This window comes from Hoeflea sp. 108 (genome assembly GCF_000372965.1).
Classification (GTDB): Bacteria; Pseudomonadota; Alphaproteobacteria; order Rhizobiales; family Rhizobiaceae; genus Aminobacter.
In genome coordinates this window covers 622923-1075070 of the sequence record NZ_KB890024.1, presented here as the reverse complement: position 1 = coordinate 1075070, position 452148 = coordinate 622923, and the positions used below count along the sequence as shown (strand labels likewise).

The window sequence follows — 452148 nt, the reverse complement described above, 5'->3', positions numbered from 1 at the left end:
ATGGGCTTGCCGGCGCCGAGCAGCGTCAGCAGACGGTCGTAGCGACCGCCGCCGGCCAGTGGACGGTCAGCCTCGGGTCCCGAAATCTCGAAGACGAGGCCGGTGTAATAGTCGAGTGGACGGCCAAAGGCGGCATCGTAACGCACGGTGCCAGCGGCAAGGCCGTGGCCTGCAACGGCCGTTGCGCGTGCGGTGAAATTGTCGAGCGCGGTTCCGAGCGACAGCCCTGCTGCGGCGGCGAATTCCTTGAGGGCCGCGGGCGCTTCGTCCAACGCCACCTGGATCGCCAGGAAGCGCTTCAACGCCTCGAAGGCGTCGCTCGACAGCCGCACGCTGCGCAGCTCGGCCTTTTCGATCAGGCGGCGGGCGATGTCGTTGGGCGTGCGGCCGGCAGACGGCGAAAGCCCTGCCTTTTCCATGCCTTCCGAAATATGCGCCGCCAGCACATCGAGGTCGCCGTCGGCGACCAGTGACGCCACGGGCTCGGCGAGTGCCGAACTGCGGGTCGGCGCTGCGAGATCGTCGAGGGCCGCTGCCAGCTGTTCGGTAGAGCCAAAGGCACGGGCAAGACGCATGCGCCAGCCGCGCGGCAGGCCAAGGGCTGCCAGCACCGCCTCGAAGATCGCCTGGTCGCCGAGGGTGACAGCAAGATCGCGCCCTGGCAGGCAAAGGCTGAGCAACGCATGAGCATCGGCCACCGAGCGCGCGTCGGCAGCGGCAATGTCCTTGTCACCGAGATCCTCGACGCCAGCCTGGAAGAACTCGTTGCCACCCTCGCGGCGCTGGCGGAAGACCTCGCCGAGATAGGAATAGCGGCGCGGCGTGCCCGAGCGGGTGCGGATATGGTCGAGGCAGACCGGAATGGTGAATTCGGGCCGCAGGCAAAGTGCTGCACCCGTTTCGCTTTCGGTAAGGAAGATGCGGCGACGCAGGTCCTCGCCGGCCATATCGAGGAACGGGTCGGCCGGCTGCAGCACCGGCACATCGACCGCATCGGCCCCGCGCGCAGCGAAGAGCTTCAGAATGTCAGGCGCAATCGCGGGGAAGCGCGCGTTCATGGCTTACAGACCTCCACGTCAGCGAGGGACTGCACCTCGCCGTTACCCTCTCCCCGTGAGCGGGGCGAGGGAGACGCCAGCGTTGCGGCCAATCCCCTTTTCCACGCTCTGCGGAAAGAAGGTCCCGTCAGGGGGATGAGGGGCGACGCAGACGACAGCATGCGTTCGCTAGCCACGGCTGCGCTCTGCCGCCTGCGCGGCCAGGATCTTCTTCACCTCGACGACAAGATCGGCCTCGGGCACGGTGATCTGCGCGGGCCGCGCAGCGCGCCATTCGGCGTTGTCGGTGATTTCAGCCGACATGCGGGCACCTTCGATCAGGTCCTTGATCTGGACCTCGCCATTGGCACGCTCGTCGCCGCCCTGGATGACCACGACGGGCGATCCCCTGCGGTCGGCATATTTGATCTGCGCCTTCATGCCAGCACCGCCGAGATACATTTCGGCGCGCACACCGGCGCGGCGGAGGTCGGAGACCATCTTCTGGTAACGGCCGAGGCTCTCGGTGTCCTTGTCCATGACGAGCACGACGACGGGGCCGACGACATCCGACGTGTCGAGCTTGCCGAGATTCTTCAGCGCCGTCATCAGGCGCGACACGCCGATGGAAAAACCGGTTGCCGGCACCGGCTCGCCACGGAAACGCGAGACGAGGCCGTCGTAACGGCCGCCGCCGCCGACCGAACCGAAGCGTACGACCTGGCCCTCGTCATTGGGAATCTCGGCCAGAAGCTCGGCCTCGAAGACCGGGCCGGTGTAATATTCGAGACCGCGCACGACCGACGGGTCGACTTTGACGCGACCGTCGTCATAGCCCGCCGCCGCAGCCAGCGCGCCGATCTGGGTCAGTTCGTCTACGCCTTCCATGCCGCGCTCATTGCCGGCAACCACGGCGCGGAGGTTCTCGGCGGTCGTCACCGCGTCAGCCGAACCCGCCTCGGTGAAGGCAATGACGGTGTCGATCGCCGCTTCATCCAGCCCGGCGCCCTTGGTGAAGTCACCCTCGCCTTCCGCACCACCGTCCCAGCGGCCCTTGCCGAGCAGCAGCCTGACACCCTCGGGGCCGAACTTGTCGAGCTTGTCGATGGCGCGCAACACCGTCAGCCGGCGGTTGACGTTCTCGTCGCCGCCGAGACCGATCGCCTCGAGCACGCCGTCGAGCACCTTGCGGTTGTTGACGCGGATGACGTAGTCGCCACGCTTGATGCCCAACGCTTCCATCACGTCGGCCATCATCATGGTCATCTCGGCATCAGCGGCGACACCGGGCGTGCCGATGGTGTCGGCGTCGAACTGCATGAACTGGCGGAAGCGGCCGGGGCCGGGCTTTTCGTTGCGGAACACCCAGCCGGAGCGATAGCTGCGATAGGGCTTGGGCAGTTTCTCGTAGTTTTCGGCGACGAAGCGCGCCGTCGGCGCGGTCAGGTCGTAGCGCAGCGACAACCACTGTTCATCGTCATCCTGAAAGGAAAAAACACCTTCGTTGGGACGGTCCTGGTCAGGCAGGAACTTGCCGAGCGCATCGGTATATTCGATCAGCGGCTGCTCGACAGGCTCGAAGCCATAAAGTTCGTAGACGGCGCGGATCGCGACCATCATCTTCTCGACGGCGCGGATGTCGTCCGCGCTGCGGTCGACGAAGCCGCGCGGCAGTCGCGCTTTCATCTTTTCCGATTTGTCGGCCATGATCGAGAATTCCGCAATTTTTCCAGATGTTTTGGCCGCAGATGCAGCGCGCCGTGTCGTAACCGAATTGGGGGGGAGCGGCAAGAGTTTGACGCCACGCCGACGCGCAGGGTGCAGACAAGTGGAAACATTTGCGCTTCTGGCCGGCATCGTACCGATACCTGCAAGGCAGAAAAGGCGCGCCGACACTGAAAGGAAACGGCCGCCATGGCTGATACAGACGGCAAGACAGAAGCTCGACAGCCGCAATCCGCACCGGTCGGCGCTACACTCATGACCGTAGCGCTGGTGCTCTACCCGGCGATGGGTGTGCTTGGAGCCATCGTCGCCGGGCTGATGCTCGCCGGACAGGGCGCCTGAGCCCCCAGAAAGGCACCGCCATGCCGAAACTGCGTATCCTGTTCGCCACGTTGGCGCTTTGGATCTGCGGCGTGAACGCTGCACTCGCCTGCGCACCGGGCGACAAGCGACTTGCCGGTCACTACTATCTCAACGGCGTCATGGAGGTCGGATCCGAACTCTTGCTCCGACCAGACGGCAGCTTCGAGTTCATGCTCGCCTATGGCGCCAACGACCAGTACGGCAGGGGGTGCTGGGTCAGGCGCGGCTCGACCGTCGAGGTGATCCCGTCGGGCCGGAGTGCTGCTTCCCCCACACACACGCCCGACGACCGCAGCTTCGGCGGCTTGGTGCTGACAGTATCGGGGCGGAGCCTGGTCTGGGATATCGCCGGAAGTGGTCACAAGGGCAGGTATGAGCGGTGAGTGGGCAGAGCGGTTCCGGGGCCGCACCGCTTCTCATTCTTACCCTCTCCCGCAAGAACGGGGGGAGTTGGACGCCGGCATCGCCGCGGCGTCCCTTCTCCCAGCGAGCGGGAGAAGGTGCTGGCAGGTGGATGAGGAGCGGCTACCCCGGCCGCTTGAACGCCTTGCGCTCGGCTTCGATCTTGCCCCGGCACATGCACCCTTCGATGTGGTCATTGACCATGCCCATGGCCTGCATGAAGGCGTAGATCGTTGTCGGGCCGACGAAGGTCCAGCCACGCTTCTTCAGTTCCTTTGAGATGCGCGTCGACGTTGGTGTCGTCGGGTTGGCGATCAGGGTCGGGTAGTCGACGATCTTGGGCCGTTCATCTTCGCCGGGCTCGAACTTCCAGAACCACGCCGCCAGCGAGCCGGCCTCGTCGGCGAGCGCACGCGCACGGCGGGCGTTGTTGATGGTCGAGACGATCTTGCCGCGGTGGCGAACGATGCCGGCATTGCCCAGCAGCCGCACGATGTCGCTGTCACCATATTCGGCGACCTTGTCGAAATCGAAGCCGGAAAAGGCCTCGCGAAAGCTGTCGCGCTTGCGCAGGATGGTGAGCCACGACAGCCCCGACTGGAAGCCTTCCAGGCAGATCTTCTCGAACAGCCTGGTGTCGTCGGCAACCGGACGCCCCCATTCGTTGTCATGATAATGCAAATAGTCGGGCAAAGTGCCCGGCCAGAAGCAGCGTGTCGCGCCATCAGCACCCTGCATGAGGCCTGTCTTTTTCTCTTCCATCACCAGATCCGCTTCTTGTGACGCAATTTCCGGAAAGCCTCCGGTGCTTTCCTCGGAATTGCTTGTTAACCGCCTGAACGCGTTGATTTACCTGTGCTTTACCAGATTCCTGAACCGACCGGTAACCACACCAAAAGCTTTCCTGACAATCTCGCATTTTAAGCAACCCGATTCATGTTTCGGTGGGACGACGGCTTCAATGTCGACCCGAATCCCGGTGGGCGCCGTCCTTTCCGGCAGAGACGAACGTGTTGAGAGTGCGTCCATGAAGAAACCTCTTGTCTTGCTGGCCTCGGCCGCTTTTCTGGTCGAGTTGGCCGCGCCGGCGCTGGCCTATGATCGCTATGCCGAGCGGCCGCCCGTGGTGGTGAGCCCCGATCTCTCGGCGCCGTGGGTGCTGCAACTCGGGCGCAACCCGGCCGAGGTGATGCCGCGCCGCCAGGCGCGCGAGCCCAGGCAGCAGCAGGTGCAGCAGGCGGCACCACGCCAGCAACGGCAGGCACAGCGCCAAAAGGCTAGGCCGGACCAGGTGCAGACCGCCGCATTGCGTGCACCCGAGAAGCGTTCGGTGAAGCCGCAGATCAACCCGATCTACCTGCCGCAGCAGGTCGCCTATGATGGCGCCGAGCAGCCGGGCACAATCATCATCGATACGACCGAAAACTTCCTCTATCTCGTCGAAGCCGGCGGCCAGGCGCGACGCTACGGCGTGGGCACCGGCAAGCCCGGCTTCGAATGGTCGGGGACGCACAAGGTGTCTTCCAAGCGCGAATGGCCGGACTGGCGCCCGCCGGCGGAGATGATCGCCCGCGAGCGCGCCAAGGGCCGCGTGCTGCCGGCGATGATGCAGGGCGGACCTGAAAATCCGCTTGGCGCGCGTGCACTGTATCTCGGCTCGACGCTCTACCGCATCCACGGCACCAACCAGCCGTGGACGATTGGCGGGGCGGTGTCTTCGGGCTGCATCCGGATGCGCAACGAGGACGTGATGGATCTCTACGAACGCGTGCCGGTCGGCACCAAGGTCGTCGTCAAATAGAGCAGCTTGACGCAATTTCGGACAGAAGCCGCTTGGCTTTTCCGGAATTGCACTAACCGGTTACGGGGGCGGAGCCCGGCCATAGAAGCCGGGCCTCTGAGCAGAAGGGCAGCGCCAGGCGCTGCCCTTTTCGCTTTGTGGATGACACGAAACCGTCACAATCAGGAAAATTTGTTCAGTATGGGTGAAATTCACCTCAAGCCGCCCTTTTCTTTGGCGGCAAGCCGAAGTATCCGGAACGGACCCCGTTGACGCCGGAAGGACAAAAATGCCGCCGCTCGATGACACCCGCTATCTCAAGGGCGGCCCAGTCGCCGCCCGCATCATCGCCGAAGTTCGCGCTGCCGCCCAGCAGGCGACCGAAGAAGGTTTCCGCCCCAAGCTCGTTTCGATCACCGTCGGCGACGTCGAAGCCGTCGATGTCTATGTGCGCAACCAGCGCGCCAAGGCACAGCTTGCTGGCATCGACTTCGAGGAACGGCGGTTCCCGGCCGAACTGACCGCCGGCGAGCTCGAAGCCGCGATCCACGGCATGAACGCCGATCCGCGCGTGACCGGCATCATCATCCAGCGGCCGGTGCCGCAACACATCCCGATCAAGGCGATCCAGGCGGCAGTGCATCCGCTCAAGGACGTCGAAGGCATGCACCCGGCCTCGATCGGCAACATCGTCTACAACCAGCTCGACTTGGCACCCTGCACGGCGGCGGCATCTGTTGAACTGCTGAAAGCGACCGGTCTCGACCTCAAGGGGCTCGAAGTGGTGGTGGTCGGCCATTCCGAGATCGTCGGCAAGCCGATCGCCTTCCTTTTGATGAGCGAGGGGGCAACGGTCACCGTGTGCCACCACATGACGCGATCCCTGGCAGCGCATGCACGCCGTGCCGACGCGCTGTTCGTCGCCGTCGGCAAGCCGCGGCTGATCAAGGCCGACATGGTGAAGCCGGGAGCGGCCGTCATCGACATCGGCATAAATGCCGAGACGCTGCCAGATGGCTCGACCCGCATCGTCGGCGATGTCGACACCGATTCGGTCAAGGAAGTGGCGTCGTGGATCACGCCCGTGCCCGGCGGCGTCGGTCCTGTCACGGTGGCGATCCTGCTGCGCAACACCATGGTGGCGCTCAACCGCCAGCGGGCGCTCTACAAGCAGACATTTGCCAGCGGCGAGGCCAGGCTCGCCGCCGAGTAGGCACGATTGCTTTCGAGCATGGTCTATTCCGAAAACCGGCGCCCACTTTTGGGGATCATACTCTCATCTAAAGCCTGTAGGCGTCGCTGCTGATCTGCGAAACCGCCTCCGGCTGCGCGGCCGGAGCGAGACCATTTGTGACGACGATGGGCGTGCCGTCTGCCACACGATTGTAAAGATCAATGATGTCCTGGTTGATCAGCCGGACACAGCCTGACGACACCGACTTGCCGATGGACGCCCATTCGGGCGAGCCGTGCAGGCGATACAGCGTGTCTTTGCCGTCCTGGAAAATGTAGAGCGCGCGCGCTCCGAGCGGGTTCTGGACGCCCGGCTGCATGCCGCCTTCCCACTCGTTCTTGCCGGGGATCTGGCGGGCCCGAAATTTCTCCAGCTCGGGCTGGCGGTCGATCATCTCGTTCGGCGGGAACCAGCGCGGCCATTCCTGCTTCCACTCGATGACGCCGCGGCCCGCCCATTCGAAACCTGCGCGACCGAGGCCGACGCCGTAGCGGATGGCCTCGCCATTGTCGGCAACCACATAGAGGAAGTGCTGGGAGGTATCGATGACAACCGTGCCCGGCGCCTCGCCGGTGGGATTGCTCACCACCTGGCGATAGTAGCGCGGGTCGATCTTCTTGAACGGCACGCCCGGAATGTCGAAGCCGTTGTCGTTGACCGGCGCATACATCATCTGCGGCTCGCCAAAACCTGGGTCGTTGCGCAGGGACGGCGGAGGCGGCGCAACGGGGTAAGCCGGCGCGGCGTAAGCGGAGCGCTCAGCCTGCGTTGTCGAACATGCGGACAGTGCCGCCGAGGCTGCCCCGGTTGCGGCAAGCGCCAGCAACCTGCGGCGGGTGAGTGTCGACATAGAGGCTTCCAATGCGCTTTTTCGATGTTGCTGCAACGCGCGAAGCCATCGCATGTTCCACCCGTCCTGTTCAATCCCGGGCGGCGCGCACTGTGGTCAACTCTGCTTGTAGTCGTTGCGCATCGGTTACAGCATGCATCAGCTCAGCCGATCTCAGGCACGCCGGCAGGTTTTTCGCCGCCATAGGCCCAGTCGAGCAGCTTGACCGTATGCACCACCGGTAATTTCGCAGCCGAGGCTATCTGGGTGATGCAGCCGATGTTGCCGGTGGCGACGAGTGCCGCGCCCGTGGCCTCGATGTTCTTGACCTTGCGGTCGCGCAGCTTTGCCGAAATCTCAGGCTGCATGATGTTGTAGGTGCCGGCCGAGCCACAGCAAAGATGGCCTTCGCGCGGCTCCTTGACCACGAAACCGGCACGGGCGAGCAGGTCCTTGGGCTGGCGAATGATCTTCTGGCCGTGCTGCATCGAGCAGGCAGAATGATAGGCGACCGTCAAACCCGGCTTGCGGGCCGGTTCGGGCAGGTCCAGCGTCGCCAGATATTCGGTGACGTCCTTGGCCAGTGCCGAGACGCGCTCGGCCTTCTGCGCATAGGCCGGGTCCAGCCGCAGCATGAAGCCATAGTCCTTGATCGTGGTGCCGCAGCCCGAGGCGGTGATGACGATGGCGTCGAGCCCACCATCGTCGATCTCGCGGGTCCAGGCGTCGACATTCTGGCGCGCCGACGCGAGTGCTGCATCTTCTCGGCCCATGTGATGAACGAGCGCGCCGCAGCAGCCCTCGCCCTTGGGCACAACGACCTCGATGCCGAGACGGTTAAGCAGCGACACGGTCGCCTCGTTGATGCCGGGTTCGAGCACCGGCTGGGCGCAGCCGGTGAGGATGGCGACACGGCCGCGCCTGGCCCCGGATGCGGCATGCGTGCCGGGCGATGCCACGAGCGACGCGGCCGGCACCGATCTTGGCGCCAGCCTCAACATCGCCGCAAACGGCTTCAGTGCCGCAACCCTGTCGAATACATCGGCAAAAGGCCGGCCAAGCCTGGCCAGCTTGAGCGCAGCGCGGAAGCGTGCGGGATAAGGCAGCACCATCGCCAGCACGCCGCGCGTCAGCCTGTTGGCCAGCGGGCGCTTGTAAGTCTTTTCGATATGGGCGCGGGCGTGGTCGACCAGATGCATATAGTTCACGCCCGAAGGGCATGTGGTCATGCAGGCGAGGCAGGACAAGCAGCGGTCGATATGGGTGACGATCTCCTTGTCCGCCGGTCGCCCGTTCTCCAGCATGTCCTTGATCAGGTAAATGCGGCCACGCGGCGAATCGAGCTCGTTGCCAAGGGTCACATAGGTCGGGCATGTCGCCGTGCAGAACCCGCAATGCACGCATTTGCGCAGGATCTTTTCCGATTCCGCAACGTGCGGATCGGCAAGCTGGGCTGTGGTGAAATTGGTCTGCACGGCGTTATGGCACTCTTGTCAGGCGGCTAGATCAGCCAGCTTTCGGGGTTCTTGATGGCCTCGCCGCGCCCCACGGCCTGCAGACCCATGATACAGCGGACGATGAACCAGACGGCGACCGCAAACATCAGGATGAAGCCGATAAAGACGAAGATCAGCATGAACGAGATCAGCGCATAGAGCAGGCCGATCCAGAAGGTTCGGATCAGCCAGGTGTAGTGGGTCTCGACGAAGCCGCCGGCCTTGCCACGGTTCATGTAGGCCAGGATGATACCGACGATGCCGCTGACGCCGATGACCAGTCCGGCGAGGTAGAGGATGTAGATGACCTGGGCATTGGTCGGGCCCGGATCGAGCCAGCGGTCGGTCTGGCGCGGGGTGAAATTCGGCTGCGTGTCGCTCATGATGTGACTTCCTCCGATACACGCGCCAAGGTAGCAGAGTCGAGCGAATGCACCATCCGGCCGGGATTGAGGATGGACTTGGGGTCGAATTCCGCCTTGAGACGGGCCGAAAGTGCCGCCAGTGCCGCGGGCTGCGGTTCGAACACCGGGATCGCGGCGCGCCATGCCGGGGCGGCGCGGACCAGCGTCGCATGGCCGCCGCCGAACTGCCTGATCAGACCGCGCAACAGATCTGCTTCCGGCTCGCCTTCCATGCGCAGCCAGACGAGGCCACCCTGCCAGTCGTAGAAGGCGTCGCATGCCACCTGCATGCGCAGCGCCAGCACCATGTGGTTGGCATTGGCCGGCGGCATCGAGATACGCCAGACCGGCTTGTCGCTGCCGTCGGCAAAGGGGCAGACATCGCGCACATCGCGCCAGAGCGCGCGGGACGCACCCTCCGTTAGCTCCTCCAGTGGGCCGGCATTGCCGAGCATTTGCCTGAGCTGTCCCAGGCGATAAGCGACCGATGGGCCGAACCCTTCGACACGCAGCAACGTTGCAGGGTCGCTGCCGAGCTTGCCGTCGAACACGCGTGAGGCCATCCGCTCGGGCAGGTGTGCCGCCGAAGACACCTCGGCGCTGGAACCCATGGCGATCGACATGGCGGCGGTGGCGTTGTCGTCGAGAAGGCCGCGGATGATGAGCGTGGTCTCGGTCTCGGCCGCCGGCAGCACCTTGAAGGTGACGTCGGTCGCGACCGCCAGCGTGCCCCAGGAGCCGGCTATGACCTTGGACAGATCATAGCCGGTGACGTTTTTGACCACGCGGCCGCCCGACTTGAAGGCCTCGCCGCGCCCGGAGACGGCGTGGATGCCGAGGATGTGGTCGCGTGCGGCCCCGGCCTTGAGCCGGCGCGGTCCCGCGAGGTTGGCGGCGAGCACACCGCCGATGGTTCCCTGCCCCGGCATCTCGCCAAGCAGCGGACCGTAGTCGATGGGCTCGAAGGCAAGCTGCTGACCGTTTTCGGCAAGCAGCCTCTCGATCTCGGCCAGCGGCGTGCCCGCCTTCGCCGACAACACCAGTTCCGCGGGTTCGTAAAGCGTGACGCCTGACAGCTTCGACAGGTCAAGCGTGTGCTCGGCCTGCTGCGGCCTGCCAATGGCGCGCTTGGAGCCATGACCAATGATTTCGAGCGGCGAATCTTCGGCGACGGCCCATTGGACAGCAGCGAGGACATCTTCCGACATGGTGGGGGTGAAAGTGGTCACAGCCGGTGCTCCCGGAGTTTTTCGAGGGCAGCAGAGCCGCGGCGCGACAGGCGGTAGCCTATGTCGAGGCTCTCGGTCAGGCCGAGTTCCTTGAGCTTGCGCACGTCCTGCTTGAATTTCGGCTTCTCCACGCCGAGGCGATCGGCAAGTGTTGCCGCTGCCACCTCGGGGTTCTGGCCGATGAGGCGCAGGATCGACGGGAAATAGCCCGGCGCGGTGCTGTCCCATTTGGCGAAGCGGGCGGCGAGCGCGTGCCAGTCGGCATCGCTGAGGTCTGCCGCCTCGCGCAGCGCCAGCCTGTTGTCAGCCTCGATGCCCTCGAAGGTAATGCGGTAGAGGGTCCGGCCGCTGCCTTCGCGCAGGTCGGCGGTCAGCGCGCCAAGGCTGTCGTAGCCAGCGGCGTGGGCGTCGGCCTCGGTTAGTGTCCCTTCGTCGGCCACTTCGACCACACCGATACGGATTACACCGATCGCCGTGCGCAAGCCGGTGCCGGCCTTGACCGTCGGCCGCTGCCAGCGGCGAAAGGCGAGCGTGATGTCGCCGCGCTTGATGCCTTCGAGGATCGCCTGCTTCAAAAGCATCAGAACCTCGGAATGTCGGGGAAGGCCACCTGCCCCCGGTGGACGTGCATGCGCCCGAGTTCGGCGCAACGGCGCAGCTGCGGGAACACTTTTCCGGGGTTGAGCAGGTGATTGGGATCGAAGGCGCATTTGACGCGCATCTGCTGCTCGAGGTCGATGTCATTGAACATCTCCGGCATCAGGTCGCGCTTCTCGACACCGACGCCGTGCTCGCCGGTCAGCACCCCGCCGACCTTGACGCACAGGCGCAGGATATCGGCGCCGAAGGCCTCGGCCTTTTCGAGTTCGCCCGGCTTGTTGGCATCGTAGAGGATCAGCGGGTGCAGATTGCCGTCGCCGGCATGGAAGACATTGGCGACGCCAAGGCCGTATTGCTCCGACAACTCGCGCATGCCGGCGAGTACACGCGGCAGCTCCTTGCGCGGGATGGTGCCGTCCATGCAATAATAGTCGGGCGAAATGCGGCCAACGGCGGGGAACGCCGCCTTGCGCCCGGCCCAGAATGTGAGCCGCTCCTGTTCCGACTGCGAGATACGGCAGGTGGTGGCGCCGTTGCGGTTGGCAATCGCCTCGACCAGGCCGATCAGGTGATCGACTTCGACGGCGGGTCCATCCAGCTCGACGATCAAAAGCGCCTCGCATTCGAGGGGGTAACCGGCATGGACGAAGTCTTCTGCGGCGTGGATCGCCGGGCGGTCCATCATCTCCATGCCGCCGGGAATGATGCCGGCGCCGATGATGTCGGCGACACACTGGCCGCCCTCTTCGCTGGTCGGAAAACCGATCAGCAGCGCACGCGCCGTCTCCGGCTTCTTGAGGATGCGGACGGTAACCTCGGTGACGACGCCGAGCAAACCTTCCGAGCCGGTCATGACGCCGAGCAGGTCGTAGCCCTCGGCATCGAGATGCTTGCCGCCCAAGCGTACGACCTCGCCGTTCATCAGCACCATTTCGATGCCGAGCACGTTGTTGGCGGTGAGCCCGTATTTCAGGCAGTGCACGCCGCCGGAATTTTCGGCGACATTCCCGCCAATGGAGCAGGCAATCTGCGACGAGGGATCGGGCGCGTAGTAAAAACCGTCGAGTTCCACAGCTGTGGTGATGCCGAGATTGGTAACGCCCGGCTGGGCGGTGACGGCACGGTTGGGATAGTCGATCTCGAGAATGCGGTTGAAGCGGCTCATCACCAGGAGCACGGCGTCTTCCAGCGGCAACGCGCCACCCGACAGCGATGTGCCGGAACCGCGCGGCACAACGCGGATGTTGCGCTCGTTGCAATATTTGAGCAGGCGCGACACCTGGGCGACGGTCTCGGGCAGGACCACGACAAGCGGCAGCTGGCGATAGGCGGTCAGGCCGTCGCTTTCAAAGGCGCGCATCTCGTTGACCGTGTCGACCACCCCCTCACCCGGCACGATGATGCGCATATCGGCGACGATCTCGGCGCGACGGGCAAGCGTCGCCGCATCGGGCTTGGGCATGAGAATGCCGGACATCGGTCACCTAACGTCGAGAACTGGTAAAAAGCTTTTACCAGTTGGCGCCGGCGCATGCAAACTGGAAGAAGGTCGTTAGCCGGGACGCAAAGGCGCGCAGCGTTCGCAGCGTCAATCTGCCGCTGGCGGACGCTGGTCCTTCTCCTCTTGCGGGAGAAGGTGGATCGGCGCGCAGCGCCGAGCCGGATGAGGGGTGTTGGACGGAGCACTGCTGTGAAGAGGAGATGCCTACTGGGTTGGACGTAAGATGTCGCGCTTTGGCCAACACCCCTCACCGCCCCTTCGGCGCACCTTCTCCCGCAAGGGGAGAAGGGATCGCAGCCGGGCACCTCACTCCCCAGCGTGCGCCTTTGGCTCACTGTGGGCGCGGCGCACACGGCGGACGCCCCACCAGACCAGCAGCACGGCAAGCGGCACGGCGGCGGCGGTGACGATCTCGGGTGCGAATGCGTGATCGACCGCCGAGGCACCCTTGGCGATGTAGCCGACCAGGCCGACGACGTAATAAGAGACGGCGGCGACGGACAGGCCTTCGACCGTCTGCTGCAGGCGCAACTGCAGGCGGGCGCGATTGTTCATCGACGCCAGCAGGTCGCGGTTCTGCTTCTCGACCTCGACATCGACCCAGGTGCGCAACAGCGTGGTGGCGCGGGTCAGCTTGCGCGACAAATTGGCCTGGCGCTCTTCGACCGAACGGCAGGTGCGCATTGCCGGTGCCGAGCGGCGCTTGAGGAAACCGGCCCAGGTGTCGTAGCCGGGCACGACCTCCTCGTCGAGCGCTTCGAGGCGCTCGCGGACGATGCCGTCATAGGCCTTGCTGGCGCCGAATCGGTAGAGGCTGGAGGCTGCATCCGCTTCGAGTTCGGCGGCAAGTTCGGTGAGATCGGCAAGCAGCGCCTGGCTGTCGCGTGTCTCGACCGCCTTCATCTCACGCGTCGCTTGGGCCAGCCGGTCCTCGATGCGACGGACGCGGCTGGAAAGCGACAGCGCAACCGGAAGGCCAAGCATGGCCAGCGTGCGATAGGTCTCGATGTCGATCAGACGCTGCGACAGCGCACCGGTTCGCGCCGGCGTCAGGCCGCGGTCGAGGACAAGAATGCGGGTCAGGCCGTCGCCATCCTGACGGAAGTCGGTGACGATGCCGGCGGCACCACCCTCCACGAGCGAGTAGCACAGACTGGTGGGGTCGAAGGTCGCGATCAGCTTCTCGTTGGCCGGCGTCCATTTGCGGATTTCGAGCCGGATGCCCGAAATGACCGTGCCGGGTGGGCTGAAACCGTTGCCGAAGGGCGAATCCTCCTGCGAGCGGTCGGTGGCGCCGAGCGGGCCTTCCCAGAGATAGGTCGAAAACTCGGTGTGGCGTTCCCAGCGTAGCGAGCCCTGCCCCCATTTCATGGCGTGGTGGCGGGCCTGGCGATCGGGTGCGGCGATGCCGAGGCGGCGGGACAATTCAGAAAGCACGGCCTGGTCGACGGCCGATCCGCCCTCGGTCATGAAGGACAGCTGGACCATGACGCGCGGACTTTCGACCAGCGGATGCGGTCGCGAATGAACCTCCCCGAGCGCGCTGGGACGACCTTCATGGGCCGGAAAACCCATGACACTGCCGGTCGAACGCGGCAGGAACTCCAATGAGGACGGCTCGGCTGTCACCTGTGGATCCCTCGACGCCATGACCTTCCTGCCTCTAGGTAAGTTTGCCGCAACAGGCAAACGTCAACTTTAGCGGCGCCTGATACTGTGCGCCGCCAGCCACCGGGCTGGGTACTGCCGGACTGGATAAATAATTTGACCAGTCGGGGCCGGGCCACCTATCCTTGTGGCCAAGGACAAAGGTTCCGGACAGCACCCTTGAGCGACATATTTTCCAGGATCGAGCATTCACGCACGGCCGACGAGGTGGTGCAACAGATGGAGAGCCTGATTCTGGAAGGCGTGCTGCGCGCCGGCGACAGGCTGCCCGGCGAGCGCGAACTGGCGAGGCAGTTCGACGTGTCGCGGCCGATCCTGCGCGATGCGCTGAAGACGCTGGAAGCGCGCGGGCTGATGGTGACGCGCCATGGCGGCGGCACGCATGTCGCCGACGTTATCGGCCAGGTGTTTTCCAAGCCGGTGATGGATTTGATCGTCAACCACCGTAAGGCGGCAGCCGATTATCTCGAATATCGCCGCGAGATCGAGGGTCTGGCGGCCGAGTATGCGGCACGGCGGGCGACCAAGGAGGATCTGGCGCTGCTCGACCGCATCATGGTTCGCATGGAGGCGGCGCACCAGCGCGCCGACTTCCGTGAAGAAGCCGAGATCGACGTCGAATTTCACCATGCGGTGGGTGAGTGCGCGCACAACATCATTTTGCTGCACACTCTGCGTTCCTGCTACAAGCTTCTGACGGATGGCGTGTTCCAGAACAGGCTCGTGGTGTTTGCCCTGCCTGCAGCACGAGAAGCGCTGCTCGAACAACACCGGGCGATCCACAGGGCGGTCGTTGCAGGCGATCCCACTGCTGCGCGTCAGGCGGCGATGGACCACATCACCTATCTGGAGCGCGCGATGGCCGAGGCCGAGCGCAGCGGCGACTGGCAGCGCGTATCGCGGCTTCGCCTCAGGCAGCGGCTCGACGGCGAGGAAGCGAAAAGACCATGACCGGCGTGCATTTTCTTGACGCCCGGGGTCCCGAGGGCATGCGCATCTATGCGATCGGCGACACACACGGGCATCTGGAGTTGCTGGCGGAGATGCATGCCCGGATCGCCCAGGAGATCATCCGCGACAGACCGGCCGACTGGCGCATCATCCACCTCGGCGACCTCGTAGACAGGGGGCCGGACAGCCGCGGCGTGATAGAGCTCCTGATCGCGGCGACCGCCCGCGACAGCCGCAACATCGTGCTGACCGGCAATCACGACGTTGGCTTCCTCGACTTTCTCGCCAATCCCGACCCGGAGGGGCTGTTTGCCCGCTTCGGCGGCGTCGAGACCGCGTCGTCTTATGGCGTCAGCCTCGGGTTGGACAATGTGACCAGCCTGCAGGCGAGCCATGCCCAGTTGGTGCGCGCGGTGCCGGAAAGCCATGTGCGCTTCCTGCGCGGGCTCCCCTATTCGGCAAGCTTCGGGGATTTTTTCTTCTGCCACGCCGGGGTCAGGCCGGAAGTGCCATTGGAACGGCAGGATCCGCAGGACCTCATCTGGATCCGCAAGGAATTCCTCAACTATCCGGGGTTGCACCCGAAAGTCGTGATCCATGGACATACGCCGCAGGCAGAACCCGAAGTGATGGCCAACCGCGTCAACGTCGACACAGGAGTCTATTATTCGGGAGCGCTGAGCGCACTCGTCATAGACGGTGCGGACAAACGGCTGATTTCGGTGGCTGGGCCCGTCAGCGGGCGGCAGTGACGCCGTAGCCATCGACAACGCGATGGTCGGCTGCGGCATCGGCCGCATAAATCCCGAAGCCGCCAAGCACGATTGCCGACAGCATGGCGAAGGACAGGAGTGCTGCTTTCACGGGGGTCATCTCAAGTTGAGCTTCCTGCATTCTGCACGAACGGAGTTACGAATAAGTTTCCGAAAACTTTAACCGACACCACAAATGCGCGGCATCGCGGCCGTGCTTCTAGGGACGTTCTGTATCGGGCTTGTGTCGCACGAGCCTTGGAGATGGTTCATTCGCGATACCACCGTCGGCTGGCGCGAGGCTGTCTTTAGAAAGGCTTTTGGGCACAATCCAGCCACTGCGGAACCGTCCACAGCGGATTTTTTTCGCAGTGCCAAAAATGTCACGGAATGGCTATCGGGCGGCCTCTGGCGAGGTTCCGGCCGCCATCGATGTTTCAGATAGCTGCAACCCAGGCGCGAGCCAACGCCTTGCCGACCGCATCGGCTTCGGGGCCATGGCGTTCTGCCTCGGCATCGTGGCGCTCGGGCCAGTCAGGCTGGTTCCTGGCGATCACGTCGGCGAAGGCGCTGTTCCACTCGCGCACCAGCTTGCGGTCGGCCTCGAAATGGAACTGCGTGCCATAGGCGGCGCGGCCGATGCGGAACGCCTGGTTTCCAGTGACGGCGCTGCCGGCCAGCCTGATCGCGCCTTCCGGCATGGTGAAGGTGTCGTCGTGCCACTGGAAGATGGAGAAACGGTCCGGCAGTTCGGCGAAAACAGGGTCATCGAGCGCATCCTCGGTCAGCGACACGCCGTGCCAGCCGAATTCGGTGGCGCCGCCGATGCGGTTGTGGCCGCCAAAGGCACGCGCCAGCAGTTGGCAGCCGAGGCAGATGCCAAGGACGGCCTTGTCACGATCGACGAAATCGCGGGTCAGCGCGAGCAGCTCGGGAAAATAGGGCGAATGGGCATCGTCGAGCGCATTCTGACCACCTCCGAGCATGACGATGGCGTCGTGCTCGCCGGCGTCCAAGGGCAGCGCATCGCCGAGATGGGCGTTGCACAGGTCGAGCTCGGCGCCGACCTCAGCAAGCGCCTCCCCAACCTGGCCGAGGCCGGTGCTTTCAAAGTTCTGAACGACGAGGACGCGCATCTCGGCCTTTCCGGCAGGCGGTGACAAAGTTGCGGCGAGCCCTATCATGCGGCCTACCACGCAGCCAAGAAGGATCGGCTATGCCACTGCAAAACCGGGTCGACCCCTTCGGCGAAATAGACGCCACGCCCGAGCGCGGCATGTTCACCGGCAATCGCGGCATCATCCACGACCCCGATACGAAAACGCTGCTGCACAAGCGCTGGGCGACCAAGGCATGGATCACCTGCGCGCTCGAGTTCAAGGGCGTGCGTCGTGTGCCGATGGGGCGAAACCGGCCCGGCGGCAAGACCGGCTGGACCGAGCTGTTCTTTCTCGACGAGGTGACGGCATTGGCCGCCGGCCACCGGCCCTGTTTCTACTGCCGGCGGGCGCGCGCCCAGGCTTTTTCCAAGGCCTATGCCAGCGCCTTCAATGCAGACGAGCCAAAGGTCGGCGAGATCGACGGGCGGCTGCACGAGGAAAGGCTGGCCTCCGGTGGCCAGCCGGTGGAACTCGACCGCCACGGCCTGCGCCTTTTGCCCGACGGCGCGATGTTTTCGGACGGCGCCTCCGACTATGCGGTGCGCGGCGGCAAGGCGTTGCGCTGGAGCTTCGGCGGATACGACGCGGCCTTCGGCTTCGACGAACTCTCCGACCAGGAGATGTGCATCATCACGCCGGTGACGACGCTTGCCGTGCTTGAGGCGGGTTACCGGCCGGAGTGGCATGCTAGCGCGGAGCGGCTTGCGGAGAGATAGCAGTGCCGCGGGCCTGGACGTGGAGCACAGCGGCGAAATAGGCTTTGGTCATGCCTGTGTGCCGGCGCGACCATGGACAGGCCATAAAGTGCCGCCAGCTCGTCCTTGCACTCGAACGACAGGAGACGCGCAAATTCGACCCGGAGGCTGCCCCTTGACCGCCACCGCGGCCTGCCGCATTGCTCGGCCATGCGCGCAAACTACAAGATGCAACGGCTGTTCGTGCCCGACGACCTCTCGGCCGGGACGGGCTTCGACGCCGATCCACAGCAGAGCCATTATCTGACCCACGTGCTTCGCCTCGCCGAAGGCGCGGAAGTGCTGGTCTTCAACGGCCGCCACGGCGAATGGACGGCAAGGATTGGCGGCCGCACCAAGAAGGCCGTGCGGCTCGAAGTGCTGGAATTGCAGCGCGCACAACCGGAACATCCCGATCTCGTTTATTGCTTCGCCCCGCTGAAGGTCGGCCGGCTCGACTATCTCGTGCAGAAGGCGGTGGAGATGGGCGCCGGCACGCTGGTGCCTGTCATGACCCAGCACACGCAGATGAAGCCAAACATCGACCGGCTGCGGGCCAATTCGGTGGAAGCCGCCGAGCAATGCGGCATCCTGGCCATCCCCGAGGTGACCGAGGCGGTCAAGCTGGAGCAATTGCTTTCCAACTGGGACAAGGAACGGCGACTGGTCTTCTGCGACGAGGACGCGTCGACCAACAACCCGATGGCCGCATTGCAGGGAATCAAGGAGCGCAAGCTTGCCCTGCTGGTGGGGCCCGAAGGCGGATTCTCCGACGAGGAACGCCGCATGCTGCGCGCCCTGCCCTATGTGACGGCCATTCCGCTCGGACCGCGCATCCTGCGCGCCGACACGGCGGCGGTGGCGGCCCTCGCGGTCATCCAGGCCGCCATCGGCGATTGGTAATCAGGCAAGCATCTTGCTCGGCCACGGGTTGATGCCGTCACGCAGCCACAGCAGCGTATCGAGCCAGAAGTCGGCGGCATGGCGGCTGTGGAACAGGCCAAAATGGCCGATCTGCTGTCGGTCGAAATCATCAGGTGAAAGCAGCAGCTGGGTCGTGCTGGAGCCGGCGTAGTAGTCCAGCGCCCGGCTGATTGCCTTTGGCGTGCCGAATTCGTCGTCGCTGAGACCTATGGCGAGGATGGATGCCGTGACGGCGGCGAAACGACGGAGCACGTCGGCCCGCTCGGCTTCTGGGTGATTAAGCTCTATGCGGGCGCGGCGAAAACTCCACTCGTTGGCGACGCCCGCCGGCAAGTCCTCGAGCCAGCCGAGCCGCCTGCCGGGAAAATAGCCGCACAGGGCGGTCAGCGCGGGCATGGCCACATGCCATTTGAGAAAAAGTCGCAAACGCCTCTCGGCAGCATAGTCACGCCAGTATGCATATTGCGCACCGACGGTGAGCATTCGGGCCACTGCTGGGGCCGATTCGGCCAATCCAGACAGCACGCCGCCGATGCTGTGACCGACCACCAATAGCGGCGCAACGGGATCGAGGCGAATTGCGAGATGAAGCACGGCTTCAAAGTCGCGTTCGCCCCAATCGCGCCAGCGATAGCCGCAGCGGCGCAGGCTCGCCGGCCGAGACGCGCCAATGCCGCGATAATCGTAGGTGATGACATCGAAACCGTGGCCGGCGAGGAAGGTTGCATAACGATGGTAGTAGCGCGCGAGCACACCCGTGGCCGGGTTGACAATGACGGTGCCTGCCTTTTCGCCGCGCGCATGCGGCCAGATATGGCCGCGCAACGCCACGCCGTCGCAGCAGGCGATTTCGACCGACCGTGGCTCGACCACTGAAACCGCAATCGACATGGGACCTCGCTTTCTCCAGCAAGGGCTAGCGAAATCCGCCTTTGGATTACACTCACTAGTCGGTATACTTCTGGCATGAGAACGTCCGAGAAACCGACGCGCGAGCGCATCGTCGATGCCGCCTCGAAGCTTTTCTACAGCGAGGGCATCCGCGCCGTCAGCGTCGACGCCGTGGCCGAGAAGGCGGGGCTGACCAAGCGCACGCTCTATTACCACTTCACCAGCAAGGACGAACTGATCGCAGCCTATCTCGACGGCCGCGACCAACCCAATCTCGCCCTGTTCCAGCGCTGGTTTGCAGAGGCCGAGGGCGGAATGGAGCAGAAGGTGCGGGCGATCTTCCAGAACCTCGCCACATCGGCGCGGCACCCCAAGTGGAAAGGCTGCGGCTATCTGCGCACGGCGGCCGAACTGGCCGACATGCCCGGACACCCCGCGATCAGGACCGGCATCGCCCACAAGCAACGCGTCGAGGCCTGGCTGCGGCAGGAACTCACCGAAGTCGGGGCTACAGGCGCCGAGGCCCTTGCCCGCCAGGTCGTCCTGTTGCTTGACGGCGCTTTTGCGGTGGTGCTGCTCAACCGCGATGCGAGCTACATGGAAACGGCCGGGGACGCGGCCGCAACGCTGGTTCGGACTGCCCTTCCCGTGCGATAGTCAAGACAAGGACTTGCCAGCCGTCCCGGGCGTAGCGAAATCATTCAATATCTGTTGACGAAGGCTCAGGATTTTTCGCTTGATCGGCGAGCGCTGGATCGTCCATCAAGCGCCACCGTTCTTCCGCCCCAGGAGAAACTTTATGGCGCGCGACACCACCGATTTCCAGCCCATCGAGGGCATGGATGAACTCGTCGGCTACCTGGCTGCCGGCAACAAGCCGCGCGACAAATGGCGGATCGGCACCGAACACGAGAAATTCCCCTTCTATGTCGACGGCAATGCGCCTGTGCCCTATGGCACCGACCGCGGCATCCGCACGCTGCTCGAAGGCATGCAGAAGACACTTGGCTGGGATCCGATCATCGATGCCGGCCGCATTATCGGCCTGGTAGAGCCGACCGGCCAGGGCGCCATTTCGCTGGAACCCGGCGGCCAGTTCGAGCTGTCCGGCGCGCCGGTCGAGACGATCCACCAGACCTGTCGCGAGGGCAACGCCCATCTGGCGCAGCTGCGCGAGATCGCCGAGCCGCTCGGTATTCGTTTCCTTGGCCTCGGCGGCAGCCCGAAATGGACGCTGGTCGAGACCCCGCGCATGCCCAAATCGCGCTACGACATCATGACCGCCTACATGCCCAAGGTCGGCACCAAGGGCCTCGACATGATGTATCGCACCTGCACAATCCAGGTGAATCTCGACTTCGAGAGCGAAGCCGACATGCGCCGCAAGATGCAGGTTTCGCTCAAGCTGCAGCCGCTTTCGACGGCGCTGTTTGCCAACTCGCCCTTCACCGATGGCAAGCCGAACGGCATGCAGAGCTGGCGCGGCGACATCTGGCGCGACACCGATAATCAGCGTTCGGGCCTGCTCGATTTCTGTTTCTCGCCGGAGTTCGGCTTTGCCGACTACGCCGAGTGGGCGCTCGACGTGCCGATGTATTTCGTCATCCGCGACGGCCGCTATCACGACATGACGCACATGACCTTCCGCCAGTTCATGGCGGGCGCCGCGCGCAATGAAGTGCCCGACGGCATGCCGACCATGGGCGACTGGGCCAACCATCTGTCGACGCTGTTCCCGGATGTGCGGCTCAAGCGTTTCCTCGAAATGCGCGGCGCCGACGGCGGCCCATGGCGCCGCATCTGCGCCCTGCCCGCCTTCTGGGTCGGCCTGCTCTACGATCCCGCGACGCTCGATGCTGCCGAGGCACTCACTCGCGACTGGACCTACGAAGAAGTGCTGGCCATGCGCAACGCGGTGCCCGAACAGGGCATTTCGGCGCCGTTCCGCAACACCACCTTGCGCGAGGTCGGCCGCGAAGTGCTGGCGCTGTCGCGGCAGGGCCTGGTGAACCGTGGCAACAAGAACCGCGACGGCTTCGACGAATCGGGGTTCCTCAACACGCTGGACGAGGTCGTTGCACGCGGCACCACCAGCGCGGAAGAAATGCTGAACGCCTATCACACGCGCTGGGGCGGTTCGATCGAGCCGGTTTTCCTGGAATACGCCTACTGAGGCGGAAGCGGCGAAAGCCCCTTCATTCCACCCCGGAAACGCACTAGCTTCCTCCTGGAGATAGTCCCAGGAGGAAAAAATGCTGCCCTTGTTCGAGATGCTGGCCAATGCCCAGAACGGCAACGGCATGGACGCGCTGTCGCGCCAATTCGGGCTGAGCCAACAGCAGACGCAGGCCGCGCTCGAGGCGCTGATGCCGGCCTTCAGCCAGGGGCTGAAGCGCAATGCCTCCGACCCCTATGGCGTCGGCTCGTTCCTCCAGGCGATGGCGAGCGGCCAGCACGCCAAATATTTCGATGACGCCTCCCGCGCCTTCTCGCCTCAAGGCGTCGACGAAGGCAACGGCATCCTCGGTCATCTGTTCGGCTCGAAGGACCTGTCGCGGGCGGTGGCGGCGCAAGCCGCTCAGGCCACGGGTGTCGGCCAGAATATCCTCCAGCAGATGCTGCCGGTCGTCGCCTCGATGATCATGGGCGGGCTGTTCAAGCAGTCGACCGGCCAGATGCAGGCGGCCAGCGGCATGGGCGGTAACAATCCGCTCGGCGATATCATCGAGCAGATGATGAGGCAGGGCGGCGGCATGATGGGCGGCGGACAGCAGCCGCAGCCGGCACCGCAACAGAGCCAGGCGCCCAATCCGTTCGACAATCCCTTCGGCCAAATCCTCAAGGACATGTTCGGCGGCGGCCAGGCGCAGCAGCCGACACCGCGCCAGTCGCAACCCCAGGCGCAGAGCCCCTATGGCGACAACCCGCTGGGCAAGATCTTCGAGGAGATGCTGGGCGGCGGCAGTGCCCAGCCCGACCCGCAGCCACAGGCGCGCCAGCCGCAGCCACAGGCCAATCCGAGCGGCCGGCCGCGCAATCCCTATGACGACCTGTTCGGCAAGATGTTCGAAACCGGCAGCCAGCAGCGCGACGACTACCAGAAGGGCGTCGAGTCGATCTTCGACCAGTTCAGCAAGGGGATGGATAAATACAGGTGAGCGAGTAGGGAATAGTGAGTAGTGGAGGCCTGCTCCCTATTTGCTACTCACTACTTACTCATAAAAAAAAGCCCGGTCCCTTGGGAGGACCGGGCAACGTGCAGGCAAGGCCGGCGGGGACCGGCTGGGAGTGGGGAGCCTGCTAAACTCAACAGCGCCGCGCATCCGGCTGAACGCGCAAAAAGCGCTGTAAAACCTCGGGTTGGTGCATGATCCTGTCCGAAATCTTATGCGATTTTCGGGGCATGCACCGCATCAGGCGACGCGGCGGGCCATCGCCTCGACGTTCTCGGATCGCGATTGGCGGATCGAGCGAAGCCGGACGGTCGGGTCGCTGGCAAAGGGCAGATCAACTGCCACATACAGATCACCGCGGGTGAGGCCGATGTCGGCCAGCTCGGTGTCGGTCATGTCGCCGAGGCGATAGAATGCGCGCCGATTTTTCCAGGCGCGCAGGAGATCGGCTGCATAGTTGACGATACGCATCGCATTCACCGGGCGAGCCGCGGAATGCGTCGTCTCAGCGCAATGGTCGAGCGTGGTCATTGTCTCTCTCCAGATCACAGGACAAACGGGTCCCCTCCCGGTCGACGCTCCTTCCGCCGCCCCGATTCCGATTCACATGCCTTATGTGGACAATCACACTGTGCCTGCGGTCTATTGATTAATCCAACGAATGTTTTTAATCTTTAGCATCAAAGTTCATGATGGAAACGACAATGGCCGCTCCTCTCGACCTTGACCAGCTCCAGACATTCGTCTCCATCGTCGACACGGGCAGCTTCACGCGCGCCGCAGACGAGGTCCATCGCACCCAGTCGGCCGTGTCGATGCAGATGCGCCGGCTTGAGGAACGCGTCGGCAAGGCGCTGTTTGCGAAGGATGGACGCATGAACAAGCTGACCGAAGAAGGCGAACGGCTGCTCTCCTATGCGCGACGGCTGCTCCAGCTCAACCGCGAGACCCTTGCCGCCTTCGACGACCGGGCGCTGGAAGGCACCATCCGCATCGGCGTACCGGACGATTATGCCGACCGTTTCCTGCCCGAGATCATGGCCAGGTTCTCGCGCTCCAACCCGCGTGTCGAGCTGTCGGTGGTATGCGAGCCGACGGTAAATCTCGCCGACCAGATCCGGCGCGGCAATCTCGACATCGCGCTGGTAACGGAATGCGAGGACACGCGGCCAACCGAGATCGTGCGCAACGAACCGCTGCTCTGGGTCTCCTCGGCCAGCCACATGGTGCACGAGGAAGAAATCCTGCCGATGGCCTTCGGCCGTCCGACCTGCCAGTGGCGGCGGATGGCAACCGACATACTGGACGCCAGCGGCCGCCAGTATCGCGTCTTGTTCACCAGCTGGTCGGCAACCGTCATCACCGCCGCCGTGCTTTCGGGGTTGGCGGTTTCGGTGCTGCCCGAATGCGCGCTGAGGCCGGGCATGCGGGTGCTGGGCGACGCCGACGGCTTCGGCGCCCTGCCCGACTGCAAGATCGGCATCTTGCGCGGCCATTCGAGCCGGCCGGAGATTATCGACGCCCTTGCCCGTCATATTAGCGAGAGCCTGGACAACATCTCGGTTCCGATCCCGGAGGAAGCCGGTACATTCGATTTCCAGGCGTTGATGGCCAATCGCGGACGCCGGCTCAAGCCCAGCCATATTATGCCGGGATGGTAGACCAGTCCTGACGCTCCAAGCTTGACGAGCAGGGGCCGGCGGACCTCAATCGCGCCATGACCGAACTTGCCACCGAATCACGTACGAACGCGACCGAATATACCGTCAGCGAAATCTCCGGCGCGCTGAAGCGCACCGTCGAGGACACGTTCGGCAATGTGCGCGTGCGCGGCGAAATTTCGGGCTACCGCGGCCCGCACTCGTCGGGCCACGCCTATTTTGCGCTGAAGGACGACCGCTCGCGCATCGAAGCCGTGGTGTGGAAGGGCACCATGAGCCGGCTGAAGTTCCGCCCCGAAGAAGGCATGGAGGTCATCGCCTCGGGCAAGCTGACCACCTATCCCGGCTCGTCCAAGTACCAGATCGTCATCGACAATCTCGAGCCCGCCGGCGCCGGAGCGCTGATGGCGCTGCTCGAGGAACGCAAGCGCCGACTAGCGGCCGAAGGCCTGTTCGACGACAGGCGCAAGCAGTTGTTGCCGTTCATGCCGATGATGATCGGCGTGGTCACCTCGCCGACTGGCGCCGTCATCCGCGACATCATCCACCGCATCAAGGACCGCTTTCCGCTTCACGTGCTGGTTTGGCCTGTGCGGGTGCAGGGCGAGACGTCGGGCGCCGAAGTCGCAAACGCCATCAACGGCTTCAACGAACTGCCCGAGGAAGGTAACCTCCGGCGGCCTGACCTTCTGATCGTGGCGCGCGGCGGCGGCAGCCTCGAAGACCTCTGGGGCTTCAACGACGAGGCGCTGATCCGCGCGGTGGCCGCTTCGCATATCCCCGTCATCTCGGCCGTGGGCCATGAGACCGACTGGACGCTGATCGACCTTGCCGCCGACATGCGCGCGCCGACGCCGACAGGCGCGGCCGAGCTTGCGGTGCCTGTCAAAGCCGAGCTCGAGGCTACGCTCGCCAATCTCAGTGCGCGGCTGCGTGGGGCAGTGTCGCGCATGATCGACAGGCGGAGCCAAGCGGTGCGGGCCGCGGCCCGCGCCCTGCCGACGCCGGACCAGTTGCTGGCCTTGCCGCGCCGACGCTTCGATGAGGCGACCAGCCGGCTCGGGCGCGCGCTGATCGTGGCAACCGAGCGCAAGCGTGCCCGGCTTTCGGCCGTGCGGCTGTCGCCAGCGACGCTGTCGCGGCGCATCACCGAGACCCGTCGGCATCTCGACCGCGACATGCTGCGGGCCGACGCGGCGTTGCGGGCGATGGTGCGCGAAAAACGCATCCGTTTCGACCGCACGAAGGGCAGGCTTTCGCCCGAACCGCTGGCACGCCGCCAGGAAGCGTTCCGCCTGCAGCTGACCGGCCTTGAGCGGCGCGGCGCACAGGCTGTCGGCCTTAGGCTCGAACGCGCCCGCACCAAGCTGTCGCAGGCCGAGCGGCTGATGGCGACGCTGTCGCACAAGGCAGTGCTGGCGCGCGGTTTCGCGCTGGTGCGCGATGCCGAAGGTGCTGTGCTCAAGCGCGTGGCCGACGTGGCGACGGGCGCAGCCCTGTCGATCGAGTTCGCCGATGGTGTCGCCAATGCGGTGGCGACCAGCGGCGATGCCAAGGCGAAGCCGGCAGCCAAGCCAGCTCCGCGGGCCAAGGAGCCCGGTAGCCAGGGCAGCCTATTCTAGACTCTAAAATCGGATTCGATTTCGGAAAACGCCAAGCCCAAGCTCGACAAACTGGAGCGTCCATCAAGACGCAGGGCGCTCTTAGTCAGCCTTGGGTGCCGACGACGCCGGGACGGAGGCCGCCGGCGGCTCCAGCGGCGAAATGAACGGCGCGCTCCAGGAACCACCGACGAAGAAGGCCGTGCGCGGCTGCGCGTCGGCGGGTGCTGCAGGCGTGGTCGTCGAGCCCGCCGTAACAGCCGTTTCCCTGGGCTCAACAGCCCCCGAAAGCGCCAGCCCGCGCCCGACATAGGGCACGATGCCGGTGAGCCAGATGCGATTGGCGGGCGTGCGCGCCTCGGCCTTGTCGATCTTGGCGACGCCATTGGAGATGGTGGCCTTGAGCTCGACGCCATCGACCGGCAATGTTGCGCCGGAGACCTCGTCCAACGAGAAGAAGCCGCGCTCGCCGGTACGCTTGAGGAACGCCTTGAGATCGAGGCCCGGTATGGCGCCGACGCCGAAGGTCGCCGAGATCGAGCCGTTGGCATTCTGCAACAGCGTGTTCCAGCTGAGCCCCGGCCCCTTGAGGATGACCGAAACCGTGCCGCGGCCGATGGGCACGATGCGCCCCAAGCCGGCCGCAGCGCCGAAGGCACCGCCGTCGATGTCGGAGGCGAGCAGCCGGATTTCGGCCTGAGTGCCTCCAGGCTGGCGGTCGAAGCGCATGCCGGCCTGGACATTGCCGCCGAAGGCCTCGGCGTCGGAAATGTCGAAGGCCGCGAGGCCGCCCTTGACCTGGGCGGTCGCGGCAACCTCCGCCAGCGAGATCGCGCCGAATGTGGCCTTGGTGGTCGACAGCCTGAGGTCGAGATTGACGTGATCTGCAAAGCTGGTGTCGATCTCGCTGTTGCCAGAGCTCGTCGGTGCCATCGGCGCGAAGGCCGAGGCGAACGTCATCAGGTCGAGCGTGTCGAAGGCAAGCGTGCCGGAGATCGATGGTACCGGGCCGTTGAGCGACAGGTCGAGGATGCCCATGCCCGGATTGCTGTCGAGCGTGACCTTGGCATTGTCGAGCTTGAGCCGCGACAGATCGCCGGTGACCTTCGAGGCAATCGAGATGGAGCCCACCGGGCTGCCGGGCAGCACGCCGGGCTGCGACCACTCCAGCACACGCCGGAACGAGGGCGCCGAAATCTTGGTATGGCCCTCGACATGTGCGTCACCAGTGAGGCGGGCGGTGCCTTCGAAGCTGGCCTCGACCGGCGCCGATTTGATCGACGCCGTGATCGGTGCGCTACCGCCGGCAAAGATCAAGAGCGGGCGCTCGGAGGTCAATTCCAGCGCCACCGGCTCACCGCGCCAGACACCGGTCGCGGCCATGCTGCCGGCCTTGTTCAGCGCCGGCCAGCTGGCCTTGCCCGTCAGGTCGCTCAATATCTCGTCGCTGCCCTCGTCGGAAACGGCAACGACCCGGCCGTCGATGAACTCGACGGCGCCAAACTTGTCGGAAGGCAGGCCCTTGATGTCAGGTTCGGAGGGGTTTGCAGCGACCATTTCCTGGGTGCGCTCGATCGAGCGCTCGAGCCTGCCGCCGCGCGATTGCGGCAGTTCGTAACCACCGTCGGCCCGGCGCTTTATGCGCAAGGTGGGGCGGACGAAATGCGCATCGGAAAAATCGACATTGCCCGACAGGGCCGAAAGGGCCGAGAGCTCGATTTCGACACGCTCGGCATCGATGATCGGCGACCCTTGCTCGTCGTCCCAGTCGGTGAGGGTGACGTTCTTCAGCGTTGCGCGGAAGACGGGCCATATTTCGATGCTCGGCGTGCCGTCGAAAGAGACGCGGAAGCCACTCCACGCGCTCATCTCAAAGGCAATGCGATCCTTGACGATCTGGGTGGAAGCGACGAAAGGCACCGCCGCGACGGTAAAGACGATCAGGACGGCGAGGCCGACGATCGCCCAGATACCGCGCTTGAACAGTGGTGATGGCATGTTGCCCTTGTGCTGCCCGTGCTGCGCTCCGATGGCATCCGGGTGTAACCGAGAACAGCGGCATTTCAAGTCTTTGTGGCCTCTCCATGACGTTTGCGCACAGCCCATTGGCGCAAATCGACATTTCCTTGATCTGCTGCAATGCGACATGCATAACCGGATGCGGTTTTGGGAGAGACATCGATGACTGTTGAAGTGCCCCTCTGGACACCCTCTGCAGAGCGGATTGCAGCCGCACCCTTGACGGCGTTTGCAGCCGAGGCGGGCAAGCGTGCGGGGCGCGAGTTCTCCCGATATGCCGCTCTGCACGCTTGGTCGGTCGACGACCGCGACGCCTTCTGGGATCTGGTCTGGGACTTCTGCGGTGTCATCGGCGAAAAAGGCGGCCGCGTGCTGGCCGACGGCGACAGGATGCCGGGCGCGAAATTCTTTCCCGATGCAAGGCTCAACTTCGCCCAGAACCTGCTGCGCGGCACGGGCCACGGCGAGGCCATCGTCTTCCGCGGCGAGGACAAGATCGAACGGCGCCTGAGCTGGGACGAGCTTTCGGCGCTGGTGTCGCGGCTGCAGCAGCTGTTCGTGTCGCTAGGCATCAAGAAGGGCGACCGTATCGCTGCGATGATGCCGAACATGCCGGAGACTGTGGCCGCCATGCTGGCGACCGCCTCGATCGGCGCGGTGTGGTCGTCATGCTCGCCCGATTTCGGCGAACAGGGCGTGCTCGACCGCTTCGGCCAGATCGAGCCGAAGGTGTTCATTGCCCCCGACGGCTACTGGTATGCCGGCAAACACATAGAGGTCGGTGCAAAGATAGCCGCCGTGGCCGAGAAGCTGGCCAGTGCGACGAAGGTTCTGGTCGTCGACTATCTCGGAACGGCAGAGGACGTCGCCTCCGGCATCGCCAAGGCCGAGGCGCTGGAGGATGCGCTCGCGCCATTTTCGGCAAAGGCGGTGACGTTCGAGCCCCTGCCCTTCGACCATCCGCTCTACATCCTGTTTTCGTCCGGTACGACCGGCATCCCCAAATGCATCGTGCATTCGGCCGGCGGCACATTGCTGCAGCATCTCAAGGAGCTGCGCCTGCATGCCGGCCTCGTGCCCGGCGACCGCTTCTTCTATTTCACCACCTGTGGCTGGATGATGTGGAACTGGCTTGTCTCGGGGCTCGCCGCCGAGGCAACGCTGCTGCTCTATGACGGCTCGCCGTTCCATCCCAACGGCAATGTGCTGTTCGATTTCGCCGACGCCGAGAAGATGACCTATTTCGGCACCTCGGCGAAATTCATCGACTCCGTCCGCAAAGCGGGCCTGAGACCCATCGACAGCCACGACCTGTCCACCGTGCGCACCCTGTCGTCGACAGGCTCGCCGCTGTCGCCCGAGGATTTCCAGTTCGTCTATGACAGCATCAAGAAGGATGTCCACCTCGCCTCGATCTCCGGCGGCACCGACATCGTCTCGTGCTTCGTTCTGGGCGTACCGACGGAACCGGTCTGGATCGGCGAGATCCAGGGTGCCGGCCTCGGCATGGCCGTCGACGTCTGGGACGACCAGGGCAAACCGGTGCGCCAGGAAAAAGGCGAGCTCGTCTGCACCAGGGCCTTTACCGCAATGCCCATCGGTTTCTGGAACGACGCCAACGGTGCCAAGTATCACGCGGCCTATTTCGATCGGTTCGACAATGTCTGGTGCCATGGCGACTTCGCCGAATGGACCGGCCATGGCGGCCTGATCATCCATGGCCGCTCGGACGCCACGCTGAACCCCGGCGGGGTGCGCATCGGTACGGCCGAGATCTACAACCAGGTCGAGCAACTGCCGGAAATACTGGAGGCCCTGTGCATCGGCCAGGATTGGGATGGCGACGTGCGCGTTGTGCTGTTCGTCCGCCTCGCGGCTGGCCTTTCCCTCGACGAGGATCTCGAAAAGCGTATCCGGACAAAGATCCGCACCGGCGCCAGCCCACGCCACGTGCCGGCTAAGATCGTCGTGGTCACGGACATCCCGCGCACCAAGTCGGGCAAGATCACCGAGCTTGCGGTGCGCGACATCGTCCATGGCCGTCCGGTCAAGAACAAGGAGGCGCTGGCCAACCCCGAAGCCCTCGACCTCTACAGGGATATCGAACAGCTCAGGAACTGAGCGGGGTGCGCATGCTTAACAAAGGGTGACCGACAAATTTACCTAGACTTCAGGAGTGGTACACTTTCGTAAACTTCGAGGCAGCCAGGTAAGGAGCTGTTAAGTTTCAGGCCTGATAGTCGTGCCTAACTTGAGGGAGAAATCCCTTTCCTCGAATTCGAGGTTGGCTCCATTTGCTCAAGTCCCCGTCGAAACAGCATCTCCTTTAAAGGCGCCTCCAGGCGCCTTTTCTTTGCGGATATGACTGGATTCAGAGGGATGCTTCAGCGTCGCGCACCAGCGCACCGGACAGCAGGATCACGGGCACCATGGCCGTGATGATGATGACGATGGCTGCGACCGCCCCCTCCTCCGGAACGCCACGCGAGGCGTTTTCATAGACATAGGTGGCAAGCGTGCTGAAGCCGAACGGGCGCAGCAGGATAGTGGCCGAAAGCTCCTTCACCGTGTCGACGAAGACAAGCACCGATGCGGTGAGGATCGCCGGCTTGAGCAGCGGCAGCAGCACGCTGGCAGCACTCTGGGCCGGCGTCTTGCCAAGGCTTCGGGCGGCCTCGTCGAGACTGCCGGGAAGCTTCTCCATGCCCGAGCGGATCGCCCCTTCGGCGAGCGCAACGAAACGTATGGTGCAGGCGAGGATGACGGCTGCGGCGGAGCCCGTGAGCAGCAGACCGGTGGAGACGCCGAGATAGGCACGGGCAAAGGCGTCGACCGAATTGTCGAAGCGAGCGAGCACAAACAGCAGGCCGAGGCCCAGAATGCCGCCCGGCAGAGCGTAGCCGACCGAGGCCAGCCGCACCATCGCCGCCATGCTGCGTGTCTTGGACAACCGCTGGGCGTTGAGCAGGAACAGCGCGATACCGACGGTGATGATGGCCGTGATCGAGGCCGTCATCAGGCTGTTGAAGAATGCACGCGCGACGTCAGGCGAGGCAAACTGCTCAAGCCTGCGCGACGCGTACTGGCCGAAGATGGTGATCGGCACGCCGAAGCCGCTGAGAATAGGCAGCGCCACGGCCACCGGCATGGCAAAACGCGTCCAGCCCTTCAGCGCCACGCGCGGCGGATGGACCTTGAGATGCGTGCCCCGGCCGGCATGGAAGCGCTGGCGACGCCGCGCCCACTGCTCGGCGACCAGCAGCAGGACGACCAGGACCAGCATCAGGATGGCGATCTGGGCGCCGCCCTCCAGGCTGCCGCGGTTGAGCCAAGTGGTGTAGACGGCGACGGTGAGCGTACGGACACCGAAATACTCCGCCGCGCCGATGTCGTTGATGCTCTCCATCAGCACCAGGGCCACGCCGGCGACGATGGCCGGCCGGGCGACAGGCAACAGCACCCGCCAGAACACCCGCGCCGGCGAAGCGCCGAGGGTGCGCGCGACATCGGCGATGTTGCGCCCCTGCATGAGGAAGACGATGCGGGTGGTGAGATAGACATATGGATAGAGCACTGAGGCGAGCACGAAGGCCGTGCCCCAAGTGGAACGTATGTCTGGGAACCAGTAGTCGCGTATGGTCTGGAAGCCGAAAACGGCCCGGACCAGGCTCTGCACCGGCCCCTGGTAATGGAAGAACTCGCCGAAAGCATAGGCCGCCAGATAGGGCGGCACGGCCAGCGGCAGCACCAGCGCCCAGGACAGGATGCGCCGGAACGGGAAATCATAGGCGACAACAGCCCAGGCGCAGGCAACGCCGGCAATCGAGGTAAGGGCTGCGACCATGGCCAGCAGCGCCAGCGTGGTCCTGGTGGCACCGGGCAGGACATTTTGGAACAGATGCGGCCAGTCCTCGCCGGTGCCCGAAAGCGCAACGAAAACAAGCGACAGAACCGGCAGGACGACCACGATGCCGATGGCCAGCGCCAGCGTGCCGATCAGAGGATGCCGATGGCGCCTGACAGGCAAAGGCCGGGCGCTCACGGCCATGGCCGCGCCCTCGAACCCTGCACCTGCTCCGCCGTTGGTCGGCAAGCCATTTCCTTTCCGGGACATCGGCACAGCGCAGATCGCGCAGGATTTCGGGCCGATGCGTCAATGCGGAAAAGCCGGACCGATTGCCCGGTCCGGCTCTTCCTCAGAATTTCAACCGCTGACTATCAGCTGGCCGGGCCGTCGTCGAGACCGACGCGGTCGACCATCTCGGAGGCAGCCTTACGGCCCTTGGCGATGTCCACCAGCGGCAGCGTGTCGGCCTTGAGCTCGCCAAATGCCTTGACCGTCTCAGACGGCTCCAGGCCCGGCTCGACCGGATATTCGTAGTTCTTCTCGGCGTAGACCTGCTGGGCCTTGTGGCTGGCCAGGAAGCGGATCAGCTTGACGGCGTTGTCGCGGTTCGGCGCGTTCTTGGCGAGGGCGGCACCCGAGATGTTGACGTGGGTCAGGCCGTTCTCGAAGGTCGGGAAGAGCACGTTGATGGCGTTGCCCCATTCCTTTTCCTTCGGGTCCTTCTCGTTGTTGCGCATCAGGCCGACATAGTAGGTGTTGCCGATGGCGATATCGCACTCGCCGGCAGCAATCGCGCCAGCCTGCGGACGGTCGCCGCCATCAGGCTTCTTGGCGAGGTTGGCCTTGAGACCCTTCATCCACTCTTCGGTCTTTTCCGGGCCCCAATGGGCAATCGCGGCCGAGAACAGGGCGAGGTTGTAGTCGTGCTGGCCCGAGCGCATGCAGATCTTGCCCTTCCACTTGGGATCGGCGAGGTCGGCATAGGTGATGGCCGTGTCCTTGACGCGCTCCTTGGAGGCGTAGATCACGCGGGCGCGCTTGGTGACGCCGAACCAGTTGCCTTCGGGATCGCGATATTCGGCCGGCAGCAGCTTGTTGACTTCCTCGTCGACCAGCGGCTGGGTGACGCCCTTCTCCTTGGCGGAGGTCAGGCGGGCGATGTCGACGGTCATGATGACGTCGGCGGGCGAGTTGGCGCCCTCGGCGAGAATGCGCTCCTCAAGACCCTTGTCGAGGAACAGCACTTCGGTCTTGATGCCGGTCTCGGCCGTGAAGGCATCGAGCACGGGCTTGATCAGATCGGGCTGACGATAGGTGTAGATGTTGACGACGCCATCGGCGAGAGCCGAGCCGGCGGACAGGGTGGCGATCGCGAGACCCACGATCAACGACCGGGCGCTTCCAAACTTCATCTTGTTCTCCTTGCCTAAGGGGTCAAAAACCCTGAGGAATTTTCGTCAAAGCCTCGATCTCGAAGCTCGTTCCCCTATCGGCAATCTGACCGTTCCGGTCAAGAATAAAGACCAACAATTTCAATAGTTTGGAATCATTCTAAACTGGATTCTTTGGCACTAGATTCAAGAGGTTGTTAGATATTCCACAACATTTGCCGTTGAGTTCACGGCAAAGTGTACAATATGTCGCACCCTGCCTACTCGGCGAGCACTCGCGTCGAGGGGAAAGTCACCTCCACCAGGGTGCCCTCGCCCGGCGTCGAGGCAATGGAGAATCGGGCGCGATTGGCCTCGACCATCGCCTTGGTCAGGGGTAGGCCCAAGCCGGTGCCGTCACCGCGTCCACGCTTCAGCGAGTTGATCTGCTTGAACGGTTTCAGCGCCTGCTCGATCTCGGCCTGTGACATGCCGATGCCGGTGTCGCGCACCCGCATGACGATGTCGCCCGACGTCTCGTAGGCGGTGGAGACGATGACCTGGCCGCCGGCCTGGGTATAGCGCACCGCATTGGACAGGATGTTGAGCGCGATCTGGCGGATGCTGCGGCGGTCGGCGACGATTTCGGGCAGACGCGAGGCAAAGCTCGAGCGGATGATGACGCGTTCGCGGTTGGCCTGCGGCTGCATCATGGCGACGGTTTCGGCCAGTGCGTCGTTGAGCGACACCGCCTCGTAATCCATCTCCTGCTGGCCCGCTTCGATCTTGGAGATGTCGAGCAGGTCGTTGACCAGGTCGAGCACATGGTTGCCCGAGCGGTTGATGTCGCGGAGATAGTCGCGATAGCGGTCGTTGGCGACAGGCCCGAACTTCTCGTCGACCATCAGTTCGGAAAAGCCGATGATGGCGTTGAGCGGGGTGCGGATCTCGTGGCTGATGCGCGCCAGGAAATCGGTCTTCTGCGACGACGAGCGTTCGGCCAGGGCGCGCGCCTGGGTCAACTCCTCCTCGGCACGCTTCCACTGAGTGATGTCGCGGACGACAGCGCAGAAACCGCTGTCGTTGGGCAGGCGACCTATGGTCATGAACAGCGGAATGAAGCGGCCCTGCGACTCGCGGCCGATGACCTCGCGGCCGTCATTGAGCACGCTTGCCACGCCATGCTCGGATAGCCCGGCGAGATAATCGCGCGCGGCGCGCTGGCTCTCGATGGCAAACAGCGAATGAAACTGCTTGCCGGTGACCTCATCGCTGTCGAAACCGAAGAGCGCCTCTGCCGGCCGGCTGATCGAGCGGATGGCGCCGTCGCGATCGATGAGAACGACACCGTCGGTGGCAGTGTCGATGATCGTGCGCATTTCGGCGAGCCGGTCTTCGAGTTCGGCCACCTGCTCCGCAGTATCGGCATCGGCACTCTCGTCGCCGATGCGCCTGACAACGAGCATAAGCGCCTTGCCGTCATGCCACGGCACCGAGCGCAACACCGCCTCGATCGGGAACGCGTCGCCGTCGCGGGTGCGAAGTCTCATGTCGTGGTCGGCGCCTGCCTGGTCGCCATAGCTTTCGGCAAACAGCGCATCGAGCCCGCCCGCTTCCGCCAGTTCCTCCACGGAGGTGTAACCGGTCAGCTGCAGGAACTCAGCATTGGCATAATGGAGCACGTCACCGGCATGGATCAGCACCGGAACCGGCAGCTGCTCGAGGATCGGCGCATCGACCGGTGCGTCACGGCCGCCGGCGAGGGACGGAATAACGTCTTCGGCACGCAGCGGCGGCCTTTCCGGCTCCGAGCGCTGCACCTCCGCCACATCTTCGAGAGGCTCCGCTTCGCTCGGCCGGCGGGCGGACAGATCCACCACTTGGGCGCCTTCACTCGTGGCGGAACGCTCCTGCCCTGGCTGCTCTGAAGACAGCACGGCAGCCGCATGCTCGGCCTCTTCGGCGGCGGCGGCCTCCGAATAGGCCGCGATCTCGGCCGAAGCGGCCTCGCCATTCTTCTGCATTACAGGCTTGTCAGCCTCGGCGGCCGCCTGCCTTGCGGCGACGATCTCACTCGCTTTCTTCAGCTTCTCGCCGATTTCGCGGAAGGCGCTGCGCTCGACCGAAGAAAGCCCCTTGCCATTGGTGGGTTCTGCGGCACCCGGCCGATGCTCGGCCAGGCGGATCACCTTGTCGGAGAGGCGGCGATCGCCGTTCGGTTCTACCTCGAGCGCCGGCACCTCGCCGGAGAAAGGATCGGCGGCGCCAGCCGTCGCGGCCTTCTCCGCAGCGGGTGCTTCGGCCTCGCCAAACGTATCGGGCAGGACCGGCCCGCTTTCGGCCGGCTTCGAGGCGGCAGCGAGCTGCTCGCTCGCTATCGGCTCGTCACCGACTGCCGGCGATTCGACCGGCTCGGAAGACTTGGTCGACTGATCGTCCGAGTGCTTGCCATTGGGAACCAGCGCCAGGCCGATGCGCTCGTGGTCGACCACGGCCTCGCCCGGACGGGCAACGCCAAAACCGCGGAACCCTTCGAAATTGCGGTCGCGGCCGTAGACAGGCAGTGCCGCGAGATCGACCGGGATACGCCGGTCGGTGCCGGCCACGGGCCACAGCACCGAGCGGCCCGACCAGGTGTCACGACGCTGCAGCAGACCAGCGATCTCGCCCGAGGGGTCGAGCTCGAAGGTGGTCGAGACGTCCTGGAAACGGCGGCCGACGATGTCGGCGGCATGCTCGCCAACGACGGCGGCGAATTCGGGCGAGATGGCGCTGAAGCGGCCTTCGGCATCGGTACGCCAGACAAAGCGTACCGGTGCTGCGGACCGCTCGATCTGCGGTTCGGCACGCGGAGCTGCGGCAGGTTGGGCCACCGCAGGCGCCTCGGGCTCCGGCAGGGGGTCTACAGCCGTCTCAACGATGTTCTCTTCAAAAGTCTCGATCGCATGATCGACCAGCTCGGCAATCGAGCCCGGCTCGATGACCTCAGGCGTCCGGGCCGAAGTGGTCAATTCGCCGATGGCGACGCCCGCGCGGCTCTCACGCTCCTCGGGACTGAAATACCAATGGTCGTGTGTGGCCTGGTCCTGGCGCTTATCTGCTGCCACTGACGCGTCTTCGACCGGTCGCCTCGGCGCAGCGACAGGCTCGACCGATACCTCTTCGACTTTGGCCGGCTCGGCGGTGACCGGCTCGACTGCGGCTTGCTCGGCGGGTGCAATCTCCTCCAGCTCGATGCGCTCGTCCACCACGACCAGCAGATGCCTGTCGTCGGTGAGGCGCGCGAGGCCGGCGGGCAGATAGCCGCCGGCAGCCGGGATGGCCCGCTTGATCATGCGGTCGCGCTCGTGGCGCACCGCCGCGACCATTGCGGCCAATGTCGATGTCGCAATGCCCAGATTGCCGAGGCCCGGCGTCGCCGCCTCTATCTCGCCGCGGGCATCGACGAAGGCCAGGAAATGCCCCGGCTCGGCAAAGCCGCCGATGGCATTTGCCGCGGTCGCGCGCCGGTCGCGCGAGGCGGCCGGGCTCGCCGGCACGGCAAGCATGATCGCCCGCTCGCCGTCGGGCAGCCGAATCGAACTCGCCATGAACGCAACGGCGTTGCTGGTCATGCCGGCGGCGACACGCACCATGATGGCGCGGTCACGACCGATTTCAGGAAAGCCCGACGTCGCTGCGATCTGGCGACGGGCCGGCAGGCCGAGCCGCGACGGCGCCCCGGTCACGGCATCGACGTCGTCATAGCCGAGCACGGCAGCGCCCGGGCCATTTGCCCAAAGCACCTCTTCCAGGTCTGTCGACAGCACGGCAATGGCGTCGCCCGCAGCGAAACGCTGCCTGACACCGTCGACCACCGCGACGTCGATGAAGGAATAGGCTGCTGACGGCATTCACATAACCCGCAAGGCACGCATTCTCGCAATTAACGCTTTGTTAATAAAAGCCGTCATCGCCAAGGTCTAGCAAACAGGTGCAGCCTAGCGGCATTATTCTCGCCACGTGGTTAACCCCGGCACCCTGAATTTGCTGCACTGCAACATGGATATTGCAATGCACAATAAGCCGTACTATATGGAGGAGGCGAATAAACGAGGCGGGCAGCAGGTCCGCCCAGCCCATAGGGTGAGACAATGTCCAAGACCAAGACCGCAGAGTTCGCAGATACCGTTGAAATGCCGAGCTTCGACGTTTCCAAAGCCACCGACCAGTTCCGCGCCTTCGCCGAGAAGGGTGTCGAGCAGTCTAAGGAAGCTTATGCCAAGCTCAAGACCGGCGCCGAGGAGGCCCAGAAGTCGATCGAGACCAGCTACGAGACCGCTCGCAATGTGAGCGCCGAACTGTCGCTCAAGGCCATTGCGGCCCTGCGCACCAACGCCGAGACCGGCTTTGCCCATCTCGAAGCGCTCGCCGGCGCCAAGTCGCTGTCGGAAATCGTCGAACTGCAGACCGCTTACCTGCGCAAGCGCGTAGAGCTGACCGTCGAGCAGGCCAAGGACTTCCAGACCGTTGCCTCCAAGGCGGCCGAAGACGTTTCCAAGCCGGTCAAGACCGCCTTCGAAAAGGCGCTCAAGGACCTCAAGGCCGCCTAAGGCAGCCAGACCGAATACCCGGCGGGTGGAACCTCCTCCCTCTTCCTGCCGGGCGACGCGGCCAGCACCTCCTCCCGCTGGTCACATAAGGAAAAGGCCGGCACCTCCTCCCGCCGGCCTTTTTCTTTTCCCCAGGGCTGAAATGCCCTGAGATCAAGGACTTCGCGGCTGCGGCATAAATCGCCGCAGTGGAATATGCGCAAAGCTCTTGAAATGGGACGGAATTGTCCGTATGGACGCGACATCAACGCAAGGTACGCGGTTGTAGCTCAGTTGGTTAGAGCGCCGGATTGTGGATCCGGAGGTCGGTGGTTCGAGCCCACCCAACCGTACCACCCCCCTTTCCCAAGATGATCATTGTTCGATAGCGTGGCTGCAACAGCAGGCGTCGCGAAGGCTGTCGTTGTCGCGCCTCATTTGCATTGGCTAGTCGTGTCCTCGACGAATCGAAAGGACCCGCCCATGATCGATCTGCGCCTTGCAACCGGCCTCGCCGTGGCGATGCTTGCCCTCGCCGGCTGCCAGAAGGAATCGACTGCCAGCGCACCGAAGCCCGGCGTCTGCGACAAGATGGCAGCAGAAGCGCTTGCTGGTAAGGATCGGATCACCGACGATCAGGCCATGCAGTTGACGGGCGCGACCATCGTTCGCCAGCACAAGCCCGGCGATCCGGCCACCATGGATTTCCGCCAGGAGCGCGTGACGATCGAGACCGATCCGGCGACCGGTAAGATCGTGCGCGCATTCTGCGGCTGATACTGGCCGGCCAGATCCATGAGCAAGCCGCCCTTGCAGTTGTCCAGGCTCCGCGCCATCGGCTGGTCGAACTGGGATCCCATCGGCTTGCTCGGGCCCGGCGCAAGCTGGGCCAATGAACCGTTCGCCGACGAATATGACAGCTATCTGCTCGAAGCTGCGTCAGGCCTCCGAAACGGCTGGTCGGCAGAACAGGCCACCGACTTTCTTGTGTCCCTTGCCGAGGAGCATATGGGCCTGACGACTGCCTCCCGTGCAGCCGCCGATGCGACGATCAGGGCGATAGAATCTCATCTGCAACAGCTGGACGGCGGCTGATCCCGCCGAGAGCTGGAGCTTTCCACTCCCCTCATACGACAAGCGGCGCGCTTCGGCCGAAGCGCGCCGCTTGTCGTCCCCTGGGGACGAATCGTCAGCCTATAGGCGTGGACCGTTACCGGCAGGGCGCCAAGTAGGTCACCGGCCTGCCGTTGCGGTCGTACATCGGGCGACCGCGACTGTCATACTGATGGTAGCGGCATTCGCCAGGAGCGGTGCCCGCGCCGATCATCGCACCGGCGAGACCGCCGATCACGGCGCCCGCAACCGTGGAGCCGGTGTTGCCGCCGATGGCCTGGCCGACAAGCGCACCGCCCGCCGCACCAATGGCGCCGCCGCCGACCGCGCGCTGCTCAGGGGTGTTACAGGCCGTCGCGGCCAATGCGACAAAAGACAAAACTGCGGCCGTAGCCAGAAAACGCGTCATGGACCCTACTCCTGAAGATTAATACCCAACGCTAGCATGACGAGAATTAGCGATCCAGCGGACTCTTATTGACATTTCGGCCGTCACGGTGCGCGCCGTGCGTCCGAAATCTGGGCGCGCGACGCCCAACTGAGGCCGTTACTCTGCCGTCACCAGCTCACGTCCGTTGCGCCGCCCGCTCGTCGCGCAGACGCTGGACCTCGCGGCGCTTGTTGACCAGCGAGGCAACGATCACACCCACGGCGACGATGGCGATCAGGATGGTGCATGCGGCGTTGATCTCGGGTGTAACGCCGAGGCGCACCTGGCTGTAGATCTTCATCGGCAGCGTCGTCGCGCCTGGACCCGAGGTGAAGCTCGAGATCACCAGATCGTCGATGGACAGCGTGAAGGCCAGCATCCAGCCCGAGATGATGGCCGGCAGGATGACCGGCAGCGTAATCTGGAAGAAGGTCTTCACCGGCGGCGCGCCGAGGTCCATCGCGGCCTCCTCGAGCGAGCGGTCGAAGGTGACCAGCCGCGACTGCACCACAACGGCGACGAAGCACATGGAGAAGGTGATGTGGGCGAGCGTCAGCGTGAAAAAGCCGCGATCGAGACCAACGGCGACAAACAGGAGCAGCAGCGACAGGCCGGTAATGACCTCGGGCATGACCAGTGGTGCGAATACCATTCCGGAAAACAGCACACGGCCGCGGAAGCGCGTGTAGCGGGTCAGCGCGAGAGCCGCGAGCGTGCCGAGTACGGTGGCGACGGTCGCCGAGATCAGGCCGACGCGGATCGTCACCCAGGCAGCGTCCATCAGACCCTGGTTCTGGAACAGCGAATAATACCATTTGGTCGAGAAGCCGCCCCAGACGGTGACGAGCTTGGATTCGTTGAAGGAGAAGATGACCAAAAGCACGATCGGCAGATAGAGGAAGGCAAAGCCGAGCACGATGGCGCTGATGTTGAAGCGGCTCCAGGTGGTGTTCATGTCAGCGCCCCTGTTCCTGGGCGCGCGCCTGCGCCTGTTGGAAGAACATGATCGGCACGACCAGCAGCAAGAGCAGGATGACGGCCACGGCCGAGGAAACCGGCCAGTCACGGTTGGAGAAGAATTCGTTCCACAGGGTCCGGCCGATCATCAGCGTCTGCGAACCGCCGAGCAAATCGGGGATGACGAACTCGCCGACGGCGGGAATGAAGACCAGAAGGCAGCCGGCGATGACGCCGGGAAGCGACAACGGGAAGGTGATCTTCCAGAAAGCGGTCATTGGCGGGCAGCCGAGGTCCTGGGCGGCCTCGATCAGCGAATAGTCCATCTTCTCCAGCGCCGAATAGAGCGGCAGGATCATGAACGGCAGGTAGGAATAAACGATGCCGATGAAGATGGCGGTGTGGGTGTTGAGGATGATCAGCGGTTCGTCGATGACGCCGATTGACTGCAGGAACTGATTGAGCAGCCCCTCGGGCTTGAGGATACCGATCCAGGCGTAGACGCGGATCAGGAAGCTCGTCCAGAACGGCAGGATGACCAGCATCAACAGCGTCGGGCGAATTGATTCCGGCGCGCGCGCCATGCCGTAGGCGATGGGATAGCCGACCAGCAGGGCCAGCAGCGTCGAGACGCCGGCGATGATCACGCTGGAAATGTAGGCGGTGTAGTAGAGCGGGTCCTCGGTAAGCCAGACATAGTTGTCGAAGCTGAACTCCCGGAACTGATCCATCAGCCCTGAAATGCCGTCTCCCAGGCCGAGGACCGGCGTGTAGGGCGGCATGGCGATCGCCGTGGTCGACAGCGAAATCTTGAAGACGATGAAGAACGGAATGAGGAAGAAAAACAGCAGCCAGACGTAGGGAACGAGGATGACCAGGCGGTTGGTGATGGCCGAGACGACGTTTTTCATCGCCCCACCTATCGCGTCAGCACGACGCCGGCATCCTGCCGGAACGAGATCCAGGCCTTGTCATCCCAGCTCAGCGGGTCCTCGGTGGCGCGGGTGGCGTTGAGCGAGCTCGCCTTGACCACCAGCCCGTCGCCGAGCTTGACGTGGAAGATGGTCATGTCGCCGAGATAGGCGATATCGTAGACTTCGCCCTCCAGCACGTTGTCGCCGCTTTCGGGCTTCCTGGACGAGACCTTGATCTTCTCCGGGCGGATGGCGAAGGCGACTTCGGTGCCTTCAGGCACTTCGCCGGCATTCGATGTGTGAATGGTCAATCCGCTGTTGCCGGCGATTGCCGTGCCGCTGCCGTTGCGGCTGGCGATCTTGCCTTCGAACATGTTGATGTTGCCGACGAAATCAGCAACGAAGCGCGAGCCGGGGGCTTCGTAGACCTCGGCCGGGGTCGCCACCTGCATCACCTCACCCTTGTCGAGGATGGCGATGCGGTCGGCCATGGTCATGGCCTCTTCCTGATCGTGGGTGACGATGACGAAGGTCAGGCCCAGCGTCTGCTGCAGGTCCATCAGTTCAAACTGGGTTTCCTCGCGCAGCTTCTTGTCGAGCGCGCCGAGCGGCTCGTCGAGCAGCAGCACCTTGGGACGCTTCGCGACGGCGCGGGCAAGGGCGACACGCTGGCGCTGGCCGCCGGAAAGCTGATGCGGCTTGCGCTTGGCGAACTGGCCAAGCTTGACCAGCTTCAGCATGTCGGCGACGCGCTTTTCGATATCGGCCTTCGGCATGCCGTCCTGCTTGAGGCCGAAGCCGATGTTCTGCTCGACCGTCATGTGCGGGAACAGCGCGTAGGACTGGAACATCATGTTGACCGGCCGCTTGTAGGGCGGGATGCCACGCAAGTCCTGCCCGTCGAGCAGGATCTGGCCCTCCGTCGGCTCCTCGAAGCCGGCGAGCATGCGCAGAAGGGTCGACTTGCCGCAGCCCGACGCGCCGAGCAGCGCGAAGAACTCGCGCTCGAAGATGGACAGCGACAGGTTGTTGACGGCGGTGAAGTCACCGAAGCGCTTGGTGACGTTCTTGAACTGAATGTAAGGCTTGGCGTCGGGCTTGTTCCAGGGAGCAAATTCCCTGCGGATATTGCCGAGCGATTTCATGTGTCTCTCCGTCCCCTTGCCCAGACGCCAAATCCCGGCGCCGATGGCGCCGGGATAGCTCTCGCCCGTTACTGTCCTGTGACGACCTTGGTCCAGCTGCGCGTGATCAAGCGCTGGGTCTTGGGGTCGTAAGGCGACACAGTGAACAGCTTCTGCAGCGTGGCATCGTCAGGAAAGATCGCCGGATCGCCGATGATGTCCTTGTCGATGAACTGCTGAGACGCCTTGTTGCCGTTGGCGTAATAGATGAAGTTGGAGGCCTTGGCCGCCACTTCCGGCCTCAGCATGTAGTTGATGAACTCCAGGGCTTCCGGCACGTGCTTGGCATCGGCCGGGATAGCCATCTGGTCAAACCACATCTCGGCACCTTCCTTCGGCACGGAATAGCCGACGACGACCCCCTGGTCGGCCTCGGCAGCACGGTCACGCGCCTGGAAGACGTCGCCCGACCAGCCGACGGCAACGCAGATATCGCCATTGGCGAGCGCGTTGATGTATTCCGACGAGTGGAACTTGCGGACGAAGGGCCGGATCTTGAGCATCGTCTCTTCGACCTTGGCAATATCCTCGGGCGAATGGCTCTCGGGGTCGATGCCGAGATAGCGCAGAACGGTCGGGATCATGTCGGTCGGCGAATCGAGCATGTAGACGCCGCAATCCTTGAGCTTGGCCATCTGCTCGGGATTGAAGACAGTGTCCCAGCTGTCGATCTTGTCGACGCCGAGCGCCTCTTTCACCTTCTTCTCGTTGTAGCCGATGCCGACCGTGCCCCACATGTAGTTCACGGAGTACTCGTTGCCGGGATCGTATTTGGCCGTACGCTCGTTGACGATGTCCCAGGTGTTGGCGAGGTTCGGCAGCTTCGACTTGTCGAGCTTCTGGAACACGCCGGCCGTGATCTGGCGGGCCAGGAAGTTTGCGGTCGGCACCACGACATCGTAGCCGCTGCCGCCGGCGAGCAGCTTGGTCTCAAGAATCTCGTTGGAATCGAAGACGTCGTAGACGACCTTGATGCCGGTTTCCTTGGTGAAGTCGTCGATGATGGAGGCGTCGATGTAGTCCGACCAGTTGTAGACGTTGACGACACGCTCCTGGGCGTTGGCAGCGGTCGCAAAAGCAGCGATGACGGCTGACGCAGCGGTCAGCCAAAGCGCTCTGCGGTTCATGACAATCTCCTTTCCTGGGCGTGCCCGTCCCGGCCGCGCCCTACTCCCTGTTCGATGTCTGATGGTGAAGGTGACGCTCGAGCGCATGACTGCGCTACGCAAAAGATCCAGCGATATTGTTCTGCGGACACCGATGGCCCGACAGTGAGACCTGGCAAGATACGCCTGACTTGTTGTTACCCTCTACTTCAGCCTGCCCGGCCGACGGTGGCGTTGTCAATGGTAAACAACAGATTGCTTAATCAGGCATCGGCATGCCGGTAACACCGGGTCTTTGAGGCTGCCGCGCCTGACGCCGAAACTCCAGCGCCAGGTGGACGAGCAAGGCGCAGAAGATGACCGCGCCGCCAATGATGGTGCGCAACGACGGCACCTCGGAATGCACCAGCCATACCCAGATCGGGCCCAGCATCGGCTCGAACGTACCGATCAGCGCGGCGACGGCAGCGGGAACGAGCCTTGCGCCGGTGGCAAAACAAGCCAGGCCCAGGCCGAGATTGACCACGCCGAAGGCAAACAGGAATCCCATGTCGTGCGGCGAGACGGAAAACACCGAAGCCTGCGAGGCGGCAAAGGTGGCGGCAATGATCGTGCCGAGGCAGGTGGCAGGGGTCATCCGCACATGGGCATAGCGGCGTGTGATGACGGTGGCGATCGAAAAGGCGACCGCAATCAGCAAGGCGAGCCCGTCGCCGACAGGCGAAACCTGGCCGCTGAACGATTCGGAGACCATGATGGCGACACCCGAAATCACGGCGGCAATCGCCAGCCAGGTTGCCAGTCCCACACGTTCGCGGAACAGCAGCCAGGCAAACAAGGCAGCCAGAAGCGGCACGCCCGCCTGCATGAGAAGGATATTGGCAACGGTGGTGTAGCTGAGGGCAACGACAAATGACGTCGAGGCGGTGGCAAAGCAGATCGCGACCAGCAGGCCGGGCAGTCCCATGTCGCGGAACAGCTTGAGTGTGGCGCGCGGACCGTCGCGCCAGGACATGAAGGCCAACAGGAAAGCCGCCGCCCAAACAGAGCGCCAGAACACCACCGTCCAGCTGTCCGGCGTCTCGATGAACCGGCCGATGGCGCCGCCGAGGCTCCACATCAACGCCGACAGGAACACCAGCAGCACGCCGAGGCGATAGTCGCGATGCGAAGCCGCTGCGCCGACGGCCGGTCCCAATTGTTGTGCTGACGCCTGTCCGCTCATCCGTGATATCGCCATGTTTCGAGGCGGTTGCGGATCGGCCGCACACCTAGCCGCCAATAGTCGCGCCGTTGGGTTTTTGCGAGGTCCAGCGTGCTCATCTCATTAGGTCACTCGAATAAGCCTCAGCCGTATCACCAGGCGCTGCTATTTCCTATTGACCTCAATATTAGTTGAGGTTTTACAGACCGGGCTCCCACTCGAATCCGATTTGGAGAGCCCACCGGAATGTCTCAGAAAATCAAGCTCGGCGTGATCTATGGCAGCGCCCGCGAAGGTCGCTTTTGCGACACCGTCGTCAATTGGGTGGCAACGGAGATCCGAGGCAATGGCCGCTTTGCCGTCGATTTCTTCGATCCCCGCGACCTCGCGCAGGACCACACAGGCATCGGACGACGGCTTGACGACGCCGATGCCTTTGTCATCGTCACGCCGGAGTACAATCACGGCTACACTGCCGATCTCAAGGCGCTGATCGATACCTATTCCACGCCCTGGCAGGTAAAGCCGCTCGCCTTCGTTTCGTATGGCGGCATTTCCGGGGGCTTACGCGCTGTGGAGCAGCTCAGGCTTGTCTTCGCCGAACTCCACGCTGTGGCCATCCGCGACACGGTGAGCTTCGTTACTCCCTGGCGCAGGTTCGGCGCCGATGGCGCGCTGGCCGACCCCAAGGACACGCAAAAGGCCATGGCGACGCTGCTTGGGCGCCTTCACTGGTGGGCGACAATCCTTCGGGATGCGCGCACGGCCAAGCCTTTTCAGGAGGTCGCGGCATGACCATGGTCCAGCACATCAAGCCAGCCGCGATCGAGGTCGAGGCGCGCAGACATACCGGCCGCAATACCACACTGCTGCTGGCAAGCACGCTCACCATCATGTCGGGCGCGACGATCTCGCCGTCGCTGCCGGCCATCGAGAGCCACTTCGCCGACAGTGACAATGTCGAGATATTGACCCGGCTGGTCCTGACGCTGCCGGCGCTGTTCATCGTTATCTGCGCGCCATTTGCCGGAGGTGCCGCCGACCGCTTCGGCCGGCGCCCGCTGCTCATCGCCGCGGCTGCGCTCTATGGGCTGGGCGGCATGTCGGGCCTGATCGCAGATTCGCTCGCGGGCTTGCTGGTTGGCAGGGCATTGCTTGGTATCGCCGTTGCCGGCGTCATGACCACGGCCACCGCCCTTGTCGGCGACTATTTCAGCGGCCCCGCGCGCGACCGCTTTATGGGCCTGCAGTCGTCCTTCGTCGGCATCGGCGGGCTGGTGTTCCTCACGGCGGGCGGACTGCTGGCCGAACTGCACTGGCGCGCGCCGTTTGTTGTCTACGGGCTGTCGCTGGCGCTGATCCCCGCGGTGCTCGCCTTCATCGACGAACCGTCCCGGAACAGGTCTCATGTCTCCACGGCATCCGGCGGTGCTGGCCACACGGCATGGTTTGCCATCGCAACTGTCTACCTGCTTGCGATACTCAACAGCGTCGCTTTCTACCTGATCCCGACGCAGTTGCCCTTCTATCTCAATCATCTCGGCGTCGGCTCACCGACCATGACCGGACTGGCGATCGGGCTGGGCAATGTCATCGGCGCCATTGTCTCGCTGTCTTATGCGCGGCTGCGCGCCAGGCTCGGTGTGGTCGGGGTGTTTGCTGTCGCCTTCGGCCTGACTGGCACCGGATATGCATTGATCGGCCTGGCGTCGTCGTTGCCGGCGGTGCTCGCGGCCGCGGCGGTTGTCGGCCTGGGCCTCGGCATGATGATGCCCAACATAGCCGGTGCTGCCATGGCGGCGGCGGCGCCCGAGATGCGCGGGCGCATTGCCGGCGGCATGACGGCCAGCATTTTCGCCGGCCATTTCATCTCGCCCTTCGTCAGCCAGCCGATGATCGCCAATTTCGGCTTCTCATCGACCTACTTCTCCGCCGGTCTTGTCGTCGGCGGCATCGCAGTGCTTGGCGGAGCAGTGGCAATCCTCCGCGCAAGCACCGGCAGGGGCAAGTGAGATCAACTGAAGCTGGTCGGGGCAGTCCCTACTCGGCCTGCTTCGCCAGCCTCAGCACCTCCGACATGACCGTATCTTCGCCAGCGGCATAGCTGGCAAAGGTTTGGGTAACCTGAACCGTGGGCAGCAGAGAGCCGGCCGCAGTGCCGTAGAAGTAGTTCAGGAAGAAACACGTGCCTACCTGTGACAGCCGGCAGCCATTCTCCCAATCATGGTAGGCGGTCGTGTAGCGGAAGGAGATCCCGGAATTGGGCATGATCGTCGTGCCGCCCTCTCCCCACATCTGGCCAGTGTCCCCCATCTCCTCGCCGATCAGCACTGCGCGCTCGCCGGCATAATATTTGAGCCGCGACGCGATGCTGATTGCCGCCGAGAACGTATTGCCGCTGGTCAGGATGAATATCCGGCCATTCGACACGACCTCCGGCAGCAAACGCGAAAAATCATTGGCGAGCATATAGTTGCCCCCAGGACTGAACCGCAGGTCCACGACGGCATGCCTGACCTCTCGCTTGCCAGCCTCTTCAAGCACGTCCGCCAGATAGTCGGACATCAGGACCGGCTCCTGGTCGCGGAACCGGTTGAGCTGCACGTAGAGGATATTGTCGGCTTCGAGATAGGCGTGCCAGAAATTCTGGTCGGGACGCGAGAGATAGTTCGGCGTTTCCTTGCCGTCCAGAACGTGAACCCATCCGGCATCGCTCTCGTTCCGTGCAACCGGGCTTAGGTCTCGCTTGGGCCAGACGGTCCTGGCCGCAAGCTTGCCTTCGCCTGGCGCTGCGGCGAACGTGCGCCCGATCTCGGAGCCGTCGGCCTTGCGAAAGCGAAATGCGCTTTCTGTCGGCTTGTCCGCCAGCTTGGCGGCGTGCAGCAGTTCCGGCGAGATCATGAGGTTCGGCGAGAGCTCCCGCGCATACTGGCCTGTACCGCCAATGTATGGGCGCAACGCTTGGGCCAACTCATCGGGCGATCGGCCATTCGCCGTCAGCACCTGCGCGCCGAGAAGATCGCGATGCTCCGATGTGGCGCGGACAACGAAAAGACCATCGGAGAACCAGCCGAGACGCAGCGGGACGGCATTGAAGCCTTGTCCACCGGCAAGACCGAGCACGTTGGTATGGCCATTCCGGGCAAGGGCAACCGCCTTCGCCGCCCCCATCGCCAGTGCTGGCCGGTCGAGTTGGGCAGCGCGGGCCGAAAGTTCGTCGACTGACTGGGCAAACGCTGCACTGGTTTCAGCCGTAAAGCTGCGCTCCACCTGCGGCATGTTGCGAAGATGGGCCAAGTCCTGCGTATTCTTGTCAGCCTGCGTATCGCCGGCGGATGGAGGCGCTGCCCGATATGACCTGAATGTCGGGTACAGGATCAAGCTGAGTGGCAGCACAACGACGACCAACACAGCCAAGACAGCAAGCACCCCGCGTTTCAGCCATCGCCTCCACTTGCTTTCTGAACTTGAGTTACTCATTCATCCGCCTCTGAATACTTGTTGATCCCCATTCTGGGCCAGCACATGGGTGCACTGCGAACAGCATTCAATTACCTGGGGCATCAACCCTTTGCCCGATGCGCCTGGGAGGGTGGAAAGGCTTGGCGCACAAGGGCCAGCCACATTGCCGCAGGGGGCGTTGCACCACGAGTTCGATGACCGAGGCATTGCATTAACCAACGAAGCCGCAGCGCTAATGTGGAAACGGATCGTCAAGGTTTGCATACATATGAACGGACAGCTTTTGGGGATTGCATATGCTGACCGTGCTCAACTGCCTTGTCATCGCACATGACTACCGCTTCGTCGCCGCAGCGCTGACCATCTGTGCCATCGGCTGCACCGTTTCGATGCGGCTGTTTGCGCGTGCGCGCAGCGTCGAGCGGGCAAGGCATGCCGCACTGCTGTTCATGGCCGGCCTGGCCGGCGGCATGACGATCTGGACGACACATTTCCTGGCGATGCTGGGCTTCACGCCTGAAGTGGAGCACGGCTTCGAGCCGATCTACACGCTGGTGTCGCTGGCAGTCGCCATCGCTACCTCGACCTCCGGTCTGTTCTTTGCGGCAAGCCGCAAGACCGGGCCGATGGTGGAATTTGGCGGCTTCATCCTGGGCAGCGGCATCGCGTTGATGCATTTCCTCGGCATGGCCGGTTTCGTCGTCGCCGGCAAGGTCGACTACGACCCGACGCTTGCCGTCGTCTCCATCGTCGGCGGCGCAGTTTTCGGCATGCTCGCCACCAACCGCATCGCCGATGGCAAGGGCCGCAACGGCCTCATCGCCGGTATCGTCGCATTGATCCTCGGCATCGGTTTCATGCATTTCACCGCCATGGGCGCCGTGCAGATCGCGCCTGACCCACGGGTGATCGTGCCGACACAGATCCTGTCGGATGCAGTCATGGCAATCATGGTTGCGTCCGTGACCATACTGGTGGTGCTGCTGGGCGCTGCGACGCATCTGGCCGAAGAGCAGGGCGAGAAGGAAGCCGTGGCGCACTATCGCCACCTGGCGCTGCACGATCCCTTGACCGGCCTGCCCAACCGCGCCGCAGTGCAGGACGCGTTGCCGCGCCTGCTCAAGGAAGCGGCGGGAACGTCGCTCGCCATCATCGCCATCGACCTCAACCGCTTCAAGGAAATCAACGACGTCTACGGCCATGCGGCGGGCGACGCCGTGTTGAACCAGACGTCGGAGCGCATGCGCGCAGCCCTTGCACCGGGCGAATTCTTCGCCCGTATCGGCGGCGACGAGTTTATGGCCGTCAAGCCGTTCACGCGGGAAAACGAGGTCGAGGAATTCGCCGCCCGCATCGCCGACGCGTTCGCGCGCCCCAACGAACTCGGCAAGGCCAGCTTCCAGACCAGCGCCAGCATCGGCATCGCGGTTTACCCCAGAGATGGCGACAACATCGACGAGCTGACCATGCGCGCCGACCTCGCCATGTATCGCTCGAAGAAGAGCCAGAGCGGCGCCTGGTGCTGGTACGACGCGGATGCCGACGAGGACGGCCGCCGCCGCGGCCTGATCGCCATAGGCCTGCGCAGTGCTGTGATGGAAGACACCCTGCGCCTGGTGTTCCAGCCGCAGATCTCGATGAAGCAGCGCGAACTGCTCGGTTTCGAGGCGCTGCTGCGCTGGACGAGCCCGCAGCTGGGCGAAGTCTCGCCGTCGGAATTCATCCCGGTTGCGGAGCAGACCGGCATCATCGTCGGCATCGGCGATTGGGTGCTGCAGGCAGCCTGCCGCGAGGCAACGTTGTGGCCGGAGCATCTGGGCGTGGCCGTCAACGTCTCGCCGGTGCAGCTGACGCGGCCGAATTTTGGCGACCGGCTGAAGCAAATCCTCGACGAGACGGGTCTCGCGCCCTCGCGCCTGGAGGTCGAGATCACTGAGACCGCGCTGATCGAAAACCCCGGCCAGGCACTGCTGATCCTGCGCCAGATCAAGGCAATGGGCGTACGCGTCGCCATGGACGACTTCGGCACCGGCTACTCGTCGCTGTCGACGCTGTTCTCGTTCCCCTTCGACAAGATCAAGGTGGATCGCACCTTCCTCAAGGCGCTCGGCAGGCAAGCACAGGCAACCAGCGTCATCGAGACGGTGATCGAGCTTGGCCACAAGCTGTCGATCCCGGTGCTGGCGGAAGGCGTGGAGACGGACTTCCAGGCGGCGTTCCTGAAGGATCGCCGCTGCGACGAAGCGCAGGGCTTCCTCTATGGCAAACCGCTTGATTCCAATGCCGCCCGCTCCATTGCCAAGACCGGCATCGACAAGGAAGCACAGGCGGCGGTCGCCCGGCTGATCGCCTGACCACTACTGGAAGTCGAAGGCGGAAAGTCCAGTCACCATCTCGTCGAGGCCGAGCGGCCGAGTGACCGGAGGCTCGGCGCGTGAGAGGCAGCCGGAACGCTCGCACAGCCGGCAGGCAGGCCCGACGGGGGTTGCCGCAACCATGCCCGGCTTGCCGCCGACGGCCGCAGCCGGCAACGCCGCGCCATAAACGATCTCGTCACGGAAGGCGATATCGCAGCCAAGCAGTATGGCGGTTCGGCGCGGACGCTCGCTGAACGCGCCCTGCGGGCCTTCGAGCGTGCGGGCAACGGTGAGGAACTCGGCACCGTCAGGCATTTCCACCGCCTCGACGAAGATCTGGCCGGGTTGGGTGAAAGCCGCATGCACGGGCAGCTTGGGACAGCCGCCGCCGAAGCGGCTCTGCGGAAAGCCCTGGGCGCCCGCCTTGCGGAAGCGGTTGCCGGCGTTGTCGACCTCGAGCATGAAGAATGGCACGGCCGACGCACCGGATCGCTGGAGCATGGTCAGCCGGTTGGCCGCCTGCTCGAACGATACGCCAAAACGTGAGCGCAGCACGTCGACATCGTAGCGGGCGCGCTGGGCGGCCGAGTGGAACGCCTGGTAAGGCATCATCAGAGCATGCGCGGCATAGCGACCGAGTTCGAAGCGGGCCAGGCGCTTGGCTTCGTCAGACGACAGTTTCAGCCCCTGGATTTCTGCCGCCACCGCCACCTGCATGCGGATCAGGCTCGCCTCCATTGCGACCTCGCGCAACTGGTCGAAGGGCGACAGGCGCTCCGACAGGAACAGGCGCTGCGAATGGCGGTCGTAGCGGCGGCGCCAGTTGGGCATGGTGGCGACAGGCAGCACCTTGACGACGATACCGTGCTCGCGTCGCAGCCAGCCCTTCAGCGCGCCGAACAGATCGTCGCCCGGGTCGAGCAGCGTCGTGAAGGCCTCGGCTTCCTCCTCCAACGAGTTGAAATGATTGGGCCGGCGCTCGAAGACCTCGTGGACCTCGTCGATTGGCAGCCGGGCGCCCGACAGCGCCGTCGTATGCCCCTCGCGCGCCAACAACTCCGTCAGGTCGGACAGCCGCTCGGCCTGCTCGCGATAGGCGCGGAACAGCTTGATCACCGCGGCCGCAGCATTGGGCGCGGCCTCGGCGATCTCGACCAGTTCCTGGTCGCCGGGCAACTCACCCGACAAAAGCGGGTCGGCGAAAACCTCGCGAAGTGCTGCTATCGACCCCCTCGCCTCGCCTTGCAGCTCGTCGGGGTCGACCTTGTACACCGAGGCCAGCTTGAGAATAAGCTGCACGGTCAGCGGTCTCTGGTTGCGCTCGATGAGGTTGAGATAGGACGGCGAAATGCCCAACCCCTCGGCCATGGCCGTCTGGGTCAGCCCCTTCTGGTTGCGGATGCGCCGGATGCGCGGTCCGGCGAAGATTTTCTGCTCTGCCATTGGCTTTTACACCATCTTTACAACGAAAGGAGGGGGATTTCCCCACCCGTCCTTTTACATTATTTACAAATTTACAGCGCCCTCCTGTCAAACGCAACACAGGTTTTCCCTATTGTCAGGCGTATTTTGTTGAATTTTCTAGCTGCTTCGGCACCGCAATGTAAAACAAGTCACATGGAAATCGCCGACAAGCTCCCAAGAGGCAGCGGCTTCCACCAAACGGTTTTTACAGAGCGGAGTCGACAATGACCGATTTTTACAACCTCGTCCCCTCGGCCCCCGAAGGTCGCTTCGACGGCATCGAGCGCCCCTATTCGCCGGAGGACGTGAAGCGGCTGCGCGGCTCCGTCCAGATCAAGCAGACGCTCGCCGAGATGGGCGCCAACCGCCTGTGGAAGCTGATCCACGAGGAAGATTTCGTCAACGCGCTGGGCGCCATGTCGGGCAACCAGGCGATGCAGCAGGTCCGCGCCGGCCTGAAGGCCATCTACCTCTCGGGCTGGCAGGTCGCAGCCGACGCCAACACCGCATCGGCCATGTACCCCGACCAGTCGCTCTACCCGGCCAACGCTGCACCCGAACTGGTCAAGCGCATCAACCGCACGCTGCAGCGCGCCGACCAGATCGAGACCTCCGAAGGCAAGGGTCTGTCGGTTGATACCTGGTTCGCTCCGATCGTGGCCGACGCTGAAGCCGGCTTCGGCGGTCCGCTCAACGCCTTCGAGATCATGAAGGCCTTCATCGAGGCGGGTGCCGCAGGCGTCCACTTCGAGGATCAGCTGGCTTCGGAAAAGAAGTGCGGCCATCTCGGCGGCAAGGTGTTGATCCCGACCGCGGCCCACATCCGCAACCTGAACGCCGCGCGTCTCGCAGCCGACGTGATGGGCACATCGACGCTGATCGTCGCCCGCACCGACGCCGAGGCCGCCAAGCTTCTGACCTCCGACATCGACGAGCGCGACCAGCCCTTCGTCGACAAGGATGCCGGCCGCACGGTGGAAGGCTTCTATCAGGTCAAGAACGGCATCGAGCCGTGCATTGCCCGCGCCATCGCCTACGCTCCGTTCTGCGACCTGATCTGGATGGAGACCGGCAAGCCGGACCTCGCCCAGGCCAAGAAGTTCGCCGAGGCCGTGCACAAGGCACATCCGGGCAAGAAGCTGGCCTACAACTGCTCGCCATCATTCAACTGGAAGAAGAACCTCGACGACGCGACGATCGCCAAGTTCCAGCGCGAGCTGGGTGCGATGGGCTACAAGTTCCAGTTCATCACGCTGGCTGGCTTCCACCAGCTCAACTTCGGCATGTTCGAGCTGGCCCGCGGCTACAAGGATCGCCAGATGGCCGCCTATTCGGAGCTGCAGGAGGCGGAATTCGCAGCCGAGGTGAACGGCTACACCGCGACCAAGCACCAGCGCGAAGTCGGCACCGGCTACTTCGACGCCGTGTCGATGGCGATCACCGGCGGCAAGTCTTCGACGACCGCGATGCATGAATCGACCGAACACGAACAGTTCCGCCCGGCGGCCGAATAGGCCTGGGGCACAAGCGACAGCTCCGGAGGCACAACAGCCTCCGGACACCAGCCAGAGGAACGCCCCGCAGGGGCACAGGCAACACTCCGAGGAGAACCACAATGGCACCGCGCACCCGTGTCAAGGAACGAGCCGAAGAACAGGCGACCACGATGAGCGCCGACCAGCAGGCCGTGATCCGCATCGTCGCCAACGACCTGCACCGGCTGAACCAGTCGGTCATGAAGGCGGTCGAGGCAGGCGTGTCGGTGGAACTGGTCCGCTCGGCCCGTCACCATGGGGGCAACGGCAACTGGGGTGATCTGCTGATCCCCGTCATAGTCACCCAGCAGCCGCACGGCTAACCCTTCCGGCATGCCCCCACGGAACCCGTCCGCAGCCCTGCTGCGGGCGGGTTCTGTGTTTTCGGGGGACAAGCTCGTGCGATCCGCCCCCTCTACGACTAAAGTCGAATGCCGTTTCCCGACCTGCGCTTGACACTTCGCATACATGACGCGAACGTAAGAGACCGAACGCAACCACGCATTGAACAACGCCCCCCCCAGAGCAGTCGGTAGCGCCAATGAAACGGAATGAACCAAATCCGGGCCGCGGCCCGGACGAGATTTCGCGCATGCGGGACCCGCAGGCTCCGCGCTCTGCCGACCTCCATCAGGTGCTCGTGGTCGGACGCTCGCCAATCAACCGTGTCGTCGTCGCCAAGATCGTCGAACGCTCGGGGCTGAAACCCGTGGCAGAAGGCCCTGATACGGCGGCGGCCGCGCTGCACAAATTCGCCCCGGGCACCGTCATCCTCGACGGCGGCAGCGACAACAGGGACTGCGACGGGCTGATGGCGTCGATCATGTCGCTCAGGCTCGAGACCGGCACCAGGCTGCCGTCGGTGATCCTGTTGTCGACCAAGCCGGGCACACCCGAAAGCCTGTCGCTGTCGAGCGCCGTCGACATCGTGATCGCCAAGCCGATCACGCCCGAGCGGCTGCAGCCCGTCGTGGAAAGACTCGTCGGCCGAGCCTGAGCTACAGGTTGCGGATCAATTCCGACAGTTCGCCGAGATGCCGGAGCTTGCGGAAGCGTTCGGCTGCAGTCGGTTCATCGACATGCTCGTAGGCCCAGGTCAGGTCGTGGGGAATGTAGACGCCCCAACTGCCCGCCTCGATCGCCGGCACGACGTCGGACTTCAGTGAATTGCCGATCATCATGCTTCGGGCCGCCCCATCGCCATGGCGGGCGAAGATGCGCTCATAGGTCGGCTTCGACTTGTCGCTGACGATCTCGACGGCGTTGAAGAAATCGCCGAGCCCCGACTGCGCCAGCTTGCGCTCCTGGTCGAACAGGTCGCCCTTGGTGATCAGCACCAGGCGATAGCGTCCGGCGAGCGCTTCCAACGTGTCGTGGACATGGGGCAGTGTTTCGATCGGGTGGCTCAGCATGTCGCGGCCGGCGGCGAGGATCTGCCTGATGACATTGGCAGGGACACGACCGTCGGTGACTTCGATGGCGGTCTCGATCATCGACAGGGTGAAGCCCTTGATGCCGAAACCATAAGCGCCAAGGTTGCGCTTCTCGGCCTCCAGCAGCCGCGCCTTCAGCTGTTCTTCCTCGCCATGTTCTGCCAGCAGTTCGGCGAAGTGCTTTTCCGTCATGCGGAAGAACTGCTCGTTCTGCCAAAGCGTGTCGTCGGCGTCGAATCCGATAGTGGTGAGGTCGCGGGGGGCTGATGTCATGGCCGTGCTCTAGGCCGAAAATCGGGCAAAAACCAGCTTATCGGCGTCAGAATCCAAGCAGAATCGGCCACTTGCCCCCCTTTTCTTATTTCATGGGGCACGGCTATACTCGGCAATCTGCAACGACAATCTGGTGAATGATGCCGCCTGCAAAGAAGGAAGTCCGTCCGACCACTCGGGGGGCTCGCGCCCGCACGCCCGCTTTTGTGAAGAACAAGCGTGGCGTCAAGAACTGGAAGGAAGCCTCCGAATGGCTCGAATGGCGCGGTATCGAAGACATAGAGTGCATCACGCCTGACCAGGCCGGCGTTGCCCGCGGCAAGATGATGCCGTCGAGCAAATTCACCTCCAACACGTCGCTGGCGCTGCCATCGGCGCCGTTCATGATGACGATCTCGGGCGACTACCCGGAGAACGGCAACGGCTTCGAATATCCTGAAGACGATGGCGACCTGAAGCTGGTGCCCGATCTCTCGACGCTGTCCGTGGTGCCGTGGGAGGACGATCCGACCGCGCAGGTGATCTGCGACCTCGTCCACCAGGACGGACGCAACGTCGAGTTCACGCCACGCAACGTGCTGAAGCGCGTGGTGGCGGCTTATGACAAGCTCGGGCTCAAGCCCGTGGTCGCGCCGGAAATCGAGTTCTACCTCGTTCGCAAGAACCCGGATCCGGATTATCCGCTGACCCCGCCGGTCGGACGCTCTGGCCGCCCCATCGGTGGCGGTGCCGGCTATTCGATTGCCGGCGTCAACGAATTCGACGAACTCATCGATGACATCTACCATTTCTCCGAGGCGCAGGGCCTGGAGATCGATACGCTGATCCACGAAGAAGGTGCCGGCCAACTCGAGATCAACCTGCGTCACGGCGACCCGATCGAACTCGCCGACCAGGTGTTCATGTTCAAGCGCACGATCCGCGAGGCGGCGCTGAAACACGACACCTATGCCACCTTCATGGCCAAGCCCATCCAGGGCCAACCAGGCTCGGCGATGCACATCCACCAGTCGATCGTCGACAAGAAGACCGGCAAGAACATCTTCACCGCCGAGGACGGCGCGGAGACGGAAGCCTTCACCCACTTCATCGGCGGCATGCAGAAGCATGTGCCGAACGCGCTGGTGATGCTTGCTCCCTACGTCAATTCCTACCGCCGGCTGACCCAGGCTGCGTCAGCCCCCGTCAACAACAAATGGGGCTACGACAATCGCACCACGGCCTTCCGCGTGCCCCGATCGGACCCGGCCGGGCGGCGTGTCGAAAACCGCATCCCGTCCTCGGACGCCAACCCCTATCTCGCACTCGCGGCATCACTGGCCTGCGGCCTGATCGGCATGAACAACAAGCTGCCGGCCGAGCCGCCCGTCCTGACCACGGCCAACGAGGACGAGATCGACCTGCCGCGCGGCCTGCTGGAGGCCGTCGACCTGTTCGAGGCAGACGACGAACTGGCGACCATGCTCGGCAAATCCTTCGCCTCGACCTACGCGGCCATCAAGCGTGCCGAGTTCGAGACCTTCATGGAAGTGATCAGCCCGTGGGAGCGTGAGTACTTGTTGCTCAACGTGTGAAGGAAGAAGCGAATAGCGAGTAGGGAATAGAAGCGCTGATATCCCTATTCGCTACTCACTGTTCCCTGTTCGCTACCTGCAATCCCGGAACCCTCTCCGCATCATGCCCTATCAGTCTCCCATTTCCCCCGGTGTGTCCTGGTACGAAGACACCTCTGGTCCGCGCCCCGAATATCCCGTTCTCGACGGTGACAGGCAGGCCGACGTCGTCATCATAGGCGGCGGCTTCACCGGCCTGTCGGCTGCCGTGCATCTCGCCAAATCCGGCACCAATGTCGTGCTGATCGAGGCCTGTCGCTTCGGCGACGGCGCTTCGGGCCGCAATGGCGGCCAGATGGGCACGGGCCAGCGGGCCTGGGCCGAAGAACTCGAAAGCGACTACGGTCTCACCCGCGCCAAGGCGTTGTTCGACTTCGCCGAAGAGGCCAAGGCGCACCTGCTCGAATTTTCGGCCGCCAACGATATCGACATCGACTACGTGCCTGGCCAGATGTCGGTGGCGCACAAGCCGCGTTATGTCGACGACTACAAGGCCCATGCCGAGATCATGGCGAGCCGCTTCGATTATCCGCATATCGCGTTCATGGATGCGCAGGAAACGGCTGAGCGCTTGGGCTCGACGCATTATTATGGCGGCACGCGCGACAGCGGAACCGGCCATATCCACCCGCTCAAGCTAGTCATCGGAACGGCCCGCGTCGCGGCCGCTGCTGGCGCACATATCTTCGAGAAGACACCGGCGACCGGTATCACCTCGCAGGGCGGCAAGGTTGTGGTGACGACCGCGCGCGGAACCATTACCGCCCAAAAATGCCTGATCGCGACCAACGCTTATGGCGGCAAGCTCGAGCCGATCAGCGCCTCCCACATCATGCCGATCGGCTCCTTCATCGGCGCAACGGTGCCGTTGGGTTCGAATTCATCGGTCATTCCCGGTGGCGAGTCGGTCGACGATTCCCGCTTCGTGGTGCGCTATTTCCGCAAGTCGACGGATGGCCGGCTGCTGTTTGGCGGACGCGAGATCTACGCGGTCAACGATCCCAAGGACATCCATATCCACATCCGCAAGCAGATCACCGAGATCTACCCGCAACTGAAGGACGTGGAGATCACCCATGGCTGGGGTGGCTATGTCGGCATCACCGTGCCGCGCAAACCCTTTGTCCGCGAGGTGATGCCGAATGTCATTTCTGTCGGCGGCTATTCCGGCCACGGCGTGATGCTGTCCAACTTCTTCGGCAAACTCTACGCCGAAACCGTGACCGGCAACCGCAACCGGCTGAAACTGATCGAGGAGCTGAAGATTCCACCTTTCCCCGGCGGCCGTCGCTTCCGCGCGCCGCTGCTGTTTCTCGCGCTCAACTGGTTTGCCCTTAGGGACCGGATCTAAGGCTGGTAAAGCAGGAGCCGCCTAAGAAGCGGCGCCTGCCTCGACTTTTGCCAGCGCAAGCTGGATGCGGACGCGTGCGCCGTGCCATGGGCCTGACAGGATGTCGATGCGGCCGCCGTGCAGACGGGCGATTTCGCGGGCCAGATTGAGCCCAAGCCCGGCGCCGCTGGAGCGCGGCCTCAGGCGATAGAACGGCTCGAAGACACGCTCGTGCTCGCTGTCGGGAATGCCGGGCCCGTCGTCGCGGATTTCGATGCCGGCAGTGGCGTCGACCAGCACCGATATCGTGCCTGAGGCGCCACCGTGGTCAATGGCGTTGCGCAGCAGGTTGGCGATCGCCTGATGTATCTGCGAGGGCCTGATTTCGACCCAAACCGGCGCGGCCGCGGGTTCGAAGGACAGGTCGTAGCCGGCGCCAATCGCAAGTGCCGCAAAATCGGCCGTGATGTTGCGGACGAAATCGACCAGATCTACGCGCTCGAGCGGCCCGGAGGCGTAGTCCAGCACCTGCCTGTCCAGCAGTTGCTGGGCCAAGTTCGACAACCGTTCGATGTCCTTGAGCAGCCGCCTGCTCTCGGGATCGTCGCGCAGGAGTTCGGCCCTGGTGCGCAGGATGGCGATGGGCGTACGCAGTTCGTGGGCGGCGTCGGTGAGGAAGCGGTTGCGCCGGTCGTAACCTTCGCCGAGGCGAGCGAGCGCATTATTGAAGGCGTCGACCAGCGGTGCGATTTCGGTCGGTACCTGCTCGGTCGGCAGTTGCACAGCACGGTTGTCGATATCGATGTGCTTGGCCTGACTGGCGGTGGCAACGAGGCCAGCCAGCGAGCGGCGCACCACCGCAGGTGTTGTGACCAGCGTCGTCACGCCCATGACGATGATGATCGGTGACAGCATGATCAGCACGACGATTGCCAATATGGGAACGACCCGGATCCAGATCGGGCTTCCATCAGGATAACGTGCAACGTCGAAATCGGCATCGATGTTGATCTCGAGGCCGTCGGTCTGGCCACGCGACGAGACAGTGGAGGCAACGATCTGCGCGCGGCCAGCGCGGGTGTCGACATTGCGCAGCATCGCCTCGGGCAGATTCAGGCCCTTCTTGAAGGCGAGCACTGCCTTGTCGATGCCCTTCAACAGATCGCCCGTATCCTTGGCATAGGCGTCGGGGACTTCACCCTGGCGCAGCACCTCGCCCTTGTCGTTACGGGCAATGAACCAGAGATGCGGAAAATCCTGGCGGAACGTCCGCAGCTCCGGGGTGTCGTCGACCACGAGCTTTCCATCCGGATCGCGCTTCAATGCCTCGGCAATCAGGCCGATCGCCGCCTCGTTGTCGACGATCAGACGAGGCTGGGCAATGAAGAGCACCGCGCAAAGCAGCGCGATGAAGGCGATCAGCATCGCCGCCTGCAGCAGGATGAGGCGGCGGACAAGGACCCACTGCAGCGATCGCCGGCGAGGCTTGCTCATGCGGTGGCGCGCAGCAGGTAGCCGAGGTTTCGGATGGCGCGGATCTCGACCCCGGCCGAGACCTCCTCCAGCTTGCGGCGCAAGCGCGAGACATGGGCGTCGAGCGCGTTGGAGCCGATCTCGTCGTCCATGGCATAGACCGACTCTTCCAGCGTGGCACGCAGCACCGCCCGACCGGGCCGGCGGATCAGCGCCTCCAGCGCCAGCTGCTCGCGCCGCAACAGTTCCAGCGGCCTGTCGCCGACAGTCGCCTCGTGGTGGCCGAAATCGTAGGTCAACCGGCCAACCACCACCTGTTCGGCCCTCGACACCACTGGACGGCGGTAGAGCGCGCGCAGCCGCGCCATCAGCTCTTCCATGGCAAAGGGCTTGGACAGATAGTCGTCGGCCCCTGCGTTGAGGCCGACGACGCGGTCGTTGATGCTGCCGAGCGCCGTCAGCATCAGGATCGGCGCTTCGACCCGCAAGGCGCGCAGCTTGGGGATCAGGTCCAACCCTTCGCCGTCGGGCAGGCGGCGATCGAGCACGACGGCATCATATTGGCCGAACTCGGCTGCGGCCTCGGCGTCGGCAATGGTCGCCACATGGTCGACGATGACGTTGCGGCGCTCCAGTGCGGTCTTCAGCACCGAGGCCATTTCCGGTTCGTCCTCAAGCAGCATGATGCGCATGTGCACGTTCCTTCACGAGATGGCCTTCATGGGCAGATGGCGTGCCGTGCCCGCCGTGTCATACGCCTGGACGGATCAAGGTTCTTGGCCCAGTTACTCGCATTCGAGTTTCGGCTGGCGGAAATTGGTGACGTACCAGCGGCCACCCGAATTGCGCGCATAGAAGGTGTAGAAGCACTCCTGCTCCTCGACATAGCCGGGCGTGGTGGTCTCTTCATAACGGGTGCCGCGCCTTGTGTCCCTGATCTCGCCACTGGTCGAGCCGGAGACGACATTGGTCGACACCTTGCGCCATTGATAGGCGCGCTCGCCGCGACCGAGCTCGAGAACGGCGATCGGCGGACCGTAGTCGATGATGACAGATTCGACCGGCTGGCCGATGTAGCTCTTCATCATGTCGGACGCGCAACCGGCAAGGATGGCTGCGGCGGCGACCAAAGCGGCGCCTGCCAGGCGACGGGCATTGCAGAAAGGCATGTTTCACCCCGGTGCTGTTTGTCAGTCCGGCAGCTAGCCGCGCAAGATTGCACAGACATTGCAAGCAGCGAAGCAAACGCTCCGCCACAGCTTTTGCGGGAACCTTTTTCGAAAACCGGCATCCAATGGCTGAAACCGCCGCGTCGTGCGGTGGCACTCAGCAGGGAGATATCGATATGAAAATGGTCCCCTTCGCACTCGCCGTTTTGCTGGCCGGGTCGTTTCCGGTGCTTGCCGCCGATGTCGGCAAGGCCCCGCCTCCCGGAGCCTTCAAGGCGGTGAGCAGCCTGGTCAAGCTGCCCGACTTCCTGCCCGGCATGGGCCAGCTGTTCGTCGACCCGGCGACGCTGCCGGCGGGTCCCTTCCTTGCTTATGACCATGGCGGCAAGCTGGTCAGCACCATCTACATGCTGCCGATCAAGGACCTCAATCCGAACAAGCGCTTCGACGACCTGTCGTCGCCGGGCGGCAATGTCGACCACGTCAGCGTCTATTACAATGCCGGCCACCCAGGAGTGGAGGAGCCGCATGTCCATGTCGTGCTATGGCATGTGAGCAAGACCGACGAGGCACGGGTGGCCAAATGAGCCTCACGCGCAGAGCGATGATCGAAGCCGGCGGGGGCCTTTTCTTCGCCGTGCTTCTGGCGCGGCCGGCATTCGCTGTCGGCCCCTCCGTCGAAATCGAAATGCGCGGCAAGGACGATGGCGCGCATGTGTGGTTCGATCCTTGGGGCGTTCGCATAGAGCCGGGCCAGACGGTGCGCTGGACGAACCACGATCCGGCGAATTCACACACCACGACATCCTATCACCCTGATGTCTTCGACCGGCCGCTGCGCATTCCCGCCGGCGCCAAGCCGTGGAACTCGGACTATCTGCTGCCGGGCCAATCCTTCGCCGTGACCCTGACTGTACCAGGGGTGTATGATTACTACTGCGTGCCGCACGAACATGCGGGCATGGTCGGCCGCATCGTCGTTGGAACGCCGCCGCAGTCTGCGCCCGCAGCGGTCGACCCGACGCTGACACCGCTGCCTGATATCGCATTGAACGGGTTTCCCGATGTCCAGGACATCATCGCAAAGGGCGTGATCCGCCGCAGTTGAGCACCGGCTCGCGGCAAGGGAGATGGCCATGCAGATCGCAACACTGCACAAGCCGATCGACGTGGAAGGCCTCGACGACAAAGAGCTCGTGACGCTCGCCCGCAGCGGCGGCGAGAGCGCCATCCGCGTATTGATCAAGCGCAACAACCAGCGCCTGTTCCGTGCCGCCCGCGCGGTCGTGCGTAACGACGCGGAAGCGGAGGACGTGGTGCAGGAGGCCTATGTTAAAGCCTTCACAAGGCTGGACAGCTTCAAGGGTGACGCAGCGTTCTCGACCTGGCTGACGCGGATCGCGCTCAACGAAGCGCTGGGCCGCATCCGCCGTCGGCGACCGGCCGACAACATCGAAGACCTCGAAACCAAAGCGGCGGCGGATGGAGGCCGCGTGGTCATGTTTCCAACGTCTCTGACGCCGCCCGATGCCGATGCAGAGACCGGGCGCAGCCAGGCACGGGAACTGCTCGAGGATGCCATCGACGAACTGCCGCAGATTTTCCGCGTCGTCTTCATCCTGCGCGACGTCGAGGAACTCAGCGTCGAGGAAACGGCCTCGCAGCTGTCGCTGAGGCCGGAGACGGTGAAGACGCGCCTGTTCAGGGCGCGCCGGCTGATGCGCTCGGCAATCGAAAGGCGACTGTCGGCCGGCTTTGCCGAACTGTTCCCGTTCAATGGCTGGCGTTGTGAAAACATGGCCGAGCGGGTGGTGGACCGGCTGCGCGGCGCCTGAGCCGGCTCCCACGGCTACCGACCGACGATGACGGACCGGCTCAGCGTATTTCCCGCAATGCCTATGCCGAAACCAGCGGCAGCTGGATGCGGATGCGCGCGCCACGCCACGGCCCCGACAGGATGTCGATGCGTCCGCCATGCAGGCGGGCGATCTCGCGCGCCAGATTGAGGCCGAGGCCGGCACCGTGGGAACGCGGCTTGAGCCGGTAGAACGGTTCGAAGACCCGTTCGTGTTCGTCCTTGGGGATGCCGGGGCCCTCGTCGCGGATCTCGATGCCGCCTGTTGCATCGACCACCACGGAAATCGTGCCGCTGCCGCCGCCATGGTCGATGGCGTTGCGCAGGAGATTGGTGATCGCCTGGCGGATCTGCGAGGGCCTGACCTCGACCATGACCGGGCCTGCCGCCGGCTCGAACGACAGATCATAGCCGGCGCGGAAAGCCAGCGGAGCGAAGTCGGCAGTAATGTCGCCGACGAAGCCGACCAGATTGATCGCCTCGCGCGAGCCGGTCTGATAGTCCAGCACCTGCCGGTCGAGCAGTTGCTGGGCGAGCTGGGAGAGACGTTCGATATCCTGGACCAGATGGCGGCTCTCTGGATCGTCGCGTAGAAGTTCTGCCCTGGTGCGCAGGATGGCAATCGGCGTGCGCAGCTCGTGGGCGGCGTCGGTGAGGAAGCGGTTGCGCCGATCGTAGCCTTCGCCAAGACGGGCAAGCGCCAGGTTGAAGGCGTCGACCAGCGGCGCGATCTCGTTGGGCACCTGGGCGGTGGGCAGTTGCACCGCACGGTTGTCGATGTCGATATCCTTGGCCTGACTTGCGGTGGCGACAAGGCCAGCGAGGGAGCGCCGCACCACTGCAGGGGTGGTGACCAGCGTGGTCACGCCCATGACGATGAAGAAGGGCGCCAGCATCAGCACCAGGATCATCGCCAGCACCGGCCCCATGTCGTACCAGGCGAAGGTGCCGTCGGGATTGCGGGCACCATCGAGGCCAAGATTGAAGTTGAGCTCGGGCCCCTGCTCCACGCGCGAATGGATCGTCGAGACAAGAATCTGGACGCGGCCGGCAGGACCGTTCCGGTTGGCCACGAAGGCGTCCGGCCGTACATCCACCGCCGGAAAATACAGCCAACTGTGGTCCAGCGTCATCGGAACGCGGACGGCCGCGTCGGTGAACGCATCCGGCACCTGGCCAAGGACGAATGCCTCATCCTTGGCGTCGCGCACGATGGCCCAGACATTCGGGAAGCTGGCGCGTAATGCGGTAACGTCAGAAGTTTCCTTGACGACAAGCTTCCGGGAGGCGTCGCGGTCTACGGCCTCCGCAATCACGTTGGCGGCATTCTCATTGTCGCTGATGACGCGCGGCTCGAGCATGAAGGCCACGATCCACAGCAGCACGACGAAGAGCGACAAAGTCGCCGCCTGAAGCAGGATCAGGCGACGGACAAGATGCCACTGGAGCGACCGCCCCTTCATTCCACCGCCCTCAGCAGGTAGCCCAGGTTGCGGATCGCCCGGATCTCGACGCCGGCATCGGCCTCATCGAGCTTGCGGCGCAGGCGCGACATGTGGGCATCCAGAGCATTGGAGCCGATCTCGTCGCCGAGCGCGTAGACATGTTCCTCAAGGGTGGCGCGGAGAACCGTCCGTTCAGGGCGGCGCATCAAGGCCTCAAGTACCAGTAGCTCGCGCCGCGGGAGATCGAGGACCTTTTCTGAGACAAGGGCTTCGCAATGCTCGAAGTCGAAAGCCAGCTGGCCGACAATCGCGTGATTTGCCTGCAATACGACTGCCCGTCGGCGCAAGGCCCGCAGCCGCGCCATCAACTCCTCGACGGCAAAAGGCTTGGTCAGATAATCGTCGGCGCCCGCGTCGAGCCCGGCGACCCTGTCGTCAAGCGCACCAAGAGCCGTCAGCATCAGCACGGGTGCGGTGATGCGCATCGCCCGCAGCCTTGGGATCAAGTCGAGGCCTTCACCGTCCGGCAAGCGACGGTCGAGCACGATCGCGTCATAGGTACCAAGCTCGGCAATCGCCAGCGCGTCGGCCAGGTTGGGGGCATGGTCGACAACGACCTGCCGGCGCTTGAGGGCGGCCAGCAAGGTCGAGGCCATCTCTGGTTCGTCCTCGACGAGAAGGATACGCATTTCCAGGCTCTGCCTCTATTCGCAATGGGGCTCGGGCTTCTGGAAGCCGGTCACGTACCAGCGGCCGGACCAGCGCGCATGGAAGGTGTAGAAGCAGCCGTCAATGCCCCTACCCGGCCGCGCCGAACCGTCATAGCCGCCGCGACTGCCATAATCGTCGAAGTCGTCGCCATACGGCCGGCGCGGCACGCCAGGGCGCGACAGGTTGCGCCACTGATAGGCACGCTCGCCTTGCCCGAGATCGAGCACGCCGCTCGGCGGGCCATACTCATAGACCAATTCGTCGACGGGCCGGCCGATATGATCCCTCATGGTGTCTGAGACGCAGCCCGATACGACAAATGCGGCAAGGACGGCGGACGCGCCGAAGCGCAGCAGAGATGCGGACATCAAGAACCTGTTCCCGTGATCGATGAGCGCAGCTAGGCGGCGAAGATTGCCCGCACATTACAGCGACCGATCGACAGTCAGGCGATGCCAGTATTCGCCGAGGGACGGCTCACATTTTCCTGACGATGACGGAGCCGGCCGAGTAACCGGCGCCGAAGGAACAGATGACGCCGAGGCTGCCAGCGGGCAGGTCGTCGGAGAACTTCGAAAACGCGATGATCGAACCGGCCGACGAGGTGTTGGCGTAATCCTGCAGCACGTTGGGCTGTTCCTCACGGCTCGGCTCGCGCCCCAACACCTTCGAACCGATCAAGTCGTTCATGCCCTTGTTGGCCTGGTGCAGCCACAGCCGCGACAGGCTTTGCGGCTCGATGCCCTGCTCAGTGAGATGGCCTAGCATCAGTTCGGCCACCATCGGCACCACCTGTTTGAAGACCTTGCGACCCTCCTGGTGGAACTGCATGTCGCGGCGGTCGACCATATGGCCTTCGCGCGTGCGACGCAGGAAGCCATTGTTGTTGCGGATGTTGTTGGAGAACTCGGTGAGGCAGCGGGTGGCCAGCACCTCATAGGCGTTTTCCGACTTCACCTCGTCGGCGCGCTGCAGCACGACCGCAGTACAGACATCGCCGAAAATGAAATGGCAGTCGCGGTCGCGCCATTCCTGATGGCCCGAGGTGATCTCCGGATTGACCATCAGGATCGCACGCGCCGAACCGGTGCGGATCATGTCTGATGCAAGCTGGATGCCGAAGGTCGCCGAAGAACAGGCGACGTTCATGTCAAAGGCGAAGCCCTTGATGCCGAGCGCCTGCTGCACCTCGATGGCGATGGCCGGATAGGCGCGCTCGTGATTGGAGGCGGCACAGATGACGGCGTCGATGTCCTGGGCGGCGAGCCCGGCCTTCTTCATCGCTTTGTCGGCCGCCTTGACCGAAATCTCGGCCATCAACGACAGCTCGTCCTCGGCGCGCTCGGCCAGAACCGGGTGCATGATGCCAGGATCGAGGATGCCGAACTTGGAGACGACATGGCGGCGCTCGATGCCTGATGCCTTGACGATGAATTCTTCCGAAGACATCGCCATCGGCTCGCGCTCGCCGGCCTCGATGGCGTCGGCGTGCAGCCTGTTCTGGCGGTGGGCATATTCATTGTAGGAGGCCACCAACTCGGCGTTGGTGATGACTTCCTCCGGCGTGAAGATGCCGGTACCGCTGATCGCAACCTTGTGCATGGCGTCCCCTATCGGTCTTGCATCATTGGAATAGGGTTTGAGGCCAGCCGGTCAAGCTCCACAGCCTCGATTCAACGCCGAATGCGCGGTTACCTCGCGGCAGAAACGCTCAAATGCAGCGCCCGCCGTCCACTTCCATGGCCACGCCCGTGATCAGCGCGGCTTCGTCGGAGACGAGGAACAGGGCAGCATTGGCGATGTCGAGCGGCGTCGAGAAGCGGCCGAGCGGGATCGACGAGCGGAATTTTTCGCGGATCTCCGGCGTGTCGGCACCCATGAATTTCTCCAGCATGCCGGTCTCGCCGGCGACCGGGCAGAGGCAGTTGACGCGGATGTTTTTCGGCGCGAGCTCGATAGCCATCGACTTGGTGGCGGTGATCGCCCAGCCCTTCGAGGCGTTGTACCAGGTGAGACCCGGTCGCGGCCTCAGCCCCGCGGTCGACGCCGTGGTCAAAATCACGCCGCCACCCTGCCGCTCCATGATCGGCACGACTGCTCGGGCAGCGTGGTAGATCGCCTTCATGTTGACGGCGGTGATCAGGTCGAAGACCTCCTCCTCGACATCGATCATGTCGCCGTTGCGGTGGGTGTAGCCGGCATTGTTGACCATGATGTCGATGCGGCCGAAGGCGCTCTTGGCGGCGTAGACGAGTTCGTCGAATTCGGGCTTGAGTGAGACGTCTGTCGTGACCGCGATCGCATTGTCGCCGATCTCGGCGGCAACGCGTTCGGCTTCCCTCGTGTTGAGGTCGGCGACAACGACCTTGGCGCCTTCCTCGGCAAAACGCTTGGCCATGCCCTCGCCGAAACCGGCGGCTGAACCGGTGATGATCGCAACCTTGTCTTTCAGACGCATCGTCTTCCGCCCCATCTCGTTCTTCGCTTCCGGTCTAGCCGCCACAGCTACAAGCGGCAATGCTTGCCCCCGGTCAGCCCATGACAAAGGATCGGACCAGTGGCTTCTCCTTTGGATTTTGGCGCGCCGAAGCCCTATGTTCGGCAAGCCATTCGCGGAGCCGAAAACGAAACTGTGAACAGCGTGGTGCCGGCTTTTGCACTAGCGCTTTTAAATCGATTAGAATATATCAGGCGGCGACGCGAAAATCGTCTTGAAATTGGAACGATCATGACCAGCCAGATCATCCCCGTCGATCCTTTCGACTTCATCATTTTCGGGGGCACCGGCGACCTGTCGGAACGCAAGCTCTTGCCGGCGCTCTATCACCGCCAGCGCGACCACCAGTTCTCCGAGCCGACACGCATCATCGGCGCGTCGCGCACCAAGATGGACGACAAGGAGTTCCGCGCCTTCGCCAAGAAAGCGATCTCCGACCACGTGAAGCCAGAATACATCGAGGAAAAGGAACTCGCGACTTTCCTCGACCGGTTGAGCTACGTCACAGTCGACGCCAAGTCGGGCGACGGCTTCGAGGACCTCAAGAAATCGGTGGCCGACAGCAAGCGCATCCGCGTCTTCTACCTTGCCGTCTCGCCCAGCCTGTTTGGCGATATCTCCGACAATCTCAAGCAGCACAAGCTGATCACGCCGGATTCGCGCATTGTCGTCGAGAAGCCGATCGGCCGCGACCTCGAATCGGCGAAGGCGCTGAACGACACCATCGGCGACGACTTCGGCGAACACCAGATTTTCCGCATCGACCATTATCTAGGCAAGGAGACGGTGCAGAACCTCATGGCGCTGCGTTTCGCCAACGCGCTCTACGAACCGCTGTGGAACTCTGCCCATATCGACCATGTGCAGATCACGGTTGCCGAAACCGTCGGCCTCGAAGACCGCGTCACCTATTACGACAAGGCCGGCGCGCTGCGCGATATGGTGCAAAACCATATGCTGCAGTTGCTCTGCCTCGTCGCCATGGAGGCGCCTGCCTCGATGGAGGCCAATGCGGTGCGCGACGAAAAACTCAAGGTGCTGAACGCGCTGAAGCGGGTCAACGGCAACGAGGCCCCCAAGCAGACGGTGCGCGGCCAATACCGCGCCGGCGCCTCTGCCGGCGGCCCGGTCAAGGGCTACATCGAGGAGCTGGGCGCCGAGAGCACCACCGAGACTTTCGTTGCCATCAAGGCCGAGATCGCCAACTGGCGCTGGGCCGGCGTGCCGTTCTACCTGCGCACCGGCAAGCGGCTGGCCTCCCGCGTCTCCGAGATCGTCATCGAGTTCAAGCCGATCCCGCACTCGATCTTCGGCGAGAGTGCCGGGCCGATCTTCAACAACCAGTTGGTCATCCGCCTGCAGCCCGACGAGGGCGTGAAGCAGTACATCATGATCAAGGATCCGGGCCCGGGCGGCATGCGCCTGCGCCAGATCCCGCTCGACATGAGCTTTGCCCAGTCCTTCGACGGCCGCGCACCTGACGCCTATGAGCGCCTGATCATGGACGTGGTACGCGGCAACCAGACGCTGTTCATGCGCCGCGACGAGGTCGAGGCCGCGTGGAAGTGGATCGACCCGATCCAGCACGCCTGGGAAGGCAGCCGCCAGGAAGCCCAGGGCTACACCGCCGGCACCTGGGGCCCGTCGGCGTCGATCGCGCTGATCGAGCGCGATGGCCGCACCTGGCACGAGAGCAATTGAGCGCCATGGCAGCCCCTCGCTGGAACGAATTCGAGACAAGGGACGAACTGGCGGCAGGCCTTGCCGCCAAGGTGGCCGACACCTTGAAGGCTGCAATCATCAGTCGTGGCACGGCATTCCTCGCCGTGTCGGGCGGCACCACGCCCGGCCGCTTCTTCGCGGCCCTGTCGAAACAGGTGCTCGACTGGAGCAAGGTCACGGTGACGCTGGTCGACGAACGGTTCGTGCCGGAAAGCTCGCCGCGCTCCAATGCAGCACTTGCCAAGGCCAGCCTGTTGCAGAACGAAGCGGCGGGCGCGCGCTTCGCGCCGCTGTTTCATGAAGCGGCGTCAGTAGAAGAGGGCGCGGACCTCGCCGATATCAAGCTGAGGTCCCTGCCCTGGCCGCTCGACGCCGCGATCCTGGGCATGGGTGCAGATGGCCACACCGCCTCGTTCTTTCCCGATGCCCAGGGGCTTGAAGCCCTGCTCGACCCGGCATCATCGCGGCTTGTCATGCCGGTGCATTCCGAAAGTGCCGGCGAGACGCGGCTGACGCTGACGCTGCCTGCGCTCATCGGCGCCGGACTTGTCATCGTGCACATCGAAGGCGCTGAAAAGCGCAACGTCATCGAGGCAGCACTTGCCGCCGAAAGGCCGTTGCCGATCCGCACCGTGCTCGACCAGGCGCCACGCGCCGCCGAGATCTACTGGGCGCCCTGACCGGGCGCCTCCAAGCGTCGCGCATCCTCCGGGACCGCTGCGCCTTGAATGCCGAAATCGAGCATGGCCTGGCGCAATCGGCTGCGCCGTATTCCGGTCCGTGCGCCAGCCCGAAGCTCCCCCCAATTCGGGCTCCGAGTTGAAAGGACAGGCCATGACCGCCAGGAAAGACATCCAAGCCATCACCGAGCGCATCCGCGAACGCTCGAGGGTCAGCCGCGAGATTTATCTCGACCGCATCACCAGTGCCGCAGGCAAGACCGCCAACCGAGGCGTTCTGTCCTGCGGCAACCTCGCCCACGGTTTTGCCGTCTGCAGCCCTTCGGAAAAAGTCGCTCTCGGCGGCGACAAGGTGGCCAATCTCGGCATCATCACCTCCTACAACGACATGTTGTCGGCGCATCAGCCGTTCGAGACCTATCCGCAACTGATCAAGGACGCAGCGCGCGAAGCCGGCGGTATCGCCCAGGTGGCGGGCGGTGTGCCGGCGATGTGCGACGGCGTTACCCAGGGCCAGCCGGGCATGGAGCTGTCGCTGTTTTCGCGCGACGTGATCGCCATGGCAGCCGCCATCGGCCTCAGCCACAACATGTTCGACGCTGCGGTCTATCTCGGTGTCTGCGACAAGATTGTGCCGGGCCTGGTGATCGCGGCCCTGACCTTTGGCCACCTGCCCGCCGTGTTCGTGCCGGCCGGACCGATGACCTCGGGCCTGCCCAATGACGAGAAGGCCAAGATCCGCCAGCTTTACGCCGAGGGCAAGGTCGGCCGCGCCGAGCTGCTCGAAGCCGAGTCCAAGTCCTATCACGGCCCGGGTACCTGCACCTTCTACGGCACCGCAAACTCCAACCAGATGCTGATGGAGATCATGGGCCTGCACACGCCGGGCGCTTCCTTCGTCAATCCGGGCACGCCGCTGCGCGACGCGCTGACCCGCGAGGCGACCCGGAGGGCGCTGGCGATCACTGCGCTCGGCAACGCCTACACGCCGGTAGGCCGCATGATCGACGAGCGTTCGGTGGTCAACGGCGTCGTCGGCCTGCATGCGACAGGCGGCTCGACCAACCACACCATCCACCTGATCGCCATGGCCGCCGCAGCCGGTATCCGCCTGACCTGGCAGGACATTTCCGACCTGTCGGATGCGGTGCCACTGCTCGCTCGTGTCTATCCGAACGGTCTATCAGACGTGAACCATTTCCAGGCGGCCGGTGGCATGGGCTTCCTGATCCGCGAGCTGCTCGACGCCGGCCTTGTACATGAGGATGTGCAGACCGTGTGGGGCGAAGGCCTGCGGCCCTATGCCGTCGAAGCCAAGCTCGGCGCCGACGGGTCCGTCGTGCGCGAAGCGGCTCCCAAGGAGAGTGGCGACGACAAGGTGCTGGCACCCGCCACAAAGGCCTTCCAACCCACGGGTGGGCTCAAGGTGCTCGGCGGCAATCTCGGCCATGCCATCATCAAGACCTCAGCCGTGAAGCCCGAACGTCGCATCATCGAGGCGCCGGCGCTGGTGTTCGACAGCCAGCAGGGACTCAACGACGCCTTCAAGGCTGGCCTGCTCGACCGCGACTTCGTCGCCGTCATCCGCTTCCAGGGCCCCAAGGCCAACGGCATGCCGGAACTGCACAAGCTGACGACCGTTCTCGGCATTCTGCAGGACCGCGGCCACAAGGTGGCGCTGGTCACCGATGGCCGCATGTCGGGCGCCTCAGGCAAGGTGCCCGCAGCTATCCACGTTACGCCGGAAGCGCTCGAAGGCGGGCCGATCGGCCGCGTCCATGACGGCGACATCGTCCGGCTCGACGCAGAGACCGGCACGCTGGAAGTGCTGGTGCCGGCGGCCGAACTCGCCGCGCGGCCAAAGCCCGTCTGCGACCTCTCGGACAACGAACACGGCATGGGCCGCGAGCTGTTCGCCGGCTTCCGCCAGATGGTCGGCCGTGCCGACCACGGCGCGAGCGCGTTCGGGACGGCGTAATTCTGTCTAATGCAGAAGCTCGACCGAGAGGCCGAGCTTCCTTCTACTTCACCGCCTCGCACGACAGCACCGCCGGAGCGTCCTCGCCCTTCATCAGGTCGTAGAGGTCGGCGTTGTCGCCCTTAGTCCACCAGACATATTGCTGACCGGCATATTTCGCACCGCTGCCGCTCAGCACGGTGACGGCCACGACGGTCTGGTCGCCGAGTGTCAGCACCACGAGCGAATTGTCGCCGGCATTGACGTATTCGGCCTTCACGGCCTGGTCGCCGCATTTGTAGCTGACGGAGTTGCGCTCGACCGGTGCACTGCCCGGCAGTTCCAGCGTCACGGTCGAGGCCATTGCCGCGCTGGTCACGGCAGCGAGGATGATCGCAGTGAAGCTCAAGCGCATGACGGTCTCCCGAATTGCTCGTCATGCCGACGATAGCACGGCGAAACAGACTACCGAAGCCGAAGCTCCGGCAGTTTTTTTCACGCCAAAGGCTAGGCGCCGTTTCTTGCCACGTCGGTGAAGAAGCCTTCCGGGCTCTCCACCTCGACCAACCTGCGTTTCTCGATCTGCCAGAAACGGTTGCCTGTGGCGCGGACGAAGCTGCGGTCGTGCGATACAAGCAGGCAGCTCGCCTCGTGTTTCAGAAGCTCAGCCTCCAGCGTTTCCTGCCCATCGATATCCAGATGGTTGGTCGGCTCATCGAGCAGGTAGAAGTTGGGGTTGGTCAGTCTGAGCACAAGCATGCCGAGGCGCGCCTTCTGGCCGCCCGACAAACGACCGATCGGGTTCGACTGCATCTCGACGGTCATGCCCGCTCCGGCGAGCAAGCTGCGGGCGCGCTGCTCGCCGAGCTCGAAACGGCGCGTCAGCACGTCCATCGGCTTGTCCTTGTCGGCAAGGTCGGACAGCCCCTGATCGCCGTAGCCCAGCACCAGCGAGGGCGTCGCCTTGATGCCATTAACAGCGACGTCCGGCTGGGCGATGGCGCGCCTGAGCATATTGACCAGCCGCGTCTTGCCGGCACCGTTGCGGCCCAGCAGGACAACGCGGTCGCCCTGGCGTATCCACAGCTTGCCGGTCCTGAACAGCAACGTACCGTCGGGTGTGGTAACAGGCGCATCGTCGAGCGCCACCAGCACCTTGGCATGCGTACCGCGGTTTGCCAGCCTGATGGTTCCGGCGGATCGTTCGAGATGGGCCGGACGCGCGCTGTCTTCGATCCGCTCGGCCCGCTCCTTCAGCTGCTTGGTCTTCACGACAAGCAGGTCGCTACCGGAGTTGATGCCGATATTGTTCAGCTTTGCGGCCTGCCGGCGCAGTTGCTGGGCCGTCTTCATGTCCTTTTCGAAACGGCGGGCGTCCGAGGCGTCGATCTCATCGAGCGCTTCGCGCGCCCGCGAATAGGGCAGCGAGAAGCTTTGTGAATTCTCCGGCCGGAGGAACAGCGTCTTGTTGGTCACCGCGTCGAGGAAGGCGCGGTCGTGGCTGCAGATGACAACCGGCACATCGCGCGGCAGGGCATTCAGCCACCCTTCCAATTGCCCGATGCGGGTTAGGTCGAGATGGTTGGTCGGTTCGTCGAGAAGCAGCATATCGGGCTCGGTTACCCAGACGCGCGCCAAAAGCGCAAGGCGCTGCCATCCGCCGCTCAGCTTCGACAGCGGCCTGTGAACCAGTTCCTCCGGAACGTCGAGTTCACCAAGCACGACGTCGACCCGCCAGCTCTCGCTTTCGGCCTGATCGGCCGGCAGAGCCTGCAGCACGGCATCGTAGAAGGTCGCGTCCAGCAGGGTCGCCGGCACGTCCTGCTCGACATAGCCGACCCGCAGCCCGCGCGAACGGGTGATGTCACCCGAGGTCGGTTCGAAGCTGCCCGAGATGGCGCGCAGCAAGGTGGACTTGCCACGGCCGTTGGCAGCGACGATGCCCAGGCGATCGCCCGGCTCGACCGACAGGTTGAGGTTGGAGAAGAGCGGCGCACCGATGGTGACGCCAAGCGACCGCAGATTGATCAAAGCCATTTTCGTTCTCTGGTCTGTCCGGACCGTCGCCCGCACCATCAAGGGTGCACAAATGGGGAAACCGGGTCCGGCGGAAAGCTCACGATGCAGGCGGACGAGCAACATGCTCAGCACTGCATCATCACGAAGGGCAGACCGGAAAAGAGAACAGCTTCATAAGTCTCGCATCGTGCCACTGAGGCAGATGCGGCTGGCATCTCGTCTGTGGTCAGCCCTGCAAACGCATTTGCAGGGCATGGACGGGGCCGCGCTGACGGTGGTGACGAAAAAACGTATGCACGCAGCCCTCCTTTGTTGTTCGAGTTGCGCCGCCTTCATAACCGCATGCGCGGCGGCTGGCAATCCTAGTCGATCTTCAGCTCAGTGCGCTCGCCGGCATTGACCCTTGCCGTGCCGTCCTTCTTGCCGGCGTCGCCGCGGTCGACTTCGACAGCATATTCGCCTGTCGGCAGCGTCGTCTGGTGCTTCTGGTCGTAGGCGTAACCAAACTCCTTGCGGTTGCCCTGGATGTCCTTCTTTGCCGAATAGACGCGGATCTCCTTGGCACCGGGAGCGTCGATCGCCAGCACGCCGGCATCGAGCACAGCCGTCACGTCGCCGGCTTCGCCGACGCGGATGTTGAAGGGCTGCTCGACCTCGGCCTGGTCCATGCGCACGACGGCCACATAGTCGCCGGCGGGCAGGTCGAACTTGCCATCCGGGCCAAAGCCGAAGGTCACCTGCTCGCGCGTTCCGTCGATCTTCTTCCTGGCCTTGAAGATCTTCACGTCGAGACCCGAAGCATCGACCTTCTCGCCGCCTTGCGCATAAAGCGCATTGACCACGACACGGCCGACGCCGGCGACGATGTCCTTCTCGACGGTCTGACCCGCGGCGAGCTGGATGGTCTCGCTGGCTTCGCCCTGGCCGATGGTGACCTTCACCTTCTGCTCGCCCGCCGGCAGGACCACCTTGGTCTGGCCGTAGTAGGTCGCCGGATGGTCGGCGCCGGGGAAGTCGAAGACGACAGTCGCACCCGTGTCGATGTCGCCGCCCTCGCTCGGGCGCGGGCGGATGACCAGCGTGCCGGCATTGAGCACGAAGGTCGGCTTGTACACCTGGCCGGCCTCGACCTTGAGCGGCTGTTCGACGCCGGCTTCGCCGAGCGTGGCACGGATGACGTAGTCGCCCGCTTCAAGCGAGCCCTTGTAGTTGTTGTATTCGGTGGTCAGGCGTTCGCCCTTGGAACCGTCGGCGGCGGCCTTGTAGATTTCCCAGGCATTGCCCGCATCCTTCAACGGGTCGCCGCCCTGCGCCATCACGAGTTCGGGCACGAAGTTGAATTCGGGCTTGGCTGGCTCGGCCACAGGCGCGGGAGCCGGTGCCGGCGCAGGGGCGGCAACCGTCTGGGCCAAGGCTTCTTCCAGCCCCTTGGCGTCGGAGGCCTGGATGTATTTGCCGCCGGTGTTTTCAGCGAGGCAGGCGACTTGCTTGCCTTCGTCCGCAGTCAGGCCGAAACCAACGACATGGGCGGTGAAGTCGACGCCGCTCTGCTTCAGCTCCTTGCCAAGCGCGCAGGGGTCGGCGTTGCAGGTCTCCAGCCCGTCGGTGATGAGGATGACGGTCGCCTTCTCTTCGGTGTATTTGAGGTCCTCGGCCGCCTGCTTGACCGCCGCCGTCAGCGGCGTCTTGCCGAGGAACTTCATGCCGTCGGCAGCAGCCGTGATGGCACTTGCCGAAGCGACAGCGGGCGGCACCACCAGTTCGATGTCGGAGCAGCTGCTCTTCTCGCGGTGGCCATAGGCCATCAGCCCGAGTTCCGTGTCGGCGGGCACCGTCTTGAGCACGGAGCGCAGCGCCTCGCGTGCGATTTCGAGCTTCGGCTTGCCGTCGATCTGGCCCCACATCGAGCCCGAGGCGTCGAGCACGATGATGGCGCGGTCGGCGGCGTGCGCCGAGGCCGCCGTCAGCATGACGATGGACGCCAGGAAAGTTCGCGAAAACGCCTTCATGCTGTCCCTCGCCGATTCAGACCGTCTGTCTGGCGAAGCTAAACTTGAGGCCTGCTGCTGACAACCCTGGCAGCGATCAGTAGGTCGTCCGTCGCTCTTCGCTCGGTGGGCGACCGAACTGAAGGCGATAGCTCTGGGCGAAGTAGGAATGCGAGGTGAAGCCGGTGGCGATGGCCACGTCGAGGATCGGCATGTTGGTCTGGCGCAGAAGCTCGCGCGCGCGCTCCAGCCTGAGGCGCATATAATAGCGCCCCGGTGTGACGTTGAGATGACGCAGGAACAGGCGCTCGACCTGGCGCACCGACAGCCCCGCGGTTTTTGCGAGCTGGACCGCCGACAACGGCTCGTCGAGATGGTCGGCCATCAGTTCGACGATACGTTTGAGCTTGTCGGACTTGCCAGTGAGGTCGCGCTCGGGGCCGACGCGCTGGCGGTCGCCGGCCGAGCGGATGCGCTCGTGCTGGAACTGGTTGGCCACCTCGTTGGCAAGGTTGGAGCCGAAGTCCCGCTTGACGATTTCCAGCATCAGGTCGATCGAGGTGGTCACGCCGGCGCAGGTGTAGCGCTTGCGGTCGATCTCGAAGACGTTGTTGGTGCATTCGATGTCGGGAAACTTCTCCATGAAGCCGGCGCGGTTTTCCCAATGGATGGTGCAACGGTAGCCATCGAGCTGGCCGGCCTCGGCCAGAAGATAGGAGCCGACCGACAGCGCACCGAGCGAACCACCCCGGCGGCCCCAGGCGCGCAGTGCCGCCAGTACCTTGCTCTTGCCGGGGAATTCTGTGGCAACGCCGACGCAGACAAAGAGGATGTCGACCGGCGGCACATCGGCGACGCTGTAGTCGACCTTGAGCGGTAGGCCGTTGGACGCCATCACCGCCTCGCCGTCGGGCGACACGGTGGTCCAGCTGTAGACGTCGCGACCGAGCAGGCGGTTCGCCGACCGACAGGTGTCGATGGCGGCAACGAGCGAGAACATCGAGAACTTGTCGACCAGCAGGAAAGCGAACTGGCGGCCGACGGCATGGGGCTCTGACATGGAGGCCAAATCTACAGAATGCGTTGACTTGGGCAAGGAAGCTGCGTCGATCTGGACAACACCGCCCGCCTTCAGAAAGCTGGTCGTTCGAAGCCCGCGTGGCGGTAGGCCGACACCAGCGTGTTGGCCATCAACATGGCGATGGTCATGGGGCCGACACCGCCGGGCACTGGAGTGATGGCGCCGGCATTCTTCTCAGCCGAGGCAAACTCAACGTCGCCGACCAGTCGCGATTTGCCCTCACCCTTCTCGGGGGCCGGGATGCGGTTGATGCCGACATCGATAACGGTGGCGCCCGGCTTGACCCAGTCGCCCTTGACCATTTCCGGGCGGCCGACGGCAGCGACCAGGATGTCGGCGGTGCGGCACAACGCCGGCAGATCCTTTGTACGGCTATGGGCAATCGTCACCGTCGCGTTGGCGGCGAGCAGGAGATTGGCCATCGGCTTGCCGACGATATTGGAGCGGCCGACGACGACGGCGTTGAGGCCCGAGAGATCCTTGCCGTGGCAGCGCTCGATGAGCAGCATCGAGCCGAAGGGCGTGCACGGTACCAGCGCGGATTCGACCTCGCCGGTTGCGAGCTTGCCGACATTCATGAAGTGGAAGCCGTCGACATCCTTGTCGGGAGCGATGGTCTGGATGACCTTGCCGGCGTCAATATGGCCCGGCAGCGGCAGCTGCACCAGGATGCCGTGGATGGTAGGATCGGCGTTGAGTTGTTCGACCAGCCCCAGCAGATCGGCCTCGGAGGTATCGACCGCCAGCGTATGCTGGACCGAATGGAAGCCGCATTCCTTGGCCATGCGCGACTTGGAGGCAACATAGACCTGGCTGGCCGGATCCTCGCCGACGATTACCACCGCAAGACCCGGCTGCACGCCACGCGCTATCAGCGCCGCCGCGGACTTCTTGACGCCCTGGACGACCTCGGCTGCGACACTCTTCCCGTCGATAATTTCAGCCATGGTCAACTCCTGTCTGCTGCTACGCCTAGCGTGGCATTGTCATCAAATTTTCGACCTGCAACCGCGCCATAACGGCGTCGGGTGCCGTAAACTCGAAACCGTGGCAACGAAATTTCAGAAGTAGCGCCGCGACCGCCGCTCCCTGAGCTGGTTCAGCTCCTTGCGTACCTCGCGCAGGCTGGCGCTGATCTCTTCGATCTGGCTGGTCGGCACCTGCGGTTCGTGCTGCATGGCCGGTTGCGGCGCCTGCGGCCAGGGATGATAGGCGGCCCCTGCCGGCGGCTGTGGCGGATAAGGGTATGACGCGCCATAGCCAGCCTGCGGCAAAACCGGCGCGAACCCCGGCTGCGGCGGATATGGCGACGCCATGCCGCCATATGGCATTGGCGGCGGGGCCGGCTGCTGAACGGGTGCAGGCGCTGTTTCGGTAGCCACTTCGACCGATTCGGCAACTTGCGTTGATCGAGGTGGCACTACGGGTTCGGCCCGCGCGCCGCTTGTCCCCTCGCCTGATACATTGCGGCGCCTGTTCTCGCGCGTGCGGCGCGCGGCGGTTTCCCTCAGGCTTTCCAGGGCACCGCGCATGCCGCCGATGCCGACGCCGGCGGCAAAGCCTAGGAATGCTCCGGCAAGCGAGATCATGGCGCGCGACGGGCCGGTCGATTCGAGCGGTGGCGAGGCCACCGAGATCACGCTGGCATTGGCCGGGTTGATGTCGCGCTGCTCGCCAGTCTCGCGGGCTCTAAGCAGGAAGGCTTCATAGACGGAACGCTTGGCCGCCACGTCGCGCTCGAGTTCGCGCAACGTCACCAGCTCGTCGCCGACGCTGCCCTGGCGCACCTTGAGCTGGGCAAGCCGTGCCGCAAGTTCCTGTTCGGTCTGGACGGCGCGCTTGAGTTCGACCTGGATCGAGCCGGCAACACGCTTGAGTTCGGTGGCGATGCGCTCGCGCGCGCCAGAAAGCTGGGCTTCGACTGCCTGACGCTCTGGATGTCGCGGCCCGAGCCGGACCGAAGCACGGTCGGCCTCCTGGGTCAGCGCCGCATACTGCGCCCTGAGCTCGGTGATCGCAGGCGAATTGATGGCTTCCGGCAGCGCGCCGGTTAGCACGGCATCGACCCCGACACTGCGCGTCGACGACGCGCGGGCGTTGAGTTCGAGCGTGCGGGCACGCGCGGCGGTCAGTTGGTCGTTGACGCGCTGAATCTCGTCGTCGGTGATCAGCCGGCCCTGCGGATTGATGAGGTCGTTCTCGGCCTTGAAGCTCTCGACCTTGCGCTCGGCCGCCTCGACCGAACTGCGCAGCTCGTTGAGACGGGCGTTAAGCTCGTCGGTGGCGCGGCCGGCGGTGCCGGCCTGCAGCTCACCATAGGTCTGCATGAAGACCTCGGTCATGGTGTTGGCGATGAGCGCCGACTTCTCAGGCTCACGCGTCTTGGCACCAATCGAGATGACGAAGGTCTTGCCACCGCGCTCGACGGTCAGCGCCTGGGCCAGATGCTCTGTGGCAAGCGTATGCCGACGGCCGGCATCGTCGCCACCGGCCTCGCCCGCGCCGAGCAGCGACTTGACGAAGGCGCGCGGGCTGAAGCCACCACTGCCGGCCTTGCCATTGAACTCGGGATCGTCGGCCAGATTGAGCTTGTCGACCACCTTGGTCAGCACCGAGCCCGACGTCATGACGCGGACCTGATTTTCGACGATGGCCAACGTCGCGTCCGACGGCAGGCCGGTATCGGTCAGGTCGCGGTCGGTCAGCTTGAGATTGCGCGGATCGACGATCATCTCGGTCCACGCCTGGTACATCTTCGGCGTCGACAGCGCGATCGCCACACCGAGCAGCGCACCGACCAATGTTGTTGTGGTGATCAGCCACTTGGAGCGGGTGATGCCGCCGATCACCTTCATCGGATCGATCAGAGGGCGCCAGCGGGCATCGTCGCCCTCATCCTCGTAGACCGGGGCAGGCTCCGGCACTGGAGGCTCGGCGGCAGCCAAGGGTGGAGGTGTCGAGCGGGACAGCCGGCCGCGCCAGCCGCCGAGCATCGACGTCCTGTCCGCAACGTCATTGGCTTCAGGCCGGGGAGCCGGGGCAACTATCGTGGCCGGAGCGCTCTGCGCTTGGATCGGCCCAGTATGCGGCTGGGCTTGCGCCGGAGCCGCCTCGGCAATCGCCTCGTCGCGCGCGGCCTGCTCGGCCTCGCGGCGGAAGCGCGCCAGGCGATGGCGCGCCGCTGCATCCTGCACGTCGTCTTCGGAGTGGACATCTTGATGATGATCGTCGGCGGCAACCGACAGCAGCGAGCTGCCCCGAACCTTTGGGGCCGCATCTTCCTGGCCGAGCGCTAGCAGCGAGTGCTTGCGCCTCCAGTCATCGCGGTTTCCGGATTCGGCCATTTTTGCGGAGCTGCTCTCAATGCGTCGCGCCGGATCAGACATCCGGTCGTTAACGCAAGCTAAGCAGGCATGGAAAACAAAAGGTTAATTGTCGGCAAATCCCGCCCCCAAAATGGCCGGGCAGAACGGCACATTAAGCTTTGCGCCCTATCGTTCATCCGGATCATGACCCAGGCCAACGACATAGGGCGCGTGCCACTGCGCAGCCGCATCGGCAGTCTGCTGTCGCAACAGCGGACACTGCTGCGCGATTACTTTTCGGCCATCAGCGGCTCGGCCGGACGGCTGATCTTCTCGCTCGTCTATTTCGTGGCGCTGGCCAACACGCTGTCGATCGCCGATTTCGGCCTGTTCGCCACGGCTTCGGCCGCAGGCGTCATGCTGTCGCGCACGCTTGCCTTCGGCTTCATCTCCGCGCTCTACCGCACCGCAACGATCCGCCCCCGGCTGATCGGCACCTACACAGCCGGCTTCCTGATGCTGGCATTGCTGTCGCTGCCGCTGCTTGCCGCCGCTTCTGCCCTGACCTGGTGGCTGTTCTTTTCCGGCACATTGGCCGCCGGCATTTTCGCAACCATCATCGTCGCCGAGGCTTTGCTCTGGCGCCCCGTCGAAGTGGCAATGATCGTCAACAACGGTCTTGGTCATTTCGGGCGCGCCGCAACGCTTTTGATCATCACGGCGGCGATCAAGGCAGCAGCAGCAGCTCTGTTCGCCGTCTGGCCGAGCCACTCGATCACCGCCTGGGCGGGCTTCTATGTCGCCTGCAATCTCGTCTCGCTGATTTTCGCTTTCGGCTTCTTCTATCCGCGCCAGCGGCTGCGGCTGGTGCCCGATCTCTATTGGCGCCGTCTCACCGATTCCATCTATGTCGCGGGATCGGAGGTTCTGTTCTACCTGCAGATGGAATTCGACAAGCTTCTGGTGCTTGCCATGGGCGGACCAAATCTCGCCGGCATCTACGCCATCCTGATGCGGCTGGTCGACCTGACGGCCATTCCGATCCGCGTCTTCTCGATGATGCTGGTGCGCAAGATGATGCGTGCGCCCGAAATGCTGTCGCGGCTGAAGATCAAGGTCGGCATCGAAAGCGGCATCTTCTTCGTCTCGACGGCGGCGCTGCTGGCGCTGGTCGTCGCCCTGCACTTCTTCCCCAACATTCTCGGCCGCAACGTCGCAGAAGCCGCGCCGCTGATCGGTCTCGCGCTTTTGATCCCGGCCTTGCGCAATCTCGTCGAATACCACGCCGAACTGCTGTTCGCCCGTGGCCAGACGCTGGTCCGCGCGATCAACCTGGCCATGCTGGCGGCCCTCAAGGCGGGCCTGCTGACGCTGCTACTGAAGGAAGTCACCGACACCGAAACACTGGTCTGGCTGCTCAACGGAATGTTTGGGCTGCTCTACCTGGCATCAGCGCTGGTGACGTATTCATTCCTGCGCCGGCCGGCCAAGGCACGGTAGATCATCGTCTGCCGCACTTCGGACGGAAAGCCGCCTCGCATTTCCTCTGGAATTGTCTGCGTCAGGCCCTGACGAAACGACGAATGCGGCCGAGGTCGGTCCCGATGAAGGACTGCATGCCGATCGCCACCTGCTCATCGCCCATGTCGCGGATGAAGGCCTCGAACTCGGCGTCGGACATAGCCTCGCCCGTCCAGTGAACCCGGCAGAATTCCTGCGATCCCGGGAAATGCCCCGACCTGCCCGCCACGTCATCGACGAAGCGGCCATAGATCATGCATTCGGAAAACTTGCGCCTGCTGCACACGGTCTCGACCCATTGCCGGCCGCTGACTTGGGCTATGCGGGCAAGCATGGCCAGCACGCTCGACCGGCGCCAGGCAATCAGGGTCGAAATATAGTCGTGCGATGACGTATTCGACGCAGGAATGCCAAGGACCCGTGCCGCGTTTTGCGACCAGATGCGCTGGTTTTCATGCCCCGGTTTGAGCAGGGCATCATCGCGCCGGAACAGCCGCAGCCTGCCGTCGTGCCAGAACCGTCGACAGTCGAACGGCTTCACGAAGGCGACGTCCGAATCGACATAGACGAGCGTTTCCTGCGCGATGTGCTCGGCAATCGCCATGCGCCGCAGCTGCTGCACGTGCCAGCCTCGCAACGGCGGCGCCTTGAGGCTCAGCCAGATGCGGCGGCGAAACAGGCTCGCCGGGTCAGGGATGTCGCGCAGCCATGACGGCAGGATGTCGCGCTCGTCGACAACCGTGCGGTGCCTGGTCTCAAGCTGGCGAAACAGCGCTACGTCGCGATGCTCCACCAGCAGATAGTGGTGCGAGGCGCCGCTGACATAAGCGTCGACCGTTTCGCACAACAGTCTGCAGCGCTCGAAGTCGCCGGCATAGCTGGCCGTCAGCAACGCCGCGTCGGGAATGGACGGACTGCCCGCGTTCACGGGCGCTCCTCCACGTTGCGACCAAAGAGCTTCTGGCGCAGTACCCGGATGAGGAAGAGCGGGTTGCCGACGATGTAGCGCCGCCACAGACGGCCGGGCTCGAGCACCAGCCGAAACAACCATTCGAGCCGGAGCCGGCGCATCCACATCGGTGCCCGCGGCGTCGAGCCGCTGAGGAAATCGAGCAGCGCACCGACGGCAATCGGCAACGTGCAGTGTTCCGGTTTCAGGTTGCGTTCGATCCAGAGTTCCTGGCGCGGCACGCCCATGGCGACCAGCAGGATGTCGGGCCGCAGTTCGCCGATCTGGCCAACAATTTCGGGCTCTTCGTCGGCGCTGAAATAGCCGTCGTGGATGACGACATAACGGTGCTGCGGCGCGAGTTCGGCAAGCCGTCCGGCCGCCAGGTCGACGCTGGCCTGCTTGGCACCCAGCAATGCTACCGTCAGAGGCGTATCGGTCGCCTTGAGCAAGGCCGGTACGAAGTCGGTACCGTTGAGATTGTCGGGGAAAGGCTGGCCATAGAGCCAGCGGGACGCGATATCGACCCCGATCCCGTCTGCCAGCACCAGGAAGTCCCCGAGTGCCGCGGCGAACTCCTTGTCGGAGCAGGCGATGTTGGCGTTATGGGCGTTGAGGAAGCTGATCTTGGTGAAGGTGCGGCTGGCGAGATGCGCCGACAGCAGCGACATCGCCTCGTCACGTTTCAGACTGGCAACCCGGATGCCAAGAATACGCCGGAAGGCGACGCCGCTGACGAAGGACTGGGCTTTCAACATACTCACGCCGCGGCCTCGCGAGCGTTTTCGCCCAGCTTTTGCAGGCCGAGGCGGACGGCCTTGTCGAGCGCAGCCTTCTGCCTGGCATGGAAATCAGCGCCATCGACATCGCCGACGCGCTGATCGACGGCCCGCTGCAGAGCTCTTGCAAAGGCAGCAGGATCGTCGGTCACGACGCAGTTTTCCGGCTTGTGGGCAATGCCGCGCAGCGAATGCGCTGTTGCCACCGACGGGAGGCCGAGTTCAAAGGTTTCGATGGTCTTGAGCTGAACACCGCTGCCCGAAGTGCTGACCAGCGGAATAACGGCGGCGCTACGTACGAAATCGATCGCATCGGGCACGCGGCCGACGAACTTCACTCCGGGATGCGCCGAAGCCATGCCTGACGGGGTGCTGCCGGCGATGTGGATACGGAAATCCCTGCGCAGATGCGGCACGACCTTGCCGAGAAACCAGTCGAGGCCGATCCTGTTGGGTTCCCACGTCCAGGTACCGATCAAAGCAGCATCGCATTCGATGCGGCGACTGCCCGCCATGGCCGGAAGCGCGGACCGCGTCACCAGCGGGAGTGCTGCCGAACGCGAGTCAGCATCGACGCCGAGTGCAGCGCGATCTTCCTCGGCCAGCGTGAAGACGAAACGGGCATTGCGGCACAGCCGCTTTTCGATGATTTCGAGCAGCCGCGCCTCGCGACGGAAAAGAGCGCGCTGGAAGGTACCGTCGGCGGCGCGGGCATTTTCGGCTGCCGAGCGGAACTCAACATTGTGAGCAACAAAGATCGACGGCTTGTCCTGGAAAACCGGCTCGAACGCTGCAGCCATCTGCACCGAATTCAGCACATAGCCGTCGACGGGACCGGCAGCCTTGATCGCCTGCCTCACCGTCTCTTCTGAGACGATGCGCAGTTTGGCCGAGGCGAAGGTCAGGCCCGAGGAGACCGCGCTCGCCAGCCAGGCCAGCTTGCGCGGCAAAGGTGCGGCATCGGTGCGCACGTCGACGGAGCCGAGCAGGATGGTGCTTTCAGGTTCCGACGGCGCCTTGCCGGGCCAGCCAAATCCGAGCACGGTTACGCGAACGCCGCTGCGCCGCAACGCGTCGATGATCGCCTGGTTGGCGATTTCGTAGCCCGAGGACAGGGCGCCATCGGGCACGATGGATGTGGCAAACAGCAAATGCATCACGACAAATTCCTGGTCACCGCCATAACAGGGCGCGGTTAACCCTTCATTGTGCAGTCCGGCTCCGGCATCAATTCGAGCCGTCGAACCGGCTCAAGGCGCGCCTTTGTTTAACCGACCGTTATCGGCGCGGTGTTAGTGAAAGGCTTCGAAAAACGGCGCCCGACATGACTGCACTGCCTCCACTTCGATCCGTGACCGTTGCCGGTCAGTCGCCCGCCCTGGCAGCGGATGCGGTGGACGTGGTGGTGACGCTGCCGACATTCCGGCGCCCGGAGCAATTGCTGGCGACACTCGATTCGCTCATTGGCCAGAAGACGATGCGCCGCTTCGCCGTCATCGTCATGGAGAACGATGCGGAGGGTGGCGAAGGCGTCCGGGCCGCGCTGCCGCTGTTCGAAGCGGGCAAGATCGACGGGATGGTCATCGTCGCCCATGAACGTGGCAACTGCAGCGCCTACAATGCCGGCTGGCACACCGCGCTGCTGCATTTTCCCAACTTCAGCCAGTTGCTGGTGATCGACGACGACGAACTCGCCGACCCACTCTGGCTGGAGACCATGTGCAAGGCGCAGGTGCGGCTTGGCGTCGACATTGTCGGCGGTCCTCAGGTTCCCGTCTTTGCCGAGCCCGCGCACCAGCGGTGGGCGACGCATCCGGTTTTTGCGCCGCCCTACACCACCACGGGCCGGGTCTCGGCACTTTACTCCTCCGGCAACCTGCTCATCAGCCGCGAGGTGCTGCTGGCGATGGGGCCGCCCTTTCTCGACCTGCGCTTCAACTTCATGGGCGGGGGCGATTCCGACTTTCTCAGTCGGTCGGCCCAGAAGGGCTTCAAGCTCGGCTGGTGCGCGGAAGGCAAGCTATTCGAGACCGTGCCGGCTCGGCGCGTCGAGCCGGACTGGATCAGGGCGCGCGGCCTGCGCAACGGGGTGATCTCGACGCTTGTCGCCAAGAAGAAATATGCGGGCACCCCGTTTGCCAACACGCGGGTGTTCCTGAAGAGCCTGGCGCTGCTTGCCGCATCGCCGCTGCGGGCCGCAAAACGCCTGATTTCAACGGGTTCGCTTTCGATCGCCGCCTATCCGATCCATGTTGCACTTGGCCGCGTACTGGTCGAGTTCGGTTACGCCAATGAGCAATACCGGCAGCCTGAGAAAAACTGAGACCGCCCCGCTGACGGCGGCCTTCACGCGGTCGGGCATCGCCACCGCGATCGCAACCGCGTTGCTGACCATCGTGATCATGTCGTTCCGCCCCTTCCAGCCGGCGGGCGCCGACGTGACCGGCGGTGGCGGTGACATCGTCAACCAGCTCGGCTTCGGCTCGCTGGGTGCTGCGTGCATCTTCGTGCTGCTGACTTTGGTGGAGCCCTCGCGGCTACGTGCCCTGGCCGGATTGCCATGGGCAATCCTGGTCGGCTTTTTCCTGATGTCGGTTGCCAATGCCATCGATCCTGCGGCGGCCTTCCGTGCCGCATCGTTCACACTGATCGGCATTCTCGCCATGTCGTGCGTCCTGATGCTGCCGCGCGACGCCGATTCCTTTTCGCTGGTGCTCGCTGTCGCCGGCTTTATCATTGTCGGCGTCAGCCTTGCCGGCGTCGTGGTCTATCCCAGTGTCGCGATCCACGGTGCCGACGGCGTCGAACCCGAGCATGCCGGGCTGTGGCGCGGCGCGTTCACCCACAAGAACATTGCCGGGCCGATCATGGCCTGCTTCAGCTTCGCCGGTATCTACCTATTCCGCCGCAACTGGCGCTGGAGCGGTGGCGCGCTGTTTCTCGCTGCCATGTTCTTCATGGCGCATACGGGATCGAAGACGACAGCCGGCCTGGTGCCACTGTCGATCATGTTCGTGATGCTGCCTGGGATCGTCGGAATGCGGCTGGGAACAGCGCTGCTGTTTGCCGTTGCGATCCTCGGCACCGCATTGGCGACGCTGGGCATCGTCTTCATCGATCCGCTGAAAGAGCTCGCTGCCTACTATTTCCCCGACCTTACCTACACCGGCCGCACCACGATCTGGGCCTTTGCCGGCGAGATGATCGCCAAGCAACCATGGTTCGGCTATGGCTATGAGAGTTTCTGGGGCATGCCTGTCGTCACCAACACCGACACGTCGTTCGACCAGGACTGGGACATCACCGGCATCGTTCACGGGCACAACGGTTATGTCGACCTTGCCGTGCAGATGGGCTTGCCGGCACTGATGGTAGCCGTCTACGTTTTCCTGATTGCCCCCCTGCGCGACTACATGCGCATCCCGCTCTACAAGGAGAACGTCTATCTCGGCGACTTCTTCATGATGGTGTTGCTGTTCACCTCGCTCAACGCGTTTCTCGAAAGCTTCTTCTTCCGCCGCGCCGATCCTGTGTGGATGTTCTTCGTCTTCGGCGTGCTCGGGCTGCGGCTGGCCTCGCGTATGGTGATCAGCAAGTCGGCCCCTTGATCGCCCGATGTGGCCGGGACATTGTCGCGCCATGGTTCATGCCCTCTCCCGACGACAGCTCCTCCTCCAGGCCGCCGGCGCCGGCGCGGTTTCTGTCCTCGGACTGCCCGGCGCACGCGCCGCCGCCTGGCCGAAGATCGAGGCGACATTTCTCTTTGCGTGCGACATCCACGCCTGCCGCATGGCAAGCGGGCTTAGTCCGCATTGCCTCGAGGAAGGCAAGACCGATGACAATTTGCGCCGCCATATCGCAGCGCTCAACAGGGTCGGCGAGTTGAACTGGCCGAGCGAGATCAATGGCGTACCGACCCAACTGGCCGGTTCTGGCAAGCGCATCGGGGCATCGCTCGGGCTGGTCATCGGCGGCGACATGACCGACGACGGCGGCGGCCAGGTGACCTTGCCGCATGAAGGCACGCAGCTCCTACAGTTCAGCCAGCGCTACCAGCAGGGCACCGGTCCCGACAGGGTCCATGTGCCCGTCTATGTCGGGCTCGGCAACCACGACCTCGACCAGGACGGCCCCCCCCCGCATGTCGACTGGTACCGCCGCGAGATGCGCGACTATGTCGAGATCAATCACCGGCCCAGCGTGTTCTTCAAGCCGCCGGTGCCCGCCGGCAATTACGACATGCTGTCGGACAGCTACTCCTGGGACTGGGGCGGGCTGCATCTGGTACAGACGCACCGCTTCGCCGGCGACACGGCCAAGGGAGCTGTAAGCGCGCTGGACTGGTTGAAACAGGACCTGAAGGACAATGCCGGAGACGGCCGTCCCGTCGTGCTGTTCCAGCATTATGGCTGGGATCCGTTTTCAACCGAGGCGTGGGATGCGGCCGCAAACACCTTCGACGACAGCGGCAGCGGCCAACCCCATTGGTGGAGCGACGACGACCGGAGAGCCTTGCTCCAGGCGATCGGCGGCTACAATGTCATCGGCATATTCCACGGCCACGAACACAAGGTACCTATGGCCTACAAGCGCAACGGGCTGGACCTGTTCAAGCCGATTGCCGCCTTCAAGGGCGGCTTCGCAGTGGTGCGCATCACCGACGCGTTCATGGACGTGGTTCTGGCAGAAGCAGGCCAGCAAGGCGACATTACCTTCACCAACGCCTTCACCAAGAAACTATCTGGCACACCCTGAAGCTGCGCTTCGCCCTTCCGCATAGCGGCAAGACCGTCTATGTCAGGAGTGTTCGGAGGCTTTGAATGACCATCAGACTGATCCTCGCCGGTTGCGGCAACATGGGCTATGCCATGCTCAAGGGCTGGCTGAATTCAGGCAAACTGGCTGCGGCGGAAACCTTCGTCGTCGAGCCCAATGCCGAGCTGCGCGCCCGTGCGGCCGAACTCGGCAGCCGCGTCGCATCGGAAGTCGGCGGCATCCCGGCTGACGCCGAGCCCGAAATCGTGGTGCTCGCGGTCAAGCCCCAGGTCATCAAGGATGTCACATCAGGCTACCGCCGCTTCGGCGATGGCCGCACGACCTTCGTCAGCGTCGCAGCAGGCACACCTGTCAGCACTTTCGCCGAAATCCTCGGGGCAAAGACGCCGATCGCCCGCTGCATGCCCAACACACCCGCGGCCATCGGCAAGGGCATGATGGTGGTCTATTCCAACGAGCATGTAACCGACGCGACCAAGGCTATGGTCGGCGACCTGCTCTCGGCCAGCGGCGAAGTTGCCGCCATCGCTGACGAAGGGCTGATGGACGCGGTCACCGCGGTGTCGGGTTCGGGCCCGGCCTACATCTTCCACTTCATCGAGAGCCTGACGGCTGCGGCAGAACATGCCGGCCTGCCGCCGGAGACGGCATCGCTGCTCGCCATGCAGACGGTCTATGGCGCGGCAAGCCTCGCCGCCGAAAGCCGCGAGGACCCGGCCGTGCTGCGCCGTCAGGTCACCAGCCCGAACGGCACCACGGCAGCGGCGCTCAACGTGCTGATGGGCGAGGACCGCCTGAAGAACCTGCTCACCGAAGCCGTCGAGGCGGCCCGGCTGCGTTCCATCGAGCTCGGCAAGTAGCTATTTCGCTTCGGCCTCGGCCTGCAGCGCCCGGATGTGGGGTGCTGCCGCCTCGTTGACGGCGCGCTCCATATCGCGGAACTGGCGCACGACCTGTTCGCCGACAAGCGTGAGCTCGGCGCCACCGCCATGCTTGCCGCCGGTCTTGGCCGCAACCAGCGGCTTTCCGAACATGTCCTTGAGCTCTTCCACCAGATCCCAGGCGCGCTTGTAGGACATTTCCATGGCGCGAGCCGCAGCCGAAATCGAGCCGGTGGCGGCGATCTGTTCGAGAAGCTCGACCTTACCCGGGCCGAGGCGGCCCTTGGGATCGAGATACAGGCGCAGGGTCAGGGATGGCATCGGCTACTCCAGTCTTCAGCTGGTTAGCACAAGCGGCGCACCCGGAGAAAGATTGGCGCGGTCGAAGGCAACAGTCTTGATGACCGCAAACACGTCGCGCCCGATGGCAAGATGCAGCGCCTCGAAAGACTGGCGGGTAATGCGCGACACCAGCAGGTCGCCATGGCAATCGACCTTGAGATCGACCTGAGTGCCGTCGACCTGATTGATCTCGGCGATGCGGCCGGCCAGAATGTTGAGCGCGCTGAGGCCTTTCGGCCGCTCGGTAGCGATCATCACGTCCCGCGCGCGGATGCGGACGCGCACCGTCGCACCTTCGTGCCTGTCGATGCGAGCTACGCGCATTTCGCCGGCCGCTGCGCCCAGCACGGTCATGCCAAAGACCTCGTCATGGGCCAGCACCTTCATCTCGAGGACTGCACCGCCCTCGCCCACCTCTTCCGGCGGCAGAAGGTCGAGGCGGCGCATGATCTCGCCGGTCGGCCCGGCAGCGGCCACCTTGCCGTTGCCCATGACGACGATGTCGGTGGCAAGCCGCGCCACCTCCGAGATCGAATGGCTGACATAGACGATAGGGATCCTGGTCTCGTCGCGCAACCGCTCGAGATAAGGCATGATCTCGGCCTTGCGGGCATCGTCGAGAGAGGCCAGCGGCTCGTCCATCAAGAGCAGCTTCGGGCTCGCCAGCAGCGCCCGGCCGATGGCAACCCGCTGCTTTTCGCCACCTGACAGCAGCGACGGCCGACGCGCCAGCAGATGGCCGATGCCGAGCATATCCACCACGCGGTCGAAGTCGGCATAACGCTCGGCGCGCGGCGTGAACCAGCGGCCATAGGTCAGGTTGGAGCGCACCGTCAGATGCGGGAACAGCCGGGCGTCCTGAAACACGAAGCCGACGCGCCGCTTGTGGGCAGGCACGAAGCTGCGCGTGGCGGTGTCGACCAGCGTACGCCCGTCGATGACGATCCGCCCGGCATCCGGACGGATCAGCCCGGCGATGATGTTGATGAGTGAGGTCTTGCCCGAGCCCGACGGGCCGAACAGCGCAGTCAGATGACCGCTGCTTTCGAAGCGGGCTTCGAGCTGAAGGGCGCCGAGACGGTGGCTGACATCGACCGAGAGCGTCATTCGACATCCATACGCTTGCCGATGCGGCGCGCCAGCATTTCCGAGACGACCAGTGCCGCCATCGAGATGATGATCGAAATCAGGGTCAGGCGCATGGCCCCGGCGTCGCCGCCCGGCACCTGGGTGAAGGTGTAGATTGCCGACGGCAGCGTCTGGGTTTCGCCCGGGATGTTGGAGACGAAGGTGATGGTGGCGCCGAATTCGCCCATGGCCTTGGCGAAAGACAGGATCATGCCGGCGACGATACCCGGCAGCACCAGAGGCAGGGTGACAGTGGCAAACACCCAGAGCGGGCTCGCGCCCAATGTTCCGGCCGCGGATTCCAGGCGGCGGTCGACCGCCTCGATGGACAAGCGGATAGCGCGCACCATAAGCGGAAAGCCCATGACGGCGCAGGCAAGTGCTGCACCAGTCCAGCGGAAGGAGAAAACAATGCCGAAATTGTCGGCGAGGAAGGCGCCTATCGGTCCACGACGGCCGAAGCTGAGCAGCAGCAGATAGCCGGTGACGACAGGCGGCAGCACGAGCGGCAGGTGAACGATGCCGTTGAGCAGCGACTTGCCCCAGAAATTCTTCCGCGCAAGCACCAAGGCAACAAGGATGCCGAGCGGCAGGCTGCCCACCATCGCCCACAGCCCGACCTTTATCGACAGGTGGACCGCATTCCATTCGTCAGGAGTGAGGTCCAGTATTCCCAAGTCGCATTCCCTCAAAAAACCTGTCCCACCCCGTCATCCGGGATGGGACGTTTGTCCCCAATAGCGGGAGCTTAGCTGCAAAGCGGTAAACCAGTCGCTATTTGGCTAGCACGGTGAAGCCCTGGGCTTCGAACAGTTCCTTGGCCTTGGCGGACTGAAGATACTTCACGTATTCGGCAGCGTCCGCGTTCTTGGATTCTGCCGTCACGCCGACCGGATAGACGATGGGAGGATGCGAGTCTTCCGGGAAGACGCCGACGATCTTCACGCCCGGCTCGGCCATTGCGTCGGTCTGGTAGACGATGCCGAGCGGCGCTTCACCGGTCGAGACCAGCTTGAGGGCGGCACGCACGTTTTCAGCCTGGGCGACCTTGCCCTCGACCGACGACCAGACGCCGAGCTTCTCGAGCGCCGCCTTGCCATATTTGCCGGCAGGTACGGCCTTGACGTCGCCCATGGCGAGACGGCCTTCGCCGAGCAGTCCGGCGAGGTCGAAATTCGCGGCGATGTCAGCCTTGGCGGCCGAATCCTTCGGCGCAACGAGCACGATGCGGTTGCCCAGAAGCTTCACGTCGGAACCTTCCTTGATGAGCTTCTTGTCGGCGAGGTACTTCATCCAGTCGAGATCGGCCGAGATGAACACGTCGGCAGGCGCACCTTCCTCGATCTGCTTGGCCAGCGCCGAGCTTGCCGCATAAGACGCGGTCGCCTGCTTGCCGCTCTCGGTCTTCCAGGCTGCGTCGATGGCGTCGAGCGCGTTCTTGAGGCTCGCCGCTGCAAACACGACAACATCGCCTTCGGCCCGTGCCGACGGCATGCCAAACGACAGCGCGACGGCCAGGCCGCCTGCCATTGCGGCAAGCCGCAAACCAAATCCCCTACGTGTGAACATGATGATCCCTCCGTCATTGTCGGCCGATTTGCGCCGAGTTCGTTATATTCATATGGATATAGCAGTGGGCAGGCAACTACCCATAGAGGTGGTTTTGGTAGAAAGAGTTGCGGCAACAGCAGCGGCTATGGGGCAGCGGTTACGAGCCTGGGTTGGCACTGCAATCCGGGGGAGACTGGCCCCCATGTTCGTGGCATATGTGACTGGCTTACCATGGGGGATGGGAGCCTTGGCGGCCACGCCGACGCATTCTCCCCTTTCGTCACCGCAATAAGAGTTCCCCCTGACATGTCCGGCATCACCACATTCGACCTCATCTGGCTCGCTATTGCGCTTCTTGGCGCGGGTGCCATCACCGGCCTGCTCGCCGGCGTGTTCGGCGTCGGCGGCGGCACCGTCATCGTGCCGGTGCTGTACGAACTGTTCCAAGCTGTCGGGGTTCCTGAGGAGGTACGCATGCCGCTCTGCGTCGGCACCTCGCTCGCCATCATCATCCCGACCTCGATCCGCTCGTTCAACGCCCACCGCGCCAAGGGTGCCGTCGACATGGCGATCCTCAAGCAATGGGCCATACCGGTGGTGGTCGGCGTCATCATGGGCAGCGTCATTGCGCGCTATGCGCCCGCCGACCTGTTCAAGGCCATCTTCGTCATCGTCGCCGGCATCTCGGCGATCCGCCTGCTGTTCGGCAAGGATTCCTGGCGCCTCGGCCTGGAGATGCCGGGCAAGCTGGTGATGAACGTTTATGGTTGGATCATCGGCGTGCTGTCGAGCCTGATGGGCATCGGCGGCGGCCAGCTGTCCAACCTGTTCATGACCTTCTACGGCCGGCCTATCCACCAGGCGGTGGCGACCTCGTCGGGCCTCGGCGTGCTGATCTCGGTGCCGGGCGCTCTCGGCTACATCTATGCCGGCTGGCCGCGCGCTGCCCAGTATCCCGATGTGGCCGCGCTGCAGTTTCCGCTGTCGCTCGGCTATGTCTCGCTGGTCGGCCTGATCCTGTTCGTGCCGACCAGTGTGCTGACAGCACCGTTGGGCGCAAAGCTTGCCCATGCGCTGTCGAAGCGGAAGCTTGAGGTTGCCTTCGGCATATTCCTGCTTCTGATCAGCTTGCGCTTCCTGTTCAGTCTGTTCGACTGATGCCTTTGCCCAAATGAAAACGCCCGGCAATGCCGGGCGTTTGCACATCAGAGAAAGAAGTCGGTCACGCCCTTTCGAGCGCGACCGCGATGCCTTGGCCGACGCCGATGCACATGGTGGCCAGCGCCAGCTTGCCACCGCGCAGGCCAAGCTCGAGCGCTGCGGTGCCGGCAATGCGGGCGCCCGACATGCCCAGCGGATGACCGAGCGCGATCGCCCCGCCATTCGGGTTCACATGCCCGGCGTCCTCGGCAATGCCGAGCTCGCGCAGCACGGCGATACCCTGCGAGGCGAAGGCTTCGTTCAGCTCAATGACATCGAAGTCGGAAGGCGAAATGCCCAGCCGTGCGCACAGCTTGCTGGTTGCCGGCGCTGGGCCGATGCCCATGATGCGCGGGGCAACACCGGCGGCTGCACCGCCAAGCACGCGCGCGATCGGCGTGAGGCCGTATTTCTTCACTGCGACCTCGGAGGCAACGATCAGCGCGGCAGCACCGTCATTGACGCCGGAGGCATTGCCGGCCGTCACCGTGCCACCCTCCCGGAACGGCGTCGGCAGCTTGGCCAAAGTCTCGATGGTGGTGCCGGCGCGCGGATGCTCGTCCTTGGCGACGACTGTTGCATCGCCCTTGCGCTGCGGGATCGTCACCGGCGTGATCTCCTTGTCGAGGCGACCGCTCTCCTGCGCTGCGACAGCCTTGTTCTGGCTGCGCACGGCAAAGGCGTCCTGGTCGGCACGACTGACCGAGAATTCCTCGGCCACGTTCTCGCCGGTCTCCGGCATCGAATCGATGCCGTACTGCCTCTTCATCACCGGGTTGACGAAACGCCAGCCGATGGTGGTGTCGTGGATTTCGGCGTGACGCGAAAACGCTGCATCTGCCTTGGGCATGACGAAGGGCGCGCGGCTCATGCTCTCGACGCCGCCTGCGATCATCAACTCCGCTTCGCCGGCCTTGATGGCGCGAGCAGCCGCAATCAGCGCGTCCATGCCCGAGCCGCAGAGGCGGTTGATGGTCGTGCCCGACACGTCCTGCGGCAGTCCGGCCAGAAGCAGCGACATGCGCGCGACGTTGCGGTTGTCCTCGCCGGCCTGGTTGGCGCAGCCGAAGATCACGTCGTCAATGGCGGCCCAGTCGACCGAGGCGTTGCGCGCGACCAACGCCTTCAGCGGGATGGCGCCGAGATCGTCGGCGCGCACCGAAGACAGCGAGCCGCCAAAGCGGCCGATCGGCGTGCGGATGTAGTCGCAGATATAGGCCTCGGCCATTCATGATCCTCCCTGTACAGATGCCTGGCCGCTATGGGCGGCGTCGGTGCGCGCCTTTAAATCACGCAGCGTCTGCAATTCCAACCGGCTTGGCTCGGCTGTTTCGGCAAGCGTGTCGGCAAACTTCACCGTCCAGCCGCAGGTCTCTTGCACATGATCGCGGGTGACGCCGGGATGCAGCGAGACGACGGTGAATTCCTTGGTGACAGGATCCGGCTTCCAGATCGCCAAATCGGTGATCAAAAGCGTCGGGCCCTTGGTGTCGATGCCGAGGCGCTGGCGGTGGTCGCCGCCGTCGCCATGGCCGAACGAAGTGTAGAAGTCGATCTTCTCGACCATGCCGCGCCTGGATTGCGCCATGGTGACGTAGATCTCCTTCGACGACGTCGCGATCTCCGGCGCGCCACCACCGCCCGGAAGACGGGTCTTGGGGTGGGCGTAATCGCCGATGACAGTGGTGTTGATGTTGCCGAACCTATCGAGCTGAGCGGCGCCGAGGAAGCCGATGGAGATGCGCCCGCCCTGCAGCCAGTAGCGGAACATCTCCGGCACCGACACGGTGGTGACGGCAGTGTCACACAGTTCGCCGTCGCCGATCGAAAGCGGCAGCACGTCGGGCGCCGTGCCGATGGTGCCGGATTCGTAGATCAGCGTGATGTCGGGCGCATGCGTCAGCCGCGCCACGTTGCAGGCAGCCGACGGCGCGCCGATGCCAACAAAGCAGACATCGTCGCCCTTGAGCGCGCGCGAGGCGGCAATGGTCATCATTTCGTTTGGGGTGAAGCCGAGTTCGCTCATGCCACGTTCCTCAGCTGTTCGACGCGGGCCGCGAAATCGTCGGCGGTCTTTTCGATGACGTTCTTCTGCATCCACTCGCGGAAGCGGTCGCGGTCGGCTGATATTTCGTCCCATTCGAGATAAGACGCATTGTCCCTGACGTAGTAGCCATGGGCGTAGGATGGATGCGCCCCGCCAGGTACGACCGAGATGGCCGTTACCGACCAGTTGGGCAGCACCGTCAGGTTCGGATGCAGGTCGTCGAAATTATCGACCACCTCCTCGACGGTCACCACGGCGCGCCTGGCGGCAAGGGCCGCCTCCTTCTGGATGCCGATGATGCCCTCGACCAGCACATCGCCCTTCCTGTTGGCCTTCTGCGCGTGGATGAATGTGACGTCGGGCCGAACCGAAGGAACGGCCGCAAGCACCTCGCCTGAAAACGGGCAGGTCACCGACTTGATGTTGGGGTTGACCCTGGCAAGTTCGGCGCCGCGATACCCTCGAAAGATGGCGCAAGGCAGACCCGCAGCACCCGCCTCATAGGCATTGGCCATGGCGGCGTGGCTGTGCTCCTCGATCTCCAGCGCATGCGGAAAACCGTTCTCGACGGCATCGCGCAGGCGGCGCAGCAGGCCGACGCCAGGATTGCCGGCATAGGAAAAGATTGCCTTCTTTGCCATGCCCATGCCGATCATCTGGTCATAGACCAGGTCAGGCGTCATGCGCACCAGCGTCAGGTCCTTGAAGCCCTGGCGGATCGCCTCATGCGCGGCCGCAGTGGGAATGAGATGGGTGAAGCCTTCAAAGGCCACCGTGTCGCCGTTGTTGAGATTTTCGGCAACTGCCTTCGACAGGGGAAGAAACTTGGCCATCGCAATTTGCCTCGGTCACCAAAAGTTCGCATTGCGAACAATTGTTTTATATGCGATACATTTTTGATGCAGGATGTCGCCGGTGTCAATGGCTCTGGCGTCTGACACTATCGGAAGGGGCCGCCATGGACGGCGATGCGGACAGCAGGCGCGACCACGTCACCTCACTCGAGCGCGGACTGGGCGTGATGGAGATTCTCGCCGCGCACCCGACAGGCCTCACGCTTTCGGAAACGGCCGACAAAGCAGGGCTGACGCGCGCAGGCGCGCGCCGCTTCCTGCTGACGCTGGTGGCGACGGGATATGCGGTGCAGACGGGACGCCATTTCTCGCTGTCACCAAGGCTTTTGACGCAGGCGCGTACCTGGCTTCAGGGTGTGCCGTTGTGGACCTTCGCCGAACCCTTCATGAAAGAGACGGCAGCGACGCTGAACGAATCCTGCTCGGCAGCGATCCTGTCGGGCGAAGACATGGTCTATGTCGCGCGCGTGCCCGGCCCCCGCATCATTGCGGTTGACCTGCAGGTCGGAGCGCATTTGCCTGCCTTCTGCACGGCGATGGGGCGTGTGCTGCTGTCGGGACTTGCCGATGCCGAGCTGGAAGTCTTTCTGGCGCGGGCAACTGTCGCCCGGCGTACGCCAAAGACCGAAACCGACAGGGCAAAGCTCGTGAACATCATCGCCGGGGTACGGAGGGAGGGCTTTGCGCTGGTCGACGAAGAACTGGAGATCGGCCTGCGCTCGATCGCCGTACCGTTGCGCGACCGGTCGGGCGCAATCGTCGCCGCAGTGAACGTGTCGACACAATCGGCCCGCCATACGCCGGCCGAGATGGAAGCCCAGATTCTGCCGATCCTGAGGACGACAGCCGCAAGGATCAGCGACTTCTTTGCCGTTCAGTGATCAGGGCCGCATCGAGCCTGTGTCGACGTAGCGCTGGTGCCAGGACAGAGCCTCGTTGAGCAATGACGGCGACTGCAGGCCATAAGAGCCGCGCATCGCCCGCTCAAAATAATCTGACAGTGCCGGACGATAGTCCGGATGAGCACAGTTCTCGATGATGAACCGCGCCCGCTGCTTGGGCGACAGGCCACGCAGGTCTGCGAGGCCCTGCTCGGTGACGAGCACCTGCACATCCTGGTTGATGTGGTCGACATGGCTCGCCTGCGGCACGATGGCCGAGATCTTGCCGCCCTTCGCCGTCGACGGCGTCATGAAGATCGAGACATAGGCATTGCGGGCGAAATCGCCGGAACCGCCGATGCCGTTCTGGATGCGCGAGCCCATGATGTGGGTCGAGTTCACATTGCCGTAGATGTCGGCCTCGATCAGGCCGTTCATGGCGATGCAACCCAGGCGCCGGATCAGCTCCGGGTGATTGCTGACCTCCTGCGGGCGCAGGATCATCTTGTCGCGATAGCGGCCCAGGTCGGCGTTGAGGCTTGCCGCAGCTTCCGGGCTCAACGAAAAGGCAGTGGCCGAGGCCATGCGCAGCTTGCCCGAGTCGATCAGGTCGAGCATGCCGTCCTGGATGACCTCGGTGAAGGCCGTCATGTTCTCGAACGGCCCGTCGACAAGCCCGGTCAGAACGGCATTGGCGATGTTGCCGACACCCGACTGGATCGGCAGCAGCGACGCCGGCAGCCGCCCCTTCTTCACCTCATGGGCGAAGAATTCGAGCAGATGGCCGGCAATGGCATGGGCCGTTTCGTCGGGCTTGGAGAACGGCAGGTTGCGATCAGGCGCATCGGTCTCGACGATGGCCACGATCTTTTCCGGGTCGCAGCGGAAGAAGGTTTCACCGATGCGGTCGTCCGCCTTGACCAGCGGGATCGGCACGCGATGCGGCGGAAGTGCCGTGCCGTAGTAGATGTCGTGCATGCCTTCGAGCTCGGCATTCTGCCAGCGGTTGACCTCGAGGATCACCTTTTCGGCCCGGTCGAGCCAGGTCTTGTTGTTGCCGACCGACGACGACGGCACCAGCGAACCGTCTGGCCGGATAGCCGAAACTTCCACGACCGCGGTGTCGAGCGGCCCGAGGAAACCCTGCCAGGCGACTGGCGCCACCTGGCTCAGATGCATGTCGAAATATTCCATCTCGCCGCGATTGATCTTGTCGCGTGCGATGGGATCGGAATTGTAGGGGAGACGGAATTCGATGCCGTCGGCCTTGGCCAGCGCGCCGTCGAGTTCGGGGCCGGTGGAAGCACCGGTCCAGACGCGCAGGGAGAACGGATTGCCCTTGGCGTGCTCGGCCTCGATGCGGGCGGCAAGCGCCAGGGGGACGGTCTTGGGATAGCCGGAGCCGGTAAAACCACTCATGCCGACGGTGCTGTCGGGCCTGATCAGGGAGGCCGCGTCCTCGGCGCTCATCACCTTCGAACGCAGGCTTTCGCAGCCAATCCGTGTCTGAACCATGCTCGCCTCTCCAGCGCCTGTCGTTTCGTCCCTCTCCCACAGCCGGCATGTTTGCCGGGTCCCGTTTTTACGGAGGTGATATGGCAACCACCTGCGCACGCAAGGGGCAATAATGACGCGCCGGCCTTACGCTGGGGCCGTTTCAGGCGGCAGCGGCCATGCCGCCGCGCTTGCCGCTCAGGCGGATCACGGCCCTGATCGGCAGGTGATCGGAGGCGATGCGGGCGAGCGCGGTGTCATGCGCCTGCACATCGGTGAGCAGGTTGTGCGGGCGGACCATGACACGATCAAGCGCAAGCACGGGGAAGCGCGACGGGAAGCTGGGAACGATGGCATGTGCCGGGCCGAAGGCCGGCTCCAGGCTGCGCAGCGACGAACGCTTGCCCAGCCGCCACTCGTTGAGATCGCCAACCAGCACGGTCGGCTTGTCGCTGTGCAGTTCGGCCGCAGTCAGAAGCGTGCCGGCCTGCAACTTGCGCGAATGGCGCAAAAGCCCGAAATGCGCGGCGATGACGCGCAGCGGGCCGGCCTCCAGTTCGAGATCGACAATGACAGCGCCGCGCGGCTCGGCACCCGGCAACACCAGCTGCCTGGCCGAGGCGACCGAGCCCTTCCTGAACAGGACGACATTGCCGTGCCAACCATGGCTCTTGAGACGTCCTGCAAGCGGCACCGGGATGAGGCCCGTCTCGCGCTCGACGGCGGCAAGGTCGAGCAGGCCGGCGCGGTCGCCGAAGCGCTGGTCGGCCTCCTGCAGGGCGATGACGTCGGCGTCGATCTCGGAAATGACCTGCATCGTCCGCACCGGGTCGAAGCGACGGTCGAGCCCGACACATTTGTGGACGTTGTAGGAAGCAACGACGATTTCGCTGTGGGTGCCTGTTTCGGAAACGGAATCGCCATCGTGATGGCGGGGGGCGACAGGATGGCGCGAGGCACCTTCCTTGTCCCGAATCTCCAAGCCTTGTCTGCTAGCCATCACGCGTCTGGAATCTCTGGGAAATTCATGTTCAGTTGCGGCATGCGTCGCCGTTCAGTCTAACCTATATGGTTGCAGTGTTCGAGTTTTTCCACATCGGCCAGCAGTGCCATCCACCGCATTGGCGTGGCAAACTTATGGCTATGGGAGGCTGGCGGCTCGGCGCATGAAGCTCATCGGCATCGTCATTGCCGTTACTGGCATCCTGGTCATCGCTTCGCTGCTGGCGGTCTATGCCTATGGCCGCTTCGCCAGGCGCGCGCGCGGCGAGCCGTCGCATGCGCTTACCAAGACGGGCACGGCCGAATTCGACACGCTGGTCTCGCAGCTCACCGACAACCACACCGGCCAGAGCGGCCTTGCCTTGCTGTCCAGCAACCTGCATGCCTTTGCGGTGCGCGCCTATACCGCCCGGCACGCACAGCGCAGCCTCGACCTGCAATATTACTATTGGAAGGACGACCTGACCGGCGGCCTGCTTTCCCGCGAGGTGCTCGGGGCTGCCGACCGTGGCGTCCGCGTCAGGCTGATCCTCGACGACATCAATGCCAGGGGCTATGACCCCAACTACCTTGCGCTCGACAGCCATCCCAACATCGAAGTCAGGCTGTTCAATCCGAGCTGGGCGCGCGCCTTTGGCCTGCAGCGCGGCATCGAGCTCATCCTGCGGGCCGTGCGCACCACAAGGCGCATGCACAACAAGGCCTGGATCTCGGACGGCAGGCTGGCGATCGTCGGCGGTCGCAACATCGGCGACGCCTATTTCGACGCCTCGGAAGAATCGAATTTCCGCGACATGGACCTTCTGCTCGTCGGCCCCGCCGTCGAACAGGCCGAGAGCATCTTTGACCGCTTCTGGAACAGCGAAGCCGTGCTGCCCATCCGCCACGTCACCGGCATGGCCAAGGGGGACCTGCCAGCCTTGCGGGCCCGGCTCGAGAAGGTCGCGACCATGGGGCTTGCCGCGCCCTACATCCACCGCGTCGCCGCGGAAAGCCGCGAATGGTCTACCGCCGGCACAGGCAAGCTGCGCTGGACAAGCGAGGCGGTGGTCGTCTCCGACCCGCCGGAAAAGGCCATGGGCGCAGGCGAAGACGGCTGGCTGATGACAGCGCTTCGGCCGGTGCTGTTCTCGGCCAAGCGCGAACTCAAGATCGTTTCGCCCTATTTCATCCCCGGCGAGGGCGGCACGCGCCAGCTTTCGGCGCTTGCCGAACAGGGCGTCAAGGTCACCGTGCTGACCAATTCACTGGCCGCCACCGACGTGGCCGCCGTGCATGGCGCTTACGCGCGCTATCGCAAGCCGCTGCTTGCGGCCGGTGTACACATGTTCGAACTCAAGCCCGAGGATGAGCGCACTGATCTGTCGCTGTTCGGCTCCAAGGGTGCCAGCCTGCACACCAAGGCTTTTGTCGCCGACATTTCGGCCGGCTTCGTCGGCTCGTTCAACTTCGATCCGCGCTCGGCTTCGCTCAACACCGAGATGGGCGTGCTATTCAGGCAGGAGGAACTGGCCAGCGAGGTCGCGGCTGTGATCGCCTCGCAGATATCGCCGCACTGCGCGTTCCAGCTGGCACTCGACGACGGGCGTATCAGCTGGACGGACACGGATTCCCACGAAGCCGACGAACTCGGCCACGAACCGCGCGCAAGTCTGCGGCGGCGGCTCATCGCCTGGCTGATCGGCTATCTGCCGATCGAATCCCAACTGTAACCGTTTCACACCCTTCCCGCCCTGGGTGCAATGCAGGCGTAACCCAATGGGCCCTTTAGATGTGCCGCGCCGGTCGAACGACCGGGGCAAATCAGCTTGAGGGGTGCGCCCGTGCGTCACGAATGGAACCCGGACCTTGGCCGGCAGCAACCGGATTCGGCCAACACTCCGGCCGCGCGCGGCGGCTCGGTCGCCTGGCAGGTGCTGAGCCTCGGCAGGCGCCTGACGCTCAAGCGCTCGCTCACCTTCTGCCTTCGGCTGGCGATCCGCCCCGCGACCACGCTGCGCTGGCTGCGCTTCGTCGGCGACTTCGGCGCGGATCAGGGGCTCGGCCGTCCGCATGACGACCTCCTGCGCAAGTCGACTGCGGCGTTCTTCCTGCATGGAGCGCCAAGCCGCTGGCGTCTCGACCTCCTCACCGACAGCTTCCGCATCGCCGCCGAATTGATGGCCCAGGCCGATCTGGCCACGCTTTGGCAGGGCGGCAGACTTGTTCTCGGAACGGTCGCCGGCCGCACCGACAGCTATCTGGTCGAGATGCGGCTCGCCGACCATTGCGGCTGCCGGCACGAGGGCGCCTTTTCCCTGCGCCTGCGTCGCACCAGCGACGACTACCTTTTATGGACAGCCACCTTCATCTTCACCGAAAACAGCGGCAATACCGCCGCCATCGGCGGCATGCAGGGCCCGAAGGGCGATGCCGCCAAGCGCGCCATAATTGCGGCGACACGCTGCATGGGCGGGCTCCGGCCAAAGGATGCGATGCTGCTGGTTTTCCAGGGCCTCGCCACGTCGACCGGCGCACCGCATGTATTGGCGGTGTCCAACGCAGGCCATGTCATCAACCAGCGCCGCGCCAAGCGCCGGGGCATGATGCAGGCCGACCTCGACGACTACTGGGCCGAACGCGGCGGTCTTGTCGCGGCGCCCTTCGGCTACAGGATCCCCTGCCCGCCCCCGGCGCCTGCCGACGAGGGCCGCCGGCGCGACTACAGCAAATCCGCCTTCTGGCAGATCGGCCGCCGCATCAACCGGGCCTGCCGCTGATTTTTCCGCTACACTTGCCGACGAAACAGCCATGCCGGGACGATATGCGGGAACGATTGGCCGACCTCCGGCTTTAAGCCCCCATGCCGCGCAGTCGGCAGCAAGGGGGTGTCGGTGGCAGATGCAGGTTTGAACAACAGCGAATCGGGCTCACGCCTGTCATTGCAGCCGGGCATGCGCACGGCGCTCCCGACATTTGCGGCAACCGCAGCGACCGTTGCGATCCTCTATTTCGCCCGCGACGTCTTCCTGCCACTCGCCATCGCGGTGCTTTTGACCTTCGCGCTGGCGCCGATCGTCTCATGGCTGAGACGTCTCGGCGTGCCGAAGCTGCCTGCCGTCATCGCCTGCGTCATAGCAGCCTTTGCGGTGGTTTCCATATTCAGCTTCGTCGTCGCCACGCAGGTCGCGCAAGTCGCCGAAAACGTGCCGACCTACCAGGCCAACATCGTCGAGAAGATTCGCTCGCTCAAGGAAAGTGGCAGCGGCAATGGCATCATCGAGCGGCTTGGCCGCGTTGTCGAACGCATCGGCCAGGAGATCGACAAGCCTGAAGGACCGGCCGCAAACACCTCGCCCGAGCCGGCACCTGCACGGCAACAGCCTTTGCTGGTCGAGGTCTTCAATCCGGAAAAGCCGATCGAACTCTTGAAGAACCTGATCTCGCCACTGATCGGTCCGCTGGCCACAGCAGGTCTGGTTATCGTCGTGGTCATCTTCATGCTGCTCGAACGCGAAGATCTGCGCGACCGCTTCATCCGCCTCGTCGGCTATGGCGACCTCAACCGCACCACCGAGGCGCTGCAGGATGCCGGCAGCCGCGTCGGCCAATATCTGCTCATGCAACTGGTGGTGAACGTCACCTATGGCGTGCCCATAGCCATTGGCCTGTGGGCGCTCGGCATCCCCAACGCGCTGCTCTGGGGCCTGCTGTCGATCGTCCTGCGTTTCGTGCCCTATATCGGCCCGGCAATCGCGATGATTCTGCCGCTGTTTCTGGCGCTTGCCGTCTCGCCGGGCTGGTCGCTGGTGCTGTGGGCGGCCGCCCTGTTCCTGGTCATGGAACTCATCATCAACAATGTCGTCGAACCCTGGCTCTACGGTTCCAGGACAGGGCTTTCGCCGCTCGCCATCATCGTTTCCGCGATCTTCTGGACCTGGCTCTGGGGGCCTGTCGGACTGGTGCTGTCGACGCCGCTCACCGTCTGCCTCGTGGTGCTCGGCAAGCATGTGCCGCAATTCGAGTTCCTGGAGGTGCTGTTCGGCAACGAACCTGTGCTCGACCCCAAGGAACGGCTCTACCAGCGCCTGCTGTCGGGCGATTCGGACGAACCCACAGACCAGGCCGAAGAAATGCTTGAGACCATCTACCTCGCTGATTTCTACAGCCAGGTGGCGATCCCTGCCCTTCTGCTCGGCGAACGCGACCGGGCGCGCGGGGCGATGAACGACGAACAGAGACTGCGTGTCGCCGGCAGCGCCCGCATGCTCGTCTCCAATCTCGAGGAGATCGCACGGGAAGAGGCGGAGGAGGAAGACGACGACGAAACCGCCGCCGACGAAGGGGGCAACGGTGAAATAGACCTGCCCGACGGCACCGGCCGCTCGGTGCTGTGCATTGGCGGGCGCGGCGACCTCGACGATGCGGCGGTCACCATGCTCGCCCAGGTGCTGTCAGTGCAGGGCGCCGATACGGCAACGGCCAGCCATGCCGACGCCGAACCAAGTCGCATCCGCGATTTGCCACTCGAAGGCCGCGACACGGTCGTTGTCGGCTTCCTCAACGCCGATTCGCTGAACCACGGCCGCTTCCTGGTGCGGCGCCTCAAGCGCACAAGACCGTCGCTCCGTGTCGGTGTCGTGTTGTGGAGCGACCAGCTGCCCAACCGCGACGCGGACGAACTGGCGAGCGAACTCAACGCCGACTTCATCGCTTTCGATCTTGCAGGCGCCGCCGAAGGCGCGTTGGCCAACACGCCTGCCGTCCCGCCCAAGGCCGCCAAGCGCATGGTCCGACGCCGTGCACCGGCCAAGCGGAAGGCGAGCGGAAAGGCGAAAGCTACGATGTAAGCGAGCTTAAGAGCACTTCGCGTCGACAGACTACTCAGGTGCCATGGCCAGGGTCGGTCAGGACTGCTCCCAATCACCAAGCACCCGCAATATGCCTAGCTCCTTCGGTCATCTGTCAGGCGCCAGGAAGCTGGCGTAGCATCGGGGATGTTGTTTGAGGCGTAGAGGGCATCATGTGCGTGGAGCGGCTTCGTGGCGAAGGCGCAGCAGATGCAAATTCCCTTGCATGGCTGATGACGATACTCGCGGTCCCGGCGCTTTTGGGGGCACAGGCAGGCGCGGCCGAGGTTGACGCGGCGATTGTATTTGCAGTCGATGTCTCGGCATCCATCGACCCCGCAACCGCCGACCTGCAACGTGAAGGCCATGCCACCGCAATCTCCTCGCCCGAGGTCATAGCGGCCATTACTCGCAACCGCGCCGGCTGCATCGCGGTCACCTATGTCGAATGGTCAAGTCCCGGGAAGATGCGGTCGGTGGTGCCTTGGACAAGCGTCTGCGGGCTCGGGGACGCACAACCCGTGGCGTCGTTCATCAGGGAAAACGGCGACAGAGGCTACGGATGCGAGGACTCCTGCGGAACTTCCATTTCCTTCGCCATCAATCTGGCCAGTTTGCTACTGGACAAATACGCTGGCAATGCCTCCACCAAGATCATCGACATCTCCGCCAACGGCACCAACAACGACGGCTTGCCTTTGCACGACAGCCGACAAAAGGCGATTGCGAAGGGCTACACGATCAACGCAATCGCCATTCCCGGGATGACGCGCGGCGTCAAGTACGACCTCACCCAATACTTCGCTGACAATGTCATTGGCGGTCCGGGGGCATTTGTCATTGCGCCGGATACACCGGACGACTACGCGGCGGCGCTCCGCCGAAAGCTGGTGACCGAGATAGGCCTCTCCACCGAGAGAATCACCAGAGAACTGATCGCACACGAATAGCGTTGTTTTGCCGTACGCTTCAGACGCAGCACTACCGCTGCGGACCAGCGCCAAGGTGAAGCGCAGCACAATGGGTCAAGCCAATCCGACACGCGACCCTAAAGCCACCCCGCCAGGTGCTGCGGCTATACCGGTCGATACGGTCGAGTTCGAAAATGGCTGGCAAGGCGACACGAACGCCCCTGTGCACCATCAGGGCGGCGGAAAAGCCAACAAATCCAGAATGTTGTTTGCCATCAAGGAGATGGAATGGTGCTGCCAGAGAGGATTGAACTCTCGACCTCTCCCTTACCAAGGGAGTGCTCTACCACTGAGCTACGGCAGCGACCGTGAACGGGGCGGCTTGTGCCACATGATTCCCGGAAGCGCAAGTTATGAGTTGAACCATTTTTCAGAAGATTTTCCACAGGCCCGCTTACGCCACAATACTGGCCATTTCCGTTGCCAAGCCGCTATGAACGAACGACAAGCGGGGACCACCACATGTCGTCGACCAAGAAACCACCCTTAGCTGACGCCGACCTACGCAAGGCGCGGCTGGCGGCCGAGCTGCGTGCCAACCTGATGAAACGCAAGGCGCAGGCGCGTTCGCGACGTACAGGCGAGGCCGATACGCGGCCCGATGGCCTTGCAGCGGCCGAGGGTGGCCGAGAGGGTGACAAAGAGAAACCCGAGAAGGCCTGACCGGCGACGGCAGGCGCTTGGCGCCCAAAGACCGCAAATCCGGCTTTCTTGAACCAGAAAGCGCGATGGTCTAGACGGGCGGCAAGAAAATTTCTCGCCAGAACCGGGATCCCCCCGGAGAAACGACGGCCAATGGATCGCATCAGAATTGTCGGCGGCAACGAGCTGACCGGAACCATCCCGATCTCGGGCGCGAAGAACGCGGCCCTGCCGCTGATGATCGCCTCGCTGCTGACAGACGATACGCTGACGCTCGAAAACGTGCCGCACCTGGCCGACGTCGAGCAACTGATCCGCATCCTCGGCAATCACGGCGTCGACTATTCCGTCTCCGGCCGCCGCGAGCGCCAAGGCGAAGGCTATTCGCGCACCATCTCGTTCACCGCGCGCAACATCGTCGACACCACTGCTCCTTATGAGCTGGTCTCCAAGATGCGCGCCAGCTTCTGGGTCATCGGCCCGCTGCTCGCCCGCATGGGCGAAGCCAAGGTGTCGCTGCCGGGCGGCTGCGCCATCGGCACGCGCCCGGTCGACCTGTTCATCGAGGGACTGCAGGCGCTCGGTGCCCAGATCGATGTCGACAATGGCTACATCCTGGCCACCGCCAAGAACCGGCTTACCGGCAATCGTTACGTCTTCCCAAAAATCTCTGTCGGCGCCACGCATGTGCTGATGATGGCGGCAACGCTCGCCCGCGGCGAAACGGTGCTTGAAAACGCCGCCCGTGAGCCCGAGGTCGTCAACCTCGCCGAATGCCTCAACGCCATGGGCGCCAGGATTTCAGGCGCCGGCACCTCGACGATCACCATCGAAGGCGTCGATTCGCTGTCGGGCGCACGCCACCGCGTGATCCCCGACCGCATCGAGACCGGCACCTACGCCATGGCCGTTGCCATGACTGGGGGCGATGTGCTGCTGGAAGGCGCGCGCGCCGACCTTTTGCAGGGCGCACTCGACGTGATTTCCCGCACCGGCGCCGAAATCATCCCGACCAATTCCGGCATCCGTGTCATGCGCAACGGCTCGGGTATCTCGCCCGTCGACGTGGTGACCGAGCCCTTCCCCGGCTTCCCCACCGACCTGCAGGCGCAGTTCATGGGCCTGATGACCATGTCGAAAGGCAAGTCGAAGATCACCGAGACGATCTTCGAGAACCGTTTCATGCACGTGCAGGAACTCGCCCGCCTTGGCGCCCACATCACGCTGTCGGGCCAGACGGCGATCGTCGAGGGTGTTTCCAAACTCAAGGGCGCACCGGTCATGGCGACCGACCTGCGCGCTTCGGTGTCGCTGGTCATTGCCGGCCTCGCCGCCGAAGGCGAGACGACCGTCAACCGCGTCTACCATCTCGACCGTGGCTTCGAGCGACTGGAAGAAAAGCTGTCGCGCTGCGGCGCCATCATCGAGCGCATCAGCGGCTGAGCCGCCGCGCCTAGGGAACAAGGCAACGGGCGGCAAGTGACTTCTGCCCCAATGCCTTGGTGCCCTATTCCGCTACTGCCTTCCGGCTCGGTTGCGCGCTGCATCAAGACCGCCTAACAAGGCAGGAAGCATATCGTTTCCAAGCAGGCTGCCGATCCCACATGACCCAGCTCAAGCTAGTCGCACTCGACGAACAGGATCTGGAGATCGTCTCTGCGCATGTGCAGGACGCGACCGTCAAGGTCGGCGACTTCGAGTATCAGCCGGCCGCCAAGCGTTTCGCGCTGGCGATGAACCGCTTCGCCTGGGAAACCAAGACCGGCTTCTTCCGTCCGAAATATGAGCGCCGCCGCTCGATCCTGCATTTCGACCGCGTGCTTTCGGCAAAGCTGCACGGCATTTCGCGCGACAAGAAGGACGACGTGCTGGAGTTGCTGGCGGTGCGCTTCGCCGCGGCGCAGCAGCCGGTGGGAACCATCGAGCTCACCTTTTCCGGCAACGCAGCGATCCGCCTCGAGGTCGAGGTCATCGAGGCCCGGCTGACCGATACGGGAGCTGCTTGGCAGGCCTCCTCCCGCCCCATTCACAAGACCTGAGCATTCGACCATGGCCATCACGCTTCGCCAATCCGACGCCGACTTCGAGAAGCGGTTCGCGTCGTTCCTGACCACCAAGCGCGAAGTCTCGCCCGACGTGGAGGCGACGGTGCGCGCCATCATCGACGACGTGCGCGAGCGCGGCGACACGGCACTGATCGACTATACGAAGAAATTCGACAGGGCCGACCTCGGAGCTTTGGGCATCGCGGTGACGCGCGCTGACATTGACCAGGCCTACAAGGACGCCGATCCGGCGACGGTTGAAGCGCTGCGCTTTGCCCGTGATCGCATCCGCTCGCATCACGCGCGGCAGATGCCCAAGGACGACCGCTATACGGATGCCATCGGCGTCGAACTCGGCTCACGCTGGACGGCGGTCGAGGCGGTCGGGCTCTATGTTCCCGGCGGCACGGCCAGCTATCCGAGCTCAGTGCTGATGAACGCGGTTCCGGCGCAGGTCGCAGGCGTCGAGCGCATCGTCATCGTCGTGCCGGCCTCGGGCGGCGCCATCAACCCGCTGGTTCTGGTCGCAGCCGACCTAGCCGGCGTCTCCGAAATCTACCGCGTCGGCGGCGCCCAGGCAGTGGCAGCCCTAGCCTATGGCACCAACACCATCCGCCCGGTCGCCAAGATCGTCGGCCCCGGCAACGCCTATGTAGCAGCGGCCAAGCGCCAGGTTTTCGGCACTGTCGGCATTGACATGATCGCCGGGCCTTCTGAAGTGCTCGTCGTCGCCGACCGCGACAACGATCCGGAATGGATTGCGGCCGACCTGCTGGCCCAGGCAGAGCACGACGTCTCGGCCCAGTCGATCCTGATCACCGACGACGCCGAATTCGGCAAGGCGGTGGAAGCCGCCGTCGAGCGACAGATCAAGCTGTTGCCGCGCGGCGAGACCGCCGCCGCCAGCTGGCGCGACTTCGGGGCAGTCATCCTGGTCGACGATTTCGAGGCGGCCCTGCCACTGGTCAACCGCATCGCCGCCGAACATCTCGAACTCGCCGTCGCTGATCCCGAAGCGATGCTGCCAAAAATCCGCAATGCAGGCGCGATCTTCATCGGACGGCATACGCCCGAGGTCATCGGCGACTATGTCGGCGGCTCCAACCACGTCTTGCCGACGGCGCGCTCGGCGCGGTTCTCGTCGGGACTGACGGTGCTCGATTTCGTCAAGCGCAGCTCGATCCTGAAGCTCGGTCCCGACCAGCTGCGCGAACTGGCACCCGCTGCGATCGCGCTCGCCAAGGCGGAAGGCCTCGACGCGCATGCCCGCTCCGTTGCCATCAGATTGAACATGTAGGGCGACCATGTCCGACAAAGGCCACGCACGATCCCGCCTGGTCGACGTCGAACTCGACGAATCGATCGGCCGTTCGACGCCCGATGTCGAGCATGAACGGGCGGTGGCCATCTTCGACCTGATCGAGGAAAACAGCTTCCACCCGATCAACGACGACGGCCACGGCCCCTACCGGCTCAAGCTGTCGCTTGTCGATTCGCGATTGGTCTTTGCCATCGCGCGCGAGCATGGCGACCCTGTCGTTACCCACATCCTGTCGCTGACGCCGTTCCGCCGCATCGTGAAAGACTATTTCATGATCTGCGAGAGTTATTACGAAGCGATCCGCTCGTCGACGCCGAGCCAGATCGAGGCGATCGACATGGGCCGGCGCGGTCTGCACAACGAGGGATCGCAAACCCTGCTCGACCGGCTTGCCGGCAAGATCGAGATCGACTTCGACACCGCCCGGCGCCTGTTCACGCTCATCTGCGTATTGCACTGGCGCGGCTGACATATGGCGGACGCTAAACCTCCGCGCTCTGTCTTGTTCATGTGCCGGATGAATTCGGTCCGCTCGCCGATGGCCGAAGCGATTGCCCGCCACAGGCTGCCCCAATCGATCTTCGTGGCGTCGGCAGGGGTGCGCGCCGGCGACCGCGACCCGTTCGTTGATGCGGTGCTTGCCGAAGAAGGTATGGCGATGGAAGACCACCAACCTCGCACGGTGGACGATCTCGAGGACGACTATTTCGACCTGATCGTGACGCTGGCGCCCGAGGCGCATCACGCAGCGCTCGAGTTCACCCGCTCGATGGCCGTCGACGTCGAATACTGGCCGACGCCGGACCCAACCGTCATCTCGGGAACGCGCGACCAGATCATGACGGCCTACCGCGACGTGCGCGAGCGGCTGAAGGCCAGAATGGCCGAAAGATTTGCGGTGGGAACGCCGGAAATGGACGCCGATTAAGCGTGTTCACAAAGCGCGGATTATCATATAGGTTCCGCGCAACTTCCGGCCGGGGCGCCGGAGCAAGCCACCCAAACCAAAGGTACCTAATGCCGAAGGAAGAAGTCCTCGAGTTTCCGGGCACCGTTACGGAATTGTTGCCGAACGCGATGTTCCGGGTCAAGCTCGAAAACGAACACGAAATCATCGCCCACACTGCCGGGCGCATGCGCAAGAATCGCATCCGCGTGCTGACCGGTGACAAGGTCCTCGTCGAAATGACGCCCTATGACCTGAGCAAGGGCCGCATCACCTACCGCTTCAAGTAAGTTCGCCCGCGACCGCGAGCGCAAAGAGCGTCTTTTACCGACAGGATTCTGGTTTGAGCGATCTGCAAAAGCTTGTGCTTGCTTCGGGTTCGCCCCGCCGTGTTGAGCTCTTGCAGCAGGCCGGCATCGAACCCGACCGGCTGTTCCCGGCCGATGTCGACGAGCGGCCGATGCGCGCCGAGCATCCGCGCTCGCTGGCCAAGCGGCTGTCGGTGACCAAGGCCGAGAAGGCGCATTCGGTGCTGGCCAGCGACGACGAGGCAACGAGCTTCATCCTGGCGGCCGACACGGTCGTTGCCGTCGGGCGCCGGATCCTGCCCAAGGCGGAAACGTCTGATGAGGCGCTGCACTGCCTGCAACTGCTCTCCGGCCGGTCGCACCGTGTCTACACCGGCCTCGCGCTGATGACGCCCTCAGGCAAGCTGCGCCAGCGACTGGTCGAGACGCGCGTGCGCTTCAAGCGCCTGTCGCGCCAGGACATGGACAACTACCTCGCTTCGGGCGAATGGCGCGGCAAGGCCGGCGGCTACGGCATCCAGGGCCTCGCCGGCACCTTCGTGGTCAAGCTTGTCGGCTCCTACACCAACGTGGTCGGCCTGCCGCTCTACGAGACGACCTCGCTTTTGTCCGGCGAAGGCTATCAGGTCCAGGCCAGCTGGAAGAACGGCGCCTCCGCGTGAACGCCAAGGACACCGTCACGCCTCTGCGCGCCAAGGTCTCCTGCCCCGAATGCGGCAAGCCGTCAGTGCGCGAGTCCTATCCCTTCTGCTCTCCGCGCTGCAAGGCGGTCGACCTCAACCGCTGGCTTTCAGGCTCCTACGCCATCCCTGTTCGCGACGACGAAGAGGAAGATTCGACCGGAAATTCGGACGCCGGCGAAGGACGCTGAAGGCTTTCCCGACCTTCCCCTACGGCCTGTGATTTCTTTCAAGAAAAACGCATCGGGGCGGCTGGACAGGGGAAAAACTCGTGCTATAACCCACCCGCTTTCAGGGGTGCAGCGCACCTCCAGGAAGCCCGGATCGAAGCCCTAGCGGCCCGATCGAGGACAGTTGCCCGGATAGCTCAGTTGGTAGAGCAGCGGATTGAAAATCCGCGTGTCGGTGGTTCGAATCCGCCTCCGGGCACCACTCCCCCAGATCTCAAGTGGTTAGAAGCGTTTCAAGAGGCGACGTACTGAATTGCCTTCAGCGCACTGGCTCACAGTCGCCACGTTCAGCCCCGGCTAGCCGCCGGGACCTTGAGTGCACACTTGCCGCTCGTGGTGAACGGGAGCGTTATCTCGGACGACAGCGTCGGTTCGCTCCTACGATCCGACGGTGACGACGAAATGCTTCGTCACTGGCTCGATGATCTTCCAGGTGCCCTTGAAGTCCGCTTCCACAACAAACGCGTCGCCCGGCCCGACCTCGACCGGCTCACCACCGTCTGGCGTGATGATGATGCGGCCTGAAATCATGTGGACGAATTCGTAGTCCGTGTAGCTCGCGTGGTAGGTGCCCGGGGTTGCCTGCCATGTTCCCGAGAGGACCTTGCCGTCCTGGGTCGTGTGCTGGACGGCCGTCTTCATCGACGGACTTCCTTCCACCACCACCCAGCCCGGCAAATCGCTGGGGTCGGCACTTACCGGCCGACCGAACTTGAGGATCGTATTGCGGGTCATTTTCAGTCCTCCCATTTTCATCAGACACGTCTTGAATACCTGACCCATCACCCATGGGCAACTTAGTTTCCCATAGATGAATGCCAGACAGCTCGCGTTCCGGTGACATCGTGACTTTTCATGTCGCCGCTCCTTGTCCTCGCATATGAAACTGCGCGACCCTGCAGATCGGCCGCGCCTCCGGGGCGGTGGTGTGTGCAAGACCAGGGGCGGAAACGAGGAAGCGAGAGTGACAAGTGTGACGAGGTCCAGGAAACGTCGCAGCTTTTCATCAGGCAGCGAAAGTTCTTTGTCGTCCCGACTCCAGCCCATTCCTGACGGAAACCCCGCCTTTCCTGGAAATGCCTCATGGACTCGCTGATCACTGCCGCGGCGCGCGCACTCGCCACTGGGGACCTGCTCGGCGCGCTCAAGCGGGTTGCCCTGCGCGACGACCCGCCCGCACTGGCGCTGCGCGGCATCGCCATGGCCCAGCTTGGCGATCTCGTTCGCGCAAAAGCCTTGCTCACGAGTGCCGCCAAAGCCTTCGGCTCAAGAGAGGCCGTCGCCCGCGCCCGCTGCGTCGTCGCCGAAGCAGAAATCGCACTCGTGTCCCGCGACCTGAATTGGCCGACCAAGGCGCTCGACGCTGCAAGGGCAACGCTCGAAGCGCATGGCGACCGCCTGAACGCTGCGCATGCGCGCACACTGGAAGCTCGGCGCCTGCTGCTTATCGGCCGGCTGGATGAAGCCGCGCGCGTGCTTTCGGCGCTAGACACCGCCGGACTGCCAGCCCCGCTCAGGACCGGACACCAACTGGCCGCGGCCGGCCTCGCCATGCGGCGCCTGCAGACGAAAGCCGCCAAGGCAGCGTTGGCGCACGCGCAGGAGGCGGCGCGCGAGGCCCAAATTCCCGCATTGATAGCCGAAGTCGATGGCGTGGCTCGAGCCATGGCAGTGCCTGCGGCACGGCTGATCGCGCAGGGCGAACGGCGCATGCTCCTTTTGGAAGAGGTGGAGGCGCTTTTCGCCTCCGACACACTCGTCGTCGATGCGTGCCGAAACGTCGTGAGGCAGGACCAAACCGTGGTGCCGCTGGCAACCCGGCCGGTGTTGTTTGCGCTTGCCCGGAGCCTAGCCGAGGCATGGCCGGAAGACGTCTCCAGAAGCACGCTGATCGCTCGTGCTTTCCGCGCCAGGCATGTCGACGAATCTCACCGTGCCAGGTTGCGGGTCGAGATCGGGCGTCTGCGCGCCGAGCTCAAGGATCTGGCCGACATCGGTGCGACACGAGAAGGTTTCGCGCTGGCGCCCAACCGTTCGCGCCAGGTCGTCGTGCTTGCGCCCCCTTCCGAAGGGCAGCATGCTCAGGTGCTGGCCTTCCTTGCCGACGGGGAGTCCTGGTCGAGCTCGGCGCTGGCGATTGCACTCGGCGCCAGCGCGCGCACCGTGCAGCGCGCGCTCGAGCAGTTGGCCGCCGACGGCAAGGTGCAGTCGTTCGGTCGCGGGCCGGCGCAACGCTGGGTCAGCCCGCCGGTGCTCGACTTCCCGACAGTGTTGTTACTCCCGGGACCACTGCCGAGCGACTAGGGTAAGGTCAGTGCCAACGAAGCCAGGGGTCGAGCCATGAAACACGCAGCTGCCGAAATCATCAGGGAATACGGCCCCTTCCCCGGCGTCTCCAAAGTCGCCGGTGTCACCTTCGACGGCAAGAAGGTCTGGTTTGCATCGGAAGACAAGCTGCAGGCCTTCGACCCGGACAGCGGCGACACGGTTCAGACCATCGACGTCGCCGCCCATGCCGGCACGGCCTTCGACGGCAAACATCTCTACCAGATCGCCGAGGACCGCATCCACAAGATCGACCCCGAGACCGGCCGGATCCTCGCCACGATCCCCGCTCCCGGCGGCGGTGGCGATTCCGGCATGGCCTGGGCCGAGGGTACGTTATGGGTCGGTCAGTATCGCGGCCAGAAAATCCACCAGATCGATCCCGAGACCGGAACCATCCTGCGCACCATCGAGGCCAAGCGCGTCGTCACCGGCGTCACCTGGGTCGACGGCGAACTGTGGCACGGCACCTGGGAGGGAGAGACCAGCGACGTCAGGCGTATCGATCCTCAGACAGGTGCGGTGCTCGAACAGCTCGACATGCCCGTGGGCATGGGCGTTTCGGGGCTCGAATCCGATGGCGGCAGCCGCTTCTACTGCGGCGGCGGCAACAAAGGCGTGGTCAGGGCGATCCGCCGCCCGGCAAGATCAGCGGTCCGCTAGTTGCCGTTTCCCGTCAGCACCGGGCGCGAACGTTGGCGACCAGGGCCACCAGTTCGGCCTGCCTGCCGGTGTCGGTCTTGGTGAAGATCGAACGCAGATGTGAGCGCGCCGTCTCGTAAGCAATCGATTTCACTTCGGCGATGTCGCGCAGGCGCATGCCGCGGCCGAGCAGCACCATAATCTCGGCTTCTGTCGGGGTCAGGCCGAACATCTGACGGAGCAATTGCGGTTCGGACCTCGCCACAGCTTCGGAATCCTCGACCAGGCAGACACCGACCGAATGGGCGAAGACGTCGGGGAAATTGCCGCCCAGCCGCTGGAGGCGCAGCACGAGCGGCCGCAGGCCCGGACGCTCTATGAAGACCGGCCCATGGGCTGCGCCCTGTCCCAGCCAATCCTCGCTGAGGACGGCGCGCATCCGCTCCTCGATCAGTCTGGTTTCGTTGCGGCGAGATGAGCGCAGCTCACGCTCTGAAACCTGGAGGTCGCCTCCCAGCAGTCTTTCCGCCGGGCCGTTCACCGTCGTCACCTTGCAGAACCTGTCGAAGAAAATGGCCGCGAGCCCGGCCATCTCGAAGGCCTCGGCCATGCCGGCCGTTTTCTGGCGCGAGGCGGCGCGCATGATCGCCGACGACATCATCAAGCGATCGCGCATTGCGCCCAGGACAGCGACCTCTTCCTCGTCGAAGAAGTCCTGCTCGAGCTTTCGGTTGAGCGTCAGCACGAGCATGTCCGAGGGCATAGAGAAGCCGATCATGCAGCTACGGCCAATGCCGTGCTTGGCAAGGAACCTATAGTAGGCGTGCTGCTCAAACTCGTCGCGGGAAGTGTATTGCGGATCGCAGGCAGTGCCGTCGCGCAGCAGCAATGGCAAGGCGCGGAGCCGCAAGTCGTTCTCATGCCAGCCATCGCTGAAATAGTCGTCGAACACCCCGCCCAGACTGTCGCTGGCGATGATCAGCCCCGGCGCACGCTCCGTCACCGGGATGATGTTGGCTCCGTACGACCCGGTTGCCCGGGCGATGTCCTCGACGACGCCATGCCACAACGAGCCGTCGATGGCCGCTTCGATGGCACCATCCAGGGCCTGGTCGAGTTTCTGGATATCGATCTTCAACGTGGGCCCCCCTTCCACGATCTCAGTGATAACACTCCGCATCCGATGCTATTGCAACGCCAATCGACCCGACACTGCCGCGTTGGAACAAACTGTCCCAAAAAAGGAACGATTTGTTCGCTCTGCCTGCAGGCCGCGTTTATTTCTTTGGCCGGCGTTCCATCTCGAATTTTTATGCGCTTCCGCCCTATCCTGATGCCGGAACCATGCGAGGTCGCCCATGGACGCGGCACAACTTCAGGATCTGGCAGAGAACCTGGCACGAAATCGGCGCGCCGGGCTGGTCACCGACCTGCCGATGTCGCTCCTGGAGACTGAAGCCGATGCGCTGTCGGCGCAATCCGCAGCACTCGACCTCTTCGACGACGACTTCAGGGGCTACTCGCTTGTGGCGACCAACCCCGCGGTGCAACGGTCGCTCGACCTTGGTTCGCCGATCTTTGCGCCAATTGCCAGCAGGTCGTTTCACGACGGTCTTGAGCACATCACCCTGCCCCGGGGCATGCTTGGCGCGCAGTGCGAACTGGCGCTGACCATCGGCGAAACTTACCCGTTTTCGATCGACCCGATCGACCGCCAGACGGCCGCGGGCATCGTCGTCGCCTGCCAGCCGGCGATTGGGCTGCTCGGGCGCCGCAGCCGCCCAACCGGGGTGAGCACCCTGATGGCGATCGCCGATTTCGGCCTGCATGTCGCGACGATCCGCGGCGCTTCGCACCATCATATCGACCCATCGCAACTCGATCGGCTGGAGGTGACGGCACGGCTGAACGGCAACGTCGTCGCACGCAGCACGGCAGGCACCATCCTCGGCCATCCGCTCGAAGCGGTCGCATGGCTGGCACGGAAGCTTGCAAGCGATCATCGGCAACTCAATGCCGACGATGTCGTCTTGACCGGCTCATGCCTGCCGATCCTTCAGATACTTCCGGGCCAGACCCTGTCTGTCGAGTTCGGAACACTGGGCTCCGTGTCCTGCCGGTTCGAGTGAACTTCGACGTCGAGCGCGCGCCAGCCGAACCTTCGTGAAGCAATCCGCCGCATCGCCGGTCATGGCGACCTATGCTTATGTGGCACGGGCGAACGGCTGAGGGGGCGAGGGATGGGATTTATTGGCAGGCTAACGAAAGCCGTGGCGGCAGTTGCGGTGGCGATTGCCATATGGGGGGCACCGACTGCCTCGCTGGCCGACAAGATGGTGGTCGTGCCTGCCGGCAACCGGTCGGCCAGCCAGCCAACCATCCCGGATGCTTCGGCGCGGCGCACCAGCGCCTTCAACACGACCTACGACGCCAAATACCAGCAGATCGTCGCGTTGCTGCAACGCGAAAGGAAGCTGATGGTCCAGATCAGGAAAGCGGCGGCGGCCTATGACGTCGCACCCATTCACATCATCGGCGCGCTTGTGGGCGAGCATACCTACAACGTCAGCGCCGTCGGCACCGCCCAGACCTATTACGTCAAGGCCTTGGCTTACGCCAATGCTGACTTCTCCTTCCGGTACAAGGGAAAATCCGTCCAGGAATTCCTGACGCGGCCGGAGTTTGCCAACTGCTCCGAGGACAAGGGCAGCGCCATCCTCTGGAGCTGTCGCGACCAGGTCTGGGAGGATGCCTTTCGCGGCCGAACGGTCGATGGCGTGACCTATGACGGCGTGACCATGCAACGCGCCTTCTTCCAGCCGTTCTATGCGGGCCAGACATTCGGCCTCGGCCAGATCAGCCCGCTCACAGCGCTTCAGGTGACCGACCTCGTCAACCGAAACAGCGGCTTTGCCAAGCTCACCCCGGACAAACCGCAGGCCATCTATCGCGACATCATGGATCCCGACCGGGCGATCATCTACATAGCGGCCATCGTGCGCGACGCAATCGACGCCTATGCCGACCAGGGCTTCGACATTTCCGGCAATCCCGGCATTACCGCGACCCTTTTCAATGTTGGCCAGCCGCGGCGGCGCGCAGCCGAACTGAGGCAGGCCGTGGCGAGCGGCAGTGGGCGGAAGCTGCCCGTCGAAAACTATTATGGCTGGCTGATCAACGACAGGCTGGCCGAGTTGCAGGCACTTCTGAGCGACGACTAGGACATTGGCGCACTTCTTCGAGAAACGCATTTGTTTCTTGCGCAGATCGGCACGGCTTCGTTTCGCCAGCCACGCGATGCGGGCTCCGCGCTTGAACTTCCTACTTTAGCATCGCTTCTGCGTATCACCCGACAAAGGATGGCCGGTTGTTTCCATATGTCGCCGACTTGGGCCCATACGCCGCCGCGGTCGGCGAATTTATCCAGGAAGCCGAAGGCTGGCTTACCACGATCGCCTTCATACTCGCCTTCGTGAAGTCCCTGCCCTTCATACCGCTGCTCATTCCCGGAACAGCACTTCTCATCGGCATCGGTTTCTCGATCGGCGCGAGCGGCGTCGACATCACCCCGGTATGGATCGCGATCAGCGCCGGCGCGGCACTCGGCGACTGGGTGTCCTATTGGCTCGGCAGGCGCTTCGCACATGTCGTGCACGACTCCCTGCTGGCCAGGCGCTACCCTGATCTGCTGCCGCGAGGCGAAGCGTTCTTCCAGCGCTGGGGAGCGCTCAGCATCGTGCTCTGCCGATTCTTCGGCCCCTTGCGGGCAACCGTTCCATTCGTTTCCGGGGTATGTGGACTGAGGGTCGTGCCGTTCCAGGTCGCGAACTGGTTCTCAGCATTCCTGTGGTCGGCTACACTTCTGTCGCCCGGCATCTTGGCCATGAAACGCTTGTGACCGAGAACATCCAAGCGAGCATCGCCACCGTTTCGTGCGCCACACTTCGAATAGCGTCGATTGCAAATTCATCATGGATCTAATCTAAAATATATACAGCATGTATCGGCATTTCGATTTTGGCATGGCTTGACGGCGCAAATTTATCATCTGCGACGTCTAGAGATTTACATCGATTTCACTATTGCCGCCTAAGTTTCCGGCCGGAGGAATTCTGAGCTGGTTCTAGGGGGAGAACGGCATGTCACCGGACAAGCGGCTTCGGCCAAGTTCGGAACACCAGTTGCTCGCGCATGGTCTGATGCGCAAGACCAGCGCGTCCTATGCGGGCGCGCTGCTTTTGGTGGCGTCGCTGGCGACCGCCAGCTTCTTCCTGCTCAGTTCGGTGATCTCTGCCAATGTGCAGAAGGGTGCGCTGATCGAGATTGGGGCCCGCCAGCAGATGCTGTCGCAACGCATCCTGCTGTCGGCGACCGAAGCCTACATGGCCCACGGCCAGTGGATGCGCACCCAGGCGCGGCAGAACCTGCACCACGCACTGACCGAGTTCCTCAACAACGAGCAGCTGATCCGCGAAGGCTCGACCAACCCAAATTCGCCGCTTTACCGCCTGGAGCTCTCCGAGGACGCCGTGCGGCTGTTCGAGCAGGCGCCGGGCCAGCTCAGGCAATCGACCGAAACCCTGGCGCAGACGGTCTACGCCTTCCAGGACGCGCTGCCGCTCAACGTGTCGGCCAGCATGCCGTCGGAAGCGGTCACCCACTTCACCGCGCTGAGACTCTATGTCGTCGAGAAGGCCCGTCGGGAATATGAGACGCTGACGCGGCTGTTTTCTTCCGAGGCACGCGGAAAGGGCCTGGTCGTCGAGAAAGTCCACCTGACCGTCTTCATCCTGACGATCCTGCTGCTGATTGCCGAAGCCTTGCTCATCTTCCGCCCGCTGGTCCGCAAGGTGGTCGCCACCACCAGCGAGTTGCTCAAGGCGCGCGACGCGATGGCGTTTGCCGCCAACCATGATGCACTGACCGGCCTCTACAACAGGGCCTTCCTCAACGACTACATCGAGACGGCGGTTGCCAGCGCCAAGCGCAAGGGCGAAACCCTAGCAATCGTCCGTATCGACCTCGACCACTTCAAGACGGTCAACGACACGTTCGGCCATGCGGCGGGCGACGCCGTCCTGGTGGAGACGGCGTGTCGATTGCTGACGACCGTCCGCGAGTCGGACGTCTGCGTTCGGCTGGGCGGCGACGAGTTCACCATTGTTCTCAACGACGCCGGCTCCGACATGGATGCAGGCCGGGTGGTGGCGCGCATCGTCGACGCGCTCAAGGCACCGATCGAGTTTGCCGGCACCTCGATCAAACCGAGCGCCAGCGTGGGTGCCGCCCTGTTCAGCGAAGACAGCGTCGTCGACGACGTGATGGTCAACGCCGATCTGGCGCTCTATCGGGCGAAGGCCGAAGGCCGGGGCTGCTACAAGCTGTTCACCACGACCCTACGCGACAAGTTCGAGGAGCAGACGAACCTCGAACGGGCGCTGCGCAAGGCAATCGCCGAGGAAGCGTTTACGGTTCATTTCCAGCCACAGGTTTCGCTCCGAGCGGGCGAGGTCATCGGCGTCGAAGCGCTGGTGCGCTGGCAGATTGACGGGCGCTCCGTTTCGCCCGGCGAATTCCTGCCCGTGGCCGAAAAGGCTGGCCTCATGCCGGCCATCGGCCGGATCATCTATGCGAAGGCCATCGCCACGGCCGCCTCCTGGCATCGTTCGGGCCTCGCTTTCGGCCGTCTTTCGCTCAATGCCTCGGCCCAGGAACTGCGCGAGCCCGGTTTTGCCAGCCATCTGCTCTCACTCCTGCGGCGCGAGGGCCTGCCGGCGCGTCTGGTTGCGCTCGAGATCGTCGAGTCGGTGATGCTCGACGACGAGCACAGCGGCATCGGGCTTGCGCTCACGCATCTGCGCCGGGCCGGCATTCGCATGGAACTCGACGATTTCGGCACTGGCTACGCCTCGCTCGCGCATATTGGCGACAACGAGATCGACAGGCTGAAGGTCGACCGCCGCTTTGTCAGCGGCATCAACAAGAAGCCGGCCAATGCGAAGATCGTCCGGGCCATCGTCGAGCTGGCGCGCGGTCTCGGCATCTCGGTCGTGGCCGAAGGAGCCGAAACCGACGCCGAGCTGTCCTGCCTGCAGGAACTCGGCTGCCCAGCCGTCCAGGGCTATGGCATCGCCCTGCCGATGCCTGGCGACCAGACGGCGTTGTGGCTGTCGATGCGCAGATCGGCCACCGCTGTGGCGAGCAACGTCGCCTGAACGTCCTCCCCCGGGTTCGCGTCCCTTTCCCTGCAAGAAAAGGCCCCGCGTTTGCGGGGCTTTTGGTTGTTGGCCAGAGGTTTGTTTGGCTTAGGACCGCGGGCGTTCCTTCTTGGGGTCGTAGTGGGCGAAGGGCACGATTTTTGCCGGCAGGCGCTTTTGCTGGCCGTCGAGCTTGCCGACCTCGACCTCGGTGCCGACCTCGGCATGGTGTGCCTCGACGCGGGCGAGTGCGATGTTCTTGTTGAGGATCGGCGAGCGCATCGACGAGGTGACGATGCCGATCTGGGCGCGGCCGATATGGACGCAGTCACCATGGCCGACAGCGACATTGGCGTCGATGTCGAGGCCGACAAGCTTGTGGATCGGATTGTCCTTGCGCTTGATCAGCGCGTCGCGGCCGATGAAGTCGTCGGTCTTGGTCTTCAGCGGCACGGTGAAGCCGATGCCGGCCTCGAACGGGTCGGTCTGGTCGGAGAACTCGTAATTGGCAAAGATCAGGCCGGCCTCGATGCGCACCATGTCGAGGGCGGCAAAACCCATCGGCTTCAGCCCATGCGGCTGGCCCGCTTCCCACACCGCGTCGAAGACCTTTTCGGCATCGCGCGGATGGCACCAGACCTCATAGCCGAGTTCGCCGGTGTAGCCGGTGCGGGAAACGACGATGGGCACACCCGTCGCATCGCCGATGCGACCGATGGTGAAGCGGAACCATTCGAGTTCGGACAGTGCCGGCTGGTGCGGCGGCGTCCAGACGATCTCCTTCAGGATATCGCGGCTGTTGGGACCCTGTACCGCGATGTTGTGCATCTGGTCGGTGGAGGAGCGGACAAGCACCTTGAGGCCGAGCTTCTCCGCCACCTCGCGCAGCCACACACCGGAATAGTCGTCGCCGCAGATCCAGCGGAAGTTGTCCTTGCCGAGCCTGAGCAAGGTGCCGTCGTCGATCATGCCGCCATGCTCGTAGCACATGGCGGTGTAGACGACCTGGCCGACGCCGAGCTTCTTGACGTCGCGGGTCAGCGTGTACTGCATCAAAGCTTCGGCGTCGGGGCCGGTGACCTCGAACTTGCGCAGGGCGGAAAGATCCATCACCACCGCCTTGGTGCGGCAGGCCCAGTATTCCTCGATGGCGCCTTCCTTGGCGAACTCCTGCGGCAGCCAGAAACCCTTGTATTCGATGAAGTTGCGGGTGTGCTTGGCAAAGCTCTGATGGAAGGCGGTCTCGCGGGTCATCTTGGGTTCGGCCTCCGGGGTCGTGCGTCGGGCGATCGCGCGCTGGAATGTGTTGGCGCCGGAATAGGTCCGGACGTGGATGTCGGTGAGGTTCCAGCCATTGGATGGCGTGGTGTCGTCGGGGCAGGCGGAGGAGACGCAGACGATGTCGGTCAGGGCGCGCAGCAGCACATAGTCGCCCGGCCGCGACCAGGGTTCGTCCGAATACATCACGCCATGGGCATCGATGCCGGTGTTGAAGAAGAAGTTGACCGCCATCCAGCCAGCGCGGGCATTGACCCCATGGGGCGTGAGTGCGCCGTTGAAGTTCTCCGAGCAGTTGACGTGGCCGGGATAACCGATGTCGTCGTAATATTTGGCGTAGCAGGCGAGCGCAAACGCATCATGGCGGCCGCAGGTGTCCTGGATGACCTCGACCAGCGGCTCGAAATCCTGATCATAATACTTCGCATGCAGGCCCGGCATCGGATAGGCATGGCCCATCAGCGAGCGGGTGGCGGTGACGTCGAGCGCGAGGTCGCGGCCCTTGTCGAGCTTGCGGGCCGAGAAGCACTGGAAGTCGGTGCACTGCGGCCGTCGACGTCGATGATCTGGATGTAGTCGCCGGCCTTGACGAAGAAGCTCTCGGCCGTCTTCGACTTGACCCTGAGATCGAGCACCGGCTCGGCGAGCGGATCGGGCAGGTCGGAACGGCCGGAGGCGGCCCGCACCGTTGCCCGCTTGATCATCACCACCAGCGGCGTCGAGGTGTCCTGGCCGTCGACCGCCATCGGGCTGCCGGGCGCGGCAACCACCAGCGACCCCGGGCGTGTGACGACAAAGCTCTCTTCGGTGCCGGCGGGCGTCGAGCCATCGAAGAAGCGCACCGCTTCGGCCCGGCCAAGCTCGAGCTTGCGGCGGGCGAGACCCAGACGGAACTTCTGCAGGCTGTCGTCGCCATCCACAAGCAGCGCCTTCAGGCCCGCGGCATCGCTGTTCGAACGCGTGCCCAGAATGCCCGGATCGGCGCGGCCGGCAGCGTCGAACGCCACCAATTCGCAGGCCTGGCCGCCCTCGAGATTGCGCACGCTCACGCGGTCGCCCGCCTCGATGTCGATCAGCGCCGCCCCCCGACCCGGCACATGATAGCGCTCCATGCCAGGCAAAAGCAGCCCTGGCTGAAGGATCAAGCTCGGTTGCGGTGGACCCGAGCGTACGGCGGGGTAGTCTGCAAACATCGTCACCACCTCGTCTGAATTTGCCTGTGTGTAAAGTAATTTCAGTCTAGAGAATACCTGCTTTGACGACGCTGGCAAGGCTTCCTTTCATGCCAGTAGCGAAAATCGATGCCACAGGCAGGCGTCGCTGCCCGTCTGCCCGCGTCTGCGCCAAACGCTTCGACGACGAAGCTTGTTGACAGCGACGACGGTCCATTATTATCATCCCAGTGAAATTTCTTTCGTCATGGAAAATTACTGGGAGGTAGTTCCGCATGAAAGCGCGTGTCGCCGTGATTGGAGCCGGGCCATCAGGGCTCGCACAGCTGAGAGCATTTCAATCCGCCGCGGCGAAGGGCGCCGACATCCCGGAAATTGTCTGCTTCGAAAAGCAGGCCAACTGGGGCGGCCTGTGGAACTACACCTGGCGCACCGGCCTCGACCAGTATGGCGAGCCCGTCCACGGCTCGATGTACCGCTACCTCTGGTCAAACGGCCCCAAGGAGGGCCTGGAGTTCGCCGACTATTCCTTCGAAGAGCATTTCGGCAAGCAGATCGCCTCCTATCCGCCGCGTGCGGTTCTCTTCGACTACATCGAAGGCCGCGTGAACAAGGCCGGTGTACGCAAGTGGATCCGCTTCGAGACCGCGGTGCGCATGGTGACCTGGAACGAAGAGACCAAGAAATTCACCGTCACCGTACAGGACCTGCCGAAAGATCACTGCTATTCTGAGGAATTCGACAACGTCATCGTCGCCTCGGGCCATTTCTCGACCCCGAACGTTCCTGAATTCCCCGGTTTCGACCGTTTCAACGGCCGCATCCTGCACGCCCACGACTTCCGTGACGCCCGCGAGTTCACCGGCAAGGACATCCTGATCGTCGGCACCAGTTACTCGGCCGAAGACATCGGTTCGCAGTGCTGGAAATACGGCGCCAAGTCGATCACCAACTGCTATCGCACCGCGCCCATGGGCTTCAAATGGCCCGACAATTGGGAAGAAAGGCCGCTGCTGGAGCGGGTCGACGTCAACACCGCCACCTTCAAGGACGGCTCGACGAAGCGCATCGATGCGATCATCCTGTGCACCGGCTACAAGCACCACTTCCCGTTCCTGCCCGACGACCTGCGCCTGAGGACGGCCAACCGGCTGGCGACCGCCGACCTCTACAAGGGCGTCGCCTACGTTCACAATCCGGCGCTGTTCTATCTCGGCATGCAGGACCAGTGGTTCACCTTCAACATGTTCGACGCGCAGGCATGGTGGACACGCGACGTCATCCTCGACCGCATCAAACTGCCCGCGACCAAGCAGGAAATGATCGCCGACGTCGAAGACCGCGTGGCCCGCGAGGACGCAGGCAAGGACGCCCATGACGCGATCGAATACCAGGGTGAGTACGTCAAGGAACTGATAGCCGAGACCGACTATCCGAGCTTCGACGTGGACGGCGCCAACCAGGCCTTCTTCGAGTGGAAGGAACACAAGAAGAAGGGAATCATGGAGTTCCGCAACCACTCCTACAGGTCTGTCATCACCGGCACGATGGCGCCGGCGCATCATACGCCATGGAAGGATGCACTTGACGACTCGCTGGAGTCCTACCTGCGCACCGCCGAAGCAGCGGAGTAAGACCACGGTCCTCCGGACTGCCCGACATCATCAGATGCCGCCCCACCAGGGCGGCATTTTTGCTTTGGGCTTGTCGGCTGGAAAGATGAAGCTGCGGAAGGATATCGACTTCCCTCGCCTCGACTTTTGGGAGGGCTACTCAGTCAACCAGGGCGAACCAACGGCTCGCCAAAGCCCCTCTCCGTCACGGCTTCGCCGTGCCACCTCTCCCCCACCTCGCGGGGCGAGGGACCCGCGTTCTGCCAAGTCCCGCCCGCAAGACGGACGTATGCGGTGGTCATCGGGATCTCAGTGACCGTACCGCGAATTGCGTGGCTCGCGTTTCCTCGCCCTCACAAAGTGGGAGAGAGGTGGCACGGCAAAGCCGTGACGGAGAGGAGGAAGGCAGGCGACGTGATACGCGAAAGGTGCGAGATCAGTCTCACACCCAGCCGAGTTGCCCCACAGGAACAACTCATCCCGGTTTAACTCAGGCTCGGACCGCGGTTCCTCTCGCTGGCATAGAGCGCCACGGCCATCGCGCGGTTGCGTACGTCGAGTTTGTCGTAGAGATTCTTGAGGTGGTATTTCACCGTGTTCTCCGAAATACCGGTGCGGGCGGCGATCTGCAGGTTCGTCCAGCCGTCGGCGAGCACCGACAGCAGCTCGCGCTCGCGCGTCGTCAGGCGAGACAGCGGCGTGTCGTTGATCTTGGAGACATCGACGTAAGGAATGCAGATCCGGCCATGGCCGACGGCGACCAGCGTGTCGAACAGGATTGCCGGATCGTCGAACTGATAGCAGAAGCCCTGCACGCCGAGCCGCACGCACTGCTTGAGGATCGCCACGTCATGGTCGTTGGAGAAGATGACGACGCGGGCATGCAGGCCCTGGCGCTGCATCTCGGAAAGCACCTCGCCGCTGTCCATGTCGGAGAGCTTCCAGCCCAGCACCGCCAGATCAAAACCCGTCTCGGCACGGGCCGCGGCCTGCAGAAAGGCCTTGCCGCTCTGCAGGCTTTCGACGAGCTCGAAACGGCTGTCACGTGTGATCATGTCGCCCAGAGCTGCCACGACGAGCGGATTGCGCTCGGCAATCAGGACCCTGAATTTGCTCTCTCTTGCCACCGGCACCACCTCAATTCCGATGCCCTGGCGCTGACCTTTCCATGCGGCGTTCATGTTCCTCCCGCCTATGTTATCGCGCCCACCTCTTGCCGAAACGTCCTTGATTTCAGGCCGATCATTCCTCCCGATACGGCCATAGAGATCAATTCATATCATGAATTAATTTTTCATTCCAGTGGATGCGTCAAATTAGCCGCCGAACAGGCGTCTGGAACCGGAAAAACCGCTGAAGCCCGGCGCTCCCACCCGTTCGGGTAGGGTGATTTCGTCCATGCAGGCACGACACCACTGGCCGATCATCCAGGCAAGCTTCCGTTGCGCGATGTTTCCATTAGCCGTGCGACAAAATGGCTTGACGGCGCATCGGATTCGGACAAACTTCACTTTGAGGAAAAAAAGAAGCCTAAGCGGAAAATGCTCGCGTACCACGAAACCGAAAGTCGGCGTGGGCGAACGGCACTCCTATAGCCAAATGGGGAATTGAACCAATGAGCGCTGTAACTGATGTCAGCACGGCGGAATCCGCCGGGCAACTGCATCGAACAATCGACTGGCGAGGCGCCTTCTGGGTTGCCAGCGGCGTGCCGCCGCTTGTCCTGTTTTCCATCGGCGGCATCGCCGGCACGACAGGCAACATCGCCTTCCTGATCTGGACGCTGTCCATCATCATGGGCTTCATCCAGTCGTTCACCTATGCCGAGATCGCGGGGCTGTTCCCCAACAAGTCGGGCGGCGCCTCGGTCTATGGCGCGACTGCCTGGCTGCGCTATTCCAAGTTCATCGCGCCGCTGTCGGTATGGTGCAACTGGTTCGCCTGGACGCCGGTGCTGTCGCTTGGCTGCACCATCGCCGCCGCCTACATCCTCAACGCGCTGGCGCCGATCCCCGGCTTCACCGAAACCTCGCCCGAGGTGCTGCAGTACATGGCAGCCAATGTCGGCACGAGTGCTGCCGACGCCGTCGCCGCCGTCACCACGGCAGCAACTCCCGGCATCCGTACCTGGACGCTCTACAGCCACACGCTGGGTCCGGTCGGTTTCTCGCTCAACGCCACCTTCTGGATCGGCGCGATCCTGATGCTGATGACCTTTGCCATCCAGCATCGGGGTATCCTCGGCACCGCCAATGTGCAGAAGGTCGTCGGCCTGCTGGTCATCGTGCCGCTTTTGATCGTCGGCATCGTCCCGATCATCACGGGCCAGATCAACTGGGACAACTATTCACCGCTGGTGCCGCTGGCTGCTGCCTATGCGCCCGAGCCCGGCTCTTGGAACGTCGCCGGCTGGACGCTGGCGCTGGGCGGCATGTTCATCGCGGCCTGGTCGACCTACGGCTTCGAGACCGCAGTCTGCTACACCCGCGAGTTCAAGAACCCGGCCACCGACACGTTCAAGGCGATCTTCTACTCCGGCCTGCTGTGCATGCTGCTCTACATCCTGGTGCCGTTCACCTTCCAGGGCGTGCTCGGCATCAGCGGCATGCTGGCAACGCCGATCGTCGACGGCTCGGGCGTCGCCGACGCCATGGCCACCATGGTCGGCGGCGGCGGCCTGGTGAAGACGCTTCTCGTCATGCTGATGATCCTGGCGCTGCTGCTGGCCATCATGACGGCAATGGCCGGTTCGTCGCGCACTCTCTACCAGGGTTCGCTCGACGGCTGGCTGCCGCGCTACCTAAGCCATGTCAACGAGCACGGCGCGCCCACCCGCGCCATGTGGACCGACCTGATCTTCAACCTCTGCCTGCTGGCGATCGCCTCCACCGACGCCACCAGCTTCTTCTTCATCCTGGCCGTCGCAAACTGCGGCTACATCATCTTCAATTTCCTCAATCTCAATGCCGGCTGGATCCATCGTCTCGACAACGGCCACATCCACCGGCCGTGGAAGGCCCCGACCTGGCTGCTCGCAGCCGGCACCATCTTTGCCTTCGTCAACGCCGTCTTCATGGGCGCGGGCGCCAAGGTGTGGAACCCGATGGCGCTGTGGGCAGGCCTGTTCACCGTCGCGCTGATCCTGCCGGTGTTCTGCTTCCGCCACTACATCCAAGACGGCGGCAAGTTCCCGGATCACATGCTCGAGGACCTCGGCATGAACGAGGCCGACCTGAACCGCAAGAAGGCGGGAATCCTGCCCTATGTGACACTGATCGCCGGTCTTGCGGTGGTGCTGATTGCCAACTGGTTCTTCGTGCTCTGACACGCCGGACCCAACAACAAACCCAAACGGTCCCGTGTCGAAAGGCGCGGGACCTTTCGACCAAGTCGGGGAACTGAAATGAGCGCAACAACAATGACAACCGCAGAGGCCGGCGACGGCCTTCACAGAACAATCGACTGGCGCGGCGCCTTCTGGGTCGCCAGCGGCGTGCCGGCTCTGGTGCTGTTTTCCATCGGCGGCATCGCCGGAACCACCGGCAACATCGCCTTCCTGATCTGGACCGCCTCGATCATTCTCGGCCTGATCCAGTCCTTCACCTATGCCGAGATCGCCGGCCTGTTCCCGTCCAAGTCGGGCGGCGCCTCGGTCTATGGCGCCACCGCATGGCTGCGCTATTCCAAGTTCATCGCGCCGCTGTCGGTGTGGTGCAACTGGCTCGCCTGGACGCCTGTGCTGTCCCTCGGCTGCTCGATCGCGGCCGCTTACATCCTCAACGCCCTGGCCCCTATCCCCGGCTTCACCGACACCTCGCCCGAAGTCGTCGCATGGCTCGCAGATCCGGCCAATGCCGGCAAGGCAGCGGCTGACGCCATCGCGGTGCTGAGCGCCGCCGCCACGCCGGCGATCCGCACCTGGACGCTTTATCACGGCTCGCTCGGCCCGGTCAGCTTCTCGCTCAACTCCGTGTTCTTCATCGGCGTGATCCTGATGCTGGTGACTTTCGCCATCCAGCACCGCGGCATCCTCGGCACCGCCAATGTGCAGAAGTACATCGGCCTGATCGTCATCGTGCCGATGCTGATCGTCGGCGTCGTTCCGATCATCACCGGCCAGATTAACTGGGCGAACTACTCGCCGCTGGTGCCGCTCGCCGCCGCCTACGCGCCCGAACCCGGCTCGTGGAACGTCGCCGGCTGGACCCTTGCCTTCGGCGGCATGTTCATCGCGGCATGGTCGGCCTACGCCTTCGAAACGGCCATCTGCTACACCTCGGAGTTCAAGAACCCCGGCCGCGATACGGTGCGGGCGATCTTCTACTCGGGCCTGCTCTGCCTAGCGCTCTACACGCTGGTGCCCTTCACCTTCCAGGGCGTGCTCGGCCTCAACGGCATGCTGGCAACCCCCATTGTCGACGGTTCGGGCGTTGCCGAAGCCATGGCCAAGATGGTCGGCGGCGCGGGCTTCGTCACCTCGATCATGGTGATGCTGATGATCATGGCGCTGATGCTGTCGATCATGACGGCCATGGCCGGTTCGTCGCGCACCCTGTACCAGGGCTCGGTCGACGGCTGGCTGCCGCGTTACCTCAGCCACGTCAACGGCCACGGCGCGCCCACCCGCGCGATGTGGACTGACCTGATCTTCAACGTTTTCCTGCTTGCAGTCGCCGCCGCGGACGCCACCAGCTTCTTCTTCGTGCTGTCGGTGTCGAACTGCGGCTACATCATCTTCAACTTCCTCAACCTGAATTCAGGCTGGATCCACCGCATCGACAACGGCCACATCAAGCGGCCGTGGAAGGCACCGACGATCCTGATCGCCGTCGGCGCCCTGCTTTCCTACGTCAACGCCATGTTCATGGGTGCCGGCGCCAAGGTGTGGAACCCCTGGGCCCTGTGGGCCGGCTTCATTGCCGCCGCCCTCATCATCCCGGTGTTCTGCTACCGCCACTATGTCCAAGACGGCGGCAAGTTCCCTGTGCACATGCTCGACGACCTCGGCATCAGCCAGGAGGATTTGAAGAACCGCAAGGCCGGCATCCTGCCCTATCTGACGCTGATCGCGGGCGTCGCGGTGGTGCTGCTCGCCAACTGGTTCTTCGTCATCTGAGCGGAGCTAAATGAGATACAGGCAGAGGCCGGCGCACGCCGGCCTTTTGCTTTTGAGGCAACGCTCGTCGCGCGACTTCACTCTCCGGAATGCAAATCGCCGATATTTCTCTTCATGAAAGATTTTTGCATTAAGGTTGACTTTCAGGCATGCCGCCTGCTATAGATTCAGACGGGAAAATTCAGCGCGAAAAGCGGGCCGGGTGTTGTATCCGGAGCTGGAAACCTGCGGTATCTGCCGTAGGAATGATCGCGCTTGCCTGGGAGGAAGTGCACAGCATGACGACGGTAATCGATGGCAAGGCAGTTGCCGCCGATGTGGTGGCCAAGGTCCGGACAGCAGCCGAAACGCTGATCGCCGAGACGGGCGTGGTTCCTGGCATCGCGGTCGTCATCGTCGGCCACGACCCTGCCAGCCAGGTCTATGTTTCCTCCAAGGGTAAGAAGGCCAAGGAGTGCGGCTTCCATTCGGTCGAGCATGCATTGCCGGCTGAGACCACCGAGGCCGACCTAGTCGCGCTGATCCGCAAGCTCAACGCCGATCCGGCGATCCATGGTATCCTGGTGCAGCTGCCCCTGCCCGACCACATCGACGCCGGCAAGATCATCCAGACGATCTCGGCCGACAAGGATGTCGACGGCTTCCATTTCACCAATGTCGGCAAGCTCGGCACCGGCGAACTCGACACCGCCTTCGTGCCCTGCACGCCCGCCGGCTCGATGCTCTTGATCGAGCGCGCGCTCGGCGGCGACCTCTCGGGTCTCAGCGCCGTCGTCGTCGGCCGCTCCAACATCGTCGGCAAGCCGATGGCCAACCTTCTGCTCAACGCCAATGCCACCGTCACCATCGCCCACAGTCGCACCAAGGACCTGCCGGCGCTGTGCCGCACGGCCGATATCCTGGTCGCAGCCGTTGGCCGTCCCGAGATGATCAAGGGCGACTGGGTCAAGCCGGGCGCCACCGTCATCGATGTAGGCATCAACCGCAGCGAAGGCGCCAACGGCAAATCGAAGCTGGTCGGTGACGTCGACTATGCGAGTGCAGCCGAACAGGCCGGCGCGATCACGCCGGTACCCGGCGGTGTCGGGCCGATGACGATCGCGCTGCTGATGGCCAACACTGTCACCTCAGCCTATCGCGCGGCAAACAAGGCGGCACCGCGCTTCTAGTTTCGGGCGCCGTCGGGCGCCCTGGAAAATCGAACCAAACTCAAGGGAAGAGAGTCATGGCCGAATTCAAGACCGATATCCAGATTGCGCGTGGCGCGAAGAAGAAGCCGATCCAGGAGATCGGTGCGAAGATCGGTATTCCGAACGAGCATTTGCTGCCTTATGGCCATGACAAGGCAAAGATCTCGGCCGAGTTCATCGCCGATGCGCGCAAGAACAAGGACGGCAAGCTGATCCTGGTCACCGCCATCAACCCGACGCCGGCCGGCGAAGGCAAGACCACGACCACGGTAGGCTTGGGCGACGGCTTGAACCGCATCGGCAAGAAGGCGATCGTCTGTATCCGCGAAGCCTCGCTCGGGCCGAACTTCGGCGTCAAGGGCGGTGCCGCCGGCGGCGGTTATGCCCAGGTCGTGCCGATGGAGGACATGAACCTCCACTTCACCGGCGACTTCCACGCCATCACCACCGCCCACAATCTTTTATCGGCGCTGATCGACAACCACATCTACTGGGGCAACGAGCTTAACATCGACACCCGCCGCGTCGTCTGGCGCCGCGTCATGGACATGAACGACCGGGCGCTGCGCGAGATCAACTGCTCGCTCGGCGGCGTCGCCAACGGTTTTCCGCGTGAAGCCGGCTTCGACATCACGGTTGCTTCCGAAGTCATGGCGATCCTGTGCCTGGCCACCGACCTCAAGGATCTCGAAAAGCGCCTCGGCGACATCATCGTCGCCTATCGCCGCGACAAGAGTGCCGTCTATGCCCGCGACCTCAAGGCCGACGGCGCCATGGCCGTGCTTCTGAAGGACGCCGTGCAGCCGAACCTGGTGCAGACGCTGGAAAACAACCCGGCCTTCGTCCATGGCGGCCCCTTCGCCAACATCGCCCATGGCTGCAACTCGGTGGTCGCCACCACCACCGCGCTGAAGCTTGCCGACTATGTCGTCACCGAAGCCGGCTTCGGCGCTGATCTCGGCGCCGAGAAGTTCTTCGACATCAAGTGCCGCAAGGCGGGCCTGAAGCCGGCAGCCGCCGTCATCGTCGCCACCGTGCGCGCCATGAAGATGAATGGCGGCGTCAAGAAGGAAGACCTCGGCAAGGAGGACGTCGAGGCGGTCAAGCGCGGCTGCGCCAATCTCGGCCGCCACATCGAAAACGTCCGCCAGTTCGGCGTGCCGGCGGTGGTCGCCATCAACCACTTCTATTCCGACACCGACGCCGAGATTGCGGCGATGAAGGACTATGTCGCCAAGATGGGCGAAGAGGCGATCCTGTGCCAGCATTGGGCCAAGGGTTCGGCCGGCATCGAGGATCTCGCCAAGAAGGTGGTCAGCCTGGCCGAAAGCGGCGTCTCGCAGTTCGCCCCGCTCTACCCCGACGACATGAAGCTGTTCGACAAGATCGACACCATCGTCAAGCGCATCTACCGCGGCTCGCAGGCGATCGCCGACAAGAGCGTGCGCGACCAGCTGCATGCGTGGGAACAGGCGGGTTACGGCAACCTGCCGGTGTGCATGGCCAAGACGCAGTACTCATTCTCGACCGACCCCAACCTGCGCGGCGCCCCCGTCGACCATGTGGTGCCGGTGCGTGAGGTCAGGCTGTCGGCCGGCGCCGGCTTCGTCGTCGCCATCTGCGGTGAGATCATGACCATGCCGGGCCTGCCAAAGGCGCCGTCATCGGAAAAGATCTTCCTCAACGAACAGGGACAGATCGAAGGCCTGTTCTGAGAACCGATCGGCCCGACGAACGATTTCGATCTTCGGAAAGGGTCAAATGACTGGGAATGCCGCGCGTCACCAAGGCTCGCGGCACTCCGAAGCGAGCTTCACTCTCCCAAGGCGCTCCTCCCCACCCACCTGTCCCCCAGGCCTGGAGCGCCCTTCAAGGCCTGGCACCTTGTGCCAGGCCCTTTTTTTTCCAACGGCATCGTTGGCGGGCACCTCGTGCCGATCTCTTCTGCCGTTCCCGCCGAAGGTACGGCGTCTCCTGCCTGCGCTGCGCCGATAGTCGAGCCAAGCAAAACCAGCCCAAGAAAAGTTGCCTGTAAGTAAAATTTCTTGCACTTGGATATTGCCCTGGGGGCAAGTTTCGGTTCAATATGTCCCCAACAATGTCCGCCTGAAGGCAGGATCGCCAACATAGGCGGAGTGGAACAAACGGAGGAGAATTACCGATGACAGCTTCTTGGCGTTTCTCGACCCTGGCCGACCGCCACCGCGCCCTTGGCTCCAAGCTCGAAGACTGGAGCGGCATGGGCACGGCCTGGTCCTACGACAAGGACGCGGACGAAGAGTATCTGGCGATCCGCACCAAGGCCGGCCTGATGGACGTGTCGGGCCTCAAGAAGGTCCACATCACCGGCGCGCACGCCTCGCACCTCATCGACCTCTGCACCACCCGCGACGTCGAGAAGATCTATCCAGGCAAGTCGGTCTATGCCTGCATGCTCAACGACGCCGGCAAGTTCACCGACGACTGCGTCATCTACCGCATCTCGACCAACTCCTGGATGGTCGTGCACGGCTCGGGATCGGGCCATGAGGAGCTGACCCGCGCCTCGATCGGCCGCGACGTCTCGGTGCGCTTCGACGACAATCTGCACGACCTGTCGCTGCAGGGCCCGCTCGCGGTCGACTACCTCGCCAAGCACGTGCCCGGTATCCGCGACCTCAACTACTTCCACCACATGCAGACCCAGCTGTTCGGCCTGCCCGTCATGATCTCGCGCACCGGCTACACCGGCGAGCGCGGCTACGAGATCTTCTGCCGCGGCCAGGATGCGCCGAAAATCTGGGACACCATCGTCGCCGAAGGCAAGTCGATGGGCATCATCCCGACGCGCTTCACCACGCTCGACATGCTGCGCGTCGAAAGCTACCTCCTGTTCTACCCCTACGACAACTCGCAGAAGTATCCCTTCGCCAATGAAGGCCCCGGCGACACGCTGTGGGAGCTCGGCCTCGACTTCACCGTCAGCCCCGGCAAGACCGGCTTCCGTGGCGCCGAGGAGCACTACCGCCTAAAGGGCAAGGAGCGCTTCAAGATTTTCGGCGTGCTGCTCGACAGCGACAAGGCCGCCGACGAAGGCGCCGAGATCTGGCGCGACGGCAAGAAGGTCGGCGTGGTAACCTGCGCGATGTATTCGCCGCTGGTGAAGAAGTCGATGGGCATCGCCCGGCTCGACGTCGACTGCGCCATCGTCGGAACCCCGCTCGAGATCCGCAACGCCAGCGGCACCGTGAAGGCCACCGCCCAGTCGCTGCCCTTCGACGATCCCAAGAAGCTCAAGCGGACAGCGAAGGGCTGAAACCTTGGAAAGTGCACCGGTGAAGACGATCCTCAGTCGGCCGGTCTACGGAACATTGTCACCGCAGGCCGGTAGCAGCCATCTTCTCGTAGCGGACGCCGAAGGGGCGTCCGCGATCCTGGACCTGGCGCGGCAGGCGCCCGAAGGCTTCTTCGCCAGTGCCCACATCATGTTCATACCGGGCCGCACCGAAAACCGCTTCCAGGACAGCCTGAAGGCGCTCAAGCCGACCCAGTACTACGAAGGCCCGTCAGTCGCGGCAGCCATGCCGCGACTGAAATGGACCCTCGCCAACGCCCATATGGGCCTGCGCATCTATCTGGCAGGCACCGAAGGGCTGATCGGCCAGGTGATGCAGGCAGCGCTCGAGGCTGGCATCGACCACGCCTCGATCCAGACCGAGCAGCGTGGATCGCTGGCCCGCCGCATGCAGTGCGTGCATTGCAAGGGCATCACCGAAAACGTCACCACCCAGCCCGCCACCTGCTCGCATTGCGGGCTGCTGCTGCTCGTCCGCGACCACTATTCGCGGCGGCTGGCAGCGTTCCAGGGCGTCTGCATCAACGCCGAGGATCCGACCGAGGTGCCTCACAAGGAGGAGATTTTCCGGTGAGCGCGGGAACGACAAAACTCAACGTCACCGTGACCGACGTGGTCGCGGTCAACGAACTGGTCAAGCGCTTCCATTTCGAGCGCACCGATGGCGAGAGCCTGCCAACCTTCTCAGGCGGCGCCCATGTCGTGGTCGAGATGCGCGACGGCGACCGGACCAGGCTCAACCCCTATTCGCTGATGAGCTCGCCGCTCAACACGCGCGACTACACCATCAGCGTGCGCCGCGACGATTCCGGTCGCGGCGGCTCGCTGTTCATGCACAACCGCGTCAAGCGCGGCATGGAAATGGTGATCAGCTATCCGGTGAACCTGTTTTCGCTGGACCTGCGCGCCAGGAAGCACCTTATGATCGCCGGCGGCATCGGCATCACCCCGTTCCTGGCACAGACAGCGCAACTCGCTGCTTCCGGCAGCAATTTCGAGCTGCACTACACCTGCCGCAGCGAAGCGCTGGGCAGTTACACCGACATGCTGCGCGACCGCTACGGCAATCGCGTCAACCTCTACTACGACGACCGCAACGAGCGCATTCCGCTCGACCGTCTGCTGGCAACCCAGCCGCTTGGCACGCATCTCTATGTCTGCGGCCCGGCCGGCATGATCAAATGGGTGCGCGACACCGCGGCCCAGCACGGCTGGCCCGACGAAACCGTGCATTTCGAGCATTTCGCGGCCCCTCAGCCCGGCAAGCCGTTCGACGTCACGCTGGCCGTATCCAAGAAGGACATCCATGTCGGCGAGCAGCAGAGCCTGCTCGAAGCGATGGAAGCAGCCGGCATAGACCCGCCCTATCTCTGCCGCGGCGGTGTGTGTGGCCAGTGCGAGACCAACGTTGTCTCTTATGACGGCACGTTCAAGCACAACGACCACTGGCTGAGTGCCGAGGAGCACTGCTCGGGCAAGAAGATCATGCCGTGCGTGTCGCGTTTCGAAGGACGATCGCTGGTTCTCGAACGCTGACATCAGGCCGGAACAGGGAGGATTTCATGGGTATCAACTTCAGGAAAGAAACGTTCCGCGACGACTTCAGCTTCAAGAACAGTCCGGAGCAGGTCAGGCGGTTTCCGTTCCCGTTCAACGAAGACGCATACATGTATGCGGTGAACATCGAGCCGCATGTGCCGGGTCCGCGCAATAGCGTGTTCGAGCATCTGATCGACGTCGACGAGCACTACATCTCCGAGATGGAAGACCGCGCACTGGTGTTGGCGGAAGATCCGCTGCGCTGCCAGTCGCTGCCGCACATGACGCTGGCCGGCTGGGACCTGCTTGAGCTCCTGATGGTCGAGAAAGCCAAGAGCTATCCCGAGCATTTTTCGCTGACCCGCGACGGCGACCGCTGGCGCTGGATCAATCGTCCGCTCGGCATCGACGACACCTTCACCTTCGGCGACGTCTCCACCCTGCCCTATGGGCCGATGGAATACATCACCCGCCAGAGCCAGGGCGATTTCGCCATCCTCGACCAGCGCGATGGCAATCTCTGGATGGACGCCGGCATGGTCACCACCCAGGCCGACTGGTCGCTCGACTTCGACATCGGCATGAACTTCTTCGAGTGGCACGCACCGGTGCCGCTGGCGCATGAAAAGGGCATCTTCACCCGCGCTCTGAAGTTCCTGACCAACATCCAGCAGGGCCAGCCGGCGCGCCGCCTCAACTGGACGATGACGATCAATCCGCGTCTCGACACCAGCCCCGAGAATTTCCACAAATGGGGCACCGACCGGCTGACGGTGACGCCGGAGAATGTCGGTAACAAGGTGCATCTGCGCGTCGAACTGCAGAGTTTCTGGCGCCTGCCGCGTTCCAATGCCCTGGTGTTCCCGATCCGATGCTACCTGATCAAGATGGATGAACTTGTGGCCCAGCCGAAATGGGCGCGCCGTTTCCATCGCGTGCTGCGGGACCTGCCGGTCGAGCTTGCCGATTACAAGGGTCTGACCCGATACCGGCCGACAGTGGTCGAGTGGCTGTCGAAATATGATGACGGCGCACCGACTTCGCCCGGCTTCGGCCCTGACTAGACGCCAGAATACACAAGGGCGGCTCCGCGTCTCGGCGGGGCCGCCCTTGCTTTTTTGAAGGCGTGGCCGCGCCCCCACGGGCACGTCGCAGGAGGTGACGATGAACGAACCGCTGCAACCCGCGCGACGCTCGCTGTTTGCCGAACTCGGCGGCGAAGAAACCATCCACCGCTTGGTCGAGACCTTCTACGACATCGTCGAGCAGGACGAGGACGCGGCGCTGCTGCATCGGCTGCACCTGCGTGGCCATGGCGTTGCCCATTCGCGAGAAGAGCAGTTCAACTATCTCTGCGGCTTCTTCGGCGGCCCGAGCTATTATGTGCAGAAGCACGGCCATTCCCGCCTCAAGGAAATCCACGAGCATGTCGAGATCGGGCCGGTCGAGCGCGACCTCTGGCTGACATGCATGCGCCGTGCCGTCGAGAAGGCCGATATCGCAGAAAACTGGCGCGAGATGGTGATGCGTCATTTTGGCTTTGCCGCGGAAACCGCGCGCAACAAGGACTGATCCAGCCCAATTCCGATCTGCTGACTGAAGGCTATTCGCCCGAATTGCCCTGCGGATAGGAGATGATCGAGAGGTATTTGATCGGCAGCGTGGTCAGCTCTTCCGGTCCGTGCGGCGCATCGGCATCGAAGAACAGACTGTCGCCTGGGGTCATGCGGTAGAGGTTGGTGCCGTGGCGGTAAACCACCTCGCCTTCGAGCATGTAGAGGAACTCCATGCCCTCGTGCTGGAAGGTCGGGAAGATGTCCGAATCCCCCGAAAGGGAGATGAGATAGGGCTCGACGGTCACGCCTGCGGTGTTCGAGCCGATATGGCCGAGCAGATTGTACTGGTGACCGGCGCGGGTGCCGCGGCGCTCGACGTCGACACCCTCGCCAGACTTGACGAAGACAGCACTGCGCTCTTCCTCGAAGCGGCGAAAGAAGGCGGTCAGCGGCACGCCCAGCGCCCGCGACAGGGCCTGCAATGTCGTCAGCGACGGCGAGGTGATGCCGTTCTCGATCTTGGAGAGCATTCCGAGCGAGATGTTGGTCATCGCCGCCAGATCGGCGACGGTGATGCCGAGCTTCTTGCGGAAGGCCCGTACCTCATGACCGAGCGCGACCTCGAGCACCTTCTCGGGCGTGTCGCGGATGGCATGCGGGTCCTGGTGAAGCGGTGCCGGCTGAGCCTTTGTCGATACCGGGGCCGGCGCCCTCTTGCCGTCGGCAGTCATCACGGCTGACAAACGGTCCTCTTTCACGCAGCTATCCCTCGTTGCGGCAACTCATAAAATGATCAGTTCACCCATGGTAAAATTTCTTTCCAATAAATTCAAGGGGTAGCCGATCAAAGTGTAGGCAAAATGCATACCGAAAAGGCAGGCCACCGCGAAAAACCATTCCGCGACTGGGCTTTGCAGCATTTTTGTCGTGAAGCGTGATCGCCACCCGAGCCCAACGCTCCCTCCCCCATTCGATTGATTTACAGCAGCGGCGTAGAGCGCGAGACTTCGGGATCGTGCAGTTGATTGCAGTGCTTACCCGACAACACAATCGGAGGAGCTGTCATGAAGTCTGCAACATTCGCCGGCGGAGCCATCATTGCCCTGGCTCTCATCTGGAATGTGAACCCGGCCATCAATTCCGCCAAGGCCGAAGAAGCCAGCAAAGCCGATCTCGACAAGGCCCGCCAGGCCTTGGCCAAATACCAGGACCCGTATGTGGCGGTCCGCGACCTCTATCTTTCGACGGTCGGCTGCGTCCATTACAGTGGCAAGAAGATGGAAGGACGCATGGAGTATCCGAAGGGGGCCATGGGCGTCCACTTCGTCAATCTCACGGTGAAGGGCCCACCCGACCCCAACAAGCCGAATGTGCTGATCTACGAACCTCACCGCGGAAAGCTGCGCCTTGTTGCGGTCGAATGGCTGGTTCCGCTTGAAGCAGCCAAGGAGCGGCCAAGCCTGTTTGGCCAGCCCTTCCAGGGGCCAATGGAGGGCCACGAACCCCTGATCCCCAGAGAGTTCGTCCACTACGATCTGCATGCCTGGCTGTTCAAGGACAATCCAAACGGGATGTTCAGTCCGACCAATCCGGACGTCAAATGCGACAGCTACGCATTCACCCTGCTGGAGGAGCCCACCAAGATGGTGCATGCCAACTGAGCCGGCCGGTTCGCCGGGACGCGAATTCACGCGGCGCATTGCCTAGTGCGCCGCCACTTCGCTCGCATCGATCTCTGCCGGGCTGACGAGCGCGCCATGATGGCCGATGACGGCGGCTGCCACGCCAGCCGCAAATCTCGCCGCGCCAAAATGATCGCCGGTCTGAAGGTAATTGGCGAGGAAGGCGCCGTTGAAGCTGTCGCCGGCGCCTGTCGTGTCGACGATTTTTTCCGCTTGTGTGGCGGGCACGAAAGACTGGCTACCGTCGAAGCTGAGCGTGATGCCGGCCGCGCCGTCTTTGACGACGAGCTTTTTCACCCCGAGCCCCGCATAGCGGGCAATCGTCGCGTCCACTGAAGTGTCGCCGAAATGCGTCTGCTCGTCCTCGAAGCTGGGCATTACCATGGACGAGGCTTCGGCGCCCGCTGAGATCGCCTGACGCATCCTGTCGGCATTGTCCCACAAGCGCGGGCGGATGTTGGGGTCGAAGGCGACGAGCTTGCCGGCAGCCTTGGCGCGGCCGATCTCGGCCAACAGCGTCGCAAGCGCATCGGTCGCCAGGATCGCGAGCGTGATGCCGGAGAAGAAGATCGTGTCGGAGGCGTCGATCGCCACCCGCAGTGACTGGGGATCGTCGGCCAACAGCCGCGCGGCGGAGCACGAGCGCCAGTAGGAGAAGCTGCGTTCACCGTCCTTCAGATGGATCATGTAGAGGCCGGGCGTGCGCTCCGGCAGGCGGCGGATAAAGCCGGTGCCGACGCCGGTGCCCTCGATGAAGGCGCGCATCTCGTCGGAGATGGCATCGGTACCGACAGCGGTGAAATAGTCGACGGGCCAAGCCTCCGGCAGGAAGCTTCTGAGATAGTAGGCCGTATTGAAGGTGTCGCCGGCAAAGCCCTTGCGCATCAGGCCGTCGCCGGCCTGGCGAAGTTCGACCATGCATTCGCCGATCAGGAGTGCGCGTCCGGCCATCGTGTATCCAGAATGTTGTGTGCTGCTCAGCGCCGACCGACAGCTCGGGCGGCGCCCGGTGCATGCTCGTCGGCAACATGCCCGAGGCGGCTCGACAGGTCGGCCGCAGCGTTCAGCAGCGTCTTGAGGTAGCTGGCGTGGTTCTTGAGACCATCCTCGCGCGGCGCAACCAGGCACAGCGTGGCGACACAGATGTTGTCGGCCTGGTAAACCGGCACGGCGAAGCAGTGGGTGAAGGTCTCGACCGCGCTGTTGAAGGTGTAATAGCCGACCCGCGTCGCCTCGCGCACCTCAGCAATGAAAACAGCCGGATCGAGCCACTCGCCGTTGGGCAGCTGGAAATCCTCCTTCGGGATGAAGTCGAGGATTTCCTGGTCGCTCATATGGGCGACAAGCAGGCGGCCCGACGCGGTCCAGGCAATAGAGACGGGATCACCAACATTGGACGAGATGCGGAAGGGACGCGAGCCCTCCTTCATCTGGGCAACGGTGTATTTGTTGCCTTCGAGCAGACACATCTGCGCGGTCTCGCGCGTCTCTTCGGCGATGTGAGTCAAAAGCTTGTCGCACTCGCGCATCAGATCGAACTGCTCGGCATAGGCCATGCCGAGGAAATAGAGCTTGCGGCCGAGAAACACGCGGCCGTCCTCGCCGCGATATTCGAGCACGCCCTGCCGCATCAGAAGGTTGACCAGCTCATAGACCGAAGATCGCGGGGCACCGATGCCCGACGCAATCTCGTTGGGGCGCAAGGGCGTGCGCTTGAGACGCAGATAGGTCAGGATCTCGAAAGCGCGATCGAGACCGCGCGCCCGCCTGCTTGTCACATCGTCCTGTACGTCGTCCATGCGCCGCCTTTTCCTCGCATCCGCTACCTATTCACGGCGCCTTGTAGGCGACGCAGTCGATTTCGACCTTGCAATCGACCATCATACTCGACTGCACGCAAGCGCGGGCCGGCGGATGGCCACCGAAATACTCGGCATAGACGCCGTTGAACGACCAGAAGTCACGGGGGTCGTCGAGCCACACGCCGACGCGCACGACATGCTCGAGGCCATAACCGGCCTCATCGAGGATGGCGATGACGTTTTCCATCGTCTTGCGGGTTTCGGCGATGATGCCGCCGCCGACGATCTCGCCGTTTTCCATGGCGACCTGGCCGGACACGTAGAGCCAGCCATTGGCCTCAACGGCACGGGCGAAGGGCAGTGCCTGCTTGCCTGCTCCGGACTGGCCGGTGCCGTAACGCTTGATCGTCATGCAATTCTCCGAATGCTAGTTGAAGGTTGAAGTCTTGAGGAATTCGGCCAGCCGCTCGGTCTGCGGCTTCAGGAACATCTCGCGCGGATTGCCCTCCTCGCCGATGCGGCCCTGGTTCATGAAGATGACGCGCGACGACACTTCGTAGGCGAAGCGCATCTCGTGGGTCACCAGCAGCATGCTCATGCCGTCGCGGGCGAGGTCCTTGATAACCTGCAGCACCTCGTTGACCAGTTCCGGGTCGAGCGCCGAGGTGACCTCGTCGAACAGCATCAGCTTGGGGTTCATGGCAATCGCCCGCGCAATCGCAACGCGCTGCTGCTGGCCGCCGGAAAGCTGGCCGGGGAAGCGATCGCGGCGCTCTGCCAGGCCGACACGGTCGAGCCATTTCTCGGCGACGCCGCGCGCCTCGTCGCGGTTCATCTTCTTGACCTTCACCAGGCCGAGCATGACGTTCTCGGCAGCACTCATATGCGGGAACAGGTTGAACTGCTGGAAGGCCATGCCGGTCATCGCGCGCTGGCGAGCGATTTCCTTTTCCTTCTTGCGGCGGCGGGTGCCGCCCACGGTCTCGTAGCCGATGTCCTCGCCGTCGATGCGGATCGAGCCGCCCTGGAACTCCTCCAACATATTGATGCAGCGGAGCATGGTCGTCTTACCCGAGCCGGATGAGCCGATGATGGAGATGACGTCGCCCTGGGCCATGGTGCAGTCGACGCCCTTGAGGACTTCGATATCGCCGTAGCGCTTATGCAAGTCGCGGATTTCGAGAAGGTTGCCGGTCATGGATGCGGCCTCACGAGGGGATCGAGGTCTTGCGTTCGACATATTTGCCGAAGCGCTCGATGCCGTAGTTGATCACGAAGTAGAGGAAGCCCGCGAAGAGATAGAATTCGAGGCTCATGAAGGTGCGCGAGATCAGCTCCTGCGTCCTGAGCAGAAGCTCCGCCACGCCAATGATCGAAAGCAGAGTGGAAGCCTTGACCATCTCGGCAGCCGTATTGACCCAAGCGGGCAGCACCTGGCGCAAGGCCTGCGGCCCGAGCACATAGGCGAAGGTCTGCGGCAAGGTTAGGCCGATCGCCTTTGCGGCCTCGGTCTGGCCCTTCGGGATCGACTGCAGCGCGCCGCGCACGATCTCGCCGACATGCGATGAGCAGAACACGGCGAGCGCCAGCACGCCGGCCTGGAACGGTCCGAGGTCGATGCCCACCGTACCCAACACGTAGTAGCTCGCGAGAACCAGCACCAGCACGGGCGTGCCGCGGATGAAGTCAGTGTAGCCGCGCACCAGCCAGCGCACCGGCCCCTTGCCATAGGTCAGCGCCAGACCGACGCCGATGCCGAGCACGGTGCCGACGAGGATCGCCAGCAGCGAGATGGAGACGGTGACGCCGATGCCCTTGAGGATCGGGATGCGGGCGAGCCAAAGCGTTTCGAGGAATGCGACGAGTTCCATGTCGGTCACCTCGGAATGGACATGCGCTTCTCGAGCCGGCGCAGCAGTGCGGCCAGCACGGAGCAGGTGGCGACGTAGAGCATACTCGTGACCATCCAGGTCTCGATGACGCGGAAGCTCTCGACGTTGATCTTGCGTGCCTCGAAGGTCAGTTCCGGCACGGCGATTGCCGCGGCCAGCGAGGTGTCCTTGAACAGCGAGATCATCGTGCTCGACAGCGACGGCAGTACGTTGCGCAGCATCAGCGGAATGACGATTGAGCTGCGTATCTGCGCCTGCGTCAGTCCGATGGCGAGACCTGCTTCCTTGAGCCCGTTGGGCACAGCCAGAAGACCACCACGGAACACTTCGGCGAGATAGGCGCCAGAATAGATCGCCAGCGTGGCGACAAAGCTTTCGACCTTGCCGAGGCGAATGCCCATCTGCGGCATCGCAAAGAAGGTGAACAGCACCAGCACCAGGATCGGCGTGTTGCGGATGATCGTGACATAGACTTGCGCCAGCCGGCGCAGAAACGCCTGCTTCGACAGCAGCCCGAAGGCCGTGACGAGGCCGATGACGCAGCCGATGGCGATGGCGACGAAGGCCAGGCCGAGGCTGAGCCCCAGGCCCCACAGCAACTGATCGAAGCTGCGCCAGACCGCCGAGAAATTGAGGGTGTAACCCATGGTGCCGTCCGAGTGAGAGATGTGGCGCGGCCGAGTTCAGGCCAGGGGCCGCGCCACTATTGGCGAGCTTACTTGTACTCGACCGGGAAGCCGATCTGCGGCGGAGCGAGTTCCTTGCCGAACCAGGTCTTGTAGGAGTTGGCGTAGAAGTCGAACTCGACACCGGTCATCGCTTCATGCAGCGCGGTGTTGACGAAGTTCAGCCAGTCCTGGTCGCCGCGCTTGACGCCGCAGGCATAGGTCTGCGGGTTCCAGCCGTAGCCCGCGTCCTTGTAGCGGTCCGGGTTCTGCTTCATGTACCAAGCCAGCGACGATTGGTCGGTAGCGACCGCATCGGCCCGGCCAGATTCCAACGCCTGGTAGATCAGGTCGACGGATTCATACTGGTCGACCTTCGCCTCCGGCAGGGCGGCATGCACCATGGCCTCGGCGTAGACGTTCTGCAGCACCGAGATAGTCACGCCCGAGCCGGCGGCCTTGAGCGCGGCATAGTCGGCATATTTGCTGTCGCCCTTCAGCATCAGGCCGACGCCTTCGCGGTAGTAGGGAATGGTGAAGGCGATCTGCTGGGCGCGCTCGCCTGTCACGGTCATGAACTGGCAGGTCAGATCGACCTTGTTGGTGGTAATGTTCGGGATGCGGGCATCCGAAGACTGGTTGACGTATTCGATCTTGTCCGGATCGCCGAACAGCGCCTTGGCGACGATGCGGCCCATGTCGACGTCGAAGCCCTGCAGCTTGTCGTCGGCGCTCTTGAAGTGCCACGGCGCGTTGGTGCTGCCGGTGCCCATGACCAGATGGCCACGTGCCAGAACCTCATCGAGCTTGCTTTGTTTTTCCTGTGCGCCGGCAGGCGTTGCCGCCATCAGCGCGAGCGCGGCGACAGCCGCGGAAAGTGCGATCTTCATCTCGCCGTTCCTCCCAAAAGAACTCTCTAATGCAATGTCCATTATTACGGACATGTGTCCTGAATAATGGATTGACGTATAAGGCGACAGGCGGCATTGTTTGTCAAGCGCTTCGGAGGCAAGGTCCGCGGCGCTCGTGATTTGGAGGCGAGGCAAAGGCATGTTCGACAAGATCCAGACGCCCGCCGTGTTGGTGGACATCGATGTGGCGAAGCGGAACATCGAGCGCTTCCAGGCCTATGCCGACAGCCACGGGCTGAAGGTCCGCCCGCACATCAAGACGCACAAGCTACCCCGCATCGCCGAGATGCAGCTCGACGCGGGTGCCGTCGGCATCACCTGCCAGAAAGTGTCGGAAGCCGAGGCCATGGTCGCCGGCAGCGACCGGCTGAACGACGTGCTGATCACCTACAACATCCTGGGTGACGACAAGCTGCACGCGCTCGTGGCGCTCGCCCGCAAGGTCAAGCTTGCTGTTGTCGCCGACAATGCGACCGTGATCGACGGGCTCTCGGCCGCCTTTGCGGCCGCCGGCACAACGCTCAGCGTTTTCGTCGAATGCAACACCGGCGCCGATCGCTGCGGCGTCGGCTCGCCGCAAGAAGCAGCCGAACTCGCTGGCCGCATCCATGCCGCCCCGGGCCTGCATTTCGCCGGCCTGATGACCTACCCGCCGGTCGGCGGCGCAGCCAAGGTGCAGGCCTTCATGACCGAGGCCAAGGCGCTGATCGAGACCAAGGGCATTGCCGTTCCCGCCGTCACCTCGGGCGGCTCGCCCGACATGATGCTGGCGCATCTGGCGCCTGTAGCCACCGAATTCCGCCCCGGCACGTATGTCTACAACGACCGCTCGCTGGTCGCTCGCGGCGTCACCAGTTGGGACGATTGCGCGCTGACGGTGCTTGCCACCGTCGTCTCGGTGCCGGCACCCAACCGCGCCATCATCGACGCCGGCTCAAAGACGCTGACCTCGGACCTGCTCGGCCTCGTCGGTCACGGCCATGTGCTTGGCCGGCCCGACATCTTAATAGATCAGCTGTCGGAAGAGCATGGCCGCCTGCGTTGCGACGGCGACATCAACCTCACAGTCGGCCAGCGCATCCGCATCGTGCCCAACCACGCCTGCGTCGTCACCAACATGGTCGACGGCGTCTATGTCTACGGCAAGGACAAGGCGGCGGAGCTGTGGCCGGTGCCGGCACGCGGCAAGATCATCTGAACAGCACAAACGAGCAAGAAAGGCCTCCCCGACGCCGGTCAGGGAGGCCTTTTCTCATTCAGGCCGAAGCTCTTGGAGAATTCCGCTTTCCTTCGAATCGCGGAACCCCTCGATCTCTTTGTTTTTGCGCAATTCCGGACGGAAAAACCGCTGCGCACTCTTCCTGGAATTGCTCTAGCGGACGACCAGCACCGGCACCTTGCTGTTGGTCAAAACATCCACAGTCTGGCTGCCGAGGATCAGGCGTCCCAGGCCACGGCGGCCATGCGAGGCCATGACGATGAGGTCGCAGCCCTTGTCCTGGGCGATCTGGTTGATCGCCTCGGCGGCCCACATCTCCTCGACATGGATGGTGTTGGCGTTGACGCCCAGTTTGTCGGCTTCGGCCTTGGCAGCCTTCAGCACCTTGGCACCGTATTCCTCACCAGCCTTCTGGTAGGACACGATGTCCTCGGCGGTCGCCACCGGGCCGTACATACCGGCAGAGGCAAAGATTGGCGCCGGCTCGGTCACGTTCATGATCGTCACCGTGCTGCCCAGGCCCTTGGCGAGGCTGAGCCCGTGCTCCAACCCCTTCTGCGCCAGTTCCGAGCCGTCGGTGGCGATGAGGATATGGGTGTACATGAATGTCTCTCCTTGGCTCACTGAACCTTTGAGGTTCACCTGAATCTCGACCCAGCCTTTCCGACCGGCGCCCATGGGTCAAGGCGAAGGCCCTGGAATCGGCTGGCACAGCCGCACAAAGCCCTTGACCGTTATATTCGATCAAACATAACAATGCGCCGCTCGTTATATTGGCATGTATATATCCAAACCCATTGTTCAACCCGAGATCGACAGCATGAGACGCCGCAACCTCTTGATTTCATTCTTGGCTGCCGCCACCGCTCTGGTCGGCTTCGCCTCGCTTGCTTCGGCTGAGCAGCGCGTCTTCACCGACGCCGCCGGCCGCAAGGTGGCGCTGCCCGAGAAGATCACCCGCGTCATGGCCGCCGGCCCGCCCGCTTCGGTGCTGCTCTACTCGGTCGCGCCCGACCGTATGGTCGGTTGGGTGCGCGAGTTCAAAGACGACGAGAAGGACTTCATCGCGGCTCCCTATCGCGACCTGCCCGTCCATGGCCGCCTGACCGGCAAGGGCGACACCGCCAACATGGAAGCCGTGCTGGCGATGAAGCCCGACATCATCCTCGATGTCGGCACGGTCAACCCGACCTATGCCTCGCTCGCCGACAAGGTGCAGGAACAGACCGGCATTCCCTATGTGCTGATCGACGGCAGTTTCGCCAACACGCCGAAGTCGCTGCGCGAGATCGGCGAACTCCTGGGCGAAAAGGAGCAGGCCGAAAAGCTCGCCGCCTACACCGAAGCTGCGATGCAGCGGCTCGACAAGGTCGTGGCTGAGGTGCCGGCCGACCAGCGCCCGCGCGTCTATTACGGCCGCGGCCCTGACGGGCTGGAGACCGGCCTCGCCGGTTCGATCAATATGGAAGTGCTGTCCGCCGTCGGCGCCACCAATGTCGCCGAAGCCGCAGGCAAGGGCTCGCTCGCCAATGTCTCGCTCGAACAGATCCTGTCGTGGAACCCCGACGTCATCCTGACGCTCAGCCCGAAGTTCCAGAAGTCGGTGCTGTCTGACCCTTCATGGGCCGGCATCAAGGCAGTGAAGGACGGTCGCGTGTTTCGTGCACCGGCCCTGCCCTTCGGCTGGTTCGATGCGCCTCCCGGCGTCAACCGCGCCATCGGCGTTTCCTGGCTCACCTCGGCGCTTTACCCTGGCAAGGCCGAAATCGACCTGAAGGCCGAGACCCGCGACTTCTACAAGCTGTTCTATCATGTCGATCTCACCGACGAGCAACTTGGCAAGCTGCTGGCCGACACCGGTCCGAAGCCCTGAGCTTCGAGCGGAAGCCGAGCACTTGCAGCAGCACCAGAAAGCCCAGCGCGCCGGGCCGATCGCCATCGGCGCGCTGGCGGTGCTGCTCATCGCCATCATCCTGGTGGCGATCCTGACCGGCAAATATCCGGTTGCGCCGCCTGACATTCTCGCCGTGGTCATGGCCAAGCTGTCAGGCGGCGCAAGCGGCGTCGCGCCCACTGTCGAGACCGTGATCTGGAATGTGCGCCTGCCGCGTGTCGGCGCCGGCATCCTCGTCGGCGGATCGCTCGCGGCCGCGGGTGCGGTCTATCAAGGCCTGTTCCGCAACCCGCTTGTCTCGCCCGACATCCTCGGCGTCTCCGCCGGCGCCAGCTTCGGCGCCGTGGTCGGCATTTTCCTGTCCTTGTCGGTGCTTGCCATACAGGGCCTTGCCTTTGCCGGCGGGCTTGCGGCCGTGGCGCTCGTCTACGCCATCGGCTCTATCGTGCGCGAGCGCGATCCGATCCTGGTGCTGGTGCTGGCGGGCGTCGCCATCGGCGCGCTTCTCGGCGCCTGCGTGTCACTGCTCAAGGTACTCGCCGATCCCTATAACCAACTGCCGGCCATCACCTTCTGGCTGCTCGGCAGCCTCGCCAGCATCAGCCGCGCCGATCTTGTGTCCATCCTGCCCGCTGTCCTTGTCGCGCTGGTGCCGATGGTACTGCTGCGATGGCGAATGAACCTGATGACGCTCGACGACGAGGAGGCGCGTGCACTCGGCGTCGAGACGCGCTGGATACGCATCGTCATTGTCGCCGCCGCCACGCTGATGACCGCGGCTGCCGTTTCCATATCGGGCATCATCGGCTGGATCGGCCTGCTCGTACCACATGTCGCGCGCATGTTTGTCGGACCCGACTTCTCGCGCCTGCTGCCGGCTTCGATGCTCATCGGCGCCGCCTACTTGGTCGGCGTCGACACGCTCGCCCGCAGCATCGCCGCGATCGAGGTGCCGCTCGGCATCCTGACGGCCGCCATTGGCGCGCCATTCTTCCTCTATCTGCTCCTGACGACCCGGCGAGGCTGGCAATGATGCTTCAGGCAACCGATCTCGCCTTCGGCTATGGCCGCGTCAAAATCGGCCACGGAGTGACGCTTTCGGTGGATCGTGGCGAGGTGCTGTGCCTGCTCGGCCCCAATGGCTGCGGCAAGACCACGCTGTTCAAGACCCTGCTCGGCCTGCTGCCGCGCCAGGGCGGCAGGCTGGAACTGAACGGCAAGGATATCGCCACCTTCTCGCGTTCGCAGTTCGCACGCCACATCGCTTATGTGCCACAGGCGACCGGTGCCTATTTCCCGTTCTCGGTATTCGACGTCGTCTTGATGGGCCGGGCCAGTCGCATCGACACCTTCGCCTCGCCCACCATGGCCGACCGGGCGATCACGCAGGACGCGCTTGCCGCGCTCGGTATCGGCCATCTCGCCGCCCGCCCCTTCACCGACATCTCAGGTGGTGAAAAGCAGATGACCTTGATCGCCCGCGCGCTCGCCCAGGAGCCCGAACTGATCGTCATGGACGAGCCGACCGCCAGCCTCGACTTCGGCAATCAGGCCCGCGTGCTCAGCCGCATCTCGAGCTTTGCCGGCTCTGGCATGGCGGTTGTCATCTCCACCCACGATCCCAGCCACGCATTCGCCTGCGCCAGCCGCGTCGCGCTGATGCAGGCGGGCGCACTCATTGCCATTGGAAAGCCGCAGGATGCGCTAACGTCCGAAGCGCTGCAGGCTCTCTATGGCGTCGGAGTTGCAGTTGCCTATCTCGAACAGGCCGGACGCCATGTCTGCACCCCAACCCTCATCGAAAGGAATGCACCATGAAGATCAGCGCCCGCAACCAGCTCAAGGGCAAGATCGTCGAAGTGACCAAGGGGGCGACCACCTCGCATGTCCGCATCGACATCGGCGGCGCCGTCGTCACCGCCTCCATCACCAATGCGGCGGTCGACGAACTGAAGCTTGCCGCCGGCAAGGAAGCCTATGCGGTCATCAAGGCCTCCGACGTCATGGTCGCGGTCGACTGAACGTGGTTCGCGAAAACGAAATCCGCGACGGCGAAAGCGCCGTCGCGCTACCGCTCCGATACGACGCCGAACTCTATTTCATCGGCCGCATCCGGACGCCCTGGGATTCGCGCCTCTTGACCCCGCGACAAGGCCGCGCCGACGGCCCGGTCTGCCAGATCGAGATTTTCGAGCCTTGGGTGGCGGCACTTGAGGGGGTCGCTCAATTCGCCCGCCTCGAAGTGCTCTACTGGCTGCACCTCTCCCGCCGTGACCTGGTGCGCCAGAGCCCGGCCAATGACGGCACGGCGCGCGGCACTTTCTCGCTGCGCTCGCCGGTCCGGCCTAACCCGATCGGCACCCAGATCGTCGAGCTGGTCGGCATAGACGGCAACGTGCTGTCGGTGCGCGGCATGGACTGCCTCGACGGCACGCCTCTGATCGACATCAAGCCAGACCGCACCCTGTTCACCCCCATCGCCCCGCCGCAGCCGGGCGACTTCCAGACCGGCTAATTCAGGCAGATCTCGGCCGCAAGACCTTCCGCGCTGCGCTTGGCCTCGGCGCCGACCGAATAGGTGGCGCATTCCAGCGTATCGGCCATCTTGGCGCCGCCGAGGTCGAACTCCATCGGCCGTGCCCCTTCGGGAAAGACCTGGCGTTCGAGAATCCAGGTCAGCTGGTTGTGCACAATCTCGGGATCCATGTCGGGCGAACGCCTGACCACCGCATCAACGCCGAGCTGGGGATTGGCGAGGCAATCATGCCAGGCCTGTCGCGTGATCGCCTGCAGCTTGCCGGCGAGACCAGTATCCTTTTCCAGCACCGAGTTCAGCGCCACCAGTGCGCCGGAATAGATGTCGAGCCCGTTGTCGGCGAAATAGAGGAAGTCGAGGCCGCTGGCGTCGTGGCCGCGCATCTGCATGGCAAATTTCAGCGTCGCATCGAAACAAGTCGCCGCCAGCACCGAGCGGGCCGCCACCAACCGGTCGCGCTCCTCCGGCTGGACACCGAGATAGGTGTAGCTGTCGGGTGCAAAGCCGTTGCGCTTGAGCAGCAGCGGCAGAAGCCGCGCCGAGGTGTCGCCATTCGGTCCGCACAAGGTGCTGCCGGGAACATCGGCGAGGGTCAGCCGCTTGCCGTCGGAGATGTAGCCCAGGCAGCAGGGCGTGTGCTCGTAGATCGGAACGAGACAGGAGATCTCTGTTTCGCCCGTGCGCAGCGCGCGCTCGAACACAGAGGATACATCACCGTATCCGATATCTGCCTCACCGCCAACCAGAGCGCGCGTCACAAGCGACGAGCTGAAGCCTTCGACGAAGGTACAGGAGAGGCCATGATCGTCGAAGTAGCCGGCGTCGACGGCATGCAGAAACGGCGAATTCTGTCCCTGAAACAGGTAGTTGAGCTTGAAACGCAGTTCCATTCCACAAAACCTCGAATTTTCGGAACGGCCGTTCTTGAGAAACAGATTCTCCAGAAACTATTGTATCCAAAATTGGCCGCCGTCCTTGGTGGCTTTAGCAATTTGCGATATAACGCAAACATTCTGTTTTCAAGCAGCCCATTAAAGGAGTGATCATGGGAATTGCGCGGACAGCCCTGCTGGCCCTCATTGCGGTTTTTGGCGTGAGCGCAGCAAGTGCACAGGATTACAAGGCCGCCCTCGTTGCGCCTGATACCATCACGGTCGGCACGTCGGGCTCGGCTCCGCCCTTCAGCATGACCAATGCCGCGGGCGAGCTTGAAGGCTTCGACATCGACGTCGTCAATCTCGTAGCCAAGCAGCTCGGCCTTGCCGCCAAGTTCGAGAAGCTCGACTTCGCCGGGCTCCTGCCCGGCCTCACCGCCGGCCGCTTCGACCTCATCGCCTCGGGCGTGACGCGCACGCCGGAGCGCCTGGCTTCGAAAGACTTCTTCCTGCTGTCGCCCTACATCGTCAACGGCGCTGCAATCACCCGCCGTGAGACCGACACTGACATCACCAGTTGGAAGGATGTCTGCGGCAAGACCATGGGTGCAGTGCGCGGCGGCGCTTTCCAGAAGGTCGCCAAGGAGAAGCTTCCGGCCGACTGCGTCACCAAGAGCCGCGAGTATCCCGGCGCGACCGAGCTGTTCCTCGACCTCGAGAACCGCCGCATCGATTTCGCCGCCCACGACTTTCTCGGCCCGAAATACCTCGCCAAGTCGGGCAAGCTGACCGGCGCGGTCACCCTCGACGATCTGCTGACGACCATCACCCAGAGCGTTGCCGTCAGCAACAAGAACAAGCCGCTGGCCGATGCCATCGACGCCCAGTTCGAGACCTGGCGCAAGGACGGCACCCTGCAGGGCCTGGCCGACAAGTGGTTCGGCGCCTCCATCGACTGGTCGAAGGCTCAGTAAAAAGGGCCTCCGCGAGGGACGGCGGAACATGGAAATCGTACTAGCCTGGCTGCCGCGGCTGTTGGTCGCGGCTGCCCTCACCATCGGGCTGTCGGCAGTGGTCTTCACCCTGTCGGCAGTCTTTGGCCTTTTATTGTCCCTCGTCCATTACGGCCGCGAGAAATCCTGGCTCAGGAACGGCATCGAAGCGTTCAGCGCCTTCTTCCGCTCGGTGCCGGAGCTCGTGGTCCTGTTCCTGTTCTTCTTCGGCGGGCCGCAGATCGGCATCGACTTCGGCCCCATAGGCTCGACCATCATCGCCTTTACACTGGTCGGTATCGCCTTCGACTATCAGGTGTTCAAGGGCGCACTGAAGGTGGTGCCGTTCGGCCAGTATGAGGCAGGCCTCGCGCTCGGCCTGTCCAAGCGGATCGTGTTCCTGCGGGTGCTTATCCCGCAGATCCTGCCTTTGGCGCGCAAAGGCTGGATCACCTACGCCATCGGCACGGTCAAGCGCATGTCTATTGCCTCAGCGGTGTCGGTCAGCGAAATCCTCTACGTCACCAAGCAGGGCATCGCCGCCACCAACGCGCCCTTCACCTTCCTGTCGCTCGCCGTCGGTCTCTACATCCTGATCGTCACGCCGCTGCTCGTCTTCAACGAGCGCAAGCCGAAACAGGCGGTGGCGCGATGAACATCCTGCTCGACCCGACCTACCAGCAGATGCTGTTCGACGGCTTGGTGATGACGCTGCTCATCTCGGTGGTCGTCATCATCGTGTCGAACCTGCTTGCGCTGCCGCTAGCCATCTACATGCAGCGGCCCAAGGGCACGTTTCGGCGCGTCATCATCGGCTACAGCTTCTTTGCCCGCGCAGCACCCGTGCTGGCGCTGCTATTTGCGCTCTACTACGGTCTGCCCCGCTTCGGCATCTATCTCGAGCCGGTGCCGTCGGCGCTGATCGGCCTGATCTTCGCCTCGACCGCCTACAATCTCGAATTCCTGCGCTCGGGTTTCGAAAGCATCCCATCAGGCCAGCTCGACGCCGCAAAGGCGCTCGGCCTGCGGCCGTTCGCGACCTACTGGAAGGTGATGATCCCGCAGGCCTACAGGCTCGCGGCACCATCGCTGTTTTCCAACGCCATCCAGATGGTCAAGGGCAGCTCGCTCGCCAGCCTCGTCGCCATCGACGAATTGACGGCGGCGTCGACCGTCATCATCTCGGAGACCTACAAGGCCATCGAGGTGCTGCTGGTGGTGTCGGTCTTTTATCTTGGCATCGCAGCCGTGATCATTGCCCTGCAATATCTCTATGAATCCAGGCAGAGCACGCGCCGACGCTAAACCAGCCGACTGTCAGCCCTTGTAGACCAGCCCCTCGGGGTCGATCTCCGGCTTCCGCCCACCAACCAGATCGGCGAGGAATTTGCCGGAGCCGCAGGCCATGGTCCAGCCGACATGGCCGTGGCCTGTGTCGAGATAGAGCCCCTTGTAGCGGGCGGGACCTATGACGGGCACCGAGCCCGGCATCATCGGCCGAAGCCCGGCCCAGAGCTCGGCCTTGGTCGGATCGAACGCGCCGGGGAACAACTCCTTGCCGGTCTCGAACATCCTTTCGAAATCGGAGGGCTTGTGGTTGCGATCGAAGCCGATGAATTCGGCGGTCGATGCAAGCCTGAGCCGGTCGCCGAGGCGCGAATAGGCCACCATCCGGTCTTCGTCGACACCGCCCATGGTCGGCCCCTTCGACGGGTCGTCCATGGTGACGGTCGCGGTGTAGCCCTTGACCGGATAGACTGGCAGGTCGACGCCGTTGCGGCGCCCGAGCAGGCCGCTCTCCGGCCCCATGGCGATCACCACGGCGTCGGCGTCCAGCCTGCCGGCGGAGGTCTTCACGCCCGTCACCCGGTCGCCTTCGACCATCAGATCCTCGACGGTGGTGTCGAACATGAACTTGGCGCCGAGCTTGTGTTCGGCATAGGCGGCCAGCGCCTCGACGAACATACGGGAATCGCCGGTCTGATCCATCGGCGAATAGACCGCGCCGGCAATGCTGGCCTTGGCGGCGGCGAGCCCCGGCTCAAGTTCGGCAAGCCGGTCGCGGTCGACAATTTCGATGTCCAGCCCATGCTCTGCAAGGAAGCCGTACATCTTGGCGCCGTGGTCGAGGCTTTCCTGCGAGCGGAAGAAATACATGATGCCACGGGCGCGCTTGTCGTAGCCGATGCCGGTCTCGGTCGAGATCTCGTTGATACAAAGACGCGAATAGAGCGCGAGCTTCAGCTTGGCCTTGGTGTTTTCGCGCACGCGGGCGTTGGTGCACTGGAACAGGAAACGGAGGCTCCAGGCGTAGAGATAAGGGTCGAGCCCGAGCCGCACCTTGATGCCGAGGTCCGGCGTGTAGAGCGACTTGATGAACATCTTCAGCGCCGCAGGCGAGGCCCAGGCGGTGGCATCGCCCGGCGACACCAGGCCGGCATTGGAATAGCTGGTGCCGCGCGCCGCCGTCTGATGACGCTCGACGACGGTCACGTCATGGCCGTCGCGAGCCAAATAGTAGGCTGCCGCGGTTCCCACCACGCCTGCGCCGAGAACGAGGATCTTCATGTCGCATCCTGGTCGACATCAGGCTCTGTCGGGAACCCTTTACCGTCGGGAGCCTGGCTCCTCACGGCTTCCTTTAGCGCTTGCTGCTGCAGATTTCGAGAGATGGCAGCGGAATTCCGCTGCCTGGTTCAATCAGGCGCCGGCCGAGTTCTTGCGCGTCAAGAGCCGCTCCCAGTTGAGCGCATCGCGCACGATGCCGTCGAGATTGTCATGAGCGGGCTTCCAGCCGAACTCGCGACGGGCGAGATCGGAATTTGCCACCACCGAATCCGCGTCGCCGGCCCGACGTCCGCCGGTCGACACCTCGAAGTCGCCACCATGCACCCGGCGCACGCTGTCGATCACCTCGAGCACGGAATAGCCGTGGCCGTAACCGCAATTGGCGACGAGGTTGCCTTCGCCCGCACGCAGGCGCTGCAAGGCCAGCCGGTGCGCCGCGGCCAGGTCGGAGACGTGGATGTAGTCGCGTACGCAGGTGCCATCAGGCGTCGCATAGTCGGTGCCAAAGACCTGCATCGACGCCCGCTTGCCGAGTGCAGTCTCGGACGCGACCTTGATCAGGTGCGTCGCGCCCTTGGTCGACTGGCCGGTGCGGCCCTTGGGATCGGCGCCGGCAACATTGAAGTAGCGCAGGGCCGTGTAGCGCAGCGGATGGGCGGCGGCCGCATCGCGCAGCATCCACTCGCTCATCAGCTTGGACAGGCCATAAGGCGACTCGGGCGCAAGGCGCGCGTCTTCGCGCACCGGCTCGACGCCCGCCGCCCCATAGACGGCTGCGGTGGACGAGAAGATGAAATGCTTCACCCCTTCGCGCACCGCCGTCTCGATCAGGCCGCGCGTCTTGCAGGTGTTGTTTTCGTAATAGCCGAGCGGATCGGCGACCGACTCCGGGACCACAATCGAGCCGGCGAAGTGGATGATGGCGTCGATGCCATTCTCGCGGATCAGCCGGCCCACGAGCTCCTGGTCGGCGACATCGCTCCTGACCAGCTTGGCCTCAGGCGCCACGGCCCAGTCGAAACCGGTCGACAGACGGTCGATCACCACGACTTCCTCGCCGGCGTCGATCAACTCCCAGACCATGTGGCTGCCGATATAGCCCGCGCCACCCGTCACCAAAACCGCCATGTCGTCCTCTCCGCATCGATTCCGCATCCTGTGTAGCCTGACACTACCGGTGAATGCGAGACAGGACTTTCGTAGCGTCATCACGTTGACCAATCGGTCGCAGCCGGATTTGATCCACATCAAGGGATGTTTTCGCCTGCCGTGATCGTTTGGAAAGGTCGAGGGCGTGGCATTTTGACCAAAAACGGTCGATGGACGCCGAACCGACCGTTGATTATGCTCAGCGGCAAAAATCGGGACGTCCAAATGAACTACCAGCGGTTTTTCGAAGAAGCGATCGACCAGATCCACGCCGAGCGCCGTTACCGTGTCTTCGCCGATCTCGAGCGCATCGTCGGAAAGTTTCCGCGCGCGATCTGGCGCGCCAACGGCAGGGCCCAGGAAATCACGGTCTGGTGCTCGAACGACTATCTCGGCATGGGCCAGCACCCCGACGTGGTGTCGGCCATGCAGCAGGCAGCGGGCAACATGGGCACCGGCGCCGGCGGCACCCGCAACATTTCCGGCAACAATCATCCGTTGGTCGAGCTCGAGCTTGAGCTCGCCGACCTGCACGGCAAGGAAGCCGGCCTCGTCTTCACCTCGGGCTTCGTCTCCAACGAGGCGGCGATCTCGACCATCGCCAAGCTTTTGCCGAACTGCCTGGTGCTGTCGGATGAGCTCAACCATGCCTCGATGATCGAGGGCGTGCGCCGCTCCGGCGCCGAGAAGAAGATCTTCCGCCATAACGACGTCGCCCATCTCGAAAGCCTGTTGCAGGCAGCCGGCCGCGAGCGCGCCAAGCTGATCGTGTTCGAGAGCGTCTATTCGATGGACGGCGACATCGCGCCGATCGAGGCCATCGCCGACCTCGCCGAGAAATACAACGCCATGACCTATATCGACGAGGTCCATGCCGTGGGTATGTACGGCCCGCGCGGCGGCGGTATCACCGAGCGTGAGGGCCTCGCCCACCGCATCGACATCATCGAAGGCACACTTGCCAAGGCCTTCGGCACGCTGGGCGGCTACATCACCGGCACCCGCGCCGTCGTCGACGCCGTGCGCTCCTATGCGCCGGGCTTCATCTTCACCACAGCGCTGCCGCCGGCAATCGCCGCAGCCACCACGGCCTCGATCCGCCACCTCAAGAATTCGCAGGCCGAGCGCGACGCGCAGCAGCGCCAGGCGGCCCACGCCAAGCATGTGCTTGCCGGTGCAGGCCTGCCGGTGATGGAATCGCCGACGCACATCGTACCGATCCTCGTCGGCGATCCCGAGTTGTGCAAAATGGCCTCGGACCGCCTGCTCGGCGTCCACGGCATCTACATCCAGCCGATCAACTACCCGACCGTGCCGCGCGGCACCGAGCGCCTGCGCATCACGCCCACCCCGTTCCACGACGACGCTCTGATCGAAACGCTGAGGGAAGCGTTGGTCGAGACCTGGAACGCACTCGGCATTCCCTACCGCACCGAAGGCCACACCGAGGTCGTCAAGAGCGAACGTATCGTGCCGCTGCTGGTGCCCAAGTCCGGCGGCTGAGCCGTAGGCATCCGAACCCAAAGAAAAGGCCCGGAGCAGATCGCTTCCGGGCCTTTTTCTTTCATCAAAGTTCCCGGATCCACTTCGCCAGGCGATGCGACGCCTCCTCGACCTGGTCGAGACGACGGTGGAAGCAGAGCCTGAGGAAGCCCTCCCCGCCGGCGCAGAAGGCCGTCCCGGGTGCGACGCCAACCGCTGCCTTGTCGACGATGTCGAAGGCGGCGCGCTCGGCATCCTTCATGCCGTCGACGGCGAAGAACAGGTAGAAGGCCGCCGGCGGCACGCTGAAACGCACCCGACCAGTCTCGCCCAAAACCCGGCAGACGATGTCGCGCGCCTGCCTGGCCCGCGCCACCTGCTCGGCGATAAAGCCGTCCCCCTCGTCAAGCGCCGCGATTGCGCCGCGCTGCATGAACTGCGCCACGCCGGAACTCGAATATTGTACCAGGTTCTCGAACATGCGGCTGAGCGAAGGATGCGTCTTCAGCCAGCCGACGCGCCAGCCGGTCATCGCCCAGTTCTTCGAGAAGGTGTTGACGAACAGAATCTTGTCCTCGGGATCCATGATGTCCATGAACGAGGCCGCGCGTCCGCCGCCATAATAGAACAGCGCATAGATCTCGTCGGCGACGATCCAGAGGTCGTGTTTGCGGGCCAGATCGAGAATTGCCTGCAGCGTTTCGCGGTCGGCGGTCCAGCCGGTCGGATTGGACGGCGAATTGACGAAGATGGCCCTGGTGCGCGGGGTGATCGCGGCGGCGATCTTTTCGACATCGCACGACCAACCATTGCCGGTCATGTCGAGCAGCACCGGCACCGGGTTGACGCCGGCCACGCCGGCAGCGCCGGCGAAATTCGGCCAGGCCGGCGCGAGATACAGCGCCTCGTCGCCCGCTCCGACAGTTGCCTCCAGCGCCATGGTGATCGCCTGCATGCCGCCGACGGTGACGACGAATTCGTCTTCACCGAAGGTCTTGCCGAAATGACGCTGGTGATAGCGCGCGATCGCCTGGCGCAGTTCAGGGATGCCTGCCTGCCATGTGTAGAAGGTTTCGCCATTTGCCAGCCCGCGAGCTGCGGCATCGCTGATGAAGGCGGGGGTCGGCATGTCGCCTTCGCCGGACCAGAGCGGGATCAGGCCGGCGCGGTCGCGCCCGTAATTTGCCACCGCCTCAATGCCGCTGACGGGGGCAAGGCGGGCTTCGGGGCGAACCAGATCGATAAGGCTCATGATCATCCCAGGTTGAGAGTTGACGTTGCCTCCAACTCCTAGCGTGCCCGCGACAATGAAAAAACCCCCGGCGGGCCAGCCACGCGGGGGTTTTTCTCAATGCCAGCGCGATTATTTCTTGGCCAGAAGATCGCGGATTTCGGTGAGCAGCACCACATCGGCCGCCGGCGGAGGCGGCGGTGCTGATTCGGCCTGCTTCTCAAGCCGCTTGCGCATCGTGTTCACACCCTTGACCATCAGGAAGATGATCCAGGCCAGAATGAGGAAGTTGATGACGACAGTGAAGAAGTTGCCGTAGGCAAACACTGCACCCTGCTTCTTGGCTTCTTCCAGCGTCACTGCGGTCACCGACGACGACAGCGGCAGGAAGTAGTTGGAGAAGTCGAAACCGCCGAAGATCGCACCAACGATCGGCATGATGATATCGGCCACCAGCGACGATACGATCAGGCCGAAGGCACCGCCGATGATGACACCGACGGCAAGGTCCATGACATTGCCCTTGGCGATGAATTCCTGGAATTCCTTTAGCATCGAACCCTCCTTGTCACGCATTCAAGCGGCGAATCGACCATTCGCTTCGACCGCAGGCCCAACACCAACATAGCAAAAACCTCCCGTTGCAAAACCCGGCAATGCAACGGGAGCGTACAAACCGGCCTCAGCGCACGAGAGCCTATAGGAGACAAGGATAATGGACTTGGCCCCGAAGCTATGATTGCCTCCGGCGGAAAGGCCCGGGAAGTGGCCTGACTTCGGAGAAAGCGTCCCACGTGCAAGGCCTGGCCATCGTCTTCATCGCCATCGCCTATGTCTCGCTCTTGTTCGCCATAGCGAGCATTGGCGACCGCCGTGCCGCGCGCTGGACGCCCGGTGGTTCCAGGCCGTTCATCTATGCGCTGAGCCTCGCCATCTATTGCACCTCGTGGACCTTCTTCGGCTCGGTCGGCCTCGCCTCCGAGCGCGGGCTCGAGTTCCTTGCCATCTATATCGGCCCGGTGCTGGTGTTCATGTTCGGCTTCCCGCTGCTCAGCCGCATCATCAAGCTGGCCAAGTCCGAAAAGATCACCTCGATCGCCGACTTCCTGGGCGCGCGCTATGGCAAGAGCTTTTCCGTCGCCTCCATCGCCACGCTGATCGCCACCGTCGGTGCGATCCCCTACATCGCTCTCCAGCTCAAGGCGATATCGGGCTCGGTCAGCCTGATGATCGAGCACTACACCGGCGCGCCACCATCCTTCGACCCGTTCGTCAGCGACATCTCGCTCGTCGTGGCGCTGCTGCTTGCGCTGTTCGCCGTGCTGTTCGGCACCCGACATGCCGACGCCACCGAGCACCAGAATGGGCTGGTGCTGGCGGTGGCGGTCGAATCGATCGTCAAGCTGGTGGCCTTCCTCGCCATAGGCCTGCTCGTCACTTTCGTCCTATTCGACGGCCCCGGCCAGATGTTCGAAAGCTTCGCCGCGAGCGATCAGGTCGGCAACGCCATGAGTTACGGCACTTCGCTCGGCACCTGGCTGGTGGTGACCTGCATCAGCGGTTTCGCCATCGTCATGCTGCCCCGGCAGTTCTACGTGATGATCGTCGAGAACCGCAGTGAGAGCGAACTGCGCAAGGCGACCTGGGTCTTTCCTGCCTATCTGATAGCGATCAACCTGTTCGTGCTGCCCATCGCCTTCGCCGGCCTCTCCGTCGTCGGCACGGCCACGACGGGCGACCTCTACGTGCTGTCGCTGCCGCTGCTCAAGGGCCACGACTTCCTCGCCATGATCGCCTTCATCGGCGGCCTGTCGGCGGCGACCGCCATGGTCATCGTCGAAAGCGTGGCGCTGTCGATCATGATCTCCAACGACCTGGTGATCCCGATTTTCGTGCGCCGCCTGGTCAAGCTCAAGGCCGGCGACACCGAGGACTGGTCGGCGATCATCCTCAACATCCGCCGCGCCTCGATCTTCATCATCCTGTTCGTCGCCTTCCTCTATTACCGCGAGAGCACCAACAACACGCGGCTCGCTTCGATCGGCCTGATGTCGTTCGCGGCCATCGCCCAGTTCGCGCCGGCCTTCATAGGCGGTCTGATCTGGCGCCGAGCCAACGCAAGGGGCGCAGCCCTTGGCATGGCGGCCGGCATTGCCGTGTGGTGCTACACGCTGCTTTTGCCGACGCTCGCCTCGCCAGACACGGCGATCCTCTCCGAGGGCCTGTTCGGCATCGAGGCGTTGAGACCGCAGGCCCTCTTCGGCACCGCCGCCGAACCGCTCAACCATGGCGTCCTGTGGAGCTTGGCGATCAACGCGCTGTTCTTCGTCTTCGGCTCGCTGTCCCGCGCCTCCGTGCCGCTCGAGCGCATCCAAGCCTCGATCTTCGTACCGCGCGATTCCAGCCCGATGCCGTCGCTGCGCCGCTTCCGCACGGCGATCACAGTCAACGATCTCAAGGATACGATCTCGCGCTACCTCGGCGTCGAGCGCACCGAGAGGTCGTTCCAGAGCTTCGAGCGCGACAGCGGCAGCAAACTCAACGGCAACGACCCGGCCGGTATGGACGTCATCCGTTTCTCCGAACAACTGATGGCAAGCGCGGTCGGCTCGTCCTCGGCCCGGCTGATCCTGTCGCTGCTGTTCAAACGCGGTGACAATTCGGCCAAGGACACGTTCCGCCTGCTCGACGACGCCACCGAGGCGCTGCAGCACAACCGCGACCTTTTGCAGATCGCGCTCGACCAGATGGAACAGGGCATCACCGTCTTCGACCAGGACTTCCGGCTTATCTGCTGGAACCGGCAGTACCGCACCCTGTTCGACCTGCCCGATGACATGGGCCAGGTTGGTGTCTCGATCGACCGCATCCTTGGCTATCTGGTGGCGCGAGGCGACATTCCGCAGACGTCGCGGCTGACCACGCTCAACCGCCTGACCAGCTTCGGCGGCCCGTGGCAAATCGAGTTGCAGACAAGCGGCCGCATCATCGAGATGCGCTCCAATCCGATGCCCGATGGCGGCATCGTCGCCACCTATACCGACATCTCGGCCCGTGTTGCCGCTGACCTCGCACTCAAGCGCGCCAACGAGTCGCTGGAGCAACGGGTGAAGAGCCGCACCGCCGAACTGACCCGCGTCAACGAGGAACTGGCGCAGGCGCAGATGCTGGCCGAGGAGGCCAATCTCGGCAAGACCCGCTTCCTGGCGGCCGCCGGCCACGACATCCTGCAACCGCTCAACGCCGCGCGCCTTTACTGCTCTTCGCTGATCGAGAAGGCCGGCAAGGGCAATGCCGGGGTCGCCGCCCGCAACATCGAGTCCTCACTGGAATCGGTCGAGACGATCCTGGGCGCCGTGCTCGACATATCCCGGCTCGACGCTGGCGCCATGAAACCGGCCGAGACCGTATTCCGGCTGGACGGCCTGCTGCGCCAGATCGGCACCGACTTCCAGCCGATGGCGCGTGCAAAGAAGCTGGAGCTGGTGATCGTGCCGTCGACGCTTGCCGTCGAGACGGATCGCAACCTGCTGCGCCGCCTGATCCAGAACCTGGTTTCCAACGCGATCAAATACACCCGCAGCGGCCGCATTCTAGTTGGCGTCAGAAGGCGCGGCGAACTCGTAGAGATACAGGTCATCGACACCGGCATCGGCATCGCCGCCGACAAACTCGGCACCGTCTTCAATGAGTTCACCCGTCTCGACGAAGGCGTGCGCGAGGCGCAGGGGCTCGGCCTTGGGCTGTCCATTGTCGACCGCATCGCGCGCGTGCTGAGGCTTGAAATCCGCATCCATTCGGAAAAGAACAAGGGCACACGCTTCTCGGTGATCCTGCCAGTGACGACGGCCCAGGAACTGCCCACCGCTTCCACCGCGCGGCCGCGCGTTCAGGCAGGTGCCGTGCTCAACGGGCTGTCGGTCATCTGCATCGACAATGACGCACGCATTCTCGAAGGCATGCGGCTGCTGCTCGAAGGCTGGGGTTGCGTCGTGCGCACCTATTCCGGCTCTGCCGCGTTCGAAGCCGAACCCGCTGCCGCACCCGATGTCATCCTCGCCGACTACCACCTCGACGGCGAGAATGGCCTCGATGTCATCAGGATGATGCGTGCCAGCTTCGGCGAAGCGACACCCGCCGTGCTCATCACCGCCGACCGCTCCAATGAGGTTCGCGCTGCTGCAGACGCCATCGACGTCGCCGTGCTCAACAAGCCGCTAAAGCCTGCTGTGCTGCGTTCGATGATGAACCGGATGCGACGCATGGCCCACGCCGCGGAATAATATTCACCCGCCGCTGCATTGCCGCGGGCACCACCTTTTCCAAGCTATTGCGAAATGCGCTACGCCACCGGGCGCGGCTCGCCGCCGATCTTGGAGAGCAGGATGACCGCCTGGGTGCGGCTGTCGACGCCGAGCTTCTGCAGGATCGCCGAGACATGCGCCTTGATGGTCGCCTCGGAGACGCCGAGCTCGTAGGCGATCTGCTTGTTGAGCAGCCCTTCGGCCAGCATGCCAAGCACGCGCGTCTGCTGCGGCGTCAGCGACTGCAGGCGCTTGATAAGATCCGAAATCTCGGGATCGCGTTCGACGCCGAGGTCGATGTCGCCGGGTGCGGTGATCTCACCCGACAGCACGGTCTCCACCGCTTCGCGGATCTCGTCCATGCTCGCCGATTTGGAGATGAAGCCCGACGCGCCGAGTTCGAGCGCCCGCCTAATGGTCTCGGGGTCGTCATGGGCCGAGATGATGACCACTGGCACGGTGGCATGGATGCCGCGCAGCGAGATCAGGCCGGACAGGCCGGAGGCGCCAGGCATAGACAGGTCGAGCAGCACGATGTCGAGATCTTCATTGGCGGCGACGATCGATTTCACGCTCTCGAAGTCGCCGGCCTCGAGCACGCTCGATACATCCGCCAGCCCGGCAATCGCCTGCTTGAGCGCGCCGCGAAAAAGCGGATGGTCGTCCGCGATGACGAACTTGTGGCCAGCCGACAAATATCCCTCCCGAGGCTCCGACTGTTCTGCGCGCCGATACCTTCGACCGCGATTATGCGGGCCGGTGGCGTCTTTTCAAGCAGTTATACAGAAATCCGGCACGACATGACGGGTCATGCGCAACTTTCAGGCAAAAGCGCCGCAATTCCCGTCAGGTGCGGTCCGGCGCAGGACCCGGCGCCGGCTTCTCGGCTTGCTCTTCCTTTTCGATATCCTTTACAACGCCCATGAAGCTGCGGAAGAAGCGCTCCATGTAGCCAAGGCTCTTTTCGAACTCCTCGTCCGTCGGCAGCTTCGATTCGAGCTTCTGGGAGAGCGAATTCTCAAGCTTGACGACGCGCTGGTCGAGCGTCTTCAGCTCCGTCTGCAGCCGGCCAAGCTCGTCCTGCAGCGCCGAACGTTCGTCAGCAGCCAGCTTGCAGACCAACTGGCTGTCGCGCTCCTCGCAGATCGACATCTCGCCGGTCTGGGTGTCCATGCGGACATAACCCTTGTCGGTCTTTTCCATCTGGTAGCGCTGGCCCTCCGCGGCAGCAGCAGCGCCGAGGCCGAGACCGGCAACGAGCGGAACCAGAAGGATGGCGTTGCGACGCATGGCAATCTCCATTTCGACCGGCGCAAGTGTCGCGCCGTAATGGGCCCAAATTGCGGTGGGGCAAGCCCTGCCGCCCTTCCCCGCATGATGCTTTCAGCCTATAGCGCCCGTATGACGAAAACCATCTACAAGATCTGCCCCGAAGCTATGTGGCGCGAAGCCGAGCGCACCGGCACCTTCGCAGGCGCTCCGATCGATCTCGCCGACGGCTACATCCATTTCTCGACGGCAGCCCAGGTGGTGGAAACCGCCGCCAAGCATTTCGCCGGGCAAAGAGATCTGGTGCTTGTCGCCATCGAGGCTGAGAAGCTCGGTTCCGCGCTGAAATTGGAGGTGTCGCGCGGCGGCGCACTTTTCCCGCATCTCTATGCGCCACTCCAGGCGACGACCGCCAAATGGGTCAGGCCGCTGCCACTCAAGGCCGACGGCGCCCACGATTTTCCGGAGCTTGACCAGGAATGAACGCTTTCGACCGGCTCGGACGCCACCTGCTGTTCACCTTCGATCCAGAGGCCGCGCACGGCCTGTCGATCAAGGCGCTGCGCTGCGGCCTGCCGGTCGGCGGCCGCGCGCCCCGCGATGCGCGCCTGCGTGTCCGTGTCGCCGGGCTCGAATTCCCCAACCCGCTGGGTATGGCGGCCGGCTACGACAAGAATGCCGAGGTGCCCGATGGCCTGCTCGGCCTCGGCTTCGGCTTTGCCGAGATCGGCACGGTCACGCCCTTGCCCCAGGCCGGCAACCCCAAGCCACGCATCTTCCGCCTCGTCGAGGATGATGCCGTCATCAACCGGCTCGGCTTCAACAATGAGGGCCACGACGCAGCCGAAAAGCGGCTCATCGCCCGTGCCGGTCGGCCCGGTATCGTCGGCGTCAACATCGGCGCCAACAAGGACAGCACCAACCGCATCGGCGACTATGTGCGCGGGGTGAAGCGCTTCGCCCGCCATGCCTCCTACCTGACCGTCAACATCTCGTCGCCCAACACGCCGGGCCTGCGCAACATGCAGGCGCGAGAGCAGCTTGCCGAGCTTCTGGCCAGCGTCATGCTCGCCCGCGCCGAAGCCGGCCATGCCGTTCCGGTCTTCCTCAAGATTGCGCCTGATCTCCACGAGGCCGAGCTCGAGGACATCGCCGCCGAGGTGACGGCAAAGATGGTCGACGGCATCATCGTCTCCAACACCACGATCACACGGCCGACGCTGCGCAGCTCGGCGAACACGAGCGAGACCGGCGGGCTCTCGGGCAAGCCGCTGTTTGCGCGCTCGACGGCGGTGCTTGCCCGCATGCGCAAGCTGGTCGGCCCCGAGCTCGCCATCATTGGTGTCGGCGGCGTCGATTCAGTGGAGACCGCGCTCGAAAAGATCCGCGCCGGCGCCGATCTCGTCCAGCTCTACACCAGCATGATCTATGCCGGCCCGTCGCTGCCCGCCCGCATCGTCAGCGGCATGGCCGATTTCGCCGCGCGCGAAGGCCTCAAGAGCATTTCGGAGCTGCGCGACACAAGGCTCGATCAGTGGGCGGCGACGCCGCTCTGAAACGTCGCCCTGGCGCGCGACCTCAGCAGCAGCAACAGGCATAGACCGCGCGCTGCCAGCAGCAGGTGCAGCGATGCCCACAGCCCGGCATTGCCATAGGCGGCAGGCAGCGTCATCAGCGCCGCGATGAACACCAACAGCGACAGCACCATCATGTTTCGCATGTCGCGCGACCAGGCAGCACCGATGAAGACGCCGTCCATCTGGAAGGCAAGCACCCCGCTGAGTGCGGTGAATGCCGCCCATGGCAGGAACGCGATGGCGATAACTCGCACATCCTCTGCAGTCGAGATGAGCTGGATCAGGTCGACGCCGAAGACCAGCAATGCAGTGGTCATGCTGCCGGCCAGCGCAAAGCCCCAGATCGAGCAGAGATAGACCGCCTTGCGGAAAGCCGGCTCATAGCGGGCGCCAACGGCACGGCCGGCCAGTTGCTCGGCGGCTGCGGCAAAGCCGTCGAGGAAGAAACCTGCAGCAATGAAGAAGTTCATCAGCACCGCATTGGCCGCCAGCGTCACCGTTCCGAACTGCGCGCCCTGACGCGTAAACAGCGCGAAGGCGACCAGCAGCGACAGCGAGCGGATCATGATGTCACGGTTGAGCACGAACAGGCGCTTGAACGCGGCCGCATCGAAGACACGCCCCCATGCCAGCTTCGGTTCGCGCCCGAAGCGCCGCAAAAGCACGGCAAGGCCGATGGCCATGCCGGCTGCCTCACCGGCAACCGCTGCCCAGGCAACACCTTCGACGCCCAAGCCCATATGCAGGCCCAGCCACAGCGAAATTGCAATATTCACGCCATTAAGCGTCGCCTGCAGGAACAGCGCGAAGCTGCCCTCTCCCCGCCCCAGTATGTAGCCTAGGATCGCATAGTTGATCAGCGCGAAGGGCGCACCCAGCATGCGGATGCGGACATAATGGTCGAGCGTCTCGCTGACGCGCGGCTCGGCCTGCATGAACCATTGCCCGGCGAGCGAGGTCAGCGGCGCGGTCAACGCCAGCACGATGCCGGCGATCAGCGCGATCACCACGGCACGCCAGAACACGGCCTGTTCTTCCGCCGCATCGCCGCGACCGAAGGCCTGGGCCACCAGTGCCGTGGTGCCGGCGCGCAGGAAGTTGAAGCTGGTGAAGACCACATCGAAGGCCACCGCGCCTGCCGCCAGTCCGCCGAGAAGGGCCGCGTCGCCGAACTGGCCGACAACAGCTGTGCCGACAAGCCCGATGAAAGGCGTCGTCAGATAGGCCAGCGTCATCGGCACGGCGATCGCCAGCACCGAGCGGTTGGTGACGGCAAAAGGCACGGCGCGGCCCTCTGGCGATGCGTATTCCAACGAAAGTCCTCCCGGCTTGCCAAATCTCCCTAGGGCACATGCCCCGGTTTCCCCAGCGCCCGCAACCATTTAAGTTGCGGGTCAATCGATTTCACCTGCCTGGTTCAGCCTTCGTTCAATGCCGCTTCAGATCGCCAGCCACCCCGACTATGACGCCGGCTTCGCCGCCGACCATCGCTTCCCGATGGGCAAGTACAGCCAGTTGATGGCACGGCTGGACGCGCTCGGACTGTCCGGCGGGCTCAACCGACCCGAAGTCATCGCGCCCGCGCATCTGCGCCTCGCCCATGAGGCTGATTATGTCGACCAGGTGCTGGCCTGCACCGTGCCACCCCACATCGAGCGCGAGATCGGCTTCCCTGTTGGCGAGCGTGTGTCACGCCGCGCCCAGCTCGCGGCTGGCGGCACCTTGCTTGCGGCCAGGCTTGCGCTTCGCCACGGCATCGCCTGCAATGCCGCAGGCGGCAGCCACCATGCCCGCCGGGCCCAGGGCGCCGGGTTCTGCACGTTCAACGACGTTGCGGTGGCGGCACTGGCGCTGCTCCAGGCCAAGGACGTCGAACGCATCCTGGTGGTCGATCTCGACGTGCACCAGGGCGACGGCACCGCCGAGATCCTTGCCGGGAACCCCGGCGTCTTCACCTTCTCGATGCATGCCGAAAAGAACTATCCGGTGCGCAAGGTCGCCTCCAGCCTCGACATCGGCCTGCCCGACAAGACCGGCGACGACACCTATCTCGAGACCCTGGCCGAAGCGCTGTCCCATCTGACGCGTCGCGGCCGATGGGACCTCGTCTTCTACAATGCGGGGGTCGATCCCCATCGCGACGACCGCCTCGGCCGGCTGGCGCTGAGCGACGACGGCTTGCGCCGGCGCGAGCGCCTCGTCATCGAGCATTTCCGCAAAGCGGGCGTGGCATTATGCGGCGTGATCGGGGGAGGCTATTCCACAGACGTTGCAGCGCTGGCCGCCCGCCACGCAATCCTGTTCGAAACCGCAGCCGCCTTCGCCTGACCAAACGCCCCCGCGGCCTGGCCGGACGCGTTCCTGGAAGCCGCGCCATGCCCTCCAAAGCCAAGCTTTGGTACAGCTCTCTCAGGAAAGCCTATTTGCGATAGCTGAACAGCCTGAGGATGATAAAGGCTGGCACCACGATCGCCGCACCCAGCATGAAATAGCCGAGGAAACGGTGGAAGGCGCTGAAGCCCATGCGCCAGATGTCGACGAAGAAATCGCGGATACCGTAGAGCACGTCGAAGGGCGACCAGCCGAACGCGCTCATGACGATGCCGACGAGGAAGGAGATCACAAGCAGCTTGAGGAACACCCGCAGCGGCGTGTCGCCGAGAAAACGCGTCAGTCCGTTCAAGCCCATTCTCCTGCGATTCTAACCTTTCCTGACATATCGCGATTGTCGACGGCGGTTCAAGGTGTGGGCGAGCGCCGCCGCTACACGGCCTGGCTTACCATCCGTGCCTCGCTTACGGGATGCAACAGTTGCTGGAAGTAGGCAACCGTAAGAGGCAACCCATCCTTGAGGCTGGTTTTAGGGCCCCAGCCCAGCGCCCCGGCAAGCGAGATATCCGGCTGCCTTTGCTTCGGATCGTCCTCAGGCAGCGGAAAGCGGGCCACACGCGAGGAACTCCTGGTCACGCGCAGCACTTCGTCGGCAAGTTCGATCATGGAGAATTCTTGCGGATTGCCGAGGTTGACTGGCCCGGTAAGACCGTCCGGCGCGGCCATGAGCCTGATCAGACCATCGACCAGATCGTCGACATAGCAGAAGGACCGTGTCTGCGAACCATCGCCATAGATCGAGATGTCCTTGCCCTGCAAAGCCTGGACAATGAAGTTCGAGACGACGCGCCCGTCGTCGGGCTGCATCCTTGGCCCATAGGTGTTGAAGATGCGGGCCACCTTGATCTTGAGTCCATACTGGCGGCGATAGTCGAAGAACAGGGTCTCAGCGCAACGCTTGCCCTCGTCATAACAGGAGCGCGGGCCGATCGGATTGACGTTGCCCCAATAACTTTCATTCTGCGGATGCACAGTGGGGTCGCCGTAGACCTCCGACGTCGACGCCTGAAGCACCTTCGCCCCATTGCGATGCGCCAGATCGAGCACGCGGATTGCACCAAGCACGCTTGTCCTCGTCGTGTGAACGGGATCGCGTTGGTAGTGAACCGGAGAGGCTGGGCATGCGAGATTGTAGATCTCGTCCACGTCGATCTCGAGCGGCTCGCAGACATCCTGCTCAATCAGTCGGAACGCCGGGTGACCAGCCAGATGCGCAATGTTGGCGTGAGAGCCGGTATAGAAATTGTCGAGACAGGTAACGTGAGCACCGCTAGCCAGCAGCCGGTCGCAAAGGTGAGAGCCGAGAAATCCGGCGCCGCCGGTGACGAGAATCTGTCGCTTGCTGGTCATACTGCACCTGAACGAATTCACTTGCCTTATGAGCTTCTAGCGGGCGATCATCATTTCGCCAATAGGTTGCACAAGCATGAACATAGACTACTTTGGCGGAAAGACGTCGCGCCGCTCTGCAGGACGGGAAACACCCGAGGCAGGGACCGTCCCTCGCGCACCGCTTACGATTGGAGGACATGAGATCGACGTTCTTGCCGGTGGCGCGCTTCAACCGCCGTTGGTCAGCTTCGTCGTGATCGCATGGAACTACGGGCAATATGTCGGCGCAGCAATCGACTCGATCAAACGGCAGGACTACCCGCATTTCGAGTGCCTGGTGATCAACAACGGATCGACAGACGACAGCGCCGAAGTGATTGCCAGGCACGTCGCAGGCGACAGCCGGTTCCGCGTGGAAACACTACCGGACAATCGCGGTCAATTGGGTGCCGCACTTTGGTCGATCGACAAGCTTAACGGTGGTTTCGTCACATTCGTCGATGCCGACGACGTGCTTTTCGCAAACTATGCCTCGACCCATCTGCAGGTGCACATGGCGCTGCCTCACGGCGTCGGCTTCACCTCATCCAATGTGGCGGAGATGAATGCTGCCGGCGGCGTGCTGACAGCTGAATCGGTGCACGTAGACATCACGCGTGTCGGGCCGCCCCTTGGCTTGCGGCCTGCGAACGGGACGCTCCGCCTTCCCACAGTTTCAGACGAAACCTATCAGGCTCTTTCCTCTGCTACCGCAATGGTGCCGCATAAGAAGAAGGGCTGGTTCTGGGGGCCGGGAACGTCGAACATGTATCGAAGTTCCGTGCTCCGTCTCATCCGCTTCGAAGACGGAAGCCGTCCTTGGATGCGCGCCGCCGACGCCTACCTCAATACTCTTTGTCACGCCTTTGCCGGCAGCGCTCTCATCGGCAAGACCCTGTCAGGCTATCGCCTTCACGACAACAACTACTACGCTACGCGAGAAACGTTGCCGTCACTGCAGTCAGGCACGTTCGCCTATGTCGACAAGGCAAAGGACCACAAGTACCGCGACATCGAGAATCTGCTGCTCCATGCCGGCCAACTCAGTTGGGTTGCCCAACGGAATTTCTGGGACGTTTTGGACCACGCCACGCGTCAGCCCACCACCAAGTTGCACAGGTTCTATGGCGAGCCACGTGTGGTCGACCTCTTCGTACAGCATGCGCCGACCTTGGTCGAAGCCTTCACCGCCAAGTCCTTTTCCAGAGAGGTAGCCATGCGCTTCTCCGGCAAACAAGCCTGGACGATCCTGCAAGCCGGGCTGGGAAAAGGCTCCACGCTGCACGTCGCTACCGGAACGCTGCAAGGCCGGCTGTGGCGGCTGCGTTTCTGGTTGCGCCGGAAGAAAGTCTAGGCCGACAATTCATCTACACATCCGCAAGCGAACTTTGCATCTTCCCGATTGCCGCCGCACATCCGCAATGCTAACCAAGTGCCCGCGCGGGTATGATGTAATGGTAGCCTGTCAGCTTCCCAAGCTGAACGCGCGGGTTCGATTCCCGCTACCCGCTCCAGATCTCCAGCAAAATCCGTTGAGTTCAAAGGTCGGCGCCGGCTCGCCCGAAGGGCGCCGCTCGGTCTCGGGCAGGAGAGCCGAGCGGCATTCAGGAACCTCCCCCCGCAGAAAGGTCCTGAAGAACTCAAGGCCGGCGATAGGCGCTTCGAACGGGCCGAACCAGCAGAACACTCGGATGTATCTGCAGCATAAGAGATGACATCAGTTGCATGACTTGTCTCTCCTCCAATTGGGTGACCAAGCAATCGGCACGGCTTTAACTGCGACAATCTACGGTTGTTTAACTTCATCATAGGAACAACAGCACGAATTCACGCCATGCCCTTCAGAGGAGCTCGGAACCGGCAGCGGCATACAGGCGAACGCATTCAATCCGCGATTGCTCCAGCCAATACTGCGGGTTGCAAGGTTGCTGCTCGCGCTCGGAGTGCCTCGGCAAATGGCTATCTGAATGGCTGGCCGCTCCCACGGCTGCCTCTGCCCCAAACGACATGACCACGCGTCTCATCTTCATGATCGCGCGTCCCAAAGTTGTCCGATTACCTCATTCGGGGCAGTGACAGAATGGCTCCGTCATGGGAAGGCAGTTGCAGCAGTTCACCGAAATGCTCTGCTGGTTGGCCGACGCGCGCGACATATCCACTGGCGTGGCGTCGGCCTCTCGCACCCCGCTCGGCAACGCGGCATTCGAACTACGAGACGTCGCGACGGATGGACAATCGGTGGGCTCGAACACGCCTTCACCGACAATGCTATCGGCCTGCCGACCGCGGCGACGACAAGCATCCCGCGCCTGACACCAGCCACATCAAGCCTCTCGACCCAAGGCTCCCGCCAAGCCATCGCTTGCAAGGTCTAAGCCTTGTCCCGGCCTAAGCTGAGCTAGCGCCTGAATTCGTGCTCGCGCAGGTAGCGCAGATGGTGGCCTTGGGGTCCGGTCGCGTAGCCGAACTTCAGGCCATAGTCGTTGTAGTAGTTGGGCTGGAAGTCGCTGACATAGCCGTAGTTGTCCGACATGCAGCCTGACAATGGCACTGAGAGACCGATCGCAAGCGAAACGAAGATGTAGCGCATGGCTTGTTACCTCCGATCGAGGAGATAGTGCGCCCGATCGGCCGGATCCGCCAGTGGATCCGGGTCAACTCTCCGATATCGGCGCGGCCGGACGCCAATGACGCCCGGCCGGCCTGTTCGATGCTGCCGATCAATCCTTGCCGTAGATGTCGAAGTCGAAATATTTGGCGTTGATCTTGGCGTAGGTGCCGTCCTTGACGATGGCGTCGATGGCGGCGTTCAGCTTCTCGCGCAGCGGGTCGCCCTTGCGCACGGCGATGCCGGTGAGAGACTCCGTGTTCTTGAGATCGCCGACCAGCTTGCAGCAATCATTACCGGTGGTCTTGAGCCAGTCGACCAGCACGAACTTGTCGGATACCACGGCGTCGAGGCGGCCGTTGGTAAGGTCGGCCATGGCCTCATCCTGCGTCGGATAGAGCTTCACGTCGGCGCCGGCCTTGGCGTAATGATCCTCGGCATAGATCGCCTGTGTGGTCGATCCCTGGGCGCCGACAGTCTTGCCCTTGAGGGCATCGGGCTCGGGCGAAGTCAGGTCGGTGTTCTTCAGCGCCACCAGCGCCAGCGGCGTGGTGTAGTACTTGTTGGTGAAGTCGACCTGCTGCTTGCGCTCGTCGGTGATCGTCATCGAGGCGATGATGGCGTCGAACTTGCCACCCTGCAGCGCCGGGATGATGCCGTCCCAATCCTGCGTCACCCACTCGCATTCGACTTTCATTTCGGCGCACAGCGCGTTGCCGACATCGATGTCGAAGCCTGCCAGCTTGCCGTCGGAGGTCAGTGTGTTGAAGGGTGGATAGGCGCCCTCCGTGCCGAGCTTGAGCTTCGTCTGCTGCGCCGAAGCGCCTCCCATTGCAAACAGAAGCGCCGCAACTGCGGCCGAATATGCGAATTTTCTGGAAATCTGCATTGTCGTCTCCGTTGTCGGGTACTCTTTTTCGCGAGTATTTCCCCGACCACAGCCAATCACAGCAACAGCTGTTGGACAAGCAGACTAACGGCTAGGCGCAACTGACCAAAGGTCAGCTCATGCGAAAATGCTTGGAGAGCTTGAGGCCCTGGGCCTGATAGTTGGAGCCGAGGTCGCTGCCGTAGAGCGCCTTGGGCCGCGCCAGCATGTGTTCGTAGACCAGGCGCCCGACGATCTGGCCATGTTCGAGGATGAAGGGTACCTCGTGACTGCGGACCTCGAGCACGGCGCGACTGCCGGTACCGCCGGCGGCCGAATGGCCGAAACCGGGGTCGAAGAAGCCGGCATAGTGGACGCGGAATTCACCCACCAGCGGATCGAACGGCGTCATCTCGGCGGCGTAGAGCGGCGGCACATGGACCGCCTCGCGGCTGACGAGGATGTAGAATTCGTCGGGGTCGAGCACCAGTTCCTCGGCGCCGTGGTTGTAGATCGGCTCCCAGAAATCGACGACAGAATGGGCGGCGCGCTTGTCTACATCGACCAGTCCGGTGTGGTGCTTGCCGCGATAGCCGACGATGCTGCCCACCGCGCCGGCGAGGTCGATCGACAGCGCGATGCCGCCGCCCGAAATGTTCGGCGGATCGATCGCGACCAGCCGGTCGGACAGGTGCAGCGCGTTGAGTTCGATCTCCGACAGCAGCGCATGGCCCTTCCTGAAACGGATCTGCGACAGGCGCGAGCCGGCGCGCACCACGATCGGGAAAGTGCGCGGGCTGACTTCGAGATAGAGTGGACCGCTGTAGCCGGCTGGGATCTTGTCGAATTCCTGGCCGCGGTCGGTCATGACGCGGGTGAAGATGTCGAGGCGGCCGGTCGAGCTCTTCGGGTTGGCCGAGGCCGAGATGTCGGCCGGCAGGTCGAGCGCCTCCTGAAGCGGCACGATGTAGACGCAGCCCGTCTCCAGCACCGCACCGTTGGCGAGATCGATCTCGTGCAGCTTGAGGCGGTCCAGCTTGGCCGAGACCAGCGAATTGGGACCAGGCAGGAAGCTGGCGCGCACGCGAAAAGCCTTGGCGCCGAGACGCAGGTCGAGGCTCGCAGGCTGGATCTGGTCGGCGTCCAGCGGCGGCGCCTTGAGCGCACCGGAAGCAAACAGCGCCGCGATATCCTGATCCGGAAGAATGCCCGACTGCCGCAATTGCCTCACTCCTTTACAGCGCCGCCGATCCGAACGGATATCAGAGGATCGCTGGACCCCGGACCTCGTCCAGGCTCATATGCGTGGCCCAAGACGTTTAGTCGACCCCGCGATTGACGCAAGCCGGCCTTGGGTCTAAAGGACCTTTATCCCGTGGTGATTTGGCCGGTCGGCTTGCAGCCACGTTAAACAAGTCGCTAAAGGGCCGCGTTGTGGACCGGTTGCGACTTTTCGCGACCGGTTTTTTTGTATTTGGATTTGGCCATGACCTCCGACACCAAGCGCAACTGGAACCCGCAGACCACGCTCATTCACGGCGGCACGCTCCGCTCCGAATTCGGCGAAACTTCGGAATCGATCTTCCTGACCCAGGGCTATGTCTACGAAAGCGCTGAAAGTGCGGAAGCACGCTTCAAGGGCGAGACCCCGGGTTTCATCTATTCGCGCTACGCCAACCCGACCGTCGACATGTTCGAAAAGCGCATGTGCGCGCTCGAAGGCGCTGAAGACGCCCGCGCCACCGCGTCGGGCATGGCCGCGGTTTCCGCCGCTATCCTGTGCGGCCTGAAGGCCGGCGACCACATCGTCGCAGCGCGTGCCCTGTTCGGTTCGTGCCGCTGGGTCGTCGAGACGCTGGCGCCGCGCTACGGCATTGAAGCGACGTTGATCGACGGCACAGTCACCGAGAACTGGGAAAAGGCTGTCCAGCCCAACACCAAGCTGTTCTTCCTGGAGAGCCCGACCAACCCGACGCTCGAAGTGGTCGACATCGCGGCGGTTGCGGCAATTGCCAATTCGATCGGCGCGCGCGTCGTCGTCGACAATGTCTTTGCCACGCCGATGCAGCAGAAGCCGCTCGAACTCGGCGCCCATATCGTCGTCTACTCGGCCACCAAGCATATCGACGGCCAGGGTCGCTGCCTGGGTGGCGTCATCCTTTCCGACAAGAAGTGGATCGACGAAAACCTGCACGACTACTTCCGCCACACCGGCCCGAGCCTGTCGCCGTTCAACGCCTGGACGCTGCTCAAGGGTCTGGAGACATTGCCTCTGCGCGTGAGCCAGCAGACCGAGACCGCCGGCAAGATCGCCGACTTCCTGGCCGAGAGCCCTGAAGTGTCACGGCTGATCTACCCCGGCCGCGCCGACCATCCGCAGGCCGACATCATCAAGCGGCAGATGAAGGGCGGCTCGACGCTGATCTGCTTCGACGTCAAGGGAGGCAAGAAAGCGGCCTTCGCCTTCGAAAACGCGCTGAAGATCATCCTGATCTCCAACAATCTCGGCGACTCCAAGAGCCTGATCACCCATCCGGCAACGACGACGCACAAGAACCTGACCGACGAGGCGCGTGCCGAGCTTGGCATCGACGACGGCACGCTGCGCCTGTCGGTCGGCCTCGAAGATGCCGACGACCTGCTCAACGATATCGGCGATGCGCTGAAGGCGGCTCGCTGAGGCAATCGACTCATGCGGCGTCCGGCATCACCGGGCGCCGCATGTTCATCACATTCGCTGTGAACAATGCGAACGGCAGTTGACCCGCCGCGACAAGCGGCGGACCCTGTCACGCAGGGCACCATGCGCCGCCACGCCGGTTTCATGAGGCCTCGTGATCGCCGCCAGCCAGCCACGGCCTGGACGCCGAACGCAGCATCAGACAGTTCGTCGCCCGGCTTTCTCCAAGCCCCGGCGACGCAGGAGCGCCGCATATGTATCGCGCCATCACCCGCAACATCGCAGTCGAGGTCGAGCCCTTCTATCTGGAAGAGCGATCCGACCCGTCTGAAGGCCGCTATGTCTGGGGCTATCGCGTGACGATCGAGAACAATTCGGAAGATTTCGTCCAGCTTTTGTCGCGCTACTGGCACATCACCGACGCGAGCGGCAAGGTCGAGGAGGTCCGCGGCCCGGGCGTAGTCGGCGACCAGCCCGAGCTCAATCCCGGCGACAGCTATCAGTACACGTCGGGCTGCCCGCTCTCGACGTCATCGGGCATCATGGTCGGGCGCTACACCATGCGCAACGAGGCCGGCGAGATGTTCGACATCGCCATCCCCGCCTTCTCGCTCGACCTGCCGGGCATGCGCCACCGGCTCAACTGAGCCGGCAGCGTCATTGTCGGATCATTGGGCCGGGGCGAACTCGCCCGGATCGAACTCGTAGGCCTTCGAGCAGAACTCGCAGTTGACGCGAATGCGGCCGTCCTCGACGCTGCCCGTGATCTCTTCCGCCGAGAACCCCTGCAGGATGCCACGAATCTTGTGATCCGAGCACGAGCACTGGTCGGCGACATGCACGCCCTCGTAGACGCGCACGCCATGTTCGTGGAACAGGCGATAAAGCAGCCGCTCGGCGCCCACGGTCGGATCGATCAGCTCGGTCGGCTCGATGGTCGCCATCAGCGCCAACAGCTCCTGCCAGGCATTGTCCTCGGGCCCGACAGCGACATCACGCTTGTCACCGTCGCCACCATGCATGTCCTGCACGCGTCGACGTTCGGGCGAATCCGGCAGGAACTGGGCCAGCAGACCGCCGGCGCGCCAATGTTCGCCGCCGCCCTCGCCCGGGAGCACGAGCTTGGCGACCGACAGGCGCAGCTCGGTCGGAATCTGTTCCGACTGGCGGAAATAGGTGCGCGCCGCTTCCTCGAGCGAAATACCGTTGAGTTCGACGATGCCCTGATAGCGCTGGGTATGGGCGCCCTGGTCGATGGTCAGCGCCAGCACACCGGTGCCGAGCAGGTCCTCGGGCGCGGTCATGCCGGCCTTGATTGCCTCCTCGACGCGGCCGGCGTCGAAGCGGGCATAAGCGCGCAGCGAATGCGGCGTCGTGAAGTCGGCAACCAGCATGTCCACTGGCCCGTCAGTGCGGGTCTGGAGGATGAACTTGCCCTCGAACTTGAGCGAGGTGCCCAACAGCACGGTCACCACGCAGGCCTCGGCCAGCAGGCGCGCCACCGGCTCCGGATAGGCATGGCGATCAAGTATCTGGTCGAGCAAAGGTCCGAGCTGCACGGTACGGCCGCGCACGTCGAGCGGCTCAACCGCGAATGGAACGACATGGTCGTCGCCGGCGAACCCGAATTCGCCGAGCTTGCGTTCGGTCTCAGTCACTGAAACGTATCCCATATAACGAATTCTGCGACCCTTCGGCCCGCCGACGGTCGCAGAACAAGGCTTTGATGACAATAGATTGATCCCGCCCCAGATAGGGTCGCGGGATCAGTCATTCAAGCGCCGAGGCACCAGGCCAGCACAGCCTTCTGGGCGTGCAGGCGGTTTTCTGCCTCGTCGAAGACCACCGAGTGCGGGCCATCGATCACTTCGTCGGTCACTTCCTCGCCGCGATGCGCGGGCAGGCAGTGCATGAACAACGCGTCAGGCTTGGCGTGTTTCATCAGCGCCGCGTTGACCTGATAGGGCAGGAAGACGTTGTGGCCGCGGGCGCGGTGTTCCTGACCCATCGACACCCAGCAGTCGGTGACGATGGCGTCGACGCCACTGACAGCCTCCTCGGCATCGCGGGTCAGCATCACCTTGCCACCGTTGGCTTGGGCCCAGTCGACGTATTTCTGCTCCGGCTCACTGCCCTCGGGCACGGCCATGTTGACGTTGAAGCGGAAGCGCGCCGAAGCCTCGAGCAGCGAGTGCAGCACGTTGTTGCCGTCGCCGGTCCAGGCAAAGGTCTTGCCGGCAACCGGGCCGCGATGCTCTTCGAAGGTGAGGATATCGGCCATCAGCTGGCACGGATGAGTGTCGTCGGTGAGGCCGTTGATGACGGGGATCGTCGCGTTCTCGGTCAGTTCCAGCAGGCGGTCATGCGCCGTGGTGCGGATCATGATGGCGTCGACATAACGCGACAGCACCTTGGCGGTGTCGGCGATCGACTCCGAACGGCCGAGCTGCATTTCGGTGCCGGTCAGCATGATGGTCTCGCCGCCAAGCTGGCGCATACCGACGTCGAAGGAGATGCGCGTGCGCGTCGACGGCTTGTCGAAGATCATCGCCAGCACCTTGCCCTCAAGGGGCTTGGATCGTTCGCCAGCCTTCAGGCGCGCCTTTCGCGCGGCCGCATCGTCCAGAATCCCGCGTAGGTCGCTCCCGGACATGGCCGAGAGGTCGGTGAAATGGCGAATTCCGCTGGTCATTTAACGTCCTTGGTTTACCCGCCGTTGGCGGCGGCCTTGGAGAGGCTGGCAGCACCGGCGCGAATGCGCGCGAGCGCCTCTTGGATGTCTGCATCGGTCGTCGTCAGCGGCGGCAGCAGACGGATCACATTGTCACCGGCAGGCACCGCGAGCATCTTCTGGTCGCGCAGCGCCATATTTACCTTGGTGTTGGGCATGCTGCATTTGAGACCAAGCATGAGGCCCGTGCCGCGGATTTCGGCAATCACGTCGGGGAACTCGTCGGCGATTGCAGCCAGTCCCTGCTTCATCAGCAGCGCCTTGCGGCTGACTTCGTCAAGGAACCCCTCTTCGAGCACTACGTCCAGCACGGCATTGCCGACCGCCATGGCGAGCGGGTTGCCGCCGAAGGTGGTGCCATGGACACCCGCAGTCATGGCGCTTGCGGCCTCCTCGGTGGCGAGGCAGGCGCCGACAGGAAAGCCGCCGCCGATACCCTTGGCAATCGCCATCAGGTCGGGCGCAACGCCGGTCCACTCATAGGCGTAAAGCTTGCCGGTACGGCCGATGCCGCACTGGACCTCGTCGAAAATCAGCAGCAGGCCGTGCTTGTCGCACAGCTCGCGCAGACGCCTCAACGAGGCATTCGGGAACGGACGGATGCCGCCCTCACCCTGCACCGGCTCAAGCAGGATCGCCGCCGTCTCAGGCCCGATCAGCTTCTCGGCTGCGTCGATGTCGTTGAAGGCCACCTGGTCGAAGCCGTCGACCTTGGGGCCGAAACCTTCCAGGTACTTGGCCTGGCCACCGGCGGCGATCGTCGCCAGCGTGCGGCCGTGGAAGGCGCCCTCGAAGGTGATGATGCGATAGCGCTCGGGATGGCCGTTCTTGTACTGGTAGCGGCGCGCCGTCTTGATCGCGCATTCCAGCGCCTCCGCACCTGAATTGGTGAAGAAGACGCGGTCGGCGAACGAGTTCTCGGCGAGCCTTTCGCCCAGCCGGCTCTGCCCGGGGATCTCGTAGAGGTTCGAGACATGCCACAGCTTGGCGGCCTGCTCGGTCAGCGCCTGGACAAGATGCGGATGGCTGTGGCCGAGCGAGTTGACGGCAATGCCGCCGGCAAAATCGAGATATCGCTCGCCATTCGCGGCAACCAGCCAGGAACCCTCACCTCGCTCGAAAGCCAGGGGTGCGCGAGCAAACGTCTCGTAAAGCGCCGAACCGCTCATTATATGCATCTCCGGAACCGGAAAATCAAAAAGCCGCCTCAAGCGGCGGCCCCCGCGGGTATATCAGGTTTTTCGGACATGAAGTCAACGAAAACGTCGGCAGGCCCAAGCGATCCGGGCTTGGTGGCCAGCGCCGCAAGGTCAGCCTCAGGCAAGTTGGGGAAAACCGAAAAAACAGAATCACTGTTGCAGGTCGGACTCTTGTCACGGAGTCGGCGCGTCGATAATTGTAATTGAGAAATAACTAGATTTCGTGCGGCGGACAAACTCACCGAATAGATGTGGTGCCCACCCGACTCCCAGGGGTGGCGAAGGATTCCGAATTCTGCGCGTTAAATCAGGAGCACGGTCTCATGAACTGGACTGACGAGCGGGTCGAACTTCTCAGGAAGCTTTGGTCGGAAGGTCTGAGCGCAAGCCAGATCGCAGCACAATTGGGCGGCGTCAGCCGCAACGCCGTCATCGGCAAGGTACACCGCCTCAAGCTGTCGAGCCGCGGCCGCGCCACGGCTGCGCCCGCCCGCCAGAAAAAGACGACGACAACGGCCGTCACCTCGGCGACCAAGAGCGTACAGCGCACGGCTACGGTCACCCGTACCGTGACCGCAAGCATCGGCGCCACGGCGCTGCAGGCCCAGTTCGACGTCGAGCCGGTCGCCCGCCAGTACATTCGTCCGGTGCAGAACGTCGTCGTTCCAATCTCGCGCCGCCTGCAGCTGGTGCAGCTCAACGAGCGCACCTGCAAGTGGCCCAACGGCGATCCGCTGAGCGAAGACTTCAACTTCTGCGGCAACGAAGCCGGCGAGAGCGGCCCATATTGCGGTTACCACTCGAAGATCGCTTTCCAGCCCGCTTCGGAGCGTCGCCGGACGCGCTGAGCGAACAGCGGGCAGTAAAAATCGAAAGGGCCTCGGAGCGTCAACCTTCCGAGGCCCTTTCTCTATTCGCTACTCTCTATTCGCTATTCGCTCCTGCCCTGCTCACAGCCATCCGCTCTTCCTGAACCGCCAGTAGAGCACCGAGCAGATGGTGGCGATCGCCGCCAGCACGGTCGGGTAGCCATAGGCGAAGTGAAGCTCGGGCATGTCCTGGAAGTTCATGCCGTAGATGCCGGCAAGGGCTGTCGGCACGGCAAGGATGGCCGCCCAGGACGCCAGCTTCTTGGCAATCGCCGTTTCCTGGCTCTGTCCCACCAGAAGGCTGGCCTCGAAAGCGAAAGCCAGCACCTCGCGCAGCGTGTCGACCTTTTCCAGCACGGTGCGGATATGGTCGCCGACATCGCGGAACAGCGGGTGCATCGCCGGCCGCAACTGCGGCAGGTCGGCGCTGGTCAGCCGCCGGCACACCTCGACAAGCGGCCCGGCTGCATTGCGCAGCCGCAACAGATCGCGCCGCAGCATGTAGAGCCGCTCGATGTCGCTCGTCGTCATCGGCCGTGCCAGCACACCATCCTCGATGGCGTCGACCTCCTCCTCGATCTGCTCCAGCACCGGCATGTAGTTGTCCACGATGAAATCGAGGATGGCATAGAGGATGAAGTCCTCGCCCTTGGCGAGCGCGCTCGGGCAGCTCTCCCAGTGCTGGCGAACGGCGGCATAAGACGTCGACACGCCATGGCGAACGCTGACGATGTAGCCCTTGCCGACGAAGATGTGGGTCTCGCCGAAATCCACCCTGCCCTGGATGAGCTGGGCTGTTCTGGCGACGATGAACAGCGCATCGCCATATTGCTCGATCTTGGGACGCTGGTGCGGATGCTCGGCGTCCTCGATGGCGAGATCGTGAAGATGAAACTGCCGTTGCACCCGCAAGAGCAGGTCGCGGCTGGGCTCGAGCAGGCCGATCCAGACGACATGGCCCTCGCGGGAGGCCCAGTCGCCGGCTTCTTCCAGGGAGATATCGGCTATGCGGCGGCCGCCGAGATAGACGCTGGAGGCAACGATGCCAGGCTCCAGCTCCGGGCTCTTGTCGAACTTCGTGGCATGTTCGGTCATGCTTCACCTGAAGAACGAGGGGCCTGTTCGATCAGGATCCCAGTCTAGAACCTATTGGGATCAAAGGGAACGGCAGTGGCCGGTCGCGAGCGGCGGCCAGCCCCTCGTCAATCCGAGTTGGTTTCGCCCGCCGTCGTCACCCGATGGCTCTTGTCTTCCTTTGGACGCTCCGGCGGCATCTGCTCGCCGGTGACGATGTAATAGATGGTCTCGGCAATGTTGGTGGCGTGGTCGCCGATACGCTCGATGTTCTTGGCGACGAACAGCAGATGCGTACAGGGCGTGATGTTGCGCGGATCTTCCATCATGTAGGTCAGGAGCTCGCGGAACAGCGAGGTGTACATGGCATCGATCTGCTCGTCGCGGTCACGGACGAAGCCGATCTTGTCGACCGAGCGCGACGCGTAGACGTCGAGCACCTCCTTGAGCTGGGTCAGCGCAAGTTCGGCCAATGCCTCCAGCCCGCGGAACAGGCTGGTCGGCTGCCGCCCCTCGGCCACCGCGGCGACACGCTTGGCGATGTTCTTGCCGAGGTCGCCGACGCGCTCGAGATCGGCGGAGATGCGGATCGCGCCGATGATCTCGCGCAGGTCGGTGGCCATCGGCTGGCGGCGTGCGATGATCAGGATCGCCTTGTCGTCGATCTCGCGTTCAGCCTCGTCGAGCACGAGATCGTCCTGGACCACCCTCTGTCCAAGTTCGGGATCGCCATTGACCAGGGCAGCGACCGCCTGATCGACCATACGCTCGGCCTGGCCGCCCATGGCCGCGATCTTGCGGGCGAGGAACTTCAGCTCCTCGTCATAGGCGCTGACGATATGAACGGACTGCATTTTAAGCTCGGGCCTTCCTGCAAAAAATACGGATGAATCATGCTTCTGAATCCGCAAGCCTAAGCTAGCCTGATGACAGAAAAAAGAAACGCTCGGGGGAGTTTACAATTTTGCCGGCTTATCGCGCCGGCAGGTGCACCGTAAAGGCCGAACCCTTGCCCAATTCCGACTTGATGGTCAGGCGGCCATTGTGCCGGCTCAATATATGCTTGACGATCGACAGCCCGAGGCCCGTGCCCTTCTGGGCGCGGCTGGTCTCGACATCGACCCGGTAGAACCGCTCGGTGACACGCGGAATATGCTCGGCCGGGATGCCTGGGCCGAAGTCGCGCACGGTGACCTCGACCTCCGGCTCGCCGGTCTCGGTGGAGAGGCGCATGGAAACGATCACCCGGCCACCCGACTGGCCATATTTGCAGGCATTCTCGAGCAGGTTCTGGAACACCTGGAACAGCTCGTCGCGATCGCCGTGCACCTCGATGGCGCCTTCGGGGAAATCGCGCTCGATGGTGACACCGATCTGCGTTGCGAGCGGGGCGAGCGATGCGACGACCGCCTCGATCGTCTGGCGCAGCTCGACCTTCACGCCCGGCTTGACGTAGGGTTTCATCTCCAGCCGGGAGAGCGACAACAGGTCGTCGATCAGCCGCGCCATGCGGCCGGTCTGGTTCTGCATGATCTGCAAGAACTGGTCGCGCGCGTTGGGATCGTTCTTGGCAGGCCCGCGCAACGTCTCGACAAAGCCGGCGATGGAAGCCAGCGGCGTGCGCAGTTCGTGGCTGGCATTGGCGATGAAGTCGGCGCGCATGCGGTCGATGCGGCGCGACTCGCTCTGGTCCTTGAAGGCCAGCACGAACAGGCCGGTGCCGCGCCCGACTGCTGAAGCGGTAACGCGATAGACGCGCTCGAACGGCACGCGCTCGACATATTCGGCGGTCTGGGCATTGCCCTCGCCGGCCAGCACGGCCTCGATCAGCTCCTGCATCTCGGGCGCGCGGAATTTCAGCAGCAGCGGCATTTCTGATCGGATCGCGCCGAAGGCGGTCTCAGCTGCCTCATTGGCATGGACCACGGCGCCGCCGCGATCGAAGATGATCAGGGGGTCGGCGACTGCCGCCGCCAGCTTCTCGCCCGACAACCGGTCGAGCGGCGAGCGTTCCGCCCTCGCCGCTTCCTCGGCCAGGCGACGTGCAGCCTGCGTGCGCGGAGCAACGAAGGCAAAGAGGATCAGGACAACAATGACGACGGCCGCGAAGGCTGTCGAAGCACCGCCCAGATAGTGGACAGCGAGAACGGCAAGGATCGCAGCCGCCAGCATCCAGCGATTCTGGTAGAGCCGGCCCGCGCTCAGCCGTGCCGTGCGCTTTGCCCTTGTCTGCGTGCTGGTCTCTGCCATGCGAATGCCCAATACGACGGCGCCTTGAAGAAGCCTCTGGACCGCTTCCTGGCCACCCAATAGCATGCTTCGCAAAGCTGGAAAGGTGCCGATCCCATGAAAAAGGACAAGGAAAGCAAGAAGGATATCGCCGCCCCGGCCGCAGATGCGGCCGATCCTGCGGCCCAGAACGGGCCAGTCAGGATAAAGGTCGGCAAGGAGGAGCGGACCTTCGACATCGACGATCCTGTGTTGCCCGACTGGATCGACAAGAAGGCACTGAAGTCGGGCAACTACCCCTATGACGACAAGCTGCCCCAGAAGGAATACGAGCAGACACTGGAGACGCTGCAGACGGAGCTGGTGAAGCTGCAAGCCTGGCTGCAGAAGACCGGCAAACGCGTATTGTCGGTGTTCGAGGGCAGAGACGCCGCGGGCAAGGGTGGCACCATCTTCGTGGTGCGCGAATACATGAACCCGCGTACCGCGCGCAATGTGGCACTGACCAAGCCGACAGAGACAGAGCGGGGCCAGTGGTACTTCCAGCGTTATGTCCAGCAGTTCCCGACTGCCGGCGAATTCGTGACGTTCGATCGCTCATGGTACAACCGCGCCGGCGTCGAGCCGGTCATGGGTTTCTGCACGCCCGAGCAGCACCGCCAGTTCCTGGCCGAGACGCCGCATTTCGAGAAGATGATCGTCAACGAAGGCATCCACTTCTTCAAGTTCTGGCTCGACATCAGCCAGGAGATGCAGCTCAAGCGATTCCACGACCGCCGCCACAGCCCGTTGAAGAACTGGAAGTTCTCGCCGATGGATGTCGCGGGCATGTCCAAGTGGGACGAATACACCAAGGCGATCGAGTTGATGGTCGAGAGCACGCACACGCCCTATGCGCCCTGGGAGGTCGTGCAGGCCAACGACAAGCGCCGGGCGCGCATCGCCGTCATCAGGCATGTTCTCAGGGCACTGCCCTATGACGGCCGCGACCTCGACAAGGTCGGCCGGCCCGACGGCAAGATCATCCACGAAGGCATGAAGTTCCTGAAGGATTGAGCCAGCAGTTCGGCCTGGAAGGTCAGGCCATGGAACTCAGCGCGCGCGGCAAGCGTCAAACGCTCTTCCTTGGAATTGCTCAGTAGGTCGAGGACGAGACGCAGCTCGACCATGTCGGACAGGGCCGATCCATGGAGGCTCAGACTGTTGTCGTTGGCTTCTTCGGGGGTGGCAGGATCAGAGGCGTCAGCGCCAAAAAAAGAGGGGCGGATGGTTGCGTGACTGGAGTCGAGCGCAACCATCACGCACCCACGGCCTGCGAGCCGAAAATTTGGATACTTCGACAGTCGATGGACCAAACGCTACCGACTGCTCCTCGCAGCCCGCACGCTTGCGCGCGTCCTCCCCACGGCGGTTGGTCCAGTGTCATTGCAACATCCCCAGTGCTGCAACTCCCGATGCCAATAATGCATATCACCTTTGGGTAAGCCATGCCCCGAATGGGTGAGACACCACCCGCATCAATATATCAGGATATGCATTCCACCCAGCTTTGTTCGCGGCCCGTGCAATTGTGCATATTGGCTTTGCCTCCGGGCGATCCGAACGGTAAAGCTTTGCCTCGATATCAGGAAGCAGCGCGCCTTCAGGACGGTGCGAATCGTGCAAGTCATTGAATCCATGGGTCGTGCCGCGAGGGGAGCTCTCCAGCCGACTCCGCAGCCGGGGACCGGAGCGCAGCCATGAAATCCGCACTGATGCTTGCGATTGCCGTGTCGCTTGCAACGCTGCTCGGCCCGGCGCGCGCCGCCGAACCGCAGGTGCCGGTGCTGTGGGACAGCAAGGAGCGGCTGCCCAAGCCGGATCTTTCGACGCTGCCGCGCCTGCGCTTCCTGACGACGACGGACTTTCCGCCGTTCAACTTCATCGACAAGAGCGGGCGCCTGTCCGGCTTCCACATCGACCTCGCCCGCGCCATCTGCGCCGAACTCGGCATTGCCGAGAAGTGCCAGATCCAGGCGCTGCCCTGGGCGGAACTGGGCGATGCGCTGAACAAGGGCGAAGGCGAGGCGCTGATCGCCGGTATTCCGGCGACCGCCGAGACCCGCGAGACATACGCCTTCTCGCGCCCCTATCTGCAATTGCCGGCGCGCTTCATCATGAGCAAGGCCCAGGCCGTCACCGAGCCCATGGTCGACAAGCTCAGCGGCAAGCGCGTCGGCGTCCTTGCCGGCTCGGCGCATGAGCGCGTGCTCAGGGACTATTTCGGCGACGTGAAGGTGGTCACCTATTCGCGGGCCGACTGGCTCAACCAGGACCTCAAGGACGGCAAGCTCGACGCCGTCTTCGGCGACGGCATGCGCCTGTCCTTCTGGCTTGCGGGCACGGATGCGGCAGGCTGCTGCCGCTTTGCCGGCGGTCCGTATATCGCCCCCGAATATCTCGGCACCGGGCTTGCCGTCGCGACCAAGGCGGACAATGCAGCACTAGCCGCAGCCTTCGACTATGCGCTGCACGAGATCTCGGCCAAGGGCACCTTCGCCGAGCTCTATCTTCGCTATTTCCCGGTCAGCTTCTACTGACCAGTCGACAATCAGGTCAGGGTGCGGTGGCGGGCCTTGGTCGCCCGCTCGATCGCCGCGATGGTCAACGGATCGACATTGAGGTGCTTGCGCAGAAGCTGCAGCACACGCAGTTCCTCCATCCGCATCTCGAGGTCGACCGACGCCACCTCGAAGGCCGCGGCATAGGCCGTCTCGTGCAGCCGGTCGGGAATTGCCCGGCGGGCGAGCTCCAACACGCCTTCGAGCCCCGCCTCGGCATGCAGCAATTCCTGGCAGTCCTGAGCAATCGAGATCAGCCGCTTTTCGTTGAAATCCTCAAAGATCGGCCAGGTCTTGACCACCACGCCGATGCGCGCCAGCTCGACATCGGTCATGTCGCGATCGGAAGCTGAGGTGATGACCATCAGATGGATCAGCGCCTCGTGGGCGGAAGGCAGGGCCATTGAGTTCTCCGGAAGGGTTGTTTGCCACGCGAACTTAGGAACGCGCCTGCCTGTCTGCAACGAAAAATGGCCGGAATCGTTGACGCCCGCGGCATGCGCGCATAGAGCATGGCCGTCTTCGGCGGAAATTCCGCCCAACAATCAAAGGGCTCTCGACATGACGAGATCAAACATCATCGATCTCAACCCCGAACTCCTGGCGGCTGCGGCTGAAAGCAAAGCCTGGCCGTTCGAGGAAGCCAAGAAAATCGTCGAGCGCTACAAGAAAACGGGCTTGCCCGAGACGGTTCTGTTCGAGACCGGCTACGGCCCGTCGGGCCTGCCGCATATCGGCACCTTTGGCGAGGTGGCGCGCACGACGATGGTGCGCCACGCCTTCCATGTCCTGACCGAGAACAAGGTCAAGACCAGGCTTTTGTGCTTCTCCGACGACATGGACGGAATGCGCAAGATTCCGGAGAACGTGCCGGATCGCGCAGCGCTCGAGCCCTATCTGCACATGCCGCTGACCTCGGTGCCGAACCCGTTCGGCGGCGACTACGAGAGCTTCGGCCATCACAACAATGCGATGCTGCGCCGCTTCCTCGACACCTTCGGCTTCGACTACGAGTTCGCCAGCGCCACCGACTACTACAAGTCGGGCAAGTTCGACGCGATGCTGCTCAAGGCGGCCGAGAAGTACGATGACATCATGAAGGTGATGTTGCCGACACTGGGCGAGGAACGCCAGGCGACTTACAGCCCGTTCCTGCCCATCTCGCCCAAGAGCGGGCGCGTGCTCTACGTGCCGATGAAGAACGTCGACGCCAAGGCCGGCACCATCACATTCGACGACGAAGGCACCGAGACCACGCTGTCGGTCACCGGTGGCAAGGTCAAGCTGCAGTGGAAGCCCGATTTCGGCATGCGCTGGGCAGCGCTCAACGTCGATTTCGAGATGTTCGGCAAGGATCACCAGACCAATGCGGCGATCTATGACCGCATCTGCGTCATTCTCGGCGGACGCGCGCCCGAGCATTTCGTCTACGAGCTGTTCCTCGACGAGAACGGCCAGAAGATCTCGAAGTCCAAGGGCAACGGCCTCACCATCGACGAGTGGCTGACCTATGCGCCGACCGAGAGCCTCGGGCTCTACATGTTCCAGCGTCCGCGCCAGGCCAAGAAGCTCTATTTCGACGTCATCCCCAAGGCCGTTGACGAATATTACAGCTTCCTGGCCGCTTACCCGAAGCAAGACTGGAAGAACCGCCTCGGCAACCCGGTCTGGCACATGCATGACGGCAACCCGCCTGCCATCGACCTGCCGGTGCCGTTCTCGCTGCTGCTCAATCTCGTCAGCGCCTCCAACGCCCATGACAAGAGCGTGCTGTGGGGCTTCATCTCGCGCCATGCGCCCGGCGTGACGCCCGAGACGCATCCCGATCTCGACAAGCTGACCGGCTACGCCATCCGCTACTTCGACGACTTCGTGAAGCCGACCAAGGTATTCCGCGCCCCCGACGACGTCGAGCGCGAGGCACTTGCGGCGCTCGAACAGGCGCTGGCAGCTCTTCCGGCCGGTTCGGACGGCGAAGCGATCCAGAACGCCTCGCTCAACGTCGCCCGCAAGATCGAGCGCTACCAGGATCACACCAAGCAGAGCCCGGAGGGCGGCCCCGGCGTGTCGGGCGCTTTCTTCCAGATGATCTACCAGATCCTGATCGGCCAGGAACGCGGCCCGCGCTTCGGCTCGTTCGCGGCACTCTACGGCACAGCAGAGACCTGCGCACTCATCCGCAAGGGGCTCGAAGGCAAGCTGGCGGCCTGAGGTGGCAATCGCCGACGCGAATGCGACTTTAAGCTTCGCGCCGGCCCGGGAAGCCGATTTCGAACGCCTTTTCGAGATCAGGTTGCTGGCGATGCGCCCGAGCCTCGAGCGCATCGGCCGTTTCGATCCCGAGCAGGCGCGAGCCCGTTTTCGCGACTCGTTCAGGCCGCAACACACACGCCTTGTCCTTGCGCCGACAGAACAGCTGATCGGCTGCGTCGCCTTCGGCCCGCAGGACGGCGCACTTCTGCTCGAGCATTTCTATCTCGTGCCGGAAGCGCAGGGCCATGGCATCGGCAGCTCGGTTCTGCGCCAAATGCTGGCGGAGGCGGATGCCACGGGCTTGCCGATCCGGCTCGATGTGCTGCGCGAGAGCGACGCCAGGCGCTTCTACGAGCGCCACGGTTTCGCCGAGACCCATCGCGACGAGTTCGACATTTACATGGAACGCTTGCCCGACAACGCCTGAATTACTGCGCCGGCAGTTCGATCGCGGGCTCGGCCGGTGGTGGCTCGGTGGCAGGCAACGTCGAGCCCGCCGGCGTCAAGGTCATCTCGACACGCTCTGGCGGCGCGCCATAAATGCCTTTGCCGTCGCTCTCCGCCTTCTTGCCGGCATCCTCATAGGGTCCACCGGCCTCGGCCCTGGCCCAGCCATTGGCGACCAGCCATTCGCCAACATCCAGCTTGCCGATCCGGCACCGGGCGACCACGTCACCCTGCGCGGCATCCGCCGGCATGTCGCAGACCACGGCGCGGCTGCGCAGCAGCCCGCGGAAGGCCGTGCGCGCGCGTGTACCGCAATTCCACTGTTTGCCTTCGAAGCTGCAACTTTCCTCTGATGCCAGCGGTGCAACGCCTGAAATGGCAACGCGCACGCCCTTCGCCTCGATCCGACCAGCGGCAGAGGCCACCGGCTGGAACAGCGTCGTGCCATCCCATTCGGCGGTTACCTTCGGCTTGGGCGGCAAGGCTAGGCTCAGATCGCTGAGCGGCGCGCGCGGCGCCTCGCGCTCCAGCCCGCTTGGCTCGACGGCAGGCGGCACGAACTCACCCTGCGCCACCGGGCGCACGGCTTGCGTCGTGGGTTCGGCGGCCGGCGCTTCCGGCATGGCGGGCTGCTCCGGCAGAGCTTCGGCAGGGTTTTGCTGATCTGTCGCAGCGGGATTGTCGGTGATGGCTTCGCCCATGTTGTCGTCGCCGGTCATGTCGGCCGGCAGGTCGCTTTCGTCGATGATATCGACGGTGGGACTTTCCAGCGCAGTCAACCTGTGGCCGCCGGCGGAAGCGACCAGGAAGGCGATGCCGAAACCGGCTGCGGCCACTGCCAATGCTGCTGGTTTCATCGCGCCACTACTGGCTCGCCCAGACAATGCGCGCCACCCATTCCACCTCGGTGGTGGGGAAGCGACGGTTTGGATGCTCGGGATTGAGCGACAAAAGTTCGATGACACCCTGCCCCTGTCGCTCCAACACCTTGGCCATCACTTCGCCCGAGATGGTTTTGACCACCACGCGGTCGCCCTTGCGCACGGTCGCGCCCGGCTCGACGATCAACACATCGCCGTTGCGATAAAGCGGCAGCATGGAGTCGCCCTGGACCTGCAGCGCATAAGAACTGTCAGTCGTGCGCGCCGGAAGCTCGATCAGCTCCCAGCCCTGGCCGGCCGGAAAACCGGAATCGTCGAAGAAACCGCCGGCACCCGCCTGGGCAAAGCCCAGCAGCGGCACACCCGCGGCCTGTCCCCCGGCCTTCGCCCGGCTGCCGGCCCTGCCCGGCTCGACGAATGCAAGAAACTCCTCCAGCGAGGAATTGGTCGCCTCGATGATCTTGGCCAGCGACTCCGTCGAGGGCCAGCGCGGCCGCCCGTCGACCGACTGCCGTTTCGACTTGTTGAACGCCGTCGAGTCGAGCCCGGCCTTCTTGGCGAGGCCCGACGCCGAAAGCGAATAGCGCTCGGCAAGAGCGTCGATCGCGGCCCAGACACGTTCGTGCGAGAGCATGGCGCTCCCCTCAAGACAGGAAAAAATACCTTTCGGCATTTAACCACGCGTGCGGGGAATGTCCAGTGTGTCGCGCCTTGCCATATCGGCAGCGGCGCGACGGTCGGGCGTCACGTCTTCTGCATCATCAGCTTGAGGCCGGCGCGCAGGTCGTTTGCGTCCATCACCGGCGTCATGGAGATGGCAGCCTCGAAGCCGAAGAAGAACGGCTCGCAGATGCTGGGGATCGCGGTGATGTCCTTGACGTCGACGAATATGAAGGCGGTGCGTTCCCCCTTGTCGAGGGTGAAGTAGGCCGCTTCCGGCTTGAGCTCGGCAAGCGACTTTTCCATGATCGAGGCAAGGCTGCCGTCCTTGATGGCGCGGTTTCCCTGGGCGGCGGGAATGGAGATCTTGAGAAGCATGCGCATGGCAACATCCTTCCGGCGAATGCCATTATTAGAACATACTGATATTACCATTGCCGCTGGTTGCGAAAAAGCCGTCCGCCCCAAAGTCGGGCACGAATGCCGCCTCAGTCACCTGATTTGGCGAGCATCCTCAAACCCTTGTGCGAAGCAATGAAGATGCGCTCTTCCTCGCTGACGTCCCGGGGCGCTGCGCCGTCATAGCCCAGTTCGCGCACCAGGTCGTCGATCTGGACGAAACGGCGGGTGGCCCGGTCATAGACGCCGGCACTGGTCATGATCAGAGCCGCCGTCTCGCCATTGTCGAGCACGAAGCGGTGCTTGCCGATCACCTCCGAGCCGTTCCAGGTCTCCACCGAGGAGACGACGTCGAAGCGCTTCCACAGCCTGATCTCGCGCACGAACACAGTCTGCAGGCCACCCAGCATCGGCGCCCAGCCGCGCTTGCGGGCAAGCTCGATCAGACCCGAGCGCATGAAGATGTCGATGCGACCGACATCCGCCAGCATCATGTAGCGTGCATTGTTGAGATGCATGTTGAAGTCGATGTCGGTCGGCAGGCAGCGGAACGACAGCCGGCCTTCATCGCCAAAACGGTAAGGGCCGCGACGAGATTTCGTCGCGGCCATACGAGCCAGTCTTGCCCAGACGTACATGCTTCGTCAGGCCGCCTTCTTTTCCTCAGATTTCGCGTATGGATCGAAACGCTGGTAGAAGGTCTCGCCCTTGTCGGCCATGTCGATGAGAAGCTTGGGTGCCTTGAACTCGGCGCCATATTTCTTCTGCAGATCCTTGGCGATCTTGACGAACTTCTTGGCGCCGATACCGTCGATGAAGGACAGCGCGCCGCCGGTGTAGGGCGCAAAGCCGAAGGCCAGGATCGAGCCGACATCCGCCTCGCGCGGGTCGGTGACGATGCCCTCCTCCATCACTCGCGCCGCTTCGAGCGCGATGACCGACAGCAGACGCAGCTTGAGCTCCTCGACGTCGACCTTCTCGGGCGCCTTCTGCGGATAGAGGTCCTTGAGGCCCGGCCACAGCTTCTTCTTCGCCGGCTTCGCCGGATAGTCGTAGAAGCCCTTGGTGTTCTTGCGGCCGAGGCGGCCATGGGTGTCGACCATGGTGTTGATCAGTTCCATCTGGCGCGGATCGACGGCCTTGTCGCCGAGATCCCTGATGGTCTGCTTCATGATCTTCTGGGCAAGGTCGACGGCCGTCTCGTCGGTCAACGCCAGCGGGCCGACCGGCATGCCGGCAGCCTTCGCCGCATTCTCGATCATCGCCGCCGGAACACCCTCGATCAACATCTTGAAGGCTTCCGACATGTAGCGCAGCACGCAACGATTGACGTAGAAGCCGCGCGTGTCGTTGACGACGATCGGCGTCTTCTTGATGGCGCGTACAAAGTCCATCGCCACCGCAAGCGCCTTGTCGCCGGTCTTCTTGCCCATGATAATCTCGACCAGCATCATCTTGTCGACGGGCGAGAAGAAGTGGATGCCGATGAAGTTCTTCGGGCGGACCGAGTTCTTGGCAAGCGAGGTGATCGGAATGGTCGAGGTGTTCGAGGCAAACACCGCCGACGACTTGAGCGCGGCTTCCGCCTTCTCGGTCGCGGCCTTCTTGACTTCCGAATCTTCGAACACCGCCTCGACCACGAGGTCGCAGCCGGCAAGGTCGGCATAGTCGGCGCTCGGCGTGATCAGCGAAAGCAGCTTCTCGCGCTCCTCGGGCTTGGCGCGGCCCTTCTTGACCTGGTCGGAGATCAGGCTGTCGGAATGGGCCTTGCCCTTCTCAGCCGACTCCTGGTCGCGGTCGATCAGGACGACCGGAATGCCCGCCTTGGCCGTAACATAGGCGATGCCTGCGCCCATGAAGCCGGCACCGATGATGCCGATCTTCTTGAACTTGGTGTCGGCAATGCCCTCGGGGCGCCGGGCGCCCTTGTTCAACTCCTGCAGCGACACGAACAGCGAGCGGATCATCGCCGCCGCTTCCTTCGACTGCATGATCTCAGTGAAGTAGCGCTGCTCGATGCGCAGGCCGGTGTCGAACGGCACCAGCAGGCCCTCGTAGACGCATTTCAGGATCGCGGTCGCGGCCGGATAGTTGCCATAAGTCTCGCGGCGCAGGATGGCGATTGCCGGCGGCCAGAGATTGGCGCCCGCTGCCGAATAGACCGGGCCGCCGGGCAGCTTGAAGCCCTTCTCGTCCCAGGGCTGGACCGGCTTGAGGCCAGCCGTGATCATGGCCTTGGCGGCTTCGATCAGCTTGGCAGGTTCGACCACCGCATGGATCAGACCCATGCCCTTGGCCTTCTGCGGCGTCAGCGTCTGGCCGGAGGTCAGCATCTGCAATGCCGATTGCGGGTCGGCAAGCCTCGGCACGCGCTGGGTGCCGCCGGCGCCCGGGAAGATGCCGACCTTTACTTCCGGCAAGGCCATCTTGACCTTGTCCGAGTCAGCCGCGACGCGACCATGGCAAGCGAGCGACAGCTCGAAGGCGCCGCCCATGCAGGTGCCGTTGATCGCCGAAACCCACGGCTTGCCCGAGGTCTCGAGCTTGCGCCACAGCGCGCCCATGCGGCCGGCATTGTCGAAGAGCAGCTTGGTCGCCTTCTCCGGGTCCTTGGCCTTTTCCTTGGCATAGATGCCGAGCATCTTCTGCAGCATGGTGAGGTCGGCGCCGCCGGAGAAGGTCTCCTTGCCCGACGTGATGACGGCACCCTTGATGCCGGCGTCGGCGACAACCTGGTCGATGATCTTGTCGAGTTCGCCCATCACCTCTTCGGTGAAGACGTTCATCGAGCGGTCGGGCATGTTCCAGGTGACGAGCGCGATGCCATCGGCATCGGTTTCGACCGTGAAGTTCGTGTAGCTGGTCATAGTTTCGTGCCCCCTCAGTAAAGGATGGGTTCGATTTGCAGGGAAGCCTCGAGGCCGCCCCGATAACGTTGTTTGGTGGTGTTGATGGCAATCAGCCGGCCGTTGCGCTCGAGGCGCACACTGAAGCCAGGATCGTAGGCGCGTGCCAGCGAGGCGCGCGGCACGACCATCTCGAACGGCACCACACGCTGGCGGCCGTTGCTGCGCACAGTGGTTTCGGCAATGCGCCGGGCCGCCTTGTCCATGATGCCCTGCTCCTCGAGCCGGACCTTCAGGATACCCACCGGCATCGGACCGCTTGCCGTCGAGCGCACCATGCCGCGCAGGCGGAAGGCGCCACCTGGCGCGGCTTCGACCGAGACGATGCCGACGGTGGCTGCGACAGCGCCGCCACCGATCAGCGCCAGAAGCGCACGTCGGTTGAGTTCCGCCATGCTCACACCCTCTCGATGATCGTCGCGGTGCCCATGCCGGCGCCGATGCACAAGGTCACGAGGGCCGTGTTGAGATTGCGGCGCTCGAGTTCATCGAGCACGGTGCCGAGGATCATTGCGCCGGTGGCACCCAGCGGGTGGCCCATGGCGATGGCGCCGCCATTGACGTTGATCTTGTCGTGCGGGATCTCGAAGGCCTGCATGTAGCGCAGCACCACCGAGGCGAAGGCCTCGTTGAGTTCGAACAGGTCGATGTCCGAAAGCTTCATCTTGGCGCGCTTGAGCAGTTTCTCGGTGACGTCGACCGGGCCGGTCAGCATCATCGCCGGCTCCGAGCCGATGTTGGAGAAGGCGCGGATGCGCGCCCGCGGCTTCAGGCCCATCGCCTTGCCAGCCTTCTTGGAACCGAGGAGTACCGCTGCCGCCCCATCGACGATGCCGGACGAATTGCCGGCATGGTGGACGTGGTTGATCTCTTCCAGTTCCGGGTAGCGCTGGACGGCGATCGCGTCGAAACCGCCCATCTCGCCGGGGATGACGAAGGACGGGTTGAGCTGACCGAGCGACTGCATGTCGGTGGTCGGGCGCATATGCTCGTCATGGGCGAGGATGGTCAGGCCGTTCTGATCCTTGACCGGCACGACCGACTTGTTGAAGTAGCCCTTCTCCCACGCCTTGGCGGCGCGCTTCTGGCTCTCGACGGCGTAGCCGTCGACGTCGTCGCGCGAGAAGCCGTATTTGGTGGCGATCAGGTCGGCGGAAACGCCCTGCGGCATGAACCAGGCCGGAATGCCGACCGAAGGGTCCATGAACCAGGCGCCACCGGACATCCCCATGCCGACGCGCGACATCGATTCCACACCGCCGGCAATGACGATCTCGTCGGCGCCCTGGGCGATCTTGGCCGCACCGAAATTAATGGCATCGAGGCCGGACGCGCAGAAGCGCGAGATCTGCATGCCCGGTGCCTTGTTGTCGTAACCTGCCTCGAAGGCGGCCGAGCGCGGGATGACAGATCCGGCTTCGCCGACAGGGTCGACGCAGCCGAAGATGATGTCGTCGACCTGGGCGGTGTCGAGACCGTTGCGGTCGCGCAGCGCTTCCAGCACCTTCGCGCCGAGGCGTACCGCCGGCACTTCGTGCAGCGATCCGTCCTTCTTGCCCTTGCCGCGCGGCGTGCGCACGGCGTCATAGACAAAAGCGTCAGCCATTTTTCTTGCTCCTTGGTTTTCGGATCGGCGGCTCAGAGCGAACGCGCGATCAAAAGCTTCATGATCTCGTTCGTGCCGCCGTAGATGCGCTGCACGCGGGCGTCGCGATACATGCGGGCGATGGGGTATTCGTTCATATAGCCATAGCCGCCGAACAGCTGCAGGCATTCATCGACGATCTTGCACTGCAGGTCAGACAGCCAATACTTGGCCATCGACGCAGTTACCGGATCGAGCCCACCGGAAATGTGACGGGTAACGCAGTCGTTGTAGAAGACCCGCCCGATGGTTGCCTCGGTCTTGAGTTCGGCCAGCTTGAACTGGGTATTCTGGAAATCGAGGATCGCCTTGCCGAAGGCCTTGCGCTCCTTGACGTATTCGATGGTCTCGGCAAGCGCACGCTCGATCATGGCAATCGCGCCAGTGCCGATCTGCAGCCGTTCCTGCGGCAATTGCTGCATCAGCTGGACGAAGCCCTGGCCTTCTTCGGAACCGAGCAGGTTCGACGTCGGCACGCGCACGTCGTTGAAGAACAGCTCGGAGGTATCGTTGGCCTTGAGCCCGATCTTGTCGAGGTTGCGGCCACGCTCGAAGCCATCGACCTCGTCAGTCTCGACCACTATCAGCGAGGTGCCCTTGGCGCCCTTCGACGGATCAGTCTTGGTGACGACGATGATCAGATTGGCGTGCTGGCCGTTGGTGATGAAGGTCTTCGAACCGTTGATGCGATACTGGTTGCCGTCCCTGTCGGCACGCGTCTTGACACCCTGCAGGTCGGAGCCGGCGCCCGGCTCGGTCATGGCGATGGCGCCGATCAGCTCGCCGGTCGCCATCTTCGGCAACCACCTCTTCTTCTGCTCCTCCGAGCCGTAGTGGAGGATGTAGGGGGCAACGATCGAGTTGTGGAGGGCAATGCCGAAGCCGTCGACGCCAACATGGCCGATCGCTTCGATGATGGCGCTCTCATGGGCGAAGGTGCCACCCGAACCGCCATATTCTTCGGGCATGGAGGCGCAGAGCAGGCCGGCGGCGCCAGCCTTTTCCCAAGACGCGCGGTCGACCATCTCGTTCTTTTCGAACTCGTCGTAGCGCGGCAGGATTTCTTCCGACATGAAGCGATGCGCCATGTCGTAGAGCATGGCGACGTCCTCGCCGGCCCAGGCGGGCCTGGGCAGCCCCAGAACATCTGCAGGAATTGTCGCCACGATCTCCTCCGCGTTTCGACGCCGCAAACAAGGGGACGGCCGCGTGCGGCCGCCCGGAAATTCGGTCAGAACGCCTCCGCCGGAAGCGCCATCATGGTCGCCGAGCCGGTCGAGATGCGGGCGAGATGCGCCGCGGTCTCTGGCATGACGCGCTCCATGAAGTAGCGGCCGGTCACCAGCTTGTTCTCCAGGAACGTCGCCTGGTCGCCCGCGCCATTGGCCAACTTTTCCTGCGCCGTCTTCACCATCCGGCCCCACATGTAGCCGAGCGCCACAAGGCCGAAGAGATGCATGTAGTCGGTCGAGGCCGCACCCGCATTGTCCGGATTGGTCATGCCGTTCTGCACCAGCCACATGGTCGCAGCCTGCAGGTCGTTCAGACCCTTCTTCAGACCCTTGGTGTAGGGCGCCATGGTTTCGTCGCCGCGATTGGCTTCGCAGAACTCGCCGACATCCTTGAAGAAGGCCTGCACGGCGCGGCCGCCATTGAGGCCGAGCTTGCGGCCGACGAGGTCGAGCGCCTGCACGCCGTTGGCGCCTTCATAGATCATGGCGATGCGGGCATCGCGCACGAACTGGCTCATGCCGTGCTCTTCGATGTAGCCGTGGCCGCCGAAGACCTGCTGAGCCATCACGGCATGCTCGAAGCCCTTGTCGGTCAAGACGCCCTTCACCACAGGCGTCATGAGGCCCATGTGATCCTCCGCCGCCTGGCGTTCACCGCCCTCTTCGGAGCGGTGGGCGACGTCAGAGTTGATCGCGGTCCACAGAACCAGCGCGCGGCCAGCCTCGTTAAAGGCCTTCATGGTCATCAGCTTGCGGCGGATGTCGGGGTGGACGATGATCGGGTCGGCCTTTTTCTCGGGCGCCTTGGCACCCGTCAGCGAGCGGCCCTGGATGCGGTCCTTGGCGTAGGCAACGGCATTCTGGTAGGCAATCTCCGAGACTGCCAGACCTTGGAGGCCGACGCCGAGGCGGGCCTCGTTCATCATCGTGAACATCGCCTTCAGGCCGCCATTGGCCTCGCCGAGCAGGAAGCCCTCGGCCTCGTCATAATTCATGACGCAGGTCGAATTGCCATGGATGCCCATCTTCTCCTCGATGGAACCGCACGACACCGCGTTGCGCGCGCCGGGATTGCCCGAAGCGTCGAGCTTGAACTTGGGCACGATGAAAAGCGAGATGCCCTTCACGCCCTCCGGCGCGCCCTCTATACGGGCCAGCACCAGATGGACGATGTTATCCGACATGTCGTGCTCGCCAGCCGAGATGAAAATCTTCTGGCCCGAAATCTTGTAGGAACCATCGCCGTTCGGCACGGCCTTGGAGCGCAGCAGGCCGAGATCGGTGCCGCAATGCGGCTCGGTCAGGTTCATGGTGCCGGTCCAGGCGCCCTCGACCATCTTGGGCAACCAGGTCGCCTTCTGGTCTTCCGAGCCGTGCACGAGGATCGCAGCCATCGCGCCCTGGGTCAGCCCGGGATACATCATCAGCGCCATGTTGGCCGACGACATGTATTCGCCGACCGCCGAATGCACGGTGTAAGGCAGACCCTGGCCGCCATGCTCGGCCGGCACCGCCAGGCCCATCCAGCCGCCTTCGCGATACTGGTCGAATGCTTCCTTAAAACCCTTGGGCGTGGTCACCGAGCCGTCGTCGTTGCGGATGCAGCCTTCCATATCGCCGACTCGGTTCAGCGGGTGCATGACGTTTTCGGCGAGCTTGGCGCCCTCGGCGAGAATCGCCTCCAGCACATCGGCGCTGGCATCGGAAAAGCCGGCGAGGTTGCTGTGACGCTCGTAGCCGAGCACGTCGTTCAGCACAAATAGGGTGTCCTCGACCGGGGCCCGGAATATCGGCATTGCTCTTCCTCCAGCATGGTTTGTGCCGGTTCCGGCCAGACGGTATGCGACGGGGAACCGCTTGTCGAACGTCGATTAGCAAAAATTGACGTTTGCGTAAACGTCAATTTTTGTGAATCCGCATTCCGGTGGATTTCTCAACGCCTTAGGTCGGGAATCCATGCCAGGACGACGGCGAAAGCGAGCCGGGGCCAAAATGCCCCTCGCGCCATGAATGACAGGCCGCTGGGCCTAGGCGCCGCACGTGCCAGTCGCCCCCCTTAGACGGCGAAGAGCCCCCTCAAACGCAAAACGGCCCGGCGAGGTCTCCCCCGCCGGGCCGTCGATCAGATCACCAGGGATGATCAGCCGGCAGCGCTTGCCTGCACTGCGGTGCGCTCGGCCAGCAACTGGCGAACGGCCGACATGTGATTGCTCAGTTCGTCGATCGCCTCGTCGAGCAGCTGGCGCTGCTTCTGGAGGCGACCGAGCTGCTTTTCCGACTTGTCGATGGTCAGGCGCAGCTGTTTGGCGTTGGTGCCGCTCGGATCATAGAGGTCGATCATCTGCTTGACGTCGCGCAGCGAGAAGCCAACCTTCCTGCCGAGCAGGATCAGCTTCAGGCGGGCGCGGTCGCGGCGTGTGTAGAGACGGGTGGCGCCTTCACGCTTGGGGTTCAGCAGCCCCTTGTCTTCGTAAAAACGTAGCGTCCGCAGCGTCACGCCGTACTTCTTCGCCATCTCGCCGATGCGAACAAATTCTTCGCCGGTAAGATTGTTTTCATTGGCCGCAGCATCGGCGACCGATACGAGTTTCATCATCTGCTTCCGATATCCCCAATTGCGAGCGGCGGCGGCATCGCCAGCCGTGCTCTGACTGGAAGCCGAAGGGGGCGGGCTTCCGATCGTGGTTTCTATGTAAATGCACTCAAGACGGCGTTCTGCACACGTCTTACGTTTACGTAAATGCTATAACGATCAGCCCTACCCTACGCAAGGGAAATCTGGTCGCAGCCACAGCCCGGAGGGGTAACACAACGTCGCACATTCTTAAGCTTGGTTAAGAGGTTATTTACCACGTTCGGGGAAATGTGCGCATGTCGGTTCTCCCGTGGTCATCATGTACCGAATTGTTCACGGTTTCGGAGGGCGGCGAATAGCCCGGGAAGCCATGTTTCCGCAAGGCGCTTCGCAATCCCCGATCCCGGCAAGGATTTGAGACTCTGGTCTTCTGCCAGCACTCTGACCAACGGGCGTTTCGATGAACAACAAGCGGTCTTATCTCGACAGCCTCAATGACGGCAGGCAGCGCCGCCAGCATGCCTCGCTCGAGGAGCTCAATCGCTCGCTCGAAAACCTCGAGGCGCGGCTGGACCGGACACGCGAGGAAACCGCCGAACCGCAGCGGCCCTCAATGCGCCAGGCGCCGGCGACAGGCTACGTGCCGCGTGGCGAATTTGGCCGTACCAAGCCTTATGAGCGCCCTTATCACGCCATCGCCCGCGACATCGACCGCGTCCGCGGCCAGGAGGACGGCGTCGCCGCCGTCGGCAAGATCGCCGGCGAACTGCGCGCGTTGCGCGAAGAGATGCGCCACCAGATGACATCGGGCCTACAGCGCGAATTCGACCAGCTGCGCCAGGACATCGACCGCGCCAACCGCGCAGGCGCAGCTGGCGCCACCGGCGCCGAACTCGGGCTCGAACTGGAGCGCCTGTCGGGCGCCATCCATTCGCTCGCCGAACGCAGCGACGACAAGAGCGTCAGCATGCTGCGCCTCGAACTCGAACAGGTCCGTCGTTCGCTGACCGACCTGGCGCGCGAAGAGACGGTGCTGTCGGTCGATCGCCGCTGGGACGACTTTGACCGGCGCTGGACCGATTTCGCCGACCGCATGTCGGCCAATCAGGGTCAGCGCAGCGAAGACCCGGCACTCGCGGCGCTTGCCGGCCGGCTCGAACAGATCAATGAGGCCGTCAACAGCCTGCCGGAATCGCTGTCGCTGCGCACCATCGAGGACAAGGTCCGCACGCTTGCCGGCGCCGTCGACCAGTTCGTGCGCCAGCGCGACAGTCATGGCGACGAGATGTTCGGCCTGATCGACGAGCGCCTCGACGAGATTTCGCGCGCCATCGTCGCCTCGACGGTCGCAGCCCAGACACCACATTTCGACCCCGCGCCGTTCGAACGCATCGAGCTGCGCATCGCCGCCCTCGCCCACCAGATCGAGGAAATCACCGCTGACCAGCAGCCGACAGCCGAGATCATCGACCGGCTCAATGTCCTGTCTGATCGCGTCGACGGCATCGCTGCCCGCAGCGAAGTTCCAGGACAGGCCGTCGAGCGCCTGGGCCGCCAGATCTCGCTGATCGCCGACAAGATCGAACGTGCGCCTCAGGCACCCGACGCCAGCCTGGTCTTCCAGGGCATCGAGCAGCGCTTCGACGCGCTGGCCGACGTGTTCGAGCGCCGCCAGGGCGACGCCATCGAGCATGGCAACACGTTGTTCCGCGACCTTGAACGCCGCCTCGAAGACCTCGGCGACCGGCTCGACCGCCAGTCGGCGCAGCCGGCGGCCGACAACCGCGACATCATGGAGGCCATCGACGCGCGCTTCACGGCCTTCGCCCAGCGCCTCGAAACCAACCGCCCTGACACCGCCACCGAACAGGCAATGCGTGGTCTCGAGGCCCGCCTCGAAGACATCTCGACCCGGCTCGAAATCTCCTCGGCGCAGGTGGCCAGCATCGATCCCGGCCTGATCCGCAGCCTCGAGGCGCAGGTCAGCGGACTGTCGGAACACCTTGCCCGCCCTGGCGCGCCGCTGCCGGAGCTCGAAGACATCCGTCCACGCCTCGACGAGATCGAGCGCTCGATCATGGGCAACCATCAAGCCCTGGTCGAAGCCGCCCGCAAGGCGGCCGAGGATGCCGTACGCAACTTCACCGGTACCGCACCCGAATCCGTCGCGGTCGAAGGGCTGGCGCAGGATCTCAAGACACTGGAAGCGCTGACCCGCCGCTCCGACGAGCGCAACGGCAAGACCTTCGAGGCCATCCACGACACGCTGCTCAAGATCGTCGATCGTCTCGGCTCGATCGAAACCAACGCCCCTGCCGCGATGCCGGTCCAGCCCAAGGCGCCGGTCGAGACGCCTCCGGCATCCGTCGCCGAGCTCCTGACCCCGCCGATTGCCGAGGCAGAGCCTGTGCGCGCCGTGCTCGATACCCCGTCGCTCGCCCCCGAGGAGCCGGCGCCGCTTCCCGAGGCCCATGCCACCTTCGGCCGTCGCGGCTCCGATCACGCCGCCGCCGATGAGCGGACGTCGCGCAGCCCGGCCCAGGCCGCAGCGGAAGCCGCGGCAGCCGTTGCCGCACTCGACGGCGTGCGCACCGACAAGAAGGAACAGGCGCCCGCTAAGGGGTCGATGTTCGGCGGTCTCGCCCGCGCCTTCTCGCGCAAGTCCAAGGAACAGGAGCCGGTATCAGTCGAAGCGTCCGAGCCGGATGTCGTGGCCCCGACAGCCGAGGTTTCGCTCGATGCGCCGCTCGATCCCAAGATCGCCAACCGTCCGCTCGAACCCGGCTCGGGCGCGCCTGACCTCAACGCCATCATGCGCCGCGTCCGCGACGAACGCGGCCAGCCGGCGCGCGGCAACGAGGCTGACGCAGCCAAGGCGGACTTCATCGCCGCCGCCCGCCGCGCCGCCCAGGCAGCCGCCGCCGAGGCTGACGCGCTGAAGCGCAGCTCCGACCTCAAGGGTCCGGTGCGCGCGCTGCGCATCGGCGACCTGATCAAGGCCCGGCGCAAGTCGGTGCTGATGGCCGTCGGCGCCGTCATGCTGGCGCTTGCCGGCATGCAGCTCGGCAAGGCGTTCCTCAGCGATCCGGTCGAAACCGCAAGCATCACGGTTGCCCCGGTACCGGCTCCCGTCATGCCCGCGGCGACCGCCCCGGCAAAGGCCATCGACGAGGCCGCGGCTCCGGTCCGCAACGTCGACAAGCCGGAACTGGCAAACACGGCTGTCGACGAGCCGGCGCCTGACGCACTGGCCGATGCCAGCGACTATTCCGAGCCGGTCGAGGTCGCGCTTGACCGTCGCAGCACGCAGTCGATCCTGGCAGCCCCTGCCGTGACCGAAACCATCAAGCCCGCTATCGAAGCTGCAGCACCCATGCTGCAGGCGACCTTCGGACCGGAGCCGCTGCGCCAGGCGGCGAACGCGGGCGACGCCAAGGCGCTGTTCGAGATCGGCTCGCGCTACGCCGAAGGACGCGGCACCCAGGCCGACATGAAGGCCGCTTCGCAGTGGTACGAGAAGGCTGCCGAACTCGGCTTTGCGCCAGCGCAGTACCGGATCGGCAACATGTTCGAGAAAGGGCTGGGCGTCGATCGCGATGCCGCCAAGGCCAAGACCTGGTACCAGCTCGCCGCCGCACAGGGCAACGCCAGCGCCATGCACAATCTGGCGGTGTTGTTTGCCATGGGCGCAGACGGCACTGTCGACAACGAGTCCGCCACACGCTGGTTCGTCAGCGCGGCCGATCTCGGCGTCAAGGACAGCCAGTTCAACCTGGGCATCCTCGCCGCCAAGGGCGTCGGCATGAAGCAGAATCTGGAAGAGTCCTACAAGTGGTTCGCACTTGTCGCCAAGCAGGGCGACACCGACGCAGCCGCCAAGCGCGACGAGATTGCCAAAGCGCTCAACCCCGAGCAGCTGAAGCGCGCCAAGCAGGCCACCGACCTGTGGCAGGCCAAGACACTCGACCCCGCATCCAATTCGGTCGACGTGCCCGCCGCCTGGCAGGACGCGCCCACCGCCGTCGACATGAAGAAGGCGATCCACAACGTCCAGGCCATCCTGACCAAGAACGGCTACGACACCGGCAAGCCCGACGGCATGATGGGCCAGAAGACCAAGGACGCCATCGCCGCCTTCCAGAAGGACAATGGCATGGCGCCCACCGGCGATGTCGACACCGCCCTGGTCGAGGCACTGATCGCCCGCAAATGATGGCATGCGGCGGCCGATTGCGCCGCCGCATTCGCCTGCCGACCGGCCCCGCCGTTAACAGCCCAGTTAACTAGTTGAGTTATTTTCCGTTTCGAGCGCGGTGTGTTTGACTTCGCCGCAATGTCGGCGCAAGTAGCCGTTAGGTAACCGGCACCCCGAAACGGGTGGCGGCAATTTCTTTTTGTAGAGACTGACGGGTGGGCATTTATCTCCCGATAGCTGAGATGTCGGTCAATGTGTTCGTGCTGCTGGCGATGGGCGCGGCGGTCGGCTTCCTGTCGGGCATGTTCGGGGTCGGCGGCGGCTTCCTGATCACCCCGCTGCTGATCTTCTACAACATCCCGCCCGCCATTGCGGTTGCCACCGGCGCCAACCAGGTCATCGCCTCGTCGTTTTCGGGCGCGCTCGCCCATCTCAAGCGCGGCACGCTCGACTTCAAGCTCGGCACGGTGCTGCTCATCGGCGGCATCGCCGGCTCCGCTGCCGGTGGCGTCGTCTTTGCGCTGCTGCGCTCCATCGGCCAGCTCGACCTGTTCATCTCGCTGCTCTACGTCGTCTTCCTGGGCACCGTCGGCGGCCTGATGCTGGTCGAAAGCGTCAATGCGCTGCGCCTGACCAAGGGCGGCGTGCCGCCGGCGCTGAAGAAGTCGGGCCAGCACAACTGGATCCACCGCCTGCCCTTCAAGATGCGCTTCCGCACCTCCAAGCTGTTCGTCTCGGTCATCCCGGTGCTCGGCATCGGCGCCGGCATCGGCTTCCTCTCCGCCATCATGGGCGTCGGCGGCGGCTTCATCATGGTGCCGGCGCTGATCTATNTGCTCAAGGTGCCGACCAACATCGTCGTCGGCACCTCGCTGTTCCAGATCGTCGTCGTCTCGGCTTTCACCACTTTGGTGCATTCGACCACCAACCAGACCGTCGACATCATCCTGGCGCTGGTCTTGATGATCGGCGGCGTGGCGGGTGCGCAATACGGCGCCAAGGCCGGCCAGAAGCTGCGCGGCGAACAGCTGCGCGCGCTCTTGGCGCTGCTGGTGCTGGCCGTTGCCCTGCGCCTCGGCTTCGACCTGTTCGTCAAGCCGCAGAACCTCTATTCGCTGACCGCCCCGAGCGGAGGCACGCTGTGAGGCGCCTGGCTGCCCTTGCCGCGGCAACCCTGTTGGTCGTCCTGCCCGCAACGGCGCAAGACGCGGTGCCGCTGCCCGAAGGCATCCAGATCGGCCTGTCCACCGACCGCGTCGCCATCACTGCCGACTTCTCCGGCGCCGACCTCACCATCTTCGGCGCGCTCGAAAATCCCGACCCGCTGGTCAGCCGCCAGGGCCGCTACGACGTCATCGTCGTGCTCGAAGGTCCGGCCCGCCAGGTCGTCGTGCGCCGCAAGGACCGCATCCTCGGCATGTGGATCAACACCCGCTCGGAAACCTTCGTCAACGTGCCGGTGTCCTATTCCATGGCCACCACCCGGCCACCGCAGGACGTCACCACCCCCGACAGCTACCGGCAGCTGTCGCTCGGTCCGGCCAACATCTATCTCGAACCCGAGGAGAAGCGCGCCAGCCCGCTGACCATCCAGGAATTCACCGACGCGCTGCGCGAGCGAAAGGAAGGGCTGGGCCTCTACTCCGACAACATCGGCGGCGTCCAGTTCCTGTCGGCCAACCTGTTCCGCGCCACCCTGCACCTCGCCCCCAACGTGCCCGTCGGCACCCACAAGGCGCGCGCCTTCCTGTTCCGCAACGGCCTGTTCATCAAGGAAACCTCGACCCAGCTCGCCATCGTCAAGTCCGGCTTCGAGCAGACCATCTTCCGCTTCGCCTCCGACCACGGCTTCGGCTACGGCCTCTTTGCCATCGGGCTGGCAATGTTCACCGGATGGCTCGGAAGGATCATCTTCAGGAAGGATTAACGCGGCGGCGATCCAGCCCGGTCGCGCTTAAGCGTCGATCTCCGGCACTCGGCGATTGAATGGCCGTCACGTCGGAAATCACCCCGGCCTGAGCAGCGACCCGGCAATCGGGTACACCCGGCTCGTCCCGATCATATACGCGGTTGGCGCGCCATCGCGGAACATGCCGCGATAGGCCCGGTCGAGCACGTTGAGCGAACCGGTGAAGGCGCCGAAGGCCGGCATCACCAACCGTTCGCCATCGCTGGCAAAACAGCGGCGGCGGACCGAGCGGCCGCGCTGGACGATGCGCGCGCAAGGATGCAAGTGCCCCGCAATCTCGCCCGCGGCGTGGCCCTTCGACGGCTCGTGGCGAAAAACCAGGCCTGAGACCGCCAGTTCCTCGACCGTCTCGCCGGGCAAATCGGCCGGCGCGTCGGGATCGTGGTTGCCCGCGATCCAGAACCAGTTCCGGCCCTTCATCATCGCCGTCAGGCTGTCGCGAAACGGCTCGGGCAAGCGCGCTGCACCCTCACCGTCGTGAAAACTGTCGCCGAGGCTGACGATGATGCGCGGCGCGTAGTCCTCGACCACCTCGGCCAGGCGCTGCAGCGTCGCTGCCGTGTCGTAGGGCGGGATCAGCCGACCACGGCGGGCGTGCGACGAGCCTTTCTCCAGGTGCAGGTCGGAGACGACGAGCAGGTCGAGTTCTGGGAAATTCACCACGCCGCGCCAGTCACAAGCGGCGCGCACGCCAGCGATGGCGATGGTCTCGCAGCCTTCCCTGGTCAGATCGCGCGCGGCTATGTTCATGCGCTTCCCATCGCCTCTTCGATCAGGTCCGCTGCCTCGAGCAGCAGGGAGTCGTGCGCCTCGCCATTGACCGGCTCCTTGCCGATCTCGAGCATGACAGGCACCGCCAGCGGCGAAATCTGGTCGAGCATCTTGTGCACGATTCGCCCGCGGATGCGCGAGAGCATCTCAGCCAGTCTCCTGACATCGAGCAGCCCGCTCGCGGCATCCGCCCGTGTCGCCTTGAGCAGGATGTGGTCGGGCTCATGGCTGCGCAAGACGTCGTAAATGAGGTCGGCCGAAACCGTCACCTGGCGTCCGTTCTTTTCCTGGCCGGGGAAACGCTTCTCGATCAGCCCCGAAATCACGGCGCAATTGCGAAAGGTCCGCTTGAGCAGCCAGCTGTCGGCGAGCCAGGCCTCAAGATCATCGCCCAGCATGTCCTCATCGAACAGCTCGGCCAGCGACGGTTTTTTGGCCTTGAACATCGCGCCCAGATTGCCAAGCGCCCAGATGGCCAGAGAGTAGTCGGTGGCGACGAAGCCCAGCGGCCGCGCGCCCATGCGCTCCAGCCGGCGGGTCAACAGCATGCCGAGCGTCTGGTGTGCCAGACGGCCCTCGAAGGGATAGGCCACCATGTAGAAGCGTTCGCCGCGTGGGAAAGTCTCGACGAGGAGATCCTCCTTGCGCGGCAGCACCGACTTCTCCTGCTGGATGCGCAGCCAGTCAGCCACCTGCTCCGGCAGCGCCTTCCAGCGCGCGGGGTCGGCCAGCATGCCGCGCACCTGGTCGGCGAGATAGGTCGACAGCGGGAACTTGCCGCCGGCATATGACGGCACCAGCACGTTGCCGCTGCCGCCCGTCGACACATAACACTCGTTCTCGCGGATGCCCTCGAAGCGCAGCACCTTGCCGGCGAACATGAACATGTCGCCGATCGACAAGGTCTCGACGAAGTACTCCTCGATCTTGCCGAGCACCGGCCCGCCGCGCAGCGTCAGCGCGGCTGCGGTGCCCGCGCCCGATTTGCCCTTGGCGCGGGTGTAGCGCACGTTCAGCATCGGCGCTTCGATGATTGTTCCGACATTCAACCTGTATTGCTGGGCGATGCGCGGATTGGACACTCGCCACTTGCCGTCCTTGGTCTTGCGAATGCGGGCGTAACGTTCGTAGCTGCGCAGCGCGTAACCGCCGGTGGCGACGAAATCGACGACACGGTCGAAGCTGTCGCGGTCGAGCCCGGCATAGGGGGCGGCGCCCGTCACCTCGGCATAAAGCTCGTCGGCGTCAAAGGGTGCGCCACAGGCGCAGCCCAGCACATGCTGCGCCAGCACGTCGAGCGCGCCGTCGATCAGCGGCGGTGTGTCCTGCGCGCCGAGATAATTGGCCTCGAGGGCCGCCCGGCACTCCAGTACCTCGAAGCGGTTGGCGGGCACCAGGATCGCCCGGCTGGGTTCGTCCATCCGGTGGTTGGCGCGGCCGATGCGCTGGGCCAGACGGCTCGCACCCTTGGGTGCGCCGACATGGACGACCAGGTCGACGTCACCCCAATCGATGCCGAGATCGAGCGTCGAGGTGGCGACGACGGCGCGCAACACATTGTCGGCCATCGCCTTCTCGACCTTGCGGCGCTGGCCGACGTCGAGAGAGCCGTGATGCAGAGCGATCGGCAGATTGTCGTCGTTGACGCGCCAAAGTTCCTGGAACAAAAGCTCGGCCTGGCTGCGGGTGTTGACGAACAACAGCGTCGTCCGGTGCCGGCGGATCGCGTCATAGACATCGGGGATGGCATAACGCGCCGAATGCCCCGACCACGGCACGCGTTCCTCGGAATCGAGGATTGTGATCTCGGGCCTGGCGCCGCCTGAGACAGTGATGAGGTCAGCCATCTCGCCTGGCGGGTGCTGCCGCACCAGCCAGCGCCGGAGCTCGTCCGGATCGGCCACCGTCGCCGACAGCCCGATCGTCTGCAGGTCGGGCACGAAGGCCCTGAGGCGCGCCAGCCCGAGCGACAGCAGGTGCCCACGCTTGGAGGTCACCAACGAATGCAGCTCGTCAAGCACGAGATAACGCAGGCCGTTGAAGAAGCGGTCAGCGTCGGGCGAAGCGATCAGCAGCGCCAGCTGCTCCGGTGTCGTCAAAAGGATATCGGGCGGCGACAGCTTCTGGCGAGCGCGCTTGTGCTGCGGCGTGTCGCCGGTGCGCGTCTCCATCGTGATCGGCAGGTTCATTTCGTCGACCGGCTTGCCGAGATTGCGCTCGATGTCGACGGCGAGTGCCTTGAGCGGAGAAATGTACAGCGTATGCACGCCGCGCTGCGGCTCGCCGGGACGTTTCTTCGGCCGCATCGCCAGATTGGCCAGCGCCGGCAGGAACCCGGCCAGCGTCTTGCCCGCGCCAGTCGGCGCGATCAGCAGCACCGAATTGCCCTGCTGGGCGCTGGCGAGCAGGTCGAGCTGATGGGCACGCGGCGACCAGCCGCGCTCAGCGAACCATCGCACGAATGGTTCCGGCAGCATGGCGGCGGTCGAATTCGTCTCCAGTCGCGCTTGGCTCGTCACGCCCCATGCCTAGCGCGGGGAACAGGTTACGCCAAGCGAAATCTGGAACAAAAAGGGATCAAGATACCCGGATCGCGGAGCAACAGGCTTGCATCCGAAGCACTGCCGTATCAGATGGGAAGCCAAATTCAGGACCACCCGCATGACCGACGCAATCTCCCACGAAGCCCGCATCAGCGAGTTGGAAAAACTCGTCCGCGACCTTCAGGCCCAGTTGGAAGCCTTGCAGCAACAGGTCTCCCCCACCGCCAAGCCGGCGGAAAAGCCGCTGCGCTCGCGCGGCATGCTGGGCAGCCCGAGCAGCAGCCGGCGCTAGGCCACCCGCTCGGTCACCACGATCAGGCCCTCGACCGGCTCGCGGCGGTCCTGACGGATAATCGCGGCGTCCAGCGACACCAGCTTCAGCCCGGCAGCGGCGATGAGGCCATGCACATAGGCTTCGGAATGGGCATAGCGGCGCGAGGCCTGCAACTCGAACGGCCCGGCACCCGAAAACTTCTCGACCGAAAAGGCAAAGATGCCCCCCGGCGCCAGCATCTTCATGACGCTGGCAAACACCCGGTCGAGCGCGCCGAGATACATGAAGACATCGGCCGCAGTGACGAGATCGGCCGTCTGCCCCACTGGCTCCAGCTCCTGCAAATCGGCCTTGATCAGATTGTCATAGACGCCCTTGTCACGCGCCTTGCGCAGCATCTCGGCCGAGATGTCGTAGCCGTCGAGGCGCTCCGCCACCGGCCGCAGCTTGACGCCCATCAGGCCTGTGCCGCAGCCGAGATCGACCGCATGCGCAAACGTGTTGTGCCCCGTAGCACCGATCGCCGCCGCCAGCAGTTCCGGCACGCGGTAATGCAACGTCTCGACCAGCGCGTGATCGAATTTTTCGGCGTACTGGTCGAACAGCGTTTCGACAAAGGCGCTCGGTGGGCTGTCGGCAGCCGCGGCTGCCCCGATCAGCTGCAGCTTGAGCGTGGCACCTGGCCGGTCGGCCGGCTCGAGCTTCAGTGACATGCGCCACGCCTCGGCGGCTGCCTCCTTCTGGCCGGCCGCTTCCTGCATCTCGCCCAGCCGGAACCAGCCCATCGCCCAGTTCGGCGCCAGTTCGAGCGCCCCAAGCATCAGTTCGGCGGCGGCGGCATGGTCGCCCGAACCAAACAGCATTTCGGCATAGTCCGCCCGCCGGTCGGCAAGCAGGTCGTTGGAAGAGAGCTGCAACGGCGTCAAGCGCGGCATCCATGATGAGGAGGGTGGCGCGCATTACTGCCAAACCGGGCTTCCACGCAAGCGGCAAATGCCTATCTTGAGGGGATGCGGCCGAGTGACCTCCTCCATTCCCGTCCCGAAGGGCTCTACTGCTCGCCGGGCGATTTCTACATCGACCCGGTGCGGCCGGTCGACCGCGCGCTTATCACCCACGGCCATTCCGACCATGCCCGCCCGGGTCACGCCAAGGTGCTCGCGACGCGCGAGACGCTCGACATTATGGCGATCCGTTGCGGACCGGATTTTGCCGGCGCCAGCCAGGCGATGCCGCTGGGCGAGAAGATCAGGCTCGGCGACGTCACCGTATCGTTCCACCCGGCTGGCCACGTGCTCGGCTCGGCCCAGATTTCGGTCGAGCGCAACGGCATGCGCATCGTCGCGTCAGGCGACTACAAGCGCGCCAAGGACCCGACCTGTGCTGCCTTCGAGGTCGTGCCCTGCGACGTGTTCATCACGGAGGCGACCTTCGCCCTGCCCGTCTTCCGCCATCCTGACGCCTCCGACGAGATCGGCAAGCTTCTGAGGTCCACCAAGCAGTCTCCCGAACGCGCCCATCTCGTCGGCGCCTATGCGCTCGGCAAGGCGCAGCGCGTGATCAGGCTGTTGCGCGACCAGGGCTACGACAAGCCGATCTACATCCACGGGGCAATGACCAGGCTCAGCGAATATTACCAGAGCCAGGGTGTCGACCTCGGCGACCTCCGACCGGCAACCGTCGAAGACGCTGTCAAGGCCGATTTCGCCGGCGCCATCGTCGTCGCGCCCTCGTCTACTTTCGCCGACCGCTGGTCCCGCCGCTTCCCCGATCCGCTCGCCGCCTTCGCATCCGGCTGGATGCGCATCCGCCAGCGCGCCAAGCAAGGCGGCGTCGAACTGCCGCTCGTTATCTCCGACCACTCCGACTGGGACGAGCTGACCGCCACCATCACCGAAACGGGCGCCGGCGAGGTCTGGGTCACCCATGGCCGCGAGGAAGCACTGGTGCGCTGGTGCGAACTCAACGGGATCGCGGCACGGCCGCTGCATCTGGTCGGGTATGAGGATGAGGGAGATTGATGGTGGACAAGCTTGCGCCTCTGCCTCCACGCCCCTGGCCTGTCGCGCCCGGCTGGGTTGCTCGAATTGTAGGAAGCGGCCAAACGGAAGACATCGCGGGACAGCGTCCCCCTCTGGCCTGCCGGCCATCTCCCCCACAAGGGGGGAGATCACGCTGTCATCGCCCGACCAGCCAATCACCGGCGTTGCAAGTTTTTTCGCTGCAGCGTCGCAAGACGAGCGCCGCCGGCGACGAGACTGATCTCCCCCCTTGCGGGGGAGATGGCCGGCAGACCAGAGGGGGGTGGGACGAAGCTCGCGCCTCAAGGCGAGCCTTCACCCCATGAACCGCTTCGCCGAACTCCTCGACCGCCTCGTGCTGACGCCGTCCCGCAACGGCAAGCTGAAGCTGCTCACCGACTATTTCCGCACCGTCGAAGACCCCGACCGCGGACTGGCCCTTGCCGCCCTTACCGGCGAGCTCGACATTGCCTCGGTCAAGCCGGCAATGCTGCGCCAGCTTGTCTCCGAACGCATGGACCCTGTGCTGTTCGGCTATTCCTACGATTATGTCGGCGACCTTGCCGAGACGGTATCACTGGTCTGGCCTGAGGCACCCGAAACCCGGCCCAACCACGACATCACGCTCGCCGAGGTCGTGCAAAAACTGCAATCCGCCAGCCGCTCAGACGGCCCGGCAGTGCTTGCCCGGCTGCTCGACCAGGCCGGGACCTCGGCCCGTTTCGCCATCATCAAGCTCGTCACCGGCGGGTTGCGTATCGGCGTCTCAGCGCGCCTCGCCAAGCAGGCGCTGGCCGACCTCGGCTCCGTCGACGTCGCCGAGATCGAGGAGCTGTGGCATGGCCTGACGTCACCTTACACCGGCCTGTTCGCCTGGCTGGAAGGCGCGGCACCAAAACCCGAGAAGGTGGCAAAGGCGCTGTTCCGGCCGGTCATGCTGTCCAACCCAGTCAGTGACGGCGACCTGGAAAAACTCGCCCCCACCGATTATGCCGCCGAGTGGAAATGGGACGGTATCCGCGTCCAGGCGGTGTCGGAGGGCGGTATCCGCCGGCTCTACTCGCGCACCGGCGATGATGTTTCCGGTTCCTTTCCCGACGTGGTGGCGGCGATGGATTTCGATGCCGCCCTCGACGGCGAGCTGCTGGTCGGTGTACCGCGCCAAGCGACCGGCACCTTCTCCGACCTGCAGCAGCGGCTCAACCGCAAGACCGTGTCAGTCAAGATGCAGGACCGCTATCCCGCCTTCGTGCGCTGCTACGACCTGTTGCAGCTCAATGGCGAAGACCTGCGCGAGCTGCCCTTTACGACGCGCCGTGAGCGCCTCGAAGCCTTCATCGCCGCGCTCGACCCCGACCGCTTCGACCTGTCGCCGCTGGTCGCCTTCGACAGCTGGGATCAGTTGGAGGCGATGCGGCGCGAACCGCCGCATCCGATCATCGAAGGCGTCATGCTCAAGCGGCTGGATTCGCCCTATCTCGCCGGCCGCCCCAAGGGCCCGTGGTTCAAGTGGAAGCGCGATCCGCACACGGTCGACGCCGTGCTGATGTATGCCCAGCGTGGCCATGGCAAGCGCTCGAGCTTTTATTCCGACTACACATTCGGCGTCTGGTCGGGCGCGGAAGGAGCGGAAGAGCTGGTACCGGTGGGAAAGGCCTATTTCGGCTTCACCGACGAGGAACTCAAACAGATCGACAAATATGTCCGCGACAACACCGTCGAGCGCTTCGGGCCGGTGCGTTCGGTGCGCGCCGACAGGTTGAACGGGCTGGTGCTGGAAGTCGCCTTCGAGGGCCTCAACCGCTCGACGCGCCACAAATCGGGCGTCGCCATGCGGTTTCCGCGCATATCGCGCCTGCGCTGGGACAAGCCGCCGGCCGAAGCCGACCGCATCGAGACGCTGCAAGCGCTGCTCGACTGAGTCGCGCAGCAAGCCTATTCGGTGACCGAGACCCTGATCTCGTAGATGTCGACGGCCTTGCCTTCCTTGTCGATGTCGGCGTTGATGGCGATCGAGCCGCCAGCGCCCGGCTGCTTGTCGGGCACGTCCATCTCGAACAGGTATTCGCCACGCTCGTAGCCAACGAGATAGCGCTTGCGGCCACAGTCGCCGAGCTCGCCGAAATTGCAGGCGACAGCCATCTGGGTTTCCTTGCCGTCCTCGGCGCGGGCGACGATGTCGAACACCGCATGCTTGCCGGCGATCTTTTCGAGAACGCCCTGGCCGATATCGAAGCTTATGGCCGAGCCTGTCGTGCCCGAACTGATGCGCAGGAAGCTGCCGGTGTCGTCCTTGGTCACTGCCGCAGTGGTGCCGTTGGGGGCGCTCACGTCGGCCGCGTCAGCAGGCGAGAAGACGGTGATCCAGTTGCGCGACGCGTCGACATCGCCGGGCTTCGCCGGGCCGACGCTGCCGGCGTTCGGCGAAAAATCTTCGCTCTCTAGCTGCTTGGGCGGATTGTGCACCGACGTGTCACGCTCTGCGGCCGACTTGAACAGGTCGGTCTGCACCCCCCACCAGACACCGATCGCGGCCATGGCCAGCACCGTCACGGCAAAGAACATCGCTGCAAACGGTCTGCGCCGCTCGGCACGACGGGCCTCGCGATCAGCCTTGCGGCGTTCGCGCCGGCTCAACTTTTCCATGGGTTTCGCCGGCGACGGCATCGGCGCATCCGGCATGATGTCGGGAACGACTGGCGTCACCCGGCCGCCATTGCCGCCGATCGAAATGCTGGGAGCCCGACCGCCATTGCCATTCACTGCGACGTCAGGGGCCACATGCGGCGGTGCGACCGGCATTTCGGGTGCTGCGGGCGCGGCCGGCTGGAACTCCGATTCGATCTCGGCGATCTTCGCCTGCAGTCCCCTGCGGCGGTTGATCGCCACCTCGACCGTCATGGCCGGATTGGCCTTGAGCGCACGATCCAGCGCGGCAAAGGCCGCGCGGTACACCTTCTCGCGATATTCGCGGTTCTCGGGATCGCCCTTTTCGAAAGCGTTCCGGATCGCCTTTTCGATCGAATCCAACCGAAGTCCCTCTGCGCGGCGCCTGTTTCGCCGATGGTTAGCGACACAGACGGCATCAATCAACGGCGGTGCAGGCGTTTTGTCGCGAAACTGAATACAATGATGCCAATGGGGATGCTAACGGGGATGCCACAGATGATGCCAATCCGGATGCCGCCGAGCATTCCCCTAGTGTTCCGGCATTGCCCGTGAGCCTCCTGTTCGCCCCGTCACCGTCGGCGCGAACCGGCGCATTGCCGCCCCGGCACGATCTGGTATAGAAGTGACGTTTACGGAAACGTCAAAATGACGGGAGCGACACGTGGCATTGCCTGACATCCTCAAGGAGAAGCTGCGCGTTCCCGTTGTCGGCGCGCCCCTGTTCATCATATCGCACCCGCCGCTTGTGCTGGCGCAATGCAAGGCCGGCATCGTCGGCTCCTTCCCCGCACTCAACGCCCGCCCCGAGGCGCAGCTCGACGAATGGCTGGCCATGGTGACGGAAGACCTTGCCGCTCACGATGCTGCCAATCCGGACCGGCCGGCAGCGCCCTTCGCCGTCAACCAGATCGTCCACCGCTCCAACACCCGGCTCGAACACGATCTGCGCCTGTGCGTGAAATACAAGGTACCGATCGTCATCTCGTCGCTGGGCGCTGTCGAGGAAGTCAACCAGGCCGTCCATTCCTATGGCGGCATCGTGCTGCACGACATCATCCACGACCGCCACGCCCGCAAGGCGATCAAGATGGGCGCCGATGGCCTGATCGCGGTCGCGGCCGGCGCCGGCGGCCATGCCGGCACGCTGTCACCCTTTGCCCTGATCCAGGAAATCCGGCAGTGGTTCGACGGCCCGCTGCTGCTGTCAGGCGCCATCGCCAATGGCGGTGCAGTGCTCGCTGCCCAGGCCATGGGCGCCGATCTCGCCTATATCGGCTCGCCCTTCATCGCCACCGAGGAGGCCCGCGCCGCCGACGCCTACAAGCAGATGATCGTCGAATCCAAGGCGGCCGACATCGTCTACTCCAATCTCTTCACCGGCATCCACGGCAATTATCTCAAGGGCTCGGTCCGCGCCTCGGGCATGGACCCCGACAACCTCGCCGTCGCCGACCCTTCCAAGATGGATTTCGAGGAAGCGGCCAAATACAAGGCCTGGAAGGATATCTGGGGCTGCGGCCAGGGCATTGGCGTCGTCGACAAGGTGGTGCCGGTGACCGAGCTGGTCGACCGTCTGGCCCGGGAGTATGCCGAAGCCAAGGCCAGACTGACGGCCTGAACCGACAGCCGAATGGCCTGATAAGCGACGGATTGCGGCGCCCTGCCCGTCATGGCCAGGGCTCCATCAGGAGCATATTCTGGCCCGCCGAGCACAATGCCAAATCGAGACGGGCCGCGCGTTTACGCCGTCTGACAAAAGGCTCAGAAGGCGTCTTGCAATCGCGGCGCTTTGAAGTTATCAGGCACACATCGTCGCGCGGCCAAAAGGGTTGCGCTGCCTGGAAGCCGCTTTAGCTCAGTTGGTAGAGCACATCATTCGTAATGATGGGGTCAGGTGTTCGAGTCACCTAAGCGGCACCAAAATCTCTCAAGAAAATTAGAAGCTTGCGAAGCTCCACGCTGGACGTGTCATTGGTCGCGGAGCCAAGGCTGCGGTCCGGATGTGCTGGGCGCTGTCAGGATGAAGCGTGCCCAGGCTGATCGTGATCGCCCTGCGAACATCACGACACACCGCCGATCGGCACGCCCTGGGCACATTCATGACCGGGTGAGCGGACGGCGGCGAGAGCCGCGACCCAGAATTGTCGCCTCAATGGCCGGCGCGGGTGAAACGGAGGGCCGAACGGCACCCGTCTGCTCGCACCTGGACCCACATGGGTTGACATTACATTAATCAGGGGTGAACCCGACAGTCGGGGTGCGCTGGATCGCCCTAGAGGAGCGTGTGAGATATGAAGACAAGGTTCCTGGCCGTGTTGATGCCCGTTGCGCTAGCGGCATGCTCGACACCGCAGCCCTCCGAGTATGCCGCTTCGCTGTCTCCGCAAGATCCGAAATGGCGGTCGGCGGAATGCGTGAAAATCCGTGCTGCCGCCCGCGACTACGAGGCCGGGGAAAAGCAGACCTTGAGCTTCTCGGCTGGCATGCTCGGCGGGCCCTACGGTCTGGGCATCGCGCTGGCGGGCAAAGAACATCAGGCGAAAAAGCGAAAGCAGCTGGCCCGGGACATGCATCAAAATTGCTCAAGCCTGCCGCTGCCGAAGAGCCTTGAATAGCCGACGCAAGCTGCGGCTTGCAGGGCGTGGCTACCCACCACCATTCGGCCGACAATCGATACTGTTCCGTAGCGCCTTGCGCCGGCGTTTGTTCTCAGTGTTCTCCGCCGGTGCCAGACTGCCCCTTTGCTGGAAACCGGTCCCCGATCGCGCTATTGTCCGGCCGGTACCACAGGGAGATGGTGCAATGGCATACAGGCCGAAAATCCCCGAGATGCTCACAGATCATGCTGTGCCGGATGGTGCACAGACGATGGGTGACGATTGGACCGAGGAGTCGGCTCCGGTTTCCGGTGGTGAGCCGGCCTATCAACCACCGCCACCGCCGGCTGGATCGCAATATCAGGCGTATTGCTGGAAATGTAAGGAGTTGGGCATTTTCGAGGGCGAATGGACCGGAGAGCCACGCGCCTACAAAGCCCAGGCCGAGGCGGATTCAACCCAGCACTATGCCGACTTCGGGCATTACGCCGAAGTAGGCACGGTCTAGCGCCGCCTGCCCTGCCCAATCCATCGAGCTAATTGACCCGCTCGTTCGGCGGGCGGACAATCGTGACATGTGGCGGGTGCATCCGGCCGGCGCAAATCCGCAAATCGAGTCTCTGAGTGTTGCGTCGACCCCGCCCCTGTCCTCCCGCGACGCGACATCGGGCGGCCCGCTTGCACGCAGCGGCAAGCGGTTCGCCTGCGCAAAGCCGATCGGCTTCACAATCAACAATTCGAGTTGGCAAATTGCCGGGCGCGGAGCGGATGCGCTTCAACGTCGTCTCGACGCTGCTCTCCCCACGCTTGCCGCCCGGTCCCGCTTCCGCCATGCTTGCGCTCCAGTTTCGGTAGCGATGTCAGTCGCGCCGGACCCGAAAGGAGCTCTCATGCCCAAGTCGATCGCCGTCGTTTCCACCGAGCACGCCAGCCGCTACCTGCAGCAACTGTGCAAACACTGGAGCCACAAGTTCGCGGTGGAATTCTCGTCCGTTCGCGGCCAGATCGATCTCGGCGAGGGCCGCATCGTGCATATGACGGCGGACGACAGCGCGCTGACCGTCGAGGTCGAGGCCGGCGACCTTTTGCGTCTCGAGCAGGTGGTCGCCGACCACATCGCACGCTTTGCGTTTCGTGAAGAGCTGGAGTTCGACTGGGCGCCGGCCGACTGACCGGTCCCGCCTGCGCCGACATTCTTTGCGATGCGTGCCGAAAGCGGGCAGGCCGCCGTCGCTTCATGACGGGATGTCCGAGAGGATCGCGGTCCCACCCAGATCGAAACCACCCGTCCGCGACAGCGGCCACCGCCCAGCCAAACCTCGCATCGCGTCATTACCGCGACATCGCCGCCACCATACCGTTTCGTAAGGTCGACTATCTTGGCTGCCATCGTTGTTTCTTACGAAACCGTAAGCCGTCAGACAGGACCAGTAGACTTCGGCCCCTTAGACATTTCGGCGCCGGACTGGTCCACATGAGTCGACCATCCGCACGTCTGAAGAGCCGCCGGATCTTCCGGCATCCAACGGGATGATGGATATGACGAAAACCCTTGCTGTCACAGCCTTTGCAATCGCAACCACCTTCGCTTCGCTCTCCGGCCTCGCCCACGCGGCCGGTCCGGTTCCCTGCGAGAAAATGATGGGCGACGTCAACGCCGCACTGAAGGCCACCAAGGTCGGCGACGCCGAAAAGGCCAAGGCCGCCGAGCTCAAGGGCAAGGGCCTCGAACGCTGCAAGGCCGACGACGACGCCGGCGCCGACGCGTTCTTCGAACAGGCCCTGAAGGTGCTGGGCGCCTAGAGCGCCACGCGTCCAGAAGGACGCTGCTTCAACACGCTGGAGCGTCTTTTGTGCGTTCCGCAGGATGCGCGGCGCTCCAGCGCGTGGTCACCAGGCCTCTCCCGAGACAGTCCCTGCAACAAGGAAGAGAACGTCATGATGACGCTGTTTAACCGTGGGCAGACGCAGAATAAGGTCCCCGCAGTCACCTTTGACTTCTGGTTGATCAAGCTCCTGGCAGTCACCGTCGGTGAAACCGCCGCCGACTACATGAACCTGGACCTCGATCTCGGACTGGCGACGACCTCATGGCTTCTGAGCGGGCTTCTGATTGTGGCGCTTGCCCTGCAGTTCGCCCAGATTCGCTACATTCCCTGGATTTACTGGGTGACGGTCGTCTTGATAAGCGTCGTCGGCACACTGGTAACCGACAACCTCGTCGACAATTTCGGCGTCAGCCTGGAAGCGTCGACGCTGTTCTTCTCGGTCGTGCTCGCCGCCACATTCGCGCTCTGGTACGCGTTCGAGAGGACGCTCTCGATCCACTCGATCACCACTATGCGGCGCGAGACGTTCTACTGGCTCGCGGTGCTGTTCACCTTCGCGCTTGGCACGGCGGCCGGCGACCTTACCGCCGAAGGCCTCGGCCTCGGCTATCTTGAGACCGGTGTCATCTTCGGCTCGATCATCGCCGCAATCGCGTTTGCCTACTATGCGCTCAACCTCAATGGCATCCTTGCCTTCTGGCTGGCCTACATCCTGACCAGGCCGCTTGGCGCCTCGTTCGGCGACCTGTTCTCGCAGCCCGCGCAATATGGCGGCCTCGGGTTCGGCGCCACCACCACCAGCTTCATCTTCCTCGCCGGCATCGCAGCGCTGATCCTGTTCATGACGGTGACCCAGGCCAGCCGGGCCGCAACATTGCCAGGCGAAACGGCCGCGGATTGAAGCCGTCACGGTTCAAAATCTCGCCGGCGGAGCGATGCCCGCCGGCAAAAGCCCCCACTCGCAACAAGGATGCCCGCAGATGGCCACTTCGGCGACCAGCTACTCGAAACTTCAGATCGCCCTGCACTGGCTCATCGCCACATTGGTGGTGTTCCAGCTTCTGGCAGGCGAAAGCATGACGGCGACCGTCGACGCGCTTGCCGATGGCGGCCAGCCCTCGCCCGCCGACCAGACCCTTGCTACAGTCCACTACTGGATCGGCCTTTCAATCCTCGTGCTTGCCCTTCTCCGGCTCGGCCTGCGCGCCACGTCGGGAACACCCGTGCCCGATCCGGCAACGCCCAGTTGGATGGCACTGGCGGCGAAGGCGATGCACTGGGCCTTCTACGGGCTCTTGTTTGCTACACCCATCACCGGCCTGCTCGCCTATTATTTGTGGGACTGGATGGGTGATGTGCACGCGCTTGCCAAGCCGGTGTTCATCGCCTTCATCGGCATCCACGCTGCGGCAGCACTGTTCCACCACTTCGTGCTCAGGGACACGACCCTGCGCCGCATACTGGTGCCCTCGCCCGCAGCGCCCCACACTTCCACGGCTCGCATCTCTCCCACCCCCACCTCCACGGAATGACCACGAAGTGGTATTAAGGCACATGGCAACCGGCCGGCCGGAAACGGCGCCGAGGCAACGCGCAACGGGGCGAGGCAGCATGCGCATTCTTGTCGTTGAGGACGACAACAAGACCGCGGATTACACAGCGAGGGGTTTTTCCGAGGCCGGACATGTCTGCGACGTCATCGTCGACGGACAGGACGCACTGTTCCAGGCAATGCGGACATCCTACGACGTTCTGGTCATGGACCGCATGGTGCCCAATCTCGACGGCCTGTCGGTAGTCAAGGCGCTCAGGGCGGCGAACGTCAAGACGCCGGTGCTGTTCCTCACTTCCATAGGTGGTGTCGACGACCGGGTCGAAGGCCTGGAAGCCGGCGGCGACGACTATCTGGTCAAGCCCTTCGCCTTCTCCGAGCTTCTGGCGCGGGTCAATGCGCTGTCGCGACGTCCCCCGGTCCAGGACCAGAAGACGGTGCTTGCGGTTGCCGACCTCGAGCTCGATCTCGTCAAGCGACGCGTGACCAGGCGCGGCCAGCCCATAGACCTGCAGCCGCGCGAATTCACCCTGCTCGAGATATTGATGCGCAACGAAGGCAGGGTGCTGACCCGCACCATGCTGCTCGAACGCGTCTGGGACCTGCATTTCGACCCCAAGACCAGTGTCGTCGAAACGCATATGAGCCGGCTTCGCGCCAAGATCGACCGCCCGTTCGACACGCCGCTCCTGCATACGGTGCGCAATACGGGCTACAGCCTGCATGCTCCGCACTAGCCTGTTCCGCAGCACGCCGTTCCGCCTCGCGCTGGGCTTCGGCACGCTTTTCGTCAGCGCATTTTTGGCCATGGGCTTCGTCGCCTATCAGTTGATGCGGGCCGAACTTACGGCCGAACTCGACAAGTCGGCACGCGAGATCTGGGCCATCGTCGCCGCCACCGATACCGACCGCGAGCTCGAGGATATCGTCGCCGCGGTCGACACCTATTCGCGCCTCAGCAAGCGCGAGGACCGCATCTTCGTCCTGCTCGATCCGTCCGGACGGCGCCTTGCCGGCAACTTCTCCAAGCCGCCGACCTCAAGCGGACTGTCGCTGCTCTCGGCTGAAGACGCCGGGGTCGACGGCAATGCCAACTACCGCGTCGTCTCGGGCAAGGTGAACGACAACTGGCTGTCGATCGGCCTCAGCCTCGCCGAAACCGACCGGCTGGCGCTGATCGCGCTCAAGAGCATGGGCTGGGCGCTGGCTATCGTCACGGTAACTGCCTTTGCGCTCAGCGCCATGCTTGCGGCGCGCATCCGCAAGCGCCTCGACAGCATCGCCGATACCATGGTCGACGTCTCCAACGGCAAGCTCGGCGCGCGCATCCCGCTCACCGGCAATGGCGACGACATCGATGCCGTCTCGTCTCAGGTCAACAGCGCGCTGGAACGACTGGCAGCACTTGTCGAGGGCATGCGGCAGGTCAGCAGCGACATCGCCCACGATCTCAAGACACCGCTCAACCGTCTCAAGATGACCATCGATACGGCGATCGGCAAGAACGACAAGGGCAAGCCGGTCACCGACGAACTTGCCGAGGCCCGGGTGGAGAGCGACCGCATCAACGAGACCTTCGATGCTCTCCTGCGCATCGCCCAGATCGAGGCGGGAGCCCGCAAATCGCGTTTCGCCGCAATCGACCTCGGCGAGGTTGTGGGCTCGATGGCCGAAATCTACGCCGACGTCGCCGACGACGACCGCAAGTCGCTTGTGGTCAAGGGCAGCCTGTCGAATCTCCATGCGATAGCGGGCGACCGCGAGCTCCTTGTCCAGATGTTCGCAAATCTGATCGAGAACGCGATCCGCCACTGCCCGGAGGGAACGCGGATCGCCATTTCGGCCGCCAATCTCGGCAATCTTGTCGTCACCGAAATCAGCGACAACGGCCCGGGCATTCCGCCGGCCGAACGCGACAAGGTATTCCAGCGCCTCTACCGCACCGAGAAAAGCCGCACCACGCCGGGCAGCGGCCTGGGGCTGGCACTGGTGCGCGCCGTCGCCGACCTGCACGGTGCCGCACTCACGCTCGACGACAACCGCCCCGGCCTCAAGGTTCGGATCGAGTTTCCCGTTCGCAGCTAGCAGTTCGCCAACAGGGTGCTTATCCCGAGTAACATCAGGCCTCTCACCACAAGCGGGAACGAACAGCCAGATCACGACGTTTCTACGCACGAAGGGAGGCCGGCCATGCAGGACCCTGCTGCAGTGCAAGTCCGAACCGGAAGCTGTCTTTGCCGCGGTGTCACCTTTCGCGTCTGCGGCAATCCGCTTCGCGTCGGCATCTGCCACTGCGCCGACTGCCGAAAGAGCAGCGGCGCACCCTATGCGGCTTACGCCGTGTGGCCCATCGAAGCCTTCAAGCAGGAGACCGGCTACACCAGCACCTATGCCGCCCGCAGCTTCTGCACGACCTGCGGCGGCCGCGTTGCGTGGCTAAGCGCAGGCGAAGCGGAAGTTCCGATCGGCAGCCTGGACGAGGTCCCAACCGACCTCGCGCCAAGCTACGAACTCTGGGTCAAGCGGCGCGAGCACTGGCTCGGTCCGCTGACCGGAGCTGCCCAGTTCGATCAGGACAGGAAAGATGTTGCATCGACAGCCGAGGCCGTGCCGGCGGGATAGCCCTTCACGGTTGTCGATGCCAACGCCATGTGTCTCGGCACTAAAGAAAAACCCCGGCCTGTGCCGGGGTTTTTGTCGTTCGCCGTACAGCTAGGCTTGCTTCACCAGCCTCAGCAGTACGAGCAAGATCACGGCGCCTATGGTGGCATGGATGATGGCTGCGATGATGCCCGAGCCCAGGCTGATGCCGAGTGCAGGGAACAGCCAGCCGGCGATGAGCGCGCCGACAATGCCGACAACGACATTGCCGATCAGGCCGAAGCCATAACCCTTGACCAGTTGGCCGGCGAGCCAGCCGGCGACGGCGCCGATAATCAGGAAGATGATCAGGCTTTCGATACCCATGGGATCCCTCCAGGTTCAGGCGCATCGGCCGGATCGCGTCTGGTCGCGATGCGCAGTTTCAACGACGAGCAGGGCACGATCCCGAAAAGTGGTCACCGGTGTCGGACAAGATCATGCCCAATCAGGAACTGGCGGCGGGCCGGCAGGCGGCCCGCCCCGGAAATGCAATCAGGCGACCGCCGTGGTCTGGTCTTCCACCGTTGCAGCCGGCGTATTCTTCTTGATCGACTCGATTGCCTTCAGCGCCGATGCCTTGGCCGAATAGCCTTCCGAACTGAACATCACTTCGCCGTTGGACGCCCTGAAGCGGAACCGGAATTCGCCGCCCTTGTCCTTGTAGACCTCGAATTTGTACATCGCATTTCCTCGTTTCTGCCGGACGCGACTCAACGCGACCGAGGGAATCGTCGCACGAGCAAGCGGCCTAAGTCCATCGCGGTTGCAGGCCCGGCCACTCTGCACGCAGGCGAGCGCCCCCAGACATCGAAAGATGATCTCAGGCGTCGCGGTCGGTCAGACAGATGTGGCAGCAGCCGTTGCCGTGGCCGGGCGTCCAGGTGACGTTGTCGAAACGCACGCCCGTCGCCTCGAACAGGCCGCGGTCGAACGCACTGGCAATCCGGCACAGCGTCGTCAGCGTGCCGTCGCCTACGCCCGCCCCCACCCAGGCGTCCTTCAGTGGGCAGCGCTTGACCTTAAAGGCGATGTGGGTGTCGCTGCGCTCGACGTCGGTCGGATACATGCGCCCGCCATCAGGGCTGACGGCGAGAAAGGCCTCGCCGATGGCGCGGGCATCGTTGGGACCGAACCGGGCAAAGGCAACTTCCGCCACTTCCCGGCCGCGCTTTTCGATCGCCCGCACCAGCAGCTCCTCGGCCTTCGCCTCACCAAGCTCGGCCGACAGTTCCGCGAGCATCAACCGATAGAGGTCGGCTCGATTGCGGAAGGCAGAGTCGAGTTCGGCGGCGAGCTTTTCGGCCCGTATGGCATGTTCGGTCACGAGGCAGTCTCCTTGATAACAGGCAGCTCCGGCGTCGCCGCCACCAGCGCCCTACCGGTAACGGAGGCCGGCGCTGCAATCACCGCAGCCGCCGCGCCCTGCTCGACGATGCGGCCTGCATCCATGATGGCGATGCGATGGGCGATGGCGCGCACCGCGCCCAGATCATGCGAGATGAAGAGGTATGCGATGCCCTCTTCGGCCTGCAGTTCCCTGAGTAGCCGCAGGATATCGCCGCGCACCAGCACGTCGAGTGCCGCCACCGCTTCGTCGAGCACGATCAGCCGGGGCCTTGCCGAAATCGCCCGGGCAATCGCCACGCGCTGGCGCTGGCCGCCCGAGATCTCATGCACCCGGCGACCGGCGAGTTCGGGCGAAAGCCCGACACGCGCGAGCAGCGCTGCGATTGCCCGAGGCCGCTGCGCGCGACCGGCCAAGCCGTGGATGCGCAACGGATCGTCGATCAGCCGCGCCACCGTGGCGCGCGGATTGAAGGCTGCAAGCGGGTCCTGGAACACCATCTGCAGCTTCGGCCTGACGGCGCGAAGGGCTTCTCCGCGGAGGCCGAGCAGGTCCTCGCCATCAAAGCGGATTTGGCCTGCATCAGGCTCGACCAGTCTCAGCAGTATGCGCGCGATCGTCGATTTGCCCGAGCCCGATGGACCGACCAGCGCCAACGTCTCGCCGGTTGTTATGTCGAACGATACGCCGTCGAGTGCAGCGAAATCCCTGTCGCCGCGCCGGTAACGTTTCGACAGCCCCTCGACCTGCAGCAAGGCGCTCATATCCGTGCCTCGGCATGGGCATCGAGCCCGAGATGCGCGGCAAGCAGCGCACGGCTGTAGTTGGTCTTCGGCCGAGATACCAACTCCGCCGTCATAGCCATCTCGACCATGCGGCCATGGCGGAAGACAGCGATGCGGTCGGCATGGTTGGCGGCGAGTGCGATGTCGTGGCTGACGAAGATCAGCGCCATGCCGTCCTCAGTCACCAACTCGCGGATCAGCGCCACGATCTCGGCCTGCACGATGGTGTCGAGCGCGCTCGTCGCCTCGTCGGCGATCAAAAGTCGTGGCCGCGCAGCAATCGCGGCCGCAATCGCCACGCGCTGCTTCTGCCCGCCAGAGAGCTGGTGCGGATAAGAATGCGCAAGTACCGCCGGCTCCGGCAGTTGCACCCGGTCGAGCAACTCGACCGCCAAGCGGCGCGCGGCGCGCCAATTCAGGCCGAGATTGGCATGCGCCACTTCGGCCACCTGATCACCGACCGACATGACCGGGTCGAGGCTCGACGCCGGGTCCTGGAAGACGAAACCGATGTCGCCGCCATTGCGCGCCGGCTGATCAAGCCCCGGCCACGCGAGCGTGCCTTGAAGTGTGGCCGTTTGCGGCAACAGCCCGGCCACGGCACGCGCCAGCGTGCTCTTGCCCGAACCGCTTTCGCCGATGATCGCCAGCCTTTCGCCGGCTGCGAGATCAAGGTCGACGTCTTCAAGTGCGGGCGTAGCAGCGCCCCTGTAGCGCACGCCAAGTCCGCGCAGGGACAACAGCCGCGTCATGCCTGCCCCTCCCGAGCCGCCGAGCTTTCGACCACGCCCTCGCCGGCGAGGTAGACGCCGAGCACCGCCAGCACCAATGCGATGCCGGGGATGACGGAAAGGTAAGGCGCCGAACGCAGCACCGCCCTGCCCTCCGCGATCATGCCACCCCAGGTCACGCGGTTGGGGTCGCCGAGACCGAGGAAGGACAGCGCTGCCTCGGTCAGGATGGCGGCGGCCACGATTACCGACGACAGCGCCAGTACAGGCGGCAACGCATTGGGCAGCACCTCGCGGAAGGCGATCTCGACCGGGTTCATGCCGATGACCCGTGCCGAGGCGACAAAGTCGCGCTCGCGGATCGACAGCACTTCGGCACGGGCAATGCGTGCCGGTCCGGTCCAGGCACTGAGTGCAATCGCGACCACCACCACTGTAAGCGACGCCCCGACAACGCTGACCAGCGCCAGCGACAGCAGGAAGCCCGGAACCGTCTGGAAGGCGTCGGTGATGCGCATCAGCACCTCGTCGACCAGCCCACCAGCAAAGCCCGCCACCGTACCGACGATGCTGCCGACGAGGATCGAGGCAGCGGCGGCGGCGAGCCCAACGGCCAGCGACGTGCGGGCACCATGGAACAGCCCCGCCAGCACGTCGCGGCCGAGACGGTCGGTGCCGAGCGGCAGCGCCCAATCCTGGAAAGGCCGCAGCAGCGGCTGACCGGCAATCGCCAGCGGATCGCCGGGGAACAGCAACGGGGCGGCCAGCGCCATAGCGGCAAGCAGACCGAGGATGGCGAAGCCGGCAACGGCCTCAGGCAAACGCAACAGGCGACCGAGATTCATGCGTTCGCCTCGCTGGCGCCGACGCGCGGGTCGAGCGCGGCATAGGCGATGTCGACCAGCAAGTTGATGACGATCACCAACACGGCGCTGACGAGAATGATGCCGATCAGCAGCGGCGTGTCGCGCGACCCCACCGCCTCCTGCGCCAGCCGGCCGAGGCCCGGCACCGAAAACACGCTTTCGATCACCACGCTGCCGCCCAGCATCTGTGCCGACTGCAGGCCCAGCATGGTGACCAGCGGTAACAGCGCGTTGCGGGCGACATGGCTCATCACGATACGCCGCCTCGGAATGCCGCGCGCACGGGCCGCCAGGGTAAAATCCATGCGCCAGACCTCGGCCATGCACGCCCGCATCATGCGGAGATAGAGCGCAAGATAGATCAGGCCGAGGCTCGTTACCGGCAGCACCATGTGCCAGGCGATGTCGAGCGCCCGGGCATGGCCGGTCTTGCCTGATGCAATGGTCTCCATGCCCGAAAGTGGCAGCCAGCGCAGCTCGACCGAAAAGACGATGGTCAGCACCAGCGCCAGCCAGAAGCCGGGCACGGCGTAGAGCGCCAGCGAGCCGATCGACAGGAAGCGGTCGCGGGCGCTGCCGGGCCGCGCCCCCGCTATGATGCCGAGCGCTGTTCCAAGCGCGAAGGACAACGCGGTTGCCGCCCCCATCAAGAGCAGCGTGTTCGGGAGCCGCTCCAGAACGACATCCAGCACCGGCCGGGAGAAGGCGACCGAATGGCCGAGATCGAGATGCAACAGCGCCCAGAGATAGGCGACAAGCCGCGTCATCGGCGAGGCATCCAGCCCCCAGCTCTGCCGCAGCGCCTCGATCATGCCGGCATCGCCGCCGACCGAAGCGACATAGGCGTCGACCGCGTCGCCGGGGGCGGCTTCGAGCAGCAGGAACGAGCCTATGACCACGATCAGCAGCACCGGAATGCTGCCGACCAGCCGGCGTTTCAGCAGGCGCCAGGCGCGGTTCATCTGCCTACCCTCCCCTTGTGGGGAGGAGTTGCCGAGTGCGGGTGGAGGTTGTCGGAGCACGGCAGTTACCCCCACCCCTAGCCCCTCCCCAAAAGGGGGAGGGGAATTCCGGCGCTACCACCTCTGTCAAAGCGAGCAGCCCAAACGAAGGGAGCGCAACTGGAGGGCGCACGACATCAAATCCCCCTCCCCCTTGTGGGGAGAGGTAAGGGTTGAGGGCATGTTCAGGCACTGCTACGTCCAGAGGCATACTCAGTAACGGATCATCATCCCAGCTCAGGCGATGATGTCACGTTTCGACATAGGTGTCCGCCCAGTTCGAAACCGCCCAGCGCGGGTTATTCGACACGTTCTTGACCGTGTCACGCGCCACCGTGATGAAGCCCCATTCGGCGACGTTGATCAGCGGCAGATCGGCCGCCACCTTCTTCTGGAACTCCTTGTAGAGCTCGATGCGCGCCGCGGGATCCAGCGTCTCCGCCGCCTTGGCGATCAGCGCGTCGAGCTCGTCGTTCTTGTAGCCGCCCTGGTTGGAGAACGGCACGCCGTCGGGGATACCCGACTGTACCAGGATGGTGGTCGAGATCGCCGGGTCGCCGCGGAACACCGGCGGCGCAATGGCGATGTCGAAGGCATGGTCGGTGTAGACGGCTTTCTGATGCGCGGCCGAGTCATTGTTGACGATCTCGGCTTCGATGCCGACTGCGGCCAGCGCCTGGCGCAGATAATCGCCAAACTGTTTGGTCTCGTTGAAATAGGGCGCCGGCAGAAGCTTCAGGGCAAAACGCTTGCCGTCGTCCTTCCTGGCGTAACCGGCTTCGTCCAGCAGTGCATTTGCCTTGGCGACGTCGAAGCCGTAGGTCGCAACGTCGGGCGTGTAGAACTGCTTGTCATTCTGCGGCACGATGCCGGTCGCCGGCTTGGCGTAACCCAAGAACACCGTCTTGACGACGAAGTCCCTGTCGATGGTATGCGCGATCGCCTGGCGCACCTTGAGGTCTGCCAGTTCCTTGCGGCGATGATTGATCTCGACCACCAGTTGGTAAGTCAGCGCTTCATAGCCTTCTGATATCACCTTGATGCCAGGCACCTTGGAGATGCGTTCGAGGTCGGCCAAGGGCACGGCCGAGAAGGCCGCGAGCTGGATCTCTTCGGCCTCCAGCGCGCCGGCCGCCGCTGCCCGGTCGGGCAGCACACGATAGATGATCTCGTCGAGCGCGGGCTCGTTCTCGCCCCAATATTTGTCGTTGCGAGCGAGCCGGTAATATTCTCCCGGCTTGTGCTCGGCGAACGTGAACGGGCCCGTGCCGACAGGCGCGTTGTTGGCGGGGTTCGCGGCGATATCGCTGCCTTCGTAGATGTGCTTTGGCACCACCGACGTCAGCGCCGGCAGCGCGTTGCGGATCAGTTGCAGCGGCGTCGGCTTGGAGAACTTGAAGACGGCCGTGTGCGCATCAGGCGTCTCGACCGCCTCCAGGTTCTTGAACACGACGCGACCGAGATTCTGCAACGGCTTCCATATGTTGAGCGCCGAGAACGCCACGTCGGCCGAGGTGAACGGCTTGCCGTCGTGCCAGGTCACACCCTCGCGCAGCTTGAAGGTTACCGACAGGCCGTCCACGGAGCCTTCCCAACTCGTCGCCAGCCGTGGCGCGAGCCCGCCCTCGCCGTCGAACGAGGCTTCTGCAAGCGGTTCGATCACCTTGCTCGACACGAAGAACACGCCGTTGGAGGCAACGATGGCCGGATTGAGGTTACGCGGCTCGGAATCGGCGGCGACAACCAGCCGTCCACCCTTTTTCGCTTGGCTCCAGCCGATCGACGGCAGGGCCGTCGAGGCCAGGAGAAACGCCGACCCCGCCAAAAGCTTGCGCCTGGAAATATCAAAACCCGCCATATCCGCCTCCATGCATCAGGCCCGGCATCAGGGCCGATCCTTCAAATCGATGCCGCGGATTATGATCGGCGCCAGAGCTTTTGCGAGAGACGAAATTGGCGTTTTGGGGCCGTGGCCCAAAACATTGTGCTCATTGTGCAAACAACAGCGCGTCACGCGCCGCTGAAAATGCATCGGCCCGGAAATCGAAATCGATCTCCGGGCCGATGCATCAAGCCGTCAGTGGAAGATGGGTGCCGTCAGGCAGCCTTCTTCCTGGCGAGGCGGGCGCGGATGCTTTCGACATCGGCGCGCGGCGTCGCGGCAAACAGGGTCTTGGTGTAACTGTGCTTGGGATCGGCAAACACCTCGTCGCGGCTGCCATATTCGACCGCCTCGCCGAAATACATCACCATCACATCGTCGGCGATGTAACGCACGACGCTGAGGTCGTGGCTGATGAAGACGTAGGTCAGCTTGAACTCGTCCTGCAGGTCGGCAAGCAGGTTCAGCACCTGTGCCTGCACCGACAGGTCGAGCGCCGAGACCGGCTCGTCCAGTACCAGAAGCTTCGGGTTCAGCATCAGCGCGCGCGCGATGGCGATGCGCTGGCGCTGGCCGCCCGAAAACATGTGCGGGTAGCGGTTGTAGTGCTTCTCCTCGAGGCCAACCTTCTTCAACAGCGTCATCGCCCGGTCGCGACGTTCGTCGGCAGGGGTGTTGGTGTTGATGACCAGCGGTTCGGTGAGAATGTCGCCGATCTTCTGGCGCGGGTTGAGCGAGCCATAGGGGTTCTGGAAGACGATCTGCACCTTGCGGCGCATCTCCGCCGTCATGTCGCCCTTGGCGATGTCGATCTTCTTGCCTTCGATCAGCAGGTCGCCCGACGTCGCCGGGTCGATCAGCGTCAGGATGCGGCCGAGCGTGGACTTGCCGCAGCCGCTTTCGCCGACGATGGCAAGCGTCTTGCCCTGCTCGACGCTGAAGCTCACGCCCTTGACCGCGTGCACGGTCTTGGCCTTTTTCAGCAGGCTGCCCGGCACATGATAGTCGCGCACGATGTTGCGTGCTTCGAGAATGACGCTCATCGTGCTGCCCCTTCCATCTGGTCGTCGACAAACAGCTCGGAGATCGTCGGCAGACGGTCGCCGGTCGCGTTGTCAGGCAAGGCGGCGAGCAGAGCGCGCGTGTAGTTGCTCTTCGGATTCTCGAACAGCGTCAGCACGTCGGCTTCTTCCATCTTGCGGCCCTTGTACTGCACGACCACGCGGTCGGCAGTCTCGGCCACGACGCCCATGTTGTGGGTGATCATGATAAGGCCCATGCCATGGTCGGCCTGCAGCTTCATCAGCAGGTCGAGGATCTGCTTCTGGATCGTCACGTCGAGAGCCGTGGTCGGCTCGTCGGCGATAAGCAGCTTCGGATTGCAGGCAATCGCGATCGCGATCATCACGCGCTGACACTGGCCGCCCGACATCTGGTGCGGATAGGAGCCGAGACGCTCGGCCGGGTCGGGAATGCCGACAGCATCGAACAGTTCGATCGCGCGCTTGCGGCGCGCGGCCTTGTCGAGGCCCAGATGCACACGCAGCACTTCCTCGATCTGGAAGCCGACGGTGAAGCACGGATTGAGGCTCGCCACGGGCTCCTGGAAGATCATGGCAATGTCCTTGCCGATGATCTGGCGCCGTTCGGCTGGTGGCATCGACAGCAGGTCGCGGCCATTGAAGGTCAGCTTGTCGGCCGTGACGTTGGCCGTCCAGGGCAGCAGGCCCATCGCTGCCAGCATCGACACCGACTTGCCCGAACCGGACTCGCCGACGATGGCGAGAACCTCCCCCTCGTGCACCTTCATCGACACGCCGTTGACTGCCCGGAACGGGCCGCTGGCCGTCTGGAACTCGACGACCAGGTTTTCGATTTCAAGAAGCGCCATCTCAGGACCTCTTCAGCTTCGGGTCGAGCGCGTCGCGCAAGCCATCGCCCATCAGGTTGATCGCCAGCACTGTGATCAGGATCGCCACGCCCGGAAGCGTCACCACCCACCACTTGCTCTGGATGAACTCGCGGGCCTCGGCCAGCATCGTGCCCCATTCCGGCGTCGGTGGCTGTGCGCCCATGCCGAGGAAGCCGAGTGCGGCGGCGTCCAGAATAGCGCTCGAAAACGACAGGGTCGCCTGGACGATCAGGGGCGCCATGCAGTTCGGCAGGATCGTCTTGAACATCAGGCGCATGTTGCCTGCGCCCGCCACCTTGGCGGCAACGACATAGTCGCGGGTCTTTTCGCTCATCACCGCGGCGCGCGCCAGGCGCACGAAATGCGGCTGGTAGACCAGCGAGATGGCGATCATCGCGTTGACCAGGCCAGGCCCGAGGATGGCGACCAGCACAAGGGCCAGCAGCAGCGACGGGAAGGCCAGGATGATGTCCATGACGCGCATGATGGCCGTGTCGACCCAGCCGCGGAAATAGCCGGCGATGACACCGAAGATGACGCCGACGACGAGCGACAGCGTGGTCACGATGACGCCGACAAACAGCGAGAACTGGGTGCCGAAGATCAGGCGCGAAAGCATGTCGCGGCCGACGGCGTCGGTGCCGAGCAGGAAGTCGGTGCGGCCGCCTTCCTGCCAGAACGGCGGAACCAGAACCGCGTCGCGGTATTGCTGGGTCGGATCGTGCGGCGCGATCAGCGGCGCGAAGATCGCCAGAAGCACCAGGAAGATGAAGAACACGAGGCCGATAACGGCGCCGCGGTTTTCGGAAAAATAGTACCAGAATTCGGCCAGACGCGCCCTGCGGGACGGGTCAGTCGAAACGGCGCTGGTTGCAGCAGCTTGAGACATGACGCCCTCCTAGTGCCGGATACGCGGATTGATGAGGCCGTACAGCAGGTCGACCGCGAGGTTCACCAACATGATGACGGCGGCGATCAGCAGAAGACCACCCTGGATGACGGCGTAGTCGCGCCGCGATACGGAATCGACCATCCACTTGCCGATGCCCGGCCAGGAGAAGATCGTCTCGGTCAGGATCGCGCCGGCGAGCATGACACCCACCTGCAGGCCGACAGTGGTGACCACCGGGATCATGGCGTTGCGCAGCGCATGGATGCCGACGACACGGAAGGTCGACAGGCCCTTGGCGCGCGCGGTGCGCACATAGTCTTCCGACAGCACTTCGAGCATCGCCGAACGCGTCTGGCGCGCAATGACGGCCAGCGGAATGGTGCCCAAAACGATCGTCGGCAGGATCAGGTGGCTGACGGCCGATTTGAACGCGCCGGCCTGGCCGGACAACAGCGAGTCGATCAGCATGAACCCGGTGACGGGCGGGAAATAGAACATCAGCGAGATGCGGCCGGAGACGGGTGTCCACCCCAGCATGCCGGAAACAAGCATGATCAGCAGCAGGCCCCACCAGAAGATCGGCATCGAGAAGCCGACGAGTGCGGTGCCCATCATCGCCTGGTCGGCGAAGGAACCGCGCTTGATGGCGGCGATCATGCCGGCGGGAATGCCGAGCACGACAGCAAAGATGATGGCGCAGAGCGAAAGCTCGACGGTCGCCGGGAACAGCTCGAAGAACTGGTCGATGACAGGCCGCTTGGTGACGATCGAGGTGCCGAAGTCGCCTTGTACGACACCCCAGAGATAGTCGAGATACTGGACGACGATGGGCCGGTCGAAGCCGAGCTGGGCAGAGATTTCCGCGTGGCGCTCGGGAGACATGACACGTTCGCCCGAAAGGAGGGCTACGGGATCGCCGGGAAGAAGCCGGATGAATGAGAATGCAATGATGGAAACCCCGACGAATGTCGGGATGAGGACGGCTAGCCGTCCCAACAGGAACCGGAGCATGTCGAACCTTTAAGTGAATGTTCCGAGAAAGGTAAGGGTAGCACAAAATGTGCATTGGGGCGCTTGTCATCCAAGCGCCCCAACCCAGGTTGGCCTTGTTTAGGCAACCTTACTCCGTGATGTCAACACCGTCGAAGGCGAAGTCGCCGAGCGGGCTCTGAACGAAGCCTTCAACGCCCTTGCGCATCGGCACAACCGACAGCGAGTGGTCGAGGGTCGCCCAAGGGGCCTGCTTCTTGAACACGACCTGGGCCTCTTCGTAGAGCTTGGTGCGCTCAGCTACGTCGGTGGTGTCCTTGGCCTTCTTCACCAGAGCGTCGAAGTCCTTGTCGCACCACTGAGCGCGGTTGTTGCCGCCAACGGCCGTGCAGCCGAGCAGGGTGTCGAGGAAGTTGTCCGGATCACCATTGTCGCCGGTCCAGCCGAGGATGACGGCGCCGTCACGATCCTTGGCCTTCGACTTGTCGAGGTACTCGGCCCACTCGTAGGAGACGATCTCGACCGTGACGCCAACCTTGGCGAAATCGGACTGGATCAACTCGGCAGCGCGGCGGGCGTTGAGCATGTAGGGACGCGAAACCGGCATCGCCCATACCTTCATCTTGAGATCCTTGACGCCAGCGGCTTCAAGACCCTTCTTCGCTGCTTCCGGATCGTACTTGTCGTCTTCGACGGCCTTGTTGTACGACCACATGGTCGGCGGGATCGGGTTGGTTGCAGGGGTAGCTGCACCCTGGAACACGGCGTCGACGATGGCCTGCTTGTTGATGGCCTGGTTCAGAGCCTTGCGGACCTCAACCTTGTCGAACGGAGCCTGGGTGGTGTTGTAGGCCAGGTACGAGACGTTCAGGCCTTCCTGCTCCATCACCTTCAGGTTCGAGTCAGCCTTCATCGCAGCGACGTCGGCAGCGTTCGGGAACGGCATCAGGTGGCATTCGCCGGCCTTCAGCTTCTGGAAACGAACCGATGCGTCAGGGGTGATCGCGAAGACGAGGTCGTCGATCTTCTGCTTGCCGCCCCAGTAATCCGGGTTGGCCTTGTAGCGGATGATGGCGTCCTGCTGGTAGGCGACGAAGCTGAACGGACCGGTGCCGAGCGGCATCTGGTTCAGCTGGTTCATCTTGCCATCGGCCTGCAGCTTGTCGGCATATTCCTTCGACATGATCGAAGCGAACGGCATGGCGATGTTGGCCAGGAACGGTGCTTCCTTGCGGGTCAGCACGAACTTGACGGTCATGTCGTCGACCTTCTCGACCGACTTGATGACTTCCGGGAAGCCCATGCCGGCTGCGTATTCCCACGAAGCGCCGGTCACGTACTTGTTCCAGGGATTGTCGGCCTTGAGCTGGCGCTCATAGGAGAAGACGACGTCGTCGGCGTTCAGCTCACGCGAAGGCGTGAAGAACTCGGTGGTCTGGAACTTGACGCCCGGACGCAGCTTGAAGGTGTACTCCAGGCCATCGTCGGAAATCGTCCAGCTTTCGGCCAGGCCCGGCTCGGTCTCGGTGGTGCCCTTCTTGAACTCGAGCAGGCGGTTGTAGACGGTGTGCGCAGACGCGTCGAACGTCGTACCGGCGGTGTACAGACCCGGATCGAAGCCCTCCGGCGAACCTTCCGAGCAGTAAACGAACGTCTTAGCGCTCGCCGCACCGCTCAGGACGGTTGCAGCCAGCAACGCGGCCGCAAAGGTCGTTTTTTTAATCATTGAACACTCCCTAATGATTTCCCAAGCCCCTACCTGACAGGCTCGCAGGCGCGCATATAAGCACCGTTCATTCAGCTTTGGAACTCCCCACCTACCTGCCGTTTGGTAAGCAGAATAATTTACCCACAACCGGCTTCGCCATAGTCGTATATTGCAGCATTGATTGTGCTTTGCCCGCGTTCGACTTCGGCCGCGCTTTCACAAGAGCATGCTTAATCAAATCCGACCGCGACAATTCACAACCAACGGCGGTCGACGGGGCCGTTTTCAACATTCTAGATTTCATCGGGAAAGCTGACGCTGGGTGATACTTGCCGTTAACGTCAGCTGGCAATACAAACAATCTACAACATGCCCCAACGCGGCACTGTTCTTGAAGCGCTGCGACCAAAAGGGGGCTCCGAAAAACCGGCGACCATCAGGCCGGAAACACAAGAACAGCCAGGGAGGCGCAATTGGCAAAATCGTCGGGCAAGGCGAGCACCCCAAAGACCACCGCTACGAAAGCGGCGGCCAAGCCGGCCGAAACAGCCAAAACGGAGACCAAGGCCGCTCCGAAGGCCGTCGCCAAGCCGGCTGCAAAGCCTGTCGCCGAAAAGGCCCCGGCCAAAGCCGCCGCGAAGGCTACGGGAGCGAAGGCCGCAGCGCCCAAGGCGCCTGCTCCAAAGACTGAAGCCAAGGTCACCGCGGCCAAGCCGGCAAAGGCTGCGCCTGCCAAAGCCGCTGAAGCAAAGCCTGCTGCAAAGACTGCCCCGAAGCCTGCACCAGCGAAGAGCACTGCTGCTCCTGCCGCCGCCAAGCCCGCAGCAGCAAAGAGTCCGGCAAAGAACACTGTTGCTCCTGCAGCGAAATCCGCCACCAAAGCGGCCAAGGTCGCGGCATCAGCAACAAAGGCTCCTGCGGCGAAAGAACTGAAGCCGGCCGCGCCCGCAAAGGTCGCCGCTCCGGCAAAGGCCGAGGCCAAACCTGCAGCGAAGAAGCCGGCTGCCAAAAAGGCTGCATCCCCGGCGAAAGCCGCCCCCGCCGCGCTGGCCGCAATCACACCGGCCAAGATGAACGGCTCGGCAGCCAAACCCACCGCAGCCACATTGGCCAAGCCGGCCGCCAAGGCCGACCCAAAGCCTTGGCTCAAGAGCTACCCCGCCAACATGGCGAGCGAGATCGCGCCGCTGGCCCATCAGTCGATCGGCGACCTGCTCGCCGCTGCCTGCCACCAATATGCCGGCCGGCCGGCGTTCTCGTGCATGGGCAAGTCACTGACCTATGGCGAGCTCGACCGCATGTCGACCGCCTTTGCCGCCTGGCTCCAGTCGAAGGGCCTCGCCAAGGGCGCGCGCGTCGCGATCATGATGCCCAACGTGCTGCAATATCCCGTCGCGATGATGGCGGTGCTGCGCGCCGGCTACACGGTGGTCAACGTCAACCCGCTCTATACGCCGCGCGAACTCGAGCACCAGCTCAAGGATTCGGGCGCCGAGGCAATCGTTATCCTCGAGAACTTCGCCACCACGCTGCAGGCGGTCGTCGCCAAGACCAATGTCAAGCATGTCGTCGTCGCCTCGATGGGCGAGATGCTCGGCGTCAAGGGCATCCTGGTCAACCTGGTGGTGCGCAAGGTCAAGAAGCTGGTGCCGGCCTGGTCGCTGCCGGGCCACGTCAAGTTCATGGCCGCCCTGCACGAAGGCCAGGCCAGGCAGCTGAAGCCCGTCGAGGTCGCCGCCACCGACATCGCCTTCCTGCAATATACCGGCGGCACGACAGGCGTCTCCAAGGGCGCGATGCTGATCCACTCCAACGTGCTCGCCAACGTCGCCCAGCTGGCGCTGTGGGTGGAAGATGCCTACACGGTTCGGCCCAAGCCGCCGCATCTGACCTTCATCTGCGCGCTGCCGCTCTACCATATCTTCGCACTCACGGTGAACGCGCTGATGGGCATGCAGCAAGGGGCGCTCAACGTGCTCATCCCCAACCCGCGCGACATCCCCGGCTTCGTCAAGGAGCTGAAGAAGTTCAACTTCAACATCTTCCCGGGCCTCAACACGCTGTTCAACGCGCTGTGCAACAACGAGGACTTCCGCAAGCTCGACTTCTCGGGCCTGATCCTGTCGCTCGGCGGCGGCATGGCCGTGCAGCGGGCCGTGGCCGAGCGCTGGAAGAAGCTCACCGGCAACCACATCACTGAGGGCTACGGCCTGTCGGAAACCTCGCCTGTGGCGACCGCCAACAAGTGCTCGTCGCCCGACTTCACCGGCACCATCGGCCTGCCCCTGCCCTCCACCGACATCGCCATCCGCGACGAGGACGGCAGGGATGTTGCGCTCGGCGAGGTCGGCGAGATCTGCATCAAGGGCCCGCAGGTCATGGCAGGCTACTGGAACCGCGCGGACGAAACCGCCAAGGTCATGACCTCCGACGGCTACTTCAAGTCGGGCGACATGGGCTTCATGGACGAGACCGGCTACACCAAGATCGTCGACCGCAAGAAGGACATGATCCTGGTCTCGGGCTTCAACGTCTATCCGAACGAACTTGAGGACGTCGTCGCCCAGCACCCCGGCGTGCTCGAGGTCGCAGCCATCGGCGTGCCGGACGAGCATTCGGGCGAAGTGCCCAAGCTGTTCGTCGTGCGCAAGGATCCCGACCTGTCGGCCGAGACCCTGCTCGCCTACTGCCGCGAAAACCTCACCGGCTACAAGCGCCCGAAATACATCGAGTTCCGCACCGAACTGCCGAAGACCAATGTCGGCAAGATTCTCAGGCGCGAACTGAGGGGATAGTCGGGTTTCGACCGTCATCATCAAGAGCCCGCCATCAGGCGGGCTTTTTCTTTGCCTGGCACACCGCCGAGATTCCAAGTCAGACCGGCCTCACCTGAATCTCATAGCGGCAGTTCCGACGTCCGCTTGATGATCTGGCTCGGCACGTCGGTCTTGACGTTCTGCACGCCCTTGATGCGGCTCAGATGTTCCGACTGGAAGCGGCGATATTCGTCGATGTCGGCGGCAACGATGCGCACCATGGCGTCGCAGTCGCCCAGCATCAGGTAACATTCCAGCACCTGGGGAAAGCGCGAAATCTCGCGGGCGAAGTGCTCGATCGTGTCCTCATCCTGCGCCTGCAGCCAGATGCGGGTGAAGAAGGTCTGCCCCTTGCCGATCTTGCTCGGATTGACCAGTGCAACATAGCGGTCGATCACCCCTGCATCCTCCAGCAGCTTGACCCGCCGCAGGCAGGGCGACGGCGACAGCCCGACCTCGCGCGCCAGTTCATTGTTGGGCAGCCGCCCGTTGCGCTGCAGGGCACGCAGGATGCGTCGGTCGATATCATCGAGCTGGATTGGCATCAGATTTCATCCCGAAAGTACATCTTGGTCCATTCTGCCAATTTTTCTCATTTCGCTGCCATATTCGCAACCCGATTGCGACGAAATCAGCATACTCATTCAGCCATCGATCCCGCAACGAACCGCCCTCAACGAACCGAAGGACGCGCGCGCCGCCGGCGCGCCGACGCTGTCGCATGACCATCATCCAAGCCCCCGCGCTGGCGGCAAATGCCGGCGCCACCACCGGATCGGAGTTCCGGCGCGGCATCGCCGCCTGCATGCCCGTGTTGCTCGGCATCGTGCCCTACGGCCTGGTTCTCGGCGCGCAGGCGGCGCGCAAGAGCCTGAGCGGCCTCGAAGTGCCATTGATGACCGGGCTAAACTTCGCCGGCGGCTCGGAGTTCGCGGCCATCCAGCTTTGGAGTTCGCCGCCCCACATCCTGCTGATCGTCGCCGTCACGCTCCTGGTCAACAGTCGCCACCTGCTGATGGGGGCGGCGCTCGCGCCCTATCTACGGCACCTTTCGAAACGCAAGGCCTTCGCCTCGCTGTTTTTCATGTGCGACGAAAGCTGGGCAATGTCGCTCGCAGACAGCAAGGAACGCGCCGCCACCGGCACGTCGCTGCCTGCCTTCAGCCTGCCCTACTACATGGGCGCGTCGCTCGCGGTCTATGTCGCCTGGGTTGCCTTCACCACCGCAGGCGCCTTGCTCGGCCCTGTCATGGGCGACATCGACGCGCTCGGCTTCGACATGGCGTTTCCCGCCGTGTTCCTCGTGCTGATGCGCGGCATGTGGACGACGGCGGCTGCGGCTCGCCCCTGGCTGGTCAGCCTCGTGGTCGCAGCCGTCACCCACCTCGTGCTGCCCGGCGCCTGGTTCATCGCCGCCGGCGCCGCCTCCGGCCTGGCCGCCGCCTACTACCTCGCAGGTGACGCATGATCGATCTTCTGAACCTCGTGACCATCCTGCTGATGGCCGCCGTCACCTATTTCACCCGTGTCGGCGGCTACGTGCTCCTGCGCAACCGCACCCTCAGCGCCCGCGCCACCGCTGTCATGGAGGCCGCACCCGGCTGCGTCCTCATCTCTGTCATCGCCCCCGCCTTCGTCGCCGACCGCCCCGCCGACCTCCTCGGCCTCGCAGTTACGGTGCTTTGCGCAACCCGCCTGTCGATGCTGCCGACAGTGCTGCTGGGCATCGCCTCGACCGGTGCGGCGAGGTACCTGCTGGGATAGTCGTCACTTCAACACGGACATTCTTCATCGCCGAGCGGTCAACCGAGCGCGCTGGCACCCGGAGACTGCTCCACTCGAAGCAGAAATACGACAGATGACGTATTGCCCGTTCGCGGCTGCCGAAAGATCACCTGCGGGTCAAGGATCAAGTCGATCCGAAGGCGCAAGCACACTGAGCGATCGCGCTTCGAACAAACCGCTTCACGCTTCTCGCGCTGGAAGCCTTCGCATCTCAAACCCCGTCTTCGTCGTCTGGAACCCGGCGTTGCGATAGAACCCCAGCGTCGCCGGTTCCTTCGAGCCGGTGAGCAGCATCACCTTGTAGCAGCCGAGCGACCATGCGGCGTCCACGGCCGCAAGCAGCACGGCCTTGCCGTGGCCCCGGCCACGGAAGTCGGCATGCGTCACCACATTCTCGATCAGCGCGTAGTTGGCGCCGCTGCGGACGAAGTTGGGTACCACCACCAGCGTGCAGGTTGCCACCTGCTCGCCATCGACCAACCCGAGGAAGATGCCGCTCGGCCCGTAATGCGAGAAGCGTTCCCAGATGTCCTCCGCCTGCTCGGTACCGACCGGCATATCGTCGGGCACAAGATGGCGATAGAGTTGCACCAGTTCGGGCAGGTCTTCGCGGGTCGCCCGACGGATGGTCAGCTCATCAGCCATTGGAGTGTCCCTGGGAGCAGGTCGATGAACGCGGCAGGCCCCTCAGGCCTCGCGGGCGAGGAAGGCCGGCAGGTCAGCGATTGAATCGAGCACCACATCGGCCATCGGCGTCAGCGATTCCCGCGTGCCGGTGCCCGACAGCACGGCGATCGCCAGCGCACCGCCGGCCCTCGCCATTTCGAGGTCGTGGCGATTGTCGCCGACCATGGCGATCTCCGACGGCTTCAAGCCGGTGAGGTCGGAAAAGGCGTGGATCGCATCCGGTGCCGGCTTGGGGTTGGCGACCGCGTCATAACCATAGGCAGCGTCGAACATCTGGGCGACGCCCAGCGACAGCAGCGTCTTCTCGGCTCCACCGGTCGAATCGTTGGTGGCGACGCCAAGCTTGAAGCCGGCGCTGTGCAGGCTTGCCAGCGCGTCCTTGCTGCCCGGCAGCGCCACGGCCTTGGCCGCGCCTTCCTCTGCCGTCACCTGGTCGAAATGCTTGACCATCGCCGCCCGCTCGGCATCATCGACCTCGGGATACCAGAGCTCGACGATGTCGGCATTGGTGCCCGCGGCAAACACCGAGTCGGCCTTGAAGCAATGGGCATCGAAGTCGTAGCCGGCTGCCGTCATCAGCGCATCGGCGCGCTTGCGGTCGCCGCCCGCAGCCTTCATCGCCATGTGGTCGCCGATGGCGAACCACGTCGCCTGGAAGTCGACGAGCGTGCCGTCCTTGTCGAAGAGGATGCCCTTGATGCCCCGCAAATCATTTACTCCCTGCGCATCGCGCCCCGGATCTTCGGAACACACGATGCGGATCTGAAATTCTGCGCCGCCCCGAAAATCCGTTTCGATTTTCGGGGCGGCGCGTGGGTCTAGAAACCTGGAGCGTTCTTCAAGCGTCCGACTGGCCGCTCGATGCCCTTAGCCGGTGAATATGCTCCACCAAGCCGGCTGTCGAGGCGTCGCTTCGCGCGGCATTTTCCCGCCCCTGGACGACAGGCAGCAGTCCGGTGGCCAGTTCCTTGCCCAGTTCTACGCCCCATTGGTCGAAGGCGTTGATCCCAAACAGCTGCGCCTCGACGAAGACGCGGTGCTCGTAGAGCGCAATCAGCCGGCCAAGCGTGAACGGGTCGAGCTTGCGGTAGAGAATGGTCACCGACGGACGGTTGCCCGAGAAGACGCGATGCGGCGCGATCTTGTCGACCTCTTCGGGCTTCATGCCCTTGGTCAGCATCTGCCGCCGCGCCTCTTCGAGCGTGCGCCCCTTCATCAGCGCTTCCGATTGCGCCAGGCAGTTGGCGAGCAAGAGGTCGTGATGCTCCTGGAGGTCCGGCTCATGGCCTTCGGCCGCCGCCAGGAACTCGACCGGGATGAAATCGGTGCCCTGGTGCAAAAGCTGGAAGAAGGCGTGCTGGCCGTTGGTGCCCGGTTCGCCCCAGACCAGCGGGCCGGTCGGCGTCACCACGCCGCCGCCGGCCAGCGTCACGCTCTTGCCGTTCGATTCCATGTCGAGCTGCTGCAAATAGGCCGGCAGCCGCGACAGGCGCTGGTCATAGGGGATGACCGCGCGTGCCGGATGATTGCAGACCACCCGGTTCCAGAAGCCGACGAGGCCCATCAGCACCGGGATGTTCTTGAGCAGCGGGGCCTCGACGAAGTGCTTGTCCATGGCGTGCGCGCCGGCGAGGAATTCGCCGAAATTCTTCGGGCCGACCGCGATCATGATCGGCAGGCCGATCGCCGACCAAAGGGAATAGCGGCCGCCGACCCAGTCCCAAAAGCCGAAGACGCGGTCCTTTTCGATGCCAAAGGCAGCCACCTTGTCGAGTGCGGTCGACACGGCGGCGAAATGCTGGCCCACGGCGTTGGCGCCCAGTGCTGCCTGCACCCAGCGTCGCGCCGTCTCGGCATTGGTCATGGTCTCGACGGTGGTGAAGGTCTTCGACGCGATGATGAACAGCGTCGTCTCGGCATTCAGCCCCTTCAGCGTGTCGTGGATGTGGGCGCCGTCGACATTGGAGACGTAATGCGAACGCGGTCCGTCATGGTAGGGCGACAGCGCCAGCGTTGCCATGGCCGGGCCGAGATCGGAGCCGCCGATGCCGATGTTGACGACGTCGGTGATCTTCTTGCCGGTGGCGCCAGCGGCCTTGCCCGAGCGGACGGCATCGGCAAAGGCCGACATCGCGTCGAGCACGGCATGAACGTCAATGGTCACGTCGTGGCCGTCGAGTATGACCGGCTCACCCTTGGGATTGCGCAATGCGGTGTGCAGCACCGCGCGGTCCTCTGTTACGTTGATGCGGTCGCCGCGGAACATCGCCGCGCGCCGTCCGGGCAGGTCGACGACAAGCGCCAGTTTTTCCAGCAGCGACATGGCCTCGGCATCGACAGCGCATTTCGACCAGTCGAACAGAAGGTCGCCGTCAGTGACCGAAAAGCTCTTGAAGCGCCTGGGATCGGAGGCAAACGCCGCGCGCATGTTCATCTGCGCGTCCTGATGGTGGTTGCGAAGCGCGGCCAGTGCCGCCTTGAAGGGTTGGTCGATCACCTGGGACCTCCGGGGATTGTCAGCTGCTGGCATCATCCTAGCAGACCTGGGGACTCATTGAGAAATGCCGCGGCGGACTATCGTGGCAAATTTCAATCGGTTCAACCGAAGACTTCCGCAACTGGAACCGGAAAGTTCACTGGCATAAATCCCAAGGATTAGAAAAATTGATTGGTGCAAGACGTTGAGCCAAGGATAGCTTTCTATGGTCCAGCAAAATCAAAAAGACTGGACATGCAGGAAACGTCACTATGCCACAGCGAAACGACACGGCGATCTGGTCCGGCCTCTTCAGGATCTCGGCGGAATCGGGCCAGACCCTTCAGGCCCAGATCCGGCAGGCGATCGTGGCGGCCATTCTCGACAGGCAGATCGCGGCGTCAATGCCGCTGCCATCCTGCCGAATTCTTGCCGAAAAGCTCGGCGTGGCGCGTGGCACGGTGGTGCTTGCTTTCCAGCAACTGGTCGATCAGGGCTTCCTCGTGGCGCGCGAGCGTCGCGGCCATTTCGTCAATCCCGAAGTTCTGGCGACGCCGGCCAAGCCGCAGCAGAAGGCCCCCGACCAGGCCAATGAAATCGATTGGAAGGCGCGTCGGCAGATCGCCGCCTCCGACATGCAGCCGCCGGCCAAGCTCGACAACTGGATCAAGTCATCCTATCCGTTCGTCTACGGCCAGTTCGACCCGACCCTGTTTCCGACCGCCGAATGGCGCGAATGCAACCGCATGGCGCTGGCCGTGCTCGAGATCCGCAACTGGGCGGCCGACATGGTCGACCGCGACGACCCGCTTCTGATCGAGCAGATCCAGGCGCGACTGCTGCCGCGTCGCGGCATCTTCGCCAATCCCGACGAGATCATCGTCACGCTGGGTGCCCAGAACGCGCTCTACATGCTTGCCTCGCTGCTGATGACCAAGGGGTCGAAGGTGGCGATGGAGGACCCGGGCTACCCGGATGCGCGCTCGATCTTCCGCCTCGCCGGCGCCGATATCGAGCCCGTGCCGGTGGACCAGCAGGGCATCGTCACCTCGGCCATCCCGTCGGATGCGGGCTTTGTCTTCGTCACGCCGAGCCATCAGTGCCCGACCATGGTGCCGCTCAGCGCCGAGCGCCGGCAGGATCTTCTGGCGCGCGCCATGCGCAACAACCAGATCATCATCGAGGACGGCTATGACAGCCAGTTGCTCGACGAGGCACCGCAGCAGGCGCTGAAGAGCCTCGACCGCTCGGGCCGCGTCGTCTATGTCGGCTCGATGTCGAAGACGCTCGCCCCTGGCCTGCGCCTTGGCTACATCGTCGCCTCCGCCGGGCTGATCTCGGAGCTGCGCGCCCTGCGCCGTTTCATGCTGCGCCATCCGCCAGCCAACAACCAGCGCGCGGTCGCGCTGTTCCTGTCGCTCGGCCATCACGAGGCGCTGGTGCGCCGCCTGTCGACCGCATTCGGCGAGAGGCGCAAACGATTGGTCCAGGCTATGTCAGCATTCCTGCCAGATTGGCAGGCGACCGATGCCGCAGGCGGCACGTCGCTGTGGCTGGAAGGACCGCGCGGAACCGACTCCCGCGGCCTTGCGGCGGCGGCTGCGGCACGCTCGGTCATCATCGAGCCGGGCGAGCGCTTCTTCGAGCACAGCGACAAGCCTACACGCTTTATGCGGCTTGGCATTTCCTCGATCGCCCTCCAGCATATCGAGCCCGGAATCCGCGAGCTTGCGACCGCTGCCGGACGTCGTCCCGCCGCCGCCTGAAACCTCTTCCGATCTTGTTTGCCGGCGGTCCTTTCGGGCCGCCGGTTTGCATTTGTATCTGGCATATCTCGCACAATCCGCTGGCCCATGGCTTGGGCCAATGGACGCGGCATAGTCGTCTCCAGGGAACGAGGCTGAACGACGGTGGCATAATCACTGCGGGCCAGCCTCACAAAAATCGGAGGATATGCATGCCAGCAGTCGCGGAAACGCATGACGCATTGGCAGACCAACGCTCACGCCGATCCGGCGGGCGCGAGGCGCGACGAGCGCTGCGTTCAGCACCCCTGGCCGAGGACATACGCCCTGTCCGCGCCGGCCTCGAAGGCGGCCATTTCAAACCGCTCGGCCAGAACGAACTCGAGCGTATCCACGAGGCGGTGCTGACGCTGCTTGAAACCGTCGGCTTCGCCAACGCCATCCCGAGTTGCATCGAGGCGCTGAAACGGGTCGGCGCCACCTACAGCGATGACGGCCGCATCCGCTTCCCCCGCGCGCTGGTGCTGTCCACCATCAGGAACGCCGCCCGCAACTTCACGCTTTGCGGCCAGGACTCCAAGCACGACATGGTGATCCAGGGCAAGCGGGTCCATTACGGCACGGCGGGTGCCGCCGTTCACCTCGTCGACGTCGAGAAGCGCGAATATCGCGAAAGCCTGCTGCAGGACATCTATGACGCCGCCCGCATCGTCGACGGGCTCGACAACATCCACTTCTTCCAGCGGCCGATGGTGCCGCGCGACATTCCCGATCCGCTGGAGATGGATTTCAACACGCTCTACGCCTGCGTCTCCGGCACTTCCAAGCATGTCGGCACCAGCTTCACCGTGCGCGAGAACGTCGCGCCGGCACTGGAGATGCTTTACGAAATTGCCGGCGGCGAGGAGAACTTCCGCGCCCGGCCCTTCGTCTCCAATTCCAACTGTTTCGTCGTGCCGCCGATGAAGTTCGCCGAGGATGCCTGCGGCGTGCTCGAAGCTTGTGTCGAAGGCGGCATCCCGATTCTTTTGCTGTCCGCCGGTCAGGCTGGGGCTACGGCACCGGCGGCAATTGCCGGCGCTGTCGTCCAGGCAGTGGCAGAAGTTTTGGCCGGCCTCGTCTATGTCAACGCGCTGAAACCGGGGCACCCGGCAATCTTCGGCACCTGGCCCTTCGTCTCCGATTTGCGCACCGGCGCCATGTCCGGCGGCTCGGCCGAGCAGGCGCTGCTGACGGCCGCCTGCGCCCAGATGGCCCAATTCTACGACCTGCCCGGAGGCTCGGCCGCCGGCATGGCCGACTCCAAGCTGCCCGATATTCAGTCCGGCTACGAGAAGGGCATCACCAATGTCATGGCGGGGCTGTCGGGCCTCAATCTGGTCTATGAGTCCGCGGGCATGCATGCCTCGCTGCTCGGCTTCTGCCTGGAGAGCCTGATCATCGACAACGATATGCTGGGCCAATGCCTGCGCTGCGTGCGTGGCATCGAGGTTTCGGACGAGGCGCTGTCAATCGCCACCATCTCCGAAGTATGCCTCAACGGCCCCGGCCACTATCTCGGCAACGAGCAGACGCTGAGGCTGATGCAGACGGAGTATTTTTATCCCGCCGTCGCCGATCGCTTCTCGCCCAAGGAATGGAACGAGAAAGGCAAGCCCGACCTGCTCGGCAAGGCCATTGCCGAAAAGAAGCGCGTGCTCGCCGAACGCTTCCCAAGGCATGTTTCGAAGGCGACCGACGACAAGCTCCGCGCCCGCTTTGGCGAACTCATCCATCTGCCGCGCAGCGGCATGGGCGGGTAGTCGCACAGGCACACGGCGGCCCTTTCGTACGCTGCAGCTACGCCGCGCGTGAAGCCTCGATCGGTCGCGCGGCGAGCGACTTCGCGAGAGCGACCATGTCGAAATCGGGGGCACATACCGCGTCCACTCCGAGTTGGACGCCCGCATCGAGAATGCGCCGCGCAGCCACATGAATGCGGTTGGCGTTGATCGTCTCGACTGCAGCGAGTTCGCCGTTGCGGAAGCACAACGCGACGTGGCCGCCGTCGGCCGTTAGCGTCCGCACCACGTCGTCAGGCTGCCGCAGTCCGACCATCTTCAGCTTGAGATCGCCAATGTCGCTCCAGAACCACGGCGTCTCTGCCGCGGGCGCCGGTCTACCGCAGAGCCGGGCCGCAATGCAGCGGGCCTGAAAGGTTGCATTGGCGACGCTTTCCAGGCGCGCAATGCCCCGAACTCGCACGCAGTCGCCGATGGCCGATATGCCGGCCGCCGAGGTCGCCAGCGCCGCGTCGACCAAGACGCCGTCGTCGACCTCGACCCCCGCATGCTGGGCCAGCTCGACATTGGGCACGGCCCCTATTCCGATGACCACCAGGTCCGTCTCGTACAGGCTGCAGTCAGCGAACCGCACTCCCGATATCCGCCGGCCATTGCCTTCGAAGCCGGAAATACCGGCACCGACAATCGTCTCGATGCCCATGTCCCGCAGCGCCGTCGCCAGCACGCTCGCTGTATCAGGGGACACCGACCGCCCAAGCGGCAGCGGACGCGATGCGGCGACAGTGACCTTCACGCCCCGCTTGGCGAGGGCAGCCGCCACTTCAAGACCGAGATAACCTGCGCCGACGACGAAGGCCCTCGTGCCGATGACGACGGATGTGGCCAGCCGGTACGCATCGCCGAGATTTCGGATCGAGACGATGCCGCTCAGCTCTTCGCCCGGAACCTCGAGCCTGCGGTTGCGGGAGCCTGTTGCAAGGATCAACTGGTCATAGGCGAGCTGTTCGCCGGTGCTCAGCGTCAGGCGCTGTTCGCTGGCGTCGATCTCCTCCACCACCGTGGCTCGCCGCAGACTGATGTCTTGCGCCGAATAGAAGGCCGCCGGCCTGAGCGCGATCGCCGCGTCGGTCAGCCCTTCGGCAAAGCGTTTCGACAGCGGCGGGCGATGATAGGGCAATGCATTTTCCGCGCTGACGAGCTCGATCGCTCCGCTAAAGCCTTGGTCGCGCAGCGAGGCAGCCGCCTGGACCCCGGCATGGCCGGCACCGACGATGACGATGCGCTGCATCAGGCTGCTCCCGGCAGCGCCACGCTGAGCCCGTTAAGTTCGGGCACCAGCCTGATCTGGCAGGCGAGACGGCTCTGTTCGGTCACGCCCTCGGCCAGCGACAGCATGTCGGTTTCGTCGTCGGCCGGTGCGGGCAGTCTGTCAGTCCATTCACGGGCGACATGCACATGGCAGGTGCCGCACGAACAACCGCCGCCACATTCGGCGACGATGCCCTTGATGCCGGCGCCGAGTATGGCATTGAGCAGCGTGCCGCCGGATTCGGCGCTCAGGGTGCGCGTGTTGCCATCGGCCTCGGTGAAGCTGATTTCGATCATGTCACACCTCAGTAAAGCGTCCGCTGGTCGCCCACGCGGATCCATTCGATCATCTCGTCTTTGTCGAGACCGGCGATCTGGTCGGCCAACACCGCGCCCAGCGGCGGGAAATCCTCGCGCTTAGCAAAGGTTGTCGGATTCCAGACCTTGGAGCGGATGACCGCCTTGGCGCAGTGGAACAGCGCCTCGCGTATCCTTATGCGGATGGCGACCGGCGGTGTCTTGCCCTGGAAGGCGAGCTGCTCCAGTTCCGGCCCGACGACGAGGTCGGCCTCGCCATTGATGCGCAGGATTTCGCCCAGCCCAGGAACCAAAAACAGGCAGCCGACGCTCGGGTTGTCGAGGATGTTTTCCATCGTGTCGAGCCGGTTGTTGCCGGGCCGGTCGGGGATCAGGATCGTCTGCCTGTCGATCGCCTTGACGAAACCGGCCGGGTCGCCGCGCGGCGATACGTCGGCGCCGTTGTTCCCTTGCGTCGCGATCAGCAGGAACGGCGACAGCGACAGGAAATGCAAACAGTGCTTGTCGAGCCGGTCCAGCACCTTCTGCACCACCAGGTCGCCAGGCGGCGCAAACATCTCCCTCAGCTTCACGCGGTCGATCGACTGCATCAACTTTTCCTCCTTCGGCCTGCGACCCGTCCCCATGGCGAGCCTGTTCGATCCGCCGCGAGGCTAGAGGAAGCCACTCCGGAGTCAATAAAGAAATTTCGTTGTTTTACTTTTATATGCTAGCGAGACCGGAATCGAGGGAGGAAACATGGCCAACGGCAATTCGGCGACTCTCACCCGGCGCTACAACCGCACCGTCGTGCTCGACGCGTTGCGCCGCCACGGCAGCCTGTCGCGCGTCGAGCTGGCGCGGCTTTCCGGCCTCACCCCGCAGGGCATCCGCAACATCATCGAGGATCTGATCGACACCGGGCTGGTGCGCGAGACCGGCCGCCGTCGCGGCCAGCGCGGCCAGCCGCAGATCGACATCGAGATCAATCCGGGCGCCGGCTATTGCCTCGGCCTGCATGTCGCGGCCGGCCTCTGCCACGCCATCGCCACCGACCTCGCCGGCAATGTCCTGGCGCGGCCCGAGGCGCGTGCCTTCGACGGCGATCATGGCCAGCGAGTGGACGCGCTCAAGGTTATTTCGCGCGAGATTGATGCCGCGGCTGGCCGGCTGTCGCGGCTCGGCACTGGTGTCGTCGTCTCGCGTCCACTCGCCAGCCGCTGGTCGGCCACAGGCGGTCTCGCCGATGCGCAGGCGGAGTTCGCCAAGCCGTTCGAGGCGTTGTTTGCGTCGGCGCCCCTGGTGTTCGAAAACGACGCCAATGCCGCCGCCATGGCAGAATACACCCATGGCCAGGCCAAGGGACGCGGCGATTTCCTCTATCTGTTCCTCGGCGAAGGCGTGGGCGGCGCCATCGTGCAGGGCGGCGTGCCGGTGCATGGCGGGCGTGGTAACGCCGGCGAGTTCGGCCACATCCTCATCGATCCCAAGGGACCGAAATGCCATTGCGGCAACCGCGGCTGCCTGCACGGCTATCTGGCACTCGATGGGCTTCGGCACCTTCTGCCGGCGGACGCACCGCTTGCGCCGGAAACCTTGCCGCAGGCCTGGCTGGATGGCGCGGCGTCAGCGCTGTCGCGGGCGCTCGTCAGCCTTGAGAATATCTTCGATCCCCAGGCGATCGTGCTCGGCGGCACGGCACCCGTCTGGCTGCTGCACAAGCTGCTGGAGCGCATGGGCGATCCCGGCCCGTCGGTCCGCTCGGACGCGGCGGAGACACGCGTCGAAGTCAGCGGCCTCGGCCAGAGCTGCGCCCTCATCGGCGCCGCCGCCCTGCCCTTGCTCGCGCTCACCAGTCCCGACCCGGCGACCTTGATGAAAGAACCGTCGGTCGAAACGTAAGGTTAGCCCGCGCTGAGCCCGAAGCGCTCGACGACGTCGGGATTAATGAGTTTGGCATGCAGCGCGAGCAGGATGATCTGGGCGTCGAAGCCTTCCTCGGCCTCAAGTGCTGCCTCGATGCGGTGCTCGACGCGCTGGGTCATGTCGCCGCCATTGGCGTCGGCAAAGGCGTCCGCGCCAGCAATGCAGTAGCCAAACAGCTGGGCGATGGGCGCATAGGCCGAAACCGGCGGCTCGTCCGGCCAATGGTCCTTCATCAGGTTGACCATAGTCAGCTTCACCCCCTCCGGCACCAGCGCCGGATGCAGGTCGACCGCGCGCAGCGCACCATCCAGTTCGCGCAGGTCGCTGGATCGGCCGAACAGGCCGAGGAAACCGAGGGAAGAACGTCGTCTGGCCATGTCTGCGTCCGTTGCTTTGGTTTCCAGTTAGGCCACGCCGGTGCGGAATTCAAACACCGGCAGAAATACAGTCGGCGGATTTTCCGCCAGCGATGGAATAACCGCCAATGCCTCCCGTTCCTCCCCGGCAATCAGCAAGATTGTCGAACAGGAGATGACAGATGAAAAAGACCCTCGCCATTCTTGGTGCGCTGATCTTTGCAACACCACTGGCGCAGACGCCTGCACACGCCGATGACGACATCGGCCGCTTCTTCAAGACGGTTCTTACGGGCGGCAAGAAATCCGATGGCAAAAGCTGGTCGAACAGCTCGTCGAACTCGTCAAGCAATTCGAGTTCCAACCGTTCGTCAAACTCCTCGTCCAACTCCAGTTCCAACAGCTCGTCCAACTCCTCCAGCAATTCGAGCTCGAATTCCTCGTCCAATTCCAGCTCGAACTCGTCGTCCGACAACGATTGATCTCGGCGGAAGCAAGGAAAAAGGGCCGGTGGTTCGCCGCCGGCCCTTTTTGTCGTACCTTGAAAAGGCGTCTCAGCGCTGGGCGCGGGCGAACTTTCGGTACCATCCCTCGGCGGAGATGGTGTTACGGAAGACACGGGTACGGTCCTGCTTTTCGTCCTCGCTCTCGGCGCATATGTCGGCCGAAAGCTCCAGTGCCTTGCGCTCGAAGGGGATGACCTGCGCGATCGGCGCGCCCTTTTCGATGATGTGAAGCCCATCAGTGCCGGTGGCGAAGAACGGGAAATGGATGTCGGCCGTGTAGCTGTCGGTGTCGACAACACCCGAGACGATCTCGAAGATGCCGTTGGGGCGGTTCAGCGGCTGCACGAACAGGCAGCTCCAGCCCGGCGGCGTGCGGATGCTCCAGTAGTTGTGAAACTTGCAGGGCGGCAGCGGCGCGCGCGGGTTGCCGGCCACCTGGTGGGCGCCGTGGTTGCTGACCAGCGTGCGGTCGAAATCCCAGGCGGTGTCGACCTTCGCGCCGCCGTTCGAAATCTCCATGCGCACGGTTGCCGCGAGCCGGATGATCCAGCCGGCGGTCATGGCGTCGAGAAACGGCATGCAGCGCTTGACCGTCAGCCCGCTGTCGCCGGTCGACAGCTTCTCGGGATCGACCGCCGGCAGCTTGCGGAACCAGTCGGGCATGAAGGTCTTGGCCGGAACCGGCGGCGGGATCACGCCATCGTCCTCAGAGCGGCAGCGAAAGCGTATCGAGCGCGGCTTGGGCGTCAGGAACATTTTTGTCTCTCCTTGATGATGGCAGAGTGAACGGGCGAGGCGGGCCTCTATTCCATCGCGCAGGGCTTCTGCACCGCCATTGTGCGGCGTTGGTAGCGCGTGACTTGACTCCACTCCGCCCTAGCAGTATTTAACAATTACGTTAATTAACAAGTTTGCTAAATAAATGACCGAAGATCGCCTCGACGCCACTTTCGCCAGCCTCGCCGACCCCACAAGGCGAGCCATCCTCGCCCGGCTTGCCCAGGGCGAGGCGACGGTCAACGAACTGGCCGAGCCGTTCGAGATGAGCCTGCCTGCGATCTCGCGCCATCTGAAGGTGCTGGAGCGTGCCGGTCTCATCAGCCGCGGTCGCGAGGCGCAGTGGCGCCCGTGCCGGCTGGAGGCCGGACCGCTCAAGGACATTGCCAACTGGGTCGAGCACTACCGCCGCTTCTGGGATCAGAGCTTCGACCGCATGGCCGACTATCTCAAGGAACTGCAGACGCCCAAGGGAGATCCGGATGACCGCAAGAACTGACACTGTCGCCGCCCAGTCATTTGTCCTCGAATTCTCACGCGTCTTCGAAGCGCCGCCGGCGCTCGTCTTCCGCATGTGGTCGAGCCCCGAGCATCTCTGCCGCTGGTGGGGGCCGAAAGGCTTCACGTCGAGTTGCGAGACGCACGAGTTCCGCAAAGGCGGCAGCTATCATCTCCTGATCCACGGCCATCTCGACAACGGCATGTCCGGCTCCTTCCGCGAGATCGTCGAGAACCAGAGGATCGTCTTCACCTTCGCCTGGGATCACGACCCCGATTGGCAGACCCTGGTAACGGTGACGCTGAAGGCCGAGGGCGACGGTACGCGACTGACCTTCCGCCAGGAGCCGTTCCTCGACGTCGAAACCCGCGACTCGCATCTGGGTGGCTGGGGCGAATGCCTCGATCGCCTGGCCGATGCGCTCGCCGGCCGGCCCGTGGTTTGACCTTTCGCGCGCTGGCTGAAGCCGCCGGCGCACCGATTGTCCGATTGAAACAGCTGTCACCGATGATCGTTGTCGATCATCGGAACGACGCGCCATGCGAGGAGAAACGAAGATGCTGAAATCCTATCGCGGCAGTTGCCACTGCGGAGCCGTGCATTTCGAATGTCAGCTCGATCTGGCGCCCGAGGGTCAACGCGCGAAGCCCGAGCTTGACGGCGTCTGGTGGACGTCGAGCTTCCGCTGCAATTGTTCCTGGTGCGCCAAGACGCGGTTCTGGAAGAATTTTGCCCGCCCCGCCGGCTTCCGAGTCGTCACGGGTGCCGAGATGCTGACCGAATATCGCTTCGGCACGTCGGCCATCCGCCACAGATTCTGCAGCCGCTGTGGCGTCCATCCCTTCGCCTCGGCCAGCTTCGAAATCATGGGCGGCGATTTCTACGCCGTGAACATCGCTTGTCTCGACGACATCTCTGCCGACGAACTGGCCGCCGTGCCAATCATCTATGAGGACGGCAAGAACGACGCCTGGGACCGGCCGCCGGCAGTGACCGCTTACCTTTAGCCGCAAGCATCGAACTTCGAACCGTGCATGACGGCCACCATCCGGCGGCCGATTGGAAACCTGTGTCCAAACGATGGAGAGTGACATGCAGCATGAAATCGTATCGCGAGGCGAGTGGATTGCGGCGCGTCTGGCGCTGCTCGCCAAGGAAAAGGCAATGACCAGGGCGCGTGACGACTTGAGCGCTGAACGGCGCGAACTGCCCTGGGTCAGGATCGACAAACAGTATCATTTCGACGGTCCTGAGGGTCGGCTGTCGCTATCCGACCTGTTCGACGGCCGCAGCCAGCTGTTCGTCAAGCATTTCATGATGGCGCCGGGTCAGCAGCACCACTGCGTCGGCTGTTCGTTCGAGCTCGACAACGTCGACAGCGTGCTTGTCCACCTCGAGAACCACGACGTCAGCTACGTTGCGATCACCCGTGCGCCGCTTGCCGAAGCCGAGGCGCTCAAGGCGCGCATGGGCTGGAAGGCGCGCTTCGTCTCGTCCTTCGGCAGCGATTTCAACTACGACTTCAACGTCTCCTATACGCCCGAGCAATTGGCGGCGAAGAAGGCCATCTACAATTTCGCGCCGCTCGACTTCCCTATCGAGGATCTCTCCGGCGACAGCGTCTTCTACAAGGACGACGACGGCCAGATTTATCAGACTTATTCGACCTTCGGTCGCGGCGCGGAGCAGTTTCTTGGCATCTATGGTTTTCTCGACGTGATGCCCAAGGGCCGCGCCGAGAACGGGCCGTTCCACCTGCTCGCCGACTGGGTCAGGCCGCACGACATGTATGGCAAGGGCGGCATGGTCGAGATGACGGGACGCTACCATCCGGCCGGCTGCGGCTGCGGCAAGCACGGCTGAGCAGGCTATGTGCTGTGCACTCGGAGCTCTGATCGTCGCTGTGTTGGCAGTTCGGCGCCGCTTGCTGAGAGCGGCGCCCGGTTGGCATCGTTGGGTCGCGGCATTTGCCGCGGCCCTGGCTCTCGGCATTGGGGCCGCCGCTGCTGCGCAGCATCTTGGTCACTACGCCGCGCACGCCGAGATCAACCGGCACAGCATCCTCGCAGAAACTCTGGACCAGCCGGTCTGCTCCGGCAAAGCCACAAATGCGGCGGGCGATTAGCTCGGGTGTTTGTGCCCCAGTGCCCCGCATAGCAGCGGGGCGGCGATGCTCAGATACTGGCGCTCTGCCGCCTTGAGCCCACGCGCTTAGTGATTGTCGCGCGGAACACCCTTGCTTTGAGCGACTCGCTGGTACTTCACTGCCGGCTTGAGCACCATGCCTTCAGACAGCTGGTCGACCATGCCGCGCTGGATCTCCTGCCATGGAGTCTGGTGATCGGGGTAACGATAACCGCCATTGGCCTGCAACTCGGCGCGGCGGCGGGTGATCTCGTCGTTGCTGACGAGGATGTCGGCCGTCCCTTTTCTCAGGTCGATGCGCACGCGGTCGCCCGATTTCAGCAGCGCCAGCCCGCCGCCGACAGCGGCTTCCGGCGAAGCGTTAAGGATCGACGGTGAACCCGAGGTGCCGGACTGGCGGCCGTCGCCAATGCAGGGCAGTGCATGAATGCCGCGCTTGATCAGGTAGGCCGGCGGCTGCATGTTCACTACCTCGGCAGCACCAGGATAGCCGACAGGACCGGTCCCGCGCATGAACAGGATAGTGTTCTCATCGATGGCCTCGGCCGGATCGTCGATGCGGGCGTGATAATCCTCCGGTCCGTCGAACACCTTTGCCGTGCCCTCGAAAGCTTCGGGATCCCCAGGATTCGACAGATAGCGTTCGCGGAATTCGCCTGAAATCACGCTCGTCTTCATGATCGCGCTGTCGAACAGATTGCCCTTCAGATTGATGAAGCCGGCGTCCTTCTTCAGCGGGTCGGCGACCGACCGGATGACCTTGGTGTCCATGTTCTCGGCCGCAGCGCAGTTCTCGCCCATCGTCCGGCCATTGGCAGTGATGGCATCCGGGTGCGGCAGGAGCCCGGCCTTCATGAGCTCCGCGACAACGGCCGGCACCCCGCCGGCGTGGTGGTAATCCTCGCCAAGATATTCGCCGGCCGGCTGCAGATTGACCAGCAGCGGCACATGGTGGCCCACCTTCTGCCAGTCGTCATTGTCGAGCACCACGCCGAGATGGCGGGCGATGGCGTTGAGATGGATGGGCGCATTGGTCGATCCGCCGATGGCCGAGTTGACGACGATGGCATTCTCGAACGCCTCGCGCGTCATGATGTCGGAAGGCTTCAGGTCCTCGCGCACCATGTCGACGATACGCTTGCCGGTGTCGTAGGAGATCTGGCCGCGCTCGCGATAGGGTGCGGGGATCGCGGCCGAACCTGGTAGCTGCATACCCAGCGCCTCGGCCAGGCTGTTCATCGTCGTTGCCGTGCCCATGGTGTTGCAATAGCCGACCGATGGTGCCGAAGAGGCGACGATGTCCATGAACTGGTCGTAGTCGATCTCGCCGGCCGACAGCTTTTCGCGCGACTTCCACACGATGGTGCCCGAGCCGGTGCGTTCGCCCTTGTGCCAGCCATTGAGCATAGGCCCCACTGACAGCGCGATGGCCGGGATATTCACAGTGGCGGCTGCCATTAGCAGCGCCGGCGTGGTCTTGTCGCAGCCGACGGTCAGCACCACGCCGTCAAGTGGATAGCCGTAGAGCACTTCGACCAGGCTGAGATAGGCGAGGTTGCGGTCGAGCGAAGCGGTGGGGCGTTTTCCCGTTTCCTGGATCGGGTGGCAAGGGAACTCGAATGGCACGCCGCCCGCTGCAACGATGCCGTCGCGAACACGCTTGGCGAGCTCGATGTGGTGGCGATTGCATGGCGACAGGTCGGAGCCGGTCTGGGCGATGCCGATCAGTGGCTTGCCCGACTGCAGTTCCTCGCGGGTCAGGCCGAAATTCAGGTAGCGCTCGAGATAGAGCGCGGTCATGCCGGGATTGTCGGGATTGTCGAACCACTCCTGCGAACGGAGCTTCTTCGTCGTCTTAGTGCCGGCCATCAATTCCTCCCGAAATCCGGACTTGCATCGTTATGGCAAGGACCAAACCGCTGCAAGAGCGACGACGGCATGGCGCGTGAACATCGCGCAATGCCGCTTCTGTCGGCCCGCATCTGCCGCCTGCGGGGCTTTTATCGCAGCGCCCCGATGATAAGAATGCGCCGCCAGTCACTGGCCCGAAACCCCGAACCTGCTTTTCGGGCCGATGCGCAATTTCACATGTCAAAGCGAGCAGTGCCTTGATCGACGACCGTCTCTACATCGACCCCGAACTCGTGCAGTTCTACGACCTCGAGAACGAAGGCGGCGACGATGTCGACTTCATCCTGCAGTTCACCGGCGACGCCCGCAGCGTGCTCGACCTCGGCTGCGGCACCGGCGCCCTGACGGCAATGCTTGCGCCCGGCCGCACAGTAACCGGCGCCGATCCGGCGCCGGCCATGCTGGATGTCGCCCGCAAACGACCCGGCGGCGACCTGGTCGAATGGGTCGAGGGCGACGCCCGCAAGCTTCGCCTCGGCAAGTCCTTCGACCTGGTCATCCTGACCGGTCACGCCTTCCAGGTATTCTTGACGGCGGAGGAGCAACAGGCGGCGCTGAACACCATCGCGGCCCATCTCGCGCCCGGTGGGCGCTTCATCTTCGACACCCGCAATCCGCTGGCAGAGGCCTGGCTGGGCTGGGGTCCCGGCGACTCGCAACGCAGCGTCGAGCATCCCGTCTACGGCCCGGTGGAAGCCTGGAACGATGCCGTGCAGGATGAGACGACAGGCATCGTCACCTACGACACCTTCTACCGCGTCCCGGCAAACAGCCGGTTGTTCCATGCTCAATCGCGCATCGCCTTCCCGGCGCAGGAGCCACTCGCCGCGATGATCGCCACTGCGGGCCTTGTCGTCGACCGCTGGCTCGGCAGCTGGCAGGGCGCAGAGTTCACGCAAGCGTCGCGAGAGATCATCCCGATCGGCCGCAAGGGCTGAGGGGGCGGCGAACCCCAGGCTTACGCAACCTCCAGCGCGTCTTCGATAACGACGGTGTTACGGCCGCGGCCCTTCGCCTCGTAGAGACAGCGGTCGGCGCGCCGCATCAGTTGCGAGGTCGGCTGCTGCCCGATCGAAAGCGCGATGCCCACGCTGATGGTCAGCGGATGCCTGATGCCATTCGGCAAAAATTCGAGGCGCTCGACGGCAAGCCTGATCCGTTCGGCGATCTCGGCCGCCTCGCTACGGCCGACGGCCGGCAGAAAGACACAGAATTCCTCGCCGCCGATGCGGCCGACGACATCGGGCTGGCGCGTGGTGGCGTCGATCGCTCCCGCAATCAGCTTCAGCGCCTCATCGCCGACAAGGTGGCCATAGGTGTCGTTGATCTTCTTGAAGTGATCAGCGTCGATAAGCAGAAGCGCTCCTTCGTCAGTCTTGCGACGCACTTGCTTGAACCTTTCGAAGAAGGCCTCGCGATTGAGGAACCCGGTCATCTGGTCGCGATTGGCCTTGGTCTCCAGCTTGGCATGGAGCACCGAAAGATCGTCCAGCGCCCGACGCAGCTTGGCATTCTGCCAGAACACATAGAGGCCGGCCGGAAAGGCGGTGAGCATGGGCAGGAGCGAGTTCATCATGAACACGAACCAGGTGAAGGGCTGGCCAGCGACATAGCGGCCGGCAAACGAAACCACCTGGCTGACGGCGATGACAGCGGCCGTGATGGCGCTGGCCTTCAAAATGATCTTGAGCACGTCGCCCTCGCAAGTATTCAGGACCGGTCATCCCATGCGGGTCTTAACAAGCGGTAAGAGTATGGACAGATGTGTCCGGAACCTCGGTGCGATAGACAAGGCCTGCGTCGTCCGTTACCCCTTTTGGAAACAGGTCAGTCGGGAGGACGTCATGGCTCTGGTGATCGAAGGCGAGGAAAAGATCGCGGCCCCCATCGATGTGGTCTGGAAGGCGCTGAACGATCCTGAGATCCTGAAGGAAAGCATTCCCGGCTGCGAGAGCCTAGAGATGTCGTCGCCCACTGAAATGGCCGCCAAGGTGGTGCTCAAGATAGGGCCGATCAAGGCAACCTTTGCCGGCGAGGTCACGCTCAAGAACCTCAAGCCGCCGCACTCCTACACCATCGAGGGCGAGGGCAAGGGCGGCATCGCAGGCTTCGCCAAGGGCGGCGCCGATGTCACGCTCGTCGAGGACGGACCCGAAGCGACCATCCTGAAGTATGCGGCCAAGGCCGATGTCGGCGGCAAGATCGCCCAGCTCGGCAGCCGGCTCATCACCTCGACCTCGAAGAAGCTCGCCGGACAATTCTTCTCGACCTTCGGCGAGAAGGTGGGCGGAGGATAGTCCGCCCCTCTCCCGGCTGAGTCCCCTTACCTATTCGAACACGATGGTCGGTGTTGTCGCTTCGGCGGCGCCCTTTTCCTCCTGCAGGCGCTCCCAGACTTTGGCGGCAATGGCGCGATAGGTTTGCGCCTGGGCGCTGTCGGGCTTGGAGACGGTAACAGGCGTTCCGGCATCGGAGCTTTCGCGGATGCCCATTTCCAGCGGCACTTCGCCCAGGAAGGTGACGCCGAGGCGTTCGGCTTCCTTCCTCGCGCCACCATGGCCGAAGATGTCGTAGCGCTTGCCGGTGTCGGGGGCGACGAAATAGCTCATGTTCTCGACGATGCCGAGCAGCGGGACATCGACCTTCTTGAACATGTTGAGACCCTTGCGGGCATCGATCAGCGCCAGATCCTGCGGCGTCGAGACGATGACCGCACCTGCCAGCGGCACCTGCTGGGCCATGGTCAGCTGGGCGTCGCCGGTGCCGGGAGGCATGTCGACGACGAGCACGTCGAGCGGCCCCCATTCGACCTCGCGCAGCATCTGGGTCAGGGCCGACATGACCATCGGCCCGCGCCAGATCATCGGCGTTTCCTCATCGACGAGGAACCCCATCGACATGACCTTGAGGCCATAGTTCTGCATCGGCTTCAGGATCTTGCCGTCAACCGTCTCGGGGCGGCCATGAATGCCGAGAAGCTTGGGCATCGACGGGCCATAGATGTCTGCGTCAAGCACGCCGACCTTGAGGCCGTTGGCGGCGAGGCCGAGGGCAATGTTGACCGCCGTCGTCGACTTGCCGACACCACCCTTGCCGGAGGCGACCGCGATGATCGAGGCGATGCCGGGCACACCGCGCTTGCCCTGCGACTGCGAGGCGGGCGCATGCTGAGCCGGCCGTGCCGCAGGTGCGGTCGCTGGGCGGGGTGCCGCGGGCTTCGTCGGCACCGGCGCTTCCATGCCGCCGCCCTTCTTCTCGGCGGTCAGGGCGACAACGGCACCGCTGACGCCGGGAATGGCCTTGACGACGCGTTCGGCTGCGGCGCGCAGCGGCTCCATCTCCTGGGCGCGCGCGGCAGGTACGGTGATCGAGAAAAACACCTTGCCGTCAGCGATGAAAACTTCCGAGACGAGCCCGAGCTCGACGATGTTGCCTGAGAAATCCGGGCCGTTGATCGTCTTGAGACGCTCCAGGACGGTTTCTTTGGTGACTGTCATGTGAAGAACCTGCTGCACTGTGATGGGCATGAGATAATGCAGTTTGGCGGAAGAACCAAGCTACCCGAAATGGCAGTCGGCAAAGGCCTATGGCAAAGAGCCAGGCCGCCCCTTCTGTTGGGGACAAGGTTTTTTCGGCGGGCATGTCGGGATCGACCAGGCTGCTGCGTCCTTGCAGCAGACACCAACGAGGCACCACATCATGCATTCGGCAATCGAAACTCCCGCCATTTCCAATTCCGCCCTGTGGACCGGTCGCGTTTTTAGCGGCCTGGTCATCGCCTTCCTGATCTTCGATGCAGTCATCAAGCTCGTTCCGCTGCAGGTGGTGATCGACACCACCGCAGCCCTCGGCTTTCCGCCGGAACTGGCCCGCACGCTGGGAGTGCTGACGCTGGCCTGCACGGTGCTCTATGCCTGGCCGCGCACCGCCGTGCTCGGTGCGATCCTTCTTACCGGCTATCTCGGCGGCGCCATCGCCATCCATGTGCGCATCGGCAATCCGCTGTTCACGCACACGCTGTTCGGCGTCTATCTCGGCCTAATGCTCTGGGGCGGCCTCTACTTGCGCAACGAGCGGCTTCGCGCTCTGATCCCGTTCGTCCGCTAAGGCACGGAAGGCAACTGACATGACCATTCTCGCCATCATAGTCGGCATCATCGTTCTGGCGATCATTGCCATTCTGGCAATTGCCGCGACCAAACCGAACAATTTCGTCGTCCAGCGGACGATCGACGTCGCCGCCGCTCCGGAAACGGTCTTCGCGCTGATCAACGACTTCCACAAATGGCGCGACTGGTCGCCCTGGGAAGGACTCGACCCCGACCTCAAGCGCAAGATGAGCGGTGCGGAGTCCGGCCGCGGCGCGGTCTATGAATGGAACGGCAATAAGAAAGTCGGCTCAGGTCGCATGGAGATCGTCGAGGCGGCAGCACCGAACAAGATCGCCATCAAGCTCGACTTCCTCCGGCCGTTCGAGGCACACAACATGGCCGAATTCACGATGGTGCCCCAGGGACAGACGTCCCGGGTGAAATGGGCCATGCGGGGACCATCGACCTTCATGACCAAGGTGATGCAGACGGTCATGAACTTCGACAAGATGATCGGCAAGGACTTCGAAAAGGGCCTCGCCAATCTCAAGGCCACCGCCGAGCGGGGCTGAGCTTTTTTTGCCTCGTCCGCTGTGGCGGGCGAGGTTTCCGTCGGTGCAATCCAGTACCTTGCGAAGGAGGACGACATGCTTGGACACACCAACGCCATCGCCAACATCGCGGTCAGGGACCTCGGCCGCGCCAGGAACTTTTACATCGGCACGCTTGGGCTGTCAGAGGTCGAAGCCATGGGCGAGGAAGTTGCCGTGCTAAAGAGCGGCAGCTCGCTCGTCAACGTCTACCGCTCCGAATTCGCCGGCACCAACAAGGCGACCGCAGTCACCTGGGCGGTGGGTGGCGATATCGACCGGTTGGTCAAGGAGCTGAAGCTCAGGGGTGTCGTCTTCGAGCACTACGACATGCCGGACACTAAGCTCGACGGCGACGTGCACGTCTTCGGCGACCTGCGCGTGGCGTGGTTCACCGATCCCGACGGGAATATCCTGAACCTGATAAACCAGTAGGTTGGACCGCAGGTAGCCCTATCGGTGCCGGAGGCGCGATGAGATGGCTGGTGCGAATGCACGGCCGAATAGCTCGTATTGCACCGTTGCGGACATCATGAGGGCGCCACGGCATGAAGCGACGAGCGCTACAAGCACAGGCCTGCACCAACGCCTCCCGAACCGCCACACAACCCAGCACGGAACACACAAACCGCAGCGCAACCAGTCTGGCGCAAGGCGGCGGCTGCAGTTAGCTTGCCGGCATGATCGACAAGCTTGAATTCTTCATCGCACTCGCCAGAGAGCAACATTTCGGACGCGCAGCCGAAGAATGCGGCGTCACCCAACCGACGTTGTCGGCCGGGATCAAGCAGCTCGAGGACATCCTCGGCGTGATGTTGGTGCAGCGCGGGTCGCGCTTCCAGGGTCTGACACCAGAGGGCCGGCAGGTGCTGGAATGGGCCAGGCGCATCGTCGGCGACACGCGCGCCATGCGCGAGGAAATGCGCGCCGCGCGCCACGGCCTGTCGGGGCGTATCCGCATCGCGGCCATCCCGACCGCACTCGCCATGGTGCCGAAGCTGACCACGCCGTTTCGCGAAAAACACCCCGGCGTCACCTTCTCGATTCTGTCGCGCACCTCGATCGAGGTGCTGTCGCTGCTCGGCAACTACGAGGTCGACGCGGGAATCACCTATCTCGACAACGAACCGCTGGGTCGGGTGACCAGCGTGCCGCTCTATGCGGAGCGCTACCAACTGATCACGGCTGCCGGGAACGAATATTCAGATCGCGACAAGGTCACCTGGGAGGAAGTGAGCACGCTGCCGCTCTGCCTGCTCACGCCCGACATGCAGAACCGTCGCATCATCGACCAGCATCTCGCCGAAGCCGGCGTGCAGGTGCGCCCGACGCTCGAATCGAACTCGATGATCGTGCTGTTTTCGCACATCCGCACCGGCAAATGGTCGTCGATCATGCCGCTCAACCTGGCGGAAACCTTCGGTTTCGCCGAGCCGATCCGGGCAATCCCGATCATCGAGCCCGACGCCAGCCACACGGTCGGACTGGTGGTGGCAAAACGCGATCCGAACACCACGCTCGTGCAGGCGCTGCTTGACGAAGCCATGGCGCTAGCAGGCGATTTTCGCCGCCAGTCCTGATCTACACTGGCCCTGAAATCGTTACTCGATAGAAAATTTTTATCATGTGACGAAACAGCTTTATTGATTCCGGTCCTTCAGATCGGCTTCAATAGGGATATAGCGCCCAAGATGGCGCCAGTGTCAGGGAGGGCGCTGCGTGGTCATGCAGCCAGCAAGTACCGAACTCGCCGCAAGAACTGCGGCAGTGATCAGCGAAATGAAGAGCCTCGAGGGTCCGCTGATCCCGATTCTCCATGGCATCCAGGAAGAATTTGGCTACGTTCCGCAGGAAACCCTGCCGATCATCGCCGATGCGCTGAACCTGTCGCGCGCCGAAGTGCATGGCGTCTTCACCTTTTACCACGACTTCCGCCATCACCCGGCCGGCCGGCATGTGCTGAAGGTCTGCCAGGCGGAAGCCTGTCAGTCGATGGGCAGCGAGGCGATCGCCGCCCAGATCAAGCAGAAGTTCGGCATCGGCTTCCACGAGACGACCAAGGACGGCGCAGTCACGCTCGAGCCGATCTATTGCCTCGGGCTGTGCGCCTGCGCCCCCGCCGCCATGCTCGACGGCGAAGTGATCGGCCGCCTCGATGCCGACAAGATCGATGAAATCGCCGAGGAGGTCCGCTCATGAGCGTGACGATCTACGTCCCCGGTGATTCCGGCGCTCTGTCGCTCGGCGCCGACAAGGTCGCCAAGGCGATCGCAAATGAGATTGCCGCTCGCGGCATCGATGCGAAAATCGTGCGCAACGGTTCGCGCGGCATGTACTGGCTGGAGCCGATGGTCGAAGTCGCGACCGAAGCCGGCCGCGTCGCCTATGGCCCGGTTGCGGCCAAGGACGTCGCCTCGCTGTTCGACGCCGGCCTCGCCGATGGCGGCCAGCACAAGCTGTCGCTGGGCGACCCTGAGAAGCTTCCCTTCCTCGCCAGGCAGACGCGCCTGACCTTCGCCCGCTGTGGCATCACCGACCCGCTGTCGCTCGCCGACTACGAGGCCCATGGCGGCCTGACCGGCCTGCGCAATGCGGTGGCGATGGCGCCTGCCGACATCGTCAAGCAGGTGACAGAGTCTGGCCTGCGCGGCCGCGGCGGCGCAGGCTTCCCGACCGGCATCAAGTGGAAGACGGTTCTCGATACCGCGGCTGAGCAGAAATACATCGTCTGCAACGCCGACGAAGGCGACTCGGCCACCTTCGCCGACCGCATGATCATGGAAGGCGACCCCTTCGTGCTGATCGAGGGCATGGCGATCGCCGGCCTGGCGACCCATGCCACCAAGGGCTACGTCTACATCCGCTCGGAATATCCGCACGCCATCACCGCCATGACCAAGGCGGTCGAGGTGGCGCGGAAAGCCGGCGTGCTCGGCAAGAGCGTGCTGGGATCCTCGCAGGGCTTCGACATCGAAATCCGCTCCGGCGCCGGCGCCTATGTCTGCGGCGAGGAAACCTCTCTGCTGAACAGCCTGGAAGGCAAGCGCGGCGTGGTGCGCGCCAAGCCGCCGCTGCCGGCGATCCAGGGCCTGTTTGGCAAGCCAACCGTCATAAACAACGTCATTTCGCTCGCCTCCGTTCCAATCGTCATGGACAAGGGCGCCCAGCACTACAAGGACTTCGGCATGGGCCGCTCGCGCGGCACCATCCCGATCCAGATCGCCGGCAACGTCAAGCATGGCGGCCTGTTCGAAGTGGCCTTCGGCCTGACGCTGGGCGAGATCGTCGACGAGATCGGCGGCGGCACGGCGACCGGCCGTCCGGTCAAGGCGGTTCAGGTCGGCGGCCCGCTCGGTGCCTATTTCCCCCGCGCGCTGTTCGACACGCCGTTCGACTATGAAGAGTTCGCCAAGCGCGACGGCCTGATCGGCCATGCCGGCATCACCGTGTTCGACGACAGCGCCGACATGCTGAAGCAGGCACGCTTCGCCATGGAATTCTGCGCCATCGAAAGCTGCGGCAAGTGCACGCCCTGCCGCATCGGCTCGACGCGCGGCGTCGAGACGCTCGACAAGCTCAAGCAGAACATCGAGCCGGAAAAGCAGCTCGCGCTGGTGAGCGACCTCTGCAACACGATGAAATTCGGTTCGCTTTGCGCTCTCGGCGGCTTCACCCCCTACCCGGTGATGAGCGCCATCAACCATTTCCCCGAAGATTTCCGGCCGGCTACGGTCGCTCAGGCTGCGGAATAGGAGACAGAACATGGGTCTCGTACACGAAATCGACTTCGGCACCCCTGCCTCCCAGTCCGAAAAGCAGGTCACGCTGACCGTCGACGGCTTTTCGGTCACGGTGCCCGAGGGCACTTCGATCATGCGCGCCTCGATGGAAGCGGGCATCGCCATTCCAAAACTCTGCGCCACCGACATGGTCGACGCCTTCGGCTCTTGCCGGCTTTGCCTGGTGGAGATCGAGGGCCGCAACGGCACGCCGTCGTCCTGCACGACGCCTGTCATGCCCGGCATGGTGGTCCACACCCAGACAGGGCGTCTCAAGGACATCCGCAAGGGCGTGATGGAGCTCTACATCTCCGACCATCCGCTCGACTGCCTGACCTGCGCAGCCAATGGCGACTGCGAACTGCAGGACATGGCGGGCGCGGTAGGCCTACGCGACGTGCGCTATGGCTATGAGGGCGACAACCACGTTCGCGCCAAGAACAATGGCGTCGAAAACTTCAAGTGGATGGCCAAGGACGAGTCCAACCCCTACTTCACCTACGATCCGTCCAAGTGCATCGTCTGCTCGCGCTGCGTGCGGGCCTGCGAAGAGGTGCAGGGCACCTTTGCGCTGACCATCGAAGGCCGCGGTTTCGGCAGCCGCGTGTCACCCGGCGCGCATGAACTGTTCCTCGACAGCGAGTGCGTGTCATGCGGCGCCTGCGTGCAGGCCTGCCCGACGGCGACGCTGACGGAAAAGTCGGTCATCGAGATCGGCCAGCCCGAGCACTCGGTCGTCACCACCTGCGCCTATTGCGGCGTCGGCTGCTCGTTCAAGGCCGAAATGCGCGGCGAAGAGCTGGTGCGCATGGTGCCGTGGAAGGACGGCAAGGCCAATCGCGGCCACTCCTGCGTCAAGGGTCGCTTCGCCTATGGCTACGCCACCCACAAGGAGCGCATCCTCAACCCGATGATCCGCGAGAACATCACCGATCCGTGGCGTGAGGTCAGCTGGGAAGAAGCGATCGCCCACACGGCCAAGGAATTCCGCCGCATCCAGTACCAGTACGGACGTGGCGCCATCGGCGGCATCACCTCGTCGCGCTGCACCAATGAAGAGACCTATCTCGTCCAGAAACTGATCCGCCAGGGCTTCGGCAACAACAATGTCGACACCTGCGCCCGCGTCTGCCACTCGCCGACCGGCTACGGCCTCGGCCAGACCTACGGCACGTCGGCCGGCACGCAGGACTTCGATTCGGTCGAGCACACCGACGTGGCACTCATCATCGGCGCCAACCCGGCCTCGGCGCACCCGGTGTTCGCCTCGCGCCTGAAGAAGCGGCTGCGCGCCGGCGCCAAGCTGATCGTCATCGATCCGCGCCGCACCGAGATGGTGAAGTCCGCGCATATCCAGGCCGAGCATCACCTGGCGCTCAAGCCGGGCACAAACGTCGCGGTGGTCACCGCGATTGCGCATGTCATCGTCACCGAAGGCCTGTTCAACGAGGCCTTCATCCGCGAGCGCTGCGACTGGTCGGAGTTCCAGGACTACGCCGAGTTCGTGTCGGACCCGCGCCACAGCCCCGAGGAAGTCGAGAAGCTGTCGGGCGTGCCGGCCGAGACCATTCGCGGCGCCGCGCGGCTCTATGCCACCGGCGGCAACGGCGCGATCTATTACGGCCTCGGCGTGACCGAGCACAGCCAGGGTTCGACGACCGTCATCGGCATCGCCAACCTCGCCATGCTGACCGGTAACATCGGCCGCAAGGGCGTCGGCGTGAACCCGCTGCGCGGCCAGAACAACGTGCAGGGCGCCTGCGACATGGGCTCGTTCCCGCACGAACTGCCGGGCTATCGCCACATTTCGGGCGACGCCGTGCGCGACATCTATGACAGCCTGTGGGGCGTGAAGCTCGACGACGAGCCGGGCCTGCGCATCCCCAACATGCTGGACGCCGCCGTCGACGGCACCTTCAAGGGCATCTACATCCAGGGCGAAGACATTCTGCAGTCCGACCCCGACACCAAGCACGTCTCGGCCGGCCTGGCCGCTATGGAATGCGTCGTCGTGCAGGACCTGTTCCTCAACGAGACGGCCAACTACGCCCACGTCTTCCTGCCGGGCTCGACCTTCCTCGAGAAGGACGGCACCTTCACCAACGCCGAGCGCCGCATCAACCGCGTGCGCAAGGTGATGACCCCGAAGAACGGCTATGCCGACTGGGAGGTGACGCAGAAGCTCGCCCAGACAATGGGCCTCAACTGGAACTACCAGCACCCGTCCGAGATCATGGACGAAGTGGCCAAGACCACGCCGTCCTTCGCCAACGTCTCCTACGACTTCCTGGAGAAGATGGGCTCGGTGCAGTGGCCGTGCAACGACAAGGCGCCCGAGGGCACGCCGATCATGCATATCGACGGCTTCGTCCGCGGCAAGGGCAAGTTCATCCGCACCGAATATGTGGCGACGGACGAACGGACCGGTCCGCGCTTCCCGCTGCTGCTCACCACCGGCCGCATCCTCAGCCAGTACAATGTCGGCGCCCAGACCCGGCGTACCGAAAACGTTGCCTGGCATGCCGAGGACCTGCTCGAAATCCACCCGCATGACGCCGAAAACCGCGGCCTGCGCGATGGCGACTGGGTCAGGCTGGTCAGCCGTGCTGGCGAAACGACGCTGCGCGCAACTGTGACCGACAAGGTATCGCCTGGTGTGGTCTACACCACCTTCCACCACCCCGACACGCAGGCCAACGTCATCACCACCGACTTCTCGGATTGGGCGACCAACTGTCCGGAATACAAGGTGACGGCGGTGCAGGTGTCGCCTTCCAACGGCCCGTCGGATTGGCAGAAGGACTACAACGACCAGGCCCAGCAGAGCCGCCGCATCGCCGGCCACATGGAAGCGGCGGAGTAGGATCGTGCGCGGGACGCAAGCCTTTTCTTCCCCCCGTTCACGGGGGGAAGGTGGCCTGCAAGGCCGGATGAGGGGCTGTGCCAGCCCCGAAAGGTTTGCGCTGCCCCTCACCTGCCTGCCGGCATCTTCTCCCCGTGAACGGGAAGACGAACGATGACCGACCGTCCCGCCATCTCCGCGACCTCCCGCCTCGCCCGCCGGGCGAGCGGCACGTCGGTGGCCAACCGCATGGTGCCCGAAGAGACGCCGGTGGCGCTGTCTTATGGCGGCACCACGCATGCAGTGATGATGGCGAGCCCTGCCGATTTCGAGGATTTCGCCCTCGGTTTCTCGCTGACCGAAGGCATCGTCGGATCGGCAGCCGAGATCGAGGCCATCGAGGTGCTCGACGTCGAGGCCGGCATCGACATCCAGATCAGGCTGTTCGACAAGGCCAACACGCGCTTCGAGCAGCGTAGGCGCCGCCTCGCTGGCCCTGTCGGCTGCGGTCTGTGTGGCATCGAATCCATCGAGGAGGCGATGCGTTCCGTCTGCGACGTGCACCGGCCGGCATTGCATCTTTCCGCCGACGACATCGTGCAGGCCGTGAAAATGCTTTCCAAAATGCAGCCGCTGCATGCCGAGACCGGCGCGGTCCACGCTGCCGGCTTCTATGTGCCCGGCAAGGGCGTGGTCGCGGCGCGCGAGGATGTCGGGCGCCACAACGCGCTGGACAAGCTGGCCGGCGCTCTGAGCCTGGCCGGCATCGACGGCGGCTCAGGCGCTGTCGTGGTGACCAGCCGCGTCTCGGTCGAGATGGTGCAGAAGACCGCGGCAATCGGCGCCCCCTTCATCATCGCCGTTTCGGCGCCCACGGCATTAGCCATCCGTACCGCCGAACAGGCCGGTATGACGCTCGTGGCACTCGTGCGCGGCGACGATTTCGACATCTTCACCCATCCCGACCGCTTGAATACCGGAGCCGCGAAAAATGTCGCATGACGACGAAGACAGGATGAGCACCAAGCAGAAGCTCGTCTACATGGCGAACCAGATCGCCACGTTCTTCGATTCCAAGCCGCATGACGAAGGCGTCGCGGGCATTGCCGAGCACATCAACAAGTTCTGGGATCCGCGCATGCGGCGCCAGTTCTTCGAGCTGGTCGACGCCGGTGGCGTGGGCATGAAGCCGACCGTGATCGAGGCCTCCGTCACCATCCGGCGTCCCAAGCAGGACGCAGCCTGAAGCGACAGATTGGACTTCTGACACAGTGCGGCCGGGGCAAGACCCGGCCGTTTTCCTTTTTGCCCCCGCTACATTCGTTAGAAATCCAAGCAAGTGCTAAAGTAAAAGACGGAGGCCGCCCAACCCTTGAGGGAGAGCAGCATGTTCGTGGCACGTTGGAAGATCGACGCCCGCTTCGGGCACAAGCAGAGTGCAATCGAGCTCATGCGCCAGTGGGAGCGCGAAATCGGCCCGCAGGCGGGCACCGACAAGATGGCGATGCAGATATTGACCGGCTCGATCGGCGCCAAGGAAGCGACGATCGAGGCCAATCATCATGTCGAAAGCCTGGCGCAGCTCGAAGATTTCTTCGCCCGGATTTCCAAGATCGAGGCCCATGCTCAATGGGGCAAGAAGCTCGAGCCGCTGGTGGTCTCAGGCTCGTCCTATTGGAACATCTATCGCGTCGTGGAATGACACGGCATATCGCCCGGAGCGCGCCCTGACCTATCGGGGTTGCGCATCGTGCTCCCCGAAAACCGAGTCCGGTTTCGGGGCAGATGTTTCTGGTGCTTTTCGGGCGCTGTGGCGCAGCGCCAGCAGGAAGACGATCTCGGCCACCACGACGATGGCGACGATCCGGAAGCCGATCGTCACCGGGTCGTGGTCGCCGTCGCGCATCAGATAGCCGCCGAACAGGAACGCACCGTTCCAGAGGAATGCGCCGATCAGCGTGGCAAGGGCAAAGGGCACGAATGACAGCCTGAGCACGCCGGCCTCGAGCGCCAGATAGGTGCGCGCGACGGGAACTAGCTGCGCCACCAGCGAAGCCCGGAAATTGTTGCGGCGATAGGCCTGCGCCAGCCGCTGATAGGTTTCGTGCCGCAGGAACACGTAGCGCCCGAAGCGCTTGACGAAGGCATCGGCTCGTTCATGGCCGAGCCAGGTGCCGCCCGCATACCAGATCATCGAGCCGAGCGTCGAACCGACCGTGGTCGCGGCCATGAACTGGACGAGCGTGGGAATGTCAGGCGCGACCGTCATGCCGAGGAACAGCAGCAGCACATGCGACGGCGGCACCGGAGAGATCTTCTCGGTGAAGGCGAGGCAGGCCGCGCCGACAAGGCCGAAACCGAGAAAGGATGGGATCATACAAAGCGCCAGTCGTAGCTCTTGGCCGGCTTCATTCTGACAAGACGGTAGACAGAAGCCGGCGGTATGTTGCGGAAGGTGTGTCCAACGCGCGTGACCTCCAAGTCAAGCCTGTCGAGCAAGGACTGGTCGATCGGGCAGCGGAAGCCATAGGTGAACAGATACATGGCGCCGCCGGGCCGCAGGTTGGAGAACACGCCTTCGAGGATCGAAGACGTCTGGCGCGGGGGGATGGCCAGGAACGGCAGACCGCTGATGACAGCACCCAGTTCAGGTCCGTCGAACAGCGGCAGATGGCGCAGTGCCGCAGCGTCGATCTCGAGGATGCGCGCGGCGGGATAGCGGTGGCGCAGCAGATGGGCAAAATCGGAGTTGAACTCGATCAGCGTCAGGTCCTGCTCCCTGATGCCGCGCCCCAGCAGTGCCTTGGTGAAGACGCCGGTACCCGCACCAAGCTCGAGCACCTTGCCGGCGTCGGCGCCGATCTCGCGCGTCATCAACGACGCCAGGCTGGTGCCCGACGGAGCGATGGAACCTATCTTGAGGGGGGCCGAGGCCCATGCCCTGAGGAATGACAAAGTATCGCTTGCAGCCATTTCGACCCTCTTTTGCACATCATCCGGGAGCGAATCACTCGCCGGCATCCTGTGCTGGCTGTTTGCGGCCACAGGATTACACATGCATTGCGGGAAATTGAGCCGGCCATGGCATTTCGGCAGTTGTAAGGAGAGCCGTCGTCTTTTCGCAATGTATTCGCAATGTTACAGCGCTAGCCGGGCCGCACATCGCTTTGTAAAGACGTCCGTCGAGGGAAAGATGCGCATATTGCTGGTCGAAGACGAGCCGGAACTGGCTTCCGCGCTACGCACGGCGCTCAAGCGGCACGACATGGTGGTCGACCATGCGGCGTCCCTGCTCGAGGCCGGCGATTATGCCAACGAAGATGCCTATGACGCCATCGTGCTCGACCGCCAGTTGCCCGACGGCGACGGCCTGACACTGGTGCCCAAGCTGCGCGCCCGCGGCAACACCACGCCAGTGCTGGTGCTGACGGCGCGCAGCGATATCTCCGACAGGGTCGACGGGCTGGACATGGGCGCCGACGACTACCTGGCAAAACCCTTCGCCTTCGAGGAGTTCCTGGCGCGCCTGAGGGCGCTGCTGCGCCGACCGGCGAACATGCAGACCCAGGTCATCCGCGCCGGCGACCTGTCCTTCGACTTCGGCCACCGCGAGGTTTCGGTGCGCGGCGAGCCGATGACGCTGCCCAGGCGCGAGTTGCTGGTGCTGGAAGCCTTGTTCAGGCGCATGGGCCGCATGGTGCAGCGCACATCGTTGATGGAAGCCGTGTTCGGTCTCGATGACGAGATCCAGTCCAACGCGCTCGACACCCATGTGTCGCGCCTGCGCCGCAAGCTTTCGGAAGCCGAATGCGGCGTCGAGATCAACGGCGTGCGTGGCGTCGGCTACCTGTTGCGCGAGATCGCATGAGACTTTCGCGGCTGTTTCGCTCCGTCAAGCGCTTCTTCCGCCCGCTCTCGCTGAAATGGCGGTTGGTGTGGCGCCTTGTGGTGCTGCAGGTGGCGTTGCTGACGCTGATGATCTTCATCCTGCTCGGCGGGCTGACCATCGCCGGCGTGATCCCGGACAATTACGAAGGTCGGGCAATCGACGTGCTGCGCAAGACAGTGCGCAAGGACGACGCAGGCAAGTTGACCCTCAAGGAAGGGCCATTGCTCGCGGGATTGCGCGCCGAAGTTCCCGACCTCTGGTTCATCGTGCGCGATACCGACGGCCACTCGATTTCGGAAGGCAAGGTGCCGGCCCTGCTGACCGACATTCCGGCATCCCTCGACTACATCGACAACGCAATCTTCGTGAAGAAGCTGGGCGGCACGCAGACGTCGGCGACCGTGCAGTGGGCCGATACTGCGGCCGGCCGCGTGCAGATTTTCACCGGTGCCCAAGGCGAATTCCACATCATGGCGCTGGTGTCGGTGACGCCGGAGCTGTTTACCGATGTCATCCTGCCCGTAGGCGGCGTAATGGGACTGGCGACCCTGATCGTCATCCCGCTTGTGGTGCGCAATGCCTTCAAGGGTATGCGCCGGGCGGCGGCACTTGCCGAGCAGATCGACGTCGAGGAGCGTGGCGTCCGCCTTCCCGTCGACGGCATTCCCACCGAAATCTCGCCGCTGGTGAAAGCCGTCAACGGCGCGCTCGACCGCCTCGACAAGGGTTATGAGCGGCACAAACGCTTCCTGGTCGATGCCGCCCATGAATTGCGCACGCCGGTCGCCATCCTCAACACGCGCATCACCTCGCTGCCGCCAACACCCGATCGGGCGCGGCTGCTGCAGGACACAGCACGACTGTCGAACCTGACGGACCAGTTGCTCGACATTCAGCGCCTTGGCCGACAGTCGGAAACGCTTGTAAATGTCGAACTGGTGGCAGTGGCGCGCAGCGTGGTGTTCGATCTTGCCCCGCTGGCCTTTGCCGCCGGCTACGAGATGTCGTTCGAGCCCGTGCCCGGCAAGGTGGTGGTCAGTGGCGACCAGACGGCGATCGAGCGCGCCATCACCAATCTGGTCCAGAACGCTATCGAGCACGGCGGCAATTCAGGCCAGATCACCGTCAAGGTGACGCGGGCAGCCACCATCGAGGTGTCGGACCAAGGCGACGGCGTGCCGGCGGCGGAGCGCGAGACGATCTTCGAACCGTTCTACCGGCTGCGCCAGCGCGGCCACGGCGCCGGGCTCGGGCTCAACCTGGTGCAGGAGATCATGCAGATGCATGGAGGCCGTATCGAACTCGCCTGCACCGAGGACAAAAAGGGCGCGTGTTTCCGGCTGGTATTCCCAAAGAACAGAGCCTAGAGCGCTTCCGCTTTTCTTCAAAACGCAGCCCCTCTATCTCTTTGTTTTTGAGCAATTCGGACGGAAAGCCGCGCCGCTGTTTTCCTGGAACTGCTCTAGCCGGCGACGGTCAACTCGGTGCCCGCCGTTGCCAGCGCGTCGGTCAGGTCGGCGGGCGGCGTAATGTCGGTGACGAGTTCGCCAACCCCCTGAAAGCCACAGACCTGGACAAGCCCCTTGCGGCCGAACTTGGTGTGGTCCGTGACAACAACCGAGCGCTGGCCACGCGCCAGCACCGTGCGGGCAAATTCGGCTTCCTCGAGATTGTAGTCCATCACCCCGTTTTCGGCGTCGACGGCTCCGGCCGAGATTACCGCGTGGGTGACGGCGAAACGGCTGACGAATTCGATGGCCGAAACGCCGAAAGCAGCACCGCTGTCACTGCGCAACTCGCCGCCGGCCATGTAGACCTTGTTGCCGTTGACCGTGGCAAGGGTGCGGGCAATGTCGGACGAGTTGGTGACGACGGTCAGCCGGCGATGGCCAAGCAGTTCGCGGGCGAGGTAGCTTGTCGTCGTGCCGGTGTCGAGCATGACCGAGTCGCCGTCCCGGATGGTGGCTGCAACCACCCGGGCAATGGCGCGCTTGGCTTCGGCATTTTCGCGCATGCGCCGCTCGAACGGCGCCTCTCCGACCACCGACGGCAGACCGATGGCGCCGTGCATCTTCAGGATCGAACCATTTGCGGTGAGCGGCTTGACGTCGCGCCGCACGGTTTCCAGCGACACGCCGAGCTTGTCGGCGAGATCGGCGATGGTGATCGTGCCCTCATCCTCGAGCAGGCGCAGGATTTCGCTGTGACGCTTGGAGTGGTTCATCAGGCGGCCCCGCTCGAACGGCCTAAATGGCCGATTTTGAGATTTTCTCTGACTGACTCTATCGCATTCATGGCGAGATTCTCAACATATACGGTCAAAAGAACAGCAAAAACCACAACTCCGGATTGACACTGCCGCTGCCGCCGCGTGAGACTGCCCGATAACAAGACTGGGACGCAACCGGACCAGGGCGCGAGGGGAACGCGCCAAGACACAGCACGGAGGGGCTTGATGTCGAACAGCGAAGACCGCATCCACGCCCTGCCGCTGTGGCACGGCCCGGTGACGATTGCACCGCTCAAGGGCGGCATCAGCAATGAAAGCTGGCTGGTCGAGGACCGGACCGGGCGCCACGTCGTTCGCTTCGGCAAGGACTATCCCTTCCACCATGTGTTTCGCGACCGCGAGGTGATGGTGGCGCGCGCGGCCCACGAGGCAGGCTTTGCGCCCGAACTGCAATATGCCGAGCCTGGCGTGATGGTGAGCGAATTCCTCGGCGCCAGGACCTATGGCGCGGACGACGTGCGGGCCAACGCCGCCCGCATCGCGCTTCTGGTCAGGCGCTTCCACGAGGAGATGCCGCGGCATGTCTCGGGCGCAGGTTTCATGTTCTGGGCCTTCCATGTCATCCGCGACTATGCCCGCACGCTCCAGGCTGGTGGCAGCCGGATGGCTGCCGAACTGCCGCGCTACCTGACACTGGCGGAGGCGCTCGAAAAAGCCCAGGCGCCGCTGCCGGTCATCTTCAGCCACAACGACCTTTTGCCTGCCAACTTCCTCGACGACGGCGACAGGCTGTGGCTCATCGACTTCGAATATGCCGGCTTCTCGACCGCGATGTTCGATCTGGCCGGCACGGCGTCCAATGCCGGCATGACGGCGGAGGAGTCGGACGAGTTGCTGACCGTCTATTTCGGCGGCAAGCCCGACCAGGCAATCCGCCGCTCCCATGCGGCCATGCAATGCGCCTCGCTGCTGCGCGAGGCGATGTGGAGCATGGTCTCGGAATTGTACCTCACAGCACCCGGCAGCGATTACGTCGCCTACACCGCCGAAAACCTCTGCAAGTTCGAGGCGGCGCTCGAAACCTACCAGAACCAGTACGGGAAACTGTAGTCATGGCCCTCCCCTCGCACGCGCAGATCGTCGTCATCGGCGGCGGCATCATCGGCTGCTCGACGGCCTATCACCTGGCACGCGACCACAAGGCCGACGTGATCCTGCTCGAACAGGGCAAGCTGACCTCGGGCTCGACCTGGCACGCGGCGGGGCTGGTGGGACAGCTGCGCTCGTCGGCGTCCATCACGCGGGTGCTCAAATATTCGGTCGAACTCTACAAGGGGCTGGAGGCCGAGACCGGGCTCGCCACGGGTTGGAAGATGACCGGCTGCCTGCGGCTCGCCACCAATCAGGATCGCTGGACCGAATACAAGCGGCTGGCGACGACGGCCAAGAGCTTCGGCATGGACATGCAGCTGGTGTCACCTGATGAGGTCAAGCGGATGTGGCCGCTGATGGACACGTCGGACCTGGTCGGGGCCTCGTGGCTGCCGACCGACGGCCAGGCCAGCCCCTCCGACATCACCCAGTCGCTGGCCAAGGGCGCGCGCATGCATGGCGCCAGGCTGTTCGAGAATGTGCGCGTGACCGGCTTCGAAATGAAGGACGGCCGCATACTGAAGGTGAAGACCGACCAGGGCGACATTGTCTGCGACAAGGTGGTGAACTGTGCCGGCCAATGGGCACGGCAGGTGGGCGCGATGGCCGGCATCAACGTGCCGCTACAACCGGTGAAGCACCAATATATCATCACCGAGAGATTGCCTGGTCTCGCCACCGATGCGCCGACGCTGCGCGACCCCGACCGCCGCACCTACTTCAAGGAGGAGGTCGGCGGACTTGTCATGGGCGGCTACGAGCCGAACCCGCAGGGCTGGACGACTGGTGACGTGCCCAACGACTGGGAATTCCGCCTGTTCGACGACGATTTCGATCATTTCGAGCAGCACATGGTGCAGGCAATCGAGCGTGTGCCGGGACTGGCCGATGTCGGCGTCAAGCAGATGATCAACGGTCCCGAAAGCTTTACCCCCGACGGCAACTTCATCCTGGGCGTGGCGCCGGAATGCGCGAACATGTTCGTCGGCGCCGGCTTCAACGCCTTCGGCATCGCCTCGGGCGGTGGCGCCGGCTGGGTGCTGGCGCAGTGGGTGGTGGATGGCGAGGCGCCGCTGGACCTCTGGGTGGTCGACATCAGGCGCTTCTCGGGTCTGCATCGCGATCGCCAATGGGTGTCGAACCGCACGCTCGAGGCCTATGGCAAGCACTACACGATCGGCTATCCGCATGAGGAATATGCGAGCGGACGGCCCTACATCGTCTCGCCTCTCTATGAGCGGCTAAAAGCGCACCGCGCCGTGTTCGGCTCCAAACTCGGCTGGGAGCGACCCAACTGGTTCGCGCCGGAAGGCATGGAAGCCAAGGACGTCTACGCCATGGGCCGGCAGAACTGGTTCGAGCCGGTCGGCGACGAGCACAAGCATGTGCGCGAGGCGGTAGGCGTGTTCGACCAGTCGTCCTTCGCCAAATACGAGATGGCAGGCAAGGATGCTCAGAAAGCGCTCGACTTCATCTGCGCCAATGACGTGTCGAAGCCGGCAGGGCGCCTGACCTACACGCAGCTGCTCAACACGCGCGGCGGCATCGAGGCGGATCTGACCGTAGCACGGCTGGCGGACAATAAATTCTACATCGTCACCGGCACCGGCTTCCGCACCCACGACCTCGCCTGGATCGGCGATCACATCCCGTCGGGGCTGGACGCGAGACTGGTCGATGTCACCGAACAGTTCGGCACGCTATCGCTGATGGGGCCGAACGCACGCAAGGTACTCGAAGCGGTCACGGATGCGGACGTTTCAAACGCAGCCTTCCCCTTTGGCCATGTCCGCGAGATCGAGATCGCCGGGGCGACCGTACGGGCGCTGCGCGTCACCTATGTCGGCGAACTCGGCTGGGAACTGCATGTGCCGATCGGCGCCACCGGCGAGGTGTTCGATGCACTGATGGCGGCGGGCAAGCCGCACGGCATCCGCCCTGTCGGCTACCGCGCGCTGGAATCTCTGCGCCTGGAAAAAGGCTACCGTGCCTGGGGCTCCGACATCACGCCCAACGACACGCCGTTCGAAGCCGGCCTCGGCTGGGCGGTGAAGCTCAGGAAGGACACCGACTTCCTCGGCCGCAAGCCTCTGGAAAAGCTCGGCAACGCACCGCTGACCAAACGCCTTGCCTGCTTCACCGTCGACGACAAGAACGTCGTTCTCGTCGGCCGTGAGACGATCCTGCGCGATGGCCAGCCGGTCGGCTACCTCACCAGCGGCGGCTACGGCTACACGGTCGGCAAGAACATCGGCTTCGGCTATGTCCGCAATGCGGGCGGCGTCGACGATGCGTTCCTCACAGGCGGCAACTACGAGCTGGTGGTCGCCATGGAGCGCGTGCCGGCGACAATCCATCTCGAGCCGCTCTTCGATCCGGCGGCGACAAGGGTGAAGGCTTAGCGCGTCCAAGTGCGACCCTTGGCGCGTCCAGCCGGGCGTGCGGCACTCGCCAAAAAGCCATGATCTGCCTTATCAACGGTCGGCCAAGGACGGACGACGAAACAAGGACAAGATCATGGCGCGACTGACGGGCACGGTTATGCGGGCGACCGCCTTTGGGTCCCTGCTGTTCCTGGCCGCCTGCCAGACGGGGTCCAATGTCGCCGGCGATGGGGCCGGCGCGTCGTCGACAGGCATCGCCTATCTGCAGACGATCCGCTCCGAGAATGGCTTGCCGCCGCTGAGCCCCGACTCGACGCTGGAGCGCGCGGCTCTGCAGCAAGCGGCCTACATGGCGCGCAGCGGCAAAATGGAGCACACCACCGGCTGGGGCAAGGATTTCGCCGCGCGTATGAAAGACGGCGGCGTCGAAGGTGCGGCGGCCGAAAACATCGCCCATGGCGGCATGGAGCCGGCCAAGCTGTTCTCGATGTGGATGAATTCCGCCGGCCATCGCCGCAATATGCTCGACCCGCGCTTCAGCAAATTCGGCCTCGCCTATGTGCGCGAGAGCAAAGGCAGCGACAAACGCTACTGGGCGCTGGTGCTCGGGCGATAACCAAGACGCGCTGGCTTCGACCGGCTCCCTCTTGGCTGGTCCCCACTTCTTCGCCGAGGCGGGACTCGCCATCCGGCGCCCCGTATCTGGGTGACAACTCCGGCGCGGCCCACTCGAACAGATCACTGGGCCGGCGAATACCCGCGCAGCGCCCTCAGTGCACGCTGGTCGGCACTGTCTCGGGCTCGGCCTTATCCACCACCTTCTGGCGGTGGAAGATGAACAGGCCTGCAACGACGATGACCGCCGAGCCGAGCAGGATCTGTGCATCCGGATAGTCCCCGAAGAAGACAATGCCCATCACCACCGCCCACAGCAGCAGCGTGTATTGCAGCGGCGCGAGCAACGAGGCGGGTGCGAGCTTGAGCGCGCGGGTGATCATCAGATGTGCCGCGCAGGCGACGACGCCAAGCAGCAGCATGGCCGACCAGTCGACGGCACTCGGCGGCCTCCAATCGGCTGCGGCGAGGATGCCGCCCATGACCAGTGCGCCGACGGTCTGCCAGGTGACGAGCGTGGTGTCGTTGGTGGCACGAAGCTTACGGCTCAGGATCAGGCTGATGGCGAAAGACAGGCTGCCGACGACGGCGAAAAGCGATGGCCAGGACAGCGACGCCGTCGACGGGCGCAGCGCGATGACGACGCCGCAGAAGCCGAGCACGATGGCGATCCAGCGGCGCCAACCGACCTTTTCGCCCAGAAAGAAGTGCGAGAGTGCGGCGATGTAGATCGGGCCTGCCATGTAGAAGGTCATGACGTCTGCCAGCGGCAGATAGGCGACCGCAGCGTAGAAGAAAGCGGTGTCGGCGGTGGCCAGCACCACGCGCAGCACCTGCAGGCCCGGACGCTCGACCTTGGTCAGCGGCGCAAGCCCCTGTCGGGCCAGCATCGGCCCGAGGATGATGAAGGCGCCGATGGAGCGGATCAGCAGAACCTGCCCGACCGAAAAACTCTCGACCAGCCATTTGCCCATGGCATCGTTGAGAGCGAACATGAAGTCGCCCAAAAGCATGAGCAGCACGCCCGCGAGAACGAGATTGCTCTTGGGGAGAGCGAGGGCTTGTCGAAATGTCATGGTGTCAGCGTCCGCCGGGCAACGGGCCCGGATCGCGCCTATCTATGCCCGGAACTTCACCATGGCGAGGGCAAAAAGTCCTGGACCATGCGTTCCAGCGTCGCAGAACCAGCGGTTACGGCTTGGGCGGCACGACGACGGGGCGGTAGATCACCACAGGCCTGTTCCAGTCGTCGAACGCAGCCTGGCGGTCGCGGAATTCGGCGCGGCGGTCGAGATCGATGCGCTGCAGGCACTCGGCAAAAGCATCGTTGCGCTGGCTGAAGCCGTAGGAACGGCACTTTGCCTCGTCGCGGGCGCGCTGTTCTTCCGCCGACACGCAACCGGCAAGCACGACCGCAGTAAGCAGCAACAAGATGGTCCTGAGCTTCATGGCGACGCCTCGCATTCAAACTTGATTCCAGCTGGCGACTTTATGCTTCCAGCTGATTTTCAGAAAGAGCGGCCTTGACCGACAGTGCTGGGCGCGCCCATGCAGCCCCCTTCTCCGTCTCGCCACGTTCGGCACCTTTCCCCGGAGGAGTGACGTGGCCCGAGAGGCTGGGGAGGGGAGCCTCCAAATTGTCGCTGATCAATTCGCCTGGGGCGGCACCACATGGCGACGGTTGATGGTCGCCGGGCGGCCCTTGATCGACAGCGCCGTGTCGCGCTTGGGGCGCTGGGCCACGACCTTGCCCTTGGCCACGACACAAAGCCGCTCGGCGCGCAGGCGCACCGCCTCGATGGGATTGCCGGCATCGAGCACGACGAGGCTCGCCGTCTTGCCGACTTCGAGCCCGAGATGATCGAGGCCCATGATCTCGGCGTTGACCTTGGTGACCATGTCGAAGCAACGGCGCATGTCTGAAGGAGACGACATCTGGGCGACGTGCAGGCCCATGAAGGCAACGTCGAGCATGTCGGCGGTGCCGAGCGAATACCATGGGTCGAGCACACAGTCCTGACCCCAGCCAACGCGGATGCCGGCCTTCAGCATCTCCGGTACGCGGGTCATGCCGCGGCGCTTGGGATAGCTGTCGTGGCGCCCCTGCAGCATGATGTTGATCAGCGGGTTCGGGATCGCCGACACGCCGGCCTCCGCAATCAACGGCAAAAGCTTCGAGACATAATAATTGTCCATCGAGTGCATCGAGGTCAGATGCGAGCCGGCCACCCTGCCCTGCAGGCCGAGACGCTGGGTCTCGTAGGCCAGTTGCTCGATGTGGCGCGACAGCGGGTCGTCGGTCTCATCGCAATGCAGGTCGACCATCAGGCCGCGCATCGCTGCGATCTCGCAGAGTTCGGTCACAGACCGCGTGCCATCGGCCATGGTGCGCTCGAAATGCGGAATGCCACCGACGACATCGACGCCCATATCCAAGGCGCGAATGGTGTTGGCGCGTGCCGTGGGCGAGCGGTAGAGCCCGTCCTGCGGAAAAGCGACGAGCTGAAGGTCGATATAGGGCGCGATCTCCTTCTTGACCTCGAGCAGGGCTTCGACGGCGAGCAGCCTGTCGTCGCATGTGTCGACATGGGTGCGAATGGCGAGCAGGCCCATCGAAACGGCCCAATCGCAATAGGCGAGTGCGCGCTCCTTGACCGCCTCATGGGTCAGCAGCGGCTTTAGTTCGCCCCACAATGAGATGCCTTCGAGCAATGTGCCCGAGGCGTTGATGCGCGGCAGGCCGTAAGACAATGTCGCATCCATGTGGAAATGCGGATCGACGAAAGGCTGCGAGACAAGATTGCCTGAGGCGTCGACAACTTGGCCGGCAGGCGCGTCGATCTTCGGCTCGATCGCAGCGATCCTGTCGCCCTTGATGCCGATATCGGCAATGGTTCCATCTGAAAGGGTGCCACCCTTGACGATCAGGTCGAAGCTCATCTTTCGCCTTTCTGATATGGGATCATCAGCGCTTTCGGATAGGTGGCGCGGCGCGCCACCAGGATCAGGGCCAGGATCGACAGCGCATAAGGCATCATCAGGAACACCTGGTAGGGCACGATGCCGCCCGACATCTGCTGCAGACGAACCTGATAGGCGTCGAAGGCGGCAAACAGGATGGCGCCGATCAGCGCCTTGCCCGGCCGCCACGAGCCGAAGACCACAAGGGCGATACAGATCCAGCCGCGACCATTGATCATCTGGAAGAAGAACGAGTTGAACGCCGACATGGTGAGGAAGGCGCCGCCGACAGCCATCAGCGCGCTGCCGACCATCACCGCCCCCATGCGGATAGCGGTCACCGAGATGCCCTGCGCCTCCACGGCCGAGGGGTTTTCGCCGGCGGCACGGACTGCTAGGCCGACGGGCGTGCGGTAGAGCACCCAGGCGACCACCGCGACAGCGAGGAAGGCGAGATAGGTCAGCGGCGTCTGCGAAAACAGCGCCTCGCCGACAATGGGGATCTGCGACAGGCCGGGAATCGGCAGCGGCTGGAACGGCTCGATCTTGGGCGGCGAGGTCACTTCCGGCAGCGCCAGGCGATAGGTGAAATAGGTCAGGCTGGTTGCGAGCAGCGTGACGCCGATGCCGACGACATGCTGCGACAAGCCCAGTGGAACGGTCAGCGTCGCATGCAGCAGGCCGAACATCGCGCCTGCAAGAGCTGCCACCAGCACGCCGGTCCACAGGTCGCCGCCGGCATAGACGGTGAACCAGCCGGCGAAGGCGCCAGCGGTCATGATGCCCTCGATGCCAAGATTGAGCACGCCGGCACGCTCGCAGATCAGCTCGCCCATTGTGGCGAAGATCAGCGGCGAAGCGATGCGGATGGCAGCGACCCAGAAGGAAGCGGTGAAGAGGATTTCAAACGCGTCCATCAGAGGGCTCTCCGCCTTGATACTGCATTCATCAGCCGATGCCGGCGCTCTACGAGGCCCTCCTCCGGCCTGCCGGCCATCTTCCCCGCAAGGGGGGAGATCGGTGCCATCGCCGCACCAATTTCAGCGGCGTCGTCGCTCATATCGATGGACAGGGAGTTTCTGCTTCGTCTTGGGCGGTTGAGCGAGGCCATCATACGGGGCTGATCTCCCCCCTTGAGGGGGAGATGGCCGGCAGGCCAGAGGGGCGCGCGGAGGATCACAGCCATCACCTCCACCTCACCCTGAACCGCGTCAGCAAGATCGCCACCACCATCGTCAAAAGCGAGGTGGCGACCATGACGTCGGCGATGTAGCTCGGCACCTTGGCGACGCGGCTCATGGCGTCGGCGCCGACGAAGATGCCGGCAACGAAGATCGCAGAGGCAATCACCCCGAGTGGATTCAGCATCGCCAACATCGCAACGACGATGCCTGAATAGCCATAGCCCGGCGACAGGTCGAGCGTGAGGTTGCCCTTGAGGCCCGAGACCTCGGAGAAGCCGGCAAGCGCAGCCAGTCCGCCGGAAAGCAGCGCGGTCTTCATCAGCACGCGGTTGACCGGGATGCCGACGAAGCGTGCCCCTTCCGGATTGTGACCGACGGCGCGCATCTCGTAGCCGAGCACGGTTTTCTTCATGATGACCCAGACGACGATGGCCGAGACGATGGCTATGACGAAGCCGTAATGCAGGCGCTTGCCCTGGATGATGCGCGTCAGCTGCGCCTCGGCAATGACCTTCTGCGACTGCGGCCAGCCCAGCCCCATCGGGTCCTTGAGCACACCTTCTAGCAGCATCGACACGAACAGCAGCACGATGAAATTGAGCAGCAGCGTGGTCACTACCTCGTCGACACCGAAGCGGGTTTTTAGCACGGCCGGACCAAGCAGCAGCAACGCGCCTGCGGCCATGGCGGCGACCATGATCACGGGAATGAGGATGACAGAAGGCAACGGCAGCGCGCCGGTCCCGAGCACCACGGTGACGATGCCGCCGACATAAAGCTGCGCTTCGGCGCCGATGTTCCAGAGCTTGGCACGGAAGGCGACGGCGACGGCAAGCCCGGTGAAGATCAGCGGCGTCGCGCGCGTCAGGGTTTCGAGCAAGGCGAATTGCGAACCCGCAGCGCCCTTGGCAACGAGGTAGAAGACAGACAATGGCGAAGCGCCGGCGGCCAGCACCAGCAGCGAAGTGAAGAGCAGCGTGGCGACGACCGCCGCCAGCGGGAACAGCAGAGTGACAGCCAGCGATGGCGCGGGTTTGGGTTCAAGCCGCATGATGATGCCTTCCAACGGCTTGAGACGCTTTCAGATTGGCAGACGTTAGCGGGGCAGCGCCCCCCTCTGTCCTGCCGGACATCTCCCCCACAAGGGGGGAGATCATGCTATGGGCAGGCCAGCGCCAACCGCCAACGCTGCAAGAATGACGGCGAGGCGGGAGCTGCCAATCTCCCCCCTTGAGGGGGAGATGTTCGGCAGGACAGAGGGAGGCAACGTCGAGAGCCGCCCCAACAAGGATCAGCCCATCGCTCACGCCGCCTGCCCTTCTTCGCCATGTCCGGCCATCAGCTCGCCCAGTTCCCGAATGGTCCGCTCCCCGCGCGACGATGGTGCGGACAACCCTCCCTTGGACATCACGACGATGCGGTCGGACAGCGCCAGGATTTCCTCCAGATCCTCGGAGATCAACAGCACCGCCGCCCCGCGCTCGCGCGCGGCGAGCAGCATTCGGTGGACATAGGCGACCGCACCGACATCCAGGCCGCGCGTTGGCTGGCTGGCGAGGATGACCGCCGGCTCGGGGTCGAGCGCGCGGCCGAGGATCAGCTTCTGCATGTTGCCGCCCGAAAGCAGGCGGATACGCGTCTCCGGCGACGGGCATTTGACGTCGTAGTCGGCAATGATCTCCTCGGCGAAGCGGCGCGCCGCCTTCCAGTCGAGGAAACCCATGCGGCTGAAGCGCGGGCTGCCGTAGCGTTCGGCGATCACATTCTCGGTGACGCTCATATCGCCGATGGTGCCGACGGCGTGACGGTCCTCGGGGATGCGAGCGACGCCATGGCCGAGCGCGGCACGCGGCGACCAGTCGCCAACCGCTTGGCCGGCGACGGAGATTGCGCCGCCTGTCGGGCGCTGCGTGCCCGATATGAGTGCGGCAAGCGCCGCCTGGCCGTTGCCGGAAACGCCGGCCAATCCGGTGATCTCGCCGGCGTTGAGTGTCAGCGACACCTCGTCGAGACCGGCGCCGTTGTGGCGTGCAGTCGAGACGCGGTCGAGCACCAGCAGGGGCGCGCCGACCTGGACCGGGCTGACCTCGGCCGGCTTGACCTCCTGGCCGACCATCAGGGCTGCCAGCTCCTTGCGGTCGGTCGCCTTGGTTTCCCGCTCGCCGGCAAGCCGTCCGGAGCGCAGCACCAGCACGCGGTCGCTGACGGCCATCACCTCATTGAGCTTGTGGGAAATGAAGATGATCGACAGGCCCTTGGCAACGAGCAGCTTCAGCGTGCGGAACAGGGCGTCGGTCTCGGCCGGCGTCAGAACCGCCGTCGGCTCGTCGAGGATCAGCACATGAGCGTCGCGGTAAAGCGCCTTGAGGATCTCGACGCGCTGACGCTCGCCCACCGACAGAGTGGAAACGGTAGCTGCTGGATCGACGGCCAGGCCGAAATCGGCCGACAACTGCTCAATGCGGCCGCGTGCGGCTGTTCGGTCGAGACGCGGGCGCCACAGGCCCTGGGTGCCGAGCGCGATGTTTTCCAGCACCGTCATATTGTCGGCGAGGGTGAAATGCTGGTGAACCATGCCGATGCCGGCATCGAGGGCGGCGCGCGGATCGCCCGGCGGCAGCGGCTTGCCAAACGCCTCCACCGTGCCCTCGTCGGCGACGTAATGGCCGAAAAGGATGTTCATCAGCGTCGTCTTGCCGGCGCCGTTCTCGCCGAGCAGCGCAATCACCTCGCCGCGCTTCAGCTCGAAGGAAATAGCGTCGTTGGCCGTCAGCGGGCCGAAACGCTTGGTGATGCCGGAGAGGCGGAGGACTGGGGTGAGCTCAGTTGTCATGAAGCGGCGGCGGCTGGAGGTCGCTTCTCCCCGTTCACGGGGAGAAGGTGGCCAGGAGGGCCGGATGAGGCGCAGCGCCGACATTGGAAAGGCATTCGCTGCCCCTCATCTGCCTGCCGGCATCTTCTCCCCGTAAACGGGGAGAAGAACGCTATCATCAGCTCGACTTTGGCTCGGCGTCGTTGATCTCGACGGTGAACGATCCGTCCTTGATCGCCTTTTCCTTCTCGGCGATCTTGGCCTTGATCTCGTCGGGCACCTTGCCTTCGAAGGTGCCGAGCGGCGCCAGCGACGAGCCCCCATTTTTCATGAAGGAATAGACGCCGTAGTCCTCGGCCTTGAAGGTGCCCGCCTTAACCTCTGCAATCGCCTTGTCGAGCGTCGGCTCGAAGTGCCAGAGCGCCGAGGCAACCACGGTTTCGGGATAGTCGGCCTGGGTGTCGATGACGTTGCCTATGGCGAGCTTGCCCTTCTCCTTGGCGGCGTCGGACACGCCAAAACGCTCGGCATAGAGCAAGTCGGCGCCGCCGTCGATCTGGGCGAAGGCGGTTTCCTTGGCCTTGGGCGGATCGAACCACGAACCGATGAAGGCAACCTGGAACTTGGTGTCGGGAGCCACTTCCTTCACACCGGCCATGAAGGCGTTCATCAGGCGGTTGACCTCGGGGATCGGATAGCCGCCGACCATGCCGATGTTCTTCGACTTGGTCATGGCGCCGGCGACGAGGCCCGAGAGATAGGAGGCGTCCTGGATGTAGTTGTCGAAGACCGAGAAGTTCGGCACGGCGGCATCGGGCGTGAAGCTCGAGCCCATCAGGAAGGCGACGCCGGGATAGTCCTTGGCGACCGCACGGGCGGCGTCCTCGACGCCGAAGACCTCGCCGAGGATCAGCTTGTGGCCGGCCTCGCAATATTCGCGCATGACGCGCTCATAGTCGTTGTTGGCGGTGTTTTCCGAATAGACATATTCGATGTCGCCACGGTCCTTGGCGGCATTGGCCGCCTTGTGGATGCGGCTGACCCACTGCTGTTCGACCGGAACGGTGTAGACGGCGGCGACCTTGATCGGATCGGCGGCAAACAGGCGGACCGGCAGCCCCACGGTTGCAACCGCGGCGGACGCGCCGGCAGCCTTGATCAGGGTGCGTCTGGAAATGCCCGAATTGTTGGAATTGCTTTGCATTCTATCCACCTCTGGCTGGTTGTGCATGCTTTTTGGAAGACGTGTTTTTTATCGTTTGGTCAACGTAAGCGAAATCGTATATGGCAGCAATCGGCCCTGCCCGGCCTGTCCACCGCGTTCTCGCGGCTGTGATTGAACGTCCGATGCGGACGGCTGGCGGTTTCCGAAGGCCTGTCCGTCCCTTAACATATCCGCACGCACGACAGCGGCCCAGGGACCTATTGATTTGGCTCGATTTTTTCGTCCGACACAGAATCACCTGCTGATATGGAGATTGGTGCAGGAGTCGTTCCGCAAGCACGCATTCGGTTATGGCGTGGCTATTGCCGCGATGCTGGTGACCGCCGGCATGACGGCGGCCAGCGCGCTCGTCATGAAGCACATCACCGACGAGTTCGTGATCGGCAGGGACATCAACCAAGTCTACCTGATCGCTGCGGCCGTGGCGGCGATCTTCATCACCAAGGGCATCGCCACCTTCGTACAGGCGCTCTATCTCAGCCGCGTCGGCAATGCCATCATTGCCGAACGCCAGCGCCGGATCTACGACCGCATCCTGGCCCAAGGCATCTCTTTCTACCATTCGATGCCTTCGGCCGACCTCATCACCCGCGTCACCCACAACGCCCAGGCGGCGCGCGCGGTGCTCGACCTCGTCGTCACATCCTTCGTGCGCGACCTGTTCACCTTGCTCGGCCTCATTGCCGTGATGGTGTTCCAGCAACCGGTGCTGTCGCTCGTCGCCTTCATCGTCGGGCCGATCGCCATCTATGGCGTCAATCAAATCCTGCGCCGGGTGCGCAAGATCATGGAGGCCGAGTTCCTGTCGCTCGCCCAGATCGTCCAGGTGATGCAGGAGACGACGGTGGGCGTGCGCATCGTCAAATCCTTCAACCTCGAGCAGTTGATGCGCGGCCGCATGCACAAGGCCGTATCGGACGTCGAAAGGCGCGCCAACTCGATTGCCGCGCTGGAGGCCGGCACCAGCCCGATCATGGAAACGCTCGCCGGCCTCGCCATCGCCGGCGTCGTGCTGGTCAGCGGCTTCCTGGTCATCCAGGGCGGCCAGACGCCCGGCGCGATCATGGCCTTCATCACGGCACTTCTGCTCGCCTACGAACCGGCCAAGCGCTTGGCGCGCGTTCGCGTTTCGCTCGAAAGCGGCCTCATCGGCGTGCGAATGATGTTCGAGCTGGCCGACCGGCCGCTCACCCTCACCGAACAGCCTGGCGCCATGGCACTGGCCGCCGGCCCCGGACAAGTCGAGTTCAAGGACGTCAGCTTCTCATACCGTAACGGTGAGCCGGTGCTGCGTGAGCTCGACATCCTCTTTCCGCCCGGCAAGATGACCGCACTCGTCGGCCCCTCCGGCAGCGGCAAGTCGACGGTCATGAACCTGATCATGCGCATGTACGACCCCGACGGCGGCGCAGTTGCCTTCGACGGCCAGGACATCGCCCAGGCGACGCTGCATTCACTGCGTGACCGCATCGCCTATGTCAGCCAGGACACGTTCCTGTTCTCCGGCACGATTCTGCACAACATCCAGCTCGGCCGCGAAGGCGCCACCGAGGAAGACGCGATCGCAGCAGCCAAGGCCGCCAACGCACATAACTTCATCATGGAGCTGCCTAAGGGCTACGACACCCAGGTCGGCGAAAACGGCGCCTTCCTGTCGGGCGGGCAAAAGCAGCGGCTGTCGATCGCCCGCGCCATCCTGCGCGACGCCAACATCCTCCTGCTCGACGAAGCGACGAGCGCGCTCGACGCCGAGTCCGAGGCATTGTTCCGCGACGCGCTGGCCCTGTTGTCCGAGGGGCGTACCACCATTGCCATCGCCCACCGGCTTTCGACCGTTCATCAGGCCGACAACATCGTGGTCATGGACAAGGGCCGGGTCGCCGAGCAGGGTCGCCACACCGACCTCATCAAGGCCAACGGCCTTTACCGCAAGCTCTACGACTACCAGCTGATGGATTGAGCGAAACGCTTAGTCGATGCGGATGAACACACCCTTGGTGTTGAGGTACTCGTCGACGTGCTCGATACCGCCCTCTCGGCCGTAGCCGCTCATCTTGTATCCGCCGAAGGGCATGGCCGGGTCGATGGCGTGGTAGGTGTTGACCCACACCGAACCGGCACGCAGGCGGCGCGACAGCTGGTGCGCGGTCGACAGGTCCCGCGTGAACACCCCTGCCGCGAGCCCATATGGCGTGTCGTTGGCGCGCGTCATCACTTCGTCGAGCGTGTCAAAGGGCAACGCAGAGATGACCGGGCCGAAAATCTCCTCGCGTGCGATCGTCATGGTGTCGGAGACGCCTGCGAAGACGGCCGGGGCGACGAAATGGCCTTTTGCGAGCGCGCCTTGCGTTAGCCGTTCGCCGCCGGCGACGAGCTGCGCGCCCTCCTCCGCGCCCGAACGCAGATAGCCTTGCACCCGTTCGAACTGGCGCGCCGAAATCAGTGGGCCGATCTCGGTCGTGGGGTCGATGCCGTCGCCGATGCGCAGGTCCTTGGCATAGGCGGCGAGACGCTCGACGAAGTCGTCGTGGATCGGCCGGGCCACGAACAGGCGCGAGCCGGCAATGCAGATCTGGCCGGAATTGGCAAAGACCGACATGGCAGCGACCGGCACAGCCCGCTCAAGATCGGCATCGGCGCAGACGATGACAGGCGATTTGCCGCCGAGTTCCAGCGAGACACGCTTGAGGTTGCCGGCCGAGGCTCGGAGGATACTCTGGCCGGTTGCGGTCGAGCCGGTGAAAACGATCTTGTCGACATCCATGTGCTCCACCAGCGGCGCTCCTGCCTGCTGGCCCGTGCCAGTGACGATGTTGACGACGCCGTCAGGTACGCCCGCTTCTGCCATCAGTTCGGCAATCAGCAGCGGGGTCAGCGGCGCTTCCTCCGACGGCTTGAGCACGATCGTGCAACCGGTGGCCAGAGCCGGACCGATCTTCCAGACCGAGGCGGCCGTCGGCGCATTCCATGGAATGATGGCGCCGACTACGCCGACAGGTTCCTTCGTGGTGTAGGAGACAATGTCGCCAGGCAGTGAGTTCTCTATCGTCTGGCCATGGATGGCGGTGGCCATGCCGGCATAAAAGCGCAGCATGCCGAGCACCCGGTTGGCATTGGCACGCGCCCTGGCGATGGGCAGGCCCATGTCGGTGGTGTCGGAGACGCAGATTTCGTCCCAGTGCCGTTCGAACAGATCGGCGATGCGCAGCAGCAGCTTCTGCCGCTCATGCGGCTTGAAGCGGCTCCACGGTCCGTCGAAGGCAGTTCGGGCCGCAGCCACGGCGCGTTCGATGTCTTGCTTGCCGCCGCGCGGGACGGTGGCGATAACTTCGCCAGTGGCAGGATTGCGCGTTTCGAAACGCTCGCCTGAGGCCGCATCCACCCAGCTGCCGCCAATGAACATCTGGCGGTGACGCCCGTCGAGTTGATGGCGCATGGGCACGGGCGTAGGGACGACTGTCATGAACATGCTCCTCGCGAACGGGCGACAGTGTCACCCGTTCGCGAGGCTAAGCCAAAGCCTGCAATCGACTCAAGCCCTGGGCATGAGGCCAAACGATCAGGTGATGGGCGAACGCTCGAAATCGCCGGTTTCGCGATCCATGCTCCACAACTCGCCGGTGGAGATGTCGAACCAGGCGCCGAAAAGCTCCAGCTTGCCCTTCTGCTCGAGGATCTTCACGCAAGGGAAGGTGCGCAGATTGGCGATGGAATAACGGATCGAGATGCGCTCGAGCGCAGTCTGGCGTTCGGTCTGGGTCATCATCGAATTGCTGGCGACGTTCTCGGCGGCGGGCGCGACGAGGCTCATCCACTTGCCGATGAAGTCACCCGGAGACAGCGGCGCCATGTTGGGGTCGAGCGCAGCACGGATACCGCCACAGCGGCCGTGGCCCATGACGACGATGTTCTTGACCTTGAGCGCCTGCACCGCGAATTCGAGTGCGGCCGAGGTCGAGTGGAACTCGCCGTCGGGCGAATAGGGCGGAACCAGATTGGCGACGTTGCGGACGACGAAGAGTTCGCCTGGGCCGGCCTCGAAGATGGTCTCGGGCGCTGCACGCGAATCGCAGCACGCGATGACCATGGTCTCGGGGGTCTGCCCTTCGCGGGCCAAGGATCGGTAATGGTCAGTCTCGGCCGCATAACGACCGGTCATGAAGTTGCGGTAACCGGCGAGCAGTTTCTCTGGCAGGTGCAGCATGGGCTTGGCCTTAGACGGAAATCGCAACAACCGCAAATGCAAATGCGGAAGGGCTGAAACATGGCTCATGCATGGACATGCATGTACCTTTGTTCCGCACTCCGAAACATTAGGGTATGCTCAGCTTCGCTGCGCTGGCCGGTACACCTCAAAAAGCAACCGAACTGCCAGGCGTTACCTGCCCTGAACACACGGAAAGGAAAGCGAAATGCGCCTGCTGATCCTCGCCTTTTCCATCGCCGGCCTGCTTCCGGTCGCATCGCTTGCGCCCATCGCCAAGGCGCACGCACAGTCGTCGCAGGACTGCACCGGCGAGAACTGCCCGAAACCGAGTGGCCAGGGCGGCCGCGATTGCGAAAGCAAGGAAAACACGGTCAGCTGACGCAGGCCCGATGCGGCCAAACGCGCGTTTTCAGGCCTGAATGGGCAGCCACTTGCCCTGCGCGGTGCGCGCCAGCCGCGGCGAAGCGATGGCGCCATGGACATGCGAAACAAAACCGGCGTCGAATTCCGTGATCGCCTGCCGCCAGACATCTCCCTGCAGCATGCCGAAGACAGCCGCCAGCGGCCTGATGTTCGCCTTCTCCAACAGCTTCAGCACCGCCAGCATCGAGGTGCCGGAGCTTATGACATCGTCGACGACAAGAACCCGCCTGCCCTCGAGCAGCGGCAGCATGCGCGGGTCGAGATAGAGCCGCTTGGCGTGCTGCGGGCTGGTGATCGAACTCATCGGCTCCGACAGCTCCTCGCTGTACCAGAATTTTCTAGACGTCCCGAGCGCCACCATGCGCTCATGGCCGAGACGGCGGGCAACGCCATTGGCCAGCGGCAGGCCGAGCGTCGGCACGCCGATGACGATTTCGGGCGGATAGGCACCGGCATGCGCTGCCATCGCATCCGACAGCGCGTCCTCGACGGCAAAACTCGCCTGGTTGACGATCATCGAGGCAACCGCCCGGCTGCCGTCGCCCGGCAACACGCGGACGGGCAGCGCGATCTGGCGCCCGTCAGGCAGCAAGGCCGGATAGAGGTCGCTGAAGCCGTCGACAGGTGCGGCGTCGAATGTGCCCGCGGGAAAAACTGTCTGCCAGAATTGATGCGGAGCGAGTGGCACAACGGGCCTTTCTGTTGCAGAAGGGGACATGCGGCGCCGATGGCCCTGGGCGCTACGGATTGATGAGACGGGCCGAACGGAGTTTGCGTGATGACATCGACGGCCGGGCACGACAAGGGCGAAATCGAGATGCTGACGGCGCTGCGCCGCGACATCCACGCCCATCCCGAGCTTGGCTTCGAGGAGGTGCGCACCTCTGCCATCGTCCAGAAGATGCTGGCCGAAGCCGGCATCGCGGTGCAGGCAGGCCTCGGCAAGACCGGCGTCGTCGGCACGCTCAAGCTTGGCGAGGGCTCGCGCCGCATCGCGCTGCGCGCCGACATGGACGCGCTCGCAATGCCCGAAATGGCAGAGGAGCGCGCCTACAAGTCGACCGTATCGGGCAAGATGCACGCCTGCGGCCATGACGGCCACACCGTCATGCTGCTGGGCGCCGCCCGCGAGCTCGCCCGCCGCAAGAACTTTTCCGGCACGGTGCATTTCATCTTCCAGCCGGCCGAGGAAGGCCGTGGCGGCGCCAAAGCGATGATCGAGGATGGCTTCTTCAGCCAGTTCCCCGTCGACGCCGTCTATGGCCTGCACAACATGCCCGGTATCGCGGCCGACAGCATGGCTGTCGTGGCGGGTCCGCAGCTCGCCTCGTCCGACCGCTGGACCGTCACCTTCAAGGGCATCGGCACCCATGGCGCCAAGCCGCATCTCGGCCGTGACGCGATGACATCAGCCGGCCAGTTCCTAACCGCGCTCCACACCATCGTCGCGCGCCGTGTCGATCCGCTGCAGCCGGCGGTGGTCAGCGCCTGCGCCATGGAAGCCGGCAGCTTCGAAGCACTCAACGTCATCCCCGATCTGGTGAAGATCGGCGGCACGTCACGCGCCTATTCGGCCGCCGTGCGCGACCAGCTGGAAGAAGAGATCGGCGCGCTGGCCGAGGGCTCGGCGAAGCTCTACGGGATCGAGGCGGAGTACCGCTACTTCAGGCAGATGCCGCCTGTCGTGAACGACAAAGACGCGACACGCCGGGCGCTGGCAGCGGCCCAGGCGGCACTCGGCATCGACAAGGTGATGACCGAGTTCCCGCCGTCGACCGCCGGCGACGACTTTGCCATGTTCAGCCAGGAGGTTCCGGGCGCCTATGTCTGGCTCGGCAACGGCCCCGCCGTCGACGGCGCCCTCCACCACAACAGCCGCTACGACTTCAACGACGACGCGCTGGCGAGCGGGGTGAGGTTCTGGACGACCCTGGTGGAGCAGGAACTGGCGGCGTAGTTGCCGATCTTTGACGCGAACCGGCAGGGAGGCTGGGCGGGATTCGTTTTCCGAAAGCCCCTTACCGCTACGGCGAAGCCGTGACGGTAAGGGGCATTTTCGCCAATTGATGCGCGCTCCCTACTCCTCCTTCAGCCTGTCATAGAGCAGCTTCAGCACCGCAGCACTCTCGACCTTCAGCGCCACCGAAACCGCAGCGCCCTCTTCCGAAACCGTCAGCGCCCCAGCGTCACGCGTGGTGCCGGTGTCGACCGCGAGCTTCAGCGTCTCGCAGCCGAACAGCGCCTCATCCAGCGCCAGCAACATCACGCAGGGGTCGTGCAGCGGCCGGCTCTCGCCGCCCGTGGTCGACTGGAAATAGGCGTCGATCAGCGCGCCCGAGGCGACGGCCGCTGGCACATCAGAGGCCTGAAGCAGGGCGGTGTCGTCGCGGGTGGCGCGGACCTTGCGGGTGACGTCGAGTGGGATCAGCGTCATGTCGAGCCCGGCGGCGAAGACGATCTCGGCGGCCTCAGGGTCGGCGGCGATGTTGAACTCGGCGCGCGGGCCGATGTTGCCCGGCTCGTAGACCGCGCCACCCATGGCGATGACGCGGCCTATGCGCTTGGCCGCATCCGGATGCTCGGAGACAAGGCGGGCGATGTTGCTGAGCGGGCCAAGCGCAAGGATGTCTATGCTGCCAGCCTCGGCGGCCACCAGCGTGTCTCGCAGCCATGTTACGGCGTCGCCAGACACGGGCTGTGAAAGCGCATCGGGGAAAGCCACGCCGCCAAGGCCGTCATTGCCGTGGATGTCGGCGGTGTCGAAACCTTTCCGCGACAGCGGCCCGGAAACTCCGGCGACGACAGGCACGTCGACGCGGCCTTCGAGCGCCAGGATGCGGCCGGCATTGCGTGTGGTGGTGGCGATGCCGATGTTGCCGGCGACGGTGGTGATGCCGATGACGTCGAACTCGGCCGACTTCAGAGCCAAAAGGATCGCCACCGCATCGTCGATGCCGGGATCGGTGTCGATGATCACCTTGCGGGTAGGCTTCAGCTGCATGGCGCGACCTTTCATTCCAAATCGAGTCCGCTGGCTTCACATCATCGCATCGCAGGAATCAAGCCGAAATGCTTGCACCAGCGCCTCTCGATCAAACTTGCCTTATGCTGGCCCAGCGGAAACGGGTTCCGATTTCGAGGGCGATGCAGTAGAGGCGAGGCCATGACCACGACAGCTCCCCTGCCCGCCGATCTCCTCATCGATCCCGCCGACGAAATCCTGATACGTCAGGACCTTGTCCTCGTTGCCCTCGGCAAGCGCGAGGCCGACCGCCTCGTCCAGCTCGGCCGCGTGCTCGACGTGCACACCGGCACCTGGATGGACGATTGCGAGATCGCAATCCGCGGCCGCCGCATCGCTTACGTCGGTCCCGCCGGCAGCTTTTCGGGCACGGCGCGCGAGACCATCGACCGCACCCATCTTTCGGCTGTGCCGGGCTTCGGCGAGGTGCACAAGCACATCGAAAGCTCTCATTTGACACCAGAACACGAGGCCGCGCTGGTCATGCCGCGCGGCAACACCTGGACGTGCGAGGCGAGCCACGAATTCTCCAACGTCAACGGACCGAACAATCTCGAATTCTGGCTGACGGCGCGCCGCGCCGGCTCGCCGATGAAGATTTTCCCGCTGCCCGGCTCGGCCGTGCCGCCGACGGCCTATGAAGGCGGCGGCGGCCATTTCGGTTATGCCGAGCAGATCGGCTTTCTCGGCGAAAGCACCATGGTCGCCGGCCTCGACGAGGTCATGGACTGGCCTGCGGTGTGGAACCCCGAGAACCCGTCCTATGGCCGGCTCTGGGGCATGATCCAGGCGACCTTCGAGAAGCGCGGCGTCGTCGAGGGTCATGGCGCGGGCCTGCGCGACCTGCCGTCGATCAATGCGTTTTCCGCCGCCGGCCTGTCCTCCGACCACGAGGCATGGACGCCCGAGGAGGCGTGGGACAAGCTTCGGTGCGGCATCTTCGTCGAGATCAGGCCACATTCGATGCCCGACATCATCAAGGGCCTGCTCGAACGCGGCCTGCGCGACTGGAGCCAGGTGGCCTTCGCCACCGACGACCGCAGCGCCTCCGACACGCTGAAGATGGGCGCGACCGACCACAATGTCCGCCTCGCCATCGAAAGCGGCCTGGCGCCTGAAATCGCCTACCAGTGCGTGTCGATCAACCCGGCGCGGCACATGCGGCTGACACCCTTCGTCGGCTCCATCGCCCCCGGCCGCTTCGCCGATATGGTGCTGCTCGACAAGGCGGCGACCGTGTCGATCGCGGAGGTCTGGGCCGACGGCGAACAGGTGTCCGAGGGCAAGCGTTTTACCGGCAACCTGCCTGCCATCGACTGGCCCGACTGGGCAACGAAGACGGTCAATGTCGGCCGCAAGCTCACCGCCGCTGACTTCGCCATATCTGCCGAACCGGGCCGCGCGACGATGCAGGCGGCACTGCTGCGCCCGTTCCATTGGGACGACAATTTCATCACCACGGAACTTGCCGTTGCCGATGGCGCCGTGCAGCGCGACAGCAACCGCAACATCACCAAATTCGCCGTCGTCGACCGCTATTCGGGCAAGGGCCGCGTCGCAAAAATGTTCTGGCTCGGCTGCGGGCCGAAAACGCCCGACACGGCGGTGGGCTGCACGGTGGCGCACGATCAGCACAACATCTGGGTGGTCGGCTCGTCTGACGCGGCCATGGCCGAAGTGGTCAACCGCATCTCGGAAAACCAGGGCGGCTGGGCACTGGTGACGGGCGGCAAGGTGGTGGCCGACGTGCATTACGAGGTCGGCGGCCTGATGACCAATCGTCCCGCCGAGGCGCTCGATGCCGAGATGGAAACGCTCTACGCCGAAGCCAACAAGATCGACTGGCTCTACGAGCCGACGTTTTCACCGCGCTGGTTTCCCGGCTTTCCCGAGCGCCTGCAGTTCGCCACCCTCACCTGCGCGCCGTGGCGCTGGGTGCTGGTTGCGCCGACCGATGCCGTGCCCGAGGGGTTCGTGAACGTGCAGACGGGCGAGAGCCACAAGGTGGCTTGGTAGCGAACTGCGCTGCACCTCATGGTGAGCCTGTCGAACCATGAAGGCTACTGAGGCGGAAGCGCTCGAAAGCGCCCTCACCGTCAGGGATATCAGCGCCGCCCCTCATCCTGAGGCGCAAGCCCGTAAACCCCTTCATCCGGTCACGAAAACCATCGGCGGGCGAGCCTCAAAGAACGCGCCCGCCCGGCAACCTCAGCCCTTGTTGTCCGCAAACGCCGCGAGAATCCGCGCCCAGGAACGGATACCCTTACGGAAGCTCGACAGGTCGTATTTCTCGTTCGGGCTGTGGATGCGGTTGTCGAAGCGCGCGAAGCCGATCAGCAGCGAATCCATGCCGAGCTTTTCCTTGAAAGCGGAGACGATCGGGATCGAGCCGCCACTGCCGGCGACGGCCGCCTCGCGCTCCCATTCCTCGGTCAGCGCGCCGAGCGCCTTTCCGAGAAAATCGCCGTCGATCGGCATGACGGTCGCGGCACTTGCGCCGTGGTCGATGAACTCGACCGAGCAATCGGCCGGGATGCGGGCGCGGACGTGGGCGCGGAAGGCGTCGCGGATCTTCTGGGGATCCTGGCCGGCGACGAGGCGGAACGAGATCTTGGACTGCGCCTTGGCCGGGATGACGGTCTTGAAGCCTTCCTCGGTGTAGCCGCCGATGATGCCGTGGATTTCGCAACTCGGGCGCGCCCAGACCTGCTCGAGCACCGAGCGGCCGTTTTCGCCGGCGGGGATCGACAGGCCGATGTCGCCCAGAAAGCCCTTGTCGTCGAAAGGCAGGCGCTGCCACTGCGCCTTGATGGCATCGGGCAGTTCGCGGACACCGTCATAGAAGCCGGCGACAGCCACACCGCCGTCTGATGTCCGCAGGCTGGAGATGATGTCGGACAGCACCTGGAGCGGGTTGCGCGCGGCGTTGCCGTAGATGCCCGAATGCAGGTCGCGGTTGGAGCAGGAGATGACGATCTCCTCCTTCAACACGCCGCGCAGCATGGTGGTGACTGCGGGCGTCTCGGCGTCCCACATGTCGGTGTCGCAGACGAGTACGACGTCGGCCTTGAGCTCGGCGCCGGTCATGTCGAGGAAGGGCGGCAGGCTAGGGCTCGAAATCTCCTCCTCGCCCTCGAACAGCACCGACACCTGGATCGGCAAGCTGCCGGTGATGGCTTTCCACGCGCGGCACGCCTCGACGAAGGTGAGCAACTGGCCCTTGTCGTCGGAGGCGCCACGGGCAACGATGTGGGTCTCGCCGTCGGGCTGAGGCACCAGCTTCGGCTCGAACGGATCGGAGTGCCACAGATTGAGCGGATCGACCGGCTGGACATCGTAGTGGCCGTAGAACAGCACGTGCGGCCCTTTCCCCGTGCGGTCGTGGCCGACCACCATGGGATGTCTCGCGGTCGGACGCACCGAGGCGTCGAACCCCAACGAGCCGAGCTCTTTCGTCAGCCATTCGGCGGCGCGCTTGCAGTCCTCAGCATGCGCAGGATCGGTCGACACGGAAGGGATGCGGATCAGGTCGAAGAGACGCTCCAGGCTGCCGTCAATATTGGCGTCGACATTAGCGAGCACCTTGTCGAGCTGCGCCGAGGCTTCTGATCTGTTCATGATGTTGTCCTTCCCTGTATTTGTCGGACGCTCGTCCGCGGCTGATCAGCCCGCAGCGTCGATACGGGCCATCTCGGCCTTGAAGCTCTGCGCCACCTGCAGGGCGTCGCGCAGCACCTTCTTGCGTTCGAGGCTCAGCACCTCGCGGTCGCGCATCAGCCAGTCGCCGCCCACCATGACGTCCTGCACATCGGTCGGCATGGTGGCGAAGACCAGCGTCGAGTAAATGTCGTAGATCGGTTGCTGGCGCGGTGAGGCCAAGCTGACGCGGATGAGGTCGGCCTGCTTGCCCGGTTCGAGCGAACCGACTTTTGCGTCCAGCCCGAGCACCTTCGCGCCATCGCGGGTTGCCATGCGCACGACGTCGACCGAGGCCATCGGCTTGCGGCTGTGGCCCAGGAGCTTAGCGAACATCGACACCGGGGCGAACTGCGAGAACAGGTCGAGCGTGTTGCCGCTCATCGCGCCATCGGTCGAGATACCCACGGGAATGCCGGCCTTGCGCATCGCTTCAACGGGTGCGATGCCGCGCCCAGCCTTGCCGTTGGAGCGGGCGTTGTGGGCGACGCAGACTTGGGCATGGGCCATGCGCTCGATGTCCGATGCGTCGACATGCAGGCAGTGGGCGCAGATCAGGCCCTTACGCAGGAGTCCCGCTTTCTCCACCACCTCGACCGGTCGCATGCCGTGGGTCTTCTCAGCCCACTCCATCTCCTGGTCGCTCTCGGCAAGATGCATCTGCACGGGCACATCGGGATGATCGTCCGCCCAACGTGCGATGCGCTCCATGGTCGCCATGCCGGTCGAGTAGGGTGCATGCGGCGCGATCGAGGGGATGACTCTGTTGTGGCCGGAAAATTCGGCGACCAGCGCTTCGGTCAGCGCGAAACCCTCATCGACCGACTTGTGATCCGGCGGGTCGAAGTCGGCGATGGTCTGGCCGAGCACGCCGCGGATGCCTGATTGGGCGACGATCCGGGCGACCTCGGCCTCGAAGTAATACATGTCGGCGACCGACGTGACGCCGCCCTCGATCAGTTCGAGCGCCGCCAGGGCCGTGCCGGCACGCACCGCCTCGGGCCGCACGAACTTGCGCTCCAAGGGCAGAATGTAGCGGTAGAGCCGGTCATCGACGTCTTCGCCCAAACCACGGAACAGCGTCATCGCCATGTGGCAATGCGGGTTGACCATACCGGGCATAACGAGATCGCCGTCGGCATCGACGATTTCCGCGCCGGCGATCTCATGGGCATCGCCCCCGCCAACGGCCTTGATGATGTCGCCCTCGACGTGGACCCAGCCCCTGTCGATGACGGGCATGTCCTCGGTGCAGGGCAGTACGGTCGCGTTGGTGATGAGGATGGACATGGTCGCTCCTCGGCTCACTCCGGCTTCAGCACGCAGCACTGGTCGGGCACGGGCACAAGCTTGGCCTGGGCGCCCGGCTCCAGCGGCGCCGACAGCGAGCCGTTGGCGATCAGTTGGCCGGCAGCAGTGTCGGCCTGGTACTGGTAGGCGCGGCCAAGATAGGTGCGCAGACCGAGCGTCGCCGGGATGCCTTCGGCGTTGGCGTCGGTCGAGACGGACAGGCCGTCCGCGCGTGCGGCAAGCACGAACACATCGGGGATCGCGCCGAAGCGCTCCTGCGACAGCTTGAGCTGCGATCCGTCGCCGGTCACCGCCGTTACGGTCGCTCCGTCGCGCGCCGCAACCTTCATCGGCACCAGGTTCTCGAAGCCGACGAAGCGGGCGACGAACGCATTGGCCGGGCGCTGGTACAGCGTCTCGGGCGTATCGAACTGCATGATGCGGCCGGCATTCATGATGGCGACGCGGTCGGAGATCGAGAACGCCTCTTCCTGGTCGTGGGTGACATAGACCGAGGTGGTGCCGTTGGCGCGCTGCAGTTGGCGGATCTCGACGCGCATGTCGACGCGCAGCTTGGCGTCGAGGTTGGACAGCGGCTCATCGAACATCAGGAGCGGCGGCTCGATGACGAGTGCGCGGGCGAGCGCCACGCGCTGCTTCTGGCCGCCCGACAGTGCGCCAGGCAGGCGGTCGGCGAGCTGGGACAGGCCGACGCGTTCTAGCATCGCCTTGGCGCGCTTCTCGCGATCGGCAGGGGCCACACCGCGTTGCTTCAGGCCGAAGCCGACATTGTCGAGCACGCTGAGATGCGGGAACAGCGCGTAGTTCTGGAACACCAGGCCGATGTCGCGCTTGTAGGCGGGCAACCGGGTCAGGTCCTTGTCGCCGAGGCGGATCGAGCCGGAGGTCGGTTCGAGGAAGCCGGCAATGAGGCGCAGCGTCGTCGTCTTGCCACAACCCGAGGCGCCGAGCAGCGAGACGAGCTCGCCTTTGCCGACCGACAGCGACAGGTCCTCCAGCACCTTGGTGGCGCCGTAGTGAGCGGTGAGATTCTGGACAGTAAGTGCCTGGGTCATTGGTCTATTTCGCAAGGAAGGTGAGGCCGAGCGTACGCTCGACGATGGCCATGACTGCGACGGTCAGCAGCATCAGCAGCACCGACACCGACGCGATCGTCGGGTCGAAGAACTGCTCGACATGGGCGAGGATCTGGATCGGCAGCGTCGAAACGCCGGGACCGGTGAGAAACAGCGACGTCGACACGTCGTTGATCGACGTGATGAAAGCCAGGATGAAGGCGGCGATCACACCCGAGCGCACATTGGGCAGCACGATGGTGAAGAACGTCTTCGCCGGCGGGCTGCCGAGGCTGACGGCGGCTTCCTCGATCGAAAAGTCGAAAGAGGCGAGGCTCGCCGAGACGACACGCACGCAATAGGGCAGCACCAGAAGCATGTGGCCGACGAGCAGCGTCAGGAAGATCGGCGTCTGCATGCCCACCGCAACCGACTTCAGCAGCGAGAAGCCAAGCACGATCTCTGGCACCAGGATCGGCAGCACGAAGACTGTCGACAGCCAGGACGGCAGCTTGATGCGATAGCGGTTGAGCGCATAGGCGGCGGGGATGCCGACCAGCAGCGCCAGCCCGGTCGCTAGGAAAGCGAGTTCGAGGCTGGTGATGATGGTGCGCCGGAAGGCGCTGATTTCGAAGATGTTCTCGAACCAGCGCAGTGTCAGGCCCTGCGGCGGGAAGGTCAGGTAGGTGGTGTCGCTGACCGACGCGCCAAGCACGATGATCAGCGGCCCCATCAGGAAGATGTAGACCAGGACGGTGAACAGGATGAGCAGGGGATTGATACGGCTGGTCATCATGTCGCCATCGGGTTGAGACGCCGCGCAACGCGGCTCATGGCAAGAACCACGGTGACAGTGATCACCACCATGATTGCTGCGATTGTGGAGGCGCCGACCCAATCGAACGACACCATGGCACGCTGGTACATCAGCGTGCCCATCACCATCTGGCGCTCGCCACCGAGAAGCTGGGGCGTGGCGTAGGCGGTGAAGGAGCCAGTGAAGACGAGCACGGCACCAACGATGAGACCGGGTACGGCGAGCGGCAGGATGACCTGCCGGAAGGTCGCTGCCGGCGTGGCGCCAAGCGACGACGAGGCCTGGACGACGTCGTCGGGGATGTTCTCCAGCACGCCGACGAGCGTCAGGATCATCAGCGGCACGAACAGATAGACCATGGCGACGATGACCGAGCCCTGGGTGTAGAGCATCGGAAGCGGCTCGGAGACCGCGCCGATGCCGACGAGGAAGTTGTTGAGGATGCCGTTCTTGCCCAGGATGATCAGCCAGGCGAAGGAGCGGACGACGACGCCGGTCAGCAGCGGGAAAACGGCGGCGATGATCAAAAGGCTCTTCAGCTTGCCAGGAGTCTTCGACACCACATAGGCGGTGAGAAAACCGACGACGAGCGAGATGGCGGTCGTTGCCAGCGAGATCTCGATGGTTCGCCAGAGCACGGTGCGGCGGAAGCCGCTGTTGAAGAATGCGATGTAGGGCGCAAAGATGCCGCCGTCCTCGCCGAAGGTCGTAGCAATGGTGGCGGCCACCGGCAGCACCAGGAATACCAGAACCGCCAGCGTTGCAGGCCCGGCGAGCCACCATCCGGCAAAGCGTTTCAGCATGAAGTTCCGATCTCTTCCAGTTTAGCCCGGCGCGCTCCAGACAGGGAGCAGCACTTTCGGGGCTTGCTAGCCTTCATTGCGCGAGAGTGAAAGGCGCAGAATGCCGCAAAGGGCCTGGCAGCGGGCAAAAGGGGCAGAATATTCAGTGATATGCACAAGAACGGGGAAAGGCAGACGCCCTTCCCCGTCGTTTGGTCTTACATACCGAAGACTTCGTTCCAGCGATCAACCCACTCGGTCTTGGCCGTGTTGAGCTTCTCGTAGTCGACCTGCTTCAGCGACGCGATCATGTCGGCGCCATAGGTCCACAGCTTGGCCTGCTCGGGCGTCAGCTCGACAGCCTTGACGACAGGCGCATCAACGCCGTTCTCGGCAGTCTTCTGCTGCACTTCCTTCGACAGCACGAAGTTGATGAACTCGTGTGCGAGTTCAACGTTGGCAGCGCCCTTCGGGATGTTGATGGTGTTCAGCGTGGCGATGGCGCCGTCAGAGAGATTGGCCCATGCGGCGGTCGGCACGGCAGCCTGAATCTGGGCGAGCGTGAAGTCCTGGGCGACAGCAGCCGAGATTTCGCCAGTCGAGAACAGATTCACCAGCTCGGAGCCGGTGTTGTAGTTCTTGACGACGTTGGGCTTCAGCGCCTCGACCGCCTTGAACGCGCCGTCGGTGTCGGCAAACGGGTCGACGCCGGCATGGATGCCAGCAATCATGACGGCCATCGGGCCGGCGGTGGTGGTGATACCCGGCAGCGACAGCGCGCTCTTGAAGTCTTCCTTCCAGAGGTCGTTCCAGGAGGTGACCGGCGTCTTCACCTTGGCAGTGTCGTAGATCACGCCGACGCGGCCAATGGTGTAGGCCGGGCCGAATTCGCCCTGGGGAGCCTTGGCGAGATCATAGAGGCCGTCGAGGTTCGGCACCTTCGACTTGTCGATCGGCTGGAACAGGCCTTCCTTGATGCCGATCTGCGAATAGGCGTCCGTGAAGTAGGCGACGTCGACGCCCTCGCCGTTGCGGATTTTGATCTTGTTCAGGCGGTCGGCGTTGTTGCCGGTCTCGAACACGATCTCGCAGCCGCACTTCTCCTTGAACGGCTTGATGATGTACTCGTCGAGCTTGTCGCCGTTGAAGCCCCACCAGGAGATGGTCAGCGTCTTGCCCTGGGCCAGAGCCGGCGCGGCGACGAGCGTCGTCGCGAGGCCGGCAACGCCAGCCGCGAGGAGGGTGTGAAATCGTGTCATTTGAAGCCTCTGCTGTTTCGACGCCCTGGCGCCGGCAGGGCGCGCGGAGGGACGAGCGAGCCTATTTTCGTGGCAGCTAACGTGCAACTCCAAATGTTGTGCAACGCACATCATTGTTGGTCAAACAACATGCAAAGGGAGAGGCAGCGCAACGCAACAGCCGAAAGCGAGGTTGGCTGGAAAAGAAGCGTCGGGAGAAGAAATGGCGCGCCCGAAAGGATTCGAACCTCTGACCCCCAGATTCGTAGTCTGGTGCTCTATCCAGCTGAGCTACGGGCGCGCAACAGGCCGTTTGGACGGCCAACACGCTCCGGCCGGTCGACCGCAGCGATGGGCGCTACCTAGCGGCTGGATTTGCGAATTGCAAGCGGCCGACAAACTTTTTTGGGGATGTGGCCGGCACCTTCGCGTCAACCGCCGCGCTCGCGGGCATCTGCCGAGAAACCGCGCAGCTACTTGACCGAAATTCCCTACCGGGGCCCGACGGCCTCAGGCACCGGTCTCCGGCAAGGGCATCGTTCCCTCACCCGGCGCCCGCCAACTCCGATAGTGCCAAACATGGAACGGCAGCCAGCTTCAACTGGGTTCGACGCTCGTGTACATCGCTGCCGAGAACACGTCTCACAACCCATAACTGGATGAAATCATGAAACAATTCAGCTTCGCCATTGCCTTGGCGACGGTCGTCCTCGCGTCGGCGCCTGCCAAGGCCGAAGATCTCGTCTTCACGCTCAAGAACGGCACCAAGTCGGTTCTGACGCGCTTCTATACCTCGCCGGTCGGCGTGGAAAGCTGGGAAGGCGACGTGTTCGGCAAGCAGGTGCTCAACCCGGGCGACAGCATCGAGATCACCATCGCCGACGGCCGCGACGTCTGCAAATACGACATGAAGTTCGAATTCGAAGAGGGCTCGGACCTCGACACGACCACCGACACGCAGGACCTCTGCGAGATGGGCTCGTACACGATCCACGAGTAAGCTCGGCGGCCCTCCCCTTCGACAGCCGGTCAGGCAGCCAGGGGGTGAAGATCGGCGGTTTCGCAGGCCTCACGGAAGGCTTGCGAAACCGCAGCCAGTTTAAGCGCCTGCCAGTGGCGGTAGGCACGGACCAGATCGGGCGAGATCCAGCAATCGCCCCGATTGCTTTTGTTCTTCCAGCCCAGGAGGCCAGTCTCCCTCGCCTGCGCGAACAGCCGCGCGGCGTGCGTTCTCGAGAGGCGGTAGCGCTGCGACAGCGCGTTGGGCGACACCTTTCCGACCCAGATCGGCGACATCATGTCCGACGACAGCGACGGCACGGCCTTGATCAGGTCATGCAGCACGCTGCTGCCTGAATCGGAACGCACGAATTTTGCGATGCTTTGTGGCGGCCTGTGCCACTCCTCCTGCGCCAGCAACAACCGCACGAAACGAGGCTGAGCATGGGGCAAAAGCTGCGGCGCCCGACAGGACAAGGCAAAACGCTGCCCGCTGTCGACCAGGTCGAGCGCCCTCAGGTGAATGTCGAAATAGCGCCGGATCAGTTGTTCGCTCATCTCGGTCGCCCGTGAATGCCTGTTGCGGTTGTCCAGGCTCGGCATCGGCACGACAAAACCGTAACGCTTCAACTCCTGCAGAAAGGAGTGGACCGTGTTGCGGCTGGCGATCCGCGTCTCCTTGAGAGCCCCGATCAGATTCTTGGGGGAAATCGGCGGCAACGCCGGATCGCGCTCATGCTCGAAATGCATGGCGACCGTCATCTGACTGAGCAGCCAGCGCTGCAGGTCGGCGACGTAATGGACCTCCCGGGGGAATGCGAGATGCGTCTCGAGCAGATCGCCCGCGGCCAGGGCAAGCCCGTTCAGGAAACCCTGCATCTGGGCCAGGCGGTCAGCAGTATAGGCATGCGGAGCAAAGTCAGAGGCGAAAGAATGCAATAGCGTAACCGGAAATGCTGCAATTTCAAAAAGCTGCCGTTTACGCCGCGGCAGGCATGCCGGCAAGACGATGGGCACCGATATCGCTAGGCCAGCCCCCTCGCGCAATCTTGGCGCGGGCGATGGATATCACGCGTCCCCGGACGGAACTCCAAGTTTCATGGTGTGCGGAAAGTCGCCCGTGGCGGTAGTCCAGTTCCACAGGCGTGCTGCCGCGCCCGAGCACAGCATTGTGGTGGGGGAGGCGCCGCATGCGCTTCAGGGACCAATGGCGAGCCCTGTGCGTAGCTGTGTTCCGGATTGGGAAAAAGAAATGGCGCGCCCCACCGGGTGAAGATGACAACTACGTTTACTCCATAGCCCTATAAATCAGGGACCGAGAATCGACCGGAAACCAATGGTATTACAATGGGTTTCCGGTCGATACGTTTTCACCATGTGTTTCTGCGGACCCGGCGCTAAAGCGCCGGGGCTTTGTCACTGGCGGCTCTCCGGCTCTCTACAGCGCAATGTGGTAGCGCGTTCGCCTCCGGGCCGGCGCGGCTGCCGCCGCGTCTCATCTGATCGTTACGAAGAAAATTGCTAAGGGCGTTGCCCTCGCGCGGCGCAAGAAAACTCTCCGGCCTTTCGCGGCATAAACGGCCCGCTCCCCGCAAGCGGGTCCCCTCCATTTATTCCACGGTGCCAAAGACTTCTCCTGCGCCTTGCTACCCGTGGCTCGCCGCCGGGCAAGGGTTCAGGAGCGGCGCTGCGCTGCTCTGAACCCCAAACCCGAGGATCAGAGACATGACCAACCTTTCCGACAGCAATCCCCGCATCTATGTCGCCTGCCTTGCCGCCTACAATAACGGCTATCTGCATGGGGCTTGGATCGAGGCGGATCAGGACGCGGACGAAATCAGGGACGAGATTGCGGCCATGCTCGCACGGTCCCCCATCGAGCACGCGGAGGAATATGCCATCCATGATTATGAGGGCTTCGAGGGCGTCACGATCAGCGAATATGCCGGCATCGACACCGTGGCACGCATGGGCGCTTTCATCGCCGAGCATGGCGCGCTAGGCGCTGGCCTGCTGGATCAGTGCGACGATGACATGGACCAAGCCGAAACCGCCTTGCGGGACTGCTATCACGGCCAGTTCGCCAGCCTTGCCGACTTCATGGAGGACTTGACCGCTGAAAGCGGCATGGCGATCCCCGAGGCGCTACGCTACTACATTGATTGGAAAGCAATGGCCCGCGACGCTGAAATGAACGGCGAGTTTTTCACAGTCGAAACCGCACATGACGAGGTGCATGTGTTTTCCAGCCAATGAAAGCCGGAGCGTCTTGCCCGCACTTTTGCGGGCGGGCGTCTCGCAGAATCATCGAAATAGTGTTAAGCAGAAAATAACCAAGAATGATCGGGCTGGCCGCTCAAGGTATCTGCTTTGAGCGGCTTCTATATTTCCAGCGATCTTTGAACCTCTAAGGGCTGGGCGCTGCCTTGCGCGCCCCGGCTTTGGGAGGTGACGCCATGCTTAGCATCGACTGGCGTTCGCCGGTGGCATACAGGCATGCGAAGCACATTTCGGCCGCCGGTTTCGCTTGGGAATATCTGCGCCGGAATGACGATTATCGTCAGGAGTTCCAGACCATCGCACTAACCGGAGGACCGTCCGGCCGTGACCTTGAAGCGTTCGCAGATCGCTGGGGGTTGCGATTTCCCGTGCGATCCCGACGCGCCGCATGACCGGCCGCCACCAATCTGGAGTCCGAGCCTTCAACCGCAAGCGGTGATGCTCTCGCCGGTCGAGCATAAGGACGGCGACACCGAACCGATATTGACGCTTGCCCATCTCGCCGGCCTCGATCTGCGCCGCGCTGCCGATGGCTGGCACGGCATCTGGCAGGTGGATGGCGTCGCACATCAATTCTGGCTTCCCGAGCCGGTGCCGGATGCCGCCGCCTTCTATGCCGTCACCCTGCCGATGGATTCCTTTCTGGAGCTTCGCGCACACGCTGCGCGCCGTTTCTGGCGGTCCCTCAACGGCCGCGCACCCGGTCCCGACTTCCGGGCCGTTCCCGCCCAGCTCCGGCAATGGCACACCCTTTCCCTCCGCGCGCTCGACGCCCGCCTACGCGACGAGAGCTATCGCACCGTCGCCGAAGTCCTGCTCGGCTTTCGCGGCACCAAGGAGGATTTCGAGAATGACCCGCGCAAGAACAAGGCCCGCCGTCTGGTTGCGCACGGCATCAAGATGATGTGCGGCGGCTATCGCCTGTTGCTCCACTACCCTATCAAGCCCGGCAAGCGTTGATCGTTAGCGAGCACCGTCTTGTTGCAAGTCGCAAACTTACTGCCAGTTGCAACAAAGAGGTGCGATACGAAAAGAGCCGGAAAGCCAGCCCTCGGGGAAATGTTGCGGACTTTAGAATACCTACGAGGATTTCAGCAAGAATGGAGTGGAGCTAACAGACTGCTTCATGTGTCAAGAACGGCAAGGCGGCTGCTCAACTGAATAACTCGTTGCGCAATCCATGGTTTCGCACGACCATGCCGGAAATTTATTTTGAGGAATGTTCCATGACCTTACTAAAGACGCTGCGTTTGATTCTCAGTCCTTGCGCCCCGGTGGATCGTGTTAACTTCATCCAGCTAGAGCTTGACCCAGAAGTGATGCGGTTTCTTAACAATGGTGCGGTTGATCATGACAGGATCGATTCGACGACCGCGCCATTTCTCATGCCACGAGGAACCGAGCCGAACGTCTGGACAGCGCGACGCAATGCGGATGACGAGTTCGTCGGCTGGTTCTGCTTGTTGCCGAAAGGGAGGGCGTTAGCTGAGATCGGATATCGACTGCGCCGGGAAGCTTGGGGTCAGGGGCTGGCAACTGAAGGAGCTTTGGCTCTTATCGGTTGGGGCTTCGAGGTCGCAGGATATGACAAGATTGTGGCCAATACAATGGCGGTCAACCAAGGGTCGCGCCGTGTAATGGAGAAGATTGGTATGAAACACACGCGGACGGATTTCTTGGATTTTCCCGACCCCATACCCGGCACGGAGCACGGCGAGGTAACGTATGAGTTGACCTGTTCAGAATGGGCCAACAATTGAGGGGCATATCAGCTTTTAGGACGCGTCAAAGCCACTCGAAACGTCAGCGATTAGGTCGATTCCTGTCGGTCAGATATCGTAAAATTCCAAAGCCTGCGAGGTGAAGTAAGCTGAAAACCGCCGATGCTCACGCCTTGTTAGCTGCCGCCTGTTCCAGAATCTTCCTATAGCCCTCATGCGAAAGCCATTGCGCGCGTTCGAGATGGCTTTGCCAGCAACGATAGGTCCGAAGTTCCTCGGCAGCCGGATTGCGGTGAAGCACGATCCGCGCGACTTCTTTCCAGTCCGCGCCCTCGGCCTTGGCATCCAGCAAGCGTAGATAGGTGACGTAGTGCCGTTCGTCATAGACGGTTATAGTGTCGCCGGTCGGCGCTTCGTCATCCACATCGGGATCGAGTTCGACAGGAACCCGCATAGTCATTCCCCGTATCTGAGAGAGCTTGTCTGCGGTGCGCCCCCGCAAACGATTCTCTCTGACTCTTGGTGATCGGGGAGTTAGTAACCGTCACGAAACGGCCCCATGGCCTTTAGCTCGGAAAGCCTGTTGTATACGCCACAGGCTCCCCGACCATAGGTCAAGGAGTTGGTGCCGTTCTGGCTGGCACCGGCCATTCGTGAGGGGTTACTACGCCCCAGAGCAGCGCGTCTGCTCCACCCACAATCTTAGCCGAGCTGCACGCGAATGTCTTTGCCTATTCGGCGCGGCAGGCATCGAGCCGCTGAAATCCCTCACCTATTGGCTGCGCGACGCCCCGAAGGGGGGTGCCGCCAGCGCGTAGGCGCAAATGCGGCACGCTACGCGCCGCCGATGCCTCGCCATGGTTCGCCACAGTCCGCTGCCGCCCCCGGCAGCCCAATCCCGACTGGAGGTGATCCATGCCCAACCCGCTTGCGGGCCTGCCGCCGCGCCTGTTGCGCACCAAGGAAGCCGCGCGCTTCCTCGGCATATCCATCCGCACCCTTGAGAAACATCGCACCTACGGCACCGGCCCGACCTATCGCAAGGTCGGCGGTCGCGTCCTCTACACCGTCCGCGATCTGGAAGACTGGAGCGCGGCCGGCGAGCGCAAATCCACCCGCGACAAGACCGCCGGCACCGTATTTCCCGCGCGTCCGCTCACCCCCGAAGAACGGGGCGACTGCTAGATGCTGCGCGAGGACGATCACGAGCCGGCGTTGCCGGGCGAGGACAGCGAGCGCAGCCGCCTAGACCCCTTCGTGGTTGCAACGGGCGACGCGCCGCCGCGCGACCAGCGCGATTTGATGGAACGGCCGTTCTTCTCGCTGGCGAAGACCCCGCGCACCAAGCCGATTCTCTACAAGACCGCCGACATAGAGGTGCAGGTGTTCGGGATGCCCGAGCACGGCATGGCGACCATATGGGACGCCGATGTGCTGATATGGGCGGCCTCGCAGATCGTCGCGGCCGAGAATGACGGCCTCACCACGTCGCGCTTTGTCCGGTTTACGCCTTACCATCTGTTGCGCGCCATCGGACGCCCGACCGGCAATCACCAATACCGGCTTCTGAAAGCCGCGCTGGCGCGGCTGCAATCGACCGTCATCGCCACCACCATCCGCAACGGCCCGCATTGGCGTCGCCGGCAATTCTCTTGGATCAACGAATGGGAGGAAATGACGACGCGCGCCGGCCGCGTCGAGGGCATGGAGTTCGTCCTGCCCGAATGGTTCTACAACAGCGTCATCGACCGCTCGCTGGTCCTGACAATCGACCCGGCCTATTTCCGGCTGACTGGCGGCATCGAGCGTTGGCTTTACCGCGTCGCCAGAAAGCACGCCGGGCACCAGCGCCACGGCTGGATTTTCGAGGTCGCGCACCTTCACCAGAAATCCGGGAGTCTCGCGCGGCCGTCCGACTTCGCGCTCGACCTGCGCCGGATCGCGGCCCGCCAGCAACTTCCCGGCTACCTGCTCCAGATCGAGCGGGAAGACGGCCGCGAGCTGCTGCGCATCCGCCCCGAAAACCTATCAACAGGCACTGTTGATAACCCTGTTAATGCCATCGGCAGATCAGGCGCACGGGGTATCGGCAGATCAGGCGCACCACTATCGGCAGATCAGGCGCACGAACCGCAGCTAACGCTTTGGCCTGAAAAGCGGAATCCGACCGCTAACTTATCTAACAGAGAATCTTCTTTAACTGTTTCTGTGGGTGTGAAGCACGCGCCCAGTGCCACCCGCGATCATCTTGCCAATGATCGTGCGCGTTCGCAACACGCTGCGAAAGAGCCATCCCGACCTGTCCGTCTTCCGTGGATTCCAGGCATCGAGCCGGAGGACACGCCATGAGCGGATCATCGACATCACCCCGAGCGGCTCACGCTTCTTTCCGTGGTCGATATCAGGATCGCCACAAGCAGGGATCGGAAGGTCGGGCGGCCAAGCTAACTCGCGTCCTCGCTGTCGCAAGGTGCGATGCGGACAAGAGTCTCGACGGTCTCACCCGAACCCTCGTCCCCTCGGGGGACATCTCTCCGCCGCGGCGGAACTCGCAACCTACGTCAGCCGGCATCCATGTGGATGACAGGCAGACGCCCTTAAACAGCGGGTATCGGCCTCTGCGCGATTGCCTGGCCGTCACCCGTTTTCCATATGAAGGTGGTTCCTTCGACCCAGATGCGGTGCATGAGCACGGCCATCCGGCGCGCAAGCGCGGTGACGGCCCGCTTGTGCCCCCGGTTCTTCACCAGCCGCATGCCCCATGCCTTGAGCGACGACCAGCGCTTCACACGGATGAGCAGGATGTGCGCGGCCTCGTAAAGCGCCGCCCGTGCCATCGCATCGCCGCTCTTGGAGACGCGCCCGGTCCAGTCGACCTCGCCAGACTGGTGAGCGCGCGGTGTCAGCCCAAGATGCGCCCCGACCGATTTGGAGCGCCGGAACCGCGAGGGCACGTCGATGGTCGCACGATAGGTCAGCGCCACGATGGGGCCGACGCCGGGAACGGTCATCAGCCGGCGGCACACATCGTCGTCACGGGCGAAGTCCGTCGCCGCCTTTTGCAGGTTGGTATATTCGAGAGCCAAGGCGCGTCTCGCTTTCAGCATCGGGGTGAGCGCCCGCATCAGCATCGCACGATCGCCGGCGAGTTCCAGAACGCGCGCTTCGAAGTTGCGCTTGGAGACCACGCCCATCTTCAGGCCGAAGCTGCGCAGCATGCCTCTGATCGCCAGTTCGATATCCATCAGCTTGCGCACCAGCGTCTGCCTGGCCACCAGCAGGAAGCGCAGTTCCTGCGCGGTCTGCGTCTTCACATGCACGGCGCGGAACCAGCCGGTGCGCATGATGTTGGCGATCCCGCGCGCGTCGTTGCGATCGGTCTTGTTCGGCATCGCCGACAGCGCCGCCTTGGCATGGCGCGTCTCGATGCACACGACCGGCAGACCGGCTTCGGCCATTCCTCCGTAAAGCCATTGCGACGGAGCGCCGGCCTCCAGGCCGATCCGCTTCATCGCCATACCGCATTGCCCGAAGAACGCGACGAGGTCGTCCGGCTCGGAAGCAACTTTCGCCTCCTTCATCCCGGCCCCGTCAGCATCCACGATGCAGATGCTTGTCATCTCAAGGGAAACATCCAGTCCTGCAAAGTAGTCCATCGTCTCTCTCCATTCCGGTTGGTGGTGGACCGGCATGAGCCGGTCAGATCACCGTTCACGGTATGGCAAGAGGCGCTTGCTCCACACGCGACGAGAACAGAAACAGTTACCCCAGCTAACTCTTTTTCTTTGACGCGCGCGAAGGCGAAGCGTGGTGCCGGTTCTGCCGGGAGCGGCGAGCCATGACGCCCGCCGTTGACGCAGCGCACGCGCGCGCACCCCACCAGCACATCGCCGGAGACGCACAATGACCCGCCGCGCCCACCGCAGCGCGCACGGCCGTCCGCTGCCGGACGGACCTGCGCCCTTTACCACATTGGTCGAGCTGACCTTCGAGAAACGCAAGGTCGAGCACTGGATACGCTTCGGCCGCAAGAGCTACGAGCAGATCATCGACCGCCGCCGCAGCGTCGTCGGCTTCGCGCCGGGCAGCGTCTTTGCCTTCGTGCGATGGGCGAGCGGCGAGCACGGCACTGTCGTTTCGCGCATCGACATTGTGCGCGCCATCGGCCGGGGCGAGCCGTTCCAGACATTGCCGTTCGTGCGCCCCGGCGGCGAAATCCTGTTGCGGCTCGATAGCTGGCCGAAGGTGCAGCGCGGTTTTGCCGCCATCGACGCCGTGGAATCGCTCGGCCTCGATCCGGCCGACGCCGCACCGGAGCACTGGCGGCACGTCCATAACCGTTTGACCGCCAATCTGGAGCCGCACGCCTACACGCCCGAGCGACATGCCGCGTGGCTTCACCGCCGAAGGATCGAGCCATGACGCGCCGCCGCACCCTTACGGTGACGGCGCTCGCCGCCATCGGCATCGCCGCCGCCAGCGCCGTCGATTGGCCCGTGAAACTCATCTGGAACGCCACGGCCAGCGCGCCAGTCGGGTTCTACACCGTCGAGCCGGCCGACCGGATCGACGTACCCGAGCTGGTCGCCATCATGCCGCCCGAACCGCTAGCCGCCTTCATGGTCGAGCGCGGCTATATCGCGCGAGGCGTCCCGCTTTTGAAGCGCGTCTTGGGCCTGCCCGGACAGGAGGTTTGTCGCACCGGCCGCACGATCACGGTGGACGGGATCGAGATGGGCGAGGCGCTGGAGCGCGACGGCCTCGGCCGCGATCTGCCCGTCTGGCAGGGCTGCCGCGTGATCGGCGACGACCAGCTTTTCCTCATGAATTGGGAAGTCCGCGACAGCCTCGACGGCCGGTATTTCGGACCCATCCCCGCAGCTTCCGTCATCGGCCGAGCGGTCCCGCTCTGGACCAATGAGGAAGGCGTCGGCCGCTACGAGTGGCGCGCGCCGACCCACTGAAACCACCCCCCGAAAATCAACCGCAGGAGATTTCCCATGGCAGAGATAGGCACCTTCACCCGCACCGAAACCGGCTATGCGGGCGAGCTTCATTCGTTCGGCCTCCACGAAAAGCTGTTCATCGTCCCGGCCAAGCCGAGCGACGTGAAGAACGCGCCCGACTATCGCGTGCGCCTCGATAGCGAGGACGGCCCGGACGCCGGCCCCGCATGGAAAGACTCCAGCGAGAACGCTGGCGAGTTCGTGTCGATGCGTTTGGAGGGGCCAATCTTCCCGTCCCCGATCCGCGCCAAACTGTTCCAGTCGAACGACGATCCTTCGGTCTGGACCCTGCGTTGGAAGCACGCGCGGAAGATCGAGGATGAGGAATGACGGCCGCGCGCGTCCGGCCCGCCATCCGGTCAAAGATCGGCATCCCTTTGTTCGCGAAAAAACCGTCTCATCCCTCCGTCCCGCTCGGCGACCAGACGGCCGGCGCGCGCAGCGAAGGTCAGGGGCGGCCATCGGCCGGCGCTTGCGCCTTGCCCTTGACCGCAGCGAGCACGCTGGCAGGCTGCCGTTGTTGCGGAGACAGGCCGGCATGGCATTATGCCGTCCTGCTGCTGGCCGGCGCGCTTTCCGTCTGCGCCGGATCGGGCGTCGCGGTCGCGCAATCCGTGCCGGTCGAGCGCCCGGCCGCCGCCCATCCTTACGCGGCGCACATCGCCGAGGCGTCGCAGCGTTTCGGCATCCCCGAGCACTGGATTCGCGCCGTGCTGCGCGCCGAGAGCGCGGGCGACGTGCGCGCGATTTCGTCGGCCGGGGCAATGGGATTGATGCAGGTGATGCCCGTGACATGGGCGGAACTGCGCGATCGCTATGGCCTCGGCCGCGATCCCTACGACCCCCGCGACAACATCTTGGCGGGCACCGCCTATCTGCGCGAAATGTTCGACCGCTACGGCAATGTCGCGGCGATGCTGGCGGCCTACAATGCCGGTCCCGGCCGCTATGACGAATACCTTGCGACCGGCCGCACGCTGCCGGCCGAAACGCGGGCGTATATCGCCGCGCTAGCGCCGATCCTCGGCGGCGCGGCTGCAACCGAACCGCCGTCATCGGCACCGCCACCGCCGCCCGATTGGCGCGAGGCACCGCTGTTCGTCATGCGTCCGGGCGACGCGCGGGCTGTCGCCGCGCCGCCGCCCGACGCACAATCCGGCGACGGCCGCGCGACCGTTCCGGCGCGCGATCCTGCCGGTGCGGAGCCGCAGGGCGACAGCATTTTCGTCGCCGACGCGAGCGGTTCGGGAACGCCATGAGGACGGCGTTCCCGCGCTCGGCGGCGCTCATTCCGGTGTCCAGTCGGGCAGGTTTTCGCCCGGCAGGCTTCCCGGCAGGAGGGGCAGAAAAGGCAGAAAGGGCGGAGGGCAAGATTAAAGAAGACGGCACCATATCGGGCCGCTTCTGGAAATTATTGTTGTCTGCACACTGGTTAGGTGGCCGGTTCCGGCACCATGGTTTTGAGGGGCCGCGTGCCGCGATTTTGCGCAAAGCCTTGGCTTTGCTGGGTTTCGAGCGGCACCATAGGCGCAGATCGGCCGGTTTCCGGGGGTTTTGGCCGGAGTCGCATCCTTGAGCGCCGACGACGAAAACCGCTTCCGTCCGAAGCCCGGCCGCATCCGATCCGACACGCCGAAGGCCGGCAAGACCAAGAGCTTTTTCACGCAGGTCAAGAAGATCACCCGGCAGCATCAGGCGGCAGCCTCCCGCGATCCTTCCATGCCGTCATCCGCCCGCCCGTCATCGCCGGGCCGGTCCCGTGCCGAGGTCGCCAGCGGCAAGGGCGTGAAGCGCGGCCGGGGCGCGAGCTTCGTGCGCGCTCGCAATATCTCCGGCCATTGGCATCATCGCCAGTCGGGCAGCCGCCGCGTGATCGTCAAGCAGCGCAGCGTCAGGGCCGCGTGGAAGGGCGGCCGTGCCCGCGCGCATCTGCGCTATGTCCAGCGTGACGGAACCTCACGCGTCGGCGAGCGCGGCCGGCTCTATTCGGCGACCGAGGACCGCGCCGATGGCGACGCCTTCCTTGATCGCGGCAAGGACGACCGCCACCAATTCAGATTCATCGTCTCGCCCGAGGACGGCGCGGAGCTATCGGACCTCACGGCCTACACCCGCGATTTCATGAAACAGGTGGAAGCCGACCTCGGCACGAAACTCGATTGGGTTGCCGTCAATCACTACAACACCGGCCATCCTCATGTGCATATCATCGTCAACGGCCGCGACGATACGGGCGTGGATCTAGTCATTAACGGCGACTACCTTTCCGCCGGCCTGCGCGAACGCGCCAGCGAGCTTGCCAGTCTGGAACTCGGCCCCGTCACCGAGATCGAGCAGACCCGCAAGCTGTCGGCCGAAATCGACCAAGATCGTTTCACCCGGATCGACCGCGCCATGACCGAGGAAGCCGATGCCCGTTTCCTCGACTTGCGCCATGAACCGGCAGAGCCGAGGCGGCAGTTCGAGCGGACGCTACGCCTGCGCCGTCTCGGCAAGCTGGAGAAGATGGGGCTGGCGACCGAGCACGCGCCCGCCGTTTGGGAATTGAGCAAGGACATGGAGCCAGCCCTGCGCGAGCTAGGCGAGCGCGGCGACATTATCCGCACCATGCAGAAGGCGCTCGGCCCGCAGGGCGGCGAACGCGATCCCATGAGCTTCCAAATCCATGACGGAGCGCCCGAGACGCCCATCATCGGCAGCGTCGTGGACAAGCACCTGTCCGACGAGTTGGGGGAGAACCTGACCGTTGTGGTGGACGGGATCGACGGCCGCACCCACCACATCGCGGGCATCGCGCCCGAGCGGCTGGAGGACGCCCGCATCGGCAGCGTCATCCAGATCGGCCCGGCCGAGGCAGCACCCCGGCCGTCCGACCGCACCATCACCGCCATCGCCGAGGACGGTATCTATCGGCCGAGCCGTCATCTGGAGCAGGCGAAATTCGAGGGCCGTGTTCCGGGCGGCGACTACGAGGGCTATGTCGATGCTCATGTGCGCCGGCTGGAGGCGTTACGCCGCGCCGGAATCGTCGAGCGCATCGACGCCGACCAGTGGCGCATTCCCGAAGATTTCGAGAGCCGCGCCGCCGCCTATGATGCCGGCCGCGACCGGCAGGCCAGCGTTCGCGTCGTCTCTCCCGTCAATCTGGACAGGCAGATCGGATCGGACGGCGCGACCTGGCTGGACCGGCGGCTGATCCATGGCGAGACGGCCGGCCCTGCGCCGACCGGCTTCGGCCAGCAGGTGCGCGAGGCGATGGAGCAGCGCCGCGAGCATCATGTCGAGCAGCGCGACGCCAGCCGAGCGCGGGACGGTCGCATCTTCTATCGGCGCAACCTTCTCGCTACGCTGCGCGAACGCGAGGTTGCTCGCATCGGCGCGGAGATGGCCGAGGGCAAGGGGTTGCCGTTCCGTGCCGCTACGGACGGCGAGAACGTCAGCGGCAAGTTCACCGGGACTGTTCAGCTAACGAGCGGCAAGTTCGCCGTGGTGGAAAAGAGCCATGAGTTCACGCTTGTCCCGTGGCGGCCGGTCATCGACCGCCAGCTCGGCCGCGAGGTCGCGGGTATCATGCAGGGCGGTTCGGTGTCGTGGCAGTTGGGGCGGCAAAGGGGCATAAGCCTCTAATCTGTTGTAGATGAACGCAGCCGCTCGAAACCCGCGATGAGGCTGTTGAGTCCGAAGTTGAACGCAGCATCCATGCCGTCTGTTTCCAACTCGTGAAACAGATCGTGCAGGAAGGACGACGGTGCTTGCTCGGACACATCTGGCCTGTCCGGAACTCTCTCATCGGCATCAGATGCCTGCTGCTCGAGAACGGAACCGACCACATAGTGACTGACCGCCCGGAGCGCCCAAACAGCGTGCTTCGGACCAAAGCCCGCCGCGCAGAGAAAGCGTATTTGTGTCTCGGCAGCGCCAAAATTCGGTTCTGTCGGTCGAGTGCCGGCATGGATGCGCGCCCCGTCGCGATAATAGAGCAACGCCGTTCTGAAACTCTGGGCGTTCTCTTTCAGGAATAGCCGCCAGTCTTCGTTCTCTTCGGGTAGCGAGCGGGTGTGGCGTTCCGTCAGCATTGCCTCGGCCAGTGCGTCAAGCAGCGCGCGCTTGTTCTGGAAATGCCAGTAAAGCGCAGGCTGCTGAACCTTGAGGCGTTCAGCGAGCTTTCGCGTCGTCAGGTTGTCCATGCCAACCTCGTTCAGCAGCTCCAGCGCCGCTGCGATCACGGTGCCCTTGTCCAGTTTGGTCATTCACGTTCCTTCGCCAACGCTTGACAATTTATCACCGATAAGTTCTATGTCTATGTCCTTATCATTGATAAAGTCGCTCGCATTGAGCGGCGCTGGAGTTTCAGGTGCGCAGCTCTGCCATCATCGCCCTGCTGATCGTCAGTCTCGACGCCATGGGACTCGGCCTCATCATGCCGGTCCTTCCGACGCTTCTGCGCGAGCTTGTGCCGGCGGAGCAGGTCGCTGGTCACTATGGTGCCTTGCTGTCACTCTATGCGTTGATGCAGGTCATCTTCGCGCCCGTGCTTGGACAATTTTCAGATGCTTACGGTCGGCGTCCGGTGCTTCTGGCTTCCCTTGCGGGAGCCGCAGTCGATTACACGATTATGGCATCAGCGCCGGTCTTATGGGTGCTCTATATCGGCCGGCTCGTCTCCGGCATCACGGGCGCAACCGGAGCTGTAGCTGCCTCAACCATTGCGGATTCGACTGGGGAAGGTTCTCGCGCACGCTGGTTCGGCTACATGGGGGCCTGTTATGGGGCAGGCATGATTGCCGGGCCAGCACTTGGTGGTATGCTCGGTGGTATTTCTGCCCATACTCCGTTTATCGCCGCTGCCCTTCTCAACGGCTTCGCGTTCCTGCTTGCCTGCATTTTTCTCAAGGAGACTCATCGCAGCCATGGCGGGACCGGAAAGCCGGTTCGCATCAAACCATTCGTTCTGTTCCGGCTGGATGATACATTGCGCGGGCTAGCTGCGCTTTTCGCAGTTTTCTTCATCATTCAACTGATCGGCCAAGTGCCTGCGGCTCTATGGGTCATCTATGGCGAGGACCGTTTTCAGTGGGACACCACGACTGTTGGTTTGTCGCTTGCGGCGTTTGGAGCAACACATGCGATCTTCCAAGCGTTTGTTACCGGCCCGCTTTCAGGCCGGCTTGGAGAGCGGCGTACGCTACTCTTTGGCATGGCTGCGGATGCGACTGGCTTCATTCTTCTGGCTTTTGCCACGCAGGGATGGATGGTGTTCCCGATTTTGTTGCTGCTTGCCGCCGGAGGTGTTGGCATGCCGGCCTTGCAGGCAATGCTCTCAAACAATGTCAGCAGTAACAAGCAAGGAGCTTTACAGGGAACGCTTACAAGCCTCACCAATCTAAGCTCTATCGCGGGACCGCTTGGCTTCACGGCACTCTATTCTGCTACCATAGGAGCATGGAACGGTTGGGTTTGGATTGTCGGCGCGATTCTCTATTTAATATGTCTGCCAATACTACGCAGACCTTTCGCAACTTCATTGTGATTGAGTCATGGCGAATTGGTATGCGTAGACTTACGAGGAATGACGGATTAAATCCGTTGAGCCATCATCTCCTCTCGGGGCGAGTGCCGATGATGACCTTAGTTCACACTCTCGCCGTCGCCGAATATCTGAACTTCCGCCACGCCGCCAATGCGCTCGGCGTGGCGCAATCCAGCGTCAGCGCCCGCGTGAAGGCGCTGGAAGAAGACCTTGGCATCGTTCTGTTCGAGCGCCATGCGCGGGGTGTTCGGTTGACCGAGGCGGGACGCCACTTCGTCGAGCGGATAGCCGCAGGCATCGACCAACTCGACCATGCGGTGAAGACCGCCGGCATGGCGGCAGCCGGAGAAAGCGGCCGGCTTCGCATCGGTATCCATGCCCTGATCCCTCGCAGCTTCCTCGCAAAGCTGATCGGCCAATACCGCGAAGACCACCCCGGCGTTGAAGTCGAAATGACCGAAGGTACGGCCCGCGATGCGGTCATGCAGCTTCGCGCCGACCGGCTGGACGTGGTGTTCGTGGCCGGCACGCCCGAGCTGCCCGACTGCCATTCCCGCCACATATGGACCGAACCGCTCGTGGCGGTGTTACCGGAGCGGCATCCGTTCGCCGAGCGGTCGGCCGTTACATGGGCCGATCTGGCGGGCGAGACGTTTCTTGTTCGGCATGGCGGCACTGGCCCGCAAGTTCATAGCCATATCGTGCTGCGCCATGCCGGACTCTGGCCCGCGCCGTCGATCCTGCGCTTCGACGTGGGGCGCGGCGCGCTGCTGTCCATGGTCGGACAGGGCTTCGGTATCACCATCGTCAGTGCGGCCACGGCGCTGTTGCCGTCAACCGGCATTGTCTTCTTGCCCTTCGCCGACGAGCCGGAGCCGGTCGCCTTCTCGGCTGTCTGGTCGCCGTCCAACCGCAGCGCGGCGCTTCGTAACCTGCTCAGTCTCGCCAACGACATGGGCCGGCAGGTCTGCACGAATTCGGTACTGCCACGGATAGCGAGGGCGTGAGCCGAAGTGGTCGCGGAAGCACCGTCCGGGACTGTTATTGCCATCGCCGGAAAGCGACACTTGCATTAACGCCGCCAAAGCCGAATCCGTTGGAAATGGCATGTTCCATGAGAATGGGCCGCGCAGATTGGTGAACTAGGTCGATACCTGCGGCAACAGGATCGGGGTTTTCTAAGTTTCTCGTGGGGGGAGCGATTTGATCCCGTAGGGCGAGTATCGTGAAGATTGCCTCAATACCACCTGCGGCACCAAGTAGGTGCCCCGTCGCCGATTTCGTGGCGCTTACGGCCACATCATGATTGCCAAACACGGATTTTATCGCGGCAATTTCTCCTCGATCTCCTACGGGGGTGGAGGTCGAATGAGCGTTCAAATGTTGAATATCGATTGCCTTCAACCCGGCACTCTGGAGTGCAATTTCCATCGCACGGGCCGCGCCTCGGCCGTCCTCTGGACCGGCAGTCATATGATGTGCATCGGCGCTTGTGCCGTATCCCACCAATTCCGCTATGGGCTTGGCACCCCGAGCGAGGGCATGTTCTAATTCTTCTATGACGATCAGACCCGCCCCTTCAGACATTACGAAACCATCGCGCTCGGTGTCGAACGGCCTCGACGCCAGTTCCGGGGTAGTATTGTAGCCGGTGGATAGTGCTCGCGCGGCGGCAAATGCCCCGAGACTAACCTTGTCAATACAAGCTTCTGCTCCGCCGCACAGAGCGATATCCGCCTCGTTGGAGCGTATCAGCCGCGCGGCGTCGCCGATGGCCTGAACGCTGGCAGCGCAGGCGGTTACAGGCGTGCCAATTGGGCCTGTAAATCCATACCTAATGGTAGCCTGTCCTGCCGCGAGGTTGGCGAGGAACGATGGCACGGTAAAGGGTGAGAGCCTCCGTGCTCCCCGTGTATCCGTTATGCGAACTGCCGAAGCGATTGCAGGAAACCCGCCTATACCAGAGGCGATAATTGTCGCCGTGCGCTCACGTTCGTAGTCGCTTGTGGGATGCCATCCCGCCGTTTCAAGAGCCTCCTTCGCGGCCGCAAGTGCAAACAGAATGAAGCGATCCATTTTTCGTTGATCCTTTGCGTCAACGATCAAATCGGGATCGAAACCGGCTTCGGAATCTTCAATCTGGCTAGGAACGATTCCCCCGATTTTCACCGGCAGATCGTTGGAGATTTCATCGGGCAAACTCCTAATTCCCGATTTCCCGTCAAGGAGTCTTTTCCAGCTTATTTCAGCCCCGGAACCAAGGGGGCCGACTAAACCCATGCCGGTCACAACAATTCGACGCATTGGATTATTCCGCTCCTTTTTCTGAGCTTATCCGCTTCACGCGGTTTATGACGCGCATCGTTTCTTCCGTTGCCGCTGGGCCTGCTAGAAGAACCGTGTTTTCAGGAGTGATTTTTTCTCCAGTATCCGCATCGACTATGATGGCGTTTCGTTCCCTACCGGTTGCTCTGTCGCCAAGGCGCATGGCTATTTCATTGGGCGCAAGGTTCCGGTTTCCCCATGCAAACAGGGCGATTGCTACCGGATAGAAATCTCGCCCCTTGTCGGTAAGGACGTATTCAAATCGAGGCGGATGATCATTGTATCGTTGCCTTTCAAACAACCCTTCGGCTGTGAGATGTTTCAATCGCCTCGCCAAAATGTTCGCGGAAATACCGAGATTCTTCTCGAATTCATCGAATTTGCTCAACCCTTGGAAGGCGTCCCGCAGGATCAGGATGCTCCACCAGTCACCGACGCTTTCCAGCGCTCGGGCTGCGGGACACTCTAATGACAGAAAGCTTGTTCGTTGCATGACACATCCATAATGGTGTAACTTCCATCATGCAAGTCACTTGTGCGTAGTAGGCGACATAGAGGGAGGGGGCAATCCAATGCGTCATTCTAAGGAAGCCAAGCAACTGCGTCCGCTACGGCGTGCAATGAAGGACTGTAGTGGCATTTGAGCGATGCGACGGCGGCGATCAGCACCGATGAATGGTTGCCCATGGGGCGTGCCGACCACGCTCGGCTCGCGCATCCCCCTCGCATCGCTGATCCAGACGCTTGCCGTCGCTGAGTATCTGAACTTCCGCCACGCGGCCAATGCGCTCGGCGTAGCGCAATCCAGCGTCAGCGCCCGCGTGAAGGCGCTGGAAGAAGACCTTGGCGTCCTCCTGTTCGAGCGTCACGCGCGCGGCGTCCGACTGACCGAGGCCGGACACCACTTCGTCGAGCGGATAGCGGCAGGCGTCGATCAACTGGACCATGCGGTGAAGACGGCTGGCGTGGCGGCGGCGGGAGAATGTGGCCGCTTGCGCATCGGTGTCCATGCCCTGATTCCGGGTAGCTTCCCCGCCGAGCTGATCGGGCAGTATCGGGAAGACCATCCCGGCATCGAGGTTGAGATTGCCGAGGGCACGGCACGCGATGCGGTCATGCAGCTTCGCGCCAACCGACTGGACGTGGCGTTCGTAGCGGGTGCGCCCGAACTGCCGGACTGCCATTCCCGGCGCATATGGACCGAAACATTGATGGCCGTATTGCCGGAGGGGCATTGCCTTGCTGGACAGCAGGCAATTACTTGGGCCGATCTGACGGGCGAAACGTTCCTTGTTCGTCATGGTGGCACCGGTCCGCAGGTTCACGATCATATCGTGATGCGCTTTGCCGGGCGCTGGCCTTCGCCGTCAATCCAGCGTTTCGATGTGGGGCGCGGCACTCTGTTATCCATGGTTGGACAGGGCTTTGGCATCACCCTCGCCGGAGCGGCCACGGCGCTATTGCCAACAACCGGCATCGTCTTCCTGCCCTTTGCCGATGAGCCAGAGCCGGTCGCCTTTACCGCCGTCTGGTCGCCATTCAGCCGCAGCGCCGCGTTGAAAAACCTGCTCAACCTTGCAAACAATATAAGGCGTTTCGGCGATTCGCCCGGCCAGTTGCGCAGCGGCGATCACCCGGCCGGGTGTCGGTGAAGGCAACCCGTCCTATTTGCCGCCGATAGTATCCGGCAGCCCTCCGGCAGCCTCTTTCCTGTTGCCCGTCCCGATTTTGCCTACTCTCTGATCGGCTCCGTCTCTTTTGCCGACTGGAGCCTGCATTGCGCGGAGGCCGAATCCTTTGGGGTCAGATCGCTGTCGTCTTCACCATCGTTCTGGTGATGACGTGGGCGGCGACGCAATGGGTAGCGTTCCGCCTTGGCTTCCAGCCCCAGCTTGGCAATCCATGGTTCGAGCTGGCGGGCCTGCCGATCTACTACCCGCCGGCCTTCTTCTGGTGGTGGTTTTCGTTCGACGCCTACGCGCCCACGATCTTCGTCGAGGGCGGCATCATCGCCGTATCGGGCGGCTTCCTCGCCATTGCCGCCGCCATCCTCATGTCGATCATCCGGGCACGGGAGGCGCGCAACGTTGCCACCTATGGCTCGGCCCGATGGGCCGAGCACAGAGAAATCCGCGCGGCCGGATTGCTCGGCCCCGATGGCGTCGTGCTTGGCCGTCATGCCCAAGACTATCTGCGCCATGACGGTCCCGAGCATGTCCTATGCTTCGCCCCGACGCGCAGCGGCAAAGGCGTGGGGCTGGTGGTGCCGACGCTGCTGACATGGCCGGCATCCGCCATCGTTCACGACATAAAGGGCGAGAACTGGACGCTGACAGCCGGCTTCCGCGCGAAGCATGGCCGCGTCCTGTTGTTCGATCCGACCAACCTGAGTTCGTCGGCGTACAACCCACTGCTGGAGGTGCGACAGGGCGAATGGGAAGTCCGCGACGTGCAGAATATCGCGGATATTCTGGTCGATCCCGAAGGCAGCCTCGACAAGCGCAACCATTGGGAAAAGACCAGCCATTCGTTGCTGGTCGGCGCGATCCTGCATGTTCTCTATGCGGAGAAGGACAAGACGCTGGCGGGCGTCGCCAACTTCCTGTCCGATCCCCGCCGCCCGGTCGAGGCGACCTTGCGCGCCATGATGGACACGCCGCATCTCGGCGAGGCCGGCGTTCATCCCGTCATCGCGTCGTCGGCCCGCGAGCTGTTGAACAAATCCGAGAACGAGCGGTCGGGCGTGCTCTCTACCGCCATGTCGTTCCTCGGCCTCTACCGCGATCCCGTGGTGGCGCGGGTAACGGCGCGCTGCGACTGGCGCATTGCCGATCTGGTCGGCAGCCGCCAGCCCGTCACGCTCTATCTGGTCGTGCCGCCGTCCGACATAAACCGCACCAAGCCGCTTATCCGCCTGATCCTCAACCAGATCGGCAGGCGGTTAACGGAGGAATTGACCACCTCCGGCAAGCGGCATCGGTTGCTGTTGATGCTGGACGAGTTTCCGGCGCTTGGCCGGCTCGACTTCTTTGAATCGGCGCTCGCCTTCATGGCGGGTTACGGCATCAAAGGCTTTCTGATTGCGCAGAGCCTCAATCAAATCGAGCGCGCCTATGGCCCGAACAACGCGATCCTCGACAACTGCCACGTCCGCGTCAGCTTCGCCACGAACGACGAAAGGACGGCGAAGCGTGTTTCAGACGCATTAGGCACCGCGACCGAGCTGCGCGACTCCACCAACTATGCAGGGCACCGCCTAGCCCCGTGGTTAGGTCACTTGATGGTGTCACGGCAGGAAACGGCCCGGCCGCTGCTCACGCCCGGCGAGATCATGCAGCTACCGCCCACCGATGAAATCGTCATGGTCGCGGGCACGCCGCCGATCCGGGCCACCAAAGCCCGCTATTTCGAGGATGTGCGGTTTCAGGAACGCATCCTGACCCCGCCCGATCTGGTCGCCGCTCCGCTGGCGCCCAGCCCATCCGCCGATGATTGGTCCGGCCGCGTGGTCGCGGCGGAAAGCGGTTCCGCGACCGACGCGGCAGACGGGACCGAGGACGATCCAGCCAATGCCGGCATCCGCCGCGAGCCGGAATTGCCCGAGCATGAGGAAGTCGTCGCCCCGCCGCCGTCGCCCGAACAGGAGTTCGAGTTTCTGGACGACGAGCCGGACGTTGACGCGGCCAAGGCCCGCGCCATGCGCCAGCGCATGAGGATGGTGGCGCGACAGGTGGCGATGAACCCCGATGATGGAATCGACCTTTGAGGAGACGCCCATGGCAACCAGAACCCGCCTGAATCTCTATTTCGACCCCGCGCTCATTCCGCAGATCGAAGCGCTGGCTTTACGCCGCTCGGTGGCGTTGCGCCGCAATGTCTCGAAATCCGCCATCGTGGAGGCAGCGGTCATGTCCTATCTGTCCGGCGATGCCGACGACCAGCTTGAGGCCGCCATGTCACGCCGCCTGGACAAGCTCGGCCGCCAGATCGACACGCTCGACCTGGATCTCGCCGTCCTCGGCGAGACGGTCGCGCAGTTCATCCATTACTGGATGACGATTACACCGCCTTTACCGGATGCAGCGAGACAATCAGCCCGCGCCAAAGCAGCAGAGCGGTTCGAGGGCTTCATGCAGAACCTTGGTCGGCGTTTGGCGACGGGAGACAGGTTCCTCAAGGAGCTGTCGCGTGACCTCGACTCACTTCCCGACGATCCGGTGCCGGAAGAGGCACAGACCAACGGCGATCAAGAGTAAGTATTCGGACCCATCCTATTTACCGCCGTTCGCCGCCGATCACCGCACAGAGCTAGATACTTGTTGAACCGGCCCAATTCCGGGCTTTCTTAATCGACCCCGATCCGGGGATAGCCTGTCGCGTCCCCGCCAGAAGCCGGGGCCGACATGACCACCAACCACCAAAGACCGGAAGCCATTGCGCGCGGCGCACGCATGTTGCGCACGGCATTGGGGCCGGCAATCGCGCGACTGCTCGAAGACCCGGCCGTGGTCGAGGTGATGTTGAACCCGGACGGGCGGTTGTGGATCGACCGCCTGTCCGAAGGGCTTTCCGATACGGGCGAGCGCCTGTCCGCCGCCGATGGCGAACGCATCGTTCGGCTGGTCGCGCATCATGTCGGTGCGGAGGTTCACGCCCGCAGCCCTCGCGTCTCGGCCGAGCTGCCGGAGTCGGGCGAAAGATTCGAGGGCCTGCTGCCGCCCGTGGTCGCCGCCCCGACCTTCGCCATCCGCAAGCCCGCCGTCGCCGTGTTCAGCCTCGACGACTATGTGGCCGCCGGCATCATGAACGCCGATCAAGCGGAAACGCTGCGCGAGGCCGTCACGGCCCGCGCCAATATTTTGGTCGCGGGCGGCACCAGCACCGGCAAAACGACTTTGACCAACGCGCTGCTCGCCGAGGTGGCGAAGACGGCGGATCGCGTCGTCATCATCGAGGACACGCGCGAGCTGCAATGCGCCGCGCCCAACCTTGTCGCCATGCGGACGAAAGACGGCGTGGCGACGCTTTCCGATCTGGTCCGTTCCTCGCTGCGCCTGCGCCCCGACCGCATCCCCATCGGCGAGGTGCGCGGATCGGAAGCCCTCGACCTTCTGAAAGCGTGGGGCACCGGCCATCCGGGCGGGATCGGCACCATCCATGCAGGCACCGGCATCGGCGCGCTGCGCCGTCTTGAACAGCTCATCCAAGAGGCTGTCGTCACCGTCCCGCGCGCGCTGATCGCCGAGACTATCGACCTTGTTGCCGTCCTCTCCGGGCGCGGTTCTGCGCGCCGGCTGGCCGAGCTTGCCCGCGTCGAAGGGCTGGGGCCGGACGGCGACTACCGCATCACCCCCGCCATCCAAACCAGCACAGGAGAATCTTCATGATCCGCACGATTCCGTGCGGCTATCGCAACCTTGCGACCGCCGCATTCACCGTTGCCGTCAGCCTCGTGCTCGCCCCGGCCGCCCATGCGTCTGGTTCGTCGATGCCATGGGAACAGCCCTTGCAGCAAATCCTCCAGTCCATCGAGGGGCCGGTCGCCAAGATCATCGCCGTCATCATCATCATCGTGACCGGCCTCACCCTCGCGTTCGGCGACACCAGCGGCGGCTTCCGTCGCCTGATCCAGATCGTATTCGGCCTGTCCATCGCCTTCGCGGCCAGCTCGTTCTTCTTGAGCTTTTTCAGCTTCGGCGGCGGGGCGCTCGTTTGATGGCGGGCGGCCTCGAACAGCTCGACGCGGTGCCGGGCTTCACGATCCCCGTCCATCGGGCGCTGACCGAGCATATCCTGCTCGGCGGCGCTCCCCGCGCCATCGCCATCATGAACGGCACGCTGGCCGGGGCCGTGGGCCTCGGCCTGCGCCTCTGGCTTGTCGGCATCGCCATCTGGGCCATCGGGCATTTCGCGGCCGTGTGGGCGGCGAAACGCGATCCCCAATTCGTCGAGGTCGGGCGGCAGCATATCCGCATCCCGGCTTTTCTGTCGGTGTGAGGGCGCGGCCATGATGAACCTTGCAGAATACCGCCGCACCGCCACCCGGCTCGCCGATTATCTGCCATGGGCCGCATTGGTCGGCTCCGGCGTCGTCTTGAACAAGGATGGGAGTTTTCAGAGGACGGCGAAGTTTCGCGGTCCCGATCTGGATTCCGCCGTGGCGGCCGAACTGGTCGCCGTCGCCGGCCGCATCAACAACGCCGTGCGCCGCCTCGGCTCCGGCTGGAGCATCTTCGTGGAGGCGCAGCGCAGCGAGGCGGCGACCTATCCCGACAGCACCTTTCCCGATCCCGCGTCGGCGCTGGTCGATGCAGAGCGGAAAGCCGGTTTCGAGGAAGCGGACGCGCATTTCGTGTCCGGCTATTTCCTGACCTTCCTCTGGCTGCCCCCGGCCGAGGAAGCCGCGCGGGCGGAAACATGGCTCTACGAGGGCCGCGAGAAGATGGGCGTGGACCCGTGGGAGCTACTGCGCGGCTTCATCGACCGCACCGACCGCGTGCTGGCGCTGCTCGACGGCTTCATGCCCGAGTGCCGTTGGATGGATGATGGCGCGACGCTGACCTACCTGCATTCGACGATTTCCACGAACCGGCATCGCGTGCGCGTCCCCGAGGTGCCGATGCACCTCGACGCGCTGCTCGCCGACCAGCCATTGACCGGCGGGCTGGAGCCTCGCCTTGGCGACAAGCATCTGCGCGTGCTGACCATCGTGGGATTCCCCACCGCGACGACGCCCGGCCTGCTCGACGAAATGAACCGGCTGCCGTTTCCCTATCGCTGGTCCACCCGCGCCATCCTGCTCGACAAGACCGACGCGACCCGGCTGCTCACGAAGATCAGGCGGCAATGGTTCGCCAAGCGCAAGAGCGTCGCGGCGATCTTGAAAGAGGCCATGACGAACGAGGCGTCCGCGCTTGTGGACACCGACGCCGCCAACAAGGCGCTCGACGCCGACATGGCGTTGCAGGAGCTTGGGGCGGACGTGGCGGGCATGGCCTATGTTACGGCCACCGTCACCGTTTGGGATGCCGACCCGCGCCTTGCCGACGAGAAGCTGCGCCTGGTCGAGAAGATCGTTCAGGGCCGCGACTTCACCGCCATGCCCGAGAGCGTCAACGCGGTTGACGCATGGCTCGGCAGCCTGCCCGGACACGCCTACGCGAATGTCCGCCAGCCGCCTATCAGCACTTTGAATCTCGCCCACATGATACCGCTTTCAGCGGTGTGGGCGGGGCCGGAACGGGACGAGCATTTCGGCGACGCTCCATTGCTATACGCTAGGACCGAAGGCTCTACCCCGTTCCGGCTAAGTCTCCATGTCGGCGACGTAGGCCATACCCTTGTCGTCGGCCCCACGGGCGCGGGCAAATCCGTGTTGCTTGCCCTCATGGCCTTGCAGTTCCGGCGCTATGCGGGATCGCAGGTCTTCGCCTTCGACTTCGGCGGCAGCATCCGCGCCGCCGCGCTCGCCATGGGCGGGGATTGGCACGATTTGGGCGGTGGCCTCACGGAAGGGGACGAGGCGTCCGTTTCGCTCCAGCCACTTGCCCGCATCCACGACACCTATGAACGCGCATGGGCGGCGGACTGGATTGCCGCCATCCTCATGCGCGAGGGGCTGTCGATCACGCCAGAGGTGAAAGAGCATCTTTGGACGGCGCTGACCTCGCTGGCGTCCGCGCCGGTCGAGGAACGCACCATCACCGGCCTCGCGGTCCTGCTGCAATCCAACGATCTGAAACAGGCGCTCCGGCCGTTCTGCGTCGGCGGTGCCTATGGCCGGTTGCTCGACGCCGAGACAGAGCATTTGGGATCGGCGGACGTGCAGGCGTTCGAGATCGAAGGGCTTGTCGGGACCGGCGCTGCCCCCGCCGTGCTCGCCTATCTGTTCCATCGCATCGGCGACCGGCTCGACGGGCGGCCGACGCTGCTCATCATCGACGAGGGCTGGCTTGCGCTGGACGACGAGGGATTCGCCGGCCAGCTCCGCGAATGGCTGAAAACGCTGCGCAAGAAGAACGCCAGCGTCATCTTCGCCACGCAAAGCCTGTCCGACATCGACGGCAGCAACATCGCGCCCGCGATCATCGAAAGCTGCCCGACGCGGCTCCTGCTGCCGAACGAGCGCGCCATCGAGCCGCAGATCACGGCCATCTATCGCCGCTTCGGCCTCAATGACAGGCAGATCGAAATTCTCGCACGGGCCACGCCCAAGCGGGATTATTACTGCCAAAGCCGCAGGGGCAATCGCCTGTTCGAGCTTGGCCTGTCCGAAGTCGGCCTCGCGCTCTGCGCCGCATCCTCCAAATCCGGCCAGACCGAAATCGCGCGCATCCATGCCGAGCACGGCCGCGCCGGTTTCCTCGCCGGCTGGCTACGCCATCGCGGCGTCGAGTGGGCGGCCGACCTGATCCCGAACCTCACCAATCTTGCCGACCAGCCGGAATCCGCCGCGCCGGCCCGGCTCGATACCCACCCCACACAGGAGATTCTTCCATGACCTATCCCAAGATCGTCGGGGCCTCGGCCCTCGCGCTGGCGCTCGCCGTGCCTGTCGCGCTTTCGCCCATGCTGGCAAGCCCGGCCCATGCGCAATTCGGCTTCGGCCGCATCGTCTATGATCCGAGCAACTATGCGCAGAACGTGCTTACGGCCGCCCGCACGCTGGAGCAGATCAATAACCAGATCACCAGCCTTCAGAATGAAGCGCAGATGCTCATCAATCAGGCCCGTAATCTGGCGAGCCTGCCGTATTCGTCGCTCCAGCAGCTCCAGCAGAACGTCCAGCGCACGCAGCAGCTTCTCGGCCAAGCGCAGAACATCGCGTTCGAGGTCGGCCAGATCGACCAAGCGTTCCAGAGCCAATACGGCAATGTCTCGCTGTCGGCGACCGACGCCCAGCTTGTCGCCGACGCGCGCGGCCGTTGGGAAAATACGGTTGGCGGTTTGCAGGACGCCATGCGCGTGCAGGCTGGCGTCGTCGGCAACATCGACAGCAATCGCGCCGAGATGGCCGCGCTTGTCGGCCAGAGCCAAGGCGCGACCGGCGCGCTGCAAGCCACGCAGGCCGGCAACCAGCTTCTCGCCCTCCAGTCGCAGCAGCTTTCCGACCTGATCGCGGTCATCTCGGCAAATGGCCGCGCCGATGCGCTGACAGAAGCGGAGCGCGCGACCGCCGCCGAGCAGGGCCGCATCCAGCGCGAACGGTTCCTGACACCGGGCAGCGGTTATCAGCCGGGCAATGCGCAGATGTTCAACAACGGCAACAACTGACCGGGAGGCTCGCCATGGACGGCAAGATGCTGGCCCGGCTCGGGGCCGTGGTGTTCATCGCCATCGCCGTCACGGCGACCGCAATCGACATGGCGCGGAAGGATGAACCTTCCGCGCCTCCCCCTGCGCCGGCCTTCCAGCCCCCGGCCGATCCCTTGCGCGAAACCCTGCGCCGCTGCCAGCAGCTCGGCGAGGCAGCCGCCAGCGATGCCGACTGCCTCGCCGCGTGGGCGGAATCCCGCGACCGCTTCCTCGGCCGTGATCGCAGCGAGGCGCGCTGACCATGGGCAACACGGGCGTCATCGACAATTTTCTCGGGGTCTTCACCTCCTACATCGACTCGGGGTTTGGCCTGCTCGGCGGCGAGGTCGCCTTCATCGCCACGACGCTGATCGTCATCGACGTGACGCTCGCCGCGCTCTTTTGGGCATGGGGCGCGGATGACGACATTATCGCGCGGCTGGTCAAGAAGACCCTGTTCGTCGGCGTCTTCGCCTACATCATCAGCAATTGGAACAACCTCGCCCGCATCGTCTTCGAGAGCTTCGCCGGCCTCGGCCTCATGGCGTCGGGCACCGGCTTTTCCGTCACCGATCTGATGCGGCCGGGCCGTGTCGCGCAGACCGGCCTCGACGCCGGCCGCCCGCTGCTCGATTCCATTTCCGACCTGATGGGCTGGATCGCCTTTTTCGAGAACTTCATCCAGATCGCGTGCCTGCTGTTCGCATGGGCGCTGGTGGTGCTGGCCTTTTTCATCCTCGCCATCCAGCTTTTCGTGACCCTGATCGAGTTCAAGCTGACCACGCTTGCCGGCTTCGTGCTGATCCCCTTCGGCCTGTTCGGCAAGACCGCCTTCATGGCCGAAAAGGTGCTCGGCAACGTAGTGTCGTCCGGCATCAAGGTCTTGGTGCTCGCCGTCATCATCGGCATCGGCTCGACCCTGTTCTCGCAATTCACGGCCGGTTTCGGCGGTGCAACCCCGAGCATCGACGACGCCATGGCGATTGTGCTCGCCGCGCTGTCGCTGCTCGGCCTCGGTATCTTCGGCCCCGGCATCGCCAACGGCATCGTCTCGGGCGGCCCGCAGCTCGGCGCGGGCGCAGCCGTGGGAACCGGGCTTGCGGTCGCAGGTGCAGGCGTCGCCGCTGGCGGCGGGGCCATGCTCGCCGCCAAGGGTGGTGCTGCTGCGCTGTCCGGCGGGGCCGCTGCCGTCCGCGGCGGGGCGACGGCCGCGGGCGCGGCAACCGCAGCCTATAGCGTCGGCGCGCTCGGCCAGTCCGGCGCGGCCGGTGTCGCTTCCGGCCTTGGCGGTGTTGCCCGCGCCGCAGGCTCGGCCGCCGTCTCTCCCTTGAAGCGCGCCGTCTCGAAAGCCACCGAAAGCGTCAAATCCAGCTTTTCCGGTGGCGCACGCGCCGCCTTCGGTGTGACCGGCGGCTCATCCACCGCAGGCACGGTCAGCGGCGGGAGCACCGCCCCCGCCACATCATCCGCATCGGCCGGCACCGCTCCCGCGTGGGCGCAACAGATGCGGCGCTCGCAGGCCATGAACCACGGCACCACCATGGCCGCCCATGCGGTGCGCTCCGGCGACAGCCACGGCTCCGGTTCTTCCATCAACCTTTCCGAAAGTGACCGCACATGAGCATATTCAAACGACCAGCCACCCATTACGGCAAATCGCCAGAACCCGAGACGCCCTATCAGAAGGCCGCGCAGGCGTGGGACGAGCGTATCGGCTCGGCCCGCGTGCAGGCGAGAAACTGGCGGCTCATGGCCTTTGGTTCCCTGATCCTGTCGGCGGGCTTCGCCTCGGCGCTGGTCTGGCAGTCTGCACGCGGGACCGTGGTGCCGTGGGTAGTGCAAGTCGATGATCTCGGTCAGGCGCAGACCGTCGCGCCCGCCAATGCCGACTATCGGCCGACCGATCCGCAGATTGCTTTCCATCTCGGCCGATTCATCGAGCAGGTCCGCGCGATCCCGGCCGACGCGATCATTGTCCGCCAGAACTGGCTTCGCGCCTATGAGTGGACCACGGATCGCGGCGCGGCGGCATTGAACGACTACGCCCGCGCCAATGACCCCTTCACCAAGGTTGGCCGCCAACAGGTCGCCATCGAAGTGTCATCGGTCATCCGGGCATCGCCGGATTCCTTCCGCGTGTCGTGGGTGGAGCGGCACTACGAGAACAGCCAGCTCTCCACGACCGAACGATGGACCGCCATCCTGACCATCGTGATCCAGACCCCGCGCGATGCCGAGCGACTGCGCGCCAATCCTCTTGGCATCTACGTCAATGCAATTTCGTGGTCGCGGGAGATGAGCCAATGAAAACTTCAGCTTGCATCAATCACCTCGCTGATCTTTCCCTCGGAGATCATGAAAAACGAGGTGCCCGTCATCTCGATCTCCTGCCCGGCCTTCCAGCCATTGGGCAGGTCGGTCTTGACCTTGGCGCGATAGCCGATGCGCACGGCTGCACGGTCGTCTATCGCGATACAGTCGAGGATCGTCTGTTCTCTTTCAGCAAACAACTGGACGCCCTGTTCCGCCAGCGCGCGGAATGCCTCGATCCCGTGCGTTTCGTTCGTCGTCTCTCCGTTCGATCTGTTGATAAACCGAACCTCGCCCGACAGGCAGTCGAGCATCGCCTGAACATTCATCCTGTTGTAGGCGTCGATATACCGGGCAACAATCGTCGGCACAGAATCCATTCTGTCGATTCCTCCTTACTGATCCTGAAGTCGCTAACCTATGCGATTTTTGCGACGGCGTTTGCAATTACTTTGGCAGGCTGCGCCACCAACCGGACGCCGCAATTCAGCTACGACGCCGATGTGCCGCCGCTGCCCGCCGTGCAGGCGGCAACCACCGATGACCGACCCCGGCCGCTGCATGTACCTCCGGCCTGGAACGTGGCGCGCGGCGGCACCGCCGCAGGCACGCCGACCGGCCGCGTCGAGAACGCCAATGCCGCCGCCCGCGTCGAGCCGCGCCGCGAGGGCTACTATAACGCGATCCAGATATATCCGTGGAGCGAAGGCGCGCTCTATCAGGTCTATGCCGCACCCGGCCAGATCACCAATATCACGCTGGAGCCGGGCGAAAGCCTCACGGGCGCGGGACCGATTGCGGCCGGCGACACGACACGATGGATCATCGGCGACACCGAATCCGGCTCGGGTGCGAACCGCCGTGTCCATATCCTCGTAAAGCCTACGCGCACCGACATTGCGACCAACCTTGTCGTGACCACCGACCGGCGCACCTACATGATCGAGCTGCGCGCGCGGGAAGCGCTCTACATGCCCTCCGTGGCCTGGGCCTATCCCGCGCCGCCGGCAGGCCAGCGCCAGAGCGTCCCGACCACGCCAGTCATTCCGGCCGAAGCCGCACGGAACTACCGCTACGCCTTGCAGGTGCAAGGCGACAGCCCGCCGTGGCGACCGATCTCCGTCTTCGATGACGGCAGGCGCGTCTATGTCGTCTTCCCGCGTGGCATCGTGCAGGGCGAAATGCCGCCGATCTTCGTTCTCGGCACGAACGGCGAACCGCAGATCGTCAATTCCCGCGTCCACCAGAACGTCCTGATCGTTGACCGCCTGTTCGGCGCGGCCGAGCTGCGCCTTGGCAGCGGCAACCGCCAGCAGGTCGTCAGGATCGTCCGCACCAACCCCGCGCAGGCCGTCGCCCAGCCGGTCAGCGCGACCACTGGAGGATCGTCCTCATGAGCGATACCGAAACCGCAGCCCCCATGCGCCTGCGCGCTGAATCGCCCCGCGTCACGCGCCTGTCCCGCAAGATGCTGGCAGGCGTCGGCGCGGTCGCGCTTCTCGGCATCGGCGGCGCGCTGATCTACGCGCTCCAGACCCGCGACGCAGGACCGGGCGGCAACGAACTCTATTCGACCGAGAACCGCCCCACAGCGGACGGCTTGTCCGGCCTGCCGCGAGACTATACGGGGCCGGTGCTTGGCCCCGCGCTGCCCGGAGATTTGGGCCGTCCCATTCTCGACGCGCAGAACCGGGGCCAGCCCATCGTGACGCCGGCCATCACGACACCTGCCGTCGATCCAGAGGAAGAACGCCGCCGCGCCGAAGAAGAAGCCGCGCGCTTGAGCAACGTGTTTTTCCAATCTGGCCCGCGCATGGGATCGCAGGCAGGGACGGCCATGCCTGGCCTTGCCGGTCTTGGCCTCGGTGGACAGCCGGACGGGGCGGCCGGGCAGAACCGTCATGCCGCTTTCCTCAACGGGCCGGTGGACCGGCAGACCGTCGCCCCGGATCGCGTCACGCCGCCGGCATCGCCCTGGATATTGCAGGCCGGGGCGGTGATTCCGGCCGCGCTCATCACCGGCATCCGTTCCGACCTACCGGGCCAGATCACCGCGCAGGTGACGGAGAACGTCTATGACAGCCCGACCGGCTCGCTGCTCTTGATCCCGCAGGGAACGCGCATCATCGGCCAATACGACGACGGCGTGACCTTCGGCCAGCGCAGGGTGTTGCTGGTGTGGAATCGCCTGATCCTGCCGGGTGGCCGCTCCATCGTTCTGGAGCGCCTGCCGGGTGCGGATGCCAGCGGCTACGCCGGCCTTGAGGATGGCGTCGATTATCATTGGTGGGATCTGATGAAAGCGGCTGGCCTCTCCACGCTGCTCGCGGTCGGCACGGAGCTGGCGACGAGCGACGAGGACCGGCTGATCCGCGCCATCCGCGACGGCGCTCAGGATACCGTCAATCAGGCGGGCCAGCAGATCGTCCAACGCCAGTTGCAGGTCGCGCCGACATTGACGATCCGCCCCGGCTTCCCGGTCAGGATCATCGTCACCCGCGATCTTGTGTTCGAGCCGGCAGGAGGTTGACCATGACGAAACTGAAACTCGGCCCGCTGCCCGACGACAAGCCTGTCAAGGTGACGGTGGAACTGCCCGCGCCGCTTCACCGCGATCTGATCGCCTATGCCGAGGTACTGGCCCGCGAGAGCGGCCAGCCCGTTGCCGATCCCGCCAAGCTCATCGTTCCGATGCTTCAACACTTCATCGCCACGGATCGCGGCTTCGCCAAGGCACGGCGAGCCGCCAACTGAGTCCCATCCCGGCAGGGGTGCCGCCAGCGCATAGGCGCAAATGCGGCACGCTACAGGCCGCCGACTGCCCTCCATGGTTCGCCTAATTCCGGGGCCTATAGCGCCCCGGAATCCACCAGAACCAAGGAGGATTCCATGTGCGCAGAGCGCCGCCGCGCCCGCAAAGGGCGACCGCGACAGTCGATCCCCGAACCACTTCCCGACGATCTTTTCGACTATGCCGACGATCCCACGCCGGACGGCCGAACGCGAGCCAGCGACGCGCCGCTTCTCGGCCCGGACGGACAGAGGATGCGCGTTATCGACGATTGGCCGGAGAACATTCCCGTCACCGAGGCTGAGATTGACGTGTTCGAGCGTTGGTTCGGCGATGTGTTCGACGAACTCCTGAACCCGAGAAAGCCGGATGATGGCTTGCATTTCCTATCTCAAACTGATAGGAAAAAGACTTGAGCGGGCATCGTGATCCGGGCCTCGATACGCTTCTGGACCTCGACGGACAGATGCTCTTTGTCGACCCCGAGGGCGGCCATTGGGTGAAGTTCATCGTCACCCGCGTTCCGGCCTCGCCGGAAAAGCCGCATGGCCTCGATTATTCGCTCACGCTTCACGGGCCTTCGGGCGAACGGCTGGTCGGCTTTGACAACGCCCACCCGGTCGGCCGGGGCAGACGCGGCGAGCCGATGGACCATCGGCACCGCCTCCAGACCGTGAAGCCTTACGCCTACGAGGATGCGGCCACGCTGCTGGCCGACTTCTGGCAGGCGGTGGACGCGGTGTTGAAGGAACGAGGTGCCCTATGACCACATTGAAAGTCGGGATTGCCGACTATGAAGAAATGAAGGCCCGCACCATGCGGATCGCGCGCGGCGAGGAAAAACCTGCGCCCAGCGATCCGAAGGTGTGGTTCACCTCGACCGAATCCTTTGCCAAGGTGCTGTCGGCCGGTAACCGCGAACTGCTGCGCATCATCGCCGAGAAAGCCCCGGCCTCACTGGAGGAACTGGCGGAAATCACCGGCCGGGCCGGCTCCAATCTGTCACGCACCCTGAAAACCATGGAGAGCTACGGTCTTGTGCGGCTTGAGCCGGGGCATGGGCGCAAGCTCGCACCCAAGGTAGTGCATGATCGCGTGGAACTGGCGTTGCCCCTTATCGACCGCCCCAAAGTGAAGAAAGCTATGGGAGGCCAAGCATGAACATGCACAGCCCAACCGTTACCGCCCGCGCCGCCCTCTACCTGCGCGTCTCGACCGCCCGGCAGGCCGAGCATGACATTTCTATTCCTGACCAGAAGCGGCAGGGCGAAGCCTATTGCGAGCAACGCGGCTACCAGCTCGTTGAGACTTACGTTGAACCGGGCGCAACCGCCACCAACGACAAGCGCCCCGAGTTCCAGCGCATGATCGAGGCGGGCACGTCCAAGCCTGCGCCTTTCGATATTGTCGTGGTGCATAGCTTCTCTCGTTTCTTCCGCGATCACTTCGAGATGGAGTTCTACGTCAGGAAGCTGGCGAAAAACGGCGTCAAGCTGGTGTCGATCACGCAGGAGATGGGCGACGATCCCATGCACCAGATGATGCGGCAGATCATGGCCCTTTTCGACGAATACCAGTCGAAGGAGAACGCCAAGCACGTCCTGCGCGCCATGAACGAGAACGCCCGGCAAGGCTTCTGGAATGGCGCGCGGCCGCCTATTGGCTATCGCATCGTTGCGGCCGAACAGCGGGGATCGAAGACCAAGAAGAAGCTGGAGATCGACCCGCTGCACGCCGACACCGTGCGGATGATCTATCGCCTGTTCCTTGAGGGCGACGGCACGCGCGGCGCGATGGGTGTCAAGGCCATCGCCACCTATCTCAACGAGCGCCGTTTCTTTACCCGCGACGGCGGCCGGTGGGGGCTGGCGCAAATCCACGCCATCCTGACCCGCACCACCTATATCGGCGAGCACAGGTTCAACACGCGGTCGCACAAGGACCGCCAGAAGAAGCCGGAGAGCGAGGTCGCCATCATGGCGGTGCCGCCCCTAATCGAGCGCGAGACGTTCGACGCGGTGCAAGCCCGCCTCAAGTCCCGCAATCCCATGGTGACGCCTGCACGTGTCTCCAGCGGCCCGACGCTCCTGACCGGCATTTGCTTCTGCGCCAAGTGCGGGGGAGCGATGACCCTTCGCACCGGCCAAGGCAGCACGGGCGCGACATACCGCTACTATACCTGCTCGACCAAGGCCCGGCAGGGCAAGACCGGCTGCAAGGGTCGCACAATCCCCATGGACAAGCTGGACCATACGGTCGCCGATTATATCGGGGACCGCCTGCTCCTGCCCAAGCGGTTGGAAACCGTCCTTGCCAGCGTCATCGACCGCCGACAGGAACGCACCGAACGCCGCCGCGAGCATCTTGCCGAGCTTCAAAGGCGAATCACGGAAGCCGACCAGCGGCTCGGCCGTCTCTTTGACGCCATCGAAGCCGGCATGGTGGACAAGGACGACGCCATGGCAAAGGAACGCATGGTGAGCCTCAAGGCATTGCGGGATCAAGCCGCCGCCGACGCGGAGCGCACGCAGCTCGCGCTCGATAGTTCAGGCAATCAGGGCGTCACCCCCGATATGCTCAAGGGGTTTGCCCGCAAAGCCCGTGAACGGATCAGGCTCAACGATGGCGGCTACCGCCGCGACCATCTACGCGCGCTGGCGCAGCGTGTCGAGGTTGCCGACGACGAGGTTCGCATCATGGGATCGAAGTCGGAACTGCTGCGAACGTTGGTCGCCGCTTCAAGCGTAGAAACGGCGGCGTTCGGCGTTCATAGTTCTGTTCTGAAATGGCGCGCCCGAAAGGATTCGAACCTCTGACCCCCAGATTCGTAGTCTGGTGCTCTATCCAGCTGAGCTACGGGCGCGCAACAGGCCGTTTGGACGGCCAACACGCTCCGGCCGATCGACCGCAGCGATGGGCGCTACCTAGCGGCTGGATTTGCGAATTGCAAGCCGCTGCCGGCAAAGTTTTTTCGTCAGGCCGGACGGCGCAGGTTGCTGCGGGCGTCGTCGAGCCGCACCGGCTGGTCGGGGATGGAGACGGCAAAGACCGTGCGGCCGCCAGCACTTTCGACCAGCTCGAGCATGCCGCCATGGGCGCGCACGAGCTCGTAGGCAATTGCCAGCCCGAGGCCGGTGCCGCCGCTGCGGGCCGAGCCGCGGAAGGCGGCAAAGAGGTTTTCGCGCGCCTTTTGCGGCAGGCCCGGGCCGGTGTCGGCAACCAGGATGCGGCTGACGCTGCCTTCCCTCTCCGCCTGGACCGTCAGGCGGTTGACGATGGCATTGTCGGAGACGCCAGCCATCGCCTGGACCGAGTTGCGGCAGAGATTGGTCAGAACCCGAAACAGCTGGTCGGCATCGGCATCGATCTCGAAATCCGAATCGATGGCGTTGGAGAATTCGATGCCCTGTTCGGGATCGAGGCCGAGCAGGCCATGGACGTCGTCGACAAGCTGGCGCAGCCGCAGGCGGCGGCGTGCCGGCGGCGGCTCCTGCGCACGGCCATAGGCCAGCACGTTCTCGGAATAGGCAACTGCACGGTCGAGCGTGCGCACCAGCTTGGGCGCAAAGGCCTGCACCGAAGGGTCCTTCACCACGCGCAAGCGGTCTGACATCAGCTGCGCCGAGGCCAGGATGTTGCGCATGTCATGATTGATCTTGGACACGGCGAGGCCGAGATCGGCCAGGTGCTTCTGCTCGCTCAGCATCTTCTGCAGCCGCGCCTGCATCATCGACAGCTCGCGTTCGGCGACGCCGATCTCGTCGGCACGCGGCTCGGGCACGATCACGCCTGCCGGATCGTCGGGTGCGCCGGAGAAGGTCAGCATCGAACGCGTCATGTTGCGGATCGGCCCGATCATGATGCGGTCGATGGCGCCATAGAGCAGCGCTGCGGTAAACAGCGAGATCAGCAGCGAAACGACCGCGATATAGCGCGCATTGGCGAGCATGGCCCTGTGCAGGCGATAGTCGGGCAGCACAAGCTCGAATTCCTTGGTGCTGTCGCCGACCGGACCGTAGACGCGCAGCATGCGGCTGCCGCCGAAAAGCAGAGTGTCGATCGCGGCCGGCATCGAGCCGAGCACCGTGGCGTTGGAAATGTCGATGTGCTCGTCGACCTGCGGCGGCATTTCCGAAACGACGAGCAGGCGCGAAACGCCGCCGTCACGTACGGCGATCGCCTTGGCGCCGATGGCCATCAGCACGTCATTCTGGGCAGAGCGCGACAGCGTCGTGGGGTCGCCCTGGACCAGGATGGTGGCGACGGCCGCCGCGGTCGCCAGCCGCTCCTCGAGCCAGCGGATACGGAACGAGGAGATCGACGGCAGGAAGAACAGGACTTCGGCGAAAAGCACGAAGGCAACGGTCAGCAACAGCAACTTGCTCGACAGGCCGCGCGACAGCGGGACCGAGCGTTCAGCCTGCTTGCCGGCATCGGCAACGGTATCGGCTGCTTCAGTCATCTGCGCCTTTGCTGCAATCCCGCACCGGGGGATGCCGGTTGCCTCTCAAGAAGGAACGCCGCTCGACGCGGAAACCTTCCCTTCACGGGCAAAGATAGGTTATCGCCGCGCACTTGCAAATTCCACGAACGACAAAGAAGATACAGAGCCGACCAATTCGCTGGCGCAGACGGCATGTTCATCGCACCGCCGGCAACCTGAAGTGGCGATCGGCAGCCGGATTGACTCCGCCACACCTTCTTTTTATAAGCCCGCTCACGCTCGGGCCCCGCTTCCGTCGCGGTTTTTGATCGCGTAGAAGCAAGCCGAGCCAAGCTCCTGTTACAAAGTGACAGAATCAAGAAGGGCCGCACCCCGCGGTATAAAAACAAATGAAGCGTACCTATCAGCCGTCCAAACTCGTCCGTAAGCGCCGTCATGGTTTCCGTGCTCGCATGGCAACCAAGGGTGGTCGTGGCGTCGTCGCAGCTCGCCGCAACCGCGGCCGCAAGCGGCTCTCCGCCTAAGCCATAGGCGGGAACCTTGCCCGCTGACGGCAAGCCAGAGGGGTCTGCTCCGCACGGACGCGGCCCCGAACGGCTTCTGAAAAGAAAACAGTTTCTGGCCGTCCGCCGCGGTGACAAGCGGCGCGGGCGGTTTTTTCTCGTCGAGGTTTTGGATCGCGACGACCAAGCGGGGCCGAGGGTCGGCTATACCGTCACCAAGAAGGTCGGCAATGCGGTTGTCCGCAATCGTGTCAAACGGCGCCTCAGGGAAGCCGTTCGTACACATGCCGCAGGTGACATGGCCGCCGGCAAAGACTATGTGATCGTCGGGCGCGAAGATGTGCTCACCGCCCCTTTCGGCCAGATCACGGCCGAACTTTCTCGGCGCATTCGCGGAACGCGATAAGGGCTTTCGATGGAAAACAACCGTAATTTCTTTATCACCATCGCCTTGTCGGTGCTGATCCTGACGCTCTGGCAGGTGTTCTACATGAACCCGCGCGTCGAGACGCAGCGCGAGGCAGCACGCGTTCAGGCCGAACGGGTCGCGCAGGAGCAGAAGGCTGCCCAGCCGGCCGGCACCGCAGGCAGCGTTCCGACCACCCAGCCGCAGGCAGGCGTGCCCGGCACGCCTGCAGTCCAGGGTGCAGCCCCCGCTGACCGTGCCCAGGCCGTCGCCACCTCCAATCGCGTCGCCATCGACACGCCGAGCCTCAAGGGCTCGATCAATCTCACCGGCGCACGCGTCGACGACCTCAGCCTCAAGGATTACCGGGTCACGGTCGAGCCGAACTCGCCGATCATCGAACTGCTGAACCCGCAGTCGCTGCCATCCGGCTTCTACGGCGAAATCGGTTTCGTCGGCAGCGAGGCGACCGGCACCGTGCCTGGCCCCGACACCGTCTGGACCGCCGAAGGCAACCAGACGCTGACGCCCGCGACCCCGGTCACGCTGACCTATGTCAACGACAAGGGCCTGACCTTCAAGCGTCAGATCGCGGTCGACCAGGACTACATGTTCACCATCACCGACACGGTGACGAACGCCGGCAGCGCCGACGTGTCGCTGGCCAACTACGGCCGCATCACCCGCTTCGACAAGCCGCTGCATGCCTCGACCTACGTGCTGCACGAAGGCCTGATCGGCGTCACCGGCACCGAAGGCCTGCAGGAACTGAAGTACGCGACCATCGAGAAGGACAAGCAGGTCCTGCCCGGCAAGTCCACCGACGGCTGGCTCGGCATCACCGACAAATATTGGGCAGCTGCACTCGTGCCCTCGGGCAAGCAGGCGTTCCAGCCGCGCTTCTCCTATTTCGACGACGGCCGTCCGCGCTATCAGTCGGACTACCTGACCGACCCGATCACGGTCGCGGCCGGCCAGTCGGCCACGGTCGAGACGCTGATGTTCGCCGGCGCCAAGGAAGTGGCCAAGATCAACGCCTATGAAAAGGACCGCCAGATCCGTCAGTTCAACCTGATGATCGACTGGGGCTGGTTCTACTTCATCACCAAGCCGATGTTCTGGCTGATCGACACGCTCTACAAGTTCCTCGGCAATTTCGGCCTGGCCATCCTGGCCACCACCGTCATCGTCAAGGCCATCTTCTTCCCGCTCGCCAACAAGTCGTACAAGTCGATGGCGAACATGAAGAAGGTGCAGCCGAAGATGCTTGAAATCCGCGAGAAATATGCGGACGACAAGATGAAGCAGCAGCAGGCGATGATGGAGCTGTACAAGACCGAGAAGATCAACCCGCTGGCAGGCTGCTGGCCGGTGCTGATCCAGATCCCGGTGTTCTTCGCGCTCTACAAGGTGCTCTACGTCACAATCGAAATGCGGCATGCGCCGTTCTTCGGCTGGATCCACGACCTGGCCGCACCGGATCCGACGTCGCTGTTCAACCTGTTCGGCCTGCTGCCGTGGGGCGTGCCTGCCTTCCTGATGATCGGCGTGTGGCCGCTCATCATGGGCGTGACCATGTTCCTGCAGATGCGCATGAACCCAACGCCTCCGGATCCGACCCAGGCCGCGATCTTCACCTGGATGCCAATCATCTTCACCTTCATGATGGCGGGTTTCCCTGCCGGTCTGGTGCTGTACTGGGCCTGGAACAACACGTTGTCGATCCTGCAGCAGGGCTTCATCATGAAGCGCCAGGGCGCCAAGATCGAACTGTGGGACAATCTCGGAACGCTGTTCAAGAAAAAGCCCAAGCCGGCCGAATAGCAGCCAAGGCAATCGAAAAGCCCCGGAACTTCCGGGGCTTTTTCTTTTGTGCTGTCAGGCATCGGGGCGCTGAAACTCTTTGCCGCGATGCCGCGTTATTGCCAGGTGCCTCCCAGGCTTGTTCTGCGGGGTGGCGGTCCGCCGGCCTCCCCCCGGCTGGCACAAAACCGTCTCGGCAAGGCCGGGGTCTTGCAGGTCCCTTGCGAGACCCCGGTTTCCCGGCCCCTCCCCTGCGCGAATGCCCACGAGACGCCCCCAATAGCCATCCGGCAAAGATGAACCGGTAGCGATGTCGGCATTGCGTCGGACCGCGCTATACTGCCATCCTGTTCGCCGTCACATGGAAGAGCTGCCATGCATGGACCCAACCCTTCGATCAAGCACCCGATGCCGATGCACAAGCGCGTCGGCTTCCTCAAGCCCCTCGTCGACGCCGGCAACATCGAGATCGGCGACTTCACCTACTATGACGATCCCGAAGGCCCGGACCTGTTCCAGCAGAAATGCGTGCTGCACCACTATCCGTTCATCGGCGACAAGCTGATCATCGGCAAGTTCTGTGCCATCGCCGAAGGCGCGCGCTTCATCATGAACGGCGCCAACCATGCGATGTCGGGCTTTTCGACCTACCCCTTCAACATCTTCGGACATGGCTGGGAAGACGGCTTCGACGTCGACACCTGGCGGCAGGAGGTGCGCGGCGACACGATCATCGGCAATGACGTGTGGATCGGCATGGAAGCGGTGATCCTGCCCGGCGTCCATATCGGCGACGGCGCCATCATTGCTGCGAAATCGGTTGTCAGCCGGCATGTACCGCCGTATGCGATCGTTGCCGGAAATCCTTCGGCCGTCGTCAAGAAGCGTTTCGACGACAAGACCATCGAGAAGCTGCTGGCAATTGCATGGTGGAACTGGCCCGTCGAAAAGATCGGTCGCAACCTGAACGCCATTCGCGGCTCGGATATTGCTCAGCTGGAGGCTGCGGTTTGAACGAACAGACTTTGACAAGGCCCCCGGTCGATACCGAGACATTCACCCGGCCGTGGATCTTCATCCGCGGTGTGCCGGCGATGAAGTTCCTGCCGCCAGAGGGGCCGCCCGAAATCGCCTTTGCCGGCCGTTCCAATGTCGGCAAGTCGTCGCTTATCAACGGGCTGGTCCGCCAGGGTGGACTGGCGCGCACGTCGAACACGCCGGGACGCACCCAGGAGCTCAACTACTTCGTGCCCGATGGCTATTCCGGCGCCGAGGGAGATTTGCCGCCGATGGCGCTGGTCGACATGCCCGGCTACGGCTACGCCAAGGCGCCGAAGGAGCAGGTCGACGCCTGGACCAAGCTGGTGTTCGACTATCTGCGCGGCCGCGTGACGCTCAAGCGCGTCTATGTGCTGATCGATTCCCGCCACGGCATCAAGAAGAACGACGAGGAAGTGCTGACCCTGCTCGACAAGGCGGCGATCTCCTACCAGATCGTGCTGACCAAGACCGACAAGATCAAGGCGGCCGGCGTGCCCAGGCTGATCGAGGAGACGCTGGCCAAGATCAAGAAGCGCGCCGCCGCCTTCCCGGTCGTGCTCGCCACTTCGTCCGAAAAGAACGAAGGCATGGAGGAACTCCGGGCAGCGATCGCCCTGGTGGTCAACGGCGGCTAGGCGGTCGCCGGCTTGAAGGTCAGCGCCAGTCCGTTGATGCAATGGCGTTTGCCGGTGGGTTGGGGACCGTCGTCGAAGATGTGGCCGAAATGGCCGCCACAGCGCCGGCAATGGACCTCGGTCCGGGTCATCAGCAGCGACGTGTCGGTCTTGGTGCCGATGGCATCGGGCAAGGCTTCCCAGAAGCTCGGCCAACCCGTGCCAGAGTCGTATTTGGCCTCAGACGAATAGGCGGCGAGATCGCAGCCGGCGCAGTGGAAGATGCCCTTGCGGTGCTCCTTGAGCAGCTGGCTGGTCCAGGGGCTTTCGGTGTCTTCCTGGCGCAGCACGGCGAACTGGGCCGGTGTCAGGGTCGCGCGCCACTGGTCATCGGTCCTGGTCACCTCGAAGCTCTCGGCCCGCGCCTGTCCGCCGAGCATCAAGCGCCTCGGCCCCAACGTGGCGAAAAGAACGGCGGATGCTGCGCCACCCAGCAGAAACGTACGGCGTTTCATCTGATATCTCCTGTCGCATCATAGGCTCCCGACGTCAGCCTGCGAAATCAACTGGGCTTGAACGATCAGCGCCCCGCCACGACTTGAAGCCGCAGGCGAGGCGCCGGGGTTGATTGCGCGGCATCTCGGGGAGCAACGATGCTGCGCAATCACACGGTCAGGCGAGCTCACATCTTGGGCAGCAACACCTTGTCGATGACATGGATGACACCGTTCGACTGAGCGACATCGGCGATGGTGACGTTGGCGACATTGCCGTTCTCGTCGGTAACGGTGACCTTGCCACCGTCGTCCTTGAGTGTCAGCTCGCAGCCGCCAGCAGTCTTGACCTTGTGGGCGCCGCCGTCGTCCTTGACCATCTTCATCACGTCGGCGGCCATCGCCTTGGCACCGACGACATGGCAGGTCAGGATCTTGGCCAGCTTGTCCTTGTTTTCAGGCTTGAGCAGGGTTTCGACAGTGCCCTTGGGCAGCGCGGCGAAGGCCTCGTTGGTCGGCGCGAACACCGTGAACGGGCCCTTGCCTTCCAGCGTCTTGACCAGACCGGCAGCCTTGACCGCAGCAACGAGCGTGGTGTGGTCCTTCGAGTTCACCGCGTTCTCGACGATGTTCTTGTTGGCGTACATGGCAGCGCCGCCGACCATCGGGTTTTCGGCATAGGCGAAGGTGGCGAGAGCAGAGAAGGTGCCGGCAAGCAAAGCGAGAGAGATCTTACGCATGTCGTAACTCCTTGGGGTTGTTTCCGCTGTGGAAAGACACAAGAAGATACGGTCCCGATCACGGGAAGTTTCAGGAAAATCAATTTTTTCTTAACAAAATCAATATATTAATTCATACAGACAGGAAGTAACGAGCAGCCGTCGGGCAAAGTTTCAGCCCGGCCCGACAAAACTTGAACGGTGGATCAGATGTTGCGCAGGTCGCCCGCGGCGACGACGGGGCCGGTTGGCAGGCCGGTGGGCGAACCACCCTGGGGCTCGAGGCTGATGGCCAGCACCGCCCCAGCAGCGAGTTTCTGACGCATGTCTTCCTTGACCGGCATCTTCATGGTGGTGCCGGTGGGGATGACGCCCATCGACACCGGCGCGTTGGTGCCCTCGATCATCCAGAGCTCGAAGTCCTTGCCCGCGCCACGCTCGCCGGCGACATGCGACAGGCCGATCTCGCCGGCCCTTTCGTCATACATGATCATGTATTTGACATCGCTGCCGTCGGCAGCCAGCGAAGCCACCATGCGCTCCTGCGGCGCAACCGCCGGCGGGGCCATGTAGGGCACGGCGACGTAGAGGGCGAGCACCGCCACGGCGACAGCGGCCAGCCCGCGCCAGAAAGCCAGGCTCGACCAGAGGCTCGACGAGGCAGCAGGCCCGGATGCCGTGATGGCCCCGGTGAACAGGCGGCGGTCGATGGCCGGTTTCACCGTCTCGGGCGGCGTAACTTCCGGATAAGCTGATGCAAGCGGCGACAGATGAACTTCCCAACGATCGACCAGCCGGGCAAAGCCGGGCTCGTTGTCGATGCGCGCGGCAGCCTGGCTCCGCTCGTTGGCGGTAAGCACGCCGAGAACATATTCGGCGGCAACGATATCGTCGCCTCCATGTTCCGGTCCGTTGTCTTCCGCCAGTGTCATCTTTCCAGACATTCCCTGAGCTTGATCAGGCTGCGGCGCAGCCAGGTACGCATGGTGTTGAGCGGCACGCCGTGGCGTTCCGCGAGTTCGGCATAACTCTCCCCCTTGAGATAGGCGCCGCGAACGGCGGCAGCCCGGTCCTGTTCCAGCTCATCCAGGCAGCCTCGTATGCGCCCGGCCTCGTCGCCCGCAACCGCGGCCGCCTCCGGCCCCGGCGTCGGATCGGCGATCTCCATCGCCTCGTCGATGGCAACGGTCGGCTGTCGCCGCGCCCTGATGCGATCGATCGCATGGTTGCGCGCGATGGCCACGAGCCACGAAATGGGGCTGAGATCGGATACTGCGAAGCGGTCGGCCTTCGTCCAGATCTTGACGAAGACCTCTTGCAGTGCCTCCTCGGCTTCTGCCCTGTCATTCAATACACGCAGGCAGACGCCGAAAAGTTTCGCACTCGTCTGCCGGTAAAGCAGATCGAAAGCTCCGCGATCCTTCATCGAAGTCCGCACTATCAGCTTGGTGATGTCCTGCGGCGTCATTGTCGCCAAGTTACGTTGCGCTAGCCGATTTGCAACTGCTGTTTATCGCGGCCATATCCTGCAACCCGAAGCAGCTTCGCCGTCGGCCGCTTTGGACCAACCGAACCATTTGCCCCCTGCCCGGTTTTTGGCTAAGACCGCGCAAAATCATCCATCTATCCGGGATCATGCCGATGTCGACGAACGTCGCCGCCAACGCCGAAATGCAGGCAGCCCTGCTTTCAGCAGCCCTGCCTTACATGCAGCGTTACGAGAACAAGACGGTCGTGGTGAAATATGGCGGCCATGCCATGGGCGACGTCACGCTCGGCCGCGCCTTCGCCCGCGACATCGCCCTGCTCAAGCAATCGGGCGTCAATCCGATCGTCGTTCATGGCGGCGGCCCGCAGATCGGCGCGATGCTGAACAAGATGGGCATCGAATCGAAGTTCGAGGGCGGCCTGCGCGTCACCGACCAGAAGACGGTCGAGATCGTCGAGATGGTCCTGGCCGGCTCGATCAACAAGGAGATCGTCGCCCTCATCAACGCCGAGGGCGAATGGGCCATTGGCCTATGCGGCAAGGACGGCAACATGGTCTTCGCCGAAAAGGCCAAGAAGACCATGATCGACCCCGATTCGAACATCGAGAAGGTGCTCGACCTCGGCTTCGTCGGCGAACCGGTCGAAGTCGACCGCACGCTGCTCGACCTGCTCGCGCGCTCGGAGATGATCCCGGTACTGGCCCCCGTCGCCCCCGGACGTGACGGTCATACCTACAACATCAACGCCGACACCTTCGCAGGCGCCATCGCCGGCGCGCTCAAGGCCTCGCGGCTGCTGTTCCTCACCGACGTGCCCGGCGTGCTCGACAAGGACAAGAAGCTGATTGACGAGCTGACCGTCTCCGACGCCAAGGCGCTGATCCGGGACGGCACGATCTCGGGCGGGATGATCCCCAAGGTCGAGACCTGCATCGAGGCTATCGAGCGCGGCGTCGAAGGCGTCGTCATCCTCAACGGCAAGACCCCGCATTCGGTGCTGCTCGAACTGTTCACCGAACACGGCGCCGGCACGCTGATCGTTCCGTAAGAAGCGCTATCGAGGCGAAGCCGAGCGATCGACTTCGCCTCACTGCATGCGCGCGGACGCTGCCTCAAGCTCCCGACAGGCGCGCCAGTTCCTTCTCCTGCAGCGCGAGCGCGTCCTGAACGAACCGCTCGATAACGCCGAGTTCCGTATCGCTGTAGCGATCTAGCATCGCAGCACCCGCTCTGGCGACCGGTCCGTAGTAGGTTTCGGCCAGTTCGCGCGCGGCATCGCCGCCTTCGACCATGACCTTTCGTCTGTCCTCGGCGCTGCGCGTCCGGCGGACCAGGTCCCGCTTTTCCAGTCTGTCGATCAGGGCCGTTACGGCGGCGGGCGTCAGCGCCGTTGCCGTCGCAATGGCACCTGCCGGCTGTGCCCCCTCCATCAGCAAGGCCAGCGCCCGCCGCTCGGCGATGTTCAAACCGGCACGCTCGCCGACGGCCTCGTCATAGGCCTGGGTCGCCTCCTGCCAGCGCATGATGGCCTGGGTGATCGCATGCATGCGGGCATTCCGTTCCACCCTTGACGAATTTAGTTCGATCATCTAAATATCAATCTATCGTATATTTCATCGACAGGCGAAATATGCGGCGAACCACATGGAAAATCAAGCTCATGCAGGAGGCAGACATGCCAACCGAACATCACGCTGTTCCGATGACGCGGGACGAAGAATGGAAATATGCGGAACGCTCCATGTCCTGGGACGGCTGGGGCTCGCCAATCGGCCTCGGCTTCATGCTGATCGCGCTCGGCATCGCCTCGCTGCTGCTTCGGTTCGCGATCGTCGGTTTTTAAGGTTGAAAGGCCGTGGTGCGCCCGCGCAATGGCCGCGGGCGCTACCGCTCCAGATGCGCGAGCGGCACGTGGCCCGGGCCCTTGATGTTCTGCAGCACGAGTTGCGTGTGCACGTCGCGCACGCCCGACAGCCGCATCAGGCGGTGCATGACGAAGCCGTTGAGGTCGTCGACCTCGGGCACCATGACATGCAGCAGGAAGTCGTAGTCACCGGTCATCGTCCAGCAGGCCGAGACCTCGTCCATGCGCTGCACGGCAGCGATGAATTTTTCCGGCGAGCCGTCGCTGTGGCTGACCAGGCGGACCTGTACGAACACTTCGACCATCAGGCCGACGGCGCGACGGCTGACCTGGGCCGAAAAACCCTTGATGATACCAGCTTCCTGCAACGCCTCGAAGCGGCGGGTACAGGGCGTGTTGGAAAGCCCGATCTCCTGCGCGATCTCCGAGATCGGCTTGCGCCCGTCGCGCTGCAGGATGTCGAGCATGCGGATTTCGTAATCGTCGAGATGAGGCATATTTCCTCCCAGTCCCTGCACTCAAGGTGAATATACCTCAATTTCAGCCAGAGTTCTCGCAATGAAGTGAACTCCACTCGGCACCAGGAGCTATCCTCTCATTATCGGAAACCATGTCCGGGGAGGAAAAGGTCGTGGGTGTCAGCGTTCAGGACTATGCGCGCGAATGCGCCGAACAGGGATTGCGCGGCGACTATTCGCTGTGCCGCTCGGACTTCACCGTCGAGCAGAAATATGACTACAGCGCAGCCGAGCAGGAGGTGTGGCGCACCCTGTGCGACCGCCAGACCAAGCTCACCGAAAGGCTGGCGCACCACTCCTATCTCGACGGCATGGAGGCCCTCGGCCTGACCGCAAAGATCCCCGACTTCCACGAGGTCAGCGACAAGCTGCGCAAGCTCACCGGCTGGGAGATCGTCGCGGTGCCCGGCCTGATCCCGGCACAGCCGTTCTTCGATCACCTCGCCAATCGCCGTTTCCCCGTCACCAACTGGCTGAGGACGCGCGAAGAGCTCGACTACATCGTCGAGCCAGACATGTTCCACGATTTCTTCGGCCATGTGCCGGTGCTCAGCCAACCGGCCTTCGCCGACTTCATGCAGCTTTACGGCGAGAAGGCCGGCGACTACATCGCGCTCGGCGGCGACGAGATGATCACCCGGCTCTACTGGTACGCGGTCGAATACGGGCTGATGCAGGCACCGGGCGAGCCGCTCAAGGCGTTCGGCGCCGGCCTGATGTCGTCCTTCACCGAGCTGCAGTTCGCGGTCGAAAGCCGCGACGCGCACCATGTGCCGTTCAATGTCGAGACGGTGATGCGAACGACCTACGAGATCGACAAGTTCCAGCGCGCCTATTTCGTGCTGCCGTCCTTCGATGCGCTCAAGGACGCGTTCCAGAGCGGCGACATCGCCGGCATCATCGGGCGCTTCAAGGACCAGCCGACGCTCGACCCATCGATGATCTAGGGCACTGCCCTCATCCGCCCCTGCCCGCGCGCGCCTCTCCCCCCTTCAGCGGGGACAGGGCAAGGGTGAAACCTGCAGCTAGCCGACCGCGAGCAGCACCAGGATGCCGCCGACGATGAGGATGCAGCCGGCGACCTCCAGCCGGTTGATCTTCTCGCGGAAGAAGAACACCGACGACGCAAAGGTGAACAACATCTCGATCTGGGCCAGCGACTTGACGATCGCAGCCTGTTGCAGCGTCATCGCCATGAACCAGCCGAAGGATGCGGAAGCGCCCACCAGGCCGGTGAACAGCGCCGGCCGCCAGGCCTTGGCGATGCGCGGCAGCTCGTCGCGCTCCTTCCAGACGATCCAGGCAAACATCAAGAGCGTCTGGAAGACGATGACCACCGCCAGCGTCACCGCTGCCTGCATCATGAAATTGGGACCGCCCAGTGCCAGCGAGGCGGCACGGTAGGCGACCGCCGAGATGCCGAAGAACGTGCCGGAGGCAAGGCCGATCAGAGCATTGCGGCTGGCGACCGAGGTCACCAGCGTCCGCACATTGAAGGCCATATGGGCGACCGAGATCAGCATCACGCCGAAGACGCTGATGGCAATCGCGGCAATGGCGCCTGTTGTCGCCCGCTCGCCAAGGAAGAGCAGACCAAAGAGAGCTGCCTGCGCCGGTTCGGTGCGCGAATAGGCGGTGCCGACGGCAAAGTTGCGGAACGAGAACAGGTGGATCAGCAGGAAGGTGGCGGCGATCTGGCCGAGGCCGCCGACCACCGCCCAGATGAAGAAGGTCCTGTTAAGCGCCGGCAACTCGTAGCCAACCGCGAAATGCAGCACGCCGACAAAAGCGAGAGCGAAGGGAAAGCCGAAGCCGAAGCGGACGAAGGTGGCACCCGTGGTGCCCATTACGCCCTTGAGGTGCTTTTGCACCACCGACCGCAGATTCTGCAGAAAGGCGGCAGCGATGGTGATGGGAATCCACAATGGCATGATCGTCAGTATCGGCTGGGAGGCGACCGGAGTGGCCGCACCTCCGCGTCTACAGCATCGCCTCGAAAATCGGAACGGTTTTCAAGGCGATATTGTAAGCCGCAGGAACCGGGCAGAAGGCGCTGCCGTTACATTTCCACGGGAAGCGGTTGCTGGCTTTCGACACGTTTGCCATGGCTGCCTTGCGGCGCTGCCGGCTTCAGGAAGAACACCATCGCCGCCACGAGCGCGAAGGCCACCATCTCGTAGACAAGCGCACGCTCCATAGCCGAGACAAAGGCGACATGCGGAGGCTGGCCCGCGCTGCCGTCCAGGGTCGAAAAGAAGATCTGCCCGGTGACGGCGATGCCAAGTGCGGCGCCGATCTGCTGAAAGGCCTGCACCGCACCCGACCCCGAACCGGCGTCGCGCGGCGGCACGGTCGACAGCACGGTCTGGAACAGCGACGAGATGGCGATGCCCATGCCGAAACCGCACATCAGCAACGGCAGGACGAAGTTCCAGTGGTCAACGGCATCCCCCACACCGGCAACGACGAAGCGCAGCCAGCCCATGCCAGTGCCCATGACGAGCGCTCCGGCGACGATGCGCCTGTGAGGCCAACGGCTGCCCAGCCGCCCCGAAAAGAGCGAGGCGATCAGCACGCCGATAGGGAACGGCACAGTCGTCAATCCTGATTGCAGCGGCGTCAGTCCAAACCCGGTTTGCAGGAAGACGGCCAGCACCAGGAAGAAGCCTGCGACACCTGAGAAAAACGTCATAGTCATCGCCGACCCAAGCAGGAAATTGCCGTTGGTCATCAGGGCCACCGGCAGCAACTGGCTCTGTTCGCGCTTCGCCCGCGCCTTTTGATGCGCAAAGAAGCTGGCCATCACGACAACTGCCAGTGCGATCATCACAAAGGTCCACCACGGCCAGCCATAGGCATGGCCCTCGATAAGCGGGAACACCAGCAGAAAGACCGCAGCGCTGGCGATCAGGATACCCAACGGATCCTGCGTCAGCTCAGGCCGCCCGGGCATGTCGGGGATAAGGGCCCGCCCTGCTATCACCGCCAGAATTCCAACCGGGATGTTGACCAGGAAGATCGGCCGCCAGTCGAGGCCAAGGATGTTGGCACTGATCAGCAGGCCACCGGCGAGAGGCCCAGCGACAGAGGCGAGACCCGCCGACAGACCGAAAAGCGAGAAGGCAAACCCACGTTCCTGCGGCGGAAAGATCACCTGGGTGATCGCCAGCACCTGCGGCATCATCATGGCGCCGGCCAGCCCCTGCAGCACGCGCGCGACGATCAGCGTCGCCATTGTCGGCGCCAGCCCGCACAGTGCCGAAAACACCGTAAAACTCGCCACGCCGATCAGAAACAGACGTTTGCGCCCGACCACGTCGCCGAGCCTGCCGAACGGCAGCAGGCCGAGCGCGAAGGCCAGCACATAGGCTGCCACCACCCATTCGATCTGGCTGCTCGTCGCACCAAGCCCGGATTGAAGCCGCGGCAGCGCGACGTTGACGATGGTCACGTCGATCAGGTTCATGAACCCGGCCAGGAGCAGGATTGCCATCGCAATCCAGCGTCTCGGATACGCCTCCTCGGGCGTGGCTGGCGAGCTATGGGTAAACGTCATTTCCGGTTCCTTTGACTGCGGTAGCTGAGCCCGGACCGTTCGGCACGGCCCTCAGAGAGAACCGTGGCCCATACAGTTTCCGCATTGAGATCGCATCATGCAGACCGATGTCGTTCCGAACCGCCTGATTTCGACAGCCCAGGAAAATGTTGCTCCAGTCACGTCGGCATCATCAGAGACCCGTTCGATGTAGGGCGAATCGTCCGGCTGTCGAAGCCCAACTTCATCTTTGGCACCGGATCGACCGGAATGTACCGCATTTTTCGTACAAGACTTTCGCCATGGCGAGCGGTATCGGCCAGATTCAAGTGCCAAAAGGGACGGCGGCAAACGCCACCATCCCGCATCAAGGCGATGCTTCCGATTCGAGCGCAGTCACGCCGCCTCGGGCATTTCCTTGTCGATGATCGTCAGGTTGCGGCCACGGCGCTTGGCTTCGTAGAGCCGCTTGTCGGCCGCCCGCATCAGTTCGGAGACATTGGCGTCGACAGCACAGGTGGTGCCGCCAATGCTGACGGTAAGCGGCACCGCGCGCTCGACGCTGGGCTGGAAGCGCAGCTGCTCGACTTCCTTGCGGACGCGCTCGGCGACCAGCTTGGCTTCCTCAGGCGTTGCGCCGATCAGGAAGGCGCCGAACTCCTCGCCGCCGATGCGGCCGAGAATGTCGCCGCTACGGACGCCGCGCGTGATGGCGGCTGCGATCTCCAGCAGCGCCTGGTCGCCGGTGAGATGGCCGAAACTGTCGTTGATCTGCTTGAAATGATCGGCGTCGATGATCAGCAAGGCGCCGCGGTCGGATTTGCGACGCGAACCGTCGAGAGCGGCAAAGAAGTTCTCGCGGTTGAGCATGCCGGTCATCTCGTCGCGGCTCGCCTTCTCCGACAGACGCCTGTGGGCGGCGGCGAGCTGGGCGTGGGCGCGGGTCAGGTCCTGGTGCGCCACCTCGAGCTTCATGCCCTGCCAGAAGGTATAAAAGGCCATCGGAAAGGCGATCACCACCGGGCAGACCAGGGTCAGGGTGTAGGTCAGATCGTCGATCTTGCCGCCGAGCATCGGCACCAAGGTGAGGACGAGCGCCAACGACCCGAGGACGGCCAGAACCGTGACTAGACCTGTACGGAAAAAGACTCGCTTCAATTTCTGCTCCCTGCCGGCTGATGGAATGCCAGCATCAACTGAAGTTCATCTTTCGCGGGTAGTTAAAATTTGACCCACCTTGCCGAATTTCGCCAAGGTCGGGGTCAATTGTGATGAAGTACGGGCGCTTCCAAATTCCACGAACCGTGCCATAAGGACCGCATGACCCAAGTTCCAGATCCCGCCCGCTTCGACCACGTCACCGACTGGGTGTTCGACCTCGACAACACGCTCTACCCGCACCACTCGAATCTGTTTTCGCAGATCGACGTCAAGATGACGGGCTATGTGGCTGAGCTTCTGACGCTGTCGCGCGAAGATGCGCGCAAGCTGCAGAAGGAGCTCTACCTGGAATATGGCACCACGCTGAACGGGTTGATGAACCGCCACGGCATCGACCCCGACGCCTTCCTCGAGCATGTCCACGACATCGACTATTCCTGGCTGGTGCCCGATCCGGTGCTGGGCGCTGCCATCCACCAGCTGCCCGGCCGCAAGTTCATCTTCACCAACGGCAATCGCAGCCACGCCGAGCGCACCGCGCGCCAGCTCGGCATCCTCGAGCATTTCGACGACATCTTCGACATCGTCGCGGCCGGCCTGACGCCGAAGCCGGCGCGGGCGACCTACGAGAAGTTCGCCGAACTTCACAAGGTGGCCGGCCCCAACGCCGTCATGTTCGAGGACCTCGCCCGCAACCTCGCCGTACCGAAGGCGCTGGGCATGACCACGGTGCTGATCGTGCCGCGCAACTTCGAGCCGACCTTCTCGGAGATCTGGGAACGCGATGCCGAGAACGAGGACGACGTCGACTTCGTCACCGACGACCTCGCCACCTTCCTGACGACGCTCGTGGAAGCCACCTCGAAGTGAAGCGTTTCACCTCGGTCGAGGGGCGGATCGATGCCGCGGCGCATGCCGTGCTCGACCGCCTGCCGACAGGGGGTGTTTCGGGCGCGCTCGTCGAGTTCCTGGTCTTCGGCCTCAAGCAGGCCTGGGCCTGCCTGTTCGGCGGGCTGCTTTTGGCGCTGATCATGGCGACAAGACTGTGGTGGCCGGAACAGGCAACGCTGACGCGCTACGACTTCCTGTTCCTGTCGGCGCTTGCCATCCAGGCGGCGATGCTGGCGCTGAAGCTGGAGAAGCCATCCGAGGCCAAGGTCATCCTGATCTTCCACATCGTCGGCACAGCGATGGAGGTGTTCAAGACATCGGCCGGCTCATGGTCCTATCCGGAAGACAGCCTGTTCCGCATCGGTGCCGTGCCGTTGTTCTCCGGCTTCATGTACGCCGCTGTCGGCTCATATCTAGCTCGCGTCAGCCGCATCTTCGACATGCGCTATACCCACTACCCGCAGCTTTGGGCGACGGTGCTTCTGTGCGCGGCGATCTACATCAATTTCTTCGCCCACCATTTCACCGTGGACATTCGCTACGGCCTGTTTGCGGTGACCGCCCTGCTCTACCTCAGGACGGCGGTGCATTACCGCGTCTTTCGCTTCCGCCACCGCATGCCGCTGCTTCTGGGTTTCCTTTTGGTGGCACTGTTCATCTGGTTCGCCGAAAACATCGGCACCTGGTCGCGCGCCTGGATCTATCCCGGCCAGCATGACGGCTGGTCGCCGGTGTCGATCCAGAAGCTCGGCTCCTGGTATCTCCTGATGATCATTTCCTTCGTGCTGGTGACGCTGGTCCACCGGCCGCAGCCGCTGGACGCAACGCCAGCGAAGCGATCAAAGGCCGTAGAACCGGCTGATGATCTCCCAGGCCTCGTCGGCGGTGTCGACGAAGTCGATGATGTCCTGGTCGCCGGGCGTGATCGTGCCCTGGTCGGCAAGGAAATCGAGGTCGATCGCACGCTTCCAGAATGACTTGCCGAACAGGATGACGGGCACGCGCTCCATGCGCCCGGTCTGGATCAGCGTCAGCGTCTCGAAAAATTCGTCCAGGGTGCCGAAGCCCCCGGGGAACACGGCAACCGCCTTGGCGCGCATGACGAAATGCATCTTGCGGATGGCGAAATAGTGGAAGTTGAAGCACAGCTCCGGCGTCACATAGGGGTTGGGCGCCTGCTCGTGCGGCAGAACGATGTTGAGGCCGATGGAGGGTGCTCCGACGTCGTCGGCGCCGCGATTGCCGGCCTCCATCACGCCCGGACCGCCGCCGGTGACGACAACGAACTCGCGGTAGTAGGACGCGGCCGAGTGCTGCGAGCACAGGCGGGCGAACTTGCGCGCCTCGTCGTAATATCTGCTGTTGGCCTCGAGGTTCTTGCGCTGGGTCTCGTTCTTGGCCGCCCACGCCTCGCCGCCCGGTTCGGGAATGCGCGCGCCGCCGAACAGGATGACCGTTGAACGGATGCCACGCTCGGCGAGCGTCATCTCGGTCTTCAGCAGTTCGAGCTGCAGCCTGACCGGGCGCAACTCGCGCTGGGTCATGAAATCTTCGTCGTTCCAGGCGAGGCGATAGGTCGGGGCCCGGGTCTGCGGTGTGTCGGGCACGCTCTTGGCGCGCTCCAGATCCTGGTCGGAGTGCGGCAGCGGCGTCCAGCCAGTCTTGTCCATCGGATTCATATTCAACTCAGTGTCCAATTTCCCGTTTACCGCGGCATTCGATGTCGCCACCGCGATTGACCCCCACTACAGCCTGACATAGGGTCCGCGCGATTTTATGCCAGCTTAGAAGCCTTAGCCTTAACGGCTAGTAACGGAGATGTTTATGTCGAAGCCTGACGTGGCCAGCCTCGAAAAGATCATCGACCGGGCGTTCGAGGAACGCGACGGCATTTCGACATCGACGCGCGGTGAAATCCGCGACGCCATCGAGGCATCGCTCGACCTGCTCGACAAAGGCGCGGCACGTGTCGCCGAACGCCAGGACGACGGCAAATGGCACGTCAACCAGTGGCTAAAGAAGGCGGTGCTGCTGTCCTTCCGCCTCAAGCCGATGGAGCTGATCTCCGGCGCTCCGGGCGGCGCTTCCTGGTGGGACAAGGTGCCGTCCAAGTTCGACGGCTGGGGAGCGGTCGACTATGAAAAGGCCGGTTTCCGCTCGGTGCCTTCGGCCGTGGTGCGCAAATCGGCCTATGTCGCGCCGGGCGTGGTGCTGATGCCGTCCTTCGTCAATGTCGGCGCCTATGTCGACAGCGGCACCATGGTCGACACCTGGGCCTCGGTCGGCTCCTGCGCCCAGATCGGCAAGAACGTGCACCTGTCCGGTGGCGTCGGCATCGGCGGCGTGCTCGAGCCTATGCAGGCCGGCCCGACCATCATCGAGGACAACTGCTTTATCGGCGCGCGTTCGGAAGTCGTCGAGGGCTGCATCGTGCGCGAAGGCTCGGTGCTCGGCATGGGCGTCTTCATCGGCCAGTCGACCAAGATCGTCGACCGTGCGACCGGCGAAGTGTTCTACGGCGAAGTGCCGGCCAATTCGGTGGTTGTCGCCGGCTCGATGCCTGGCAAGCCGCTGCCGAACGGCGATCAGGGCCCGAGCCTCTATTGCGCCGTCATCGTCAAGCGCGTCGACGCCAAGACCCGTTCCAAGACCTCGATCAACGAGCTGCTGCGCGATTGATCTTTCATTGAAACCGAAGCAAGTTCCGGCGGCGTGTTTGTCGCGCCGGCGGACTGGCTTCGGAGGGTCGCGTGGACTGGAAGTACCTGCTGACGAGCTACAAGGGACGCATCAACCGGACCAAGTTTTGGGCGGGCGTTGCGGTCGTTATGGCGATCATGGGCGCGTACGCTGCGCTTCTCAGGACGCTTGGACTGAACGGTCTGGATCCCAGCTCCCACTTCACCCGATTCTTGGCCCGCAGCGCCACCACCTTTGTCTTCGGCCTTGCGGTGTACTACATAGCGCTCGCGGTCTTTGCCAAGCGCTGGCATGATCGCGGCAAAACAGGCTGGTGGAGCCTTATCGCAATCGTTCCGGTCATCGGCTGTGTCTGGATCCTGGTAGACCTGGGCATCCTAGAAGGCGACCGCGGCGCAAACCAATACGGACCGGACCCGCTTGCCTAACAACATCGATTTCTTCTGGCTGTTCTTCAAGTTTTCAGGCCGCGTCAACCGCGCCGCCTATCTGCTTGGCTTCCTGTTCATGCTGATGGTGGTGTCGTTCCCGCTCTACCAGTTCATGCGCGTGCACCCCGAGAGTTCGGCCGGGCAGGTGTGGTCGTTCCTGTTCGGCCTGATCTTCCTCGCCTTCCTTTGGGCGCATATCGCCTTCAGCGTCAAAAGGCTGCACGACATCGACAAGCCCGGCCTGTTTGCGGTCGCGCTTTTCATCCCCATCGTCTCGATCTTCGCCTTCGTGGCGCTGTGCATCTATCCGGGCACGCCCGGGCCGAACCAGTTCGGCGAGCACACCAACGCACCGCGCTAGTGGCAGAGGGGCGGGTGCGATGTCCTACAGAACACTCGATCCCGAAAAGATAGCAGAGACCGCGCGGTCGCTTGAGGCGCGCATCGGCGACCGGTTCCCGAATTCGGGCCTCGCCAGCGTCGCCTCCGAACTGGTCGTCATGTCACGCGATCTTGCCACGGCGGCCGAAAAGCTGGCGCGACCGATCTGGTGGCTCAGGATCCTCACCTGGTCGGTGATCGCCCTTGGCGCCGGCATGTTCGTCTTCGTCGGCTCGATCCTGTCCTTCGACCGCATCTCGACCGGCGCCTTCGACTTCGTGCAGGGCGTGGAGGCAACGCTCAACACGCTGATCCTCGGCGGCGTCGGCTTCCTCGCCCTCAATAGCGTCGAGCAGCGTCTCAAGCGCAAGCAGATCTTCAAGGAGCTGCATGGCCTGCGCTCGCTGATCCATGTCATCGACATGCACCAGCTGACCAAGGACCCGGCAGCACTCTCGGGCACGTTCACGCCGACTGCGCATTCGCCGCAGCGGATCAAGGACCCGACCGAGCTGGCCCGCTATCTCGACTATTGCTCGGAAATGCTGTCGGTCACCGGCAAACTCGCGGCGCTGTTCGCACAGGCCATCCAGGACGAGGTGGTCACGGGTGCCGTCAACGACATCGAGGATCTCGGCTCGAACCTGTCGCGCAAAATCTGGCAGAAGATCACGCTGATAGAGGCCACGCGACAGAGCTAGGCGATTGCCTCCGGTGCCAATCGCGGCGAGCCTGCTTTGGCCGCTTCGGCCGCGCGCACCAGCGCGATGACGCGTTCCGTGATTGGTACTTCGACGCCGGCTTTGCGCGCCAGCCTGACAACCGCGCCCTGGAGATCGTCGACCTCGGTGCGACGGTGGCGCACCAAATCCTCCCACATCGACGAGCGTGCTTCGGGATCGATCGCCAGCATACGTTTCGCCAGGCGCAGGAAGAGCCAGTCGGGCAGGCGCAGGACATAAGGCAGCAAGCCAGGCTGCACGGCGGCCACCTTGGCCGGCACGATGCCGTTGCCGCGCATCGCAGCCAGCGCCTCCGATATCTGGGCGGCCAACAGGCGGCGCCAGCGCCGGTCGGCCAGTTCGGTCGCCAGCGGCAGGTCGGACAGGGCCACCAGCGCATTGTTGAGGTTCATCAGGAGCTTGCCCCACTGCACGCCGGCCATGTCGACATGAGTAGCAACCGGGAATCCCTCGACATCGAGCAGCGCCCGCAGCGGCTCGTCACCGACCTCGATCAGGACAGTGCCGTCGCTGGCGCGGTGGACACGCAGCGGGCGCTCGCCTTCGCCCGACTGCACGACATTGAACGGCACCATGCCGGCAACGACACGTCTTTGGCCCACCACGGCGCGCAGCCGTGCCGGATTGTCGATGCCGTTCTGCAGGCTGACAATGGTTGCAGTGGCCGGGGCATGGCGGGCGATTTTTTCGGCCATGCCGGCGGTGTCGCCGCTCTTCACCGTTACCAGCACGATGTCGGCATCGGCAAGAACGGCAGGATCGGCGTCGACCGTCATCGCCCTGCCCGCGATCGCCGTACGACGACCATCTAGATCGCTGAAAACCAGCCCCTCGCGGTTGATCGTTTCAGCCATATGCGGCCGCGCCAGCAGGCGCACATCACGTCCCGCAAGAGCAAGGCACGCGCCGGCGTAGCAGCCGATACTGCCGGCACCCGCAACAACGATTGTCTGGTGGTCCTTGGCCATGGGCCCTCCCGGCAGCCACTATAAGCGACAGCAGACCCCGTCTGGCAATTCCCGATGCAATGCGGGACATGGCATCGTCAGTCGGCCTGAGGCCTCAGGCCGACTTTCTGATCTTGCTTGCGGCCATGGTCCGGTTGCGGCCACCGGCTTTCGCTTCCAGCAAGGCAGCGTCGGCCCGCGTCACAAGCGTTTCGACCGAACCGCCCGTTGGAGAGGCCGCCACCCCGACGGAAACGGAGACCGCGCCAAGAACCTGGCCGGCATGGGAGAGCGCCACGGCGCCGATCTTTTCGCGCAGCGTGTCGGCAAGCGCCACCCCGTCTGCCTCGCCGAAGGACGGCAGAAGCGCGGTGAACTCTTCCCCGCCGAAGCGGAAAGCATCGCCTGATGACCCACAGGCCTCGCGCAGCGACTGTCCGACGAACTGCATGACAAGATCGCCGGCATCATGGCCGAACTGGTCGTTGAAGCGCTTGAAGTGGTCGATGTCGATCATCAGACAGGCAACCGGCTCGTCCCTATGATCTCGGGCGTGCCGCTGCAGCGTCTCGTCAAGGAACCGACGGTTGAACAGGCCAGTGAGTGGATCGCTCACGGCGAGTGCCGTCAGCTTTTCCTGCAATTGCAGATTGGCAATGGCGAGGCCGACATTCTCGGCGATCAGTTCGAGGTAGAGCCGCGAACCCGCCGGCTCGAGTGCGCCATCTTCGCGCTCTTCGAGATACAGCAGCCCGATCATGTCGCCCTGGGCCGTCAGGGGAACGCAAAGCGTCGCCACGCCGGGCGGATTTACATGCTGGCACGGAACATCGGCGCCATTGACGCCGCTGTGATGTGAGCGGCCACGCCGCAGGCCCCAGCATGCGGCGGCCGGGAACTCCGCCGCCGAGTGCTCCGGATCGTGCCACAGGCCGACACGTGCCAGTGATGTCCTGCCTTCGTTGAGAACGTAGAGACCGCCAGCAAGGTCGGGGAATATCTGCGGCGCGAAGCGCACGACCACGTCGGTCAGTTCCCCCTGGTCGCGGCATGCCTGCACGCGGTGCATCATCTGAAGGATGAGGTCCTTCATATGCTGGTCGGCAAGTCGCTCGGCGTCGAGCTTTTCGCGCTCGATCAGATTGGTACGGAAACCCTCGATGGCGTCGCTCATCTCACCGATCTCGTCGGCCCGACGGTTGACCGGAACCTCGACGCTGTAATCCTGCTTGGCCAGGCGACTGACGATCCCGGTCATGTGCCGCAGTGGCATCGCCACCCGTCGGCTGAGGACGAAATAGAGCACGGCAACAAACAGCGCCCCTGTGGTCGCCAGCATGATCTTGGCGACAAGGCTCCACCAGTTGCTGCGGTCGCGCGCCGCATCGAGTGCTGCGGTCGTGCGTGCAGCGGTCAGGTCACGAAAATGGGCGACCGTCTGGAGGAGAGCGTTCTGAACCCTTTCATGCTCGGCGCCGAAAAGGGCTTCCTGTGCGGCTGCCTTGTTTCCATTCTGATAGGCCTGGATCGCGGCCGCTTCGAGCTTGTCCAGTTCCTCCGCCTGGCCGTCGATCGCCTGCAGCGCGGCGGCTTCCGCCGGCGCGGGATCGCGTGCGGCCAGTTCCGACGTGACAGCCTCCAGCCGCCGTTCGGCAGCCTCATCCGAACGGAATGCCTGGAGATGGCGCTCCTCGCCGCGCATCACGTACAGCCTCGCCTCGTCGCTGCGGACTTCCGCGCCAAGGGCTAGCTCTTCGCTCAGCGTGTCGAGCGTCAGATGTTCTTCAGCCGCGGCGCGCTCCTGAAGGGCGCTGTTGGACGACAACATGAACGAGACGCCGGAAAGCGCCGTCAGCACGACGGTGATGCCGTAGGCCCAATGGGTGATCGTGGCGATTCTCATACCGCTACAGTGCCAGTCGCTGCTTGCAGGAGACTTAAAATGCGACTTAAAAATCGCCGATGTCTTCGGCGGCCACTGGAAACCATGGGGCATCCCAGCACCCCGCCCGAGTGACGGCAGACCTCCCTGGCAACGCCAGCTCTCGCCGACCTCCACGAGACGTGCCATCCTCTGCCGTCGACATGCATCGTTGGGAGGGCTGATGCTCAGGAGGCTTTTGATCGGTCTGGTGGGGGCTTTGATCGTGCTAGCCGTCACCGGCTTCGCAGCCTTCCAGCTCAGCCCGTGGCCGGCGGCTGTCGTCATCCGCTACTTCTTCGACCGTGGCGGCGATGCGGCGGCGGCAGCGTTGCAGAAGCATGTGCCAGACGGCATCGCGGAAAAGCTCGATGTTCCCTACGGACCGGACGCGGCCAACAGGCTCGACGTGTTCTATCCCTCCGAAATCGAAGGCACCGACAAGGCCTTGCCCGTCATCATGTGGGTGCATGGCGGGGCGTGGATTTCAGGCAGCAAGGAGCACGTCGCCAATTACCTGCGCATCCTCGCAAGCAAGGGCTTTGTTGCCGTCGGCATCGACTATTCCATCGCGCCGGCTGCGAAATATCCCACGCCCGTCATCCAGGCCAATGAGGCGCTCGCCTTCCTGAATGCAAAGGCCGGGGAATTCCACATCGACCCCACGCGCATCTTCCTTGCCGGCGATTCCGCCGGCGCCCAGATCGCGGCGCAGCTCGCCAACGTCGTCACCACGCCCGGCTATGGACAGGGCATGGACATCGTTCCTGCCATCGGCGCCGCCCCGCTGCGTGGCATCGTGCTCAACTGCGGCGGCTACGACCCGCGACTCGTCAATTTCGACGGTGCCGCCGGCGGCTTCCTCCGCACCGTGTTCTGGTCCTATCTCGGCAACCGGGACTTCGACGGCGACCCGCGCATCCGGCAATTCTCGATCATGGACAACATGACCGCAGCCTTCCCGCCGGCCTTCATCACCGTCGGCAATGCCGATCCGCTGGAGGAACAGTCGCATCGGCTGGCCGAGGCCGCGCAGAAGCTCGGCGTCAAGACAGACACGCTGTTCTTCGCCAGGGATTACCAGCCGCCACTGCCGCACGAATACCAGTTCAACCTCGACGTCGACGCCGGCCGCACTGCGCTCGAGCGGACGGTCGCCTTCCTTCAAGCGAGGTCATGTCGCTTTAGCGAAGCTGGAGGCGGATGCCCCTGAGGCAACCGAACGTCGTGACAGGGGGCACCGATTCAATTATCGCTGTCGCCATGAAAATGCCGACAGACCCCTCCGAGAACCTCGCCGCCCTCATCCGCTGCCCGTCGGTCACGCCGGCCGAAGGCGGTGCGCTGACCGCACTCGAAGCGATGCTGAAGCCGCTCGGCTTCACCGTGGAGCGCCCGACCTTCTCGGAGTCCGGCACGCCTGATGTCGAGAACCTCTATGCGCGACGCTCGGGCAACGGGCCGCATCTGATGTTTGCCGGCCACACCGATGTCGTACCTGTCGGCGACGAGGCCACCTGGAAGCATCCGCCATTTTCGGCCGCCATCGACAATGGCGAGATGTACGGCCGCGGCGCCGTCGACATGAAGGGCGGCATCGCCTGTTTCATCGCGGCGGTCGCACGCCATGTCGAAGCCAAGGGCGGCCCCAAGGGTTCGATCTCACTACTCATCACCGGCGACGAGGAAGGCCCGTCGATCAACGGCACCGCCAAGCTGCTCGACTGGGCTGCCGGACGCGGCGAGAAGTGGGACGCCGCGCTGGTCGGCGAGCCGACCAATCCGGATCAGCTCGGCGACATGATCAAGATTGGCCGCCGCGGCTCGCTGTCGGGCACGATCACCGTTCATGGCCGGCAGGGCCACGCCGCCTACCCGCATCTTGCCGACAATCCGGTGCGCGGGCTGATGACACTGGTCGACGCCCTGCTCAACCCTGTCTTCGACAAGGGCACCAAGGATTTCCAGCCGTCGAACCTGGAGGTTACGACGTTCGATGTCGGCAACCCGGCGACGAACGTCGTTCCGGCCAAGGCGACGGCATCCTTCAACATCCGCTTCAACGACACCTGGACGGCCGAGACGCTGCAGGCCGAGATCCACAACCGTTTGGACAAGGCCAGCGGCCGCAAGAAGTACCGCAAGGGGCGCAAGGAGCCGATCGAGTTCGACATCGTCTGGCGCGATACGCCGAGCCACGTCTTCCTGACCCGCGACGACAAGTTGGTCGAAGCCCTGTCCGGTTCGATCAAGGCCGTCACCGGGCGCAAGCCCAAGCTGTCGACGACGGGCGGCACGTCGGATGCGCGCTTCATCAAGGACTATTGCCCCGTGGTCGAGTTCGGCCTTGTCGGCAAGACCATGCACATGGTCGACGAACGCGTGCCGCTTGCCGAACTGGAACAACTGACACAGGTCTACCAGCGCTTCATCGAAGACTGGTTCGGGTAACGGCTTAGGCAGATGTTGGCCAGCGAGGAAATCCAGCAGAGCCTGTCGGGTGCCTGGCGACTGATGCTGGGCAAGCCCGACGGCCTGCGCCTGCTCGACCTCAGCGCCGACGGTTTCTGGAACTCGTTCTTCGCCATCCTGGTCGCCGCGCCGGCACTCATTGTCGGCTGGGTGGGCCTGGCCAACGATTTCGCGGTGCAATCGGCGGCGTTCAATGACCGGCTGAGCACCGTCGTCAGCCTTGCCCTGGTCGACATCAGCGCCTGGATCGTGCCGCTTGTCGTCTTTGCGCTCGTCGCCCGCCGCGCCGGCGTCGGCGACCGCTTCGTCCACTATGTCGTGGCGAGCAACTGGACCTCGGCGATCATCGCCTGGCTGATGCTTCCGGCTGCCCTGCTGCACATGCTGGTGCCCGACGATGCCCAGGGCTTCGGGTCGCTGTTGTCCCTGGCCCTGTTCGGCCTGTCCATGGCACTGACCTGGCGCATGACCAACGCCGCCATCGGCAAGGGGGCAGCGATCGGTTCGGCCGTGTTCGCCAGCCTGTTTGTCGTGTCGCTGATCGCGCTTCTGGCAATGAAGTCGCTGCTCGGGATTTCCGTGCCCAACTGACCCGTCAATGCCACGCGGCGGCGGCTGCGACCAGCATCAGGGCGGCGGCCACCAGTGCCGATGCTGCGAACCCCAGGGCCTGATAGAGCGGACCGAATGCGGTCGTGCCGACAAAGACTGCCAGGTAGGTTACGGCGCTGTTCAGCCCCATGATGGTGCCCCGCCTGGCAGGATCGAGCGCCGACAGGCGCGTGACCAGAACGTTGAGCCCGAAATGGTTGATCAGCCCCCACAACGCCATGGACGCAATCAAGCCGCCAAAACTGCCCGATACCGCTGCCAGCAGCAGATAGACGCCGCCGGCGGCGAGATAGGCGATGGGCATGACGCGACGGGCTCCGAGCCGGTCGACGATCCCGTCGAGCAGTGCTGCCGCGCCGAAGCCGATGCCATAGGACACGGCCGCCAGGCCGCTGGCGCTGACCGGGCGTCCCAACGCCTCGTGCAGGTGATCGCCGAGATAGCCATAGACGCCGTAGAAAGCCGTCGTGAAGGCGCCGCAGGCAATCAGCAGCGGCACGATACCGGGCGTGCGCAGCGCCTCCAATGGAGCCGGAGCAACGCTACCGCTGGGCCTGTCTGACAGCGACACGGCCGCCACGCCCGCAACTGCGGCCAAGGCCAGCGCGGCGACGATAGCAAAGACGGCGCGCCAATGGATGAGATCGGCAATGACGGCCGACAGCGACACGCCTGCGACCATCGACAGCGTCCAGCCGGTCAGCACCACCCCGATGGTGCCGCTTTCGCGGCCGGGCGGGGCGATTGCCGCCGCACTTGCATAGATCGCCGGCAGCGCGATGCCGGCGGCAATGCCGGCAACAAGCTGCGCTGCGATCAGCACCGGGATTGTCGGCGCGAGAGCGCTGCCGGCTAGCGCCAGGGCCAAAAGGCCAAGCGCCCATTGCAGCATGCTTCTTGCGCCGAAACGGTCGATGTAACGGGCCAGAAATAACGCGCTCGCCGCCGTGCCGAGACCGAAGGCCGAGGCTGCGGCCATGACCAACGGAACCGAGGTGTCGAAGCTGCGGGCAACCTCAGGCGCGATCGGCCCCAGCACGAGCGAATTGGAGCCGATGACGGCGATGCAGGCCGTCAGCAGATAGGCCGACCTGGGGATGCGGGCCAACGGCTCCACGACGGCGGGAAAAGATTGATCGACGTTCGACATGGGCGCATATTCTCCGAATGATGTTCAGCTTCAACGGAGAATTTCCGCATGGACGAAGAAACAGACGGCATTCGGCAGAACCGGCCGCCGGAGCGCGCCATCGATGCGGTGGACCGAAGGCTGTTAAGCGCCCTGGTGGAGGATGCAACGGTCTCTTATGCCGAACTGGGCGAGAAGGTTGGCCTGTCGGCGCCGGCCGCGCATGAGCGAGTCAAGCGCATGCGCCGCTCGGGCGCCATCCGCCAGACAGTGGCGATGGCGGACCCGCGGGCCGTCGGCAAGCCGTTGCTGGCCTTCGTCCATGTCGACACGCGGGGCTGGGGCAAGACACCGGAACTGATGGCGGTTTCGTCATTTCCCGAGGTCGAGGAGATCCACACCGTTGCTGGCGACGCCTGCATACTGCTCAAGGTGCGGACGGAGGACACGCGCGCCCTCGAAGGGCTGCTGGCCCGCATCTACGACACGCCTGGCGTGACCTCGACACGCAGCTATGTGGTGCTGTCGACCTATCTCGAACGCCCGGTACAGCCTGAAATCACCCAGGAGTGGCCGGCACCCAAGCTCGGGACGAACCCGATCTACTAGAGCAATTCCAGGAAAAGTGCGCAGCGGTTTTCTGTCCGGAATTGCGCAAAAACAAAGAGATAGAGGGATTCCGCAATTCGAAGAAAAACGGAAACGCTCCAGCCGCTGCCGTCTAGTAGTCGACGCCGGTGAGGTAGAGGCCATCAGGCGGCGCTACCTGCCCGCAGGCGGCGCGGTTGCGCGCTTCGAGCGCGGCCTTGAGATCGTCCGCCGTCCAGCCGCCCTCGCCGACGCGCTTCAGGCTGCCCACCATGGAGCGCACCTGATTGTGCAGGAAGGAACGGGCGGAAGCCGCGATCTCGATCCTGTCGCCGTGGCGCGTCACCTCGAAGCGCTCAAGCGTCCTCAGCGGGCTGTTGGCCTGGCACTGGGTCGAACGGAAGGTGGTGAAGTCGTGGCGACCCAGCAGCACCTTGGCCGCTTCGGCCATGGCTTCGTGATCGAGGCGCTTGGGCACCCACCAGACCTGGCCGCGCTCGATCGCCGCCGGCGCGCGGCGGTTGAGGATGCGGTAGATATAGTGGCGTCCCGTCGCCGAGAAGCGGGCGTCGAACTCGTCTGCTACCTGCCGCGCGGCAAGGACGGCGACCGTCTCGCCAGCCGCCTGGAGATGCGCATTGACCGCGTCGCGGACCTTGTCGTCGGCCCAGGCCTTGGTGAGATCGACATGCGCCACCTGTGCGGTGGCATGCACGCCCGCATCGGTACGGCCGGCGCCGCGCAGCGTCACCTGGTCGCCCGAGAACTTCAGCACCGCCTGCTCGATCGCCGCCTGAACCGAATGGTTGTCGGCCTGCCGCTGCCATCCTGCATAGGCGCGACCGTCATATTCGATATCGAGGCGATAGCGCGGCATGCGGATGCTTGATCAGGCAGCGAGGGCTGTGCCGAAGGCCGAGGCGTAGACCAGCTTGCCGGTCTCAGGCGCATCGCCCCAGGCCAGAGCCTGCAGCGCATCGCACTGATAGTCGCTCTCGAACTTCGCCGCGCGCTCGCGATTGTAGCCGAAGCGGCCGTAATAGGCCGGATCGCCCAGCACCACGGCGAGCACTTCGCCGGCATCCTTGAGGCGGATATGGGCTTCGCGCACGAGCGCGCCGCCGATGCCGGTGCCATGGAAATCGGGCTCGACGGCCAGCGGCGCCAGCGCCACAGCCGGGAAGGTCTTGCCGCCGTTCTGCACATAGAGGCGCGAGAACAGGATATGGCCAACGACCTGGCCGTCTTCCTCCGCCACCAGCTCGACGATTGCGTCGCCATCGGCGACCAGCGCATCCACCAGTCCGGCTTCGGCCCGCTGACCGAATGCGTGTTCCTCGACGAGACGGATCGCCTCGCGGTCGCGCGGCGTAGCCGCCCTGATCGACATCATGCTCATGACAATTTCATTCCTTTTACGATCTTGGCACCGCGCAGAAATTCATCCGCGGTGACGGGTTTTCCCCCCGCCTTCTGCACCTCGACCAACCTGACGGCACCCTTGCCACAGGCTATCTCCAACCGGTCGTCGAGAGCCGTTCCCGGCTCTCCTTGTCCGGCGGTCAATCCGGAACGCAGCAATTTCAGCCGCTCCATCTTGCCGCCAAGCTCGAATTCGCACCATGCACCCGGGAAAGGCGAAAGGCCGCGAATGCGGCGGTCCACTTCCGGTGCGGGCAAAGTCCAATCGATGCGCGTCTCCGCTTTATCGATCTTTTTGGCGTAGGTCACGCCATCAGATGGCTGTGGCGCCGTTTCCAGCCTGCCGGCCTCGAGCTCGGCCAGCGCCTCCACCATCAGGGCAGCGCCGGCCTGCATCAGCAGGTCGTGCAGCTCGCCGGCTGTCATTTCGGGTGTAATCGCGACTTTTTCAAGTCGGGCCACCGGGCCGGTGTCCAGCCCCTCCTCCATACGCATGACCATCATGCCTGTCTCGGTGTCGCCGGCCATGATGGCGCGCTGAATCGGGGCCGCACCGCGCCAGCGTGGCAGAAGCGAAGCGTGGCCGTTGTAACAGCCGAGCCGGGTGCCATCGAGGATCGCCTTAGGCAGCAGCAGCCCATAAGCCACGACGACTGCCACGTCGGCGTTCAATTCACGAAACGCCGCCTGCTCGGCCTCGCTTTTGAGAGACAGCGGCGTGCGCACCTCGATACCAAGACGCTCGGCCTCACGCTGCACCGGCGATGGCGTCAATTCCAACCCGCGACGGCCTGCGGCGCGTGGCGGCTGCGAATAGACGGCAACGACTTCATGGCCGGCTTCGGCGATGGCGCGCAGCGTCGGCACGGAAAAATCCGGCGTGCCCATGAAGATGACGCGAAGGCTCATAAGATATGCAGTCCGGCAAACAGGCCCGGCCGGCGACAGCCGACCATTCAGGCATTTGCTTCAAACGGGTTTACGAGCCCGAGGTCAAGCCCGTCGAAGTCCCCGACGTTGCGCGTGGCCAGCTTAGCCCCATGAACGATGCAGATGGCAGCGATCATGGCGTCCATCGCGAGTATCGGTCGCCCTATGCTTTCCCTCAGTGCGATGATCTTGCCGTACGATACCGCCGCATTCAGGTTGAAGGACAAGATGCGCTCGGAATAATCTCCGATCAGCAAGGTCAGGCGGTGGGCGTCTTTCGCCTACCCGTTCGGGCAAGCATCTTTCCAGCCCCCGTGGCAAGTACGCTTCAGCCGGCCATGCGGCTCGGCGGGCGGTCCTTGGCGAGCTTCTTGAACTTCTTCATCACCATGTCGCGCTTGAGCTTGGAGATGTAGTCGATGAACAGCACGCCATCGAGATGGTCGATCTCATGCTGCAGGCAGGTCGCCAGCAGGCCGTCAGCCTCGACTTCGTGTTCCTTGCCGTTCTCGTCGAAATATTTGACCCGCACATGGGCCGGGCGCTCGACCTCGGCATAATAGTCAGGGATCGAAAGGCAGCCTTCCTCATAGACCGAGCGATCGTCGCTGCGCGTCAGAATCTCGGGGTTGATGACGGTCATCGGCGCCGGCTCCTCGCCCTCCTTGGCAAGGTCGATCACCAGCATGCGCAGCGGCTCGCCAACCTGGATGGCGGCAAGGCCGATGCCTGGCGCATCGTACATGGTGTCGAGCATATCGCGGGCGAACTTGCGAGTGGCGTCATCGATGCGCTCGACGGGCTTGGAAACCAGGCGCAAGAGCGGATCGGGCAGGATAATGAGCGGCTTGATCGTCATGTGCCTCACCTAAGATGTCCCGCGGAAACCGTCAACCGGCAGTTACGGCCAATGTTCTTGCTTTGATCTAACATCGGGCCGCGAATCGGCTATGTTGCGACGGATGAGCCCGCTTTCCACGATCCTCTCCGAACCAGTCGCCCAGCTTGGCGCCACCATTGTCACGCTCGGTCAGGCGCTGGCCTTCGGCGCACTGTTGATCTTTGCCCTGCTGCTGGTGCTGGTCGTAGCGCTGTGGCGCGCGGCCAAGGCGCGCTCGGTGGCCGCAGCAGAAGCCGCCGACCACGCCCGCGACGCCGAGGCCCGCATGGCCGGCATATTGCAGGCACAGTCCGAAATGCAGGGCCGACTCGGCACCGTCGCCGAGATCTTCGGCTCGCGCCAGGCGGAGCTGACCCAATCGCTCAGCCAGCGGCTCGACGCCATGACCGGGCGCCTCGGCCAGACGATGGCGGAGCAGACCCGGTCGACGCATGAAAGCCTAGCGAAGCTGCAGGAGCGGCTGGCGGTGATCGACACGGCGCAGGGCAACATCCAGTCGCTCGCCGGCCAGGTGGTGCAGTTGCAGGCGATCCTCTCCAACAAGCAGACGCGTGGCGCCTTCGGCCAGTCGCGCATGGAGGCGATCGTCGCCGACGGCTTGCCGCTTGGCGCGTATGAATTCCAGGCGACGCTGTCCAACGGCAGCCGGCCGGATTGCCTCATCCGCATGCCCAACGATGCGCCGTCGCTGGCCATCGACGCAAAATTCCCGCTCGAGGCATGGAATGCCATTCGCGCCGCCGAGGGCACCGATGCTCAGAAAGTTGCAGCCCAGTCCTTCCGGCGGGACATCGAGGTGCATATCCGTGACATCGCCGAAAAGTACCTGATCGCAGGCGAAACCCAGGACACGGCCTTCATGTTCGTGCCGTCGGAGTCTGTTTTCGCCGAGATTCACGAGAACTTCGAAGCCGTCGTGCAGCGTGCCCACCGCGCCCGGGTCGTCATCGTCTCGCCGTCGCTGCTGATGCTGTCGATCCAGGTGATCCAGGCAATCCTCAAGGACGCCCGCATGCGCGAGCAGGCGCATCTGATCCAAGGCGAGGTGATCCGGCTGATGGAGGATGTCGGCCGCGTCGACGAGCGCGTGCGCAAGCTGCAGACCCATTTCGGCCAGGCCTCCAAGGACATCGACGACATCCTGGTATCGACGTCCAAGGTCACCAAACGCGGCCAGAAGATCGAGGCGCTGGAGTTCGGCGCCGGCCAGGGTGGCGACGCCGAGGAAGCGCCACGACAGCAGGCGGCACGGGCCGCCGATTCCAAGACCGGCCAGCTGCGCCTGCGCGTCGTCGAAGAAGACTGAGCTAGGCCTTCTCCACCGTCTCCATACCCTCGAATTCCGGCTGCCAATGCAGGGCCGAGCGATGCCAGACCTGCTTGCGCGGCACAAGATGCTCGCGCTGGTCGGAGGTACCGGTCCTCAGGCCATAGACCTTCGGCCCCTCGCCCACCGACGTCGCAAACAGATGCGAGCCGCATTCGGGGCAGAAGCCCTGCGCGCGCTTGTTGCCGCTTTCGCCCGTCTTCACATAAATCTTCGGCGTGCCCGAAAACCGGATCTTGTCCTCCGGCACGGGCACGGTGATGCGGAATGCCGTGCCGGTCAGCTTCTGGCAGTCGGTGCAGTGGCAGATCGCGGTCTTCTCCGGATCGACCTCGGCCGTGTAGGTGATGGCGCCGCAGTGGCAGCCGCCTTCGATCTTCATCATTTTTCTCCCTTTTCGAGGTACGCCTCTAGGAGGCGCTGCCTTCCTCGATCTTCCTGCGGCGCTCGTGCCAACGCCCCGACGTCTGCGGCTTGACGAACACTGCCGTCACCTCGGGCACCTCTGCCTTGAGCCTGGCCTCAAGCCGCTCGACGCAGGTCTCGATGTCGGCCGCCGAGAGGTGGTCGACGAAATCCAGGCTGAGCCCGGCGACGATCTGCTCGGGGCCGAGATGCACGGTCAGCACGCCATTCGCCTTTTCCACCGCCGGATCGGCCTGGGCAATGACGAGAATCGCCTCCTGGACATCAGGCAGCGCCGGCTCTCCCATCAGCAGCCCCTTGCTTTCGACCGCCAGGAAGACGGCCGTTGCGGCGAGAATCAGACTGATGCCGATCGAAGCGGCCCCATCCATCCATGGCTGTTCAAAATAATGAGCTGCCGAAATGCCCGCCAAAGCGATGCCGAGGCCAAGCAGTGCCGCACTGTCCTCGAACAGCACGGTGTAGACGCTCGGGTCCTTGCTGCGGCGCACGGCCTGTATGTAGCCAAGATTGCCCTTGCTGCGGCGGAACTCCTTGAGCGCGACGAACCAGGAGCCGCCTTCGAAGACCATGCACAACCCAAGCACGACATAGTTGACCAGCGGGTTCTCTATCGGCTCGGGATGCAGGATGTGGACCACACCCTCGTAGAAGGCGACGCCGGCGCCGAGCGCAAAGACCAGCAGGGCGACGATGAAGCTCCAGAAATAGAGCTCGCGGCCATGGCCGAAGGGATGCTGTCTGTCCGGCGGCCGCGCGGCGCGGTGCAGGCCATAGAGCAGCAGTCCGCCATTGCCCGTATCGACAAGTGAATGCACACCCTCCGAAAGCATGGCCGAACTGCCGGTGAAGAAGGCCGCGACGAATTTGGTCGCGGCGATCAGCAGATTGCCGGCGATCGCCGCGAAAATGACAAATCTGGAGCCCGACTGCGCTGCCATCGATCCCTCGTCCGGATCAATGTAGCGGCCGCCCCGCGATGCTCAAGCGGTTTCCGCACCGGCCCCACTGCCATGTTTCCGCCCTCTTGCAAGCTGCGCGACTTCGCGTTTCACTCAGCATTCCAGAAGCGGGAGAAACGAATCATGGCCAAGGGTGCGATGAAGGCGGGCAAGGAAGCCCGGAAACCCAAGAAAGACGCCAAGAAGCCTGCCCCAGCGCCGGCTTTCAAGGCGCCTCCGGTGCAGGCCACCAAGCTCAAGGACAAGTAAAACCGCATAGCTGATATGCCCGGCAAGACTGCTGGCGCGGTTGCATCGGCTCTCGGAAGTTTCTATCTTCCAAGGTGCAGGGACGACCCTGCACCTCCCCCTTTACAGATCGGTCGGGACGACCCGCCAACTTGCTGGAGCGTTCCATGGCATGGACCTATCTCTTTTTTGCCGGCCTGTTTGAAATCGGCTGGGCCATCGGCCTGAAATACACCGACGGCTTTTCCAAGCCGATGCCGACGGTGCTCACCATCGCCTCGATGATCGTCAGCCTTGGCCTGCTCGGCCTTGCGCTGAAGACGCTGCCTGTCGGCACCGCCTATGCGATATGGACCGGCATCGGCACGGTCGGCACCGCGATGCTTGGCATCTGGCTGCTCGGCGAACCTGCGACAGCACTTCGCCTGGCCTGCATTGCCCTGATTGTGTCGGGCATCGTCGGCCTCAAGCTGGTCGCCTGAACATCATCGCACATATCTGCGGCCTGCCCTCACCGGCGGGCCGCAATTTCATCCAGCCAGCATGATCTGTACAACCGCAGCCCCATAGGCGTGCACAAGCGGCCCGCGACCGGAGCTTGGCATCTCCAGTGCGAGCCGTCATGAATTTCGGACTTGTTGTCTCACGCGTCAGCCCGAAAACCGAAAAGGCTTTTGGAAGGCTCGACTGGCAGACTCAGTAAGTCAAAGCGTCCTTCGTGCGTCCGTAGGGACGCACGGCACTCCGGCCTATCAGCCGTAGTTGGCCGAAGGAGGCATGCGCTTGCCGCGAGCCTTGCGCGCTGCGTAACGCGCATCGCGCTTGGCCTTGCGCTCCGCTTCGTCTGCGAGCAGGCGAGCGATACGGTCGCCTTCTTCTGCCTCGCGACGCGCGGCTTCTTCCAGCGCGGCTGCTTCGGCAGCGAGGCGCTCGGCCTCGGCCTTGGCTTCACGCTCGGCCTTCTCGGCCGCTTCGCGTGCCAGGCGTTCCTGACGGAGCTTTTCCTTCTCGGCTTCGCGGATGGCGCGAGCCTCGAGGATGGCCTTGCGTTCAGCCTGACGCGCGATCACTTCCGGATCGTCGGCAGCCGGACGGGCCTTGAATTTTTCGAGCAGTGCTTTCTTCGCCGCGCCGGCGGCATCGCGCCGCTCGCCGAAGTTCTTTTCCCTGTAAATTGCCAAGAGTCATTTCCCTGAAGTCAAGTGACGCCGCTTACATACGCAGCGAAAGCGCAAGTTCAAGCGCAAATTGCGCATGCCAGCCATGATTTCCCCGCTTGTTGCAGCTAGGAAACGTCATGACCGTTCATGAAGCGACAAAGATTGTTCACCGCCTGAAGGCTGGCGGCTGCCGCACCCTATAGCTACCTGTTGACGATAAAGCAAACCCAAGGACGCAGTGTCATGGAACTCGGTCTCTACACCTTTGCCGACGTCAGCCCCGAAGCCGGCCCCGGCGCCATCGCGCCGCACCAGCGGCTGCGCAATCTGATCGAAGAGATCGAATTGGCCGATCAGGTCGGCCTCGACGTGTTCGGCCTCGGCGAACACCACCGGCCCGATTATGCCGCCTCGGCCCCCGCAGTGGCACTTGCCGCCGGAGCCGAGCGTTCCAAGCGCATCAGGCTGACCAGTGCAGTGACGGTGCTTTCGTCGGACGATCCGGTGCGCGTGTTCCAGCAGTTCGCCACCCTCGACCAGCTCTCCGGCGGCCGCGCCGAGATCATGGCCGGGCGCGGCTCGTTCATCGAATCCTTCCCGCTGTTCGGCTACAATCTTGAGGATTATGACGACCTCTTCGCCGAAAAGCTCGACCTTCTGCTCGCCCTGCGCGACAGCGAACGCGTGACCTGGCAGGGCACCCATCGCGCGCCAATCAACGACCGCGGCGTCTATCCCCGCCCCTATCAGGACAAGCTGCCGATCTGGATCGCCATCGGCGGTACACCGCAGTCGGCGGCGCGCGCCGGCGTGCTCGGCCTGCCTTTGGCGCTTGCCATCATCGGCGGCGAGCCGGCCCGTTTCGCGCCGCTGTTCGATCTTTACCGGGAGGCTGCGCGCCGTGGCGGCCAGGACGTCACCAAGCTCGCCACCAGCATCAACGTGCATGGCTTCATCGGCGAGACCACCGAACAGGCGGCCGACGACTTCTACCAGCCACAGGCCGAAGTGATGAACCGCATCGGCCGCGAGCGTGGCTGGGGCCCGACGTCAAGGGCGCATTTCGACCAGTCGCGCGGCCCAAAGGGCGCACTGTTCGTCGGCAGTCCGGAAGTGGTGGCCGAAAAGATCGTCGCCCAGCACAAGCTGTTCAAGAACGACCGCTTCCTGCTGCAGATGGCGATCGGCATCATGCCGCACGCCAAGATCATGAAGGCGATCGAACTCTACGGCACCAAGGTGGCCCCATTGGTGCGCAAGGAACTGGCCGCCTCGCAGCCGGTGGAGCACACCGCGCCGGCAGCCTGACGCATCCGGCCAAGGCGGTCGAAAACGGCTGGACCAAAACTTACCTTCAACGGGAAGGTTTGTGGATGACCCCAGCGCTTCCTATATCCGGCGGGACAAATCCCGCCGGAGCCGCATCATGACCACCCTTTCCGTGCTCGACCTTTCGCCCGTCACCGAAGGCAGCACCGCCGCCCAGTCGCTCAAGAACACGCTCGACCTCGCCCGCCACGCCGAAAAACTCGGCTTCCACCGCTACTGGCTGGCCGAGCACCACAACATGGCCGGCATCGCCAGTGCCGCGACCTCCGTGGTGATCGCCCATGTCGCAGCCGGCACCAGCACCATCCGCGTCGGTGCCGGCGGCATCATGCTTCCCAATCATGCGCCGCTTGTGATTGCGGAGCAGTTCGGCACGCTGGCAGCTCTGCATCCTGGCCGCATCGACCTCGGCATCGGCCGCGCGCCCGGCACGGACATGCTGACCGCACGGGCGCTCAGGCGAAACCTCGAAGCAAGCGTGGACAACTTCCCTCAGGACGTTGTCGAACTGATGGGCTATTTCGAGCCAGCGACGTCTGACCAGCGCCTGCGCGCCGTGCCCGGCGAGGGCGAGCAGGTCGAGGTCTGGGTGCTGGGCTCCAGCCTCTACGGCGCCCAACTCGCGGCCATGCTTGGCCTTCCCTACGCCTTCGCCTCGCATTTCGCGCCGACCGAACTCGACCACGCGATCGAGATCTACCGCTCGCGCTTCCAGCCGTCGGAGAGGCTGTCCAAGCCGTATGTCATGGCCGGTATCAACATCGTTGCTGCCGACAGCGATGCGGAAGCGAAGCTGTTGTTCAGCTCGGTGCAGCAGGCTTTCGTCAACCTGCGCAGCGGCCGGCCCGGCCGCCTGCCCGCCCCCGTCGAAGGCTACGAGCGCGATCTCGACCCGATGTCGCGCCAGATGCTGTCTCAGACCTTGTCCTGCGCCATCGTCGGCTCAGCCGAAACCGTCCAGCGCGGCGTCGAGGCATTCATTGCCCGAACCGGTGCCGACGAGCTGATGGTGACGGCGCAAGTGTTCGACCATCAGGCACGCAAGCGCTCGTATGAGATCCTGGCGGAAGTCGGCGCCGGGTTGGCGAAGGCGGCTTAGCCACCCTTCCCCCACAAGGGGAGAAGGAAACTACCGCATCGCCTCGACGATGCCCTTGTCGGGAAAACACGTCGCCGGCCGGCCGTTCTTCGCCTGCCAGTCGCCGATCGAGCGGCGGGTCTTGAAGCCGGGCAGTCCGTCGGCACCGCCGACGTCGTAGCCGAGCTTTTGAAGCCCACGCTGCATGGTAGCGACGTCGGAGCGGTAGAGCCCGTCGACTTTGCCCCAGCTGCCCGAAAAACGCCTGTCGCCGCCGGAAATCCGGTCGGCACCGTGGCCGATGAACAGCGCGTAGACGTCGCTCTCGTTGTATTCCTTGAGCACGTAAAAATTGGGCGTGACGATGAAGGCAGGCCCGTTGCGCCCCGCCGGCATCATCAGAAAGCCTTCGGCACGCATCTCGCTTTGCGGGAACGGCTTGCCGCCGGTGCGGGTGATGCCCATGGCGGCCCAATCGGAAATCTTCTTGCCCTTATCGGGGCCTTCCAGCGCGCAGGTGACGTTGTCGGGCACCGACACCTCAAAACCCCAGTCGCGGCCCTTCACCCAACCATAGTGGACGAGATAGTTGGCGATGGAGGCCAGCGTGTCGGGCGTGGAGTTCCAGATGTCGGCGCGGCCGTCGCCGTCGAAATCGACGGCATGCTGCAAAAATGACGTCGGCAGGAACTGCGGCTGGCCGAGCGCGCCGGCCCAGGACGAGCGCATGTCCTTGCGGCTGACCATGCCGCGTTGGACCATTTCGAGGCCGGCCAGCAGCTCCTTGCGGAACATGTCCTTGCGGGTGGCAAGGAAAGCCTTGGTGCCCAGAACCTCGAAGGCATCGTAAGGCATCTTGGCTGCGCCAAAGCCGGATTCGCGGCCCCAGATCGCCAGCACCACGCCACCGGGCACGCCGAAGCGCTTCTCGATTGCGGCAAGCGTCTTTGCATTGGCGCCGGCGCGGGTGCGGCCGCCTGCGGTGACCGCGCCAAGGGTCTTTTCGGCGAAATAGTTGCCCGGCGATCCGAACTCGGCCTGATGCTGCTTTTTCGGGGTCTGCGGCTTCTCGCCCGGCAGAACCAGATCAGGCAGCTTGAGATTGGGCGAAACACCCTGGAACGCCGCGTCGAAGGTCGCCTTCGAAATCCCCTTGGCCTTGGCCTCCGGCCAAAGATCCTTGGCGAGCCAGGCTTGGAACTGGTCGTCGATGGGGGCGGCGGATGCGGGGGCGGCGAACGTGATGAGTGCTACGGCAAGGGCGGCCAGAACTGAGAGTTTGCGTTCCTTCGCCCCCCCCTCTGGCCAGAGGGGGGGGCGAAGGGACGAAAGCCGTGCAGAAAGTCTGTTCATCCAACCTCCCTGCAAGCCAATTGCGTCAAAAGGCTGTCCGCGACTTGAGCGCTGCCGCCAACGTTCCCTCATCTAGATAGTCGAGTTCGCCGCCGACGGGCACGCCATGCGCCAGCCTGGTCACCTTGACGTCGAAGCCGGAGAGCTGGTCGGTCAGGTAGTGCGCCGTCGTCTGGCCTTCGACAGTTGCGTTGACGGCGAGGATGATCTCGCTCACGCCGCCCTCAGCGACACGGGTGACAAGCTGCTTGATGGTCAGCTGGTCCGGACCGACACCGTCGAGTGGCGACAGCGTGCCGCCAAGCACATGGAAGCGCGCATTCATGGCTGCTGCCCGCTCCAGCGCCCAAAGGTCGGACACGTCCTCGACGACGATGATGGTCGACGGGTCGCGCCGTGGATCGGTGCAGATCATGCAGGGATCGCAGGTGTCGACATTGCCGCAGGTCGAGCAGACGCGAACCTTGTCGACGGCCTCGCCCATGGCAGCAGCCAGCGGTGCCAGCAGCTGCTCCTTCTTCTTGATCAGGTGCAGGGCTGCGCGCCGTGCCGAACGCGGCCCCAGTCCCGGCACCTTGGCGAGGAGCTGGATCAGGCGTTCGATCTCGGGACCGGCGATTCTCTTGGACATGTGAGGGGTATAAAGCGACTGGTGAATAGTGAGTAGCGAATAGTGAAGAAGCACGGCCGCCGCCGGGGCACACCCCTACTCACTATTCGCTATTCCCTGTTCACTCATTCATCGGCCGGTCCTGCGCAGCGATCAGCGCGCCAATGGCGTCGGCCTGCTTGGGGCTCGCCTCAAACGACATGGCGCTGGCCAGAGATGCATCGGTCGCCGCCGAGGCGACGGTGACGGGGCTGTTGTCGTTGATGCCGGGCAATGTTTGCTGGTCGGCTGAAGCGACGAGCATTTCCTGCTGATCGGGCGCACCCGGGAACGGTTTCCTGCGGCTGCGCTTCTCGTAGAAGGCGTTGCCGCCGGCAACAGTGGTGTAATGCATGTTCTTGTAGGGGAACTTCAGGCCCGCGGTGTGGAAGAACATGACGCTGGGCGTAACCTTTGGGTGGCGCTCGCCCTTGAGCACGGCGTCCGCCGCAGCCTGCACGTCCGGCAGTGCTGCGGAATTCATCGGCTTGGACAGCACCCCGGGCGCGAACTGGCCCTTCTGGCCGACGACGCCGCATACGCTGTCGCCATACTCGCCCGATTTCAGGCGGTTCATGACAACCGAGCCGACAGCCACAAGGCCATCGCGGCTCGAGCGATTGGATTCGAAGAACATGGCCCTGGCCAGGCATTCCTTGTCCTTGGCGCTGTAGCCATAGGACCTGACCGAGCTGGTTGTGACCCCGTCAGTCAACTTGCTTGTGGTGCAGCCGGACACGACAAACGGGGATGCGACGACGCCGACCAAAATCGGCATCTTCCATCTCATGGCGATCAAAAGCGCCCCTCTCCAAAGCCCGCCACGAACCCCGGAATGAGGCTAGAATCCCGCATTTTCGGGCAAAAAGATGGCCAAGCGCCGGGTGGCCGCCTGTCAGGGCTCGCGAAGGCCGGTCGCCGTGGTCTAGGATCGCCGGCAACGGCCGTGCAAAATGGCAGGCGAAACGGGAAATCGCGCAATGAAAGCAGTGCTTTTCGAGCAGTTCGGCCAGGCGCCCAGCGTCCAGCGGGTCGCCGATCCGACGCCGGCATCCGGCGGCGTGGTCATCAAGGTCGAGGCCTCCGGGCTCTGCCGCAGCGACTGGCATGGCTGGATGGGACACGATCCGGACATCGTTTTGCCGCATGTGCCTGGCCACGAGCTCGCGGGCATCGTCGTGGCGGCGGGGCCGCTGGTCACGCGCTGGAAGGCCGGCGACCGGGTGACGGTGCCGTTCGTCGGCGGTTGCGGCCGCTGCTTCGAATGCACCTCGGGCAACCACCAGGTCTGCGAGCACCAGTTCCAGCCCGGCTTCACCGCCTGGGGCTCGTTCGCCGAACATGTCGCCGTCGACTTCGCCGATACCAACCTGGTGCGACTGCCCGACAGCATGGATTTCGTCACGGCAGCCAGCCTCGGCTGCCGCTTCGTCACCTCGTTCCGGGCGGTCATCGATCAAGGCCGGGTCAAGCCGGGTGAATGGGTGGCAGTCCATGGCTGCGGCGGCGTCGGCCTGTCGGCCATCATGATCGCGGCGGCAGCCGGGGCGAATGTCATTGCCATCGATCTCTCCGATGACAAGCTCGACTTCGCCCGCAGGATGGGCGCGGTGGCCGCCATCAACGCTGCGCGCGAGACCGACGTGGTCGGCGCGGTGCGGGAACTCACTGCCGGCGGCGCGCATCTTTCGCTCGACGCGCTCGGCCACCCCGCCACCTGCTACAACTCGATCGCCAATCTCCGGCGCCGCGGCCGCCATGTCCAGGTCGGGCTGATGCTCGGCGACCACGCCGATCCGAAGATCCCGATGGGCAAGGTGATCGCCCACGAACTCGAAATCCTCGGCAGCCACGGCATGCAGGCCTTCCGCTACGAAGCGATGATGCAGATGATCGAGGTGGGCAAACTTGCCCCGCAGATGCTCATAGGCAGGCACATCGGCCTCGATGAGGTGCCTCTGGCGCTGATGGCCATGGACCGCTTCGAGGGACTGGGAATCAGCGTGGTGACGCAGTTCTAGGACCTGACGGCGCGGCAGGCTGGCCGGCAGCGCCTAGCTGTTATGCGCTGCCGACATCTCGGCGAACAGCCAAGTTCGAAACGCCAGCACCTCGGCGTCGCGTCGCCGTTCCGGGCTCACCACCAGCTGATATTGAAGATCCGAAACCGTGCTTTCCGAGAAGCAGCGCACGAGGTGTCCGGCGCGCAGGTCGGAGGCGACCAGCGAGCTTCGGACGAGAGCGAAGCCCTCACCTCCCCGGCACGCCTCCAGCATTTCCGCAAAAGTCGGGTAGCACGGTCCGCTGTCGAAATCCTCGACCGGCGCCGCCTGCAACCGGTCGTACATCTGGCCATGCCACCGCCCCCAGTCGAGGACGGTGTGACGCGCTCCGGCGTAGCGCAGCAACGGGGCTGCGGCGAGCCCGTCCTTCTCCGGCAACGTCCGGTCCAGAATCGGCGCGCAAACCACGAATTCCTCGTCGTTGGTCAGCGGCTCAGCGCCATGTTCCGCCACCGGTCCGGCCAGCCAGATCGCGACATCGACCTCATCGGCGGCGAACCGGGTCCGGCGATATTCGACCGTCACGCTCAGGTCGATATCGGGATGGGCAGCGCAGAATTGCTGCAGCCTTGGCGCCAGCCACTGCGACGAGAACTCGGGCGACGTCGACACCCTGAGCCTGCGGCTCGCGGAACTGCCTCGGCGGGCGCGCCCCAGAACATCAGACAGATTTTCAAGCAGCGAGGAGACGTCGGGCAGCAGCTCGTTGCCGAGCCTTGTCGGCAGGACGCCGGTCCTGTCGCGTGAGAAGAGAGGGGCGCCGATCCAGCCCTCGAGTTGTGCAATCTGATGGCTGACGGCGGTTTGGGTGACACCCAGGACGTCGGCTGCCTTGGTGAAGCTTTTCGCTCGCGCGACCGCGACAAACGCCCGAAGCGTCTGGAATGGAGGTATCTGACCCGGCGCAATCAGCATGAATTTTTCTCATGTATCTCGCTGAGGACACTTCATTTTACTGAACAAAAGCATGGCATGATAGTGCCCTTCATGAAAGCCATCGCCACAACCTTCATGAAGAGAATTGTTCACTACGTCAAAATTACAGTGCGCCGGCGCAAACCTCGGCGTTCTGTTCGCCCTCCATCAAGCCTATGGGAGGACATAGGGCTGCAGCCACAAGTCACCGCCCGCAGATGGCAGGAATATCTGTAGCGAACAGTCCAAAGAGAAATGGCGCCTGAAAACCAAGCGCCACTATTCCCTGTTCGCTATTCGCTCGTTTTTAGAACGGCAGCTTCATGCCGGGCGGGATCGGCAGGCCGGCGGTCAGAGCCTTGGTCTTTTCCTGCATCGCTGCCTCGACCTTGGCCTTGGCATCGTTGTGGGCGGCGACGATCAGGTCCTCGATGATCTCGCCCTCGCCTTCCTTGACCAGCGACGGGTCGATCTTCAGCGCCTTCATCTCGGACTTGCCGGTCAGCGTTACCGTCACCAGGCCGCCGCCGGCCTGGCCGGTCATCTCAAGCAGTGCGATCTCTTCCTGCATGGCCTGCATCTTGGCCTGCATTTCCTTCGCCTTGCCCATAAGGCCGAGCAGATCCTTCATGGTCTTGTCCTTTTCGTCTCAGAACGGGTCGTCATCGTCATTGTCGAACCCGATGCCCGGATCGGGCAGCGGTTCGGCGTCGGTATCCGCATCCACAGCCTCCGGCGTCGTCGGCAACCGTACGTCGATGATCTTGGCACCGGGAAAGCGCGCCAGGATCGCCGCCACTGTCGGGTCCGCCTTCGCATCGGTCAGGGCGACCTCGCGCTTGGTGGCCTCGATCTCAGCCAGCGTCGGTCCGCCCTCTTCCTTCGACAGCGACACCAGCCAATGGCGGCCTGTCCAGGCCTTGAGCTTGACCGTCAGGTCGTTGAGGAAAGTCCTGGGCGCATCGTTGGTCAGGCTGACTTCCATGTGCCCCGGCTCGATGCGGACCGGGCGCACGGCGCGGCGGATCAGCACCTTGAAGGCCATCTCGCGATTGGCCTCGGCCAGATTTGCAAGCTCGGTCATCGACCGCACCGGCACCGCGTCGACAACGGGTTCGGGCTGCGGCTGAGGCGCGGCAAAGGCCACCGGCGCGGGCGCAGCCTCGACCAGCCGCATCGCCTGGCCGCCGCCATTGGTCACCGGCATGCGCGCCTGCGACACGGCGGACGCAGCCGGACCGCCGTTGCCGCCGCCTGCCGGCATGCCGCCATTGCGCGGGCCACCTGCCGGCTGCGACGGCGCATCGCCGAGCGATCTCAACGCCTCGTCGAGGGTGGGCAGGTCGGCGGCGTGCGCCAGCCGGATCAGCACCATTTCGGCGGCACTCACGGGCCGGTTGGACGACTGCACCTCGGGAATGCCCTTGAGCAGCATCTGCCACGCGCGTGACAGCACGCGCACCGAGAGCGATTGCGCAAATTCCAGGCCGCGCTTGCGCTCGTCCTCGGACAGCGACGCATCGTCGGCTGCCGTCGGCACAAAGCGCAGGCGGGTGACGAGATGGGTGAATTCGGCAAGGTCGTTGAGCACGGCGACCGGGTCGGCGCCGGTGTCGTATTGCGCCCTGAGTTCATCGAGAGCCGCTGCGACATCGCCCTTCATGACGTTTTCGAACAGGTCGACGACGCGGGCACGATCGGCGAGGCCGAGCATGGCACGCACGGCCTCCGCCGTGACCTTGCCGGCGCCGTGGGCAATAGCCTGATCGAAGATCGACAGCGAATCGCGCGCCGAACCTTCAGCCGCGCGAGCGACCATGGCGAGCGCGTCGTCCTCGACCTCGATGCCTTCCTGGCGAGCGATGTTGGAGAGGTGGCCAACGAGCTTGCCGGCGTCGATACGGCGCAGGTCGAAGCGCTGGCAGCGCGACAGCACCGTAATCGGAACCTTGCGGATCTCGGTGGTGGCGAAGATGAACTTGACGTGGGGCGGCGGCTCCTCGAGCGTCTTCAGCAGGCCATTGAAGGCCTGCGTCGAGAGCATATGCACCTCGTCGATGATATAGACCTTGTAGCGGGCCGACACCGGGGCGTAGCGGACGCGCTCGATGATATCCCTGATGTCGTCGATACCTGTATGAGAGGCCGCGTCCATCTCGATGACATCGACATGGCGGCCTTCCATGATCGCCTGGCAGTGCTCGCCGGGAATGGTCAGGTCGACCGACGGACGGTCGATATCAGCCGTCTTGTAGTTGAGCGCACGGGCGAGGATGCGGGCTGTGGTCGTCTTGCCGACTCCACGGACGCCGGTCAGCATCCAGGCTTGCGCGATGCGGCCGGTGGCAAACGCATTCGTCAGCGTCTGGACCATCGGCTCCTGGCCGACGAGGGCCGCAAAATCTGCTGGGCGATATTTGCGCGCAAGGACGCGGTAGGCGCCGTTCTTGCTCTTATCGGTTTGTCCGGCTTCGCTCATCCGCCCCGTTCGCTCGCCTAGTGGTCCTGGCGCCCCTGCCCGACCGCCGTCGGGTCGATTCCGCGAAACGAGTTTCGCCCGCACGGCTGGACGCCGTCAATGACGCGGAGAAGGGCGAAGAGGCGGGAGGCTGGAACAATGACCCGTTCCGGGCTCGTTAGGGCTGCTTCCTTCCGGACCTGACCCGGTTGGCGAGTGGATCGTCCACCACCAACCTCCCAACCTCCATATCGGCAATTGTTCGCCCAATTGCAAGAGCCAGGCCGGCGATTGGAGGAGGTGCGCCGAACCGCCTCAGAAGCCCTGTGAATTGAGCGCCCAGAGATAGGCGACTGCCGCCGCACAGCCAAGCGCGGTGCGAACGGCATGCAAGGTGCCCCAGCGCATGATGAGAGTGCGCGAAGCCGTGCCGGCATCGTCGCTTGCTATCGCCTCGATCTGCTTGTTGGTGGGCAGGATCACCAGCAGCGTATAGGGCCAGTTGGCGAGCATCAGCAGCGCGCCGACGATCCAGCGCCAATCGGCCGAAAGCCAGACGGCGAGCAGGCCCAGCAGCCCCGACACGACAGCCAGGCTCGCTTGCATGACGAAGCCCCTAGCGTAGCTCGGCTTCCATTGCTCCAGCAGATTTTTGTCGTCGAGGCCTAGACGTGCGGGCTGTTCGGCAAAATTGATGTAGAATGCAGCACCGGCAAAGGCTGCGGCACAGGCAAGTGCGATCTGACCGGCCAACATCGCGACCTCCGTTCAGTGCATATCAGTGCATCGACACCATATCAGCATCACGGCACAGCATGGCATCGCAATCTCAATGATTCGCTTGCAGCCATTGCGGCCACGCTCTAGCTTTTGAAGAAACAAGGGAAACGCCAATGATGTCGGTGCTCAACACCGGGTTTGCGCTGGACTCGCGTCTGGACACCGACAGCGAGCCCTTGATGTGGCTCGGGTTGTGCGAGTTACGCATCATGAACGACAAGCGCTGGCCGTGGCTGATTCTGGTGCCGCAGCGCCTCGGCATCGAGGAACTGCACGACCTGACCCCGCTCGACCAGGCCATGCTGACCTTCGAGAGCAACATGGTGGCCAACGCGCTGAAACGCGTAACCGGCTGTACCAAGATCAACAGCGGCGCGCTCGGCAACATCGTGCGCCAGCTGCACTTCCACATCGTTGCCCGCTCCGAGGGCGATCCGGGTTGGCCCGGCCCTGTCTGGGGGCACGGCGTGCGCGAACCCTACCGCAGCGACGATCTCCACCGCTTCGCAGAGAGCATCAAGACTGCTCTTTAGCGCTTCATTTCACAGAGTTCTCAAATGCCCTTCAGCCTGTCCAACGCACCCGAACGGGAGGCGAGCCAGTTCATCGGCTTTGCCGGCAACCTCATCGACCGCCAGTCGGAGAAGCGCAGCGACGATTCCGCCCGGCTGGCGCTCGCCGAGCCCGCAACGCGCCTGCTTCTGGTTGCCTCCAGCCGGCTGGTCATCGACTTCGCCAATGATATGGCAAATCCCTACTTTCAATTGGCCACGGCAAGGATGCTGGGCGGTCGGCTGGACGATGCGGTACTGCTCGGCCGCACGGACGGCACAGCGACGCTCGCGGTGCCTGTCGGCATCGAACCGGACAGCGTGCCTGCACCGCTGAAGTCGGTCGATTTCCGCTCCGTGGTGACGCAGGCCATCGTCGACGAGGCAGCGCTTGGCGCGCTGGCACAGGGGGCTGCCCTGCTCGCCTGGCACGCCAGCCACCGTTTCTGCGGCCGTTGCGGCGCGCCTTCAGAGATGCGGGCGGGCGGCTACAAGCGGGTCTGCACCGCCTGTGCCACCGAACATTTCCCGCGCACCGATCCGGTGGCGATCATGCTGACGGTTGCGGGCGACAAGTGCCTGCTCGGCCGCAGCCGCCATTTCCAGCCCAACATGTATTCGGCGCTGGCCGGTTTCATCGAGCCCGGCGAGACGATCGAGGCCGCGGTACGCCGCGAAACCTTCGAGGAAGCGGGCATCCGCCTCGGCCGTGTCGTCTACCACGCCAGCCAGCCCTGGCCATTCCCCTATTCGCTGATGATCGGCTGCTACGGCGAGGCGCTGAACGAGGATATCGTCGCCGACACCGACGAACTCGAGGACTGCCGCTGGTTTTCGCGCGAGGAAGTCCTACAGATGCTCTCTGGCATCCATCCGGGCGAACTGAGGGTGCCGCCGCGCCACGCCATCGCCCATCACCTCATCCGCGCCTGGGCGGACGAGGCTTAGAGAGCGCGGAAGACCGGTCAGTCGGCGACCTTCCATTCGTCGCGGGAATCGCTCGCCGGGTAAACGCCGAGGATGCGCACTTCGCGCGAGAAGAAGCGCAGCTCCTCCAGCGCATGCGCAACGCCAGCATCATCAGGGTGGCCCTCGATGTCGGCATAAAACAGCGTCGCGGTGAAGGCGCCCAGTTGGTAGCTCTCCAGCTTGGTCATGTTGACGCCATTGGTGGCGAAACCGCCCATCGCCTTGTAGAGCGCGGCCGGCACGTTGCGGACGCGGAAGATGAAGGTCGTCATCATCTTGGCATCAGGGCTCGGACGTTCGACCCACTGCTTGTTCTTGGTCAGCACCACGAAGCGGGTAACGTTGGTGTCGGTGTCCTCGACATTCTCTTCAAGCATGTCGAGGCCGTAGAGCGAGGCGGCGAGACGCGGCGCAAGGGCCGCCATCGTCCGGTCCTTGACCTCAGACACCAGCTTGGCGGCGCCGGCGGTGTCGCCCGCCACGACCGGCTTCCAGCCGTTCTTGCGGATGTATTTGCGGCACTGGCCGAGCGCATGGATGTGGCTATGCACAGTCTTGATCTCCGAGCGCTGCACGCCCGGCAGGACCATCAGCTGGAAATGGATCGGCAGAAAATATTCGCCGACGATGTGCAGCTTCGATTCCGGCAAGAGATGATGAATGTCGGCGACGCGACCGGCGATCGTGTTCTCGATCGGGATCATCGCCAGGTCGGCCTTGCCGGTCTCCACCGCATTGAAAGCGTCCTCGAAGGTCGCGCAGGGCAGCGGCTCCATGTCGGGAAACATGTTGCGGCAGGCTGTGTCGGAATTGGCGCCCGGCTCGCCCTGGAAGGAGATCTTGTTGGTCGTCGTCGGCATGGCTGGCCTGTCTTTTCTATTTTGAAAGAAGTTCGCGGGCGCGCTCGAGATGTTCGGGCGTGTCGACGCCGAGCGGCACGGTGTCGACGATCTCGACGTCGATGCGCATGCCCGCCTCCAGCGCCCGCAATTGCTCCAGCTTCTCGCGCTTTTCGAGCGGCGACGGGCTGAGACTGACGAAGCGTTCGAGTGCGGCGCGGCGGTAAACATAGAGCCCGACGTGGTGGTAGAGCGGGCCGTCGCCCCACGGTGCCGTGGCGCGGGTAAAGTAGAGTGCCCTCATGCGCTCGGCCGACAACGGCGAGCCGATGATCTTGGGTACGTTCGGATCGACCTTTTCCTCCTGGCGCGTGATCTCCACGCCAAGCGTCGAGATGTCGACGACAGCGTTCTCCAGCGGCCTCAGCGCCGCCTGGATAATACCTGGATCGATGGTCGGCAGGTCACCCTGGACATTGACGATGGTCTCGACCTCACTCTTGGGATCGAGCTTGGTCAGCGCCTCGAAGATGCGGTCGGAGCCCGACTCATGGTCGGCTCGGGTCATCACCGCCTCGAAGCCTTGCGCCCTCACTGCCTCGGCGACGGCCTCGGTGTCGGTGGCGACCACGACACGGCCGAGACCGCTTTCTGTGGCGCGCGCTGCAACATGGACGATCATCGGGCGGCCGGCGATATCGGCGAGCGGCTTGCCCGGCAAGCGCGTAGAGGCCATTCTGGCGGGGATCAGGACAAGGGTGGACATTGATTGGTCGGCTGTCTCGAAGGCTGCTGGAAAGTGTCAAAAAGTCTCACTGGAAGCGCCCTTATATGTGTTGCAACCGGCAAGCAAAAGACCTAGTTTCCGCGCGATTTGACCCGGTCCGGCCGGGCTATAGACATTACCGACGCACGGCAGCGGTCGCAGAGGACAGCGAGCTGTCGGATAAGGGAGCCAGGGGCGTATGGACTCATTCGAAATGAACAAGGTGCTCGGCGGTCTGCTGGGCACGGCCTTCGTGGTCTTCTCGATCTCGCTGGTGTCGGATGCGATCTTCGCGTCGCCGGTTCCGGAAAAGCCGGGCTTCACCATCGAAGCGGCCGAAGAGGCCGGTGCTGGCGCCGGTGGCGGCGAAGCTGCCGCGGCGGCCGTGCCGATCGCCCAGCTGCTGGCCAGCGCCAACGCCGAGGCGGGCGCTGCCGTCTTCAAGAAGTGCACCGCCTGCCACTCCATCGAGAAGGGCGGCCCCAACAAGGTCGGCCCGGACCTCTGGGGCGTCGTCAATCGTCCGATGGCCTCGCATGAAGGTTTCGCCTATTCGGGCGGCATGAAGGAATTCTCGCAGGGCAGCACGGTTGTCTGGGACTTCGAGCACCTCAACCACTTCCTGACCTCGCCCAAGGCCTACATCAAGGGCACCGCGATGGGCTTCGCCGGCATCAAGAAGGATGACGAGCGCGCCAACCTGATCGCCTACCTGAACTCGCAGTCGGACAGCCCGGCTCCGCTCCCGGCCCCGGGCGCTGCTCCGGCTGCGACGCCTGCCGCCGCTCCGGCGGAAGGTACAGCTCCCGCGCCTGCCGGCGCCGCCCCGGCCCCAGCCGAAGGTGCAGCACCTGCTGCGCCGGCAAATGGCGAGGCCAAGCCTGCCGAGGGCGCGGCTCCGGCGACGTCCCACTGAACAAATTGTCATCGAAGCATCTTGAAAAAGCCGGGTTCAGCCCGGCTTTTTTGTTATGTTCGGCAAACAAGCGACGACAATCGTCGGGCCCGCAGTTTCCATGCGCGGCGAATGAATTAGAGTGTCGCCAGATAACGATCCAAGGGGAGCTCCATGAAGGCATGCCTGAACAGGACAATCGCAGCAGCCGGCATGGCGGCTGTGCTTCTTTCGGGCGCCTGGATGCCGGCACATGCCGAGGACGGCGAGTGGCACACGAGTTCGGCGCTGATCGGCGCCTCGAAATATGGCGACGACTTCAAGCAGTATGACTACGTCAATCCGAATGCGCCCAAGGGCGGCACGCTAAATACGACGACATCAGGCACCTTCGACAGCTTCAATCCCTACATCGTGCCCGGCAATCCGGCAGCGGGCTTCGCCGGCTTCGGCGGCGGCCTTTTGTACGACACGCTGATGGAGCAGTCGGTCGACGAAGGCAGCGTCAGTCATCCGCTCGTCGCCGATGCCTACAAGTTCCCTGCGGACTTTTCCTCGGCGACCTATCGTCTCGACCCGCGCGCCAAATGGCATGACGGACAGCCAATCACCGTCGACGACGTCATCTGGTCGTTCAAGACGCTGAAGGCCAACAGCCCGCTCTACAACAAGTACTACGCCAATGTGACCGAGGCGGTCGCCACCGGCGAACGCGAGGTGACGTTCCATTTCGACCAGAAGGGCAACCGCGAGCTGCCCAAGATCATGGGCGACCTCGTGGTCCTGCCCAAGCACTGGTGGGAGGGCACCGACGCTTCAGGCAAGAAGCGCGACATCACCCGCCCGACGCAGGAACCGCCGCTCGGCTCGGCCGCCTACAAGATTTCGAGCTTCAAGCCGGGCTCGGAGATCGTCTGGGAGCGCGTGCCCGATTATTGGGGCGCGCAACTGCCGGTGAAGGTCGGCCGCGAGAACTTCGACAAGCGGCGCTACATCTATTTCCTCGACGACAATGCCGCCTGGCAGGCATTCACCAAGGGTGGTTTCCAGGATGTCCGCGCCGAGTCGAGCGCAAAACGCTGGGCGACCGAATATACATTCCCGGCCTTCCAGGCTGGCGACGTCACCAAGGTCGAGTATGCGACGACGTCGGGGCAGCCGATGCAGGCCTATGTGATGAACTCGCGCCGGCCGCAGTTCCAGGATCCGCGCGTGCGCAAGGCGCTCACCATGGCCTTCGATTTCGAGACCATGAACCGCAACATCTTCTTTGGCGCCTACAAGCGTACCGATAGCTACTTCGAAGGCGGCGAGCTTGCCTCCAGCGGCATCCCGCAAGGCAAGGAACTCGAGATACTCGAGCCCTTCCGCGACAAGCTGCCGCCAGAACTGTTCACCCAGGAATTCAAGCTGCCGCTCTACGACACGCCGCAGGCAGGCCGCGAAAACCTGCGCGGCGCCGTTCAGTTGTTCAAGGAAGCCGGCTGGGTGAACCGCGGCGGCAAGATGGTCAATGAAAAGACCGGCGAGCAGTTCACCATCGAGTTCCTCGGTAACGACCCCATCGACGAACGCGTGGCAACGCCGTTTATCGACAGCCTGCGCCGCCTAGGCATCGACGCGACGTTGCGTATCATCGACGAGAGCCAGTACATCAACCGTACCCGCTCGTTCGATTTCGACATGCTGGCGCTGTCGGGCTTCCAGCAGTCGCAGTCGCCCGGAAACGAGCAGCGCGACTTCTTCAGCTCCAAGGCCGCCGACACGCCCGGATCGCGCAACCTCGCCGGCATCAAGGACCCGGTCGTCGATGCGCTCGTCGAACGCGTCATCTTCGCTACCGACCGCGACGACCTGCTGGCCGCCACCCATGCGCTCGACCGGGTTCTCCTGTGGAACTACTACATGGTCCCGCAGTGGCACCTGGGGAAAGTGCGCATCGCCTACTGGAACAAATTCGGCATTCCCGAGAAGCAGCCAAGCTACATTGGCGTGGACCTCGATTCCTGGTGGATCGACAAGGACAAGGAAGCGGCGCTGGCCGCCAAGTACAAGGGCGTCAATTGAACACGCGCCTTCCCCGCAGGGAATTCCTGGCACTGGGCGCGGCGGCCATCGCCGCCCCGCTCATCCCGAGCCGCGTCTTCGCCGCAAGTCCGACCGGCACCGGCCTGCACGGGCTGTCCGCCTTCGGCGACCTGAAATACGGCCCTGATTTCACTCACTTCGACTTCGTCAATCTCGACGCGCCCAAGGGCGGCACGTTCAACTTCTCACCCGCCTACTGGTACTTCAACCAGAGCCCGCTCACCTTCAACACGCTCAACACCTTCGTTGCCCGCGGCGACGCGCCGCCGCGCATGGAAATGTGCTTCGATTCCCTGATGGTGCGGGCGATCGACGAGCCCGACGCGATCTATGGCCTTTTGGCGCAATCGGTAAAGATCTCCGACGACCGCAACAGCTTCGACTTCGCGCTGAGGCCCGAGGCGTGCTTCAATGACGGCACGCCGTTCACCGCCGAAGACGCCGCCTCCGCCTTCGATCTGTTCAAGAAGGACGGGCATCCCAGCCTGCTCCTGCCGCTCAGCCACCTAAAGGAGGCCAAGGCACTCGACCCGCACACGCTTCGGCTCAGCTTCGACGGCAAGCAGTCGGACCGCACCATCCTCGACATCGCCACCTATCCGATACCGGCCAAGGCCTTCTTCGAAACCAACCCCTTCGACGCTTCGCAGATGAAAGCGCCGCTCGGCTCCGGTCCCTACAAGGTCGGCCGCGTCTTTGCCGGCCAGGCGATCGAATATGAGCGCGTCGCCGATTATTGGGCCAGCGACCTGCCCGTCAGTCGCGGGCTCTACAATTTCGACCGCATTCGCATCGAATTCTACCAGGACCGGCAGGCGGCCTTCGAAGCCTTCAAGAAGGGTGACATCTTTTTCCGCCAGGAGTTCACCTCGCGCATCTGGGCCACCGGTTACGACTTCCCCGCCTTCACCTCGGGCAAGGTGGTGAAGCGGGAGTTTCCGAGCGAAAAGCGGCCGTCGATGCAGGCCCTGGCGGTCAACCAGCGGCGCGAACGCTTCCGCGATCCCCGCGTGCGGCGCGCCATTGCGCTGTGCTTCGACTTCGAATGGACCAACCGCAATCTCTTCTATGACGCTTACCAGCGCTCGCAGTCGACCTTCGAGCGATCGGACTTCCGCGCCGAAGGCCTGCCCTCGCCTGCCGAGCTGGCGCTGCTCGAACCCCTGCGCGGCAAGATCCCCGACGAAGCCTTCGGCGAAGCCTTGGTGCAGCCGGCCTCCGATGGCTCAGGCCGCGACCGAAAGATGCTTGCCACGGCCTCGCGGCTGCTGGCGGACGCCGGCTGGAGCCGCCAGGGCGGTAGCCTGCGCAACGCCAGGGGCGAGGCACTGACCCTTGAAATGCTGGTCGACGACGACAGTTTTGTCCGGGTCTTCTCGCCATGGGTCGAGAACATGAAGGCCATCGGCATAGACGCCTCGGTACGCATGGTCGATTCGACCCAGTACCAGGCGCGGCAGACGAGTTTCGACTACGACGCCATATCGGCTGCGGCATCGTTTTCTGCGACGCCGAGCCGCGACGAGATCGACGGGCTGTTCCACTCACGCTCGGCCAACCTGCAGGGCTCGACCAATCTTCCGGGCACCGCTGATCCCGCCATCGATGCGCTCATCGACGCGGTCGGGGCGGCCGGCGACCGGGCGGCGCTGATAGCGGCAATGCGTGCGCTCGACCGGGTCTTGCGCGCCCGGCTAGACTGGATTCCAAATTGGTTTTCGGCGAATCACCGAGCCGCCTTCTGGGACATGTTCGGCTACAAGGAGCCGAAGCCGGACTTCGGCTTTCCCGTCGAGGCCATGTGGTGGTTCGACAAGGACAAGGCTGCACGTATTGGCAAGACCTGAAATGACTGCTCCTGAAGCCCCGTTTGCACATGGGAGCATCGCCTGATGGGCGCCTATATCCTCCGGCGCATCCTTCTGATGATCCCGACGCTGATCGGCATCATGGCAATCTCGTTCGCCGTCATCCAGTTCGCGCCCGGCGGACCGGTCGAACAGGTCATCGCCAAGCTGACCGGCCAGGGCGGCGACGCCGGCGACCGTCTGTCGGGTGGCGGCGGCGACGTCGGCGGCCACACCAATTTCGACGTTGCCGGCGGCGAGACCACGTCCAAGTATCGCGGCGCGCAGGGGCTGGACCCCGAATTCATCGCCAAGCTCGAAAAGCAGTTCGGCTTCGACAAGCCGCCGCTCGAACGCTTCGGCATGATGATGTGGAACTACATCCGCTTCGATTTCGGCGACAGCTACTTCCGCGACATCTCGGTGATCGACCTGATCCTGGAGAAGATGCCGGTGTCGATCTCGCTCGGCATCTGGATCACGCTGTTGTCCTACCTGATCTCGATTCCGCTCGGCATCCGCAAGGCGGTGAAGGACGGTTCCACCTTCGACATCTGGACCAGCGGCGTCGTCATCGTCGGCTACGCCATCCCCGCCTTCCTGTTTGCCATCCTGTTGATGGTGCTGTTTGCCGGCGGCTCGTTCTTCGACTGGTTCCCGCTGCGCGGCCTGACGTCGGAGAACTTCAGCCAGCTGTCGCTGGGCGGCAAGATCCTCGACTATCTCTGGCACGTCACGCTGCCGCTCACCGCACTCGTGCTGTCGGCCTTTGCCACCACGACGCTGCTGACCAAGAATTCGTTCCTCGACGAAATCCGCAAGCAATATGTCGTCACCGCCCGCGCCAAAGGCCTGTCCGAGCGGCAAGTGCTTTACGGCCACGTGTTCCGCAACGCGATGCTGATCGTGATCGCCGGCTTTCCGGGCGCCTTCATCTCGGCCTTCTTCACCGGCTCGCTTTTGATCGAAAACATCTTCTCGCTCGACGGCCTCGGTCTGCTCGGCTTCCGTTCGGTGCTCGACCGCGACTATCCTGTCGTCTTCGCCAATCTCTACATCTTCTCCCTGATGGGCCTGTTCGTCAGCCTGATCTCTGACCTCACCTATACCTGGATCGATCCCCGCATCGACTTCGAGCGGAGGGACGTCTGATGTCCGCGACCGACACGATGACACCGCCGGCAAAGCGGGCCTGGCTCTCGCCGCTCAACAAGCGTCGCTGGCACAGTTTCAAGGCCAACAAGCGCGGCTACTGGTCGCTGTGGATCTTCCTCGTCCTGTTCGTGCTGTCGCTGTTCTCGGAACTCATTGCCAACGACCGGCCGCTTCTGATCCGCTTCAAGGGCGAATTCTTCTCGCCCATCGTCAGTGACTATCCGGAGGAGACGTTCCTCGGCGCGGACGGCTTCCTGCCGATCACCGACTACCGCATGGCCGTGGTGCAGGAGGCGATATCTGCCGATGGCTGGGCGATATGGCCGCCGATCCGATATTCCTACCGTACCACCAACAACGAGATTCCCGAGGCAGCACCGGCAAAGCCATCCTGGCTGTACCCCAAGGAGGTGCGCTGCCAGCGGTACCCGCAGGGCGTGGACGACCCCAACTGCACCGTCGGCAACTGGAACTGGCTCGGTACGGACGACCAGGCCCGCGACGTGCTGGCCCGCGTCATCTATGGCTTCCGCATCTCGGTGCTGTTCGGCCTGACGCTGACGCTGGGCTCGGCGGTGGTCGGCGTGACGGCCGGTGCCATGCAGGGCTATTTTGGCGGCTGGACGGACCTTCTGTTCCAACGCTTCATCGAAATCTGGTCGGCGATCCCAGTGCTCTATCTGCTGCTGATCGTGTCCGCCATCCTACCACCGGGCTTCTTCATCCTGCTCGGACTGATGCTGATATTCTCCTGGGTGGCGCTGGTGGGCGTGGTGCGCGCCGAATTCCTGCGCGCCCGCAACTTCGAATATGTGAATGCGGCGCGCGCGCTCGGCGTACCCAACCGGACGATCATGCTCCGCCACCTTCTGCCCAACGCGATGGTGGCGACATTGACCTTCCTGCCCTTCATACTCAACGGCTCGATCTCGACGCTGACCTCGCTCGATTTCCTCGGCTTCGGCCTGCCGCCCGGTTCGGCCTCGCTCGGCGAGTTGCTCAAGCAGGGGCAGCGCAACCTCAATGCACCGTGGCTCGGCCTGTCAGGCTTCGTGGTCATCTCGCTGATGCTGTCGCTGCTCATCTTTGCCGGTGAAGCGGTGCGCGACGCCTTCGATCCGAGGAAGACATTCAAGTGAGTATGTCCCCTCTCCTTTCCGTCCAGGACCTGACAGTCGCCTTCGCCCAGGGCGGTACGACGACTGTCGCCGTCGACAACATCTCGTTCGACATCGCCAAGGGCGAGACCGTGGCGCTGGTCGGCGAATCCGGCTCGGGCAAATCGGTCTCCGCACTTTCGGTGCTGAAGCTGCTGCCCTACCCGCCGGCGAGCCACCCATCTGGCCGCATCATGTTTGGCGGCCAGGATCTGCTCGCCCTGAACGAGAATGCGTTGCGCAAGGTGCGCGGCAACAAGATCACCATGATCTTCCAGGAGCCGATGACCTCGCTCAATCCGCTGCACACCATCGAGCGGCAGATCGTCGAAGTGTTGTCCCTGCACCAGGGCATGGGCGACAAGCAGGCGAAGGCCCGCACGCTCGAACTGCTCGAAGAGGTCGGCATCCGCGACCCTAGGAAGCGACTCGAGGCCTTCCCGCATCAGCTTTCGGGCGGGCAGCGCCAGCGCGTGATGATCGCGATGGCGCTCGCCAACGAGCCGGAGCTTCTGATCGCCGACGAGCCGACGACGGCGCTCGACGTCACCGTGCAGGCACAGATCCTCGAACTGCTCGCCAAGCTCAAGGCCCGCAAGGGCATGTCGATGCTGTTCATCACCCACGACCTCGGCATCGTCCGCCGCATTGCCGACCGCGTCTGCGTGATGACGCGCGGCAAGATCGTGGAAACGGGTCCAACGAAGGAGATCTTCGCCCACCCGCAGCACAGCTACACCAAGCACCTTCTGGCGGCCGAGCCGAAGGGCAAGCCGCCGGAGACGAATACCGGGGCGCAGACGGTCATGTCCGGCTCCGACGTAAAGGTCTGGTTCCCGATCAAGCAGGGCTTCTTCCGCAAGACGGTCGACCATGTGAAGGCCGTCGACGGCATCGACATTGCGGTCCGCGCCGGCCAGACAGTCGGCGTCGTCGGCGAATCCGGCTCGGGTAAGACCACGCTCGGCCTCGCACTGGCGCGGATGATCTCGTCGCAAGGCAAGATCGACTTCAACGGCCGCGAGATCGACAAGCTCAGTTTCAACGCCATGCGGCCGCTCCGGCGCGAGCTCCAGATCGTCTTCCAGGACCCGTTCGGCTCGCTCAGCCCACGCATGGCCGTGGCCGACATCATCGAGGAAGGCCTTAAGATCCACGAGCCCGGCCTCAACGCCGCGGCGCGCGACAAGGCGGTCGTCGACGTGCTGCGCGAGGTCGGCCTCGACCCCGAGACGCGCTTCCGCTACCCGCATGAATTCTCCGGCGGCCAGCGCCAGCGCATAGCCATAGCCCGCGCCATGGTGCTCAAGCCGCGCTTCGTCATGCTGGACGAACCGACGTCGGCGCTCGACATGAGCGTGCAGGCGCAGGTGGTCGATCTTCTGCGCAACCTGCAGGCCAAGCATGACCTCGCCTATCTGTTCATCAGCCACGATCTCAAGGTCGTGCGCGCGCTGGCCAACGAGGTCATCGTCATGCGCAACGGCAAGGTTGTGGAAACGGGCACGTCCGAGCAGATTTTCGAGCGCCCGCAAACCGATTACACTAGGGCGCTGATCTCGGCGGCGTTCAAGATCGAAACAGCGCCGTCGGGCGTGGTCAGCGAATAGCAGGACATTCAGGACAGCAGCATGGCAGCCAAGGGCAAGATACTTCTCGCAATCACCGGTTTCAGCCCGCAGCGCTGGTACGAGATGCTGTCGGAAGAGCGCGAAGTGGTGCTCGAACCAAATGGCGAGGCCGATCCCAGCATCGAATATGCGGTCGTCTGGAAGCAGCGGCCCGGCCTGCTGGCCAAGCTGCCGAACCTCAAGGCCATCTTCTCGATCGGCGCCGGCGTCGACCATGTCTTCGCCGACACGACCCTGCCAGACGTGCCGATCGTCCGCGTCGTCGCCGACAATTTGACCCAGCACATGGTCGAATATGTGCTGTGGCGGGTGCTAGACCATCATCGCCAGGGCCAGCTCTACCGGGCACAGCAGACCAAGAAGGTCTGGCACGAGCCACCGCAGCGGCCGGCCGAGGACATCTCCGTCGGCATCATGGGGCTGGGCAATCTTGGCCGCGCCGCCGCCAACGCGCTCAGCGCCATCGGCTTCCGCGTCAATGGCTGGAGCCGCAGGCCGCAGGATGTCGCAGGTGTCACCACCTTCGCCGGCGATGTCGGGCTGGTGCCGTTCCTCAACGCCACCGACATCCTTGTCGTGCTGCTGCCTCTAACCGACACGACCAAGGGCATGGTCAATTACGGGCTGCTCAAGGAACTGCGCCGGCGCAACGGGCTCGGCGGCTCCGTGCTCATCAATGCTGGCCGTGGCAAGCTGCAGCACGACGCCGACATATTGCGCGCACTCGACGACGGCACGCTGAAGGAAGCGAGCCTCGACGTGTTCGAGGTCGAACCCCTGCCCAAGACCAGCCCGCTCTGGGGACATCCCAAGGTCTATGTGACGCCGCACGCAGCCGCGACGTCCGACCCGGCGCATCTCGTCGGGCCAATGCTCAAGCAGATGGACGCCTTTGAACGCGGCGACCCCCTGGAAAACCTGGTCGACCGCGCGGCGGGGTACTGAGGCGAATTTCCTTCTCCCAGTTTACGGGAAAAAGGTGGCCCAAAGGGCCGGATGAGGGGCTGTACCAGGCTTCTAAGGTTTGCGCCGCCCCTCAGCTGCTTGCCGGCATCCTCTCCCCGTAAACGGGGAGTGGAAAGCAGTCATGGTCGCCTGAAACCTGTCGGCCCGCCATAGAGATAGCCGATACGGTCGATGGCAGCGCGCAGGCCCTCTCGGGCGACGGTCATGGTGTGGCCGTTGGCGTGAATCATGTTTTCCGTGTCGGTCATGATTGCGACATGGCCCTTCCAGAAGACGAGGTCACCGCGCTCCAGACGCGAGAAATCAGGACCGGCGTCGACCAGCGTGCCAAGCGACGCTTCCTGCATGTCCGAATCGCGCAGCACGTTGTTGCCGGCCATGCGCATCGACAGCTGGACGAGGCCCGAGCAGTCGATGCCGAAGGCGCTGAAGCCGCCCCACAGATAAGGTGTATCGATGAGGCGTTCGGCGACCGCAACGAAATCGTCGGCGGTGGTTCCCAGCGGCGCCAGATGCTGGAGCACGATCGCCTCGCCCGACGGCAGGATGCCGTAGCTCGTGCCGCGAGTCTCGGCAAAACCGGTGACAGCGACGCGCGACCCGATCGACAGCTGGCCGCTGCGCGGGAACTTCATATCAGGTCCCGGATAGACGAAGGTCCGGAGCGCCGTCACCAGATGCGTCGGCTCGAACGTGCGGGGCGCGAGATCGGCCGATGAGACATAGCCGACATAACCGTCGCGCTCAGCCTGTAGCCATGCGAAACCTTCGGCCTCGTCGAACACCAGCACGTCGTCGCCGTGAAGCAGCTGCGTGTTGAGACCCGAATCGGGGCGCCCGGCCTTGCGGACATCGGCGACGGAGGCCGTGATGCGTGCCGGTCGGCCGGCGACGAAGCGCTGGGCTGCAACCTGCCCCTCAAGGCGAGCATCGGCAAGGTCGGGGCGGAAGGCGTGAAGGCGGCTGTCGTGGATGGTCAAATCGGAAGCTCCAGTGCTTTGGCGATGATAGCATCGCCCAAACGCTCGACATAGAGCGCGCCTTCTACCGTGCGCCTGATCAGCACGTTGCGCTTGTCGAGCTCGTCGCGGTGGCGCGACACCAGCTTGAGCGCGCCCATAGTGTCGAGAGCGCGGGTGATGACGGGCTTGCTGACGTTCAGCTTGGCGGCAAGCCCGCGCACCGTGTGCGGCGGCGGTTCGAGATAGATGGTCAACAGGATCGCCATCTGGCGCAACGTCAGGTCGGGCGCGTCGTCACGCACCTCGGACAAGGCAAACTGCTGCAGCAGTTTCAGCGACTGGCTCGGGCGCAACGCGATCGGCATTCCGCCAGCATCCACACAATCTGTTTCGGTTCCGTTTCATTCAAGAAGATTTTGAGACGGTGGCAGGGCGAAGGTATGAGCCCCCGCCCCGCCGAACGATCAGCCGAAGCGCGCCGAAATGACCTTCTCCAAGGCACGGATGGCCTGCGCCTCGCCGCCAACGGGACCGTAAGGCCGATCGGTCGGGTTCCAGGCAAAGATGTCGAAATGGGCCCAGGACGACGTCTTGTCGACGAAGCGCTTGAGGAACATCGCCGCTGTGATCGAGCCGGCGAAACCGTCAGTGGTGACATTGTTCATGTCAGCCACCTTGGACGACAGCTTGGCGTCGTAGGGCTTCCACAAGGGCATGCGCCAGATAGGGTCCTCGACGGCGAGTGATGCCGCAGCCAGTTCTGCCGCCAAGGCCTCATCGTCGGTGTAGAACGGCGGCAAGTCCGGTCCGAGTGCGACGCGCGCGGCCCCGGTCAGCGTTGCCATGTCGACCAGCAGATGCGGCTGCTCCTCGTCGGCGAGTGTGAGCGCATCGGCCAGCACGAGACGTCCCTCGGCGTCGGTATTGCCGATTTCGACCGTCAGCCCCTTGCGGCTCTGGAGCACGTCTCCGGGACGGAACGCATCGGCGGAGATCGAGTTCTCGACGGCCGGGATCAGTACTCGGAGCCGAACCTTCAGTTTCGCGCCCATGATCATCGCGGCGAGGCCGAGGACATTGGCAGCACCGCCCATGTCCTTCTTCATCAAAAGCATGCTGGATGCCGGCTTGATGTCGAGGCCGCCGGTGTCGAAGCACACGCCCTTGCCGACCAGCGTCACCTTCGGCGCATCCTCAGCCCCCCAGGTCAGGTCGATCAGGCGCGGCGCATCGGCGGAAGCGCGGCCGACGGCGTGGATCATCGGGAAATTCTGGCGAAGCAGATCATCGCCGAGCGTGACCGCAACCTGCCCGCCATGCTGCTGCGCCAGCGCCCTGACAGCACCCTCGAGCTCGGACGGCCCCATGTCGTTGGTCGGCGTGTTGACCAGATCGCGAACGAGAAAAACTGCATCGACGAGCCGCTTCAGCCGCGCACTGTCGACACCTTCAGGCACCGAAAGGCCGAGTTCCCTGCCCGGCTTCTTGCCGTAGCGGGTGAAGACATAACCGCCGAGGACCGTACCGAGAGCGGCGAGTTCCGGATGGGCCGGCTGCCGGGCAAAGTGCCAGTTGGCCACAGGCAAGCCGCGGGCGAGCGCGCCGAAGCCAAGGCCGTTCTCGTCCTTGCCGGTACCGAACAGCGCGCCGGCCAGATTGCCGTCCACCCCGGGCACGGCAAGAACCTTGCCCGCCTCGCCGGCAAAGCCATTGGCTTCGGCCCAGGCACGTATGGCCGGCTGCAACCCGGCCTGCTCCAGGCCATCCTTGGCCACCAGGTGGATTGGCAGGGCATCGTCTGGCTTGGCATCGAGAAGTTCGACCGGCATTTCCTTATCCTTCGCTGTCGGATGTCACGTCACATCAGGACGCCCTTAACCATCCGTTAGGGTTAACAGATTATTTCTCCAAGGCGGGAAGATGGCCGGCGAACGGCCGCGGACGAATGGAGAGCTAGCTCCGATGTTGACCAATCGCTCGATGAACGCAACGGGAAAACGCCTTGCGAGAGCGGCCTTCGTGACGCTGTTGATGGCGGGCGTCGCCGGTTGCGGCACCAGCAAGATGACCACCGGCTCGATCTCGCGCTCGGGCGCCGCAGTCGACCAGATGTCGACCGGTTCGCTGCCCGGCTCCTCCACCGAGCTTGGGCGCAAATATGCCAGCGATCCCAACAACAAGCCGGTTGCCCTGCAATACGCAACCGCCCTTCAGGTCAAGGGCCAGACCGACCAGTCGCTGGCAGTGATGCGCAAGCTCGCCATCGGCTATCCCAAGGATCGGGACGTGCTCGCCGCCTATGGCAAGGCACTGGCAGCATCGGGCGAACTCCAGCCGGCGCTCAGCGCCGTGCGCCGCGCCCAGACCCCTGAATATCCCGACTGGAAGCTGGTCTCGGCGGAGGCCGCCATCCTCGACCAGCTCGGCCAGACGCAGGAAGCCCGCAATCTCTACCGCAAGGCGCTCGACCTGCAGCCGAACGAACCTTCGATCCTGTCCAATCTCGGCATGTCCTATGTGCTCGAGGGCGACCTGAAATCGGCAGAAACCTACCTGCGTTCGGCTGTCTCGCAGCCCGGCGCCGACAGCCGCGTTCGCCAGAACCTCGCGCTGGCTGTGGGACTGCAGGGCCGTTTCGACGAGGCCGAACAGATCGCCGGCCAGGAGCTTTCGCCCGAACAGGCCCAGGCCAACGTAGCCTATCTTCGTTCGATGCTGTCGCAGCAGAATGCTTGGAACCAGATCAAGTCCGAAGGCAAGTCGAAGAAGAACTGACCCTAAGGACAGCGACCGAATCAAAAAAAAAGCCGCGTCGACCGACGCGGTTTTTTCATTCCTCAAATAGCAGTCGCCCTACTCACTGCTGGCGTGCGGCTGGTCGCCGAAGAGACCGCGCTGGCTGATCTGGATGCCGGCCGGCCCCAGAATGATGGCGAACAGCACCGGCAGGAAGAACAGGATCATCGGCACGGTGAGCTTCGGCGGCAGCGCGGCCGCCTTCTTCTCGGCCGCTGTCATGCGCATGTCGCGGCTTTCGCTTGCAAGCACGCGCAATGCCTGGGCGACCGGTGTGCCGTAGCGCTCCGCCTGCACCAGCGCCTGGGTGACTGATTTCACGGTGTCCAGGCCGGTCCGGGACGCAAGGTTTTCATAGGCAATGCGGCGTTCGCTGAGATAGGACAGCTCGGCATTGGTGAGCACGAACTCTTCGGCGAGATCGACCGATTGGGAGCCGATCTCGTCGGCAACCTTGCGCAGCGCCGCCTCGACCGACATGCCAGATTCGACGCAGATCAGCATCAGGTCCAGCGCGTCGGGCCAGGCCTGCTGGATCGACTGCTTGCGCTTGGTGGCCCGATTGGAGACGTAGAGCACCGGCAGGTAGAAGCCGACATAGGCCATCAGGATGCAGACAAACAGCTTCATGAACAGCGGTTTGTCCGCGACACCGCCGAGCAGGAACACGTAGACCAAGCCGAACGCAAAGCCGACAATGGGCAACACCAGGCGGAAAAACAGAAAACGCGTCAGGGGGTTCTGGCCGCGGAAGCCCGCTACCTTCAGCTTGTTGAGCGTGCCTTCGTCGACAAGTGCGCGACGCAGGTCCAGCCGCTCGACGATAGAACGCATCTTGATCGATTGCTGCTCGCGGAGGCCGCGTTGCCTGCGGTCGGATTCGGCCGCAAAGCGAACACGCTGCTTGGCACGCAGTTCTTCGCGTTCGAGCGCCACGGCCTTCATGCGCGCCTTGAGCGGATTGCCCATAAGCGACGGCATGGCAGTGAAAACGGTTGCGAACACGGCGATGCCGACCAGCAATGCGATCAGGAATGACGGATCGGTGAGCGCCTTGACGACTTGATCGGTCATTCCCGCTAGACCTCGAAATTCATCATCTTGCGCATGACAAAGATGCCGATCGACATCCAGATGCCGGAGATGCCCAGGATAAGATGGCCCGTGCTCGTGACGAACAGGGGCATGATGTAGTTGGGGCTCGACAGATAGACGAGGGTCGCGACGATGATCGGCAAGGCGCCGATGATCGCAGCTGAGGCCTTCGCTTCCATCGAAAGCGCCTGGACCTTGGCCTTCATCTTCTTGCGATCACGCAACACGCGCGACAAGTTGCCCAGCGCCTCGGAGAGATTGCCACCGGCCTGGGCCTGGATCTGGATGACGATGCCGAAGAAACCCGCTTCGGGGCACGGCATGGTCTCTGTCATGCGCAAAGCGGCATCCGGGATCGAAACGCCCACTTGCTGAGCCTCGACCATGCGCCGGAATTCTCCGCGCACTGGCTCCGGCGATTCCGACGCGATCAGGCGGATACCGTCATTCAGCGGAAGGCCGGACTTCACCGCGCGCACGATGATGTCGAGGGCATTGGGAAACTCTTCGAGGAACTGTTTGACCCGACGATTGCGATGGAAGGCGACAAACCAGCGCGGCAGGCCGACCGCACCGACAAGCAGGCCGCCCGGCAGCAGGATCAACGGCGCACCGAGGATAAACAGCAGGGCAGTTACAGCAACGCCTGCCACAGCCGAGTAGATGTAGAAACGCTCCATGGTCACCTGAAGGCCGGCCTGGCGGATCTGCACCTTAATCGGAGGCTTCCTGATGTTGCGATCCTTGGCCTTCTGCTTCTCCTCAAGCTCCTTGAGGGAGTCCTGGACGGACTTGCGGCGCTTGGCTATTTCGGCGGTGCGATCACGCGAGGCCCTGACCACCGAACGGTCGGTCTCGGCCTGGCGAATGGTCGACAGCCGGCGCTCGGTGTTGCTCTCGCTCTCAATGCGCCTGTACAGGAACGCATAGGCGACCAGCCCGGCGCTCAGGCCGGCGAGGACGATGAAAAGCAGCATCGTGGGGTCGAGCCCGAACATGATGGACTAGCTCCCCGCGTGCCTGAGATCGGACTCCCGCATGTCAGGCAGCTCCTTTCTCCATGGCTTCCAACGCCGTCGCCAACCGCGATTCCTCGCCATAGTAGCGAGCACGCTCCCAGAAATGCGGGCGGCCGATGCCGGTGGAGACGTGGTGCCCCAACAGGCGACCGCTCTGGTCCTCGCCCTTGATGTTGTAGAGGACGAGATCCTGGGTGATGATGACATCACCTTCCATACCGATCACCTCGGTGATGTGGGTGATACGGCGCGAGCCGTCCCGGAGGCGGGCAGCCTGGATGATCACGTCGACGGAGCCGACGATGATCTCGCGCACGGTCTTCTGCGGCAGCGAAAAGCCGCCCATGGCGATCATCGATTCGATGCGGTTCAGGCATTCACGCGGGCTGTTGGAGTGGATCGTGCCCATCGAGCCGTCGTGGCCGGTATTCATCGCTTGCAGCAGATCGAAGACCTCAGGTCCGCGCACCTCGCCGACGATGATGCGTTCGGGACGCATGCGCAGGCAGTTCTTGACGAGGTCGCGCATTGTCACCTCGCCCTCGCCTTCAAGGTTGGGCGGACGCGTTTCAAGACGCACGACATGCGGCTGCTGCAGCTGCAGTTCGGCCGAGTCCTCGCAGGTGATGATGCGCTCTTCGCGATCGATATAGTTGGTCAGGCAGTTGAGCAGCGTCGTCTTGCCCGAACCGGTACCGCCTGAAATGACGATGTTGCAGCGGACGCGTCCAATGATCTTCAGCACCTCCGCCCCCTGCGGCGAGATGGCGCCGAACTTGACCAACTGGTCGAGTGTCAGCTTGTCCTTCTTGAACTTGCGGATGGTGAGCGCCGTACCGTCGATCGACAGCGGCGGAGCGATGACATTGACGCGGGAGCCGTCAGGCAGGCGCGCATCGCAGATCGGCGAGGATTCATCGACGCGACGGCCGACCTGGCTGACGATGCGCTGGCAGATGTTGAGCAACTGCTGATTGTCGCGGAAGCGGATGTTGGTCTGCTCGACCTTGCCGTTGACTTCGATATAGACGTTCTTGGCGCCGTTCACCATGATGTCGGCGATCTCGTCGCGCGCCAGCAGCGGCTCGAGCGGACCGTAACCCAGCACGTCGTTGCAGATGTCCTCGAGCAGCTCCTCCTGCTCGGCGATCGACATCGCGAAGTTCTTGATGGCGATGATGTCGTTGACGATGTCACGGATTTCTTCACGCGCACTGTCGGGATCAAGTTTGGCGAGTTGCGACAGATCGATGGTGTCGATCAGCGCCGAGAAAACCTGGCTCTTGGTATCGTAATAATTGTCGCTGCGCTCGCGCTGAGGCTTGCGTGGCTCGTGTGCGAAAGCCGGCGTGGACTCGACCATGCGACGTGGAGCGGCGACGGGCGCTGCCGGCGCAGGTGCAGCCGGGCGCGGCGCTGCCAGGGTGTCGGCGGGTGGTGCGGCGGGCGACGGCTGCGTCGCAAGCGGACGGAAACTCGGTGCCGAACGGCCGCCGTCGTCATTTCCTCTCTTGCCAAACATGATCGCCTGCTACCTCCGCCTGACGGCATCACTTCTTCCGGGACTTGAGCCGAGCGAGAACTCCACCCAATCCGGTCTGCTTCTTGACCTTTGCTTCCGAACGTCCGGTCAGCACATGTGCGATCTCGTTGATCATCTGCGTGACCGGGCTCTTGGCATCCATTTCGCCGATCATGCGGCCATTGTTGGCAGCATTGCCGAACAGCAGCGGGTCAAAGGGGATCACCGACATCGGAACGATGCCGAGCGGTTCGGCAAAATCGGCTGCCGATATCTCCGGGCGCTTGGGCATGCCGGCCTGGTTGAGGATGAGGCGCGGCGGTGGATCGTTCGGCCGCAGGCGCTTGAGCATGTCGACAAGGTTCTTGGTGTTGCGCAGGTTGGTCAGCTCCGGCGTCGCGGTGATCACCACCTCGTCGGCCCTGACGAGCGTGGTCTTGCTCCACCCGCTCCAGATATGGGGAACATCGAGCACCAGCAGCGGCGTCGTGCGCTGGGCGACATCGATGATCGGCGAGAAGGCCTCGGGATCGAAATCGTAGACCCGCTCGAGCGTCGACGGGGCCGCAAGCAAAGACAGGTGCTCCGCGCACTGCGCCAGCAGGCGGTCGAGATAGACTTCGTCCACGCGCTCGGGCGCGAACACGGCCTCGGCGATACCCTGCGCGGGATCCTGGTCGAAGTTGATGTTGGCAGTGCCGAAGGCCAGGTCCAGATCGGCGACGACGACTTCCGACTTGAACAGGCTCGACATCGCCCAGGCGACATTGTGGGCAATGGTCGAGGAACCGACACCGCCCTTGGCGCCGACGAAAGCGATCGAGCGGCCGATCGGCTCGGCTTCGGGGTCGACGAAGATGGAGGAGATGACGCTGACAATGTCGGCGGTCGACATCGGCGCCACGACATATTCGGACACGCCCGAGCGGATCAACTCGCGATACAGCGCCACGTCGTTGTAATGACCGATCACGACGACCTTGGTGGTCGGGTCGCAGAACTCGGAGAACTGATACAGCGCGTCGAGCAGGCCCTTGGGCTCACGGCGCGATTCGAGAATGATCAGGTTCGGCGTCGGCGAGCTGCGATAGACGTCGATAGCCGTCTCGATGCCGCCCATGTGCACCTGCAGATGGGCCTTGGCCATGCGCCGGTCTTCGCCAGCTCTTTCTATGGGCCCGGAAACGCTTTCGGTTTCGCAGAATGCCTGGATCGAAATACGCGGCACAGGCCGAAGCGCCTGCATCACAGCCATATCCTGCTGCGACAGCTCCGCATTCTCGGACTGGGAATCGTAGGCCAGGTTGCTCATTTTCCCGTTCTTCCCGTAACTGGCACGATCAATAAGTCACTTCCGACGCGTCGATGAATTCGCCTGTGATCGCGCGCTTGCGATAGACATCGATCACCACGCCACGGTTTTCGGCGTCGATCGCTGTCTGCTTGCGCGGCCCCAGCAGGTCGGCCGGATTTGCGAGCTGAGCGGCAAGGTTGTTCTGATACGAGCAACCGAAATTGGCGTAGTGCTTGTTCTCGGCCGTGTTCAAAACGTCCTCGGGCCAGCTGCCGCAGCGATCTGTCTGGGCGCGCATGGCGGTATAGGTCACGCGGATCGGCGACGCCGCGTCCGCATAGGCCGCCTGGTAACGGACGATGGAAATACGGTTCGACGGCACGCCGTTCTTGGCAGCTATGCGCATCAGTTCGCGCGAGACCGTCGTGGCGGCCATATCGTTGGAAGCGCCTGTTGGCGCCATGATGGTCAGAGCAGGCGAGGTGCGACGGTCATATTCGCTGAGATAGCCGACGAAGGTCTCCGCCTGCCCCCTGGAAATGCCGCGGTCTGTGTTGCCGACCGGAATGTCGATCGTCTGGTTCTTTTCGGCGATGACGATCGGATGGTTGGTGCGGTAGTCATCCGGAATGGAACCGACCACGACGCTGTCGCGATTGGTGGCGCAGCCGGCGAGGAGCGCAACCGCGGCGGCCGCAAGAAGCGGGCGGACGATGCGCGACATTTCCGATCCCTTGCGGGCGGTCTTCTGCGCGGCGTTGATTGTTGCCTGAGACATGCCCCGATCCCCGATCATTTGTAGATGAAGCCGACGACGCCGTGATAGCGGCCCATGGGCTTGTCCGTCTTCATCGTGCCGTAGACACGATTGACGCGGCCAAGGAACATGCCGGCGCCGTCGCTGGCGGCGTTGAAATTGTCGTCTGGCCTGGCCAGTTCGTTGCGCGCCACCGGGCGGGCCAGATAGGGCGTCACAATGATCACCAGTTCGGATTCATTGCGAACGAAGTCGCGGCTGCGGAACAGAGTGCCGAGCACGGGAATCTTGGACAGCCCCGGCAGGCCGTTGATGGCCTGGCGCATGTCATCACGCACCAGGCCGGCGATCATCATCGAACCGCCGGATGGAAGTTCAACGGTGGTATCGGCCAGTCGCTTGCGGATGGACAGTGCAGTCATGCCCGGCTTGTTGAAGGCGTCACCCCGCCTGAAGCCGCCGGAAAGACTGACCGAACCTTCCGTGGTCGGCTCTGAAACAGACGTACGGATCTTCAGGCTGATACGCCCCGGCGACAGCACGACCGGCTGGAACTCCAACCCGATGCCGTAGTCGATCTTCTCAATCTCATAGGTATTGCCGTCCTTCTGATTGGTGACGATATTGTACTCGCCGCCCACCTTGAACGTTGCCTTTTCACCCGAGATTGCCGTCAGCGTCGGCTCGGCCAGCGTCTTCATCACGCCGGCCTGTTCCATTGCGTTGACATAGGCGTCCAGCAGGGACGTACCGAGCGATATCTGCGAAGCACCCAGCGGCTTGCCGAGGCCAGGGATGCTGTCGCTGATCGCGCCCCAGCTGATGCCGTTCGCTTCACCCGAACCAATCATGTTGACACCAAGCTGCTTCATCACCGTGCGGCTGACTTCAGCCACGGTGACCTTGAGCATCACCTGGTCCTCGCCGATGATCTGCAGGAGGTTGACGATCTTGCTCTTCTGGCGGACCTGGTCGGGATTGTTGATATCGACGCCACCATTCTGCGAACCACCGGACGCGGTCTGCGAGTATTGGCCCGTAGTCGCTTCACCGCCTGTGACAAAGATCGTTGCCAGGTCTACCGCACGCTTGGAGTCAAGCGGCGTATCGACCGTGCCGGTCAGGACGACGTTGTCGTTGATCAGTTCGACCTTGATCTGCGAATTGGGAATGAAACGCTTGATGTAGTCCTCGAGGCCGGCGACGTCGCGCTCTACGGCCAGATCGAGGCTGACGATCTGTTCACCGTTGGGGCCGAAGACGAAGATGTTGGTCTGTCCGACGGCCTTGCCGAACAAATAGATGCGGCGCGCCGTGCGGGTGACGGCATCGGCGACCGTCGGGTTGGCGACCAGGATGTCATAGGCGTCCGACGGCAGGTCGATGACCACCGATTTGTTGAGGCCGAGCTTGACGCGTTGGCTCGCTGTGTTCGATCCCACCTGGGCCCGCGATGCAGCCTCGGCGGTTGCCGGTGCAAATGCCGCAGGCTCAGCTGCGAGGGTAGCGATCATCGCGACGGTCGTGGCGAGCAGTCTCGTGCAGGACTTCATTTCTGTACTCCCGATTCCGAGATTTCGCCCGACTTGATGAGGCGCACGGTGCCTCGCCTGCCGCTGCTGGAGACGAGGTAGTCGGCCTCTGTCAGGTCCTTCTGCTGAGCGTCTGCCACCGAACGGAGTGCCAGGGTCAATCTGTCGGCCATCTGCTGGGCGACGGTGATGATCTCAGCCTGCTGCGCCGTCAGTTCCAGCGTGGCTGTTTGGCCCACCTTTACCTTCTTCCCCTCCTCATCCTCCTGGATGGTCTGGTCGATCGCCAAAACCCGGATGTTCTGCAGGATTGTTTCGGTGGTGAAGCCGGCGCCGGATTTGGAAGCATCGTTTCGGCGCGTCATGATGACGTCGACATAGTCGTTCGGCAGGATGAAACCACCGGCCGACGTATCCGCCGAAATCGTTGTCGCAACTGCTCGCATGCCTGCCGGCAACACCGACGACATGAAACTCTGACCTTCGCCGACAAGCTTCGACTTGCGCAGCGGCTCACCGCTGTACATCGTCAGCCGCGCGACGGAACTTTTGAGCTTTTCAACCGCATCCGGGTCTGTGCTGCGGGTAATGAAGGCAGGATTGACCGCATCGCTCGGCCAGGGCTGCCAGGCGATGTTGCTTTCGATCACGCCCCCCATCGGCACGTCGCCTGTGAGCACGAGAACGTCGGTAAGTGCAATCTGGGGCTGCTGCTGCACGCTGGATTCGACAGCGGCCTCGGGCGGAGGTGGCGCGGACATGTTCTTGGCCACATAGCCAGCACCGCCCGCAGCGGCCACTGCCACGCCAAGTATCATCAGTCGCGATGCAGCCATTGTCCGAACCTCGCCCTGGCAACCCATGAAGCCAAGCCGGACTTTGACTAGACAAACGTCAAATTATGGTTAACGCGATGCTTATGGACATGATTAACGGACAGTTACCCGTCAGATCGCATCATTGTGCCGAAAGTCGCTCGATAGCCCAGACCATCAGCGGAGACGAGGGATAAGTGAGAAGACCGGCGATCCCCAGAGCGATCCCGTAAGGCACTCCACCAGCGTCCTTGGACAGATTCCTGAACACAACGCGCTGACTTGTGACGGCCGAAAGCATGGAGCTGCGATAGGCCAGGATAGCAAGTGTCAGAAAACCACCGAGCACGGCGGCGGTCAGCAGATATTGCATCAAGGGGATGCCGAACCCCATCCAAACCCCGGTTGCAGCAATCAGCTTGGCATCGCCGCCGCCCATTCCACCCAGTGCGAACAGCGAAAAGGTCACCAGCAACAACAGGCCGCCGGCGGCGAAATGCATTCCAACCTCGACCCAGCCCATGCCAGTGAGGGGCGCGACGACAAGGAAAACGCCGAGCAACAACAATGAGACACGGTTGGCAATAGTCATCGACATGATATCGGACAGCGCCGAATAGACCATGCAGAACGGAAAGACGACCAGGATCAGCGCTTCGAGCATCGAGAGACCCAATTGCTAGCTTGAGGAACAACTCTATGGCCAGCGGATTAATCTGACGTGAAGTCGCTCAAGCGCCCATAAATGCAAGAAGGCCGCCAAAGGCGGCCTTCTGTGCGCACCTAACAAGTACGCTGTTTGACAGATATTAACTTACGGGGTGGTGGTACCAGCAGCGTCGATCTTGCTCGAGATCGTCGTGAACTTCGTGTTCAGCGACGTACCGACAAAGCCGGCACCGGCGATGATGGCAACTGCGATGAGGGCGGCGATCAGACCGTATTCGATGGCGGTCGCGCCGGATTCGTCCTTCACAAAACGTGCGATGAGTTTCGACATCGTATGCTCCTTGCTCCGTGTTACAGCACTTCCGTCACGATTTCTTTTGTCGTTGATCGGATGACTGCAACCTATCGGGGAGCCGTTTCGATCGACTTAAGAAACAGCCTTAGCGAAACCTTTCAGAGTGCATTGCAGCCGCGTGGTTAACCGCCAGCTAAAGTAATCGGCGCGATTTGTGCGGGCAATTTGGATGGCTTCGCCGAGACCGGGCCAACTGAACTGGCCGCCCTCAATTCACCCAAGAGTTGAGGCCCCAAACGGCTTAACCCTTGGTTCACCAAAATCGTTCATCTTCCGTTGAGCAGCCTGTCCGTCCAGTCACCAGAGGCATTTCAATGGCAAGGTCGAGAACCCTCATTTGGGCATTCGTCGTCATCGCGTCGGCGAGCGCGGCCATTCCTGCGTTGGCTGGAGCCGGCATCGAAGTGACAATGAACCAGGCCAAGATTGTCCGGCTGGCAAGGCCCGCCGACACCATCGTGGTTGGCAACTCTGCCATCGCCGATGCCTCGGTCCAGGACGCATCGACGATCGTTCTCACCGGCAAAGGCTTTGGCGTCACCAATCTGGTTGTGCTCGACGCCGAAGGCACGCCGATCGTCGACGAGCAGGTGACCGTCAGCCGGCACGCCGCGTCGTCGGTTCGCATCTACAGGCGTTCCGAAGTGCAAACCTTGTCGTGTACGCCATATTGCGAAGGTGCTTTCAAGAGCGATGCCGAACGCATGTCGGAAAGCGAGATGAGCGGCCAATAAGGCTTGCGGCGTCCGACGACATCGACGGCCTTTCGTTAGCGCACGGTAAAGATATTCAGTGTAATTTTCCGTTTCATCCAAACTCGGCCTAAATGGCTTTCCGCTAATGTCCGCCGGGCAATGGGGCGGCCTGGATATGAACGGCACTGCAACTTCAATGAATCAGCACGAAAAAACCGAGCGACGGGGGTTCTTCGCGCGGTTCTTGCGTGACCGGAACGGTAGCGTCGCAGTCGAATTCGTCATGCTCGCGATCCCTTTTTCGATGCTCGTTTTTGCAATCCTTGAAAGCTGTATTGCGTTCGCCGGCCAGCAAGTGCTGTCGAATGCGGTCGACGAGGTAGCGCGCGAACTGCGTACCGGCCAGGTCAGCAGGAATGACGTCAACGAGATCGTGATCAAGCAGAAGATCTGCGGCCGTCTCGAAGTGCTCGTCGCCAAGGGATGTCCCGGCTTGTTGGTCGACCTGCGCAGCTACGCGACGTTTGCCGATGCGGCCAAAGAACGGATCAAGCTGACCAGTGACAGAGACATCGACACAACAGGCTTTGGCGTCGCACCAGGCCCGGCGCTGTCCAAGAACATGTTGCGGGTATTCTACAAATGGCCCGTCATCACCGACTTCATGCGCGCCTCCATGTCGAACCTGAAGGACAATTACACGCTGCAGTTCGCCACTGCCACATGGCAGAACGAGCCGTTCAATGACAACTGACCCGAACCTCGAGCCTGGAGAAATTCAGACAATGAAAAGGCGCGCATTCCTGGCCGGGATCGAGGCGATCGGCGGGTCTGTAACGGCATGGTTCAGGCACGCCGGAAAGCTGGCCTCCGATCGACGCGGCGTTGCAGCAATCGAGTTCGCGTTCGTCGCGCCAATCATGCTCTGCCTGTACTTCGTCACGATGGAAGTCTCCCAGGCGATCGAAATCAACAAGAAGGTCAGCCGTGTCGGCTCCATGGTTGCCGATCTGGTCACCCAGCAGCAGGATATTTCCGTTTCCGAGGTCAACGGCGTGCTGAAGATCGGCGAGTCGATCCTGCAGCCCTACAATCGCAGTTCAGGCAAGATCACCATCACCGCCATCGAGATGTCGACCGATGCCACCCCGACTGTAAAGGTCGCATGGTCGCGGAAACTCGTCGATGGAGTTACCAGCACGGCCCTCCCCAAGGGGACGCCGACCACCGTTCCGCCTGCCCTGCTGACCCCCGGCGGTTTCCTGATCCGAGTCGACAGCGATCTTGATTACAAGCCTGTCATCGCCTGGGCTGCAGAGGACAAACCGGTGCTGGGCCTTGCAGCGGCATTCGACACCATTCCCATGACCGAAACCTACTATCTGCGCCCGCGCCAAAGCGCTACCGTGCCCTGCGCTGACTGCTGAAGTCCCCCGGAAGACCGGTCGACTGCCGTCGGCCTCGGTTGGCGCGTGCCGCCCGATTGCCAAGTCAGGCAGCTGATCTTATGTCTGGACGAGAGCAATTCCGGGAAAAGTATAAAGCGGTTTTCCATCCGGAATTGCGTCAAGACAATGAGCCGGCAACCGGGAACCCGACATAGATGGCGCGTGCATTCCTGTTCGTACTGGATTCCTTCGGCATCGGCGGCGCGGCCGACGCCGAGCTGTTCGGCGATACCGGCTCCAACACGTTCCGCCACATAGCGAGCGCTTGCGCCGAAGGCCGCGGTGAACGTGAAGGCCTGCGCAGCGGACCTCTACATATTCCGAACATGACGGCGCTCGGCCTCGGCGAAGCGTCGAGGATCGCGACCGGCTTCAGGTTCGGCGGCGACACCGGGCTTGCCCCCGGCGCCGTCTTTGGCGCGGCACAGGAGATCTCCAGTGGCAAAGACACGCCGTCGGGTCACTGGGAAATGGCCGGCGTGCCCGTGACCTTCGACTGGGGCTATTTCCCGCAAGAAGTTCCGGCCTTTCCCGCATCGCTGACGGACGCGATCATCCGCGAAGGCGAGGTGCCCGGCATCCTCGGTGATTGCCATGCGTCGGGCATCGAGATCATTGAGCGCTTCGGCGAGGAGCATGTCCGCACCGGCAAGCCGATCTGCTACACGTCAGTCGACTCCGTCCTCCAGATCGCCGCCCATGAGACCCATTTCGGCCTCGAGCGGCTCTACGAGCTCTGCAAGGTGGTGCGCCGTCTCGTCGATCCGCTCAACATCGGCCGAGTTATCGCCCGCCCCTTCATTGGCGAGAGCCGCGAGACCTTCGAGCGCACGCCGAACCGCAGGGATTACGCCACGCCGCCGCCTGAGCCGACGCTGCTCGATCGCCTGACCGAGCGAGGCAGCAAGATGATCGCCATCGGCAAGATCGGCGACATCTTCGCCCATCGCGGCATCTCCGAAGTGCGCAAGGGCGTCGGCAACATGGCAATGTTCGACAAGGCGCTCGGTGCCATGGACGATGCCGGCGACGGCGATCTGGTCTTTGCCAATTTCGTCGACTTCGACACCGAGTTCGGCCATCGCCGCGACGTGCCTGGCTATGCCGCAGCGCTTGAAGCCTTCGACAGGCGCATTCCCGAAGCATTGGCAAAGCTCAGGCCCGGCGACCTCATCATCTTCACCGCCGATCACGGCAACGATCCCACCTGGCGCGGCACCGACCATACGCGCGAGCGCATCCCTGTCATCGGCCTGGCGCCTGGCCTTGCCGGCGGCGACGTCGGGCTCAGGCTCAGCTTTGCCGATATAGGTGCGACCGTCGCCGAACATCTTGGCCTGCCCGCTGGTCGGCACGGAACCTCATTCTTGAAATCGATCGACGCCCATGCCTGAACTGCCCGAAGTCGAAACCGTCCGGCGTGGTCTGCAGCCGGTGCTCGAGGGCGCGCGCATCGAGCGTGTCGAGACCCGCAGGCCAAACCTGCGCTACCCCTTCCCCGAGCGCTTCTCGGAACGGCTTGCCGGCCACCGGATCGCCTCCCTCGGCCGCCGCGCCAAATACCTGACCGCCGACATCGAGGACGGACCGCTGCTCATCTGCCATCTCGGCATGTCCGGCTCGTTCCGCATCGAGATCGAGGCGGACGGCACGGCGCCCGGCACGTTCCACCACGAACGCTCCAAGTCGGAAGCCCACGACCATGTCGTCTTCCATGTCGAGGACGCCAAGGGCGCACCGGCCCGCGTGGTTTTCAACGACCCCCGACGCTTCGGCTTCATGCTGTTTGCCGAGCGCAACGGCACGGAACATCCCATGCTCGCCGGCCTCGGCATCGAGCCGACCGGCAACAGCCTCGACGGCGCGCTGCTGGCGGAACTCTTCCGCGACAAGAAGGCGCCGCTGAAGGCCGCACTGCTCGACCAGCGGCTGATCGCCGGCCTCGGCAACATTTATGTCTGCGAGGCGCTGTGGCGCGCGGGCCTGGCGCCGACGCGTGCTGCCGGCAGCATCGCTGGATCGGGCAAGGCGGCCCGCGCGAAAGCAGAGTTGCTGGCGACGTCGATCCGCGACGTCATTGCGGATGCCATTGCCGCTGGCGGCTCGTCGCTGCGCGACTATATCCACACGGACGGTTCGCTCGGCTACTTCCAGCATTCCTTCTCGGTCTACGACCGGGAGGGCGAGCCCTGCACGCACAGCGGCTGTGCGGGCCATGTCGAGCGCATCGTCCAGAGCGGCCGTTCAACCTTCTATTGCCGCCAGTGCCAGCGTTAAGATAGAGCGGAGCCACATCTGGTTGCACCTACAGCGCCGCGCATCCAATTGGACGTGCAAAGGACGCTGTAGCATATTGAAATCTGTGCATGATCCTTTCCGAAAAACGATCCCGTTTTTCGGGGTCATGCACTAGGGAGAGCGGCATGGCCTTTGAAACCATCATCGTCGAGACACGCGGCAAGGTCGGGCTGATCACCCTCAACCGCCCGAAGGCGCTCAATGCGCTGAACTCCCAGGTGCTGTCAGAACTTCTCGCCGCAACCGCGGCCTTCGAGGCCGATCCCGCTATCGGCGCCATGGTCATCACCGGCTCGGAGAAGGCCTTCGCCGCCGGCGCCGACATCAAGGAGATGCAGGCGAAGTCCTATGTCGACGCCTACATGGAGGATTTCTTCTCCGGCTGGGAAGTCTTCGCCCGCAACCGCAAGCCGATGATTGCCGCGGTTGCCGGCTATGCGCTGGGCGGCGGCTGTGAGCTCGCCATGATGTGCGATTTCATCATCGCTGCCGACAGCGCCAAGTTCGGCCAGCCCGAGATCACGCTGGGCGTCATGCCCGGCATGGGTGGCTCGCAGCGACTCACCCGCTTTGTCGGTAAGTCGAAGGCGATGGACATGTGCCTGACCGGGCGGATGATGGATGCCGCCGAAGCCGAGCGCTCGGGGCTGGTGTCGCGCGTCGTGCCGGCGGGCGAGCTGATCGAGGAGGCGATGAAGGCCGCCACCAAGATCGCCGACTTCTCGCTGCCGGCCGTGATGATGTGCAAGGAGGCGGTCAACCGCACCTACGAACTCACGCTCGCCGAGGGCCTGCGTTTCGAACGCCGAGTCTTCCACTCTATGTTCGCGCTCGAAGACCAGAAGGAAGGCATGGCGGCATTTGCCGAGAAAAGGTCTGCGAATTTCCGCAACCGTTGACTTGAATCGCGTTGACGCGCCGGGCAAGCTGAACTATAAGCCGCACCAACCGAGGCGGCCTCAGGGACGCCCGAGCAGTTTTTGCGCTCCGCGGGAACCCGCTCGCGCCACCACAGAGATCAGAAGAGAGGCACAATGGCCAACACCTCCTCGGCCAAGAAGGCTACCCGCAAGATTGCCGCTCGTACCGCGGTGAACAAGAACCGTCGGTCGCGCGTCCGCACCTACCTCCGCAAGGTCGAGGAAGCCCTGGCTTCCGGCGACAAGGCCGCCGCTCAGGCCGCCTTCGTTGCAGCCCAGCCGGAACTGATGCGCGCTGCCACCAAGGGCGTGCTGCACAAGAACACTGCCTCGCGCAAGGTTTCGCGACTGGCACAGCGGGTCAAGGCGCTTTCCGCCTAAGCCCTGCAAGCAATTGGATTTCTGAGGAACCCGGCCTAACCAGCCGGGTTTTTCTTTGTCTGAAAAAGCCTCAAAAAGCAGTTCCAAGCAGGCCCTCCGGGACACCTTTGAGGCCTCAAGAAGTTTGCCGGCATATGCGGCTATTCTCATAAGTACAACTGCCACAAGCAGCCTCGCCCCAGACTCACCGTGGCAGAAATTCACCTTTAGATTCATATAGTTGTGAATGGTCATCCACAGCTTGTTCAAGTCCCTGCCGGACTCTGGGGGACAAGTTGGTGTCAAGCGGATTCTTTTAAAATTTTTTGCCACGGGCGCAGGTTTTTTTCGCGCACCGGAAAAGGTTTTGAATCACAACGGCTTTGGCTCCGCAGAGCCTCTTCAGGGCGGTTGAATCCACTCCAGACCAAACCAGATTCATTAAAAACGGGTTAGAGTCGGCCTTGCCCTGTCCACAGCGATTTTTGTAAGGTCCAAGCATCGAAGGGACGGGCTCTAGCCCTCTGCCAAGCCTTAAAAATCGGCGGCATTCTCGACGTGGATAGATTCCGCGTACGGGGGAGGTTTGCCTCCTTCGAGCTTATGGGGCGTGTGGGGATACACGGCATGGTGAGTGAGATGTGGCGCGCCGGCGTCTTCGCCGGACGGTTACGCTTTTGCCTGGCGCTGCTGCCCCCACAGCGCTGACGGTCCGAATGCGCCTCACGGCGCGGCGGGCGGGGACAGGGGGCTCGGCCGGAAACGGCATGCATCCCAGATGAATATTCCGGCGGAGGCGCAAGCGGCGCACCCCCGCGCGGACAACGAGGACCAAAGGTTAGGGATTGCGAGAATGCAAAGCGGCATCGAAAGCGAAGCAAAGGCAGGCTTTCTGTTCACCGGCGAACTGATCGAGGGAAATGAAGTGGCAGCTGTCAGCGCCGCAGAAAAGAACTTCGACCGCGTCAAGACGCAGCTCCAGGTGCGTCTGGGCAGCGAGGTCTTTTCGAGCTGGTTCGGCCGCATGAAGCTGGCGGAAGCCTCGAAGGGCGTTGTGCGCCTTTCGGTGCCGACGGCTTTCCTGCGCTCATGGATCAACAGCCACTATCTCGACCTCATTTCCGAGCTGTGGCGCCAGGAAGAGCCGCAACTGCTCAAGCTCGAGATCATCATCCGCACGGCGACCCGTGCTACCCGCGCAGCCCCAGAGAGCGAAGCTCCGGCGATGCGCAAGCCGGTGCGCCAGACGCAAACGGCCCTTTCCACCAGCACGGTGGCCGCCGGTCGCACCGAGCGCCCTGCGCCGGCCCGCAGCGGCGCTGCCGAGACCGAGTTCAAGCAGAGCGTGCTCGGCTCGCCGCTCGACCCGCGCTACACGTTCCAGTCCTTCGTCGAGGGCCCGTCGAACCGCGTCGCACTTGCAGCCGCCCGCGCAGTCGCTGAATCGAACTCGCGCTTCAACCCGCTGTTCCTCCACGCCACTGTCGGCCTCGGCAAGACGCACCTTTTGCAGGCGATCGCCGCCGAGTCGCTGCGCCAGAACCCGAAGTCGCGCGTCGTCTACCTGACGGCCGAATACTTCATGTGGCGCTTTGCAACGGCGATCCGCGACAACAACGCACTGACGCTCAAGGAACAGCTCCGCGACATCGACCTTTTGATCATCGACGACATGCAGTTCCTGCAGGGCAAGTCGATCCAGCACGAGTTCTGCCATCTCATCAACATGCTGCTCGACTCGGCCAAGCAGGTCGTCGTTGCCGCCGACCGTCCGCCGGCAGAGCTGGAATCACTCGAGCCACGCGTGCGCTCGCGCCTCAATGGCGGCGTGGCGCTGGAAATGTCGACACCCGACTTCTCGATGCGCCTGGGCATGCTCCAGCAGCGTTTCGCCGGTGCCAAGGCCGAAGACCCCAACCTGGTCATCGACTCGGAAGTCCTCGCCCATGTCGCCCGCACCGTCACCGGCAGCGGCCGCGAGCTTGAAGGCGCGTTCAATCAGCTGATCTTCCGCCAGTCCTTCGAGCCACAGCTGTCGATCGAGCGCATCGACGAAATTCTCGGCCACATCTATCGCTCGGGCGAGCCCAAGCGCGTCCGCATCGAAGACATCCAGCGCATCGTCGCGCGCCACTACAACGTGTCGAAGACGGAGCTTCTGTCCAATCGCCGCACGCGCACCATCGTCAAGCCGCGCCAGATCGCCATGTATCTGTCGAAGGTGATGACCCCGCGCTCGCTGCCGGAAATCGGCCGTCGCTTCGGTGGACGCGACCACACGACCGTGCTTCATGCCGTGCGCAAGATCGAAGATCTGTCGGGCGGCGACAACACGCTGGCACAGGAACTCGAGCTGCTGCGCCGCCTGATCACCGATCAGGCCTGAGCCTTTTGCCGGCAGCAGACCAAGCTGCCGCTCACTTATCCCCAGAACGCCCGCGCAACCGCCTCAAATGGCTGCGCGGGCTTGCCTTTCCGGGCTTTTTACTGTCAGACTCGCGTGAAATCCGATCGTGTTGCGGGCTTCCCCGGGCGCAGACCGAGCCCGTGAGCCCGCACCTTCATAGAAGCGAGCCTGTTTCGTCATGCGTGTTATCCTGGAACGCTCCAACCTGTTGAAGTCCTTGAACCACGTCCACCGCGTGGTCGAACGGCGGAACACCATTCCGATCCTGTCGAACGTGCTGCTGAACGCAAATGGCGCGAGCCTGGAGCTGAAGGCGACCGACCTTGACCTCGAGGTCTCGGAAGCGACGCCGGCAAGCGTCGAGCGCGCCGGTGCCACGACAGTGCCCGCCCACCTGCTCTACGACATCGTCCGCAAGCTGCCCGACGGCGCCGAGGTAATGCTCAAGACCGATGAAGACGGCAACGCCATGTCGGTGATCTCGGGCCGTTCGAGCTTCCGGCTCCAGTGCCTGCCGCAGTCCGATTTCCCCGAACTTTCGGCCGGCTCGTTCTCCCACATCTTCCGCCTCGATTCGCAGGCGCTGAAGGGGCTGATCGACAAGACCCAGTTCGCCATCTCGACCGAAGAGACGCGCTACTACCTCAACGGTATTTTCCTGCACACGATCGAGAGCGGCGGCAAACTGATGCTGCGTGCGGTCGCCACCGACGGCCACCGCCTCGCCCGCGCCGAGGTCGAGGCCCCGGCAGGCTCCGAGGGAATGCCGGGCATCATCATCCCGCGCAAGACCGTCAGCGAGATCCAGAAGCTGCTCGACGCTCCTGATGTCGCAGTGGCCACCGAGCTGTCCGACACCAAGATCCGTCTCACCATCGGCAGCGTCATCCTGACGTCCAAGCTGATCGACGGCACCTTCCCCGACTATCAGCGCGTCATTCCGAGCGGCAACGACAAGAAGTTGGTCATCGACCGCCAGAGCTTCGCCCAGGCTGTCGACCGCGTGTCGACCATCTCGTCGGAACGCGGCCGAGCCGTGAAACTGTCCATCACCGACGGCCAGGTAACGCTCGCCGTCAACAACCCCGATTCGGGCAGCGCCACCGAAGAGCTCGCCGCCGACTATTCGTCGGACCCAATCGAAATCGGCTTCAACGCCAAGTACCTGCTCGACGTCGCCGCCCAGCTTTCGGGCAACGAGGCGCGCTTCATGCTTGCGGATGCCGGGTCGCCCACGCTCATCCATGACACAGCCGACGAGAACGCTCTCTACGTGCTGATGCCGATGCGCGTGTAGCGCCCGGACGCCCGTGCAGGACTTCGAAACGGGGGAGACGCGGAAACGTGCCCCCTCGACGCATATCAGCAAGCTCACGCTCACGGACTTCCGCAATTACAGTTCGATCTCGCTCGACCTCAGGCCGGGCGCGGTGGTGTTCACCGGTGAGAACGGTGCCGGCAAGACCAACCTGCTCGAGGCGATCTCCTTCCTGACGCCCGGACGCGGCCTGCGACGTGCGCCCTACCCCGACGTGGCGCGCGAGGGCAGTGCCGGTGCCTTCGCCGTGCATGCTTCGATCGAAGGCCCATTCGGCGATGCCGAAATCGGCACCGGCACCGCACCAGAAGCGGCGGGTGAGGCGGGCCGGCGCGTGCGCATCAATGGGGCCACGGCCAAATCGGCCGACGAGATGCTCGAATGGCTGCGAGTCGTCTGGCTGACGCCGTCGATGGATTCGCTGTTCACCGGGCCTGCCGGCGACCGCCGCCGCTTCCTCGACCGACTGGTGCTGGCGATCGACCCGGCGCATGGCCAGCGCGCCCTCGACTATGAAAAGGCGATGCGTGGCCGCAACCGGCTACTGTCGGAAGACCGCCGCGACCGCAGCTGGTTCGAGGCGATCGAAACCCAGATGGCCGAGACCGGGGCAGCGATTGCCGCCGCCCGCGTCGAGATGGTGCGGCTGCTCACCGCCATGATCAGCAGGCTGCCTGAAACAGGCCCCTTCCCGCAGGCCGATCTTGCTCTCTCGGGAACGCTCGAAGAGAGCATCGGCCGCATGCCTGCGGTCGAGCTTGAGGAGCATTTTCGCCAGGCGCTGGCCCAGGGCCGTGAGCGCGACCGTGCTGCCGGCCGCACACTTGAGGGCCCACACCGCTCCGACCTGCTTGTCCGTCATCGGCCGAAGTCGATGCCGGCGGAACTCTGCTCCACCGGCGAACAGAAGGCACTTCTGGTCGGCATCGTCGTCTCGCATGCGCGACTCACCGGCGAGATGGCGGGGGCTGCACCGATTCTCCTGCTCGACGAGATCGCCGCCCATCTCGATCCCGGTCGGCGGGCGGCACTGTTTTCGATTCTCGACGAACTCAATTGCCAGGCCTTCATGACCGGCACGGAGGCCAGCCTGTTTTCGAGCCTTGCCGGCACGGCGCAGTTCCTCACCGTCGACCATGGCAGCGTCAGGCCTACGGACCCTTGACCTCGGCTCGCGCGCCTGATGGACGTAGCTCTGCAAGACGCCTGACAACGAGATATCGCAGCGATATGCTCGCGCCATGAACCAGGCTGCTCCCCTCTCCGCCGAAGAACTCGAACGCTACGCACGCCACATCGTGCTGCCCGAAATAGGTGGGCCGGGCCAGCAGAAGCTGAAGCGCGCGCGCGTGCTGGTGATCGGAGCCGGCGGGCTCGGAGCGCCTGTGCTCGAATATCTCGCCGCCGCCGGTGTCGGCACGCTCGGCATCGTCGACGACGACCACGTCTCGCTGTCCAATCTGCAGCGCCAGGTGATCCACGACACTCAGTCGATCGGCCTTTCCAAGGGGGACAGCGCCAAGGCCGCGATCGCCCGCATCAATCCGCATGTGACGGTCGAGCTGCACCAGCTTCGGCTGACCGAGTTGAACGCCGGCGATCTGGTTGCCGGCTACGACCTCGTCATCGACGGCTCCGACAATTTCGAGACGCGCTATGCAGTGGCGGACGCCTGTGCTGCCCGCGAAAGGCCGCTCGTGCATGCCGCGGTCGGCCGCTTCGACGGTTCGATCACCGTGCTGAAGCCGTTCGAGACCGGTCCGGACGGTCGCCGCAACCCTTCCTACCGCGACCTGTTCCCCGAAGCGCCGCCGCCTGGCCTGGTGCCATCTTGCGCGGTTGCAGGCGTGCTTGGCGCGCTGACCGGCGTCATGGGCACCTTGCAGGCGATGGAGGCGATCAAGCTCATCACCGGCGTCGGCGAGCCGCTGGTCGGCAGGCTATTGCTCTACGATGCGCTTGGCGCCCGATTCGACACAGTCCGCTACAAGGCGTCGTGACGATGACCGATATGACCATCTCCCGCCTCCCCGAGGATTTTTCGCGTTGGGACGAACTGCTCGGACTCATCCTGTCCGCCTTCGCCTATATGGACGGCGTCATCGACCCGCCATCCTCGGCGCATAGACTCACCCCTGAGAGCCTGCGCCAGAAGGCTGGCGACGAAACCTGCTTCATTGCCACGGTAGATGGCCGGCTCGCTGGCTGCATCTTCGCCGCTGAGCGCGACGACGTCCTCTATATCGGCAAGCTCGCGGTCCACGAGGCCTCGCGCGGTCTCGGCATCGGCCGGATGCTGATGCAGGCAGCGGAACGCCACGCGCTCAAGATCGACAAATCAGTGCTGGAGCTGCAGACGCGCATCGAACTCGTCGCCAACCACGCCACCTTCGCGCGCCTGGGCTTTGTCGAGTTCGTGCGCACCGCGCATGAAGGTTACGACCGACCGACCTCGCTGACCATGCGCAAGCGACTGAGCTGACCAATCATCCATCGAGATTTATGGGACAAAAATGGCCATCAAGAAATATGCAGGCGGCTGCCTCTGCGACGACATCAGGTTCGAGGCGCGGGGCCCTGCCGAGAAGCCGCACACCTGTTCGTGCCGCATGTGCCAGCGCCATAGCGGCTCGCTCACCCTTGCCTGGGTCGAATTCCCACGAGAATCGGTCAACTGGACCGGACCGGGCGGACGGCCGGCGACCTATCGCTCATCAGACTATTCGAGCCGTGCCTTCTGCGCGCGCTGCGGCAGCACACTTGGCGCTATCGACGACCAGCCGACAATCGCGCTCGTGGTCGGCGTGTTCGACAAACCGAAAGCGGCAGAACTCATGCCCGCCTATCACAGCTTCCGCAGCGGCCGCCCGAAATGGTGGTGCCTTGAGACGCGCCTGCCGGAGGCGGGCTGAGAAAGGTCGTTGCGACGCATCCTCACGGAAATCCGCGTCGCATTTTCCTGGATTTGCTCAGGTCCTGAGTGGCAATACGCGATCCGGCGGGCGATGTCCGTCGACATGGGCGCGGATGTTAATGATGACCTTTTCGCCCATGTCGATGCGACCTTCGATGGTAGCCGAGCCCATATGGGGCATCAGCACCACCTTGCCCTTGGCCGCCAGCTTGAGCAGCTTCGGATTCACCGCCGGCTCATGCTCGAAGACATCGAGGGCAGCACCCGCCAACTTGCCGTCCTGCAGCATCTTGACCAGTGCATCCTCGTCGATGATGTCGCCGCGGGCGATGTTGACCAGGTAGGCATGCGGCTGCATCAGCGCCAGCCGCCGGCCCGACAGCAGATGGAAGGTCGCCGGCGTCGACGGGCAGTTGATCGAGATGATGTCCATGCGGGCGAGCATCTGGTCGAGGCTCTCCCAATAGGTCGCCTCCAACTCGTCTTCCACCGACTGCAACACGCGGTGACGGTTGTGATAGTGGATCGACAGGCCGAAGGCCTTGGCGCGGCGGGCAACGGCAGTGCCGATGCGCCCCATGCCGACAATGCCCAGGCGCTTGCCCCAGATGCGGCGGCCGAGCATCCAGGTCGGCGACCAGCCCGCCCATTTCTTCTCGGTGGCCAGGATGTTGGCGCCCTCTGTCAGCCGGCGCGGCACCGCCAGCATCAGCGCCATGGTCATGTCGGCCGTGTCCTCGGTCAGCACGTTCGGCGTGTTGGTGACAGTGATGCCGCGCCGCGCCGCGGCGGCTACGTCGATCTTGTCGACGCCATTGCCGAAATTGGCGATCAGCTTGAGGTTGGGGCCGGCCTGCTCGATCAGGGCTGCATCGATCGTATCGGTCACCGTCGGCACCAGCACATCGGCTTCCTTGACGGCCGCGACCAGCTCGGGCTGTGTCATGGGCCTGTCGTCGACATTGAGCCGCGCATCGAACAATTCGCGCATGCGCGTTTCCACCGGGTCCGGCAGCTTGCGCGTGATGACGACGAGAGGCTTTTTTCGGCCGGTCATTCTTTCCTCGACGAAGATCCCGTTGAGACCTCTTTAACCAAGACCGGTGAAACTGGAAACCAATCACCGCGCGGTAATTCTGTGTAACAAGCAGCGCCGCCGAAGACAAAGAAAAAGGGGCGCCCCGTCAGGCTGAAAGCCCGAGGCGTCGAGTGTTGACAGAGGTTACGGAAGTGTCTGGTTTCGCGTCGCTTCGCCTGGCCGCCAGCGTGGCACTGGTGGGTCTTGCTTTCGTTTCGCCCGGTGCCGGCAATGTCGGCCAGGCAGTCGCTGCCCAGCAGGGCACGCTCGGACCGAGCGGCCTGCCGTTGCCGCGATTCGTCAGCCTGAAGGCTGGCAAGGTCAATTCGCGCATCGGCCCCGGCGCCGACTATCCGGTCGACTGGCTCTATCTCAAGCCCGGCCTGCCGATGGAGATCATCCAGGAATACGACAACTGGCGCCGTGTGCGCGATGCCGACGGCGCCGAAGGCTGGATCAACCAGACGCTGCTGTCGGGCCATCGCACGGCAATCACCGCCCCCTGGCAGCGCGGCAAGCCGGCACAGATCAGCCTGCTGGCCAAGCCCGATAAGGAATCCCGCACCGTCGCCTTGATAGAGCCCGGCGTCGTTGGCTCGATCAAGCGCTGCAACGGCGAATGGTGCGAAATGAGCTTTGCCGGAACCACGGGCTGGCTCACCCAGTCGCAGCTCTGGGGCGCCTATCCCGGCGAGACCATCGAGAACTGATGGGCGAGAACTGATGGGCGAGACCTGACGGGCCGGCCGAAGAGTCAAACCTTCGGCGGCCCATATCTTTGACTGCATCACCTTGCTTGACCGGCGAACTCAAGCCAGTGGACGCGTCCAGCCCGGCGACACGACAATAATTGGGAACAACGCGCCGGCTCAGGCCGTGCGCTTGGGCCTCAGCCTCACCACGATATCGACATTGGCGATCTCCATGCCTTCCGGGGGTTCCGGCAGGTTGGACACACAGACCGAATTCGACTCGATGTCGAAGATGCGGTTCTCACCCTCGATATAGAAATGGTGGTGGTCCGACGTGTTGGTGTCGAAATAGGTCTTCGAACCTTCAACGGCGAGAATGCGCAGCAGGCCCGCGTCGGTGAACTGGTGCAGGGCGTTATAGACGGTTGCGAGCGAGATCGGCACGCCAGCGCCGAGCGCCTCTTCGTGCAGCTCTTCGGCCGAGAGGTGGCGGTCTCCCTTGGCGAACAGCAGTTCAGCCAGCGCGACGCGCTGCCGCGTGGGCCGCAGGCCTGCGTCGCGAACGCGCGCTTCCACAACAATGCTTGCCTTGCGAGTGTCCACTCGTGCCTCGTCGAAGTTTGACTTCGCCCCATTCAAGACCCGCCGGGTACACCAATGGCGCGATATGCCGCCGGCAAGCTATGTCAGACATATATTCTGTAGCTCAAATGCGATCAATAGCGCGCATTGACCCGGACCAATGGTCGCGCTAAGCGCAAACGCCGGTTTCCGGCTTGAGACAGTCTGTGCTAGTGAGAGCACACAAGAAGGGCGGGCACCGCCCGAGAAACTTAGACGGGATGGTGTTCATGGCCGATCAGAAATCCAGCTACGGCTACGAGGAACTGCTGGCTTGCGCCCGCGGCGAGCTGTTTGGACCCGGCAATGCACAGCTGCCCGCTCCGCCGATGCTGATGTTCGATCGCATCACCGAGATCAGCGAGACTGGCGGCGAGTTCGACAAGGGCTTTGCCCGTGCCGAATTCGACATCAGGCCGGACCTCTGGTTCTTCCCTTGCCATTTCATCGGTAACCCCATCATGCCGGGCTGCCTTGGCCTCGACGCCATGTGGCAGTTGACCGGCTTCTACCTCGGCTGGCTCGGCGAGCAGGGCAAGGGCATGGCGCTCTCCACCGGCGAGGTGAAGTTCAAGGGCATGGTCACACCTTCGGTCAAGAAGGTCGAATACGGCATCGATTTCAAGCGCGTCATGCGCGGCCGCCTGGTCCTGGGCATCGCCGATGGCTGGTTGAAGGCCGATGGCGAGACCATATACAAGGCCACCGACCTTAAGGTCGGGCTTGCGAAGCAGGAAGCCGCGGCCGTCTGATTGGCCCCATACACTGGACCGGAGATTTTCATGAGACGTGTCGTCGTAACGGGCCTTGGCATCGTATCGTCCATCGGCAACAACGCCGACGAGGTGACGGCATCACTGCGTGACGCCAAGTCCGGCATCAGCTTCTCCAACGATTTCGCCGAGCACGGCTTCAAGTGCCAGGTCTGGGGCGCGCCCAATCTCGACACGACCGAGCTGGTCGACCGTCGCGCCGCCCGCTTCCTGTCGCAGGGCGGCATGTGGAACCATGTCGCCATGAAGCAGGCGATCGCCGACAGCGGCCTCGAAGAGAGCGTCATCTCCGGCAACCCGCGTACCGGCATCATCATGGGCTCAGGCGGCCCGTCGACCCGCACCATCGTCGAGGCCGCCGAGATCACCCAGAAGAACAACTCGCCCAAGCGCATCGGGCCGTTCGCGGTGCCGAAGGCGATGTCGTCGACGGCCTCGGCGACGCTCGCCACCTGGTTCAAGATCCACGGCGTCAACTACTCGATCTCGTCGGCCTGCTCGACCTCGGCACATTGCATCGGCAACGCCGCCGAGATGATCCAGTGGGGCAAGCAGGACGTCATGTTCGCCGGCGGCCACGAAGACCTCGACTGGACCATGTCGAACCTGTTCGACGCCATGGGCGCGATGTCGTCCAAGTACAACGACCGCGCCTCGGTCGCCTCGCGCGCCTATGACCTCAACCGCGACGGCTTCGTCATTGCCGGTGGCGCTGGCGTTCTGGTGCTCGAAGAGCTCGAACATGCCAAGGCGCGCGGCGCCAAGATCTATTGCGAGCTGGTCGGCTACGGTGCGACGTCTGATGGTTACGACATGGTCGCCCCGTCAGGCGAAGGCGCGATGCGCTGCATGCGCCAGGCGCTGTCGACGGTGAAGGGTGAAGTCGACTACATCAACACCCACGGCACCTCGACGCCGGTGGGCGATTCGAAGGAAATGGGCGCGATCCGCGAAGTGTTCGCCGGCAAGCTGCCGAACATCAGCTCGACCAAGTCGCTGACCGGCCATTCGCTGGGTGCGGCGGGCGTGCAGGAATCGATCTACTCGATCCTGATGATGCAGGGCGGCTTCATCGGTGAGAGTGCCCATATCGAAGAGCTGGACCCCGAATTCGAAGGCATGCCGATCGTGCGCAAGCGCATCGACAACGCCAAGATCGATACGGTGCTGTCCAACTCCTTCGGCTTCGGCGGCACCAACGCCACTCTCGTTTTCCAGCGCCTCTCGGCATAGGGACACCGACATGGACGGATTGATGAAGGGCAAGCGCGGGCTCATCATGGGCGTCGCGAATGACCACTCCATTGCCTGGGGCATCGCGCAGAAGCTCGCCGAGCATGGTGCCGAGCTTGCCTTCACCTACCAGGGCGAGGCCTTCGGTCGCCGCGTCAAGCCGCTGGCCGAAAAGGTTGGCGCCGAGATCCTGGTGCCTTGCGACGTCGAAGACAGTGCCTCGGTTGCTGCTGCCTTTGAGACGCTAAGGGAAAAGTGGGGCGGCATCGACTTCCTGGTCCACGCCATCGGCTTCTCCGACAAGAACGAGCTCAAGGGCCTCTACGCCGATACCACGCGCGAAAACTTCGTGCGCACCATGGTGATTTCGTGCTTCTCGTTCACTGAGGTGGCCAAGCACGCCGCCGCGCTGATGAATGACGGCGGCTCGATGATCACCCTGACCTATGCCGGCTCGGTGCGCGTCATGCCCAACTACAACGTCATGGGCGTGGCCAAGGCCGGCCTCGAGGCGAGCGTGCGCTATCTCGCCAACGACTACGGCCCGCGCGGTATCCGCATCAACGGCATCTCGGCCGGCCCCGTGCGCACGCTTGCGGGCGCCGGCATCGCCGATGCGCGTCACATGTTCACCTACCAGCAGCGCAACTCGCCGCTGCGCCGCTCCGTGACCCTCGACGAGGTCGGCGGCTCGGCGCTGTATCTGTTGTCCGACCTGTCGTCAGGCGTCACCGGCGAGATCCACTACGTCGATTCGGGCTATCACATCGTCTCGATGCCGACGCTGGATGAGCTCAAGCAGATGGATGGCGGGCGCGACTAGTGCCCGCCCCCGAAGATCGGAAACGGTTTTCGGAAAGGACCATGCACTGGTTCAAGACACATGAAGCGCCCTGCGCGTTCTCATAGACGCGCGGTGCGGCAACAAAGCCAATCCCTGCTAAAATTGTAGACAATCGCAGCAAGCGATCTTAACTCGCCAAACGGTAGAAAGTCCGCGCAAGTTAGGAACACTACGCATGCCCGCCGCCAAAAACCCCAGCCGGACGCCTCTGTTTCGGTTCGTCACCATAGCCACTTCGGGGCTGGGCAGTTTCATCCTGGCCGTGTGGGGCATGAAGCTCGCATTCGGCGGCCAGATCGCCGGCATGCCTGTCGAGAGCGTCGGAGCGATCATCGCCGCGCTTTGCGCATTGGCGGCCTCGGTGGCCGCCATGTCGTTCTTCGCCGGCGTCGACGAATCCGCTGATTACGTTTTCAACGAGACCAATTTCGACAAGCTGACCGGACTCTTTGCCCGCACCGCCATGGTCGGCAAGATCGCCGAAGCGGCATCCGCCACCGCGCGCACCGGCAAGCCCATATTCCTCATCGACATCGACATCGACCGCTTCAAGCAGATCAACGACGCCATCGGCTACTGCAACGGCGACGCCCTGATCCGTGCCTTCACCGCACGCCTCAGGGCAGCACTGCCGGACGACATCGTCCTTGGCCGCATCGGCGCAGGCGAGTTCGCCATCCTCTGCCCCGACCGGCAGGTCGACGGTTCGCTGGAAGCGCTGATCGACCGCATCGTCGAGGACGTCATGCAGCCCTACCCGCTGCCGTCGCACGTCCAGTCGGTCAACGTGTCCGTCGGCGTCGTCGCCATGCCCAAGGACGGCAACGACCCGGTGCAGCTGCTGCGCCGCTCGAACCTGGCACTTCAGAACGCCCGTGCCAACGGCATCGGTTCCTGGACAGTGTTCCATCCCGACATGGGCAAGGTGGCCGAGCATCGCCAGTGGGTCGAATCGGAACTGCACGTGGCGCTTGAGCGCGGCGATTTCGACCTGCATTACCAGCCGCAGCTCGACCTGACCTCGGGTCGTGTCGTTGGCTACGAGGCCCTGATCCGCTGGCGCCACCCGGAGCGCGGCATGATCCCGCCCGTCGACTTCATCTCGGTCGCCGAGGAAACCGGCATGATCGCCCCGATCGGCGAGTGGGTGCTGCGCAAGGCCTGCGTCGACGCCCAGCTGCTGCCGGACGATTGCTTCGTTGCCGTGAACATCTCGCCGGTGCAGTTCATGACCCGCGACTTTGTCGGCATCGTCGCCAAGATCGTCGAGGAAACAGGCATCGCGCCGAAGCGGCTCGAGCTCGAGCTGACCGAATCGGCAATGATGCAGGACCGTGACCGTGCCGCCGAAATCCTGAGGCAGCTGACTGCGATGGGCATTTCGGTCGCCGTCGACGATTTCGGCACCGGCTACTCCAACCTCGCCTATCTCATCGACTTCAGCTTCAACAAGCTAAAGATCGACCGCTCCTTCGTCAGCCGCATGGAAACCGACAGCAGCTCGGGCGCGGTGGTCTCGACCATCGTCGGCCTGTCCAGGGCGCTCGGCGTGCACACCATCGCTGAAGGCGTAGAGACGGAAAACCAGGCGACGCTGCTGCGCGCCGCCGGCTGCCAGGTCGTGCAGGGTTATCTGTTCGGCCGGCCGGCGCCGCTCACCCTCAACGAGATCCCCGCTGCGAGGGCCGCCGCCAGCATTCACTGACTGCCATGCGTCCTGCCGGACGCGCCCTTCCTATTGCAAGCACCTCACCCTTTCCGAAACCGCTCGCGGTATCCGACCGATAACGAGGATGGCACGCCGATCAGCGCCGTGCGGCCCAGATCCTGAAACCACCGTCGAGCGCCAATTCCTGATGCCAGGCGAATGACGCCGCCAGCACCGGCTGGTAGGGCAGATGGCGGTTGGCGACCATCAGCAGCCGGCCGCCGGGCTTGAGGGCGGCGGATGCGGCGCGGATCAGGCGCTGGCCGACCTCCGGGTCGCCTTCGCGATCCTGGTGGAAGGGCGGATTCATCACCACCATGTCGAAGCGCCGCTCCACCGGCTCCTTGAGCAGGTCCTGCCAGTGGAAGCGAGGTTCCACCAGCGCCGTCCGGACATTGCTCCTGGACGCCTCCAGGGCGTCGAAATCGGCCTCGAAAAGTTCGAGAGCCTTGAGTTCCTTGGCCCGAGCTGCAACTTCGGCCGCGACATAGCCCCAGCCGGAGCAGAAGTCGGCGACCTTACCCTTGATGTCATCAGGCAGATGCTCGACCAGCAGGCGCGAGCCGGTGTCGACGCGGTCGAAGGAGAACATACCCGGTGCTGTGCGGAACCGGTCCTCGACCAGCGTTTCGGGGTTGTCGGCGCGCAGCGCCGCCGCGGCAGCAAGCGCGACCTCGTCGCGGCGGAGCCACAGTACCGTGCCGTGGTATTTAGGCAGGTGATCGACGATCTCGATAAGGCCGCCCAGCCGCTTGCGCAGGCTGGCAATGCCGTCCTCCTTGCCTCCGGCGATGACGATCGTACCGCCCTCGCCTGTCCGCTCGATGGCGTCGGCGATGCGCAGTTCGTTGAGGCCGCGATGGCGGCCGGCAAGCACCAGCGCCAGGTCGTAGCCTTCGCCTTCGGCGCGCTGCACGACATGGTGGCCGGCGGATTGCAGCGAAACGAAATGGGGCCGGAAGCCCTGCACCAGCGTGAGTTCGGCACCGAAACCTTCAGGCAACCTGAAGCCCGGCTCTGCACCGAGAAACAGCGCCCGCGTCCCCTTCCCCGGCAATGACAGGGCCTCGGCTTCGAATGGATAGAACAGGGTTTTCAGTGCATCGCGCGACATGGCCAATCCTTACACATCGTATTTCTCCGCGCCCCCCTGGCCTGCCGGCCATTTCGCCAATATCCAACGTGGCAATTGGCAAAGGACCGCCAACGCCGGAGTTCCTGATCTTCCCTTGCGAGGGAGATGGCCGGCAAGCCAGAGGCGGGCGCGAAGAAACGCCTAGCCCGCAAACCGCACTCCGTCCGGCCGCCTCAAAACGAAAACGGGCGCGACCTTCCGGTCACGCCCGCTTCATATCAGCAGTTCAGCCTATCAGGCGGCGGTTTCTTCGCCTTCGGCCTTCTTTTCCTTGGCAATTTCCTTGCCGGTCTCCTGGTCGACGACCTTCATCGACAGGCGGACCTTGCCGCGCTCATCGAAGCCCATCAGCTTGACCCAGACCTTGTCGCCTTCCTTGACCACGTCAGAGGTCTTGGCAACGCGGTCGTTGGCAAGCTGCGAGATGTGGACGAGGCCGTCGCGCGGGCCGAAGAAGTTCACGAAGGCGCCGAAGTCAGCGGTCTTGACGACCGTGCCTTCGTAGATTTCGCCGACTTCCGGCTCAGCCACGATGGTGTGGATCCACTTCTTGGCCGCCTCGATCTCCTTGGCGTTCGATGAAGCGATCTTGACCGTGCCGTCGTCCTCGATGTTGATCTTGGCGCCGGTCTTCTCGACGATCTCGCGGATGACCTTGCCGCCCGAGCCGATGACTTCACGGATCTTGTCGGTCGGGATGTGCATGACCTCGATGCGCGGAGCGAACTCGCCCAGTTCCTTGCGGCCTTCCGACAGAGCCTTCGACATTTCGCCGAGGATGTGCAGGCGGCCGTCCTTGGCCTGGCCGAGCGCGATGTTCATGATCTCTTCGGTGATACCGTCGATCTTGATGTCCATCTGCAGCGCGGTGATGCCGTTGGTCGTGCCGGCCACCTTGAAGTCCATGTCGCCGAGGTGATCCTCGTCGCCCAGGATGTCGGACAGGACAGCGAAACGCTCACCTTCCTTGATCAGGCCCATGGCGATGCCGGCAACCGGCTTCTGCAGCGGAACGCCGGCATCCATCAGCGCCAGCGAGGTGCCGCAGACGGTGGCCATCGACGACGAGCCGTTCGACTCGGTGATCTCGGAGACGACGCGCAGCGTGTAGGGGAACTGCTCGGCGGCCGGCAGCATCGGGCGGACAGCGCGCCAAGCGAGCTTGCCGTGGCCGATTTCGCGACGGCCGGGCGAACCCATGCGGCCGGTCTCACCGACCGAGTAGGGCGGGAAGTTGTAGTGGAGGAGGAACTTCTCCTTGTACATGCCGGTCAGCGAGTCGACATACTGCTCGTCTTCGCCGGTGCCGAGCGTGGCAACGACCAGCGCCTGGGTCTCGCCGCGGGTGAACAGCGACGAACCGTGGGTGCGCGGCAGGACGCCGACTTCGGAGACGATCGCGCGGACCGTCGACAGGTCACGGCCGTCGATGCGCGAACCGGTGTCGAGGATGTTCCAGCGCACGATCTTGGCCTGGAGTTCCTTGAACACGGTGGCGACCTTGTCGGCCGACCACTTCGGAGCTTCTTCGCCTTCAGCGGCGAAAGCAGCCTTGACCTTGGCCTTGACCGCGTCGACCGCGGCGTAGCGGGCCTGCTTGTCGGTGATCTTGTAGGCGTCGCGCAGCTCGCCCTCGACGATCTTCAGCATCTCGGCTTCGAGATCGGAATAGTCGGGCGCGGTGAAATCGCGCGGGTCCTTGGCAGCCACTTCGGCCAGCTTGATGATGGCATCGATGACCGGCTGGAAGCCCTTGTGGCCAAACATGACGGCGCCGAGCATGACGTCTTCAGCCAGCTCCTGGGCTTCCGACTCGACCATCAGCACGGCAGCGTCGGTGCCGGCGACAACGAGGTCGAGCTTGGATTCCCGCATCTCGTCGATGTGCGGGTTGAGCACGTATTCGCCGTTGATGTAGCCGACGCGGGCGCCGCCGATCGGGCCCATGAAGGGCACGCCCGAGAGCGTCAGCGCTGCCGAGGTGGCAACGATCGACAGGATGTCGGGATCGTTCTCGAGGTCGTGCTGGACGACGGTGACGACGATCTGGGTGTCGTTCTTGTAGCCGTCGGCGAACAGCGGACGGATCGGGCGGTCGATCAGGCGGGAGACCAGGGTCTCCTTCTCGCTCGGACGTCCTTCACGCTTGAAGTAGCCACCCGGGATCTTGCCAGCGGCGTAGGTCTTTTCCTGGTAATTGACGGTCAGCGGGAAGAAATCGAAGCCCGGCTTCGGCTCCTTGGCCGAGACGACGGTGGCGAGAACAACGGTTTCGCCGTAGGTGGCGAGAACGGCAGCGTCAGCCTGGCGGGCGATCTTGCCGGTCTCGAGGATGAGCGGACGGCCGCCCCATTCGATTTCAACTTTGTGGTGATTGAACATGTTCTGTCCTTCGTAGCGGGAAAGGCCAGACACCGCTTGCGGCGCCCCTTTCCCTGGCTGTTTGACGCGAGGTCCCGGAAAGCCATGTGGCCTTCCCTGGGGTTGCGCGCCTGCTTCGGTTTGGCCAGCCACGGGCAAGACAACAAGAAGCTCGGCACCCATGCTTGCCGCTGATAAGCGGCTGGCCGAACGTCCTGCAATCCTGCCCCATGACCGTCCACGGGTGGTTCGGGCGCGTCATCATGGCGCTCCGGAACCGTTTTCGGTGCGACCATGCCCTGTGGCCTGGCCGGACCGATGGACCGCCGGATCGGCAGCCCGAATGCACGACCGGCGGGCTCCCTGAACAGGAACCCGCCGGTCAATTCATCAGCGGCGGAGACCGAGCTTTTCGATCAGCGTCTGATAACGTGCGTCGTCCTTGCGCTTGAGGTAGTCAAGCAGCGAACGACGCTGGGAGACGAGCGCCAGAAGACCACGACGGGAGTGGTTGTCCTTCTTGTGGTCCTTGAAGTGCTCGGTCAGGTTCTTGATGCGCTCGGAGAGGATGGCAACCTGGACTTCCGGAGAACCGGTATCGCCCTTGACGGTTGCGAATTCGCTCATGAGTTCCGACTTGCGCTCGGCAGTGATCGACATCGTGTTTTTCCTTTCGATCTTGAGGAAACGGGACGCCCACGGCCGGGATGTCGTCCAGCTGGGGCCGATGAACAAAGCGTCAAAAGGCGCAATGTTGCGGCGCATATAGTGGAATTTGGCAGCAAAAGCCAGCTATTTCGCAAGCCGGCTCCGGGGCGTCCTTCAAAGCCACCCGCGCCGCTTGAAAATGACCACCAGCGTAATCGCGACGAACGCCATGAAGCTGAGTGCCGCCGGATAGCCGTAGACCGACTTCAGTTCCGGCATGTTCTCGAAGTTCATCCCCCAGATGCCGGCAAGGAAGGTGAGCGGGATGAAGATCGCCGAAACGATGGTCAGGACACCGATGATCTCGTTGGTACGGGCCTGCGACAGCGACAGATGCATCTCGATCAGGCCGATCATCGTCTCGCGCTGAGATTCAACCGTTTCTGAAAGCCTGATCGAATGATCGAGCGTGTCGTTGAAATAGACCTTGGTCTCGGCCGAGATGAAGGAGGCATCCGCGCGTACCAGCGTCGTCAGCGCGTCGCGCAGCGGCCAGATCGTGCGCTTGAGCAGATTTGTCGCCCGGCGCAGCCCGTGCAGTTGGCTGATGTGGTGCTTCCTGGGGGCGGCCAGCAATTCGTCTTCGATGGCGTCAACCTTGTCGCCGGTGGCATCGACGATCGGAAAGTAGCTGTCGACCACGGCATCGATCAGCGCATAAGCGAGGTAGTCAGCCTTGCGGTGACGCAGGCGGCTCGGGTTCGACGTACGGATGCGCCGGCGCACCGGCTCGAACGGGTCGCCCTGGCGCTCCTGGAATGTGACCACGAATTTGTCGCCGAAGAAGAACGAGATCTGCTCGTAGCGGCCAGTCTTGGCGTCGTCGATCATCGACAGCACGAAGAAGGCATGCTCGTCGAAAAACTCGGCCTTGGGCCGCTGGCCGGTGTTGACCACGTCCTCCAGCGCCAGCGTGTGCAACCCAAATATCCGGCCGATATCCTCGATCAGGCCGACATTGGCGAGGCCGACGCAGTCGAGCCAGATCAGCGGCCACTGCTCGCAGGCAGCAGCGACATCGTCGAGGCTGGCATTGTCGACAAACTCGCAGGCTTCCGGGGAGATCAGCGTCAGGTTGAGCGCCGACTGGCGCGCCGCGGGGTCGGCGATAAGCGTGCCGGGCGAAGCGCCCACTGGCGCCCGTCTGATATGCCTATGCCCACGTTTCACGACAGTTTCAGCCTCTGCCATCGCATCTCGCTCGCGGAATCACCACGAGCGATCCTTTCGGAAATGGATGCGACCGACAAGCTCGACCTATGCCGTGAAGACACGCTTGGGCTTGAACATGCCCTGCTCGATGGCGCCGATGGCGACCAGGCGGCCGCGGGACAGGGCGCAGGCTTCCTCGGCTTCCAGCGGCGCATCGCGGCCACGCACGATGACGGGATTGCCGAGCCTTATCTTGGTCGCGGCCTCGTCGGTGACGTTGACCTGCGGCAGGCAGTCGAGCGCGGCCGAGGTATCGACCACGAATTCGTCGATCGCCTGGAAATCCCAGCGGCCCTCTTCGCCCTCCGGCTGGCCGGCAGCACGCGCGGCTTCCAGTTCGGCTATGGTGACGAAATCGTCCGCGGTGAACGGCTCGACCTCGATGCGGCGCAACTCAGAGATGTGGCCGTAGCAGCCGAGGTCGCGCCCCATGTCACGGGCCAGCGAGCGCACATAGGTGCCCTTGCCGCATTCGATCTCGAAAACGGTGCTGTCGGCGCTGTTCTCGACGATGTCGAGTCGGCCGATCTCGATCTCGCGTGCCGGAATGTCGACGGTCGCGCCTTCGCGGGCAAGATCGTAGGCGCGTTCGCCGGCGATCTTGATCGCCGAGAATTGCGGCGGCGTCTGCATGATGACGCCGGTGTAGTTCGGCATGATGGCGCGGATGTCGGCTTCATCAGGACGGTTGTCCGAGGTCTTTGTCACTGGCCCCTCGAGGTCGTCGGTCGATCGCTCTTCGCCCCAGGCGACGGTGAAACGATAGACCTTGGCGCCGTCCATGACATAAGGCACGGTCTTGGTGGCTTCGCCGAGCGCGATCGGCAACATGCCGGAAGCGAGCGGGTCAAGTGTGCCGGCATGGCCGGCCTTCTCGGCATTAAACAGCCACTTCACCTTGGACACCGCCTCGGTGGAGCCCATGCCCACAGGTTTGTCCAGCACCAACCAGCCGGAGACGGGCCGGCCTTTCTTCTTGCCGCGACGCGACATGTCAGTCTTCCTTGTCTTCTTCGCCGTCGAGGTCGCGCGCCACTTCGGGCGAGCGCAGCAGATCGTTGATCTTGGCGAAATTGTCGTAACTGGTGTCCAGCCGGAAACGGAATTCCGGCATGTATTTCATCTGCCTGAGAGCGAATGAAACACGGCCACGGATGAACTTGGCGTATTTGTTGAGGGCCTCGATGACCGCATTGGGGTCCTTGGCGCCGAGCGGCGACACGAAGGCTGTGGCGATCTTGAGGTCGGGCGACATGCGCACCTCGGTGATCGAAATGACAGTGGTCTCGATCACCGGATCGATGATCTCGCCGCGCGGCAGCATTTCGGACAGCGCATGACGCACCTGCTCGCCGACGCGAAGCTGGCGCTGTGACGGGCCTGTAGTAACTTTTTTATTCATTGTAACTTCTTCGCTTACTTTGGAGGTATCGAACCTCCCGTCTGCCCCATCTTCAGGCGACAGGCCGCATGTATAGATCTTTGTATGCTCGAACCTTGTGATATGCTGCGTGCATTTCACCCAAGGATCCGAAGGCGCTTTGCGGCACATACCAGCGTGTGTTGATCGCCTCAAACACTATCCCATACTTGAGACAGTATATTCGACGCACAGCGATCCAGGCCACTTCCTCTGACACGTAAGGCGTCCTGTTAGAGACACCCTGCTCCGAGATAGATGTAACAATCTCGATGGGCTCGAATGGCTCAACTTTCGTCCGCCGTCCAATAGCCTGGAGAAGCAGATACAGGCTGCAAAATAGTGCACCTAGCGAAACCGCAAGCGCGAACGGAAGCACCAGATTCAAAGCACTTACGGCGGCAACCGCGGCAACGAAAGCCCCTAAAACCGCCACCCCAAGGAAACGCACGGCGCTCATAAGTGTTCGCCGACGCTTCTTTCTATCGAACAGTTTGTAGGCGAACTCGTCGTCCCGCACCGAGAAGACGTATCGAAACTCCAGTTTATCCAATGCTGGAGTTTCGATCATCGCGATTCCTTACAGCCTTCTGGTCACCATCTCGACGCGGAAGCACTCGATGACATCGCCCTGGCGCATGTCTTCGTAGTTCTGGAAGGCCATACCGCATTCCTGGCCGACCGGCACTTCGGAGACTTCGTCCTTGAAGCGCTTGAGCGTCTTGAGCGTGCCTTCGTGGATGACCACGTTGTCGCGGATGAGGCGGACGCCCGCACCGCGTTCGACCTTGCCTTCGGTGATGCGGCAGCCCGCAACCTTGCCGACCTTGGTGATGTGGAACACTTCGAGGATCTCGGCATTGCCGATGAAGGTCTCGCGGCGTTCCGGCGACAGCAGGCCCGACATCGCATCCTTAACGTCATCCACAAGGCTGTAGATGATATTGTAGTAGCGGATCTCGATACCCTGTTGCTCAGCGGCGTGACGCGCCTGTGCATTGGCGCGGACGTTGAAGCCGATGATCGCCGCACCCGACGTTTCGGCGAGCGTGACGTCGCTTTCGGTGATGGCGCCTGCGCCAGCATGAACGATACGCGCACGCACCTCGTCGGTGCCGAGCTTGTCGAGCGCGGTAACGATCGCTTCGACCGAACCCTGCACGTCGCCCTTGATGATCAGCGGGAACTCCTTGAGACCGGACGACTGCAGCTGCGACATCATCTGCTCGAGCGAGCCGCGCTGGGTTGCGTGCTTGGCCACAGCCTTGTCACGCGCCAGACGCTGACGGTACTCGGTGATCTCGCGGGCACGGGCTTCGTTGTTGACCACGGCAAAGCGGTCACCAGCCTGAGGCGTGCCCTGAAGGCCGAGAATCTCGACGGGCATGGAAGGCGGAGCCTCCTCGACATGTGTACCGCGGTCGTCGACCAGCGCGCGGACACGGCCCCATTGGTTGCCAGCGACGAGGATGTCGCCCGGCATCAGGGTACCGGTCTGGACGAGGACGGTCGCAACCGGACCGCGACCCTTGTCGAGCTTGGCCTCGATGACCACGCCCTCGGCCGTACGGTCGGGGTTGGACTTCAGGTCGAGCACTTCGGCCTGAAGCAGGATGGCCTCGAGCAGCTTGTCGAGATTGGTGCCGTTCTTGGCCGAAACCTCGACGTCGAGCACTTCACCGCCCATCGATTCCACGAAGACCTCGTGGCGCAGCAGCTCGGTGCGCACCTTCTGGGCGTCAGCCGACGGCTTGTCGATCTTGTTGATCGCCACAATGATCGGAACACCAGCCGCCTTGGCGTGGTTGATGGACTCGATCGTCTGCGGCATCACACTGTCGTCAGCCGCAACCACCAGGATGGCGATATCGGTCGCCTGGGCGCCGCGGGCACGCATCGCCGTGAAGGCGGCGTGGCCGGGGGTGTCGATGAAGGTGATCTTCTGACCATTCTTCTCGACCTGGTAGGCGCCGATGTGCTGGGTGATGCCACCGGCTTCGCCCGACACGACATTGGCGTTGCGGATGGCGTCGAGCAGCGAGGTCTTGCCGTGATCGACGTGACCCATGATGGTGACGACAGGCGGACGCGACACCAGATCCTCGGTGCGGTCGGCAATGTCGAACAGGCCTTCTTCAATGTCGGACTCGGCAACGCGGCGGACCGTGTGACCAAACTCGCCAGCCACCAGCTCGGCCGTATCGGCGTCGATGACGTCGCCCGGCTTCAGCATCTGGCCCTGCTTCATGAAGAACTTGACGACCTCGACAGCGCGCTCGGACATGCGCTGCGCCAGTTCCTGGATGGTAATGGTCTCAGGGAGAACAACCTCACGCACGATCTTCTCGCGCGTTTCCTGATGCATCGCACGCTTGAACTTCTCCTGACGGCGACGCATCGCCGACAACGACCGCGAGCGCGCATCGCCATCCACAGACGACAGCGCCGTGTTGAGCGTCAGCTTGCCACGACGGCGGTCGTCTTCGGTCTTGGTCTTGGCCGGGCGTGCAATCTCAGGCGTCGCGATGCGACGCACCGGCGTTGCAGCGCTCGGACCAGCACCTGCTCCGATCCCTGCTCCACCGCCATTGCCGACGCCAGTGCGGCCGGCACCAGCGGTGCCGCCGGTACGGCCGCGCGGACGGGCGTCTTCTTCCTCGTCTGCGGCATTGGCCTGCACGGCGCTGGGCGCGCGACGGCGAGCCTCTTCCTCGGCGCGACGGCGGGATTCGGCCTCGGTCTTGAGACGGGCTTCTTCCTCGGCCTGGCGACGGGCGGACTCTTCGCGCTCCTTGCGGCGACGCTCATCTTCCTCGGCGCGGCGGCGCGCATCTTCTGCGGCGCGGGCGCGCTCTTCCTGCTCGCGGACAACCGAACCTTCAAGCGCGCGGCGGCGCGCTTCCATCTCGCCGCGCGACAACTCGTTCAGCACCATGCCGGAGCGCTCAGGCTGCGGACGCGGGGTCTCGCGCACCACGGGCGCCACGGTCACGGGCGCAACAGGCTGCGGCCGCGGCGCGACAGGCGCCGGCGCGGGAGCCGGGGCCTGCACCTGGACCGGCGCAGGCTCGTGCTTTTCGCCAGGCATGGAGAACTTGCGCTTCTTCGTCTCGACGACGACCTGCTTCGTGCGGCCGTGCGAGAAGTTCTGGCGCACCGTTCCCTGCTCCGCGCCCGGGCGCTTCAGCGTCAAGGTCTTCTTCGGAGTGACGCTCAACGTGTTGTCATCGCCCGATTTGCTATCGCTCATTCCATATCCTCTGCGGCATCATCGTCGTCGGCAATCGCCGCAATCATTGCCAGATCATCCGGGGATCCGCCCCGATATCGGTCAAGCGCAACCATGCGCTTTACGACCGCCTTGCCCGCGTCTCCCGCGAGAACGGCAGCATGTATCACATTTGTTGCCCCCAATGCCAAACCCAATTCCGCTTCGGAAAAAAGTTTGTAGGCGGGCGTGGCAGGCCCGCCCAGATAGACTGTCGCCCTACGGGCCTGGGTGATCTTGCGGACGCCATCTTCGGCGCCCTCATAAGCGTGAAGCACCAGAAGTGCTTTTCCGTCACGTACATTTGCATCGACCTTGGCGGCGCCGAGCACCACCAAACCGGCCTTGCGGGCAAGCCCGAGGGAGCCGAGCGCCGATTTTGCAAGCAGCGCATCCACCATGGCGCCCATATCGGGCGGCACGATGACAGGCATCTTGAAGGCGCGGGCAAACATGCCCTTGGCCGCAGCCTTGTCGACATGTAGGCGGTCGGCCGTCACCCAGCAACCGCGGCCGGGCAACTTTCTCTTGATGTCGGGAAAAACAGTCGAATCGGGGCCGACGACGAAACGGATCAGATCATCCGTTTCGCCGGCCTGGCGCGTGACGATGCAGGTGCGATCGTTCATGTCGTCCAAAGCTATCTCCGGCCCCGCCCACGTCACTCACCGGCGACGTCGGCGGCTTCTTCAGCCGCTTCGTCTTCGGTGATCCAGCCTGCCTTGCGGCGGGCGGCAACGACCATCTGCTCTGCATCAGCGCGCGACACGCCGTAATCGGCCAGAACGCCCGGATAGAACTTGGTCTCTCCGTCCTTGCGCTCCTTCCAGCCGACGAGATCGTCGGCGGCGTAGCCGGCGAAGTCCTCGACCGTCTTCACGCCGTCCTCGCCGAGCGCCACCAGCATCGCGGTGGTGATACCGGGGATCTCGCGCAGCTCATCCTGGACGCCCAGCGTCTTGCGCTTGTCGTCGTGCTCGGCCTCGATCTTTTCGAGGTATTCGCGGGCGCGGGTCTGGATTTCCGAAGCCGTGTCTTCGTCGAAGCCGTCGATCGATGCGATCTCGTCAGCATCGACATAGGCCACTTCCTCAACCGAGGTGAAGCCCTCGGAAGCCAGCACCTGGCCGACCATCTCGTCGACGTCGAGCGATTCCATGAACAGGGTCGAACGCTCGACGAATTCCTTCTGGCGGCGTTCCGACTCTTCCTGCTCGGTGAGGATGTCGATGTCCCAGCCGGTCAGCTGCGAAGCCAGGCGCACGTTCTGGCCGCGGCGGCCGATGGCCAGCGACAACTGGTCGTCGGGAACCACGACTTCGATGCGCTCTGCGTCCTCGTCGAGAACGACCTTGGCGACTTCAGCCGGCTGCAGGGCATTGACGATGAACGAGGCTGCGGAAGGCGACCACGGAATGATGTCGATCTTCTCGCCCTGGAGCTCGCCGACGACGGCCTGGACGCGCGAACCGCGCATACCGACGCAGGCGCCGACCGGGTCGATCGAGCTGTCACGCGAGATGACGGCGATCTTGGCGCGCGAACCGGGGTCGCGGGCAACCGACTTGATCTCGATGATGCCGTCGTAGATCTCAGGCACTTCCATGGTGAACAGCTTCGCCATGAACTGCGGATGGGTACGCGACAGGAAGATCTGCGGGCCGCGTTGTTCGCGGCGCACGTCGTAGACATAGGCGCGGACGCGGTCACCGTACTTGTAGTTCTCGCGGGGGATCAGCTCGTCGCGGCGGATGATGGCCTCGCCACGGCCGAGGTCGACGATGACGTTGCCGTATTCGACACGCTTGACGGTGCCGTTGACGATCTCGCCGATGCGGTCCTTGTATTCGTCATACTGACGGTCACGCTCTGCTTCACGCACCTTCTGGACGATGACCTGCTTGGCCGACTGGGCGGCGATGCGACCGAAATCCATGGGCGGCAGCTGTTCGGCGATGAAGTCGCCGAGCTGGGCATCGGGGTTGCGCTCGCGTGCCGAGGCCAGCGCGATCTGGGTGGCGTAGTCATCGACCTTCTCGACGACTTCCATCAGGCGCTGCAGCTTCATCTCGCCCGTGTTCGGGTTGATGTCGGCGCGGATGTTGGTCTCCTGGCCATAACGCGAGCGCGCGGCCTTCTGGATCGCATCGGCCATGGCGGCGATGACGATCGACTTGTCGATCGACTTCTCGCGGGCGACCGCATCGGCGATCTGCAGCAGTTCGAGCCTGTTGGCGCTTACAACCATTGTCTTTCTCCCGGAGCTTCCGGCCGGACCATGCCCAGCCACTCGGCTCTATCAATCTTCCGTTTCGGTTTCTTCGTTTTCGTCCGCATCGTCGGCGTCATCGCCACGATGCTTCTTGGCTTCCTTGCGAGCCCTGTTGTCCTTGCTCAAGGCATCGCGGATCAGGTCGTCGGTCAGGATCAGCCGGGCATCGGCAATCGTGTCGAAGGGCACGCGCACCGTCGGCTCCTCGCCGTAAGCGGCCTGGTCGCGCTGGATCAGGATGCCTTCGTCGTCGGCCTCGGCGATCTTGCCGCGGAAGCGCTTGCGGTCGGCGACCATCACCGAGGTCTCCATCTTCACGAGATGACCAACCCAGGCAATGAAGTCCGACTTGCGCACCAGCGGCCGGTCGATGCCCGGCGACGACACTTCGAGATGATACGCCTTTTCGATCGGATCATCGACATCGAGGGCCGGCGAAACCGCACGGCTCACCTCTTCACAATCCTCGACGGTCATGGTGCCGTCTTCGCGCTCGGCCATGATCTGCAGCGTCAGGCCGTTCTGCCCGGACAGGCGGACACGCACGAGACGGAAGCCAATGCCGCGAAGCACGGGCTGGACGATCAGGGCAATGCGGGCGTCGATGCCAGTCTCGCGGACGATGCGATCGTCGCCTGCCTGTTCGACTGCGTTTTCGGTCATAGAATCTCCAGACGGTCGGCAGGTAACAAAAAAGAGCGGGACCGGGTGGACCCACTCTTCGTCATACCGACCAAGAATTTGTCGCTGATATAACCGAAGGCGCCGCCCCTTTCAAGTCCCGAGGACGATGGCGCCCCCGGCGTCGGCCGGCGTCCACAGGCGATCATTTAACCGACCAATGCAGCAAACGCATGGCAAACATGCGCAGCCGCCACTGGTAGTTCCCTTTGCGTCACCTATATTTGCTGCGTTGCACAAAAAATGATGCAGCGCGAAAGGATGATGAAGATGAACGCCCGCAAGCCCCTTGGACGCATTGGCAACCTGGTTCGCACGCTCGGCAGCGCCGTCGCCGCGGCTGCCGCGGTCGAGCGCGGTTACCGTCCTGACAACAAGGATCTGGTCATGCTGGGTATCGATCCCCGGCACTTCGACCGCATCCGCCGCTACTGATTTCACGACTTCAGGGTAGAGAGCGCCCACGGGATCGGGCTCGTCCTCACGGACAGCCGCAGATCCGACGTGATGCAACGTCTTTTGCACCTTTGAGATGCGGCGTTGCAGCAGCGCTCCGGAGCGGTGGTCCTGGCGGATTCACCGCTCTGTCGCCCTGGATCCCCCCACAGGCGGGGCAAAGAAAAGCCGAAGCGCGATCTCCCGTGCTTCGGCTTTTTGTCTCAAGGACTGAAAGTCTCAGTCTTCGTTGGCGCCGAGTTGGGCCAGCACCTTTCCGCGGCCGCGCGCCCTGAGATAGAGCGGCAGCAGCACAGCAGTTGCGGCCAGCAGCAGCAGCACGATCGCGATCGGCGAATGCACCAGAATCGACGGGTCGCCCTGGCTGATGGCGAGCGCGCGGCGAAGCTGCTGCTCGGCCATCGGCCCAAGGATGAGACCAACGACCACGGGCGCAATCGGATAGCCGAAGCGGCGCAGGCCATAACCGAGCAAGCCGAATGCCAGCAGCATGCCGAGTTCGAACGACATCGGCCAGGTGAACAGGCCTCCAACGTTGAGCTGAAAGACGGCCGAATTGGCGCCAATGGTACCAAGCGTCGCAAACAGCAGGATGCCGGCATAAAGCCACGGCGTCGGAATGGTCAGCAGTCGCACCCACACACCGATCAGCGGCAGGTTGAGCACCAGAAGCATCAGGTTGGCGACCAACAGCGAGGCAATCAGGCCCCAGACCAGCTGTGGGTTGGTGGCAAATAGAAGCGGACCGGGCTGCAAGCCGAACTGCTGGAAGCCGGCCAGCATGATCGCGGCCGTGGCCGTGGTCGGCAGGCCGAGCGTCAGGAGCGGCACCAGCGTGCCGGCAGCCGATGCATTGTTGGCAGCCTCCGGACCGGCAACCCCCTCGATCGCACCATTGCCAAACTCTTCCGGCTTCTCGGCAAGCTGCTTTTCCATCGAATAGGACAAGAAGGTGCCGATCTCGGCGCCACCAGCCGGCATCGCGCCGATGGGGAAGCCCACGGCGGTTCCGCGCAGCCACGGCTTCCACGACCGCCGCCAGTCCTCGCGGGTCATCCACACGGACCCCTTGATCGCCTGAATGGTCGACTCGCCACCTTTGCTTGCCGCGACTGTGAGTGCTTCGCCGACGGCAAAGAGTGCAACCGCCAGCGTCGTCACCTCGACGCCGTCGAGCAGGTCGGGGATGCCGAAGGCAAGGCGCGCCTGGCCGGTCTGCAGATCGATGCCGATGAGGCCGAGCGCCAGGCCGATGAACAGTGCGGTGAGGCCACGCAGCGTCGAGTCGCCGAAGGCTGCCGACACGGTCATGAAGGCCAGGATCATCAGCGCGAAATATTCGGCCGGGCCGAAAGACAGCGCCATCTTGACGACAGTCGGAGCAATGAAGGCAAGGCCGATGGTGGCAATCAGGCCGGCAACGAAGGAGCCGATGGCAGCGGTCGCAAGTGCCGGGCCGCCGCGTCCGGCGCGGGCCATCTTGTTGCCCTCGAGGGCCGTGACGATCGACGCGCTTTCGCCTGGTGTATTGAGCAGGATCGACGTGGTCGAACCGCCATACATACCGCCATAATAGATGCCGGCGAACATGATCAGCGATCCGGCAGGGTCGAGCTTGTAGGTGACCGGCAGGAGCAGCGCCACAGTGAGCGCCGGGCCGATGCCGGGAAGAACGCCGACGGCAGTGCCGAGCGTGACGCCGATAAGCGCATAGAGCAAGTTCATCGGCTCAAGAGCGATGAGCAATCCCTGCGCCAGCAGACCGAACGTATCCATTGAGATGCCAAGCTCCCTTGATAATCGCTCAGAACAGCAGGTGTTCGAGCGGGCCGGCGGGCAGCGAGAGCTGCAGACCCTTGGCGAAGATGATGTAGATGACGAAGGACAGCGCGATGCCGATCGGGATCGTCTTCCACAGCGGGCCGCGGCCGAATGCGCGCGCGGTGCAAGCGAAGAGCAGCCCGGTGGCAAACGAGAACCCGGCGTACTTCAGGAGCAGCATCTGGGCAGCGAGGCCGCCGACGATCCAGAGGATCGGGCTGAGTTCCTGGTGCTCGCGCTCGGGGAAGTCACCGCGCATCGCTTCGAACGCGGTCCAGATCGACAGGCCGAAGAAGGCGACTGCGATCACATAGGGGAAGGTCGTCGGCCCGACGCGGGCGTAGCTTCCGCCGGGGGCGTGGCTTGCCGTGCTCCAGGCGATCACGACAGCGACCACCATCAGCAGGGCGGCGATGACAAGCGCCGCCCGATCCGGGCGGCGCTTGTCGTTTTGCTGGGTATCCCGGCTCATTTCACCAGGCCGATGTCTTTCAGGATAGCGGCGGTAGCGTCGGTATCCTTCTTGAGCTGGGCTGCGAAGTCGTCGCCGGCGAGGTAGGTGTTGGCCCAACCCTTGTCGGCGAGGATCTTTTCCCACGAAGCCGACTTGACCATCTTCTCGACGTCGGCGAGCACGGCTGCCTTCTGCTCGGCCGAGATGCCGGGGGCAGCGGCGACCATGCGCCAGTTCTGGATGGCGACGTCGATGCCGGCATCCTTGAAGGTCGGGGCGTCGACGCCTTCGACCTTTGCGTCGGACGAGATGCCGAGGATGCGCAACTGGCCAGCCTTGATCTGCTCGGCGAACTCGCCGTAGCCGGAAATGCCGACAGTCACCTGGCCACCGAGGATAGCAGCAAGCGCTTCACCGCCGCCGGAATAGGCGATGTAGTTGACCTTGGTCGGGTCGACGCCGGCAGCCTTGGCGATCAGGCCAGCGGTGATGTGGTCGGTACCGCCGGCCGAGCCGCCGCCCCAGGAGACCGAACCCGGATCAGCCTTCAGCTTGGCGACGAGGCCAGCCATGTCCTTGATGTCGGAAGCGGCCGGAACGACCAGGGCTTCATACTCGCCGGTCAGACGGGCAATCGGGGTGACCTGCTCGAGCGTGACAGGCGAGGCGTTGGTCAGGATCGCTCCGACCATGACGTAGCCGCCGACGATCAGCTGGGCTGCGTCGCCATTGGCCTGGTTGACGAACTGCGCGAGGCCGATGGTGCCGCCGGCGCCCGGGACGTTGTTGACCTGAACCGAGCTGGAGATCTTCTCGTCCTGGAGTGCGGTCTGCATCGAACGGGCGGTCTGGTCCCAGCCGCCGCCAGGCGCTGCCGGAGCCATGATCTTGTAGTCGGCTGCAAATGCCGGCAGGGCGAGCGCGCCTGCGATGATGGATGCCAATACGAACTGCTTCATTGCTGTTCCTCCCTTGCCCGCATGCGCGGTGCAAAATGCTTGTCAGTTTCTCAGCCGGCACGTCAGGCGGAAACCCGGAAGCAGATGGGAAGGAGACCGGCAGCAATGGCCGATCATGCGCAACGTTCCAGCCCCTCTCTTCGGCGCTGATCGCGCCGCCGGGCAGCCTTTGGGGAACGTGTTTGAAGTCCTCCCGAACTTTCCGAGCCTCACCGCCTCCACGGACAGGCCAGAACTTCCCTATCGCAGCAACCTGACATCAGACTGACAGCGAAGCAACTGGTTGGGAACAAACCGATATCAGGGGCTGCGCAGCGCCTCGTTCCAGCGCTCGATGACGCGCGAGCGCTTGACCTGGTCGAGATAGACCATCAGACCCGGACTGACGGGCACCGGCCGCAATTGCCCGCCCAGCACCTCCTGCATGCGGTTGGCGGTGTTCTCCCCCGACACCTCCGGGTTGACTGCAGCGATATGCAGCTGTCGTGCCAGAACCGTCTGGCCCTCGGCCGACATGAAATATTCGAGATAGCGGCGGCCGAGGTCGGGTGAGCGCGCGGCGGCGGGTACAAGCCCGATGCGCGACATCACCACCGTATAGTCCTTGGGCAATACGATGCCGACATTGGGATCGCGCGCCGCCCAGTCGGCGGCGTAGGAGCCCAGGATGTTGTAGCCGAGCACGAAGCGGCCATCGGCGATGCGCTCGAGGATCGCGCCGCTGGTCGAATAAAGCTTCACGCCGGCTGCACCCATGGTACGGATGACCGACCAGATGTCGGGATATTGCTCCTGGTCGCGCGCCATGAACATGAAGCCGACGCCCGAGCGCTCGATATCGTAGGTGGCGATGCGGCCATAGACCCTGTCGCCCTGCGCCCTGAGGAAATCGACCAGCTGGCCACGCGTCGCCGGTGGCGGCGAATCCCTGAAGCTCGGCTTGTGGTAGACGAAGACCGCCGGCTCGAAGGTCAGCGCATAAGCGGTGTCGCGCCAGTTGGCCCAGCGCGGCCACAGATCCGACAGCGGCAGGCGGCTTTCCTGGGCATAGCCATCATTGGCAAGCTTGACCTGCAGGTCCATCGCCGACGAAAAGGCGATGTCGGCGGTGCCCCTGCCCTCGTCGGTCTCGGCAACGACGCGGTCGTAAATCTCGGTCGTCAGAAGATCCTCGTAGCGCACGGCGACATCTGGGTTGGCCTTCTGGAAGCCGTCGATCATCGGCTTCGCCAACGGTGCGTCGAGCGACGAATAGACAATCAGCGTACGCGCCTGCGTGTCGCCGTTGAGCGCCGGAAAGACGGTCACCTCGGCAAGTGCGGGCGATGCGAGACAAATGAAGGCGATGAGGACGGCAAGGCGCATGATGGCGCGACCATGCAACAGTAGCGCGCTGGGCACAACGGCGAAGCGTCATCAGCAGGCTGGACCTTTGCCCATCAAGTGGGCATCGTCGGTAAAGGAGCGGCAGGGAGAATTCGGTGCGCATTCTGGTGGTCGAGGACAATGCCACGCTGGCCGGCGGGCTGGCGGCGGTGCTCAAGGGCAGCGGCTACGCCGTCGACGTGGTCGGCGACGGCGCCTCGGCGGTCGCCGTTCTCGCCACCGAGCGTTTCGACCTCGTCATACTTGACCTCAACCTGCCGGAGATGGACGGCCTCGACGTCTTGCGCACCATGCGCGGCCGCCAGCATGACGCCGCCGTGCTGATCCTGTCGGCGCGCCACTCGCTCGACGAACGGGTCAAGGGCCTCGACCTCGGTGCCGACGACTACATGGTAAAGCCGTTCGACGTCGGCGAACTGGAAGCGCGGGTGCGCACTCTGTTGCGCCGCCGCGCCGGCCTCAAGGCCGCCACGGTCAGCTTTGGCGAGGTCCAGCTCGACCTCAACACGCGCAGCTTCTCGTCACGTGGGGCGGCAATCGACATCCCGGCGCGCGAACTGGCGCTGCTCGAAACGCTGTTCATGCGCGCCGGCAAGGTCGTCGCCAAGCAGGCGATCATCGAATCGCTCGCCGGCTTCGACGAGGATTTGAGCGCCAACGCCATCGAGCAATATGTCAGCCGCCTGCGCAAACGGCTCGCGCCCTATGGGCTCACGGTGCGCACGGCGCGCGGCATCGGCTACTATCTCGAAAAGCTGCCCAGCCCCTGATGATCAGGACCAAGACCTATTCGCTGCGCCGCCGGCTGCTGCTCTGGCTCCTGGTGCCGTTGGTAGCGCTCGGCCTGATCGCGCTGGCCGACACCTATAACGAGGCGGTCGACACTGCGAATGCCGTCTCCGACCGCGTGCTGGCCGGTTCCGCGCTTGCGATCGCCGAACGCGTCGTGGTGGCCGAGAACGGTTCGCTCGAAGTCGACATCCCCTATGTCGCGCTGGAGATGCTGACGTCGGCGGCCCAGGATCGCGTGTTCTACCGCGTCGACGGACCCGAAGGCTTCATCACTGGCTACCAGGCCCTGCCGGTCATCGACGGCCTGCATCCGGAAGAAAGCGGCTATTCGGATTCGAGCTTCCGCGGCGAACCGATCCGGCTTACCTCGCTCTCCCGCGCCGCCTCGACAGGCGCGACCTCGATTCCCTTCGTCGTCACCGTGGCTGAGACGACCATAGCGCGCACCCAACTGGCGCAAACCATCCTGCTGCGCTCGGCGCTGAGGCTCGCGATCCTGATCGGCAGTGCCGCGGCCATCGTCTGGTTCGCCGTCACCTTCTCGCTGCGTCCGCTCTATCGGCTGCGCGATGCCATCGCCGAGCGCAACCCAGACGACCTTCACCCGATCGAGCAGTCGGTGCCCAAGGAAGTGCGGGGGCTGGTCGACACCGTCAATTCCTTCATGGGCCGGCTTGGCTCCGCGCTCGGCGCCATGCGCCATTTCACCGGCAATGCCAGCCACCAGCTGCGCACGCCGCTTACCATCATGCGCACCCAGCTCGCACTTGCCTCGCGCGCGCATTCGCTGGAGGAGGCCCGCCGCGCCGCCCGCATCGGCGACGAGGCAGTGGCCCATGCCGAGCGCGTCATCGCCCAGCTTTTGCTGCTCGCCAAGGTCGACCAGGCAGCCTCCGAACGTCTTAAAAGCCTCGGTGCGGTCGACCTCACCGACCTTGCCCAGACGCTCACCGCCGATCGCGTCACCCACGCGCATGCCGCCGGCATCGACCTCGGTTTCGAGGGCGAAGAGGCGCTCTATGTGCGCGGCGAGCCCATGCTGCTCAGTGAGATGATCCGCAACCTGATCGAGAACGCGCTCGCTTATGCCGGCTCGGGCGCCGAGGCTACGGTCAAGGTATTGCGCGACGGCGACGACGTGGTGCTCGAGGTCGAGGACACCGGCCCCGGCATCCCCGCGGCCGAGCTCGAGACCGTGCGTCAGCGTTTCGTCCGCGGCCGTCTGGGAGACCAGCCGGGAGCTGGCCTCGGCCTTCCCATCGTCGAGGAAATCGCCTCGCTATTCGGCGGCCGGCTGGAACTCGCCGCCCGCACCGAGGGACGCGGACTGAGGGTGCGGGTGGTGTTTACAGGGGTCGAGGGCTGAGGATGCGCACAGCCCCTTCTCCCTCAAGGGGAGATGGGATCGCGCCTACCCTAAGCCTTGACGAATGTCAGATAGGCCGGCGTGCGGTTCTCACGGATGGCCTTGGCCTCGTAGCGCGTGCGGGTCCAGCCTTCGTAGGGCGTGTGCCAGTCGCTCGCGTCGGCCGCCTGCCAGTCGAACGCGCCATGCGCCCGGCAATGCAGCAGTGTCCAGTTGACATAGGTATCGATGTCGGAAGCGAAGCGGAACTTCGCACCAACCTTCAGCACCCGTGCAAAGCGGTCGAGATTGACCGGGCTGACGAAGCGGCGCTTCCAATGCTTCTTCTTCCGCCACGGGTCGGGATAAAACAGGTCGATGCCGTCGAGCGACGCCTCCGGCAGCCAGTCGAGCAGCTGCGTGGCGTCGTCGTCATAGAGGCGGATGTTGAGCTGCGGCGTCTCGTCGAGCACCGTCATCATCTTGGCCATGCCGTTGACGAAGGGCTCGACGCCGATGAAGCCGGCATCGGGATTGTTGGCGGCGATGTGGCGAAGATGCTCGCCACCGCCAAAGCCGATTTCGAGCCGCACATGCGACACCGGCGCCTCAAACAGGGTGCGCAGGTCGGCGGGTGCAGGTGCGGCGAGATCGATGCCGAAGCGGGCGAGGCCCTTTTCAAGGGCGACGGCCTGATGCGGACGGACAGGTTTACCGCGCCGCCGCCCGAAAAAGGCTTCGCTCATGCGGCTGCGGCGCGGTTCCTGTTCCATGACTACGACGGTCGCCTTACGCGGCGACCGCATCCTTGCTGGACACAGCGTCCTTGATGGCCTTCACCAGGTCGGTCTTCTCCCACGAGAAAGAACCGTCGCGGCCGGCCTTGCGGCCGAAATGGCCGTAGGACGACGTCTTGGCGTAGATCGGCTTGTTAAGGTCGAGATGACGGCGGATGCCCGACGGCGACAGGTCCATGACCTCGCGCAGCGAGTCTTCCAGAACCGCCTCGTCCACCTTGCCGGTGCCGTGCAGGTCGACATAGACCGACAGCGGCTGGGCAACGCCGATGGCGTAGGACAGCTGGATGGTGCAACGGTCGGCAAGCTTGGCCGCAACCACGTTCTTGGCGAGGTAGCGCGCGGCATATGCTGCCGAACGGTCGACCTTGGTGGTGTCCTTGCCCGAGAACGCGCCGCCGCCATGCGGGGCTGCGCCGCCATAGGTGTCGACGATGATCTTGCGGCCGGTCAGGCCGGCGTCGCCGTCAGGACCGCCGATGACGAACTTGCCGGTCGGGTTGATGTACCAGTTGCAGTCGTTGGCGATCTCGAGATCGCCTAGCGCCTCGCGGATGTACGGCTCGACCACCTTGCGGACCTTGCCCGAATCCCAGCTGCCGTCGAGGTGCTGGGTCGAGAGCACGATCTGGGTGACCTCGTGCGCCTTGCCGTCCTGGTAGCGCACGGTGACCTGGCTCTTGGCATCAGGACCAAGCTGGCCGGCGTCGCCCTTGCCTTCGTGGCGGGCAGCAGCCAGCAGCTCGAGGATCTTGTGGCTGTAATAGATCGGCGCCGGCATCAGATCGGGGGTCTCACGGCAGGCGTAGCCGAACATGATGCCCTGGTCGCCGGCACCCTCTTCGCCCTGGCGATCGGCGGCGCTGTCGACGCCCTGGCCGATGTCGGGCGACTGGCCGTGCAGCAGCACGTCGATGCGGGCGGTCTTCCAGTGGAAGCCGGCCTGCTCGTAGCCGATGGCGCGGATGGCCTTGCGGGCCACTGCCTTGAACTTGGACGGGTTGATGACCGGGTGGCCGGCGGCGTCCTTGAGGACCGCGCCGTTCTTGTCCTTCTTGAGAAGGGTGTCGGGAACACGAACTTCGCCGGCGATCACGACGCGGTTGGTCGTTGCCAGCGTTTCACAGGCAACGCGGACCTTCCACGGATCCATGCCGGTTTTTTTGGCTTCACGATAGACGAGATCGACGATCTCGTCGGAAATGCGATCGCACACCTTGTCCGGGTGGCCTTCGGAAACGGATTCGGAAGTGAAGAGATAGTTCTGCCGCGACACGGGATGTCCCCTCTTGAAAAGCGACCGGCGCGATGCCGATCATTTGGCGCGGCATGTGTTAGCGAAGCCTGCCGGAACTCGTCAAGCAGGCTTTTCGCCACGTAATGCAGGATATTGGAAAGGCGTTGCGACGGCGCATCGCCGTCGCAGCTGGTTATTGGTCTTCGTCGTCGGCCAGAACCTTAGCCAGCTCGATGACCTTGCGTCGCACTTTCGGGTTGGAAATGCGGGCAAAGGCGCGGTTGAGCTGCAGGCCTTCGGCGCTCGACAAAAAGTCGACCACGAAGTTTGCGGAGGCGTCTTCCGCGAGCCCTTTGTGCTCGCCTTCCTGTCCCGGTGCGTCCTCGAAGAAGAAGGAGACCGAAACGCTGAGGATCGAGGCGATGGCCTGAAGGCGACTCGCTCCGACTCGGTTTGTGCCTTTTTCGTATTTTTGGATCTGCTGAAAGGTAATTCCCAGACTTTCTCCGAGCTTCTCCTGGCTCATTCCCAACATGTTGCGTCGCAGGCGAATTCTACCGCCGACGTGTACGTCGGTCGGATTTGGTTTCTTCTTGTTTTCTTTTTCCACTGTCTTTCCTCGCCGGATTCTTCCAGCTTATTATTGGGCAGTCAGCCCGTTAGGGCAGTCTATGGCGCTCGGACAGAAACGCCATTTGGCACGACCTTTGAGCCGCGCGGCAGCATATGAGTTTCTAACAACCGCAGTGTCAATTCGCCCTGAGCCTCTGTCTGAGCTTCAAGCCACTTGCCGCAACGGCAACAAAGAACATGATCAGGAAACCGTTAACGCGCGAAAGCGGCATCAAGGCGGCGGCGGAGTTGGCCACCGGAAGCGAGAAATCGATGGTGCCGCGAACATTCATCGCAAGTGCATCCACAACTCGCCCGCTTGGGTCGATTATGCCGGAAATTCCCGTGTTGGCCGCGCGCAGGACCGGCATTCCATTCTCGACCGCCCTGATCTGCGACTGCCGGAAATGCTGGTACGGTCCCGGCGTATCGCCAAACCACGCGTCGTTCGTGACATTTACCATAATCTGACTTGACGCTGCGTCAACTGCCACCATGCCGGGAAAAATGATTTCGTAGCAAATAAAGGCTGTGGCCTTGAGCCCGCCGGGCAAAGCCAGCGGATGGCGGTTGGCGCCGGCGGCAAAATTCATCGGCCCGGCGACGAGCTGGGTAAGCCCTACGCGTGCCATCAGGTCGGCGAAGGGGATGTATTCGCCGAACGGCACGAGATGCACCTTGTCGATGGCATCGACGATTTCGCCCTTGTCGTTGATGGAAACGACGGAGTTGTAATAGAGCGGATCGGAGCCGCTGCCGCCCTCCTCGCGCACCACACCCGCCATCAACATCTGGCCGTCATCGAGCACTTCGCCGAGGGCGACGAGCGCATCTGGCCTTTCGGTGAACAGGAATGGCACCGAGGTCTCGGGCCAGACGATCAGGTCCGGCTTCTT

At 63.7% G+C, this 452148-nt stretch carries 439 protein-coding genes, 7 tRNA genes, 1 other RNA gene, 2 pseudogenes and 1 riboswitch (2 of these 450 running past the window's edge); of the genes and pseudogenes, 228 read left to right on the top strand and 221 right to left on the bottom strand.

Translation table 11 applies throughout. The annotated features are described in order from the left end of the window. Together B015_RS0105300 and hisS are read right to left on the bottom strand one after the other, a co-directional pair. Positions 1–1058, bottom strand: partial view of an ATP phosphoribosyltransferase regulatory subunit gene (locus tag B015_RS0105300; protein ID WP_018426626.1) — the 5' portion only. Its footprint begins 61 nt before the window's first position; only the first 1058 of its 1119 coding nucleotides appear in the window; it begins with the start codon at positions 1056–1058; the stop codon falls past the left edge of the window. Between the two features lie 168 nt (positions 1059–1226). Further along, entirely contained in the window at positions 1227–2744 is a 1518-nt protein-coding gene (gene hisS / locus B015_RS0105295; RefSeq protein ID WP_018426625.1) for a histidine--tRNA ligase, read from the bottom strand. Between the two features lie 207 nt (positions 2745–2951). Between hisS and B015_RS33515 the strand changes: the two genes are divergently transcribed. Next, positions 2952–3104, top strand: a complete 153-nt coding sequence (locus B015_RS33515) for a hypothetical protein (RefSeq protein WP_198292844.1) — start codon at positions 2952–2954, stop codon at positions 3102–3104. Between the two features lie 20 nt (positions 3105–3124). After that, positions 3125–3508 (top strand): hypothetical protein, encoded by a 384-nt coding sequence (locus B015_RS0105280; protein WP_018426624.1) that lies wholly within the window; start codon positions 3125–3127, stop codon positions 3506–3508. 142 nt (positions 3509–3650) lie between these two features. On the opposite strand, the gene B015_RS0105275 is transcribed toward B015_RS0105280, so the two are convergent. Beyond that, positions 3651–4289: a DNA-3-methyladenine glycosylase I gene (locus B015_RS0105275; RefSeq protein ID WP_018426623.1), complete on the bottom strand. Its 639-nt coding sequence runs from the start codon at positions 4287–4289 to the stop codon at positions 3651–3653. A 265-nt stretch (positions 4290–4554) separates the two neighbouring features. Between B015_RS0105275 and B015_RS0105270 the strand changes: the two genes are divergently transcribed. Together B015_RS0105270 and B015_RS0105265 are read left to right on the top strand one after the other, a co-directional pair. Beyond that, positions 4555–5328 carry a L,D-transpeptidase gene (locus B015_RS0105270; protein ID WP_018426622.1) on the top strand — a complete coding sequence of 258 codons (774 nt, stop codon included), beginning with the start codon at positions 4555–4557 and terminating at the stop codon, positions 5326–5328. Between the two features lie 268 nt (positions 5329–5596). Continuing rightward, the gene (locus tag B015_RS0105265; protein ID WP_018426621.1) at positions 5597–6520 is read left to right on the top strand and encodes a bifunctional 5,10-methylenetetrahydrofolate dehydrogenase/5,10-methenyltetrahydrofolate cyclohydrolase; all 924 of its coding nucleotides are present in this window, start codon (positions 5597–5599) and stop codon (positions 6518–6520) included. A 67-nt stretch (positions 6521–6587) separates the two neighbouring features. Here the strand turns inward: B015_RS0105265 and B015_RS30465 are convergent, their stop codons facing one another. From B015_RS30465 to B015_RS0105230, 7 genes are all read right to left on the bottom strand, one after another. Then, the gene (locus tag B015_RS30465; RefSeq protein WP_018426620.1) at positions 6588–7391 is read right to left on the bottom strand and encodes a L,D-transpeptidase; all 804 of its coding nucleotides are present in this window, start codon (positions 7389–7391) and stop codon (positions 6588–6590) included. A gap of 143 nt (positions 7392–7534) precedes the next feature. Then, positions 7535–8845, bottom strand: coding sequence for a glycolate oxidase subunit GlcF (gene glcF, locus B015_RS0105255; protein WP_018426619.1), 1311 nt, complete (start codon positions 8843–8845; stop codon positions 7535–7537). Positions 8846–8871: 26 nt separating this feature from the next. Further along, positions 8872–9249: a DUF4870 domain-containing protein gene (locus B015_RS0105250; protein WP_018426618.1), complete on the bottom strand. Its 378-nt coding sequence runs from the start codon at positions 9247–9249 to the stop codon at positions 8872–8874. After that, complete coding sequence (gene glcE / locus B015_RS0105245; protein WP_026226921.1) at positions 9246–10499, bottom strand: glycolate oxidase subunit GlcE; 1254 nt, start codon at positions 10497–10499, stop codon at positions 9246–9248. Before glcE ends, B015_RS0105250 begins: the two co-directional genes overlap by 4 nt. Then, complete coding sequence (locus B015_RS0105240) at positions 10496–11080, bottom strand: hypothetical protein (protein WP_018426616.1); 585 nt, start codon at positions 11078–11080, stop codon at positions 10496–10498. The genes glcE and B015_RS0105240 overlap by 4 nt, the downstream gene beginning before the upstream one ends. Further along, positions 11080–12576 carry an FAD-linked oxidase C-terminal domain-containing protein gene (locus tag B015_RS0105235; RefSeq protein WP_018426615.1) on the bottom strand — a complete coding sequence of 499 codons (1497 nt, stop codon included), beginning with the start codon at positions 12574–12576 and terminating at the stop codon, positions 11080–11082. Before B015_RS0105235 ends, B015_RS0105240 begins: the two co-directional genes overlap by 1 nt. A gap of 330 nt (positions 12577–12906) precedes the next feature. Continuing rightward, positions 12907–14229 carry a DUF3422 family protein gene (locus B015_RS0105230; RefSeq protein ID WP_026226920.1) on the bottom strand — a complete coding sequence of 441 codons (1323 nt, stop codon included), beginning with the start codon at positions 14227–14229 and terminating at the stop codon, positions 12907–12909. Between the two features lie 198 nt (positions 14230–14427). On the opposite strand from B015_RS0105230, the gene B015_RS0105225 reads away from it, so the two are divergent. Together B015_RS0105225 and B015_RS0105220 are read left to right on the top strand one after the other, a co-directional pair. Then, positions 14428–15219, top strand: coding sequence for an FCD domain-containing protein (locus B015_RS0105225; RefSeq protein ID WP_026226919.1), 792 nt, complete (start codon positions 14428–14430; stop codon positions 15217–15219). Then, the gene (locus B015_RS0105220) at positions 15216–15971 is read left to right on the top strand and encodes a metallophosphoesterase family protein (protein ID WP_018426612.1); all 756 of its coding nucleotides are present in this window, start codon (positions 15216–15218) and stop codon (positions 15969–15971) included. Before B015_RS0105225 ends, B015_RS0105220 begins: the two co-directional genes overlap by 4 nt. Here B015_RS0105220 and B015_RS32985 read toward each other — a convergent pair. Continuing rightward, positions 15955–16092, bottom strand: a complete 138-nt coding sequence (locus B015_RS32985) for a hypothetical protein (protein WP_018426611.1) — start codon at positions 16090–16092, stop codon at positions 15955–15957. The two genes, B015_RS0105220 and B015_RS32985, sit on opposite strands and share 17 nt — an antisense overlap. A 316-nt stretch (positions 16093–16408) precedes the next feature. Continuing rightward, complete coding sequence (locus B015_RS0105210; RefSeq protein ID WP_018426610.1) at positions 16409–17107, bottom strand: GMP synthase; 699 nt, start codon at positions 17105–17107, stop codon at positions 16409–16411. 80 nt (positions 17108–17187) lie between these two features. Here B015_RS0105210 and B015_RS0105205 point away from each other — a divergent pair, with 80 nt between their 5' ends. Both B015_RS0105205 and B015_RS0105200 read left to right on the top strand, forming a co-directional pair. Next, entirely contained in the window at positions 17188–17847 is a 660-nt protein-coding gene (locus tag B015_RS0105205; RefSeq protein ID WP_018426609.1) for a hypothetical protein, read from the top strand. A 189-nt stretch (positions 17848–18036) separates the two neighbouring features. Next, the gene (locus B015_RS0105200) at positions 18037–18768 is read left to right on the top strand and encodes a 16S rRNA (uracil(1498)-N(3))-methyltransferase (RefSeq protein ID WP_018426608.1); all 732 of its coding nucleotides are present in this window, start codon (positions 18037–18039) and stop codon (positions 18766–18768) included. Here B015_RS0105200 and B015_RS0105195 read toward each other — a convergent pair whose 3' ends face one another. After that, positions 18769–19680 (bottom strand): alpha/beta fold hydrolase, encoded by a 912-nt coding sequence (locus tag B015_RS0105195; RefSeq protein WP_018426607.1) that lies wholly within the window; start codon positions 19678–19680, stop codon positions 18769–18771. 75 nt (positions 19681–19755) lie between these two features. On the opposite strand from B015_RS0105195, the gene B015_RS0105190 reads away from it, so the two are divergent. From B015_RS0105190 to B015_RS0105180, 3 genes are all read left to right on the top strand, one after another. Further along, positions 19756–20337 (top strand): TetR/AcrR family transcriptional regulator, encoded by a 582-nt coding sequence (locus tag B015_RS0105190; RefSeq protein WP_018426606.1) that lies wholly within the window; start codon positions 19756–19758, stop codon positions 20335–20337. A 142-nt stretch (positions 20338–20479) separates the two neighbouring features. After that, positions 20480–21853, top strand: a complete 1374-nt coding sequence (locus tag B015_RS0105185) for a glutamate--cysteine ligase (RefSeq protein WP_018426605.1) — start codon at positions 20480–20482, stop codon at positions 21851–21853. A gap of 79 nt (positions 21854–21932) precedes the next feature. Further along, positions 21933–22838: a DUF937 domain-containing protein gene (locus B015_RS0105180; RefSeq protein WP_018426604.1), complete on the top strand. Its 906-nt coding sequence runs from the start codon at positions 21933–21935 to the stop codon at positions 22836–22838. 255 nt (positions 22839–23093) lie between these two features. On the opposite strand, the gene B015_RS0105175 is transcribed toward B015_RS0105180, so the two are convergent. Beyond that, on the bottom strand, positions 23094–23384 hold the full coding sequence (locus tag B015_RS0105175) for a DUF1127 domain-containing protein (protein ID WP_026226918.1): 291 nt from the start codon (positions 23382–23384) through the stop codon (positions 23094–23096). Between the two features lie 173 nt (positions 23385–23557). On the opposite strand from B015_RS0105175, the gene B015_RS0105170 reads away from it, so the two are divergent. Together B015_RS0105170 and xseA are read left to right on the top strand one after the other, a co-directional pair. After that, a complete protein-coding gene (locus B015_RS0105170) occupies positions 23558–24514 on the top strand; it encodes a LysR substrate-binding domain-containing protein (protein ID WP_026226917.1) in 957 nt (318 codons plus the stop codon). Positions 24515–24570: 56 nt separating this feature from the next. Next, positions 24571–26136, top strand: a complete 1566-nt coding sequence (gene xseA / locus B015_RS0105165; protein WP_018426601.1) for an exodeoxyribonuclease VII large subunit — start codon at positions 24571–24573, stop codon at positions 26134–26136. Between the two features lie 81 nt (positions 26137–26217). Here the strand turns inward: xseA and B015_RS0105160 are convergent, their stop codons facing one another. Further along, complete coding sequence (locus B015_RS0105160; protein WP_018426600.1) at positions 26218–28113, bottom strand: AsmA family protein; 1896 nt, start codon at positions 28111–28113, stop codon at positions 26218–26220. A 183-nt stretch (positions 28114–28296) separates the two neighbouring features. Here B015_RS0105160 and B015_RS0105155 point away from each other — a divergent pair, with 183 nt between their 5' ends. Beyond that, complete coding sequence (locus B015_RS0105155) at positions 28297–30255, top strand: acetoacetate--CoA ligase (protein ID WP_026226916.1); 1959 nt, start codon at positions 28297–28299, stop codon at positions 30253–30255. A gap of 250 nt (positions 30256–30505) precedes the next feature. Here B015_RS0105155 and B015_RS0105150 read toward each other — a convergent pair whose 3' ends face one another. The 3 genes from B015_RS0105150 to B015_RS0105140 all read right to left on the bottom strand — a co-directional run bounded on the left by B015_RS0105150 (position 30506) and on the right by B015_RS0105140 (position 37244). After that, complete coding sequence (locus B015_RS0105150; protein WP_026226915.1) at positions 30506–32182, bottom strand: iron ABC transporter permease; 1677 nt, start codon at positions 32180–32182, stop codon at positions 30506–30508. 170 nt (positions 32183–32352) lie between these two features. Beyond that, the gene (locus B015_RS0105145) at positions 32353–33393 is read right to left on the bottom strand and encodes a Fe(3+) ABC transporter substrate-binding protein (protein WP_018426597.1); all 1041 of its coding nucleotides are present in this window, start codon (positions 33391–33393) and stop codon (positions 32353–32355) included. A 239-nt stretch (positions 33394–33632) separates the two neighbouring features. Beyond that, entirely contained in the window at positions 33633–37244 is a 3612-nt protein-coding gene (locus B015_RS0105140; RefSeq protein ID WP_018426596.1) for a PAS domain S-box protein, read from the bottom strand. Positions 37245–37484: 240 nt separating this feature from the next. Between B015_RS0105140 and B015_RS0105130 the strand changes: the two genes are divergently transcribed. The 4 genes from B015_RS0105130 to B015_RS0105115 all read left to right on the top strand — a co-directional run bounded on the left by B015_RS0105130 (position 37485) and on the right by B015_RS0105115 (position 39017). Then, a complete protein-coding gene (locus B015_RS0105130) occupies positions 37485–37943 on the top strand; it encodes a phasin (RefSeq protein ID WP_018426594.1) in 459 nt (152 codons plus the stop codon). A gap of 258 nt (positions 37944–38201) precedes the next feature. Further along, a tRNA-His gene (locus B015_RS0105125) sits at positions 38202–38278 on the top strand. Between the two features lie 127 nt (positions 38279–38405). After that, complete coding sequence (locus B015_RS0105120; protein ID WP_018426593.1) at positions 38406–38699, top strand: I78 family peptidase inhibitor; 294 nt, start codon at positions 38406–38408, stop codon at positions 38697–38699. A gap of 18 nt (positions 38700–38717) precedes the next feature. Next, a complete protein-coding gene (locus B015_RS0105115; RefSeq protein ID WP_018426592.1) occupies positions 38718–39017 on the top strand; it encodes a hypothetical protein in 300 nt (99 codons plus the stop codon). 115 nt (positions 39018–39132) lie between these two features. Here the strand turns inward: B015_RS0105115 and B015_RS0105110 are convergent, their stop codons facing one another. The 6 genes from B015_RS0105110 to B015_RS0105085 form a co-directional block, all read right to left on the bottom strand. Further along, positions 39133–39444: a hypothetical protein gene (locus tag B015_RS0105110; RefSeq protein WP_018426591.1), complete on the bottom strand. Its 312-nt coding sequence runs from the start codon at positions 39442–39444 to the stop codon at positions 39133–39135. A 157-nt stretch (positions 39445–39601) separates the two neighbouring features. Beyond that, the gene (locus B015_RS0105105) at positions 39602–40420 is read right to left on the bottom strand and encodes an ABC transporter permease subunit (protein ID WP_018426590.1); all 819 of its coding nucleotides are present in this window, start codon (positions 40418–40420) and stop codon (positions 39602–39604) included. 1 nt (position 40421) lies between these two features. Next, positions 40422–41333: an ABC transporter permease subunit gene (locus B015_RS0105100; RefSeq protein ID WP_018426589.1), complete on the bottom strand. Its 912-nt coding sequence runs from the start codon at positions 41331–41333 to the stop codon at positions 40422–40424. Between the two features lie 8 nt (positions 41334–41341). Continuing rightward, positions 41342–42481, bottom strand: coding sequence for an ABC transporter ATP-binding protein (locus B015_RS0105095; RefSeq protein ID WP_018426588.1), 1140 nt, complete (start codon positions 42479–42481; stop codon positions 41342–41344). A gap of 68 nt (positions 42482–42549) precedes the next feature. Further along, positions 42550–43647, bottom strand: a complete 1098-nt coding sequence (locus B015_RS0105090; RefSeq protein ID WP_018426587.1) for a polyamine ABC transporter substrate-binding protein — start codon at positions 43645–43647, stop codon at positions 42550–42552. Positions 43648–43885: 238 nt separating this feature from the next. Beyond that, positions 43886–44851 carry a DMT family transporter gene (locus B015_RS0105085; protein WP_026226914.1) on the bottom strand — a complete coding sequence of 322 codons (966 nt, stop codon included), beginning with the start codon at positions 44849–44851 and terminating at the stop codon, positions 43886–43888. 225 nt (positions 44852–45076) lie between these two features. Between B015_RS0105085 and B015_RS0105080 the strand changes: the two genes are divergently transcribed. Both B015_RS0105080 and B015_RS0105075 read left to right on the top strand, forming a co-directional pair. Continuing rightward, positions 45077–45625, top strand: a complete 549-nt coding sequence (locus tag B015_RS0105080; RefSeq protein ID WP_018426585.1) for an NAD(P)H-dependent oxidoreductase — start codon at positions 45077–45079, stop codon at positions 45623–45625. Further along, on the top strand, positions 45622–46842 hold the full coding sequence (locus B015_RS0105075) for an MFS transporter (protein WP_018426584.1): 1221 nt from the start codon (positions 45622–45624) through the stop codon (positions 46840–46842). Before B015_RS0105080 ends, B015_RS0105075 begins: the two co-directional genes overlap by 4 nt. 28 nt (positions 46843–46870) lie before the next feature. Here the strand turns inward: B015_RS0105075 and B015_RS0105070 are convergent, their stop codons facing one another. Beyond that, positions 46871–48127, bottom strand: coding sequence for a hypothetical protein (locus B015_RS0105070; RefSeq protein WP_157632686.1), 1257 nt, complete (start codon positions 48125–48127; stop codon positions 46871–46873). 461 nt (positions 48128–48588) lie between these two features. On the opposite strand from B015_RS0105070, the gene B015_RS0105065 reads away from it, so the two are divergent. Continuing rightward, a complete protein-coding gene (locus B015_RS0105065; RefSeq protein ID WP_018426582.1) occupies positions 48589–50646 on the top strand; it encodes an EAL domain-containing protein in 2058 nt (685 codons plus the stop codon). Positions 50647–50649: 3 nt separating this feature from the next. On the opposite strand, the gene B015_RS0105060 is transcribed toward B015_RS0105065, so the two are convergent. Beyond that, positions 50650–52092, bottom strand: a complete 1443-nt coding sequence (locus B015_RS0105060; protein WP_018426581.1) for a helix-turn-helix domain-containing protein — start codon at positions 52090–52092, stop codon at positions 50650–50652. A gap of 245 nt (positions 52093–52337) precedes the next feature. Between B015_RS0105060 and aceA the strand changes: the two genes are divergently transcribed. From aceA to B015_RS0105045, 3 genes are all read left to right on the top strand, one after another. Then, the gene (gene aceA / locus B015_RS0105055) at positions 52338–53627 is read left to right on the top strand and encodes an isocitrate lyase (protein ID WP_018426580.1); all 1290 of its coding nucleotides are present in this window, start codon (positions 52338–52340) and stop codon (positions 53625–53627) included. Positions 53628–53728: 101 nt separating this feature from the next. Then, entirely contained in the window at positions 53729–53971 is a 243-nt protein-coding gene (locus tag B015_RS0105050) for a hypothetical protein (RefSeq protein WP_018426579.1), read from the top strand. 269 nt (positions 53972–54240) lie between these two features. Further along, a complete protein-coding gene (locus B015_RS0105045; protein WP_157632848.1) occupies positions 54241–54645 on the top strand; it encodes a response regulator in 405 nt (134 codons plus the stop codon). A 1-nt stretch (position 54646) separates the two neighbouring features. On the opposite strand, the gene B015_RS0105040 is transcribed toward B015_RS0105045, so the two are convergent. Beyond that, entirely contained in the window at positions 54647–55354 is a 708-nt protein-coding gene (locus tag B015_RS0105040) for an HAD family hydrolase (RefSeq protein ID WP_018426577.1), read from the bottom strand. Positions 55355–55491: 137 nt separating this feature from the next. Here B015_RS0105040 and B015_RS0105035 point away from each other — a divergent pair, with 137 nt between their 5' ends. Then, positions 55492–56928, top strand: coding sequence for a glutamine synthetase family protein (locus B015_RS0105035; protein WP_018426576.1), 1437 nt, complete (start codon positions 55492–55494; stop codon positions 56926–56928). 103 nt (positions 56929–57031) lie between these two features. After that, positions 57032–58318, top strand: coding sequence for an FAD-binding oxidoreductase (locus tag B015_RS0105030; protein ID WP_018426575.1), 1287 nt, complete (start codon positions 57032–57034; stop codon positions 58316–58318). Positions 58319–58339: 21 nt separating this feature from the next. On the opposite strand, the gene B015_RS0105025 is transcribed toward B015_RS0105030, so the two are convergent. From B015_RS0105025 to B015_RS0105015, 3 genes are all read right to left on the bottom strand, one after another. Next, entirely contained in the window at positions 58340–59791 is a 1452-nt protein-coding gene (locus B015_RS0105025) for a HAMP domain-containing sensor histidine kinase (RefSeq protein WP_018426574.1), read from the bottom strand. Next, positions 59788–60462 carry a response regulator transcription factor gene (locus tag B015_RS0105020; RefSeq protein ID WP_018426573.1) on the bottom strand — a complete coding sequence of 225 codons (675 nt, stop codon included), beginning with the start codon at positions 60460–60462 and terminating at the stop codon, positions 59788–59790. The genes B015_RS0105025 and B015_RS0105020 overlap by 4 nt, the downstream gene beginning before the upstream one ends. Before the next feature lie 93 nt (positions 60463–60555). After that, positions 60556–60939, bottom strand: coding sequence for a hypothetical protein (locus tag B015_RS0105015; protein WP_018426572.1), 384 nt, complete (start codon positions 60937–60939; stop codon positions 60556–60558). Between the two features lie 176 nt (positions 60940–61115). Here B015_RS0105015 and B015_RS0105010 point away from each other — a divergent pair, with 176 nt between their 5' ends. The 3 genes from B015_RS0105010 to B015_RS0105000 are packed head-to-tail and all read left to right on the top strand — an operon-like array spanning position 61116 to position 62774. Beyond that, complete coding sequence (locus B015_RS0105010) at positions 61116–61526, top strand: DUF5602 domain-containing protein (protein ID WP_018426571.1); 411 nt, start codon at positions 61116–61118, stop codon at positions 61524–61526. Beyond that, entirely contained in the window at positions 61523–62047 is a 525-nt protein-coding gene (locus tag B015_RS0105005; protein WP_026226908.1) for a plastocyanin/azurin family copper-binding protein, read from the top strand. Before B015_RS0105010 ends, B015_RS0105005 begins: the two co-directional genes overlap by 4 nt. A gap of 28 nt (positions 62048–62075) precedes the next feature. Continuing rightward, the gene (locus B015_RS0105000; RefSeq protein WP_245262122.1) at positions 62076–62774 is read left to right on the top strand and encodes an RNA polymerase sigma factor; all 699 of its coding nucleotides are present in this window, start codon (positions 62076–62078) and stop codon (positions 62772–62774) included. Positions 62775–62835: 61 nt separating this feature from the next. Here the strand turns inward: B015_RS0105000 and B015_RS0104995 are convergent, their stop codons facing one another. From B015_RS0104995 to B015_RS0104975, 5 genes are all read right to left on the bottom strand, one after another. Then, entirely contained in the window at positions 62836–64257 is a 1422-nt protein-coding gene (locus B015_RS0104995) for a HAMP domain-containing sensor histidine kinase (RefSeq protein ID WP_018426568.1), read from the bottom strand. Next, positions 64254–64928, bottom strand: a complete 675-nt coding sequence (locus tag B015_RS0104990; RefSeq protein ID WP_018426567.1) for a response regulator transcription factor — start codon at positions 64926–64928, stop codon at positions 64254–64256. Before B015_RS0104990 ends, B015_RS0104995 begins: the two co-directional genes overlap by 4 nt. Before the next feature lie 15 nt (positions 64929–64943). After that, on the bottom strand, positions 64944–65318 hold the full coding sequence (locus tag B015_RS0104985; protein WP_018426566.1) for a hypothetical protein: 375 nt from the start codon (positions 65316–65318) through the stop codon (positions 64944–64946). Positions 65319–65427: 109 nt separating this feature from the next. Continuing rightward, positions 65428–66552 (bottom strand): beta-ketoacyl-ACP synthase III, encoded by a 1125-nt coding sequence (locus tag B015_RS0104980; RefSeq protein WP_018426565.1) that lies wholly within the window; start codon positions 66550–66552, stop codon positions 65428–65430. A 109-nt stretch (positions 66553–66661) separates the two neighbouring features. Continuing rightward, on the bottom strand, positions 66662–67408 hold the full coding sequence (locus tag B015_RS0104975) for an SDR family oxidoreductase (RefSeq protein ID WP_018426564.1): 747 nt from the start codon (positions 67406–67408) through the stop codon (positions 66662–66664). A 270-nt stretch (positions 67409–67678) separates the two neighbouring features. Between B015_RS0104975 and zwf the strand changes: the two genes are divergently transcribed. The 3 genes from zwf (at position 67679) to edd (ending at position 71827) form a co-directional block, all read left to right on the top strand. Next, positions 67679–69148, top strand: a complete 1470-nt coding sequence (zwf, locus tag B015_RS0104970) for a glucose-6-phosphate dehydrogenase (protein WP_018426563.1) — start codon at positions 67679–67681, stop codon at positions 69146–69148. 5 nt (positions 69149–69153) lie between these two features. Beyond that, the gene (gene pgl / locus B015_RS0104965; protein WP_018426562.1) at positions 69154–69849 is read left to right on the top strand and encodes a 6-phosphogluconolactonase; all 696 of its coding nucleotides are present in this window, start codon (positions 69154–69156) and stop codon (positions 69847–69849) included. Positions 69850–70003: 154 nt separating this feature from the next. Next, positions 70004–71827: a phosphogluconate dehydratase gene (gene edd / locus B015_RS0104960; RefSeq protein ID WP_018426561.1), complete on the top strand. Its 1824-nt coding sequence runs from the start codon at positions 70004–70006 to the stop codon at positions 71825–71827. Between the two features lie 43 nt (positions 71828–71870). Here edd and B015_RS0104955 read toward each other — a convergent pair whose 3' ends face one another. From B015_RS0104955 to B015_RS0104930, 6 genes are all read right to left on the bottom strand, one after another. Beyond that, on the bottom strand, positions 71871–72221 hold the full coding sequence (locus tag B015_RS0104955) for an MliC family protein (RefSeq protein ID WP_018426560.1): 351 nt from the start codon (positions 72219–72221) through the stop codon (positions 71871–71873). A gap of 92 nt (positions 72222–72313) precedes the next feature. Beyond that, positions 72314–73843 (bottom strand): ABC-F family ATP-binding cassette domain-containing protein, encoded by a 1530-nt coding sequence (locus B015_RS0104950; RefSeq protein WP_026226903.1) that lies wholly within the window; start codon positions 73841–73843, stop codon positions 72314–72316. 344 nt (positions 73844–74187) lie between these two features. Beyond that, positions 74188–75834, bottom strand: coding sequence for a VWA domain-containing protein (locus tag B015_RS0104945; RefSeq protein WP_018426558.1), 1647 nt, complete (start codon positions 75832–75834; stop codon positions 74188–74190). 76 nt (positions 75835–75910) lie between these two features. Further along, positions 75911–76873, bottom strand: coding sequence for a GlxA family transcriptional regulator (locus B015_RS0104940; RefSeq protein WP_018426557.1), 963 nt, complete (start codon positions 76871–76873; stop codon positions 75911–75913). A gap of 71 nt (positions 76874–76944) precedes the next feature. Further along, positions 76945–77841, bottom strand: a complete 897-nt coding sequence (folD, locus tag B015_RS0104935; protein ID WP_018426556.1) for a bifunctional methylenetetrahydrofolate dehydrogenase/methenyltetrahydrofolate cyclohydrolase FolD — start codon at positions 77839–77841, stop codon at positions 76945–76947. A 114-nt stretch (positions 77842–77955) separates the two neighbouring features. Further along, the gene (locus B015_RS0104930) at positions 77956–80238 is read right to left on the bottom strand and encodes a GNVR domain-containing protein (protein ID WP_018426555.1); all 2283 of its coding nucleotides are present in this window, start codon (positions 80236–80238) and stop codon (positions 77956–77958) included. Positions 80239–80403: 165 nt separating this feature from the next. Between B015_RS0104930 and B015_RS0104925 the strand changes: the two genes are divergently transcribed. After that, positions 80404–81699, top strand: coding sequence for a lipopolysaccharide biosynthesis protein (locus B015_RS0104925; RefSeq protein ID WP_018426554.1), 1296 nt, complete (start codon positions 80404–80406; stop codon positions 81697–81699). Positions 81700–81760: 61 nt separating this feature from the next. Here the strand turns inward: B015_RS0104925 and B015_RS0104920 are convergent, their stop codons facing one another. From B015_RS0104920 to B015_RS0104910, 3 genes are read right to left on the bottom strand one after another with little or no spacing between them, the layout of a single operon-like run. Further along, positions 81761–82648, bottom strand: a complete 888-nt coding sequence (locus B015_RS0104920; RefSeq protein ID WP_026226902.1) for a DUF6492 family protein — start codon at positions 82646–82648, stop codon at positions 81761–81763. Then, a complete protein-coding gene (locus tag B015_RS0104915; RefSeq protein WP_018426552.1) occupies positions 82645–83427 on the bottom strand; it encodes a WecB/TagA/CpsF family glycosyltransferase in 783 nt (260 codons plus the stop codon). Before B015_RS0104915 ends, B015_RS0104920 begins: the two co-directional genes overlap by 4 nt. Before the next feature lie 2 nt (positions 83428–83429). Beyond that, positions 83430–84605: a glycosyltransferase family 4 protein gene (locus B015_RS0104910; RefSeq protein ID WP_018426551.1), complete on the bottom strand. Its 1176-nt coding sequence runs from the start codon at positions 84603–84605 to the stop codon at positions 83430–83432. Positions 84606–84772: 167 nt separating this feature from the next. Here B015_RS0104910 and B015_RS0104905 point away from each other — a divergent pair, with 167 nt between their 5' ends. From B015_RS0104905 to proC, 4 genes are all read left to right on the top strand, one after another. Next, on the top strand, positions 84773–85771 hold the full coding sequence (locus B015_RS0104905; RefSeq protein ID WP_026226900.1) for a glycosyltransferase: 999 nt from the start codon (positions 84773–84775) through the stop codon (positions 85769–85771). Further along, positions 85740–87056, top strand: a complete 1317-nt coding sequence (locus B015_RS0104900) for an O-antigen ligase (RefSeq protein WP_018426549.1) — start codon at positions 85740–85742, stop codon at positions 87054–87056. The genes B015_RS0104905 and B015_RS0104900 overlap by 32 nt, the downstream gene beginning before the upstream one ends. A 31-nt stretch (positions 87057–87087) precedes the next feature. Beyond that, complete coding sequence (locus tag B015_RS0104895; RefSeq protein WP_018426548.1) at positions 87088–88203, top strand: metallophosphoesterase; 1116 nt, start codon at positions 87088–87090, stop codon at positions 88201–88203. A 65-nt stretch (positions 88204–88268) separates the two neighbouring features. Beyond that, positions 88269–89084, top strand: coding sequence for a pyrroline-5-carboxylate reductase (gene proC / locus B015_RS0104890; RefSeq protein ID WP_018426547.1), 816 nt, complete (start codon positions 88269–88271; stop codon positions 89082–89084). Here proC and B015_RS0104885 read toward each other — a convergent pair whose 3' ends face one another. The 4 genes from B015_RS0104885 to modA form a co-directional block, all read right to left on the bottom strand. Next, entirely contained in the window at positions 89085–89426 is a 342-nt protein-coding gene (locus B015_RS0104885) for a winged helix-turn-helix domain-containing protein (RefSeq protein ID WP_018426546.1), read from the bottom strand. A gap of 15 nt (positions 89427–89441) precedes the next feature. Beyond that, positions 89442–90554, bottom strand: a complete 1113-nt coding sequence (modC, locus tag B015_RS0104880) for a molybdenum ABC transporter ATP-binding protein (protein WP_018426545.1) — start codon at positions 90552–90554, stop codon at positions 89442–89444. Then, positions 90551–91252 carry a molybdate ABC transporter permease subunit gene (gene modB / locus B015_RS0104875; protein WP_026226899.1) on the bottom strand — a complete coding sequence of 234 codons (702 nt, stop codon included), beginning with the start codon at positions 91250–91252 and terminating at the stop codon, positions 90551–90553. The genes modC and modB overlap by 4 nt, the downstream gene beginning before the upstream one ends. A gap of 97 nt (positions 91253–91349) precedes the next feature. Continuing rightward, complete coding sequence (modA, locus tag B015_RS0104870) at positions 91350–92144, bottom strand: molybdate ABC transporter substrate-binding protein (protein WP_026226898.1); 795 nt, start codon at positions 92142–92144, stop codon at positions 91350–91352. Positions 92145–92432: 288 nt separating this feature from the next. On the opposite strand from modA, the gene B015_RS0104865 reads away from it, so the two are divergent. Then, positions 92433–93284, top strand: a complete 852-nt coding sequence (locus B015_RS0104865) for a sulfite exporter TauE/SafE family protein (RefSeq protein ID WP_018426542.1) — start codon at positions 92433–92435, stop codon at positions 93282–93284. A 64-nt stretch (positions 93285–93348) separates the two neighbouring features. Here B015_RS0104865 and pcaF read toward each other — a convergent pair whose 3' ends face one another. From pcaF to B015_RS0104850, 3 genes are read right to left on the bottom strand one after another with little or no spacing between them, the layout of a single operon-like run. Beyond that, positions 93349–94554 carry a 3-oxoadipyl-CoA thiolase gene (pcaF, locus tag B015_RS0104860; protein WP_018426541.1) on the bottom strand — a complete coding sequence of 402 codons (1206 nt, stop codon included), beginning with the start codon at positions 94552–94554 and terminating at the stop codon, positions 93349–93351. Then, positions 94555–95352: a CoA-transferase subunit beta gene (locus B015_RS0104855; RefSeq protein WP_018426540.1), complete on the bottom strand. Its 798-nt coding sequence runs from the start codon at positions 95350–95352 to the stop codon at positions 94555–94557. Further along, positions 95349–96206, bottom strand: a complete 858-nt coding sequence (locus B015_RS0104850; protein ID WP_018426539.1) for a CoA-transferase — start codon at positions 96204–96206, stop codon at positions 95349–95351. Before B015_RS0104850 ends, B015_RS0104855 begins: the two co-directional genes overlap by 4 nt. 125 nt (positions 96207–96331) lie before the next feature. On the opposite strand from B015_RS0104850, the gene B015_RS0104845 reads away from it, so the two are divergent. Next, complete coding sequence (locus B015_RS0104845; protein ID WP_018426538.1) at positions 96332–97108, top strand: IclR family transcriptional regulator C-terminal domain-containing protein; 777 nt, start codon at positions 96332–96334, stop codon at positions 97106–97108. Here the strand turns inward: B015_RS0104845 and B015_RS0104840 are convergent, their stop codons facing one another. Continuing rightward, on the bottom strand, positions 97109–98623 hold the full coding sequence (locus B015_RS0104840; protein WP_026226897.1) for an acetyl-CoA hydrolase/transferase family protein: 1515 nt from the start codon (positions 98621–98623) through the stop codon (positions 97109–97111). 142 nt (positions 98624–98765) lie between these two features. Further along, the gene (locus tag B015_RS0104835) at positions 98766–99584 is read right to left on the bottom strand and encodes an endonuclease/exonuclease/phosphatase family protein (RefSeq protein WP_018426536.1); all 819 of its coding nucleotides are present in this window, start codon (positions 99582–99584) and stop codon (positions 98766–98768) included. Positions 99585–99768: 184 nt separating this feature from the next. Here B015_RS0104835 and B015_RS0104830 point away from each other — a divergent pair, with 184 nt between their 5' ends. From B015_RS0104830 to B015_RS0104815, 4 genes are all read left to right on the top strand, one after another. Further along, positions 99769–101316, top strand: coding sequence for a phospholipase D family protein (locus B015_RS0104830; RefSeq protein ID WP_018426535.1), 1548 nt, complete (start codon positions 99769–99771; stop codon positions 101314–101316). 111 nt (positions 101317–101427) lie between these two features. Beyond that, positions 101428–102363, top strand: a complete 936-nt coding sequence (locus tag B015_RS30460; protein WP_018426534.1) for a DUF535 family protein — start codon at positions 101428–101430, stop codon at positions 102361–102363. A gap of 174 nt (positions 102364–102537) precedes the next feature. Then, complete coding sequence (locus B015_RS0104820) at positions 102538–104433, top strand: AI-2E family transporter (RefSeq protein WP_081623546.1); 1896 nt, start codon at positions 102538–102540, stop codon at positions 104431–104433. 173 nt (positions 104434–104606) lie between these two features. Next, on the top strand, positions 104607–105383 hold the full coding sequence (locus B015_RS0104815) for a DUF1194 domain-containing protein (protein WP_018426532.1): 777 nt from the start codon (positions 104607–104609) through the stop codon (positions 105381–105383). Between the two features lie 250 nt (positions 105384–105633). Here the strand turns inward: B015_RS0104815 and B015_RS0104810 are convergent. Further along, a tRNA-Thr gene (locus tag B015_RS0104810) sits at positions 105634–105708 on the bottom strand. 158 nt (positions 105709–105866) lie between these two features. On the opposite strand from B015_RS0104810, the gene B015_RS30455 reads away from it, so the two are divergent. The 10 genes from B015_RS30455 (at position 105867) to B015_RS0104760 (ending at position 111778) form a co-directional block, all read left to right on the top strand. Continuing rightward, the gene (locus B015_RS30455; RefSeq protein ID WP_018426531.1) at positions 105867–106067 is read left to right on the top strand and encodes a hypothetical protein; all 201 of its coding nucleotides are present in this window, start codon (positions 105867–105869) and stop codon (positions 106065–106067) included. Positions 106068–106199: 132 nt separating this feature from the next. Beyond that, entirely contained in the window at positions 106200–107489 is a 1290-nt protein-coding gene (gene murA / locus B015_RS0104800; protein ID WP_018426530.1) for a UDP-N-acetylglucosamine 1-carboxyvinyltransferase, read from the top strand. Between the two features lie 161 nt (positions 107490–107650). Then, positions 107651–108085, top strand: a complete 435-nt coding sequence (locus B015_RS0104795; RefSeq protein WP_018426529.1) for a DUF2948 family protein — start codon at positions 107651–107653, stop codon at positions 108083–108085. A gap of 10 nt (positions 108086–108095) precedes the next feature. Further along, positions 108096–109388 carry a histidinol dehydrogenase gene (hisD, locus tag B015_RS0104790; protein WP_018426528.1) on the top strand — a complete coding sequence of 431 codons (1293 nt, stop codon included), beginning with the start codon at positions 108096–108098 and terminating at the stop codon, positions 109386–109388. Between the two features lie 7 nt (positions 109389–109395). Continuing rightward, a complete protein-coding gene (locus tag B015_RS0104785) occupies positions 109396–109881 on the top strand; it encodes a UPF0262 family protein (RefSeq protein WP_018426527.1) in 486 nt (161 codons plus the stop codon). A 3-nt stretch (positions 109882–109884) separates the two neighbouring features. Further along, entirely contained in the window at positions 109885–110340 is a 456-nt protein-coding gene (locus tag B015_RS0104780) for a low molecular weight phosphatase family protein (RefSeq protein WP_267322585.1), read from the top strand. A gap of 89 nt (positions 110341–110429) precedes the next feature. Further along, positions 110430–110648 carry a translation initiation factor IF-1 gene (infA, locus tag B015_RS0104775; RefSeq protein WP_008838549.1) on the top strand — a complete coding sequence of 73 codons (219 nt, stop codon included), beginning with the start codon at positions 110430–110432 and terminating at the stop codon, positions 110646–110648. Between the two features lie 53 nt (positions 110649–110701). Continuing rightward, positions 110702–111328 (top strand): Maf-like protein, encoded by a 627-nt coding sequence (locus B015_RS0104770; protein WP_018426525.1) that lies wholly within the window; start codon positions 110702–110704, stop codon positions 111326–111328. Further along, the gene (yacG, locus tag B015_RS0104765; RefSeq protein ID WP_018426524.1) at positions 111325–111537 is read left to right on the top strand and encodes a DNA gyrase inhibitor YacG; all 213 of its coding nucleotides are present in this window, start codon (positions 111325–111327) and stop codon (positions 111535–111537) included. Before B015_RS0104770 ends, yacG begins: the two co-directional genes overlap by 4 nt. Before the next feature lie 165 nt (positions 111538–111702). Beyond that, positions 111703–111778: transfer RNA gene (locus tag B015_RS0104760), tRNA-Phe, on the top strand. Between the two features lie 176 nt (positions 111779–111954). Here the strand turns inward: B015_RS0104760 and B015_RS0104755 are convergent. Next, on the bottom strand, positions 111955–112311 hold the full coding sequence (locus B015_RS0104755) for a cupin domain-containing protein (RefSeq protein WP_018426523.1): 357 nt from the start codon (positions 112309–112311) through the stop codon (positions 111955–111957). A gap of 348 nt (positions 112312–112659) precedes the next feature. Here B015_RS0104755 and B015_RS0104750 point away from each other — a divergent pair, with 348 nt between their 5' ends. Together B015_RS0104750 and B015_RS0104745 are read left to right on the top strand one after the other, a co-directional pair. Continuing rightward, positions 112660–113880, top strand: coding sequence for a hypothetical protein (locus B015_RS0104750; RefSeq protein WP_018426522.1), 1221 nt, complete (start codon positions 112660–112662; stop codon positions 113878–113880). A 36-nt stretch (positions 113881–113916) separates the two neighbouring features. After that, entirely contained in the window at positions 113917–114564 is a 648-nt protein-coding gene (locus B015_RS0104745) for a PQQ-binding-like beta-propeller repeat protein (protein ID WP_018426521.1), read from the top strand. 13 nt (positions 114565–114577) lie between these two features. Here the strand turns inward: B015_RS0104745 and B015_RS0104740 are convergent, their stop codons facing one another. After that, on the bottom strand, positions 114578–115681 hold the full coding sequence (locus B015_RS0104740) for a helix-turn-helix transcriptional regulator (protein ID WP_018426520.1): 1104 nt from the start codon (positions 115679–115681) through the stop codon (positions 114578–114580). Between the two features lie 220 nt (positions 115682–115901). Between B015_RS0104740 and B015_RS0104735 the strand changes: the two genes are divergently transcribed. From B015_RS0104735 to B015_RS0104720, 4 genes are all read left to right on the top strand, one after another. Beyond that, positions 115902–116672, top strand: a complete 771-nt coding sequence (locus B015_RS0104735) for a fumarylacetoacetate hydrolase family protein (RefSeq protein WP_018426519.1) — start codon at positions 115902–115904, stop codon at positions 116670–116672. A 111-nt stretch (positions 116673–116783) separates the two neighbouring features. Next, the gene (locus B015_RS0104730; protein WP_051091892.1) at positions 116784–117764 is read left to right on the top strand and encodes a DUF1402 family protein; all 981 of its coding nucleotides are present in this window, start codon (positions 116784–116786) and stop codon (positions 117762–117764) included. A gap of 146 nt (positions 117765–117910) precedes the next feature. Then, complete coding sequence (locus B015_RS0104725) at positions 117911–118441, top strand: DedA family protein (RefSeq protein WP_018426517.1); 531 nt, start codon at positions 117911–117913, stop codon at positions 118439–118441. Positions 118442–118682: 241 nt separating this feature from the next. Further along, on the top strand, positions 118683–120758 hold the full coding sequence (locus B015_RS0104720) for an EAL domain-containing protein (protein ID WP_018426516.1): 2076 nt from the start codon (positions 118683–118685) through the stop codon (positions 120756–120758). Between the two features lie 90 nt (positions 120759–120848). Here the strand turns inward: B015_RS0104720 and B015_RS30450 are convergent. Beyond that, positions 120849–123211: pseudogene (locus B015_RS30450) on the bottom strand (DUF1989 domain-containing protein). Positions 123212–123465: 254 nt separating this feature from the next. On the opposite strand from B015_RS30450, the gene B015_RS0104710 reads away from it, so the two are divergent. Next, on the top strand, positions 123466–124824 hold the full coding sequence (locus tag B015_RS0104710; RefSeq protein WP_018426515.1) for an NAD(P)/FAD-dependent oxidoreductase: 1359 nt from the start codon (positions 123466–123468) through the stop codon (positions 124822–124824). Positions 124825–125288: 464 nt separating this feature from the next. Here B015_RS0104710 and B015_RS0104705 read toward each other — a convergent pair whose 3' ends face one another. Then, positions 125289–125984 carry a response regulator transcription factor gene (locus tag B015_RS0104705; RefSeq protein ID WP_081623435.1) on the bottom strand — a complete coding sequence of 232 codons (696 nt, stop codon included), beginning with the start codon at positions 125982–125984 and terminating at the stop codon, positions 125289–125291. Positions 125985–126418: 434 nt separating this feature from the next. On the opposite strand from B015_RS0104705, the gene B015_RS0104700 reads away from it, so the two are divergent. From B015_RS0104700 to B015_RS0104660, 9 genes are all read left to right on the top strand, one after another. After that, entirely contained in the window at positions 126419–128128 is a 1710-nt protein-coding gene (locus B015_RS0104700; protein WP_018426513.1) for an APC family permease, read from the top strand. A gap of 78 nt (positions 128129–128206) precedes the next feature. Then, complete coding sequence (locus B015_RS0104695) at positions 128207–129919, top strand: APC family permease (RefSeq protein WP_051091891.1); 1713 nt, start codon at positions 128207–128209, stop codon at positions 129917–129919. 278 nt (positions 129920–130197) lie between these two features. Next, a complete protein-coding gene (gene folD, locus B015_RS0104690) occupies positions 130198–131088 on the top strand; it encodes a bifunctional methylenetetrahydrofolate dehydrogenase/methenyltetrahydrofolate cyclohydrolase FolD (protein ID WP_026226890.1) in 891 nt (296 codons plus the stop codon). A gap of 56 nt (positions 131089–131144) precedes the next feature. Then, positions 131145–132824, top strand: a complete 1680-nt coding sequence (locus B015_RS0104685; RefSeq protein ID WP_018426510.1) for a formate--tetrahydrofolate ligase — start codon at positions 131145–131147, stop codon at positions 132822–132824. A gap of 446 nt (positions 132825–133270) precedes the next feature. After that, positions 133271–134404 carry an aminomethyltransferase family protein gene (locus B015_RS0104680; protein ID WP_018426509.1) on the top strand — a complete coding sequence of 378 codons (1134 nt, stop codon included), beginning with the start codon at positions 133271–133273 and terminating at the stop codon, positions 134402–134404. A gap of 19 nt (positions 134405–134423) precedes the next feature. Beyond that, on the top strand, positions 134424–135017 hold the full coding sequence (locus B015_RS0104675; protein WP_040456017.1) for a dimethylamine monooxygenase subunit DmmA family protein: 594 nt from the start codon (positions 134424–134426) through the stop codon (positions 135015–135017). Beyond that, on the top strand, positions 135014–135979 hold the full coding sequence (locus B015_RS0104670; protein WP_018426506.1) for a PDR/VanB family oxidoreductase: 966 nt from the start codon (positions 135014–135016) through the stop codon (positions 135977–135979). The genes B015_RS0104675 and B015_RS0104670 overlap by 4 nt, the downstream gene beginning before the upstream one ends. A gap of 26 nt (positions 135980–136005) precedes the next feature. Further along, complete coding sequence (locus B015_RS0104665) at positions 136006–137046, top strand: DUF3445 domain-containing protein (protein ID WP_018426505.1); 1041 nt, start codon at positions 136006–136008, stop codon at positions 137044–137046. Between the two features lie 100 nt (positions 137047–137146). Next, positions 137147–137554: a group II truncated hemoglobin gene (locus B015_RS0104660; RefSeq protein WP_018426504.1), complete on the top strand. Its 408-nt coding sequence runs from the start codon at positions 137147–137149 to the stop codon at positions 137552–137554. A gap of 31 nt (positions 137555–137585) precedes the next feature. Here B015_RS0104660 and B015_RS0104655 read toward each other — a convergent pair whose 3' ends face one another. After that, positions 137586–138269: a helix-turn-helix domain-containing protein gene (locus B015_RS0104655; protein ID WP_018426503.1), complete on the bottom strand. Its 684-nt coding sequence runs from the start codon at positions 138267–138269 to the stop codon at positions 137586–137588. 333 nt (positions 138270–138602) lie between these two features. Between B015_RS0104655 and B015_RS0104650 the strand changes: the two genes are divergently transcribed. Then, positions 138603–139199, top strand: coding sequence for a hypothetical protein (locus tag B015_RS0104650; RefSeq protein ID WP_018426501.1), 597 nt, complete (start codon positions 138603–138605; stop codon positions 139197–139199). A gap of 42 nt (positions 139200–139241) precedes the next feature. On the opposite strand, the gene B015_RS0104645 is transcribed toward B015_RS0104650, so the two are convergent. The 7 genes from B015_RS0104645 to B015_RS0104615 all read right to left on the bottom strand — a co-directional run bounded on the left by B015_RS0104645 (position 139242) and on the right by B015_RS0104615 (position 144469). Beyond that, positions 139242–140171, bottom strand: a complete 930-nt coding sequence (locus B015_RS0104645) for a sugar kinase (RefSeq protein ID WP_018426500.1) — start codon at positions 140169–140171, stop codon at positions 139242–139244. 26 nt (positions 140172–140197) lie between these two features. Further along, on the bottom strand, positions 140198–141019 hold the full coding sequence (locus B015_RS0104640; protein ID WP_018426499.1) for an IclR family transcriptional regulator: 822 nt from the start codon (positions 141017–141019) through the stop codon (positions 140198–140200). Between the two features lie 31 nt (positions 141020–141050). Beyond that, positions 141051–141434, bottom strand: a complete 384-nt coding sequence (locus B015_RS0104635; RefSeq protein WP_018426498.1) for a RidA family protein — start codon at positions 141432–141434, stop codon at positions 141051–141053. Positions 141435–141449: 15 nt separating this feature from the next. After that, positions 141450–142220, bottom strand: coding sequence for an amino acid ABC transporter ATP-binding protein (locus B015_RS0104630; RefSeq protein ID WP_018426497.1), 771 nt, complete (start codon positions 142218–142220; stop codon positions 141450–141452). A gap of 10 nt (positions 142221–142230) precedes the next feature. Continuing rightward, positions 142231–142893 (bottom strand): amino acid ABC transporter permease, encoded by a 663-nt coding sequence (locus tag B015_RS0104625; RefSeq protein WP_026226888.1) that lies wholly within the window; start codon positions 142891–142893, stop codon positions 142231–142233. Between the two features lie 5 nt (positions 142894–142898). Continuing rightward, positions 142899–143561: an amino acid ABC transporter permease gene (locus tag B015_RS0104620; RefSeq protein WP_018426495.1), complete on the bottom strand. Its 663-nt coding sequence runs from the start codon at positions 143559–143561 to the stop codon at positions 142899–142901. A 68-nt stretch (positions 143562–143629) separates the two neighbouring features. Next, positions 143630–144469 carry a transporter substrate-binding domain-containing protein gene (locus B015_RS0104615; RefSeq protein WP_018426494.1) on the bottom strand — a complete coding sequence of 280 codons (840 nt, stop codon included), beginning with the start codon at positions 144467–144469 and terminating at the stop codon, positions 143630–143632. Positions 144470–144629: 160 nt separating this feature from the next. Between B015_RS0104615 and B015_RS0104610 the strand changes: the two genes are divergently transcribed. Next, entirely contained in the window at positions 144630–145688 is a 1059-nt protein-coding gene (locus tag B015_RS0104610; RefSeq protein ID WP_018426493.1) for a D-TA family PLP-dependent enzyme, read from the top strand. Positions 145689–145862: 174 nt separating this feature from the next. Here the strand turns inward: B015_RS0104610 and B015_RS0104605 are convergent, their stop codons facing one another. Next, positions 145863–146312: a universal stress protein gene (locus tag B015_RS0104605; RefSeq protein WP_018426492.1), complete on the bottom strand. Its 450-nt coding sequence runs from the start codon at positions 146310–146312 to the stop codon at positions 145863–145865. A 217-nt stretch (positions 146313–146529) separates the two neighbouring features. Here B015_RS0104605 and B015_RS0104600 point away from each other — a divergent pair, with 217 nt between their 5' ends. The 5 genes from B015_RS0104600 to tsaA are packed head-to-tail and all read left to right on the top strand — an operon-like array spanning position 146530 to position 150118. Continuing rightward, the gene (locus B015_RS0104600; protein ID WP_051091939.1) at positions 146530–147582 is read left to right on the top strand and encodes an iron ABC transporter substrate-binding protein; all 1053 of its coding nucleotides are present in this window, start codon (positions 146530–146532) and stop codon (positions 147580–147582) included. Between the two features lie 22 nt (positions 147583–147604). Continuing rightward, the gene (locus tag B015_RS0104595) at positions 147605–148636 is read left to right on the top strand and encodes an iron ABC transporter permease (protein ID WP_018426490.1); all 1032 of its coding nucleotides are present in this window, start codon (positions 147605–147607) and stop codon (positions 148634–148636) included. Beyond that, the gene (locus B015_RS0104590; protein ID WP_026226886.1) at positions 148633–149421 is read left to right on the top strand and encodes an ABC transporter ATP-binding protein; all 789 of its coding nucleotides are present in this window, start codon (positions 148633–148635) and stop codon (positions 149419–149421) included. The genes B015_RS0104595 and B015_RS0104590 overlap by 4 nt, the downstream gene beginning before the upstream one ends. After that, positions 149418–149624 carry a molybdopterin-binding protein gene (locus B015_RS0104585; RefSeq protein WP_018426488.1) on the top strand — a complete coding sequence of 69 codons (207 nt, stop codon included), beginning with the start codon at positions 149418–149420 and terminating at the stop codon, positions 149622–149624. The genes B015_RS0104590 and B015_RS0104585 overlap by 4 nt, the downstream gene beginning before the upstream one ends. Positions 149625–149626: 2 nt before the next feature. Then, a complete protein-coding gene (gene tsaA / locus B015_RS0104580; RefSeq protein WP_018426487.1) occupies positions 149627–150118 on the top strand; it encodes a tRNA (N6-threonylcarbamoyladenosine(37)-N6)-methyltransferase TrmO in 492 nt (163 codons plus the stop codon). Here the strand turns inward: tsaA and B015_RS0104575 are convergent. Next, on the bottom strand, positions 150115–151029 hold the full coding sequence (locus B015_RS0104575) for an ABC transporter substrate-binding protein (RefSeq protein WP_018426486.1): 915 nt from the start codon (positions 151027–151029) through the stop codon (positions 150115–150117). The two genes, tsaA and B015_RS0104575, sit on opposite strands and share 4 nt — an antisense overlap. 155 nt (positions 151030–151184) lie before the next feature. Here B015_RS0104575 and B015_RS0104570 point away from each other — a divergent pair, with 155 nt between their 5' ends. From B015_RS0104570 to B015_RS0104560, 3 genes are read left to right on the top strand one after another with little or no spacing between them, the layout of a single operon-like run. Continuing rightward, positions 151185–151988, top strand: a complete 804-nt coding sequence (locus B015_RS0104570; RefSeq protein WP_018426485.1) for a transporter substrate-binding domain-containing protein — start codon at positions 151185–151187, stop codon at positions 151986–151988. A 28-nt stretch (positions 151989–152016) separates the two neighbouring features. Further along, a complete protein-coding gene (locus B015_RS0104565) occupies positions 152017–152661 on the top strand; it encodes an ABC transporter permease subunit (RefSeq protein ID WP_018426484.1) in 645 nt (214 codons plus the stop codon). Continuing rightward, positions 152658–153311 (top strand): ABC transporter permease subunit, encoded by a 654-nt coding sequence (locus B015_RS0104560; protein ID WP_018426483.1) that lies wholly within the window; start codon positions 152658–152660, stop codon positions 153309–153311. The genes B015_RS0104565 and B015_RS0104560 overlap by 4 nt, the downstream gene beginning before the upstream one ends. Positions 153312–153323: 12 nt before the next feature. On the opposite strand, the gene B015_RS0104555 is transcribed toward B015_RS0104560, so the two are convergent. Together B015_RS0104555 and galE are read right to left on the bottom strand one after the other, a co-directional pair. Beyond that, positions 153324–154574 (bottom strand): D-amino acid dehydrogenase, encoded by a 1251-nt coding sequence (locus B015_RS0104555; RefSeq protein ID WP_018426482.1) that lies wholly within the window; start codon positions 154572–154574, stop codon positions 153324–153326. A 132-nt stretch (positions 154575–154706) separates the two neighbouring features. After that, the gene (gene galE, locus B015_RS0104550) at positions 154707–155702 is read right to left on the bottom strand and encodes a UDP-glucose 4-epimerase GalE (RefSeq protein WP_018426481.1); all 996 of its coding nucleotides are present in this window, start codon (positions 155700–155702) and stop codon (positions 154707–154709) included. Positions 155703–155948: 246 nt separating this feature from the next. Between galE and hemA the strand changes: the two genes are divergently transcribed. Then, positions 155949–157226, top strand: a complete 1278-nt coding sequence (gene hemA, locus B015_RS0104545) for a 5-aminolevulinate synthase (protein WP_018426480.1) — start codon at positions 155949–155951, stop codon at positions 157224–157226. Positions 157227–157290: 64 nt separating this feature from the next. Here the strand turns inward: hemA and B015_RS0104540 are convergent, their stop codons facing one another. Both B015_RS0104540 and mscL read right to left on the bottom strand, forming a co-directional pair. Further along, positions 157291–158457 carry a pyridoxal phosphate-dependent aminotransferase gene (locus B015_RS0104540; protein ID WP_026226885.1) on the bottom strand — a complete coding sequence of 389 codons (1167 nt, stop codon included), beginning with the start codon at positions 158455–158457 and terminating at the stop codon, positions 157291–157293. A gap of 111 nt (positions 158458–158568) precedes the next feature. After that, positions 158569–158991, bottom strand: a complete 423-nt coding sequence (gene mscL / locus B015_RS0104535) for a large conductance mechanosensitive channel protein MscL (RefSeq protein ID WP_026226884.1) — start codon at positions 158989–158991, stop codon at positions 158569–158571. Between the two features lie 239 nt (positions 158992–159230). On the opposite strand from mscL, the gene B015_RS0104530 reads away from it, so the two are divergent. Beyond that, positions 159231–162719 carry a PAS domain-containing hybrid sensor histidine kinase/response regulator gene (locus B015_RS0104530; protein ID WP_018426477.1) on the top strand — a complete coding sequence of 1163 codons (3489 nt, stop codon included), beginning with the start codon at positions 159231–159233 and terminating at the stop codon, positions 162717–162719. Between the two features lie 59 nt (positions 162720–162778). Here B015_RS0104530 and B015_RS0104525 read toward each other — a convergent pair whose 3' ends face one another. Further along, on the bottom strand, positions 162779–163435 hold the full coding sequence (locus tag B015_RS0104525) for a response regulator transcription factor (RefSeq protein ID WP_018426476.1): 657 nt from the start codon (positions 163433–163435) through the stop codon (positions 162779–162781). Between the two features lie 151 nt (positions 163436–163586). After that, complete coding sequence (locus B015_RS0104520) at positions 163587–164030, bottom strand: hypothetical protein (RefSeq protein WP_040456528.1); 444 nt, start codon at positions 164028–164030, stop codon at positions 163587–163589. Positions 164031–164141: 111 nt separating this feature from the next. Between B015_RS0104520 and B015_RS0104515 the strand changes: the two genes are divergently transcribed. Beyond that, positions 164142–164492: a DUF952 domain-containing protein gene (locus tag B015_RS0104515; RefSeq protein WP_026226883.1), complete on the top strand. Its 351-nt coding sequence runs from the start codon at positions 164142–164144 to the stop codon at positions 164490–164492. Further along, entirely contained in the window at positions 164489–165565 is a 1077-nt protein-coding gene (locus B015_RS0104510; RefSeq protein WP_018426473.1) for a quinone-dependent dihydroorotate dehydrogenase, read from the top strand. The genes B015_RS0104515 and B015_RS0104510 overlap by 4 nt, the downstream gene beginning before the upstream one ends. On the opposite strand, the gene B015_RS0104505 is transcribed toward B015_RS0104510, so the two are convergent. Further along, positions 165541–166899, bottom strand: coding sequence for an MATE family efflux transporter (locus B015_RS0104505; protein ID WP_018426472.1), 1359 nt, complete (start codon positions 166897–166899; stop codon positions 165541–165543). The genes B015_RS0104510 and B015_RS0104505 overlap by 25 nt on opposite strands. A gap of 118 nt (positions 166900–167017) precedes the next feature. Between B015_RS0104505 and B015_RS0104500 the strand changes: the two genes are divergently transcribed. Continuing rightward, complete coding sequence (locus tag B015_RS0104500; RefSeq protein ID WP_018426471.1) at positions 167018–167914, top strand: histone deacetylase; 897 nt, start codon at positions 167018–167020, stop codon at positions 167912–167914. A gap of 91 nt (positions 167915–168005) precedes the next feature. Here the strand turns inward: B015_RS0104500 and B015_RS0104495 are convergent, their stop codons facing one another. Together B015_RS0104495 and B015_RS30445 are read right to left on the bottom strand one after the other, a co-directional pair. Then, complete coding sequence (locus B015_RS0104495) at positions 168006–168275, bottom strand: DUF6460 domain-containing protein (RefSeq protein WP_018426470.1); 270 nt, start codon at positions 168273–168275, stop codon at positions 168006–168008. A 74-nt stretch (positions 168276–168349) separates the two neighbouring features. Continuing rightward, positions 168350–169327 (bottom strand): UDP-glucuronic acid decarboxylase family protein, encoded by a 978-nt coding sequence (locus tag B015_RS30445; RefSeq protein ID WP_018426469.1) that lies wholly within the window; start codon positions 169325–169327, stop codon positions 168350–168352. Positions 169328–169403: 76 nt separating this feature from the next. Between B015_RS30445 and B015_RS32105 the strand changes: the two genes are divergently transcribed. Both B015_RS32105 and B015_RS0104480 read left to right on the top strand, forming a co-directional pair. After that, the gene (locus B015_RS32105) at positions 169404–170702 is read left to right on the top strand and encodes a glycosyltransferase family A protein (RefSeq protein ID WP_081623431.1); all 1299 of its coding nucleotides are present in this window, start codon (positions 169404–169406) and stop codon (positions 170700–170702) included. 86 nt (positions 170703–170788) lie between these two features. Then, positions 170789–170862, top strand: a tRNA-Gly gene (locus B015_RS0104480). An 884-nt stretch (positions 170863–171746) separates the two neighbouring features. On the opposite strand, the gene B015_RS0104475 is transcribed toward B015_RS0104480, so the two are convergent. The 3 genes from B015_RS0104475 to B015_RS0104465 form a co-directional block, all read right to left on the bottom strand. Beyond that, entirely contained in the window at positions 171747–171938 is a 192-nt protein-coding gene (locus B015_RS0104475) for a hypothetical protein (protein ID WP_018426467.1), read from the bottom strand. A gap of 130 nt (positions 171939–172068) precedes the next feature. Then, positions 172069–172845, bottom strand: coding sequence for an ABC transporter substrate-binding protein (locus tag B015_RS0104470; RefSeq protein WP_026226881.1), 777 nt, complete (start codon positions 172843–172845; stop codon positions 172069–172071). Positions 172846–172957: 112 nt separating this feature from the next. Next, entirely contained in the window at positions 172958–174046 is a 1089-nt protein-coding gene (locus B015_RS0104465) for a 2'-deoxycytidine 5'-triphosphate deaminase (protein ID WP_026226880.1), read from the bottom strand. A gap of 143 nt (positions 174047–174189) precedes the next feature. Then, positions 174190–174267: riboswitch (SAM riboswitch) on the top strand. Between the two features lie 43 nt (positions 174268–174310). Between B015_RS0104465 and B015_RS0104460 the strand changes: the two genes are divergently transcribed. Continuing rightward, positions 174311–175504, top strand: coding sequence for an O-succinylhomoserine sulfhydrylase (locus B015_RS0104460; protein WP_018426464.1), 1194 nt, complete (start codon positions 174311–174313; stop codon positions 175502–175504). A 254-nt stretch (positions 175505–175758) separates the two neighbouring features. Next, positions 175759–176151: a Co2+/Mg2+ efflux protein ApaG gene (gene apaG, locus B015_RS0104455; RefSeq protein WP_018426463.1), complete on the top strand. Its 393-nt coding sequence runs from the start codon at positions 175759–175761 to the stop codon at positions 176149–176151. Between the two features lie 21 nt (positions 176152–176172). Here the strand turns inward: apaG and B015_RS0104450 are convergent, their stop codons facing one another. The 3 genes from B015_RS0104450 to B015_RS0104440 form a co-directional block, all read right to left on the bottom strand. Further along, on the bottom strand, positions 176173–177177 hold the full coding sequence (locus B015_RS0104450) for an Hsp33 family molecular chaperone (protein WP_018426462.1): 1005 nt from the start codon (positions 177175–177177) through the stop codon (positions 176173–176175). A 101-nt stretch (positions 177178–177278) separates the two neighbouring features. Then, on the bottom strand, positions 177279–178196 hold the full coding sequence (gene argF / locus B015_RS0104445; protein WP_026226879.1) for an ornithine carbamoyltransferase: 918 nt from the start codon (positions 178194–178196) through the stop codon (positions 177279–177281). 14 nt (positions 178197–178210) lie between these two features. After that, positions 178211–179404, bottom strand: a complete 1194-nt coding sequence (locus B015_RS0104440) for an aspartate aminotransferase family protein (RefSeq protein WP_018426460.1) — start codon at positions 179402–179404, stop codon at positions 178211–178213. A gap of 353 nt (positions 179405–179757) precedes the next feature. On the opposite strand from B015_RS0104440, the gene B015_RS0104435 reads away from it, so the two are divergent. Beyond that, positions 179758–180282 (top strand): GcrA family cell cycle regulator, encoded by a 525-nt coding sequence (locus tag B015_RS0104435; protein ID WP_018426459.1) that lies wholly within the window; start codon positions 179758–179760, stop codon positions 180280–180282. 102 nt (positions 180283–180384) lie between these two features. Here the strand turns inward: B015_RS0104435 and B015_RS0104430 are convergent, their stop codons facing one another. From B015_RS0104430 to B015_RS0104420, 3 genes are all read right to left on the bottom strand, one after another. Beyond that, positions 180385–181398 carry a magnesium and cobalt transport protein CorA gene (locus B015_RS0104430; RefSeq protein ID WP_018426458.1) on the bottom strand — a complete coding sequence of 338 codons (1014 nt, stop codon included), beginning with the start codon at positions 181396–181398 and terminating at the stop codon, positions 180385–180387. Positions 181399–181505: 107 nt separating this feature from the next. Further along, positions 181506–182231, bottom strand: a complete 726-nt coding sequence (gene phoU / locus B015_RS0104425; RefSeq protein WP_018426457.1) for a phosphate signaling complex protein PhoU — start codon at positions 182229–182231, stop codon at positions 181506–181508. Positions 182232–182349: 118 nt separating this feature from the next. After that, the gene (locus B015_RS0104420; protein WP_018426456.1) at positions 182350–183627 is read right to left on the bottom strand and encodes an ATP-binding protein; all 1278 of its coding nucleotides are present in this window, start codon (positions 183625–183627) and stop codon (positions 182350–182352) included. A gap of 96 nt (positions 183628–183723) precedes the next feature. Here B015_RS0104420 and ppk2 point away from each other — a divergent pair, with 96 nt between their 5' ends. After that, positions 183724–184662: a polyphosphate kinase 2 gene (gene ppk2 / locus B015_RS0104415; protein ID WP_018426455.1), complete on the top strand. Its 939-nt coding sequence runs from the start codon at positions 183724–183726 to the stop codon at positions 184660–184662. A gap of 683 nt (positions 184663–185345) precedes the next feature. Next, positions 185346–186185 (top strand): transporter substrate-binding domain-containing protein, encoded by an 840-nt coding sequence (locus B015_RS0104410; RefSeq protein ID WP_040456012.1) that lies wholly within the window; start codon positions 185346–185348, stop codon positions 186183–186185. An 11-nt stretch (positions 186186–186196) separates the two neighbouring features. Here B015_RS0104410 and B015_RS0104405 read toward each other — a convergent pair whose 3' ends face one another. After that, positions 186197–186610, bottom strand: coding sequence for a tellurite resistance TerB family protein (locus tag B015_RS0104405; protein WP_018426453.1), 414 nt, complete (start codon positions 186608–186610; stop codon positions 186197–186199). 157 nt (positions 186611–186767) lie between these two features. Here B015_RS0104405 and B015_RS0104400 point away from each other — a divergent pair, with 157 nt between their 5' ends. Together B015_RS0104400 and B015_RS0104395 are read left to right on the top strand one after the other, a co-directional pair. After that, complete coding sequence (locus B015_RS0104400; protein WP_018426452.1) at positions 186768–188417, top strand: lysine--tRNA ligase; 1650 nt, start codon at positions 186768–186770, stop codon at positions 188415–188417. 1 nt (position 188418) lies between these two features. Next, positions 188419–188886 carry a GNAT family N-acetyltransferase gene (locus B015_RS0104395; protein WP_018426451.1) on the top strand — a complete coding sequence of 156 codons (468 nt, stop codon included), beginning with the start codon at positions 188419–188421 and terminating at the stop codon, positions 188884–188886. 1 nt (position 188887) lies between these two features. On the opposite strand, the gene B015_RS30430 is transcribed toward B015_RS0104395, so the two are convergent. The 10 genes from B015_RS30430 to B015_RS0104345 form a co-directional block, all read right to left on the bottom strand. Beyond that, positions 188888–189763, bottom strand: a complete 876-nt coding sequence (locus tag B015_RS30430; RefSeq protein WP_157632685.1) for a thermonuclease family protein — start codon at positions 189761–189763, stop codon at positions 188888–188890. Between the two features lie 7 nt (positions 189764–189770). Further along, positions 189771–190421 carry a helix-turn-helix transcriptional regulator gene (locus B015_RS0104385; protein ID WP_018426449.1) on the bottom strand — a complete coding sequence of 217 codons (651 nt, stop codon included), beginning with the start codon at positions 190419–190421 and terminating at the stop codon, positions 189771–189773. Between the two features lie 110 nt (positions 190422–190531). Beyond that, positions 190532–190831, bottom strand: a complete 300-nt coding sequence (locus tag B015_RS0104380) for a hypothetical protein (protein ID WP_018426448.1) — start codon at positions 190829–190831, stop codon at positions 190532–190534. 104 nt (positions 190832–190935) lie between these two features. Next, positions 190936–191484, bottom strand: coding sequence for a thioesterase family protein (locus B015_RS0104375; protein ID WP_026226877.1), 549 nt, complete (start codon positions 191482–191484; stop codon positions 190936–190938). Between the two features lie 6 nt (positions 191485–191490). Further along, entirely contained in the window at positions 191491–193713 is a 2223-nt protein-coding gene (locus B015_RS0104370; RefSeq protein ID WP_018426446.1) for a 3-hydroxyacyl-CoA dehydrogenase NAD-binding domain-containing protein, read from the bottom strand. Between the two features lie 14 nt (positions 193714–193727). Beyond that, a complete protein-coding gene (locus B015_RS0104365; protein WP_018426445.1) occupies positions 193728–194147 on the bottom strand; it encodes a YbaY family lipoprotein in 420 nt (139 codons plus the stop codon). A gap of 2 nt (positions 194148–194149) precedes the next feature. After that, complete coding sequence (locus B015_RS0104360) at positions 194150–195358, bottom strand: acetyl-CoA C-acetyltransferase (protein WP_018426444.1); 1209 nt, start codon at positions 195356–195358, stop codon at positions 194150–194152. A gap of 32 nt (positions 195359–195390) precedes the next feature. After that, positions 195391–196563, bottom strand: a complete 1173-nt coding sequence (locus B015_RS0104355; protein ID WP_026226876.1) for an acyl-CoA dehydrogenase family protein — start codon at positions 196561–196563, stop codon at positions 195391–195393. 65 nt (positions 196564–196628) lie between these two features. Then, positions 196629–198425: an acyl-CoA dehydrogenase gene (locus B015_RS0104350; protein ID WP_018426442.1), complete on the bottom strand. Its 1797-nt coding sequence runs from the start codon at positions 198423–198425 to the stop codon at positions 196629–196631. A 344-nt stretch (positions 198426–198769) separates the two neighbouring features. Next, entirely contained in the window at positions 198770–199222 is a 453-nt protein-coding gene (locus B015_RS0104345) for a MerR family DNA-binding transcriptional regulator (RefSeq protein WP_026226875.1), read from the bottom strand. 442 nt (positions 199223–199664) lie between these two features. Here B015_RS0104345 and B015_RS0104340 point away from each other — a divergent pair, with 442 nt between their 5' ends. The 3 genes from B015_RS0104340 to B015_RS0104330 all read left to right on the top strand — a co-directional run bounded on the left by B015_RS0104340 (position 199665) and on the right by B015_RS0104330 (position 205326). Beyond that, the gene (locus B015_RS0104340) at positions 199665–203417 is read left to right on the top strand and encodes an SEL1-like repeat protein (protein WP_018426440.1); all 3753 of its coding nucleotides are present in this window, start codon (positions 199665–199667) and stop codon (positions 203415–203417) included. 197 nt (positions 203418–203614) lie between these two features. Then, positions 203615–204544 carry a sulfite exporter TauE/SafE family protein gene (locus tag B015_RS0104335; RefSeq protein ID WP_026226874.1) on the top strand — a complete coding sequence of 310 codons (930 nt, stop codon included), beginning with the start codon at positions 203615–203617 and terminating at the stop codon, positions 204542–204544. Next, positions 204541–205326: a TIGR02186 family protein gene (locus tag B015_RS0104330; protein WP_018426438.1), complete on the top strand. Its 786-nt coding sequence runs from the start codon at positions 204541–204543 to the stop codon at positions 205324–205326. The genes B015_RS0104335 and B015_RS0104330 overlap by 4 nt, the downstream gene beginning before the upstream one ends. Positions 205327–205404: 78 nt before the next feature. On the opposite strand, the gene pdeM is transcribed toward B015_RS0104330, so the two are convergent. Continuing rightward, entirely contained in the window at positions 205405–206118 is a 714-nt protein-coding gene (gene pdeM / locus B015_RS0104325; RefSeq protein ID WP_018426437.1) for a ligase-associated DNA damage response endonuclease PdeM, read from the bottom strand. After that, entirely contained in the window at positions 206115–208616 is a 2502-nt protein-coding gene (locus tag B015_RS0104320) for a ligase-associated DNA damage response DEXH box helicase (RefSeq protein WP_018426436.1), read from the bottom strand. The genes pdeM and B015_RS0104320 overlap by 4 nt, the downstream gene beginning before the upstream one ends. A gap of 184 nt (positions 208617–208800) precedes the next feature. Here B015_RS0104320 and B015_RS33215 point away from each other — a divergent pair, with 184 nt between their 5' ends. Then, positions 208801–208974, top strand: coding sequence for a hypothetical protein (locus B015_RS33215; protein ID WP_018426435.1), 174 nt, complete (start codon positions 208801–208803; stop codon positions 208972–208974). Here B015_RS33215 and B015_RS0104310 read toward each other — a convergent pair. Beyond that, entirely contained in the window at positions 208971–209882 is a 912-nt protein-coding gene (locus tag B015_RS0104310) for a methyltransferase domain-containing protein (protein ID WP_040456522.1), read from the bottom strand. The genes B015_RS33215 and B015_RS0104310 overlap by 4 nt on opposite strands. Before the next feature lie 84 nt (positions 209883–209966). On the opposite strand from B015_RS0104310, the gene B015_RS0104305 reads away from it, so the two are divergent. Together B015_RS0104305 and B015_RS0104300 are read left to right on the top strand one after the other, a co-directional pair. Then, positions 209967–210977 carry a ligase-associated DNA damage response exonuclease gene (locus B015_RS0104305; protein WP_018426433.1) on the top strand — a complete coding sequence of 337 codons (1011 nt, stop codon included), beginning with the start codon at positions 209967–209969 and terminating at the stop codon, positions 210975–210977. A 322-nt stretch (positions 210978–211299) separates the two neighbouring features. After that, positions 211300–212898 (top strand): cisplatin damage response ATP-dependent DNA ligase, encoded by a 1599-nt coding sequence (locus B015_RS0104300; protein ID WP_018426432.1) that lies wholly within the window; start codon positions 211300–211302, stop codon positions 212896–212898. 14 nt (positions 212899–212912) lie between these two features. Here B015_RS0104300 and B015_RS0104295 read toward each other — a convergent pair whose 3' ends face one another. Then, a complete protein-coding gene (locus tag B015_RS0104295; protein WP_018426431.1) occupies positions 212913–214007 on the bottom strand; it encodes a hypothetical protein in 1095 nt (364 codons plus the stop codon). A 301-nt stretch (positions 214008–214308) separates the two neighbouring features. On the opposite strand from B015_RS0104295, the gene B015_RS0104290 reads away from it, so the two are divergent. From B015_RS0104290 to B015_RS0104240, 11 genes are all read left to right on the top strand, one after another. Beyond that, positions 214309–215265 (top strand): nitronate monooxygenase family protein, encoded by a 957-nt coding sequence (locus tag B015_RS0104290; protein WP_026226872.1) that lies wholly within the window; start codon positions 214309–214311, stop codon positions 215263–215265. 226 nt (positions 215266–215491) lie between these two features. Next, positions 215492–215567: transfer RNA gene (locus tag B015_RS0104285), tRNA-Thr, on the top strand. Between the two features lie 371 nt (positions 215568–215938). Then, positions 215939–216262 (top strand): hypothetical protein, encoded by a 324-nt coding sequence (locus B015_RS30425; protein ID WP_040456521.1) that lies wholly within the window; start codon positions 215939–215941, stop codon positions 216260–216262. A gap of 187 nt (positions 216263–216449) precedes the next feature. Further along, entirely contained in the window at positions 216450–216752 is a 303-nt protein-coding gene (locus B015_RS33210) for a hypothetical protein (protein ID WP_026226871.1), read from the top strand. A gap of 382 nt (positions 216753–217134) precedes the next feature. Further along, the gene (locus B015_RS0104270; protein ID WP_026226870.1) at positions 217135–217416 is read left to right on the top strand and encodes a DUF2218 domain-containing protein; all 282 of its coding nucleotides are present in this window, start codon (positions 217135–217137) and stop codon (positions 217414–217416) included. A gap of 367 nt (positions 217417–217783) precedes the next feature. After that, positions 217784–218047: a hypothetical protein gene (locus B015_RS0104265; RefSeq protein WP_157632684.1), complete on the top strand. Its 264-nt coding sequence runs from the start codon at positions 217784–217786 to the stop codon at positions 218045–218047. A 135-nt stretch (positions 218048–218182) separates the two neighbouring features. After that, positions 218183–218974 carry a hypothetical protein gene (locus B015_RS0104260; RefSeq protein ID WP_018426425.1) on the top strand — a complete coding sequence of 264 codons (792 nt, stop codon included), beginning with the start codon at positions 218183–218185 and terminating at the stop codon, positions 218972–218974. A gap of 79 nt (positions 218975–219053) precedes the next feature. Continuing rightward, on the top strand, positions 219054–219605 hold the full coding sequence (locus B015_RS0104255) for a cytochrome b/b6 domain-containing protein (RefSeq protein WP_018426424.1): 552 nt from the start codon (positions 219054–219056) through the stop codon (positions 219603–219605). Positions 219606–219684: 79 nt separating this feature from the next. Next, positions 219685–220362: a response regulator transcription factor gene (locus tag B015_RS0104250; protein WP_018426423.1), complete on the top strand. Its 678-nt coding sequence runs from the start codon at positions 219685–219687 to the stop codon at positions 220360–220362. Beyond that, positions 220349–221710: a HAMP domain-containing sensor histidine kinase gene (locus B015_RS0104245; RefSeq protein WP_018426422.1), complete on the top strand. Its 1362-nt coding sequence runs from the start codon at positions 220349–220351 to the stop codon at positions 221708–221710. Before B015_RS0104250 ends, B015_RS0104245 begins: the two co-directional genes overlap by 14 nt. Before the next feature lie 105 nt (positions 221711–221815). Further along, positions 221816–222247 (top strand): GFA family protein, encoded by a 432-nt coding sequence (locus B015_RS0104240; protein ID WP_018426421.1) that lies wholly within the window; start codon positions 221816–221818, stop codon positions 222245–222247. Between the two features lie 90 nt (positions 222248–222337). Here the strand turns inward: B015_RS0104240 and B015_RS0104235 are convergent, their stop codons facing one another. The 13 genes from B015_RS0104235 to B015_RS0104175 all read right to left on the bottom strand — a co-directional run bounded on the left by B015_RS0104235 (position 222338) and on the right by B015_RS0104175 (position 234398). Beyond that, on the bottom strand, positions 222338–222592 hold the full coding sequence (locus B015_RS0104235) for a GlsB/YeaQ/YmgE family stress response membrane protein (protein WP_018426420.1): 255 nt from the start codon (positions 222590–222592) through the stop codon (positions 222338–222340). A 168-nt stretch (positions 222593–222760) separates the two neighbouring features. Continuing rightward, positions 222761–222949, bottom strand: coding sequence for a YegP family protein (locus tag B015_RS0104230; protein WP_018426419.1), 189 nt, complete (start codon positions 222947–222949; stop codon positions 222761–222763). 139 nt (positions 222950–223088) lie between these two features. Continuing rightward, complete coding sequence (locus tag B015_RS0104225; protein WP_018426418.1) at positions 223089–223592, bottom strand: L-2-amino-thiazoline-4-carboxylic acid hydrolase; 504 nt, start codon at positions 223590–223592, stop codon at positions 223089–223091. Next, a complete protein-coding gene (locus B015_RS0104220) occupies positions 223589–224377 on the bottom strand; it encodes a dipeptide/oligopeptide/nickel ABC transporter ATP-binding protein (RefSeq protein WP_018426417.1) in 789 nt (262 codons plus the stop codon). Before B015_RS0104220 ends, B015_RS0104225 begins: the two co-directional genes overlap by 4 nt. Next, positions 224374–225150, bottom strand: a complete 777-nt coding sequence (locus B015_RS0104215) for an ABC transporter ATP-binding protein (protein ID WP_018426416.1) — start codon at positions 225148–225150, stop codon at positions 224374–224376. The genes B015_RS0104220 and B015_RS0104215 overlap by 4 nt, the downstream gene beginning before the upstream one ends. Continuing rightward, positions 225147–225974 (bottom strand): ABC transporter permease, encoded by an 828-nt coding sequence (locus B015_RS0104210; RefSeq protein WP_018426415.1) that lies wholly within the window; start codon positions 225972–225974, stop codon positions 225147–225149. The genes B015_RS0104215 and B015_RS0104210 overlap by 4 nt, the downstream gene beginning before the upstream one ends. Then, positions 225971–226957 (bottom strand): ABC transporter permease, encoded by a 987-nt coding sequence (locus tag B015_RS0104205; RefSeq protein WP_018426414.1) that lies wholly within the window; start codon positions 226955–226957, stop codon positions 225971–225973. The genes B015_RS0104210 and B015_RS0104205 overlap by 4 nt, the downstream gene beginning before the upstream one ends. Positions 226958–227246: 289 nt before the next feature. Continuing rightward, positions 227247–228854, bottom strand: coding sequence for an ABC transporter substrate-binding protein (locus B015_RS0104200; protein WP_026226868.1), 1608 nt, complete (start codon positions 228852–228854; stop codon positions 227247–227249). 239 nt (positions 228855–229093) lie between these two features. Continuing rightward, a complete protein-coding gene (locus tag B015_RS0104195; RefSeq protein WP_018426412.1) occupies positions 229094–229921 on the bottom strand; it encodes a dipeptide ABC transporter ATP-binding protein in 828 nt (275 codons plus the stop codon). Further along, the gene (locus tag B015_RS30420) at positions 229918–230769 is read right to left on the bottom strand and encodes an ABC transporter ATP-binding protein (protein WP_018426411.1); all 852 of its coding nucleotides are present in this window, start codon (positions 230767–230769) and stop codon (positions 229918–229920) included. Before B015_RS30420 ends, B015_RS0104195 begins: the two co-directional genes overlap by 4 nt. 1 nt (position 230770) lies before the next feature. Then, on the bottom strand, positions 230771–231679 hold the full coding sequence (locus B015_RS0104185) for an ABC transporter permease subunit (protein ID WP_018426410.1): 909 nt from the start codon (positions 231677–231679) through the stop codon (positions 230771–230773). A 9-nt stretch (positions 231680–231688) separates the two neighbouring features. Next, positions 231689–232693 carry an ABC transporter permease subunit gene (locus tag B015_RS0104180; protein WP_018426409.1) on the bottom strand — a complete coding sequence of 335 codons (1005 nt, stop codon included), beginning with the start codon at positions 232691–232693 and terminating at the stop codon, positions 231689–231691. 109 nt (positions 232694–232802) lie between these two features. Continuing rightward, positions 232803–234398: an ABC transporter substrate-binding protein gene (locus B015_RS0104175; RefSeq protein WP_018426408.1), complete on the bottom strand. Its 1596-nt coding sequence runs from the start codon at positions 234396–234398 to the stop codon at positions 232803–232805. Between the two features lie 1052 nt (positions 234399–235450). On the opposite strand from B015_RS0104175, the gene B015_RS30410 reads away from it, so the two are divergent. Continuing rightward, positions 235451–237175, top strand: coding sequence for a long-chain fatty acid--CoA ligase (locus B015_RS30410; protein WP_210162991.1), 1725 nt, complete (start codon positions 235451–235453; stop codon positions 237173–237175). Positions 237176–237276: 101 nt separating this feature from the next. Here the strand turns inward: B015_RS30410 and B015_RS0104165 are convergent, their stop codons facing one another. Further along, entirely contained in the window at positions 237277–237741 is a 465-nt protein-coding gene (locus B015_RS0104165; RefSeq protein ID WP_018426406.1) for a winged helix-turn-helix transcriptional regulator, read from the bottom strand. 176 nt (positions 237742–237917) lie between these two features. On the opposite strand from B015_RS0104165, the gene B015_RS0104160 reads away from it, so the two are divergent. Together B015_RS0104160 and B015_RS0104155 are read left to right on the top strand one after the other, a co-directional pair. Beyond that, a complete protein-coding gene (locus B015_RS0104160; RefSeq protein WP_018426405.1) occupies positions 237918–238664 on the top strand; it encodes an AzlC family ABC transporter permease in 747 nt (248 codons plus the stop codon). Next, the gene (locus tag B015_RS0104155; protein ID WP_018426404.1) at positions 238661–238960 is read left to right on the top strand and encodes an AzlD family protein; all 300 of its coding nucleotides are present in this window, start codon (positions 238661–238663) and stop codon (positions 238958–238960) included. Before B015_RS0104160 ends, B015_RS0104155 begins: the two co-directional genes overlap by 4 nt. Positions 238961–239161: 201 nt before the next feature. Here B015_RS0104155 and B015_RS0104150 read toward each other — a convergent pair whose 3' ends face one another. From B015_RS0104150 to pgi, 3 genes are all read right to left on the bottom strand, one after another. Then, a complete protein-coding gene (locus tag B015_RS0104150; RefSeq protein WP_018426403.1) occupies positions 239162–239626 on the bottom strand; it encodes a GNAT family N-acetyltransferase in 465 nt (154 codons plus the stop codon). 42 nt (positions 239627–239668) lie between these two features. Further along, on the bottom strand, positions 239669–240376 hold the full coding sequence (locus tag B015_RS0104145; protein WP_018426402.1) for an HAD family hydrolase: 708 nt from the start codon (positions 240374–240376) through the stop codon (positions 239669–239671). A 130-nt stretch (positions 240377–240506) separates the two neighbouring features. Beyond that, the gene (gene pgi / locus B015_RS0104140; RefSeq protein ID WP_026226865.1) at positions 240507–242162 is read right to left on the bottom strand and encodes a glucose-6-phosphate isomerase; all 1656 of its coding nucleotides are present in this window, start codon (positions 242160–242162) and stop codon (positions 240507–240509) included. A 254-nt stretch (positions 242163–242416) separates the two neighbouring features. Here pgi and B015_RS0104135 point away from each other — a divergent pair, with 254 nt between their 5' ends. Both B015_RS0104135 and B015_RS0104130 read left to right on the top strand, forming a co-directional pair. Continuing rightward, on the top strand, positions 242417–243910 hold the full coding sequence (locus B015_RS0104135) for a PLP-dependent aminotransferase family protein (protein ID WP_018426400.1): 1494 nt from the start codon (positions 242417–242419) through the stop codon (positions 243908–243910). A 191-nt stretch (positions 243911–244101) separates the two neighbouring features. Next, positions 244102–245691, top strand: a complete 1590-nt coding sequence (locus tag B015_RS0104130) for a trimethylamine methyltransferase family protein (protein ID WP_018426399.1) — start codon at positions 244102–244104, stop codon at positions 245689–245691. A gap of 37 nt (positions 245692–245728) precedes the next feature. Here the strand turns inward: B015_RS0104130 and B015_RS0104125 are convergent, their stop codons facing one another. The 3 genes from B015_RS0104125 to B015_RS0104115 are packed head-to-tail and all read right to left on the bottom strand — an operon-like array spanning position 245729 to position 247889. Then, complete coding sequence (locus B015_RS0104125; RefSeq protein WP_018426398.1) at positions 245729–246961, bottom strand: FAD-dependent oxidoreductase; 1233 nt, start codon at positions 246959–246961, stop codon at positions 245729–245731. Next, complete coding sequence (locus B015_RS0104120) at positions 246961–247278, bottom strand: 2Fe-2S iron-sulfur cluster-binding protein (protein ID WP_018426397.1); 318 nt, start codon at positions 247276–247278, stop codon at positions 246961–246963. Before B015_RS0104120 ends, B015_RS0104125 begins: the two co-directional genes overlap by 1 nt. A gap of 8 nt (positions 247279–247286) precedes the next feature. Continuing rightward, entirely contained in the window at positions 247287–247889 is a 603-nt protein-coding gene (locus B015_RS0104115) for an MSMEG_1061 family FMN-dependent PPOX-type flavoprotein (RefSeq protein WP_026226864.1), read from the bottom strand. 148 nt (positions 247890–248037) lie between these two features. On the opposite strand from B015_RS0104115, the gene B015_RS0104110 reads away from it, so the two are divergent. Continuing rightward, positions 248038–249180, top strand: a complete 1143-nt coding sequence (locus B015_RS0104110; RefSeq protein WP_018426395.1) for an ROK family transcriptional regulator — start codon at positions 248038–248040, stop codon at positions 249178–249180. A gap of 2 nt (positions 249181–249182) precedes the next feature. Here B015_RS0104110 and B015_RS0104105 read toward each other — a convergent pair whose 3' ends face one another. From B015_RS0104105 to B015_RS0104095, 3 genes are all read right to left on the bottom strand, one after another. Beyond that, entirely contained in the window at positions 249183–249581 is a 399-nt protein-coding gene (locus tag B015_RS0104105) for a hypothetical protein (RefSeq protein ID WP_018426394.1), read from the bottom strand. 49 nt (positions 249582–249630) lie between these two features. Further along, on the bottom strand, positions 249631–250035 hold the full coding sequence (locus B015_RS33205; protein WP_018426393.1) for a hypothetical protein: 405 nt from the start codon (positions 250033–250035) through the stop codon (positions 249631–249633). Between the two features lie 79 nt (positions 250036–250114). Further along, positions 250115–250822 carry a DUF6065 family protein gene (locus B015_RS0104095; protein WP_018426392.1) on the bottom strand — a complete coding sequence of 236 codons (708 nt, stop codon included), beginning with the start codon at positions 250820–250822 and terminating at the stop codon, positions 250115–250117. 166 nt (positions 250823–250988) lie between these two features. Between B015_RS0104095 and B015_RS0104090 the strand changes: the two genes are divergently transcribed. From B015_RS0104090 to B015_RS0104075, 4 genes are all read left to right on the top strand, one after another. Beyond that, positions 250989–251342, top strand: a complete 354-nt coding sequence (locus B015_RS0104090; protein ID WP_018426391.1) for a metalloregulator ArsR/SmtB family transcription factor — start codon at positions 250989–250991, stop codon at positions 251340–251342. Then, positions 251326–251787, top strand: a complete 462-nt coding sequence (locus B015_RS0104085; RefSeq protein ID WP_018426390.1) for an SRPBCC domain-containing protein — start codon at positions 251326–251328, stop codon at positions 251785–251787. The genes B015_RS0104090 and B015_RS0104085 overlap by 17 nt, the downstream gene beginning before the upstream one ends. 112 nt (positions 251788–251899) lie before the next feature. Beyond that, positions 251900–252349, top strand: coding sequence for a GFA family protein (locus tag B015_RS0104080; RefSeq protein WP_026226863.1), 450 nt, complete (start codon positions 251900–251902; stop codon positions 252347–252349). Between the two features lie 85 nt (positions 252350–252434). After that, on the top strand, positions 252435–253205 hold the full coding sequence (locus B015_RS0104075; protein WP_157632683.1) for a thioredoxin family protein: 771 nt from the start codon (positions 252435–252437) through the stop codon (positions 253203–253205). Between the two features lie 348 nt (positions 253206–253553). Here the strand turns inward: B015_RS0104075 and B015_RS0104065 are convergent, their stop codons facing one another. Next, positions 253554–255356, bottom strand: coding sequence for an IlvD/Edd family dehydratase (locus B015_RS0104065; RefSeq protein WP_018426386.1), 1803 nt, complete (start codon positions 255354–255356; stop codon positions 253554–253556). 239 nt (positions 255357–255595) lie between these two features. Here B015_RS0104065 and B015_RS0104060 point away from each other — a divergent pair, with 239 nt between their 5' ends. After that, the gene (locus B015_RS0104060; RefSeq protein ID WP_018426385.1) at positions 255596–256336 is read left to right on the top strand and encodes a methyltransferase domain-containing protein; all 741 of its coding nucleotides are present in this window, start codon (positions 255596–255598) and stop codon (positions 256334–256336) included. A gap of 20 nt (positions 256337–256356) precedes the next feature. Here the strand turns inward: B015_RS0104060 and B015_RS0104055 are convergent, their stop codons facing one another. Then, entirely contained in the window at positions 256357–257091 is a 735-nt protein-coding gene (locus B015_RS0104055; RefSeq protein ID WP_018426384.1) for a GGDEF domain-containing protein, read from the bottom strand. A 151-nt stretch (positions 257092–257242) separates the two neighbouring features. Between B015_RS0104055 and B015_RS0104050 the strand changes: the two genes are divergently transcribed. Beyond that, positions 257243–257695: a carbon monoxide dehydrogenase subunit G gene (locus B015_RS0104050; RefSeq protein ID WP_018426383.1), complete on the top strand. Its 453-nt coding sequence runs from the start codon at positions 257243–257245 to the stop codon at positions 257693–257695. Positions 257696–257725: 30 nt separating this feature from the next. Here B015_RS0104050 and B015_RS0104045 read toward each other — a convergent pair whose 3' ends face one another. Beyond that, positions 257726–258895: an Mrp/NBP35 family ATP-binding protein gene (locus B015_RS0104045; protein WP_026226860.1), complete on the bottom strand. Its 1170-nt coding sequence runs from the start codon at positions 258893–258895 to the stop codon at positions 257726–257728. Between the two features lie 202 nt (positions 258896–259097). Here B015_RS0104045 and B015_RS0104040 point away from each other — a divergent pair, with 202 nt between their 5' ends. The 10 genes from B015_RS0104040 to B015_RS0103995 all read left to right on the top strand — a co-directional run bounded on the left by B015_RS0104040 (position 259098) and on the right by B015_RS0103995 (position 268402). Continuing rightward, positions 259098–259505, top strand: coding sequence for a DoxX family protein (locus B015_RS0104040; protein WP_018426381.1), 408 nt, complete (start codon positions 259098–259100; stop codon positions 259503–259505). Positions 259506–259524: 19 nt separating this feature from the next. Further along, positions 259525–260061 (top strand): SRPBCC family protein, encoded by a 537-nt coding sequence (locus tag B015_RS0104035; RefSeq protein ID WP_018426380.1) that lies wholly within the window; start codon positions 259525–259527, stop codon positions 260059–260061. A 75-nt stretch (positions 260062–260136) separates the two neighbouring features. Then, positions 260137–260514 (top strand): VOC family protein, encoded by a 378-nt coding sequence (locus B015_RS0104030; RefSeq protein WP_026226858.1) that lies wholly within the window; start codon positions 260137–260139, stop codon positions 260512–260514. Positions 260515–260759: 245 nt separating this feature from the next. Continuing rightward, a complete protein-coding gene (locus B015_RS0104025; RefSeq protein ID WP_018426378.1) occupies positions 260760–261659 on the top strand; it encodes a LysR family transcriptional regulator in 900 nt (299 codons plus the stop codon). 139 nt (positions 261660–261798) lie between these two features. Then, positions 261799–262278 carry a formate dehydrogenase subunit gamma gene (locus tag B015_RS0104020; RefSeq protein ID WP_026226857.1) on the top strand — a complete coding sequence of 160 codons (480 nt, stop codon included), beginning with the start codon at positions 261799–261801 and terminating at the stop codon, positions 262276–262278. Further along, positions 262275–263831: an NADH-quinone oxidoreductase subunit NuoF gene (locus B015_RS0104015; protein ID WP_018426376.1), complete on the top strand. Its 1557-nt coding sequence runs from the start codon at positions 262275–262277 to the stop codon at positions 263829–263831. The genes B015_RS0104020 and B015_RS0104015 overlap by 4 nt, the downstream gene beginning before the upstream one ends. A gap of 10 nt (positions 263832–263841) precedes the next feature. Continuing rightward, positions 263842–266721 (top strand): formate dehydrogenase subunit alpha, encoded by a 2880-nt coding sequence (gene fdhF / locus B015_RS0104010; RefSeq protein ID WP_018426375.1) that lies wholly within the window; start codon positions 263842–263844, stop codon positions 266719–266721. A 153-nt stretch (positions 266722–266874) separates the two neighbouring features. After that, positions 266875–267702 carry a formate dehydrogenase accessory sulfurtransferase FdhD gene (fdhD, locus tag B015_RS0104005; protein ID WP_018426374.1) on the top strand — a complete coding sequence of 276 codons (828 nt, stop codon included), beginning with the start codon at positions 266875–266877 and terminating at the stop codon, positions 267700–267702. Further along, a complete protein-coding gene (locus tag B015_RS0104000; protein WP_018426373.1) occupies positions 267692–267946 on the top strand; it encodes a formate dehydrogenase subunit delta in 255 nt (84 codons plus the stop codon). The genes fdhD and B015_RS0104000 overlap by 11 nt, the downstream gene beginning before the upstream one ends. A 141-nt stretch (positions 267947–268087) precedes the next feature. After that, complete coding sequence (locus B015_RS0103995; RefSeq protein ID WP_018426372.1) at positions 268088–268402, top strand: hypothetical protein; 315 nt, start codon at positions 268088–268090, stop codon at positions 268400–268402. Positions 268403–268432: 30 nt separating this feature from the next. Here the strand turns inward: B015_RS0103995 and B015_RS30395 are convergent, their stop codons facing one another. Both B015_RS30395 and B015_RS0103985 read right to left on the bottom strand, forming a co-directional pair. Then, positions 268433–269077 (bottom strand): DedA family protein, encoded by a 645-nt coding sequence (locus B015_RS30395; RefSeq protein WP_018426371.1) that lies wholly within the window; start codon positions 269075–269077, stop codon positions 268433–268435. After that, positions 269074–269673 (bottom strand): methyltransferase domain-containing protein, encoded by a 600-nt coding sequence (locus B015_RS0103985; protein WP_026226856.1) that lies wholly within the window; start codon positions 269671–269673, stop codon positions 269074–269076. The genes B015_RS30395 and B015_RS0103985 overlap by 4 nt, the downstream gene beginning before the upstream one ends. Before the next feature lie 220 nt (positions 269674–269893). Here B015_RS0103985 and B015_RS0103980 point away from each other — a divergent pair, with 220 nt between their 5' ends. Together B015_RS0103980 and B015_RS0103975 are read left to right on the top strand one after the other, a co-directional pair. Further along, complete coding sequence (locus tag B015_RS0103980; RefSeq protein WP_018426369.1) at positions 269894–270568, top strand: response regulator transcription factor; 675 nt, start codon at positions 269894–269896, stop codon at positions 270566–270568. Then, positions 270565–271956 carry a HAMP domain-containing sensor histidine kinase gene (locus B015_RS0103975; protein ID WP_018426368.1) on the top strand — a complete coding sequence of 464 codons (1392 nt, stop codon included), beginning with the start codon at positions 270565–270567 and terminating at the stop codon, positions 271954–271956. The genes B015_RS0103980 and B015_RS0103975 overlap by 4 nt, the downstream gene beginning before the upstream one ends. A 95-nt stretch (positions 271957–272051) precedes the next feature. On the opposite strand, the gene B015_RS0103970 is transcribed toward B015_RS0103975, so the two are convergent. After that, positions 272052–272813 (bottom strand): DeoR/GlpR family DNA-binding transcription regulator, encoded by a 762-nt coding sequence (locus B015_RS0103970; RefSeq protein ID WP_018426367.1) that lies wholly within the window; start codon positions 272811–272813, stop codon positions 272052–272054. Positions 272814–273044: 231 nt separating this feature from the next. Between B015_RS0103970 and B015_RS0103965 the strand changes: the two genes are divergently transcribed. From B015_RS0103965 to B015_RS0103955, 3 genes are all read left to right on the top strand, one after another. Continuing rightward, positions 273045–273929: a choline/ethanolamine kinase family protein gene (locus B015_RS0103965; RefSeq protein WP_018426366.1), complete on the top strand. Its 885-nt coding sequence runs from the start codon at positions 273045–273047 to the stop codon at positions 273927–273929. Positions 273930–273931: 2 nt separating this feature from the next. Next, the gene (locus B015_RS0103960) at positions 273932–276373 is read left to right on the top strand and encodes an FAD-dependent oxidoreductase (protein WP_018426365.1); all 2442 of its coding nucleotides are present in this window, start codon (positions 273932–273934) and stop codon (positions 276371–276373) included. 115 nt (positions 276374–276488) lie between these two features. Then, entirely contained in the window at positions 276489–276971 is a 483-nt protein-coding gene (locus B015_RS0103955) for a CAP domain-containing protein (RefSeq protein WP_040456007.1), read from the top strand. A 154-nt stretch (positions 276972–277125) separates the two neighbouring features. Here B015_RS0103955 and B015_RS0103950 read toward each other — a convergent pair whose 3' ends face one another. From B015_RS0103950 to B015_RS0103910, 7 genes are all read right to left on the bottom strand, one after another. Continuing rightward, a complete protein-coding gene (locus tag B015_RS0103950; RefSeq protein WP_026226853.1) occupies positions 277126–278046 on the bottom strand; it encodes a DMT family transporter in 921 nt (306 codons plus the stop codon). 115 nt (positions 278047–278161) lie between these two features. Further along, a complete protein-coding gene (locus tag B015_RS0103945) occupies positions 278162–278419 on the bottom strand; it encodes a hypothetical protein (protein WP_018426362.1) in 258 nt (85 codons plus the stop codon). Between the two features lie 198 nt (positions 278420–278617). Then, complete coding sequence (locus tag B015_RS0103940) at positions 278618–279910, bottom strand: amidohydrolase family protein (protein WP_018426361.1); 1293 nt, start codon at positions 279908–279910, stop codon at positions 278618–278620. Continuing rightward, positions 279907–280848, bottom strand: a complete 942-nt coding sequence (locus B015_RS0103935) for an ABC transporter permease (protein ID WP_018426360.1) — start codon at positions 280846–280848, stop codon at positions 279907–279909. The genes B015_RS0103940 and B015_RS0103935 overlap by 4 nt, the downstream gene beginning before the upstream one ends. A gap of 268 nt (positions 280849–281116) precedes the next feature. After that, complete coding sequence (locus B015_RS0103920; RefSeq protein ID WP_026226852.1) at positions 281117–282166, bottom strand: ABC transporter permease; 1050 nt, start codon at positions 282164–282166, stop codon at positions 281117–281119. 252 nt (positions 282167–282418) lie between these two features. After that, positions 282419–283948, bottom strand: a complete 1530-nt coding sequence (locus B015_RS0103915; RefSeq protein ID WP_018426357.1) for an ABC transporter ATP-binding protein — start codon at positions 283946–283948, stop codon at positions 282419–282421. Positions 283949–284105: 157 nt separating this feature from the next. Further along, complete coding sequence (locus tag B015_RS0103910) at positions 284106–285131, bottom strand: BMP family protein (protein WP_018426356.1); 1026 nt, start codon at positions 285129–285131, stop codon at positions 284106–284108. 226 nt (positions 285132–285357) lie between these two features. Between B015_RS0103910 and B015_RS0103905 the strand changes: the two genes are divergently transcribed. Further along, positions 285358–287112: an ABC transporter ATP-binding protein gene (locus B015_RS0103905; protein ID WP_026226851.1), complete on the top strand. Its 1755-nt coding sequence runs from the start codon at positions 285358–285360 to the stop codon at positions 287110–287112. Positions 287113–287121: 9 nt separating this feature from the next. Here the strand turns inward: B015_RS0103905 and B015_RS0103900 are convergent, their stop codons facing one another. Together B015_RS0103900 and B015_RS0103895 are read right to left on the bottom strand one after the other, a co-directional pair. Further along, positions 287122–288615, bottom strand: a complete 1494-nt coding sequence (locus tag B015_RS0103900; RefSeq protein ID WP_026226850.1) for an aldehyde dehydrogenase family protein — start codon at positions 288613–288615, stop codon at positions 287122–287124. Positions 288616–288711: 96 nt separating this feature from the next. Further along, positions 288712–289356 (bottom strand): carbonic anhydrase, encoded by a 645-nt coding sequence (locus tag B015_RS0103895; protein WP_018426353.1) that lies wholly within the window; start codon positions 289354–289356, stop codon positions 288712–288714. Between the two features lie 208 nt (positions 289357–289564). Between B015_RS0103895 and B015_RS33200 the strand changes: the two genes are divergently transcribed. Next, complete coding sequence (locus B015_RS33200; protein WP_018426352.1) at positions 289565–289738, top strand: hypothetical protein; 174 nt, start codon at positions 289565–289567, stop codon at positions 289736–289738. Positions 289739–289768: 30 nt separating this feature from the next. Here the strand turns inward: B015_RS33200 and B015_RS0103885 are convergent, their stop codons facing one another. Further along, positions 289769–290470 carry a phosphoribosyltransferase gene (locus B015_RS0103885; protein ID WP_018426351.1) on the bottom strand — a complete coding sequence of 234 codons (702 nt, stop codon included), beginning with the start codon at positions 290468–290470 and terminating at the stop codon, positions 289769–289771. Between the two features lie 90 nt (positions 290471–290560). On the opposite strand from B015_RS0103885, the gene B015_RS0103880 reads away from it, so the two are divergent. Continuing rightward, positions 290561–291739 (top strand): M20 aminoacylase family protein, encoded by a 1179-nt coding sequence (locus tag B015_RS0103880; RefSeq protein WP_018426350.1) that lies wholly within the window; start codon positions 290561–290563, stop codon positions 291737–291739. A 120-nt stretch (positions 291740–291859) separates the two neighbouring features. Here B015_RS0103880 and B015_RS0103875 read toward each other — a convergent pair whose 3' ends face one another. Further along, positions 291860–292783, bottom strand: coding sequence for a nucleoside hydrolase (locus B015_RS0103875; protein WP_040456505.1), 924 nt, complete (start codon positions 292781–292783; stop codon positions 291860–291862). 162 nt (positions 292784–292945) lie between these two features. On the opposite strand from B015_RS0103875, the gene B015_RS0103870 reads away from it, so the two are divergent. Beyond that, positions 292946–294820, top strand: a complete 1875-nt coding sequence (locus B015_RS0103870) for an adenine deaminase C-terminal domain-containing protein (RefSeq protein WP_018426348.1) — start codon at positions 292946–292948, stop codon at positions 294818–294820. 192 nt (positions 294821–295012) lie between these two features. Here the strand turns inward: B015_RS0103870 and B015_RS0103865 are convergent, their stop codons facing one another. From B015_RS0103865 to B015_RS0103835, 7 genes are all read right to left on the bottom strand, one after another. Continuing rightward, positions 295013–296422 carry a M20/M25/M40 family metallo-hydrolase gene (locus B015_RS0103865; protein ID WP_018426347.1) on the bottom strand — a complete coding sequence of 470 codons (1410 nt, stop codon included), beginning with the start codon at positions 296420–296422 and terminating at the stop codon, positions 295013–295015. Positions 296423–296467: 45 nt separating this feature from the next. After that, positions 296468–297790, bottom strand: a complete 1323-nt coding sequence (locus tag B015_RS30385; protein ID WP_018426346.1) for an amidohydrolase — start codon at positions 297788–297790, stop codon at positions 296468–296470. 14 nt (positions 297791–297804) lie between these two features. After that, entirely contained in the window at positions 297805–298866 is a 1062-nt protein-coding gene (locus B015_RS0103855) for an ABC transporter ATP-binding protein (RefSeq protein ID WP_018426345.1), read from the bottom strand. Positions 298867–298870: 4 nt separating this feature from the next. After that, entirely contained in the window at positions 298871–299662 is a 792-nt protein-coding gene (locus B015_RS0103850) for an ABC transporter permease (protein WP_040456004.1), read from the bottom strand. Next, positions 299659–300483, bottom strand: a complete 825-nt coding sequence (locus B015_RS0103845; RefSeq protein ID WP_026226848.1) for an ABC transporter permease — start codon at positions 300481–300483, stop codon at positions 299659–299661. Before B015_RS0103845 ends, B015_RS0103850 begins: the two co-directional genes overlap by 4 nt. Positions 300484–300683: 200 nt before the next feature. Continuing rightward, positions 300684–301724 (bottom strand): ABC transporter substrate-binding protein, encoded by a 1041-nt coding sequence (locus tag B015_RS0103840; RefSeq protein ID WP_018426342.1) that lies wholly within the window; start codon positions 301722–301724, stop codon positions 300684–300686. 203 nt (positions 301725–301927) lie between these two features. Next, positions 301928–302004, bottom strand: a tRNA-Arg gene (locus tag B015_RS0103835). 366 nt (positions 302005–302370) lie between these two features. Here B015_RS0103835 and B015_RS0103830 point away from each other — a divergent pair. Next, on the top strand, positions 302371–302703 hold the full coding sequence (locus B015_RS0103830) for a hypothetical protein (protein WP_018426341.1): 333 nt from the start codon (positions 302371–302373) through the stop codon (positions 302701–302703). A gap of 29 nt (positions 302704–302732) precedes the next feature. Here the strand turns inward: B015_RS0103830 and B015_RS0103825 are convergent, their stop codons facing one another. Next, positions 302733–303719 (bottom strand): hypothetical protein, encoded by a 987-nt coding sequence (locus B015_RS0103825; protein ID WP_157632682.1) that lies wholly within the window; start codon positions 303717–303719, stop codon positions 302733–302735. A 708-nt stretch (positions 303720–304427) separates the two neighbouring features. On the opposite strand from B015_RS0103825, the gene B015_RS0103820 reads away from it, so the two are divergent. The 4 genes from B015_RS0103820 (at position 304428) to B015_RS0103810 (ending at position 306742) form a co-directional block, all read left to right on the top strand. After that, positions 304428–304958: an antirestriction protein ArdA gene (locus B015_RS0103820; RefSeq protein ID WP_018426339.1), complete on the top strand. Its 531-nt coding sequence runs from the start codon at positions 304428–304430 to the stop codon at positions 304956–304958. A 200-nt stretch (positions 304959–305158) separates the two neighbouring features. Next, entirely contained in the window at positions 305159–305374 is a 216-nt protein-coding gene (locus B015_RS32445; RefSeq protein ID WP_080758809.1) for a DUF6499 domain-containing protein, read from the top strand. Between the two features lie 46 nt (positions 305375–305420). Beyond that, positions 305421–305942 (top strand): DUF2285 domain-containing protein, encoded by a 522-nt coding sequence (locus B015_RS0103815; RefSeq protein ID WP_018426338.1) that lies wholly within the window; start codon positions 305421–305423, stop codon positions 305940–305942. A 266-nt stretch (positions 305943–306208) separates the two neighbouring features. Then, complete coding sequence (locus B015_RS0103810) at positions 306209–306742, top strand: GNAT family N-acetyltransferase (protein ID WP_034115564.1); 534 nt, start codon at positions 306209–306211, stop codon at positions 306740–306742. A 127-nt stretch (positions 306743–306869) separates the two neighbouring features. On the opposite strand, the gene B015_RS0103805 is transcribed toward B015_RS0103810, so the two are convergent. Next, positions 306870–307157, bottom strand: coding sequence for a DUF2285 domain-containing protein (locus B015_RS0103805; protein ID WP_018426336.1), 288 nt, complete (start codon positions 307155–307157; stop codon positions 306870–306872). A gap of 461 nt (positions 307158–307618) precedes the next feature. Between B015_RS0103805 and B015_RS0103800 the strand changes: the two genes are divergently transcribed. Both B015_RS0103800 and B015_RS0103795 read left to right on the top strand, forming a co-directional pair. Further along, positions 307619–307888, top strand: a complete 270-nt coding sequence (locus B015_RS0103800; RefSeq protein WP_018426335.1) for a helix-turn-helix domain-containing protein — start codon at positions 307619–307621, stop codon at positions 307886–307888. Beyond that, positions 307889–309052 carry a replication initiator protein A gene (locus tag B015_RS0103795; protein ID WP_018426334.1) on the top strand — a complete coding sequence of 388 codons (1164 nt, stop codon included), beginning with the start codon at positions 307889–307891 and terminating at the stop codon, positions 309050–309052. It begins immediately after the preceding gene. A gap of 248 nt (positions 309053–309300) precedes the next feature. Here B015_RS0103795 and B015_RS0103790 read toward each other — a convergent pair whose 3' ends face one another. After that, complete coding sequence (locus tag B015_RS0103790) at positions 309301–310359, bottom strand: IS110 family transposase (RefSeq protein ID WP_018426333.1); 1059 nt, start codon at positions 310357–310359, stop codon at positions 309301–309303. 247 nt (positions 310360–310606) lie between these two features. Here B015_RS0103790 and B015_RS0103785 point away from each other — a divergent pair, with 247 nt between their 5' ends. The 5 genes from B015_RS0103785 (at position 310607) to B015_RS34135 (ending at position 315336) form a co-directional block, all read left to right on the top strand. Next, positions 310607–311125, top strand: coding sequence for a DUF2840 domain-containing protein (locus B015_RS0103785; protein ID WP_018426332.1), 519 nt, complete (start codon positions 310607–310609; stop codon positions 311123–311125). After that, on the top strand, positions 311122–311667 hold the full coding sequence (locus B015_RS0103780) for a S26 family signal peptidase (protein WP_018426331.1): 546 nt from the start codon (positions 311122–311124) through the stop codon (positions 311665–311667). Before B015_RS0103785 ends, B015_RS0103780 begins: the two co-directional genes overlap by 4 nt. 36 nt (positions 311668–311703) lie before the next feature. Then, complete coding sequence (locus B015_RS0103775) at positions 311704–312039, top strand: DUF736 domain-containing protein (RefSeq protein WP_018426330.1); 336 nt, start codon at positions 311704–311706, stop codon at positions 312037–312039. Beyond that, a complete protein-coding gene (locus B015_RS0103770) occupies positions 312036–312968 on the top strand; it encodes a lytic transglycosylase domain-containing protein (RefSeq protein WP_018426329.1) in 933 nt (310 codons plus the stop codon). Before B015_RS0103775 ends, B015_RS0103770 begins: the two co-directional genes overlap by 4 nt. A 460-nt stretch (positions 312969–313428) precedes the next feature. Then, positions 313429–315336 carry a DUF3363 domain-containing protein gene (locus B015_RS34135; protein ID WP_328700484.1) on the top strand — a complete coding sequence of 636 codons (1908 nt, stop codon included), beginning with the start codon at positions 313429–313431 and terminating at the stop codon, positions 315334–315336. Here the strand turns inward: B015_RS34135 and tetR(G) are convergent. Beyond that, complete coding sequence (tetR(G), locus tag B015_RS0103760) at positions 315333–315959, bottom strand: tetracycline resistance transcriptional repressor TetR(G) (RefSeq protein WP_018426327.1); 627 nt, start codon at positions 315957–315959, stop codon at positions 315333–315335. The two genes, B015_RS34135 and tetR(G), sit on opposite strands and share 4 nt — an antisense overlap. 104 nt (positions 315960–316063) lie before the next feature. Here tetR(G) and tet(G) point away from each other — a divergent pair, with 104 nt between their 5' ends. Next, the gene (gene tet(G) / locus B015_RS0103755) at positions 316064–317239 is read left to right on the top strand and encodes a tetracycline efflux MFS transporter Tet(G) (protein ID WP_018426326.1); all 1176 of its coding nucleotides are present in this window, start codon (positions 316064–316066) and stop codon (positions 317237–317239) included. Positions 317240–317328: 89 nt separating this feature from the next. Next, complete coding sequence (locus B015_RS0103750) at positions 317329–318246, top strand: LysR family transcriptional regulator (protein ID WP_018426325.1); 918 nt, start codon at positions 317329–317331, stop codon at positions 318244–318246. Between the two features lie 34 nt (positions 318247–318280). Here B015_RS0103750 and fabF read toward each other — a convergent pair whose 3' ends face one another. Next, a complete protein-coding gene (fabF, locus tag B015_RS0103745) occupies positions 318281–319543 on the bottom strand; it encodes a beta-ketoacyl-ACP synthase II (RefSeq protein WP_026226846.1) in 1263 nt (420 codons plus the stop codon). A 4-nt stretch (positions 319544–319547) separates the two neighbouring features. Then, complete coding sequence (locus tag B015_RS0103740; RefSeq protein ID WP_018426323.1) at positions 319548–320057, bottom strand: helix-turn-helix domain-containing protein; 510 nt, start codon at positions 320055–320057, stop codon at positions 319548–319550. A gap of 199 nt (positions 320058–320256) precedes the next feature. Here B015_RS0103740 and B015_RS0103735 point away from each other — a divergent pair, with 199 nt between their 5' ends. The 11 genes from B015_RS0103735 to trbF all read left to right on the top strand — a co-directional run bounded on the left by B015_RS0103735 (position 320257) and on the right by trbF (position 331165). Next, positions 320257–321216, top strand: coding sequence for a LysR family transcriptional regulator (locus B015_RS0103735; protein WP_245262118.1), 960 nt, complete (start codon positions 320257–320259; stop codon positions 321214–321216). Positions 321217–321341: 125 nt separating this feature from the next. After that, positions 321342–323330 carry a conjugal transfer protein TraG gene (locus B015_RS0103730; protein ID WP_018426321.1) on the top strand — a complete coding sequence of 663 codons (1989 nt, stop codon included), beginning with the start codon at positions 321342–321344 and terminating at the stop codon, positions 323328–323330. 10 nt (positions 323331–323340) lie between these two features. Beyond that, entirely contained in the window at positions 323341–323820 is a 480-nt protein-coding gene (locus B015_RS0103725; protein ID WP_026226845.1) for a hypothetical protein, read from the top strand. 147 nt (positions 323821–323967) lie between these two features. Further along, entirely contained in the window at positions 323968–324951 is a 984-nt protein-coding gene (gene trbB, locus B015_RS0103720; protein ID WP_018426319.1) for a P-type conjugative transfer ATPase TrbB, read from the top strand. Further along, on the top strand, positions 324948–325280 hold the full coding sequence (locus B015_RS0103715) for a TrbC/VirB2 family protein (RefSeq protein ID WP_018426318.1): 333 nt from the start codon (positions 324948–324950) through the stop codon (positions 325278–325280). The genes trbB and B015_RS0103715 overlap by 4 nt, the downstream gene beginning before the upstream one ends. Continuing rightward, positions 325280–325561, top strand: coding sequence for a VirB3 family type IV secretion system protein (locus B015_RS0103710; protein ID WP_018426317.1), 282 nt, complete (start codon positions 325280–325282; stop codon positions 325559–325561). Before B015_RS0103715 ends, B015_RS0103710 begins: the two co-directional genes overlap by 1 nt. Positions 325562–325571: 10 nt before the next feature. Then, positions 325572–328064, top strand: coding sequence for a conjugal transfer protein TrbE (trbE, locus tag B015_RS0103705; protein WP_018426316.1), 2493 nt, complete (start codon positions 325572–325574; stop codon positions 328062–328064). Beyond that, positions 328061–328837, top strand: a complete 777-nt coding sequence (trbJ, locus tag B015_RS0103700; RefSeq protein ID WP_018426315.1) for a P-type conjugative transfer protein TrbJ — start codon at positions 328061–328063, stop codon at positions 328835–328837. Before trbE ends, trbJ begins: the two co-directional genes overlap by 4 nt. A 14-nt stretch (positions 328838–328851) precedes the next feature. Further along, positions 328852–329118, top strand: coding sequence for a putative entry exclusion protein TrbK-alt (gene trbK-alt, locus B015_RS0103695; protein ID WP_018426314.1), 267 nt, complete (start codon positions 328852–328854; stop codon positions 329116–329118). Positions 329119–329120: 2 nt separating this feature from the next. Beyond that, entirely contained in the window at positions 329121–330479 is a 1359-nt protein-coding gene (gene trbL, locus B015_RS0103690; protein WP_018426313.1) for a P-type conjugative transfer protein TrbL, read from the top strand. After that, positions 330476–331165 carry a conjugal transfer protein TrbF gene (trbF, locus tag B015_RS0103685; RefSeq protein ID WP_018426312.1) on the top strand — a complete coding sequence of 230 codons (690 nt, stop codon included), beginning with the start codon at positions 330476–330478 and terminating at the stop codon, positions 331163–331165. Before trbL ends, trbF begins: the two co-directional genes overlap by 4 nt. A 5-nt stretch (positions 331166–331170) precedes the next feature. Here the strand turns inward: trbF and B015_RS0103680 are convergent, their stop codons facing one another. Beyond that, positions 331171–331548 (bottom strand): nuclear transport factor 2 family protein, encoded by a 378-nt coding sequence (locus B015_RS0103680; protein ID WP_018426311.1) that lies wholly within the window; start codon positions 331546–331548, stop codon positions 331171–331173. Between the two features lie 72 nt (positions 331549–331620). Between B015_RS0103680 and trbG the strand changes: the two genes are divergently transcribed. From trbG to B015_RS32440, 7 genes are all read left to right on the top strand, one after another. Then, complete coding sequence (gene trbG, locus B015_RS0103675) at positions 331621–332565, top strand: P-type conjugative transfer protein TrbG (RefSeq protein WP_018426310.1); 945 nt, start codon at positions 331621–331623, stop codon at positions 332563–332565. After that, positions 332562–333698, top strand: coding sequence for a TrbI/VirB10 family protein (locus B015_RS0103670; RefSeq protein ID WP_018426309.1), 1137 nt, complete (start codon positions 332562–332564; stop codon positions 333696–333698). The genes trbG and B015_RS0103670 overlap by 4 nt, the downstream gene beginning before the upstream one ends. 2 nt (positions 333699–333700) lie before the next feature. Further along, the gene (locus B015_RS0103665; protein ID WP_018426308.1) at positions 333701–333922 is read left to right on the top strand and encodes a DUF2274 domain-containing protein; all 222 of its coding nucleotides are present in this window, start codon (positions 333701–333703) and stop codon (positions 333920–333922) included. 135 nt (positions 333923–334057) lie between these two features. Next, positions 334058–334375, top strand: a complete 318-nt coding sequence (locus B015_RS0103660; RefSeq protein WP_018426307.1) for a hypothetical protein — start codon at positions 334058–334060, stop codon at positions 334373–334375. After that, positions 334372–334725, top strand: coding sequence for a DUF6516 family protein (locus B015_RS0103655; protein ID WP_018426306.1), 354 nt, complete (start codon positions 334372–334374; stop codon positions 334723–334725). The genes B015_RS0103660 and B015_RS0103655 overlap by 4 nt, the downstream gene beginning before the upstream one ends. After that, positions 334722–335120, top strand: a complete 399-nt coding sequence (locus tag B015_RS0103650) for a helix-turn-helix domain-containing protein (RefSeq protein WP_018426305.1) — start codon at positions 334722–334724, stop codon at positions 335118–335120. The genes B015_RS0103655 and B015_RS0103650 overlap by 4 nt, the downstream gene beginning before the upstream one ends. Then, positions 335117–336775 (top strand): recombinase family protein, encoded by a 1659-nt coding sequence (locus B015_RS32440; RefSeq protein ID WP_026226843.1) that lies wholly within the window; start codon positions 335117–335119, stop codon positions 336773–336775. The genes B015_RS0103650 and B015_RS32440 overlap by 4 nt, the downstream gene beginning before the upstream one ends. Here B015_RS32440 and B015_RS0103640 read toward each other — a convergent pair. Together B015_RS0103640 and B015_RS0103635 are read right to left on the bottom strand one after the other, a co-directional pair. Next, positions 336746–336822 (bottom strand) — tRNA-Arg (locus B015_RS0103640). The two genes, B015_RS32440 and B015_RS0103640, sit on opposite strands and share 30 nt — an antisense overlap. Before the next feature lie 111 nt (positions 336823–336933). Next, entirely contained in the window at positions 336934–338421 is a 1488-nt protein-coding gene (locus B015_RS0103635) for a HAMP domain-containing sensor histidine kinase (protein WP_018426304.1), read from the bottom strand. A 371-nt stretch (positions 338422–338792) separates the two neighbouring features. Between B015_RS0103635 and rpmH the strand changes: the two genes are divergently transcribed. From rpmH to yihA, 5 genes are all read left to right on the top strand, one after another. Next, positions 338793–338927, top strand: a complete 135-nt coding sequence (gene rpmH, locus B015_RS30375; RefSeq protein WP_008833937.1) for a 50S ribosomal protein L34 — start codon at positions 338793–338795, stop codon at positions 338925–338927. A gap of 16 nt (positions 338928–338943) precedes the next feature. Beyond that, positions 338944–339312, top strand: a complete 369-nt coding sequence (gene rnpA / locus B015_RS0103630) for a ribonuclease P protein component (protein ID WP_026226842.1) — start codon at positions 338944–338946, stop codon at positions 339310–339312. 9 nt (positions 339313–339321) lie between these two features. Then, positions 339322–341136: a membrane protein insertase YidC gene (gene yidC / locus B015_RS0103625; protein WP_018426302.1), complete on the top strand. Its 1815-nt coding sequence runs from the start codon at positions 339322–339324 to the stop codon at positions 341134–341136. A 354-nt stretch (positions 341137–341490) separates the two neighbouring features. Continuing rightward, positions 341491–342129, top strand: a complete 639-nt coding sequence (locus B015_RS0103620) for a CatB-related O-acetyltransferase (RefSeq protein WP_018426301.1) — start codon at positions 341491–341493, stop codon at positions 342127–342129. An 11-nt stretch (positions 342130–342140) separates the two neighbouring features. After that, positions 342141–342791, top strand: a complete 651-nt coding sequence (gene yihA, locus B015_RS0103615) for a ribosome biogenesis GTP-binding protein YihA/YsxC (protein WP_026226841.1) — start codon at positions 342141–342143, stop codon at positions 342789–342791. Here the strand turns inward: yihA and msrB are convergent. The 4 genes from msrB to B015_RS0103595 form a co-directional block, all read right to left on the bottom strand. Continuing rightward, entirely contained in the window at positions 342788–343285 is a 498-nt protein-coding gene (msrB, locus tag B015_RS0103610; protein ID WP_018426299.1) for a peptide-methionine (R)-S-oxide reductase MsrB, read from the bottom strand. The genes yihA and msrB overlap by 4 nt on opposite strands. Positions 343286–343452: 167 nt before the next feature. Further along, the gene (locus B015_RS0103605) at positions 343453–344004 is read right to left on the bottom strand and encodes a fasciclin domain-containing protein (protein WP_026226840.1); all 552 of its coding nucleotides are present in this window, start codon (positions 344002–344004) and stop codon (positions 343453–343455) included. A 185-nt stretch (positions 344005–344189) separates the two neighbouring features. Continuing rightward, positions 344190–344915 carry an anti-sigma factor gene (locus tag B015_RS0103600; protein WP_018426297.1) on the bottom strand — a complete coding sequence of 242 codons (726 nt, stop codon included), beginning with the start codon at positions 344913–344915 and terminating at the stop codon, positions 344190–344192. After that, positions 344912–345451: a sigma-70 family RNA polymerase sigma factor gene (locus B015_RS0103595; RefSeq protein ID WP_018426296.1), complete on the bottom strand. Its 540-nt coding sequence runs from the start codon at positions 345449–345451 to the stop codon at positions 344912–344914. The genes B015_RS0103600 and B015_RS0103595 overlap by 4 nt, the downstream gene beginning before the upstream one ends. Positions 345452–345618: 167 nt before the next feature. Between B015_RS0103595 and argB the strand changes: the two genes are divergently transcribed. Continuing rightward, a complete protein-coding gene (argB, locus tag B015_RS0103590; protein ID WP_018426295.1) occupies positions 345619–346521 on the top strand; it encodes an acetylglutamate kinase in 903 nt (300 codons plus the stop codon). 64 nt (positions 346522–346585) lie between these two features. Here argB and B015_RS0103585 read toward each other — a convergent pair whose 3' ends face one another. Next, positions 346586–347020 (bottom strand): MarR family transcriptional regulator, encoded by a 435-nt coding sequence (locus tag B015_RS0103585; protein WP_018426294.1) that lies wholly within the window; start codon positions 347018–347020, stop codon positions 346586–346588. A 128-nt stretch (positions 347021–347148) separates the two neighbouring features. On the opposite strand from B015_RS0103585, the gene B015_RS33510 reads away from it, so the two are divergent. Then, positions 347149–347316 carry a hypothetical protein gene (locus tag B015_RS33510; RefSeq protein ID WP_198292841.1) on the top strand — a complete coding sequence of 56 codons (168 nt, stop codon included), beginning with the start codon at positions 347149–347151 and terminating at the stop codon, positions 347314–347316. A 41-nt stretch (positions 347317–347357) separates the two neighbouring features. Here the strand turns inward: B015_RS33510 and B015_RS0103575 are convergent, their stop codons facing one another. Beyond that, positions 347358–347834, bottom strand: a complete 477-nt coding sequence (locus B015_RS0103575) for an Lrp/AsnC family transcriptional regulator (RefSeq protein ID WP_018426292.1) — start codon at positions 347832–347834, stop codon at positions 347358–347360. Positions 347835–347947: 113 nt separating this feature from the next. On the opposite strand from B015_RS0103575, the gene phhA reads away from it, so the two are divergent. Then, a complete protein-coding gene (gene phhA / locus B015_RS0103570) occupies positions 347948–348802 on the top strand; it encodes a phenylalanine 4-monooxygenase (RefSeq protein ID WP_018426291.1) in 855 nt (284 codons plus the stop codon). 78 nt (positions 348803–348880) lie between these two features. On the opposite strand, the gene B015_RS0103565 is transcribed toward phhA, so the two are convergent. From B015_RS0103565 to B015_RS0103555, 3 genes are all read right to left on the bottom strand, one after another. Further along, positions 348881–349786: a DMT family transporter gene (locus B015_RS0103565; RefSeq protein ID WP_026226837.1), complete on the bottom strand. Its 906-nt coding sequence runs from the start codon at positions 349784–349786 to the stop codon at positions 348881–348883. A gap of 128 nt (positions 349787–349914) precedes the next feature. Next, the gene (locus B015_RS30365) at positions 349915–351411 is read right to left on the bottom strand and encodes an MFS transporter (RefSeq protein ID WP_157632681.1); all 1497 of its coding nucleotides are present in this window, start codon (positions 351409–351411) and stop codon (positions 349915–349917) included. Between the two features lie 375 nt (positions 351412–351786). Further along, complete coding sequence (locus B015_RS0103555; RefSeq protein WP_026226836.1) at positions 351787–352548, bottom strand: GGDEF domain-containing protein; 762 nt, start codon at positions 352546–352548, stop codon at positions 351787–351789. Between the two features lie 162 nt (positions 352549–352710). Between B015_RS0103555 and B015_RS0103550 the strand changes: the two genes are divergently transcribed. Then, a complete protein-coding gene (locus B015_RS0103550) occupies positions 352711–353421 on the top strand; it encodes a pyrimidine 5'-nucleotidase (protein WP_018426287.1) in 711 nt (236 codons plus the stop codon). After that, positions 353418–354254 (top strand): annotated as a pseudogene (locus B015_RS30360) (DUF817 domain-containing protein); the annotation flags it as partial. The gene B015_RS0103550 and the pseudogene B015_RS30360, both read left to right, overlap by 4 nt. Positions 354255–354281: 27 nt before the next feature. Here B015_RS30360 and B015_RS34050 read toward each other — a convergent pair. Then, the gene (locus B015_RS34050) at positions 354282–355121 is read right to left on the bottom strand and encodes an LOG family protein (protein ID WP_018426285.1); all 840 of its coding nucleotides are present in this window, start codon (positions 355119–355121) and stop codon (positions 354282–354284) included. Between the two features lie 145 nt (positions 355122–355266). Here B015_RS34050 and dapD point away from each other — a divergent pair, with 145 nt between their 5' ends. The 4 genes from dapD to B015_RS30355 all read left to right on the top strand — a co-directional run bounded on the left by dapD (position 355267) and on the right by B015_RS30355 (position 357655). Further along, the gene (dapD, locus tag B015_RS0103535; RefSeq protein ID WP_018426284.1) at positions 355267–356121 is read left to right on the top strand and encodes a 2,3,4,5-tetrahydropyridine-2,6-dicarboxylate N-succinyltransferase; all 855 of its coding nucleotides are present in this window, start codon (positions 355267–355269) and stop codon (positions 356119–356121) included. 71 nt (positions 356122–356192) lie between these two features. After that, on the top strand, positions 356193–356570 hold the full coding sequence (locus B015_RS0103530) for a DUF805 domain-containing protein (RefSeq protein ID WP_018426283.1): 378 nt from the start codon (positions 356193–356195) through the stop codon (positions 356568–356570). Then, on the top strand, positions 356563–356934 hold the full coding sequence (locus B015_RS0103525) for a DUF805 domain-containing protein (protein WP_018426282.1): 372 nt from the start codon (positions 356563–356565) through the stop codon (positions 356932–356934). Before B015_RS0103530 ends, B015_RS0103525 begins: the two co-directional genes overlap by 8 nt. A 19-nt stretch (positions 356935–356953) precedes the next feature. After that, positions 356954–357655, top strand: coding sequence for a hypothetical protein (locus B015_RS30355; RefSeq protein WP_018426281.1), 702 nt, complete (start codon positions 356954–356956; stop codon positions 357653–357655). Here B015_RS30355 and B015_RS0103515 read toward each other — a convergent pair. Together B015_RS0103515 and B015_RS0103510 are read right to left on the bottom strand one after the other, a co-directional pair. After that, complete coding sequence (locus tag B015_RS0103515) at positions 357652–358665, bottom strand: 2-dehydropantoate 2-reductase (protein ID WP_018426280.1); 1014 nt, start codon at positions 358663–358665, stop codon at positions 357652–357654. The genes B015_RS30355 and B015_RS0103515 overlap by 4 nt on opposite strands. A gap of 94 nt (positions 358666–358759) precedes the next feature. Continuing rightward, positions 358760–360547 carry a diguanylate cyclase gene (locus B015_RS0103510; protein ID WP_018426279.1) on the bottom strand — a complete coding sequence of 596 codons (1788 nt, stop codon included), beginning with the start codon at positions 360545–360547 and terminating at the stop codon, positions 358760–358762. 202 nt (positions 360548–360749) lie between these two features. Here B015_RS0103510 and B015_RS0103505 point away from each other — a divergent pair, with 202 nt between their 5' ends. From B015_RS0103505 to B015_RS0103495, 3 genes are read left to right on the top strand one after another with little or no spacing between them, the layout of a single operon-like run. Beyond that, positions 360750–361778, top strand: a complete 1029-nt coding sequence (locus B015_RS0103505) for an alpha/beta hydrolase (RefSeq protein WP_018426278.1) — start codon at positions 360750–360752, stop codon at positions 361776–361778. Between the two features lie 50 nt (positions 361779–361828). Further along, positions 361829–363016: a succinyl-diaminopimelate desuccinylase gene (dapE, locus tag B015_RS0103500; RefSeq protein WP_018426277.1), complete on the top strand. Its 1188-nt coding sequence runs from the start codon at positions 361829–361831 to the stop codon at positions 363014–363016. A 12-nt stretch (positions 363017–363028) separates the two neighbouring features. Then, the gene (locus B015_RS0103495) at positions 363029–363628 is read left to right on the top strand and encodes a hypothetical protein (RefSeq protein ID WP_018426276.1); all 600 of its coding nucleotides are present in this window, start codon (positions 363029–363031) and stop codon (positions 363626–363628) included. A 4-nt stretch (positions 363629–363632) separates the two neighbouring features. On the opposite strand, the gene B015_RS0103490 is transcribed toward B015_RS0103495, so the two are convergent. Beyond that, the gene (locus tag B015_RS0103490) at positions 363633–364799 is read right to left on the bottom strand and encodes an MFS transporter (RefSeq protein WP_018426275.1); all 1167 of its coding nucleotides are present in this window, start codon (positions 364797–364799) and stop codon (positions 363633–363635) included. A 48-nt stretch (positions 364800–364847) separates the two neighbouring features. Between B015_RS0103490 and B015_RS0103485 the strand changes: the two genes are divergently transcribed. Further along, positions 364848–365387 carry an Lrp/AsnC family transcriptional regulator gene (locus B015_RS0103485; RefSeq protein ID WP_018426274.1) on the top strand — a complete coding sequence of 180 codons (540 nt, stop codon included), beginning with the start codon at positions 364848–364850 and terminating at the stop codon, positions 365385–365387. A gap of 112 nt (positions 365388–365499) precedes the next feature. On the opposite strand, the gene truA is transcribed toward B015_RS0103485, so the two are convergent. From truA to def, 5 genes are all read right to left on the bottom strand, one after another. Continuing rightward, positions 365500–366243 (bottom strand): tRNA pseudouridine(38-40) synthase TruA, encoded by a 744-nt coding sequence (truA, locus tag B015_RS0103480; protein ID WP_018426273.1) that lies wholly within the window; start codon positions 366241–366243, stop codon positions 365500–365502. A 12-nt stretch (positions 366244–366255) separates the two neighbouring features. Next, complete coding sequence (locus B015_RS0103475) at positions 366256–366765, bottom strand: N-acetyltransferase (RefSeq protein ID WP_018426272.1); 510 nt, start codon at positions 366763–366765, stop codon at positions 366256–366258. Then, positions 366762–367697: a methionyl-tRNA formyltransferase gene (gene fmt / locus B015_RS0103470; RefSeq protein WP_018426271.1), complete on the bottom strand. Its 936-nt coding sequence runs from the start codon at positions 367695–367697 to the stop codon at positions 366762–366764. Before fmt ends, B015_RS0103475 begins: the two co-directional genes overlap by 4 nt. A gap of 47 nt (positions 367698–367744) precedes the next feature. Next, positions 367745–367975, bottom strand: coding sequence for a PIN domain-containing protein (locus B015_RS30350; protein ID WP_018426270.1), 231 nt, complete (start codon positions 367973–367975; stop codon positions 367745–367747). Positions 367976–368046: 71 nt separating this feature from the next. Beyond that, positions 368047–368577: a peptide deformylase gene (gene def, locus B015_RS0103460; protein WP_018426269.1), complete on the bottom strand. Its 531-nt coding sequence runs from the start codon at positions 368575–368577 to the stop codon at positions 368047–368049. Positions 368578–368680: 103 nt separating this feature from the next. Here def and B015_RS0103455 point away from each other — a divergent pair, with 103 nt between their 5' ends. Beyond that, positions 368681–369925 (top strand): DNA recombination protein RmuC, encoded by a 1245-nt coding sequence (locus tag B015_RS0103455; protein WP_018426268.1) that lies wholly within the window; start codon positions 368681–368683, stop codon positions 369923–369925. 1 nt (position 369926) lies between these two features. On the opposite strand, the gene B015_RS0103450 is transcribed toward B015_RS0103455, so the two are convergent. Next, positions 369927–370328, bottom strand: a complete 402-nt coding sequence (locus B015_RS0103450; RefSeq protein ID WP_018426267.1) for a GFA family protein — start codon at positions 370326–370328, stop codon at positions 369927–369929. A 28-nt stretch (positions 370329–370356) separates the two neighbouring features. Further along, on the bottom strand, positions 370357–371313 hold the full coding sequence (locus B015_RS0103445; protein ID WP_018426266.1) for a cation diffusion facilitator family transporter: 957 nt from the start codon (positions 371311–371313) through the stop codon (positions 370357–370359). 144 nt (positions 371314–371457) lie between these two features. On the opposite strand from B015_RS0103445, the gene B015_RS34045 reads away from it, so the two are divergent. Then, positions 371458–371583, top strand: a complete 126-nt coding sequence (locus tag B015_RS34045; RefSeq protein ID WP_018426265.1) for a hypothetical protein — start codon at positions 371458–371460, stop codon at positions 371581–371583. A gap of 146 nt (positions 371584–371729) precedes the next feature. Then, positions 371730–372044: a quaternary ammonium compound efflux SMR transporter SugE gene (gene sugE, locus B015_RS0103435; RefSeq protein WP_018426264.1), complete on the top strand. Its 315-nt coding sequence runs from the start codon at positions 371730–371732 to the stop codon at positions 372042–372044. A 270-nt stretch (positions 372045–372314) separates the two neighbouring features. Here sugE and B015_RS0103430 read toward each other — a convergent pair whose 3' ends face one another. Next, positions 372315–372743 carry a DUF6481 family protein gene (locus tag B015_RS0103430; protein ID WP_018426263.1) on the bottom strand — a complete coding sequence of 143 codons (429 nt, stop codon included), beginning with the start codon at positions 372741–372743 and terminating at the stop codon, positions 372315–372317. A 222-nt stretch (positions 372744–372965) separates the two neighbouring features. On the opposite strand from B015_RS0103430, the gene B015_RS0103425 reads away from it, so the two are divergent. Further along, positions 372966–374030 (top strand): LLM class flavin-dependent oxidoreductase, encoded by a 1065-nt coding sequence (locus tag B015_RS0103425; RefSeq protein WP_018426262.1) that lies wholly within the window; start codon positions 372966–372968, stop codon positions 374028–374030. 118 nt (positions 374031–374148) lie between these two features. Further along, entirely contained in the window at positions 374149–375150 is a 1002-nt protein-coding gene (locus tag B015_RS0103420) for an LLM class flavin-dependent oxidoreductase (protein ID WP_018426261.1), read from the top strand. 30 nt (positions 375151–375180) lie between these two features. On the opposite strand, the gene B015_RS0103415 is transcribed toward B015_RS0103420, so the two are convergent. The 3 genes from B015_RS0103415 to B015_RS0103405 all read right to left on the bottom strand — a co-directional run bounded on the left by B015_RS0103415 (position 375181) and on the right by B015_RS0103405 (position 377909). Then, positions 375181–376482, bottom strand: coding sequence for a lytic murein transglycosylase (locus B015_RS0103415; protein WP_018426260.1), 1302 nt, complete (start codon positions 376480–376482; stop codon positions 375181–375183). A 25-nt stretch (positions 376483–376507) separates the two neighbouring features. After that, a complete protein-coding gene (recR, locus tag B015_RS0103410; RefSeq protein WP_018426259.1) occupies positions 376508–377113 on the bottom strand; it encodes a recombination mediator RecR in 606 nt (201 codons plus the stop codon). A 100-nt stretch (positions 377114–377213) separates the two neighbouring features. Then, complete coding sequence (locus tag B015_RS0103405; RefSeq protein WP_245262116.1) at positions 377214–377909, bottom strand: cell wall hydrolase; 696 nt, start codon at positions 377907–377909, stop codon at positions 377214–377216. Positions 377910–378111: 202 nt separating this feature from the next. Between B015_RS0103405 and B015_RS0103400 the strand changes: the two genes are divergently transcribed. After that, positions 378112–379152, top strand: coding sequence for a zinc-dependent alcohol dehydrogenase family protein (locus B015_RS0103400; protein ID WP_018426257.1), 1041 nt, complete (start codon positions 378112–378114; stop codon positions 379150–379152). 33 nt (positions 379153–379185) lie between these two features. Here the strand turns inward: B015_RS0103400 and B015_RS0103395 are convergent, their stop codons facing one another. The 5 genes from B015_RS0103395 to B015_RS0103380 form a co-directional block, all read right to left on the bottom strand. Then, entirely contained in the window at positions 379186–380109 is a 924-nt protein-coding gene (locus tag B015_RS0103395) for a LysR substrate-binding domain-containing protein (RefSeq protein WP_018426256.1), read from the bottom strand. A gap of 307 nt (positions 380110–380416) precedes the next feature. Next, positions 380417–380740, bottom strand: coding sequence for a YbaB/EbfC family nucleoid-associated protein (locus tag B015_RS0103390; protein WP_018426255.1), 324 nt, complete (start codon positions 380738–380740; stop codon positions 380417–380419). Between the two features lie 18 nt (positions 380741–380758). Next, a complete protein-coding gene (locus tag B015_RS0103385) occupies positions 380759–382588 on the bottom strand; it encodes a DNA polymerase III subunit gamma/tau (protein WP_018426254.1) in 1830 nt (609 codons plus the stop codon). A 122-nt stretch (positions 382589–382710) separates the two neighbouring features. Continuing rightward, positions 382711–382807: signal recognition particle sRNA small type (gene ffs / locus B015_RS32430), an RNA gene on the bottom strand. A 75-nt stretch (positions 382808–382882) separates the two neighbouring features. Then, positions 382883–383323, bottom strand: a complete 441-nt coding sequence (locus B015_RS0103380; protein ID WP_018426253.1) for a DUF1772 domain-containing protein — start codon at positions 383321–383323, stop codon at positions 382883–382885. Positions 383324–383460: 137 nt separating this feature from the next. Here B015_RS0103380 and B015_RS0103375 point away from each other — a divergent pair, with 137 nt between their 5' ends. Together B015_RS0103375 and nudC are read left to right on the top strand one after the other, a co-directional pair. After that, complete coding sequence (locus B015_RS0103375; protein WP_018426252.1) at positions 383461–383880, top strand: HIT family protein; 420 nt, start codon at positions 383461–383463, stop codon at positions 383878–383880. 24 nt (positions 383881–383904) lie between these two features. After that, positions 383905–384846 (top strand): NAD(+) diphosphatase, encoded by a 942-nt coding sequence (nudC, locus tag B015_RS0103370; RefSeq protein ID WP_018426251.1) that lies wholly within the window; start codon positions 383905–383907, stop codon positions 384844–384846. Between the two features lie 17 nt (positions 384847–384863). Here nudC and B015_RS0103365 read toward each other — a convergent pair whose 3' ends face one another. Continuing rightward, positions 384864–385727 (bottom strand): prephenate dehydratase, encoded by an 864-nt coding sequence (locus B015_RS0103365; protein ID WP_018426250.1) that lies wholly within the window; start codon positions 385725–385727, stop codon positions 384864–384866. Positions 385728–385743: 16 nt separating this feature from the next. Beyond that, positions 385744–386472, bottom strand: coding sequence for a 3-deoxy-manno-octulosonate cytidylyltransferase (locus B015_RS0103360; RefSeq protein ID WP_026226835.1), 729 nt, complete (start codon positions 386470–386472; stop codon positions 385744–385746). Between the two features lie 199 nt (positions 386473–386671). Here B015_RS0103360 and B015_RS0103355 point away from each other — a divergent pair, with 199 nt between their 5' ends. The 7 genes from B015_RS0103355 (at position 386672) to B015_RS0103325 (ending at position 396190) form a co-directional block, all read left to right on the top strand. Next, positions 386672–387388 carry a cytochrome c family protein gene (locus B015_RS0103355; protein ID WP_018426248.1) on the top strand — a complete coding sequence of 239 codons (717 nt, stop codon included), beginning with the start codon at positions 386672–386674 and terminating at the stop codon, positions 387386–387388. Between the two features lie 153 nt (positions 387389–387541). After that, the gene (locus tag B015_RS0103350) at positions 387542–389434 is read left to right on the top strand and encodes an extracellular solute-binding protein (protein ID WP_018426247.1); all 1893 of its coding nucleotides are present in this window, start codon (positions 387542–387544) and stop codon (positions 389432–389434) included. Beyond that, positions 389431–391302, top strand: a complete 1872-nt coding sequence (locus tag B015_RS0103345; RefSeq protein ID WP_018426246.1) for an extracellular solute-binding protein — start codon at positions 389431–389433, stop codon at positions 391300–391302. The genes B015_RS0103350 and B015_RS0103345 overlap by 4 nt, the downstream gene beginning before the upstream one ends. Before the next feature lie 45 nt (positions 391303–391347). After that, positions 391348–392454: a microcin C ABC transporter permease YejB gene (locus B015_RS0103340; RefSeq protein WP_018426245.1), complete on the top strand. Its 1107-nt coding sequence runs from the start codon at positions 391348–391350 to the stop codon at positions 392452–392454. Next, positions 392454–393596 carry an ABC transporter permease gene (locus B015_RS0103335; RefSeq protein WP_018426244.1) on the top strand — a complete coding sequence of 381 codons (1143 nt, stop codon included), beginning with the start codon at positions 392454–392456 and terminating at the stop codon, positions 393594–393596. Before B015_RS0103340 ends, B015_RS0103335 begins: the two co-directional genes overlap by 1 nt. Beyond that, positions 393593–395224 carry an ABC transporter ATP-binding protein gene (locus B015_RS0103330; protein WP_026226833.1) on the top strand — a complete coding sequence of 544 codons (1632 nt, stop codon included), beginning with the start codon at positions 393593–393595 and terminating at the stop codon, positions 395222–395224. The genes B015_RS0103335 and B015_RS0103330 overlap by 4 nt, the downstream gene beginning before the upstream one ends. A 21-nt stretch (positions 395225–395245) precedes the next feature. After that, positions 395246–396190: a glyoxylate/hydroxypyruvate reductase A gene (locus tag B015_RS0103325; protein WP_018426242.1), complete on the top strand. Its 945-nt coding sequence runs from the start codon at positions 395246–395248 to the stop codon at positions 396188–396190. Between the two features lie 140 nt (positions 396191–396330). On the opposite strand, the gene B015_RS0103320 is transcribed toward B015_RS0103325, so the two are convergent. The 3 genes from B015_RS0103320 to B015_RS0103310 form a co-directional block, all read right to left on the bottom strand. Continuing rightward, positions 396331–397191 (bottom strand): NlpC/P60 family protein, encoded by an 861-nt coding sequence (locus B015_RS0103320; protein ID WP_018426241.1) that lies wholly within the window; start codon positions 397189–397191, stop codon positions 396331–396333. After that, entirely contained in the window at positions 397188–397538 is a 351-nt protein-coding gene (locus B015_RS0103315) for a MarR family transcriptional regulator (RefSeq protein ID WP_018426240.1), read from the bottom strand. The genes B015_RS0103320 and B015_RS0103315 overlap by 4 nt, the downstream gene beginning before the upstream one ends. Before the next feature lie 99 nt (positions 397539–397637). Continuing rightward, the gene (locus tag B015_RS0103310) at positions 397638–399002 is read right to left on the bottom strand and encodes a leucyl aminopeptidase family protein (RefSeq protein WP_018426239.1); all 1365 of its coding nucleotides are present in this window, start codon (positions 399000–399002) and stop codon (positions 397638–397640) included. A gap of 133 nt (positions 399003–399135) precedes the next feature. Here B015_RS0103310 and B015_RS0103305 point away from each other — a divergent pair, with 133 nt between their 5' ends. Next, the gene (locus B015_RS0103305; RefSeq protein ID WP_018426238.1) at positions 399136–399948 is read left to right on the top strand and encodes a tetratricopeptide repeat protein; all 813 of its coding nucleotides are present in this window, start codon (positions 399136–399138) and stop codon (positions 399946–399948) included. 78 nt (positions 399949–400026) lie between these two features. On the opposite strand, the gene B015_RS0103300 is transcribed toward B015_RS0103305, so the two are convergent. The 9 genes from B015_RS0103300 to B015_RS0103260 form a co-directional block, all read right to left on the bottom strand. Next, the gene (locus tag B015_RS0103300; protein ID WP_018426237.1) at positions 400027–401043 is read right to left on the bottom strand and encodes a type II secretion system F family protein; all 1017 of its coding nucleotides are present in this window, start codon (positions 401041–401043) and stop codon (positions 400027–400029) included. 5 nt (positions 401044–401048) lie between these two features. Beyond that, the gene (locus B015_RS0103295; protein WP_018426236.1) at positions 401049–402062 is read right to left on the bottom strand and encodes a type II secretion system F family protein; all 1014 of its coding nucleotides are present in this window, start codon (positions 402060–402062) and stop codon (positions 401049–401051) included. A gap of 43 nt (positions 402063–402105) precedes the next feature. Then, complete coding sequence (locus B015_RS0103290; protein ID WP_018426235.1) at positions 402106–403605, bottom strand: CpaF family protein; 1500 nt, start codon at positions 403603–403605, stop codon at positions 402106–402108. Positions 403606–403633: 28 nt separating this feature from the next. Then, on the bottom strand, positions 403634–404917 hold the full coding sequence (locus B015_RS0103285; protein ID WP_018426234.1) for a CpaE family protein: 1284 nt from the start codon (positions 404915–404917) through the stop codon (positions 403634–403636). Positions 404918–404945: 28 nt separating this feature from the next. Continuing rightward, positions 404946–405677, bottom strand: coding sequence for a CpaD family pilus assembly lipoprotein (locus tag B015_RS0103280; RefSeq protein ID WP_026226832.1), 732 nt, complete (start codon positions 405675–405677; stop codon positions 404946–404948). A gap of 14 nt (positions 405678–405691) precedes the next feature. After that, positions 405692–407170, bottom strand: a complete 1479-nt coding sequence (locus B015_RS0103275) for a type II and III secretion system protein family protein (RefSeq protein ID WP_051091936.1) — start codon at positions 407168–407170, stop codon at positions 405692–405694. A 35-nt stretch (positions 407171–407205) separates the two neighbouring features. Further along, positions 407206–408024, bottom strand: coding sequence for a Flp pilus assembly protein CpaB (gene cpaB, locus B015_RS0103270; RefSeq protein ID WP_018426231.1), 819 nt, complete (start codon positions 408022–408024; stop codon positions 407206–407208). Positions 408025–408145: 121 nt separating this feature from the next. Beyond that, entirely contained in the window at positions 408146–408667 is a 522-nt protein-coding gene (locus B015_RS0103265) for a prepilin peptidase (protein ID WP_018426230.1), read from the bottom strand. A gap of 150 nt (positions 408668–408817) precedes the next feature. Next, positions 408818–409003, bottom strand: coding sequence for a Flp family type IVb pilin (locus tag B015_RS0103260; RefSeq protein WP_018426229.1), 186 nt, complete (start codon positions 409001–409003; stop codon positions 408818–408820). A 338-nt stretch (positions 409004–409341) separates the two neighbouring features. Here B015_RS0103260 and B015_RS0103255 point away from each other — a divergent pair, with 338 nt between their 5' ends. The 13 genes from B015_RS0103255 to B015_RS0103195 all read left to right on the top strand — a co-directional run bounded on the left by B015_RS0103255 (position 409342) and on the right by B015_RS0103195 (position 421385). Beyond that, positions 409342–409761 (top strand): pilus assembly protein N-terminal domain-containing protein, encoded by a 420-nt coding sequence (locus B015_RS0103255; protein WP_018426228.1) that lies wholly within the window; start codon positions 409342–409344, stop codon positions 409759–409761. Between the two features lie 136 nt (positions 409762–409897). After that, positions 409898–410476: a TadE/TadG family type IV pilus assembly protein gene (locus B015_RS0103250; RefSeq protein ID WP_051091888.1), complete on the top strand. Its 579-nt coding sequence runs from the start codon at positions 409898–409900 to the stop codon at positions 410474–410476. Further along, on the top strand, positions 410466–411149 hold the full coding sequence (locus B015_RS0103245; protein ID WP_245262114.1) for a TadE/TadG family type IV pilus assembly protein: 684 nt from the start codon (positions 410466–410468) through the stop codon (positions 411147–411149). Before B015_RS0103250 ends, B015_RS0103245 begins: the two co-directional genes overlap by 11 nt. A gap of 176 nt (positions 411150–411325) precedes the next feature. Then, the gene (locus B015_RS0103240) at positions 411326–412564 is read left to right on the top strand and encodes a phosphopentomutase (RefSeq protein WP_018426225.1); all 1239 of its coding nucleotides are present in this window, start codon (positions 411326–411328) and stop codon (positions 412562–412564) included. Continuing rightward, positions 412557–413447, top strand: a complete 891-nt coding sequence (mutM, locus tag B015_RS0103235; RefSeq protein WP_018426224.1) for a bifunctional DNA-formamidopyrimidine glycosylase/DNA-(apurinic or apyrimidinic site) lyase — start codon at positions 412557–412559, stop codon at positions 413445–413447. The genes B015_RS0103240 and mutM overlap by 8 nt, the downstream gene beginning before the upstream one ends. 146 nt (positions 413448–413593) lie before the next feature. Further along, entirely contained in the window at positions 413594–414367 is a 774-nt protein-coding gene (locus B015_RS0103230; protein WP_018426223.1) for an enoyl-CoA hydratase, read from the top strand. A 135-nt stretch (positions 414368–414502) separates the two neighbouring features. Continuing rightward, entirely contained in the window at positions 414503–414769 is a 267-nt protein-coding gene (gene rpsT / locus B015_RS0103225; protein ID WP_018426222.1) for a 30S ribosomal protein S20, read from the top strand. Positions 414770–415601: 832 nt separating this feature from the next. Continuing rightward, positions 415602–417134 (top strand): chromosomal replication initiator protein DnaA, encoded by a 1533-nt coding sequence (gene dnaA, locus B015_RS0103220; protein WP_018426221.1) that lies wholly within the window; start codon positions 415602–415604, stop codon positions 417132–417134. Between the two features lie 199 nt (positions 417135–417333). Further along, the gene (gene dnaN / locus B015_RS0103215; RefSeq protein ID WP_018426220.1) at positions 417334–418452 is read left to right on the top strand and encodes a DNA polymerase III subunit beta; all 1119 of its coding nucleotides are present in this window, start codon (positions 417334–417336) and stop codon (positions 418450–418452) included. A 13-nt stretch (positions 418453–418465) separates the two neighbouring features. After that, entirely contained in the window at positions 418466–419638 is a 1173-nt protein-coding gene (recF, locus tag B015_RS0103210) for a DNA replication/repair protein RecF (protein ID WP_018426219.1), read from the top strand. A gap of 76 nt (positions 419639–419714) precedes the next feature. Continuing rightward, on the top strand, positions 419715–420473 hold the full coding sequence (locus B015_RS0103205) for a molybdopterin-synthase adenylyltransferase MoeB (RefSeq protein ID WP_018426218.1): 759 nt from the start codon (positions 419715–419717) through the stop codon (positions 420471–420473). A 2-nt stretch (positions 420474–420475) separates the two neighbouring features. Then, the gene (locus B015_RS0103200) at positions 420476–420955 is read left to right on the top strand and encodes a GNAT family N-acetyltransferase (RefSeq protein WP_018426217.1); all 480 of its coding nucleotides are present in this window, start codon (positions 420476–420478) and stop codon (positions 420953–420955) included. A 31-nt stretch (positions 420956–420986) separates the two neighbouring features. Next, complete coding sequence (locus B015_RS0103195) at positions 420987–421385, top strand: GFA family protein (RefSeq protein WP_018426216.1); 399 nt, start codon at positions 420987–420989, stop codon at positions 421383–421385. A gap of 57 nt (positions 421386–421442) precedes the next feature. Here the strand turns inward: B015_RS0103195 and B015_RS0103190 are convergent, their stop codons facing one another. Further along, complete coding sequence (locus B015_RS0103190; protein ID WP_018426215.1) at positions 421443–422444, bottom strand: D-glycerate dehydrogenase; 1002 nt, start codon at positions 422442–422444, stop codon at positions 421443–421445. A 173-nt stretch (positions 422445–422617) separates the two neighbouring features. On the opposite strand from B015_RS0103190, the gene B015_RS0103185 reads away from it, so the two are divergent. Further along, positions 422618–423175 (top strand): SH3 domain-containing protein, encoded by a 558-nt coding sequence (locus B015_RS0103185; RefSeq protein ID WP_018426214.1) that lies wholly within the window; start codon positions 422618–422620, stop codon positions 423173–423175. A 159-nt stretch (positions 423176–423334) separates the two neighbouring features. Here the strand turns inward: B015_RS0103185 and irrA are convergent, their stop codons facing one another. Further along, entirely contained in the window at positions 423335–423760 is a 426-nt protein-coding gene (gene irrA / locus B015_RS0103180; RefSeq protein ID WP_018426213.1) for an iron response transcriptional regulator IrrA, read from the bottom strand. Between the two features lie 248 nt (positions 423761–424008). Here irrA and fabA point away from each other — a divergent pair, with 248 nt between their 5' ends. The 4 genes from fabA to B015_RS0103160 all read left to right on the top strand — a co-directional run bounded on the left by fabA (position 424009) and on the right by B015_RS0103160 (position 428333). Continuing rightward, positions 424009–424530 (top strand): 3-hydroxyacyl-[acyl-carrier-protein] dehydratase FabA, encoded by a 522-nt coding sequence (gene fabA / locus B015_RS0103175; protein ID WP_026226830.1) that lies wholly within the window; start codon positions 424009–424011, stop codon positions 424528–424530. A 30-nt stretch (positions 424531–424560) separates the two neighbouring features. After that, positions 424561–425784, top strand: a complete 1224-nt coding sequence (gene fabB, locus B015_RS0103170) for a beta-ketoacyl-ACP synthase I (RefSeq protein WP_018426211.1) — start codon at positions 424561–424563, stop codon at positions 425782–425784. Positions 425785–425794: 10 nt separating this feature from the next. Next, positions 425795–426607 (top strand): enoyl-ACP reductase FabI, encoded by an 813-nt coding sequence (gene fabI / locus B015_RS0103165; protein ID WP_026226829.1) that lies wholly within the window; start codon positions 425795–425797, stop codon positions 426605–426607. Between the two features lie 196 nt (positions 426608–426803). Further along, positions 426804–428333, top strand: a complete 1530-nt coding sequence (locus B015_RS0103160; protein ID WP_018426209.1) for a bifunctional diguanylate cyclase/phosphodiesterase — start codon at positions 426804–426806, stop codon at positions 428331–428333. Between the two features lie 100 nt (positions 428334–428433). Here the strand turns inward: B015_RS0103160 and B015_RS0103155 are convergent, their stop codons facing one another. From B015_RS0103155 to rimP, 11 genes are all read right to left on the bottom strand, one after another. Continuing rightward, complete coding sequence (locus B015_RS0103155; protein WP_018426208.1) at positions 428434–429450, bottom strand: class I SAM-dependent methyltransferase; 1017 nt, start codon at positions 429448–429450, stop codon at positions 428434–428436. A gap of 255 nt (positions 429451–429705) precedes the next feature. Continuing rightward, positions 429706–431853, bottom strand: a complete 2148-nt coding sequence (pnp, locus tag B015_RS0103150) for a polyribonucleotide nucleotidyltransferase (RefSeq protein WP_018426207.1) — start codon at positions 431851–431853, stop codon at positions 429706–429708. A 369-nt stretch (positions 431854–432222) separates the two neighbouring features. Then, positions 432223–432492 carry a 30S ribosomal protein S15 gene (gene rpsO / locus B015_RS0103145; RefSeq protein WP_026226828.1) on the bottom strand — a complete coding sequence of 90 codons (270 nt, stop codon included), beginning with the start codon at positions 432490–432492 and terminating at the stop codon, positions 432223–432225. A gap of 162 nt (positions 432493–432654) precedes the next feature. Further along, complete coding sequence (gene corA, locus B015_RS0103140) at positions 432655–433674, bottom strand: magnesium/cobalt transporter CorA (protein ID WP_018426205.1); 1020 nt, start codon at positions 433672–433674, stop codon at positions 432655–432657. A gap of 123 nt (positions 433675–433797) precedes the next feature. Continuing rightward, positions 433798–434745, bottom strand: coding sequence for a tRNA pseudouridine(55) synthase TruB (truB, locus tag B015_RS0103135; RefSeq protein WP_018426204.1), 948 nt, complete (start codon positions 434743–434745; stop codon positions 433798–433800). A gap of 1 nt (position 434746) precedes the next feature. Continuing rightward, positions 434747–435154 carry a 30S ribosome-binding factor RbfA gene (gene rbfA / locus B015_RS0103130; protein WP_026226826.1) on the bottom strand — a complete coding sequence of 136 codons (408 nt, stop codon included), beginning with the start codon at positions 435152–435154 and terminating at the stop codon, positions 434747–434749. A 52-nt stretch (positions 435155–435206) separates the two neighbouring features. Beyond that, positions 435207–435743, bottom strand: a complete 537-nt coding sequence (locus tag B015_RS0103125; RefSeq protein WP_018426202.1) for a hypothetical protein — start codon at positions 435741–435743, stop codon at positions 435207–435209. Positions 435744–435752: 9 nt separating this feature from the next. Beyond that, the gene (infB, locus tag B015_RS0103120) at positions 435753–438422 is read right to left on the bottom strand and encodes a translation initiation factor IF-2 (protein WP_018426201.1); all 2670 of its coding nucleotides are present in this window, start codon (positions 438420–438422) and stop codon (positions 435753–435755) included. Then, positions 438419–439069, bottom strand: coding sequence for an RNA-binding protein (locus tag B015_RS0103115; RefSeq protein ID WP_018426200.1), 651 nt, complete (start codon positions 439067–439069; stop codon positions 438419–438421). The genes infB and B015_RS0103115 overlap by 4 nt, the downstream gene beginning before the upstream one ends. Before the next feature lie 32 nt (positions 439070–439101). Further along, positions 439102–440688, bottom strand: a complete 1587-nt coding sequence (gene nusA / locus B015_RS0103110; protein ID WP_018426199.1) for a transcription termination factor NusA — start codon at positions 440686–440688, stop codon at positions 439102–439104. A 51-nt stretch (positions 440689–440739) separates the two neighbouring features. Beyond that, positions 440740–441375, bottom strand: a complete 636-nt coding sequence (rimP, locus tag B015_RS0103105; protein WP_018426198.1) for a ribosome maturation factor RimP — start codon at positions 441373–441375, stop codon at positions 440740–440742. Between the two features lie 288 nt (positions 441376–441663). Here rimP and B015_RS33505 point away from each other — a divergent pair, with 288 nt between their 5' ends. Further along, positions 441664–441828, top strand: a complete 165-nt coding sequence (locus tag B015_RS33505; protein WP_198292840.1) for a hypothetical protein — start codon at positions 441664–441666, stop codon at positions 441826–441828. 240 nt (positions 441829–442068) lie between these two features. Here B015_RS33505 and B015_RS0103095 read toward each other — a convergent pair whose 3' ends face one another. The 4 genes from B015_RS0103095 to B015_RS0103080 all read right to left on the bottom strand — a co-directional run bounded on the left by B015_RS0103095 (position 442069) and on the right by B015_RS0103080 (position 446448). Beyond that, positions 442069–443625: a tripartite tricarboxylate transporter permease gene (locus tag B015_RS0103095; RefSeq protein ID WP_018426196.1), complete on the bottom strand. Its 1557-nt coding sequence runs from the start codon at positions 443623–443625 to the stop codon at positions 442069–442071. A gap of 28 nt (positions 443626–443653) precedes the next feature. Then, positions 443654–444142, bottom strand: coding sequence for a tripartite tricarboxylate transporter TctB family protein (locus tag B015_RS0103090; RefSeq protein WP_018426195.1), 489 nt, complete (start codon positions 444140–444142; stop codon positions 443654–443656). Further along, positions 444139–445083, bottom strand: coding sequence for a tripartite tricarboxylate transporter substrate binding protein (locus B015_RS0103085; protein ID WP_018426194.1), 945 nt, complete (start codon positions 445081–445083; stop codon positions 444139–444141). The genes B015_RS0103090 and B015_RS0103085 overlap by 4 nt, the downstream gene beginning before the upstream one ends. 300 nt (positions 445084–445383) lie before the next feature. Continuing rightward, the gene (locus tag B015_RS0103080) at positions 445384–446448 is read right to left on the bottom strand and encodes an ABC transporter substrate-binding protein (RefSeq protein WP_018426193.1); all 1065 of its coding nucleotides are present in this window, start codon (positions 446446–446448) and stop codon (positions 445384–445386) included. Between the two features lie 116 nt (positions 446449–446564). Here B015_RS0103080 and B015_RS0103075 point away from each other — a divergent pair, with 116 nt between their 5' ends. Both B015_RS0103075 and B015_RS0103070 read left to right on the top strand, forming a co-directional pair. Continuing rightward, entirely contained in the window at positions 446565–447239 is a 675-nt protein-coding gene (locus B015_RS0103075; protein WP_018426192.1) for a response regulator transcription factor, read from the top strand. Then, positions 447239–448627 carry a sensor histidine kinase gene (locus B015_RS0103070; protein WP_018426191.1) on the top strand — a complete coding sequence of 463 codons (1389 nt, stop codon included), beginning with the start codon at positions 447239–447241 and terminating at the stop codon, positions 448625–448627. The genes B015_RS0103075 and B015_RS0103070 overlap by 1 nt, the downstream gene beginning before the upstream one ends. 50 nt (positions 448628–448677) lie before the next feature. On the opposite strand, the gene B015_RS0103065 is transcribed toward B015_RS0103070, so the two are convergent. The 4 genes from B015_RS0103065 to lnt form a co-directional block, all read right to left on the bottom strand. Next, positions 448678–449379, bottom strand: a complete 702-nt coding sequence (locus B015_RS0103065; protein WP_026226825.1) for a tRNA (guanine(46)-N(7))-methyltransferase TrmB — start codon at positions 449377–449379, stop codon at positions 448678–448680. A 16-nt stretch (positions 449380–449395) separates the two neighbouring features. Next, a complete protein-coding gene (gene metK, locus B015_RS0103060) occupies positions 449396–450679 on the bottom strand; it encodes a methionine adenosyltransferase (RefSeq protein WP_018426189.1) in 1284 nt (427 codons plus the stop codon). Between the two features lie 154 nt (positions 450680–450833). Beyond that, positions 450834–451250 carry a helix-turn-helix transcriptional regulator gene (locus B015_RS0103055; protein WP_018426188.1) on the bottom strand — a complete coding sequence of 139 codons (417 nt, stop codon included), beginning with the start codon at positions 451248–451250 and terminating at the stop codon, positions 450834–450836. Positions 451251–451389: 139 nt separating this feature from the next. Next, positions 451390–452148: the 3' portion of an apolipoprotein N-acyltransferase gene (gene lnt / locus B015_RS0103050; RefSeq protein ID WP_018426187.1), read on the bottom strand. The gene runs 828 nt beyond the window's last position; the window shows 759 of its 1587 coding nt (coding positions 829–1587); its start codon lies off the right edge, out of view; the stop codon is at positions 451390–451392.

Bases quoted from the DNA above. Each gene is read 5' to 3' on its own strand.
- B015_RS0103445 (WP_018426266.1), bottom strand. From the start codon at position 371,313: ATGGCAGCGCAGTCGGGCTCCAGATTTGTCATTTTCGCGGCGATCGCC.
- B015_RS32985 (WP_018426611.1), bottom strand. From the start codon at position 16,092: ATGACCCCCGTGAAAGCAGCACTCCTGTCCTTCGCCATGCTGTCGGCA.
- B015_RS0105045 (WP_157632848.1), top strand. From the start codon at position 54,241: ATGCGGGACCCGCAGGCTCCGCGCTCTGCCGACCTCCATCAGGTGCTC.
- B015_RS0105265 (WP_018426621.1), top strand. From the start codon at position 5,597: ATGCCGCCGCTCGATGACACCCGCTATCTCAAGGGCGGCCCAGTCGCC.
- B015_RS0104150 (WP_018426403.1), bottom strand. From the start codon at position 239,626: ATGGCTGATGAGCTGACCATCCGTCGGGCGACCCGCGAAGACCTGCCC.
- B015_RS0105040 (WP_018426577.1), bottom strand. From the start codon at position 55,354: ATGACATCAGCCCCCCGCGACCTCACCACTATCGGATTCGACGCCGAC.
- B015_RS0104570 (WP_018426485.1), top strand. From the start codon at position 151,185: ATGGGAATTGCGCGGACAGCCCTGCTGGCCCTCATTGCGGTTTTTGGC.
- B015_RS0103880 (WP_018426350.1), top strand. From the start codon at position 290,561: ATGACATCGACGGCCGGGCACGACAAGGGCGAAATCGAGATGCTGACG.
- folD (WP_026226890.1), top strand. From the start codon at position 130,198: ATGACGACGGTAATCGATGGCAAGGCAGTTGCCGCCGATGTGGTGGCC.
- B015_RS33200 (WP_018426352.1), top strand. From the start codon at position 289,565: ATGCGCCTGCTGATCCTCGCCTTTTCCATCGCCGGCCTGCTTCCGGTC.
- trbB (WP_018426319.1), top strand. From the start codon at position 323,968: ATGACCACCAACCACCAAAGACCGGAAGCCATTGCGCGCGGCGCACGC.
- B015_RS0103240 (WP_018426225.1), top strand. From the start codon at position 411,326: ATGGCGCGTGCATTCCTGTTCGTACTGGATTCCTTCGGCATCGGCGGC.
- B015_RS0104910 (WP_018426551.1), bottom strand. From the start codon at position 84,605: ATGCATTTGCTGTTTGCCACATCCATCGTGCCCGATGGCGCCCTGTCC.
- yidC (WP_018426302.1), top strand. From the start codon at position 339,322: ATGGAAAACAACCGTAATTTCTTTATCACCATCGCCTTGTCGGTGCTG.
- B015_RS34045 (WP_018426265.1), top strand. From the start codon at position 371,458: ATGGCCAAGGGTGCGATGAAGGCGGGCAAGGAAGCCCGGAAACCCAAG.
- B015_RS0103325 (WP_018426242.1), top strand. From the start codon at position 395,246: ATGGCAGCCAAGGGCAAGATACTTCTCGCAATCACCGGTTTCAGCCCG.
- B015_RS33505 (WP_198292840.1), top strand. From the start codon at position 441,664: ATGAACGCCCGCAAGCCCCTTGGACGCATTGGCAACCTGGTTCGCACG.
- B015_RS0105120 (WP_018426593.1), top strand. From the start codon at position 38,406: ATGATCGATCTGCGCCTTGCAACCGGCCTCGCCGTGGCGATGCTTGCC.
- B015_RS0105010 (WP_018426571.1), top strand. From the start codon at position 61,116: ATGAAAATGGTCCCCTTCGCACTCGCCGTTTTGCTGGCCGGGTCGTTT.
- B015_RS0103790 (WP_018426333.1), bottom strand. From the start codon at position 310,359: ATGGACTACTTTGCAGGACTGGATGTTTCCCTTGAGATGACAAGCATC.
- B015_RS33210 (WP_026226871.1), top strand. From the start codon at position 216,450: ATGGCATACAGGCCGAAAATCCCCGAGATGCTCACAGATCATGCTGTG.
- B015_RS0104515 (WP_026226883.1), top strand. From the start codon at position 164,142: ATGACGAAAACCATCTACAAGATCTGCCCCGAAGCTATGTGGCGCGAA.
- B015_RS0103420 (WP_018426261.1), top strand. From the start codon at position 374,149: ATGACCACCCTTTCCGTGCTCGACCTTTCGCCCGTCACCGAAGGCAGC.
- B015_RS0104520 (WP_040456528.1), bottom strand. From the start codon at position 164,030: ATGCGTCGCAACGCCATCCTTCTGGTTCCGCTCGTTGCCGGTCTCGGC.
- B015_RS0105005 (WP_026226908.1), top strand. From the start codon at position 61,523: ATGAGCCTCACGCGCAGAGCGATGATCGAAGCCGGCGGGGGCCTTTTC.
- B015_RS0104915 (WP_018426552.1), bottom strand. From the start codon at position 83,427: ATGTTGAAAGCCCAGTCCTTCGTCAGCGGCGTCGCCTTCCGGCGTATT.
- nudC (WP_018426251.1), top strand. From the start codon at position 383,905: ATGCCCTTCAGCCTGTCCAACGCACCCGAACGGGAGGCGAGCCAGTTC.
- B015_RS0104380 (WP_018426448.1), bottom strand. From the start codon at position 190,831: ATGCGCATGCTTCTCAAGATCTCCATTCCCGCCGCCCAGGGAAACCGC.
- B015_RS0105050 (WP_018426579.1), top strand. From the start codon at position 53,729: ATGGCACCGCGCACCCGTGTCAAGGAACGAGCCGAAGAACAGGCGACC.
- B015_RS0104195 (WP_018426412.1), bottom strand. From the start codon at position 229,921: ATGAGCGTCATTCTCGAAGCACGCAACATCGTGCGCGACTATCATGTG.
- B015_RS0103620 (WP_018426301.1), top strand. From the start codon at position 341,491: ATGCATGGACCCAACCCTTCGATCAAGCACCCGATGCCGATGCACAAG.
- B015_RS0103870 (WP_018426348.1), top strand. From the start codon at position 292,946: ATGACCACGACAGCTCCCCTGCCCGCCGATCTCCTCATCGATCCCGCC.
- B015_RS0103810 (WP_034115564.1), top strand. From the start codon at position 306,209: ATGACCTTACTAAAGACGCTGCGTTTGATTCTCAGTCCTTGCGCCCCG.
- B015_RS0104250 (WP_018426423.1), top strand. From the start codon at position 219,685: ATGCGCATTCTTGTCGTTGAGGACGACAACAAGACCGCGGATTACACA.
- B015_RS0104840 (WP_026226897.1), bottom strand. From the start codon at position 98,623: ATGGTTCAGACACGGATTGGCTGCGAAAGCCTGCGTTCGAAGGTGATG.
- B015_RS0104035 (WP_018426380.1), top strand. From the start codon at position 259,525: ATGACCATTCTCGCCATCATAGTCGGCATCATCGTTCTGGCGATCATT.
- B015_RS0104610 (WP_018426493.1), top strand. From the start codon at position 144,630: ATGTTCGACAAGATCCAGACGCCCGCCGTGTTGGTGGACATCGATGTG.
- B015_RS0103250 (WP_051091888.1), top strand. From the start codon at position 409,898: ATGAACGGCACTGCAACTTCAATGAATCAGCACGAAAAAACCGAGCGA.
- B015_RS0104605 (WP_018426492.1), bottom strand. From the start codon at position 146,312: ATGTACACCCATATCCTCATCGCCACCGACGGCTCGGAACTGGCGCAG.
- B015_RS0104950 (WP_026226903.1), bottom strand. From the start codon at position 73,843: ATGGCTTTGATCAATCTGCGGTCGCTTGGCGTCACCATCGGTGCGCCG.
- B015_RS0104085 (WP_018426390.1), top strand. From the start codon at position 251,326: ATGACCGCAAGAACTGACACTGTCGCCGCCCAGTCATTTGTCCTCGAA.
- B015_RS0103945 (WP_018426362.1), bottom strand. From the start codon at position 278,419: ATGAAGCTCAGGACCATCTTGTTGCTGCTTACTGCGGTCGTGCTTGCC.
- B015_RS0105180 (WP_018426604.1), top strand. From the start codon at position 21,933: ATGCTGCCCTTGTTCGAGATGCTGGCCAATGCCCAGAACGGCAACGGC.
- B015_RS0103985 (WP_026226856.1), bottom strand. From the start codon at position 269,673: ATGGCTGCAAGCGATACTTTGTCATTCCTCAGGGCATGGGCCTCGGCC.
- B015_RS0104585 (WP_018426488.1), top strand. From the start codon at position 149,418: ATGAAGATCAGCGCCCGCAACCAGCTCAAGGGCAAGATCGTCGAAGTG.
- rimP (WP_018426198.1), bottom strand. From the start codon at position 441,375: ATGACCGAAAACGCAGTCGAACAGGCAGGCGACGATCGCATCGTCCGC.
- B015_RS0103255 (WP_018426228.1), top strand. From the start codon at position 409,342: ATGGCAAGGTCGAGAACCCTCATTTGGGCATTCGTCGTCATCGCGTCG.
- B015_RS0104215 (WP_018426416.1), bottom strand. From the start codon at position 225,150: ATGACGCGGCTGTTGTCCCTGCGCGGACTTGGCGTGCGCTACAGGGGC.
- B015_RS0103805 (WP_018426336.1), bottom strand. From the start codon at position 307,157: ATGCGGGTTCCTGTCGAACTCGATCCCGATGTGGATGACGAAGCGCCG.
- fmt (WP_018426271.1), bottom strand. From the start codon at position 367,697: ATGAGCCTTCGCGTCATCTTCATGGGCACGCCGGATTTTTCCGTGCCG.
- B015_RS0104205 (WP_018426414.1), bottom strand. From the start codon at position 226,957: ATGAACCGCGCCTGGCGCCTGCTGAAACGCCGGCTGGTCGGCAGCATT.
- B015_RS0105145 (WP_018426597.1), bottom strand. From the start codon at position 33,393: ATGAAGTTTGGAAGCGCCCGGTCGTTGATCGTGGGTCTCGCGATCGCC.
- sugE (WP_018426264.1), top strand. From the start codon at position 371,730: ATGGCATGGACCTATCTCTTTTTTGCCGGCCTGTTTGAAATCGGCTGG.
- B015_RS0105060 (WP_018426581.1), bottom strand. From the start codon at position 52,092: ATGGCAGAGCAGAAAATCTTCGCCGGACCGCGCATCCGGCGCATCCGC.
- B015_RS0103650 (WP_018426305.1), top strand. From the start codon at position 334,722: ATGACCACATTGAAAGTCGGGATTGCCGACTATGAAGAAATGAAGGCC.
- B015_RS0103265 (WP_018426230.1), bottom strand. From the start codon at position 408,667: ATGCTCGAAGCGCTGATCCTGGTCGTCTTTCCGTTCTGCATGGTCTAT.
- apaG (WP_018426463.1), top strand. From the start codon at position 175,759: ATGTATCGCGCCATCACCCGCAACATCGCAGTCGAGGTCGAGCCCTTC.
- rpsO (WP_026226828.1), bottom strand. From the start codon at position 432,492: ATGTCGATCACTGCCGAGCGCAAGTCGGAACTCATGAGCGAATTCGCA.
- B015_RS0104705 (WP_081623435.1), bottom strand. From the start codon at position 125,984: ATGAACGCCGCATGGAAAGGTCAGCGCCAGGGCATCGGAATTGAGGTG.
- B015_RS0105175 (WP_026226918.1), bottom strand. From the start codon at position 23,384: ATGACCACGCTCGACCATTGCGCTGAGACGACGCATTCCGCGGCTCGC.
- xseA (WP_018426601.1), top strand. From the start codon at position 24,571: ATGACCGAACTTGCCACCGAATCACGTACGAACGCGACCGAATATACC.
- B015_RS0103395 (WP_018426256.1), bottom strand. From the start codon at position 380,109: ATGCTGATTGCGCCGGGTCAGATACCTCCATTCCAGACGCTTCGGGCG.
- B015_RS0103775 (WP_018426330.1), top strand. From the start codon at position 311,704: ATGGCAGAGATAGGCACCTTCACCCGCACCGAAACCGGCTATGCGGGC.
- B015_RS0103200 (WP_018426217.1), top strand. From the start codon at position 420,476: ATGACCGATATGACCATCTCCCGCCTCCCCGAGGATTTTTCGCGTTGG.
- B015_RS0103850 (WP_040456004.1), bottom strand. From the start codon at position 299,662: ATGATGACCAGCCGTATCAATCCCCTGCTCATCCTGTTCACCGTCCTG.
- B015_RS0104000 (WP_018426373.1), top strand. From the start codon at position 267,692: ATGTCGCATGACGACGAAGACAGGATGAGCACCAAGCAGAAGCTCGTC.
- B015_RS34135 (WP_328700484.1), top strand. From the start codon at position 313,429: ATGCCGTCATCCGCCCGCCCGTCATCGCCGGGCCGGTCCCGTGCCGAG.
- B015_RS33515 (WP_198292844.1), top strand. From the start codon at position 2,952: ATGGCTGATACAGACGGCAAGACAGAAGCTCGACAGCCGCAATCCGCA.
- B015_RS0104980 (WP_018426565.1), bottom strand. From the start codon at position 66,552: ATGCACAAGGTTGCGATCAGCGGTACCGGCATCTTCACGCCGGAGGAA.
- murA (WP_018426530.1), top strand. From the start codon at position 106,200: ATGGATCGCATCAGAATTGTCGGCGGCAACGAGCTGACCGGAACCATC.
- B015_RS0103710 (WP_018426317.1), top strand. From the start codon at position 325,280: ATGGCGGGCGGCCTCGAACAGCTCGACGCGGTGCCGGGCTTCACGATC.
- B015_RS0103840 (WP_018426342.1), bottom strand. From the start codon at position 301,724: ATGACACGATTTCACACCCTCCTCGCGGCTGGCGTTGCCGGCCTCGCG.
- B015_RS0103815 (WP_018426338.1), top strand. From the start codon at position 305,421: ATGCTCTCGCCGGTCGAGCATAAGGACGGCGACACCGAACCGATATTG.
- B015_RS0104630 (WP_018426497.1), bottom strand. From the start codon at position 142,220: ATGACCGGCAACCTTCTCGAAATCCGCGACTTGCATAAGCGCTACGGC.
- def (WP_018426269.1), bottom strand. From the start codon at position 368,577: ATGACGATCAAGCCGCTCATTATCCTGCCCGATCCGCTCTTGCGCCTG.
- B015_RS0105235 (WP_018426615.1), bottom strand. From the start codon at position 12,576: ATGTCCGGCATTCTCATGCCCAAGCCCGATGCGGCGACGCTTGCCCGT.
- B015_RS0104755 (WP_018426523.1), bottom strand. From the start codon at position 112,311: ATGACCCGCAATACGATCCTCAAGTTCGGTCGGCCGGTAAGTGCCGAC.
- B015_RS0104115 (WP_026226864.1), bottom strand. From the start codon at position 247,889: ATGCAGTCGATCGACCGCGTGAAGCTGAGGGAGATGTTTGCGCCGCCT.
- B015_RS30355 (WP_018426281.1), top strand. From the start codon at position 356,954: ATGTCCTACAGAACACTCGATCCCGAAAAGATAGCAGAGACCGCGCGG.
- B015_RS0104095 (WP_018426392.1), bottom strand. From the start codon at position 250,822: ATGTTCCTGACGCCCAAGCCGCGCTCGATACGCTTTCGCTGCCGCTCT.
- B015_RS0103515 (WP_018426280.1), bottom strand. From the start codon at position 358,665: ATGGCCAAGGACCACCAGACAATCGTTGTTGCGGGTGCCGGCAGTATC.
- nusA (WP_018426199.1), bottom strand. From the start codon at position 440,688: ATGGTTGTAAGCGCCAACAGGCTCGAACTGCTGCAGATCGCCGATGCG.
- B015_RS0103795 (WP_018426334.1), top strand. From the start codon at position 307,889: ATGCTGCGCGAGGACGATCACGAGCCGGCGTTGCCGGGCGAGGACAGC.
- B015_RS0104235 (WP_018426420.1), bottom strand. From the start codon at position 222,592: ATGGGTATCGAAAGCCTGATCATCTTCCTGATTATCGGCGCCGTCGCC.
- infB (WP_018426201.1), bottom strand. From the start codon at position 438,422: ATGAGCGATAGCAAATCGGGCGATGACAACACGTTGAGCGTCACTCCG.
- B015_RS0103505 (WP_018426278.1), top strand. From the start codon at position 360,750: ATGCTCAGGAGGCTTTTGATCGGTCTGGTGGGGGCTTTGATCGTGCTA.
- B015_RS0105035 (WP_018426576.1), top strand. From the start codon at position 55,492: ATGATGCCGCCTGCAAAGAAGGAAGTCCGTCCGACCACTCGGGGGGCT.
- B015_RS0105160 (WP_018426600.1), bottom strand. From the start codon at position 28,113: ATGCCATCACCACTGTTCAAGCGCGGTATCTGGGCGATCGTCGGCCTC.
- B015_RS0104090 (WP_018426391.1), top strand. From the start codon at position 250,989: ATGACCGAAGATCGCCTCGACGCCACTTTCGCCAGCCTCGCCGACCCC.
- B015_RS0103660 (WP_018426307.1), top strand. From the start codon at position 334,058: ATGTGCGCAGAGCGCCGCCGCGCCCGCAAAGGGCGACCGCGACAGTCG.
- B015_RS0103160 (WP_018426209.1), top strand. From the start codon at position 426,804: ATGCCCGCCGCCAAAAACCCCAGCCGGACGCCTCTGTTTCGGTTCGTC.
- phoU (WP_018426457.1), bottom strand. From the start codon at position 182,231: ATGCAGTCCGTTCATATCGTCAGCGCCTATGACGAGGAGCTGAAGTTC.
- B015_RS0104185 (WP_018426410.1), bottom strand. From the start codon at position 231,679: ATGTCTCAAGCTGCTGCAACCAGCGCCGTTTCGACTGACCCGTCCCGC.
- B015_RS0104650 (WP_018426501.1), top strand. From the start codon at position 138,603: ATGAAGTCTGCAACATTCGCCGGCGGAGCCATCATTGCCCTGGCTCTC.
- B015_RS0104360 (WP_018426444.1), bottom strand. From the start codon at position 195,358: ATGGCTGACGCTTTTGTCTATGACGCCGTGCGCACGCCGCGCGGCAAG.
- B015_RS0105170 (WP_026226917.1), top strand. From the start codon at position 23,558: ATGGCCGCTCCTCTCGACCTTGACCAGCTCCAGACATTCGTCTCCATC.
- B015_RS0103335 (WP_018426244.1), top strand. From the start codon at position 392,454: ATGTCCGCGACCGACACGATGACACCGCCGGCAAAGCGGGCCTGGCTC.
- B015_RS0104665 (WP_018426505.1), top strand. From the start codon at position 136,006: ATGGGTATCAACTTCAGGAAAGAAACGTTCCGCGACGACTTCAGCTTC.
- B015_RS0104680 (WP_018426509.1), top strand. From the start codon at position 133,271: ATGACAGCTTCTTGGCGTTTCTCGACCCTGGCCGACCGCCACCGCGCC.
- trbL (WP_018426313.1), top strand. From the start codon at position 329,121: ATGGGCAACACGGGCGTCATCGACAATTTTCTCGGGGTCTTCACCTCC.
- proC (WP_018426547.1), top strand. From the start codon at position 88,269: ATGACCATCAGACTGATCCTCGCCGGTTGCGGCAACATGGGCTATGCC.
- B015_RS0104365 (WP_018426445.1), bottom strand. From the start codon at position 194,147: ATGGCGGAACTCAACCGACGTGCGCTTCTGGCGCTGATCGGTGGCGGC.
- B015_RS0103970 (WP_018426367.1), bottom strand. From the start codon at position 272,813: ATGAACCACTCCAAGCGTCACAGCGAAATCCTGCGCCTGCTCGAGGAT.
- B015_RS0104695 (WP_051091891.1), top strand. From the start codon at position 128,207: ATGAGCGCAACAACAATGACAACCGCAGAGGCCGGCGACGGCCTTCAC.
- B015_RS0103785 (WP_018426332.1), top strand. From the start codon at position 310,607: ATGACCCGCCGCGCCCACCGCAGCGCGCACGGCCGTCCGCTGCCGGAC.
- B015_RS0104440 (WP_018426460.1), bottom strand. From the start codon at position 179,404: ATGAGCGGTTCGGCGCTTTACGAGACGTTTGCTCGCGCACCCCTGGCT.
- hisS (WP_018426625.1), bottom strand. From the start codon at position 2,744: ATGGCCGACAAATCGGAAAAGATGAAAGCGCGACTGCCGCGCGGCTTC.
- B015_RS0104155 (WP_018426404.1), top strand. From the start codon at position 238,661: ATGATCGATCTTCTGAACCTCGTGACCATCCTGCTGATGGCCGCCGTC.
- B015_RS0105200 (WP_018426608.1), top strand. From the start codon at position 18,037: ATGCGCGCAAACTACAAGATGCAACGGCTGTTCGTGCCCGACGACCTC.
- B015_RS0103820 (WP_018426339.1), top strand. From the start codon at position 304,428: ATGACCAACCTTTCCGACAGCAATCCCCGCATCTATGTCGCCTGCCTT.
- B015_RS0105270 (WP_018426622.1), top strand. From the start codon at position 4,555: ATGAAGAAACCTCTTGTCTTGCTGGCCTCGGCCGCTTTTCTGGTCGAG.
- B015_RS0104120 (WP_018426397.1), bottom strand. From the start codon at position 247,278: ATGATCGAAATCAGCTTCACCGAGGCCGATGGCAACACGCGCACCCTG.
- B015_RS0103245 (WP_245262114.1), top strand. From the start codon at position 410,466: ATGACAACTGACCCGAACCTCGAGCCTGGAGAAATTCAGACAATGAAA.
- B015_RS0104475 (WP_018426467.1), bottom strand. From the start codon at position 171,938: ATGCGCTACATCTTCGTTTCGCTTGCGATCGGTCTCTCAGTGCCATTG.
- B015_RS0104410 (WP_040456012.1), top strand. From the start codon at position 185,346: ATGAAATCCGCACTGATGCTTGCGATTGCCGTGTCGCTTGCAACGCTG.
- B015_RS0104080 (WP_026226863.1), top strand. From the start codon at position 251,900: ATGCTGAAATCCTATCGCGGCAGTTGCCACTGCGGAGCCGTGCATTTC.
- B015_RS0103290 (WP_018426235.1), bottom strand. From the start codon at position 403,605: ATGTTTGGCAAGAGAGGAAATGACGACGGCGGCCGTTCGGCACCGAGT.
- B015_RS0103585 (WP_018426294.1), bottom strand. From the start codon at position 347,020: ATGCATGCGATCACCCAGGCCATCATGCGCTGGCAGGAGGCGACCCAG.
- rpmH (WP_008833937.1), top strand. From the start codon at position 338,793: ATGAAGCGTACCTATCAGCCGTCCAAACTCGTCCGTAAGCGCCGTCAT.
- B015_RS0103995 (WP_018426372.1), top strand. From the start codon at position 268,088: ATGTTCGTGGCACGTTGGAAGATCGACGCCCGCTTCGGGCACAAGCAG.
- B015_RS0104975 (WP_018426564.1), bottom strand. From the start codon at position 67,408: ATGCGTCTGAAAGACAAGGTTGCGATCATCACCGGTTCAGCCGCCGGT.
- B015_RS0104660 (WP_018426504.1), top strand. From the start codon at position 137,147: ATGAACGAACCGCTGCAACCCGCGCGACGCTCGCTGTTTGCCGAACTC.
- B015_RS0104900 (WP_018426549.1), top strand. From the start codon at position 85,740: ATGAGCAATACCGGCAGCCTGAGAAAAACTGAGACCGCCCCGCTGACG.
- B015_RS0103800 (WP_018426335.1), top strand. From the start codon at position 307,619: ATGCCCAACCCGCTTGCGGGCCTGCCGCCGCGCCTGTTGCGCACCAAG.
- B015_RS0103575 (WP_018426292.1), bottom strand. From the start codon at position 347,834: ATGCCTCATCTCGACGATTACGAAATCCGCATGCTCGACATCCTGCAG.
- B015_RS0104345 (WP_026226875.1), bottom strand. From the start codon at position 199,222: ATGAAACTCGTATCGGTCGCCGATGCTGCGGCCAATGAAAACAATCTT.
- B015_RS0103975 (WP_018426368.1), top strand. From the start codon at position 270,565: ATGAGACTTTCGCGGCTGTTTCGCTCCGTCAAGCGCTTCTTCCGCCCG.
- B015_RS0104600 (WP_051091939.1), top strand. From the start codon at position 146,530: ATGAGACGCCGCAACCTCTTGATTTCATTCTTGGCTGCCGCCACCGCT.
- B015_RS0103770 (WP_018426329.1), top strand. From the start codon at position 312,036: ATGACGGCCGCGCGCGTCCGGCCCGCCATCCGGTCAAAGATCGGCATC.
- modA (WP_026226898.1), bottom strand. From the start codon at position 92,144: ATGTTCACACGTAGGGGATTTGGTTTGCGGCTTGCCGCAATGGCAGGC.
- B015_RS0103230 (WP_018426223.1), top strand. From the start codon at position 413,594: ATGGCCTTTGAAACCATCATCGTCGAGACACGCGGCAAGGTCGGGCTG.
- B015_RS0103340 (WP_018426245.1), top strand. From the start codon at position 391,348: ATGGGCGCCTATATCCTCCGGCGCATCCTTCTGATGATCCCGACGCTG.
- B015_RS0104685 (WP_018426510.1), top strand. From the start codon at position 131,145: ATGGCCGAATTCAAGACCGATATCCAGATTGCGCGTGGCGCGAAGAAG.
- B015_RS0103960 (WP_018426365.1), top strand. From the start codon at position 273,932: ATGGCCCTCCCCTCGCACGCGCAGATCGTCGTCATCGGCGGCGGCATC.
- B015_RS0103350 (WP_018426247.1), top strand. From the start codon at position 387,542: ATGAAGGCATGCCTGAACAGGACAATCGCAGCAGCCGGCATGGCGGCT.
- B015_RS0104830 (WP_018426535.1), top strand. From the start codon at position 99,769: ATGAAGCTCATCGGCATCGTCATTGCCGTTACTGGCATCCTGGTCATC.
- B015_RS0103205 (WP_018426218.1), top strand. From the start codon at position 419,715: ATGAACCAGGCTGCTCCCCTCTCCGCCGAAGAACTCGAACGCTACGCA.
- B015_RS0105190 (WP_018426606.1), top strand. From the start codon at position 19,756: ATGAGAACGTCCGAGAAACCGACGCGCGAGCGCATCGTCGATGCCGCC.
- B015_RS0104260 (WP_018426425.1), top strand. From the start codon at position 218,183: ATGATGACGCTGTTTAACCGTGGGCAGACGCAGAATAAGGTCCCCGCA.
- B015_RS0103680 (WP_018426311.1), bottom strand. From the start codon at position 331,548: ATGGATTCTGTGCCGACGATTGTTGCCCGGTATATCGACGCCTACAAC.
- B015_RS0104400 (WP_018426452.1), top strand. From the start codon at position 186,768: ATGACGAGATCAAACATCATCGATCTCAACCCCGAACTCCTGGCGGCT.
- B015_RS0104460 (WP_018426464.1), top strand. From the start codon at position 174,311: ATGACCTCCGACACCAAGCGCAACTGGAACCCGCAGACCACGCTCATT.
- B015_RS33510 (WP_198292841.1), top strand. From the start codon at position 347,149: ATGCCAACCGAACATCACGCTGTTCCGATGACGCGGGACGAAGAATGG.
- B015_RS0104350 (WP_018426442.1), bottom strand. From the start codon at position 198,425: ATGCCGATATTCCGGGCCCCGGTCGAGGACACCCTATTTGTGCTGAAC.
- B015_RS30385 (WP_018426346.1), bottom strand. From the start codon at position 297,790: ATGTCCATCCTCATCACCAACGCGACCGTACTGCCCTGCACCGAGGAC.
- B015_RS0103305 (WP_018426238.1), top strand. From the start codon at position 399,136: ATGTTGACCAATCGCTCGATGAACGCAACGGGAAAACGCCTTGCGAGA.
- B015_RS0104565 (WP_018426484.1), top strand. From the start codon at position 152,017: ATGGAAATCGTACTAGCCTGGCTGCCGCGGCTGTTGGTCGCGGCTGCC.
- B015_RS0104220 (WP_018426417.1), bottom strand. From the start codon at position 224,377: ATGAGCGCCTTGCTGCAGGTCGAGGGGCTGTCGAAACGTTACCGGCGC.
- B015_RS0103125 (WP_018426202.1), bottom strand. From the start codon at position 435,743: ATGATCGAAACTCCAGCATTGGATAAACTGGAGTTTCGATACGTCTTC.
- fabI (WP_026226829.1), top strand. From the start codon at position 425,795: ATGGACGGATTGATGAAGGGCAAGCGCGGGCTCATCATGGGCGTCGCG.
- B015_RS0104200 (WP_026226868.1), bottom strand. From the start codon at position 228,854: ATGGCGGGTTTTGATATTTCCAGGCGCAAGCTTTTGGCGGGGTCGGCG.
- B015_RS0104620 (WP_018426495.1), bottom strand. From the start codon at position 143,561: ATGGGTTACACCCTCAATTTCTCGGCGGTCTGGCGCAGCTTCGATCAG.
- B015_RS0105090 (WP_018426587.1), bottom strand. From the start codon at position 43,647: ATGAACCGCAGAGCGCTTTGGCTGACCGCTGCGTCAGCCGTCATCGCT.
- B015_RS0103490 (WP_018426275.1), bottom strand. From the start codon at position 364,799: ATGTCGAACGTCGATCAATCTTTTCCCGCCGTCGTGGAGCCGTTGGCC.
- B015_RS0103865 (WP_018426347.1), bottom strand. From the start codon at position 296,422: ATGAACAGATCAGAAGCCTCGGCGCAGCTCGACAAGGTGCTCGCTAAT.
- B015_RS32105 (WP_081623431.1), top strand. From the start codon at position 169,404: ATGAACATAGACTACTTTGGCGGAAAGACGTCGCGCCGCTCTGCAGGA.
- dnaA (WP_018426221.1), top strand. From the start codon at position 415,602: ATGCAAAGCGGCATCGAAAGCGAAGCAAAGGCAGGCTTTCTGTTCACC.
- B015_RS0103935 (WP_018426360.1), bottom strand. From the start codon at position 280,848: ATGGACGCGTTTGAAATCCTCTTCACCGCTTCCTTCTGGGTCGCTGCC.
- hemA (WP_018426480.1), top strand. From the start codon at position 155,949: ATGAACTACCAGCGGTTTTTCGAAGAAGCGATCGACCAGATCCACGCC.
- B015_RS0103400 (WP_018426257.1), top strand. From the start codon at position 378,112: ATGAAAGCAGTGCTTTTCGAGCAGTTCGGCCAGGCGCCCAGCGTCCAG.
- B015_RS0104270 (WP_026226870.1), top strand. From the start codon at position 217,135: ATGCCCAAGTCGATCGCCGTCGTTTCCACCGAGCACGCCAGCCGCTAC.
- mscL (WP_026226884.1), bottom strand. From the start codon at position 158,991: ATGCTAAAGGAATTCCAGGAATTCATCGCCAAGGGCAATGTCATGGAC.
- zwf (WP_018426563.1), top strand. From the start codon at position 67,679: ATGACCAGCCAGATCATCCCCGTCGATCCTTTCGACTTCATCATTTTC.
- B015_RS0103495 (WP_018426276.1), top strand. From the start codon at position 363,029: ATGTTGGCCAGCGAGGAAATCCAGCAGAGCCTGTCGGGTGCCTGGCGA.
- B015_RS0104160 (WP_018426405.1), top strand. From the start codon at position 237,918: ATGACCATCATCCAAGCCCCCGCGCTGGCGGCAAATGCCGGCGCCACC.
- B015_RS0103940 (WP_018426361.1), bottom strand. From the start codon at position 279,910: ATGAGCTTCGACCTGATCGTCAAGGGTGGCACCCTTTCAGATGGAACC.
- B015_RS0105130 (WP_018426594.1), top strand. From the start codon at position 37,485: ATGTCCAAGACCAAGACCGCAGAGTTCGCAGATACCGTTGAAATGCCG.
- hisD (WP_018426528.1), top strand. From the start codon at position 108,096: ATGGCCATCACGCTTCGCCAATCCGACGCCGACTTCGAGAAGCGGTTC.
- B015_RS0104845 (WP_018426538.1), top strand. From the start codon at position 96,332: ATGGACGGCGATGCGGACAGCAGGCGCGACCACGTCACCTCACTCGAG.
- B015_RS0105110 (WP_018426591.1), bottom strand. From the start codon at position 39,444: ATGACGCGTTTTCTGGCTACGGCCGCAGTTTTGTCTTTTGTCGCATTG.
- B015_RS0104420 (WP_018426456.1), bottom strand. From the start codon at position 183,627: ATGGCAGAGACCAGCACGCAGACAAGGGCAAAGCGCACGGCACGGCTG.
- B015_RS0104905 (WP_026226900.1), top strand. From the start codon at position 84,773: ATGACTGCACTGCCTCCACTTCGATCCGTGACCGTTGCCGGTCAGTCG.
- B015_RS0103190 (WP_018426215.1), bottom strand. From the start codon at position 422,444: ATGACCGGCCGAAAAAAGCCTCTCGTCGTCATCACGCGCAAGCTGCCG.
- B015_RS0104995 (WP_018426568.1), bottom strand. From the start codon at position 64,257: ATGAAGGGGCGGTCGCTCCAGTGGCATCTTGTCCGTCGCCTGATCCTG.
- dapD (WP_018426284.1), top strand. From the start codon at position 355,267: ATGTCGAAGCCTGACGTGGCCAGCCTCGAAAAGATCATCGACCGGGCG.
- folD (WP_018426556.1), bottom strand. From the start codon at position 77,841: ATGGCTGAAATTATCGACGGGAAGAGTGTCGCAGCCGAGGTCGTCCAG.
- B015_RS0105210 (WP_018426610.1), bottom strand. From the start codon at position 17,107: ATGCGCGTCCTCGTCGTTCAGAACTTTGAAAGCACCGGCCTCGGCCAG.
- B015_RS0105155 (WP_026226916.1), top strand. From the start codon at position 28,297: ATGACTGTTGAAGTGCCCCTCTGGACACCCTCTGCAGAGCGGATTGCA.
- B015_RS30430 (WP_157632685.1), bottom strand. From the start codon at position 189,763: ATGAAACCAGCAGCATTGGCAGTGGCCGCAGCCGGTTTCGGCATCGCC.
- B015_RS0103115 (WP_018426200.1), bottom strand. From the start codon at position 439,069: ATGAACGATCGCACCTGCATCGTCACGCGCCAGGCCGGCGAAACGGAT.
- B015_RS0103915 (WP_018426357.1), bottom strand. From the start codon at position 283,948: ATGACAACTGAGCTCACCCCAGTCCTCCGCCTCTCCGGCATCACCAAG.
- B015_RS0103900 (WP_026226850.1), bottom strand. From the start codon at position 288,615: ATGACAGTCGTCCCTACGCCCGTGCCCATGCGCCATCAACTCGACGGG.
- B015_RS0104105 (WP_018426394.1), bottom strand. From the start codon at position 249,581: ATGGCCAGACGACGTTCTTCCCTCGGTTTCCTCGGCCTGTTCGGCCGA.
- B015_RS0103605 (WP_026226840.1), bottom strand. From the start codon at position 344,004: ATGCGTAAGATCTCTCTCGCTTTGCTTGCCGGCACCTTCTCTGCTCTC.
- modC (WP_018426545.1), bottom strand. From the start codon at position 90,554: ATGACGCTCTCGGTCGATGTCAGCCACCGTCTCGGCGCCCTTCAGCTC.
- B015_RS0104030 (WP_026226858.1), top strand. From the start codon at position 260,137: ATGCTTGGACACACCAACGCCATCGCCAACATCGCGGTCAGGGACCTC.
- B015_RS0105250 (WP_018426618.1), bottom strand. From the start codon at position 9,249: ATGAGCGACACGCAGCCGAATTTCACCCCGCGCCAGACCGACCGCTGG.
- B015_RS0103365 (WP_018426250.1), bottom strand. From the start codon at position 385,727: ATGCCGACGACGACCAACAAGATCTCCTTCCAGGGCGAGCCGGGCGCC.
- B015_RS0103665 (WP_018426308.1), top strand. From the start codon at position 333,701: ATGACGAAACTGAAACTCGGCCCGCTGCCCGACGACAAGCCTGTCAAG.
- B015_RS0103980 (WP_018426369.1), top strand. From the start codon at position 269,894: ATGCGCATATTGCTGGTCGAAGACGAGCCGGAACTGGCTTCCGCGCTA.
- B015_RS0105085 (WP_026226914.1), bottom strand. From the start codon at position 44,851: ATGAGCGGACAGGCGTCAGCACAACAATTGGGACCGGCCGTCGGCGCA.
- B015_RS0104245 (WP_018426422.1), top strand. From the start codon at position 220,349: ATGCTCCGCACTAGCCTGTTCCGCAGCACGCCGTTCCGCCTCGCGCTG.
- B015_RS0104945 (WP_018426558.1), bottom strand. From the start codon at position 75,834: ATGAAGGCGTTTTCGCGAACTTTCCTGGCGTCCATCGTCATGCTGACG.
- B015_RS0104785 (WP_018426527.1), top strand. From the start codon at position 109,396: ATGTCCGACAAAGGCCACGCACGATCCCGCCTGGTCGACGTCGAACTC.
- B015_RS0104700 (WP_018426513.1), top strand. From the start codon at position 126,419: ATGAGCGCTGTAACTGATGTCAGCACGGCGGAATCCGCCGGGCAACTG.
- B015_RS0104640 (WP_018426499.1), bottom strand. From the start codon at position 141,019: ATGGACGACGTACAGGACGATGTGACAAGCAGGCGGGCGCGCGGTCTC.
- trbK-alt (WP_018426314.1), top strand. From the start codon at position 328,852: ATGGACGGCAAGATGCTGGCCCGGCTCGGGGCCGTGGTGTTCATCGCC.
- B015_RS0104495 (WP_018426470.1), bottom strand. From the start codon at position 168,275: ATGGGCTTGAACGGACTGACGCGTTTTCTCGGCGACACGCCGCTGCGG.
- B015_RS0105075 (WP_018426584.1), top strand. From the start codon at position 45,622: ATGACCATGGTCCAGCACATCAAGCCAGCCGCGATCGAGGTCGAGGCG.
- B015_RS0105185 (WP_018426605.1), top strand. From the start codon at position 20,480: ATGGCGCGCGACACCACCGATTTCCAGCCCATCGAGGGCATGGATGAA.
- pcaF (WP_018426541.1), bottom strand. From the start codon at position 94,554: ATGGCCGAGGCCTATATCTGCGACTACATCCGCACGCCGATCGGCCGC.
- fabF (WP_026226846.1), bottom strand. From the start codon at position 319,543: ATGCGTCGAATTGTTGTGACCGGCATGGGTTTAGTCGGCCCCCTTGGT.
- B015_RS34050 (WP_018426285.1), bottom strand. From the start codon at position 355,121: ATGAATCCGATGGACAAGACTGGCTGGACGCCGCTGCCGCACTCCGAC.
- B015_RS0104430 (WP_018426458.1), bottom strand. From the start codon at position 181,398: ATGACCGAACATGCCACGAAGTTCGACAAGAGCCCGGAGCTGGAGCCT.
- B015_RS0105105 (WP_018426590.1), bottom strand. From the start codon at position 40,420: ATGAACACCACCTGGAGCCGCTTCAACATCAGCGCCATCGTGCTCGGC.
- B015_RS0103380 (WP_018426253.1), bottom strand. From the start codon at position 383,323: ATGTTGGCCGGTCAGATCGCACTTGCCTGTGCCGCAGCCTTTGCCGGT.
- B015_RS0104165 (WP_018426406.1), bottom strand. From the start codon at position 237,741: ATGCCAATCCAGCTCGATGATATCGACCGACGCATCCTGCGTGCCCTG.
- B015_RS0103635 (WP_018426304.1), bottom strand. From the start codon at position 338,421: ATGACTGAAGCAGCCGATACCGTTGCCGATGCCGGCAAGCAGGCTGAA.
- B015_RS0103955 (WP_040456007.1), top strand. From the start codon at position 276,489: ATGGCGCGACTGACGGGCACGGTTATGCGGGCGACCGCCTTTGGGTCC.
- B015_RS30365 (WP_157632681.1), bottom strand. From the start codon at position 351,411: ATGACGTTTACCCATAGCTCGCCAGCCACGCCCGAGGAGGCGTATCCG.
- B015_RS0104555 (WP_018426482.1), bottom strand. From the start codon at position 154,574: ATGAAGATCCTCGTTCTCGGCGCAGGCGTGGTGGGAACCGCGGCAGCC.
- B015_RS0103425 (WP_018426262.1), top strand. From the start codon at position 372,966: ATGGAACTCGGTCTCTACACCTTTGCCGACGTCAGCCCCGAAGCCGGC.
- B015_RS0103830 (WP_018426341.1), top strand. From the start codon at position 302,371: ATGAAACAATTCAGCTTCGCCATTGCCTTGGCGACGGTCGTCCTCGCG.
- B015_RS0103260 (WP_018426229.1), bottom strand. From the start codon at position 409,003: ATGTCGAAACTCATCGCACGTTTTGTGAAGGACGAATCCGGCGCGACC.
- B015_RS0104065 (WP_018426386.1), bottom strand. From the start codon at position 255,356: ATGGCCGGCACTAAGACGACGAAGAAGCTCCGTTCGCAGGAGTGGTTC.
- B015_RS0105275 (WP_018426623.1), bottom strand. From the start codon at position 4,289: ATGGAAGAGAAAAAGACAGGCCTCATGCAGGGTGCTGATGGCGCGACA.
- B015_RS0104615 (WP_018426494.1), bottom strand. From the start codon at position 144,469: ATGAAGATCGCACTTTCCGCGGCTGTCGCCGCGCTCGCGCTGATGGCG.
- B015_RS0103965 (WP_018426366.1), top strand. From the start codon at position 273,045: ATGTCGAACAGCGAAGACCGCATCCACGCCCTGCCGCTGTGGCACGGC.
- B015_RS0104645 (WP_018426500.1), bottom strand. From the start codon at position 140,171: ATGGCCGGACGCGCACTCCTGATCGGCGAATGCATGGTCGAACTTCGC.
- B015_RS0103155 (WP_018426208.1), bottom strand. From the start codon at position 429,450: ATGTCGCGCGATGCACTGAAAACCCTGTTCTATCCATTCGAAGCCGAG.
- fdhF (WP_018426375.1), top strand. From the start codon at position 263,842: ATGGGTCTCGTACACGAAATCGACTTCGGCACCCCTGCCTCCCAGTCC.
- B015_RS0104745 (WP_018426521.1), top strand. From the start codon at position 113,917: ATGAAACACGCAGCTGCCGAAATCATCAGGGAATACGGCCCCTTCCCC.
- B015_RS0105000 (WP_245262122.1), top strand. From the start codon at position 62,076: ATGCAGATCGCAACACTGCACAAGCCGATCGACGTGGAAGGCCTCGAC.
- B015_RS0104470 (WP_026226881.1), bottom strand. From the start codon at position 172,845: ATGCAGATTTCCAGAAAATTCGCATATTCGGCCGCAGTTGCGGCGCTT.
- B015_RS0104025 (WP_018426378.1), top strand. From the start codon at position 260,760: ATGATCGACAAGCTTGAATTCTTCATCGCACTCGCCAGAGAGCAACAT.
- B015_RS0105195 (WP_018426607.1), bottom strand. From the start codon at position 19,680: ATGTCGATTGCGGTTTCAGTGGTCGAGCCACGGTCGGTCGAAATCGCC.
- B015_RS0104255 (WP_018426424.1), top strand. From the start codon at position 219,054: ATGGCCACTTCGGCGACCAGCTACTCGAAACTTCAGATCGCCCTGCAC.
- trbF (WP_018426312.1), top strand. From the start codon at position 330,476: ATGAGCATATTCAAACGACCAGCCACCCATTACGGCAAATCGCCAGAA.
- B015_RS0103855 (WP_018426345.1), bottom strand. From the start codon at position 298,866: ATGACCCAGGCACTTACTGTCCAGAATCTCACCGCTCACTACGGCGCC.
- edd (WP_018426561.1), top strand. From the start codon at position 70,004: ATGACCGCCAGGAAAGACATCCAAGCCATCACCGAGCGCATCCGCGAA.
- B015_RS0103510 (WP_018426279.1), bottom strand. From the start codon at position 360,547: ATGAGAATCGCCACGATCACCCATTGGGCCTACGGCATCACCGTCGTG.
- B015_RS0103740 (WP_018426323.1), bottom strand. From the start codon at position 320,057: ATGCAACGAACAAGCTTTCTGTCATTAGAGTGTCCCGCAGCCCGAGCG.
- B015_RS0104780 (WP_267322585.1), top strand. From the start codon at position 109,885: ATGGCGGACGCTAAACCTCCGCGCTCTGTCTTGTTCATGTGCCGGATG.
- B015_RS0103565 (WP_026226837.1), bottom strand. From the start codon at position 349,786: ATGCCATTGTGGATTCCCATCACCATCGCTGCCGCCTTTCTGCAGAAT.
- B015_RS30410 (WP_210162991.1), top strand. From the start codon at position 235,451: ATGAACGGCTCGGCAGCCAAACCCACCGCAGCCACATTGGCCAAGCCG.
- B015_RS0103670 (WP_018426309.1), top strand. From the start codon at position 332,562: ATGAGCGATACCGAAACCGCAGCCCCCATGCGCCTGCGCGCTGAATCG.
- B015_RS0103725 (WP_026226845.1), top strand. From the start codon at position 323,341: ATGGCAACCAGAACCCGCCTGAATCTCTATTTCGACCCCGCGCTCATT.
- B015_RS0104045 (WP_026226860.1), bottom strand. From the start codon at position 258,895: ATGACAGTCACCAAAGAAACCGTCCTGGAGCGTCTCAAGACGATCAAC.
- B015_RS0103920 (WP_026226852.1), bottom strand. From the start codon at position 282,166: ATGCGGCTTGAACCCAAACCCGCGCCATCGCTGGCTGTCACTCTGCTG.
- B015_RS0103280 (WP_026226832.1), bottom strand. From the start codon at position 405,677: ATGTCTCAGGCAACAATCAACGCCGCGCAGAAGACCGCCCGCAAGGGA.
- B015_RS0104050 (WP_018426383.1), top strand. From the start codon at position 257,243: ATGGCTCTGGTGATCGAAGGCGAGGAAAAGATCGCGGCCCCCATCGAT.
- cpaB (WP_018426231.1), bottom strand. From the start codon at position 408,024: ATGGCTGCATCGCGACTGATGATACTTGGCGTGGCAGTGGCCGCTGCG.
- B015_RS0104955 (WP_018426560.1), bottom strand. From the start codon at position 72,221: ATGCGCTTGAGCTTCACTGCGATCATCCTCGCTGCCGTGACCAGCGCG.
- B015_RS0105020 (WP_018426573.1), bottom strand. From the start codon at position 60,462: ATGCGCATCATGCTGCTTGAGGACGAACCGGAAATGGCCTCGGTGCTG.
- rbfA (WP_026226826.1), bottom strand. From the start codon at position 435,154: ATGAATAAAAAAGTTACTACAGGCCCGTCACAGCGCCAGCTTCGCGTC.
- recR (WP_018426259.1), bottom strand. From the start codon at position 377,113: ATGTCCAAGAGAATCGCCGGTCCCGAGATCGAACGCCTGATCCAGCTC.
- B015_RS0105080 (WP_018426585.1), top strand. From the start codon at position 45,077: ATGTCTCAGAAAATCAAGCTCGGCGTGATCTATGGCAGCGCCCGCGAA.
- B015_RS0103910 (WP_018426356.1), bottom strand. From the start codon at position 285,131: ATGCAAAGCAATTCCAACAATTCGGGCATTTCCAGACGCACCCTGATC.
- B015_RS0103715 (WP_018426318.1), top strand. From the start codon at position 324,948: ATGATCCGCACGATTCCGTGCGGCTATCGCAACCTTGCGACCGCCGCA.
- B015_RS0103455 (WP_018426268.1), top strand. From the start codon at position 368,681: ATGAGCCCGCTTTCCACGATCCTCTCCGAACCAGTCGCCCAGCTTGGC.
- B015_RS0104040 (WP_018426381.1), top strand. From the start codon at position 259,098: ATGCATTCGGCAATCGAAACTCCCGCCATTTCCAATTCCGCCCTGTGG.
- dapE (WP_018426277.1), top strand. From the start codon at position 361,829: ATGAAAATGCCGACAGACCCCTCCGAGAACCTCGCCGCCCTCATCCGC.
- B015_RS0104750 (WP_018426522.1), top strand. From the start codon at position 112,660: ATGGACTCGCTGATCACTGCCGCGGCGCGCGCACTCGCCACTGGGGAC.
- B015_RS0105065 (WP_018426582.1), top strand. From the start codon at position 48,589: ATGCTGACCGTGCTCAACTGCCTTGTCATCGCACATGACTACCGCTTC.
- B015_RS0104925 (WP_018426554.1), top strand. From the start codon at position 80,404: ATGACCCAGGCCAACGACATAGGGCGCGTGCCACTGCGCAGCCGCATC.
- ppk2 (WP_018426455.1), top strand. From the start codon at position 183,724: ATGAAAAAGGACAAGGAAAGCAAGAAGGATATCGCCGCCCCGGCCGCA.
- aceA (WP_018426580.1), top strand. From the start codon at position 52,338: ATGACCGATTTTTACAACCTCGTCCCCTCGGCCCCCGAAGGTCGCTTC.
- B015_RS0104720 (WP_018426516.1), top strand. From the start codon at position 118,683: ATGTCACCGGACAAGCGGCTTCGGCCAAGTTCGGAACACCAGTTGCTC.
- truA (WP_018426273.1), bottom strand. From the start codon at position 366,243: ATGCCGCGCTATCGCCTCGATATCGAATATGACGGTCGCGCCTATGCA.
- B015_RS0104125 (WP_018426398.1), bottom strand. From the start codon at position 246,961: ATGCAGCGCATCGTCATCGTCGGTGCCGGCCATGCCGGGGTCCAGGCG.
- B015_RS0104175 (WP_018426408.1), bottom strand. From the start codon at position 234,398: ATGATTAAAAAAACGACCTTTGCGGCCGCGTTGCTGGCTGCAACCGTC.
- B015_RS0103070 (WP_018426191.1), top strand. From the start codon at position 447,239: ATGATCAGGACCAAGACCTATTCGCTGCGCCGCCGGCTGCTGCTCTGG.
- B015_RS0103080 (WP_018426193.1), bottom strand. From the start codon at position 446,448: ATGCGCCTTGCCGTCCTCATCGCCTTCATTTGTCTCGCATCGCCCGCA.
- B015_RS0103390 (WP_018426255.1), bottom strand. From the start codon at position 380,740: ATGAAGGATCTGCTCGGCCTTATGGGCAAGGCGAAGGAAATGCAGGCC.
- B015_RS0104815 (WP_018426532.1), top strand. From the start codon at position 104,607: ATGTGCGTGGAGCGGCTTCGTGGCGAAGGCGCAGCAGATGCAAATTCC.
- B015_RS0103285 (WP_018426234.1), bottom strand. From the start codon at position 404,917: ATGAGCAACCTGGCCTACGATTCCCAGTCCGAGAATGCGGAGCTGTCG.
- B015_RS0104510 (WP_018426473.1), top strand. From the start codon at position 164,489: ATGAACGCTTTCGACCGGCTCGGACGCCACCTGCTGTTCACCTTCGAT.
- pnp (WP_018426207.1), bottom strand. From the start codon at position 431,853: ATGTTCAATCACCACAAAGTTGAAATCGAATGGGGCGGCCGTCCGCTC.
- B015_RS0104385 (WP_018426449.1), bottom strand. From the start codon at position 190,421: ATGCTCTCGCACGAACGTGTCTGGGCCGCGATCGACGCTCTTGCCGAG.
- B015_RS0104850 (WP_018426539.1), bottom strand. From the start codon at position 96,206: ATGGCCAAGTTTCTTCCCCTGTCGAAGGCAGTTGCCGAAAATCTCAAC.
- B015_RS0104865 (WP_018426542.1), top strand. From the start codon at position 92,433: ATGTCCGGCATCACCACATTCGACCTCATCTGGCTCGCTATTGCGCTT.
- B015_RS0103875 (WP_040456505.1), bottom strand. From the start codon at position 292,783: ATGCAGCTGAAGCCTACCCGCAAGGTGATCATCGACACCGATCCCGGC.
- B015_RS0104075 (WP_157632683.1), top strand. From the start codon at position 252,435: ATGCAGCATGAAATCGTATCGCGAGGCGAGTGGATTGCGGCGCGTCTG.
- galE (WP_018426481.1), bottom strand. From the start codon at position 155,702: ATGGCGGTTTTGGTGACGGGTGGCGCGGGCTATATCGGCAGCCACATG.
- B015_RS0104015 (WP_018426376.1), top strand. From the start codon at position 262,275: ATGAGCGTGACGATCTACGTCCCCGGTGATTCCGGCGCTCTGTCGCTC.
- B015_RS0104985 (WP_018426566.1), bottom strand. From the start codon at position 65,318: ATGTCCGCATCTCTGCTGCGCTTCGGCGCGTCCGCCGTCCTTGCCGCA.
- B015_RS0103300 (WP_018426237.1), bottom strand. From the start codon at position 401,043: ATGACCGATCAAGTCGTCAAGGCGCTCACCGATCCGTCATTCCTGATC.
- B015_RS0104560 (WP_018426483.1), top strand. From the start codon at position 152,658: ATGAACATCCTGCTCGACCCGACCTACCAGCAGATGCTGTTCGACGGC.
- B015_RS0103315 (WP_018426240.1), bottom strand. From the start codon at position 397,538: ATGCCGATCGCGTTGCGCCCGAGCCAGTCGCTGAAACTGCTGCAGCAG.
- B015_RS0105140 (WP_018426596.1), bottom strand. From the start codon at position 37,244: ATGCCGTCAGCAGCCTATTCCTTCATCGACGTCGCGGTGGTCGACGGT.
- B015_RS0104540 (WP_026226885.1), bottom strand. From the start codon at position 158,457: ATGAGCCTTATCGATCTGGTTCGCCCCGAAGCCCGCCTTGCCCCCGTC.
- trbJ (WP_018426315.1), top strand. From the start codon at position 328,061: ATGACCTATCCCAAGATCGTCGGGGCCTCGGCCCTCGCGCTGGCGCTC.
- B015_RS0103405 (WP_245262116.1), bottom strand. From the start codon at position 377,909: ATGCCGATTTTGGTCGGCGTCGTCGCATCCCCGTTTGTCGTGTCCGGC.
- B015_RS0104305 (WP_018426433.1), top strand. From the start codon at position 209,967: ATGCGGCCGAGTGACCTCCTCCATTCCCGTCCCGAAGGGCTCTACTGC.
- dnaN (WP_018426220.1), top strand. From the start codon at position 417,334: ATGCGTGTTATCCTGGAACGCTCCAACCTGTTGAAGTCCTTGAACCAC.
- B015_RS0104340 (WP_018426440.1), top strand. From the start codon at position 199,665: ATGAACAACAAGCGGTCTTATCTCGACAGCCTCAATGACGGCAGGCAG.
- truB (WP_018426204.1), bottom strand. From the start codon at position 434,745: ATGTCGCGTCGCGGCAAGAAGAAAGGCCGGCCCGTCTCCGGCTGGTTG.
- B015_RS0104730 (WP_051091892.1), top strand. From the start codon at position 116,784: ATGGGATTTATTGGCAGGCTAACGAAAGCCGTGGCGGCAGTTGCGGTG.
- B015_RS0103895 (WP_018426353.1), bottom strand. From the start codon at position 289,356: ATGCTGCACCTGCCAGAGAAACTGCTCGCCGGTTACCGCAACTTCATG.
- B015_RS0105240 (WP_018426616.1), bottom strand. From the start codon at position 11,080: ATGCTTTTGAAGCAGGCGATCCTCGAAGGCATCAAGCGCGGCGACATC.
- B015_RS0104320 (WP_018426436.1), bottom strand. From the start codon at position 208,616: ATGCTGCCGGAACCATTCGTGCGATGGTTCGCTGAGCGCGGCTGGTCG.
- B015_RS0104820 (WP_081623546.1), top strand. From the start codon at position 102,538: ATGCGCACGGCGCTCCCGACATTTGCGGCAACCGCAGCGACCGTTGCG.
- B015_RS0103595 (WP_018426296.1), bottom strand. From the start codon at position 345,451: ATGACGCCGCAGGACATCACCAAGCTGATAGTGCGGACTTCGATGAAG.
- B015_RS0104265 (WP_157632684.1), top strand. From the start codon at position 217,784: ATGACGAAAACCCTTGCTGTCACAGCCTTTGCAATCGCAACCACCTTC.
- B015_RS0103095 (WP_018426196.1), bottom strand. From the start codon at position 443,625: ATGGATACGTTCGGTCTGCTGGCGCAGGGATTGCTCATCGCTCTTGAG.
- argB (WP_018426295.1), top strand. From the start codon at position 345,619: ATGCCGATGTCGACGAACGTCGCCGCCAACGCCGAAATGCAGGCAGCC.
- B015_RS0104940 (WP_018426557.1), bottom strand. From the start codon at position 76,873: ATGTCAGAGCCCCATGCCGTCGGCCGCCAGTTCGCTTTCCTGCTGGTC.
- B015_RS30420 (WP_018426411.1), bottom strand. From the start codon at position 230,769: ATGGCGCTTCTTGAAATCGAAAACCTGGTCGTCGAGTTCCAGACGGCC.
- B015_RS0105095 (WP_018426588.1), bottom strand. From the start codon at position 42,481: ATGAAATCGCTCGGCAATATCCGCAGGGAATTTGCTCCCTGGAACAAG.
- B015_RS0105100 (WP_018426589.1), bottom strand. From the start codon at position 41,333: ATGAAAAACGTCGTCTCGGCCATCACCAACCGCCTGGTCATCCTCGTT.
- B015_RS0104575 (WP_018426486.1), bottom strand. From the start codon at position 151,029: ATGGAACTGCGTTTCAAGCTCAACTACCTGTTTCAGGGACAGAATTCG.
- B015_RS0104130 (WP_018426399.1), top strand. From the start codon at position 244,102: ATGCCAGCAGTCGCGGAAACGCATGACGCATTGGCAGACCAACGCTCA.
- B015_RS30425 (WP_040456521.1), top strand. From the start codon at position 215,939: ATGAAGACAAGGTTCCTGGCCGTGTTGATGCCCGTTGCGCTAGCGGCA.
- B015_RS0105280 (WP_018426624.1), top strand. From the start codon at position 3,125: ATGCCGAAACTGCGTATCCTGTTCGCCACGTTGGCGCTTTGGATCTGC.
- B015_RS0104110 (WP_018426395.1), top strand. From the start codon at position 248,038: ATGGCCAACGGCAATTCGGCGACTCTCACCCGGCGCTACAACCGCACC.
- B015_RS0104710 (WP_018426515.1), top strand. From the start codon at position 123,466: ATGAAAGCGCGTGTCGCCGTGATTGGAGCCGGGCCATCAGGGCTCGCA.
- B015_RS0103950 (WP_026226853.1), bottom strand. From the start codon at position 278,046: ATGACATTTCGACAAGCCCTCGCTCTCCCCAAGAGCAATCTCGTTCTC.
- B015_RS33215 (WP_018426435.1), top strand. From the start codon at position 208,801: ATGACCGACGCAATCTCCCACGAAGCCCGCATCAGCGAGTTGGAAAAA.
- B015_RS0103385 (WP_018426254.1), bottom strand. From the start codon at position 382,588: ATGAGCGAAGCCGGACAAACCGATAAGAGCAAGAACGGCGCCTACCGC.
- B015_RS30465 (WP_018426620.1), bottom strand. From the start codon at position 7,391: ATGTCGACACTCACCCGCCGCAGGTTGCTGGCGCTTGCCGCAACCGGG.
- B015_RS0103375 (WP_018426252.1), top strand. From the start codon at position 383,461: ATGATGTCGGTGCTCAACACCGGGTTTGCGCTGGACTCGCGTCTGGAC.
- B015_RS0104500 (WP_018426471.1), top strand. From the start codon at position 167,018: ATGCCGCTTCAGATCGCCAGCCACCCCGACTATGACGCCGGCTTCGCC.
- B015_RS0104590 (WP_026226886.1), top strand. From the start codon at position 148,633: ATGATGCTTCAGGCAACCGATCTCGCCTTCGGCTATGGCCGCGTCAAA.
- B015_RS0103475 (WP_018426272.1), bottom strand. From the start codon at position 366,765: ATGAGCATGATGTCGATCAGGGCGGCTACGCCGCGCGACCGCGAGGCG.
- B015_RS0103780 (WP_018426331.1), top strand. From the start codon at position 311,122: ATGACGCGCCGCCGCACCCTTACGGTGACGGCGCTCGCCGCCATCGGC.
- B015_RS0104990 (WP_018426567.1), bottom strand. From the start codon at position 64,928: ATGCGTATCCTTCTCGTCGAGGACGAACCAGAGATGGCCTCGACCTTG.
- phhA (WP_018426291.1), top strand. From the start codon at position 347,948: ATGTCCGGGGAGGAAAAGGTCGTGGGTGTCAGCGTTCAGGACTATGCG.
- rpsT (WP_018426222.1), top strand. From the start codon at position 414,503: ATGGCCAACACCTCCTCGGCCAAGAAGGCTACCCGCAAGATTGCCGCT.
- B015_RS0105025 (WP_018426574.1), bottom strand. From the start codon at position 59,791: ATGAGCAAGCCTCGCCGGCGATCGCTGCAGTGGGTCCTTGTCCGCCGC.
- B015_RS30395 (WP_018426371.1), bottom strand. From the start codon at position 269,077: ATGATCCCATCCTTTCTCGGTTTCGGCCTTGTCGGCGCGGCCTGCCTC.
- B015_RS0104655 (WP_018426503.1), bottom strand. From the start codon at position 138,269: ATGACTGCCGACGGCAAGAGGGCGCCGGCCCCGGTATCGACAAAGGCT.
- argF (WP_026226879.1), bottom strand. From the start codon at position 178,196: ATGACCAGCGGAATTCGCCATTTCACCGACCTCTCGGCCATGTCCGGG.
- B015_RS0104240 (WP_018426421.1), top strand. From the start codon at position 221,816: ATGCAGGACCCTGCTGCAGTGCAAGTCCGAACCGGAAGCTGTCTTTGC.
- fabB (WP_018426211.1), top strand. From the start codon at position 424,561: ATGAGACGTGTCGTCGTAACGGGCCTTGGCATCGTATCGTCCATCGGC.
- B015_RS0103360 (WP_026226835.1), bottom strand. From the start codon at position 386,472: ATGTCCACCCTTGTCCTGATCCCCGCCAGAATGGCCTCTACGCGCTTG.
- B015_RS0104895 (WP_018426548.1), top strand. From the start codon at position 87,088: ATGGTTCATGCCCTCTCCCGACGACAGCTCCTCCTCCAGGCCGCCGGC.
- B015_RS0103485 (WP_018426274.1), top strand. From the start codon at position 364,848: ATGGACGAAGAAACAGACGGCATTCGGCAGAACCGGCCGCCGGAGCGC.
- B015_RS0104795 (WP_018426529.1), top strand. From the start codon at position 107,651: ATGACCCAGCTCAAGCTAGTCGCACTCGACGAACAGGATCTGGAGATC.
- B015_RS0105015 (WP_018426572.1), bottom strand. From the start codon at position 60,939: ATGCCTTTCTGCAATGCCCGTCGCCTGGCAGGCGCCGCTTTGGTCGCC.
- B015_RS0104885 (WP_018426546.1), bottom strand. From the start codon at position 89,426: ATGCCATCCCTGACCCTGCGCCTGTATCTCGATCCCAAGGGCCGCCTC.
- pgl (WP_018426562.1), top strand. From the start codon at position 69,154: ATGGCAGCCCCTCGCTGGAACGAATTCGAGACAAGGGACGAACTGGCG.
- B015_RS0103085 (WP_018426194.1), bottom strand. From the start codon at position 445,083: ATGAAGCAGTTCGTATTGGCATCCATCATCGCAGGCGCGCTCGCCCTG.
- B015_RS0104230 (WP_018426419.1), bottom strand. From the start codon at position 222,949: ATGTACAAATTCGAGGTCTACAAGGACAAGGGCGGCGAATTCCGGTTC.
- B015_RS0103195 (WP_018426216.1), top strand. From the start codon at position 420,987: ATGGCCATCAAGAAATATGCAGGCGGCTGCCTCTGCGACGACATCAGG.
- B015_RS0103550 (WP_018426287.1), top strand. From the start codon at position 352,711: ATGACCCAAGTTCCAGATCCCGCCCGCTTCGACCACGTCACCGACTGG.
- B015_RS0103065 (WP_026226825.1), bottom strand. From the start codon at position 449,379: ATGGAACAGGAACCGCGCCGCAGCCGCATGAGCGAAGCCTTTTTCGGG.
- B015_RS0103600 (WP_018426297.1), bottom strand. From the start codon at position 344,915: ATGACACTGGCGGAAGACAACGGACCGGAACATGGAGGCGACGATATC.
- B015_RS0104625 (WP_026226888.1), bottom strand. From the start codon at position 142,893: ATGGAACTCGTCGCATTCCTCGAAACGCTTTGGCTCGCCCGCATCCCG.
- B015_RS0104370 (WP_018426446.1), bottom strand. From the start codon at position 193,713: ATGACCAGCTACACGAACTTCACGGTCGAAACCGATGCCGATGGCATC.
- B015_RS0103295 (WP_018426236.1), bottom strand. From the start codon at position 402,062: ATGTTCGGGCTCGACCCCACGATGCTGCTTTTCATCGTCCTCGCCGGC.
- B015_RS0103310 (WP_018426239.1), bottom strand. From the start codon at position 399,002: ATGCCGGTCGAACTTCTCGATGCCAAGCCAGACGATGCCCTGCCAATC.
- B015_RS0105030 (WP_018426575.1), top strand. From the start codon at position 57,032: ATGCCCTATCAGTCTCCCATTTCCCCCGGTGTGTCCTGGTACGAAGAC.
- B015_RS0104375 (WP_026226877.1), bottom strand. From the start codon at position 191,484: ATGTACGTCTGGGCAAGACTGGCTCGTATGGCCGCGACGAAATCTCGT.
- B015_RS0104735 (WP_018426519.1), top strand. From the start codon at position 115,902: ATGGACGCGGCACAACTTCAGGATCTGGCAGAGAACCTGGCACGAAAT.
- B015_RS0104930 (WP_018426555.1), bottom strand. From the start codon at position 80,238: ATGGCCGAATCCGGAAACCGCGATGACTGGAGGCGCAAGCACTCGCTG.
- B015_RS0104855 (WP_018426540.1), bottom strand. From the start codon at position 95,352: ATGAGCGAACTCGGCTTCACCCCAAACGAAATGATGACCATTGCCGCC.
- B015_RS0105115 (WP_018426592.1), top strand. From the start codon at position 38,718: ATGAGCAAGCCGCCCTTGCAGTTGTCCAGGCTCCGCGCCATCGGCTGG.
- B015_RS30455 (WP_018426531.1), top strand. From the start codon at position 105,867: ATGTCGTCGACCAAGAAACCACCCTTAGCTGACGCCGACCTACGCAAG.
- B015_RS0104300 (WP_018426432.1), top strand. From the start codon at position 211,300: ATGAACCGCTTCGCCGAACTCCTCGACCGCCTCGTGCTGACGCCGTCC.
- B015_RS0105220 (WP_018426612.1), top strand. From the start codon at position 15,216: ATGACCGGCGTGCATTTTCTTGACGCCCGGGGTCCCGAGGGCATGCGC.
- B015_RS0103355 (WP_018426248.1), top strand. From the start codon at position 386,672: ATGGACTCATTCGAAATGAACAAGGTGCTCGGCGGTCTGCTGGGCACG.
- B015_RS0104635 (WP_018426498.1), bottom strand. From the start codon at position 141,434: ATGACGATCAAGCGTTACGGCACCGGCCAGTCCGGAGCAGGCAAGCAG.
- B015_RS30445 (WP_018426469.1), bottom strand. From the start codon at position 169,327: ATGACCAGCAAGCGACAGATTCTCGTCACCGGCGGCGCCGGATTTCTC.
- msrB (WP_018426299.1), bottom strand. From the start codon at position 343,285: ATGAAACGCCGTACGTTTCTGCTGGGTGGCGCAGCATCCGCCGTTCTT.
- B015_RS0104450 (WP_018426462.1), bottom strand. From the start codon at position 177,177: ATGGGATACGTTTCAGTGACTGAGACCGAACGCAAGCTCGGCGAATTC.
- B015_RS0105150 (WP_026226915.1), bottom strand. From the start codon at position 32,182: ATGGCCGTGAGCGCCCGGCCTTTGCCTGTCAGGCGCCATCGGCATCCT.
- B015_RS0103415 (WP_018426260.1), bottom strand. From the start codon at position 376,482: ATGAACAGACTTTCTGCACGGCTTTCGTCCCTTCGCCCCCCCCTCTGG.
- trbE (WP_018426316.1), top strand. From the start codon at position 325,572: ATGATGAACCTTGCAGAATACCGCCGCACCGCCACCCGGCTCGCCGAT.
- B015_RS0104135 (WP_018426400.1), top strand. From the start codon at position 242,417: ATGCCACAGCGAAACGACACGGCGATCTGGTCCGGCCTCTTCAGGATC.
- infA (WP_008838549.1), top strand. From the start codon at position 110,430: ATGCCGAAGGAAGAAGTCCTCGAGTTTCCGGGCACCGTTACGGAATTG.
- B015_RS0105205 (WP_018426609.1), top strand. From the start codon at position 17,188: ATGCCACTGCAAAACCGGGTCGACCCCTTCGGCGAAATAGACGCCACG.
- B015_RS32445 (WP_080758809.1), top strand. From the start codon at position 305,159: ATGCTTAGCATCGACTGGCGTTCGCCGGTGGCATACAGGCATGCGAAG.
- B015_RS0104210 (WP_018426415.1), bottom strand. From the start codon at position 225,974: ATGAATCTCGGTCGCCTGTTGCGTTTGCCTGAGGCCGTTGCCGGCTTC.
- B015_RS0104435 (WP_018426459.1), top strand. From the start codon at position 179,758: ATGAACTGGACTGACGAGCGGGTCGAACTTCTCAGGAAGCTTTGGTCG.
- B015_RS0103275 (WP_051091936.1), bottom strand. From the start codon at position 407,170: ATGATCGCTACCCTCGCAGCTGAGCCTGCGGCATTTGCACCGGCAACC.
- B015_RS0103750 (WP_018426325.1), top strand. From the start codon at position 317,329: ATGATGACCTTAGTTCACACTCTCGCCGTCGCCGAATATCTGAACTTC.
- fabA (WP_026226830.1), top strand. From the start codon at position 424,009: ATGGCCGATCAGAAATCCAGCTACGGCTACGAGGAACTGCTGGCTTGC.
- B015_RS32440 (WP_026226843.1), top strand. From the start codon at position 335,117: ATGAACATGCACAGCCCAACCGTTACCGCCCGCGCCGCCCTCTACCTG.
- pdeM (WP_018426437.1), bottom strand. From the start codon at position 206,118: ATGAACATAGCCGCGCGCGATCTGACCAGGGAAGGCTGCGAGACCATC.
- B015_RS0104405 (WP_018426453.1), bottom strand. From the start codon at position 186,610: ATGGCCCTGCCTTCCGCCCACGAGGCGCTGATCCATCTGATGGTCATC.
- fdhD (WP_018426374.1), top strand. From the start codon at position 266,875: ATGACCGACCGTCCCGCCATCTCCGCGACCTCCCGCCTCGCCCGCCGG.
- mutM (WP_018426224.1), top strand. From the start codon at position 412,557: ATGCCTGAACTGCCCGAAGTCGAAACCGTCCGGCGTGGTCTGCAGCCG.
- B015_RS0103450 (WP_018426267.1), bottom strand. From the start codon at position 370,328: ATGAAGATCGAAGGCGGCTGCCACTGCGGCGCCATCACCTACACGGCC.
- B015_RS0103090 (WP_018426195.1), bottom strand. From the start codon at position 444,142: ATGAGCCGGGATACCCAGCAAAACGACAAGCGCCGCCCGGATCGGGCG.
- B015_RS0104180 (WP_018426409.1), bottom strand. From the start codon at position 232,693: ATGCTCCGGTTCCTGTTGGGACGGCTAGCCGTCCTCATCCCGACATTC.